Source organism: Brevundimonas sp. M20, from assembly GCF_006547065.1.
Lineage (GTDB): Bacteria > Pseudomonadota > Alphaproteobacteria > Caulobacterales > Caulobacteraceae > Brevundimonas.
Genome location: NZ_CP041243.1, coordinates 1,058,171 through 1,510,717 on the forward strand (window position 1 = coordinate 1,058,171; position 452,547 = coordinate 1,510,717).

At 67.2% G+C, this 452,547-nt stretch carries 417 protein-coding genes, 4 tRNA genes, 2 pseudogenes and 1 riboswitch (2 of these 424 only partly in view); of the genes and pseudogenes, 247 read left to right on the forward strand and 176 right to left on the reverse strand.

The genetic code is table 11. The features are described 5' to 3' along the window. The 4 genes from FKQ52_RS05055 to FKQ52_RS05070 all read right to left on the reverse strand — a co-directional run. Positions 1-125 carry the start of a hypothetical protein gene (locus FKQ52_RS05055; RefSeq protein WP_141626172.1) on the reverse strand. It extends 271 nt beyond the left edge of the window, so only the first 125 of its 396 coding nucleotides appear in the window; its start codon is at positions 123-125; the stop codon falls past the left edge of the window. Positions 126-301: 176 nt separating this feature from the next. Further along, complete coding sequence (locus FKQ52_RS05060; protein ID WP_141626173.1) at positions 302-1,990, reverse strand: alkaline phosphatase; 1,689 nt, start codon at positions 1,988-1,990, stop codon at positions 302-304. A 10-nt stretch (positions 1,991-2,000) separates the two neighbouring features. Further along, entirely contained in the window at positions 2,001-4,577 is a 2,577-nt protein-coding gene (locus tag FKQ52_RS05065) for a TonB-dependent receptor (protein ID WP_141626174.1), read from the reverse strand. Between the two features lie 177 nt (positions 4,578-4,754). Beyond that, the gene (locus FKQ52_RS05070) at positions 4,755-5,471 is read right to left on the reverse strand and encodes a hypothetical protein (protein ID WP_141626175.1); all 717 of its coding nucleotides are present in this window, start codon (positions 5,469-5,471) and stop codon (positions 4,755-4,757) included. Between the two features lie 280 nt (positions 5,472-5,751). On the opposite strand from FKQ52_RS05070, the gene FKQ52_RS05075 reads away from it, so the two are divergent. The 6 genes from FKQ52_RS05075 to FKQ52_RS05100 all read left to right on the forward strand — a co-directional run bounded on the left by FKQ52_RS05075 (position 5,752) and on the right by FKQ52_RS05100 (position 11,760). Then, positions 5,752-7,176: a circularly permuted type 2 ATP-grasp protein gene (locus FKQ52_RS05075; protein ID WP_141626176.1), complete on the forward strand. Its 1,425-nt coding sequence runs from the start codon at positions 5,752-5,754 to the stop codon at positions 7,174-7,176. Next, entirely contained in the window at positions 7,176-8,108 is a 933-nt protein-coding gene (locus tag FKQ52_RS05080) for an alpha-E domain-containing protein (RefSeq protein ID WP_141626177.1), read from the forward strand. Before FKQ52_RS05075 ends, FKQ52_RS05080 begins: the two co-directional genes overlap by 1 nt. A gap of 3 nt (positions 8,109-8,111) precedes the next feature. After that, positions 8,112-8,936 carry a transglutaminase family protein gene (locus FKQ52_RS05085; RefSeq protein ID WP_141626178.1) on the forward strand — a complete coding sequence of 275 codons (825 nt, stop codon included), beginning with the start codon at positions 8,112-8,114 and terminating at the stop codon, positions 8,934-8,936. A 73-nt stretch (positions 8,937-9,009) separates the two neighbouring features. Continuing rightward, entirely contained in the window at positions 9,010-9,774 is a 765-nt protein-coding gene (locus FKQ52_RS05090; protein ID WP_141626179.1) for a peptidase, read from the forward strand. A gap of 74 nt (positions 9,775-9,848) precedes the next feature. Beyond that, complete coding sequence (locus tag FKQ52_RS05095; protein ID WP_141626180.1) at positions 9,849-10,301, forward strand: thioesterase family protein; 453 nt, start codon at positions 9,849-9,851, stop codon at positions 10,299-10,301. A gap of 37 nt (positions 10,302-10,338) precedes the next feature. Then, positions 10,339-11,760: a glycoside hydrolase family 47 protein gene (locus FKQ52_RS05100; RefSeq protein ID WP_141626181.1), complete on the forward strand. Its 1,422-nt coding sequence runs from the start codon at positions 10,339-10,341 to the stop codon at positions 11,758-11,760. A 25-nt stretch (positions 11,761-11,785) separates the two neighbouring features. Here the strand turns inward: FKQ52_RS05100 and FKQ52_RS05105 are convergent, their stop codons facing one another. The 5 genes from FKQ52_RS05105 to FKQ52_RS05125 all read right to left on the reverse strand — a co-directional run bounded on the left by FKQ52_RS05105 (position 11,786) and on the right by FKQ52_RS05125 (position 16,125). Beyond that, a complete protein-coding gene (locus FKQ52_RS05105; protein WP_141626182.1) occupies positions 11,786-12,091 on the reverse strand; it encodes a DNA-binding transcriptional regulator in 306 nt (101 codons plus the stop codon). Beyond that, positions 12,088-12,417, reverse strand: coding sequence for a type II toxin-antitoxin system RelE/ParE family toxin (locus FKQ52_RS05110; RefSeq protein ID WP_141628240.1), 330 nt, complete (start codon positions 12,415-12,417; stop codon positions 12,088-12,090). The genes FKQ52_RS05105 and FKQ52_RS05110 overlap by 4 nt, the downstream gene beginning before the upstream one ends. A gap of 65 nt (positions 12,418-12,482) precedes the next feature. Continuing rightward, positions 12,483-14,819, reverse strand: coding sequence for a GH92 family glycosyl hydrolase (locus tag FKQ52_RS05115; RefSeq protein ID WP_141626183.1), 2,337 nt, complete (start codon positions 14,817-14,819; stop codon positions 12,483-12,485). Positions 14,820-14,888: 69 nt separating this feature from the next. Further along, a complete protein-coding gene (locus tag FKQ52_RS05120; protein WP_205750868.1) occupies positions 14,889-15,437 on the reverse strand; it encodes a DUF4334 domain-containing protein in 549 nt (182 codons plus the stop codon). Positions 15,438-15,513: 76 nt separating this feature from the next. Next, positions 15,514-16,125, reverse strand: a complete 612-nt coding sequence (locus FKQ52_RS05125) for a TetR/AcrR family transcriptional regulator (RefSeq protein WP_141626184.1) — start codon at positions 16,123-16,125, stop codon at positions 15,514-15,516. A 59-nt stretch (positions 16,126-16,184) separates the two neighbouring features. On the opposite strand from FKQ52_RS05125, the gene FKQ52_RS05130 reads away from it, so the two are divergent. Genes FKQ52_RS05130 through FKQ52_RS05140 form a run of 3 tightly spaced genes read left to right on the forward strand, consistent with a single transcriptional unit; the run spans position 16,185 to position 19,158 of the window. Then, positions 16,185-16,982, forward strand: coding sequence for a Coq4 family protein (locus FKQ52_RS05130; protein WP_240811746.1), 798 nt, complete (start codon positions 16,185-16,187; stop codon positions 16,980-16,982). Further along, positions 16,982-17,407: a DUF2147 domain-containing protein gene (locus tag FKQ52_RS05135; RefSeq protein ID WP_141626185.1), complete on the forward strand. Its 426-nt coding sequence runs from the start codon at positions 16,982-16,984 to the stop codon at positions 17,405-17,407. The genes FKQ52_RS05130 and FKQ52_RS05135 overlap by 1 nt, the downstream gene beginning before the upstream one ends. Positions 17,408-17,418: 11 nt before the next feature. Beyond that, on the forward strand, positions 17,419-19,158 hold the full coding sequence (locus tag FKQ52_RS05140; RefSeq protein WP_205750870.1) for an AMP-binding protein: 1,740 nt from the start codon (positions 17,419-17,421) through the stop codon (positions 19,156-19,158). Positions 19,159-19,172: 14 nt separating this feature from the next. On the opposite strand, the gene FKQ52_RS05145 is transcribed toward FKQ52_RS05140, so the two are convergent. Continuing rightward, positions 19,173-20,849, reverse strand: coding sequence for an FAD-binding dehydrogenase (locus tag FKQ52_RS05145; protein ID WP_141626187.1), 1,677 nt, complete (start codon positions 20,847-20,849; stop codon positions 19,173-19,175). A 215-nt stretch (positions 20,850-21,064) separates the two neighbouring features. Between FKQ52_RS05145 and FKQ52_RS05150 the strand changes: the two genes are divergently transcribed. From FKQ52_RS05150 to FKQ52_RS05160, 3 genes are all read left to right on the forward strand, one after another. Continuing rightward, positions 21,065-24,064: a TonB-dependent receptor gene (locus FKQ52_RS05150; protein ID WP_141626188.1), complete on the forward strand. Its 3,000-nt coding sequence runs from the start codon at positions 21,065-21,067 to the stop codon at positions 24,062-24,064. A 187-nt stretch (positions 24,065-24,251) separates the two neighbouring features. Then, entirely contained in the window at positions 24,252-24,731 is a 480-nt protein-coding gene (locus FKQ52_RS05155; protein ID WP_141626189.1) for a hypothetical protein, read from the forward strand. Positions 24,732-24,819: 88 nt separating this feature from the next. Next, positions 24,820-26,988, forward strand: coding sequence for a TonB-dependent receptor (locus tag FKQ52_RS05160; protein ID WP_141626190.1), 2,169 nt, complete (start codon positions 24,820-24,822; stop codon positions 26,986-26,988). A gap of 199 nt (positions 26,989-27,187) precedes the next feature. Here the strand turns inward: FKQ52_RS05160 and FKQ52_RS05165 are convergent. Next, positions 27,188-27,263 (reverse strand) — tRNA-Lys (locus FKQ52_RS05165). A 176-nt stretch (positions 27,264-27,439) separates the two neighbouring features. Here FKQ52_RS05165 and FKQ52_RS05170 point away from each other — a divergent pair. After that, complete coding sequence (locus tag FKQ52_RS05170) at positions 27,440-28,855, forward strand: amino acid permease (protein ID WP_141626191.1); 1,416 nt, start codon at positions 27,440-27,442, stop codon at positions 28,853-28,855. Next, on the forward strand, positions 28,855-29,208 hold the full coding sequence (locus FKQ52_RS05175; RefSeq protein WP_141626192.1) for an Hpt domain-containing protein: 354 nt from the start codon (positions 28,855-28,857) through the stop codon (positions 29,206-29,208). Before FKQ52_RS05170 ends, FKQ52_RS05175 begins: the two co-directional genes overlap by 1 nt. A gap of 62 nt (positions 29,209-29,270) precedes the next feature. On the opposite strand, the gene FKQ52_RS05180 is transcribed toward FKQ52_RS05175, so the two are convergent. Together FKQ52_RS05180 and FKQ52_RS05185 are read right to left on the reverse strand one after the other, a co-directional pair. Beyond that, positions 29,271-29,627 (reverse strand): chorismate mutase, encoded by a 357-nt coding sequence (locus FKQ52_RS05180; protein ID WP_141626193.1) that lies wholly within the window; start codon positions 29,625-29,627, stop codon positions 29,271-29,273. Next, positions 29,599-30,423: a ferredoxin--NADP reductase gene (locus FKQ52_RS05185; protein ID WP_141626194.1), complete on the reverse strand. Its 825-nt coding sequence runs from the start codon at positions 30,421-30,423 to the stop codon at positions 29,599-29,601. The genes FKQ52_RS05180 and FKQ52_RS05185 overlap by 29 nt, the downstream gene beginning before the upstream one ends. Positions 30,424-30,897: 474 nt before the next feature. Here FKQ52_RS05185 and FKQ52_RS05190 point away from each other — a divergent pair, with 474 nt between their 5' ends. The 4 genes from FKQ52_RS05190 (at position 30,898) to FKQ52_RS05205 (ending at position 41,228) form a co-directional block, all read left to right on the forward strand. Then, the gene (locus FKQ52_RS05190) at positions 30,898-33,168 is read left to right on the forward strand and encodes a S9 family peptidase (protein ID WP_141626195.1); all 2,271 of its coding nucleotides are present in this window, start codon (positions 30,898-30,900) and stop codon (positions 33,166-33,168) included. Between the two features lie 445 nt (positions 33,169-33,613). Further along, the gene (locus FKQ52_RS05195; RefSeq protein ID WP_370451053.1) at positions 33,614-34,948 is read left to right on the forward strand and encodes an amidase; all 1,335 of its coding nucleotides are present in this window, start codon (positions 33,614-33,616) and stop codon (positions 34,946-34,948) included. Positions 34,949-35,219: 271 nt separating this feature from the next. Next, on the forward strand, positions 35,220-35,408 hold the full coding sequence (locus FKQ52_RS05200) for a low affinity iron permease family protein (RefSeq protein WP_240811747.1): 189 nt from the start codon (positions 35,220-35,222) through the stop codon (positions 35,406-35,408). A 231-nt stretch (positions 35,409-35,639) separates the two neighbouring features. Next, on the forward strand, positions 35,640-41,228 hold the full coding sequence (locus FKQ52_RS05205; RefSeq protein WP_141626196.1) for a Calx-beta domain-containing protein: 5,589 nt from the start codon (positions 35,640-35,642) through the stop codon (positions 41,226-41,228). Between the two features lie 24 nt (positions 41,229-41,252). On the opposite strand, the gene cysC is transcribed toward FKQ52_RS05205, so the two are convergent. Both cysC and cysD read right to left on the reverse strand, forming a co-directional pair. After that, positions 41,253-43,025 carry an adenylyl-sulfate kinase gene (gene cysC, locus FKQ52_RS05210; RefSeq protein ID WP_141626197.1) on the reverse strand — a complete coding sequence of 591 codons (1,773 nt, stop codon included), beginning with the start codon at positions 43,023-43,025 and terminating at the stop codon, positions 41,253-41,255. Next, a complete protein-coding gene (gene cysD, locus FKQ52_RS05215) occupies positions 43,025-43,921 on the reverse strand; it encodes a sulfate adenylyltransferase subunit CysD (protein WP_141628244.1) in 897 nt (298 codons plus the stop codon). Before cysD ends, cysC begins: the two co-directional genes overlap by 1 nt. Positions 43,922-44,003: 82 nt before the next feature. On the opposite strand from cysD, the gene FKQ52_RS05220 reads away from it, so the two are divergent. Beyond that, the gene (locus FKQ52_RS05220; RefSeq protein ID WP_141626198.1) at positions 44,004-44,909 is read left to right on the forward strand and encodes an ROK family protein; all 906 of its coding nucleotides are present in this window, start codon (positions 44,004-44,006) and stop codon (positions 44,907-44,909) included. Here the strand turns inward: FKQ52_RS05220 and FKQ52_RS05225 are convergent. Together FKQ52_RS05225 and FKQ52_RS05230 are read right to left on the reverse strand one after the other, a co-directional pair. Next, positions 44,906-46,243, reverse strand: coding sequence for a sigma-54 dependent transcriptional regulator (locus FKQ52_RS05225; protein ID WP_141626199.1), 1,338 nt, complete (start codon positions 46,241-46,243; stop codon positions 44,906-44,908). The genes FKQ52_RS05220 and FKQ52_RS05225 overlap by 4 nt on opposite strands. After that, the gene (locus FKQ52_RS05230) at positions 46,240-48,054 is read right to left on the reverse strand and encodes an ATP-binding protein (protein ID WP_141626200.1); all 1,815 of its coding nucleotides are present in this window, start codon (positions 48,052-48,054) and stop codon (positions 46,240-46,242) included. The genes FKQ52_RS05225 and FKQ52_RS05230 overlap by 4 nt, the downstream gene beginning before the upstream one ends. Before the next feature lie 245 nt (positions 48,055-48,299). Here FKQ52_RS05230 and FKQ52_RS05235 point away from each other — a divergent pair, with 245 nt between their 5' ends. From FKQ52_RS05235 to thrC, 4 genes are all read left to right on the forward strand, one after another. Next, positions 48,300-49,649: a dicarboxylate/amino acid:cation symporter gene (locus FKQ52_RS05235; protein WP_141628245.1), complete on the forward strand. Its 1,350-nt coding sequence runs from the start codon at positions 48,300-48,302 to the stop codon at positions 49,647-49,649. Positions 49,650-49,682: 33 nt separating this feature from the next. Continuing rightward, a complete protein-coding gene (locus tag FKQ52_RS05240) occupies positions 49,683-52,775 on the forward strand; it encodes a TonB-dependent siderophore receptor (protein WP_141626201.1) in 3,093 nt (1,030 codons plus the stop codon). Positions 52,776-52,849: 74 nt separating this feature from the next. After that, the gene (locus FKQ52_RS05245) at positions 52,850-54,157 is read left to right on the forward strand and encodes a hypothetical protein (protein ID WP_141626202.1); all 1,308 of its coding nucleotides are present in this window, start codon (positions 52,850-52,852) and stop codon (positions 54,155-54,157) included. Between the two features lie 40 nt (positions 54,158-54,197). Next, complete coding sequence (thrC, locus tag FKQ52_RS05250) at positions 54,198-55,568, forward strand: threonine synthase (protein WP_141626203.1); 1,371 nt, start codon at positions 54,198-54,200, stop codon at positions 55,566-55,568. Here thrC and FKQ52_RS05255 read toward each other — a convergent pair. Then, a complete protein-coding gene (locus tag FKQ52_RS05255; RefSeq protein ID WP_141626204.1) occupies positions 55,565-56,515 on the reverse strand; it encodes a homoserine kinase in 951 nt (316 codons plus the stop codon). The two genes, thrC and FKQ52_RS05255, sit on opposite strands and share 4 nt — an antisense overlap. 2 nt (positions 56,516-56,517) lie before the next feature. Further along, positions 56,518-58,257, reverse strand: coding sequence for a homoserine dehydrogenase (locus tag FKQ52_RS05260; RefSeq protein ID WP_141626205.1), 1,740 nt, complete (start codon positions 58,255-58,257; stop codon positions 56,518-56,520). A gap of 445 nt (positions 58,258-58,702) precedes the next feature. Between FKQ52_RS05260 and FKQ52_RS05265 the strand changes: the two genes are divergently transcribed. Further along, positions 58,703-59,131, forward strand: a complete 429-nt coding sequence (locus FKQ52_RS05265; RefSeq protein ID WP_141626206.1) for a DUF2141 domain-containing protein — start codon at positions 58,703-58,705, stop codon at positions 59,129-59,131. A gap of 70 nt (positions 59,132-59,201) precedes the next feature. Here FKQ52_RS05265 and leuB read toward each other — a convergent pair whose 3' ends face one another. The 10 genes from leuB to FKQ52_RS16390 all read right to left on the reverse strand — a co-directional run bounded on the left by leuB (position 59,202) and on the right by FKQ52_RS16390 (position 69,496). Continuing rightward, positions 59,202-60,302, reverse strand: a complete 1,101-nt coding sequence (leuB, locus tag FKQ52_RS05270; protein WP_141626207.1) for a 3-isopropylmalate dehydrogenase — start codon at positions 60,300-60,302, stop codon at positions 59,202-59,204. Next, positions 60,302-60,886 carry a 3-isopropylmalate dehydratase small subunit gene (gene leuD / locus FKQ52_RS05275; RefSeq protein WP_141626208.1) on the reverse strand — a complete coding sequence of 195 codons (585 nt, stop codon included), beginning with the start codon at positions 60,884-60,886 and terminating at the stop codon, positions 60,302-60,304. Before leuD ends, leuB begins: the two co-directional genes overlap by 1 nt. Beyond that, on the reverse strand, positions 60,879-62,336 hold the full coding sequence (gene leuC / locus FKQ52_RS05280) for a 3-isopropylmalate dehydratase large subunit (protein WP_141626209.1): 1,458 nt from the start codon (positions 62,334-62,336) through the stop codon (positions 60,879-60,881). The genes leuD and leuC overlap by 8 nt, the downstream gene beginning before the upstream one ends. Beyond that, positions 62,329-63,294: a branched-chain amino acid transaminase gene (locus FKQ52_RS05285; protein WP_141626210.1), complete on the reverse strand. Its 966-nt coding sequence runs from the start codon at positions 63,292-63,294 to the stop codon at positions 62,329-62,331. Before FKQ52_RS05285 ends, leuC begins: the two co-directional genes overlap by 8 nt. Next, a complete protein-coding gene (locus tag FKQ52_RS05290) occupies positions 63,278-64,507 on the reverse strand; it encodes a 2-isopropylmalate synthase (RefSeq protein WP_141626211.1) in 1,230 nt (409 codons plus the stop codon). The genes FKQ52_RS05285 and FKQ52_RS05290 overlap by 17 nt, the downstream gene beginning before the upstream one ends. After that, positions 64,504-64,767, reverse strand: a complete 264-nt coding sequence (locus FKQ52_RS05295; protein ID WP_141626212.1) for an ACT domain-containing protein — start codon at positions 64,765-64,767, stop codon at positions 64,504-64,506. Before FKQ52_RS05295 ends, FKQ52_RS05290 begins: the two co-directional genes overlap by 4 nt. Positions 64,768-64,770: 3 nt before the next feature. Next, entirely contained in the window at positions 64,771-66,477 is a 1,707-nt protein-coding gene (ilvG, locus tag FKQ52_RS05300; RefSeq protein ID WP_141626213.1) for an acetolactate synthase 2 catalytic subunit, read from the reverse strand. 3 nt (positions 66,478-66,480) lie between these two features. Continuing rightward, positions 66,481-67,494 (reverse strand): ketol-acid reductoisomerase, encoded by a 1,014-nt coding sequence (ilvC, locus tag FKQ52_RS05305; RefSeq protein ID WP_141626214.1) that lies wholly within the window; start codon positions 67,492-67,494, stop codon positions 66,481-66,483. A 3-nt stretch (positions 67,495-67,497) separates the two neighbouring features. Beyond that, a complete protein-coding gene (locus FKQ52_RS05310; RefSeq protein ID WP_141626215.1) occupies positions 67,498-69,243 on the reverse strand; it encodes a dihydroxy-acid dehydratase in 1,746 nt (581 codons plus the stop codon). Between the two features lie 100 nt (positions 69,244-69,343). After that, on the reverse strand, positions 69,344-69,496 hold the full coding sequence (locus FKQ52_RS16390; RefSeq protein ID WP_168196797.1) for a hypothetical protein: 153 nt from the start codon (positions 69,494-69,496) through the stop codon (positions 69,344-69,346). A 241-nt stretch (positions 69,497-69,737) separates the two neighbouring features. Here FKQ52_RS16390 and FKQ52_RS05315 point away from each other — a divergent pair, with 241 nt between their 5' ends. Then, on the forward strand, positions 69,738-70,538 hold the full coding sequence (locus tag FKQ52_RS05315; RefSeq protein WP_141626216.1) for a TonB family protein: 801 nt from the start codon (positions 69,738-69,740) through the stop codon (positions 70,536-70,538). Positions 70,539-70,547: 9 nt separating this feature from the next. Here FKQ52_RS05315 and FKQ52_RS05320 read toward each other — a convergent pair whose 3' ends face one another. Beyond that, the gene (locus tag FKQ52_RS05320; RefSeq protein ID WP_141626217.1) at positions 70,548-71,714 is read right to left on the reverse strand and encodes a cytochrome-c peroxidase; all 1,167 of its coding nucleotides are present in this window, start codon (positions 71,712-71,714) and stop codon (positions 70,548-70,550) included. Next, complete coding sequence (locus tag FKQ52_RS05325; protein WP_141626218.1) at positions 71,687-74,218, reverse strand: TonB-dependent receptor plug domain-containing protein; 2,532 nt, start codon at positions 74,216-74,218, stop codon at positions 71,687-71,689. The genes FKQ52_RS05320 and FKQ52_RS05325 overlap by 28 nt, the downstream gene beginning before the upstream one ends. A gap of 451 nt (positions 74,219-74,669) precedes the next feature. On the opposite strand from FKQ52_RS05325, the gene FKQ52_RS05330 reads away from it, so the two are divergent. Together FKQ52_RS05330 and FKQ52_RS05335 are read left to right on the forward strand one after the other, a co-directional pair. Beyond that, positions 74,670-75,578, forward strand: coding sequence for a hypothetical protein (locus tag FKQ52_RS05330; protein WP_240811748.1), 909 nt, complete (start codon positions 74,670-74,672; stop codon positions 75,576-75,578). Positions 75,579-75,638: 60 nt separating this feature from the next. Continuing rightward, complete coding sequence (locus tag FKQ52_RS05335) at positions 75,639-76,733, forward strand: glycosyltransferase family 4 protein (protein WP_141626219.1); 1,095 nt, start codon at positions 75,639-75,641, stop codon at positions 76,731-76,733. A gap of 124 nt (positions 76,734-76,857) precedes the next feature. Here FKQ52_RS05335 and acs read toward each other — a convergent pair whose 3' ends face one another. Together acs and FKQ52_RS05345 are read right to left on the reverse strand one after the other, a co-directional pair. Beyond that, entirely contained in the window at positions 76,858-78,756 is a 1,899-nt protein-coding gene (acs, locus tag FKQ52_RS05340; protein ID WP_370451054.1) for an acetate--CoA ligase, read from the reverse strand. A gap of 73 nt (positions 78,757-78,829) precedes the next feature. Beyond that, entirely contained in the window at positions 78,830-80,215 is a 1,386-nt protein-coding gene (locus FKQ52_RS05345; protein WP_141626221.1) for a DcaP family trimeric outer membrane transporter, read from the reverse strand. Between the two features lie 168 nt (positions 80,216-80,383). Between FKQ52_RS05345 and FKQ52_RS05350 the strand changes: the two genes are divergently transcribed. Then, entirely contained in the window at positions 80,384-81,001 is a 618-nt protein-coding gene (locus FKQ52_RS05350) for a response regulator transcription factor (RefSeq protein WP_141626222.1), read from the forward strand. 3 nt (positions 81,002-81,004) lie between these two features. Here FKQ52_RS05350 and FKQ52_RS05355 read toward each other — a convergent pair whose 3' ends face one another. The 9 genes from FKQ52_RS05355 to FKQ52_RS05395 all read right to left on the reverse strand — a co-directional run bounded on the left by FKQ52_RS05355 (position 81,005) and on the right by FKQ52_RS05395 (position 92,859). Further along, positions 81,005-84,394: a PAS-domain containing protein gene (locus tag FKQ52_RS05355; RefSeq protein WP_141626223.1), complete on the reverse strand. Its 3,390-nt coding sequence runs from the start codon at positions 84,392-84,394 to the stop codon at positions 81,005-81,007. A gap of 95 nt (positions 84,395-84,489) precedes the next feature. Then, complete coding sequence (locus FKQ52_RS05360) at positions 84,490-86,163, reverse strand: MFS transporter (RefSeq protein WP_141626224.1); 1,674 nt, start codon at positions 86,161-86,163, stop codon at positions 84,490-84,492. A 307-nt stretch (positions 86,164-86,470) separates the two neighbouring features. Beyond that, a tRNA-Ser gene (locus FKQ52_RS05365) sits at positions 86,471-86,560 on the reverse strand. 87 nt (positions 86,561-86,647) lie between these two features. Further along, entirely contained in the window at positions 86,648-87,580 is a 933-nt protein-coding gene (locus FKQ52_RS05370; RefSeq protein ID WP_141626225.1) for an NAD regulator, read from the reverse strand. A 2-nt stretch (positions 87,581-87,582) separates the two neighbouring features. Beyond that, the gene (locus FKQ52_RS05375; protein WP_141628247.1) at positions 87,583-88,176 is read right to left on the reverse strand and encodes a YfbR-like 5'-deoxynucleotidase; all 594 of its coding nucleotides are present in this window, start codon (positions 88,174-88,176) and stop codon (positions 87,583-87,585) included. Positions 88,177-88,308: 132 nt separating this feature from the next. Beyond that, on the reverse strand, positions 88,309-89,148 hold the full coding sequence (locus FKQ52_RS05380; protein ID WP_205750872.1) for a methyltransferase type 11: 840 nt from the start codon (positions 89,146-89,148) through the stop codon (positions 88,309-88,311). A 192-nt stretch (positions 89,149-89,340) separates the two neighbouring features. After that, positions 89,341-90,201 (reverse strand): MoxR family ATPase, encoded by an 861-nt coding sequence (locus FKQ52_RS05385; protein ID WP_141626226.1) that lies wholly within the window; start codon positions 90,199-90,201, stop codon positions 89,341-89,343. A gap of 495 nt (positions 90,202-90,696) precedes the next feature. After that, positions 90,697-91,971: a lytic murein transglycosylase gene (locus FKQ52_RS05390; RefSeq protein WP_141626227.1), complete on the reverse strand. Its 1,275-nt coding sequence runs from the start codon at positions 91,969-91,971 to the stop codon at positions 90,697-90,699. Positions 91,972-92,442: 471 nt separating this feature from the next. Further along, on the reverse strand, positions 92,443-92,859 hold the full coding sequence (locus FKQ52_RS05395; RefSeq protein ID WP_141626228.1) for a hypothetical protein: 417 nt from the start codon (positions 92,857-92,859) through the stop codon (positions 92,443-92,445). A 166-nt stretch (positions 92,860-93,025) separates the two neighbouring features. On the opposite strand from FKQ52_RS05395, the gene ykgO reads away from it, so the two are divergent. From ykgO to FKQ52_RS05410, 3 genes are all read left to right on the forward strand, one after another. Then, positions 93,026-93,151 carry a type B 50S ribosomal protein L36 gene (ykgO, locus tag FKQ52_RS05400; RefSeq protein ID WP_045655953.1) on the forward strand — a complete coding sequence of 42 codons (126 nt, stop codon included), beginning with the start codon at positions 93,026-93,028 and terminating at the stop codon, positions 93,149-93,151. A 210-nt stretch (positions 93,152-93,361) separates the two neighbouring features. Further along, positions 93,362-93,637 (forward strand): DUF2312 domain-containing protein, encoded by a 276-nt coding sequence (locus tag FKQ52_RS05405; protein WP_141626229.1) that lies wholly within the window; start codon positions 93,362-93,364, stop codon positions 93,635-93,637. A gap of 107 nt (positions 93,638-93,744) precedes the next feature. Beyond that, positions 93,745-94,053, forward strand: coding sequence for a hypothetical protein (locus tag FKQ52_RS05410; protein ID WP_141626230.1), 309 nt, complete (start codon positions 93,745-93,747; stop codon positions 94,051-94,053). 93 nt (positions 94,054-94,146) lie between these two features. On the opposite strand, the gene FKQ52_RS05415 is transcribed toward FKQ52_RS05410, so the two are convergent. The 3 genes from FKQ52_RS05415 to FKQ52_RS05425 all read right to left on the reverse strand — a co-directional run bounded on the left by FKQ52_RS05415 (position 94,147) and on the right by FKQ52_RS05425 (position 100,560). Then, a complete protein-coding gene (locus FKQ52_RS05415) occupies positions 94,147-96,888 on the reverse strand; it encodes a TonB-dependent receptor (RefSeq protein ID WP_141626231.1) in 2,742 nt (913 codons plus the stop codon). Between the two features lie 205 nt (positions 96,889-97,093). Then, on the reverse strand, positions 97,094-98,572 hold the full coding sequence (locus FKQ52_RS05420) for a sigma-54 dependent transcriptional regulator (protein WP_141626232.1): 1,479 nt from the start codon (positions 98,570-98,572) through the stop codon (positions 97,094-97,096). Between the two features lie 119 nt (positions 98,573-98,691). Continuing rightward, complete coding sequence (locus FKQ52_RS05425; RefSeq protein WP_141626233.1) at positions 98,692-100,560, reverse strand: DUF4153 domain-containing protein; 1,869 nt, start codon at positions 100,558-100,560, stop codon at positions 98,692-98,694. A gap of 398 nt (positions 100,561-100,958) precedes the next feature. Here FKQ52_RS05425 and rplJ point away from each other — a divergent pair, with 398 nt between their 5' ends. Together rplJ and rplL are read left to right on the forward strand one after the other, a co-directional pair. Continuing rightward, positions 100,959-101,474 (forward strand): 50S ribosomal protein L10, encoded by a 516-nt coding sequence (gene rplJ / locus FKQ52_RS05430; RefSeq protein ID WP_141626234.1) that lies wholly within the window; start codon positions 100,959-100,961, stop codon positions 101,472-101,474. Between the two features lie 66 nt (positions 101,475-101,540). Continuing rightward, complete coding sequence (gene rplL, locus FKQ52_RS05435) at positions 101,541-101,924, forward strand: 50S ribosomal protein L7/L12 (RefSeq protein ID WP_141626235.1); 384 nt, start codon at positions 101,541-101,543, stop codon at positions 101,922-101,924. A 135-nt stretch (positions 101,925-102,059) separates the two neighbouring features. Here the strand turns inward: rplL and FKQ52_RS05440 are convergent, their stop codons facing one another. From FKQ52_RS05440 to FKQ52_RS05455, 4 genes are all read right to left on the reverse strand, one after another. Continuing rightward, positions 102,060-104,021 carry a M61 family metallopeptidase gene (locus tag FKQ52_RS05440; protein ID WP_141626236.1) on the reverse strand — a complete coding sequence of 654 codons (1,962 nt, stop codon included), beginning with the start codon at positions 104,019-104,021 and terminating at the stop codon, positions 102,060-102,062. Between the two features lie 17 nt (positions 104,022-104,038). Further along, entirely contained in the window at positions 104,039-105,991 is a 1,953-nt protein-coding gene (locus tag FKQ52_RS05445) for a M61 family metallopeptidase (RefSeq protein WP_370451056.1), read from the reverse strand. Positions 105,992-106,087: 96 nt separating this feature from the next. Continuing rightward, positions 106,088-106,252: a hypothetical protein gene (locus FKQ52_RS05450; protein WP_205750874.1), complete on the reverse strand. Its 165-nt coding sequence runs from the start codon at positions 106,250-106,252 to the stop codon at positions 106,088-106,090. A gap of 98 nt (positions 106,253-106,350) precedes the next feature. After that, complete coding sequence (locus FKQ52_RS05455; protein WP_141626238.1) at positions 106,351-106,860, reverse strand: FKBP-type peptidyl-prolyl cis-trans isomerase; 510 nt, start codon at positions 106,858-106,860, stop codon at positions 106,351-106,353. 382 nt (positions 106,861-107,242) lie between these two features. Here FKQ52_RS05455 and rpoB point away from each other — a divergent pair, with 382 nt between their 5' ends. Together rpoB and rpoC are read left to right on the forward strand one after the other, a co-directional pair. After that, positions 107,243-111,358, forward strand: coding sequence for a DNA-directed RNA polymerase subunit beta (rpoB, locus tag FKQ52_RS05460; RefSeq protein WP_141626239.1), 4,116 nt, complete (start codon positions 107,243-107,245; stop codon positions 111,356-111,358). A 151-nt stretch (positions 111,359-111,509) separates the two neighbouring features. Continuing rightward, positions 111,510-115,706: a DNA-directed RNA polymerase subunit beta' gene (rpoC, locus tag FKQ52_RS05465; protein WP_141626240.1), complete on the forward strand. Its 4,197-nt coding sequence runs from the start codon at positions 111,510-111,512 to the stop codon at positions 115,704-115,706. A 204-nt stretch (positions 115,707-115,910) separates the two neighbouring features. On the opposite strand, the gene FKQ52_RS05470 is transcribed toward rpoC, so the two are convergent. Together FKQ52_RS05470 and FKQ52_RS05475 are read right to left on the reverse strand one after the other, a co-directional pair. Then, the gene (locus FKQ52_RS05470) at positions 115,911-116,735 is read right to left on the reverse strand and encodes a hypothetical protein (RefSeq protein ID WP_141626241.1); all 825 of its coding nucleotides are present in this window, start codon (positions 116,733-116,735) and stop codon (positions 115,911-115,913) included. Positions 116,736-116,799: 64 nt separating this feature from the next. Then, complete coding sequence (locus tag FKQ52_RS05475) at positions 116,800-117,393, reverse strand: hypothetical protein (RefSeq protein WP_141626242.1); 594 nt, start codon at positions 117,391-117,393, stop codon at positions 116,800-116,802. A 453-nt stretch (positions 117,394-117,846) separates the two neighbouring features. On the opposite strand from FKQ52_RS05475, the gene rpsL reads away from it, so the two are divergent. The 4 genes from rpsL (at position 117,847) to tuf (ending at position 122,299) form a co-directional block, all read left to right on the forward strand. Then, positions 117,847-118,218: a 30S ribosomal protein S12 gene (gene rpsL / locus FKQ52_RS05480; protein ID WP_056453566.1), complete on the forward strand. Its 372-nt coding sequence runs from the start codon at positions 117,847-117,849 to the stop codon at positions 118,216-118,218. Between the two features lie 84 nt (positions 118,219-118,302). Continuing rightward, complete coding sequence (gene rpsG, locus FKQ52_RS05485) at positions 118,303-118,776, forward strand: 30S ribosomal protein S7 (protein ID WP_141626243.1); 474 nt, start codon at positions 118,303-118,305, stop codon at positions 118,774-118,776. Positions 118,777-118,933: 157 nt separating this feature from the next. After that, positions 118,934-121,015 carry an elongation factor G gene (gene fusA, locus FKQ52_RS05490; protein WP_141626244.1) on the forward strand — a complete coding sequence of 694 codons (2,082 nt, stop codon included), beginning with the start codon at positions 118,934-118,936 and terminating at the stop codon, positions 121,013-121,015. 93 nt (positions 121,016-121,108) lie between these two features. Next, positions 121,109-122,299 (forward strand): elongation factor Tu, encoded by a 1,191-nt coding sequence (gene tuf, locus FKQ52_RS05495; protein ID WP_141626245.1) that lies wholly within the window; start codon positions 121,109-121,111, stop codon positions 122,297-122,299. 105 nt (positions 122,300-122,404) lie between these two features. Here the strand turns inward: tuf and FKQ52_RS05500 are convergent, their stop codons facing one another. The 3 genes from FKQ52_RS05500 to FKQ52_RS16395 all read right to left on the reverse strand — a co-directional run bounded on the left by FKQ52_RS05500 (position 122,405) and on the right by FKQ52_RS16395 (position 124,516). Next, positions 122,405-123,454, reverse strand: coding sequence for a L,D-transpeptidase family protein (locus FKQ52_RS05500; protein WP_141626246.1), 1,050 nt, complete (start codon positions 123,452-123,454; stop codon positions 122,405-122,407). 109 nt (positions 123,455-123,563) lie between these two features. Continuing rightward, positions 123,564-124,352, reverse strand: coding sequence for an SGNH/GDSL hydrolase family protein (locus FKQ52_RS05505; protein ID WP_141626247.1), 789 nt, complete (start codon positions 124,350-124,352; stop codon positions 123,564-123,566). Further along, positions 124,349-124,516, reverse strand: a complete 168-nt coding sequence (locus tag FKQ52_RS16395; RefSeq protein WP_168196798.1) for a hypothetical protein — start codon at positions 124,514-124,516, stop codon at positions 124,349-124,351. The genes FKQ52_RS05505 and FKQ52_RS16395 overlap by 4 nt, the downstream gene beginning before the upstream one ends. A gap of 152 nt (positions 124,517-124,668) precedes the next feature. Between FKQ52_RS16395 and FKQ52_RS05510 the strand changes: the two genes are divergently transcribed. The 3 genes from FKQ52_RS05510 to FKQ52_RS05520 all read left to right on the forward strand — a co-directional run bounded on the left by FKQ52_RS05510 (position 124,669) and on the right by FKQ52_RS05520 (position 127,837). Then, positions 124,669-125,814 (forward strand): GNAT family N-acetyltransferase, encoded by a 1,146-nt coding sequence (locus FKQ52_RS05510; protein WP_141626248.1) that lies wholly within the window; start codon positions 124,669-124,671, stop codon positions 125,812-125,814. Positions 125,815-125,822: 8 nt separating this feature from the next. Then, positions 125,823-126,743, forward strand: a complete 921-nt coding sequence (locus FKQ52_RS05515) for a cupin-like domain-containing protein (protein ID WP_240811749.1) — start codon at positions 125,823-125,825, stop codon at positions 126,741-126,743. Positions 126,744-126,886: 143 nt separating this feature from the next. Further along, positions 126,887-127,837 carry a GIN domain-containing protein gene (locus FKQ52_RS05520; protein ID WP_141626249.1) on the forward strand — a complete coding sequence of 317 codons (951 nt, stop codon included), beginning with the start codon at positions 126,887-126,889 and terminating at the stop codon, positions 127,835-127,837. A 260-nt stretch (positions 127,838-128,097) separates the two neighbouring features. Here the strand turns inward: FKQ52_RS05520 and FKQ52_RS05525 are convergent, their stop codons facing one another. After that, on the reverse strand, positions 128,098-128,868 hold the full coding sequence (locus FKQ52_RS05525) for a porin (RefSeq protein WP_141626250.1): 771 nt from the start codon (positions 128,866-128,868) through the stop codon (positions 128,098-128,100). A 258-nt stretch (positions 128,869-129,126) separates the two neighbouring features. Here FKQ52_RS05525 and FKQ52_RS05530 point away from each other — a divergent pair, with 258 nt between their 5' ends. The 30 genes and pseudogenes from FKQ52_RS05530 (at position 129,127) to FKQ52_RS05675 (ending at position 146,177) form a co-directional block, all read left to right on the forward strand. After that, positions 129,127-130,095, forward strand: a complete 969-nt coding sequence (locus FKQ52_RS05530) for a hypothetical protein (protein WP_141626251.1) — start codon at positions 129,127-129,129, stop codon at positions 130,093-130,095. 297 nt (positions 130,096-130,392) lie between these two features. Then, positions 130,393-130,698 (forward strand): 30S ribosomal protein S10, encoded by a 306-nt coding sequence (gene rpsJ / locus FKQ52_RS05535; protein WP_003164367.1) that lies wholly within the window; start codon positions 130,393-130,395, stop codon positions 130,696-130,698. A 21-nt stretch (positions 130,699-130,719) separates the two neighbouring features. After that, the gene (gene rplC, locus FKQ52_RS05540) at positions 130,720-131,475 is read left to right on the forward strand and encodes a 50S ribosomal protein L3 (RefSeq protein WP_141626252.1); all 756 of its coding nucleotides are present in this window, start codon (positions 130,720-130,722) and stop codon (positions 131,473-131,475) included. Beyond that, entirely contained in the window at positions 131,475-132,113 is a 639-nt protein-coding gene (gene rplD / locus FKQ52_RS05545) for a 50S ribosomal protein L4 (RefSeq protein WP_141626253.1), read from the forward strand. Before rplC ends, rplD begins: the two co-directional genes overlap by 1 nt. After that, a complete protein-coding gene (locus FKQ52_RS05550; protein WP_141626254.1) occupies positions 132,113-132,418 on the forward strand; it encodes a 50S ribosomal protein L23 in 306 nt (101 codons plus the stop codon). Before rplD ends, FKQ52_RS05550 begins: the two co-directional genes overlap by 1 nt. A gap of 4 nt (positions 132,419-132,422) precedes the next feature. After that, complete coding sequence (gene rplB, locus FKQ52_RS05555) at positions 132,423-133,256, forward strand: 50S ribosomal protein L2 (protein WP_141626255.1); 834 nt, start codon at positions 132,423-132,425, stop codon at positions 133,254-133,256. A gap of 3 nt (positions 133,257-133,259) precedes the next feature. Then, positions 133,260-133,538: a 30S ribosomal protein S19 gene (gene rpsS, locus FKQ52_RS05560; RefSeq protein WP_141626256.1), complete on the forward strand. Its 279-nt coding sequence runs from the start codon at positions 133,260-133,262 to the stop codon at positions 133,536-133,538. A gap of 3 nt (positions 133,539-133,541) precedes the next feature. Next, on the forward strand, positions 133,542-133,922 hold the full coding sequence (rplV, locus tag FKQ52_RS05565) for a 50S ribosomal protein L22 (RefSeq protein WP_141626257.1): 381 nt from the start codon (positions 133,542-133,544) through the stop codon (positions 133,920-133,922). Beyond that, the gene (rpsC, locus tag FKQ52_RS05570) at positions 133,922-134,677 is read left to right on the forward strand and encodes a 30S ribosomal protein S3 (RefSeq protein ID WP_141626258.1); all 756 of its coding nucleotides are present in this window, start codon (positions 133,922-133,924) and stop codon (positions 134,675-134,677) included. The genes rplV and rpsC overlap by 1 nt, the downstream gene beginning before the upstream one ends. Before the next feature lie 3 nt (positions 134,678-134,680). Beyond that, the gene (gene rplP, locus FKQ52_RS05575) at positions 134,681-135,121 is read left to right on the forward strand and encodes a 50S ribosomal protein L16 (RefSeq protein WP_141626259.1); all 441 of its coding nucleotides are present in this window, start codon (positions 134,681-134,683) and stop codon (positions 135,119-135,121) included. Beyond that, a complete protein-coding gene (gene rpmC, locus FKQ52_RS05580; RefSeq protein WP_141626260.1) occupies positions 135,121-135,318 on the forward strand; it encodes a 50S ribosomal protein L29 in 198 nt (65 codons plus the stop codon). The genes rplP and rpmC overlap by 1 nt, the downstream gene beginning before the upstream one ends. A gap of 10 nt (positions 135,319-135,328) precedes the next feature. Continuing rightward, on the forward strand, positions 135,329-135,580 hold the full coding sequence (gene rpsQ, locus FKQ52_RS05585) for a 30S ribosomal protein S17 (RefSeq protein ID WP_141626261.1): 252 nt from the start codon (positions 135,329-135,331) through the stop codon (positions 135,578-135,580). 18 nt (positions 135,581-135,598) lie between these two features. Further along, positions 135,599-135,967, forward strand: coding sequence for a 50S ribosomal protein L14 (rplN, locus tag FKQ52_RS05590; RefSeq protein ID WP_055832151.1), 369 nt, complete (start codon positions 135,599-135,601; stop codon positions 135,965-135,967). A gap of 2 nt (positions 135,968-135,969) precedes the next feature. After that, complete coding sequence (gene rplX, locus FKQ52_RS05595) at positions 135,970-136,278, forward strand: 50S ribosomal protein L24 (RefSeq protein WP_141626262.1); 309 nt, start codon at positions 135,970-135,972, stop codon at positions 136,276-136,278. Next, entirely contained in the window at positions 136,278-136,835 is a 558-nt protein-coding gene (gene rplE, locus FKQ52_RS05600; protein ID WP_141626263.1) for a 50S ribosomal protein L5, read from the forward strand. Before rplX ends, rplE begins: the two co-directional genes overlap by 1 nt. Before the next feature lie 19 nt (positions 136,836-136,854). After that, positions 136,855-137,160 carry a 30S ribosomal protein S14 gene (rpsN, locus tag FKQ52_RS05605; RefSeq protein WP_141626264.1) on the forward strand — a complete coding sequence of 102 codons (306 nt, stop codon included), beginning with the start codon at positions 136,855-136,857 and terminating at the stop codon, positions 137,158-137,160. Between the two features lie 15 nt (positions 137,161-137,175). Then, complete coding sequence (gene rpsH, locus FKQ52_RS05610) at positions 137,176-137,574, forward strand: 30S ribosomal protein S8 (RefSeq protein WP_141626265.1); 399 nt, start codon at positions 137,176-137,178, stop codon at positions 137,572-137,574. Position 137,575: 1 nt separating this feature from the next. Continuing rightward, on the forward strand, positions 137,576-138,109 hold the full coding sequence (gene rplF, locus FKQ52_RS05615; RefSeq protein WP_141626266.1) for a 50S ribosomal protein L6: 534 nt from the start codon (positions 137,576-137,578) through the stop codon (positions 138,107-138,109). Positions 138,110-138,112: 3 nt separating this feature from the next. Next, positions 138,113-138,469: a 50S ribosomal protein L18 gene (gene rplR / locus FKQ52_RS05620; RefSeq protein ID WP_141626267.1), complete on the forward strand. Its 357-nt coding sequence runs from the start codon at positions 138,113-138,115 to the stop codon at positions 138,467-138,469. A 12-nt stretch (positions 138,470-138,481) separates the two neighbouring features. Next, positions 138,482-139,093: a 30S ribosomal protein S5 gene (gene rpsE, locus FKQ52_RS05625; RefSeq protein ID WP_141626268.1), complete on the forward strand. Its 612-nt coding sequence runs from the start codon at positions 138,482-138,484 to the stop codon at positions 139,091-139,093. Positions 139,094-139,096: 3 nt separating this feature from the next. Further along, the gene (rpmD, locus tag FKQ52_RS05630) at positions 139,097-139,294 is read left to right on the forward strand and encodes a 50S ribosomal protein L30 (protein WP_141626269.1); all 198 of its coding nucleotides are present in this window, start codon (positions 139,097-139,099) and stop codon (positions 139,292-139,294) included. 250 nt (positions 139,295-139,544) lie between these two features. Then, a pseudogene (rplO, locus tag FKQ52_RS05635) lies at positions 139,545-139,985 on the forward strand (50S ribosomal protein L15); the annotation flags it as partial. Positions 139,986-140,241: 256 nt separating this feature from the next. Further along, positions 140,242-141,642, forward strand: a complete 1,401-nt coding sequence (secY, locus tag FKQ52_RS05640) for a preprotein translocase subunit SecY (protein WP_141626271.1) — start codon at positions 140,242-140,244, stop codon at positions 141,640-141,642. Positions 141,643-141,662: 20 nt separating this feature from the next. Continuing rightward, positions 141,663-142,223 (forward strand): adenylate kinase, encoded by a 561-nt coding sequence (locus tag FKQ52_RS05645; RefSeq protein WP_141626272.1) that lies wholly within the window; start codon positions 141,663-141,665, stop codon positions 142,221-142,223. Between the two features lie 81 nt (positions 142,224-142,304). Next, positions 142,305-143,030, forward strand: coding sequence for an energy transducer TonB (locus FKQ52_RS16825; protein WP_141626273.1), 726 nt, complete (start codon positions 142,305-142,307; stop codon positions 143,028-143,030). 155 nt (positions 143,031-143,185) lie between these two features. After that, positions 143,186-143,554 carry a 30S ribosomal protein S13 gene (rpsM, locus tag FKQ52_RS05655; protein ID WP_141626274.1) on the forward strand — a complete coding sequence of 123 codons (369 nt, stop codon included), beginning with the start codon at positions 143,186-143,188 and terminating at the stop codon, positions 143,552-143,554. Positions 143,555-143,564: 10 nt separating this feature from the next. After that, positions 143,565-143,954 carry a 30S ribosomal protein S11 gene (gene rpsK / locus FKQ52_RS05660; RefSeq protein ID WP_141626275.1) on the forward strand — a complete coding sequence of 130 codons (390 nt, stop codon included), beginning with the start codon at positions 143,565-143,567 and terminating at the stop codon, positions 143,952-143,954. A gap of 85 nt (positions 143,955-144,039) precedes the next feature. Next, a complete protein-coding gene (locus FKQ52_RS05665; protein WP_141626276.1) occupies positions 144,040-145,059 on the forward strand; it encodes a DNA-directed RNA polymerase subunit alpha in 1,020 nt (339 codons plus the stop codon). 108 nt (positions 145,060-145,167) lie between these two features. Beyond that, positions 145,168-145,587 (forward strand): 50S ribosomal protein L17, encoded by a 420-nt coding sequence (rplQ, locus tag FKQ52_RS05670; protein ID WP_141626277.1) that lies wholly within the window; start codon positions 145,168-145,170, stop codon positions 145,585-145,587. A gap of 113 nt (positions 145,588-145,700) precedes the next feature. Beyond that, a complete protein-coding gene (locus tag FKQ52_RS05675; RefSeq protein WP_141626278.1) occupies positions 145,701-146,177 on the forward strand; it encodes a GNAT family N-acetyltransferase in 477 nt (158 codons plus the stop codon). Between the two features lie 3 nt (positions 146,178-146,180). Here FKQ52_RS05675 and FKQ52_RS05680 read toward each other — a convergent pair whose 3' ends face one another. Next, positions 146,181-147,041, reverse strand: coding sequence for a hypothetical protein (locus tag FKQ52_RS05680; RefSeq protein ID WP_141626279.1), 861 nt, complete (start codon positions 147,039-147,041; stop codon positions 146,181-146,183). Continuing rightward, a complete protein-coding gene (locus FKQ52_RS05685) occupies positions 147,031-147,939 on the reverse strand; it encodes an ABC transporter ATP-binding protein (protein ID WP_141626280.1) in 909 nt (302 codons plus the stop codon). Before FKQ52_RS05685 ends, FKQ52_RS05680 begins: the two co-directional genes overlap by 11 nt. A 133-nt stretch (positions 147,940-148,072) precedes the next feature. Here FKQ52_RS05685 and FKQ52_RS05690 point away from each other — a divergent pair, with 133 nt between their 5' ends. The 3 genes from FKQ52_RS05690 (at position 148,073) to FKQ52_RS05700 (ending at position 152,118) form a co-directional block, all read left to right on the forward strand. Then, positions 148,073-149,332: an ectonucleotide pyrophosphatase/phosphodiesterase gene (locus tag FKQ52_RS05690; protein ID WP_141626281.1), complete on the forward strand. Its 1,260-nt coding sequence runs from the start codon at positions 148,073-148,075 to the stop codon at positions 149,330-149,332. A gap of 26 nt (positions 149,333-149,358) precedes the next feature. Further along, complete coding sequence (locus FKQ52_RS05695; RefSeq protein ID WP_141626282.1) at positions 149,359-150,669, forward strand: TCR/Tet family MFS transporter; 1,311 nt, start codon at positions 149,359-149,361, stop codon at positions 150,667-150,669. A gap of 75 nt (positions 150,670-150,744) precedes the next feature. Continuing rightward, a complete protein-coding gene (locus tag FKQ52_RS05700; protein WP_141628250.1) occupies positions 150,745-152,118 on the forward strand; it encodes a trypsin-like peptidase domain-containing protein in 1,374 nt (457 codons plus the stop codon). Positions 152,119-152,122: 4 nt separating this feature from the next. On the opposite strand, the gene FKQ52_RS05705 is transcribed toward FKQ52_RS05700, so the two are convergent. After that, positions 152,123-152,542, reverse strand: a complete 420-nt coding sequence (locus FKQ52_RS05705) for a VOC family protein (RefSeq protein ID WP_141626283.1) — start codon at positions 152,540-152,542, stop codon at positions 152,123-152,125. Positions 152,543-152,613: 71 nt separating this feature from the next. Between FKQ52_RS05705 and FKQ52_RS05710 the strand changes: the two genes are divergently transcribed. From FKQ52_RS05710 to FKQ52_RS05730, 5 genes are all read left to right on the forward strand, one after another. Continuing rightward, positions 152,614-153,918 (forward strand): replication-associated recombination protein A, encoded by a 1,305-nt coding sequence (locus FKQ52_RS05710; RefSeq protein WP_141626284.1) that lies wholly within the window; start codon positions 152,614-152,616, stop codon positions 153,916-153,918. 241 nt (positions 153,919-154,159) lie between these two features. After that, a complete protein-coding gene (locus tag FKQ52_RS05715) occupies positions 154,160-154,615 on the forward strand; it encodes a hypothetical protein (RefSeq protein WP_141626285.1) in 456 nt (151 codons plus the stop codon). Positions 154,616-154,660: 45 nt separating this feature from the next. Continuing rightward, on the forward strand, positions 154,661-155,080 hold the full coding sequence (locus FKQ52_RS05720) for a hypothetical protein (protein WP_141626286.1): 420 nt from the start codon (positions 154,661-154,663) through the stop codon (positions 155,078-155,080). After that, positions 155,077-155,802, forward strand: coding sequence for an RluA family pseudouridine synthase (locus tag FKQ52_RS05725; protein WP_141626287.1), 726 nt, complete (start codon positions 155,077-155,079; stop codon positions 155,800-155,802). The genes FKQ52_RS05720 and FKQ52_RS05725 overlap by 4 nt, the downstream gene beginning before the upstream one ends. Before the next feature lie 199 nt (positions 155,803-156,001). Then, the gene (locus FKQ52_RS05730) at positions 156,002-156,505 is read left to right on the forward strand and encodes a hypothetical protein (protein ID WP_141626288.1); all 504 of its coding nucleotides are present in this window, start codon (positions 156,002-156,004) and stop codon (positions 156,503-156,505) included. Between the two features lie 141 nt (positions 156,506-156,646). Here the strand turns inward: FKQ52_RS05730 and FKQ52_RS05735 are convergent, their stop codons facing one another. Both FKQ52_RS05735 and FKQ52_RS05740 read right to left on the reverse strand, forming a co-directional pair. Further along, the gene (locus FKQ52_RS05735) at positions 156,647-157,885 is read right to left on the reverse strand and encodes a hypothetical protein (protein ID WP_141626289.1); all 1,239 of its coding nucleotides are present in this window, start codon (positions 157,883-157,885) and stop codon (positions 156,647-156,649) included. A 141-nt stretch (positions 157,886-158,026) separates the two neighbouring features. Continuing rightward, positions 158,027-158,428 carry a hypothetical protein gene (locus FKQ52_RS05740; RefSeq protein WP_141626290.1) on the reverse strand — a complete coding sequence of 134 codons (402 nt, stop codon included), beginning with the start codon at positions 158,426-158,428 and terminating at the stop codon, positions 158,027-158,029. A gap of 45 nt (positions 158,429-158,473) precedes the next feature. Between FKQ52_RS05740 and crcB the strand changes: the two genes are divergently transcribed. The 8 genes from crcB to FKQ52_RS05780 all read left to right on the forward strand — a co-directional run bounded on the left by crcB (position 158,474) and on the right by FKQ52_RS05780 (position 163,047). Further along, positions 158,474-158,860, forward strand: a complete 387-nt coding sequence (gene crcB, locus FKQ52_RS05745; protein ID WP_141626291.1) for a fluoride efflux transporter CrcB — start codon at positions 158,474-158,476, stop codon at positions 158,858-158,860. A 77-nt stretch (positions 158,861-158,937) separates the two neighbouring features. Then, positions 158,938-159,915, forward strand: a complete 978-nt coding sequence (locus FKQ52_RS05750; protein ID WP_141628251.1) for an RluA family pseudouridine synthase — start codon at positions 158,938-158,940, stop codon at positions 159,913-159,915. After that, positions 159,912-160,583 (forward strand): HAD-IA family hydrolase, encoded by a 672-nt coding sequence (locus tag FKQ52_RS05755; protein ID WP_141626292.1) that lies wholly within the window; start codon positions 159,912-159,914, stop codon positions 160,581-160,583. Before FKQ52_RS05750 ends, FKQ52_RS05755 begins: the two co-directional genes overlap by 4 nt. A gap of 14 nt (positions 160,584-160,597) precedes the next feature. After that, positions 160,598-161,359, forward strand: coding sequence for an ATP12 family chaperone protein (locus FKQ52_RS05760; RefSeq protein ID WP_141626293.1), 762 nt, complete (start codon positions 160,598-160,600; stop codon positions 161,357-161,359). A 247-nt stretch (positions 161,360-161,606) separates the two neighbouring features. Continuing rightward, positions 161,607-162,056 (forward strand): hypothetical protein, encoded by a 450-nt coding sequence (locus tag FKQ52_RS05765; RefSeq protein WP_141626294.1) that lies wholly within the window; start codon positions 161,607-161,609, stop codon positions 162,054-162,056. Next, positions 162,053-162,343, forward strand: coding sequence for a transcriptional regulator (locus tag FKQ52_RS05770; RefSeq protein WP_141626295.1), 291 nt, complete (start codon positions 162,053-162,055; stop codon positions 162,341-162,343). The genes FKQ52_RS05765 and FKQ52_RS05770 overlap by 4 nt, the downstream gene beginning before the upstream one ends. After that, positions 162,340-162,669, forward strand: coding sequence for a low molecular weight protein tyrosine phosphatase family protein (locus FKQ52_RS05775; protein ID WP_141626296.1), 330 nt, complete (start codon positions 162,340-162,342; stop codon positions 162,667-162,669). Before FKQ52_RS05770 ends, FKQ52_RS05775 begins: the two co-directional genes overlap by 4 nt. Positions 162,670-162,765: 96 nt before the next feature. Next, positions 162,766-163,047 (forward strand): hypothetical protein, encoded by a 282-nt coding sequence (locus FKQ52_RS05780; protein ID WP_141626297.1) that lies wholly within the window; start codon positions 162,766-162,768, stop codon positions 163,045-163,047. Positions 163,048-163,086: 39 nt separating this feature from the next. Here the strand turns inward: FKQ52_RS05780 and FKQ52_RS05785 are convergent, their stop codons facing one another. Next, entirely contained in the window at positions 163,087-163,749 is a 663-nt protein-coding gene (locus FKQ52_RS05785; protein WP_141626298.1) for a hypothetical protein, read from the reverse strand. Positions 163,750-163,905: 156 nt separating this feature from the next. Here FKQ52_RS05785 and FKQ52_RS05790 point away from each other — a divergent pair, with 156 nt between their 5' ends. Beyond that, positions 163,906-164,148: a hypothetical protein gene (locus FKQ52_RS05790; RefSeq protein ID WP_141626299.1), complete on the forward strand. Its 243-nt coding sequence runs from the start codon at positions 163,906-163,908 to the stop codon at positions 164,146-164,148. Here the strand turns inward: FKQ52_RS05790 and FKQ52_RS05795 are convergent, their stop codons facing one another. Next, positions 164,149-164,598: a MarR family winged helix-turn-helix transcriptional regulator gene (locus tag FKQ52_RS05795; RefSeq protein WP_141626300.1), complete on the reverse strand. Its 450-nt coding sequence runs from the start codon at positions 164,596-164,598 to the stop codon at positions 164,149-164,151. It lies immediately after the preceding gene. Between the two features lie 75 nt (positions 164,599-164,673). On the opposite strand from FKQ52_RS05795, the gene FKQ52_RS05800 reads away from it, so the two are divergent. Beyond that, entirely contained in the window at positions 164,674-165,351 is a 678-nt protein-coding gene (locus FKQ52_RS05800) for a glutathione S-transferase family protein (RefSeq protein ID WP_141626301.1), read from the forward strand. 1 nt (position 165,352) lies between these two features. Continuing rightward, the gene (locus tag FKQ52_RS05805) at positions 165,353-165,883 is read left to right on the forward strand and encodes a dihydrofolate reductase family protein (protein WP_141626302.1); all 531 of its coding nucleotides are present in this window, start codon (positions 165,353-165,355) and stop codon (positions 165,881-165,883) included. Here FKQ52_RS05805 and FKQ52_RS05810 read toward each other — a convergent pair. Together FKQ52_RS05810 and FKQ52_RS05815 are read right to left on the reverse strand one after the other, a co-directional pair. Further along, a complete protein-coding gene (locus FKQ52_RS05810) occupies positions 165,868-166,638 on the reverse strand; it encodes a pseudouridine synthase (protein WP_141626303.1) in 771 nt (256 codons plus the stop codon). The genes FKQ52_RS05805 and FKQ52_RS05810 overlap by 16 nt on opposite strands. A 1-nt stretch (position 166,639) precedes the next feature. Continuing rightward, complete coding sequence (locus FKQ52_RS05815) at positions 166,640-167,275, reverse strand: DUF938 domain-containing protein (protein ID WP_141626304.1); 636 nt, start codon at positions 167,273-167,275, stop codon at positions 166,640-166,642. A 210-nt stretch (positions 167,276-167,485) separates the two neighbouring features. Between FKQ52_RS05815 and FKQ52_RS05820 the strand changes: the two genes are divergently transcribed. Together FKQ52_RS05820 and FKQ52_RS05825 are read left to right on the forward strand one after the other, a co-directional pair. Continuing rightward, the gene (locus tag FKQ52_RS05820; protein WP_141626305.1) at positions 167,486-169,330 is read left to right on the forward strand and encodes a phosphoenolpyruvate carboxykinase (GTP); all 1,845 of its coding nucleotides are present in this window, start codon (positions 167,486-167,488) and stop codon (positions 169,328-169,330) included. Between the two features lie 142 nt (positions 169,331-169,472). Then, on the forward strand, positions 169,473-170,510 hold the full coding sequence (locus FKQ52_RS05825; RefSeq protein ID WP_240811750.1) for an FAD-binding oxidoreductase: 1,038 nt from the start codon (positions 169,473-169,475) through the stop codon (positions 170,508-170,510). Here the strand turns inward: FKQ52_RS05825 and FKQ52_RS05830 are convergent. Next, positions 170,479-171,225, reverse strand: a complete 747-nt coding sequence (locus tag FKQ52_RS05830; RefSeq protein WP_168196799.1) for a TonB family protein — start codon at positions 171,223-171,225, stop codon at positions 170,479-170,481. The genes FKQ52_RS05825 and FKQ52_RS05830 overlap by 32 nt on opposite strands. 168 nt (positions 171,226-171,393) lie before the next feature. On the opposite strand from FKQ52_RS05830, the gene FKQ52_RS05835 reads away from it, so the two are divergent. Continuing rightward, entirely contained in the window at positions 171,394-172,194 is an 801-nt protein-coding gene (locus FKQ52_RS05835) for a transglycosylase SLT domain-containing protein (RefSeq protein ID WP_141626307.1), read from the forward strand. 78 nt (positions 172,195-172,272) lie between these two features. After that, positions 172,273-173,415 (forward strand): DUF2336 domain-containing protein, encoded by a 1,143-nt coding sequence (locus FKQ52_RS05840; protein WP_141626308.1) that lies wholly within the window; start codon positions 172,273-172,275, stop codon positions 173,413-173,415. Positions 173,416-173,591: 176 nt separating this feature from the next. Here FKQ52_RS05840 and FKQ52_RS05845 read toward each other — a convergent pair whose 3' ends face one another. From FKQ52_RS05845 to FKQ52_RS05855, 3 genes are all read right to left on the reverse strand, one after another. Beyond that, positions 173,592-174,068, reverse strand: a complete 477-nt coding sequence (locus FKQ52_RS05845) for an Hpt domain-containing protein (protein ID WP_168196800.1) — start codon at positions 174,066-174,068, stop codon at positions 173,592-173,594. A gap of 79 nt (positions 174,069-174,147) precedes the next feature. After that, entirely contained in the window at positions 174,148-174,930 is a 783-nt protein-coding gene (locus tag FKQ52_RS05850; protein ID WP_141626310.1) for an NAD kinase, read from the reverse strand. 31 nt (positions 174,931-174,961) lie between these two features. Beyond that, positions 174,962-176,104 carry a DUF2336 domain-containing protein gene (locus tag FKQ52_RS05855; protein WP_240811751.1) on the reverse strand — a complete coding sequence of 381 codons (1,143 nt, stop codon included), beginning with the start codon at positions 176,102-176,104 and terminating at the stop codon, positions 174,962-174,964. A gap of 162 nt (positions 176,105-176,266) precedes the next feature. Here FKQ52_RS05855 and FKQ52_RS05860 point away from each other — a divergent pair, with 162 nt between their 5' ends. From FKQ52_RS05860 to FKQ52_RS05875, 4 genes are all read left to right on the forward strand, one after another. Next, entirely contained in the window at positions 176,267-177,031 is a 765-nt protein-coding gene (locus tag FKQ52_RS05860; RefSeq protein ID WP_141626311.1) for a class II aldolase/adducin family protein, read from the forward strand. Continuing rightward, positions 177,028-177,810, forward strand: coding sequence for an outer membrane beta-barrel protein (locus tag FKQ52_RS05865; RefSeq protein WP_240811752.1), 783 nt, complete (start codon positions 177,028-177,030; stop codon positions 177,808-177,810). The genes FKQ52_RS05860 and FKQ52_RS05865 overlap by 4 nt, the downstream gene beginning before the upstream one ends. Before the next feature lie 124 nt (positions 177,811-177,934). Then, positions 177,935-179,047, forward strand: a complete 1,113-nt coding sequence (locus tag FKQ52_RS05870) for an efflux RND transporter periplasmic adaptor subunit (RefSeq protein WP_141626312.1) — start codon at positions 177,935-177,937, stop codon at positions 179,045-179,047. Next, the gene (locus FKQ52_RS05875; RefSeq protein ID WP_240811795.1) at positions 179,047-182,271 is read left to right on the forward strand and encodes an efflux RND transporter permease subunit; all 3,225 of its coding nucleotides are present in this window, start codon (positions 179,047-179,049) and stop codon (positions 182,269-182,271) included. Before FKQ52_RS05870 ends, FKQ52_RS05875 begins: the two co-directional genes overlap by 1 nt. A 127-nt stretch (positions 182,272-182,398) precedes the next feature. On the opposite strand, the gene FKQ52_RS05880 is transcribed toward FKQ52_RS05875, so the two are convergent. Then, entirely contained in the window at positions 182,399-182,674 is a 276-nt protein-coding gene (locus FKQ52_RS05880; protein WP_240811753.1) for a DUF559 domain-containing protein, read from the reverse strand. A 392-nt stretch (positions 182,675-183,066) separates the two neighbouring features. Here FKQ52_RS05880 and FKQ52_RS05885 point away from each other — a divergent pair, with 392 nt between their 5' ends. Further along, the gene (locus tag FKQ52_RS05885) at positions 183,067-183,864 is read left to right on the forward strand and encodes a hypothetical protein (protein ID WP_141626315.1); all 798 of its coding nucleotides are present in this window, start codon (positions 183,067-183,069) and stop codon (positions 183,862-183,864) included. A gap of 129 nt (positions 183,865-183,993) precedes the next feature. Here FKQ52_RS05885 and FKQ52_RS05890 read toward each other — a convergent pair whose 3' ends face one another. Continuing rightward, positions 183,994-184,518 (reverse strand): cytochrome c family protein, encoded by a 525-nt coding sequence (locus FKQ52_RS05890; protein ID WP_141626316.1) that lies wholly within the window; start codon positions 184,516-184,518, stop codon positions 183,994-183,996. Positions 184,519-184,673: 155 nt separating this feature from the next. Here FKQ52_RS05890 and FKQ52_RS05895 point away from each other — a divergent pair, with 155 nt between their 5' ends. Genes FKQ52_RS05895 through FKQ52_RS05905 form a run of 3 tightly spaced genes read left to right on the forward strand, consistent with a single transcriptional unit; the run spans position 184,674 to position 187,373 of the window. Then, complete coding sequence (locus tag FKQ52_RS05895; RefSeq protein ID WP_141626317.1) at positions 184,674-184,940, forward strand: FeoA family protein; 267 nt, start codon at positions 184,674-184,676, stop codon at positions 184,938-184,940. Continuing rightward, positions 184,940-186,823 (forward strand): ferrous iron transporter B, encoded by a 1,884-nt coding sequence (locus FKQ52_RS05900; protein ID WP_141626318.1) that lies wholly within the window; start codon positions 184,940-184,942, stop codon positions 186,821-186,823. Before FKQ52_RS05895 ends, FKQ52_RS05900 begins: the two co-directional genes overlap by 1 nt. Before the next feature lie 58 nt (positions 186,824-186,881). After that, positions 186,882-187,373 carry a hypothetical protein gene (locus FKQ52_RS05905; protein WP_141626319.1) on the forward strand — a complete coding sequence of 164 codons (492 nt, stop codon included), beginning with the start codon at positions 186,882-186,884 and terminating at the stop codon, positions 187,371-187,373. 13 nt (positions 187,374-187,386) lie between these two features. On the opposite strand, the gene FKQ52_RS05910 is transcribed toward FKQ52_RS05905, so the two are convergent. Continuing rightward, positions 187,387-187,461, reverse strand: a tRNA-Thr gene (locus FKQ52_RS05910). Between the two features lie 61 nt (positions 187,462-187,522). On the opposite strand from FKQ52_RS05910, the gene FKQ52_RS05915 reads away from it, so the two are divergent. Then, positions 187,523-187,876 carry a DMT family protein gene (locus tag FKQ52_RS05915; protein WP_141626320.1) on the forward strand — a complete coding sequence of 118 codons (354 nt, stop codon included), beginning with the start codon at positions 187,523-187,525 and terminating at the stop codon, positions 187,874-187,876. A gap of 30 nt (positions 187,877-187,906) precedes the next feature. Here the strand turns inward: FKQ52_RS05915 and FKQ52_RS05920 are convergent, their stop codons facing one another. Next, positions 187,907-188,341 (reverse strand): HIT family protein, encoded by a 435-nt coding sequence (locus tag FKQ52_RS05920; protein WP_141626321.1) that lies wholly within the window; start codon positions 188,339-188,341, stop codon positions 187,907-187,909. 101 nt (positions 188,342-188,442) lie between these two features. Between FKQ52_RS05920 and FKQ52_RS05925 the strand changes: the two genes are divergently transcribed. Beyond that, complete coding sequence (locus FKQ52_RS05925) at positions 188,443-188,796, forward strand: phage holin family protein (protein ID WP_141626322.1); 354 nt, start codon at positions 188,443-188,445, stop codon at positions 188,794-188,796. Here FKQ52_RS05925 and FKQ52_RS05930 read toward each other — a convergent pair. The 3 genes from FKQ52_RS05930 to FKQ52_RS05940 form a co-directional block, all read right to left on the reverse strand. Then, positions 188,793-189,944, reverse strand: a complete 1,152-nt coding sequence (locus FKQ52_RS05930; RefSeq protein WP_141626323.1) for a GNAT family N-acetyltransferase — start codon at positions 189,942-189,944, stop codon at positions 188,793-188,795. The genes FKQ52_RS05925 and FKQ52_RS05930 overlap by 4 nt on opposite strands. Before the next feature lie 172 nt (positions 189,945-190,116). Next, complete coding sequence (locus tag FKQ52_RS05935; RefSeq protein WP_141626324.1) at positions 190,117-190,575, reverse strand: RidA family protein; 459 nt, start codon at positions 190,573-190,575, stop codon at positions 190,117-190,119. 146 nt (positions 190,576-190,721) lie between these two features. Beyond that, complete coding sequence (locus FKQ52_RS05940; protein ID WP_141626325.1) at positions 190,722-191,966, reverse strand: DNA polymerase IV; 1,245 nt, start codon at positions 191,964-191,966, stop codon at positions 190,722-190,724. Positions 191,967-192,071: 105 nt separating this feature from the next. Here FKQ52_RS05940 and FKQ52_RS05945 point away from each other — a divergent pair, with 105 nt between their 5' ends. The 5 genes from FKQ52_RS05945 to FKQ52_RS05965 all read left to right on the forward strand — a co-directional run bounded on the left by FKQ52_RS05945 (position 192,072) and on the right by FKQ52_RS05965 (position 195,350). Further along, a complete protein-coding gene (locus FKQ52_RS05945; protein WP_141626326.1) occupies positions 192,072-192,431 on the forward strand; it encodes a hypothetical protein in 360 nt (119 codons plus the stop codon). A 339-nt stretch (positions 192,432-192,770) separates the two neighbouring features. Further along, the gene (locus FKQ52_RS05950; protein WP_141626327.1) at positions 192,771-193,136 is read left to right on the forward strand and encodes a response regulator; all 366 of its coding nucleotides are present in this window, start codon (positions 192,771-192,773) and stop codon (positions 193,134-193,136) included. Between the two features lie 6 nt (positions 193,137-193,142). Next, positions 193,143-194,507: a PleD family two-component system response regulator gene (locus FKQ52_RS05955; RefSeq protein WP_141626328.1), complete on the forward strand. Its 1,365-nt coding sequence runs from the start codon at positions 193,143-193,145 to the stop codon at positions 194,505-194,507. A 1-nt stretch (position 194,508) separates the two neighbouring features. Beyond that, positions 194,509-194,997, forward strand: coding sequence for a hypothetical protein (locus FKQ52_RS05960; RefSeq protein WP_141626329.1), 489 nt, complete (start codon positions 194,509-194,511; stop codon positions 194,995-194,997). Further along, on the forward strand, positions 194,994-195,350 hold the full coding sequence (locus FKQ52_RS05965; RefSeq protein WP_141626330.1) for a hypothetical protein: 357 nt from the start codon (positions 194,994-194,996) through the stop codon (positions 195,348-195,350). Before FKQ52_RS05960 ends, FKQ52_RS05965 begins: the two co-directional genes overlap by 4 nt. Here FKQ52_RS05965 and FKQ52_RS05970 read toward each other — a convergent pair. Both FKQ52_RS05970 and rpmG read right to left on the reverse strand, forming a co-directional pair. Then, on the reverse strand, positions 195,347-195,532 hold the full coding sequence (locus FKQ52_RS05970) for a hypothetical protein (protein ID WP_141626331.1): 186 nt from the start codon (positions 195,530-195,532) through the stop codon (positions 195,347-195,349). The two genes, FKQ52_RS05965 and FKQ52_RS05970, sit on opposite strands and share 4 nt — an antisense overlap. Before the next feature lie 100 nt (positions 195,533-195,632). Then, on the reverse strand, positions 195,633-195,800 hold the full coding sequence (gene rpmG / locus FKQ52_RS05975) for a 50S ribosomal protein L33 (protein WP_029417689.1): 168 nt from the start codon (positions 195,798-195,800) through the stop codon (positions 195,633-195,635). Positions 195,801-195,930: 130 nt separating this feature from the next. On the opposite strand from rpmG, the gene FKQ52_RS05980 reads away from it, so the two are divergent. Next, on the forward strand, positions 195,931-196,497 hold the full coding sequence (locus FKQ52_RS05980) for a hypothetical protein (RefSeq protein ID WP_141626332.1): 567 nt from the start codon (positions 195,931-195,933) through the stop codon (positions 196,495-196,497). On the opposite strand, the gene FKQ52_RS05985 is transcribed toward FKQ52_RS05980, so the two are convergent. The 6 genes from FKQ52_RS05985 to FKQ52_RS06010 all read right to left on the reverse strand — a co-directional run bounded on the left by FKQ52_RS05985 (position 196,494) and on the right by FKQ52_RS06010 (position 201,144). Further along, entirely contained in the window at positions 196,494-196,904 is a 411-nt protein-coding gene (locus FKQ52_RS05985; RefSeq protein WP_141626333.1) for a DUF5990 family protein, read from the reverse strand. The two genes, FKQ52_RS05980 and FKQ52_RS05985, sit on opposite strands and share 4 nt — an antisense overlap. Beyond that, complete coding sequence (locus FKQ52_RS05990) at positions 196,904-197,335, reverse strand: hypothetical protein (protein WP_141626334.1); 432 nt, start codon at positions 197,333-197,335, stop codon at positions 196,904-196,906. The genes FKQ52_RS05985 and FKQ52_RS05990 overlap by 1 nt, the downstream gene beginning before the upstream one ends. A 76-nt stretch (positions 197,336-197,411) precedes the next feature. Continuing rightward, positions 197,412-198,116 carry an NUDIX domain-containing protein gene (locus FKQ52_RS05995; protein ID WP_141628255.1) on the reverse strand — a complete coding sequence of 235 codons (705 nt, stop codon included), beginning with the start codon at positions 198,114-198,116 and terminating at the stop codon, positions 197,412-197,414. Then, positions 198,116-200,428 (reverse strand): ribonuclease R, encoded by a 2,313-nt coding sequence (rnr, locus tag FKQ52_RS06000; protein ID WP_141626335.1) that lies wholly within the window; start codon positions 200,426-200,428, stop codon positions 198,116-198,118. Before rnr ends, FKQ52_RS05995 begins: the two co-directional genes overlap by 1 nt. Next, positions 200,429-200,884 carry a type II toxin-antitoxin system VapC family toxin gene (locus tag FKQ52_RS06005; RefSeq protein ID WP_141626336.1) on the reverse strand — a complete coding sequence of 152 codons (456 nt, stop codon included), beginning with the start codon at positions 200,882-200,884 and terminating at the stop codon, positions 200,429-200,431. Continuing rightward, complete coding sequence (locus FKQ52_RS06010) at positions 200,881-201,144, reverse strand: type II toxin-antitoxin system Phd/YefM family antitoxin (RefSeq protein WP_141626337.1); 264 nt, start codon at positions 201,142-201,144, stop codon at positions 200,881-200,883. Before FKQ52_RS06010 ends, FKQ52_RS06005 begins: the two co-directional genes overlap by 4 nt. 117 nt (positions 201,145-201,261) lie before the next feature. Here FKQ52_RS06010 and FKQ52_RS06015 point away from each other — a divergent pair, with 117 nt between their 5' ends. Genes FKQ52_RS06015 through FKQ52_RS06030 form a run of 4 tightly spaced genes read left to right on the forward strand, consistent with a single transcriptional unit; the run spans position 201,262 to position 205,356 of the window. After that, a complete protein-coding gene (locus FKQ52_RS06015) occupies positions 201,262-202,665 on the forward strand; it encodes a cystathionine beta-synthase (protein WP_141626338.1) in 1,404 nt (467 codons plus the stop codon). A gap of 3 nt (positions 202,666-202,668) precedes the next feature. Beyond that, complete coding sequence (locus FKQ52_RS06020) at positions 202,669-203,448, forward strand: dienelactone hydrolase family protein (protein WP_141626339.1); 780 nt, start codon at positions 202,669-202,671, stop codon at positions 203,446-203,448. Between the two features lies 1 nt (position 203,449). Next, positions 203,450-204,196 carry a dienelactone hydrolase family protein gene (locus tag FKQ52_RS06025; RefSeq protein ID WP_168196801.1) on the forward strand — a complete coding sequence of 249 codons (747 nt, stop codon included), beginning with the start codon at positions 203,450-203,452 and terminating at the stop codon, positions 204,194-204,196. After that, positions 204,193-205,356 (forward strand): cystathionine gamma-synthase, encoded by a 1,164-nt coding sequence (locus tag FKQ52_RS06030; RefSeq protein WP_141626341.1) that lies wholly within the window; start codon positions 204,193-204,195, stop codon positions 205,354-205,356. The genes FKQ52_RS06025 and FKQ52_RS06030 overlap by 4 nt, the downstream gene beginning before the upstream one ends. A gap of 4 nt (positions 205,357-205,360) precedes the next feature. On the opposite strand, the gene FKQ52_RS06035 is transcribed toward FKQ52_RS06030, so the two are convergent. From FKQ52_RS06035 to FKQ52_RS06065, 7 genes are all read right to left on the reverse strand, one after another. Then, positions 205,361-205,885: a hypothetical protein gene (locus tag FKQ52_RS06035; protein WP_141626342.1), complete on the reverse strand. Its 525-nt coding sequence runs from the start codon at positions 205,883-205,885 to the stop codon at positions 205,361-205,363. An 80-nt stretch (positions 205,886-205,965) separates the two neighbouring features. After that, positions 205,966-206,229 carry a hypothetical protein gene (locus FKQ52_RS06040; RefSeq protein ID WP_141626343.1) on the reverse strand — a complete coding sequence of 88 codons (264 nt, stop codon included), beginning with the start codon at positions 206,227-206,229 and terminating at the stop codon, positions 205,966-205,968. Between the two features lie 68 nt (positions 206,230-206,297). Continuing rightward, positions 206,298-206,510, reverse strand: coding sequence for a cold-shock protein (locus FKQ52_RS06045; RefSeq protein ID WP_141626344.1), 213 nt, complete (start codon positions 206,508-206,510; stop codon positions 206,298-206,300). 296 nt (positions 206,511-206,806) lie between these two features. Beyond that, the gene (locus tag FKQ52_RS06050; RefSeq protein WP_141626345.1) at positions 206,807-207,019 is read right to left on the reverse strand and encodes a cold-shock protein; all 213 of its coding nucleotides are present in this window, start codon (positions 207,017-207,019) and stop codon (positions 206,807-206,809) included. Positions 207,020-207,180: 161 nt separating this feature from the next. Next, on the reverse strand, positions 207,181-207,393 hold the full coding sequence (locus tag FKQ52_RS06055; RefSeq protein WP_141626346.1) for a hypothetical protein: 213 nt from the start codon (positions 207,391-207,393) through the stop codon (positions 207,181-207,183). 31 nt (positions 207,394-207,424) lie between these two features. Continuing rightward, on the reverse strand, positions 207,425-208,111 hold the full coding sequence (locus FKQ52_RS06060; protein ID WP_141626347.1) for a TorF family putative porin: 687 nt from the start codon (positions 208,109-208,111) through the stop codon (positions 207,425-207,427). A gap of 35 nt (positions 208,112-208,146) precedes the next feature. After that, positions 208,147-209,079 (reverse strand): nitronate monooxygenase family protein, encoded by a 933-nt coding sequence (locus FKQ52_RS06065; RefSeq protein WP_141626348.1) that lies wholly within the window; start codon positions 209,077-209,079, stop codon positions 208,147-208,149. Positions 209,080-209,385: 306 nt separating this feature from the next. Between FKQ52_RS06065 and queF the strand changes: the two genes are divergently transcribed. Beyond that, complete coding sequence (gene queF, locus FKQ52_RS06070; RefSeq protein WP_141626349.1) at positions 209,386-209,847, forward strand: preQ(1) synthase; 462 nt, start codon at positions 209,386-209,388, stop codon at positions 209,845-209,847. Between the two features lie 36 nt (positions 209,848-209,883). On the opposite strand, the gene FKQ52_RS06075 is transcribed toward queF, so the two are convergent. Beyond that, positions 209,884-210,540, reverse strand: coding sequence for a TetR/AcrR family transcriptional regulator C-terminal domain-containing protein (locus FKQ52_RS06075; RefSeq protein ID WP_141626350.1), 657 nt, complete (start codon positions 210,538-210,540; stop codon positions 209,884-209,886). 144 nt (positions 210,541-210,684) lie between these two features. Between FKQ52_RS06075 and FKQ52_RS06080 the strand changes: the two genes are divergently transcribed. Then, positions 210,685-211,569 carry a DUF817 domain-containing protein gene (locus tag FKQ52_RS06080; RefSeq protein WP_141626351.1) on the forward strand — a complete coding sequence of 295 codons (885 nt, stop codon included), beginning with the start codon at positions 210,685-210,687 and terminating at the stop codon, positions 211,567-211,569. Here the strand turns inward: FKQ52_RS06080 and FKQ52_RS06085 are convergent. Genes FKQ52_RS06085 through FKQ52_RS06095 form a run of 3 tightly spaced genes read right to left on the reverse strand, consistent with a single transcriptional unit; the run spans position 211,536 to position 213,183 of the window. Further along, entirely contained in the window at positions 211,536-212,312 is a 777-nt protein-coding gene (locus FKQ52_RS06085; protein ID WP_141626352.1) for a sulfite exporter TauE/SafE family protein, read from the reverse strand. The two genes, FKQ52_RS06080 and FKQ52_RS06085, sit on opposite strands and share 34 nt — an antisense overlap. Before the next feature lie 2 nt (positions 212,313-212,314). Next, complete coding sequence (locus FKQ52_RS06090) at positions 212,315-212,851, reverse strand: rhodanese family protein (protein WP_141626353.1); 537 nt, start codon at positions 212,849-212,851, stop codon at positions 212,315-212,317. 11 nt (positions 212,852-212,862) lie between these two features. After that, entirely contained in the window at positions 212,863-213,183 is a 321-nt protein-coding gene (locus FKQ52_RS06095; RefSeq protein WP_141626354.1) for a helix-turn-helix transcriptional regulator, read from the reverse strand. Between the two features lie 67 nt (positions 213,184-213,250). On the opposite strand from FKQ52_RS06095, the gene FKQ52_RS06100 reads away from it, so the two are divergent. Continuing rightward, positions 213,251-214,123 carry an MBL fold metallo-hydrolase gene (locus FKQ52_RS06100; RefSeq protein WP_370451046.1) on the forward strand — a complete coding sequence of 291 codons (873 nt, stop codon included), beginning with the start codon at positions 213,251-213,253 and terminating at the stop codon, positions 214,121-214,123. Positions 214,124-214,144: 21 nt separating this feature from the next. Here FKQ52_RS06100 and FKQ52_RS06105 read toward each other — a convergent pair whose 3' ends face one another. Continuing rightward, complete coding sequence (locus FKQ52_RS06105) at positions 214,145-215,029, reverse strand: oxidoreductase (protein WP_141626356.1); 885 nt, start codon at positions 215,027-215,029, stop codon at positions 214,145-214,147. 143 nt (positions 215,030-215,172) lie between these two features. On the opposite strand from FKQ52_RS06105, the gene FKQ52_RS06110 reads away from it, so the two are divergent. After that, positions 215,173-216,069, forward strand: a complete 897-nt coding sequence (locus FKQ52_RS06110) for an AraC family transcriptional regulator (RefSeq protein ID WP_141626357.1) — start codon at positions 215,173-215,175, stop codon at positions 216,067-216,069. On the opposite strand, the gene FKQ52_RS06115 is transcribed toward FKQ52_RS06110, so the two are convergent. After that, positions 216,066-217,721 carry an MHYT domain-containing protein gene (locus tag FKQ52_RS06115; RefSeq protein WP_141626358.1) on the reverse strand — a complete coding sequence of 552 codons (1,656 nt, stop codon included), beginning with the start codon at positions 217,719-217,721 and terminating at the stop codon, positions 216,066-216,068. The genes FKQ52_RS06110 and FKQ52_RS06115 overlap by 4 nt on opposite strands. Before the next feature lie 155 nt (positions 217,722-217,876). On the opposite strand from FKQ52_RS06115, the gene FKQ52_RS06120 reads away from it, so the two are divergent. After that, a complete protein-coding gene (locus FKQ52_RS06120; protein ID WP_141626359.1) occupies positions 217,877-218,710 on the forward strand; it encodes a tetratricopeptide repeat protein in 834 nt (277 codons plus the stop codon). Between the two features lie 14 nt (positions 218,711-218,724). Further along, complete coding sequence (locus tag FKQ52_RS06125; protein ID WP_141626360.1) at positions 218,725-220,305, forward strand: NAD(P)/FAD-dependent oxidoreductase; 1,581 nt, start codon at positions 218,725-218,727, stop codon at positions 220,303-220,305. Positions 220,306-220,395: 90 nt separating this feature from the next. Here FKQ52_RS06125 and FKQ52_RS06130 read toward each other — a convergent pair whose 3' ends face one another. Beyond that, positions 220,396-220,773, reverse strand: coding sequence for a response regulator (locus FKQ52_RS06130; protein WP_141626361.1), 378 nt, complete (start codon positions 220,771-220,773; stop codon positions 220,396-220,398). Continuing rightward, positions 220,766-222,286 (reverse strand): sensor histidine kinase, encoded by a 1,521-nt coding sequence (locus tag FKQ52_RS06135; protein WP_240811755.1) that lies wholly within the window; start codon positions 222,284-222,286, stop codon positions 220,766-220,768. The genes FKQ52_RS06130 and FKQ52_RS06135 overlap by 8 nt, the downstream gene beginning before the upstream one ends. A gap of 148 nt (positions 222,287-222,434) precedes the next feature. Between FKQ52_RS06135 and FKQ52_RS06140 the strand changes: the two genes are divergently transcribed. From FKQ52_RS06140 to FKQ52_RS06175, 8 genes are all read left to right on the forward strand, one after another. After that, positions 222,435-223,940: a carboxylesterase/lipase family protein gene (locus tag FKQ52_RS06140; protein WP_240811756.1), complete on the forward strand. Its 1,506-nt coding sequence runs from the start codon at positions 222,435-222,437 to the stop codon at positions 223,938-223,940. Positions 223,941-224,165: 225 nt separating this feature from the next. Further along, entirely contained in the window at positions 224,166-225,227 is a 1,062-nt protein-coding gene (locus FKQ52_RS06145; protein ID WP_141626364.1) for a LacI family DNA-binding transcriptional regulator, read from the forward strand. Further along, positions 225,227-228,304, forward strand: a complete 3,078-nt coding sequence (locus FKQ52_RS06150) for a carboxypeptidase regulatory-like domain-containing protein (RefSeq protein WP_141626365.1) — start codon at positions 225,227-225,229, stop codon at positions 228,302-228,304. Before FKQ52_RS06145 ends, FKQ52_RS06150 begins: the two co-directional genes overlap by 1 nt. Positions 228,305-228,439: 135 nt before the next feature. Further along, positions 228,440-229,882 (forward strand): glucoamylase family protein, encoded by a 1,443-nt coding sequence (locus FKQ52_RS06155; protein ID WP_141626366.1) that lies wholly within the window; start codon positions 228,440-228,442, stop codon positions 229,880-229,882. Beyond that, entirely contained in the window at positions 229,879-231,153 is a 1,275-nt protein-coding gene (locus tag FKQ52_RS06160) for an extracellular solute-binding protein (protein ID WP_205750876.1), read from the forward strand. Before FKQ52_RS06155 ends, FKQ52_RS06160 begins: the two co-directional genes overlap by 4 nt. Then, the gene (locus tag FKQ52_RS06165) at positions 231,150-232,049 is read left to right on the forward strand and encodes a carbohydrate ABC transporter permease (RefSeq protein ID WP_141626367.1); all 900 of its coding nucleotides are present in this window, start codon (positions 231,150-231,152) and stop codon (positions 232,047-232,049) included. The genes FKQ52_RS06160 and FKQ52_RS06165 overlap by 4 nt, the downstream gene beginning before the upstream one ends. Next, entirely contained in the window at positions 232,046-232,861 is an 816-nt protein-coding gene (locus FKQ52_RS06170) for a carbohydrate ABC transporter permease (RefSeq protein ID WP_141626368.1), read from the forward strand. The genes FKQ52_RS06165 and FKQ52_RS06170 overlap by 4 nt, the downstream gene beginning before the upstream one ends. Before the next feature lie 184 nt (positions 232,862-233,045). Beyond that, complete coding sequence (locus FKQ52_RS06175; RefSeq protein WP_141626369.1) at positions 233,046-236,270, forward strand: discoidin domain-containing protein; 3,225 nt, start codon at positions 233,046-233,048, stop codon at positions 236,268-236,270. A gap of 3 nt (positions 236,271-236,273) precedes the next feature. Here the strand turns inward: FKQ52_RS06175 and FKQ52_RS06180 are convergent, their stop codons facing one another. The 10 genes from FKQ52_RS06180 to FKQ52_RS06225 form a co-directional block, all read right to left on the reverse strand. Beyond that, positions 236,274-237,353: a hypothetical protein gene (locus FKQ52_RS06180; protein WP_141626370.1), complete on the reverse strand. Its 1,080-nt coding sequence runs from the start codon at positions 237,351-237,353 to the stop codon at positions 236,274-236,276. A 63-nt stretch (positions 237,354-237,416) separates the two neighbouring features. Further along, positions 237,417-238,901 carry a replicative DNA helicase gene (locus tag FKQ52_RS06185; protein ID WP_141628257.1) on the reverse strand — a complete coding sequence of 495 codons (1,485 nt, stop codon included), beginning with the start codon at positions 238,899-238,901 and terminating at the stop codon, positions 237,417-237,419. Positions 238,902-239,018: 117 nt separating this feature from the next. Continuing rightward, complete coding sequence (locus FKQ52_RS06190; RefSeq protein WP_141626371.1) at positions 239,019-239,396, reverse strand: hypothetical protein; 378 nt, start codon at positions 239,394-239,396, stop codon at positions 239,019-239,021. A gap of 154 nt (positions 239,397-239,550) precedes the next feature. Further along, a complete protein-coding gene (locus FKQ52_RS06195) occupies positions 239,551-239,922 on the reverse strand; it encodes a hypothetical protein (RefSeq protein WP_141626372.1) in 372 nt (123 codons plus the stop codon). Further along, positions 239,909-240,250 (reverse strand): hypothetical protein, encoded by a 342-nt coding sequence (locus FKQ52_RS06200; protein ID WP_141626373.1) that lies wholly within the window; start codon positions 240,248-240,250, stop codon positions 239,909-239,911. The genes FKQ52_RS06195 and FKQ52_RS06200 overlap by 14 nt, the downstream gene beginning before the upstream one ends. Positions 240,251-240,388: 138 nt before the next feature. Then, the gene (locus FKQ52_RS06205; protein ID WP_141626374.1) at positions 240,389-242,809 is read right to left on the reverse strand and encodes a TonB-dependent siderophore receptor; all 2,421 of its coding nucleotides are present in this window, start codon (positions 242,807-242,809) and stop codon (positions 240,389-240,391) included. Between the two features lie 293 nt (positions 242,810-243,102). Continuing rightward, positions 243,103-243,214: riboswitch (SAM riboswitch) on the reverse strand. Between the two features lie 109 nt (positions 243,215-243,323). After that, complete coding sequence (gene rplI, locus FKQ52_RS06210; RefSeq protein WP_141626375.1) at positions 243,324-243,908, reverse strand: 50S ribosomal protein L9; 585 nt, start codon at positions 243,906-243,908, stop codon at positions 243,324-243,326. A 1-nt stretch (position 243,909) separates the two neighbouring features. Next, positions 243,910-244,185 (reverse strand): 30S ribosomal protein S18, encoded by a 276-nt coding sequence (gene rpsR / locus FKQ52_RS06215; RefSeq protein ID WP_092311918.1) that lies wholly within the window; start codon positions 244,183-244,185, stop codon positions 243,910-243,912. Positions 244,186-244,197: 12 nt separating this feature from the next. Next, on the reverse strand, positions 244,198-244,581 hold the full coding sequence (rpsF, locus tag FKQ52_RS06220; RefSeq protein WP_141626376.1) for a 30S ribosomal protein S6: 384 nt from the start codon (positions 244,579-244,581) through the stop codon (positions 244,198-244,200). Positions 244,582-244,777: 196 nt separating this feature from the next. Beyond that, positions 244,778-246,112, reverse strand: coding sequence for a D-alanyl-D-alanine carboxypeptidase (locus tag FKQ52_RS06225; protein ID WP_240811757.1), 1,335 nt, complete (start codon positions 246,110-246,112; stop codon positions 244,778-244,780). A 276-nt stretch (positions 246,113-246,388) separates the two neighbouring features. On the opposite strand from FKQ52_RS06225, the gene FKQ52_RS06230 reads away from it, so the two are divergent. Further along, positions 246,389-246,868: a phasin family protein gene (locus FKQ52_RS06230; protein WP_141626377.1), complete on the forward strand. Its 480-nt coding sequence runs from the start codon at positions 246,389-246,391 to the stop codon at positions 246,866-246,868. 65 nt (positions 246,869-246,933) lie between these two features. Here FKQ52_RS06230 and FKQ52_RS06235 read toward each other — a convergent pair whose 3' ends face one another. Next, complete coding sequence (locus tag FKQ52_RS06235; protein WP_141626378.1) at positions 246,934-247,422, reverse strand: nuclear transport factor 2 family protein; 489 nt, start codon at positions 247,420-247,422, stop codon at positions 246,934-246,936. Positions 247,423-247,952: 530 nt separating this feature from the next. Here FKQ52_RS06235 and clpS point away from each other — a divergent pair. The 5 genes from clpS (at position 247,953) to FKQ52_RS06260 (ending at position 252,507) form a co-directional block, all read left to right on the forward strand. Further along, positions 247,953-248,285: an ATP-dependent Clp protease adapter ClpS gene (gene clpS / locus FKQ52_RS06240; protein ID WP_141626379.1), complete on the forward strand. Its 333-nt coding sequence runs from the start codon at positions 247,953-247,955 to the stop codon at positions 248,283-248,285. Positions 248,286-248,298: 13 nt separating this feature from the next. Next, on the forward strand, positions 248,299-250,611 hold the full coding sequence (clpA, locus tag FKQ52_RS06245) for an ATP-dependent Clp protease ATP-binding subunit ClpA (RefSeq protein ID WP_141626380.1): 2,313 nt from the start codon (positions 248,299-248,301) through the stop codon (positions 250,609-250,611). A gap of 85 nt (positions 250,612-250,696) precedes the next feature. Beyond that, positions 250,697-251,080 (forward strand): hypothetical protein, encoded by a 384-nt coding sequence (locus FKQ52_RS06250; protein ID WP_141626381.1) that lies wholly within the window; start codon positions 250,697-250,699, stop codon positions 251,078-251,080. A gap of 10 nt (positions 251,081-251,090) precedes the next feature. Then, positions 251,091-251,924, forward strand: a complete 834-nt coding sequence (locus FKQ52_RS06255) for a hypothetical protein (RefSeq protein WP_141626382.1) — start codon at positions 251,091-251,093, stop codon at positions 251,922-251,924. A gap of 1 nt (position 251,925) precedes the next feature. Further along, positions 251,926-252,507 carry a DUF4287 domain-containing protein gene (locus FKQ52_RS06260; RefSeq protein ID WP_141626383.1) on the forward strand — a complete coding sequence of 194 codons (582 nt, stop codon included), beginning with the start codon at positions 251,926-251,928 and terminating at the stop codon, positions 252,505-252,507. Between the two features lie 14 nt (positions 252,508-252,521). On the opposite strand, the gene FKQ52_RS06265 is transcribed toward FKQ52_RS06260, so the two are convergent. After that, positions 252,522-252,830, reverse strand: a complete 309-nt coding sequence (locus FKQ52_RS06265; RefSeq protein WP_141626384.1) for a CsbD family protein — start codon at positions 252,828-252,830, stop codon at positions 252,522-252,524. Between the two features lie 191 nt (positions 252,831-253,021). Here FKQ52_RS06265 and FKQ52_RS06270 point away from each other — a divergent pair, with 191 nt between their 5' ends. Beyond that, the gene (locus tag FKQ52_RS06270; protein WP_141626385.1) at positions 253,022-253,612 is read left to right on the forward strand and encodes a DUF2239 family protein; all 591 of its coding nucleotides are present in this window, start codon (positions 253,022-253,024) and stop codon (positions 253,610-253,612) included. On the opposite strand, the gene FKQ52_RS06275 is transcribed toward FKQ52_RS06270, so the two are convergent. The 4 genes from FKQ52_RS06275 to FKQ52_RS06290 form a co-directional block, all read right to left on the reverse strand. Beyond that, positions 253,609-255,360: an ATP-binding protein gene (locus FKQ52_RS06275; protein WP_205750878.1), complete on the reverse strand. Its 1,752-nt coding sequence runs from the start codon at positions 255,358-255,360 to the stop codon at positions 253,609-253,611. The genes FKQ52_RS06270 and FKQ52_RS06275 overlap by 4 nt on opposite strands. 83 nt (positions 255,361-255,443) lie before the next feature. Then, positions 255,444-255,929, reverse strand: coding sequence for a hypothetical protein (locus FKQ52_RS06280; RefSeq protein ID WP_141626386.1), 486 nt, complete (start codon positions 255,927-255,929; stop codon positions 255,444-255,446). After that, on the reverse strand, positions 255,929-256,933 hold the full coding sequence (gene cobS, locus FKQ52_RS06285; protein ID WP_141626387.1) for a cobaltochelatase subunit CobS: 1,005 nt from the start codon (positions 256,931-256,933) through the stop codon (positions 255,929-255,931). The genes FKQ52_RS06280 and cobS overlap by 1 nt, the downstream gene beginning before the upstream one ends. Positions 256,934-257,013: 80 nt before the next feature. Further along, positions 257,014-257,442, reverse strand: a complete 429-nt coding sequence (locus FKQ52_RS06290) for an organic hydroperoxide resistance protein (RefSeq protein ID WP_141626388.1) — start codon at positions 257,440-257,442, stop codon at positions 257,014-257,016. Between the two features lie 128 nt (positions 257,443-257,570). Here FKQ52_RS06290 and FKQ52_RS06295 point away from each other — a divergent pair, with 128 nt between their 5' ends. Beyond that, positions 257,571-258,020, forward strand: a complete 450-nt coding sequence (locus FKQ52_RS06295; protein ID WP_141626389.1) for a MarR family winged helix-turn-helix transcriptional regulator — start codon at positions 257,571-257,573, stop codon at positions 258,018-258,020. On the opposite strand, the gene FKQ52_RS06300 is transcribed toward FKQ52_RS06295, so the two are convergent. After that, positions 258,017-258,691, reverse strand: coding sequence for a J domain-containing protein (locus tag FKQ52_RS06300; RefSeq protein ID WP_141626390.1), 675 nt, complete (start codon positions 258,689-258,691; stop codon positions 258,017-258,019). The genes FKQ52_RS06295 and FKQ52_RS06300 overlap by 4 nt on opposite strands. Before the next feature lie 45 nt (positions 258,692-258,736). Between FKQ52_RS06300 and FKQ52_RS06305 the strand changes: the two genes are divergently transcribed. The 6 genes from FKQ52_RS06305 (at position 258,737) to egtB (ending at position 265,948) form a co-directional block, all read left to right on the forward strand. Continuing rightward, on the forward strand, positions 258,737-259,039 hold the full coding sequence (locus tag FKQ52_RS06305; protein WP_141626391.1) for a BolA family transcriptional regulator: 303 nt from the start codon (positions 258,737-258,739) through the stop codon (positions 259,037-259,039). A 105-nt stretch (positions 259,040-259,144) separates the two neighbouring features. Continuing rightward, positions 259,145-260,956 carry an ATP-binding protein gene (locus FKQ52_RS06310; RefSeq protein ID WP_141626392.1) on the forward strand — a complete coding sequence of 604 codons (1,812 nt, stop codon included), beginning with the start codon at positions 259,145-259,147 and terminating at the stop codon, positions 260,954-260,956. Positions 260,957-261,122: 166 nt separating this feature from the next. Beyond that, positions 261,123-261,566 (forward strand): RcnB family protein, encoded by a 444-nt coding sequence (locus tag FKQ52_RS06315; protein WP_141626393.1) that lies wholly within the window; start codon positions 261,123-261,125, stop codon positions 261,564-261,566. Between the two features lie 126 nt (positions 261,567-261,692). Continuing rightward, on the forward strand, positions 261,693-262,670 hold the full coding sequence (locus FKQ52_RS06320; protein WP_141626394.1) for a mechanosensitive ion channel family protein: 978 nt from the start codon (positions 261,693-261,695) through the stop codon (positions 262,668-262,670). Between the two features lie 3 nt (positions 262,671-262,673). Next, on the forward strand, positions 262,674-263,687 hold the full coding sequence (locus tag FKQ52_RS06325; protein WP_141626395.1) for a low specificity L-threonine aldolase: 1,014 nt from the start codon (positions 262,674-262,676) through the stop codon (positions 263,685-263,687). A gap of 101 nt (positions 263,688-263,788) precedes the next feature. Further along, entirely contained in the window at positions 263,789-265,948 is a 2,160-nt protein-coding gene (gene egtB, locus FKQ52_RS06330) for an ergothioneine biosynthesis protein EgtB (RefSeq protein ID WP_141626396.1), read from the forward strand. A 59-nt stretch (positions 265,949-266,007) separates the two neighbouring features. On the opposite strand, the gene FKQ52_RS06335 is transcribed toward egtB, so the two are convergent. After that, positions 266,008-266,229, reverse strand: coding sequence for a general stress protein (locus FKQ52_RS06335; protein WP_141626397.1), 222 nt, complete (start codon positions 266,227-266,229; stop codon positions 266,008-266,010). 95 nt (positions 266,230-266,324) lie between these two features. Next, entirely contained in the window at positions 266,325-266,504 is a 180-nt protein-coding gene (locus tag FKQ52_RS06340) for a hypothetical protein (protein ID WP_141626398.1), read from the reverse strand. Positions 266,505-266,628: 124 nt separating this feature from the next. On the opposite strand from FKQ52_RS06340, the gene FKQ52_RS06345 reads away from it, so the two are divergent. Then, on the forward strand, positions 266,629-266,919 hold the full coding sequence (locus FKQ52_RS06345; RefSeq protein WP_141626399.1) for a hypothetical protein: 291 nt from the start codon (positions 266,629-266,631) through the stop codon (positions 266,917-266,919). 4 nt (positions 266,920-266,923) lie between these two features. Here the strand turns inward: FKQ52_RS06345 and FKQ52_RS06350 are convergent, their stop codons facing one another. Further along, entirely contained in the window at positions 266,924-267,637 is a 714-nt protein-coding gene (locus tag FKQ52_RS06350) for an MBL fold metallo-hydrolase (protein WP_141626400.1), read from the reverse strand. 187 nt (positions 267,638-267,824) lie between these two features. On the opposite strand from FKQ52_RS06350, the gene tig reads away from it, so the two are divergent. From tig to FKQ52_RS06370, 4 genes are all read left to right on the forward strand, one after another. Beyond that, complete coding sequence (gene tig / locus FKQ52_RS06355) at positions 267,825-269,168, forward strand: trigger factor (protein ID WP_141626401.1); 1,344 nt, start codon at positions 267,825-267,827, stop codon at positions 269,166-269,168. A 227-nt stretch (positions 269,169-269,395) separates the two neighbouring features. Then, a complete protein-coding gene (locus FKQ52_RS06360) occupies positions 269,396-270,361 on the forward strand; it encodes a hypothetical protein (RefSeq protein WP_141626402.1) in 966 nt (321 codons plus the stop codon). A gap of 215 nt (positions 270,362-270,576) precedes the next feature. Beyond that, positions 270,577-271,224: an ATP-dependent Clp protease proteolytic subunit gene (locus FKQ52_RS06365; protein WP_141626403.1), complete on the forward strand. Its 648-nt coding sequence runs from the start codon at positions 270,577-270,579 to the stop codon at positions 271,222-271,224. An 80-nt stretch (positions 271,225-271,304) separates the two neighbouring features. Beyond that, positions 271,305-271,622: a hypothetical protein gene (locus FKQ52_RS06370; protein ID WP_141626404.1), complete on the forward strand. Its 318-nt coding sequence runs from the start codon at positions 271,305-271,307 to the stop codon at positions 271,620-271,622. 6 nt (positions 271,623-271,628) lie between these two features. Here FKQ52_RS06370 and FKQ52_RS06375 read toward each other — a convergent pair whose 3' ends face one another. Beyond that, positions 271,629-272,288 carry an HAD-IB family hydrolase gene (locus tag FKQ52_RS06375; RefSeq protein WP_141626405.1) on the reverse strand — a complete coding sequence of 220 codons (660 nt, stop codon included), beginning with the start codon at positions 272,286-272,288 and terminating at the stop codon, positions 271,629-271,631. A gap of 189 nt (positions 272,289-272,477) precedes the next feature. Between FKQ52_RS06375 and clpX the strand changes: the two genes are divergently transcribed. From clpX to lon, 3 genes are all read left to right on the forward strand, one after another. Further along, entirely contained in the window at positions 272,478-273,755 is a 1,278-nt protein-coding gene (gene clpX, locus FKQ52_RS06380; protein ID WP_141626406.1) for an ATP-dependent Clp protease ATP-binding subunit ClpX, read from the forward strand. A gap of 16 nt (positions 273,756-273,771) precedes the next feature. Further along, entirely contained in the window at positions 273,772-275,568 is a 1,797-nt protein-coding gene (locus FKQ52_RS06385) for an SGNH hydrolase domain-containing protein (RefSeq protein ID WP_141626407.1), read from the forward strand. 331 nt (positions 275,569-275,899) lie between these two features. Next, a complete protein-coding gene (gene lon, locus FKQ52_RS06390; protein WP_141626408.1) occupies positions 275,900-278,296 on the forward strand; it encodes an endopeptidase La in 2,397 nt (798 codons plus the stop codon). Between the two features lie 533 nt (positions 278,297-278,829). Here the strand turns inward: lon and aroC are convergent. Beyond that, on the reverse strand, positions 278,830-279,915 hold the full coding sequence (gene aroC, locus FKQ52_RS06395) for a chorismate synthase (RefSeq protein WP_141626409.1): 1,086 nt from the start codon (positions 279,913-279,915) through the stop codon (positions 278,830-278,832). 10 nt (positions 279,916-279,925) lie between these two features. Continuing rightward, a complete protein-coding gene (locus FKQ52_RS06400) occupies positions 279,926-280,651 on the reverse strand; it encodes a DnaJ C-terminal domain-containing protein (protein WP_141626410.1) in 726 nt (241 codons plus the stop codon). 86 nt (positions 280,652-280,737) lie between these two features. On the opposite strand from FKQ52_RS06400, the gene pdxH reads away from it, so the two are divergent. Beyond that, complete coding sequence (gene pdxH, locus FKQ52_RS06405; protein ID WP_141626411.1) at positions 280,738-281,412, forward strand: pyridoxamine 5'-phosphate oxidase; 675 nt, start codon at positions 280,738-280,740, stop codon at positions 281,410-281,412. Positions 281,413-281,418: 6 nt separating this feature from the next. Here the strand turns inward: pdxH and FKQ52_RS06410 are convergent, their stop codons facing one another. Both FKQ52_RS06410 and udk read right to left on the reverse strand, forming a co-directional pair. Beyond that, positions 281,419-282,042 carry a TetR/AcrR family transcriptional regulator gene (locus FKQ52_RS06410; RefSeq protein WP_141626412.1) on the reverse strand — a complete coding sequence of 208 codons (624 nt, stop codon included), beginning with the start codon at positions 282,040-282,042 and terminating at the stop codon, positions 281,419-281,421. Positions 282,043-282,116: 74 nt separating this feature from the next. Then, the gene (gene udk, locus FKQ52_RS06415; RefSeq protein WP_141626413.1) at positions 282,117-282,764 is read right to left on the reverse strand and encodes a uridine kinase; all 648 of its coding nucleotides are present in this window, start codon (positions 282,762-282,764) and stop codon (positions 282,117-282,119) included. 229 nt (positions 282,765-282,993) lie between these two features. Here udk and FKQ52_RS06420 point away from each other — a divergent pair, with 229 nt between their 5' ends. The 4 genes from FKQ52_RS06420 (at position 282,994) to FKQ52_RS06435 (ending at position 287,706) form a co-directional block, all read left to right on the forward strand. After that, positions 282,994-284,628 carry a long-chain-fatty-acid--CoA ligase gene (locus FKQ52_RS06420; protein ID WP_141626414.1) on the forward strand — a complete coding sequence of 545 codons (1,635 nt, stop codon included), beginning with the start codon at positions 282,994-282,996 and terminating at the stop codon, positions 284,626-284,628. A 3-nt stretch (positions 284,629-284,631) separates the two neighbouring features. After that, positions 284,632-285,321, forward strand: coding sequence for a DUF1499 domain-containing protein (locus FKQ52_RS06425; protein WP_141626415.1), 690 nt, complete (start codon positions 284,632-284,634; stop codon positions 285,319-285,321). Between the two features lie 112 nt (positions 285,322-285,433). Further along, on the forward strand, positions 285,434-286,552 hold the full coding sequence (locus FKQ52_RS06430; protein ID WP_141626416.1) for a YjgN family protein: 1,119 nt from the start codon (positions 285,434-285,436) through the stop codon (positions 286,550-286,552). Between the two features lie 2 nt (positions 286,553-286,554). Continuing rightward, a complete protein-coding gene (locus FKQ52_RS06435; protein WP_141626417.1) occupies positions 286,555-287,706 on the forward strand; it encodes a M48 family metallopeptidase in 1,152 nt (383 codons plus the stop codon). Here FKQ52_RS06435 and FKQ52_RS06440 read toward each other — a convergent pair. Beyond that, positions 287,608-288,513, reverse strand: coding sequence for an MBL fold metallo-hydrolase (locus FKQ52_RS06440; protein WP_141626418.1), 906 nt, complete (start codon positions 288,511-288,513; stop codon positions 287,608-287,610). The genes FKQ52_RS06435 and FKQ52_RS06440 overlap by 99 nt on opposite strands. A 66-nt stretch (positions 288,514-288,579) precedes the next feature. Here FKQ52_RS06440 and FKQ52_RS16400 point away from each other — a divergent pair, with 66 nt between their 5' ends. After that, a complete protein-coding gene (locus FKQ52_RS16400) occupies positions 288,580-288,726 on the forward strand; it encodes a hypothetical protein (RefSeq protein ID WP_168196802.1) in 147 nt (48 codons plus the stop codon). On the opposite strand, the gene FKQ52_RS06445 is transcribed toward FKQ52_RS16400, so the two are convergent. Continuing rightward, positions 288,723-289,124, reverse strand: a complete 402-nt coding sequence (locus FKQ52_RS06445) for a TIGR01244 family sulfur transferase (protein ID WP_141626419.1) — start codon at positions 289,122-289,124, stop codon at positions 288,723-288,725. The two genes, FKQ52_RS16400 and FKQ52_RS06445, sit on opposite strands and share 4 nt — an antisense overlap. A 274-nt stretch (positions 289,125-289,398) precedes the next feature. On the opposite strand from FKQ52_RS06445, the gene FKQ52_RS06450 reads away from it, so the two are divergent. Together FKQ52_RS06450 and FKQ52_RS06455 are read left to right on the forward strand one after the other, a co-directional pair. After that, positions 289,399-292,377, forward strand: a complete 2,979-nt coding sequence (locus tag FKQ52_RS06450; protein ID WP_240811758.1) for a TonB-dependent receptor — start codon at positions 289,399-289,401, stop codon at positions 292,375-292,377. A gap of 153 nt (positions 292,378-292,530) precedes the next feature. Next, entirely contained in the window at positions 292,531-293,097 is a 567-nt protein-coding gene (locus FKQ52_RS06455; RefSeq protein ID WP_141626421.1) for a hypothetical protein, read from the forward strand. 126 nt (positions 293,098-293,223) lie between these two features. Here the strand turns inward: FKQ52_RS06455 and metH are convergent, their stop codons facing one another. The 4 genes from metH to FKQ52_RS06475 are packed head-to-tail and all read right to left on the reverse strand — an operon-like array spanning position 293,224 to position 298,872. Then, positions 293,224-295,890 (reverse strand): methionine synthase, encoded by a 2,667-nt coding sequence (gene metH / locus FKQ52_RS06460; protein WP_141626422.1) that lies wholly within the window; start codon positions 295,888-295,890, stop codon positions 293,224-293,226. After that, entirely contained in the window at positions 295,890-296,969 is a 1,080-nt protein-coding gene (locus FKQ52_RS06465) for a homocysteine S-methyltransferase family protein (protein WP_141626423.1), read from the reverse strand. Before FKQ52_RS06465 ends, metH begins: the two co-directional genes overlap by 1 nt. After that, on the reverse strand, positions 296,966-297,913 hold the full coding sequence (metF, locus tag FKQ52_RS06470) for a methylenetetrahydrofolate reductase [NAD(P)H] (RefSeq protein WP_141626424.1): 948 nt from the start codon (positions 297,911-297,913) through the stop codon (positions 296,966-296,968). The genes FKQ52_RS06465 and metF overlap by 4 nt, the downstream gene beginning before the upstream one ends. Next, positions 297,910-298,872, reverse strand: coding sequence for a metalloregulator ArsR/SmtB family transcription factor (locus FKQ52_RS06475; protein ID WP_141626425.1), 963 nt, complete (start codon positions 298,870-298,872; stop codon positions 297,910-297,912). Before FKQ52_RS06475 ends, metF begins: the two co-directional genes overlap by 4 nt. Before the next feature lie 215 nt (positions 298,873-299,087). Here FKQ52_RS06475 and FKQ52_RS06480 point away from each other — a divergent pair, with 215 nt between their 5' ends. After that, entirely contained in the window at positions 299,088-299,651 is a 564-nt protein-coding gene (locus FKQ52_RS06480) for an EF-hand domain-containing protein (RefSeq protein WP_141626426.1), read from the forward strand. Here the strand turns inward: FKQ52_RS06480 and FKQ52_RS06485 are convergent, their stop codons facing one another. From FKQ52_RS06485 to ettA, 4 genes and pseudogenes are all read right to left on the reverse strand, one after another. Next, positions 299,652-300,413 (reverse strand): DUF6065 family protein, encoded by a 762-nt coding sequence (locus FKQ52_RS06485; RefSeq protein WP_141628260.1) that lies wholly within the window; start codon positions 300,411-300,413, stop codon positions 299,652-299,654. A 115-nt stretch (positions 300,414-300,528) separates the two neighbouring features. After that, positions 300,529-304,113, reverse strand: coding sequence for a VWA domain-containing protein (locus tag FKQ52_RS06490; RefSeq protein ID WP_240811759.1), 3,585 nt, complete (start codon positions 304,111-304,113; stop codon positions 300,529-300,531). Positions 304,114-304,389: 276 nt separating this feature from the next. Next, a pseudogene (locus FKQ52_RS16860) lies at positions 304,390-304,833 on the reverse strand (hypothetical protein); the annotation flags it as partial. A gap of 86 nt (positions 304,834-304,919) precedes the next feature. Continuing rightward, complete coding sequence (gene ettA, locus FKQ52_RS06495; RefSeq protein ID WP_141626428.1) at positions 304,920-306,587, reverse strand: energy-dependent translational throttle protein EttA; 1,668 nt, start codon at positions 306,585-306,587, stop codon at positions 304,920-304,922. 184 nt (positions 306,588-306,771) lie between these two features. Between ettA and FKQ52_RS06500 the strand changes: the two genes are divergently transcribed. Next, entirely contained in the window at positions 306,772-308,286 is a 1,515-nt protein-coding gene (locus tag FKQ52_RS06500) for a serine hydrolase (RefSeq protein WP_168196804.1), read from the forward strand. 295 nt (positions 308,287-308,581) lie between these two features. On the opposite strand, the gene FKQ52_RS06510 is transcribed toward FKQ52_RS06500, so the two are convergent. Further along, positions 308,582-309,331, reverse strand: a complete 750-nt coding sequence (locus FKQ52_RS06510; protein WP_141626430.1) for a 3-oxoacyl-ACP reductase family protein — start codon at positions 309,329-309,331, stop codon at positions 308,582-308,584. A gap of 112 nt (positions 309,332-309,443) precedes the next feature. Between FKQ52_RS06510 and FKQ52_RS06515 the strand changes: the two genes are divergently transcribed. Beyond that, positions 309,444-310,052: a TetR/AcrR family transcriptional regulator gene (locus FKQ52_RS06515; protein ID WP_141626431.1), complete on the forward strand. Its 609-nt coding sequence runs from the start codon at positions 309,444-309,446 to the stop codon at positions 310,050-310,052. Here FKQ52_RS06515 and FKQ52_RS06520 read toward each other — a convergent pair. Genes FKQ52_RS06520 through FKQ52_RS06530 form a run of 3 tightly spaced genes read right to left on the reverse strand, consistent with a single transcriptional unit; the run spans position 310,039 to position 311,946 of the window. Continuing rightward, positions 310,039-310,650, reverse strand: coding sequence for a TIGR02466 family protein (locus FKQ52_RS06520; RefSeq protein WP_141626432.1), 612 nt, complete (start codon positions 310,648-310,650; stop codon positions 310,039-310,041). The genes FKQ52_RS06515 and FKQ52_RS06520 overlap by 14 nt on opposite strands. 43 nt (positions 310,651-310,693) lie before the next feature. Beyond that, positions 310,694-311,188 (reverse strand): hypothetical protein, encoded by a 495-nt coding sequence (locus FKQ52_RS06525; RefSeq protein ID WP_141626433.1) that lies wholly within the window; start codon positions 311,186-311,188, stop codon positions 310,694-310,696. Next, on the reverse strand, positions 311,188-311,946 hold the full coding sequence (locus FKQ52_RS06530) for a tRNA1(Val) (adenine(37)-N6)-methyltransferase (RefSeq protein WP_240811760.1): 759 nt from the start codon (positions 311,944-311,946) through the stop codon (positions 311,188-311,190). Before FKQ52_RS06530 ends, FKQ52_RS06525 begins: the two co-directional genes overlap by 1 nt. A 105-nt stretch (positions 311,947-312,051) precedes the next feature. Between FKQ52_RS06530 and FKQ52_RS06535 the strand changes: the two genes are divergently transcribed. The 7 genes from FKQ52_RS06535 (at position 312,052) to FKQ52_RS06565 (ending at position 319,483) form a co-directional block, all read left to right on the forward strand. Continuing rightward, complete coding sequence (locus FKQ52_RS06535; RefSeq protein ID WP_141626434.1) at positions 312,052-313,080, forward strand: polyprenyl synthetase family protein; 1,029 nt, start codon at positions 312,052-312,054, stop codon at positions 313,078-313,080. A gap of 167 nt (positions 313,081-313,247) precedes the next feature. Beyond that, positions 313,248-313,487 (forward strand): acyl carrier protein, encoded by a 240-nt coding sequence (locus FKQ52_RS06540; RefSeq protein WP_092312098.1) that lies wholly within the window; start codon positions 313,248-313,250, stop codon positions 313,485-313,487. Positions 313,488-313,758: 271 nt separating this feature from the next. Then, positions 313,759-315,039: a beta-ketoacyl-ACP synthase II gene (fabF, locus tag FKQ52_RS06545; RefSeq protein ID WP_141626435.1), complete on the forward strand. Its 1,281-nt coding sequence runs from the start codon at positions 313,759-313,761 to the stop codon at positions 315,037-315,039. Then, a complete protein-coding gene (gene mltG, locus FKQ52_RS06550) occupies positions 315,040-316,179 on the forward strand; it encodes an endolytic transglycosylase MltG (RefSeq protein ID WP_141626436.1) in 1,140 nt (379 codons plus the stop codon). Next, a complete protein-coding gene (locus FKQ52_RS06555) occupies positions 316,176-317,063 on the forward strand; it encodes a YicC/YloC family endoribonuclease (protein WP_141626437.1) in 888 nt (295 codons plus the stop codon). Before mltG ends, FKQ52_RS06555 begins: the two co-directional genes overlap by 4 nt. After that, a complete protein-coding gene (gene gmk / locus FKQ52_RS06560; RefSeq protein WP_141626438.1) occupies positions 317,053-317,694 on the forward strand; it encodes a guanylate kinase in 642 nt (213 codons plus the stop codon). The genes FKQ52_RS06555 and gmk overlap by 11 nt, the downstream gene beginning before the upstream one ends. A gap of 190 nt (positions 317,695-317,884) precedes the next feature. Next, positions 317,885-319,483, forward strand: a complete 1,599-nt coding sequence (locus FKQ52_RS06565) for a hypothetical protein (RefSeq protein WP_141626439.1) — start codon at positions 317,885-317,887, stop codon at positions 319,481-319,483. An 18-nt stretch (positions 319,484-319,501) separates the two neighbouring features. Here the strand turns inward: FKQ52_RS06565 and FKQ52_RS06570 are convergent, their stop codons facing one another. The 5 genes from FKQ52_RS06570 to FKQ52_RS06590 all read right to left on the reverse strand — a co-directional run bounded on the left by FKQ52_RS06570 (position 319,502) and on the right by FKQ52_RS06590 (position 322,651). Continuing rightward, the gene (locus FKQ52_RS06570) at positions 319,502-320,287 is read right to left on the reverse strand and encodes a crotonase/enoyl-CoA hydratase family protein (protein ID WP_141626440.1); all 786 of its coding nucleotides are present in this window, start codon (positions 320,285-320,287) and stop codon (positions 319,502-319,504) included. A gap of 117 nt (positions 320,288-320,404) precedes the next feature. Further along, positions 320,405-320,818, reverse strand: coding sequence for an arsenate reductase (glutaredoxin) (gene arsC / locus FKQ52_RS06575; RefSeq protein ID WP_141626441.1), 414 nt, complete (start codon positions 320,816-320,818; stop codon positions 320,405-320,407). Beyond that, the gene (arsB, locus tag FKQ52_RS06580) at positions 320,815-321,870 is read right to left on the reverse strand and encodes an ACR3 family arsenite efflux transporter (protein WP_141626442.1); all 1,056 of its coding nucleotides are present in this window, start codon (positions 321,868-321,870) and stop codon (positions 320,815-320,817) included. Before arsB ends, arsC begins: the two co-directional genes overlap by 4 nt. Continuing rightward, complete coding sequence (locus tag FKQ52_RS06585; RefSeq protein WP_141626443.1) at positions 321,870-322,298, reverse strand: GNAT family N-acetyltransferase; 429 nt, start codon at positions 322,296-322,298, stop codon at positions 321,870-321,872. The genes arsB and FKQ52_RS06585 overlap by 1 nt, the downstream gene beginning before the upstream one ends. Then, positions 322,295-322,651, reverse strand: a complete 357-nt coding sequence (locus FKQ52_RS06590) for a helix-turn-helix transcriptional regulator (RefSeq protein WP_141626444.1) — start codon at positions 322,649-322,651, stop codon at positions 322,295-322,297. The genes FKQ52_RS06585 and FKQ52_RS06590 overlap by 4 nt, the downstream gene beginning before the upstream one ends. Positions 322,652-322,689: 38 nt before the next feature. On the opposite strand from FKQ52_RS06590, the gene arsH reads away from it, so the two are divergent. Then, positions 322,690-323,415, forward strand: a complete 726-nt coding sequence (gene arsH / locus FKQ52_RS06595) for an arsenical resistance protein ArsH (RefSeq protein WP_141626445.1) — start codon at positions 322,690-322,692, stop codon at positions 323,413-323,415. 338 nt (positions 323,416-323,753) lie between these two features. After that, on the forward strand, positions 323,754-324,719 hold the full coding sequence (locus tag FKQ52_RS06600; protein WP_141626446.1) for a TraB/GumN family protein: 966 nt from the start codon (positions 323,754-323,756) through the stop codon (positions 324,717-324,719). Between the two features lie 41 nt (positions 324,720-324,760). Here the strand turns inward: FKQ52_RS06600 and FKQ52_RS06605 are convergent, their stop codons facing one another. The 7 genes from FKQ52_RS06605 to FKQ52_RS06635 all read right to left on the reverse strand — a co-directional run bounded on the left by FKQ52_RS06605 (position 324,761) and on the right by FKQ52_RS06635 (position 333,914). Beyond that, the gene (locus tag FKQ52_RS06605) at positions 324,761-325,888 is read right to left on the reverse strand and encodes a pyridoxal phosphate-dependent aminotransferase (RefSeq protein ID WP_141626447.1); all 1,128 of its coding nucleotides are present in this window, start codon (positions 325,886-325,888) and stop codon (positions 324,761-324,763) included. A 1-nt stretch (position 325,889) separates the two neighbouring features. Further along, positions 325,890-326,762: a 16S rRNA (adenine(1518)-N(6)/adenine(1519)-N(6))-dimethyltransferase RsmA gene (gene rsmA, locus FKQ52_RS06610; protein WP_141626448.1), complete on the reverse strand. Its 873-nt coding sequence runs from the start codon at positions 326,760-326,762 to the stop codon at positions 325,890-325,892. 9 nt (positions 326,763-326,771) lie between these two features. Further along, a complete protein-coding gene (gene pdxA / locus FKQ52_RS06615; RefSeq protein WP_141626449.1) occupies positions 326,772-327,776 on the reverse strand; it encodes a 4-hydroxythreonine-4-phosphate dehydrogenase PdxA in 1,005 nt (334 codons plus the stop codon). Continuing rightward, a complete protein-coding gene (locus FKQ52_RS06620) occupies positions 327,776-329,119 on the reverse strand; it encodes a peptidylprolyl isomerase (protein ID WP_205750882.1) in 1,344 nt (447 codons plus the stop codon). Before FKQ52_RS06620 ends, pdxA begins: the two co-directional genes overlap by 1 nt. Before the next feature lie 101 nt (positions 329,120-329,220). Beyond that, complete coding sequence (locus FKQ52_RS06625) at positions 329,221-331,608, reverse strand: LPS-assembly protein LptD (protein ID WP_141626450.1); 2,388 nt, start codon at positions 331,606-331,608, stop codon at positions 329,221-329,223. Positions 331,609-331,653: 45 nt separating this feature from the next. Then, on the reverse strand, positions 331,654-332,697 hold the full coding sequence (locus FKQ52_RS06630) for an LptF/LptG family permease (protein WP_240811797.1): 1,044 nt from the start codon (positions 332,695-332,697) through the stop codon (positions 331,654-331,656). 83 nt (positions 332,698-332,780) lie between these two features. Beyond that, a complete protein-coding gene (locus FKQ52_RS06635) occupies positions 332,781-333,914 on the reverse strand; it encodes an LptF/LptG family permease (protein ID WP_141626452.1) in 1,134 nt (377 codons plus the stop codon). A 134-nt stretch (positions 333,915-334,048) separates the two neighbouring features. On the opposite strand from FKQ52_RS06635, the gene FKQ52_RS06640 reads away from it, so the two are divergent. The 6 genes from FKQ52_RS06640 (at position 334,049) to FKQ52_RS06665 (ending at position 338,724) form a co-directional block, all read left to right on the forward strand. Then, the gene (locus FKQ52_RS06640; protein ID WP_141626453.1) at positions 334,049-335,524 is read left to right on the forward strand and encodes a leucyl aminopeptidase; all 1,476 of its coding nucleotides are present in this window, start codon (positions 334,049-334,051) and stop codon (positions 335,522-335,524) included. Positions 335,525-335,608: 84 nt separating this feature from the next. Then, positions 335,609-336,067, forward strand: coding sequence for a DNA polymerase III subunit chi (locus FKQ52_RS06645; RefSeq protein ID WP_141626454.1), 459 nt, complete (start codon positions 335,609-335,611; stop codon positions 336,065-336,067). Between the two features lie 14 nt (positions 336,068-336,081). Then, positions 336,082-336,387 carry a hypothetical protein gene (locus tag FKQ52_RS16620; RefSeq protein WP_240811761.1) on the forward strand — a complete coding sequence of 102 codons (306 nt, stop codon included), beginning with the start codon at positions 336,082-336,084 and terminating at the stop codon, positions 336,385-336,387. Positions 336,388-336,412: 25 nt separating this feature from the next. Further along, entirely contained in the window at positions 336,413-336,703 is a 291-nt protein-coding gene (locus FKQ52_RS06655) for an I78 family peptidase inhibitor (RefSeq protein ID WP_141626455.1), read from the forward strand. Continuing rightward, complete coding sequence (locus FKQ52_RS06660) at positions 336,694-336,966, forward strand: hemolysin (protein ID WP_141626456.1); 273 nt, start codon at positions 336,694-336,696, stop codon at positions 336,964-336,966. Before FKQ52_RS06655 ends, FKQ52_RS06660 begins: the two co-directional genes overlap by 10 nt. 63 nt (positions 336,967-337,029) lie before the next feature. Next, a complete protein-coding gene (locus tag FKQ52_RS06665; protein WP_240811762.1) occupies positions 337,030-338,724 on the forward strand; it encodes a hypothetical protein in 1,695 nt (564 codons plus the stop codon). A gap of 14 nt (positions 338,725-338,738) precedes the next feature. Here the strand turns inward: FKQ52_RS06665 and FKQ52_RS06670 are convergent, their stop codons facing one another. The 3 genes from FKQ52_RS06670 to FKQ52_RS06680 all read right to left on the reverse strand — a co-directional run bounded on the left by FKQ52_RS06670 (position 338,739) and on the right by FKQ52_RS06680 (position 343,702). Then, complete coding sequence (locus tag FKQ52_RS06670) at positions 338,739-339,536, reverse strand: thioredoxin domain-containing protein (RefSeq protein WP_141626457.1); 798 nt, start codon at positions 339,534-339,536, stop codon at positions 338,739-338,741. A 16-nt stretch (positions 339,537-339,552) separates the two neighbouring features. After that, positions 339,553-340,962 (reverse strand): M48 family metalloprotease, encoded by a 1,410-nt coding sequence (locus tag FKQ52_RS06675; protein WP_141626458.1) that lies wholly within the window; start codon positions 340,960-340,962, stop codon positions 339,553-339,555. 64 nt (positions 340,963-341,026) lie between these two features. After that, a complete protein-coding gene (locus tag FKQ52_RS06680; RefSeq protein WP_141626459.1) occupies positions 341,027-343,702 on the reverse strand; it encodes a ribonuclease E/G in 2,676 nt (891 codons plus the stop codon). Positions 343,703-344,220: 518 nt separating this feature from the next. Between FKQ52_RS06680 and FKQ52_RS06685 the strand changes: the two genes are divergently transcribed. The 4 genes from FKQ52_RS06685 to prfB all read left to right on the forward strand — a co-directional run bounded on the left by FKQ52_RS06685 (position 344,221) and on the right by prfB (position 349,821). Further along, complete coding sequence (locus FKQ52_RS06685) at positions 344,221-345,387, forward strand: N-acetylmuramoyl-L-alanine amidase (RefSeq protein ID WP_141626460.1); 1,167 nt, start codon at positions 344,221-344,223, stop codon at positions 345,385-345,387. Positions 345,388-345,432: 45 nt separating this feature from the next. Next, positions 345,433-346,167, forward strand: coding sequence for an exonuclease domain-containing protein (locus FKQ52_RS06690; protein WP_141626461.1), 735 nt, complete (start codon positions 345,433-345,435; stop codon positions 346,165-346,167). 9 nt (positions 346,168-346,176) lie between these two features. Continuing rightward, a complete protein-coding gene (locus FKQ52_RS06695) occupies positions 346,177-348,621 on the forward strand; it encodes a penicillin-binding protein 1A (RefSeq protein ID WP_141626462.1) in 2,445 nt (814 codons plus the stop codon). 77 nt (positions 348,622-348,698) lie between these two features. Further along, a protein-coding gene (gene prfB, locus FKQ52_RS06700; RefSeq protein ID WP_141626463.1) for a peptide chain release factor 2 occupies positions 348,699-349,821 on the forward strand; the annotation gives its coding sequence in 2 pieces (ribosomal slippage) (positions 348,699-348,767 and positions 348,769-349,821; 1,122 coding nt in all). Between the two features lie 77 nt (positions 349,822-349,898). Here prfB and FKQ52_RS06705 read toward each other — a convergent pair. From FKQ52_RS06705 to tyrS, 4 genes are all read right to left on the reverse strand, one after another. Then, positions 349,899-350,450, reverse strand: coding sequence for a polymer-forming cytoskeletal protein (locus tag FKQ52_RS06705; protein ID WP_141626464.1), 552 nt, complete (start codon positions 350,448-350,450; stop codon positions 349,899-349,901). Then, a complete protein-coding gene (locus FKQ52_RS06710) occupies positions 350,434-351,585 on the reverse strand; it encodes a M23 family metallopeptidase (RefSeq protein ID WP_141626465.1) in 1,152 nt (383 codons plus the stop codon). Before FKQ52_RS06710 ends, FKQ52_RS06705 begins: the two co-directional genes overlap by 17 nt. A 196-nt stretch (positions 351,586-351,781) precedes the next feature. Next, positions 351,782-352,249, reverse strand: a complete 468-nt coding sequence (locus FKQ52_RS06715) for a peroxiredoxin (protein WP_141626466.1) — start codon at positions 352,247-352,249, stop codon at positions 351,782-351,784. Next, on the reverse strand, positions 352,249-353,505 hold the full coding sequence (gene tyrS / locus FKQ52_RS06720) for a tyrosine--tRNA ligase (RefSeq protein WP_141626467.1): 1,257 nt from the start codon (positions 353,503-353,505) through the stop codon (positions 352,249-352,251). The genes FKQ52_RS06715 and tyrS overlap by 1 nt, the downstream gene beginning before the upstream one ends. A gap of 194 nt (positions 353,506-353,699) precedes the next feature. Here tyrS and FKQ52_RS06725 point away from each other — a divergent pair, with 194 nt between their 5' ends. From FKQ52_RS06725 to FKQ52_RS06745, 5 genes are all read left to right on the forward strand, one after another. Beyond that, the gene (locus FKQ52_RS06725) at positions 353,700-354,209 is read left to right on the forward strand and encodes a DOMON-like domain-containing protein (RefSeq protein ID WP_141626468.1); all 510 of its coding nucleotides are present in this window, start codon (positions 353,700-353,702) and stop codon (positions 354,207-354,209) included. Next, positions 354,206-355,408 carry an exo-beta-N-acetylmuramidase NamZ domain-containing protein gene (locus FKQ52_RS06730; protein WP_141626469.1) on the forward strand — a complete coding sequence of 401 codons (1,203 nt, stop codon included), beginning with the start codon at positions 354,206-354,208 and terminating at the stop codon, positions 355,406-355,408. The genes FKQ52_RS06725 and FKQ52_RS06730 overlap by 4 nt, the downstream gene beginning before the upstream one ends. Positions 355,409-355,620: 212 nt before the next feature. Then, the gene (gene ahpC / locus FKQ52_RS06735) at positions 355,621-356,184 is read left to right on the forward strand and encodes an alkyl hydroperoxide reductase subunit C (RefSeq protein WP_141626470.1); all 564 of its coding nucleotides are present in this window, start codon (positions 355,621-355,623) and stop codon (positions 356,182-356,184) included. Positions 356,185-356,367: 183 nt separating this feature from the next. Further along, positions 356,368-357,954, forward strand: coding sequence for an alkyl hydroperoxide reductase subunit F (gene ahpF, locus FKQ52_RS06740; RefSeq protein ID WP_141626471.1), 1,587 nt, complete (start codon positions 356,368-356,370; stop codon positions 357,952-357,954). A 97-nt stretch (positions 357,955-358,051) separates the two neighbouring features. Continuing rightward, complete coding sequence (locus tag FKQ52_RS06745) at positions 358,052-359,011, forward strand: DMT family transporter (protein WP_141626472.1); 960 nt, start codon at positions 358,052-358,054, stop codon at positions 359,009-359,011. Positions 359,012-359,671: 660 nt separating this feature from the next. Here the strand turns inward: FKQ52_RS06745 and FKQ52_RS06750 are convergent. Continuing rightward, complete coding sequence (locus FKQ52_RS06750) at positions 359,672-360,322, reverse strand: alpha/beta hydrolase (protein ID WP_141626473.1); 651 nt, start codon at positions 360,320-360,322, stop codon at positions 359,672-359,674. Between the two features lie 161 nt (positions 360,323-360,483). Between FKQ52_RS06750 and FKQ52_RS06755 the strand changes: the two genes are divergently transcribed. From FKQ52_RS06755 to FKQ52_RS06810, 12 genes are all read left to right on the forward strand, one after another. Next, positions 360,484-360,960, forward strand: a complete 477-nt coding sequence (locus FKQ52_RS06755; RefSeq protein ID WP_141626474.1) for an Rrf2 family transcriptional regulator — start codon at positions 360,484-360,486, stop codon at positions 360,958-360,960. Next, positions 360,957-362,096, forward strand: a complete 1,140-nt coding sequence (locus tag FKQ52_RS06760; RefSeq protein ID WP_141626475.1) for a cysteine desulfurase family protein — start codon at positions 360,957-360,959, stop codon at positions 362,094-362,096. Before FKQ52_RS06755 ends, FKQ52_RS06760 begins: the two co-directional genes overlap by 4 nt. Before the next feature lie 3 nt (positions 362,097-362,099). Beyond that, positions 362,100-363,566, forward strand: coding sequence for a Fe-S cluster assembly protein SufB (sufB, locus tag FKQ52_RS06765; RefSeq protein WP_141626476.1), 1,467 nt, complete (start codon positions 362,100-362,102; stop codon positions 363,564-363,566). Further along, positions 363,563-363,943 (forward strand): hypothetical protein, encoded by a 381-nt coding sequence (locus tag FKQ52_RS06770; RefSeq protein ID WP_141626477.1) that lies wholly within the window; start codon positions 363,563-363,565, stop codon positions 363,941-363,943. Before sufB ends, FKQ52_RS06770 begins: the two co-directional genes overlap by 4 nt. 2 nt (positions 363,944-363,945) lie before the next feature. Further along, positions 363,946-364,695, forward strand: a complete 750-nt coding sequence (gene sufC / locus FKQ52_RS06775) for a Fe-S cluster assembly ATPase SufC (protein ID WP_141628265.1) — start codon at positions 363,946-363,948, stop codon at positions 364,693-364,695. After that, positions 364,692-365,720, forward strand: coding sequence for a Fe-S cluster assembly protein SufD (sufD, locus tag FKQ52_RS06780; protein ID WP_141626478.1), 1,029 nt, complete (start codon positions 364,692-364,694; stop codon positions 365,718-365,720). Before sufC ends, sufD begins: the two co-directional genes overlap by 4 nt. Then, positions 365,699-366,937 (forward strand): aminotransferase class V-fold PLP-dependent enzyme, encoded by a 1,239-nt coding sequence (locus FKQ52_RS06785; RefSeq protein WP_141626479.1) that lies wholly within the window; start codon positions 365,699-365,701, stop codon positions 366,935-366,937. Before sufD ends, FKQ52_RS06785 begins: the two co-directional genes overlap by 22 nt. After that, positions 366,934-367,341, forward strand: a complete 408-nt coding sequence (locus FKQ52_RS06790; RefSeq protein WP_141626480.1) for an SUF system Fe-S cluster assembly protein — start codon at positions 366,934-366,936, stop codon at positions 367,339-367,341. The genes FKQ52_RS06785 and FKQ52_RS06790 overlap by 4 nt, the downstream gene beginning before the upstream one ends. A gap of 319 nt (positions 367,342-367,660) precedes the next feature. Beyond that, a complete protein-coding gene (locus FKQ52_RS06795) occupies positions 367,661-368,074 on the forward strand; it encodes an iron-sulfur cluster assembly accessory protein (RefSeq protein ID WP_141626481.1) in 414 nt (137 codons plus the stop codon). 1 nt (position 368,075) lies between these two features. After that, positions 368,076-369,065 (forward strand): methionine ABC transporter ATP-binding protein, encoded by a 990-nt coding sequence (locus FKQ52_RS06800; protein ID WP_141626482.1) that lies wholly within the window; start codon positions 368,076-368,078, stop codon positions 369,063-369,065. After that, complete coding sequence (locus tag FKQ52_RS06805) at positions 369,065-369,721, forward strand: methionine ABC transporter permease (RefSeq protein WP_141626483.1); 657 nt, start codon at positions 369,065-369,067, stop codon at positions 369,719-369,721. The genes FKQ52_RS06800 and FKQ52_RS06805 overlap by 1 nt, the downstream gene beginning before the upstream one ends. 24 nt (positions 369,722-369,745) lie before the next feature. After that, positions 369,746-370,549: a MetQ/NlpA family ABC transporter substrate-binding protein gene (locus tag FKQ52_RS06810; protein ID WP_141626484.1), complete on the forward strand. Its 804-nt coding sequence runs from the start codon at positions 369,746-369,748 to the stop codon at positions 370,547-370,549. 96 nt (positions 370,550-370,645) lie between these two features. Here the strand turns inward: FKQ52_RS06810 and FKQ52_RS06815 are convergent, their stop codons facing one another. From FKQ52_RS06815 to FKQ52_RS06825, 3 genes are all read right to left on the reverse strand, one after another. Continuing rightward, positions 370,646-371,416 carry a 1-acyl-sn-glycerol-3-phosphate acyltransferase gene (locus tag FKQ52_RS06815; RefSeq protein ID WP_141626485.1) on the reverse strand — a complete coding sequence of 257 codons (771 nt, stop codon included), beginning with the start codon at positions 371,414-371,416 and terminating at the stop codon, positions 370,646-370,648. 38 nt (positions 371,417-371,454) lie between these two features. Beyond that, positions 371,455-372,510 (reverse strand): GGDEF domain-containing protein, encoded by a 1,056-nt coding sequence (locus tag FKQ52_RS06820; protein ID WP_141626486.1) that lies wholly within the window; start codon positions 372,508-372,510, stop codon positions 371,455-371,457. A gap of 109 nt (positions 372,511-372,619) precedes the next feature. Then, positions 372,620-374,236 (reverse strand): DEAD/DEAH box helicase, encoded by a 1,617-nt coding sequence (locus tag FKQ52_RS06825; RefSeq protein WP_141626487.1) that lies wholly within the window; start codon positions 374,234-374,236, stop codon positions 372,620-372,622. Positions 374,237-374,545: 309 nt separating this feature from the next. Between FKQ52_RS06825 and FKQ52_RS06830 the strand changes: the two genes are divergently transcribed. Both FKQ52_RS06830 and FKQ52_RS16525 read left to right on the forward strand, forming a co-directional pair. Next, positions 374,546-374,839, forward strand: a complete 294-nt coding sequence (locus tag FKQ52_RS06830) for a hypothetical protein (protein ID WP_240811764.1) — start codon at positions 374,546-374,548, stop codon at positions 374,837-374,839. Between the two features lie 834 nt (positions 374,840-375,673). After that, positions 375,674-379,405, forward strand: a complete 3,732-nt coding sequence (locus FKQ52_RS16525; protein ID WP_205750884.1) for a calcium-binding protein — start codon at positions 375,674-375,676, stop codon at positions 379,403-379,405. 308 nt (positions 379,406-379,713) lie between these two features. On the opposite strand, the gene FKQ52_RS06845 is transcribed toward FKQ52_RS16525, so the two are convergent. Beyond that, positions 379,714-379,790: transfer RNA gene (locus FKQ52_RS06845), tRNA-Asp, on the reverse strand. A gap of 95 nt (positions 379,791-379,885) precedes the next feature. After that, positions 379,886-381,517 carry an AbgT family transporter gene (locus FKQ52_RS06850; protein WP_141626491.1) on the reverse strand — a complete coding sequence of 544 codons (1,632 nt, stop codon included), beginning with the start codon at positions 381,515-381,517 and terminating at the stop codon, positions 379,886-379,888. Positions 381,518-381,729: 212 nt separating this feature from the next. On the opposite strand from FKQ52_RS06850, the gene FKQ52_RS06855 reads away from it, so the two are divergent. From FKQ52_RS06855 to FKQ52_RS07035, 37 genes are all read left to right on the forward strand, one after another. Then, positions 381,730-382,107, forward strand: coding sequence for an NADH-quinone oxidoreductase subunit A (locus FKQ52_RS06855; RefSeq protein WP_141626492.1), 378 nt, complete (start codon positions 381,730-381,732; stop codon positions 382,105-382,107). After that, a complete protein-coding gene (locus tag FKQ52_RS06860; RefSeq protein WP_370451048.1) occupies positions 382,077-382,730 on the forward strand; it encodes an NADH-quinone oxidoreductase subunit B family protein in 654 nt (217 codons plus the stop codon). The genes FKQ52_RS06855 and FKQ52_RS06860 overlap by 31 nt, the downstream gene beginning before the upstream one ends. Positions 382,731-382,753: 23 nt before the next feature. Then, the gene (locus tag FKQ52_RS06865) at positions 382,754-383,347 is read left to right on the forward strand and encodes an NADH-quinone oxidoreductase subunit C (RefSeq protein WP_240811798.1); all 594 of its coding nucleotides are present in this window, start codon (positions 382,754-382,756) and stop codon (positions 383,345-383,347) included. After that, the gene (locus tag FKQ52_RS06870) at positions 383,347-384,615 is read left to right on the forward strand and encodes an NADH-quinone oxidoreductase subunit D (protein WP_141626494.1); all 1,269 of its coding nucleotides are present in this window, start codon (positions 383,347-383,349) and stop codon (positions 384,613-384,615) included. The genes FKQ52_RS06865 and FKQ52_RS06870 overlap by 1 nt, the downstream gene beginning before the upstream one ends. After that, on the forward strand, positions 384,612-385,274 hold the full coding sequence (gene nuoE / locus FKQ52_RS06875; protein WP_141626495.1) for an NADH-quinone oxidoreductase subunit NuoE: 663 nt from the start codon (positions 384,612-384,614) through the stop codon (positions 385,272-385,274). Before FKQ52_RS06870 ends, nuoE begins: the two co-directional genes overlap by 4 nt. Next, complete coding sequence (locus tag FKQ52_RS06880) at positions 385,271-385,540, forward strand: hypothetical protein (RefSeq protein ID WP_141626496.1); 270 nt, start codon at positions 385,271-385,273, stop codon at positions 385,538-385,540. Before nuoE ends, FKQ52_RS06880 begins: the two co-directional genes overlap by 4 nt. Positions 385,541-385,545: 5 nt before the next feature. After that, complete coding sequence (gene nuoF / locus FKQ52_RS06885) at positions 385,546-386,859, forward strand: NADH-quinone oxidoreductase subunit NuoF (protein WP_141626497.1); 1,314 nt, start codon at positions 385,546-385,548, stop codon at positions 386,857-386,859. Positions 386,860-386,861: 2 nt separating this feature from the next. After that, positions 386,862-387,353 carry a hypothetical protein gene (locus FKQ52_RS06890; protein ID WP_141626498.1) on the forward strand — a complete coding sequence of 164 codons (492 nt, stop codon included), beginning with the start codon at positions 386,862-386,864 and terminating at the stop codon, positions 387,351-387,353. A gap of 76 nt (positions 387,354-387,429) precedes the next feature. Then, positions 387,430-387,882 carry a TM2 domain-containing protein gene (locus tag FKQ52_RS06895; protein ID WP_141626499.1) on the forward strand — a complete coding sequence of 151 codons (453 nt, stop codon included), beginning with the start codon at positions 387,430-387,432 and terminating at the stop codon, positions 387,880-387,882. A 41-nt stretch (positions 387,883-387,923) separates the two neighbouring features. After that, entirely contained in the window at positions 387,924-389,969 is a 2,046-nt protein-coding gene (nuoG, locus tag FKQ52_RS06900; RefSeq protein WP_141626500.1) for an NADH-quinone oxidoreductase subunit NuoG, read from the forward strand. A 6-nt stretch (positions 389,970-389,975) separates the two neighbouring features. After that, positions 389,976-391,052 carry an NADH-quinone oxidoreductase subunit NuoH gene (nuoH, locus tag FKQ52_RS06905; protein ID WP_141626501.1) on the forward strand — a complete coding sequence of 359 codons (1,077 nt, stop codon included), beginning with the start codon at positions 389,976-389,978 and terminating at the stop codon, positions 391,050-391,052. Next, positions 391,049-391,276 (forward strand): hypothetical protein, encoded by a 228-nt coding sequence (locus FKQ52_RS06910; protein WP_141626502.1) that lies wholly within the window; start codon positions 391,049-391,051, stop codon positions 391,274-391,276. Before nuoH ends, FKQ52_RS06910 begins: the two co-directional genes overlap by 4 nt. Continuing rightward, positions 391,273-391,488, forward strand: a complete 216-nt coding sequence (locus tag FKQ52_RS06915; protein WP_141626503.1) for a hypothetical protein — start codon at positions 391,273-391,275, stop codon at positions 391,486-391,488. Before FKQ52_RS06910 ends, FKQ52_RS06915 begins: the two co-directional genes overlap by 4 nt. After that, positions 391,488-391,979, forward strand: a complete 492-nt coding sequence (gene nuoI, locus FKQ52_RS06920) for an NADH-quinone oxidoreductase subunit NuoI (RefSeq protein ID WP_141626504.1) — start codon at positions 391,488-391,490, stop codon at positions 391,977-391,979. The genes FKQ52_RS06915 and nuoI overlap by 1 nt, the downstream gene beginning before the upstream one ends. 73 nt (positions 391,980-392,052) lie before the next feature. Further along, positions 392,053-392,679 carry an NADH-quinone oxidoreductase subunit J gene (locus FKQ52_RS06925; RefSeq protein ID WP_141626505.1) on the forward strand — a complete coding sequence of 209 codons (627 nt, stop codon included), beginning with the start codon at positions 392,053-392,055 and terminating at the stop codon, positions 392,677-392,679. Next, positions 392,679-392,987, forward strand: a complete 309-nt coding sequence (nuoK, locus tag FKQ52_RS06930; RefSeq protein WP_141626506.1) for an NADH-quinone oxidoreductase subunit NuoK — start codon at positions 392,679-392,681, stop codon at positions 392,985-392,987. Before FKQ52_RS06925 ends, nuoK begins: the two co-directional genes overlap by 1 nt. A 2-nt stretch (positions 392,988-392,989) precedes the next feature. Then, the gene (gene nuoL / locus FKQ52_RS06935; RefSeq protein WP_141626507.1) at positions 392,990-395,086 is read left to right on the forward strand and encodes an NADH-quinone oxidoreductase subunit L; all 2,097 of its coding nucleotides are present in this window, start codon (positions 392,990-392,992) and stop codon (positions 395,084-395,086) included. A gap of 11 nt (positions 395,087-395,097) precedes the next feature. After that, complete coding sequence (locus FKQ52_RS06940; protein WP_141628267.1) at positions 395,098-396,573, forward strand: NADH-quinone oxidoreductase subunit M; 1,476 nt, start codon at positions 395,098-395,100, stop codon at positions 396,571-396,573. A gap of 7 nt (positions 396,574-396,580) precedes the next feature. Next, positions 396,581-398,026 (forward strand): NADH-quinone oxidoreductase subunit NuoN, encoded by a 1,446-nt coding sequence (gene nuoN, locus FKQ52_RS06945; RefSeq protein ID WP_141626508.1) that lies wholly within the window; start codon positions 396,581-396,583, stop codon positions 398,024-398,026. A 2-nt stretch (positions 398,027-398,028) separates the two neighbouring features. Then, the gene (locus FKQ52_RS06950; RefSeq protein WP_141626509.1) at positions 398,029-398,778 is read left to right on the forward strand and encodes a biotin--[acetyl-CoA-carboxylase] ligase; all 750 of its coding nucleotides are present in this window, start codon (positions 398,029-398,031) and stop codon (positions 398,776-398,778) included. Further along, on the forward strand, positions 398,775-399,557 hold the full coding sequence (locus FKQ52_RS06955; RefSeq protein WP_141626510.1) for a type III pantothenate kinase: 783 nt from the start codon (positions 398,775-398,777) through the stop codon (positions 399,555-399,557). The genes FKQ52_RS06950 and FKQ52_RS06955 overlap by 4 nt, the downstream gene beginning before the upstream one ends. Further along, positions 399,554-401,227: a ribonuclease J gene (locus FKQ52_RS06960; RefSeq protein ID WP_141626511.1), complete on the forward strand. Its 1,674-nt coding sequence runs from the start codon at positions 399,554-399,556 to the stop codon at positions 401,225-401,227. The genes FKQ52_RS06955 and FKQ52_RS06960 overlap by 4 nt, the downstream gene beginning before the upstream one ends. Before the next feature lie 69 nt (positions 401,228-401,296). Beyond that, a complete protein-coding gene (pyrH, locus tag FKQ52_RS06965; protein WP_141626512.1) occupies positions 401,297-402,040 on the forward strand; it encodes a UMP kinase in 744 nt (247 codons plus the stop codon). A 30-nt stretch (positions 402,041-402,070) separates the two neighbouring features. Then, the gene (gene frr, locus FKQ52_RS06970; protein ID WP_141626513.1) at positions 402,071-402,628 is read left to right on the forward strand and encodes a ribosome recycling factor; all 558 of its coding nucleotides are present in this window, start codon (positions 402,071-402,073) and stop codon (positions 402,626-402,628) included. Between the two features lie 33 nt (positions 402,629-402,661). After that, positions 402,662-403,420: a polyprenyl diphosphate synthase gene (gene uppS / locus FKQ52_RS06975; protein WP_141626514.1), complete on the forward strand. Its 759-nt coding sequence runs from the start codon at positions 402,662-402,664 to the stop codon at positions 403,418-403,420. Then, complete coding sequence (locus FKQ52_RS06980) at positions 403,420-404,247, forward strand: phosphatidate cytidylyltransferase (RefSeq protein WP_141626515.1); 828 nt, start codon at positions 403,420-403,422, stop codon at positions 404,245-404,247. Before uppS ends, FKQ52_RS06980 begins: the two co-directional genes overlap by 1 nt. Next, on the forward strand, positions 404,244-405,440 hold the full coding sequence (gene dxr / locus FKQ52_RS06985) for a 1-deoxy-D-xylulose-5-phosphate reductoisomerase (protein ID WP_141626516.1): 1,197 nt from the start codon (positions 404,244-404,246) through the stop codon (positions 405,438-405,440). Before FKQ52_RS06980 ends, dxr begins: the two co-directional genes overlap by 4 nt. Positions 405,441-405,461: 21 nt before the next feature. Next, positions 405,462-406,679, forward strand: a complete 1,218-nt coding sequence (locus FKQ52_RS06990; RefSeq protein WP_141626517.1) for an RIP metalloprotease — start codon at positions 405,462-405,464, stop codon at positions 406,677-406,679. A 32-nt stretch (positions 406,680-406,711) separates the two neighbouring features. Then, on the forward strand, positions 406,712-409,144 hold the full coding sequence (gene bamA / locus FKQ52_RS06995; RefSeq protein ID WP_141626518.1) for an outer membrane protein assembly factor BamA: 2,433 nt from the start codon (positions 406,712-406,714) through the stop codon (positions 409,142-409,144). 34 nt (positions 409,145-409,178) lie between these two features. Then, positions 409,179-409,772, forward strand: coding sequence for an OmpH family outer membrane protein (locus tag FKQ52_RS07000; RefSeq protein WP_141626519.1), 594 nt, complete (start codon positions 409,179-409,181; stop codon positions 409,770-409,772). A gap of 13 nt (positions 409,773-409,785) precedes the next feature. Next, complete coding sequence (gene lpxD / locus FKQ52_RS07005) at positions 409,786-410,802, forward strand: UDP-3-O-(3-hydroxymyristoyl)glucosamine N-acyltransferase (protein WP_141626520.1); 1,017 nt, start codon at positions 409,786-409,788, stop codon at positions 410,800-410,802. Beyond that, positions 410,799-411,263: a 3-hydroxyacyl-ACP dehydratase FabZ gene (fabZ, locus tag FKQ52_RS07010; RefSeq protein ID WP_141626521.1), complete on the forward strand. Its 465-nt coding sequence runs from the start codon at positions 410,799-410,801 to the stop codon at positions 411,261-411,263. Before lpxD ends, fabZ begins: the two co-directional genes overlap by 4 nt. Beyond that, positions 411,263-412,048 (forward strand): acyl-ACP--UDP-N-acetylglucosamine O-acyltransferase, encoded by a 786-nt coding sequence (gene lpxA / locus FKQ52_RS07015; protein ID WP_141626522.1) that lies wholly within the window; start codon positions 411,263-411,265, stop codon positions 412,046-412,048. Before fabZ ends, lpxA begins: the two co-directional genes overlap by 1 nt. Continuing rightward, positions 412,045-412,878: an LpxI family protein gene (locus tag FKQ52_RS07020; RefSeq protein ID WP_141626523.1), complete on the forward strand. Its 834-nt coding sequence runs from the start codon at positions 412,045-412,047 to the stop codon at positions 412,876-412,878. The genes lpxA and FKQ52_RS07020 overlap by 4 nt, the downstream gene beginning before the upstream one ends. A 17-nt stretch (positions 412,879-412,895) precedes the next feature. Next, positions 412,896-414,044 carry a lipid-A-disaccharide synthase gene (lpxB, locus tag FKQ52_RS07025; protein ID WP_240811799.1) on the forward strand — a complete coding sequence of 383 codons (1,149 nt, stop codon included), beginning with the start codon at positions 412,896-412,898 and terminating at the stop codon, positions 414,042-414,044. A 107-nt stretch (positions 414,045-414,151) separates the two neighbouring features. Beyond that, entirely contained in the window at positions 414,152-415,144 is a 993-nt protein-coding gene (locus tag FKQ52_RS07030; RefSeq protein ID WP_141626525.1) for an FUSC family protein, read from the forward strand. Positions 415,145-415,214: 70 nt separating this feature from the next. Further along, positions 415,215-415,571, forward strand: coding sequence for an EF-hand domain-containing protein (locus FKQ52_RS07035; protein WP_141626526.1), 357 nt, complete (start codon positions 415,215-415,217; stop codon positions 415,569-415,571). On the opposite strand, the gene lepB is transcribed toward FKQ52_RS07035, so the two are convergent. The 3 genes from lepB to gltX all read right to left on the reverse strand — a co-directional run bounded on the left by lepB (position 415,568) and on the right by gltX (position 419,228). Beyond that, complete coding sequence (gene lepB, locus FKQ52_RS07040) at positions 415,568-416,323, reverse strand: signal peptidase I (RefSeq protein ID WP_141626527.1); 756 nt, start codon at positions 416,321-416,323, stop codon at positions 415,568-415,570. The two genes, FKQ52_RS07035 and lepB, sit on opposite strands and share 4 nt — an antisense overlap. Before the next feature lie 132 nt (positions 416,324-416,455). Beyond that, positions 416,456-417,757, reverse strand: a complete 1,302-nt coding sequence (gltA, locus tag FKQ52_RS07045) for a citrate synthase (protein ID WP_141626528.1) — start codon at positions 417,755-417,757, stop codon at positions 416,456-416,458. A 64-nt stretch (positions 417,758-417,821) separates the two neighbouring features. Beyond that, positions 417,822-419,228 carry a glutamate--tRNA ligase gene (gltX, locus tag FKQ52_RS07050; protein WP_141626529.1) on the reverse strand — a complete coding sequence of 469 codons (1,407 nt, stop codon included), beginning with the start codon at positions 419,226-419,228 and terminating at the stop codon, positions 417,822-417,824. Positions 419,229-419,382: 154 nt separating this feature from the next. On the opposite strand from gltX, the gene FKQ52_RS07055 reads away from it, so the two are divergent. Further along, positions 419,383-421,509 (forward strand): ComEC/Rec2 family competence protein, encoded by a 2,127-nt coding sequence (locus FKQ52_RS07055; RefSeq protein WP_240811765.1) that lies wholly within the window; start codon positions 419,383-419,385, stop codon positions 421,507-421,509. Here the strand turns inward: FKQ52_RS07055 and lexA are convergent. Continuing rightward, positions 421,503-422,195, reverse strand: coding sequence for a transcriptional repressor LexA (gene lexA, locus FKQ52_RS07060; protein ID WP_141626530.1), 693 nt, complete (start codon positions 422,193-422,195; stop codon positions 421,503-421,505). The genes FKQ52_RS07055 and lexA overlap by 7 nt on opposite strands. A gap of 193 nt (positions 422,196-422,388) precedes the next feature. Here lexA and FKQ52_RS07065 point away from each other — a divergent pair, with 193 nt between their 5' ends. Further along, entirely contained in the window at positions 422,389-422,820 is a 432-nt protein-coding gene (locus FKQ52_RS07065) for a hypothetical protein (protein WP_141626531.1), read from the forward strand. On the opposite strand, the gene trpC is transcribed toward FKQ52_RS07065, so the two are convergent. From trpC to FKQ52_RS07080, 3 genes are read right to left on the reverse strand one after another with little or no spacing between them, the layout of a single operon-like run. Then, positions 422,817-423,608 (reverse strand): indole-3-glycerol phosphate synthase TrpC, encoded by a 792-nt coding sequence (trpC, locus tag FKQ52_RS07070; RefSeq protein WP_141626532.1) that lies wholly within the window; start codon positions 423,606-423,608, stop codon positions 422,817-422,819. The two genes, FKQ52_RS07065 and trpC, sit on opposite strands and share 4 nt — an antisense overlap. Continuing rightward, on the reverse strand, positions 423,605-424,639 hold the full coding sequence (trpD, locus tag FKQ52_RS07075) for an anthranilate phosphoribosyltransferase (protein WP_141626533.1): 1,035 nt from the start codon (positions 424,637-424,639) through the stop codon (positions 423,605-423,607). Before trpD ends, trpC begins: the two co-directional genes overlap by 4 nt. A 1-nt stretch (position 424,640) precedes the next feature. Beyond that, positions 424,641-425,231 carry an aminodeoxychorismate/anthranilate synthase component II gene (locus FKQ52_RS07080; protein WP_141626534.1) on the reverse strand — a complete coding sequence of 197 codons (591 nt, stop codon included), beginning with the start codon at positions 425,229-425,231 and terminating at the stop codon, positions 424,641-424,643. Between the two features lie 108 nt (positions 425,232-425,339). Between FKQ52_RS07080 and FKQ52_RS07085 the strand changes: the two genes are divergently transcribed. After that, the gene (locus tag FKQ52_RS07085) at positions 425,340-425,534 is read left to right on the forward strand and encodes a peptidoglycan-binding protein (RefSeq protein WP_141626535.1); all 195 of its coding nucleotides are present in this window, start codon (positions 425,340-425,342) and stop codon (positions 425,532-425,534) included. Here FKQ52_RS07085 and trpE read toward each other — a convergent pair. Together trpE and FKQ52_RS07095 are read right to left on the reverse strand one after the other, a co-directional pair. Next, positions 425,510-427,030 carry an anthranilate synthase component I gene (gene trpE / locus FKQ52_RS07090; protein ID WP_141626536.1) on the reverse strand — a complete coding sequence of 507 codons (1,521 nt, stop codon included), beginning with the start codon at positions 427,028-427,030 and terminating at the stop codon, positions 425,510-425,512. The genes FKQ52_RS07085 and trpE overlap by 25 nt on opposite strands. Continuing rightward, on the reverse strand, positions 427,027-428,955 hold the full coding sequence (locus tag FKQ52_RS07095) for a peptidylprolyl isomerase (protein ID WP_141626537.1): 1,929 nt from the start codon (positions 428,953-428,955) through the stop codon (positions 427,027-427,029). Before FKQ52_RS07095 ends, trpE begins: the two co-directional genes overlap by 4 nt. A 138-nt stretch (positions 428,956-429,093) precedes the next feature. Between FKQ52_RS07095 and tpiA the strand changes: the two genes are divergently transcribed. The 4 genes from tpiA (at position 429,094) to FKQ52_RS07115 (ending at position 440,151) form a co-directional block, all read left to right on the forward strand. Beyond that, positions 429,094-429,843 (forward strand): triose-phosphate isomerase, encoded by a 750-nt coding sequence (gene tpiA / locus FKQ52_RS07100; RefSeq protein WP_141626538.1) that lies wholly within the window; start codon positions 429,094-429,096, stop codon positions 429,841-429,843. Positions 429,844-429,930: 87 nt separating this feature from the next. Continuing rightward, entirely contained in the window at positions 429,931-430,350 is a 420-nt protein-coding gene (gene secG, locus FKQ52_RS07105) for a preprotein translocase subunit SecG (protein WP_141626539.1), read from the forward strand. Between the two features lie 89 nt (positions 430,351-430,439). Continuing rightward, the gene (locus FKQ52_RS07110; RefSeq protein WP_141626540.1) at positions 430,440-432,092 is read left to right on the forward strand and encodes a CTP synthase; all 1,653 of its coding nucleotides are present in this window, start codon (positions 430,440-430,442) and stop codon (positions 432,090-432,092) included. A gap of 481 nt (positions 432,093-432,573) precedes the next feature. Beyond that, complete coding sequence (locus FKQ52_RS07115; protein ID WP_141626541.1) at positions 432,574-440,151, forward strand: tandem-95 repeat protein; 7,578 nt, start codon at positions 432,574-432,576, stop codon at positions 440,149-440,151. Here the strand turns inward: FKQ52_RS07115 and FKQ52_RS07120 are convergent. From FKQ52_RS07120 to FKQ52_RS07140, 5 genes are read right to left on the reverse strand one after another with little or no spacing between them, the layout of a single operon-like run. Then, positions 440,148-441,170 carry a DUF2891 domain-containing protein gene (locus FKQ52_RS07120; RefSeq protein WP_168196806.1) on the reverse strand — a complete coding sequence of 341 codons (1,023 nt, stop codon included), beginning with the start codon at positions 441,168-441,170 and terminating at the stop codon, positions 440,148-440,150. The two genes, FKQ52_RS07115 and FKQ52_RS07120, sit on opposite strands and share 4 nt — an antisense overlap. A 9-nt stretch (positions 441,171-441,179) precedes the next feature. Next, positions 441,180-442,145 carry a DUF979 domain-containing protein gene (locus tag FKQ52_RS07125; protein ID WP_141626542.1) on the reverse strand — a complete coding sequence of 322 codons (966 nt, stop codon included), beginning with the start codon at positions 442,143-442,145 and terminating at the stop codon, positions 441,180-441,182. Beyond that, positions 442,142-442,870, reverse strand: coding sequence for a DUF969 domain-containing protein (locus FKQ52_RS07130; RefSeq protein ID WP_141626543.1), 729 nt, complete (start codon positions 442,868-442,870; stop codon positions 442,142-442,144). Before FKQ52_RS07130 ends, FKQ52_RS07125 begins: the two co-directional genes overlap by 4 nt. 59 nt (positions 442,871-442,929) lie before the next feature. Then, a complete protein-coding gene (locus FKQ52_RS07135; RefSeq protein ID WP_240811766.1) occupies positions 442,930-446,562 on the reverse strand; it encodes a hydantoinase B/oxoprolinase family protein in 3,633 nt (1,210 codons plus the stop codon). Positions 446,563-446,579: 17 nt separating this feature from the next. Beyond that, entirely contained in the window at positions 446,580-447,230 is a 651-nt protein-coding gene (locus FKQ52_RS07140; protein ID WP_240811767.1) for an A24 family peptidase, read from the reverse strand. A 294-nt stretch (positions 447,231-447,524) separates the two neighbouring features. Here FKQ52_RS07140 and FKQ52_RS07145 point away from each other — a divergent pair, with 294 nt between their 5' ends. The 3 genes from FKQ52_RS07145 to FKQ52_RS07155 all read left to right on the forward strand — a co-directional run. Further along, positions 447,525-449,045, forward strand: coding sequence for a hypothetical protein (locus tag FKQ52_RS07145; RefSeq protein ID WP_141626544.1), 1,521 nt, complete (start codon positions 447,525-447,527; stop codon positions 449,043-449,045). Then, complete coding sequence (locus tag FKQ52_RS07150) at positions 449,045-451,759, forward strand: TonB-dependent receptor domain-containing protein (RefSeq protein WP_240811768.1); 2,715 nt, start codon at positions 449,045-449,047, stop codon at positions 451,757-451,759. The genes FKQ52_RS07145 and FKQ52_RS07150 overlap by 1 nt, the downstream gene beginning before the upstream one ends. A gap of 193 nt (positions 451,760-451,952) precedes the next feature. Beyond that, a protein-coding gene (locus FKQ52_RS07155) for a type II secretion system protein N (RefSeq protein ID WP_141626545.1) crosses the window boundary here: on the forward strand, positions 451,953-452,547 show its 5' portion. It continues 272 nt past the right edge of the window; the window shows 595 of its 867 coding nt (coding positions 1-595); the start codon lies at positions 451,953-451,955; its stop codon lies off the right edge, out of view.

Here is a 452,547-nt window from a genome sequence, read left to right on the forward strand (position 1 = left end):
GGACGCTCGATAGAAGCGGTGGGGCGGTATTCTTTTGGCTGCCGTTCCCCGCAGGCCGCAACCGCCAGCACGGCGAAGGCGATGACAGCCCCTTTTGGGTATCGGGGCAGGGAAGTGTCTAGCATAGCGATCTCTGATTGCATGGGTGCGAGCATTGCTCTCGCATCCGTGCCTGCCAAGTCCTCTATGAGCCGTGCCGCCTGTTGGTGAAACAGACTTCTGACGGTCGACTCTCACCCGACCGCGCGCAGAACAACGGCTGCGCCGTTGGGCGCGGTCTCCCTCTCCCAATGGGAGAGGGTCAGGACTCTACCAGCGGCCCGTTGCCGTCGGCGGTTTTGGCCACCGTGTAGGTCTTCAGCACCGAGGCGTCGTAGCGTTTGTCGAAGATGGTCGAGACGGTGTGGAGTTCGGCCTTCGCTTCGGTCGGGGTGAGGGTCAGCAGGACGAAGCCCTTGGCCGTCTGGTCGCAGAGCAGGACTTCTTCATTCGCCGCGTTCAGGGCCGCGCCGAGGGGGACGCCCTGGACGTGGTCGCCGGGCGAGGGGCTGGAGATGGCGCTGGTGGCGAACTCGACAGCAGCGCGGCGGCCTGAGGCGTCCTTCAGATCATTGACCCAGAAGGCATGGCTGTCGCCGGCCAGAACGATGGGCTGGACGCCCGCGTCAGCGAAGGCGCCGTACAGACGCTCGCGACCGGCGGGATAGCCGTCCCAGCTGTCGAGGTTGAACGGCACGCCCAGCTTGAACAGCTCGATCGACTGGCGAACCTCGGCGCGGACGGCGGCGGGCAGGCGGGCCAGCAGGACGGTGACCTCCAGCGGGGAGGCCATCCTGGTGATGTCCGGTCCCTGCACCCGGCCCATGACGACCTGATTGCCGATGACCTGCCACGGACGACCGGCCTCGCGCGAGGCGGTCAGGGTGGAGCGGATCCAGTCGCGCTGGGCGTCGCCCAGAAGGTCGCGGTCGGGAGCGTTGAGCTTGGCGCGGAAGGCGTCGACGTCCGGGCGGGCGTTGCGGCCCGTGCCGACGACCGGCATGTCGGTGGCGAAGCTGAGGGCTTCCTGACGGGCGACCAGCCGGGTCTCGACCATCAGCAGGCTGGCCAGATCGCCGAAGTCGAAGCTGCGATAGATGGCGTCCTCGGTTAGGCCGCCTTCCGGTTCGCGGATCGGCATCCACTCGAAATAGGCCTTCAGGGCGGCGGCCTTGCGGACGAGGAAGTCGCCTTCGGTTTCTGACTGGTGGTTCTCGGCGCCGCCGGACCAGGTGTCGTTGGCGACCTCGTGATCGTCCCAGACGCAGATGAAGGGCGCGCGGGCGTGGGCGGCCTGCAGGTCCGGGTCCGACTTGTACTGGGCGTGGCGCTGCCGGTAGTCGGCCAGGGTGACGATCTCGTGCGGCGGCTGGGGCGTGCGGTTCAGACGCGCGCCGGTGGTCATGCCGTAGGAGTCCGGCTCGGCGCCGTATTCATAGATGTAGTCGCCCAGGTGGATGACGGCGTCGAGGCGATCCAGCTTCGACACCACCTCCCAGGCGTTAAAGTAGCCGCCCGGATAGAGCTGGCAGGAGGCGACGGCCAGAACCGCGTCGGCGGTCGGGCCGACGGGCAGGGTGCGAGCGCGGCCCTGAGGCGAGCTAACCTCGCCCGCCGAGAAGGCGTAGCGGTAGTCGACGCCCGGCTGGAGGCCCGCGACCGGCACCTTGACCGTGAAGTCGCGCTCGGGGCCGGTCTCGACCGTGCCGGAGGCGACAGAGGCGGTCGCATCGCCGTCGCGCCAGACCGACCAGTCGACCCGCACGGCGCGGACGGACGGGTCGGACGGCGTGACGCGCGTCCAGATCAGGAGCCCGTCCTGACGGGGATCGCCGGAGGCGACCCCGTGCAGGAACTGGACGTCGACGGCCTGTCGGGCGGCGGCGGGCAGGCTTGCGCCCGCCGCACCGGCGCTGAGAAGACCGAGAAGACCGCGACGGTGCAGGCTCATGATCCGACCTCTAGTACTTCACGCCGAAGACGAGGCCGACGGTGCGGGGCTCGCCGGCGATGAAGGTCGGCAGACCCAGACCGTCGCCGGTGTTGCCCGCGTCCTTGATGTATTTCTCGTCGAGCAGGTTGTCGGCGAAGGCTTCCACCGACCAGTCGCCCTGCGCGCTGGTGAAGCGGATGCGCAGGTTCAGCAGGCCGTAGGCGTCCTGATACTCGTCCACGACGGTGTCGGGGACGAAGTTGCCGGTCTGCAGGTCGGTGCGGTCGTTGTTGTCGTCGAAGAACATCTCCGACTGCCAGGTGTACGTCGGCATGACGGCCAGTTCGCCACCCGGCAGCGGCACACGGACCGACATGCCGAAAGAGGCGCGGTTGTCCGGCGAAAGACGGAAGCGGTTGCCGTCGTAGATGCCCGCCTCGAACCGCGAGTGGTTGTAGGCGTAGGTGCCGAAGACATCGACGTACTCATTCAGGCTCAGGAAGGCCTGACCCTCGAAGCCGTAGGCGCGGGCTTCACCGGCGTTGGTGGTGATGAACTGGGTGCCGACCTGAATCGTCGTCTGGAAGTTCGAGTAGTCGTAGAGGTAGACCGACCCGTCCAGATGCAGGGCGCCGTTGAACAGACCCGTGGTCTTGGCGCCGATCTCGTAGCTGTCGACTTCCTCGGCGTCCACGAAGGTGAAGTCCGGGGCGCCGAACGGGGCCGAGGGGGCGCCGGCGGCCAGAACGGCCGGGCGACGGCCGCGGGCGTAGTTGGCGTACAGGCTGCTTTCATCGCCGATGGCGTAACGGCCGGTGACGCGCCAGGTGAAGCCGTCGTCTTCCAGATCCTGATAGATGAAGTCGCCGTTGTTGGCGGTCGGCTGGAAGGTCAGGCCGAAGGCCGGGAAGGTCGTCGAGAAGGGCGCGGTGGCCGCGCCCGGGACGGCCAGCTGGCCGACGATGCCGTTGGCCAGTGCGCCGAGCTGGGCGGCCTGTGCCAGGTCGGCCGGGGTTCCGGAAGCGATCAGTCGCGCGATCTGGCCCTGAATCTGCTGGACGCCCAGCAGGCTGCCGGCGACCGAACGACCGTTGAGCACGGCGGACGAGAAGCCGCTGGTCTTGTCGTCCTGCGTCCAGCGGACGCCCGCCGAGAACTCCAGACGATCCGTCGGACGCCAGGTGACGTCGGCGAACAGGTCGACCGACTGCAGCTCGCTGGTGTTGGTGGCGGTCTCGATATGCGAGGCCTTGAGGTTGTCGCGGATGCCCGGAATGGCCGGGGCGGGCAGGCCGAGGCCGCCGAGAATCGGGTCCAGCAGGGTCGGGCTGGAATAGAAGGCCAGCGGCAGGAAGTTCGGGCCGGTGACGCCGGGGGCGCCGTCCAGCAGACCGGCCAGCTGGGCAAGGGCGATGCGCTCGTTGAACTCGGTCGGGGTCCGTTGCGAACCCTCTTCCTTGAAGTAGCCGACGCCGAAGAAGCCCGAGACGGCGCCGCCGTTGTCCCAGTTCAGGCGAAGCTCCTGGCTCCATTGTTCGCCTTGGGCGTCTTCCACGGCCGAGAGCAGGGGCAGGGAGATGCCGTCCGCGTCGAAGACTTCGTAGGAGTCGAACTTGCGGTAGGCGCTGGTCGAGGTCAGGGTCAGGCTGTCCGACAGGTCGAGGCGGGCGATGCCGGTCAGGCCCCAGACTTCGCGGTCCAGACCCAGATCCTGACCGCCGTCGATGTTGGTTCCCGGGGTAAGAGCGGCGCCCTCCCACGGCTCAGCCGAACCGATGACGGCGCCGGTGTTCGGGTCTTGCGGCGCATAGGCCAGCGACTTGAACGCGGTGCCCGGCGCGCTGTCGGTCTGGTAGTTGGCGATCAGGTCGAAGCGGAAGCCTTCGGTCGGCTGGAAGGCGCCCGAGAGGCGGAAGGCCTGGGTGTCGAAGCCGTTGTAGTCGGCGCCGCCGAGCAGGTTGGTCACATAGCCTTCGCGGGCCTTCATGCGGGTGGCGAAGCGGATGGCGGCGTTCTCGCCCACCGGGGCGTTCACCATCAGCTCGCCCATGCGGTAGTCATAGTCGCCGAAGCCGGCGCGGCCTTCGGCCTCCCAGTGGCCGATCTCGGCCTTGTTCTGGATCACGTTGACCGCGCCGATCAGGGCGCCGCGACCGTAGAGGGTCGACTGCGGGCCGCGGGCGACCTCGATGCGCTCGATGTCGAACAGCTCGACATAGGAGCCGCGGGATTTGGAGATCGAGACGCCGTCCTGGAAGACCGATACGCGCGGCTCGGTGGAGGCCTCGCCCGAGTCAGAGGTGATGCCGCGCATCACGAAGCCGGCGTTGTTCGGCGACTGGTTCTGGACGAGGAAGCCGGGGGTGAACGCCGACAGCTCCTCGAAGTCCTGAACGCCCAGCTGCTCCAGACGCTCGCCGTTCCAGGCGGTCAGGGCGAAGGGCACCTCGACGGCGCTCTGTTCGCGCAGCTGGGCGGTGACGATGACCTCGTCCAGCTGGGCCGGTTCGGCCTGCTGGGCGTGGGCGGCTCCGGCCAGAGCCCAGACGATGCCCAGGGCGCTGGCGCCGAGCAGGGTGGACGAACGTTGAACGCGATGAATCATGACAGCCCCCGGGGAGTGAGACTCCCGACCTAGCGGGGCTGTATGCCGTGACAGCGACGGTGAGACGACCGGCAAATGAAGCTCGGACGTCGTTCAGGTGAATAACGTTCAGTTACCGGCGCAACGAAAAGGGCCCGGCGATCAGCCGGGCCCTTCGTCGAACGCTGGACGCGTCCCCTAGCGGTTTTTGATCTTGGATGCGTCGCCGGTTCCGCCCTCGGAAATGTCACCGACGATGGGATTTTCCGCCTGAACTTTCGGACGGCTGCTGCGCCAGTTGTCGAAATCGGCGGAGAATTTCTCGCGCCGTTCGGAGCGCCAGTCGTGATAGTCGCGGTCGAAGTTCGACATCTGCTGCTCGCGCCAATGCAGGTAGTCGGGCTCGAAATCATGGTTTGACCGGTCCGCGCGCGCCTCGCCCTTAAAGCCGGGGCCGGAGCCCTCCCAGATTTGCGCGCCGGGGGCGTAGCCGTGATCGGGCCGCGTCGAGCGAGCGTAGTCAGGGCGTCCATGGTCCGGGCGGTCATACTGCGATCGGGTGAAGGTCTCGCCGCGATAGTCCGGCGACGATGAGGCGCCGTGGTCGCGATCACCGCGACCGTAGCGCCCGTCGGAATAGCCGCCCTGATCGTAGCCGTAGTTCCGGATTGAGGCCCGCGACGGATTGGGGTCGCGGTCGTGGCGGCCGCGATCATGGTCGCCCTGACCGTAAGAACTCCGGTCGTACTCATCCCGATCATACTGGCCTTGGCCGCGCCAGGCCTCGGCCGTGCGCCCGCCATCGCCTTCGGACCAACTGCGGCCCTCGTCGTAACGCCGGTCACGCGGTTCCCGGCCACGCTCCTCGTCGCGGCGGCCAAGGTCGTTCTGCGGTCGATATCGGGTGGGGTTCATGGCTGAAGCTCCTCTCGTTGGGGAGCTTCAGAACCGGAGCGATTCCGGGCTGTTCCAGCCGTTCACGGGGAGCTGACAGCCTTGGCCGTGAGGGCTCATCGGGCCCGGTCCCTCCGCCTGTTTGGGTAACGATGGTCTTGTGGCTACCGGGCAGGAGGGCGGTTCGCCGTCATGCCGGCGGCTGTACGTTTCCGGTTGAACCTTTGCCGCACCGCAACATTCCTGTTGCGCGAGCGTCACTTGTCGGGTCACGCTGCATATTCATTGCGGTGGGAGCGGCATGGCCTTCGACGAAATGTCCGGTGGGGCGCCCGTTTACGGGGGGAAGGTCCGTGACAGCTATCGCGGACTGGCGAAGTGGCTGGCCGACGCGCCCGAAGGGCTGTTGCAGGCGCGGTCGCGTCAGGCGGAGCTGTTCTTCCGCCGGATGGGGGTCACCTTCGCCGTCTATGGCGACGCCGAGTCCAGCGAGCGGCTGATCCCATTCGACGTGGTGCCACGCATCATCGGCGCCGCTGAATGGGGCGGGCTGGAGAAGGGGCTGATCCAGCGCGTTTCGGCCATCAACGCCTTCCTCGCCGACGTCTACGGCAAGCAGGAATGTCTGAAGGCCGGCGTGGTCCCGGCGGAACTGATCCTGACCAATCCGCAGTATGCGCCCGAGATGCAGGGCCGCCGCCCGCCGCGCGACATCTGGGTGCAGATCGCGGGCGTCGATCTGGTGCGGACCGGCGAGGACGGCTTCTATGTGCTGGAGGACAATTGCCGCACGCCGTCGGGGGTCTCCTACATGCTGGAGAACCGCGAGATGATGATGCGGTTGTTCCCGGACCTGTTCGCCGACTATCCGGTGCGGCCGGTCGAGACCTATGCGGACATGCTGCTGGCCAGCCTGCGGGCCTGCGCGCCGGAAGCGGCGGGAAGCGATCCGACGATCGTGGTGCTGACGCCCGGGCCGTTCAACTCGGCCTACTATGAGCACAGCTTCCTGGCGGACAAGCTGGGGGTGGAACTGGTCGAGGGGCGGGACCTGTTCGTCGACGACGGCAAGGTCTTCATGCGCACGACCGAAGGTCGACAGCAGGTGGATGTGATCTACCGCCGTATCGACGACGCCTTCCTCGATCCGCTGACCTTCCGTCCGGACTCGGCGCTGGGCGTGCCGGGGCTGATGAACGCCTATGAGGAGGGCACGGTGACGCTGGCCAATGCGGTCGGCACCGGCGTGGCCGACGACAAGGCGGTCTATACCTACATGCCGGAGATCATCCGCTTCTTCACCGGCGAGGAGCCGATCCTGAACAATGTGCCGACCTGGCGCTGTCGGGAGCCGGACGCGCTGAAGCATGTGCTGGCCAACCTCGGCGATCTGGTGGTCAAGGAGGTCGGCGGCTCGGGCGGCTACGGCATGCTGGTGGGCCCGGCCTCGACCAAGGCCGAGATCGAAAGCTTCCGGAAGAAGCTGATCAATGACCCCGACGACTTCATCGCCCAGCCGACGCTGGCCCTGTCGACGGCGCCGACGCTGGACAAGGGCGAACTGCACGGACGGCACGTCGATCTGCGGCCCTTCGTGCTGTCGAGCCCCGACGGGGTGAAGGTGGCGCCCGGCGGCCTGACCCGCGTGGCGCTGAAGCCCGGCTCGCTGGTGGTGAACTCCAGCCAGGGCGGCGGAACCAAGGACACCTGGGTGCTGGACGTCTGATGCTTTCTCGTACCGCAGACAGCCTGTACTGGACGGGCCGCTATATTGAGCGGGCGGACTTCCTCGCCCGCATTCTGGAAGCCACGATCCGGTTGGCCGCCATCCCGACGCGGGGCGACGGGGACGCCGAGACGGTGTGGGCCAGCGCGCTGGCGTCGGCCGGGGCGCCCAAGGCGCTGGGCCGGGCGCCGACCGAGAAGTCGGTGCGGGAGTATCTGGCCTTCTCGCCGGACAACGCCTCATCCATCGCCGCCTGCATCACCCGGGCGCGGACCAACGCCCGCTCGGTGCGGACCGCGCTGACGGTGGAGCTGTGGGAGGCGATCAACGGCGCCTGGAACGGGCTGGCCGAACAGGGGCAACCGACCCGACGCGACGACTTCGGCCACTTCCTCGAGTGGGTGAAGACCGTGACCCTGTCAGTCGAGGGCGCGGCCTCGCGGACCATGCTGCGCAACGACGGCTATTATTTCCTGCGGCTGGGGGCGGCCATCGAGCGGGCCGACAACACCGCCCGGCTGCTGGACGTGAAGTATCACCTGCTGCTGCCCGAGGGCGAACGGGTGGGCGGTCAGCTGGATTACTTCCAGTGGACGACCCTGCTGCGCGAGGTGTCGGCCCTGACGGCCTATCGCTGGGTCTATCGGGACAGTGTGAAGCCTTGGCTGGTGGCGGACCTGCTGGTGCTGAACCGGCAGATGCCGCGATCACTGGCCAGCTGTCAGGCGTCCATCGTGCGCTATCTGGAGAAGCTGGCCAACGATTACGGCCGACGCGGCCCCGCGCAGCGACTTGCGGCGGAGCGGATGCGGGCGTTTGACTCCTCCCGCATCGAAACCATCTTCCAGTCCGGTCTGCACGAATACATCCAGTCGTTCCTGAATGAGAACGGGCGACTGGGGCAGGCCATCCACGAACAGTATCTGAGCTGATCCATGCGTATCGGGATCGATCACACCACAACCTACGCCTATGACCGGGCGGCGCGGTTCATCGTGCAGAACCTGCGTCTGACGCCGCGCTCCAGCGAGGCGCAGACCGTGCGTCACTGGCAGGTGGAGACCGACGTGGACGCGCGTCTGCGCAAGTCCGAGGACGCCTTCGGCAACATCGTCCACGCCCTCTACACCGAGCAGCCGACGAAGACCCTGACCATCCGGGTGACCGGGGAGGTGGTGACCAGTGACACGGCGGGGGTCATTCCGCCGGATCAGGAGCGTCTGTCGCCGCTGGTCTTTCTGCGGGACACCGACCTGACGAAGCGGGACAGGCTGATCTCGGTCTTCGCGTCGGAGTTTCAGGCCCATCCGCCGCTGGACCGGATGCATCGGCTGATGGCCGGGATACACGGGTCGGTGGCCTTCGAGGTGGGGGTGACGACGCCGACCCACACCGCCAGTGAGGTGCTGGCCCTCGGACGGGGGGTTTGTCAGGACCATGCCCACGTCTTCATCGCCTGCGCCCGGCACATGGGCGTGCCGGCCCGCTATGTCTCCGGCCATCTGGCGCGGCGGGACCGGGCTGATCAGGAGGCCGCCCACGCCTGGGCGGAGGCCTGGATCGAGGGCCTGGGCTGGGTCGGCTTCGATCCGGCCAACGGCATCTGTCCGACCGAGCGCTACGTCCGGATCGCGACGGGGCTCGATTACCTCGGCGCAGCGCCGGTGCGCGGGGCCACCTACGGCGGGGCCGGGGAGACGCTGGCGGTCAAGCTGATGGTGCGTGATGCGGACATGCAACAGGGTCAGCAACAGGCGTGAACGCAGGGTCGATGGTCGCGGGAATCTGTTACGGTTCGTCGAATTCTGACGTTCGCGGGATACGACACGTCCAATGACTTACTGCGTAGGCCTGCTGGTCGATGAAGGGTTGGCGATGATCGCCGACACGCGGACCAATGCGGGCGTCGACAACATCTCGTCGTATCGAAAGCTGCACGTCGTCGACAGGCCGGGCGAGCGGGTGCTGGCCGTGGCGACGGCGGGCAATCTGTCAGTCACCCAGACGGCGCTGGCCATGGTGCGCGAGGGCGTCCATCTGAATGTCGGGGAGGAGCCGGAGACGCTGGAGACCGCGCCGACCCTGTTCCGCTGCGCCCAGCTGCTGGGTCATGCGCTGCGCAACGTCCGCCAGTCGATCGCCCCGGCGCTGGAGGCGGACAGTCTGAACACCTCGGCGACCATGCTGCTGGGCGGCCAGATCGCCGGCGGACCGATGCAGCTGTATCTCATCTACAGCCAGGGCAATTTCATCGAGTGCGGGGCGGACACGCCGTTCCTGCAGATCGGCGAGGCCAAGTATGGCAAGCCCATTCTGGTCAGCGGGCTGCGCGGCAGCACGCCGTTGGCGGAGGCGGTGAAGCTGGGGCTGATCTCGTTCTCGACCACCATGCGCTGCAATGTCGGGGTGGGAGCGCCGTTCGACATGCTGACCCTGCGCCGCGACATGATCAGCGGCGACGTGCGGCGGATCGAGGCGGACGATCCCTATTTCACCGACCTGCACGACCGCTGGACCCGCGCGCAGGCGCAGGCCCGCGCCGCCATGCCGGAACCGCCGTGGATGCCGAACAGCCAGGGGATGGCGGCCTTCGGTTGAGATCCCTTTCGCTGACCTGGCGTTGACGTGGCGGCGCCTTGCGGGGCGTTGAAGCGTCGGCCTAGCGTGTCGGCATGCCTGCTTTCGACACCCCTTCGACGCCCGCCAATTTCGCCTTCTTCGAGCCCCTGCGCGTGCGCTGGGCCGAGGTGGACATGCAGGGCGTGGTCTTCAATCCGAACTATCTGGTCTACGCCGACGTGGCGATGAGCGAATACATGCGCGCCATCGGCTTCTCCGGGGTGGACGGGCTGGCGAAGCTGGGCATCGATATGTTCGCGGCGGGCGCGTCGGTGGATTTCCGGGCCTCGGCGCGGTTCGACGACGAGCTGCGGCTGGGCGCGCGGGTCGAGCGGTTCGGGCGGACATCATTCCAGCCGCGGGTCGCGGTGTTCCGGGGCGATGAACTGCTGGCGGATGTCGGCCTGACCTATGTGTGCGTGGCCCCGGACGAGCCGCGCCGGACCGTGCCGGTGCCGGACGCCTTCATCGCCGCGTGCAAGATGATGGATGATCAGGCAGCCTGAGCCGTTGCAGGCGCCGCAGGCCGCGATAGGGTGAGCCATGATCCAGAACCGACTGACTCGCCGCCACGCCCTCGCGCTTTCGGGCGGTCTCGCCGCTCTCGGCCTTTCGGGCCTGCCCGCGCAAGCCGCGCCGTCGTTGCGGAGCGAGGCCCTGTCCGGGGAAGACTGGGCGGCCCTCGGCGCCGATGTGAAGGCCGAGTTCAAATGGGCGTGGGACCACTATGTCGCCAAGGCCTGGGGCAAGGACGAGATCAATCCGGTCTCCGGCACCGCGCGCTCGTTCTTCATCGAGGGCCATGATCTGGGCCTGTCGCTGATCGAGGCGCTGGACACCCTGTGGATCATGGAGCTGGACGAGGAGTTCCAGGCGGGGCTGGACTGGGTGAAGTCCAGCCTGTCGTTCGACATCGACGCCTATTCTCAGGTGTTCGAGACCAATATCCGTCTGGTCGGCGGTCTGGTGTCGGCGCATCTGGCGTGCGGCGATCCGGTGCTGCTGGAGAAGGCGAAGGATCTGGCCGACCGGCTGATGAAGGCGTTCGACGCCTCGCCGCACGGCCTGCCGTACCGCTATGTGAACCTGAAGACGGGGGCTGTGCGCGATCCGGAGACCAATCTGGCCGAGATCGGCACCTATGCGACCGAGTTCGGGGTTCTGGGCCAGTTGACCGGCGACGACCGCTACTATGCGGCGGCCAAGCGGGCGATGAAGCACGCGCTGGACATGCGGTCGGACAAGGGGCTGATGGCCGCCAACATCCACGCGGAGACGGGGCTGTTCACCAGCCGCAACGCCTCGATCGACGTCTATGCGGACAGCTTCTACGAATATCTGTGGGACAGCTGGGAGCTGTTCGGCGACACGGACATGAAGCGCTGGGCCGAGGAGTGCATGGGCGCGATGGTGGCCCATCAGGGCAAGCGCTTCGACGGCCGCCTGTGGTTCCCCATGGTCGACTATGAGACCGCCGAGACGACCGCGTATTCGCAGACGGTGCTGGGCGCCTATCTGGCGGGGCTGCTGGGACAGGTGGGGCTGAAGACGGCGGGTGACGACTTCCTGGCGACCTATACGGAGATGCAGGAGCAGTACGTCATCATCCCGGAATCGACCGACGTGCGGACCCGCACCCCGCGCGGCAAGGGCACCGGCCTGCGCCCCGAGTTCGCCGACGCCTGCCTGAACCTGTGGCTGGGCGACCGGGACGAGCGCTATCGCGTCCTGACGGCGCTCCACTATCAGCACATGAAGGCGACCTCGAAGGCGGCCTTCGGCTACACCTCGCTGGCCGACATCACGACCCGGCCGATGGCGCAGGGCGACAACTGCCCCGGCTACTGGTGGTCGGAGCAGATGAAGTACTACTTCATCATGTTCGCCGAGCCGAAGCGGATCGACCTGGACCGGCTGCAGTTGAGCACGGAGGCGTGCGTGCTGAGGGGGTTTGTGCGGGGGTGAGGAGCCGCGCGTCTCGTCCGGCTCGTCAGGCGGGGTCCAGCGCCCTGTCAACTGCTCCCGGGTCATTTTCGATCACGGCCAGGAGGACGCGGGCTGCGGGGTCGGGTTTACGACGGTCCTGTTCCCAGCCCTCCACGGTTCGAGCCGGAATGCCGAACCGGGCCTCAAATTCCTTGGGGCTCTTCGCAACGGACTTGCGGATGGCTTTGATCCGTTCGGGTGACATGGGGTCGATATGACGTGACGCCAGCGTGACCTCGCCCTTGCGGTGGGCGATGGCTTCCCGGAGAGCAGCCTCGATCTCCAGACCTGTAGCGGTGCGCTTGGTCACTTGAGCAACTCCTTGATCAGAGCCTTGAACATCTTGAGCTCGTCGGCCGACAAGTCGTCCTTGTCGACTTTGGGGTAGGCGGTCAGCAGATAGGCCTGATCTTCGCCTATCAGCACATAGTAGATCGTTCTGCCGCCGCCGCTCTTTCCAGCCGCGCCGTAGGCAAAGCGCATTTTTCGAAGACCGCCTGAGCCCTTGATGAGGTCGCCAGTCTCCGGATTAGCGGCGATCATGGGCTCGATGGCATCCAGATCGGCCTGTGAAGCCCCGAGCTTCGCCAGCCGTTTCAGCCCCTTCTCGTAACTTTTGGTTCGAAAGAAATCCATGATCAATATACGCCCTTGACGTATTTGGGATCAATCATTTTGTGCGTCATTGACGCATTTTGTCCCTAGCCTCCATACTCCGTCATCGCATACGGCCGTTCCGCCGCCGTGGTCCCCCAGACGAGGTTCGGCTCCGTCCCCATCACGAAGTGCAGCGTGCCGCCGGCCTGAATCTCGTCGTGGCCGATCCAGGTGCGGTTCAGCGGACGACCGTTCAGGGTGACCGACTGGACGTAGAGGTTCTCGTCCGCCAGTCCCTCGGTGGAGATGATGAAGCGATTGCCATTGGGCAGGTTCAGCACCGCGCGATCCACGAACGGGCGGCCGATCACATACTGACCCGAGGCGGGGGTGACCGGATAGAAGCCCAGCGCCGTGAACATCAGCCAGGCCGACATCTGGCCGACGTCGTCATTGCCCGCCAGACCCGCCGGACCGGCGTGATACTGGGTGTCCATGATCTGCTTCAGCCGCGCCTGCGTGCGCCAGGGGGCGCCGGCGAAGACGTAGGCATAGGCCGAGTGATGGCTGGGCTCGTTGCCGTGGATGTACTGGCCGATCAGACCCGCGATGTCCTCGGCGTGGGAGTAGTCCAGCCCGGTGTTGTCGTAGTCGAACATGGCGTCGAGCTTGGCGACGGTCGCTTCGTCGCCCCCCATGGCGGTGACCAGCGCGGCCATGTCCTGCGGCACGAACCATGAGTACTGCCAGGCGTTGCCCTCGGTATAGTCCGAGCCGTAGTTGATGGCGGTCGGGTCGAAGGGCGTGCGGAAGGTCCCGTCGGCCAGACGGGCCCGGACGAAGCCGGTCTCCGGGTCGAAGGTGTTGCGCCAGAAGCCCGCGCGGCGGTCGAAGACGGCCTGCACGTCGGAGCGACCCAGCCGCTGGGCCATGCGGGCGATGGTCCAGTCGTCGTAGGCGTATTCGACAGTCTTGGACGCGGCCTCGGGCTCGCGGTCGATCGGCACCCAGCCGAGGTCCATATAGTCGCCCAGACCGCCGTAGGGACGGTAGGTGGCGCTGGCGGTCATGGCGTTCAGCGCGGCCTCGCCGTCGATGCCCTGCACGCCCTTCAGATACGCATCCGCGATGACCGGGACGGCGTGGTAGCCGATCATGGTCCAGGTCTCCTGACCCGCGAAGGACCAGACCGGCAGGATGCCGTAGGGGCTGACCTGCTGGGCCGCGATCAGGGAGTTGACCATGTCCGCGTTGCGGCTGTCGGGCTGTACGAGCGTCAGCAGCGGATGCTGGGCGCGGAAGGTGTCCCACAGGCTGAAGGTCGAGTGGACGGTGAAGTCCGACTGGTGGACGGCATTGTCCGGCCCGCGCCAGCGGCCGTCCACGTCGCCGTGCACCGAGGGCGCGATCAGCGAGTGATACAGGGCGGTGTAGAGACTGGTCCGCATCTCCTCGGGCGCCTCGATCTCGACCGCCTGCAGCGCGTCGGACCATGCGTTGCGACTGGCGGCGCGGACGGCGTCGAAATCAAAGGCGCCGCCTTCGGACTCCAGATTGCGGAGAGCGCCGGCCTCATCGACCGAGGAGACGGCGACCTTGACCATCAGGGGGCCGGTGATCTGGCCGAAGTCGAAGGCGGCCTCGAGCTGGCGGCCCTGCACCTGCGCGCGGTCCGTCATATCGCGGCCCGGCTGACGGAAGCCGCGATACGGAACCTCTGTGTCGCGATCCTGAAGCTGGTAGCCGACCAGCGGCTTGGAGAAGCGCATGGCGAAATAGAGCTGGCGGCCGGGCGCCCAGCCGCGCGTTTCGCGGAAGCCGGTGACGGCGCCGTCCGGATGCACCCGGATGCGCGACCACAGCACCTTGCCCGGGTAGTCATAGATGGACGGGCGGAAGTCCAGCAGGATCCGGGCGGGCTGGGACCGGGGGAAGCTGTAGCGATGCAGGCCGACGCGAACGCCGGCGGTGAGTTCGGCGCGCACGCCCGAGTCGGTCAGGCTGACGGCGTAATAGCCGGGCTCGGCCCGTTCGGAGGCCTTGTTGTAGCGGGAGCGATAGCCCGAACCCGGCTGGGCCGGGTCGCCCGCATCCCAGCGCACCTCACCCGAGATCGGGGTGATCAGGACGTCGCCCAGATCCGAATGGCCGGTGCCGGAGAAATGGGTGTGGGAGAAGCCGAGGATGGTCGGGTCGTCATAGCGATAGCCCGCGGCCCAGTCGTAGGACTGGCGGAAGGGGCGGAAGTCGGTGTCGGGGCTGAGCTGCACCATGCCGAAGGGGGCGACGGCGCCGGGGAAGGTGTGCCCCTTGCCCGCCGTGCCGATGAAGGGATCGACGGCTTCATAGGGCGTGGGCGGGGCAGGGGGCGCTTCCTGCGCCGTGGCGCAACCGCCCAGCGCGAGGGTCGCGAACACAGCCGTCAGTCCGAGATGCCGCATATGGGAAAGCCTCCACCCGTGAACGGCACGGAAACTAGGCAGGTTGGCCGCCGGAGGGAAGGCGGTGGGCTATCCGGCGTCGCGGATTTCGGGCGCGCGGGTCAGCAGGAAGAAGAAGGGGGCGGGCATGTCCCGATAGTCCATCAGTCCCATGACCCGGTTCTGGTCTACCCAACGGAAGTGATCGATGATCGGCAGGCCGTCGTAGATCATCGCCGCCGAGACTTTTGAGCCCCACTGGGCGAGGCGAAGGCGAGCGCCGGGGCGGTGCGTGGACAGCAGCGGCAAGAGGACGGCGACCGCCTGTCGGGCGGCGGCGGCGCGCGCGAGCCGCGGCGGCCGCAGGATGAGGCTGTAGGGGATGCGGGCCGCGGCCACGGACAGGGTTCCGAAGCCGTGACGGAACAGCAGGGGATCAACCGTGTCGGGATCGCGGAACCGTTTGCCCCGCCACCCATGGTATTCGAGCAAACCGTCGAGGGGATGGCCGCTGGGCAGTCCCGCGCCGTCCCACGTCCCCTGCAGCGCCTCCACCGGACTCGCGGGCAGGTGATCAAAGACCGCACCGGCGGTCTCTGGTCTTACGCCCTGTTTCAACCAGGCGTCCAACGCGTCCAAGCCGGTCTCCCTGTTTACGCCGGTATCCAACGCCAGCGGGAGGAAGACGATCCTGACCGTCCGGGCGGGCGAGCGGTCAGACGGCGTCGGGCTTCAAAAGGAAATGAGGCAGCAGGCCCGCTATGATCTGGCGGCCGGATTCGTCGTCCTGATCCAGCATTTTGCGCAGCGGGGGGCCGATCAGGGCTTCGCCGAACGCGCTGACGGCGATGAAAAGCACCGCCGCCGGAATGCGGGTATGGGCCTGACCGTCGGGATCGCCGAGCTTTTCCCGCACCGCGTCCACCAGATTGGTCACGGCGTCGCGCACCGGATCGAGGTGTGACAGGTCGCCCCGAAGAACGATCCAGGCGGCCAGCTTCGCGGCGCCGCCCCTGTCGAAGGCGTCGAAGACGGCGTTGATCAGCTCCAGCGGAGCGCCCTCGTCCGTCCGAAGCCGGGCGATCGCCGCATCGAGCGCCTGGGCCAGGTCGGACACCATCGACCCCATAAGGGCCGATTGCAGGCCGGCGGCGGAGCCGAAGTGATGGATGAGGTTGGCGTGGCTCATGCCGAGGTCGTCCGCGACGGCCTTGAGCGTCACTGCGTCAGGACCGCCGTCCAGCAGGCGTCGCCGCGCGAAGACCAGGGCTTCGGAGCGGGCTTCATCAGGCGTGCGCCGCCGACGTCCAGAGGCTACTATTGACATCTATGTAAGTTACATCCATGTAGATAGCGATGGTTAAGCTCAGCCCCCGGAGAGAGCAAGTGACAGCCGAATTGTTGGTCGATATGGCGGACCTTCGCCGCCCCGGTCATCCGGCGACGCGGGCGTCCACGCGGCTGAAGCCGCGTCGCGTCGAGCCGCTGCGCGCGCTCAAGGCCTTGAGACGTCTGATCGCCGACAAGGAGGACACCACCCAGGTGTTCGAGATCATGAACGCTCTGGCCGGCGGTTCGCTGCGCCGGGGCTACCAGAGGCTCCTGGAGGATTCCGAGGGCGCCCGGCAGGCCTTCCTGATGGGGGAGCTGGCGGACCGACTGCAGGACCGCGAGTGGCTGGAGACCTTGCCCGCGGACAGCGTCGGGGCGGCGTACCTGGCCTTCATCGACGAGCGTAACCTGTCCGCCTATGGTCTGGCCGACGAAAGCCGCAAGGTGGCCGATACCGAGATCGAGGCGGCGCATCCGCATGCCTGGTACGCGAGACGCCTGCGTGATGTGCACGACATCTGGCATGTCCTGACCGGTTACCGCACCGATGCCCTGGGCGAGGCCTGCGTGGTCGCCTTCTCCCTGCCGCAGACGCGCAGCCCGGGGTTCGGGTTGATCGCGGCGGGGGTGGCGATCCAGTTCGCCCGGGCGCGCACGGGGCATCCCTGCGCCCGGTCCGTGCTGGAGGCGTTCGGACGAGGACGACGCGCGGCCTGGTTGCCCGCGCTTGATTATGAGGCCCTGCTGGCCGAACCGCTGGTCGCCGCGCGGACGCGGCTGGGGCTGGCGGGGGCGACGCTCTATGATCGGGTGCCGCCCGAGTTCCGTAACGCCTACCACGGGGCCGCCTGATGCGAGCGGTTCTGCTGGCCGGCCTCGTTCTCTTCGCCGTTCCGTCCGCGGCCGCGGCGCAGGAGGCGTCAGTCCTCGGGCGTTGGCGCACGCCGGCCGAGGGCGGGGTGGTTGAAATTCACCGGTGCGGCGCCGCCCTGTGCGGACGGCTGGTGGACGCCGCCCCTCTGCGTCGGAATGCGGATCAGCGGGATGTCCGCAACCGGGACGCCGCCTTGCGGAACAGGCCTCTGCGCGGGGTGCTCGTGTTGAGAAATTTCACCGGCGGTCCGGACGAGTGGCGCGGCGGTCCCCTGTATGATCCCAACAGCGGCCAGACCGCCGAGCGCGGCACGCTGACCCTGACGGCGCCGGACAGGCTGGCCGTGCGGGGCTGCATCGCGCGGGTTCTGTGCCGGACGCAGACCTGGCGGCGGGCGGACTAGGGCCGGCGCGGGTGGACGGAGCGACCGAGGGCGACGATGCGCTGTGGGCGCGACGCTTCTGGACAGACCATTATCGGGCGGACGTGCCCGTCTGCATCCTGGAAGAGTTGTCACGACAGCCTCGCCTTGACGATCTCTTCGCGGCCGATGCGCAGCGGTTCAGCGAGCGGACCGGCTTCGTCAGCCTGGGCAGCGGCCTGACCTACGGCAGGGCCCTGGCCGAAGCGCGCGCCTTCGCCGGCTGGCTGCAGTCCATCGGGGTGGAACCCGGCGCCCGCGTGGCGCTGATGATGCCCAACTGCCTGCAGTATCCGGTCGCCCTGTTCGGGGTGCTGATGGCCGGCGCGGTCGTGGTCAACGTCAACCCGCTCTATACCGCCCGCGAACTGCGTCACCAGCTGGCGGACAGCGGCGCCTGCGTGGTCGTCGCGGCGCGCCTGTTCGCCGGGACGCTGGCGGAGGGGGTGGCGGGAACGGACGTGCGCCGGGTCGTGCTGACGGGTCTGGGCGATCTGATGCCGGCGCCCAGGCGATGGCTGGTGAACGCCCTCGGCGGTCGCGCCGCCTCCGCGCGATGGACCGGCCCGGTCGCGGCTGAACCGTGGCGGCGGGTGCTGGCCCGGGGTCGGGCCGCCGGCTATCGCCGGGCGCCGCGCGAGGCGGATGATCTGGCCTTCCTGCAATACACGGGCGGAACGTCGGGGACGGCCAAGGGCGCCATGCTGAGCCACCGCAACGTCGTGGCCAATGTGCTGCAGGGGCGCGCATGGGTGATGCGGCAAATCCCGCCGGAGACGGCGGTGAGCAATGTGACCCTGCTGCCGCTTTACCATATTTTCTCACTGACGGCGAACCTGCTGATGTTCACGGGCGTGGGCGGTCGCAATGTGCTCATCGCCAATCCGAGGGATGCGCGACTGGTCAACCTGATCCTGGCGCGCGAGCGCTTCGCTGGTCTGGCCGGGCTCAACACCCTGTTCGCGGGACTGCTGGCGACCCCGGCGTTTCGCCGACGGGATTTTTCGGATCTGAAGCTCACCATCGCCGGAGGCATGGCCACCCAAAGCGCTGTCGCCCGGGCGTGGGAGGCCGTCACCGGGGCACCACTGGTGGAGGGATACGGGCTGACGGAATGTTCGCCCATCGTCTGCATCGGCCACGTCGATCTGGACCGGCCGGACTCGATGGGGTTCGACGGAACGGTCGGACGGCCGGTTCCGTCCACCGAGGTCCGCATGCGTCGCGCCGACGGAAGCTGGTGCGGCGTGGAAGAGCCGGGCGAGCTTTGCGTGCGCGGTCCTCAGGTCATGACGGGATACTGGAACCGACCGCAGGATACGGCGGCGATCCTGTCCGGCGACGGCTGGCTCGGAACCGGGGACGTGGGGGTCATGCTGGCCGACGGGCGGGTCCGGCTGGTGGATCGGTTGAAGGACATGATCCTGGTGTCCGGGTTCAACGTCTATCCCAGTGAGATTGAGGACGTCGTCGCCGCCCATCCCCTGGTGGCGGAGGTGGCGGCGCTCGGCCTGCCGGATCCGGTGCAGGGGGAGCGTGTGAAGATCGTGGTCGTGCCGAGATGCGAGACCCTGAACGAGGCGGAGCTGCTGCGCCACTGCCGCGCCCATCTGACCGCCTACAAGACGCCGAGAGTGGTGGAGTTTCGATCAGAGCCCTTGCCGCGCAGCGCGGTGGGCAAGCTGTTGCGTCGCGATCTGGTCGTCAGTCCTGAGCGTTCGGACGGCGACTGATCGATGCCCGGCGCCTAGAGATCGACGCTCATGGCTCGGCCGGCGGCGCGCCCGGTGAAGATGCATCCGCCAAGGAAAGAGCCTTCCAGCGCATTGTAGCCATGGGCGCCGCCGCCGCCGAAGCCGGCCGCTTCACCGGCGGCGTAAAGACCCTCGAACACAGAGCCGTCGGGGCGCAGAACACGGCTGTCGAGGTCTGTTTGCAGACCACCGAGGCTCTTGCGCGTCAGAATGCGAAGACGGACGCCGATCAGGGGACCGGCGGCGGGATCCAGCAGGCGATGAGGGCGGGCGACCCGCGCGAGGCGGTCGCCAAGATAGCGCCGCGCATCATGGATGGCCCGCACCTGAACGTCCTTGGAGAAGGGGTTTGAGAATTGACTGTCGCGGGCCTCGACCTGACGACGCACCAGCGCCGGGTCCAGCAGGGGCTGGGCGGTCAGGGCGTTCATGCGTTCGACAAGGGTGTCCAGATCGTCGGCGACCACGAAGTCCTCGCCCTGGCGCTTGAAGGCCTCTACCTCCGGCGTCGCGCCCGGGGCCAGCCGGGTTCGCAGAACCTCCAGCCAGCGGCCTGACGTGAGGTCGGCGTTCTGCTCGGAGCCGGAAAGGGCGAATTCCTTTTCCAGAATGGCCTGGGTGAGGATGAACCAGGAATGGTCGTAGCCAGCCAGGTCCGGCGTGGTGCGCAGATGCCGAAGGGTCGACAGGGTGTCGAACCCGGGCAAGGCCGGGGCGGGGAGGCGGCGGCCAAGGGCGTCCAGCCAGAGCGCCGACGGGCCGGGCAGCACACGGATCGCGTGGCGCGGCCAGACCGGGTTCCAGTTCTTCAGGCCCTCGACGTAGCACCACAGGCGATCCTGGTTCACGACACGCGCCCCCGCGTCTGCGGCGATGTCCAGCATCCGGCCGTCAACATGGGCGGGCACACCGGTAAGCATGTCGCGAGGGGGACGCCCCAAACGATCTGGCCAGTGGCGACGAACCCGCGCGTGGTCGCCGCCGATACCGCCCGTCGCCAGCAGAACAACCGGAGCCGAGAGATTGAATGCGCCGGTGACGCGTCTGTTGGTGGGGGCGCCCCTCGGCGCGGCGTCCGGCGCGAGGCGAACGCCCTCTACACCCGTAACGCGCCCGGCCTCGATCGTCAGGGTGTCGACGCGGCAGCGATGGTGAAAGGTCAACAGACCGCGCGTCTCGGCCTCGCGCGCCCGCGCGACGAGCGGCGCGGTCACGCCGGTCCCTGTACCCCAGGCGACGTGGAAGCGAGGGACGGAGTTGCCGTGACCGTCGGCGCGGCCATCGCCTCGTTCAGCCCACCCCACCATAGGGGTCAGACGTATGCCGCGGCTCCGAAGCCAGCGGCGCTTCTCGCCGGCGGCGAACTCCACATAGGCGCGGCCCCAGCGAACAGCCCAGACGTCATCGGCCAGCGCCCCGCCGAGGCGGTCCCAGCCCGCGCTTCCCGACCAGTCGGACCAGGCCAGGTCGAACGAGTCACGGACGCCAAGTCGTCGCTGCTCCGGGCTGTCGACGAGGAACAGTCCGCCGAAGGACCACCAGGCCTGACCGCCGAGATTGGCCGGGGTCTCCTGGTCGACGAGGGCGACCCTGCGTCCCGCCGTGGTCAGCTCATCGGCCGCGACGAGGCCTGCCAGACCTCCGCCCACGATGATCGCATCCGGCTCCATGAGAACGCCCCGCTCGCTGGTCAAAATTAACACCAATGTCAGTAGCGAGGGTGTCGGTTTCGCCGACATTAATGTCAATAGATATTGACATGATCGTCAGTAGTGCGAAGCTGGTCGCAACTGCCGGTGGTCCCGTCCCGCCGAGCGGCGAAACATGAGGCGGGAGGAAACGACATCAGCGCCGTTGGGGAACGGCGCGCCTTGGGAGGGATCTGATGGCTTCACAGGCCTGTATTCGCGCGCGTCTGGCGCTGACCGTGTCCGCCGTCGCCCTGGTGTTCGGGGCAGGCCAGGCTCTGGCCCAGTCCGCCCCCCAGCCCGCAACGCCGCAGGATGATGCAACTGCAACGGTCATCGACGATGTGATCGTCACGGCCCAGAAGCGGGAGCAGTCCGTTCAGGATGTGCCGATCGCGGTGACGGCCCTGACGTCCGAGGTGCTGGATTCGCTACGCATCGAGGGCGGATCGGAGCTGTTGCGGGCGGTGCCGAACGTCAGCTTCTCGAAATCAAACTTCAGCATGTACAATTTCTCGATCCGGGGGATCGGGACCAAGGCCGTGTCAGCCTCCAGCGACCCGGCGGTCGCTGTCAGCTTCAACAACACGCCTCTGATCCGGAACCGGCTGTTTGAGCAGGAATACCTGGACGTTGATCGGGTCGAGGTGCTGCGGGGACCGCAGGGCACTCTCTATGGCCGCAACGCCACCGGCGGCGTGGTCAACATGTTCCCGAATCTGCCGGTCGGGCGCCATGAGGCCTTTGTGCTTGGGGAGGCCGGCAACTACGGCTCCCTGCGCGGACAGGCGATGCTCAATATTCCGCTGGGCGACACCTTCGCCATCCGCGCGGCCGGTTCGTTCACCCAGCGCGACGGCTTCGATTACAACAGTTTCAACGATACACACGTCAATGACCGGGATCTGTGGTCGACCCGGTTGTCCGCAGCCTGGACGCCGACGGACAATTTCCGCGCCAACCTGATCTGGGAGCATTTCGAGGAAGACGACAACCGGTCGCGCACGGGCAAGCAGCTTTGCACCCGCGATCCGGGGCCCGCGACGCTCGGGTCGGTGAACGTGCCCGCCGGTCTGATCCGTAACCAGCTCAGCCAGGGCTGTATGCCGGGCTCGCTCTATGACGACGCCGCGTTCGGCGCCCCCAACGGCGGGTCTCTGGCCTACATCCGCTTCGCCAGCTCCAATATCGGCCTGGGCTGGAACTCGGCGACCAATCCCCGGGTCCGGGTGTATCCGATACCGCTGGGCACGGACCCCTATGAGGGGGTCACCCAGTCGCGCGATCTGCGGGAGATCGCGACCAGCTACGATCCGGTCTTCCGGGCCGCCAATGACGTGGTTCAACTGAATATGTCGCTGGATCTGGGCGACACGCTGACCTTCCATTCGCAGACGGCGTGGTCAGCGGACGACTACTACGCCTCCCAGGACTATGCCCGGTACGTCTCGAACCCGATCTTCGTGGACTCCTCCAACCTGTTCAACACGGCGCGCCAGCCGATCACCTCGCCGATCTCGCCGGGCGGCGTGTTCACGGACCCGCAGCTGGGAGCGTCAAACCGCATGCTGTCCGTGGACATGAGCCGCTCGGACAACAGGCAGTGGTACCAGGAGTTTCGCCTCCAGTCGGACATGGACGGACTGTTCAACTTCAGCGTCGGCGCCAACTATCTCGATTTCAAATCGCAGGACGACTACTTCGTCTTCAACAACGTCTTCACCCTGATCGCGCAGTACTGGTACAATCAGGACCTCACGACAGCGAACACCGGGCTGCGGCCGTTGGTCTGCGACGCCAGCGTCGCTCGCGAATGCGTCTATGTGGACCCGAACCCGCTCGACGCGCTCGGCGAGGACGGCCACAACTATTTCCGCAGCAAGAACCAGGTGCACACCCGGTCATGGGCCGTCTTCGGGGAGGGCTACTGGCAACTGGCGCCCGAACTGCGTTTGACGGCCGGGCTACGCTACACCGTCGATCGCAAGGTCACCACCCCCTATCCCAGCCAGTTGCTGATGGGGGCGGAGCTGAACGGGACGCCTGGCTCGTCCTCCGGCGGGTACGTCCGCCAGGACTATCCGGCCCTGCCGGACGTTGAGCAGGAATGGGATGCCGTCACCGGTCGGCTCGTGGTCGACTGGTCGCCCGATCTCTCGTTCACCAATGACACCCTGATCTATGCGTCGTTGTCCCGCGGCTACAAGGGCGGAGGCACCAACCCGCCGCGGATGGAGATCAATCCCACGGTCGTTCAGTACCAGCCGTTGGCCGGCACCTTCGAGCCGGAATATGTCACGGCGATCGAGATCGGGGCCAAGAATACCCTCCTGGACGGCACGCTGCGGCTGAACACGACGGCCTTCTTCTACGACTACGAAGACTATCAGGTCTCCCAGATCGTGGACCGCATCTCCCTGAACGAGAATTTCGACGCCCGGATCTGGGGGGTGGAGATCGAAGCGCTGTGGCGGCCGGTCGAGCGTTTGCAACTGGACGCCAATTTCGGCTGGCTGAACACCCGGCTGGCCGACGGCTCGCAGTCCATCGATGTGATGGATCGGACCCAGGGCAATGCCGACTGGACGGTGCTGCGGCCCTGGATCCAGGTGCCGTCCAACTGCATCGCCCCGACGCGTTATGTGGAAGCGATCCTTAACCGGTATGTGTCGCCGACGGACCAGACCCAGCTGGCGCTGAGCGCCCTGTGCGCGGGATCCAGCCGGTTCGGCACCTTCGACCCGTCCTTCCCGTCCACCATCCCTTTCTACAGCCTGTACGGGTTCACCTATAATCCGCTGCTGGAGGCCCCCAACGGCGGGCGTGGATTCATGGCGGACGTGGGCGGCAACGAACTGCCCAACTCTCCGAACTGGACGCTGAACCTGGGCGTTCAGTACACCTTCGCCCTGCAGCAATGGGACCTGACCGTTCGCGGGGACTACTACCGCCAGGGTGAGAGCTGGGCGCGGATCTACAACACTGAATATGATCGGCTGAAGGGGTGGGACAACGCCAACCTCTCCGTGTCGCTGTCCCATCCGGACGGGTTCACGATCGAGGCCTACGTCAAGAACGTCTTCGACGAGACGCCGATCACAGACGCCTTCACCAACAGCGATGACACCGGACTGACGACCAATGTCTTCACCCTCGACCCGCGCCTGATCGCGGTGCGGTTCAGCCGGAGATTCTGAGGCCTGCCGATCCGTTCGCAGGTTTTTTGACACAGGGGTTTGAACGACCGGCGAGTCCGGCCTCAAGATCGGCTGCGCTCAAATCAAGTCACTGAAATTAAACAATTAATTGGGTTGACTCTTCGCGTTATTGGCAACTTTATGTAGGCGCTCCAACGAGGGGCTCACGTAAAACGGGAGGACTACCATGATCCGGAAACTCGCCTTCACCGCCGCCGCCCTCGCCAGCCTGACGATGGCGTCGCCGACCTTCGCCCAGACCTTCTCGCCCAGCTCGGGCGCGCTGTCGGGCTCCGGGAATGTCGATCTGCAGCAGACCGCGACCCTGAACTGCGACGTCGATGTCGATGTCGCTTCGATGGGGTCGACCAGCGCCACCATCACCACCCGCGATATCTACGCCGGCGACTTCCTGTGCTTCGTCGTCGCGCCCTACGGCACCTGGAATCTGGCCGTGGTGCCGGGCTACACGGACCGTATCGCCCTGACGATCGGCGCCAACACCATCGCCAACAAGCCGTGCTACGACACCATCATCGTGGCCTGGAGCAATGCCACCAAGGAGATCACGTTCAACAACGACGTGCTCGATCCGGTGACGCCCGGCGATCCGGTTTGCACCATCCTGAGCGGTGCGATCTCCATCCCGGGCCTGACTATCCTCTGAGCGAGTGAAGTTTCACTCCCCGATCCCGCAGACTTGCCGGGCGCCTCGTGCGCCCGGCATTTTCCTGCGTGCGGCGAGGGGCCGAGGATTGGCGGGGCTCCTGCTGGCAAGCGCAGGCGTCGGGTTGGCGAGCGGCGGCGCGGCGAAGGCGGAGCCGGAGGGCCGTGCCAGCCCGCCACAGGCGCACCCCCGGGCCGTCGCGGACCCGCATTCCCGCAACGTCACGGTGCTGGAGGAGGTGATCGTCGAAGGGCGGCGCGGTGCGACGGAGTTCACACCCGAGCGCGAGTTCGACGCCGAAGAGATCGATCGCCTGGGGGCGTGGAACATCGGCGAGGTCATCGCCCGGCTGGGGGAAACGCTGGGCCCGGACGAACCGCCGGTGGTCATCATCAACGGGCGGCGGATTCTTGATCCCCGGAACTTCACGGGATTCCCGGCGGAAGCCCTGTCCCGTATCGAACTTCTGCCGCCCGAGGCCGCCGCGCGCTATGGCGAGGATCCGGGCCGACGGGTGCTCAATGTGGTTCTCGTTCCCGAGTTTCACAGTCGGGACGGCATGGCGGCGGGCTGGCGGCCGACGGCCGGGGGCGCTTCCGGGGTGAACCTCGATCTGCGCCAGTCCTCGATCCAGGAGGACGACACGCGTCAGTATGGGCTGCAGGCCGGACGCGACACCGCCCTGCAGGCGGCGGAGCGCGCCGGCACAACGTCGGACGGGAACAGGACCCTGCGGCCTGAAACCCGCAACATGACCGTCAATCTTGCTGGGACCGGCACGGTCGAAGCTTGGGCCGTATCGCTCAACGGGACGCTTTCGGGCCGTCGGGAGCGCTTTGACGTGGCTTTGGACGGCGTCACGTCCCCGCTCGAGCAAAGCGCGGAGACCCTGGCCCTGAACGCCAGCGTAGGCGGGGAGGCGGGCGGCTGGACCGTGAGGGCAGGGCTGGACGGGCTGCTGGCGGAGACCCGGCAGTCCGGGGCTGCGCCTCTCGACGCGACGACCACGGGGCTGGCGGCTCACGTCACGGCCGATCGCCGGGTATTCGCCTTGCCGGCCGGGCCCGCGACCCTCACCCTTTCCGGGCGATGGAACCGGACCGAAACCCGGACCGAGACGCCGGAGGGAGCGCAGGAACGGTCCGCCGGGGGGCTCGACGTTCGCGCCGGACTGGGCCTGCCCCTGTCCCGCGCCGCCCGACGCGGGCGCGGAGGGACGACCGGGTCTCTCGGTGACGCCGCGCTGACCCTGGGCGGACGTCTGCGTGATGCGAACGCCTCGGATCTGGAGGGAGGGTTGAACGCCGCTCTCAGTTGGTCGCCCGTGAGAGGTGCTCGCTTCACCGCCCAGTGGGCGGGGTCCACGGACAGCCCTTCGGATGAGCAGCGGCTGGCGCCCGTTGTGTTCGGGGCGCCGCAGACCGTGTTCGATCTGCAGGCCGGGGAGGCCGTGGACATCGTCCCTGTGCTGGGCGGCAATCCGGACCTGCGCAATCAGAGGCAGGATCGTCTTGCCGCGTCGATGACGCTCGGCCCGTTCACGCCGTGGCGTCTGCAAGGCAATCTTTCGTGGGTCAGGCAGGACACGTATGACGCCATCGGCGCCGTGCCGGCGCTTTCGCCCGCGGCCGAGGCGGCCTTCCCGGACCGGTTCATCCGCGACGGCGCCGGGCGGCTCGTTCGCATCGATCAACGCCCGATCAATCTGGACCGGGTGCAGACCGAGACCCTGTCCTGGACGCTGAACATGACCGTGCCGCTGGGCGAGGGGAGAGGGGACGCCCTTCAACTGGGCGTCGGACAAAGCCGCCGACTGGTGGATCGCGTCGTTCTGCGGGCCGACTACCCGCTTCTGAATCGCCTTGACGGGGACGGTGGAAGCGGCGTCGCCGATCAGATGAACCTCCGGGCTGATGTTCGGCTCGGGCCGTGGACCACCAATCTGGAGGCGCGACGACGGGAGCCGACGCGCGTGCGACGGATGGTCGGGCAGGATGGGCCGGATGATCTCCGACTGGACGCCTTCAATACGGTCGATCTGAAGGTCGGCTACCGGCTGGAGCGGCTCAGCACGACAATGGACGAGGGGCCGGCGCGACGGGATCCGGGTCTGCGCCTCGAGCTCGAGGTCACCAACCTGTTCGACACCCGGCAGACGGCTCGGCTCGGTGACGGCCGTTCCGCTCCGGGGTACGGCCGGGATGTCACGGACCCGCTTGGACGCACGGTCCGGGTAACGCTTCGAAGTCGCTTCTAGGGGCAGGCCCCGCCATCGGTCCGACAGGGGCTGAAGCCGGCCGACCTGTAACAGCTCAGGGGGCGCGCTGGTGGAAAGCCTCCAGCGCCGCACAGGCGGCGTAGGGGCCGCTTCCGGTCTTTCAGGCCCCGGGGCTCATGACAAAGGGCCGTCGCCGGAGCGACAGAACCTTCAAGTCATCGGAAGTAAAGGGAAACGATGGTGGGTGATCACAGGTTCGAACTGTGGACCCGCTGATTAAGAGTCAGCTGCTCTACCAACTGAGCTAATCACCCGAACTCATCGTCTTCACGCTGACAATCGGTGGGGACCGCGTCGGCGAGGGGCGGGAGATAGAGGCTCGCTTCGCAGAACGCAAGCGGCTTTTGCGTGTCCGTATCGGTTTGTCGCAGGAGCGGTTAGGTTCGCTGCGGAATCAGCCGCCGGGGAGCGGCGCAGGGGAGACGCAGATATGGCCTTCTGGAACCGCCGCCGCTCGATTGACGCGATGCTGGCGCCGCATGACGGGCCCGCGCTGAAGAAGACGCTGGGCTGGCCGCACCTGATGGCGCTGGGCGTCGGGGCCATCGTCGGCACGGGCATCCTGACCCTGATCGGCGTGGGCGCCGGACTGGCGGGCCCGGCTGTCCTGATCAGCTTCGCGCTGGCGGGTCTGGTCTGCGCCTGCGCGGCCTTGGCCTATGCGGAACTGGCGACCATCATGCCCGCCTCGGGCAGCGCCTATACCTACTCCTATGCCGCGCTGGGCGAGATCTTCGCCTGGATCGTGGGGTGGAGCCTGATCCTCGAATACTCGCTGGTGGTCTCGGCCGTGGCCGTGGGCTGGTCGGGCTATGCTGTGCCCTTCCTCGCCGGATGGGGGATCGATCTGCCGACGGCCCTGACGGTCGGGCCGCACGTCGCGGGCGGACTGATCAACCTGCCGGCGGTCTTCATTATCGCTGTGGTGACCGGCCTGCTGTTGCTGGGCACCCGCGAGAGCGCGACGCTCAACGCCATTCTGGTGGTCATCAAGATCGCGGCGCTCGTGGCCTTCGTGGCCATCGCCTTGCCGAAGTTCGACACGGCCCACTTCAGCCCCTTCATGCCCAACGGGTTCGGCGCGCCCTTCGTGCAGACCGGGGTCATGGCGGCGGCGGCGATCATCTTCTTCGCCTTTTACGGCTTTGACGCCATCGCCACGGCGGCGGAGGAGACCAAGAAGCCGGAACGCGACCTCGCCATCGGCATCGTCGGTTCGATGGTGATCTGCACCGTGCTGTACATCGCCGTCGCGGCCGCCGCGATCGGCGCGGCCCCGGTGGCCTCGTTCGCCGACAGCCCTGAGCCGCTGGCTCACATCATGCGCGGGCTGGGGCAGGGCGTGGCGGCCCAATGGATCGCCGCCGCCGCCGTGGTGGCTCTCCCGACCGTGCTGCTGGCCTTCCTGTTCGGCCAGAGCCGCATCTTCCTGGGCATGTCGCGCGACGGCCTGCTGCCGAGCCGTCTGGCGAAGATCTCGAACCGGGGCGTGCCGGTGGTGGTGACGGTCTTCACCGCCATCGTCGTGGCCTTCCTGGCGGGGATCATGCGGCTGGACGAACTGGCCTCGCTGGCCAACGCCGGCACGCTGATGGCCTTCATGGCCGTGGGCGTCAGCCTGATCGTGCTGCGCATCCGGGAGCCGAACCGTGTGCGGAAGTTCAAGGCCCCGCTGTGGTGGCTGGTCGGCGGTATCGCCATCGTCGGCTGCATCACCTTCTTCCTGAGCCTGAAGGGTTCGACCCAGCTGTACTTCCTCGGCTGGAACGGGCTGGGCCTGGTGATCTATCTCGTCTGGTCGTCGCGGAACTCGCGGCTGGCCAAGGGCGAGGAGGCCGAGGGCTGATGGCGCGTCGGGACCTGTCGGGCGCGGTCGACTTCTCCGTTCTGGAGCGGATGACCGGCGGCGAGGACGCGATCACCGACGAGGTCCTGGGCCTGTTCGGCCAGCAGGCGGCCCTGTGGTCGCCGATGCTGGATATCCGTGAGGAAGGCTGGCGCGACGCCGTGCACACGATCCGGGGCGCGGCCTCGGGCATCGGGGCGGATGCGCTGGCGCAGGCCTGCCGGACGGCGGAGGCGGCGCAGAAGGCCGAAGCGCCGCCGTTGCTGGACCGGGTCAGGGATCAGCTGGAGATCGCCCTGAGCGACGTGGCGGCGTACCGGCACGAGATCATGCTGCGGAGTTTGAGGGGCTAACTGCCGCCGGCGCCCCTCCACCACGCTACGCGCGGTCCCCCTCCCCCAAGGGGGAGGAACGCTTACGTCCGTGTCTTGTCCCAGACGCTGAACTCGTGGGCGATGCAGCGGTCCACGAGGGTGCGCCAGACCGGCTCGGCGATGTCGGCCGAGAGGCCGGCGGGTCCGGCGGCGGCGAGCACCTTGGCGACCACATCCTCGATGCGGGCGTCGTCATGGACGACGTCGCGGCTGGGCTTGATACGCGCGGCGGCGTGCATGTAGCGCTGGCGCTCGGCCAGCAGGGTGACGAGCGCGCGGTCCAGAGCGTCGACGCCGTGGCGGACCTCGGCCATGGTCAGGCAGTCTTCCGGGGCGACGCGGGCGTCGATGGGGACGATCACGGGGGAATCAGCCGACAAAGGCGCGCTCCAGAACATAGTCGCCGGGCTCGGCGTTCGAGCCCTCTTTCAGGCCGTAGGTTTCGAGCAGTTCGCCCGTTTCCTTGATCATGGCCATCGAGCCGCACAGCATGACGCGGTCGGTGTTGGGCGAGAAGCCGATGGGCAGTTGCAGGTCGGCGAAGACGTCGCCGGACTTGATGCGGTCGGTGATCCGACCCGGCGTTTCGAACTTCTCGCGGGTGACGGTCGGGTAGTAGACCAGCTGGGCCTTCGCCTCATCGCCGACCAGCGGGTCCTCGTGGATGCCGTGGGTGAAGAAATCGCGGTAGGCCAGGTCGGCCACGTTGCGCACGGTGTGGCAGACGATGACCTGACCGAAGCGGCTGTAGGTGTCCGGGTCGCGGGCGACGCTGAGCCAGGGCGCGAGCCCCGTGCCGGTGCCGATCAGCCAGAGGCGCTCGCCGCCGGTCAGGGCGTCCAGCACCAGGGTTCCGGTCGGCTTCTTGCCCATCAGGACGGTGTCGCCCGGCTGGATCTTCTGCAGGCGCGAGGTCAGGGGACCGTCGGGCACCTTGATGGAGAAGAACTCCAGCTCCTCGTCCCAGTGCGGGGAAGCGATGGAGTAGGCCCGCAGGACGGGCTTTCCCGCCATTCCGTCTTTGGCCTCGCCGGGCAGGCCGATCATCACGAACTCGCCCGAACGGAAGCGGAAATCCTCCGGACGGCGGATGCGGAAGCTGAACAGCTGATCGGTCCAGTGGTGGACGGTCAGAACCTCAAGCTCATGGAAGGGCGAGGCCTTGGCGGGGGGAGGGGCGACGGCGTCGGTCATTGCCGCGCTTATTACGGCGCGCCGCGCCGGGGGGGAAGGGCGGCGGTGTCGCGCCGTCGGAGCGAAATGTGCACTCGGAAAAAAATGGAGTGCACATCGTGCACTTTTTCGCGTGAGGCGGGGCGTGCGGGGGTGGCTCAACCGGTGGAGAGCGTATTCGACGGCGATGTCAAAGACCGGAACGCAGTCTGACATACGGGTGCGTCAAATTTGGACGCAGGGCGTAATCTTCCCTCTCCCATGGGGAGAGGGTGGGGCCCGCCGACGAAGTCGGTGGGAGGGTGTGGGGGTCGAATGGCGAAAGGCCCGGCGCGGGCGGCTCTGGTGATGTTTGTGGCCGTCTGTGTAACCCCACACCCTCCCACGCCTGACGGCGCGGGCCCCTGCCCCTCCCGACGGGAGAGGGGCGCTGGACTGGAGGGAGTTCCGTCTCTAGCGTCCGGGTCCGGTTCAAAAATCCATCGTCGGGCGTTCATGCGTAATCTTCTGCTGGCCTCCACCCTGCTTGTGGCGACGCTGTCGCCGTTCACCGCCGCGATGGCCCAGCAGGCGTCCGCGCCCGCAGAGGCGCCGGCCCAGAGCGCGATCCTGACGCCGGAGCGGGTGTTCGCGAATCCGTCGCTGGCGGGGCCGGTGGCCAAGGGCGTCAGCCTGTCGCCGGACGGTGAACTGGTCGCCTTCCTGCGCTCGCGCGAGGACGACGTGGAGGTGCAGGACCTGTGGGCCGCGCCGACGGGCGAGGGCGAGCCGTTCAAGCTGATCGACGCGCGGGCGCTGGTCCCCGACGCGGGCGAACTGTCGGAGGCCGAGAAGGCCCGACGCGAGCGCATGCGCATCAGCGCGCGGGGCGTGGTGGAGTACTCGTGGGACGAGCAGGGCCGCTATATCCTGGCGCCGCTGGAAGGCGACATCTTCCTGGCGACCCGGGCTGACGGTTCTGTGCGCCGCCTGACCGAGACGGAAGCCGACGAGATCGACGCCAAGGTGTCGCCGCAGGGCAATTTCGTGTCGTGGGTCCGGGATCAGGATCTGGTCGTCTATGATCTGGCGACCAACACCGAGACAGCGATCACCGCCGACGGCGACGGGCTGAAGACCTGGGCGACGGCCGAGTTCATCGCGCAGGAAGAACTGGATCGCGACACCGGCTACTGGTGGAGCCCGACCGAGCGCTACATCGCCCTGCAACATACAGACGAGAGCACGGTCGACATCATTCCGCGTCTGGACATCACCGGCGGCGGGGCGACGACAGTGGAGCAGCGCTATCCGCGCGCGGGTCGTCCGAACGCGGTGGTCGAACTGTATGTGCACGACCGCCAGACCGGGAACCGGATCAAGGTCGATCTGGGCCCGAACACCGACATCTATCTGGCGCGGGTGAACTGGTCGTCGGACGGCAGCGTGCTGTACGTCCAGCGCCTGTCGCGGGACCAGAAGACGCTGGACCTGCTGAGCGTCGATCCGGCCACGGGCGCGTCGCGCGTGATCGTCAGCCAGACGTCAAACGCCTGGGTGCCGCTGAGCCACGACTTCCGCGCGCTGGAAAACGGCGACTTCATCTGGTCGACGGAAGAGACCGGCTGGAAGCATCTGTATCTGTACAACCGCGACGGCCGCCGCCTGCGGGCGATCACCCGGGGTGAGTATCCGGTCAAGGGTCTGGCGGGCGTGAACCAGCGCACGGGCGAGGTCTTCTTCACCGCCTCGATGCGGGACGGACGCGAACTGCCGATCGAGCAGCAGCTGTTCCGCGCGAGCCTGCGCCGGACGGTGACGCCGGTGGCGATCACCTCTGCCGGGGGCTGGTGGGGCGCGTCGATGAACCGGACGGGCACGGCCTTCGTCGGCACCTACACCGACCTTAACACGCCGTCGCAATCGGCCCTGTATCGCGCTGATGGAACGCGCATCCGCTGGATCGAGGAGAACCGTCTGGAGCCGGGGCATCCGGCCTATCCGTTCGCGTCGCGCCGGGGCGAGGTGACCTTCGGCACGCTGGAAAGCCATGGCGAGACCCTGGTCTGGCAGATGACGACGCCGCCCGGTTTCGACCCGACGAAAACCTATCCGGTGGTCATGCAGGTGTATGGCGGACCGTCGGGCGGCGGGGTGAAACGCGGCTGGCAGTCGTCAACCAATCAACTGTTGACCGAGGCCGGATACATCGTCTTCCGCCTCGACAACCGGGGAGAGGGCGACCGCTCGGCTGCGTTCAAGCAGGCCCTGTATCTGAAGATGGGACAGCCTGAGATCGAGGATCAGGTTCTGGCGGCTGACTATCTGAGATCATTGCCTTTTGTGGACGATGCCCGCATCGCCATGATGGGCTGGTCCTACGGCGGCTTCATGACCCTGATGGCGGCGACGGAGCCGCGGATGGGGCTGGCCGGGGCGCTGGCGGGCGCGCCGCCGACGGAATGGGGCCTGTACGATACGGCCTATACCGAGCGCTACATGTCGACGCCGGAGCTGAACGTCGAAGGCTATGCCGCCTCGGACGTCATTCCGCGCCTGCCGAACCTGACCGGGCGGCTGCTGCTGATGCACGGCATGGCCGATGACAATGTGATCCTCGAGAACTCGACGCGGGTGATCAACGCCCTGCAGCAGAACAGCCAGCCGTTCGAGCTGATGCTGTATCCGGGTCAGCGCCACGGAGTGCGCGGCAATGAGCGTCAGCTGCAGCAGTGGCGGACGTATCTGGACTTCCTGGACCGGACCATCGGGACGCGGTCGCATTGATGATCTCCCCTTCCCCTCGAGGGGGAAGGGGCGGGGGGATGGGGTGATGGCAGTGATGATCCAGATATTGCGCGCGTGGCTCGGCCTTCGGTTGGACGGAGCCTTTGGTGATCCATCCGGACGCAGACTGCCTCCACCCCTCCCAACCCTCCCCCTCGAGGGGAGGGCTTTGGCGGGGGCGGCCGCGGCGCTGGTGATGCTGGCGGCGGGGACGGCGCAGGCGCAAAGCCGCGAGCCGCCGCTTATCATAGTGACCGCTAAGGACTTCGATCCAGCTAACTTCCGGCCGTACCAACAGGGCGCCATCAACGAAGCAGACCCGCTACCACAATCGCTGAGTCTCCCGGAGGCTCGAGCCTACATCGACGCCAATAGTGGCACTGGCCTCGTATATCGTTTGACGGAACGGGTAGAACAGGCGGCGCAATACAACAGCGTTGTCGCGATGAACGGCGATGCGCTGGATATAGCTGCTGCCCAGGATCACACCGAGCATGTGTTCACGCCGCTACTCTGGCAGATCCCAGTCCTGTTGAAGGACAACATCGACGCGGTAGAATTCCATACGACGGCGGGGTCGCTGGCGCTGGCGGAGAATGCGCCGGGCCGGGACGCGCCGCTGGTGACACGTCTGCGCGACGCCGGGGCGATCATCCTCGGCAAGACCAATCTGTCCGAATGGGCCAACATCCGTTCGTCGAACTCGATCAGCGGGTGGAGCGCGGTCGGGGGGCAGACGCGCAATCCCTACGACCCGGAGCGGACCCCGTGCGGGTCGTCGTCGGGCAGCGCGGTGGCGGTGGCGATCGGGCTGGCGCCGGCGGCGATCGGAACGGAGACGGACGGGTCGATCACCTGTCCGGCCTCGGTGAACGGGATCGTCGGATTCAAGCCGACCGTCGGGCTGGTGTCGCGCACCCATATCGTGCCGATCAGCCATTCGCAGGACACCGCAGGCCCGATGACGACCACGGTCGAGGATGCGGCTCGCATTCTGACCGTGATCGCGGGGAGCGACCCGCTGGATGCGGCGACGGCCGAGGCGGATGCGCGCAAGGTGGACTATCGCGCGGCGCTGGACGCCGGGTCCCTGCGCGGGGCGCGGATCGGGGTGCTGCGCTATCTGCTGCCGTCCTATTCGGAGGAGACGCGCGAGGTGTTCGAGCGGTCGTTGCAGGTCATGCGCGACGGCGGGGCCGAGATCGTGGACGTGACCGAGCCGCCCGCCGACTGGCGCAATCTGGGGACCTGGGAGCTGCAGGTCCTGATGACCGAGCTGAAGGTCGATCTGAACGCCTATCTGGCCTCGACAGACCCGGAGCAGGTGAAGACCCGGACGCTGGCCGATGTGATCGCCTTCAACGCCGCCGAGCCGCGCGAGACGGTGCTGTTCGGACAGGAACTGTTCCTGCGCGCCGAGGCGACGACGGGACTGGAAGACCCGGTCTATGTACACGCCCGCGAAAGCTCGCTGCGGGCCGCGGGGTCCGACGGGATCGACCGGATGATGGCGGACCACAGTGTCGTGGCCCTGATCGCGCCGACCACCTCGCGCGCCTGGACCAACGACCGCGAGGACGATGACGACATGCAGGGTTCGGCCAGCCGTCTGGCGGCCATCGCCGGCTATCCGCACCTGACCGTGCCCATGGGCCTTGACCGGGGCATGCCGGTGGGGCTGAGCGTCATGGCCGGCAAGTGGGAGGACGCGAAGGTCCTGTCGCTGGGCTATGCGTTCGAGCAGCTGACGCAGGCGCGGCGGGCGCCGGAGGGGCGGTAGGCTCCACGGGCGGCGGGGGAATGCCGGTTGGCGGCGGTGCGGGGGAAGTGATTGGTGATTGGTGGGTGGCCGCTGAACCGCCCGTGGGCCATGGCCCGCTGGCCGCGATGCCGTGAACCACCAATCACCAGTCACCAATCACCTCTCCCGGCGCCTTCCCGGCCGCAGCGCGCCCGGTCGAAGCAACCTTCACCGTTCCACGAGGTTTCGCCGTCATGGAAAAGCTGTTCATCCGGTTGGGGACCTTGACGGCGAAGATCGCGGGCAAGCCGTGGACGTTTCTGGCCTCATCGGCATCGAACACCTGACCGACGAGGAGCTGGACGCCATCCTGAAGGACGTCGAGGCGCGCGGACGGGCGGTGCACGGGGGCAAGCCTGCGGGGCCGATCAGGGGGCGGCCCGGGAAGCGCGTCGAGGACCTCGAGGCCGCGAGCAGCAAGGTCGGCAAGCCCGCTTGATCCGGCGGCGCCGCCTTAATTCGCGTCTGAAACGAAACCTGAGGTCGTTCATGTAGTTGGCGGTTTCGTGACGGTTTTAAGTCTTAAGAAAGTCTTGAAATCCAATGGGTCGCCAGTAAAAACTCGGTCTCAAGGGGGATGGTCGCCACAATTGAAATGTGGTCCGGCCCCGGAGCATTTGCACCGGGCGGCCTTTCCGCGTCCGGCTTCTGAACAGACCGAGGACGCATCATGACCCTGGCCGCCGGCGATATCGCGATCATTTCGATGAACGCGGACACCACCAAGACGTTCGCATTCGTCGTTCTGGTCGACATCGCGCCGGGGGAGGTGATCAAGTTCACCGACAACGGCTGGCTGAGCACCGGAAGTTTCCGGACCGGCGAGGGCACGATCACCTGGACGGCCCCGGCGGGCGGCGTCGCGCGCGGCACGGTCATCACCATCGACACGACCTCGACCGTCTCGACGGTGAACGTCGGCACGGTCAGCGATAGCGGCGACGTCAACTTCGCCACCAGCGGCGACCAGATCCTGGCCTATCAGGGCGCGGATAACAGCCCGACCTTCCTGTACGCGGTGAACAACGAGGCGACCGGCTGGCAGACCACGGCGACCAATACCAACACCTCGGCCCTGCCGCCGGGGCTGGTGGAGGGCACGACCGCCATCGCCCTGAACGAGATCGACAACGCCGCCTATTCGGGCAGCGTGTCCGGCACGCGCGCCGAACTGCTGGCCCTGATCGGCAACCAGAGCAACTGGGCCGTGAGCGACACCGTCAACCAGACGCCTCCGGGCAGCTTCAGCGTCGGCGGCAGCATGGCCTTCTCGATCGGCGATGCGAGCGTGACCGAGGGCGACGCCGGAACGGTGACGATGACCTTCACCGTCACCCGCACCAACGGGACGGGCGCCGCGACGGTGGACTGGGCGACCTCGGATGGCACGGCGACGGCGGGGGCGGACTATGTGGCGGGCTCGGGCACGGTGAGCTTCGCCGACGGCCAGACCAGCGCGACCATCACCGTGACGGTGAACGGCGACACAGCGGTCGAGGGCGACGAGACCCTGAACATAACCCTGACCAACCCGTCGACCGGCACCATCGCCGACGGCGCGGGCGAGGGCACGATCAACAATGACGACGTCCCCGCCGGGTCGGTGACGCCCTTCATCAACGAATTCCACTACGACAACGCCGGCACTGACACCAACGAGTTCATCGAGATCGCGGGCAGCGCGGGCACCAACCTGAGCGGCTGGGCGCTGGTCCTGTACAACGGTGGCAACGGCCAGTCGTATTCGACGATCAACCTGTCGGGCACCTTCGCCGACATGCAGAACGGCATGGGCGTGCTGAGCTTCGCGGCCACGGGCATCCAGAACGGTTCGCCGGACGGCATCGCGCTGGTGAACGTCGCGACCGGACAGGTGGTCGAGTTCATCAGCTACGAAGGCGTGATGACCGCCACCAACGGCCCGGCCGCCGGCATGACCAGCGTCGATGTGGGCGCGGGCGTGGAAGAGCCCGGCGACGCCAACGGCACCTCGATCAGCCGCGTCGGCATCGGCGGACAGGACAACTTCACCTGGCAGGTGGTCACGGGCGGCGACACCGCCGGTGCGATCAACACCGGCCAGACCTTCACCCCGGTGGTGTCGGTGGGTGACGCCACCGTCGCCGAGGGCGACAACGGTACGAGCCTGATCACCTTCACCGTGACCCGCACGACCGCGGACGGCGCGGCGACCGTGGACTGGTCGACGCAGGACCCGATCCCCGGGAACGGCACGGACGCCAACGCCGGCGAGGACTATGGCCGCGCCAACGGCACGGTGACCTTCGCTGACGGCGAGTTGACTGCGACCTTCACCGTGACGGTCTTCGGCGATGTGACCCCTGAACTGACCGAGCATTTCGAAGTCCAGCTGTCGAACCCGACCGGCGGTCTGGTGATCGGCGACGGCGTCGGCATCGGCGCCATCAACAACGATGACGCGACCCCGCCGACGGTGTCGGTCGCCGATGTGTCGGTGGTCGAGGGCGACAGCGGAACGGTCACCCTGACCTTCACCATCACCCGCGCGGGCGGCACGAGCGCCTTCAGCGTCGACTACGCGACGCTCGACGGCACGGCGACGGCCGGTGAGGACTATGCCGCCGCCTCGGGCACGCTGAGCTTCGCGGACGGCCAGATGACCCAGACGGTGACGATCACCGTCAACGGCGACACCGCCTCGGAAGCCACCGAGCGGTTCACCCTGAACCTGTCGAACGCGACCAATGACGCGGTCATCACCGACGGCGCGGCGACGGGCGTGATCACCAACGACGACCTGACCGCCATCTATACGATCCAGGGCGCGGGCCACATCTCGACCTATGTCGGCGAGGAAGTGACCACGACCGGCATCGTGACCGCCATCGACAACAACGGCTTCTACATCCAGGACCCGAACGGCGACGGCGACCGTCGCACCTCGGACGCCATCTTCGTTTCGACCGGCACGGCGCCCACGGGCATCGTGATCGGCAGCGCCGTGACCGTGTCGGGCGTGGTGCAGGAGTCCATCGGCGCGGCGGGCAACCTGAGCACCACCCAGATCGCGGCGGGCGTGAACGGTCTGAACTACGCCGCCAACGGCACCGGCACGGTGCAGATGACCTACATCGGCAACGGCGTGGGCGAGTACCAGGCGCCGACGGCGCTGGTCGACGACGACAACTTCACCTCGTTCGACCCGGAGACGGACGCCATCGACTTCTACGAGTCGATGGAAGGCATGCTGGTCACCGTGCGCGACGCGCAGGCGGTGTCGGACACGGCCTCGGGCTCGACCTACGTCGTGGCCAACTCGGGGGCGAACGCCACCGGGATGAACGACCGGGGCGGCATCACCAACTCGGCCGGCGACTTCAACCCTGAAGCCCTGATCATCTACGACGACTCGACCATCTCGGGCGCCTATTCGCCGAACCACACGGTCGGCGACCGGCTGGGCGATGTGAGCGGAGTCATCAGCTACTTCGGCGGCGAATACGAGCTGATCGTGCGCGACCCGGTGACGGTCGTGCAGGACGTGACCGCCACGGCCGAGACCACCGATCTGGTGCAGGCCGACACGGGCGCCAACGAGCACCTGACCATCGCAAGCTACAACGTCGAGAACCTGGACCCGGGCGACGGCGCGCGGATCACCGAGCTGGCGCTGGACATCGTCAACAACATGGGCACGCCGGACATCATCGGCCTGATCGAGGTGCAGGACGGCAACGACGGCACCCTGTCGGGGCAGGCGTCGGCGCAGGCCCTGATCAACCAGATCGTCGCCAACGGCGGCCCTACCTACGTGTACGTCGAGGTTCCGCCCGCGTCGGAAGGCTCGTCCGGCGGTGAGGCCGGCGGCAACATCCGCAACGGCTTCCTCTACAACCCGGACCGCGTGGACTACGTCAACGGTTCGGCGGTGGCCCTGCTGGACCCGGCCTTCACCGGCAGCCGCAAGCCGCTGTCGGCCCAGTTCGAGTTCAACGGCGAGATCATCACCGCCCTGTCGATCCACTCGACCTCGCGCATCGGCTCGGACCCCTACATGGGTTCGACCCAGCCGCCCGCGAACGCCGGTGAAGGCGGTCGTCTGGCCCAGTCGCAGGCCATCGAGGCCTATCTGGACAATCTGCGTCTGGTCGATCCGAATGCGCACATCGTGGTGTCGGGCGACTTCAACGCCTTCTATTTCGAGCAGTCGGTCTCGTTGCTGGAAGACGGCGGCCTGAACAATCTGTGGAGCCTGCTGCCGGAAGAGGAGCGCTACTCCTACGTCTTCGGCGGCAACTCGCAGACGCTGGACCACATGCTGGTCTCGGGTTCGCTGATGAACGGCGCCCAGTTCGACGGGGTGCACATCAACACCTTCATGGCCGATCAGGCGAGCGACCACGACGCCCTGCTGGCGCAACTGGTCGTGGTCGGGGCGGGCAACAACCTCGTCACCGGCACGGCGGGCGCCGACACCATGGCCGCGCTGGCCGGTAACGACACCTATGTCGTCAACCATGTCGGCGACGTGGTGACCGAAGCCGGGAACGCCGGTACGGACACGGTCCGGGCCTCGATCTCCTACGCCCTGACCGCCAACGTCGAGAACCTGGTCCTGACCGGAACGGCGCTGAACGGCACGGGCAACGCCCTGAACAATATCATCACCGGCAACGTCGGGAACAACGTCCTTAACGGCGGCGACGGCGACGACCTGCTGGTCGGTCTGGACGGGGTGAACAGCCTGATCGGCGGCGCGGGCGTCGACACCATCAGCTATGCGCTGGCGACGGCCGGGGTCGATGTGCGCCTGAACGGCAACGTCACCCGCGACAACGGCATGGGCGGCACGGACACCCTGTCGGGCATCGAGAACGTGACCGGGTCGGACCACAACGACACCCTGATCGGTTCGAGCCTGAACAACGTCCTCGCCGGCGGTCTGGGGCGGGACGTCCTGCTGGGTCTGGCGGGCAATGACACCCTGATCGGCGGCGACGGCGTGGCCAACGAACTGTACGGCGGCGCGGGCGACGACCTGTATGTCGTCACCACCCAGGACTCGATCGTGGAACTGGCGGGCGAGGGCGTCGACACCGTCCAGACCAACCTGACCAACCTGACCCTGAGCGCCAACGTCGAGAACCTGACCTATACGGGCTCGGCGGCGTTCAACGGCGTAGGCAACGCGTCGGACAACACGATCCGCGGTGGCGTGGGCGCTGACATCCTGAACGGGGCGGACGGCAATGACGTGCTGGCCGGCGGCGCCGGGGCGGACATTCTGGTCGGCGGCGCCGGGTCGGACACGGCGGACTATTCGGGTTCGACCGGCGCTGTCAGCGTCCGTCTGGCCGGTCAGTTCGCCTTCGACGACGGCTTCGGCGCGCGTGATGTCTATTCGTCGGTCGAGAACGCCACGGGCTCGGCCTTCGACGACCTGCTGTTCGGCTCGTCGGGCGACAACGTCCTGAACGGCGGTCTGGGCGCGGATACCCTGCTGGGGCTGGACGGCAACGACACCCTGATCGGCGGTGATGGCGCGGCCAACACCCTGCAGGGCGGTCTGGGCGACGACATCTATGTCGTCACCGCCAACGACACCGTGACCGAGTTTGTCGGCGAGGGTATCGATACCGTCCGCACCAACCACGGCAGCTATGCCCTGGGCGCAAACCTTGAAAACCTCGAGTACATCGGGTCGGGCGCCTTCCAGGGTACGGGCAACGGCCTGAACAACGTCATCATCGGCGGCGCGGGCAACGACTTCCTGATCGGCGGCGGCGGCAATGACACCCTCAACGGCGGCCTCGGCTCCGACACGGTGGTGCTGCGCGGCGTCGCGGGCGAGTATCAGGTCACCCATCTGGGCGGCGACAGCTATCAGGTGGTGGACACGGTCAACGGCCGCGACGGCACGACCATCGTGACGGGGGTCGAGCAGCTCCAGTTCTCGAACATCACCGCCTTCCTGTCGCCCATCTCGTTCCCCGCCCTGTCGGACAAGGCGGGCGCAGGGCCGCAGGTGCAGCCGACGCCGGCGGACGACGACTTCCTGCCGGTGGGCGGCAAGGCCGCGGGCGAGCCGCTGGTCCTGCCGGGCTCGGACGACCTGTATGTCTTCGACAAGCACGCCGGAGACGCGCTGGTGCTGCCGGGCGTCGATGATGCGGGCGGACCGGACTTCAGGGTCGTGCCCGATCTGTCGACCTGGAACACCCACGGCGATCACAGCCTGCTGCTGCCGAACCCGGCGGACGAGCTGCTGGGCGCCTGAATCCGGATGTGAGGCGCAGGGGTGTCAGCGCCCCTGCCGGCTCCGGATCAGGTCCATGATGAGATCGGCCGCCTGTTCGCAGGAGCAGGCGGTCGTATCAATCCGGAGGTCCGGCGCTGTCGGCGGCTCATAGGGGCTGTCGATGCCGGTGAAGTTGGCCAGACGGCCCGCGCGGGCCCGGGCGTAGAGACCCTTCACGTCGCGCGACTCGACGACCGCCAGCGGTGCGTCGATGTGGATTTCCAGAAACTCTCCCGGCGCCATCAGGCCGCGCGCCATCTCCCGTTCGGCGCGGAAGGGGGAGATGAAAGCCACCAGAACGATCAGGCCCGCGTCGGTCATCAGCCGGGCGACCTCGGCCACGCGGCGGATGTTCTCGACGCGGTCGGCGTCGGTGAAGCCCAGATCGCGGTTCAGCCCGCCCCTGACGTTGTCGCCGTCCAGCAGGGTGGAGTGCAGGCCCGCCGCGAACAGGCGCTGTTCGACCCGGTCGGCGATGGTTGACTTGCCGACGCCGGACAGGCCTGTGAACCAGAGGACCAGCGGGTGCTGACCCTTGAGGACGGCGCGGTCCTGACGGCTGACGGAAAGGGGCTGAGGCCGGATGTTGGTCGCGCGGCGCAGGGCGAAGCGGATCATCCCCGCGCCCGCCGTGGCCGAGGTCATCCGGTCGATCAGGACGAAGCCGCCGAGGTCGCGATTGTCGTTGTAGGGCTCGAACGGAACCGGGACGTCGAGCGACAGGGTGACGACGCCGATGTCGTTCAGCGCGAGGGTGCGGGCGGCCAGAGCCTCTCCGGTGTCGGGATCGACGCGGTGTCTGATCTCCATGACGCGGGCCGGGACGGTGGCGGTCCCGATCTTCAGATCATGGGTCCGGCCGGGCAGAAGGGGCTGGTCCGACATCCAGACCAGATGGGCCTCGAACTGATCAGCGACGGCGGGCGGGGCGTCGGGCGAGACCAGCCAGTCGCCGCGCGAGACCTCGACGAGGCGGTCCAGCGTCAGGCTGACGGACGGGCCCGCGCCGGTGACGGTCGCGACGGCGGCCTCGGCGCCCGAGGGCAGGACGCGAACGGGATCGCCGGGGCGGACGGCGCCGGCGGCGATCCGGCCCGCGAAGCTGCGGTGCTCGCCGTGACGGATGACAGTCTGGACCGGAAGGCGAAAGGGGCTGTCAGTGACGGCGGGGAGGGGCGTGGCCGCCAGCCACTCCGACAGCAGAGGCCCGTCATGCCAGGACAAGACCGGGTCGCGACGGGTGACGCCCGCGCCGGTCAGGGCGCTGAGCGGAATGGCGGTGAGATCGATCATAGCGAGCGACGAGGCGAAGGCGCGGAACTCACTTTCGATCCGGTGGAAGGGGGACGAGGCGTGATCGACCAGATCCATCTTGTTGACCGCCAGCAGGACGCGGCGGACGCCCATGAGGGCCAGCAGGCGAAGATGGCGACGGGTCTGGGGCTGGAGGGTCTTGCGGGCATCAACCAGCACGACAGCGACATCGGCGGTGGAGGCGGCGGTGGCCATGTTGCGGGTGTACTGCTCATGACCCGGGGCGTCGGCGAGGATGAAGCGGCGACCGTCTAGGTCGAACGGGCGGTGGGCCACATCAATGGTGACACCCTGTTCCCGCTCGGCGGCGAGGCCGTCGAGCAGGCGGGACAGGTCCGGGGCGGGGCCGAGGGCGGCGAGTTGGTCCGCAGGGACGGCGCCCGTGTCGTGGAGCAGCCGACCGATCAGGGTCGACTTGCCGTCATCGACCGAGCCGCAGGCGATCAGGCGAACCGGCCGCATCAGAAATAGCCCTCGCGCTTCCGGCGCTCCATGGCGGCGGGAGCGTCATGGTCGATGGCGCGTCCCTGACGTTCGGAGTTCGGCGCGGCGGCGAGCTCGGCGATGACGGCGTCCGGATCAGCGGCCTCGCTCTCGACCGCGCCAGTCAGGGGCCAGCAGCCGAGGGTGCGGAAGCGGACCTGCCGGATCGTCGGGACTTCGCCCGGACGCGGCGGGAGGCGCGGATGGGCGAGGATCAGGACGCCGTTCCGTTCGACCACGGGACGGTCGGCGGCGAAGTAGAGGTCCGGGACGGCGATCCCCTCGCGCCGGACGTAGCGCCAGACATCCAGCTCGGTCCAGTTGGACAGCGGGAAGACGCGCAGGGACTGACCGTCGCTGAGGCGGGTGTTGTAGAGGCTCCAGAGCTCGGGCCGCTGGGCGCGCGGGTTCCAGCCGTGGGCGGCGCCGCGGACCGAGACGATACGCTCCTTGGCCCGGCTGGCTTCCTCGTCCCGACGGGCGCCGCCGAAGGCCGCGTCGAAGCGACCCGCATCCAGCGCCTGCTTCAGACCCTGGGTCTTCCACAGGTCGGTGTGAACCGCCGCGCCGTGATCGAAGGGATTGATCCCGGCGGCATGGGCTTCCGGGTTGCGATGGATGATCAGGTCCAACCCCGCCGTCGCGGCGTCACGGAAGGCGTACAGTTCGTCGAACTTCCAGGTTGTGTCGACGTGCAGGAGGGGAAAGGGCGGCGGTGCGGGATGGAAGGCCTTGCGCGCCAGATGCAGCAGGACGGCGGAGTCCTTGCCTGCCGAGAACAGCAGGACAGGGCGGGCGACGCCCGCGACCGTCTCGCGGATGATGTGGACGGCCTCGGCCTCCAGCCAGTCGAGAACGTCGTCCTGCAGTCTCATGGGATACCAGTGCAGGTAGAATCGCCCGGCGCCAAGAGCGCGGGGCATGGCGCCGCGTGATCTGACGCGGCAGGGTGCCGTCATGAATACGGGAATCGCTTCTCCGCTGATCGCGGGCGTCGAACTGGGCGGCACGAAATGTGTCTGCGTGCTTGCGTCCGGGCCGGACGACATCCGCGATGAGGTGCGCCTGCCGACGACAACGCCGGAGGAGACCCTGGGCGCGATCCGGGCGGTGCTGGAGCGCTGGGCCGCGGGGCCAGGCTTCGCCGCCATCGGTCTGGCCAGCTTCGGGCCGGTGGAGCTGGACCCGAAGTCGGACAAGTACGGGCACATCACCGAGACGACCAAGCTGGCCTGGCGCTGGGCCAGCCTGAATGTGCTGCATGAGGGCTTCGGCGTGCCGGTGGCGCTGGATACGGACGTGAACGGCGCGGCGCTGGCCGAGGGGCGCTGGGGCGCGGCGCGGGGGCTGGACAGCCATGCCTATGCAACCGTCGGCACCGGGATCGGTGTCGGCGTGGTGGTCAACGGCCGGACCGTGCGCGGGCTGGGCCATCCGGAACTGGGGCATCTGAAGGTCGGCCGCCTTCCGGGCGATCAGTGGCCGGGCGTCTGCGCCTATCACGGCGACTGCGTTGAGGGGCTGGCGTCGGGACCGGCGGTCGAGGCGCGGGCGGGCAAGCCCGGTGTCGAGGTGACGCCGGACGATCCGGCCTGGGACATGGTCGTGCATGCGCTGGCCGGGATGCTGCACAATCTGGTTCTGACCGCCTGTCCCCAGCGGGTGCTGATCGGCGGTGGCGTGGCGGACGGCCAGCCCTGGCTGTTCGAGCGTCTGCGCGCCGCGCTGGTGAAAAGCCTCGCGGGCTACGGCGTGGCGGGCGCCATCGCGGCGGACGTGGAGGCCTACCTTCAGCCGCCGGGGCTGGGGCCGAAGGCCGGTCCGATGGGCGCGATCGCGGTGGGTTTGACGGCGCTGGGTTAGCGCCGCCGATGCTCGGACGGCTGGATGCCGTGGCGGGCCATCTTGTCGTAGAGGGTCTTGCGCGGGATCTGCAGGGTCTCCGTGACCCGACGGATATCGCCGCCGTGGGCGGTCAGGGCCTCGCGGATCAGTTCAGCCTCATAGTCCTGAACCTGTTTTGACAGGCTGCGGTCCGTCTCCAGCCGTTCGGCCGGGGCGGCGATGCCGACGGCGACTTCGCTGGCGTAGTTGGACAGTTCCCGCAGGTTGCCCGGCCAGTCGTGTTCCAGCAGGCGGCGGCGGATGGCGTGGTCGATGGACGGAATGGGGCGTCCCAGACGACGGGCGGCGCGGTCGAGGAAGCGGGCGAACAGGACCGGCACGTCTTCGCGGCGCTCGCGCAGTGGCGGGATACGGACGCGCACCACGTTGAGGCGGTAGAACAGGTCTTCGCGCAGGTCGCTCCGCGCGACGGCCTCGGCCGGGTCGGACTTGGTGGCGGCGAGGATGCGCAGGTCCAGCGCGTGGGCTTCGGCCGCGCCCAGCGGCATGACCTCGCGCTCCTCCAGCACCCGCAGGAGGAGGAGCTGCGCCGCGCGGGGAGCCAGGTCGATCTCGTCGAGGAACAGGCTGCCCTGATGCGACTGCTCGATCTGGCCCTCGCGGCGACGCAGGGCGCCGGGAAAGGCGCCGGCGGCATGGCCGACCAGCTGGCTCTCAAGACCCTCGTCGCGAAGGGTGGCGCAGGAGACGGGCACGAAGGGTTTGAGCCGACGGCGTCCGGCGTTGTGGATGGCGCGCGCGACGGCCTCCTTGCCGGCTCCGGTCTCGCCCTCGATCAGGACATCGACCTCGGCGTCCGAGAGGCGCTGGATGGCGGCGCGGAGGGCGGTGACGGCGCGGCTTTCTCCGCTGAGCGGGATCGACCATTCGTCCTCGACGGCGAGAGCGGCGAGGCGGCGGTTGTCCAGCACCAGCGCCCGCTTCTCCAGAGCCCGGTGGAGGGTCTCCAGCAGGCGTTCCGGCGCGAAGGGCTTGGCCAGAAAATCATAGGCTCCGCGCTTCATCACATCGACGGCCTCGGCGATGTCGCCGTGACCGGTCATGACGACGACCGGCAGGTCCGGATCGACAATGGCGAGACGGTCGATCACCTGACGTCCGTCCAGACCGGGCATGCGGAGGTCGGTGACCACCACGCCGTCGAAGCGGCCGTCCAGCGCCTTCAGCGCGGCGTCGCCGGAGGCGAACTCCGATACGGACAAGCCTGCGAGAGACAGGCGCTCGGACAGGGCGGACCGGAAGGCGTCATCGTCCTCGATCAGGGCGATGCGGTTACAGGGCTGGAAACTCATTCGGCCTTCGCCAGTACGATCTTGAAGACGGCGCCTTCGGATTTGGGAGAGGGGGCGTGGAGCAGCTCGCCGCCGAAGCCGGCGACGATGTCCCGGCTGATGACGAGGCCGAGGCCCAGCCCGTCGCGCTTGTCGGTGGTGAAGGGGGTGAACAGGCGCTCGCGAACCTCCGCCGAGACGCCCCGGCCGTTGTCGGCCACCTTGATCGTAACCTTGCCGGAGCGGACGGAGACGGCGATCTCGATGACCGGGGCGGCGACGCCGTCGAGCGCCTGAATGGCGTTCTGGAGCAGATTCAGCACGACCTGTTCGAGACGGTTACGTTCGGCCAGCACTTCAAGACCCTCCGGCGCGCGGGTGCGCTTCAGGGTGATGCCCTGTTCGCGCAGACGGGGGCTGACCAGCAGCAGGGCGCCGTCGATGGCGGCGTCAACGCCGACAGCCACCGTTCCGGAGCGGGTCTTGCGGGAGAAGGCGCGCAGTTCGTCGGTGATGGCGCCGACCCGCTGGGTCAGGTCGTTGATCCGGGTCAGGGAGCGGCCCGCCGCCTCGGCGTCCTGGCGATCCAGATAGACGGCGGCGGTGTCGGCGTGGGTGCGGATGGCGGCGAGCGGCTGGTTGATCTCGTGCGCGACCCCGGCGGCGATCTGGCCCAGGGTGGCGAGCTTGTTGGCCTGAATGAGTTCATCCTGAAGGTCCTGACGGCCCTTTTCCAGACGCCGCCGCTCCTCGATCTCGCGGTTGAGCTGATCGTTGGCGGCGCGGAGTTCTGCAGTGCGGGCGTCGACGGTGCGCTCCAGCACGATCCGGGCGGCCTCGTCCTCCGCCGAACGGGCGCGGGCGCGCTGGCGGCGGCGCAGCAGAACGCCCGTCAGGCCCGCCAGCAGGGTGACGCTGAGAAGGGCCAGAACTCTTGCGCTGACCACGGCCCGGGTGACGCCGTTCCCGGCCGGGGAGAGAAGGTGGAGCCGCCAGCCCATCTCGGGGACCGGAACGGAGGTTCGGGCGTAGAGATCGGGAGGAGTGTCTTGCGACAGGCGGATCATGCCCGGCTGGAGCGCCTCGAAGGGCAGGGCGGACAGGTCCACGCGTCCGGCGGTCTGGTCCACTTCCAGCCGGTGACGGCGATCGGCGGGCAGGGCGCCGGTCGTATGGAAGCGCCACTCCGGTACGGTGGTGATCAGGACGACGCCGTCGCCGTCGGTGACATAGGTCGGTTCACCCGACCTGCGCCAGTCGGCCTCCAGCGTATCGAACTCCAGCTTGGCGACGACGACGCCCAGCGGACGACCGTCGGCGGCTTCGACCCGGCGGGCGAGATACAGGCCCGGGCGTCCGCTGACGGTGCCGAGGGCGAACAGGCTGGCCTGCCCGTCGCGCATGGCCTCGGAATAGTAGGGGCGGAAACGATAGTCCGAACCGACGAAACTGATCGGCTGGTTCCAGTTGCTGGCGGCGAGGGCCAGGCCGCGCGCATCCAGCGCATAGATGACCGCCGCGCGGGTCTCGCGGGCCAGCCCTTCGAGCTTGCGGTTCAGGCGATCCACCCCGGCGGGGGACGGGGTGGCGAGAACCGATTGCAGGTCCGGGTCCTGGGCCAGGACCATGGGCAGGGAGCGGTGCCGCTCAAGCTCACTGCGCAGGACGGCGGCGTGCAGGGCGGTGGCGGTTGAGGATTGGTCGAGCGCCTCAGCCCGCGCCTCGCGCCGGGCGAACTCTCCGGCGAGCAGCGTTACGACCCCGGCGACAATCAGCCAGAACAGCGCGAAAAGGCGCCACTGACCCTGTGCGGAATCGAGAAAACGGGGCATCGGGAGAGTAATGCGGGATTTCGCACACAAGTCCAGAAATGGTGTGCGGAAATCCGCCCAGTTTTGAGTTTTTGCACCCGCGAAATCGGGAATAAATCAAGCAATGTCAGTGCGGTGATGGATTTCGGCCTTCCGCTTGCGAGGTCGGACCGGGGCTTTCGATAATAGCTCCACGTCACCGCATCAGACGGTGAACCAATCCGGGACCGGCAAGCGGTCTCACTCGGGAGGGTCTTTTGATCCAGATTGCATCCACGCCGGAGGCGGGCGCCGTGCGCAAGCCTTGGTACCGTAGCCTGTATGTGCTCGTCCTCGGCGCCATCATCGCCGGCGGATTGATCGGCCATTTCTGGCCCGAGCTGGGCAAGGACCTGAAGCCGCTCGGCGACGCCTTCATCAAGCTGGTGAAGATGATCATCGCTCCGGTGATCTTCCTGACGATTTCAACCGGCATCGCCGGGATGAGCGACCTGAAACGCGTCGGCCGGGTGGCCGGCAAGGCCTTCGCCTACTTCTTCGTCTTCTCGACCCTGGCCCTGATCATCGGTCTGGTGATCGCCAATGTGGTGCGTCCCGGCCATGGGCTGAACATCGACCCGGCGACCCTCGATGCGGGTTCGGTCGCGCAATATGCGCAGGCCGCCCATGAATCGACCATCGTCGGCTTCCTGACCGGGATCATCCCGACGACGCTGGTGAGCGCCTTCGTCGAGGGCAACATCCTGCAGACCCTGTTCGTGTCGATCCTGTTCGGCCTGTCGCTGGCCATCGTCGGCGCGCCGGCCCAGCCGGTGGTGCGGGCGCTGGAGTCGCTGAGTCAGGTGATCTTCCGTCTGGTCGCCATCCTGATGAAGGCCGCGCCCATCGGCGCCTTCGGGGCCTTCGCCTTCACGATCGGGGCCTATGGCCTCGCGTCGATCGCAAACCTGATCGCGCTGATCGCCACCTTCTACCTGACGGCCCTCGTCTTCGTGCTGGGCGTGCTGGGGCTGGTGGCCCGCGCCAACGGCTTCTCGATCTTCAAGCTGATCGGCTACCTGAAGGAAGAGCTGCTGCTGGTGCTGGGCACCTCGTCTTCCGAGGCGGCCCTGCCCAGCCTGATGCAGAAGATGGAGAAGGCCGGGGCGCCGAAGTCCGTGGTCGGACTGGTCGTACCGACGGGCTATTCGTTCAATCTGGACGGCACCAACATCTACATGACGCTGGCGGCGCTGTTCATCGCCCAGGCCATGAACATCGAACTGAGCCTGCAACAACAGATCCTGCTGCTTCTGGTCGCCATGCTCAGCTCCAAGGGCGCGGCGGGGATCACCGGCGCCGGCTTCATCACCCTGGCGGCGACGCTGGCCGTGGTGCCCGCGGTGCCGGTTGCGGGCATGGCCCTGATCCTCGGCATCGACCGCTTCATGAGCGAGTGCCGGGCGCTGACCAACTTCATCGGAAACGCGGTGGCGACCCTGGTCGTCGCGCGCTGGGAGGGCGAACTGGATCGCGATGCGCTCCATGCCGCCCTTGGATCAAAGCCGGGGGCGCTCGCCGCGTCGCCTGATCCGGCCGCAGGGCCGGGAGACAAGGAAACCCTGACAGCCGACTGAAGAAACGGCGGGGGCTAAAAGGGAGGAACGGGAATGAAGTCGAGATACAGAAGCGCGCTGCTGGGCGGCGCGGCGGTGCTGACGCTGCTGGCCGCGGGCGCCGCGGCTGCGCAGGAGGCGCCGCCGGTCGAAACCGCGCCCGAACAGGACGCGTCCCAGGACGGGGCGGCCCAACTGGGCGACGTCGTGGTCGTGGGATCGCAAATCCGCGGCGCCTCGACCACCAACGCCCTGCCGGTCGTGGTGGTCGATCAGGAGCAGATCGACAGCGTCGGCGCGGTGTCGGGTGACGACCTGCTGCGGTCGATCCCGCAGATGGGCGACGTGCTGTTCGACAGCGCCAACAACCCGCAGACCTCCAACTCGGCGCGCGGCGACGTGAACTCGGTCAACCTTCGCTCGCTGGGGGTCGGCAACACCCTGGTGCTGGTGAACGGGCGTCGCGTGGTGCAGCACCCGACCAGCCAGGGCACGTCGGACACCGGCACGGTGCCGGTGCTGAGCTACAACTCCAACGCCATTCCGGTCGCCGGACTTGAGCGGGTCGAGGTGCTGCTGGACGGCGCGGCGGCCATCTACGGCGCCGACGCCGTGGCGGGCGTGGTCAACACCGTGCTGCAGGACGACTTCGACGGTTTCACCTTCGAGAGCCGCTACGGCGGCGCCGAGGGCACGAGCATGCGCGAGCTCGATCTCAACGTTTTCGCCGGCAAGAATTTCGACCGCGGAAATGTCTCGCTGTTCGCCAACTATTCCAGCCGCACCAAGCTGATGGCCGATGAGCAGGACTTCACCTTCAGCGACGACATGCGGCCCTTCTTCTCGGGCTTCCCGGGCTACGAGACCTCGACCGTGCCGGACGGTCGTTCGTCGCACACGACCTGGGCGGCGCTGACGATCGCGCCCGTGACGACGGCGACCCGCCCGCGCTCCAACGGCACGGTCGTGACGACCGCCGCCGGCGCCTTCCACTATCAACCGGAGAGCTTCGGCTGCGTCGGCGCCGATCTGGGCGACATCTGTCTGGTCAGCGGCGCGGCGGCCTACAACGGGGTGAACCGCGAGATGCGGTTTGATACCCGCAAGGGCACGACGGTGCGCCCGTCCGTCGAGCGGGCCAACATCTTCCTGACCGGCCACTACGATCTGACGGACAACCTGACCGCCTTCGGCGAGCTGTCCTTCTATGCGGCTGAAAGTAATGCGATCCAGCCGCCGGTGGTCAATCTGAACGGTCTGTGGATTCCGGCGACCAACTACTGGAACCCGTTCGGTCCGACTATGATGAACGGGGCGCCGAACCCGAACCGCCTGCCCAACCTGACCAATGTTCCGGCCTCGGGGCTGGCGGTGCGTCTGGGCAACTACCGGTTCGCGGACACGGGCTTCCAGGAGGTGAAGGTCAAGAACTATCAGTCGCGCTTCCTGGCTGGCCTGCGTGGTGAATGGCGCGGGTTCGACTGGGAGGGCGCGCTTCTTTACTCCGAGGCCGAGGCCGAGGACATTTCGCCCAACATCAACATGACGGCCTTGCAGGCCCAGCTGGCCCTGTCGACGCCCGACGCCTACAACCCGTTCAACGGCGGGTGTGTGGATACGCCGAGCTACAATGACTGCACGCCGTCGTCGCAGGCGGCCATCGACGCCATCGTGTTCGACATGCGTCGCGTCTCGCGCACCACGCTGGCGCTGGCCGACTTCAAGATGTCGCGGAGCGACCTGTTCGAACTGCCGGGCGGCCCGGTAGGCGTGGCGATGGGCGTCGAATTCCGTCGTGAAACCCAGAGCGACGACCGCGACGAGAACGTGGACGGCACCTTCACCTTCGTCGACATGGTGACGGGCGAGGTCAATCCGTCGAATGTTTCGGCGGTCAGTCCCAACCCGGACAGCAAGGGTGACCGCACTGTGGCGGGCGCCTTCGTCGAGTTCGCCATTCCGGTCATCTCGCCGGAGATGAACATCCCGCTGGTGCAGAGCATCGACGTTCAGCTGGCGGGTCGCTTCGAGGACTATTCGGACTTCGGCTCGGTCGGGAAGCCCAAGATCGCCCTCGCTTGGGATATCGTGGAGGGCCTGCGGTTCCGGGCCTCGTATTCGGAAGGCTTCCGCGCGCCGAACCTGGAGCAGGTGAACGCAACCCAGTACGCCCGTCTGGCCAGCGCCCCGGACTTCATCCGCTGTGAAGCGGACATCCGCAACGGCACCATCGCCAACATGACCCAGTGCACCCGCACGGCCAGCGTCTCGCTGCAGATCGCGGGCAACCCCGACCTGAAGCCCGAGGAGAGCACCAATCAGTCCTATGGTCTGGTCTTCCAGCCGACCTTCCTTCCGGAAGTGCTGGGCGACTTCACCTTCACGGTGGATCGCTGGAAGATCGAGCAGGAGCAGATCGTCGGACTGCTGGGCGCCCAGACCGCGCTGGCGTTGGAGTATCTGAACCGGGTGCAGGGCGGGACCAATCCGAATGTGGTCCGTGCGACCCCGACGCAGGACGACATCGATCTGTTCGACGGCACCGGCCTGACGGCGGTGGGGACGGCGCAAACTATCAGCGACCGGTTCATCAACCTGCTGCCGCAAACGGCGGAAGGGCTGGACCTCGGCTTCACCTGGGCCAAGCGTCGGACCGAGTGGGGGACCTTCATCTTCCGCGCCAACGCCCAGCAATTGCTGAAATTCTCGCGCGCGCCGGGGGATATCGTGGAGTCGCTGTACGCCGCTCGTGAGGCGGGGATCATCAACGCCCTGACCCCGCTGCCGGACTCCAGCCAGCTGATCGCGCAGAACGGCCGCCCCGAGTGGAAGGTCAACGCCAGCTTCACCTGGCGGCACGGCCCGTGGCGGGTGGGCGCCTCGACCCAGTACGTCAGCGAGGTGTTCCAGACGAGCCTGCTGAGCTCGACCGGTCAGGCGTGGAAGGTCACCGACCAGATGACGCTGAACCTGTACGGCCAGTACGCCTTCGACGAGCGTTTCGGCGCCGCCTCGGGGACGGATCTGCGTATCGGCGTCCGCGATCTGACGGATGAAGGTCCGTCGCTGGCGGACGGTGGTTATCTCGGTTCAGTGCAGCGCCCGTATGGCCGCTACTGGTACGTCGACATCTCGAAGACGTTCTGAGACTGAACCGGGCTGAACCGGCGCGGATCGTGCCTCCCCCGATCCGCGCCGGATTTCCTTTGATGAGGGTTCCGATGAAACGACTGGCCGCTCTGTTCGGGGGCCTGATGCTGGCGACGCCCGGCCTCGCTGTGGCGCAAGGTGCGGCATCGACCCCGTCGCCGCTCGAAGCGGTGGAACCGACGCCGATCAACTGTCCGGCCTCCGTGGGGCGGGAGGTGCGTTGCCTTTCAGGCCGGGACGTCAACGGCGCCTGGTACATCATCGCCATGCCGACGACGTGGAACCGCAAGTTGATCGTCCACGCCCACGGCGGTCCGCGCACCGGCGAGCCCGAAGCTCCGGACTCGCTGGAGGACCTGGACCGGTTCTCGGTGATGGTGAAGCAGGGTTACGCCTGGATCGGCTCGACCTATCGCCGGGGCGGGTACGGCGTGCGCATGGCCGCCGAGGACGCGGACAACAGCCGCAAGATCTTCTGGGCGCGCTTCGGCCGTCCGGCCCGGACCATCCTTCACGGCCAGTCGTGGGGCGGGAACGTCGCGGCGAAGGCGGCGGAGCTTTACGCCCTCGATATCGAGGGGCGACCCAACTACGATGGCGTCCTGCTGACCAACGGCGTGCTGATGGGCGGGACGAAGGCCTATCAGTTCCGGGCCGATTTGCGGGCGGTCTACCAGTTCTACTGCGGAAACCATCCCGCGCGGCAGGACGGCGCCTATCCGGTCTGGCAGGGGCTGCCCGCAAACGCGACGATGACGCGGGCGGAACTGCGGCGGCGGATCGTGGAGTGCACCGGCGTGGGCTTGTCGCAGCGGGACCGGCGCGCGGACCAGACCCGCAGGCTGCGCGACATCCTCGCCGTGACCGGAATCGAGGAGGACGAGCTGATCGCCCACATGACCTGGTCGACCTTCCTGTTCCAGGATCTGGTGCAGAGGCGGCTGGGCGGATTGAATCCTTTCGACAACAGCCGGACCGTGTACAGCGGCTCTTCCGACGACGCGGCGCTGAACGCGGGCGTGGAGCGGTTCACGGCGGACCCGACGGCTGTTGCAAGACTGGCCTATGACGCTGATCTGTCGGGGCTTATCGTGGCGCCGACGGTGACGATCCATGCGCGCTACGATCCGACGGTGACCTGGCTGGCGGATGCTGAGTACGCCCGAACGGTGGCGGCGGCGGGGCGCTCGCATCTGCTGGCGCAGGCGCTGACGGACGAGAACCAGCACAGCAGGCTTCAGGACGGCGGCTATCTGACCACGCTGGACGCGCTCGAGCGCTGGCTGGATACCGGACAGCGTCCTGATCCCGCGACCTTCCAGCAACGGTGTCTGACGCTCGCGTCCGCATCAGCCTGCCGCTTCCTTCCAGCGGGTTGACACTCATTGACGGCGGCGATCCGGTCGCCGACGAAAGGGGATGACCTCCCCGTCCTATGTCAGCACCCGTGGCCGTTCCCAGCTCGTCGATTTCGCCGGGACCGTGATCAACGGCATCGCGCCGGACGGCGGCCTGTTCGCGCCCGCGACCTGGCCGAAGCTGTCGCTGGACGATCTGATCGCGGGCGGCGCGGACTATGCGACGCTGGCCGAGCGGCTGCTGACGCCGTTCGTCGGCGAGGGGCTTCCGGCGGGGGCGCTGGCGGCGGCGACGCGGCGGGTGCAGGAGCGTTTCCTGCATCCCGACGTGGTCCCGCTGGTCGAGCTGGAGCCCGGCCTGCATGTGCTGGAGCTGTTCCACGGGCCGACGGCGGCGTTCAAGGACCTGGCCATGCAGCTGGTGGCCGGGATGGCCGAAAGCCTGCTGGCGAACACGGGCGAACGCCTGCTGCTGCTGACGGCCACCAGCGGCGACACCGGCGCGGCGGCGGTGAAGGCCTTCGCGGGCGCGGACCGGATTGATCTGGTGGTGCTGCACCCGCTGGGCCGGGTGTCGCCGATGCAGCGGCTGCAGATGACGACAACCGGTGCGCCGAACGTGCTGAACCTGGCGGTGCGCGGTGACTTTGACGACTGCCAACGGCTGGTGAAAGCCCTGTTGGGCACCCCGGCGTTGAAGGCGAACCGGCGGGTCAGCTCGGTCAACTCGATCAACTGGGCCCGGCTGTCAGGGCAGGCGCCCTATTACGCGGCGACGGCGGCGAAGCTGGCGGAGCCCGCGACCTATGTGGTGCCCACCGGAAACTTCGGCGACGCCTTCGCGGGCTGGGTGGCGCGCCAATGCGGCCTGCCGATCGGCGATCTGGTGGCGGCGACGAACCGGAATGACGCGCTGGTGCGGGCGCTACATACGGGAGTTTATGAGCGGACGCAGGCCGAGCCGACGGCCAGCGTCAGCATGGATGTTCAGGCGCCCTCGAACTTCGAGCGGCTGGTGTTCGAGGCGACGGGGCGGGATGCGGACCTGACGCGGGGGCTGTTCGAGGACTTCAACAGGGCAGGCCACGTGACCCTGCCGGGCGACGTGCTGGCGGCCCTGCGGCGCGAGGTGTCGGCGGTCTCGGTCAGCGAGGCGGAGACGGTGGCCGAGATGCAGCGGACCTGGTGCGAGAACGGGCGGGTGATCTGTCCGCACACGGCGGTGGCGCTGCATGCGGCGCGGCGGGTCGAACGGACAGGGCCTGTCGTCGCCCTGTCGACCGCGCACCCGGCGAAATTCCCCGACAGCGTTGAGGCGGCGCTGGGCTTCGCGCCTGAGCGTCCGCCGCAACTGCAAGGGCTGGAGGGTAAGACCGAGCAGTTCGAGACGGTGGACGCGACGCTTGAGGCGGTGCTGGCCGCGATCGGTTAAGCCGCCAGCGCGGCCTGTTCGGTCCACCAGTCCAGCCGTCTCAGGAAGGGGGGCGGGTCCTTGGGCGTCACCAGACGCGTGGGATCATGGAACAGCCGGTCGTGCAGCCGCGTCAGGGTGAAGCGGACTGCGGCGACGGCGCCCAGCGCGGGCAGGGCGGCGCGTTCGGCCACCGAGAGCGGGCGCACGGACTCATAGCCTGAGCGGAAGGCGGCCAGAGCGGCGGGCAGGGGCAGGCCGTCGGCGTCGAAGCCCCAGGCCGAAAGGGCGATGGCCAGATCGTAGGCGAGGGCGTCGGTGCAGCCGAAATAGAAGTCGATCAGCCCGCTGGGGGCGTCTTCGTCGAACAGCAGGTTGTCGGGGAAGTAGTCGGCGTGGATCGGACCACGCGGCAGCCCGGCGGCGGGATCGCCGCTCGCGCCGCTGACCCACGGCGCCATCCGGCCCAGCAGCAGGCGGTCGTCGGCGTCGGCGCGGGTCAGGCAGCGGTCGAACAGGGCTCGGCGGGCGGCGGGCCCGACCGGGTTGGCGCGCTCCAGCGGGAAGTCGACCGCCGCGAGGTGCAGGCGCGCCAGCAGGGCGCCGGCCGCGTGCTGATGCTCCAGCGAGGGCTCACGCTTCCAGGCCCCCGGCAGCCATTCGAGGATTGCGGCGGGGCGACCGTTGAGTTCGCCGACGGCCTGCCCCTGATCATCGAGCACGGCGCGGGCGCAGGGCAGGCCCTTGTCGGCGGCGTGGGCGGTCAGGCCGAGACAGAAGGGCAGGGAGGCGGCGTCCGTGCGACCCTCGAACAGGGTCAGGACATACCGACCCCGGTCGGTGTCGATGCGGTAGTTGGTGTTCTCCACCCCTTCGGCGATGGGCGTGAGCGACCGCAGGGCGCCCAGCCCATAGCGGCTAATGAAGGGCTCGGCGTCGGCCTCCTCGACGGGGGTGAAGACGGCCATGGTCAGACGGCCTTCGACAGGCGGGCGGCGGCGAGGTCGGACAGGTCGGCCAGCAGGCTTTCCGCCGTGGCCCAGCGACCGGCGCCGCGGCCGCGACGGCGCACGACCGATCCGTCCTGCGAGATGACCTTCAAGGCGTTGCCCTCTCCCTTCAGCTCCGCGAACAGCGGGTCCAGCGCGCCCGAGACCAGACGGACGGCGGCGACCAGCTTGCCGTCTTTCAGCTCGCAGCGACAGAGCTGACGCGAACCGGCGGGCGGCAGGGCGGCGGGGTCCAGAACATCGCGATGAATGGCGACGTCGTCCGGCATCACGCCGAAGGCTTCGAACGAGAGCAGGCGGACCTTGGCGAGGGCGTCGAGGCCTTGCAGATCGGAGGACGGGTCTTCCTCGGCGAAACCGGCGGCGCGGGCTTCGGACAGGGCCTGATCGAAGGCGGCGCCTTCGCCGAGACGGGCGAGCATGAAGTTGACGGTGCCGTTCAGCACGGCCTCGAAGGCGACGACCGGAGCCTCGTCCCGGGCAGCGCGCACGGCCTCGACCATGGGCACGCCGCCACCGACCGAGGCGGACCAGAGCAGTTTCGCGTCGTTGCGAGCCGCCAGTTCGAGCAGGCCGTCCGGATCGACGCTGACCGCCTGTTTGTTGGCCGTGGCGACATAGACACCGCGCGACAGGGCAGCGGCGATGACGTCGTAGCCGGCTTTCGCCTCCGAAAGGGCCTCGAGCACAAGATCGGGGTCCCGCTCCAGCAAGGCGACGGGGTTGGACACGAGCAGCGGGGCGAGCTGGGCATCAGATGCGCCGGGGACATCGCGGGGTTTGGACGGATCGCGGACGAGGACGCCGACGACCTCGACGCGGGGATCGACCAGCAGGCGGGCCAGTGCGCCGCCGCCGACCACGCCGCAGCCGGCGACGGCCACACGAAGACGACGGTGGGCGGGCGCGGGCTTCGGCGGGGCGCCGACCGGGCCGACGACCGTGCGGTGGCCGTCGAGGTAGTTGCGGACCTCGACCTTCAGCTTGCGGGCCTCGGCGAGATCGAGCGCGTCCGGCTGGACGAGGCCGCCGCCCAGCGCCTTGGCCTCGGCCCAGCTGGCCTGATCATAGCGGCGGGCGTCGGGATGGACGTTGGGGTCGCGGTCGTAGAGGCCGTCGACGTCCTTCACCAGCTGGACGCTGTCGAGCTCAAGTTCGGCGGCGAGGAAGAGGGCCGTCAGGTCCGATCCGCCACGGCCCAGCAGGACGACCTGCCCTTCGGGCGAGACAGCGCCGAAGCCGGGGACGACCACCACTTCATGCTTCAGCAGGGCGCGGTCGAGGGCGGCGCGGTCCAGCGACAGCGGGCGGGCGTGCTCGCAGGGGCCATCGGCGACGAGGCCCAGCTCCCGGACCGTCAGGGTCGCGGCGCTGAGACCGACGCGATCGCAGGCCAGGGCGACCAGGGCGGCGGAGCGTTCCTCACCCTGAACCACGTAGGCAGGCAGCAGGCTGTTGTCGTGGGCGAGGCCGAGGGCGCGGGCCTCGGCGAGCAGGCGGTCCGTTTCACCGGCGAGCGCCGAGACGACGGCGACCACGCGTCGGCCCCGTCGGACTTCGGCGTAGATGTCGGAGGCGACCTTGGGCGCGTCGGCGGGATCGACCAGCACGGAGCTGCCGAACTTCATCACGACCACCTCGGGCGAGGCGGCGGGGAGGGCGGGTACGGGGCGTTCGAGGACGGCGAGTTGGGCGTTCATCGGAGGGGCTTTCGAGGAGAGGGGAGGAAAAGAAAAACCCCGCCCGGAGCGATCCGGGCGGGGTTGGGTTTTTGCGTTCCTGAGCTTTGGTGCGCGCTAACCGTTCCCCGCCGGAGCGGTGATGGTGGTGGTGCCGGTCATACCAATGACGCGCGCGGTCGCGCCGCCGCACGAGGCGGTCGAGGCGATGGCGATGCGGGCGTCGAGGCGGTTCACGGCGGACCTGCTCAGTTCAAGTTCAGAACGGAGGCTGACGGACAATCCCCCTCGCCGTCAACCCGAAAGGTGAAAAATTGCGCGTGACCTGCACCGGTGCGGCCCGGTGAGCACGGCGCGACCCTGTGGCCCGACTGTGAGAAGCAGTGAGACTGAATTTGACACAGAGAACTTTAGAATACAAAGTACTCTTCATGAGGCGGGGCTGGCCCGCTTTTGGAGACCTGTCATGAATAAGATCATCCTTGCGGCCTTGGCCGCCGCATCCTGCCTCGCCGCCGCCCCCGCGCTTGCAGGAGACGTCACCGTGACCCTGACCGGCGTGCAGGCGCGCGGCGGCCAACTGCTGGCCGCCCTGCAAACGCGGGATCAGTTCCTGCAACCCGCCGGGACCTACGGCGATGTCGTGCGCAATCCGGAGGCCGGGACGGTCACCGTGACTTTCCGCGACGTGGCGCCCGGCGACTATTCGCTGTCGGTCCTGCACGACGTCGACAGCAACGGGCAAATGAAGATTGAGGGCGGCATGCCGGCGGAGGGCTGGGCCATGGTCAACGGCGCGGCCCTCCGCGCGGCGCCGACATGGGACCAGGTGAAGTTCACGGTCCCGGCCAGCGGCGACAGCCGCCTGACCGTGCCGATGCAATATCCTCGCTGACGCAGAACGCCCCGCCCCTCGAGAGAGAGGCGGGGCGCTTCAATTTCGGGCTATGCCGATCAGGCCCGGTTCAGGCCCAGTGCATCTGGACGCGATGAGCGGCGGCCCAGTGGATGGCGCGCAGCCCGTCGATCACGGCGTTGGCGGCGGCGCGGGTGCCCAGCTCCCCGCCCAGATCGGCGGTGACGGCTCCGGCTGACAGGACGGCGGCGCAGGCGGCTTCGATGGAGCCGGCTTCGTCCTCCAGTCCCAGGCTGTGACGCAACAGCAGGGCGGCGGACAGGATGGTGCCGACCGGGTTGGCCTTGTCCTGACCGGCGATGTCCGGCGCCGAGCCGTGGATCGGTTCGAACAGGCCCGGACCGCTGGAGCCCAGCGAGGCCGAGGGCAGCAGGCCGATGGAGCCGCCCAGCACCGAAATCTCGTCCGACAGGATGTCGCCGAACATGTTTTCGGTCAGGATGACGTCGTACTCGCGCGGCTTGCGGATCAGGTGCATGGCCATGGAGTCGACCAAGGCGTGCTCCAGTTCGATACGCGGGAACTCCTCGGCATGGACGCGGCTGACGACCTCGCGCCAGAGGCGGCTGGTTTCCATGACGTTGGCCTTGTCGACCGAAGTGACCTTGCCGCGACGCTGCTGGGCGGTCTGGAAGGCGGCGCGGGCGACGCGTTCGATCTCCGGCACGGTGTATTCGCAAAGGTCGGTGGCGCGGTCGGCGGTGCGGGTCTTTTCCCCGAAATAGATGCCGCCGGTCAGCTCGCGGAAGACGATCAGATCGACGCCCTCGACGATCTCCTTCTTCAGCGGCGAACGGTGGGCCAGCACCGGCGAGACCTGCAGGGGACGCAGGTTGGCGTACAGGCCCATGGCCTTGCGCAGGCCCAGCAGGCCTTCTTCCGGACGGCGTTTGCCGCCATCCCACTTCGGTCCGCCCACGGCGCCCAGCAGCACTGCGTCGGCGGCCAGACAGGCGGCGGCGGTTTCCGGCGGCAGGGGATCGCCCGTGGCGTCGATGGCCGCGCCGCCGATCAGGTGTTCGCTGAAGTTGAAGGTGTGACCGAAGAAGTCGCCGACGACCGTCAGCACGGCCTTGGCCGCGTGGGTTACTTCGGGGCCGACGCCGTCACCGGGCAGGACGACGATGTCATAGGTCTTGGAGGCGGGCATCAGACGGTCTCTTTCCGGCGTTCAAAGGCTTCGATGTCAGGCAGGCGGGCTTGCAGCCAACCGAGGGTGTCGACCCCGTCCAGCAGGCACTGGCGGGCGAAACTCTCCACCGTGAATGCGACAGGCGGTGCATTGCCGCGCTGGATGGTGGAGGTTTCCAGATCAACCGTGATCGGCTGGTCGGCGTGGGCGGCCAGATCGTCCCAGGTCGCCTGATCGACGACGATGGGCAGGAAGCCGTTCTTCAGGGCGTTGGAGGTGAAGATGTCGGCGATCTCGGTCGAGACGACGGCGCGGAAGCCGTAGTCCATCAGCGCCCAGGGAGCGTGTTCGCGCGAGGAACCGCAGGCGAAATTTCTGCCTGCCAGCAGGATGCGGCGCTCGGTCGGGTCGATCCGGTTGAGGATGGCTTCCGGCTTGTGGGAGCCGTCAGCCTCATAGCGCCAGTCGTAGAAAGCCCATGCGCCCAGACCCTCGCGGCTGGTCGTGCTCAGGAAGCGGCCGGGGATGATCTGGTCGGTGTCGATGTTCGACTGTGACAGGACCACGGCTTTTGAGGTCAGGGATTTGAAGGGCTCAGGCATTTTGGGCTCCTACCGCCTCGCGCGCGGCGCTCGGCTGCTTGAGGAGGGCGGCCTCCTGCAGAAACACGCGCGGGTCGGTCAGGACACCGGTGATGGCGGTCGCCGCCGCCGTGGCGGGGCTGGCCAGAATGGTGCGCGAACCGGGGCCCTGGCGGCCTTCGAAATTGCGGTTGGAGGTGGAGACCGCCAACTGGCCCGGAGCCACCATGTCGCCGTTCATGGCCAGACACATGGAGCAGCCCGGGATGCGCCACTCGGCCCCCGCGTCGGTGAAGACCGTGTGCAGCCCTTCGGCTTCGGCGTCGCGACGGACGGCCTCCGAGCCGGGAACGACCAGCATGCGCAGGCCCGGCTTCACCTTGCGGCCGCGCAAGACTTCCGCGGCGGCGCGCAGGTCGGGCAGGCGGCCGTTGGTGCAACTGCCGATGAAAACGACATCGACCGCATGGCCGGTGGTCGCCTCGCCGGGGGTGAAGCCCATATAGGCCAGCGCCTTTTCGCCGGAGGCGTCGTACGGAGCCGGGACGGGCTCGCCGATGGCCGAGCCCGCGTCCGGGGTGGTGCCCCAGGTCGCCATGGGGCGGATGGCGCCGCCGTCGATGTGGACTTCGGCATCGTAGATCGCGCCGGGGTCGGAGGCCAGCGACAGCCAGTCGGCGACGGTCTGGTCCCAGACGGCGGTGTCGGGCGCGTGCTTGCGGCCCTTCAGCCAGTTCACGGTGGTCTGATCCGGAGCGATCATGCCCGCGCGGGCGCCCGCCTCGATCGACATGTTGCAGACGGTCATCCGCCCTTCCATGTCCAGCGACCGGATGGCCTCGCCGGCGTATTCGACCACGAAGCCGGTGCCGCCGCCGAAGCCCAGACGGGCGATGATGGCCAGCGCCACGTCCTTGCCCGAGACGCCGGGCTGCAGTTGTCCGTCGACGGTGACGCGCATGGTCTTCGCCTTGCGCTGCAGCAGGCATTGGGTGGCCAGTACGTGGCCGACCTCGGAGGTGCCGATGCCGAAGGCCAGGGCTCCGAACGCGCCGTGGGTGGCGGTATGGCTGTCGCCGCAGACGACGGTCATGCCGGGCTGGGTCAGGCCCAGTTCCGGTCCCATGACGTGCACCACGCCGCGATCCGCCGAGTCCCAGCCCGCCAGCGAGACGCCGTGCCGGGCGCAGTTGGCTTCCAGCGTCTCGACCTGCGCCCTGGAGGCCGGCGTGTAGTAGGGGCGCTCGCCGCTCGCGTCCGCGGGCAGGGTGGGGGTGGAGTGATCCAGGGTGGCGAAGGTGCGGTCGGGACGACGCACCTTCAGGCCCCGGCTCTCGATCTCGGAGAAGGCCTGCGGACTGGTGACCTCGTGGACCAGATGCAGGTCGATGTAGAGCACCGCCGGGGCGTCAGGCGTTTCCGCCTGCACCACGTGCCGGTTCCACACCTTCTCGAACAGGGTCTCAGGCATATTCGGCCTCACGCTGCGGAGCCGGGGCGGGGGCGTTGATCGGCTCCAGCCAGTTGTGGCGATCCGGCGTGGCGCCGGTGAACAGGCCGCGGAAGGCGGCGTTGACCGCCTTGGTCACCGGCCCCGGCCCCGCGGCGCGGGTGGCGATGCCGTCCACGGAGCGGACCGGGGTGATCTCGGCGGCCGTGCCGGTCATGAAGATCTCGTCGGCGACATAAAGGGCCTCGCGCGGCAGGATCTGTTCGCGGGTCTCGTAACCCAGACCGCGCGCCAGCTTCAGCACGCTGTCGCGGGTGATGCCCATCAGGATGGAGGCGGCGGCGGGCGGGGTGATGATCTCGCCGTCCTTGACGATGAACAGGTTCTCGCCGGCCCCTTCCGACAGGCGGCCGTCGGTGCCCAGGGCGATGCCTTCACCGAAGCCGCCGACCCGGGCTTCGCGCCCGATCAGATAGGACGACAGATAGTTGCCGCCCGCCTTGGCGCCCGAGGGCACGGTGTTGGGGGCGATTCGCGACCAGCTGGCCACGCAGGCGTCGACGCCCTTTTCCAGCGCCTCCTCGCCCAGATAGGCGCCCCACGGGAAGGCGGCGATGGCGACATCGACGTTCATATTCTGGGGAGAGGGCGTCACCCCCATGCCGCAGGCGCCGAGGAAGGCGATGGGGCGGATGTAGGCGGACTTCAGCCCGGTTGATCGCACGGTGGCGCGGCAGGCCTCGACCAGCTCGTCGACTGTGTACGGCAGTTCGAAGTGATACATGCGGGCGCTGTCGAACAGTCGGCGCACATGGTCTGTCAGGCGGAAACCGCAGGGACCGTCCGGGGTGTCATAGACGCGAATGCCCTCGAACACCGAGGTGCCATAGTGCAGGGCGTGGCTCATCACGTGAACCTTGGCGTCGGCCCAGGGCGTCAGCTCGCCGTTGACCCAGATATGTTCAGCCAGCGGCTGCATACGCGTACTCCTGTCGGGGGGCGGCGTCCGGGCGCGAGGCCTCGATGATCGCCAGCAATTCGTGGTCGTTGATCTCGCCGATCTCGTCGGCGCGGCGTTTGAAGCCCGCGAAGGCGGCGGCCAGATGGGCGCCGGATACGGGTTGGCCCAGCGCCTCGGCGCGCTTGGCGACCGCATGGCGGCCCGAGTGCTTGCCCAGTACGAACCAGGTGCCTTCGAAGCCGACATCCTGAGGGCGCATGATTTCGTAGGTCGACGGGTCGGCCATCATGCCGTGCTGGTGGATGCCCGCCTCGTGGGCGAAGGCGTTCAAACCGACGATGGCCTTGTTGCGCACGACCGGGGTGTGGGTGATCTCGCTCAGCAGGCGGCTGGCGCGAACCAGATGGGTGGCGTCCACGCCGGTGTGCAGGCCGTAGCGGTCCGACCGGGTGCGGATGGCCATGACCATCTCCTCGATCGAGGCGTTACCTGCCCGTTCGCCGATGCCGTTGATGGCGCCCTCGACCTGACGCGCCCCGGCTTCGACCGCTGAGAGGGAGTTGGCGACGGCCATGCCCAGATCGTCATGACAGTGGGCCGAGAAGACCACGTGTGGATGACGCACGCGGACCGCGGCCATCAGGTTGCGGTAAATCTCGGCGATCTCGCCCGGCGTGGAGTAACCGACGGTGTCGGGAATGTTCAGGGTGGTGGCGCCCGCGGCGGCGGCGACTTCGCACACCTCGGCCAGGAATTCCGGCTCGGTGCGGATGGCGTCCTCGGGGCTGAACTCCACGTCCTCGAAGCGGGTGCGGGCATAGGCGACCGAACGCTCGGCGGCTGCCAGCACCTCGGCCTTCGACATCTTCAGCTTGGCCGACCTATGGATCGGGCTGGTGCCCAGGAATACGTGGATGCGGCGCTCCTGAGTGCCGCTCAGGGCGCGGTACGCAGCATCGATGTCGGACTCGTTGGAGCGGGCCAGCGAGCAGAAGACGGGGCCCTCCACCTCGCCGGCCACACGGCGCACGCATTCTTCGTCTCCGGGTGAGGCGGCGGCGAAACCGGCCTCGACCACATCGACCTTCAGGTCCGCCAGCACGCGGGCCATGCGGACCTTGTCCTCCGGCCCCATGGAGAAGCCGGGCGCCTGTTCGCCGTCGCGCAAGGTGGTGTCGAAGACGATGACCCGGTTCGGATCGGCGGCGACGGCCTTTTGAACCTTGGTCATGCCGCTACCTCAGGATGGAAGGACGAGGCGGAAGCGCTGACGCGGGTGACGCCGAACAGCTTGTCGATCTGTCGGCCCAGGGTCCGGGTGCAACGGGCGGCGTCGCGGCCGCGCACGGCCATTTCGATTCGGCGTGCCGGGCCCTCATCGCGCATGGTGATGCCATCGATGTGGAAGCCGCGACGCTCAACCAGACCGATCAGGCGCTGAAGCGAGCCGTCGGCGCGATCAATGTTCAGGTGCAGGGTTTCGGTGCTCATGGCTCAGGCGCCTTCCATCATTTCAGCGTTGCTCTTTCCGGGCGGGACCAGCGGCCACACGTTTTCCCGGGGGTCGATAATCACGTGCGCGAGGCAGGGGCCGTCGGCGGCCAGCAGGCGGGCGATCCCGGCCTGGACCTCCTCGCGTCGGCTAATTCGGAAGGCTTCGATCCCGAAGGCCTCGGCGACCTTCACGAAGTCCGGATTGTCGGACAGGTCGATCTCCGAGTAGTTGCCGTCGAAGAACAGCTCCTGCCACTGGCGGACCAGACCCAGGGAGCTGTTGTCCAGCAGCAGAACCTTCACCGGGATGCCGTAGCGGCGCAGGGTGGCCAGCTCCTGCACGTTCATCATGAAGCCGCCGTCGCCGGCGATGACGACGACCGTGGCGTCCGGATCGGACAGCTTGGCGCCTATACCGGCGGGCAGGCCGAAGCCCATGGCGCCCAGGCCGCCGGAGGTGATGTGGGCTTCCGGCTTTGCGAACCGACAGTGCTGGGCGGCCCACATCTGGTGCTGGCCGACGTCGCAGGCGGCGACGAAGTCATCACCGGCGGCTTCCGAGATCGCCTTCAGCAGGGCCGGGGCGTAGACGCCTTCGCCAGGTGCATCGGCATAGCGGAAGGCGGTGCGCTGAACCCGGCTGGCGCAGTGGATCATCCACGGATCAATGGCCGGACCCTTGCCCGCCAGATGGGCGGTCAGGGCCTCGACGCCCGGCGCCAGCTCACCCGCGACCGGAATCCAGGTCTCGCGCAGCTTGCCGATCTCGGACGCGTCGATGTCGAAATGGATGACGCGGGCGTGGGGGGCGAACTCAGCCAGCTTGCCGGTGGCGCGGTCGTCGAAGCGGGCGCCGAAGACGATCAGCAGATCGGCTTCCTGCACGGCCTCGTTGGCCGCGCGCGTGCCGTGCATGCCCAGCATGCCCTGGAAGCCGGGAGCGTCGGTCGGGATCGTGCCCAGCGCGTTCAGGGTCGCGACCGACGGGATGCCGGTGGCCTCCGCGAAGGCGCGGACCTGCTCTGTCGCGCCGCCGATCTTCACGCCGCCGCCGACATAGATCAGTGGCCGTTGCGCGGCGCGGATGGCGTCCGCGGCCGCGGCGATGGCGTCGTGGTCCACCGGAACGACGGTGTTCGGATAGCTGAAGCCGAAGTCCTCGGTGGTCTGACCGACCTGAACGTCCTTGGGCAGGTCGACCAGAACCGGACCGGGGCGGCCCGAGGCGGCGATATGGAAGGCTTCCTCGATGGCGGCCGGAACATCGGCCGGATCGCGGACCAGGATGGAGTGCTTCACGATCGGCAGGGTGACGCCCAGGATATCGATTTCCTGGAAGGCGTCGGTGCCCATGACGCCTTGCGCGACGTTACCGGTGATGCAGACGACCGGGATGGAATCCATCATCGCATTGGCGATGCCGGTGATCAGGTTGGTGGCGCCGGGGCCGGACGTGGCCATGCAGACCCCGACCTTGCCGCTGCGACGGGCCCAGGCGTCGGCGGCGAAGGCGGCGGCCTGTTCATGACGGACCAGGATGTGGCGCAGGTTCGATCCGGCCAGGGCGTCATAGACGGGCATGATCGCGCCGCCCGGATAGCCGAACACGACCTCAACCCCCAGCCGCTCCAGGGTGGAGACGAGCAGGCGGGCGCCGCTTTTCGGGGCGGCGGCGGGTTCAGACATACGGGCGGCGGAGGCGGTCATGGTTCAGGCGGCTTCCGATTTGGGGGCGTGCAGCCAGGCCATGCGCTCGCGCAGTTTCGCGCCGGTCCGTTCGATGGGCTGTTCGCCGTCTGCCTTGACCCAGGCGTCGTAGCGGGGCTTGCCCGCCTCGTTCTCGGCGATCCATTCGCTGGCGAACTGACCCGACTGAATTTCATCCAGAATGGTCTTCATGCGGGCGCGGGTTTCGTCGGTGATGACGCGCGGGCCTGACTTGACCGAGCCCCACTTGGCCGTTTCCGAGATGAACTCGTTCATCCTGGTGATGCCGCCTTCGTAGAACAGGTCCACGATCAGCTTCAGCTCGTGCATACACTCGAAGTAGGCGATCTCGGGCTGGTAGCCGGCCTCGACCAGGGTGTTGAACCCGGACATGACCAGCTCCTTGGCGCCGCCGCACAGGACGGCCTGTTCGCCGAACAGGTCGGTCTCGGTCTCCTCGCGGAAGGTGGTCTCCAGCAGGCCGCCGGTCGCGCCGCCGTTGCCTTTGGCGTAGCCCATGGCGCGGTCGCGGGCCTTGCCGGTCGCATCCTTCTCGATGGCGAACAGGGAGGGGACGCCCCGGCCGCGCTGGTATTCACGGCGGACCAGATCGCCCGGGCCCTTGGGGGCGACCAGGATGACGTCCATGTCCTCGCGCGGCGTGATGCGGCCGTAGATGATCGAGAAGCCGTGGGCGAACAGGATGGCGGCGCCCTGTTTGGCGTTCGGCTCGATGATGTCGCGATAGACCTCGGCCTGGATCATGTCCGGCGTCAGGATGGCGATGATGTCCGCGCCCTTGACCGCCTCGGCGGGTTCGGCGGTCGGGACGCCGTCGGCGGTGGCGTTGCGCCAGCCCTTGCCGCCTTCGCGGACGCCCGCGACCACATCATGGCCAGAGTCCTTCAGGTTCTGGGCGTGGGCCCGGCCCTGCGAGCCGTAGCCGATGATGGCGATGCGCTGACCGGCGATGGCGCCGGGGCGAATATCGTCGTTGGTGTAGATGGTGATGGCCATGGTTCAGGCGTCCTCTCGGGCGGCGCGGGTTTCGGTCTCGGCGGGACGCTGGACCGGGGGCGGGTTGGGAATGGTCACGGCGCCTTGGGCGGCGGAGGCCACCGAGGCGCGGTACTTGGCGAAGACACCGTGCGCCGGGCGGATGGTGTGTGGGGCGAAGTCCGCCCGGCGCGTCGCCAGATCGACGCCGATGACGTCGATGCGGCGATGGGTGACGTCGATGGCGATACGGTCGCCGTCGCGGATCAGGGCGATGGGGCCGCCGACAGCGGCTTCCGGCGAGACGTGTCCGGCGACGAAGCCGTAGCTGGCGCCCGAGAAACGGCCATCGGTGATCAGGGCGACGTTGTGCACGCCGCGCCCCTTCAGGGCGGCGGTGACCTGCAGCATCTCGCGCATGCCGGGGCCGCCCTTGGGGCCTTCGTAGCGGATGATGATGACATCGCCTTCGCCGACCGAACCGTCCTGAACGGCGTGGAAGGCGTCTTCCTCGCTGTCGAAGACACAGGCCGGGCCTTCGAAGCGGTCGACCCTGTGGCCGGTCAGTTTGATGACCGCGCCGTCCGGGGCGACGTCGCCGTAGATGACGGCGAAGCTGCCGCGATCCATGACGGGGGCGTCGAAGGTGGCGACCACCTGCTGGCCCGGGGTCTCCTCGGCTTCGGCGGCCTCGGCGAACAGGCTGCGGCCGGAGACCGTGGGCGCGTTCACGATCTTGCCCGCTTCGGCCATTCGCTGGGTGACCAGACGGGTGCCGCCCGCGGCGAACAGGTGGGAGGCCAGGAAGCGGCCGCCCGGCTTGAGGTCGCAGATGACGGGGGCGTCGACGCAAGCCTGATGGCAGTCCTCGACGCCGAACTCGACCCCGGCTTCGGCGGCGATGGCGGTGAGGTGCATGACGGCGTTGGTCGAGCCGCCCGAGGCCGAGACGGCGACGGCGGCGTTCCGCAGGCTGGCGCGGGTGATGTATTTGCGGGCGCTATCGCCGGCGAAGACGCGTTCGACGATCAGGCGACCGCAGCGCTCGCCCTCGGCGGCCTTGGCCGGATCAACGGCGGGGACGTCATTGGCGCCCATCGGCGACAGGCCCATGACCGACAGGGCCATGGCCATGGTGTTGGCGGTGAACTGGCCGCCGCAGGCGCCGGCGCCGGGGCAGACCGCCGTTTCGACGGCTTTCAGGCCTGCGTCGTCCAGGGCTCCGGCGGCGTGGGCGCCGATGGCCTCGAAGATCTCCTGAACCGAGACCTCCTTCTGGCCGATGGTCCCCGGCATGATGGTGCCGCCGTAGTAGACCAGCCCCGGGATATCCATGCGGGCCAGCGCCATGGCGGCGGCCGGTATGGTCTTGTCGCAGCCGACGATGCAGATGACGCCGTCCAGCTGATGGCCTTCGACGGCCAGCTCGATGCTGTCGGCGACGACCTCGCGGCTGATCAGCGAGGCCTTCATGCCGGGCGTGCCCATCGAGATGCCGTCGGTCACGACGATGGTGTTGAAGTCGACCGGATAGCCGCCCGCGGCGATGATCCCGGCGCGCACGTCGGCGGCCAGACGGTCCAGGTGCATGTTGCACGGCGTGACCGAGGACCAGGTGTTGACCACCGCGATCATCGGCTTGTCGAAATCGGCGTCCTGCATGCCGGCGGCGCGCAGGTAGCTGCGGGCCGCGGCGCGGTTCGGGCCGGCCGTAACCGCGCGACTTCTCGCGTTCGGGGGACGGTCGTTAGAGGTGAAATCTTGCGTCATTGCGAAGGGTCGTTCCGGAGGTGTCCGGATCGCGCACAACAAAAAACCCGCTTCCTGGTTGGAAGCGGGTGGCTGCGGGCGATCCTGATTTTGCGTTAGGTCAGGTCACGTGCGTCCACACCGCTCCAGTAAGGAGGGCGAGCGATACAGCGATAATAAGGGTGTTCAGGGCCAGTTGGACCGAGGGCGCACGCGTGGCCGCGATCGCCTTGGCGGCGCTCTTGCGGTCAACGATGTGGACGCGATTGGCCACGGGGGCTCCTGTTCAACGCCGTTAAGAAACCATGCCTCGCTGCGCCGCACAAGACCGTTAAGCAAAATTCTTGCTCAACCAAGTTGGTAGGGACCGGTTTGCGCAGAAAATCACCGATGTCCGCAGCGGGATTTTCACGTGCGGCAGGTGTGGAATTTGCGAGTGATTATCGCTATTCACTGCCCATGTTTTCGTTCCCCGCCCCGCGATCCGCACGCCTGACAAGTGACGACTGACGGACATGGCGGCGATCCCTCTCACAGGCAGGCCGGAGCCACAGTCGCAACAGGCGAAGGGCCACCGCGGTGGCCGGTTCGCGGCCTATGGCATCGCGGCGGCGGCCCATGCCGGTCTGGTGATGCTGATCGGCCTGCAGGCGGCGCCGTCGTCGGACGGAGGGGCGGCTCCGGTGATCAATCTGATGCTCGAGCCCTCGCCGCGCTTCGACTCCGAGACGCCGCCCGCCGTCGCTTCCATGGCTGAGCAGGAGGCGCCGGCTGCGGCGCGGCCCCAGCCGGTGGCCGCACCGCTACGTCTCCGTCAGACGATCTCCTCCATTCCGTCCGACCTGACCCTGCCGCCGCCGGTCAAACTCAACGAGCCGACCCCTCGCGTTCACAACGCCCGGGACACCGGGGATCGGCAGGGGACAGCGCGTAACGCCGAGGGAGCCGGTTCAGGGCCGATATCGGCGGACGCTTCCCTCAACGGGGCCACGCAGGGCGGCGGGGGGCAAGCGCTGGGCGCCGCCGCCGCCGCCGACACGGACGTCTACTTCGCCCGGGTGCTGGCCTGGATCGAGCAGCACAAGCGCCATCCCGGCGACGCACAGGGCTTGGTGACCGTCAGCTTCCGGCTGGATCGCCGCGGGCGGGTCAGCGGCCTGCGTCTGGTGCGGTCCAGCGGTGTTCGGGCGCTGGACCGGTCGGCCATGGATCAGATCGCGTCGACCCAGCCGTTCCCGCGCCCGGAGCCCGGAGCCCGGTGGGCGTCGCGGGAGTTCACGGTGAACATGGACTACCGGACCCGTCCGGGGCGCTGATCCACAACCTCAGAGCGTCTCCAGGAAGGCGACGAGGTCGTCGATCTCTTCCTCGGTCAGGTTCAGCGGCTGCAGCATAGGGTCGGTCCTGGGGAACAGGGGATCGTGCTCCTGCGCGGCCGTCGGACGCGGATGGGCGCCGCCGGCGTTGTAGAAGCGGACGATGCCCTCAAGGCTCGGGAACAGACCGTTGTGCATCCAAGGTCCTGTACGCGATGTGCTGAGCAGGCTTGGCGTGCGGAAGGCGCCCACATCCCGCGCCAGCCCCGTGACCTCGTATCGACCCAGATCCTCGCGCTCGCGGCCGTAAAAGGTCAGGCCGAGATTATGGAACTTGCCGTCGCTGAACACCGGGCCGCTATGGCAACTGGCGCAGGCGGCCTTGGTGCGGAACAGGTGCAGGCCGCGCAACTGCTGGTCATTGAGTGCGCTCCGCTGGCCATCGATGAAACGTCGCCACCGGACCTGACCGGGGCGCAGGTTTCGCTGGAAGGACGCCAACGCCTTGGCGATCCGGTCGATGGTGACGGTTTCGTCTCCGAAGGCCTTGCGGAAGTCTTCGGCGTAGGACGGTTCGGCCGCGATCCGGGCCTCGATCTCGGGCAGGGCGCCGGCCATCTCCAGCGGATCGACGATGGGGTGCAGGCTCTGGGCTTCGAGCGTGTCGGAGCGTCCGTCCCAGAACAGCACCGGCATGTGACCGGACGCCGCCACGGAGGGGGAGTTGCGCCGTCCGCGCCGGCGATCATGGCCAAAGGAGGTGCGCAGGCCGTCGGCGAAACCGAGCTCGCGCGCATGGCAGGATGCGCAGGCGATCTGACCGGAGGCTGAAAGGCGGGGGTCATCGAACAGGCGTTGGCCCAGCGCGACCTTTTCCGGCGTCGTGGGATTGTCGGCGGGAGCGGGCGCCGGGGGCAGGGGACCGAGTTCCGTGAAAGCCGCGCCGTCCCTCAGGACAGGCGCCGGCCAGGTCTCTGGCGCGCCCGAATAGGCCGCGCGCAAGTCTTCCGCCGTCGGGTGTTCGGGCAGTACGAGCCGGATCGGCGCCGCGCTTTCCTGAGCGCGCACGCCGTCGAACGCCCACGCCCCGGCGATCAGGCTGATCGCCAGGACGAGGGACGCCGGAACGGCGCTTCCAGGAATGGTCTTCAGTAGCGGAATTTGACCGAAACCCATGCGTTGCGACCCAGCTGATAGGGCTGGCTGGTCGACTCGTAGTCCTGATTGAGGACTGTGTTGAAGACGTTGTTGACCCGGGCGTCCACGCTGACCGTGCCCCAGGGCGTGCGGGCCACTTCGGCCTCCACGCTCAGGTTCACATCCACCGAGTCGGAGAAATCGACCTTGTCGTAGACGTCGTAGTTCGTGCCGCCGACGTTGATGTTCACGCCGGTGTCGGCGACCACCTCGATGCCCTGACGGTAGCGGGCGTTGACGTTGGTGCGGACGCGGCCGTCGAGCCAGCGCGCGCTCCAATCGCCGTTGAGGATGAAGGGCGAGGCGTAGTCCTCGAGCTGGTTGTCCGACAGGGCCTGGATCAGGTCGACCACCTGGCCCCGGTAATAGACCATCACGCCCGACAGCTCGACCTCGTCGGACATATCGAACAGGCTGAGGTTGGTCGCGTCGGTGTGCGAGAAATTGGTGCTGAAGGTCAGGGTGTGATCCGCGCCGATCGGGCGGGTGTATTCCAGTGACAGGCCCTTGTAGCTGCGCTCGCCGTCATTGGCGCCGTAGTAGACCGAGCGGGTCGCTGTGGTGCCGGTTTCCCTGTCGTATATCTCGGTGAAGCGGACCGAACGCGAGATCTGGTCGCGGCCTTCGCGGATGACGCCCTTGACGCGGTACTGACCGCCGATCCAGCCCAGCGGCCCGGTCAGGGCCAGGGTGGCTTCGTCAGAGTAGGGAGTGTCCAGACCAAGGCCCGAGTAGCGGTTGCTGTCGGTGTGGTTGGTCAGCACCCAGTTGTCGCTCCAGCGACGCTCGGTCCCGACGATGGTCGGGGTGCGAGTGTAGGTGCGGGTCACCCCCGCGCCCTCGCGCAGGGCGTAACCGACGAAGCTGCGGTTATAGTAGCGGTTCAGGCCCGCCGTGACGTTGATTCCGGCCCACGGCAGGTCACGCGACACCGACAGGCGCGGCGCGATGTTGTGGTTGTCCAGGAAGGTCTCGTGATCGTAGCGCAGGCCGGCGCGGATATCGAAGCCGGCGACATCAAACTGATACTCGGCCCACAGGCCGTAGGAGTTGATCTCCGCGTTGGCGTCGAAGGCGCCGTAGCGCAGCTGGGTCGTCAGGGCGTAGGCCCCGTTGCGGCAGGCTAGGCTCTCGCCGAGCGTGCAGACGGTGTTGACGTTGATGTTGGCGCTCAGGTGCGAGATGAGCTCCTGCGGCCGCTCGCGGTGCGCCTGAATGTTCGAGATTTCGAACCCGCCGGCGAGATTGCCGAAGCCCAGCGGCTGCTCCCACTCGCCCTTCAGCGTCGTGGCCTGCTGGTCCTGATAGAAGTCACCCGCGGCGCCGATCGTGCATGACGATCCGGTCGAACAGCCGGTCATGCCGGGCGCGGAGCTGGAGATGTTGAAGGTGCCCCAGGGGGCGTCGCGGTCGTTGTCGGTGTCCGCGTGGGTGAGGTCGAGGCTCCAGATCGCGTCGCCGCGCGTGCCGTCCAGACCGAGACGGGTCGTCAGGCCGCCGCCGTTCGAGATGATCTGGTTGTCGTAGGCGGTGTTGGTCTGGCGGGCCTCGCTCTCATAGGGGGCGTAGGTCACCTGACCCGTCAGCTGGATCGAGTCGGTGAGATCGTACTCGCCCTTGAGCAGATAGTTCTCGGCCTTGCTACGTTGGCCCCATTCCCCCCACGCGGTGTAGAGGGCGCCGGGGAAGTTGGTCACCGTGGCGTTGGTCTGGTTGTAGCCGGCCAGCAGTCGCAGGCGCTCATTGATCGGCAGATCGGCGTTGAAGCCGAAGCGCTCCTTCTCGAACTTCGGTTCAGCCGGGCGGGCGCCCGAGCCGTAGCTGTCGCGGGCCAGCTCGGACATCCGGTACTCGGCCATGCCGTCGCTGGTCATGCCGTAATAGGTCTGGAAGCCGAAGGAATGCGCGGGCGCGCGGGTGTTGATCTCGACGACGCCGCCCTGGAAGTCTCCGTAGCGGGCCGAGATGTTGGAGTCGCGAACCGTCAGGTCGCCGATCAGACTGGTGTCCACCCAGTGCGTCTGGGCCGAGGCCGCGGCGACACCCGTACCGGTGAAGTCGCCCGGAAGCGCGTCCTCGTCGTAGCTGTAGTTGTTCACCCCCACGCCATCGAGGATGAACAGGTTGTCGTTCACCGATCCTCCCGAGATGGAGAGGGTCTCGGGGCGCAGGTCCTGAAGCGCCTCCCGGGTCGCATTGCCCGCCGAGTTGCTGAACTGGGCCGTCGGCAGGATGCGCAGGATGCTGTTCACATCGCCGGACCCGGGCGCACGGCTCCGGATCGTTTCGAAATTCAGGGTGGTGGAGCCGGACTCGCCGCCCGAGCCATAAACCGGCGCGGCCGGCGGCGTGGTCGTGGTGTCATCCACGACCACCGTCGGAACAGCCTGGGTCGACGGCGCCGCGGTCTGCGCCGCGGCGATGCCTGCGTGAGTGAAAAGGGCCGCCGCCGCTGCGGAGGAAAGGAGATGACGCGTGATCATGGATGCACCCCGAACTTTGAGGCCGCCGGGTTATCCGTGCTTATGTGAATTTGCAAATCATTATCATAAAATCGACCCGGAGCGGCGCGGGCCGTGGTCCGGTATCAATCCCGGCGTGTGAGGGGGGCTGTTTCGCGCGTTGACGGCCCGAGCGGTCGGGCAAACCGGTGAGAACCGAAGACCGCTGCGATGTGTCGGCTGTGGAACTGACGGCGGGAGCGCCGGTGCGGGGGGGGGGCTGCTCCGAACCGGTCCTTCGGTCAGGGCCTGCAGATTCTTTTGAGGCAAGCGGCGGGCGGCGGCGTCTTACCCGGTGAGACCTTACAGGCCCTCTGTGCGTTACCTCGCGCCCAGCCCCGGCTACTTCTGCCCGGGGGCGGTCCAAAGAGATGTTGATGTGATGAAGACCTCGACGCCCAAATCGGCCTATCTCCGATGGCTCTCCGGAGCAATGAGCCGTCCCGCCGGCGCAGCCCGGGTGCTGGATGCGCCCGATGACCTCGTTCTGGGCTACGCCACCGGCTACGACGCGGCGATGATCGCGCCCTTCGTGCGGTCGCTGCGGGCGGTTTTCGACGGCGCCGTCGCCCTGGTGGTGGATCGCCGCGCCGATGTTCTTGAACTGCTGGCCGAGCATGGCGTGGACGCGGTTCATCCCGAGGCTGTTGAGGGTTGGGAGCCGCATCCGGTGATGTCGCGCTTCGCCGCCTATGCGGCCCTGATCGAACGCTATCCGAACGCCGTCGATGTGCTGCTGACCGATGTGCGCGACGTGGTCTTCCAGTCCGAGCCGTTCGGGCCGCCGCCGCGTCGGCTGGAGGTCTTCGTCGAGAACGAAGGCGGCGTTCTGCGCGATCACGCCTTCAACATGAAGCATATGACGGCCCTGGTCGGCGAGGAGATGACCGCCACCCTGGCCGACAAGCCCTGCATCTGCGTCGGGACGGTGATGGGCCCGCGCGATGACGTGGCCCGCTTCTGTCGGATGATCCTGATGCTGGCCGCCATACCAAGGTCGCAGATCGGCGGGGCCTTCGGCGCCGATCAGGCGGCCTGCAATCTGGCTGTGCATATGGATCTGGTGCGAGCCGAGGTGAAGCCCAATTTCGGCCGGGTCGCCACCCTTGGAATGACGCCCGGCGCCGGATTGAGCGTCGTGGACGGCAAGGTGTTCAACCCCGATGGAAGCATCAGCCCCATCGTCCACCAGCATGACCGTCACCCCCATCTGGCCGGGCCCCTGCACGCGTTGTGGGGTGGGGACATGCGTTACTGCGAGCGCAATCAGCCGAAGACGGCCGCCGACCGCGGGCGGAAGTGGAGGCAGTCGCTGATGCGTCGCCTGCCGGAACTGCGTTGATCCCCTGGAACCGCCGCCGTCCGTCCGGCGTGACCTGTCCGCTAAAGAGGGCGGTCTGATATGCGTGTCGCCGTGGTCATGCCGCGCGGGAGCCTGATGGAGCGGGGGCGCGCCAACTCCATGGAGACTGTCGCCGCCGTCCTGAACGCCCGTAGCCGCTATGGCGCCGATGTTCGGATTGTCTGCGATGCAGGTGCGGTCGATCCTGTCTTGCCGGATCTCATCACTGTTCCGGGCGGCCTGGGCAAGGCGGCGCGGACAAAGGCGGTCGCCGGCCTGCTGCGCGACCTCGCCCCCGATATCGTCGAGTACCATCAGCAACTGGGGCCCGCTGCGAAATTGGCGCGAGGGCTGCCGGGCCCCGTCCACGTTCTGTATCGCCACACCCGGATCAAACCGCCGGGTAATCTGTTCGAGCGTTTCCGCTATCGCCGTCGTCTTCGGGCCTTTGATCACCTGCTGTTCGTCAGTGACGCCGCCTGCGCCGAATTCCGGGCCGATTATCCGGGCTTCGGCGGTTCGCTTTCGGCGGTCTGCAACCCCATCGACGTTGGTGTCTGGGGCGGGAGCGCCGAGCAGAAGGAGCCCCTTATCCTGTTCGTGGGTCGCGCCATGCCGGAGAAGGGAATGGACGCCTTTTGCACGGCGTTGGCGGCGGTGCTTGACCGTCATCGGGACTGGCGCGGCGCACTGATGCTGGGCGACTGGGAAAAGCACTCTGGCTGGGCGGCGCCGCATGTCGAGGCGCTGGCCCGCTTCGGCGACCGGGTCGAGGTGCATCGTTCCGCGCCTGTGGCGGACGTGGTGGCGATGACCCGCCGCGCCGCCATCGCCGTGACGCCTTCCCGGGTAGCAGAGGCGCTGGGCCTGACCGCGCTTGAGGCCCATGCGGCTGGAGCGGCCCTGGTGTCATCGGGCCGGGGTGGCTTGCGCGAAGCCAGCGGTCCGCACGCCCTCTATGTCGATCCGCCGGAAGCGCCGGGCCTGACCGAGGCGATCCTGAGGCTGGTCGAGGATCCCCATCTGCGCCGCGTCATGGCCCGTGCCGGACAGGTCCGGGTGATGGCCTCTCACACGCCCGAGGCTCGGGTCGTGCAACTGGATGATCTTCGCCAAAAACTGGTCGATGCGCGGACGAGATCGCTGACCCGGTGACAGCCGGCGTCATGAGCTGGTTTGACCCGCTCCCGTCGCAGACCAACCGCCCGTGTCGGCTTTGACGCCGTCACCCGGGTGCAGGACAACTTCGCCCGGCGCTGACGCAGGCGCTGGGGGCGGTTTAAGCGGCCCCGGCCCTGTTCGTGACGAGGTCGTCGACGACGGAGGGGTCGGCGAGGGTTGAGGTGTCGCCCAGGGCGGTGATTTCGTTCTCGGCGATCTTGCGCAGGATGCGGCGCATGATCTTGCCGGATCGGGTCTTGGGCAGGCCGGGGGCCCACTGGATGACGTCGGGGGCGGCGATGGGGCCGATCTCGTGGCGGACCTGGGCGATCAGGGCGGCCTTCAGATCGTCGGTCGGCTCGACGCCCTTGTTCAGGGTCACATAGGCGTAGATGCCCTGACCCTTGATGTCGTGGGGGAAGCCGACGACGGCGGCCTCGGCCACGTCGTCGTGCAGGACCAGCGCGCTCTCGACCTCGGCGGTGCCCATCCGGTGGCCCGAGACATTGATCACGTCATCGACCCGGCCGGTGATCCAGTAATAGCCATCCGCGTCGCGGCGGCAGCCGTCGCCGGTGAAATACTTGCCCGGATAGGTGCTGAAATAGGTGTCGAAGAAGCGCTGGTGGTCGCCATGGACGGTGCGCATCTGGCCCGGCCAGCTGTCGGTGATGACCAGATTGCCCTCGGCCGCGCCCTCCAGCACCCGCCCTTCGGCGTCCACCAGTTGCAGCTCGACGCCGGGCAGGGGTCTGGTCGCCGAGCCGGGCTTCAGGTCGGTCGCGCCGGGCAGGGGAGAGACCAGTATCCCCCCGGTCTCGGTCTGCCACCAGGTGTCCACGATCGGGCAGCGGCCCTCGCCGACCACCTCATGATACCAGCGCCAGGCCTCGGGATTGATCGGCTCGCCGACCGAGCCCAGCAGGCGCAGGGAGCTTCGGCGGGTCGCCTTCACCGGCCCGTCGCCCTCGCGCATCAGGGCCCTGAGCGCGGTGGGGGCGGTGTAGAAGATCTCCACCCGGTGCTTGTCCACCACCTGCCAGAAGCGGCTGTGGTCCGGATAGTGGGGCACGCCCTCGAACATCAGGGTCGTCGCGCCGTTGGCCAGCGGGCCATAGACGCAATAGCTGTGGCCGGTCACCCAGCCGACGTCGGCGGTGCACCAGAAGACCTCGCCGGGGCGATAGTCGAACACCAGCTCGTGGGTCCATGACGCCCAGAACAGGTATCCGCCGGTGGTGTGCAGCACGCCCTTGGGCTTGCCGGTCGAGCCGGAGGTATAGAGGATGAACAGCGGGTCCTCGGCGTTCATCGGCTCGCAGGGGCAGTCGGCGCTGACCGTCGCCTTCGCCTCATCATAGAGAATGTCGCGGCCCTCGAGGATCGGCACGTCGGCGCCGGTGTGCCGGATCACCAGCACCTTCTCGACCTTGGCCTCGGGCGCCACCTTCTCCAGCGCCGCGTCGACATTGGCTTTCAGCGGGATGCGCTTGCCGCCGCGCACGCCCTCGTCGGTGGTGATGACGACCCTGGAGCCGCAGTCCTCGATCCGGCCCGCCAGACTGTCGGGCGAGAAGCCGCCGAACACCACCGAATGCACCGCCCCGATGCGGGCGCAGGCCAGCATCGCGACAGCCGCGGCGGGGATCATCGGCAGATACAGGGTCACCCGGTCGCCCTTCACCACGCCCATGTCCTTCAGGACATTGGCCATGCGGCAGACCTCGGCGTGCAGTTCGCGATAGGTCAGGCGCCCGTCGTCGGTGGGGTCATCGCCTTCCCGGATGATCGCCGTCTCATCGCCGCGCTCGGCCAGATGCCGGTCCAGGCAGTTCCAGGCGACGTTCAGCACCCCGTCGGCGAACCAGCGAATGCGGAAGTCCGCCTGGTCAAACGACACGTCCTTGATCTGCGTCGGCGCCCTCATCCAGTCCAACCGACGCGCCTGCTCCGCCCAGAAACCCTCCGGCGTCTCACGCGCCGAGATACGGGCGGTGGCGTGGGTGGCGCTGTTCATATGGGCGCGCGCGGCCCAGGCCGGGTCGACGGGGTAGGTTTCGGGATCACTCACGACGGACGCTTTCGGAAGACTAGAAGCCATATTTCGCAAACACCTGAAGACGGTTGAGTTCGCCCGAGGCGCCGGACTCCAGCTCGCGCTCGCCGTACATCAGCTCGGCGCCGACATCGAAGGCGGGCAGGGGCGTCCAGATCAGGTTGGCGCGGATGCTCTGGGCGGACCGGTTGACCAGGGCGCCGGTCAGCGAGGTGTCATTGTCCACGCTTTGGGCCGAATACGTCAGGTTCGACCGCCAGCGCGGCGACCAGACGTGGCGATAGCTGGCGAAGCCCGCGACCACGCCGATGGGTTCCAGATCGCCTGAGGCGGTCAGCACCGCGTCATTGGAGAAGTTCAGGCCGATATAGCGCCCGATGCCCTCACCGCCGGACATCATGAGGCGCAGGTCGTCAGTCCCGCCGACCTTGATCCGGGCCGCTGCTGAAAGGCCCCAGCCGGTCGCGTCGGCATCGATCGCGCCGAGCCCCGTCGTTTCATAGGTCAGCTGGCGGACAATGCCCGCGACCGACGCCTCGCCCCACGGGCGGGTCAGGGTGTAGCGGGCGGTGATGTCGGGCAGGCTGTTGTCATCGGCGACGATCCGCGCGCCGCCTCCGAACGGGGTCAGGGTCGTTTCGGGGTTTTCGATCGAGATCGAGAAGGGCCCCTTCGTGTACCGGACCTGAACCTGGCGGGCGAATACCGTGCCCTCGCTGGCCCCGATATAGTCGGCGGTGTCCGGCAGGACGCCGATGTTCTGGAAATTCGTCCATTCCTGACCGAACAACCAGTTGTCGACGGTCACGAAGGCGCGCCGCAGGGCGAGGTTCGACGGGCTGGTCGTGCGCTGGTCGCCCGCTCCTGGCAGAACCTGGAAGTCCATCTCAATGCGGCTGCCAATCCTGTGGCCGCCGATCAGGCCCTCGGTCGTCAGCCAGAAGCGGGTCTGGCGCGCATTGAAGTCAGACGCGGGCCCTTCATCGAGACCGCCCACCGGGATCGAGCCGGGCAGGTAGAAGTCCCGCAAGGCGTCGCCGTTGGCGGGATCGCCGCCGCTGTAGTCGGACATGATATAGTCGGCCTTCACAAAGCCGCCGAACCGGAGGGTGTTGTTGCCGATCCGGAAGCCGTCGGCAGGAGCCGCGGGCGCGGGCGCGGGCGCGGGCGCGGGCGCGGGCGGCGAGGCGGCGGCGCGTTGCTCGATCCGCTGGATGTCCTGCGCCACCGCCTGCTGCTGAACGGCCTGTTCCGCCCGGGAAGCCTGAACGGCTGTCTTCAGCTCATTAAGCTGGGCTTCCAGCTGGGCGATGCGGGCTTCGAGGCCGGCGACGTCCTGGCTCTGGGCCTGGGCGAGGCCCGGCGCGCAAAACAGGGCGAGAGCCGCGCAGCCGGCGAGCAGTGCGGGTTTCAATGTCATGGCGTCCTCCCGGGCTCATCTGCTGCGAGCCTCCTGAACGCCACCATCCGGCGGCCCCTTGTCGGGAACCATTAGCCATTGGTCTACTTTCGACCAAAGTCGAGGGGTGGCAGAGTAGCGCATGGACACGTGGCGTCAGACTGCGGCCGGGACCTGGGAGGATACGATTTGGACCGCATCGTAATCGCCGATGACCATCCTCTTTTCCGGGGCGCCCTGGGATCCGCGCTGGCGCGCGCGGCGCCCGATGCCGCGCTTCACGAGACGGCCAGTCTGGCCGGAGCGAGGGAGGCCCTGGGCGCAGGACCGGTCGACCTGTTGCTGCTGGATCTGAAGCTGTCCGACAGCGAAGGGTTCGCCGGGCTGGCGGAGCTCCGCAGAGACTTTCCCGCCGTGCCGGTGACGGTTGTTTCGGCCAGTGAGGATGGCGCGACCATTCGCCGGGCCCTTGCGTTCGGGGCGGCCGGCTTCATTCCCAAATCCGCGACCCTGCCCGAGATGGTCGAGGCGTTGACAGCCATACTCGCCGGCGACGGCTGGTGTCCTCCGCTTGATGACGAGGATGAAGGCGAGCCGATGGAGGCGCGTATCGCCACCCTGACGCCGTCGCAGCTGAAGATCCTCATCGGCCTGCAACAGGGGCGGCTGAACAAGCAGATCGCCTTCGATCTCGGCGTGACCGAAGCGACCATCAAGGCGCACCTGACCAGCGTGTTCCGCAAGCTTGGCGTCCACAACCGGACCCAGGCGGTGATCGCGGCCCAGGCCCTTTCTCTGGACGTCTGAACGCTAGCGCCGACGGCTGGACAGGAAGGCTTTCAGGGCGGCGGGCTTGACCGGCTTCGATAGAAGGACGGCCCCAGCCGCCGTAACACGGGCTGTAAGGCCCTCCTCGGCGTCGGCGGTGATCAGGGCGATCTGGGCGAGACCTAGCTCGCGCAACGCCTGAATGACCGACAGGCCGTCGGGACCTTGTCCGAGATGCAGATCGACGAGAGCGGCGTCGAAATCAGACGTTCGGGCCACATCAAGCGCAGCCGCGGCGTCGGAGACCGCGACCGGCGTGGCCCCCCATCGTCCCAGCAGGGCGACCAGGCCCTCCAGAATGGCGGGTTCGTTATCGACACAGAGGACCTTCAGGCCCGCCAGCGGGGCAGCGGTCAGGGTCGGTGCGCGCGCTGTGTCGGGCCGGCTGATGATCGGCGCCGCCACCGGCGCCGAGACCGTGAAGGTCGATCCGCGCCCCACTTCCGACCGTAGCGTCAGCGGATGATCCAGCAGGCTGGCGACCCGGCGGACGATGGCAAGGCCGAGGCCGACCCCGGCTTCATCCCCGCCTCGTCCCGGCAGTCGTGTGAACTCGGCGAAGACGGCTTCCTGCTGATCGGGCGCAATGCCGCGTCCGGTATCATGAACCTCCAGCTTCAGGTGGCTCGCGCCAACCCGGCGCGCGCCGATCAGGACGCCGCCGTTATCGGTGTAGCGGATCGCATTGCCGACCAGGTTCTGTAGCAACGACCGCAGCAGGTCGCGGTCGGACGCCACCCACAATCGGGACGGAACGATCCGGAGCTTGAGCCCCTTGGCGGCGGCCAGAGGCGTGAACTCCCGTCGCAGGTCCGCGAACAGCGCGTCAATCGACAGGGCGCCGACCGCCGGGCGGACGCCGCCCGTTTCCAGCCGCGAGAGATTCAGCAGGGCTTTGAGCAGTCCATGCGCGCTCTCGATGGAGCGGTCGGCGTTCTCGGCGAGGTCGCGCGCTGCGCCGTCGCCACCTTCGTCCTTCAGAGCCGCGATGAACAGCCGGGCGGCATGCAGGGGCTGAAGCAGGTCATGGCTCGCCGCCGCGAGGAACCGAGTTTTGGAGGCGACAGCGTCTTCCGCCGTTTGCCTCGCCTCATTCAGACGTTCGGTGCGGTCCGCGACCCGGGCCTCCAGCTGTTCGTTGGCTTCCTCCAGCGCCTGTGCCGCCCGGCGCAGTTCGGTGATGTCGGTGTAGGAGGTGACGTAGCCGCCGCCGGGCATGGCCGCGCCGGTTGACTTCAGGATCCGGCCGTTCGGCTGGACCCTTTCATGGTCATGAGGCGCGCGGCGGCGAAGGGCGTCCAGACGCCGTTCGATCCAGCTTTCCATATCCGCCACGCTGACCTCGCCACGCTCGGCGTTCAGGCGATAGACGGCGGCGACTGGCTGCCCGACGTGAACAAAGCCCGATGGCAGATCGAACAGCTCGATATAGCGGGCGTTCCAGGCGATCAGGCGCAGGTCCTCATCCACCACGCTGACGCCTTGGTCGATGTTGTCGAGGGTGGCTTGCAGGAGTTCGCGGTTGAACTGGACGGCCTGCGAGGCCTCGTCGAGCATCCGCACCACGTCTTCGGGCGCGCGGCCTCCTCCGGCGAGGGCCGCGGAGATGACCCGGCGGGCGGATGAGGCGCCGACCGCGCCGGCCAGCATCCGCTCGGCGGCGCGGGCGAGGCCGGCGTCGGCGGGATCGGCGTCCTTGAGAGACTGACCGGCCTCGCGGGCGAAGGCGGCGAACGATCGTTCGGCTCCGGCGTCGCCGACGAAGCGGGCGACGAGGGTTTTGAGATCGCCCACGGAGGCGCCCGACGGGACTGTGCTGCGCTCGTGCCAGTCTGGGCTGACCCGATCCACGAAGGCCCGGGCCTGAACCCGGTCGATCAGGCGGGGGCGGGCGGCCCGGGACACCAGAATGTAGCAGGCGAGGTTCGCCCCGAGGCTGAGGAAGACACCCAACGGCAAGGGATCGGCGAGCTGCAGCAGGTTCAGTTCCGCCGCGCCCAGCGCCGCCGCGATCTGGGGCATGGCCAGCAGGGCCAGCCAGATCGACGAGCCCACCGCTATCCCGGCGATGGCGCCTTTGGCGTGACCGCCTCGCCAGAGCACGGCCCCGAACAGGGCCGGGGCTAATTGTGCGAGGGCGGCGAAAGAGGTCAGGCCGATAGAGGCCAGGCCGCTGGATCGGTCGGTCGCCTGGAAATAGAGCCAGGCGAGGAACAGGATCACGCAGATAACGATGCGGCGAACCTGCAGGATGGCGCCGGCCATGTCCGAGGCGTCCTCGCGGGCGCGCCAGCGGTCGCGTGCCAGCAAGGGCAGGATCAGGCTGTTGGACGCCATGGCGGACAGGGCGACGCTCTCGACGATGACCATTGCGGTCGCCGCAGAGAAGCCTCCAACGAACACCACCGCCGTCAGGATCTGCGCGTCCTGCTGGAAGGGCAGGGCCAGCACGAACAGGTCCGGGTCGCCGATGTCGGCGAACAGGCCGCCGGCGGCGAGCAGGGGGACCACCGCGACCGAGGTGATGAGCAGATAGATCGGAAAGACCCACCGGGCACGCCGGATATGGCTGGCGTCCGCGGCCTCCACGAAGCCGACGTGGAACTGGCGCGGCAGGCAGAAGATGGCGAGGGTCGCCAGCAGGGTGATGGCGATGAAGCGGCTGTCGATCACCGGCGCGGAGGCCAGTTGGCCCATGGCGGAGAGCGCGGCCTTCGGCTCGGGCGAACCCAGGAGGAGCATGACGGCGAAGATCGCCACGGCGACGAGCGCGGCCAGTTTGACGATCGATTCCAGCGCGATGGCCTGGATCAGGCCGCGATTATGCTCTGTCAGGTCAGGACGTCTGGCCCCGAACAGGATGGTGAAGCCTGCCAGAACCACGGCGATCACGCTGACGGTCAGTTGTTCGGAGCCCGCCACGACTGTGCCCGCGGTGAGCAACTGCCAGGCCATCGAGAGCGATTTGAGCTGGAGCGCGATGTACGGCACGGACCCGACGATGGCGACGCAGGCGACCAGTGCGCCCAAGGTCTGGCTCTTGCCGTATCGGGAGGAGATGAAGTCGGCGATGGAGCCGATGTTCTCGCGCCGCGCGGCGGCGGTGATCCGCCTCCAGATGGGGAACAGGACGACGACCCCGACCATGGGGCCCAGATAGATCGGCAGATACTCCCAGCCGTTGCGTGCGGCGGTGCCGACCGCGCCGTAGTAGGTCCAGGACGTACAATAGATCGCCAGGCTGAGCGCATAGGCCCAGGGGCCGAACCGGCGTCCCGGAGTGGACGGACCACGCCGCTCGCTGCGCCAGGCGATGGCGAACAGCACCGCCATATAGGCCGCGACCAGCGTCAGGATGATGAGGGCGTACATCGCGGTTATCTAGACAGTCTCTCGGGGGCTCCGCCAAGAAAAAGGCGGGCCGATCCGGAGATCGACCCGCCCTTCGGCTCGGGGAGGAGCGTGGGTCAGGCGTTCAGGTCGACGTCCTTGCCTTCCTTGACCAGCAGGAAGCCCAGAACGACCGTCCCCAGTGCGACGATGATTGGATACCAGAGGCCGGAGTAGATGTTGCCCGTGGCCGCCACGATGGCGAAGGCCGTCGTGGGCAGGAAGCCGCCGAACCAGCCGTTGCCGATGTGATAAGGCAGTGACATCGAGGTGTAGCGGATGTTGGTCGGGAACATCTCAACCAGGGCGGCGGCGATCGGGCCGTAGACCATGGTCACGTAGAAGCCGAGGATGAACAGAATGGCCACGACCATCGGCTTGTTCACCAGGGCGCTGTCAGCCTTGGCGGGATAGCCTGCGGCGGTCAGGGCCTCGCCCAGGCCCTTGTCCCAGGCCTTCTTGGCGTCGGCGAACTCGGCGGCGGGCATTTGCTCGCCCCGGAAGCTCGGGATGACGGCCTGATCGCCGATACGAACCTCGGCCACCGTTCCGGCCGGAGCCTCGACATTGGTGTAGGTCACGCCGGCCTTGGCCAGATAGGACTTGGCCAGATCGCACGAGTGGTTGAACACCGTCTTGCCGACCGGATCGAACTGGACGTTACAGTCGGCCGGATCCGCATAAATGGTCACCGGCGCCTCGGCGGTCGCGGCGGCCAGACGGGGGTTGGCCGCCTCAGTCAGCGCGTTGAACAGCGGGAAATAGGTGATCGCAGCGATCAGGCAGCCCGCGAGGATGATCGGCTTGCGGCCCACCTTGTCCGACAGCCAGCCCCAGAAGATGAAGAAGGGCGAGGCGGCCAGCAGCGCGATGGTCAGCATGATGTAGACCAGGGTGGCGTCGACCTTCAGCACCCGCTCAAGGAAGAACAGGGCGTAGAACTGGCCCGTGTACCAGATCACGGCCTGACCGGCGGTGAGGCCCAGCAGGGCGATGAGCACCAGCTTCAGGTTCGGCCACTTGCCGAAGGAGTCCTTCAGCGGGGTCTTGGAGCCCTTGCCTTCAGCCTTCATGCGTTTGAACGACGGGCTCTCTGACAGCTTCAGGCGGATCCACAGGGACACGCCCAGCAACAGGATCGAGACCAGGAAGGGAATGCGCCAGCCCCAGGCGGTGAAGGCTTCCTCGCCCACGGCGAAGCGAACGCCGAGGATGACGACCAGGCTGAGCACCAGACCGGCCGTGGCCGTGATCTGGATGAAGGAGGTGTAGAAGCCGCGCTTGCCCTTGGGGGCGTGCTCGGCGACGTAGGTGGCCGCGCCGCCGTACTCGCCGCCCAGCGCGAGCCCCTGGATCAGGCGCATCAGCACCAGAACGATCGGAGCGGCGATGCCGATGGCGGCATAGGGGGGCAGCAGACCGACCACGAAGGTCGACAGTCCCATCAGCAGCATGGTGATCAGGAAGGTGTTCTTGCGACCCCAGAGATCGCCCAGACGTCCGAAGACAACCGCGCCGAACGGGCGGACGGCGAAGCCTGCCGCGAAAGCCATCAGGGCGAAGATGTAGCCGGTCGTCTCGTTCACGCCCGAGAAGAACTGGGCCGTGATGATCGCGGCCAGCGAGCCGTACAGGTAGAAATCGTACCACTCGATCACGGTGCCGACGGAGGAGGCCAGGATGACGAGCTTGTCGTTCTTGTCGACCTCGTGCTCCGTCTCCACCGGCGCGCCGATGGTGTTGTCAGTCATGCGTTTGCCTCCCAGCGGGGTCGTTATCGACCGTTGTGACGCCGTCAGACGACGCCCATTGCCGACAGGGTGACATCGGGGATCGCCCGGCGTGAGAGCGACTTTGGTCGAAAGGCGACAGGGTATCGCCACGCGCTTGGGGAAGACCAGCGCGGAGCGTGTCGTCGGGGCTTCGGCCCGCCATCTGCTTCAGCGACGCGTCGCCCTGACGGCGCGCTCCCGGGAAGCGCGCAGCGGAACGCGCGGAGCCGTCCGGACCCGCGGGACTTGTTGGGGGTTAGATGTTCGGTTTCAGGGACAGGGCCGGTGGCGGAGAGGGGGGGATTCGAACCCCCGGTACGCTTTCACGCACGCCGCATTTCGAGTGCGGTACATTCAACCACTCTGCCACCTCTCCGCGGGGCCGAACGTTCATTGGTCGAACGAGAGCGGCTTCTCTAATGGGGGAGGCCGTGCGCCGCAAGCGGGGATTTCAGGAAAATCGTCAGCGTAGGGCGGGAAGCGGCAGGCCGAGCGCCTCGCCGGTCGAAAGGTCGCCGGCGGAGACCCGGAAAAGCTCGGCCGGGCGGCCTCCGGTGGCGACGGACATCAGGCCCGTGGCCTCGACCAGGCCGGTGCGTTCGACGCCGCGACGGAAGTTCTGCTTGTGCACGGAGAGGCCCGCGACGGCCTCCGCGGCGGCCTGCAGGCCGGACAGGGTGAAGGTCTCCGGCATCAGGTCGAACAGGACCGGACGGTACTTCAGCTTGCTGCGCAGACGGCCCAGTCCGGTGGCGAGGATGCGTCGGTGGTCGGAGACCATGAGCTGGCCCGGTGCGCCGGCGGGCAGGGGCTTGTCCTGATCGCGAGCGGCCTCGGCGACCAGACCGGCCTCGTAGAGCAGCTCGTAGCGTTCAAGAACCTGACCCTCGTTCCAGCGCTGGCCGGGGGCGGCGGCGAACAGGGCATCGATCCGGCCCACCCGGCGCGGGTCATCGGCGGCCCAGTCGCGCAGGCCTTCGACAAGGCGGGACAGGCAGGCGGCGGCGCCGTCGCGGCGATCTTCCCAAGGGAAGATGTCGAGCACGGGCGTCCAGCGGGCGCCGGCGAGGGCGGGGTCGGCGGCGTCGGCGGTCAGGGCCAGATAGCCGACCGAGACCTCGCGATGATGCTCGGGCCCCTGCGTGGCGCGGGGGCTGGCCCGACCGAGATCGCCGAAGGTGTAGAGCTGTTCGACGAAGCCGAGGCGGAAGCCGGTCTGGGCGGTCACGAAGTCGCGCAGGGCGATCTCGAAGGTCCGGTCGCGGGCCGGGTCGAAGGGGCCGAAGGGCAGGGCGGCGGCGCCGTCATCGCCGGTCGTGGTCAGGACGCAGGCTTTGCCGTACCGAAGCGCGATGACCACGGCCGAAAGGCCGATGCGGACCCCCTGTTCGCCCATGGCTATTCGGTGTGCCAGGCGTCAGGGGCCGAGATAAGACCGACGGCCTCGGCCAGGACGCGGTAGCGCTCGAGATAGCGCTGCTGGGCGACCGGGGCGGGCAGGGGCTCGATGATCAGGTCATAGCCCGCCGGCGGGGCGCCGAAGATCTGCAGGCTCTCGGTCTTGTTGAAGCCGGCCAGCTGGGTGGCCTCGAAGAAGGCGCAGGCGCGGTCGGCCTTCTTGATCAGGGTCTTGATCGCGACCGGGTTCTTCGGCGGCAGGGCGAAGCGGACGTGGATGGCGCTCTCCAGCCGGGCCTCGAAGGCCTTGTAGTTGACGCCGAGCGCGGCCTTGAAGGGCGAGATCATGTCGCCGATCACATACTCCGAGGCGTCATGGAGCAGGGCGGCGAGGCGCCATTTGGGCTCCAGCCCCGGCTTGATGTAGGCGGCGATCTCCTCGACCACGCAGGAGTGCTGGGCGACGGAGAAGGCGTGCTCGCCGATCGTCTGGCCGTTCCAGCGGGCGACGCGGGCCAGGCCGTGGGCGATGTCCTCGATCTCGATGTCGAACGGCGACGGGTCGAGCAGGTCCAGTCGACGGCCGGACAGCATCCGCTGCCAGGCGCGGGGCGCTTTCGACGAGGAACGGGGTGCGGAAGCCAAGGCGTTATCCAGTTTCAATCGGCTGGATGTGGTGGAGCATCAGGCCGCTCTGATCAAGGGCGGCGGGGCGTCATCCCCGGCTTATTCGCCGACGTTCAGGGTCACGAGGTCCTTGGCGTCCTCAAAGACGCGGCCGCCGTTGCGGTCGCGCGAGCGGACGGTGGCGACGACCAGAGGACCGCCGACGGGGCCACGGGCCTCGTAGCCCACCCGGCGCCAGCCCTCGGCCGAGGCGCGGTTGTCGCTGAGCACCCAGCTGGCCCGGGTGGCGTCGCCGGACGCCACGGCGCGGACCTCGGCGGCGTTGTCGCGAGCGCGGACGCTGACATTGTCGCCGTCCTCGCCGCCCGAGCCCTCGATGTCGACGGTTTCGCCGTTGTCGCTGGCGTCGATGTGCAGGCCGCCGATGCGGACGCTGGCCTGATCGCCCTTGGTCTCGATCTGGACGCCCGGCAGGTTGACGCTGGCGTCCTCGCCCTCGGCGCGGATGTCCACGCCCGGCGCGCGGACCGTGGCCCGTTCGCCCGAGGCGTCGCGGCCGGCGTCGACCGTGGCGACGGCTTCGCCGGAGGCGCGGTTCAGGCCGGCGACCGCCAGCGGCAGGGAGGCGGACAGACGGTCCTCAAAGCCCTTGAGCACCTGCGGCGGGGTCTTGCCGTCCAGGGGGACGAGCTGGAGTGTCACCTCGGCGCCCTTGGGGCCGACATAGGTGCAGACCCGGCCCTCGTTCGTCGCCGAGCCCTTGCGGGTCAGCGAACCCAGGGTCTGCGGACATTGCAGGGCCTGGACGACATTCAGCACGCCCTTGGCGTCGTTGTCCTCGGTGCGGGTCGAGGTGATGTGCACGCCGCGTTCGTCGCAGGCCGCGGTGAGGGCGGCGACGGCGAAGACGGCGGGAATGATGACGGAACGCAGCGGCATGGTCCTGATCCTCAACTCACGGCCATCCTGCGCTCGGCAGGGGATGAATCCAGTGAAATCGCGGTAACCGGCGTGACCGAACCCGACCGGGCGTGTGGCGGCGTCATGAAGCGGAACTGTTTCGTCATCGATCCCCCCGGACCCTTGTCGACCAGACTGCACATGTTCGGCGGCGGCGTCACCCCGGAAGGGTCAGCTGCCCGGACGGCCGCCTTCGCGGCGGTTCAGGAAGGCGAGACGCTCGAACAGGTGCACGTCCTGCTCGTTCTTCAGCAGGGCGCCGTGGAGCGGCGGAATCAGCTTGTTGGGCGTCTTCTCGCGCAGGGTTTCGGCGTCGATGTCCTCGACCAGCAGCAGCTTGAGCCAGTCCAGAAGCTCCGAGGTCGAGGGTTTCTTCTTCAGGCCCGGCGTGTCGCGGATTTCGTAGAAGGTCTTGAGCGCCTCGGAGACGAGACGGCCCTTGATGCCGGGGAAGTGGACCTCGACGATGTCCTTCATCGTCTCGGCGTCCGGGAAGCGGATGTAGTGGAAGAAGCAGCGGCGCAGGAAGGCGTCGGGCAGCTCCTTCTCGTTGTTCGAGGTGATGACCACGACCGGGCGGATTTCGGCGCGGATCGTCTCGTCGATCTCCTGAACGTAGAACTCCATGCGGTCGAGTTCCTGCAGCAGGTCGTTGGGGAACTCGATGTCGGCCTTGTCGATCTCGTCGATCAGCAGGACGGGGCGGACGGGGGAGGTGAAGGCCTCCCACAGCTTGCCCTTCTTCAGATAGTTGCGGACGTCGTGGACCCGCTCGTCGCCCAGCTGGCTGTCGCGCAGGCGGCTGACGGCGTCGTATTCGTACAGGCCGTTGTGGGCCTTGGTGGTCGATTTGACGTGCCAAGTGATGAGCGGCGCGTTCAGGGCGCGGGCCATCTCGTAGGCCAGAACCGTCTTGCCGGTGCCGGGCTCACCCTTGATCAGCAGGGGACGCTCCAGCGCGACGGCGGCGTTGACCGCGATCTTGAGGTCGTCGGTGGCGATGTAGTTCGACGTGCCTTCAAAGCGGGACATGGCAGCTCCTGCGTAGTGTTTGAAAACGCCTAGCGAAGGCGGGAGCGGTTAACAACGATCATGTGGGGGAGGGAACACCGGAACCCTGTCCTCCCGAGGGATTCGGCGAAAAGTGCACTCAGAAAAAATGGAGTGCACATCGTGCACTTTTTCCCGTGAGGCGGGGGATGGGGTGCGGGGCTCAACGCCGGGGGAGGGCGTCGGGGCGCAAGGCCGGGATCGGGCGCGAGGCGCCGCGATGAGATTTCGTGTGTGGCGGAGTCAGCGTGCGCTCAACCCGGAAGGAGCATTGCGGACCGCGATGTCAAAGACCGGGGCGCAGTCTGACATGCCGATGCGTCAGATTTGGTCGTAGGGCTCTTGTCATCCCGGTCGAAGCGAAGCGGAGAGCCGGGACGGTGTGACAGTGTGGCCTGATCTCCCCTCCCCCTCGAGGGGAGGGCTTTGCAGAGAACAGATGCGCTCAAGCCCTCTCCCGTCGGAAGAGGTCCAGGCCTACCCGCCCCGGCGGATCAGTTCGTCGGCCAGATCGGCGGTCAGGTAGCCGTCCGCGAGCCGTCCGTTGGCGATCTGCCAGCGGCGCAGGGCGGCGCGGGTGTTGGCGCCGATGACGCCGTCGACGCCCCGGGTGTCGTAGCCGAGGTTGGTAAGGGCCTGCTGCGCGCCGATGCGCTGTTCCCGCGACAGCGGGGCGTCGTTCGGCCAGGCCTTGCTGAGCGCGGGCTTGCCCTGGATGCCGTCGGCGGTCAGGCCGATGGCGAGGGCGTAGCTGACCGAGTTGTTGTAGGCGCGGATCACATAGTGGTTCGGCAGGGCCAGGAAGGCCGGGCCGCGCGCGCCTTGCGGCAGCAGGATGGCGGCTTCCTCGGCCGCTTCGGCGGCGTTGGGCTGGCCGCCGCCCGGCAGGGTGACGCCCTTCGCGGCCCAGTAGCGCCAGTTGTGTTTCGGCCCCTCGGCCTCGGCGTAGTCGAAGCCGGCGGGCAGGGTGACTTCGTAACCCCAGGTCTGGCCGCGCTTCCAGCCGGCCTGTGCCAGCAGGTTGGCGGCGGAGGCGAGCGCGTCGGCGTCATCACCCCAGATATCGACGATGCCGTCGTTGTCCTGATCGACGCCCAGACGCAGATAGTTGTCCGGCATGAACTGGGTCTGGCCCATGGCGCCGGCCCAACTGCCCTTCAGACCCGCGCGGGCGCGACGGCCGTCGACCACGATGTCAAGCGCGTGCTTCAGCTGGCCCTCGGCCCAGTCGCGGCGGCGGCCGTCAAACGCCAAGGTCGCCAGCGAGCGGATGACGTCCTGATTGCCCTGCACCTGACCGAAGGAGGACTCCTGGGCCCAGATGCCGACGAGGATTTCCGAGGGGACCCCGTAACGCTGCACCACGTCCCACGGCACGCGGTCGATCCGCTGGCGCGCCTGGGCGATGCGGGTGGGGGTGACGGCGTTCTGGACATAGGCGCCGGCGGGGCGGCTGAACTCGGGCTGGTTGCGATCCAGCCGGATGACGGAGGCGTCCGGGGTCAGTCCGGCCAGTTCACGCTCGTACTGCGCACGGCGCACGCCGCCGTGACGGGCCAGGAAGCCCTGTTTCCAGCCCTCGAACCCGGCCTGATCCACGACAGGCGCGGCAGGCAGTTCCGGCGTCGGCGCGGGGGCGGGCGCGGGCTGTTCGGCGGGCGCGGGCGTCGGCGTGACCGGCGGCGCTTCGGGCAGCATGGGCGCGCAGGCGGCGACGGTTCCCAAAAGGAGGAGGCGGAGGCTGATACGCATGATCAAGAGTCTAGTGTCCCCACGAGCGACGCCCTCATAACAAGTGCGCGAGTCGCCGCTTTCGCCATAAAGCGCCCGGATGGAGAAAGCGTTGCCGTGTCCTTCCCCATTCAGCGTCATTAACCGTTTTTCTTTTTGGTATGGTGACCGTGGCGGGCTTAGGAAACGCTGTCCTCTGATACGGCCTGGTGGCGGAGGGGCTACGCGGCGGAGGTGCAACTCCGCAGACCCTCCGTTCAACTCGGAGGCCAGGCCTCCAGCGCAGAGCGATGGTCATTCTTTGGAAGGGCGCTATCGCTCGCCGCGCGGCGGCTCGCTGCTTGAGCGCGGATTGCGCATTTCAGTGTCAGTGCGTGGGGGCGAGATGTCCGGGCAACGACATCTTCGACGCCGGTGCAGCGGGGTCGGGAATGCAGACGTCGGCTCAGCCGAATTTTCGCTATCGTGCGTTTTCCGGTCGTCCCGTCTGTCTCAACGGGGCAGGCCGTCGAGTTTGGCGGCGCCGAAAGTCAAAAGGCCGCCGACGAGCAGGAGGACCACAGCGGCGGCCGAGGCCCAGATCGTGTCTGACCTTTCAGCCACCCACCGGAAGGCGAGTACGGTCAGGGCAAGGGTCAGGCCGCCGAAGTAGGCATACCGAATCCAGATCGAACGATAGAGACCGAACAGGCAGACGCCGACGATGAGCAGGCCGATCAGGATTGCGGGAAGGGGGTGCCAGTTCTGGCCGTCAATCAGGGCCGCCCCGGCCTTCCACGCCAGCCAAAGGATGGGGGTGAAAGGGGCGACGAGAAACAGCATGGCGCCGAGAGCTTCGCTGTCGGCTTCCTGCTGGGTTTTCACGGTTCCGAGGTGGTTGCCGTTCTTGTCGTAGAGATTGTTGGCCATGGGGGTCCTTCCGGGACGGAGGAGATGACGCAATCGGCGTTCCGTCAATCGGGCGAGCCGTTGCGAGAAGTCCGGTTGACCTCTCCACGACTCCTCTCTATACGCACCGCTCCGCCGCAGGTCCGCCCGCGGCTTTTCTGTTTTGATTTGCCCAGGACGTACGACCATGAAGGTCCGTAGCTCGCTCAAGTCGCTGAAGACCCGCCACCGCGACTGCAAGGTCGTGCGCCGCAAGGGCAAGGTGTACGTGATCAACAAGACCGACCCGCGCTTCAAAGCGAAGCAAGGCTAAGAACGCTTTTTGCGCTAACGCAGGCAACGCGGTCGCCTGTAGTTCCAGTGCGAAGACCGGGTTATCGAAAGGGCTGCGGATTTCGTCCGCAGCCTTTTTCGCGTCCGACGTTGAGTCGCGCGCGGGGACGTGGTTAGCACCCGGATCAAGTTCGCTCCCCGCCGCCTTCGGGCGAGGCGAGGGCCGGTTCCCCTTCTACGGAGTTCTCCCATGGCCGATGACGCCACCTTCGACTCGTCGCCCGACGTCCTGACCGCCACCGCCCAGGGCCGCCTGCGCTCGATCATCGAGCGTCTGGAGCGTCTGGAAGAAGACAAACAGGCCGTCATGACCGACATGAAGGAGGTCTTCGCCGAGGCCAAGGGCGAGGGCTACGACGTCAAGGTGCTGCGCAAGGTCATCCGCATCCGCAAGCAGGACAAGGCCAAGCGTCAGGAAGAGGAAGCAATCCTGGACCTGTATCTGTCGGCGCTCGGCGAGGTCTGACAGGGAGGTAGCAGGCAGGTAAGCAATAGGCAGTAGGGCGTTCGAGCCCTTGTCGGACTGCTGAGACTACTGCCTACTGCCTGTTCCCTATTGCCTCGAGCAAGGCGATGAAGCGCAAGCCGCCCGCATCTCCCTTTGAAGCCCAGCGGAAGGCCGCGCAGCGTGCGGCCCTGAACGCCCTGAAACGCGCCCGCCGCTCGGCAGAGCAGGCGGGCGTTTCGCTGTCTGAGTGGGAGGGCGAGTTTCTGGACTCGGTCTCGGAGCGGGTGAAGACCCACGGCCGCGCCTTCGGCGACCCCGAACTGGGCGCGCCCGGTCAGGCCCTGTCCGCCATGCAGGGCCGCAAGCTCAAGGAGATCACCGCCAAGGCGAAGGGCGAGGAGCCGAAGCGGCGGTGGGGGAAGAAGAGGGATTAGGGAGTAGGGATTAGGGATTAGCCAGATCAGTCCGGTGCTGACGCCGGAGCGACCCGCAGGCCACTTAATCCCTAATCCCCAATCCCTAGTCCCTCAGAAGATGATCTTGCGCAGCGTCAGGCTGATCACCCGGCCCTGCGGGTCGAGATAGTCCGACTGGTAGTTCAGCGGCAGGTCGCCGGTGGAGGTCGAGACCTCCGGGCGGCTGTCAAACAGGTTCTGGATGCCGAACTGGATGCGGGTGCCCTTCAGGATCGGGTATTTGGCGACCCATTCGGTGCGCTGGTTCAGGTCCATGAACAGGTTGAGGTTCACCGTCGTGCGGTCGGCGAAGGTGATGTCCGGACCCGTGCCGCCGTTGACGGTGGTGCCCTCGCGCCAGGTGGCGAACATGAAGCCGCCGAAGCCGTTGCGGAACACGCCCGACATCAGCTGGAACTCGTTACGTGGGCTGCCGCCGTTGGCCGAGGTCGCGCCGCCGTCCAGCATGTCAATGATCGGCAGGCCGTCGGCGATGGTGATCTCGTCCTGCAGACGGACGGTGTGGAACAGGGAGATGTTCCAGCGACCCTGACCGGGCTGCATGGCCGGACCGCGGCCACGACCGCCGCCGCCGCCCATGCGGACTTCCATGCGCGGACCGCCGCCGCCACCGCCGCCGCCGCCTTCAACGCGGAAGGTGCCGCCGCCGCCCGGCGGACGCGGGCCGCCGGGCATGCCGGGCAGGGGCGTCTGGCTGGCCGCCGCGTTCGGCGTTCCGAAGGCGCGCGAGTAGTTGATTCCGGTGCGGATGTCCTGACGCTCGTACTTGTCGAAGTTCAGCGGGCGGGCGTCGATGGACAGCAGGTTGCCGTCGCCGTCACGGACGAAGCGGCCCGGCAGGGCGGCCTCGAGATCCGGGGTGATGGTCGGGAAGGCGGCCAGATAGTCGTCGGTGCGGCTGTAGGTCCAGGTCGACTGGATCGACAGATCCTGACCGTCGATCGGACGCCAGGTGCCGCCCACGCGCCAGACGTGGCGGTTGTCGGACTCGAGGTTGGGGTTGCCGCCGGTGATCTGGGTGACCAGCACGGTCTGGCCGGTGGCGAAGTCGAACACCGGCACGTTCAGGTTCGAGATGACCGGGTCGTTCAGCTGGCTGATGCTGGGCGCGCCCTGTTCGTCGGCGTAGCTGACGAGGAAGGACAGGGGCTCGATCGGCGACCAGTTCACACCGAGGTTGAAGCTGGACAGGCCGCCGAAGTCGGACAGGTCCTCGTAGCCGACGGTGGCGTTGACCGACAGGTCGCCCAGCATCGGCAGGGTTCCGGTGCGGCGGCTGGCGATCGGGAAGTTGAAGGTGCCCTGACCGTTGAAACGGTCGCGTGACTGCGAACGGTCGGTCGTGACGCCCAGACGGGTGCTGGTCGAATCCAGCGAGCGGGTGTCGGCGCCGAATTTGAAGGTCGAGGAGATGCTGCCGGCGGGCAGGTCATAGAGGTCGCCGTTCAGCACGACTTCGGCGCTGAGCAGTTCCGAGACCGAGTTGGCGGTGTCGTTCGGCGTGCGGGTGAAGTCCGACGGGTTCAGCGCGGCGAACGGGTTGGCCGTGGGATCGTCGGCGTCCAGACGCGACTGGAACAGGGCGGAGGTGTAGCCACGGCCGGTGGTGGTGTCGGTCTCGGTGCGTTCGTAGCTGCCGGTGGCGGTCCAGCGCCAGTCGTCGCCGATGAAGCCGTCCGCCACGACGCCCAGCCTGCCGGCGAGGGAGTCGGTCTGACGGCGCAGGGAGGCGGCGTCGTCGATGTAGCGGTGCACCAGCACGTCGTCCGAGAAGGGCGAGAAGCTGTTGGTCTCCGGCAGGTTCAGGCTGACGCCTGGCAGGCCGTTGAAGCTGCGGCTGGAATTGTCGTCCAGGCTGCCGCTGATGGTCAGCTGGGTGGTGCTGTTAAGGTCGCGCTTGATGGTGCCGCGAACGGTCGAGCGCTCGCTTTCCGACAGAAGGGTGCGATAGGCGCCCAGGTCGTCGGTGCGGATGCCGTCGGCGGCCGCGGCGATGAAGTCGGCGAGGGTCGGGGTGGTGGTCCCGCCGGGAACGGGCGAGGTGGTGGACGTGCCCAGCGCCGGGTCGATCGGATCGCCGTACGGGCTGCTGGTGACGTTGCCGATCAGGTCATAGGGCGTCGAGCCCGGATCGCGGACGATGTCGCGCTCGGACTCGAACAGCGGGGTCGCGCGCTCGTATTCGGCGTCCATCGACCAGCGGTTCGAGCCGCTGATGCGCAGGACGTTGCCCTCGATCTCGGTGGTGGTGCGGCCGCCCTGGCTGGGCCCGCGGGCGGTCAGTTCGCCGGTGTACGAGTTGAAATTGGCCTTCAGGACGAAGTTCACGACGCGCTGCTCGGCGCGGTAGCCGAACTGCAGGGCGACCTGCTCGGGCAGGATTTCCGTGCGCTCAATGGCCTCGGTCGGGATGCCCTGGATTTCCTGGAAGCCCGAGATGCGGCGGCCGTTGACGAGGAAGACCGGCTGCAGGTCGGTGCGACCGCTGGAACTGCGGGTCAGCGGCTCCAGATAGGTCATCAGCTCAGCGATGTTCGACGCGCCGTAGGCCTGGATCTGGCTGGCGTCGAGGGTGACGTCGGCCGGGATGTCCGTATCAACGCTGCCGCGCGGACGGGAGCCGGACACCGACACCGTGCCGAGGTCGTAGGCGCTGTCGTCCGCATCGTCCGCGGTCGTGGTCGGGGTGGTCGCCGGAGCCGGTTGTTGCTGCGGGGGCGTCTGGGGCGGGGGCGGCGCGGTTTGAATCACGCCGGCCATCAGGCCGGACAACGCAGTGGTCACAAGCAGCATACGAAAAGCCTCGGGGGAGGTGATGAAGACAGAGCAGCAAACGTGCGACGCGCGTGTTTCCGTCGCATTTCAGCGATGAAACCAAAAGTTGCCGGTCGAGCCGCGTTCTCTGTCTTTTGCGGGCGTCGGGTGCGCAGGCCAATGAACTTTCGTTCAGACTTGGGACTTCCCGAAGGCGTTGCCGATATGCAGCACTGTCCGGCGGTCAGCCCGCGTCCTTCAGCGCCCCTTCCAGCCCCTGTTCACGCACCTTGCGGTAGAGGGTCGAGCGGCCGATGCCGAGGCGGCGGGCGATCTCTGACATATGGCCTGCATAGACCTCGATGGCGTGCTGGATCAGGTCCCGTTCGATCTCCTCCAGCGTCCGCAGGTGGCCCCGGTCATCGAGGATGCGGATCGGGGTGTCCGGCAGGGGCGGCAGGTCGATGTCGGAGAGATGGGATTGCGGGTTGTCCAGCAACCCCTCCGTCTCGTCGCTGTCGCGCCGATCCACCTCCCCCAAGGGGGAGGAAATGCCCGAGATGGCGGGGAAGTCGTGCGGCTGAAGGAAGGGGGCGTCGGCCAGGATGATGGCGCGATAGACCGCGTTCTCCAGCTGGCGGACATTGCCGGGCCAGTCAAAGGCGCTGAGCAGGGCGGCGGTGGCGGGAGAGACGCCCGCGACGCGCTTGCCTTCCTCGACATTGAAGCGGGCGATGAAGTGGTCGATCAGGGCCGGAATGTCCTCGCGACGCTCACGCAGGGCCGGGGCCTCGATGGGGAAGACGTTCAGGCGATAGAACAGGTCCTCGCGGAAACGACCGTCGCGCACCTGTTCGGCCAGATCGCGGTTGGTCGCCGAGACGATGCGGACATCGACCTTCACCGGGCGCTTGGAGCCGACCGGGTCGATCTCGCCCTCCTGAAGGGCGCGCAGCAACTTGACCTGCATGTCCAGCGGCAGTTCGCCGATCTCGTCCAGGAAAAGGGTGCCGCCCGACGCCTCGGCGAACTTGCCCAGATGCTTGTCGGTGGCGCCGGTGAAGCTGCCCTTCTCGTGGCCGAACAGGATCGACTCGACGAGGTTGGCGGGCAGGGCGCCGCAGTTCACGGCCACGAAGGGCTTGCCGCTGCGGTCGCTGGCGCCGTGCAGGGCGCGGGCGATGACTTCCTTGCCGACGCCGCTTTCGCCGGTGATCAGGACCGGAATGCCGGATCGGGCGGCGCGAGCCCCCAGCGACTTGACCATGCGCATCGGCGGGCTGTCGCCGACCAGATCATCGAAGGAAGTGCGGCCGCCGTGGTGCTTCTTCAGGCGGCCGACTTCTGCGGTCAACTGGGTCAGCTGCAGGGCGTTGCGGACACCGACCAGAAGGCGTTCGGCGGAAACGGGTTTGACGAAGAAGTCCTGCGCGCCGGCCTGCATGGCCTTCACGACGGCATCGACGCCGCCGTTGGCGGTCAGGACGATGACAGGGGTGGCGACGCCCGCGGTGCGGATTTCGGCCAGGGCCTCCATGCCGCTCATGCCGGGCATGACCATGTCCAGCAGGACGACGTCGGCGCCGCCGCCTCTGGTCAGGCGGTCGATGGCCTGACCGCCGCCCTCGGCATGGACGACCACATAACCCTCGCGCTCCAGCACGGCCTGAGCGAGGCGGCGCTGGGTCGGATCATCGTCCACGACAAGTACGGTCTTCGCCATGCGAACGGCCCCTGTTCCATCACGTCCCGGCCGGCTCTCAATGGTGGAGCTGGCTCATTCCGGGACGTTTTAGCCGCCACAAGGTGAAGATCAGGTGGTCGGGCAGGGTGAACGAGGTGTTAGGGCGCGGGCGTCGCGGTCACCGTAACCGGGACAGGAGCCGTCGCGCCGGCGGGGGACGGCGTGCAGCGGATGTCCTGCTCCAGTTGGGGCGCCACTGGCGGGCCGTCGCCGAAGGAGAGCGCGGGCCAGCGGGGCTCAGCGATCCGCACGCCTCCCTGCTTCAGCCGCTCCCGCGCATCCTCGCGACGGCCTCCGACGCAACGCAGGTGCGGATAGGCGCCCTGACGGATCCAGACGCCGTCACTGTTCCGGGCCCACAGATCGACGGAGAACGGTCTGGCGATGAGCACTTCCATGACGTTGTCACCGTTCAGGTCGATTGCGCGTGCGACGCAGATGCCCTGGCCCACGCAATCATACCGGTCGTCACCAGAACGGACCTCGGTGACGAAGTCCGCCGGCAGCGGCGACCCGACGACCTCAAACACCGGAATACGATCCGGTTCGCCTTCGTCCCGCAAGTCCCACCGGTTCTTGATGGCGATGACCTGTCTGGCGCGTTGGGCGATGTCGGGGGCGGCAGAGCGGGTCAGGCGTTCCAGCGCGGCCTCGCCGGCCTTGCCGCTTTCAAAGCGCAGGAAGCGGAAGTCGAACTGATCCGGCTTGACGGCGCCGCGCTCCAGCCGGGCGACCTGATCGGCGACGGACAGGCGGGCCGGGTCGGCGACGGGGCTGAACAGGGCGAGGATGACCGCGATGGCCAGAACGGCAGTCAGGACGTTGGTGCGCTCCAGCGGCTGCATCCAGTCGGCGCCCTTTCTCCAGAAGGGCCGGAGGGCGGCATAGCCGTAGCCTGCGGCATAGGCGGCGCCGATGATGGCGCAGGCGACGGCTATGATCCTGTCCGGCGTCAGGCCGTGCTGGCCGATGCGCAGGGCCAGACCCCAGAAGGCGAGAATGACGAGCGGCGTCAGCAGGACGGCGGCGACCCGCACGGCCCAGCGCAGGACCAGCGGCGGCAGGTTGTCTTCGCGTCCGTCCTGATAGGCGGTGTTGATGAGAATGATGAGGGCGGCGGCGGCCGAGAGCACGAGGGCGGTGGCGCTGCCGGTGTCCCAGAGGCCGTCCAGACCGGTGAAGGGCAGGGCGGCGAGGAAGCCGGCCGCCAGCACGGTCATGAGGAGCAGCAGCCACGACAGCAGCATCAGGGCGACGCTGCGCACGCCCCGGATCAGGCCGTCGCGCACATCGGTCAGATGGACGGCGACCGAGAACATCAGGGTGGTGACCGGGATGGAGAACCAAGGCTGGTCGATCAGGTCCTGCAGGAAGTCGAGCCCGATCACCTTGAACAGGGCCGAGCCGAGGAAAAGCAGGATCCAGAAAGCGCCGGTGAAGCCGACGGACAGCGCCAACTGAACTCCGGCTTTCCATGCCGTGTCGAAATAGGTGGGGAAGGCGGCGATCCATTTCCGCTCCAGATCCGCGGGCAGGATCAGATGATGGCCGATGAACAGGGCCGCCGCGGCGAACAGGGGCATGGGCCAGGGGAGGAAGGGCGGTCGGCTGCGCGGACCGTACTCGGTCATCGACTGCGCCGCGACGCCGTGCCAGCCGAGCAGGGCGAGGAAGGCAGTCGCACCGATAATCCAGAGCAGCAGGGTACGGACACGCATCCGCCCGGCGCCGGCCAGCAGCAGGACAGGAACCATGACCAGGATCATCGCCAGCGGCCCGAACAGCTCCGGCACGGTGGCGGGCCAATCCAGCCGGGGGTCACCGTAGTCACTGATCCGGGCGGAGCGGTACAGCAGCCATAGCGCCAGCCCCTGCGCCAGGCCGACCGCCAGCCGGAAACCGGCCAGCGCGGGCGTGCCGCCGCGGCCCAGACTGTCGCGGCCGGTGGCTTCGATGGTTTCGGTCATGCGGATCCCCTGCCGTCAGGCCGACGACACTGCCCCGGTTCGCGAGGGCTGTCGTGAGGATTTCCTGTGCAGATGGCCTGCATGCGCGTGGGCGCTTGAGTTTGCGGCGATTGCGTGTATAGAGCGCGCCTTCTCCGTCGCAGCCTTCGGGACGCGGCGGTCCTGTCCGAGAACTTCGGGGCGTGGGGGCCACCCACCGCCGTAACTGTCAGAGAGCCCTCTGACGCCGTGGGGAGATGGGGATGCAGACGATCGCCGTCACCCGGAAACGGGGGCACGGGGTTTGAGCTTCCTTCGGACAATACGACCGGCCTGAACGTCTCGCAGCGATGCGCGGCGCTTTGGCCATACGTTTCCGGGAATAAGCCCGGGGACGAATACCAAGACTGGAGACCGCAATGGACCGCGCACAAAAAGCCGAGTCGATCGAATCGCTGAAAAGCGTTTTCGCCGACGCGGGCGCCGTGGTCGTGACCCACAACCTGGGTCTGACCGTTGCGGAAATGGAAGATCTGCGTGGCCGTCTTCGTAAAGAAGGCGCCGCGTTCAAGGTGGTCAAGAACCGCCTGGCGCTGAAGGCGCTCGAAGCCGCTGAAGGCAGCGATTACCACGGCCTGTTCAAGGGTCCGGTGGGCATCGCCTATGCCGACGACGCGGTGACGGCCGCCAAGGTCACCGCCGAATTCGCCAAGGGCAACGACAAGTTCGTCGTTCTGGGCGGCTTCATGGGTGACAAGGTTCTGGACGCGAAGGGCGTGGAGGTTCTCTCCAAACTGCCGTCGCTGGATCAGATCCGCGCGTCGTTCCTCGGCCTGCTCAACACGCCCGCGACCCGTATCGCCGGCATCACGCAAGCCCCGGCTGCCCAACTGGCCCGCGTTTTCAACGCCTACGCCACGAAGGACGCCGCGTAAGCGGAACCGCCTCTTTCATCTCTGCAAACTCTCTACTGAACCTCATCCTACCGAAGGAACTACCCCATGGCTGATCTCGCCAAAATCGTTGAAGACCTGTCGGCTCTGACCGTCCTGGAAGCCGCTGAACTGTCGAAGCTGCTGGAAGAAAAGTGGGGCGTGAGCGCCGCTGCTCCGGTCGCCGTCGCCGCTGTGGCCGCCGGTGGTGGTGAAGCCGCTCCGGCCGGCGAAGAGCAAACCGAGTTCACCGTTGTCCTGATCGACGGCGGCGACAAGAAGATCAACGTGATCAAGGAAGTCCGCGGCGTCCGTTCGGACCTGGGTCTGAAGGAAGCCAAGGACCTGGTCGAAGGCGCTCCGCAGAACGTCGTCGAGAACGTCTCGAAGCAGACCGCCGAAGAAATCAAGAAGAAGCTGGAAGAAGCCGGCGCCAAGATCCAGATCAAGTAATCTGGCTTACGGCGTGTCGCCCCTCGGGGCGGCGGCTTGAACAGTTGAGCGGGCCGGAGGGAAACCTCCGGCCCGTTTTCTTTTGGGCGAGGTGATGGTCGGCAGCTGGATCCGCTGACGAGACCGGTTCTGTCTTCAGCGGGTGCGCGGCCTGAAGATGTCGGCCAGACGGTCGCGCGTGCCCTCGATGCGGACCAGACGCGGGTAGCGCAGGCCGCCGTGATAGTCGAAGTCGACCGTGCGGAACTCGTCGCCGCGTTTCAGGACAAGCCGGATCGGGTCCGGGCTGGTCTTCGCGGCGGTGACCGCGGCGCGCAGGGCGTCGGCGGAACCGACCCGGTCGCCGACGGCCATCAGTTCCCAGCCCGCGCCGAGGCCCTGATCAAAGGCCAGCGAACCCCAGCGGACCCCGGTGATGCGCGTGCCCGACAGGCTGAAGCCCAGCGAGTACTGGAAGTCCCCGGCCCAGCCGCCCAGCATGCGCTTTTCGACGGGCGTCAGGCTGTCGACCCAGGTCAGGCGCCAGCCCGCGCGTTCGATGCCGTCCAGCGGCGCCTTGGCGTCCGGGCCGACCGCGTCCAGGCGGGTGCGCAGGAAGGTGGCCCAGTCGTGCGGGTGCACGGCGTTCAGGGCCGTGACCACGTCGTCGAAGGTGTAGGGGCGGGCCTCCCAGACGCCGTCCTCGACGCCGAAGAAGGCCTTGGCGAAATCGTCCAGCGACTTGCGCTCGTTGGTTTCGGACCGGATCAGGGTGTCGGCGTCCAGCCAGATCAGCAGGGCCTCGCGGTAGTAGTCGCCTGTGCCGCGCATCCACGAGGACCACGGATTGGTCGTGCGGTAACCCAGAAGGTTGTGGTTGGTGGTGTCCTGAAGCGCGCGCCACTGACGGCCCGGCTGCTGGTCATAGAAACCGGCGACCTCGGCGAGGTTGATGACGGCCTCCTCGACGGTGCCGAGACCCGAGCGCGGGGTCAGGACATCGCCCCAGTACTCGGTCTGGCCTTCATAGACCCACATCAGGGTGTTCTGGGTGGGGAGGTTCAGGTTGGCGACGTATTCGTCGGACGGACGCCGGAACTTGCCGTTCCAGCTGTGGACGTACTCGTGCGGCAGCAGGCCGCGCGCGCCGTAGGCCGGGTTGGGGCTGGAGAAGTAGTTGGGGGCCGCCGTGTTCTCGGACGAGCGATGGTGCTCCAGCCCGATGCCGCCGAGCTGGCTGGTCATGGCGAACAGGAACTCATAGCGGTCGTAGTGGCGGGCGCCGAACAGACGGTCGGCCTGATCGACCAACGCCTCGTACTTCGCGATCCACTCGGGCGTGATGTTGATGGAGGCGGCGGTGTCGCCCACCAGATTCAGATGCACCGGCGACCGGCCGCCCGGGTCGATGTCCACGCGGCGATAGTGACGGCCCGCGAACATCGGGCTGTCGGCCAGATGCTCCAGATTGATCGGGGCGAAGGTGGCGACGTCACCCTCGCGGCCCGTCGTATCCAGCGCCACGCCGTAGCCCCAGCCCGCGGGCAGCACGACCGAGGGAGCGAAGGTGATGCGGCTGTGGTTGTAGCCCGCCGGGTAGAGCAGGGCCTTCTCCCACTGCAGGTTCACGATGTCCTGCGTCATGACCACACGCCAGGTGGCGTTGTCCGGCTGGGTCAGCCACTCGAACGAGACCTCGATGGACGCCACGCCCGCCGGGATGTCGAGGTGGAAGGCGTGGGGATCGACGGTGTCACGCACCCACTCGATCCGCCGGCCGTTCCCGGTGACGGTCAGGCCCGAGATCAGCTGGATCGGGCCGGTGTCGGCGTGGTTGCCCGGAATGAATTTCGGATATTGCAGCACCAGATGACCCGCCGAGACCGGGATGGTCTGGTGGGTGCGGATGACCTTGTGGTCCAGGTCCGTCAGATCGACACGGATGCCGATGACGCCGGGATAGTCGCGATCCTGCGGCGCGGGGATCGGGGGCAGGGCGTGCGGCAGGCTGGTCGGCGCGGGCAGGGGCGCATGGGCCTGCGAGGCCGGAACGGTCTGGGCCACGGCGGGCAGGGCCACGGAGGCGAGCAGCAGGGCGAGGGTGGCGGGCTTGATCATGTCGGGCTTGCTCGAAATCAGCGGCGGCGCGGGCTGAGGATGTCGCCCAGCCGGTCAGGGGTTCCCTCGATCCGCTCGAGGTGCGGGTAGCGAAGGCCGTCGTGGTAGTCGAATTCGATGGTGCGGAAGCGATCACCGCGCTTCAGCATCATCTGGATCGGCGTCGCATTGCCCTTGGAGGCGGTGATGGCCTCGGCGATGGCGGCGGCGTTGGCCGTGCGGCCGTTGACCGCGACGACTTCCCAGCCCGAGGTCAGGCCGGCCTGGAAGGCGGGCGAGCCCCAGCGGACGCCGGTGACGCGGTTCGAACTGTTTAGCGACAGGCCCAGCGAGTACTGGAAGTCCACCCGGCCCAGTTCCGTGTTCAGGGCGCGGGAATAGGCGTTGGGCGCCTCACGCCAGACAAGGCGGTAGCCGCCACGCTCGATCCCGGCCAGCGGCCCGTGGGCCTCGGGGCCGACAGCGTCCAGCCGCTCGCGCAGGAAGGCGCTCCAGTCGTTGCGCTCGACCCCGTTGAGGGTCGTGGTGACGTCGGTGAAAGTATAGGGCGCGGGATCCCAGTTGCCGTCCTGAACGCCGAAGAAGGCGCGGGCGAAGTCGTCCAGCGAGCGACGGCCGCCGGACTGCTCGCGGATCAGGGTGTCGGCGTCCAGCCAGATCATGGCGCCTTCACGATAGTAGTCCTCGCTACGCTGGCGGCTGGGCCAGGGCTGGGGACGTCGCTGGGCGATGATCGGATCGTTGGTGGTGTCCTGCATGGCCCGCCATTCGCGGCCCGGATTGCCGTCGGCGTAGGTGGCGGCGGTGTTGGCGAACACATCCAGCGCCTGCTGTTTGGTCATCAGGCCGGCGCGCGTGGTCAGGATCAGGCCCCAGTACTGGGTCTGGCCCTCATAGACCCAGAGCAGGGAGTTCTGCAGCGGCTCGTTCAGGGTCGGAGTCAACTGGTCCGCCGGACGGCGCCATTTGCCGTTCCAGCTGTGGGTGTACTCGTGACCCAGCAGGTCACGGTCCGCCAGGGTGCCGGTCGCATCGGTGAAATATTTGGTGTCGACGCTGTTCTCGGACGAGCGCTGGTGCTCCAGCCCGATGCCGCCCAGTCGGTCGGTGACCGCCAGCAGGAAGTCGTAGTGGTTGAAGTGGCGCGCGCCGAACAGGCGATCGGCCTGACGGACCAGTTCGCGGTGCTGGGCGATGTGGGCGTCGGTGGCGGCCAGCTGATCGGCGCTGTCGGCGACGACGTTCAGGCGCACCGGCGAGCGACCGCCCGGATCAAGGTCGATCTGACGGTAGTGCAGACCGGCGAACAGGGGGCTGTCGGCGAAATGCTCCAGCGTGATCGGGGCGAACACCGCCACGCCGTTCTGGAACGAGCGCGTGTCCAGAGCCGTGCCGTACTGCCAACCCGCGGGCAGGCGCAGGGTCGGCTCGAAGGTGATCCGGCGCGCGTAGTAGCCCGCCGGATAGAGCAGGGCCTTCTCCCACTGGATGTTCAGCATCTCGTCGGTGATGACGACGCGGCCCTGCGCGCCGTCGATGGGCGTCAGCCACTTGAAGGAAACCTCCACCGCCGGGACGCCCGCCGGAACATCAACCTGGAAGGCCGTGGTCTGGACCGTGTTGCGCACCCAGCGCAGGGGCTGGCCGTTGGCGGTGATCTGCAGGTCGGAGATGTCGTCTACCGGGCCGACCGGGCCATGGTTGCCCGGGATCCACTCGGGATACAGCAGGACCAGCGGACCCGGCGCCGCGACCGGGATGGTCTGTTTGATCGAGACGATGCGCCGGTCGATGTCGGTGGCGTCCACCTCGATGCCGATCACGCCGGGATAGGGGGCGTCGCGCGGCGTGGGTATCGGGGCCAGGGCGACCGGCAGGGCGGGCGTGCCGACCTGGGCCAGAGCGGGAGCGGACCCGAACAGCAGCGCCGCGGCGCAGGCGGAGACGAGCAGGCGGGCGGACGGACGCATCATGGGACTCGCAGGCAAGGCAAACCGGGGCGTGCAGATCACGCCGGGCCGGGGCGGCGGTCAACCCGGCGCGACTGATACAGTATTACAATCCTGTCATCTCGGGGTGGCGAGGGCGGCCAGAAGGGCGGCGTGGAAGACCTCAGGCGCCTGACCCTGCGGCGAATGGCCGAGATCAGGGAAGGCGATCAACCGGGCTTCCGGAATGGCGTCGACCACGCGGCGGCCGAGCAGGTCGTAGCGGCCCGGTCGGGCCCGCACCTCCGGCGCGGCGCGGGGAGCAGGCCGGCGATGAGGAGGGGGCGGAGCGTGTACGGCCTCTCGGGGAGATCGGGCGATGAACGCCCGGCCGCTCGAGCTCAGGACGCCGGTTTTACTTCGAGCAGTTCGACGGTGAACAACAGGGTCGAGTTCGGCGGCAATTCGCCGCCGCCGACCCAGCGCTCGCCGTAGCCGATTGAGGCGGGAATGACGAACTCGAACTTTTCGCCCTCGCGCATCAAGGCCACGCCCTCGGTCCAGCCCTTGATGACCCGGTTCAGGGGGAACTCGGCGGGTTCGTTGCGGTCATAGCTGCTGTCGAACTGGCGACCGTCAATGAAGGTCCCGCGATAGTGGACCCTGACCGTGTCGGTCGAGGTCGGCTGACGGCCGTTCGGTTTCGCGCGGCCGATGCGGCGGTATTGGAGGCCGCTTTCGGTGGTCGTCCAGCCGCGACGGGCGCCGTTCCACGCCAGATAGGCGGCGTTGCCCTGGGTCCAGCCCTCGAGAGTGCCCGTGCCGACCGCGACAGGCGCGGGCGTCGGCGGCGTCGAGGCGCAGGCGGCGAGGGTCAGGGCGGCGGCGGAGGCGATCAGGAAGCGCTTCATGACGGTGACGCTAGCCGGAGTTGGCGGGGACGGGAAGAGACCCCATATCTGCCCGTGACGACGAGCGATGCGGGAAGAGCAAGCCGAATTCCGGCTCTGCCCCAAGATTTTCCACAGCGACCTTTATTTCGCCGTCAAAGCGAGTATATCAGCCCGTTCCGCTAACTCCGTAATGAGTCCGCGCGAAAGCGCCGAGGCCCGGTTTGTCGCCCTCCGACCGGTGCGAAGGCGCGCTCCTCCCCAAGGGAGCCGTACAATTCAGGTGTCCTGGGACCGCAAGGCCCGAGGGTGGACGCCGAAACCGATCGTCACGGATCGCCAGCCGGCGGCCCGTGGCTGCTGCATTTGAAACGAGCTGCCCGGCTCGTATTGGGAAGACAGAATGGCCAAGTCCAAAGCGGAACTCACCGTCTCCGGTCAGTTCCTCACCGCCACCTCGTTCACCGGCAAGAAGCGCATCCGTCACTCGTTCGGTCGCATCCCGGAAGCGGTGCAGATGCCGAACCTGATCGAGGTTCAGCGCGCGTCCTACGAACAGTTCCTTCAGCGCGAGAGCCGTCCGGGCCTGCGCACCGATGAGGGGATCGAGGCGGTCTTCAAGTCGGTCTTCCCGATCAAGGACTTCAACGAACGCGCCATCCTTGAATACGTCTCGTATGAATTCGAAGACCCGAAGTACGACGTCGAGGAGTGCATCCAGCGCGACATGACCTACGCCGCGCCGCTGAAGGTGAAGCTGCGCCTGATCGTGTTCGAGATGGACGAAGAGACCGGCGCGCGCTCGGTCAAGGACATCAAGGAGCAGGACGTCTATATGGGCGATATCCCGCTCATGACGGACAAGGGCACCTTCATCGTCAACGGGACCGAGCGGGTGATCGTGTCCCAGATGCACCGTTCGCCGGGCGTCTTCTTCGACCACGACAAGGGCAAGACGCACAGCTCGGGCAAGCTGCTGTTCGCCGCTCGCGTGATCCCGTACCGCGGGTCGTGGCTCGACTTCGAGTTCGACGCCAAGGACATCGTCTACGTCCGCATCGACCGTCGCCGCAAACTGCCGGCCACCACCTTCCTGATGGCTCTGGGCATGGACGGCGAGGAAATCCTCAAGACGTTCTACGAGACCGTGCCTTACGAGAAGCGCGGCGAGGGATGGGTCACGCCTTACAAGGCCGAGCGCTGGCGCGGTGTGAAGCCGGAGTTCGATCTGGTCGACGCCGACACCGGTGAAGTGATCGCCGCCGCCGGGACGAAGATCAGCGCCCGTCAGGCCAAGAAGCTGGGTGACACCACCAAGTCGCTGTCCCTGGCCGCCGACGCCCTGGTGACCCGTTATCTGGCCGCCGACGCCGTCAACTACGAGACCGGTGAAATCTACGCCGAGGCCGGCGACGAGCTGGACCAGGCCACGATCGAGCTGCTGGAGTCGCACGGCTTCACCACCATCGACGTGCTGGACATCGACCACGTCACCGTCGGCGCCTACATGCGCAACACCCTGCGCATCGACAAGAGCACCGGCCGCGAGGACGCCCTGTTCGACGTCTACCGCGTGATGCGTCCGGGCGAGCCGCCGACCCCGGAAGCCGCCGAAGCCATGTTCCAGTCGCTGTTCTTCGACAGCGAGCGCTACGATCTGTCGGCCGTGGGCCGGGTCAAGATGAACATGCGTCTGGAAACCCCCGAGGTTTCGGACGAAATCCGCGTCCTGCAAAAGGACGACGTCCTGAAGGTGCTGCAGATCCTCGTCGGCCTGAAGGACGGCCGTGGCGAGATCGACGACATCGACAACCTGGGCAACCGTCGCGTTCGCTCGGTCGGCGAACTGCTGGAAAACCAGTACCGCGTTGGCCTGCTGCGCATGGAGCGCGCGATCAAGGAGCGCATGAGCTCGGTCGATATCGACACGGTCATGCCGCACGACCTGATCAACGCCAAGCCGGCCGCGGCCGCCGTGCGTGAGTTCTTCGGCAGCTCGCAGCTGTCGCAGTTCATGGACCAGACGAACCCGCTGTCGGAAATCACCCACAAGCGCCGCCTGTCGGCCCTTGGACCGGGCGGTCTGACCCGCGAGCGCGCCGGCTTCGAAGTCCGCGACGTGCACCCGACCCACTACGGCCGCATCTGCCCGATCGAAACGCCGGAAGGCCCGAACATCGGTCTGATCAACTCGCTGGCCACCCACGCCCGCGTGAACAAGTACGGCTTCATCGAGAGCCCGTACCGTCGCGTGAAGGACGGCCAGGCCCAGTCCGAGGTCGTCTACATCTCGGCCATGGAAGAGTCGAAGTACACGATCGCCCAGGCCAACATCGAACTGAAGGACGGCCAGATCGTCGACGATCTGGTCCCCGGCCGGATCAACGGTGAATCCCAGCTGCTGACCAAGGAAACGGTCGACATGATGGACGTGTCGCCGAAGCAGGTCGTTTCGGTCGCCGCCGCCCTGATTCCGTTCCTGGAAAACGACGACGCCAACCGCGCACTGATGGGCGCGAACATGCAACGTCAGGCCGTGCCGCTGGTGCAGTCGGACGCGCCGCTGGTCGGCACCGGCATGGAAGCGGTCGTGGCCGTGGACTCCGGCGCCGTCGTGGTCGCCCGTCGTGAAGGCGTCGTCGAGCAGATCGACGGCACCCGTATCGTCGTGCGGGCCACCGGTGAGCTGGAGCCGGGCCGCTCGGGCGTCGATATCTACCGCCTGTCAAAGTTCCAGCGTTCGAACCAGTCGACCTGCATCAACCAGCGCCCGATCGTGCGCGTGGGTGACGCGGTGAAGGCCGGCGACGTGATCGCCGACGGCCCGTCGACGGACCTGGGCGAACTGGCTCTGGGCCGCAACGCCCTCGTCGCCTTCATGCCCTGGAACGGCTACAACTTCGAAGACTCGATCCTGATCTCGGAGCGCATCGTGCGCGACGACATCTTCACGTCGATCCACATCGACGAGTTCGAGGTCATGGCCCGCGACACCAAGCTGGGTCCGGAAGAAATCACCCGCGACATCCCGAACGTCGGCGAGGAAGCCCTGCGCAACCTCGACGAGGCCGGCATCGTGGCCATCGGCGCCGAGGTCCAGCCCGGCGACATCCTGGTCGGCAAGGTGACGCCGAAGGGCGAAAGCCCGATGACCCCGGAAGAGAAGCTGCTGCGCGCCATCTTCGGCGAGAAGGCTTCGGACGTCCGCGACACCTCGCTGCGTCTGCCGCCCGGCGTCGCCGGCACCATCGTGGACGTGCGCGTCTTCAACCGTCACGGCGTCGACAAGGACGAGCGCGCCATGGCGATCGAACGCGCCGAGATCGAGCGTCTCGGCAAGGACCGCGACGACGAGCTGAAGATCCTCGAGCGCAACGTCTACGGCCGCCTGCAGCCCCTGCTGCTGGGCAAGACCGCCGTCTCGGGTCCGAAGGGCCTTGGCCGCGGCGAGGTCACCCTCGAGAAGCTGGGTGAACTGTCCAAGGGTCTGTGGTGGCAGATCGCCCTCGACGACGAGAAGGCGATGGGCGAGCTGGAGGCCATGAAGAAGCAGTTCGAGGACGCCCGGAAGGCCCTCGACCGCCGCTTCGAGGACAAGGTCGAGAAGCTGCAACGTGGCGACGAACTGCCCCCGGGCGTGATGAAGATGGTCAAGGTCTTCGTCGCCGTGAAGCGCAAGCTTCAGCCGGGCGACAAGATGGCCGGCCGTCACGGCAACAAGGGCGTCATCTCCAAGATTTTGCCGATCGAGGACATGCCGCACCTGGAAGACGGTACGTCGGTCGACGTCGTTCTGAACCCGCTGGGCGTGCCGTCGCGCATGAACATCGGCCAGATTTTCGAAACCCATCTGGGTTGGGCCGCCGCCGGTCTCGGCAAGCAGATCCAGGGCCTTCTGGAAGCCTGGCAACAGGGCGGCCAGAAGCAGGCGCTGATCGACCATCTGTCGGATGTCTACGGCAAGGACACCCCGCTGCCGCAGGACGAGGAAGAGCTGGTCGAGCTGGCCCGCAACCTGTCGAAGGGCGTTCCGTTCGCGACCCCGGTCTTCGACGGCGCGCACATCTCGGACATCGAGGACCTGCTGGAGAAGGCCGGTCTGGATCGTTCGGGCCAGTCGATCCTGTTCGACGGTCAGACCGGTGAGCAGTTCAAGCGTCCGGTCACGGTCGGCTACATCTACATGCTGAAGCTGCACCACCTGGTCGACGACAAGATCCACGCCCGCTCCATCGGGCCGTACTCGCTCGTCACCCAGCAACCGTTGGGCGGCAAGGCGCAGTTCGGCGGCCAACGCTTCGGTGAAATGGAAGTGTGGGCGCTGGAAGCCTACGGCGCGGCCTACACCCTGCAGGAAATGCTGACGGTGAAGTCCGACGACGTGGCCGGCCGGACCAAGGTCTACGAGGCGATCGTCCGCGGCGACGACAGCTTCGAGGCGGGCATCCCCGAGTCGTTCAACGTGCTCGTGAAGGAAATGCGCTCGCTGGGCCTGAACGTGGAGCTGGAGAACAGCTGAGGCGAGTGAGCGAGTAGTGAAAAGTGAGCGAAGGGGTGAGCGCAGTCTCAACCGCCATCGCTCACTTCTTGCTCACTCTTCACCTTCCGCCAGCCAAGTCTCTGCTCTTCAAGATTTATCGCGGCCCACTCGCCGCAGAAGGAACTGACAGATGAACCAGGAAGTCCTGAACATCTTCAACCCGGTCCCGGTCACCCCGACCTTCGACCAGATCCGGATCGCACTGGCCTCGCCGGAGAAGATCCGCTCGTGGTCGTTCGGCGAGATCAAGAAGCCGGAAACCATCAACTACCGCACGTTCAAGCCCGAGCGTGACGGCCTGTTCTGCGCCCGTATCTTTGGCCCGACCAAGGACTACGAATGCCTGTGCGGCAAGTACAAGCGCATGAAGTACAAGGGCATCATCTGCGAGAAGTGCGGCGTCGAAGTCACCCTGGCCCGCGTTCGTCGCGAGCGCATGGGCCACATCGAGCTGGCCTCGCCGGTCGCCCACATCTGGTTCCTGAAGTCGCTGCCGTCGCGCATCTCGCTGATGCTCGATATGGCGCTGAAGGACGTCGAGCGCGTCCTGTATTTCGAGAACTACATCGTCACCGAGCCGGGCCTGACCCCGCTGAAGCAGAACCAGCTGCTGACGGAAGACGAGTTCTACCGTTACCAGGACGAGTTCGGCGATGACGGCTTCACCGCCGAGATCGGCGCCGAGGCCGTTCGCAATCTGCTGATGGGCATCGACCTGAACGCCGAGGCTGAAAAGCACCGCGGCGAGCTGGCCGACAACCCGTCGGAAATGAAGGCGAAGAAGGCCTCCAAGCGTCTGAAGCTGATCGAGGCCTTCCTCGAAAGCGGCAACAAGCCCGAGTGGATGATCCTGAACGTCGTTCCGGTCATCCCGCCGGAACTGCGTCCGCTGGTGCCGCTGGACGGCGGCCGCTTCGCGACCTCGGACCTGAACGACCTGTATCGCCGGGTCATCAACCGGAACAACCGCCTGAAGCGCCTGATCGAGCTGCGCGCGCCGGACATCATCATCCGCAACGAAAAGCGGATGCTGCAGGAATCGGTCGACGCCCTGTTCGACAACGGCCGTCGCGGTCGCGTCATCACCGGCGCCAACAAGCGTCCGCTGAAGTCGCTCGCCGACATGCTGAAGGGCAAGCAGGGTCGCTTCCGTCAGAACCTGCTCGGCAAGCGCGTCGACTACTCGGGTCGTTCGGTCATCACCGTGGGTCCGGAACTGAAGCTGCACGAGTGCGGCCTGCCGAAAAAGATGGCGCTGGAGCTGTTCAAGCCGTTCATCTACGCGCGTCTGGACGCCAAGGGCCTGTCGGGCACCGTCAAGCAGTCCAAGCGCATGGTGGAGCGCGAGCAGCCGCAGGTGTGGGATATCCTCGATGAGGTCATCCGCGAACACCCGGTCCTGCTGAACCGCGCCCCGACCCTGCACCGTCTGGGCATCCAGGCGTTCGAGCCGAAGCTGATCGAGGGCAAGGCCATCCGCCTGCACCCGCTGGTCTGTACCGCGTTCAACGCCGACTTCGACGGCGACCAGATGGCCGTGCACGTCCCGCTGAGCCTCGAGGCTCAGCTGGAAGCGCGCGTCCTGATGATGTCGACGAACAACATCCTGTCGCCCGCCAACGGCAAGCCGATCATCGTGCCGTCGCAGGACATCGTCCTGGGTCTGTACTACCTGTCGCTGGTCAAGGACGGCGAAACCGGCGAAGGCAAGCTGTTCGCCAACATGGGTGAAATCGACGCCGCGCTCGACGCCAAGGCCGTGACCCTTCACACGAAGATCAAGGCCCGCTGGACCGAGATGAACGCCGCCGGCGAAGTGGTGACCAAGGTCATCGACACGACGCCGGGCCGCATGAAGCTCGGCGCGCTGCTGCCGCACAACCCGAACATCGGCTACCGCCTGCTCGAGAAGAACCTGACCAAGAAGGAGATCGGTAACCTGATCGATCAGGTCTATCGTCACTGCGGTCAGAAGGCGACGGTCATCTTCGCCGACCAGATGATGCAACTGGGCTTCCGTGAAGCCGCCAAGGCCGGCATCTCGTTCGGCAAGGACGACATCGTCATTCCGGAAGCCAAGGCCGGTCTGGTCGCGGAAACCCGCACCCAGGTGGAAGAGTACGAGCAGCAATACGCTGACGGCCTCATCACCAAGGGCGAGAAGTACAACAAGGTCGTCGACGCCTGGGCCAAGGTCACGGACAAGATCGCTGACGCGATGATGGGCGAGATCGCGCAGCCGCGCGTTCTGGCTCCCGGCCAGAAGCCGGACATCAACTCGGTGTTCATGATGGCCAACTCGGGCGCCCGTGGTTCGCAGGCGCAGATGAAGCAGCTGGGCGGCATGCGGGGCCTGATGGCCAAGCCGTCGGGCGAGATCATCGAGACCCCGATTATCTCGAACTTCAAGGAAGGCCTGACCGTGCTGGAGTACTTCAACTCCACCCACGGCGCCCGTAAGGGTCTGGCCGACACCGCGCTGAAGACCGCCAACTCGGGCTACCTGACCCGTCGTCTGGTGGACGTGGCGCAGGACTCGATCGTCACCGAGGACGATTGCGGCTCGACGCGGGGCATCACCCTGCGCGCCGTGGTCGAAGGCGGCGACGTGCTGGTTTCGCTGGGCCAACGTGTTCTGGGTCGCTACGCGGCCGAGGACATCAAGGAGCCGGGCGGCGACACCGTCCTGTTCCCGGCGGACACCTATCTCCAGGAAGAGGAGATCGAGGTCATCGACAAGGCCGGCGTCCAGTCGATCAAGGTCCGTTCGGCCCTGACCTGTGAAGCCGAAGCCGGTATCTGCGCCTACTGCTACGGGCGTGACCTGGCGCGCGGCACCAACGTCAACATCGGTGAAGCCGTGGGCGTCATCGCCGCCCAGTCGATCGGTGAGCCGGGCACCCAGCTGACCATGCGGACCTTCCACATCGGCGGCACCGCGCAGGTGGCGGAAACCTCGTTCTACGAGGCGACCAACGCCGGTGTGGCCAAGATCAACGGCCCGACCGTCAAGGCGGCGCACGGCGATCTGGTGGCCATGAGCCGCAACGTCACCGTCGTCGTCACCGTGGACGGCAAGGACCGCGAGACCCACAAGGTCCCCTACGGCGCCCGCATCCGCGTCAAGGAAGGCGGCGACATCGCCAAGGGCCAGCGTCTGGCGGAGTGGGACCCCTACACCACCCCGATCCTGACGGAAGTCGCCGGTACGGTGCGCTTCGAGGACCTGGTCGAAGGCCTGTCGGTCAAGGAAGAAACCGACGAAGCGACGGGTATCGCCCAACGCGTCGTCAGTGACTGGCGCGCGTCGCCCCGCGGTTCGGACCTGCGTCCGGCCATGGGCGTGACCAACGGCGACGCCTACGCCAAGCTGGCTTCGGGCTCCGATGCCCGTTACCTGCTGCCCGTGGGCGCGGTTCTGTCCGTGAACAACGGCGATGAGGTCAAGCCGGGCGAGATCATCGCCCGCGTTCCGACCGAAGGCGCCAAGACCCGCGACATCACCGGCGGTCTGCCGCGCGTCGCCGAACTGTTCGAAGCCCGTCGTCCGAAGGACTGCGCCGTCATCGCCGAAATGGATGGCCGCGTTGAGTTCGGTCGCGACTACAAGAACAAGCGCCGCATCAAGATCACCCCGGAGCCGGATGCCGACGGCAACCAGGGCGAAGCGGTCGAATTCCTGATCCCGAAGGGCAAGCATATCTCCGTCCACGACGGCGATCTGATCCAGAAGGGCGACTACATCATCGACGGCAACCCGGATCCGCACGATCTGCTGCGCATCCAGGGCGTCGAAGCGCTGGCCGAATACCTCGTGAACGAAGTGCAGGAAGTCTATCGCCTGCAAGGCGTGCCGATTAACGACAAGCACATCGAGGTCATCGTCCGTCAGATGCTGCAGAAGGTCGAGGTCCTGGATTCGGGTGAAACCACCCTGATCCGCGGCGACACCGTCGAAGTGGCTGAAGCCGTGCTGGAAAACGCCAAGGTCGAGAAGCGTGGCGGCCGTCTGGCCACCACCCAGCCGGTCCTGCTGGGCATCACCAAGGCGTCGCTGCAGACCCGCAGCTTCATCTCGGCGGCGTCGTTCCAGGAGACCACCCGCGTCCTCACCGACGCCTCGGTCAACGGCAAGCGCGACACGCTGGAAGGCCTGAAGGAAAACGTCATCGTCGGCCGTCTGATCCCGGCCGGTACGGGCGCCTACCTGCGCAGCCTGCAGAAGATCGCCAACGAGCGTGACGCCGAGCTGACGCAAGCCCGCGAAGACGCGGTCGAGCCGCTGCCGGCCGATCTGGCCCTGGAGCTGGAGAAGTCGGAAGGCTGATCCGGGTCACAGACCTGAACTGAAAGAGGGGCGGCGTCGAAAGGCGTCGCCCTTTCTTTTTGTCCGGAGGGGCGAAGCGCGCCGGAAAGCGCCCATCCGGAGTTGGTGGCGGCTCGCTGATCGGGCGCCAAATTCGACCTGAGATTTGGACGACGGATTTCGGGAGAATTCGACGACGGAAAAGTGCGACGGCGAGGACGCCGGCTACTCCCGGTCGAAGCCGCCGCCCGGCGTCATCGGCTGGCCGGAGTCGCGCGGGCCGTCGCGACGCGTGCGGATATTGCGCGTTGAATCCGGCTGGAGCGACTGATCCAGATGGGCGCCCGCGACGCCGATGCCGAAGTTCGAACCCGGCCCGTCCTGGACGCCGGTGACGCCGGTTCCGCCCGCAAGGGGGCGACGACGCGCCTCATACTGGGCCAGGGCGGCGGCGCCTTCGCGGGCGAAGCGGGCGTCGCGTTCCGGATCGCCGGAGCCGCTGATGGGCGCCGCGGCGGCGGCGCGTTCGCCGAAGCGATCCTCGCAGATGCGGCGTTCCTCCGGGCTCAGCATCTGCGGGCTGGCGCAGCCGGGCCCGCGCGTGCGCAGGCCGCGACCGACCCGGTCGCCCATCGTTTCGGGACGGACCTGCCACGGGTCCGCGCCGGCCGGCGGTGCGGGTGCGCCGGGCGCGGCGGCCCGGGGCGAAGGCGGGGAGGGCGTTTCGTCCTCGTCATCGCGGGGACGGGGCTGGGGCAGCCGAAGGCCGAAGAAGGAGGGGCGCGAGTCCGCCGTTGTCGGCGCGGTCTCGGCGGGCGCCTGAACGGGCTGGGGACGGGGACGGGGCCTTTCATCCTCCAGCAGGGGACGGGGCTCGATATCCAGTAAGATCGTTTGGGGTTCGGCGGGAAGATTGGGCGTCTCCACCGTCAGGACCCGCAGGCCGAGCCCGCCGAGGATGAGGATGTGGGCGGAGACGGAAAGGCCGATCAGCGCGGGCTTGCGCCAGCGCTTGCCGATCCGGGGCCATACCAACGCGCGCCCGTTCATCCGTCCTCCCTGTCCGGCAAGCAGGTGACCCGGCCAGCGTGGCCGTAATGGGGCCGGATCGGGGTCATCGCTCGGTGAACAACGACCGCAGGCCCGGATAGGCCCCTTCGCCCCGGGTGTAGTCGCGCCACGCCTCGTTGGCCTGCCGCTGGCGTTCGAACCCATCCTCCCGCGACTGTTCGGCGCGACTCCGCCGGGGCGTCCCCGCGTCCGCATAGGCTTCCGGCTCCCGGTCCCGGTCCGGCGTGGGGCCGACCAGACAGAGGCGGGCGCCGATACGATCACCGGGCGGCGCGGGGCAGGGGAGCCCCGCCGGGGCCGGTCGTCGCCCGCGCCACGGGTCGTCCATCGCCTGCCCCTGCGCGGGGTTCTGCTCGGCTGGAGGGGGCGCGAGCGGCTCGACGGAACCGGAGGGCGGCCGTGCGCCGGTCGTGGCCGGTGCGCGTGGGCGCGGCGCGGACGGCGGGGCGGTGGAGTGATCAGGAGCGGGACGGGCGGCGGGGAGGGGGCTTCGTCTGGTGGCGGTCCGTCGTGACAGGGTCTCCGTCAGATCAAGCGGTATGAGGTAGACGGGCTCACGGATGGGCGCGGTGGGCGTCGACGGCGTCGACAGGGCGATCGGCAGCAACACGATGACATGCAACGTCAGGGCGGCCACGACCACAAGGCCGCGCTGTCTCGCTGTACTGAGTATTCCCCGTTTCAACCGAACCCCCGCCACCGTCCTCAACCCACGGTGATGGGCGGGTGCGAGCGTGGCGGTATTGGGGCCTGATCGGGGCCGTTCGCCGACCTTCGATCCCTGATGGGCCCGGGCGGACGAGCGGCGCAGGCTATCGGCGCCAACCCTTGACCTGACGGCCCCGCGCGCGTAGAAGCCGCCCACTTTCGAGAAGGATGTCTTTGGACGTCCGGCGAGATCGAGACAATCTAGCGAACGGGCTGTCGCCCGCCGGAACGTCCAAAGCGCGCGTTCCGGCTTTTGCGTTTGTCGCGGTCAAGGCTCGGAACCTCACCCGAGGGCGGCTCCCGTCGTCCGAAAAGAAGGCTCACCGGGGCGCTCCGGCCGAAAGGCACACGCTCCCATCGACTAGAAGAGAACGAGTACTCGATGCCGACTATCAACCAGCTGATCCGCAAGCCGCGCGCCCCCAAGCCGGTCCGTAACAAGGTCCCGGCCCTGAAGGGTTGCCCGCAACGCCGCGGCGTCTGCACCCGCGTTTACACAACGACCCCGAAGAAGCCGAACTCGGCTCTGCGTAAGGTCGCCAAGGTCCGTCTGACCACCGGCATCGAAGCCGTGTGCTACATCCCGGGCGAAGGCCACAACCTGCAGGAGCACTCCGTTGTGTTGATCCGCGGCGGCCGCGTGAAGGACCTTCCGGGCGTTCGCTATCACATCCTGCGCGGCGTGCTCGATACGCAAGGCGTCAAGGACCGCAAGCAGCGCCGTTCGCACTACGGCGCCAAGCGTCCGAAGTAAGCGTTCGCCGCTTCATTCCATTCGCCGATCCGCGCCCCGGGGGTTCGGATCGGCCGTACGATACGTCTTTAGAAGGCCAAGCCCATGTCCCGTCGCCACCGCGCCCAGAAGCGTGAAGTCCTGCCGGATCCCAAGTTCAAGGATCTGACCGTCACCAAGTTCATGAACTACGTCATGTACGAAGGTAAGAAGGCCGTCGCCGAGAACATCGTGTACGGCGCGTTCGACATCCTGGCCGAGAAGAAGAAGGACCAGGAACCCGTCGCGACCTTCCACACCGCGCTGGAAAACGTCGCTCCGGCGGTCGAAGTCCGTTCGCGTCGCGTCGGCGGCGCCACCTATCAGGTGCCGGTCGAAGTTCGTCCGGACCGCCGCAAGGCCCTGGCCATCCGTTGGCTGGTGAACGCCGCCCGCAACCGCGGCGAAAACACCATGACCGAAAAGCTGGCCGCCGAGCTGCTGGACGCTTCGAACAACCGCGGCACCGCCGTGAAGAAGCGCGAAGACACCCACAAGATGGCCGAAGCCAACCGCGCCTTCAGCCACTACCGCTGGTAAGCCTTCAGGGAACCGCCCCTCTTCAAGTGAAGGATGGCGGTTCCTATTTACGTGACTATCCGGCGCGGGCGGTTTGAGCTAAATCGCCCGCGCTCGCTTATCCGAACATTCCCGAGGCGCCTGAAGCGGCGCCGCATTGACCGCAAGGCACGCTCTCATGCCCCGCACGCATAAAATCGAAGACTACCGCAACTTCGGCATCATGGCGCACATCGACGCCGGCAAGACGACGACGACCGAGCGGATCCTGTATTACACCGGCAAGAGCCACAAGATCGGTGAAGTCCACGACGGCGCCGCCACCATGGACTGGATGGACCAGGAACAGGAACGCGGCATCACCATCACGTCGGCCGCGACGACCGCGTTCTGGAATGACAAGCGCCTGAACATCATCGACACCCCCGGCCACGTGGACTTCACCATCGAAGTCGAACGTTCGCTGCGCGTCCTGGACGGCGCCGTGACCGTGCTGGACGGCAACGCCGGCGTTGAGCCGCAGACTGAAACCGTCTGGCGCCAGGCCGACAAATACAACGTTCCGCGCATCGTCTTCGTCAACAAGATGGACAAGATCGGCGCCGACTTCGACAAGTCGGTCGAGTCGATCCGCGACCGTCTGGGCGCCAAGGCTGTGCCGATCCAATTCCCGATCGGCGCCGAGAGCGAGCTGAAGGGTCTGGTCGACCTGGTCCGCATGAAGGCGGTTGTCTGGGACAACGACGGCCTGGGCGCGTCGTATCGCGATGAAGAGATCCCGGCTGATCTGGTCGACAAGGCCAACGAAGCCCGCCAGTACCTGATCGACAACGCCGTCGAACTCGACGACGAGGCGATGGAAGCTTACCTCGAAGGCAACGAGCCGGACGAAGCGACCATCAAGAAGTGCATCCGCAAGGCCGTGCTGACCGGCGCCTTCTACCCGATCCTCTGCGGCTCGGCGTTCAAGAACAAGGGCGTGCAGCCGCTGCTGGACGCCGTCGTCGACTACCTGCCGTCGCCGGTGGACATCCCGCCGACCCCGGGCATCGACTACAAGACCGAAGAGCCGATCACCCGCAAGGCGTCGGACGAAGAGCCCCTGTCGGTTCTGGCCTTCAAGATCATGGACGACCCCTTCGTCGGCTCGATCACCTTCTGCCGCATCTACTCGGGCAAGATGGAAACGGGCATGGGCCTGCTGAACTCGTCGCGCGACAAGAAGGAGCGCGTCGGCCGCATGCTGCTGATGCACTCGAACAACCGCGAGGACATCAAGGAAGCCTACGCCGGCGACATCGTCGCCCTGGCCGGCCTGAAGGAAACCCGCACGGGCGACACCCTGTGCGACCCGATCAAGAACCCGGTCATCCTGGAGCGCATGGAGTTCCCGGCGCCGGTTATCGAGATCGCAGTCGAGCCCAAGTCGAAGGCTGACCAGGAGAAGCTGGGCGTCGCCCTGGCCAAGCTGGCCTCGGAAGACCCGTCCTTCACCGTCTCGACCGACCACGAGTCGGGCCAGACGATCCTGAAGGGCATGGGCGAGCTGCACCTGGACATCAAGATCGACATCCTGAAGCGCACCTACAAGGTCGAAGCCAACATCGGCGCGCCGCAGGTGGCCTACCGTGAATCGATCAGCCGCAAGGCCGAGATCGACTACACCCACAAGAAGCAGACCGGTGGTACGGGTCAGTTCGCCCGCGTCATGATCACCTTCGAACCGGGCGAGCCGGGTTCGGGCTTCGTGTTCGAGTCGGCCATCGTCGGCGGCGCCGTGCCGAAGGAATACATCCCTGGCGTCGAGAAGGGCCTGGAATCGGCCAAGGATAACGGCCTGCTCGCCGGCTTCCCGCTGATCGACTTCAAGGCGACCCTGACGGACGGCAAGTTCCACGACGTCGACTCCAGCGTGCTGGCGTTCGAAATCGCGGCCCGCGCCGCCTTCAAGGAACTGCGCGAGAAGGGCGGACCCAAGCTGCTCGAGCCGATCATGGCCGTCGAGGTCGTGACCCCGGAAGAGTATCTGGGCTCGGTCATCGGCGACCTGAACGGCCGTCGCGGCATGATCCAGGGTCAGGACATGCGCGGTAACGCGACTGTCGTGAACGCCTTCGTGCCGCTGGCCAACATGTTCGGCTATGTGAACACCCTGCGCGGCATGTCGCAGGGCCGCGCGGCCTTCACCATGCAGTACGATCACTACGAAGCGGTGCCGCAACACGTCGCCGACGAAGTGATCAAGAAGTACAGCGCCTAAGCACCAACCAATCCCGGCAGGCCTTCGGGCCTGCCGGACCCCTGAAAACCCCAAGGACTGAAGCCCCCTTTTTCAGGGGACGGAGAGAAGAGAATGGCCAAGGAAAAGTTCGAACGCACGAAGCCGCACTGCAACATCGGCACGATCGGTCACGTTGACCACGGCAAGACGACGCTGACGGCGGCGATCACGATGACGCTGGCGAAGGCCGGCGGCGCCAAGGCGATGAACTACGCCGACATCGACGCCGCGCCGGAAGAAAAGGCCCGCGGCATCACGATCAACACGGCGCACGTCGAGTACGAGACGGCCAACCGTCACTACGCGCACGTCGACTGCCCGGGTCACGCCGACTATGTGAAGAACATGATCACCGGCGCCGCCCAGATGGACGGCGCGATCCTGGTGGTTTCGGCCGCCGACGGCCCGATGCCGCAGACGCGCGAGCACATCCTGCTGGCCCGTCAGGTCGGCGTTCCGGCTCTGGTCGTGTTCATGAACAAGGTCGACCTGGTCGACGACGAAGAGCTGCTCGAGCTGGTCGAGATGGAAGTGCGCGAGCTGCTGTCGTCGTACCAGTTCCCGGGTGACGAGATTCCGATCACCAAGGGCTCGGCCAAGGCCGCGACCGACGGCGTGAACCCGGAAATCGGCGAACAACGCGTTCTGGCGCTGATGGAAACCGTCGACGCCTACATCCCGCAGCCGGAACGTCCGGTGGACCTGCCGTTCCTGATGCCGGTGGAAGACGTCTTCTCGATCTCGGGCCGCGGCACCGTGGTGACCGGTCGCGTCGAGAAGGGCATCGTCAAGGTCGGTGAGGAAGTCGAGATCGTCGGCATCCGTCCGGTCCAGAAGACGACCTGCACGGGCGTGGAAATGTTCCGCAAGCTGCTGGATCAGGGTCAGGCCGGTGACAACGTCGGCGTTCTGCTGCGCGGCACCAAGCGTGAAGACGTCGAGCGCGGTCAGGTTCTGTGCAAGCCGGGTTCGATCACCCCGCACACCAAGTTCCAGGCCGAAGCCTACATCCTGACGAAGGAAGAGGGCGGCCGTCACACGCCGTTCTTCACCAACTACCGTCCGCAGTTCTACTTCCGCACGACGGACGTGACCGGCATCGTGCACCTGAAGGAAGGTGTCGAGATGATCATGCCCGGCGACAACGCCGAGCTGAGCGTCGAGCTGATCACCCCGATCGCCATGGATCAGGGCCTGCGCTTCGCCATCCGTGAAGGCGGCCGCACCGTCGGCGCCGGCGTCGTCGCAAAGATCATCGAGTAATCGACGGTCTGACGATCTGAGTTGAAGAGCCCCGCCGGAGCGATCCGGCGGGGTTTTTCTTTGTCCTTGCGGCGTCCCTCTCCCCCCAGGGGGAGAAGGCAGAGGCTAGATGAACCGCACCTCGACCCCGGGTTTAACCGCCGCGGCCAGTTGCCAGGCGTCCCAGTTGGTCAGGCGGACGCAGCCGTGGGAGGCGGTCTTGCCGATCTTGTCGGGCTCGGGCGTGCCGTGGATGCCGTAGCTGGGCTTGTCCAGGTCGATCCAGACGACGCCGACGGGGTTGTTGGCCCCCGCGGGCACGACGATCCGGCGACCGCCGGGGCCGTAGCTGAGCTTGGCGGGGTCATAGACATAGTCCGGATTGCGGGCGACGCCGTTGACCCTGACCGTCCCGCTCGGCGTCGGATTGTCGCCGCTGCCGATGGTGGCGGGATAGTAGGCCAGCAGGCGGCCATCCCCGGCGAAGGCGCGCACCGAGCCCTCGCCCTTGTCGACGATGATGTGGTCCACATCGGCCGGCAGGGGCGCCGCGCCGATGGCCGGGACGGTGATCTTCTGACCCGCGCGACGGAAGTCCACGCCGGGGTTCAGCGTCTGAAGCAGGTCTTCGGTGATGTGGAAATGCTCGGCGATACGCTCGCGCGGGCTGGTGTAGCGGACGCCGTTGGCGGCCTGTTCCGCCAGTTCCCCCGGCGGCGGGCTGAACGGGCCCGCGACGTCAGACGCGGACAGGGTGTAGGTGGTCATGGCCGGGCGGTCGTCCGCCGATGTCAGCCGATCCATGAGGTCTCCGTCGATGGCGTCGCCCGAAAGCCCGTTCGCCTTTCGATAGGCCGCAACCGCCTGCCGCAGGTTGGAGCCCGGCACGCCGTCGATGACGCCGGGCGAGAAGCTGGAACGATCAAGCAGAACCTGCAGGCGGATCAGGGCGGGATCCGGCTTGACCGGCCCGGTCGGCGCCGCGTTCGGCGCGGCGCCGACCGTGGGGGGGGCGACGGGCTCCGTGATCCGGGCTTCGTTGATCTGGTCAGCCGTGAGGGCGGCGGCCTGTGTCGCGTCCACGGGCGCGCGGGGCTGGTCGGACTGACCGCAGGCGGCGAGGGCCAGGACGGCGGTCGAGGCGACGACCAGACGAAGGGACAGGCGGGGGGACATGCGGGCTCCGGGCCGTTTCAGGTCGGAAACCAACCCGCTGCGGCAGAGCTTGTTCCGGATCGTCGTTCGACGGATCGCGGACGCACCGGAAGGTCCGCGCTTCTTCTGTCTAGCGAAGCCGGGGCGCCAATCCTTCCGCCGTGACCTCGGCCCAGCAGGCATAGCCCGCGTCGTTCAGGTGCAGGTCGTCCGGGCCGACGCCGCCACGCTCCAGACCGCTCCAGCCGGCCATGGCGTCGAAGCGGTGCAGCACGGCGTACTGACCCCGGCGGCCTTCCTCGGAGATGCGACGGGCCATGTCGCCCAGCGCCGGGTTGCGGCCCCGGAACGACGCGTTGGTGGTCGTTTCCGGCAGGCGTTGCGGGTCGATCAGCAGGACATCCACGTCGGCGGCCTGCAGCACCGCCTCGCCGCGATGGAAGTCGGCGAACACGTCATCGACCATCCGGTCGCGCAGCACGTCATTGGTGCCCAGTTGCCAGATGACCAGATCGACGCGCCCGGCGGCCAGTTCGCGCTCCAGCCGGTCAGCGGTCTCCTTCGCCGTTTCGCCGCCGATGCCGCGGTTGAAGACGGTGACGTCCACCCCGGGCAGACGGCGTTCAAGCCCCAGTTCCAGCAGGGGCGCGAAGCCGAGCTCGCGACGGCTGGCGCCGATCCCCTCGATGGACGATGAGCCGACGGCCAGAATACGCAGAGCCCCGGCGCGGACGGCGGCGCGACTGCGGGTCAGGCCCCCGTTGTCCGAAACGAAGCCGGTCTCCAGAGGGCAGACGGCGATCGGCTGGCCGGTCGTGACTGCGGGGCGCGGCGCAGGCGTCTGGGCCCGGGCCGAGACGGGCAGGGCGGAACCGGCGGTGAGGGCGACGGCGGCGAGCATATGGACGGTGAACTTCAAGGATTGGGTTTTCCGGTCGCGGGGTCTGTGGCCGTGTCGCCGGGATTTGAGGAGCCCTCCGAACCCTTGGGCTCGGTCGCCGGGCGGGGCGGCTGGCCGTCCCTGTCGGGGCGCAGGTTCTCGTTCTCGGTTTCGCGGCTATCGGGGCGGTTCGGATCAGTCATGACAGGTCTCCGGGGATTGGGACAAGCGCAACGTGCGACGTCAGGCCCGGCTCCCCGAACACAAATCATTAAGGATGAACGCTCACCGGGCCGAAACGGGCGGTGTGGCATGGAGGACGCTGAAACAGGCCTGTTGAGGCGAAGGGCGGCGGATGACCGGGTTCAAGGTCGACATCCTGAAGGCGGACCAACTGGGCGAGGCCGAGTGGGGCGCGTGGCGCGCCTTTCTGGCGGCGAACCCGGCGCTGAACAGCCCCTATTTCCGGCCCAGCTTCACGCGGGTGGCCGGGCGGATCAGCCCCGACGCGGCGGTGGCCGTGTTCAGCAAGGGCGGCGAGATCGTCGGCTTCTTCCCGCATCAACGGCGCGGGGCGGCGATCCAGCCGCTGGGGGCGCCGATGAACGACTATCACGGCGTCATCGCCCGTCCGGGCGAGGGGCCGACCCTGTCGGAGGTGGCGACTCTGCTGGGAGCGTCGCGCCTGAACGTCACCGCCTGGGTCGGGGATACGCCGCTGGGCGAGGACCGGCGCACGGTGCAGGTCGAGCTGGGCGAGGGCGGCTATGACGGCTGGTACGCCGAGCGGCGCCAGACGTTCGGCAAATTCTTCAAGGACAAGGAGCGCGCCCGGCGCAGCATGGAGGCCGAGTTGGGGCCGTTGCGGATCGAGCGTGGCCTGCATGATCCCAAGCTGCTGGACTGGCTGCTGAACCTGAAGCGGGATCAGTACCGGCGCACCAATCGCCATGACATCTTCGCCTGCGGCTGGACGGCCGAGCTGTTGCACGAACTGCTGCAGACTCAGGGCGAAAACGGCTTCGGCGCCTCGATGGCCGGGCTGTGGGCGGGCGACCGTCTGACCGCGATCGAATTCTCGCTGCACGCGGGCGACCAGTATCATTTCTGGTTCCCGGGCTATGAGCCGTCGCTGGCGCGCTGTTCGCCGGGAATCCTGCTGAGCATGGACACCATGCGGTTGGCCGCCAAGCTGGGCTATCGCACCTTCGACTTCGGGTTCGAGGGCGAGCACTACAAGAAATACTTCTGCAACGGCCACCACATCGTGCGCGAGGCCATGGTGCTGAAGCCCGGCCTCGGCGCGGCCATGAGCCAGGCGGCTGTGAAGGCGCTGGATCTGGCGGGCGAGGGGCGGGGCGAGAAGTTGCGCGCCAGCGTCCGCCGTCGCTGGGCCGCCATCGAGGCCTGTGAAGTCACCCCCGCCAACCGCTTCAGGGGCGCCGTGCAGGCCGCGGGCGCCGCGCTGAACAAGACGCGCTCGAGCAGTGCATCCGCCTGAGGACAGACATGACCAAAGAGATGCTTTCGGCCCGCACCCGCTATTCCGGCCCGATCCGTCAGGCCGAGGCCCATCCGCACAGTCTGGTGGAGCAGGGATTCGCCACGGACGAGTCGCTGGCGGCGATCCTGGACCGCTATCCGGCGGAGTTGTTCGATATCAACCTGTATGACTACGACGACGAGGGGCAGGTCTCCCTGCGCACCGGCGCGCGCGGTCGCCTGGACGGCGCCGAGCTGCTGGCCGCGATCCAGCAGGGGCGTCTGTGGGTCAATATGCGCGAGGTCGAGACCGGCTGGCCCGAACTTTGGGCCGCGGCCATGGTCGAGTTCGGCAAGGTGCAGGCGAAATATCCCGGCATGCGCGCCGTGCGGAACGCCGGCCAGTTGATCCTGTCCTCGCCCAAGGCGCGGGTGCCCTACCATTTCGACCCGGCGGGCGTGGTGCTGTTCCACATGCGCGGTCGCAAGCGGATCTATGTCTATCCGGGCGACGAGGGCCATCTGCCCGAGCGCAATATGGAGCAAGTGGTCGCGCGCCAGACGACCGAGGAACTGCCCTATACGCTCGCGTTCGAGCAGGACGCGCAGGTGATGGATCTGGAGCCGGGTCAGGCGCTGACATGGCCGATCTATGCGCCGCACCGGGTGGAGAATCTGGACCGGTTCTGCGTCAGCCTGTCGATGGACTTCCAGACCTGGCCGTCGCGGTTCCGCAACGGGGCGCTCTACACCAACGCTGTCTTGCGCAGCCGGGGACGGAGCCCGCGTATGACCGACCGGATGGCGACACCCGAACTGGCGGCCCGCTGGGCGGCATCGCTGGCGCTGAAGAAGGCGGGTGCGCTGAAGAGTCGGCTCGAGCATTTCGAACGCGATTTCGAGCCGGAAGTCGGCGTGGCCGACGGCGCGGGCTCGCTCAGAACCTGAACATCCTGAAAGGCCGGCCCTGCCGTTCAGGCGGCGCGGGGCTTTGGACGGGAATTCTTACAACGGGGTCATGACCTCCTATTAAAGTGACTTCGACGCCCGGCGGACGCACCCTTTCCTCACATCGGACAGGGAGGCCCGTCATGAAATCCGCCACCGCAATCGCCGTATCCGCCGCCGCGCTCGCCGCCATGGCCAGCCCCGCGTTCGCCGGAGAGCCGAACGTCGAAATCCGCAACGCCGTCGCCCGGGTGTCGGTCATCGTCGAGGACCGCGCGGACATTTCGGTCGAGGTTCAGCGCGGCCGGTCGCAGCTTCCGGCCATCCAGGTCTCGCGTCACGGCGACGAGGTCCGCATCGACGGCGGACTGGGCGGACGCCGTGGCGGCCTGTTCAACCGCGGAAACAGCCGCATCCGCGAGTGCCACTCGGGCCGCGTTGACGCTCGGCCGGGCGAGGGCGCCTGGGTTCAGGTGCGAGATCTGGGCCGGGTGAATCTGGAAGACGCCCCGCAAATCATCATCCGCACGCCCCGCCGGGTAGACATCGCCGCCAACGGCGCGGTCTTCGGCGCCGTCGGTCGCGGCGCGCGCTCGGTGGAGCTGGCCAACGGCGGCTGCGGTCGCTGGGATGTGGCCAACGTCGACGGCCCGGTCTCGCTGAGCCTGGGCGGTTCTGGCGACATCCGGGCGGGCAACGCCGGGTCTCTGGAGATCGCCATCGGCGGGTCCGGCTCGGTCGCGGCGGGAACGTCGAACGCGCTGGATATTTCGATCGGCGGGTCCGGTTCGGTCCGCGCCGGGGCGACGCGCCGGCTTGAGGTCGCCATCGGCGGCTCGGGCGATGTGGGCGTGGCCCGTCTGGACGGAGATATGGACGTCGCCATCGGCGGTTCGGGCGACGTGGACGTGCGCGGCGGAACGGCTCCGAACGTCGATGTGGCCGTCGCCGGATCAGGAGACGTCAGTTTCCGCGGCGTGGCCGGCAATGTGGATGTGACGGTCATGGGCAGCGGCGATGTGAACATCGCGCGGGCCACCGGCTCGGTCAGCCGCCAGGTGGCGGGGGGCGGAGACGTGCATATCGGACGCTGACGGTCAGACAGCGAACGGTGACGGGAAGAGCCCGGGGATGTGGAACCCCCCGGGCTCTTTTCATGTCCGGTCATGTCCGGCGCCGGGCCAGGTTTACGCCGGGCGGGGTGTAGTGCTGTCGGAGGGCGGCATCTGAAGCGCTTTGCTCCGGTCCGGACAAGGCGCGCGGTATCCGGGCGCTCGTGCAAACGGCATGAAGAAGCCCCGGCGGATCGCTCCACCGGGGCTTCAACAGCTCAGCCGAAAGGCTGTCGTTCGGCTTAGAAGGCGCCGGCGAGGGCGCCCACGCTGGCGGCGGTGCGGCCGAGATCGGCGCCCAAACGCGAGCGGGTCTGCAGGTCGCCACCGAAGGTGTAGCGCAGGCCGACGGTCAGGGTGTTGATCGACAGATCGACGTCTTCCAGCTCGGCGTAACCGTAGTTGGCGGTCAGGCTGAACGGGGTGTCGGCGATCTGGTATTCGCCGCCGGCGTTGATCGACCAGACGTCGATGTCCGAGCCGCCGCCGTCGACGGTGTGCCAGCCCAGGCCGCCGTTCACGCGCAGGGCCGGGGTGATGAAGTAGGCGACGTCGCCGCCGACGCTCCAGGCGTCGATGTCGGCGTCGTCGGCGGTTTCATAGGCCACCGAACCCGTCAGGGTCATGTTGTTGATGTAGGCTTGGGCTTCAGCGCCGAAGGCCCACAGGGTGTCGTCGCCGAACTCGGCGCCGCCGGTGAAGCCGCCGACGCGGAACGTGTCATTGATCATGACGGTGCCGTGGACGGCGCCGTCCACGCTGCTGTTGTCCTGACCGGCGACGGCGTTGTTGTTGTACGAGAAGCCGCCGTCCAGCGTGACGGTGAACGGGCCGGTGACCGGGATGGCGGCGGCGACGTCAACCTTGCCGTTCTCGGCCGTGAAGTCCGAACCGAAGGCGTCGTACTTGACGTTGTTGTAGCCGATGCCGACCGAACCGACGGCGTCCTGGGCGAAGGCCGGGGCGGCGGCGAAGGCGGCGACGGCGGCGGTGGCGAGGAAGAGCGTTTTCATTCTTGTTTTCCTTATTCCGCAGCAAGGGGGAAGGCGCGCTGCGATTTGAGGCGAGCTATCAGGCGGGCTCCCAGCGTCGCCATTACAAAAGCTTCACAAAACAGCGGCTTACCGACCTTGTGGCTTCTCCGTCACGCATTGTGGCGCCGTTGCGGCAGTGGTGCGGACAGATAGCGGCGGCGTCTGAAATCAAAGTCAGAAACCGATGGTTCTGTGGCTCGTCGGCCTGACGCAGGGTCGTGGAGGGAGGACGGTCACATGCGATGGAATCAGATCGGCTGGGCGTCGGTCGTGGCGGCGGCGGGACTTTTCATCAGTGTGGCGGATGCGCGAGCACAGACGCCGCCGGAGGGCTTCGTCTGGTACGTGCTGAACGCGCTGAACGGCTTTTATCTCGACGTCGATGATCCGACGAACCGGCCCCCTTTGGTCACCGAAATTCCGGACGGCGTGCTTGAGCCGGTGGAGGTGAGCGGCGACGACCGGACTGACTGGCTCATCCGTTGGCCCGACTCCACGCAGTTCTGCGGCACCGGCGGTTGTCGCGCCACTTTATATCTAAGCGGCGAAGACGGCTTCATTCGCGCCTTTGATCGACAGGCCCTTCGCTTCGAAGTGAAGACGGTCGATGGGGAGGTCCGGGTCGAAGCCGCGCTGCACCATCTATACTGCGATAGCGGCCGGAATGAATGCCTGCGCGCCTGGGCGTGGGAGCCTGCGGCCGGGCGGCTACAGGAGCGGCCCTCCAGTGACGGGATCAGCCGCCTGACCATCGTCGCGCCTGTCGACCTGGGCGAAGAGGCGGACGGGTCGCCGATTCTGCCGGACTGGACCCCATCGACGCTCGAGGAGATCCGCTTCCACAGCCGGGTCTGGCGTCCGGCGACGACGGAGGAGGGGCCCAGCCTCTGTCAGGCAGAACTGTTCGACACACCGGATGTGAATGGCGATGGGCTGCGCGACTGGGTGTTCACCCCCGCCGGCGAATGCGATGGCGAGCCGGAAAGCGGCTTTCAGGTCTGGGTGACCATGGGACCCGGTCCGGGGCCGCAGGGACGCGGAGGGCCGGTCGCGCTGGCCTATACCGCCCCGCCGGAGCGCTGGGCCGAGTATGAAGTGTCGGAGCGTCCGGCTATGCTTATGGTGGTCGCGCCCTGTGGAGAGGGAGCGGATTGCGGCGGTATTCCACTGCGCTGGAACGCTTCGACAGGCCGTCTGGTGGAGTAGGCGGAAAACCCCGCCCCGACACAGTTTCGCCGCTTGACGAACGGGGACTCAATCGGCATAAGCGCCCACTCTTGTTGGACCGGCTGTGCACCTCCGGGTGCAGACGCGGTTCGCAAGAACGACCTGAGTGCCTGTTCTTTGCAGTTTCTTGGGACTCCAACGGCCTTCGCGGGGTACTGCGTGGGCCGATCGTTTTTGCGGACGTGCGTACTCTGAAGGCTTTCTGGCCTGAAGACCTCCGGTCTTTGAAATGGTTCACAGGGACGCAGGTTCGCCTGCTTGGGAATAACAACCGATATGGATCAGAGCATCCGCATCAGGCTCAAGGCCTTCGATCACCGCGTCCTCGACTTTTCGACGCGCGAAATCGTCAATACGGCCAAGCGCACCGGCGCGACCGTCCGCGGTCCGATTCCGCTGCCGACCCTGATCGAAAAGTTCACCGTGAACCGCTCGCCGCACGTCGACAAGAAGTCGCGCGAGCAGTTTGAAATCCGCACGCACAAGCGTGTCCTCGACATCGTCGACCCCACTCCGCAGACCGTGGACGCGCTCATGAAGCTCGACCTCTCTGCCGGCGTGGACGTCGAGATCAAGATTTAAAGAAGAAAGAGGCGGGATCCGATGCGCACGGGCGTGATCGCCAAGAAGCTGGGCATGACCCGCGTGTTCGCCGATGACGGCGCGCACGTTCCGGTCACTGTGCTGCAGCTCGACGGCTGCCAAGTCGTCGGCCAACGTACCCAGGAGCGTGACGGCTACGTCGCTCTCCAGCTGGGCGCTGGCACCAAGAAGGCCAAGAACACCAACAAGGCTCAACGCGAAGCTTTCGCGAAGCTGGAAGTGGAGCCGAAGGCCTATGTGACCGAGTTCCGCGTTGACGCGGACGCCCTGGTCGAAGTCGGCGCCGAGTTCTCGGCTGACCACTTCGTCGCGGGCCAGAAGGTCGATGTCCAGGCCGAGACCATCGGCAAGGGCTTCGCCGGCGCCATGAAGCGCTGGAACTTCGGCGGCCTTCGCGCCACCCACGGTGTGTCGGTTTCGCACCGCTCGCACGGTTCGACGGGTAACCGTCAGGACCCGGGCCGGACGTTCCCCGGCAAGAAGATGGCCGGCCACCTCGGCCAGGAAGTCGTCACCACCCAGAACCTGACCGTCTTCCGCGTTGACGCGGAACGCGGCCTGATCCTGATCAAGGGCGCTGTCCCCGGTCACGAAGGCACGTGGGTCAAGATCCGCGACGCCGTGAAGAAGGCCCGCCCGGCTGAAGCCCCGTTCCCCGGTGGCGTGAAGTCGTCGGCCGCTCCGGCTGCTCAACCCGCTGAGACCCCGGCTGAAGAAGCTCCGGCCGTCGAAGCGACCGAAGGCGGTGAAGCGTAATGAAACTCTCGGTCATCAAACTCGACGGCAAGGCCTCGGGCGACGTTGAACTGTCGGACGCCGTCTTCGGCATCTCCGACATTCGCGGCGACCTGCTGGCCCGCTACGTCAACTGGCAGCTGGCCAAGCGCCGCGCCGGCACGCACAAGGTTCAAACCCGCAACGAGAACTCTCGTACGGGCAAGAAGATGTACAAGCAGAAGGGCACCGGCGGCGCCCGTCACGGTTCGCGCCGTGCGCCGCAGTTCGTCGGTGGTTCGCGCGCTTTCGGTCCGGTCGTTCGCTCGCACGCCTATGACCTGCCCAAGAAGGTCCGCGCCCTGGCCCTGCGTCACGCGCTGTCGTCGAAAGCCAAGGCCGGTTCGCTGGTCGTGGTCGACACCGTCGCCGTGAAGGAAGCCAAGACCGCCTCGCTGCGCGAAACCTTCGGCAAGCTGGGCTGGACCAAGGCTCTGATCATCGCTGGTCCGGAAGTCGACGTGAACTTCGGCCTGGCCGCTCGCAACATCCCGCACATCGACGTGCTGCCGAACGCCGGCCTGAACGTCTATGACATCCTGCGGGCCGACAAGCTGGTGCTGACGAAGGCTGCTGTTGAAGCCATCGAAGCCCGCTTCGCGAAGAAGGAGGCCGCGTAATGGCCGGCGCTCAACCGACCGCGCGTCACTACGACACCATCCTGGCTCCGGTGATCACCGAGAAGGCCACGATCCTGTCGGAACAGAACAAGGTCGTCTTCCGCGTCGCGGAAAACGCCTCGAAGGACGAGATCGCCGCTGCGGTCGAGGCCCTGTTCAAGGTCAACGTGCTGAAGGTCAACACCCTCGTTCAGAAGGGCAAGACCAAGCGTTTCCGCGGCATTCTTGGCCGTCGGGTCGACATCAAAAAAGCGATCGTGACGCTGGCTGAAGGCCAGTCGATCGACGTCACCACGGGGCTCTAAGCACATGGCTTTGAAGACCTACAATCCGACTTCGCCGGGCCGTCGCGCCCTGGTGCTGATCGACCGCTCGGAGCTCCACAAGGGCCGTCCCGAGAAGTCGCTGACCGAAGGCCTGACCAAGTCGGGCGGTCGTGGTCAGGGCGGTCGCATCGCTGTCCGCTTCCGCGGCGGCGGCGCCAAGACCCTGTACCGCAAGATCGACTTCAAGCGTCGCAAGTTCGCCTCGGCGACCGTCGAACGCCTGGAATACGATCCGAACCGCACCGCCTTCATCGCCCTCATCACCTATGAGGACGGCGAGAAAGCCTACATCATCGCGCCGCAACGCCTGAAGGCGGGCGACACGGTGGTCGCTGGTGAAAAGGTCGACGTGAAGCCGGGCAATGCGATGCCGCTGCGCTCGATCCCGGTCGGCACGATCATCCACAACGTCGAAATGAAGCCGGGCAAGGGCGCCCAGCTGGCCCGCTCGGCCGGCGCCTACGCCCAGCTGGTCGGCCGCGATCAGGGCTACGCCCAGATCCGTCTCGGCTCGGGTGAGCTTCGCATGGTCCTGGACGGCTGCATGGCCACGGTGGGCGCGGTTTCGAACCCCGACCACATGAACCAGAACCTCGGCAAGGCCGGTCGCAAGCGTCACATGGGCTTCCGCCCGCACGTCCGCGGCGTCGCCATGAACCCGATCGACCACCCGCACGGTGGTGGTGAAGGCCGGACCTCTGGTGGTCGCACCCCGGTTACGCCGTGGGGCAAGGACACCAAGGGCACCCGCACCCGCAAGAACAAGGCGACGGACAAGTACATCATCCGTACCCGTCACGTTAAGAAGGCTCGCTAACCGATGGCCCGCTCCTCCTGGAAAGGCCCGTTTGTCGACGGGTATCTGCTCAAGAAGGCCGACGCCGTTCAGACGTCGGGCCGCAAGGATGTGATCAAGACCTGGTCGCGCCGCTCCACCATCCTGCCGCAGTTCGTCGGTCTGACGTTCGGCGTCCACAACGGCCAGAAGCACGTGCCGGTGATCGTCTCGGAAGAGATGGTCGGCATGAAGTTCGGCGAGTTCGCCCCGACCCGGAACTTCCCGGGCCACGCGGCGGACAAGAAGGCCAAGAGGAAGTAATCCATGGCCCAGACCAAGAACCCCCGCCGGGTCGGCTCGACCGAAGCCCGCGCCAAGCTGGTGAACGTCCGGATCAGCCCGCAAAAGCTGAACCTGGTCGCCGCCTCGATCCGCGGTCTGCCGGTGCAGAAGGCGCTCAACGAGCTGGAATTCAGCCGTAAGCGCATCGCCACCGACGTCCGCAAGGTCCTGTATTCGGCGATCTCGAACGCCGAGAACAACCACAACCTCGACATCGACAACCTGGTCGTCGCCGAGGCCTTCGTGGGCAAGAACCTGGTGATGAAGCGTTTCGCGAGCCGCGCTCGTGGTCGCTCGTCGCGCATCCTGAAACCGTTCAGCGAGATCACCATCGTGGTCCGTGAAGCCGGCGAGGCCGCCTGATGGGTCAGAAAATCAATCCGATCGGTTTCCGCCTCGGCGTGAACCGCACGTGGGACAGCCGCTGGTTCGCCGACGGTGCCTCCTACGCCCGCCTGCTGCACCAGGACCTGAAGCTGCGCGAGTGGCTGAAGGAGCGTCTGCAAGCCGCCGGCGTGTCGCGCATCATCATCGAGCGCCCGCACAAGAAGTGCCGCGTGACGATCTACGCCGCCCGTCCGGGTGTCGTGATCGGCAAGAAGGGCGCCGACATCGAGAAGCTCCGCAAGGACATCTCGGCCCGCACTGAAGGCGAAGTTCACCTGAACATCGTCGAAGTCCGCAAGCCGGAAACCGACGCTCAGCTGATCGCCGAGAACATCGCGCAACAGCTGGAACGCCGCATCGCCTTCCGTCGCGCCATGAAGCGCGCGATGCAGTCGGCCATGCGTCTGGGCGCCAAGGGTGTCCGGATCAACGTTTCGGGTCGCCTCGGCGGCGCTGAAATCGCCCGTATGGAATGGTACCGCGAAGGTCGCGTGCCGCTTCACACCCTGCGCGCCGACATCGACTATGGCTTCATCGAAGCCAAGACGACCTACGGCATCATCGGCGTGAAGGTCTGGGTCTTCAAGGGTGAGGTGCTCGAGCACGACCCGATGGCCCAGGACAAGCGCTGGGCCCAGGAAGCCTCGGGTCCGTCGTCGAACGAAGGCCGTGAACGTGGCCCCCGCGGTGATCGCGGCCCGCGTCGCGACCGCGGACGTGGTGAGAACTAAGTCATGCTGCAACCGAAAAAGACCAAGTACCGCAAGGCCTTCAAGGGCCGGATTCACGGTTCGGCCAAGGGCGGCTTCTCGCTGAACTTCGGCTCTTACGGCCTGAAAACGGTCGAGCCGGAACGCATCACCGCGCGTCAGATCGAGGCGGCTCGCCGCGCGATCACCCGCCAGATGAAGCGTCAGGGCCGCGTCTGGATCCGGGTGTTCCCGGATCTGCCCGTCACGGGCAAGCCGGCTGAAGTCCGGATGGGTAAGGGCAAGGGCGCCGTGGACCACTGGGCCGCGCGTTGCCACCCGGGCCGCATCCTGTTCGAAATCGACGGCGTGCCGGACGATGTGGCGCGTGAAGCGCTGCGTCTCGGCGCCGCCAAGCTGCCGGTCCGCACCAAGGTGGTCACCCGCCTTGACGCCGGCATCGCTCATGTGGAGGCCGCTGCCTGATGACCAAGATCGCCGATCTCCGGTCGCAAACCGCTGACCAGCTGTCCGACGAGCTGCTGAAGCTCAAGAAGGAACAGTTCAACCTGCGCTTCCAGGCCGCCACCGGCCAGATGGAAAAGACCCACCGGGTCTCGGAAGTGCGCAAGGACATCGCCCGCATCTCCACGCTTCTGCGTGAGAAGCGCGCGGCTGTTTAAGGAAACGAAGATGCCGAAGCGAATTCTCGAAGGCGTGGTCGTCTCCGACAAGGGCGACAAGACTGTCATCGTCAAGGTCGAGCGCACCCTGCTGCACCCGGTCCTGAAGAAGACCGTCCGTCTGTCCAAGAAGTACCACGCTCACGACGAAGCGAATGCCCTCAAGGTCGGTGACCTGGCCCGCATCGTCGAGTGCGCCCCGAAGTCCAAGCTGAAGCGCTGGGAAGTCCTGTCGGACGCCTCGGCCGCCTCGGCCTCGTAAGAAGAAGGATCGGATCCCATGATCCAGATGCAAACTAACCTGGAGGTGGCCGACAATTCGGGCGCTCGCCGGGTCATGTGCATCAAGGTGCTTGGCGGCTCGAAGCGCCGCTACGCCTCGGTGGGCGACACCATTGTCGCCTCGGTGAAGGAAGCGATTCCGCGCGGCCGCGTGAAGAAGGGCGACGTCGTTCGCGCCATCGTCGTGCGCACCGCCAAGGACATCATGCGCAAGGACGGCTCTGTCATTCGTTTCGACAAGTCGGCCGCCGTCATCGTCAACAAGCAAAACGAGCCTGTCGGCACCCGTATCTTCGGGCCGGTTCCGCGCGAACTGCGCGCCAAGAACCACATGAAGATCATCTCGCTGGCTCCGGAGGTCCTGTAACCATGGCCGCCAAGATCAAGAAGGGCGACAACGTCGTCATCCTGACCGGCAAGGACAAGGGCCGTACCGGCCAGGTCCTGAAGGTCCTTCCGACCGAGAACCGCGTCGTCGTGCAAGGCATCAACATGGTGCAGCGTCACACGCGTCCGACCCAGGGCGACCCCCAGGGCGGTATCAAGAACAAGGAAGCCTCGCTTCACCTGTCGAACGTCGCGATCGCCGACGCCAACGGCAAGGCGACCCGCGTCGGCTTCAAGGTTGAAGAGGGCAAGAAGGTCCGCTTCGCCAAGACGACGGGAGACGTCATCTAATGGCCGACACCAAGTACACCCCGCGGCTGAAGACGGAATACAACTCGCGCATCCGCGGCGAGATGAAGACCAAGTTCGGCTACACGAACGAGATGCAGATCCCCAAGCTGGACAAGATCGTCCTGAACATGGGTATCGGTGAAGCTGTCGCTGACTCCAAGAAGGCCACCGCGGCCCTCAAGGATCTGACCGCCATCGCCGGTCAGAAGGCTGTGCCGACCAAGGCCCGCAACTCCATCGCCGGCTTCAAGCTGCGCGAAGGCATGGTTGTCGGCGGCAAGGTCACGCTGCGCGGCGACCAGATGTACGAGTTCCTGGACCGGTTCATCACGATCGCGCTGCCGCGCGTGAAGGATTTCCGCGGCCTCAAGGGCACTTCGTTTGACGGTCGCGGCAACTACGCCACCGGTCTGAAGGAGCACATCGTGTTCCCGGAGATCAACTACGACCAGATCGACCAGATGTGGGGCATGGACATCATCGTCTGCACCACGGCCAAGACCGACGAGGAAGCCAAGGCTCTCCTCGCCGAGTTCAAGTTCCCGTTCGTGAACTGAGCGGGAAGGGAAACAGACAATGGCAAAGAAGTCCGCTGTAAACCGTAACGAGAAGGTCAAGGCCCTCGTCGCGAAGTACGCCGACAAGCGCGCTGCCCTCAAGGCCACCGCGAATGACGAGTCCCTGCCGCTGGAGGAGCGCTTCGAGGCGCGCCTGAAGCTGGCGGAACTGCCGCGCAACTCGGCGCCGAACCGCATCCGCAACCGCTGCGAGGTGACGGGTCGTCCGCGCGCCTACTATCGCAAGCTGAAGATGAGCCGGATCGCCCTGCGTGAGCTGGGCAACCTGGGGCAAATCCCCGGCCTGACGAAGTCGAGCTGGTAAGGGGAGCATAAAGTCATGATGATCAACGATCCCCTGAGCGACATGATCGCCCGCATCAAGAACGCTGCGACCCGCAAGCGTTCGAAGGTGCTGACCCCGGCCTCGCGCCTGCGCCAACGCGTCCTCGACGTGCTGCAGGACGAAGGCTACATCCGCGGCTACAACCTGGTGCAAAACCCGGGTGAGTTCCCGCAGTTCGAGATCGAGCTGAAGTACTTCGACGGCCAGCCGGTGATCGCCGAGATCGCCCGCGTGTCGAAGCCCGGCCGCCGCGTCTATTCGGCTATCAGCGACCTGAAGCCGATCAAGAACGGCCTGGGCATCTCGATCCTTTCGACGTCCAAGGGCGTCATGTCGGACGCTGCCGCCCGCGACGCCAATGTCGGCGGCGAAGTCCTCTGCAGGGTCTACTAAGATGTCCCGTATCGGCAAGAAAACCATCGCTGTGCCGAAGGGCGTGACTGTCACGCTCGACGGCCAGAACATCACCGTGAAGGGTCCGAAGGGCGAACGCGCCTGGACCGTGGCGGAAGAGATCGAGGTCAAGCAGGAAGGCGACGAACTGTCGCTGACCCCGCGTTCGGACACCCAGCGCGCTCGCGCGATGTGGGGCCTGTCGCGCACCCTGGTCGACAATATGGTCACCGGCGTCACCACCGGTTTCGACAAGACGCTCGAACTGGTCGGCGTGGGTTACCGCGCCGCGATGAAGGGCAACCAGCTGTCGCTGCAGCTCGGCTTCTCGCACGACGTCGACATCGATCCGCCGGCCGGCGTTTCGTTCGCTGTTCCGAAGCAGACCGAGATCAAGATCTCGGGTTCGGACAAGCAGGCCGTCGGTCAGATCGCCGCCGTCATCCGCAAGCTGCGTCCGCCGGAGCCCTACAAGGGCAAGGGTGTCCGCTACGCCGGTGAGACCGTGCGTCGCAAGGAAGGCAAGAAGAAGTAAGTCATGGCTCTTTCTCTTCAACAGCAAGCCAAGCGCCGCGCCGAGCGCAATCGTCGCCGCCTGAAGGCTGTCGCCAACGGTCGCCTGCGCCTGTCGGTCAGCCGTTCGGACAAGAACATCTCGGCCCAGATCATCGACGACGCCCAAGGCGTCACCGTGGTCGCCGCCTCGTCGCTGGAAGGCGGCAAGGGTTCGAAGGGCTCGGACGTCGCCGCGGCTGCCGCCATCGGCAAGCTGATCGCCGAACGCGCCATCGAGAAGGGCGTCAAGGACGTCGTCTTCGACCGCGGCGCCTACATCTATCACGGACGGGTGAAGGCGCTGGCGGAAGCCGCGCGTGAAGCCGGCCTGAACTTCTAAGGGACGCGACAGATGGCGCAACAACCCCAGCGCGGCGGACAGGGCGGCAACGACCGCAACCGTCGTGACAACCGTAACGCTCCCGCTGTCGATGGTCCGGACTCGGACATCGTCGAGAAGCTGGTGCACATCAACCGCGTCGCCGCCACCGTGAAGGGCGGCCGTCGCTTCAGCTTCGCTGCCCTGATGGTCGTCGGTGACGGCAAGGGCCGCGTCGGCTTCGGTCATGGCAAGGCGCGTGAAGTGCCGGAAGCCATCCGCAAGGCGACCGAAGAAGCCAAGAAGACCATGATCAAGGTTCCGCTTCGCGAGAACCGCACCCTGCACCACGACGGCAACGGCCGTTGGGGCGCCGGCAAGATCATGATGCGCGCCGCCCCTCCCGGGACCGGCGTGATCGCGGGTGGTCCGATGCGCGCCGTGCTCGAAACCCTCGGCGTCCAGGACGTCGTCGGCAAGTCGACCGGTTCGTCGAACCCCTACAACATGATCCGTGCGACGTTCGAGGCCCTCAAGGTCCAGTCGTCGCCGCGTCAGGTTGCTTCGAAGCGTGGCAAGAAGGTCGCTGACCTGATGGGCCGCCGCAACGACGGCGCCTCGGCGCCTGAAGCCATCGAGGGCTAAGACATGGCCAAGACTGAATCGAAAGCCACCGTCACCATCCGCCAGACCGGTTCGCCGATCCGCCGCAAGTCGGACCAGCGCGCCACCCTGATCGGCCTGGGCCTGAACCGCGTGGGTCGTGAATCGACCCTCGAGGACACCGCCTCGGTCCGCGGCATGATCGCCAAGGTCCACCACATGGTGGAAGTGGTCGAGAAGTAAGACTGCAGGTCTCCCTCCCTTTCGGGGGAGGGCGGATCGCCGCAAGGCGGTCCAGCATGGGGCGGCTCCGCAAGAGCCGCCTTTACTGCTATCCGGGGAGCGGCTATAGCGCGCGACCTTGAGGTTTGGGGGAGGGCGGTTCGCCATCCCCTTCCGGCTGCGTCGCAGCCATCCTCCCTGAACGGGAGGGACATTGAAAACGCCGAGTCCGGAGTGTCTCCGGGCGCTAGAACCCGAAAGGATCAGGCATATGAAACTGAACGAAATCCGCGACAACGAAGGCGCACACAAGAAGCGCATGCGCGTCGGCCGTGGCCCGGGCTCGGGCAAGGGCAAGACCGCCGGTCGCGGCGTCAAGGGTCAGAAGTCGCGTTCGGGCGTCGCCATCGGCGGCTTCGAAGGCGGCCAGATGCCGCTGTACATGCGTATGCCGAAGCGCGGCTTCAACAACCCGAACGCGCTGAAGCTGGCTGAAGTGAACCTGTGGCGCCTGCAGGACGCCATCGACGCCGGCAAGCTGGACGCCAAGTCGGAAATCAACGGCGAGGCCCTGGTGGCCGCCGGCGTGATCCGCCGCGTCAAGGACGGTGTCCGCGTTCTGGGCACCGGTGAACTGAAGGCCAAGCTGAGCCTGGTCGTCTGGTCGGCCTCGGCCGGCGCCAAGTCGGCCATCGAAGCGGCCGGCGGTTCGGTCGTCGAACAACGCATCGAAGCCGAGGCCAAGGCCGCGGCTCGCGTCGAGAAGCGCAACGCCGCCAAGGGCAAGGTTCCGGCCCCCAAGGCGCCGAAGGGCGACGCCAACAAGGTCTCGGCCCGCGCCAAGCGCACGGCCGCGAAGTAAAAAGACTGTCGGGCGCCCTCGCCATGAGGGCGCCCTTCTCCTATCTGGACGCAGGCGCGGACTCGTCGTCCGATGCGCCGCGTTCTGATCAGTCGGGGTGACACTTATGGCTTCGGCCGCCGAACAACTCGCAGCAAACATGAACATGGGCTCGTTCGCCAAGGCGACCGAGCTGCACAAGCGCCTGCTTTTCACGGCAATGGCGCTGATCGTGTTCCGCCTGGGCTGCTATATTCCGATCCCCGGCATCAACAACGCCCAGTTCCTCGCGTTCTTCCAGGATCCGGACGGCCAGCGCGGCATTCTGGACATGCTCAACATGTTCTCCGGCGGCGCCGTGCAGAACATGGCCGTCTTCGCGCTGAACGTGATGCCGTACATCTCGGCCTCGATCATCGTGCAGCTGCTGGGCGCGGTGTACCCGCCCTGGGAGAAGCTGCGTAAGGAAGGCGGCGAGAGCGGCCGCAAGCAGCTGAACCAGTACACCCGTTACCTGACGGTCGTTCTGGCCGTCGCCCAGGCCTTCGGCATCGCCACCCAGCTGAACGGCCAGCCGGGTCTGATCGACGAACCGGGCCTGTTCTTCATCATCACCACCACGACCTGCCTGACCGCCGGGACCATGTTCCTGATGTGGCTGGGTGAGCAGGTGACGGCGCGCGGCGTCGGCAACGGCATCTCGCTGATCATCTTCGCCGGTATCGTCGCGGTTCTGCCGGGCACCATCGGCCGCATGTTCGGTCTGGCCCAGCAAGGCCAGATGTCGGCCTTCGCCCTGATCGCCATCGTCGCGATGGCCGTGGGCGTGGTCGTCTTCATCGTCTTCATGGAGCGCGCCCAGCGCCGCCTTCTGATCCAGTATCCGAAGCGTCAGGAAGGCAACCGCATGGCCGGGGGCGAGCGTTCGTTCCTGCCGCTGAAGGTCAACACCGCGGGCGTCATCCCGCCGATCTTCGCCTCGTCGCTGCTGATGCTGCCGTCGACGGTGGCCCAGTTCACCGATCCGTCGAAGCTCCCGGCGTGGATGTCGTGGCTGCCGGCCTTCACCGCCCAGATGCAGCACGGCCAGCCGGTGTTCACCGTGCTGTACGCCGTCCTGATCATCTTCTTCTGCTTCTTCTACACCTCGATCACCTTCAACCCCGAGGACACGGCCGAAAACCTGCGCAAGTACGGCGGCTTCCTGCCGGGCATCCGTCCGGGCAAGCGCACGGCCGAGTATCTGGACCACGTCCTGACCCGTCTGACGGTGATCGGCGCGGCCTACATCACCGCTGTCTGTATCCTGCCGGAGATCATGGTCGCCAATCTGGGCCAGAGCTTCTACTTCGGCGGCACCTCGGTGCTGATCGTGGTCTCGGTGACCATGGACACCGTGGCGCAGATCCAGTCGCACCTGCTGGCGCACCAGTACGAAGGCCTGATCAAGAAGGCCAAGCTGCGCGGCCGTGGACAGGCCAAGGGCCAGACCAAGGGCAAGGGCGTCACCGCGCCCGCCCGCCGCTAAGCCGACCAGAGGGGGAAGCGATGAACCTGATCCTGTTTGGGCCGCCCGCGGCCGGCAAGGGCACCCAGGCCAAGCGTCTGGTCGAGACCCGGGGCATGATCCAGCTCTCGACCGGCGACATGCTGCGCGAGGCGATCGCTTCGGGCTCTGAGTTGGGCAAGGAGTGTCAGGCCATCATGTCGCGCGGGGATCTGGTTCCCGACGCGGTCGTGATCGCCCTGATCGAAGCCCAGCTGAAGGCGGCGGAAGACGCTGGCGGCGCCATCTTCGACGGCTTCCCGCGCACCCTGGCCCAGGCCGAGGCGCTGGACGCCATGCTGGCCAAGCTGGGCAAGAAAATCGACCACGTCGTGCGCCTGAAGGTGGACGATGAGGCCCTGCTGGCCCGCGTGGCCAAGCGGTTCTCCGACCAGGGCCGTCCGGACGACAACCCCGACAGCTTCAAGGTCCGTCTGGACGCCTACAACCGCAACACGGCGCCTCTGCTGCCCTACTATGCGGACAAGGGCCTGCTGACCGAGGTCAACGGCATGGACTCCATCGAGGCCGTCTCGGCCGACATCGACGCCGCCCTGAACTGAACCGGTTTCCGCCCGCCGACCCGGCGGGCGGACCTTCCCCCCGACAGCCCGCGTTCATGTCCGGTGTGACATGGGAAGCGCGTGAGCACGGGACATTCCATCCTGAACCGTCGCCGGTGGCGCAGCGCCGGCTTCGCCGTCGGCATCGTGGCGGCGCATCTGGCTGTCTTCGCCGTGATCGGCGCAGGCGCGCCCGGCGGTGCGGTCGTCCCGCCGCCTCCGGCGTTGGAGGTGGTGCTGTTCCGGCCGCCCGTGCCGCCGCCACCTCCACCGCCGCCGCCGAACCCCTCGCCCGTGGCCGGGGGAGGGGCGCCCGCCGCTCCGTCGCGCATCCATACGCCGCCCCCGGCGCCCGCTCCTCCGCCGGACAGCCCGCCCGCGCCGGTCGTTCAGGCCCCGGAGCCCGCGATCACGGTCGGCGTGGCTCCCACCGCCTCTCCGGAGCCGGGATTCGGTCCGGGCGGGGAGGGGGAGGGACGGGGAACCGGCCTCGGGGACGGCGACGGTCCCGGCTCGGGCTCCGGCGCCCTGATCCTGCGCGGCGCCAACGGGCGAGAGATTTTTCAGGACACGCCGCGCGAGTTGCGCGGTCGCGCCCGCAACGTGGACATCACCGTCAGCTGCGAGATCACGCTGGAGGAGCGCCTGACCGGCTGCCGGGTCGTCAGGGAGCGGCCCGCCGGGCAGGGATTCGGTCCGGTCGCCGTGCGCGTCGCCGAAACCCGCTTCCGCGTCCGCCCGCCGATGACGGCCTCCGGTCGCCCGATCCCGGGCGGCCGTATCACCATCGGGGTGATCTGGCCCTGAGCGGTTGACGGACCGAAGTGCCGATACGGCGTTCGCGACCTGTTGACGGAAACTGAATCCCCTGTATAAGGCCCGCTTCCGCGAAGGGCGCGCACGCTCCTGGTCTGTTGACCGGAGCGTTTATTGCGTCCGCACACGCGTATCTGGAGAGCTTCGTGGCCCGTATTGCTGGCGTCAACATCCCGACCAACAAGCGCGTTGAAATCGCGCTTCAGTACATCCATGGCATCGGCCCCGCCGCCGCCAAGGATATCGCCGCCAAGGTGGGCATCGAGCCCGCCCGCCGCGTGAACCAGCTGACGGACGCTGAAGTCCTGTCGATCCGCGAAACGATCGACCGCGACCACACCGTCGAGGGCGACCTGCGTCGTGAGACGTCGATGAACATCAAGCGTCTGATGGATCTGGCCTGCTACCGCGGCCTGCGTCACCGCAAGGGCCTGCCGGTCCGCGGCCAGCGCACCCACACCAACGCCCGCACCCGCAAGGGTCCCGCCAAGCCGATCGCCGGCAAGAAGAAGTAAGAGCTGACACATGGCCAAGGAACCGGGTCGCGTTAAGAAGCGCGAGCGCAAGAACATCACCTCGGGCGTCGCTCACGTGAATGCGTCGTTCAACAACACGATGGTGACCATCACCGACGCGCAAGGGAACGCGATTTCCTGGTCGTCGGCCGGTCACATGGGCTTCAAGGGTTCGCGCAAGTCGACCCCCTACGCCGCCCAGATGGCTGCTGAAGACGCCGGCAAGAAGGCGGCAGAGCACGGCGTGAAGACGCTGGAAGTCAACGTCTCGGGTCCGGGTTCCGGCCGCGAGTCGGCCCTGCGCGCCCTGCAGGCCGTGGGCATGACCATCACGACCATCCGCGACGTCACCCCGATGCCGCACAACGGCTGCCGTCCGCCCAAGCGCCGCCGCGTCTAAGCGAACCGCCGCCGACTCTATTCTCCGTCGCTCCCCATACGCCTGACGAGGCGGGGAGCGGCGAACTCCGACTCGAGGGACATCCATGATCGAACGAAACTGGCAAGAGCTGATCCGTCCCGAGAAGCCGCAGATCGAGGCGAGCTCCGACCCCCAGCGCAAGGCGCGCCTGGTCGCTGAGCCCCTGGAACGCGGTTTCGGCGTGACGCTCGGCAATGCCCTGCGTCGCGTTCTCCTGTCGTCGCTGCAAGGCGCCGCGGTGACCGCGATTCAAATCGACGGCGTCGTCCACGAATTCTCGTCGCTGGAAGGCGTGCGGGAAGACGTCGTCGATATCGTGCTGAACATCAAGCAACTGGCGCTGCGCATGCACGCCGAAGGTCCGAAGCGCATGACCCTGCGCGCCACGGGCCCCGGTGTCGTCACGGCCGGCCAGATCGAAGTCCCTGCGGACATCGAGGTGCTGAACCCGGATCACGTCATCTGCACCCTGGATGACGGCGCTTCGATCCGCATGGAACTGACCGTCCAGAACGGCAAGGGCTATGTAGCTTCAGAGTTCAACCGTCCGGAAGACGCCCCGATCGGCCTGATCGCCGTCGACGCCCTGTACTCGCCGGTCAAGCGCGTCGCCTATCGCGTCGAGCCGACCCGTCAGGGCCAGTCGCTGGACTACGACAAGCTGGTGCTGGAAGTCGAAACCAACGGCGCCGTCTCGCCGGTTGACGCTGTGGCCTACGCCTCGCGCATCCTGCAAGACCAGCTGCAGATCTTCATCACCTTCGACGAGCCGAAGAAGGCTGTTGAGCAGTCGGACGGCAAGCCCGACCTGCCCTTCAACCCGGCTCTGCTGAAGAAGGTGGACGAGCTGGAGCTGTCGGTCCGTTCGGCCAACTGCCTGAAGAACGACAACATCGTCTACATCGGCGACCTGATTCAGAAGACCGAGGGCGAAATGCTTCGCACCCCGAACTTCGGCCGCAAGTCGCTGAACGAGATCAAGGAAGTTCTCGCGACGATGGGCCTCAGCCTCGGCATGGATGTGCCGAACTGGCCGCCCGAAAACATCGAAGACCTGGCCAAGAAGTTCGACGACCAGATCTAGTTTCAACCCTCCGCCCATGACCCTTTCGGGGATCGCGGAGCGGTTAGAATGATAGAGCCCCAGGTCCACACGTAGCGTGGATACCAGGGTTGAGTAGGAGAGACCCCGATGCGCCACGGCGCCGCCTATCGCAAGCTCGGCCGTACGGTCAGCCACCGCCAGGCCATGTTCGCCAACATGGCTGCTTCGCTGATCAAGCACGAGCAGATCACGACCACCCTGCCGAAGGCGAAGGAACTGCGTCCCTTCGTCGAGAAGCTGGTCACCCTCGCCAAGAAGGGCGACCTGCACGCTCGTCGTCAGGCCATCAGCCAGGTCCGTGACGTGCCGCAAGTCGGCAAGCTGTTTGAAACGATCGGCCCGCGTTACGCCGAACGTAACGGCGGCTACATCCGCATCATGAAGGCCGGCTTCCGCCACGGCGACAACGCCGCCATGGCCGTGATCGAGTTCGTCGACCGCGACGTCGACGCCAAGGGCCAGGACTCGGGTCCGGTCTATGAGATCGAGGGCGACGACGAAGCCTAAGCTTCGTTCGTTGGGGCAAAGAAGGGGCGGCGGGCGAAAGCCTGCCGCCCCTTTCTCGTTCGTGGTCTTCCGCTGTCGGGCTCGCCTCCCCAGATGGAGGCTCCGGAGGGCCCATGCCGACACCTGACCCTGTCATCATCATCGCGCCGTACCGGCCCGACCACGCTTCCGCTTGGCGGTCGCTGAACGAGGACTGGCTGGTGGCGGGCGGCTATGCGCTGGAAGCCAAGGACCAGCTGGTGCTGGGCGATCCGGAGGGCGCGATCCTGAGCAAGGGCGGCCACATCTTCATCGCCGAGCGGGACGGGGCGCCGGTCGGCTGCTGCTCGCTGATGGCGATGGATGACGGCGGCTATGAGGTCGGCAAGATGGCCGTGCTGGCGGCGGCGCGCGGGCTGAACCTCGGGTATCGACTGCTGGAGGCCTGCGAGGCCACCGCACGCGCCGCCGGAGCCCCGCGCCTGTATCTCGAGACCAACAGGGCCCAGACCCACGCCATCGCCCTGTACCGCCGCTTCGGCTTCACCGACCTGCCGCCACGCCCCAGCCCCTATGCGCGGGCGGATACGTGGATGGAGAAGCGGTTCTGACCGCTACTCCTTCGACAGGTCCTGCTTCCTGAACCACGCCAGGGCGCCGGCGAGGGGGAGGATGGTCCACAGGGTCAGACCGGTCAGGGCCTTCCACACCACCGCCCCGGTCAGGGGCGCGTCCAGAGGGCCTTCGACGGCGGCCTTCAGCGTGTCATAGGCCAGCCCCGGGAGCAGCAGTTGCAGCGTCCAGCCGCCGGGATCCATGCCGAACAGCGCCGGGCCGAGCTGACCGGCCAGGCTCTGGATGAAGCCCAGCGCCCACGGCACGATCAGGGCGGCCAGCAGGGAACGCGTCATCACCGCCGCCAGCAGGCCGATCAGGGTGAACTGGACGATGCGGACATAGGACAGCAGCCAGGTCAGGGCGATGCCGCCGATGTCGCCCGCCGGGACCGAGAAGCTCAGCCCGCGCTGATAGACCATGGCCTGGGCGAGGAAGAAGATCAGGCTGGCCGCGAGGAAGAACAGGCTGCTGATGATGGCGATCAGCTTGACCACCCCGACCTTGGCCAGGAGCAGGGATGTGCGGTCATTGCGGGCGCTGATCAGTCGCCAGGTCTCCCAGCGATAGTCCCCGGCGTAGAGGGTGGCGGCGGCGATCAGCACGCAGATCAGCACAAAGCCGTTGGCGCAGCCGGCGGCGGCGAAGCCGAAGACATCGCCCAGATTCACCGCCTCGCTCGGGGCGGCGACGTTCAGTTTGGCGGCCTGGGCGGCCTTGTCGCCGTTGATCTTGCTGACCCAGTGGAACAGCACGCCGCCGATCGCGAACAGCAGGGGCGTCAGCAGGACGGAGATGAAGACCAGCACCCGGTTCAGGGAGAAGCGGTAGCTCTCGGCTTTCAGCGCATCAACGAGCATCGTCGGCCTCCTGCACGGCGCCCGTCTCGGTGAAGAAGATGCTTTCAAGGTCGGCGCCGACCCATTTGGCTTCGTGAATGTCGACGCCCTGTTCGACCAGGGCCCGGATCAGGGCCGGGGCGTCCGGGCGCTTGATCTCGGCCAGCACGGCCTCGCCGTCGCGGGTGGCGCGGACGCTGAGGGCGCCCAGCACCTTCTCGACAGGCGTGCCGATAAGGCGCAGGCGTTCGCCGCCGGCCGCGGTCAGGTCGCTGACCGCGCCCTCCAGCACCAGCTTGCCCTTGTTCATGATCGCCACGCGGTCGCAGATACGCTGGACCTCGCTGAGCTGGTGGCTGGCCAGAATGACGGTCACGCCGTCGTCGGCGGCGAGCGAGCGGATCAGGCCGCGCATCTCCTGAATGCCGGGCGGGTCCATGCCGCTGGTCGGTTCATCCAGAATGACCAGATCGGGCCGGGTCATCAGCGAGGCGGCGATGCCGAGACGCTGCATCATGCCGACCGAGAAGCCGCGCACCTTACGGTCCGCCGCCCGGGTCAGGCCGACGCGCTCCAGCCAGTAGGGGATGTCGGCGTCCCTGGCCGTCCCATGCTCCAGAGCCAGCCAGCGCAGCACCATCCGGGCGGTCATGTAGGGCGGGAAGCGCGGGGTCTCGATCATCGAGCCCATGCGGCGCATGGCGGCCGGATCGCCGATGGCGCCGCCCATGACGGTCGCGGATCCGTCCGTCGGACGGATCAGGCCCAGCAGGATGCGGAACAGGGTGGACTTGCCCGCCCCGTTCGGCCCCAGCACGCCATAGACCCCGCCCTTGGGAATGGTCAGATCAAGCCCGTCCAGGGCGCGCACGTCGCCATAGATCTTGGTCAGGCCGCGAGTTTCGATAACAGCGCTCATAAAGCGCAGGTTGAACGTGTGTCGGGTCCGCTGGCAAGGCGCTTCGCATTAAGCTTTTGCAACCGCGACGTCCGGTCGTCGTGCGCCTGTCGCCGAGACCGACTAGGCAGCCGGCTTCTGTACGGAGTCCGCCATGTTCCTTCGCGCCCTGTTTCTGACCGTCGCCGCCGTATCGGCTCTGGCGATGGCCCCGACGACCGCGGAGGCGCAGGCCCCGGCTCCGGCCCCGGCTCCGGCGGTGCAGCGCGAACGGCCGGTGATCCTGATCGGCATCGACGGCTTCCGGGCCGATTATCTGGACCCGGCGCGGACCCCGACCCTGTCGCGACTGGCCGCCGAGGGCGTGCAGACCGTGGACGGCATGCGCCCGTCCTGGCCCAGCGTGACCTTCCCGAACTTCTATACGCTGGTGACCGGCCTGCATCCCGACCACCACGGTCTGGTCTACAACACCATGAACGATCCGGACCTGCCGGGACGCCGGTTCTCCCTGGGCAACCGGACCGAGGTGATGGACCGGGTCTGGTACGACGCCGGCGAGCCGATCTGGGTGACGGCTCACAAGGCGGGCCTGCGCAGCGCCGCCATGTTCTGGCCGGGCTCGGAAGCGCCGGTGCGCGGCGTGCGCCCGGACTACTGGGTCCCCTATGAGAAAGGCGTGCCGTCGCTGTCGCGGGTCAACATTCTGCTGGGCTGGATGAGCCTGCCTCCGGAGGAACGCCCGGCCATCTCGACCCTGTATTTCGACATCGTCGACACCCAGGGACACACGTTCGGCCCGGACGCGCCGGAAACCCTGCAAGCCGTCGCTGACGTCGACACCGCGATCAAGGCTCTGGTCGAGGGACTGGAGAAGCTGAACCTCGACGCCGATCTGGTCATCGTGGCCGATCACGGCATGGCGGCCCTGTCGGGCGAGCGAGTGGCCTTCCTCGATGACCTGATCGACCCGGCGGCGGTCAATGTGACGGCTTGGGGGGCGGTCGTGTCGCTGGATCCTGTCCCGGGCCGCGAGGCCGAGGTCGAGGCGGCCCTGCTGGGCGTGAAGCCGCACATGGAGTGCTGGCGCAAGGGCGACATCCCCGCGCGTCTGGCCTATGGAACCCACCCGCGCATCCCGGCCATCGTCTGTCTGGTGCAGACCGGTTGGACCGTTGGCCTGCGCGGGCGCGTCGATCCGGCGCGGATCCGGGGCGGGGGGCACGGCTTCGACAACCAGGCACCCGAGATGCGCGCCCTGTTCATCGCCCACGGCCCGGCTTTCGCATCGGGCGTGCGCCTGACCGAGATGGACAGCATCGACGTCGAGCCCCTGCTGGTCCGGCTGCTGGGCGTCACCGGCCCCGCCGTCGACGGACGGCCCGAGGACACCCTGCCGGCGATGGCGCGCTGACGCCCGGCGGGCTAGAACCGCCGTCGATGAACGCCCTGAATGATCTGAAAGTCCGCCGCGCGGCCATCGCCTTCATTCTGGTGACGGCGGTGCTCGACATCATCGCCATGGGGATCATCATCCCCGTGCTGCCACACCTGATCGAGGAGTTCGTCGGGTCAAACGCCCAGGCGGGCTGGATCAACGGTGTCTTCGTGGCCCTCTGGGCGGGGATGCAGTTCATCTGCTCGCCCATCATCGGCTCGCTGTCGGACAAGTACGGCCGCCGTCCGGTCATCCTGATCAGCTGCGCCGGTCTGGCGCTGGACTATGTGCTGATGGCGCTGGCGCCGAACCTGTGGTGGCTGGCGGTCGGGCGGATCATCGCCGGGATCACTTCGTCCAGCTTCACCACCGTCTTCGCCTACATGGCCGACATCACCGCGCCGGAGAAGCGGGCCAAGGCCTATGGGCTGATCGGCGCGGCCTTCTCGGGCGGCTTCGTACTGGGGCCGGTGCTGGGCGGCTTCCTGGGCGAGCTGGGGCCGCGCGCCCCCTTCTGGTTCGCCGCCGTCCTGTCGGGCGTGGCCTTCCTGTACGGCCTGTTCGTCCTGCCCGAGAGCCTGGCGCCGGAGAAGCGGATGCCGTTCAGCTGGAAGCGGGCGAACCCCGTCGGCGCCCTGATCCTGCTGAAACGCCATGCGGAGCTCAGCGGCCTCGCGGTCGTGAACTTCCTGCTCTACTTCGCCCACCACGTCTTCTCGGCGGTGTTCGTGCTGTACGCGGGCCTGCGCTACGGCTGGGGCCCGTTGCAGGTCGGGATGCTGCTGGCGCTCGTGGGCGTGCTGGACATGATCGTTCAGGGCCTGCTGGTGGGGCCGGTCTCCAAACGCTTCGGCGAGCGCAGGACGCTGGTGCTGGGCCTTATCGGCGGCACCGTCGGCATCGCCCTGATGGGCTGGGCGCCGACCGGCTGGGCCTTCATCGCCGCCATGCTGCCCAACGCCCTGTGGGGCTTGGCCATGCCGACGATTCAGGCCCTGATGACCCGCCGCGTCGGCGAGGATGAGCAGGGCCAGCTTCAGGGCGCGAACAACAGCGTCGGGGCCATCGCGGGCGTGCTTTCGCCCCTGTTCTTCGGCTGGCTCTACACCCATTCGACCGGCGGCCAGTTCCAGAGCGTGGCGCGCTGGATCGAGGGCTGGGCGGGGCAGGGGCCGGCCTCGCGCCTTCTGGTCGGCGGCCTTTATGATCCGGGACTGGCCTTCTACGTCGCGGCGGGCGTGCTGCTGCTGGCGGCGGTGATCGGCTGGGTCGTGGGACGGCAGGCGTCCCGGGCCGAGGCGTCGGGCGCCTGATCGCGTCGCCTTGATCCGGCCCGAAATCCGTAGCCGTATGGGAACGTCTCTCCCGCCTTTGCCTTACGGATGATGATGAAGACCGGCTCTCTCGCGATCGCACTCGCCCTCACGCTCGCCGCCTGCGGACAACCCTCGAACTCCAAGGCGCAGGACGGCGTCTTCTCCGACAACCGGGTCGTGCCCGGCCACGCCATGGCGATGAAGTCCAGCTTCGCGCCGGTTGTCCGCACCGCCGCCCCGGCCGTGGTCAACATCTCCGCCCGCGGCGTGCAGCAGGTCCGCGATCCCTTCTTCGGCATGCCGGGACAGCGGGAGACCGGCTCGGTCGGCTCGGGCGTCATCGTGCGTGAGAACGGGGTCGTGGTGACCAACTACCACGTCGTCAACGGCATGAGTTCGATCCGCGTCATCCTGAACGACCGGCGCGAGTTCGACGCCCGTGTGGTTCTGGGCGATGAGCGCTCCGATCTGGCGGTGCTTCAGCTGCAGGGCGTCAACGAGCGCCTGCCGACCCTCAACATCGACGACCGCGAGGAACAGCAGGTCGGCGATCTGGTGCTGGCCATCGGCAATCCGTTCGGCGTCGGCCAGACCGTGACCAACGGCATCATCTCGGCCCTCAACCGGACCGAGACGAACATTTCCGACAGCGGCTCCTTCATCCAGACCGATGCGGCCATCAATCCCGGCAACTCGGGCGGGGCGCTGGTCGACATGGACGGCGACCTGATCGGCATCAACTCGGCCATCTTCTCGCGCTCGGGCACCTCGTCCGGCGTCGGCTTCGCCATCCCGGCCTCGATGGTGAAAAGGGTGGTCGACAACGCCGTCGGCGGCGCCACCATCGTCGTGCGCCCCTGGTTGGGCGTGAAGGGCGAGACGGTCAGCGCCGACATCGCCCGCAGCCTCGGCCTCGAACGGCCGCAGGGCATCGTCATCACCCAGGTCTGGAACAACGGGCCGGGCGACCGTGCGGGCCTGCGCGAAGGCGACCTGATCACCGCCGTCGACGGCGCCGAGATCAACGATCAGGGCGGGCTCAATTTCCGCGTCGGCCTGCATGACCCCAACGAGACGGTGGAGGTCACCTATCTGCGTGACGGCCGCCGTCAGACGGTCAACGTCCGCATCAGCAGCCTTCCGGGCGATCCGGATGTCGACAAGGCCACCACCATCCAGACCGGCGCCCTGTCCGGCGCCCGGGTCCTGGCCCTGAACCCGGCGCTGGCGGATGCGCTGGGCGGCGATCCGTTCTCCAGCGGGGTCATCATCGGCGGGGTGCAGCGCGGCAGCTACGCCAACCGCGCCGGTTTCCAGGGCGGCGACGTGGTCGTGGCCGTCAACGGCCGTCCGGTGACCAGCGTGGGCCAACTGGCCAATGTCGGGCGCGGGGCCGAGGTCAGCATCAATCGCCGCGGCCGGACCATCACCGGCGTGATGCGCTGATCGCCTATTTCCGGATGGGGGATCCGATCGACCAGGTGTGGCCGAACGGATCCTTCAACTGGCCGTAGCGGTCGCCCCAGAACTGGTCTTCCAAGGGATACAGCGGCACGCCGCCGGCCAGAATGGCGCGGTTCCACCACTCGTCGGCGTCGTCGACCTGAAGATGCAGGACCACGCCGGTCGGCACGATATCCTGTTGGCCGTTGAACTCGGGAAACTCGTCGGCCAGCAGCACGCTGGCGCCGTTGATCAGCAGGTGGGCGTGCATCAGCCGCTCGCCGTCCTCGGCGGGCATGCGGCGCACCTCCTCGGCTCCGAAGGCGCGCTGATAGAATTCGATGGCCGCCTGTCCGCCGCGCGAGGGGATGGTCAGGTGAGGCGAGACGCCGGTGATCGGGCCCATGGGCTTGTTGTCGTCGGCCATCTCGTTCTCCTCGGACCCTGGGCACAGTAACGCGTGAAAACCCGCGCGGTTACGCCTATCTGTGACGGGCAATGACCGATCTGTTCGAAGCCTCCGGCATCCATCCCCCCGACGCTCCGCTGGCCGACCGCCTGCGGCCGCAGACGCTAGAGGAGGTGGTCGGGCAGGACCACCTGCTGGGGGAGGGCGGGCCGATCCGGCGGATGATCGAGGCGGGCCGTCTGGGCTCGATGATCCTGTGGGGACCGCCCGGCACGGGCAAGACCACCATCGCCCGCCTGCTGGCCAGGGCGGCGGGCTATCAGTACCAGCAGATCAGCGCCGTCTTCTCGGGCGTGGCCGATCTGAAGAAGGCGTTCGAGCAGGCGCGGATGCGCCGCGCCGCCGGTCAGTCGACCCTGCTCTTCGTCGACGAAATCCACCGCTTCAACCGCGCCCAGCAGGACGGCTTCCTGCCGTTCGTGGAGGAGGGGATCGTCACCCTCGTGGGGGCCACGACCGAGAACCCGTCGTTCGAGCTGAACGGGGCCCTGCTGTCGCGCTCGCAGGTCTATGTGCTGAAGCGGCTGGACGACGCGGCGCTGGATCAACTGTTGATCAGGGCCGAGGCGATGGAGGGCAAAAGCCTGCCCCTGACGCCGGAATCCCGCCACGCCCTGCTGGCTCTGGCCGACGGCGACGGGCGTTACCTGCTGACCATGTCGGAGGTGCTGTTCGATCTGACGGCGACCGAGCCTCTGGACGTGCAGGCGTTGGCGGGCATCCTCCAGAAGCGCGCGCCTGCTTACGACAAGAGTCGAGAAGAGCACTACAACCTCATATCCGCGCTGCATAAATCGGTTCGCGGGTCGGACCCGGATGCGGCCCTCTACTGGCTGGCGCGGATGCTGAACGGGGGCGAGGATCCGCTGTATCTGGCCCGCCGGATCGTGCGGATGGCGGTCGAGGACATCGGTCAGGCCGACCCCCTGTCCATCCTCGTCGCCAATGCGGCCAAGGACACCTACGACTTCCTCGGCAGCCCCGAGGGCGAGCTGGCGTTGGCGCAGGCGGTGGTCCACCTCGCCACCGCGCCCAAGTCGGTCGGGGTGTACGAGGCCTACAAGGCGGCCAGGCGCGCGGCGGCCGAAACCGGCTCCCTGATGCCGCCCGCCCACATTCGCAACGCGCCGACCAAGCTGATGAAGTCGCTCGGCTACGGCGAGGGTTATCAGTACGATCCCGACACCGAGGACGGCTTTTCGGGCGCTGACTTCTTCCCCGAGGGGATGGAGCGCCGCACCTTCTACAAGCCCAAGGGCGAGGGGCACGAAGCCAAGGTCAGGGAACGGCTGAAACGCTGGGCCGAGTTGCGGGCGCGGAAGTCGGGACAGTAGCACTTCTGCCGCTATCGTCGTCCCGGGGCGCGTAGCGAACCCCGGGACCCAGCGGCGCCGCGACGGCGGCGAAACACTGGCCTCGAACGTTAAAGCAGCTGTGCTCCCGACAGCTTCGCGCTCCCGCGCGCCGCTGGGTCCCGGCTATCGCCGGGATGACGATAGCAGGCGGGTGTGAGGCGTTGCCGTAACGTTGTTTCGGGCGCATCGTCCCTCCATCACATGACCTTGGGAGGGGACCATGACTGATACCAACACGATGACTGTCCGCACGCCCTGGCACCTTTGGGTGGTCGGGGTGCTGTCTCTGCTGTGGAACGGCTTCGGCGCCTTTGACTTCATCAGCACCACCACGCGGGGCGAGGCCTATTTCCGCGAGTCCGGCTTCGATCAGCCGATGATCGACTATTTCAACGCCATGCCGACCTGGATGTATGTCCCGTGGGTGCTTGGCGTCTGGGGCGCGGTGATCGGCACGATCCTGCTGCTGGTCCGGCGCAGATGGGCGGTGCACGCCTTCGCCCTGTCGTTCCTCGGCGCGCTGGTGAGCCTGATCTACGGCAAGTTCATCGATGCGCCGCCTCCGCCGCCGCCGGGCATGGAGATGATGCAGTGGATGCCGTTCGTCATCCTCGCCATCGCCGCCTTCCTGCTCTGGTACGCCTGGAGCATGGCGAAGAAGGGCGTTCTGCGCTGACAGGAACGGCTTGGGTCGGGTGCGGATCGTGCTAAGCGGTCGGGCATGCAGATCGTCGCTCCCCGCCGCACCCTGACCCTCGCCGCCGCCTGCCTGATCGGGGTGGGGGTGCTGATCCAGTGGCTGCTGGGCTATCGGCTCAATCCGGGCTCGGCGCCGCTGGTCGAGATCGTGGCGCTGGTCCTGTGCGGCGCGGCCATCATCCTGATGGTGGCTCCGCAGGCGCGGGGACGGCCGCTGATGGGCGCCGGTCTGGGCTTCATCCTGATGTGCTGGGCGGTTCATCTGAACGCCCGCCTGTCCGTCTTCCTCGAGACCGAGGCGGGCGGCGACGTCATCGGCGCCCACCGCATCCTTCTGGCCACCCTGTTCGCGGCGCCGTTCGCCGGCCTGATCGTCGGCGTCATCTGCGGGCTGCTGGTCCGCGCCGGCCGCATCCGCTTCGCGCCCAAGGCCGCGTCGTGAGCACCCGCGCGCCGGCCGAACTGACGCCTGAAGAGATCGCCGCCGTCCGCTCGTGGGTGATCCACGAGGACGAGCATGTGCTGGCCTTCAACAAGCCGTCGGGCCTGTCCAGTCAGGGCGGGCGGATTCAGGCGCATACGCTGGACGACCTGCTGTGGGCCTTCATGCGCTCGAACGGCAAGCGGCCCGAACTGGTGCACCGACTGGACCGCGACACTTCCGGGGTCATCATCGCAGCGCGGACCAAGCCCGCCGCCGGTTTCCTCGGCAAGGCGTTGCAGGCGCGGCGGTTCAGGAAGACCTATCAGGCCCTGCTGTCGGCGGCGCCCGAGCCGCGCGCCGGGACCATCGACACCCCCCTGATGCGGCAGGAGATCGGGCGTGAAAGCTACACCCGCGCCGTCACCGCCGACACGCCGGGCGCCCAGGCGGCGCTGAGCCGTTATCGCACCCTGTCGTCGTCGGAGGAGGGGGCTCTGGTCGAGCTGGACCCCGCCACCGGCAGGATGCACCAGCTGCGCGTCCATATGGCCTCCATCGGCCGTCCGATGGTGGGCGACGTCCGCTACGGCGGCGCGCTGACCTTCGCCGGCCGCGCGGCGCCGAGGCTGATGCTCCACGCGTCGAAGCTGGTCTTCCCGCACCCGTCCGGCGGCTACGTCACCGTCGAGGCGCCGTTGCCGGAGGACTTCTTGGCGCTGAAGGCGGCGGGGGGGCTTTAACCCTCCGTCACGGCGCGAAGCCGCGCCGCGCCACCTCCCCACTGGGTGGAGAGGCGAATTCCAGCCTCACCTCTCCAGCGAAGCTGGGGAGGGGGATCATGCGAGCCGGAGGCGAAGCATGGTGGAGGGGTGAAGCCGCCGCCGCTGGCCGGAACCACCGTCCGCCGCTACGGTTACCTCCCCAATACGGAGCACCGTCATGAAGCGCCTTGTCCTGCCTGTGATCCTCGCCGCCGGTCTCGGCCTGTCGGCCTGCGCCAGCCTGGCCCCCTACGGCGCCCAGCAGTCCGCGCGCGGGCAGGGCTATTCCGAGCAGCGGATCGAGAACAACCGCTACCGCGTCACCTACAACGGCGTCGGCGCGCCCGGGCCGGTGGCCGACTACGCCCTGCTGCGCGCCGCGGAACTGACCACCGCGCAGGGCTATGACTGGTTCGAGGTCACCCAGCGCTGGATCGACGGCAGCCCCGACAGCGCCGGCGGCGTGCGCCCCAGCGTGGGCGTCGGCTACGGCGGCGGCAGCTATCGCGGGCCCTATGGCAGCCGGTACTCCACCTCCGGCGTGGGCGTGGGCGTCGGCCTGAACTTCAGCGGCCCGTCCCCGACCTCGACCTCGCTGGAAGTCGTCATGGGCCGTGGCGCGAAACCGGATCGCCCGGAGGTGTATGACGCCCGGGGGGTGCAGGATGCGCTGCGGCGGTAAGTGAATAGTGGCTAGTGGTTAGTGGATCGCCGCCGCCGATATCCGGCGAAGCGGGCTCGGCTCGTGACGCCGCCACCCACTAATCACTGATCACCAATCACTTCCCGGCACGACGCCAGCCGGTCAGCGCCGGCGCCTGCGTCAGCGCCCCCGCGTCAGCGCCCGGTACTCCACCAGCCGTTCCTTGTCGCGGCGGACCTGATCGGCGACGGCGTTGTCGACGTCCAGCGAGGCGTAGCGGACCCAGCCGTCGACGCCGAGCTTCTCCTGAACCGCCGCCACCGGCGTGCGCCAGCGGAAGTAGGACAGCCAGCTGACCCCGAGGCCCAGCACCACCGCCAGCGCCTGCAGGGCGCGGAAGGCGACGGCGTCGCTCGGCGCGGGCTCCAGCAGGAAGATCGCCAGCCAGACGATAAACACCAGCGGCGTCATGATCCGCTGCGCCCAGCGCATCCAGTAGCGCTCGCGCCGGACACGCCACAGCTCCATCTGAACGTACTTTTCGAGGTACTCCATCCGCGCGCCGATCCACATGGTCAGGCGGGTCAGATAGAGGGCGCGACGGCCCCAGCCCTTGCCGTCCATCTGGTACTGGGTCTCGGCCTGATCGGCCATGGCGCGGGCGCTGGTGAACAGGTTCTGCAGCTCGCGCGTCCGGGTCACGATCTCGCGCGACAGCTCGTAGGAGTCGTTCTCCAGCTGGAACCGGTACTGGATGAACAGGATCGCCTGCGCGGCCCAGAAAATCCCGACCACGGCCAGCATGGCGGCGACGGCGAGGCCGAGTCCCATCGGCGGCGAACCGGTCCAGGCCGAGAACCAGGTCGGCCCCAGCGTGGCCAGCAGGGTGAAGCCGATCAGGGCGGCCAGCTGGCTGCCCCGCTTGACCGAGACGTGCACCATCAGCGCCCTGAACACCCGGCGGCCGTAGTCGTGGATCAGCTTGCGGATGTCGCTGTCGACCGGGAAACGTTCCTCGATCTGGCGGCTGAACAGGACGTGGAAGCGGTCCGGCTTGCCCTCGGTCTCCCAGAAGGGGAACAGGTCCAGCGGCTGGTTGAAATACTCGTCGATATGGCTCGACACCGCGGCCACCGAGGCCGGGTCGTAGGAGAAATACTCGCTGTCCTGAATGGGGCGCAGGATGCCGTCGGCGCTGCGCAGCGGCGGCGCCGAGGTGTGCGAGGTCGGCTGCGGCGCCTCGCGGTTCGGGGCCTCCTGCGCGCCCGGCGGCGGCGGGTTCGGCGCGGCCTGCAGGCGCTCGTCGGCGCCATGGCCGCCGTGGCCGCCGTCGTTCAGTGCGCCGAACGGCTCGGGCTCCGGCGCATTGTGCGGATGCGCGTTGGGGTTCGGGGCGTGGTTGTGATCGTCGTGCGACATGGCGCTTCGGCGGTCCCTTGAGTCTCGATGGACGCGACTATGGCAGATCACGCCGCCCGGCGGACGGTGTTCTCTCACGACGCGAAGCGCCGCTGTTCAGCTATCGCTGTTAACCTTGCCCGGGGGCAAGTGAAGTTTCGGTCAGGAGGGCCATGTGGGCTGCAGCGCCCAGATAAGGGCCGCCCCTCCGACGACCGAGAATGGCGCGATCAGCCGCACGGCAGTCACCGGGATGCGCGCCGCCCACCAGGTCGAATAGGTCGAGTGCCAACGCCGAGGCAGAACCGCCAGAACCAGCGCCGACACGATCAGGAAGCCGCCGAATACGGTCAGGATCAAAGGCGCGTGCGAGAGCTCGGCTGCGCCGATGATCGCCGCGCCGATCAGGGCCCGGACGGCCATCTCGCCGAAATGGATGGCGGGGCTGCTTCCCATGGCGGCGAGAACGCCCAGCGCCTGACGCGGCCTGAGCCCCATCCAGACGCCGAGGCCGATGAGCCAGAGGCCCGCGGTCAGGCCAATGATCTGTGCAACGCCCGCCACGCGCGATCCCTTCGCAATGCCGCAATCGGCGCTATAAGCCGCACCATGACACGTTTTCTCATCGTTGCAGCCGGGGGCGCGCTCGGCGCCATGGCCCGCTACGGGCTGGGGCGACTGCTGCCCGTGACGGCGGGCTGGCCTTGGCCGACGCTGACGGCCAATGTGGTCGGCGGGCTGCTGATGGGCGTGCTGACCGGCTGGTTGGCCTTCAGGGGCGGGACGCACGGCGAGAACATCCGCCTGTTCGCCGCCGTCGGCGTGCTGGGCGGCTTCACCACCTTCTCGGCCTTCTCGCTGGAGACGGCCCTGATGATCGAGCGCCGTCAGTTCGCCATGGCTTCGGGCTATGTCGCCGTTTCGGTGGTCGTTTCGATCACCACCCTGTTTATCGGCCTGATGCTGGCCCGCCGCGCTTTCGGAGCCGCACTTTGACCGACGAGACGTACAATCCCGCTGACGGCGAGCCCGCCGACGCGACCCCGGACGCCCCCAAACGCGAGGTCCAGACGATCTATGTGGCCGAGGCCGAGGACGGCATCCGGCTGGACCGCTGGTTCCGTCGCCGCTGGCCGCACCTGTCGAATATCCAGGTGCAGAAGATGGCCCGCAGCGGCCAGATCCGCGTCGACGGCGCCCGCATCAAGCCTGAGGGCCGCCTGACCGCAGGCGCCGCCGTGCGTGTGCCGCCGATCCCGGACGACACCTCGCGGCAGGCGGGCGACGCCCATACCCTGTCCGAGAAGGACATCGCCTTCGCCAAGTCGCTGGTCATCTACGAAGACGACATGGTCATCGCCCTGAACAAGCCGCACGGTCTGGCCGTGCAGGGTGGGACGAAGACCAGCCGTCACGTCGATCGCCTGCTGGGCGCCTGGGGCGAGGGGATGGACCGTCCGCGTCTGGTCCACCGCCTCGACCGCGACACCTCGGGCGTGCTGCTGCTCGGCAAGGGACCGGAGGCGGCCAAGCGCCTCGCCGGCGCCTTCGCCCGCCGTCAGGCCAAGAAGACCTACTGGGCCATCGTCATCGGCAACCCCAAGCCGTCGGCGGGCCAGATCGACATGCCGCTGAAGAAGACCGGCATCAACGACTTCGAGATGATGCGCCCGGCCGAGCGCAAGGATCCACGCGCCGAACCGGCCGAGACGGCCTTCACCACCATCAGCCGCGCCGCCCACCGCGCCGCGTGGATGGCGCTGCGCCCCTTCACCGGCCGCACCCACCAGCTGCGCGCCCACATGGCCGCCATCGGCCACCCGATCCTGGGCGATCCCAAATACGGTGACGACAAGTCGCGCGAACTGTCCGGTGGCCTGAAGCTGCAACTTCACGCCCGCCGCATCGAGCTGGACCATCCCGCGGGCGGCAAGCTGATCGTCGAGGCGCCGATGGGCCCCGAGATGAAGGCCGGCTTCGCCCACTTCGGTTTCGACCCGCACGAGGCGGATGGGGAAGACCCGTTCGAGGGAGTCCGCCGCCAGCGATGACCCGCCCTCTCGCAGTTTTCGACATCGACGGCACCCTGGTCGACAGCCGGGCCTCCATCCACCGCGCGGCGGTCGAGGCGGCGCGCGACATGGGCCTGCCGGAACCAGAGTACGACCGCGTCCGCATGATCGTGGGCCTGAGCCTGCACAAGGCCCTGCATACGCTGGAGCCCCAGCTGACCGACGCCGAACTGGCCGACTTCGTGGCCGGCTTCCAGCGCAGCTTCCGCCGGATGTACGAGGCCGGGCACGAGGAGCCGCTATACGACGGCGCCATGGACCATCTGCGCCGCCTGCACCGGGACGGCTGGCGTCTGGCGCTGGCCACCGGCCAGAACCGCCGCGGCGTGGCCCGCAATCTGGCGCGTCAGGGTTGGGGCGAAATCTTCCTGTCCTCGCACTGCGCCGAGGACGGCCCCGGCAAGCCGGACCCAGCCATGCTGCACGCCGCCATGGCCGCCTGCGGCGCGGATGCGGCCTCGACCGTGATGATCGGCGACACCGCGCATGACGCCGCCATGGCCGTCAACGCGGGCGTCCTGCCGCTGGGCGTCGGCTGGGGCTTCCATACGGCCGAGGAACAGATCGCTGGCGGCGCCCGCCATGTGGCGAAAAGCTTCGGCGAACTGAACGTGGTGCTGGACGGCTTCGCCCGCGCCGCCGCCTGATTTCGAGAGTTTCGATGTCGCACATCCCCCCGCTTGATCCCATGGTCGCCGCGAAGAAGGGCTTTCGCGAGTCCGAGGAGCGACTGAAGCGCTTCTGGAAGGTCGTGGACTTGTCGGAAGGCGAGGGCGGCTGGACCGTCCTGCTCGACGGTCGCGCGCCGAAGACGCCCGCCCATGCGAAGCTGACCCTGCCGACCGGGGCCTCCGCGCGTCTCGTCGCCGACGAATGGGCCGCGCAGGGCGAGTTCATCGACCCCGCCACCATGCCCGCCACCCGTCTGGCCTCGACCGCCATCGACCGGGTCAGTCAGGTGCGCGAGGCCGTGGCCGACGAGGTCGCCGCCTATGCCGGGTCTGACCTGCTCTGCTACCCCGCCGAGGCGCCCGGCTCGCTGGTCGAGCAGCAGGCGCGCGAGTGGGGGCCGTGGCGCGACTGGGCGCGGGAACTGGGCGTGCCGCTGGCGCTGGCCGAGGGCATCACCCACAAGCCGCAGGACCCCGCCGCCGTCGCCCGCGTGCGCGAACTGGCGCTGGAGCTGGACGACTTCGCCCTGACCGGTCTGGCCGCCGTCACGCCCCTGCTGGGCTCGGCCGTGCTGGGTCTGGCGGTCCAGCGCGGCGTTCTGGGCGGCGAATTGGCCTTCGACCTGTCCCGCATCGACGAGGCCTTCCAGGAATCCCGCTGGGGCGTGGACGAGGAGAACGCCCTGCGCACCGCCGCCCGCCGCGCCGAGGCCGTGCTGTTCGACCGGTGGTTCCGCAGTCTCGAAGCCTGACCCCTCCGTCTCTCCGGCTTCGCCGTCGAGCCACCTCCCCACTGCGTGGAGAGGTGAGAACCCCTCCGTCACGGCGCGAAGCCGCGCCGCGCCACCTCTCCACGCAGTGGGGAGGGGGATCATGCGAGCCGCATGGCGAAGTATGGTGGAGGGGTTGTCCGATCTCACTTTCCAATCCGGAAAATTATCACTTGCCAACATGGAAAGTGACGTCTAGCTTTCCAATATGGAAAGTGAGGAGGTCGCCATGACGGAGAACCAAACCCCCGAGGAAGCCCTCGCCGCCATCAGGGCCGCGCGGGGGGAGGTGGGACGGTCGCTGGACTATCACCCGATCTGGGATGTGGTCGGCGGCATCCCCGTGGCCGTTATGGTCGGCGGGCAGGGCCTGCCGCCGCCCTGGAGCACCCTGACGGTGGTGTTCGGCATCCTCGGCGTCGTCTGGATGATGAACGCGTGGAAGGCCCGCTACGGCTGGTGGGTGAACGGCTACAGCCCCAGGAAGGCCCGCTGGGTCTCCTACGCCCTGGTCGCCCTGATCCTCCCGCTGATGGTCTCGGGTCTGTGGACCAGCTTGTGGGACGGCCCCTGGTGGCTGCCGCTGGTCAACGCGGTCATCGCCTGGGTCATCATGTCCATCGGCAGCCGCGTCTGGATGAAGGTCTATCGCAAGGAACTGGCCGGGGCCGACGCATGAGCGACGTGCCTGTCTTCGACCCCCTCCTGCACGCCCCCGGCCGCCTGCAGATCGGCGCCATCCTGTCCCGCGTCGACGAGGCCGAGTTCGCCATGATCCGCGACGCGATCAAGGTCTCGGACTCGGTCCTGTCCAAACACCTGAAGCAGCTGGAAGAGGTGGGCTATATCAAGCTGACCAAGGCGGCGCAGGACGGGCGGCAGCGCACGTGGATCAACTTCACCATGACCGGCAAACTGGCCTTCAAGGCCCATGTGGCGGAGTTGCAGAGGTTGGCGGGGGCTTGAAAAACCTCCTCTTCCTCTGCTCCCGAAACCGTCTGCGCTCGCCCACCGCCGAGCAGGTGTTCGCGCGCCACCCCGGCGTCGAGACCGCCTCCGCCGGGCTGGCGCCGGATGCGGAGGAGGAGTGTTCGGTCGAACTTGTTGAACGGGCCGACATCATCTTCGTGATGGAGAAGGCGCACCGGTCGAAGTTGCAGCGCCGCTTCGGCAAACACCTGAAGCGCGCCCGGGTGATCCGCCTCGACATCCCCGACGACTACGCCTTCATGCAGCCCGAGTTGGTGGCCCTTCTGGAGAAGAAGGTGGAACCGCACCTTCGTCGCCTATAGATTGATGTGTGTTAACTTCACCAAACTTTGAGTTGTGATCCAGTGTCCCGGCGCGTCCCATCCATTTGCGCAAAAAGCGCAATCAGGGAGGATCGTATGTCTAACAGGATCAGAAGCCTCGCCGTCGTCTCCGCCGTGGCCTTCGCCGCCGTCGGCCTCACTGGAGCGACCGCGCTCGACTATCCGCCGGAGCACACCGGCTACATCTACGACTGGTACCATGACGCCGCGAAAACCCAGTACGGCGGCACCGTTTCCGATTCCGGTTGCGGCGGCTGGGGCGAGAACCGCTGGGTCCAGCGGGCGTATGTGCCGTCCGGCTACTATGACACCTATGTGGCCTTCTACTGCGGGCCTTACGGCATGGAGCCGATCTAGGAGCGTGTCCTTCTCTCCTTCGGGGGAGAAGGACTGTCCTCACTCCACCAGAGCATTCGCCGCGATCACCACGCCGGTCGTCGCCGCGAACAGTCCGAACGCCCACAGTCCCGCCCGCCGGCCGGTCATGCCCTCGACCGACATCAGCCAGCGGCGCTGGATGGCGATGTACCAGATGGTGGCGACGAGAATGACCAGGGCGCCCAGCAGCGTCGTCCACAGGGCGTCGTCCCGCACGCCCATCGAGCCGAGGCTGACCAGAATGGACGTCGCGCCGGACAGGTAGCACTGGGCGAAGAAGGGCGGGCGCAGGGTGTCGCGGTCGATCTTGCGGCCAGACAGGTGCAGCCACGCCCAGGCGAAGACCAGCGGGTGCAGGGCGAACATCAGGGCGCGGAAGATCAGCAGGTTCTGGTCGCTGGCGGTGATCATCGCACCCAGCCCGGTATGGCGCCCCTCGACCCCGAAGCCGGCGATCAGCTCGATCCCGTGCGCCAGCAGGATGCTGAGCACCAGGAACATCGGCGGGCTCAGGGTTTCCAGATACTGCTTTTCCGGCTTGTCGCGCTGCTCGGCATCCGAATAGCGCATCGTCTTCAGCGGGTGGCGCAGCGTCATCAGCAGGGTGCGCGGATAGAACAGCAGCCACGACATGACCTCGTAGAGCAGCTCTTCCACCGAGCGCAGGATGGTCAGGAACATGGGCGGTCTCCCCTTGTGGGCCGACCACCCTGGCACGAAACCCTGACGGTTTCTCGTGTTGACGTGACGACAGCCGCGAATCGGCCCAACCGTGATGCACGTATAGAGAGTAATCGCGATTTCTCCAGACCCCGAAAGGAGGTCAGGGCCATGTGGATGCGAGGATTGGAAGGCGCGGTCCGGGTGCGTTGTCCGGGGTGTTGCGAGGCCGACTGGCGCACCCGGATCGAGCTGGAGAGCGACCGCCCGTTCATCTGCTACATGTGTCTGTGTCGAAGCCCCAAACCCTTGCCCGCGCAGGGGCTCAAGGAGGGCTGCGCCGCCCGCCTGCGCTCCGTCGGCCGCCGCGTCGGTGGAATATTCCGTCGCCGGAATGGTGAAGACGGGGCGGTGGTCTGATCAGGGCTTGAGAAGACGGCGCAGATCGGCGCGGACGCGGTCGCCGCCGCCGTCCTCCAGTTCCGCTTCAACCTCCTTGTGGGTCTCGACCCAGATCGGCGTGGCCCGCGCCAGCAGGTCCTTCCCCGCCGCCGTCAGGCCGACCCGGCGTCCGCGCCGGTCGTCGGGATCCACCGTCGAGACCACCGCGCCGGCGCGCTCCAGCGGTTTCAGATTGGCCGTCACCGTGGAGCGATCCATGGCCAGGGTCTCCGCCACCTGACCGATGGTCGGCGGGGCAGGGCGGTTCAGGCTGTTCAACAACGAGAACTGTCCGCTGGTCAGGCCGAGCGGCCGGAACACCTCGTCGAACCGCCGCGACAGCGCCCGCGCCGCCTGCTGCGCATGCAGGCACAGGCAGTGATCGCGGATGTGCAGGGTGGTCGCGAAGGGCTCGGTCACGTTTGACATGCTCCGAGATAGGTTGATATCAACTCAAACGTCAAGAACTGACCGGCCGCAGGGCCCGACAAGAGGAAATGTCCCATGATCCAGGTCTCCGCCTTCAAATGGGTGCCGCCCTTCGCCCAGGGATCGGTGCGCGATCTGCGGGTGCGCTGGGCGCTGGAAGAGGCCGGGCTGGGTTATGATGACCACCTGATCGGGTTCGAGGATCAGGCGACGCCTGACTATCGCGCGCTGCAGCCCTTCGGTCAGGTTCCGGCCTATCGCGACGGCACGGTCGAGATGTTCGAGAGCGGGGCCATCGTTCTCTGGATCGCCCAGACCTCGGATCAGCTGATGCCCGCCGATCCCGCGGGCCGGGCCATGGTCATGACCTGGCTGTTCGCCGCCATGAACAGCGTCGAGCCCTTCGTGGCCGAGCTGGCGGGCATCGACCTGTTCAACGCCGACAAGGACTGGGCCAAGGCTCGCCGCCCGGAGGTCGAGGCCTTCCTGCGCAGGCGGTTGGGCGATCTGCAGACCGCGCTGGGGGACCGCCGCTGGTTCGCCGACGACCGGTTCAGCGCCGCCGACATCCTGATGACCCACGTCCTGCGCGACCTGCGCCACACCGACATCGTCGCCGACTTCCCGGCTCTGGCCGCCTATGTCGCCCGTTGCGAGGCTCGTCCCGCCTTCAGGCGCGCGCTTGAGGACCAGATGAAGCCCTTCCGCGCCGCCGAGGCGAAGAATCCGGCCCTGACCGGCGGGGCCGCCTGACGTGGCCCGTCTCGTCTTCGGCATGAACCAGTCGCTGGACGGCTACGTCGACCACGACGCCTTCGCCCCCGACGCCGTCCTGTTCCGTCACTTCATCGAGCAGGTGCGGGGGCAGGCGGGCAGTCTCTACGGCCGTCGCCTCTACGAGATCATGGCCTACTGGGACGAGGACCGCCCCGAATGGACGGCTGATGAGCGTGAGTTCGCGGAAGGCTGGCGCGCGCATCCGAAATGGGTGGTGTCGAACTCGCTGAAATCGGTCGGCCCCAACGCCACCCTGATCTCCGGCGACGTCGAGGCGGCGATCCGCGAACTGAAGACGGAAGTCGAGGGCGAGATCGAGGTCGGCGGCCCGAAACTGGCGCACAGTCTCGGCCAGATGGGCCTGATCGACGCGTACCGCATCTATCTGCACCCCTATGTCACCGGCGGCGGCGCGCCCTATTTCGCCGGGCCGCGCCCGCCGCTGCATCTGGTCAGCAGCGAGCGCATCGGCGCGGAAGCCATCCTGCTGACCTACGAGCCGGCCTGACCGCCCCGGATCAGTGCGTCCCGTTCTTCCGCCGTCAGCATCCGCCATTTGCCCTCGGGCAGGTTGTCCAGCTTCAGCGGGCCGATGCGGACGCGGAGCAGGTCGGTGACCTCCAGCCCGACCATCTCGCACATCCGGCGGATCTGACGATTCCGGCCCTCGCGCAGGATGAATTTCAGCCGGTGGGACTCCATCCGACTGACGTAGGCAGGGCGAAGCTGGCGGCCGTCCAGCATCAGGCCGTGACGCAGCATCTTCAGCTTCTTCTCGGTGATGTCGCCGGTGACGCGGACCAGATATTCCTTGTCCAGATCGGACTCCGGCCCGATCACCGCCTTGGCCACCACCCCGTCGGACGACAGCATCAGGAGGCCGCGAGAGTCCTCGTCCAGCCGCCCGATGGGGGGCAGGGAGACGTCGCCCGGAACCTCGCCGGGTCCGACCTGGGTGCCCGCGCTGATCAGGCGGATGGCCGGCAGCTTGTCAGGCTCAGGCTGACCCGAGACATAGCCGACCGGCTTGTGGATCACGACGGTGATGCCCTCGGCCAGCTGGGCCGTCGCCGCATCGTTCAGCGTCAGGGTCTGACCCGGCTCCAGCTTGCGGCCCGCGTCGCGCACCACCTCGCCGTCGATGGACACCAGCCCGTCCGCGATCAGGGCGTCGGCCTCGCGCCGGGAACAGACGCCCGACTGGCCCAGCCATTTGTTGATCCGGACGGGCTCGGCGCCGTCATAGGTTTTCGTCCACGCCATCTCAGACCGCCCGGAACAGAAGCATGATGTTGTTGGCCGGCATGGCGATCCTTCGGGTGAACGACAGCCCGGCCGTCTTCGCCTCGGCGATCACCGCATCCCGGTCGCGCAGGCCCCACTCGGCGTTACGGGTCTTCAGGCTGATGTCGAAGTCGGCGTTGGACGGGGCCAGGTCGACCTCCGTCTCGCGATAGGGGCCATAGACCGCCAGCAGGCCGCCCGGGCGCCGCAGGGTCCGCCCCGCCAGTCGCATCAGCCCTTCGGTCGCCGCCCAGGGGCTGATGTGGATCATGTTGATGCAGACCATCGCCTCGACACTGTCGGTGGGCCAGCCGGTCTCGTCCAGCATGTCCAGCGCGACGGGCGGGTTCAGGTTGGGCAGTTGCGCCTGCGCGGCCCAGGCGGCCATGCTGGCTCGGGCCTCCGCGGACGGATCGCTGGGCGTCCAGTCCAGTCCCGGCAGTCCGGCCGCGAAGGCGACGGAGTGCTGGCCGCTGCCGCCCGCGATCTCCAGCACCCGGCCGCGCGCGGGCATGTGCGCCTTCAGAACCTCCAGGATCGGCCCGGCGTTGCGGATCGAGGCGGGCGAGTTCAGTCCGCCTTCGGGCGTCGCGGTCAGGTCGTCCATCGTCTGCATGGCCGCCGGATACCCCGACCGCGCCCGGTTCGCGACCGGAAAGTGCGGGACGGGCTTCGGCGAACCGGTCCCACAGGCACAAAGTTGCACCGGTTGACGATGGTCCGGGTTCGGTGTCATTCCGGCTGAAACACTGCGTGAACACCGCGCACAAGGGAGCGGTCACGGGGGCGGCAAAGACCTCCGGGCCAGACGGTTCAGGAGACCACCATGCCCCACTCGATCCCCGGCCTTCTGCCGGCCCCGACCCGTCACGCCGGGCTCATCGCCTGGGTTCAGGAGATCGCGGCGCTGACCAGGCCCGCCCGCGTCCACTGGTGCGACGGTTCGCAGGCCGAGAAGGACGCCATCGTCGCCGACCTGATCGGCAAGGGCACGCTGAAGGCGCTGGACCCGGTCAAGCGTCCGGGCAGCTATTACGCCGCTTCGGACCCCCGGGACGTCGCCCGCGTCGAGAGCCGCACCTTCATCTGCTCGGCCAATGAGATCGACGCCGGTCCGACCAACAACTGGGCCGACCCGGTCGAGATGCGCGCCCGAATGGCGGGCCTGTTCGACGGCTGCATGGCCGGCCGGACCATGTATGTCGTGCCCTTCTCGATGGGCCCGCTGGGCTCGAAAATCAGCGCCTTGGGCGTCGAGATCACCGACAGCGGCTATGTCGCCGTCTCCATGGGCATCATGACCCGCATGGGCCAGCCGGCGCTGGATGTGCTGGGCGACGATGGCGTCTTCGTCCCCGCCGTCCACACCCTCGGCGCGCCGCTGGCGGAGGGTCAGGCCGACGTGCCGTGGCCCTGCAACGACGACAAGTGGATCGTCCACTATCCCGAGACCCGCGAGATCTGGTCCTACGGTTCGGGCTACGGCGGCAACGCACTGTTGGGCAAAAAATGCTACGCCCTGCGCATCGCCTCGGTCATGGCCCGCGATGAGGGCTGGCTGGCCGAGCACATGCTGATCCTCAAGCTGACCAATCCGGAAGGGCAGGCGAAATACATCGCCGCCGCCTTCCCGTCGGCCTGCGGCAAGACCAACCTCGCCATGCTCCAGCCCGCCATTCCCGGCTGGAAGGCCGAGACGGTGGGCGACGACATCGCCTGGATGCGCTTCGGCGATGACGGCCGCCTCTACGCTGTGAACCCGGAAGCGGGCTTCTTCGGTGTGGCGCCCGGCACCAGCCGCAACACCAACCAGAACGCGCTGGCGACGCTGGCCTCGAACACCGTCTTCACCAACACCGGCCTGACGGAGGACGGCGATGTCTGGTGGGAAGGTCTGACGAAGGAGGCCCCCGCCCGGCTGACCAACTGGAAGGGCGCGGCCCACGATCCGGCCTCGGGCCAGCCCGCCGCGCATCCCAACGCCCGCTTCGCCGCCCCTGCGCATCAGTGCCCGACCATCGCGCCCGAATGGGAAGACCCAAAGGGCGTGCCCATCGACGCCATCCTGTTCGGCGGCCGCCGCGCCAGCGCCGTGCCGCTGGTCACCGAGGCCTTCGACTGGGAGCACGGCGTCTTCATGGGCTCGACGGTCGCCTCGGAAGGCACCGCCGCCGCCGAGAACAAGGTCGGCGAGCTGCGCCGCGACCCGTTCGCGATGCTGCCCTTCTGTGGCTACAACATGGGCGACTACTTCGCCCACTGGCTGTCGATGGGCGGCCGGACGGACGCCTCCAAACTGCCGCGCCTCTACTTCGTCAACTGGTTCCGCAAGAACGAGGACGGCAAGTTCATCTGGCCGGGCTTCGGCGACAACGCCCGCGTGCTGAAGTGGATCGCCGAACGTCTGGACGGCAAGGCCGAGGCCGTGGACACCCCGGTCGGTCGCGTGCCGTCGGTCGAGGCGCTGGACCTGTCGGGCCTTGAGCTGTCGGACGCCGACCTGTCGACCCTGCTGGACGTGGACGCCGAGGTCTGGGCCGAGGAAGCCGCCCTGATCCCCGAGTTCTACGCCACCTTCGGCGACCGCCTGCCCAAGGCCCTGTGGGACCAGCACGCGGCCCTGACCGCCCGCATCGACGCCCGCCGCGCCGCCGCCATCGCGGCGGAGTAGCAAATCAGGCGCGGTCGCCGCTCAAGCAGCGAGCGACCGCGTCTCGAGCGTTAGCGCCAAACCTTCGCTCAAGCAGCGAGCGACCGCGTCGCGAGCGATAGCGCCCTTGCAAAACAAGCGCGGCGGGTCGATGTGACCCGCCGTGTCTTCTTCCCCGGATGTGATCGTCATCGGCGCGGGGGTGCTGGGTCTGTCCAGCGCCGCCGAATTGGCCGCGCGCGGTCATGCGGTGACCGTGCTGGATCCCGGCGGCTCCAACGCCTCTTCGGCGGCGGCGGGGATGATCGCTCCGGCCATGGAAAGCCTGATCGACGGCCTGTCGCCGGACCATGCCGCCCTGCTGAAGCGCGGGCGCGACCTGTGGCCCGCCTTCGCGAGCCGACACGGCCTGACCCTGCACCTGGACGGCGCGGAGTGGCGCGGGGCTGATCCGGACGCCGCCGTCGCCCGTCTGCACGCCCTCGGCTTCGCCGCCGGGCGGGCGGGGGAGGGGCTGTTCACCCCCGACGACTGGCGGATCGAGGCTCAAGCCGCGCTGGGTCAGCTGTCCGCCATCCCCGGCGTAACCCGGGTCGAGGCCACGGTCGCGCGACTGTCGCGGGCGGATGGCGTCTGGACGGCGACCGCCGACGACAGCCGCGAATGGTCAGCGCCCTCGCTGGTGCTGGCGACCGGCGCGGCGGCGGCTCTGGGCGGCTTGCCCGACGATGTGACGGCGGTGGTGAACGCCATCGAGCCGATCCGGGGCCAGTTGACGCCGATCCGCTGCGCGGTCCCGGCTCAGGTGATCCGCGGGCCGGGCGGCTATGCGACGCCGACCGCGGACGGGGCCCTGTGCGGCGCCACCATGCAGTCGGGCGACCGCAGTCTTGAGCCGGATACGGAGATCGCCGCAAAACAGGCCGCCAACGGGTTGTCGCTGATCGGCGGGGAGGGGCAGGCAGGCGAGCCGCGCGTCGGCGTGCGCGGCGCGTCGCCGGACGGTCTGCCCATCGCGGGCGTGACCGGAACGCCGGGCCTGTTCCTGGCCCTCGCCCCGCGCCGCAACGGCTGGCTGCTGGGGCCGATGGTCGGCGCGATCGTCGCCGACGGGATCGAGGACCGCGCGCCTCTTGCGGACGCGTCGGCCCTCTCGCCCCTGCGGTTCGTCAGTCAGCCGGCGGCACGAAGCGCAGGTTGATGGCGACCCGCGACCCTTCCGCGGCCCCGTCGACGGTGCGCGGATTGATCTGGAAGTAGCGCGCCAGCCGTTGGGCCGCTGTGCCGAAGCCGTTGCCGCCGGGCGTCTCGCTGCTGACCGCGCAGGCCGAGACCCGCCCGTTTGCCTCGACCATGCAGTTCAGCGTCACCGAACCGGCCAGCCCCCGTTGCAGGGCCCGGTCCGGATAGGCCCGCATCAACTGGTCGCCGGTCGGCTGGCTGATCCAGGTCGGATTGCGGATCACGCGAGTCGCGGGCGGCTGCGGCGGCTGGGGTTCGACCGCCGGTTTGGCGTCATCCACAGAATCAGAGACCGGCGTTGTGAAGGTCAGGGTGGTGCTGTCCGTGGCGGTGGCGTCCGGGCTGGTCTCGGCATGGATCACGTCCGTCGGCGTGGTCGGCGGGGCGGTCGGATTCAGCGGTGGGTTGGGCGCCACCGGCTTGCGTTCGACCTCGTCCGGCGGGATCACCGGCGGCCGCTGCAGTTCGAAGAAGAGGCCCGAGCTCGGGGGCTCCGACACGACCGGCTCCGGCATCTCAAAGCGCTGATAATACAGCGCAATCCCCACCCCGACGTGGGCTGCGGCCACCAGGCCGATCGCCGCCCAGGCCGAGCGTGACAGGCGCGGAGTCTTGCGCTCGTGGAAGTCGATGGGGCTCACCAGTCCGGGGCCGCCTGCGGTTCTGATCATCATGGCCTTCATCCCTGTTCTGCTGCCCCCGCAGCACTCCCGGATGAAAGTGGAGCGCTGCCGTTGGGGCGGGTTTGCGGCGAGGGTCAGGCGGAATTGGGCGGCTCGGAGAACGTGGCTTTTCCGTCACGTTAAGGGCTCGTTAACCAGAGTTCTCCAGCGTTAACGATTATGACCATCAGGGCGATTCCATCGTCAGGCGGGGTAGAGGCGGCCATCCGGCGTGCGTCGAGCGCGACGGGTGTGGACGCCGACTTCCTCGTGCGCACGGCGCGTCGCGAAAGCGCGATGAACCCGTCCGCGCGCGCCCCGACCTCGTCGGCGGCGGGGCTGTTCCAGTTCATTGAGCAGACCTGGCTGGCGACGGTGAAGCAGCACGGCGCCAAGCATGGGTACGGCCAGTACGCGGACCTGATCTATCGCGGCTCGGACGGGCGGTGGCGGGTCGAGGGTTCGGCGCGCAATGTGGTGCTCGACCTGCGCTTCGACCCGCAGGCGGCCTCGACCATGGCCGCCGAGCTGACGGCCCAGAACGCCGCCTATCTGCGCGGCCGCACAGGGCGCGAGCCGGGGGCGGGCGATCTTTACGCGGCCCACTTCCTCGGCCCGGCGGGCGCGGCCCAGCTGATGGAGGCCATGGACCGCAGGCCCGGCTCCAGCGCGGCGTCCATCTTCCCCGAGGCGGCGGCGGCGAACCGCTCGATCTTCTACCGCAACGGCCGTCCGGCGACCGTGGCCGAGGTTCACGCCAATCTGCAACGCTCGGCCGGCGACGGCGCGCCCGCCGCCGGTTCAGGCAATATCGAGCCAGCCGCGCCGCCGCTGTCCGAGCGGGACCAGATGCTGGCCGCGCGGCTGGATCGCCTGAAGCAGGATCAAAGCCTGCTGGCCCTGCTGCTGGGGCAGGACGGCGAGGGCAAGGGCGGCGGCTTCGGCGGCGCCTTCGGCCCGGGCGATAGTACGAACGCGTAGGGCCGAATCCGGCCATGGTGAACCGCCCGTTAACGATGACGGGCTGATGCTGTCGCAAAGTCAGACCCTGAGCGTTTCATGACCGCCTTTCGCGCCCGCCTCACCGAGATCGACATCCGCCGTCTGATCCATTCGGCCGACGAGGACGAACGCGCCGCCGCAGCCCACAAGCTGTGCCGCAACATGGACCGGGCCAGGCTGGACGATCAGGAGCGCGAGGCGGCCCGGAAAATCCTTCGCCTGCTGGCCAATGACGCCGCCGAGCTGGTGCGTCGGGCCATGGCGGTGACGCTGAAGGCCTCGGACCTGATCCCGCGTGACGTGGCCCGCCGTCTGGCGGCGGACGTGGACAGCGTGGCCCTGCCGTTGATCAACTTCTCTCCGGCCTTCACGGACGAGGACCTGATCGAGATCGTCCGCGCCGGTTCGCCTGTGCGTCAGGCCGCCGTGGCCGGTCGTCCCCGCGTCAGCCGCGACGTCGCCGACGCCGTGGCCGAGGTCGGGGGCGAGACCGCCGTGCGGACGCTGGCCGCCAACGACAACGCGGACATCTCCGAGACGGCGCTGGGCCGCTGCGTCGACCGCTTCGGCGATACGCCTGAAATTATCGCGGCTCTGGCCTATCGTCAGGTCCTGCCCCTGTCGGTCAGCGAACGTTTGATCGAGCTGGCGTCCGACGCCGTGCGCGAGCATCTGGTCACCCGCCACGCCGTGGCCCCCGAGACCGCCATCCGTCTGGCCTCCTTCGCGCGTGAGCGGGCGACGGTCGATCTGGTCGATCAGGCCTCGACACAGGCGGATCTGCCGCGCTTCGTCGCCACGCTGAACGGTCGTCGCGCCCTGACCGGCTCCCTGCTGCTGCGCGCGCTGGCGCGGGGACAGATGGCGCTGTTCGAGCATGGTCTGGCCGAGTTGGCCGGCGCGCCGCATTCGCGCGCATGGCTGATGATCCACGATGCCGGGCCGCTGGGTCTCAAGGCGATCTATGACCGCGCCGGCCTGCCGCCGCGCCTGTTCCAGGCCTTCCGCGCCGGGGTCGACACCTGGCGCGCGCTTCAGGCCGAGGGCGTGGACACCACCGACGACGCCTTCCGCCAGCAGATGCTGGAGCGCTTCCTGACCCAGCGCCCGAACGCCCCGCGCGAAGACCTCGCCTATCTGATGGAACGTCTGGATCAGGCCCCCACCCCAGCGCGCGGCGCTGTCGGCGCCGCCGCATAGGCTGTGAAGGAGCGCGGACCTCCGGTCCGCATCTTTAACAAAACGGATGCCGTCACTGATCGCCGACAGTCTTGCGGACCTAGAGGTCCGCGCTCCTCTCATGCGCTTCATCTCGTACACAGCAAAACGCCCGCCGGTGAGGGCGGGCGTTTCAATCTCTCAATCCTGAATCTGGCTCAGGCGTAGTGCTGGGCCACCTTGGCTTCCAGCGTCTCCGCCAGAACCTTGCCGGTCGGGTGGTCATCGGTCTGGATCTGGTCCCGGACCACGGCCTTGATGGCGTCGATGTGGGCGTCGATCAGCACCATCGGCGCGGCCATGCGCTTCGCCGGATCGTCCATCATCTTGCACAGCGAACCGGCCAGACGCGTCACCAGCGGGTATTGGTAGGTGGTCCCCAGACCCTTCAGGTCATGGGCGCGGAAATACAGGGCTTCGGCGGTCTGGGCGTTATAGCCCTGGGCGCGGATGTCCGACTGGGCCTTGTCCAGCTTGACGATCTCGTCCTGCAGCCACTGGCCGAACTGGGCCGACATGGCCTTGAGGGCTTCTTCCGCCTTGGCGATCGCATTGGCGTCGATGCCGCCGAAAGCTCCGCCGACCTTCATGCGAAGGGTGTTGGGCGGACGAATGACCTGGGCCGAGTTGCTCAAGGGCGCGCTCCCGAAAATACCTGACGACCATGGTCGCATGGACGGGCTTAAGAAGCCGTGCACGGCGGTTGGGAAAGGTTCAGGACGCGAATTGTTCGGCCAGAACACGTTCCTCGAACGACCGTCCGGCGTCGAACAGCATGGTCAGGGCGATGTCCCGGCGCTCGCGCACATCGACCCGCGTGACCCGCCGGACCTCGAAATTGTCGGCTGTGGCGCTGACCGGGCGTTTGTCGGCCTCGAGGATTTCGAAACAGACCTTCGCCTGATGCGGCAGCAAGGCGCCGCGCCAGCGCCGGGGCCGGAACGCGCTGATCGGGGTCAGGGCCAGCACCCGCGAGTCCAGCGGGATGATCGGTCCGTGGGCCGACAGGTTGTAGGCGGTCGAGCCCGCCGCCGTGGACACCAGACAGCCGTCGCAGGACAGCTCTTCCAGCCTCACCCGGTCATCGACGCTGATGCGGATCTTGGCGCTCTGGCGGGTCTGGCGCAGCAGGGAGACCTCATTGATCGCCAGACCGCTGTGGACCTGCCCGGTCTCGGTCCAGGCGTCCATCTGCAGCGGATGGATGACGGCCCGCCCGGCGTCCGACAGACGTTCCAGCAGGCCCTCTTCCTCATAGTCGTTCATCAGGAAGCCGACCGAGCCGCGGTTCATCCCGAACACCGGCGTCCGGCGCTCCATGACCGTATGCAGTGTCTCCAGCATGAAGCCGTCGCCGCCCAGGGCGATGATCACATCGGCCTCGTCCTCGCGCACCGCGCCGTACAGGGCGATCAGGCGTTCACGCGCCTCCTGCGCCTCGGGGCGATCCGAGGCGACGAAGGCGAGGCGAGGGGCGGGATCGGATGTCGAGGTCACCGGGACACGCAAGCCGAGCGTGAGGATGAAGTCAAACGGCGATGCGCTGTTCGGTCGGGTCCGGGGCCACCAGCGCGCGGAAGGCGCGGGCGGCCGAGGCGTGTGACAGGGCGCCGCGCTGCCAGATCGGATCGCCCTGATCGCCGGGCAGGCCACGATTCAGCTTGCGTAGTTCCGTCAGCAGGGTGGGGAAAACCGCCCGGTCGATGCCGATGGCGGCGCAGGCGTAGTACATCGGCTCGGGCGTGGGGGCGTTCAGCGCCTGCCGCACCTGATTGACCGTGAAGCCGCCCAGCGCCGACAGGCTGTGCACCACCAGCGACAGGCGACGCTCGCGCGCGGCGCGGATCAGGATGGCGGGCTTCAGCTGGCCGGCGGCCTGAAGCTTCATCACCAGCCGACGCTCCATCTCCTCGCGCTCGGGCGTATCGACGGGAACGGGCTCGTTCGGGTCCCTGCGGATCACGCCCTCGATGGCGTCATAGACCGCCGAACCGAACTTGCGCTCATCGACCTGGAAGCGGGTGGCGATGGACTCGCGCAGGGCGGCGCCGACCCAGTGATACATCTGCTCGGCCAGCGCCTGACTCAGGCCGGGGTGGCGTGACAGCGGGCCGCGCAGGGCGGCGACACGGCGCGAGTGCTCCACCAGACGGCGGAAGCCTTCGCCGCTGATCTGGGCGGTGCGATTGGTGGCCACCGCGGCCAGAACGGCGGGCACGGCCTGTTCAATGACGGCGTCGGCGACCCGGCCGCTCAGGCGCGGACGGCGAGCCACGGCGATCTGATGGTCCAGGGACGCCTCGATCAGGATTTGCAGCAGGTCTTCGTCCCGCAGCACGGGGCTGGAGGCCAGTAACGGGGCGGCGATTTCGATCTCGTCCAGCGCCAGTACATTCACCAGCGCGGGCGGGGCCCAGTCGGCGTGGGCCAGACGGGCGGCCAGCACCTTGCGGATGTCGCGCTCGGCCTGACGGGCCAGATAGAGGAAGATTTCGCCCAGGATCGGCGACAGCTGCCCGTCCGGCGGACTGGCGTCGCACAGGGCCATCACGCCGAGCAACAGCCGTTGGCGGGCGTCCGGGCTGTTGTTCCGGGCCAGCGACAGCAGGTCTTCGGCGCGCGGCGCGCGTTCCGGTTCCCGCGACGGGTTGAGCTGGACGAGGACGGTCACAAACCTCTCCGGAAAGCCGATATGGTTTCAGGCGGCTTTACCGTAACGCTCGCAAGTTAAAGACGCGGTTAACGGAACCTGAATCTTGACGCAGATCAACGTCCGCGCGAGCGTGCGAGGTATGTAAAGGCCGATAACAAAAATCAGGCGAGGGACACGGCTATGGCGGACGGCGCGATCACATCGATCCGGTCGAAGGTCTCGGAGGCGGAATGGAAGGTGCGCGTCGAACTGGCGGCGCTGTACCGGCTGGTCGCCCTGCACGGGTGGGACGACATGATCTTCACCCACATCTCGGCCCGTGTGCCGGGGCCCGAGCATCACTTCCTGATCAACCCCTACGGCTGGTATTTCGAGGAGATGACGGCCTCCTGCCTCGTCAAGGTCGATCTGGACGGCAACATCGTTCAGGAGACCGACAGCTTCATCAATCCGGCCGGTTTCACCATCCACTCGGCGATCCACGGCGCCCGCGAGGACGCGCATTTCGTCATCCATCTGCACACGGTCGCCGGCGTCGGAGTGGCCGCGCAGCAGGAGGGCCTTCTGCCCATCGGCCAGAACGCCTGCCTCCTCCAGCATCAGGTCGCCTACCATGGCTATGAAGGTCTGGCGCTGAACCACGACGAGCGCGAGCGTCTGGTGGCGGACCTCGGCGACAGGCCGCTGATGCTCCTGCGCAACCACGGCACTCTCGCCACCGGCCAGACGGCGGCTCAGGCCTGGATCGGCATCTTCTTCCTGGAGCGCGCCTGCGCGCAGCAGGTCGCCGCCCTGTCCGGCGGTCGTGAGCATGTCCTGTTCGCTCCCGATGCGGCCCAGGCCGAGACAAAGGAGCAGGGCAAGGGTCTCGGTTTCATTTCGGCCCTCGCCTGGCCGGGCGCGTTGCGTATGCTCGACAGGAAGTCGCCCGGCTACGACACTTGAAGCCGGCCGGGGGGCTGCTGCTGACGCTGGCGGCCCTCGCGGTCGCCGCTCCCGCCGCCGCGGGGCCCTGGGTCATGCCCAAGGGCGACGGTCAGGTCATCCTGAAGTACGAGGACATGCGCGCCACCGAGGGCTTCGACCCCAATGGCGTGTCCATGCCCATGCCCGCCGAACGGCGCGAGACCTTCATCTCCGTCTTCGCGGAATATGGCCTCACCGCCCGTCTCGGCGTTCAGTTCAAGGGCGACTGGCAGTCCGGGCGGGACGCCTTCGTCGACTATGAGGGGACCGGCCCGCTCGAGATCGGCGTCAACTGGCAGGTCTGGCGCAACACCAACACCGCCGTCGCCCTGTACGGCGGCGTGGCCCAGGCCGGGGCCGGGCGGAACGCCGGCTATGCGACGCCGGGCGCCGGCAACCAGGACTTCGAGGTTCGCGCCGCCTTCGGCCGCTCCTACGGCAAGCTGAAATGGCTGAACTACACCGCCGATTCCGGCTTCGTGACCCTGGAGGTCGCCCGCCGGATGCGCAGCGGCCTGCCGCATGAAACCCGCGTCGACGCCACCCTCGGCGCCCATTTCGGCCAGGACTGGATGACCCTGACGCAGGTCTACGCCGGTCAGGCGGACAATGACGGCCCGCGCTGGGTCCAGATGGAAAGCTCGGTCGTCCGCCGCATGGGAAACTGGAGCGCCCAGCTGGGCTGGCGGACCACGCTTTCCGGGCGCGAGGCTCCGGACGTGTCGGGTCTGGTCGTGGGCCTGTGGCGGCGCTTCTGAAACGCCGAATGGTCGCAGGTCTTCGGCGACGGAAAACGAAACCGATCCCGTTACATGAACTTTAGTTGCGTCGACGGCGGTAGCCGCTAAGTCGGCTCGTCCCTGGATTCGGAGCGCCAGCCGCGTGATCAAGCGTCACTTCTTCCTCATCGTCGCCGCGGCCGTTCTGGTCCTGATGGTCGTCGCCGTTGTCTTCCGCATGGCCTTCGCCGAGGAAGAAAAGGGCGGCGGGCGCGGTCCGGGCGGCGGCGGCCGGGGTCAGGCCGTGTCCGAAGCCGTCGTGGGACCCCGTGAGTTCAGCGACCAGATCCGCGTTCTGGGCGTCGCCCGCGGCCGTCGCTCGGTCAACATCACCTCATCGACCAGTGAACTGATCACCCGCGTGATGTTCGCCGACGGCCAGACCGTCGCCGCCGGGACGCCGCTGGTCCAGCTGCAGGCGCGCGAGGAAGACGCCGCCATCGCCGAGGCCCGCGCCCAGGTGGCCCGCGCTCGCACCATGTATGAGCGCTACAAGACCCTGAACGAGCGCGGCTTCGCCTCCGCCGCCATGCTGGAGCAGTACGAGACCGAGCTGGAATCGGCCCGCGCCTCGCTGGAGGCCTCGCAGGCCCGCGCCGGCGACCGCACCATCCGCGCGCCCTTCTCCGGCGTGCTGGGTCTCAGCACCGTCACGGCGGGCACCCTGGTCAACCCGGGCGCGGTGATCACCACCCTGGACGACATCTCGGTGGTCCGCGTCGATTTCCCGATCCCCGAGCGCTACCTGTCGGTCCTGCGCCCCGGCGTGCCGATCACCGCCACCATCGACGCCTATGGCGACGAGGCCTTCACCGGCCGGATCGCCCTGATCGACACCCGCGTCAACGAAAACACCCGCTCGATCACCGCCCGCGCCGAAATCCCCAACCCCGGCGCCCGCATCCGTCCCGGGATGGCCGTGCGTGTGGCCGTCCAGCAGGGCCGCCGCACCAGCGTCGCGGTGCCCGAGGCGGCGATCCAGTATGAGGGCGAGGGCGCCTTCGTCTATCGCATCGCCACCGGCGAACGCGGGACCATCGCCCAGCGCGTCGAGGTCGAGGCCGGGGCCGTCGAGAACGGCTACGTCGAAATCCTGAGCGGTCTGAACAACGGCGACCGCGTCGTCGGCTCGGGCCTGAACCGCATCCAGCCGAACGCCCCCGTCACGGTCGGCGGCGGGCAGCGCGCCGCCGGTCAGCGGGGCGCCGCCCAATGATGCTGTCCGACGTTTCCGTCCGCCGCCCCGTCATGGCGGCGGTGGCGGCGATCGTGCTCTGCGTGATCGGCGCCGCGGCCTTCTTCTTCCTGCCGGTGCGCGAGCTGCCGGACGTGGACCCGCCCATCGTGTCGGTGAACACCAGCTACGCCGGGGCCTCCGCAGAGGTCATCGAAAGCCGGATCACTGAACCCATCGAGCAGCAGATCGCGGGCATCCAGGGCGTCGAGCGCATCACCTCGACCAGCCGTGACGGTCGCTCCAGCGTCAGCATCGAGTTCTCGCTCGACCGCAACATCGACGACGCCGCCAACGACGTGCGCGACCGCGTCTCGCGCGTGGTCGGCCGCCTGCCGGATCAGGCCGATCCGCCCGAAGTGGCCAAGGCCGACAGCGACAGCCAGCCCATCATCATCCTGTTCCTGCGCTCCAGCAGCCTGAACCGGCTCGAGCTGACGGACTACGCCGACCGCTATCTGATCGACCGTCTGGCCACCGTGCCCGGCGCCGCCCAGGTGCAGATCTACGGCGAGCAGCGCTACTCCATGCGCGTCTGGCTGGACCCGGCGGCCATGGCCGCGCGCGGCCTGACCGTCACCGACGTCGAGACCGCCCTCACCAGCCAGAACATCGAGCTTCCGGCCGGTACGCTGGAGTCGGGCGAGAAGAACTACACCGTCCGCGTGGCCCGCACCTACGCCCGCGCCGACGACTTCCGCCAGCTGCCCATCGGCACGCGCGGCTCGGCCTCGAACGCCGCCGCCTCGAACAACACCAGCGGTCAGGCCTCGAACAACGCGGCCCTGCCCAGCGGCGCGTCCGGCGCCATTCAGGGGCAGGCCGGCTATGTGACCCGTCTGGGCGACATCGCCCGCGTCGAGGAAGCGCCCGAGGAAGACCGTCGCCTGTTCCGCGGCAACGGGCTGGACCAGATCGGTCTGGCCGTCACCCGTCAGGCCCAGTCCAACGACCTCGAAATCTCCGAGGGCGTGAACCGGATGATCGAGGACATCCGTCCCAGTCTGCCGCAAGGCACCGAACTGGTTGTCGGCTCGGACAACTCGGTCTTCACCAAACACGCCATCGACGAGGTGTGGATCACCATCGGCATCTCGATGGCGCTGGTGGCCCTGGTCAACTTCATCTTCCTGGGCTCGCTGCGGGCCGCCCTGATCCCGTCCATCGTGGCGCCGATCTGCCTGCTCGCGACCTTCATCGTGCTGGCCCCGCTGGGCTTCTCGCTGAACCTGCTGACCCTTCTGGCCCTGGTTCTGGCCATCGGTCTGGTGGTCGATGACGCCATCGTGGTGGTCGAGAACATCCAGCGTCGTCTGGATCACGGCGAGCCGCCGCTGGTCGCCGCCGAGCGCGGGGCGCGTCAGGTCTTCTTCGCCGTCGTCGCCACCACCGTCGTGCTTCTGTCGGTGTTCGCGCCGCTGCTCTTCCTGCCGGGATACGTCGGTCGGCTGTTCGTCGAGCTGGCGGCGGCCATCGCCGCGGCCGTGGCCTTCTCGGCCTTCCTGGCGCTCAGCCTGTCGCCGATGCTGGCGTCCAAGATCCTCAAGCCGGCCCAGACCGGCGGCTTTGTCGCCAAGCGGGTGGACTGGGCGATGGACCGGCTGAAAAACTCTTACGGCGCCTCCCTCGGCGCCCTGCTGGGCTCGAGGGTCGCGCTGGCGGGCGTGATCGGCGTCATCGTTCTGGTCGCGGCGGGGGCGACGGTCATGTTCATGACCCTGCCAGACGAGCTGGTCCCGCCCGAGGATCGCGGCCGCGTCACCGTGCGCGTTCAGGGCCCCGAAGGCGCGGGCTTCGACTACACCCGCCGCATCATGCTCGGCCTCGAGCCGATCCTGGCCGAGTACAAGGCGGGCGGCGAGGTGGAGAGTTATCTGATCTCCGCCCCCGGCTTCGGCGGCGGCAGCTACAACTCCGGCAACGCCACCCTGACCCTGAAGGACTGGTCCGAGCGCTCCCGTTCGGCCGACGAGATCGCGCAGGACCTGAACCGCAAGCTGCGCGGCCAGACCGACGCCCAGGTCAACGCCTCGACCCCCGGCGCCTTCCAGCGCGGCGGCGGCAACTCGAACTCCATCGAGATGGTCGTCACCGGGTCCGAGTACGAGGAAATCTACAACTGGCTTCAGCCCGTGCTGGCCGCGGCGCTGGAGAACCCCGGCTTCTCGCGTCCGCGCCTGAACTATGAGCCGAACTCTCCGCGCCTGCTGGTCGATGTCGATCCGGAGAAGGCGGCGGTTCTCGGCGTGTCCTCCCAGGCCATCGGCCGCACGCTTGAGACCATGTTCGGTTCACGCAGGGCGACCACCTATCTGCGCGGCGGTCAGGAGTATGACGTCATCCTGCAGACGGATCGCGAGAACCGTCGCAACGTCAGCGATCTGGAGGCCCTGTACGTCAACACCGGCGCCGGCGCGCTGGTGCCCCTGTCGGCGGTGGTCACCACCCAGACCTCGGGTGACACGCCGGATCGCCGTCGTCTGGACCGCCAGCGCTCCATCAGCCTCTCGGCGGACCTGAACCCCGGCTACACAATCGCCGATGCGATCCAGTTCCTGAACGGCGTCGCCGCCGAGCAGCCGCAAGGCGTGGCCACCACCCAGTGGGGCGGCGCGGCGCGGGACCAGCAGGAAGCGGGCGGCGCGGTGGTCTGGGCCTTCGCCCTGGCCCTGCTGCTGGTCTTCCTCGTGCTGGCGGCCCAGTTCGAAAGCTGGATCACCCCGGCGGTGATCATGCTGACCGTGCCCCTGGCGGCGGCGGGCGGTCTGTTCGGTCTGGTGATGGCGGGCTCCAGCCTGAACATCTACTCCCAGATCGGTCTGATCATCCTGATCGGCGTGGCGGCCAAGAACGGCATCCTGATCGTCGAGTTCGCCAACCAGCTGCGTGATCAGGGGCGCTCGATCCGGGACGCGATCATCGAGTCCTCGACCCTGCGTCTGCGCCCGATCATCATGACCTCCATCGCCACCGCCTTCGGCGCCCTGCCGCTGATGCTGTGGCAAGGCGCGGGCGCCGGCAGCCGTCAGACGATCGGCGTGGTGATCTTCTCGGGCGCGATGTTCGCGACGATCCTGACGCTGTTCGTGGTGCCGGTGATCTACGGCGTTCTGGCGCGCTTCACGAAATCGCCGGAGTGGACCGCCCGCAAGATCGAGGAATGGGAAGCCCAGGAAGCGAGCGCCGAAACGAAGCGGGTGGAGTAGGTTCTTCCCTCTCCCGATGGGAGAGGGCTTGAGCTGTCCCTCTGCGCCTGCACCTGACGCTGGCCCTGCGTCTCCTCCCCGTCGCGCCGCGATGGCGAGGGGGACCGCGAAGCGGTGGAGGGGGGCTTCACCCCAAGCGCCGCTCGGCGACCATCCGTAGCGACAACAGAACACCGTCAAGATTTGTCCGCACCTCTTCGGCGGCGATCCTCAAAACGGCCAGTCCCTGCCGTTCCAGCCAAGCGGTCCTGCGACGATCGTGGTTGATGCGGTCGGGGTGGGAATGGCTTTGGCCATCGACCTCACCCGCCAGCTTCGCTTCGGCGCAGTAGAAGTCGAGCAAATAGGGGCCAATGGGATGCTGGCGGCGGAACTTCAGGCCGGCCAGAGCGCGACGCCGCAAGCAAACCCATAGTCGGGCCTCCGGCGGCGTCAGAGCTCGACGGTGGATGCGCGCTCGCGAGACAGAACCTTCGGAACTCAAAAGCCCCTCCACCGCTTCGCGGTCCCCCTCCCCATTGCTCCGCAACGGGGAGGAGACGTCAAGACAGCGCCAACTCACGGTCGGAAGTCCGCAGTGGGTCGCGGGCAGTCACCCGCCTGTGAGCCGAACTGGCCCCCGCCCAAAGAGGCTGACCTTTGCTGTTATCGTCATTCCGGCCTTCGCCGGGATGACGACAGCTCGTGTGGGCTCCGGGCCAGTTGAACCCGGAAGTCAGCAACGTCCGCCGAGGGTGGAACGCTGACCTTCCGTCTGTATCCTCACCGGATTCTTCTTCGGCGGAGGGGGCAAGCATGAGGTGGCTGGATCGGGTGTTCGGCAGAACGCGATCAACTGTGGGCTCGCAGTCCCCCGCTACCGATGAGCATCTGACGATGGATCCGTACGCGATAAACAAAGCAGATGCGTCGGCCTGGATCGCAGGCTCCCACGACGCAATTCCTGACCTGGTCAAAGCTGGCGATTTCGCCTGGGTGGCGAACAATCATCGCATGATTGCGGAGAAACAAACCGAGCTTGGCCTGTTGAACTGGCGGCATGGCCTCGATCCCCGTCCGGATTTCGAGAGAGCGATCAAGGCCTATGACGACCTCCGCGAGATAGCGCAGACGCACAATCTGGCTCGGAGCGATTACGAGCCATCGCTGGTCTATGCGATGCTCTCACTCATGGGACGAAGGGTTCCCATCGCGTTCCATGATGCAAGAGCTCATGAGGCGTATCGCATCGGCTGCTATCAGTTCTGCATCGTCAGTGCGCTGCATGATCAGCCGCTGGACGGACGTCACGTCGGCTTGCTCGATAAACACTTCGGGCAGAACGACGGCCTGCCAGACAGGAGCTTCCTGACCTACTTCCAACTTCTGGGGATGCGTCCGACCGATAAATCTCCCGACGAGTTGGTGCGATTCGCGGAGGCCAACTGGGCAGAGCGCCGATACGACAGGTTCTTCGCCGAAGGTCCGGCTTGGAACGGCTATGGCGATGCCAATGAGCTGTACGTCGACATTTATCTCGCCGGTGTCCTGAGAAAGATCGGATGGAAGGGCGAGGGTCTTCATCGCTGGAGATGGGAAGCGCCGGTAAGTTGAGCCCCGGAAGTCTCAGCGTCGGTGCCCGGCGGCTTCGTCCGCAACGGGTCGTAATCAGTCATGCGCTGATGCGCCGAAAGCGGAAGTGTCTTGTCTGACCCTGGATCGAGCCGGAACGACGACGTCCGACTATTGAGCCGTCGCGGAAACAGGCGCCGCCGCTGGAGCGGCCTCCGCCACATACCCCGTCTCGACCTTCAACCAGGCGATGACATCCCGGCGGTCGGTCGGATTATCCAGACCCGCGAAGCTCATCTTCGTGCCCTTCAGGAAGGTGTGCGGGTTCTCCAGCCAGTGATCCAGATGCTCGGCGTCCCAGACGAAGCCGGCGTTCTTCACGGCGGTTGAGTAGGTGTAGCCCTCCAGGCCGCCCGCCTTGCGGCCGAAGACGCCGTACAGGTTCGGCCCGGTCATGTTGGCGCCGCCCTCCGCGACCGTGTGACACGAGCGGCAGCGCGAGAAGACCCGGCGGCCGTTCTCCAGATCACCCTGATTGTAGGGGGCGGGCAGGGCGGCCAACAGGACCGCCTTCTGCTCCGGCGTCATCGCCGGTCTGGGCGGGGTCGCGGGCGCCTTCGCGGCGCCGCCGTCGCCACAGGCGGACAGGCTCACCAGGGCGGCCACGAGGGGGAAGGCGAGGGCGTTGCGGCGCATGACGGGGCTCCGGATTTCCGCGCCAGTGATAGACCAATGACGTGTCGGGACAACTGCCTGCGACGCTTCGGCAGGGTGGACGCTGGGGCGCCGCACCTGATAATCACTGTCAGAAATGGCGCGCCCTTTCCGCGCCGGCGTCCTATACGAGTTTCATGTCCGACACCCTCAAACTGAGCGAGGCCCGCAAGGGCGCACGCGGCGTCATCGTCAAGGTCGGCGAGCACTGCCATCACCAGAACGATGCGGTCGAACTGGAACGCCGTCTGCTGGAGCTGGGCTTCGTCGAGGGCGCGCGCGTCGAGCTGCTGCACGAGGGCCTGTTCGGGCGCGACCCCATCGCCATCAAGGTCGATGACATGCGCGTCGCCCTGCGCCGCCACGAGGCCGCCAGCCTGATCGTCCAGCTGGACGCCGCCTGATGGACATCGCGCTCAAGACCGCCCGCATCGCCCTCGTCGGCAATCCGAACAGCGGCAAGACCGCCCTGTTCAACGCCCTGACCGGGTCGCACCAGAAGGTCGCCAACTACGCCGGCGTCACCGTCGAGCGGAAGGAGGGCTTCATCCGTTCGGCCTCCGGGCGTTCGATCTCGGTCCTCGACCTGCCGGGCACCTACTCCCTGCGCGCCCGCAGCCCGGATGAGGAAGTCACCCGCGACGCCGTGCTGGGCAGGCTGGCGGGCGAGACGCCGCCGGACGTCATCGTCGCCGTGGCCGACGCCACCAACCTGCGCCTCGTCCTGCGCCTGATCCTCGAGCTGAAGGCCATCGGACGTCCGATGGTGCTGGCGCTCAACATGTTCGACATCGCCCAGCGTCAGGGCCTGCGCATCGACCTCGAGGGGCTCCGCGCCGAACTGGGCGTGCCGATCATCACCACGGTCGCCACCCGCCGTCGCGGCATCGATGATCTGGTCGCCGAGGTCGAGAACACCCTGGCCGCAAACGCGTCCTTCGGCGACAGCGACTGGGTCGCCCCCGACGCCGAGGCCCTGCGCGGCAAGGCCCGCGAGGCCGAGCGCATCATGAAGGCCTACGTCCTGCCGCCCGAGCGGCCGGACACCCTGACCGGCAAGATCGACAGCGTCCTGCTGCACCCGGTCGCCGGTCTGGTGATCCTGCTGGGCATCCTGTTCGTGATGTTCCAGTCGGTCTTCGCCTGGGCCGCCCCGGCCATGGACGGCATCGAGGCGGGCATCGGCCTGTTGGGGCAGGGCGTCGCCGCCGTCATTCCGGACGAGGGCGTCTGGTCTCTGGTCCAGAGTCTGCTGGTCGACGGCCTGATCGGCGGCGTGGCCAGCGTGCTGGTCTTCCTGCCGCAGATCCTCATCATCTTCGCCTTCATCATCGCGCTGGAAGACTTCGGCTACATGTCCCGCGCGGCCTTCCTGATGGACAGGATCATGGGCGGGGCGGGCCTTCACGGCCGCGCCTTCATCCCGCTGCTCTCCAGCTTCGCCTGCGCCATCCCCGGCATCATGGCGACGCGGGTGATCGACAACCGCCGCGACCGCCTGACCACGATCCTCGTCGCGCCGCTGATGACCTGTTCGGCGCGCATCCCGGTCTATGTCCTGATCATCGCCGCGTTTATCCCGAACGAGACCGTCTGGGGCTTCGTGAACCTGCAGGGTCTGGTCATGTTCGGCCTGTACGCCGCGGGCATCGTCAGCGCCCTGACCGTCTCCTTCGTCATCCGCAAGATCTTCTGGAGAGGCTCGACCGAGCCCTTCATGATGGAGCTTCCGGCCTACAAGGTGCCGGACCTGAAGAACGTCCTGTTCAATCTGTGGCTCCGGGCGAAGATCTTCATCAACCGCGCCGCCCGCATCATCCTGCCGCTGATGATCGCCGTCTGGTTCCTGTCGACCTTCCCCTATCCGCCCGAGGGCGCGACCGGCCCGGCCATCGACTACTCCTTCGCGGGCATGATCGGCCATGCGCTGGAGCCGCTGTTCGCCCCCATCGGCTTCAACTGGCAGATGGTCGTGGCGCTGGTCCCCGGCATGGCCGCGCGCGAGGTGGCCGTGGCCGCCCTGGGCACCGTCTATTCGGTCGCCGACGCCGAGAACGCCACCAGCGCCATGGCCGGCGTTCTGGCCGCCAACTGGTCGCTGGCGACGGGTCTGGCCTTCCTGGCCTGGTATATCTTCGCGCCCCAGTGCCTGCCGACGCTGGGCGTGGTCCGTCGCGAGACCAACTCGCTGCGCTGGACCTGGATCATGATCGTCTACATGTTCGGTCTGGCCTATCTGGCGTCCTTTGTGACCTATCGGGTCGCGGTGGCCCTGGGCGGCGGCTGACGGGCCGATTGACAAGGCGGCGGCGCGGGTTGATCTCCGGTCATCCGGGGGTTGGATCATGCTGTCGCCGCTCAAGCCGCTGCTCTGCAGGCACGACTATGTCCGTTCGGACGCCGACGGCGCCGAGCGCTGCCGTCGCTGCGGCAGGCTGAACGAGGCGGTCGCCGCCGTCGTGCCCGAGGCCCCGGTCCAGACGCCCTTCGCGGATCCAAAAAAGGTCGTCCGCCCCCGTCCGCCCGCGCCCGAGATGGGGCCGCCGGTCGAGGACGGCTTCCTCGACATCCCGGTCTTCCACGAGCCCCTGCCGCCCCGCCGCGCCGCCGCCGGGGACAGGGTGCTGAAGGCGCAGGCGCTGGAACGGCGTCAGGCCCTGATGACCTTGCTAGACCGGCTGGCCTACAGCGCCGCCGCCCCGTCCCGTGAAGAGGCGCTGGACGCTGTTCTGGCGGTGATCGAGGACGCCCACTCGGCCGAGCCCGTGCTGTTCGGCCCGCACGCCGCCGCCCATTTCGCCCGCCTGCATGAGGCCCGGACGAAGCTGGTCTTCTGACGGGAGGGGAAGATGGTGCCGGATGAGGGGATCGAACCCCCGACCTTCGGTTTACAAAACCGCTGCACTACCGCTGTGCTAATCCGGCGTCCCGCTTGACGGGCGGTCCTTATGCTGGCGCAAGAGGCGTTACGCAAGCGGGAGCCGACGTGCCGATCTCCATTCCCCATATCGCGCCGGTGCTTCTGCTGGTCGCCTCCAACGTCTTCATGACGCTGGCCTGGTACGGGCACCTGAAATTCGGCTCCAAGCCGCTGTGGATCGTGGTGATCGTCAGCTGGGGCATCGCCTTCTTCGAATACTGCCTGGCCGTGCCCGCCAACCGCATCGGCCATCAGGTCTATTCGGCCGCCGAGCTGAAGACGATGCAGGAGGTCATCACCCTGATCGTGTTCGCCGTCTTCTCCGTCACCTTCCTCGGCGAGAAGCTGACGATGAACCACGCGGTCGGCTTCACCCTGATCATCGCCGGCGCGTGGTTCATTTTCAGAGGACCGCTGTAGGCCAGTTTCTCTTTGCGTTCGTTGGCCGCTCTAGAGCGCCGCCGCGATCCGGTCGGCCAGCCCGCGCAGCACCCCGGCATCCGCCATCGGCGCATGACCATGCCCCTTCATCGGCCGGTCGGCCCAGCGGGGGATGACGTGGAAATGCAGGTGGAAGACGGTCTGCCCGCCCGCCTCGCCGTTGTACTGGACGATCTGGAAGCCTTCGGGCTCCAGCGCCCTTTCAATGGCCTTCGCCGTCCGTTGCGTCGCCGCGATCACCTTGGCCAGCGCCTCCGGCTCGATCTCCAGCAGGTTCCGGGCCATCGAGGTCTTCGAGATGATCAGCGCATGGCCTTCCGACTGCGGGAAGACATCCATGAAGACCAGCACGTCCTCGTCCTCCCACACCTTCACCGACGGGATTTCGCCGCGCAGGATCTTCGCGAAGACATTGTCGGGGTCATAGGCGGCGTGAAGGGTCATATCGGGCTCCTTGAGACCCACACGCTAGCAATCCGCGCGCGGGGAGGGGAGCCCCATCGCGGTTCGCGTGTTATGGTCAAGGTTCCCCCACGGAGTTCGCCATGATCCGCCTGATCGTCCAGTTCCTCGTCACCTGTCTGGCCCTGTGGCTGGCCGCCCGGCTGGTGCCCGGCGTGTCATTCAGCGACAACGGCTCGCTGGCCCTGGCCGCCATCCTGCTGGGCCTCGCCAACGTCGTGGTGCGGCCGATCCTGACGGTGCTCACCTTCCCGCTGACGGTGGTGACCTTCGGCCTGTTCCTGCTGGTGGTGAACGCCGCGGTCATTGGTCTGGTCGCCTGGCTGCTGGGCGGCTTCACGGTCGCGGGCCTCGGCGCCGGCATCGGCGCGGCCATCGTCACCGGCATCGTCAGCTGGATCGCCGGCTGGTTCATCGGCGGCGAGACCGCGCGCTAATCCCCGGTCTTGCGGAACGGCGTCAGCTCCTCAGCCATCGCCCGCATCTCGGCCTCCACGGCCGGGCGCTCCCGCTCCAGATAGTCCGCCACCGGCCCGCGCAGGGCCGGGTCGGCGATGTAGTGCGCCGAATAGACGGGCGAGGGCAGGTAGCCGCGCGCGATCTTGTGGTCGCCCTGCGCCCCCGCCTCGACCCGCGACAGGCCGCGTTCGATGGCGAAGTCGATGGCCCGGTAGTAGCAAAGCTCGAAATGCAGGAAGGGGACCTCGTCCAGCGCCCCCCACTGTCGTCCGTACAGGGCGTCCCGCCCGATGAAGTTCAGCGCCCCCGCCAGCGGCGCCCCGTCGCGGAACGCCATCACCAGCGCGATCCGGTCGGCCATGGTCGCGCCGATGCGGCTGAAGAAGTCCCGCGTCAGATAGGGCCGCCCCCACTTCCGCGCGCCGGTGTCCTGATAGAAGGCGAAGAAGGCGTCCCAGTGCGCCTCCGTGATCCCCGCCCCGGTCAGGACGCGGATATCCAGTCCGGCGTTGGCCTCGCGCCGCTCGCGCCGCACCGTCTTGCGGCGGCTTGACGACAGGGCCGACACGAAGTCGTCGAAGGTCTGATAACCGCCGTTGCGCCAGATATACTGGATGTCCTGCCGCCTCAGCAGCCCGGCCTCGCCCATCGCCTCCCACTCCTCGCGGGTGGGGAAGTTCACATGCAGGGAGGACGCGCCCAGCCGCTCCGTCAGGGCCAACGCCCCCTGGATCAGGGTCTCGCGCACCGTCGCCGCGTCGGCGTCCGGATGGCTCAGGAAGCGTGGCCCGGTCGCGGGCGTGAACGGCACGGCGTCCAGCAGCTTGGGATAGTACCGTCCACCCGCCCGCTCATAGGCGTCGGCCCAGCTGTGGTCGAAGACGTATTCGCCCTGGCTGTGGGCCTTGAGCCAGAGGGGCATGACGCCGATCACCCGGCCGTCCTCGTCCTCCAGCGCCAGATGGCGTCCGGCCCAGCCCTGTTGCGGCACAGCGCTGCCCGACGCCTCGCAGGCGTCCAGAAAATCATAGCTGACGAACGGATCGCCGGTCGGCCCGGCGCAGGCGTCCCACGCGTCACGGCCGATGTCGGCGACGGTATTGTGGACGCGGATCTGGAAGCTCACCGGAACCCTTCTCCCCTTGGGGGAGAAGGTGGGCGGCGAAGCCGCTCGGATGAGGGGTATGCTTCAGCCCGCGGGATGCGAGACGATGAGCGCGAGGCCGGCAGCCCCCTCATCCGTCTCGCTCCGCGAGACACCTTCTCCCCCGAGGGGAGAAGGATGTTCAACGCTTGGCTCACTTCACCTCGACGATCGCATCGACCTCGACCGCGAACCCCAGCGGAAGCTTGTACACGCCGACGGCCGAGCGGGCGTGACGGCCCTTGTCGCCGAACACCTCGACCATGAGGTCCGAGCAGCCGTTGATGACGGCCGGGATGGCTTCGAAATCACCGGCGGCCTGCACGAAGCCGCCCAGCTTCACCACGCGCACCACGCGCTCCAGATCGCCGTCCAGCGCGGCCGAGATCTGGGCCAGCAGGTTCACGCCGCACATGCGGGCGCCCTTCACGGCGTCTTCCTGCGACACGTCCGCGCCGACCGTGCCCTTCAGCCCGCCCGAGGCGTCGTTCGACAGCTGGCCGGAGATGTGCAGCAGATTGCCGGTCTGGACGTAGGGCACATAGTTGGCCACGGCCTTGGCCGGTTCGGGCAGTTCGATGCCGAGTTCGGCGAGACGGGCGGCGACGGTCATGGGATTCTCCGAATGGGATTTGGGGCGGTTTAGCGCGGGGCCGGGGGTGGGGTGAAGAGTGCTAGTGAGCAGGAAGTGAGCGGATCGCGCTTTCCGCTCGCCACAGCAGCTCACTCCTTTGCTCACTAGCACTCTTCATTCCTCCCTCACTTCAACGCCCGCCCCGCCACCACGGCCGCCTTGCCGAACTTCTGCCTCAGCGCGTCAATCGCCTTCTCGGTCTTCAGCGTCCGCGCCTCGCTGCTCTCGAACAGCGCCGCCGGGGCCTCCACCGCATCCACCACCTCGCCCATGCCGATGCCGATCAGGCGGTAGGGCACGCCCAGTTCGGGCGCCAGCAGTTCGCGCCCGGCGGCGAACAGGGCGCGCGCCGTCTGGACCGGCTCGGGCAGGCTGATCCGGCGGGTGATGATCCTGAAGTCGGTCTTGCGCAGCTTCAACACCACGACCCGGCTGGCCACCCCGTCGGCCCGCGCCTTGGACGCCAGTTTCTCGCACAGGGGCCACAGCTCGTTTTCGAGGTCCGCCACCGAGATCAGGTCCTCGTTGAACGTCGTCTCGGCGCTCATCCCCTTGCGGTCATGCTCGGGCTTCACCGCCCGGGCGTCGCGGCCATGCGCCAGATCGTGCAGGCGCAGCCCTGTCTCGCCGTATCGCTTCACCAGATCGCGCAGGTCGGCCTTCGCCAGATCCCCCACGGTGGCGTAGCCGTCGCTTTGCAGCGTCTTGCCGAACACCGGCCCGACGCCGGGCAGGATGCGCACCGACTTCGGCGCCAGCAGAGCCGTGCTCTCCGCCCCGATCACCGAAAACCCGCGCGGCTTGTCCAGTTCCGACGCGATCTTGGCCAGGAAGCGGTTGGGGGCCAGGCCGATGGACACCGTCAGCCCGACCTCCTCCTCGATCCATTTCTGCAACCGGATCAGCTGGAAGGCCGCGGGACCGCCGTTCAGCCGCTCGGTCCCCGACAGATCGATCCACGCCTCGTCCAGCGACAGGGTCTGCACCAGCGGCGTCAGCGCCCGCACCGCGCCGAAGATGCGCTCGCTCTCGGTCGCATATTTGCGGAAGTCGGGCTTCAGCACGACCGCCTCGGGACAGGCCTTCAGCGCCTTGAACATCGGCATGGCCGAATGCACCCCGTACATCCGCGCGATGTAGCAGCAGGTCGACACCACGCCGCGCTTGCCCCCGCCGACAATCACCGGAACGTCGCGCAGCTCCGGTCGGTCGCGCTTCTCCACCGAGGCGTAGAAGGCGTCGCAGTCCAGATGGGCGAGGGTCAGGCTGGCCAGCTCGTCATGGCTGACCACCCGCCGCGACCCGCACGCGCCGCAGCGATCCAGCTTGCGCGCATTGGTCTCCAGGCAATCGCGGCAGATGGATTTCATGCAGGTCAGATTGTGCCTGACGGGCCGTCCGCACGCTATCGGGATCGGGCATGCTGCTGCCACGATACGTCCAATACTGACGCATCGGCATGCCATCCTGTCCGGATGACCTGCGATCTCGCCCTCGACGACACGCCGCTTCCGGATATGGAGGAGGTTTATCGCCTCGCCGCCGCCCGCGTGACCGACGCCGTCCAACGGGGAAAGGTCGAGCTCGCCCTGCGCTGGGGGCGCATCCTCAACCTCGCCCTGCGCGACCGCCAGATGCGCGCGCGGCTGCCGGTCACCGCCGATGAAGTCAACCAGCGCCTTGATCCGGCGCCGGAAACCCCGGCCGGGCGGGCGTCCCCGCCGTCACACCAATTACACTCTTCACACCCGGTTTTCGACGCGCCCCCGCCGGAGCCCGTGCCCGGCCCCAACCCACCCCGTCCGCGCCTCCGCAAGCGCAGGCGACGACGATGAATCGGGCTTCTGAACCCGAAAATCCCGCTTCTCCTCCCCGTTGGCGTCGCCAAGGGGGAGGTGGCGCGCCGCGAAGTCGCGGCGTGACGGAGGGGGTATGCCCGCGTCCGGTCCCGAGAGCCCCTTCGAGGCGATGCTCGTTCCCCCTTGCTTTCGTCACCCTCCGGCAAGCCGCGACCGGCGAAAGACAGGTCTTGGAGGTTTGGCTTCAGCGCTGTCGTTAACCGCTGGAAAACCCCCGCTTCACGTCAACTTAAGAGAACCGTGTTGAGACTGTCAGGGAAGAAGGCAAAGCCCCCGCGCAGTCGCGCTTGAGAGGGGCGAACAGGCCGGGTGGTGATGTCGAAGAAGGTCCTCATCGTCGAGGATAACGAGCTGAACATGAAGCTTTTTCATGATCTGCTCGATTCCCAGGGGTACGAGACCCTGCAGACCCGCGAGGGCTTGCAGGCGCTCGCCCTGGCGCGTCAGCATCGCCCCGACCTGATCCTGATGGATATCCAGCTGCCCGAGATCTCGGGGCTGGAGGTCACCAAATGGCTCAAGGACGATGAAGAGCTGAACCATATCCCGGTGGTGGCCGTGACGGCCTTCGCCATGAAGGGCGACGAGGAGCGGATCCGTCAGGGCGGCTGCGAGGCCTATATCTCCAAGCCGATCTCGGTGATGCATTTCCTTGAGGTCGTCCGGAAGCATCTGGGGTAGGGCGGGATGACGGCGCGCATCCTTGTCGTGGACGACGTTGAACCGAACGTCCGCCTGCTCGAAGCCAAGCTGACCCTCGAATACTATGAGGTGCTGACGGCCATGGACGGCCAGACGGCGCTGGACGTCGCCGCCGCCGAACGGCCCGACATCATCCTGCTGGACGTCATGATGCCCGGCATGGACGGGTTCGAGACCTGTCGCCGGCTGAAGGCCGACCCGGTCACGCGCCATATACCGGTCATTCTGGTCACCGCCCTGGACGGGCGCGAGGACAAGATCAGGGGCCTCGAAGCCGGCGCCGACGACTTCATCACCAAACCCATCGACGACGTCATCCTGTTCGCCCGCGTCAAGTCGCTGGTGCGTCTCAAGGCCGTCATGGACGAGCTGCGCGAGCGCGAGGAAAGCGGTCGTCGTTTCGGCGTCGACACCGACGGCGCGGGCCGCCTGCGCGGCTCCGGCGGCCGGGTTCTGGTCGTCGACGACAGCGCGCTTCAGGCGGGCAAGATCGTGGACCAGTTGTCGGACGATCACCGCCCGACGCATGAACCCGATCCCGCCGCCGCCCTGATCGCCGCGCGCGGTCCGGTGGACCTGATGATCGTCAATGTCTCGGCTTCGGCCTTCGACGGCCTGCGCTTCGTGGCGCAGGCGCGCTCGACCGAGGCCTCGCGCCGCGTGCCCATTCTGGCGGTGGTCGATCCGGCCGACCGCCCGCGCCTGATCAAGGCGCTGGAGCTGAGCGTCAACGACATCCTGCCCAGGCCGGTCGATCCCGAAGAACTGAACGCCCGCGCCCGCAGCCAGATCAAGCGCAAGCGCTACGCCGACTTCCTCAAGCAGAAGCTGGACTACAGCCTCGAAATGGCCGTCACCGACGCGCTGACGGGCCTGCACAACCGCCGCTACATGGCGGGCCAGCTTCAGGCCCTGATGGGCCGGGCCGGGCAGGGAGGCGACCCGGTCGCCGCCCTCGTGCTGGACATCGACCACTTCAAGGCGGTCAACGACGGCTTCGGCCACGACGCGGGCGACGAGGTCCTGCGCGAGTTCGCCGTCCGTCTGGCCACCAATGTCCGCGCCATCGACCTGCCGTGCCGTCTGGGCGGCGAGGAGTTCGTCGTGGTCATGCCCGGCGCCTCGCTGGAGGACGCCACCCGGGTGGCCGACCGCATCCGCCGCGACGTGGCCTCCCTGCCGTTCCCGATCATGGGCGGAACCGAAAGCCTGACCATCACCGTCTCGGTCGGCGTTGCCTGCTCGACCGGCCCCGATGACACCCCCGACGCCCTGCTCAAACGCGCCGACGAAGGCGTCTACGAAGCCAAGAGCCGCGGCCGCAATCAGGTCATCGCAAGGGCGGCGTGAGGTGAGGGCGGTCGGCATCGCGCTTCTGTTTGCACTGGCCCTTGCGGGGTGTCAGCCCGACCGGTCTGCTCGTCAGGACGTCGCGCCTTCCGTCCCCGAGGCCCCCGGCCCGGCGTCGGAGACTGACTTCCCGTTCTGTGGCGGCGTCCTCAAGCCCGGCGCGGCGCGGGCCTTCTTCCAGCGTCTCGAACGGGCTCTGGACAGCGGCGAGCCCGTCCCGATGCGCTTCTATGACAAGGCCGTGGGCATCCGGTCCGGGGGGCGCTATCTGACCTTCCATCGTGACGATTTCCGCCCCGGCGCCCGCGCCCTGCTCTCGAACGCCGAGTGGCGCGAGATCGCGGATCGGGGATTCGGGGACCTTCAGGACATCGGCTGGCGGGGCTGCATGCTCGGGGACGGCAAGGCCGGGTTCCAGTCGACCGCTGACGGCGAACTGGCCCTCCGCAGCTTTGACAAGGATCGGGCGTGGTCTAGCCTTCGCCCATGACCCGCAAGACGCCGAAATCCCCGCAGGAGAAGAAGGCGCTCAGCTACGCCAACGATTGCCGCAACACCTACGGTGAGAGCGACAAGGCGTCCCGCAAGGCGATCCCGGCCCGAAAGGCCGGGGAGAACCGGCAGAGCCGCCGCAAGGCCGCCCAGGCCCTCGGCGACCTCAAGGCGCTGGACGAGGCGGGCCTGGACCTGGCCGAAAGCTCGCTGAGGCACGACGTTGAACGCGTCGGCGGCTGGAGGAAGGCCCCGGATGAGCCGCTTTCCGCGTTCCTCAAGGTGCAGGCGAAGCGCCGCTCATGGCGCGATCTGCCGCCGTCACGGACCCGCGACCCCAGGGACGCCTAACGCGTCATCCACGGCTTGGACTTGCCCGCCGCGATGCGGGCCGCCTGCTCGCGCTGAAACTTGCCGCCACGCGGTGGTTGCGGCTTGGCGGCGATCCTGGCCTGCTTCAGGCGCAGCGCCCGCTGGACCGGCGTTTCGTTCTCGGGGGCGGGGGCGGGGGCGTCATCAGGCTGGTCGGTCATGGCTGCAGTCTCCCATGCCCGGCCCATGAGAGCGAGGGGCAACGAAAAACGCCCGGTCATCGCTGACCGGGCGTTTCGAAATCATCAGGCGATCAAGTGCTTACTTGATTTTGCCTTCCTTGAATTCGACGTGCTTCTTCACGACCGGGTCGTACTTCTTCACGACCATCTTCTCGGTCATGGTGCGGGCGTTCTTCTTGGTGACGTAGAAGAAGCCGGTGTCGGCGGTCGAGTTCAGGCGGATCTTGATGGAGGCGGGCTTGGCCATCGGAGTGAATACCTATGCGGACGGCGAAAGCCGCGGAAATGAGAGGCGCGGAACATACTCAGGCGCGGCCGGAAGTCAACGGGCGTGACGCCGCATTGAGCGGAACGCATCCAGAGGCCACCGTGTCAGCATGAAAACCCTGCTCTTCACGGCCTTCGCGGCCGCCGCCGCCCTCACCACGCCCGCTCTCGCCCAGGAGGCCGCGAATCCGCAGGACGCTTTTCTGAACCGCCTGAACGCCCTGTGCGGACAGAGATTCGAGGGGCGGGTGGTCTCGACCGACGCCGCCGACGCCGATTTCCGCAACAAGCGGCTGGTCATGCATGTGCGCGACTGCGCGGCGGACGAGGTCGGGATTCCCTTCGCCGTCGGTGAGGACCGCTCGCGCCGCTGGGTCATCACCCGCACCGCTGATGGCCTGCGCCTGAAGCATGACCATCGTGACCCGCAGGGCGAGATCCACGGCTACCACATGTACGGCGGCGACACGGCGGAGGCCGGTACAGCCTCGCGGCAGCAGTTCCCGGTCGATCAGGAGTCCATCGACCAGTTCATCGCCGGCGGCGCCCAGGTCTCGACCACCAATGTCTGGGCCGTCGAGGTGCACCCTGACCGGATGTTCGCCTATGAGCTCAGCCGCCCGGGCGGCCGCTTCTTCCGGGTGGAGTTCGACCTGACCCGGCCGGTGGCGGACTAGAGCGCGATCCAGCCCTTGATGGGCCGCACTGTCGCGCAGGCGGGCGTGCCGTCCTTGCCCCGGCCCGGCAGGACCACTTCCAGCACGGCGCCCGCGCGGGCCTTGTCCAGCAGGGCGGGCGGGATGTCGTGGATGTCGATCTTGGCCCGGCGGCTCCATTCAGAGGCGTGGTCGCCCGCCGGGGTCCCGATGCGGATGTAGATGAAGCGTCGCTCCTTGCCCTCCCGCCGGACGAAGGGACCGAGGAAGCGGCCGTCGTCCGACAGGCGCACGGGGACATCGAACGACAGGGCCTCGCCGGTCGCCGTCACCGGCTCGAACGGCATGTCGTCCTGCTGCAGGCTGTAGCGGACGCCGGAAACCGGGTCGGCGATGGTCAGGCGCAGGGTGATCGGGGTGTCGGCCACTAACGGGCGTCCTTGAAGCCGTTCAGCATGGCCTCGGCCTGCTCGAGCCGCTGGAAGACGTCGGTCGCATCGCCACTGGTGCAGCCGGCGTCGAAGTTCAGCGACTCGTCCGCCTGCCCCGGTCGGGACCAGATCACACTGCCGTAGGCCCCGTCGGTGATGACCCGCTCACAGCGGAAGGGAACGCCTTCGTAGGGTGCGAACAGGGCGCGGAAACGGTCGAACTGGTCGGTGGTGACCGGAAAGATGACAGTCTCGCCCTCGCGGTTGACGTAGCGGCCTTCGCCGCCGCGGGGGAGGGTCCACTCGACCAGACGATTGCCCCAGGACTTCCAGACCAGGGTCATGCCCGCGGGCGCGTCCTGCGCGGTCGCGGGCAGGGCGGTCAGGCAGGCCGTGACGGCGGCGGCGATCAGGGCGAAACGGCGCATGGACAGGTCCTCCGGCTGCAAGAGAACCCCCGTCCGCGGCGACTGGCAAGTCACGGCGCATCCCGCCCCGATCGCGTCAGTCCTGATGCTCGACCATATGCTTGCCGCGCACCATGCGCACGAAGGGCAGGGGGCGATCGGGGGCGTGGAGCCGCTCGGCGATCTCGCCCAGCACGAAGCGGGTGATGGCGGGCAGGTCCTGCGCGCGAGCCTGCTCCAGCGGTAGCCAGGCGATCTCGTCCAGTTCGCCGGACCCCGACGTCGGTTCGGGATGCAGCAGGGCCGAGGCGTCGGCCATGAAGAAGCGGGCGTCGAACCGGCGCGGGCGCCCCGGTGGTGTGATGGCGCGGGCGACGTAGGACAGGGCGGCGAGATCGGGCAGGGCCCCGACGGCCCGGAACTCGCGCCAGCCCCCGGCCACCGAGGCCGCACGCGCCGGCGCCGCCAGCAGCAGGCCGGTCTCCTCGAAGGTCTCCCGCACGGCGGCCAGAGCCATCGCGCGGCCCCGGCTTCGGGTCGCCTCACGCGCCAGCCGTCCGGCGTCGGCGGGCGACAGGTCGGTGGCGAAGGCCGCGAAGGCATCGGATCGCTCGACCTTGCCGCCCGGGAAGACCCATTTCGAGGCCATGAAAACATGCCCCGGCGCCCGACGACCCATCAGCACCTCCGGTCCCTTCGCGCCGTTGCGGGTCAGGATCAGGGTGGCGGCGTCCTTCGGGCGCTGGCGACCGCCGGTGCGCGGCGCGTCCTTCAGGTCCTGGGCGGCGTCGAAGGGCTGGATCAACGCCGCTTGCCCTTTCTCACGCCCTTCAGCCCGCCCGAGGGCTTCTTGCCGTTGCGGGGCTTGTTCCCCGGCCCCGAGCGCTTCGGATAGCCGCCGTCCTTGGCGCCGCGCGCCCGCATGCCCAGACGGGCCGAGGGCGCGTTGGGGTCGCGTGGGGCGGGTTCGCTGAGCATTTCGAACAGCAGGCCGCCGGTGACCGGAGTGGCCTCTTTCAGCTTCACCTCGACCGTCCGGCCCAGCGTCCAGCGCAAGCCCGAGCGTTCGCCGACCAGCGCATGGCTGCGGTCGTCGTGGGTGAAGTACTCACTGCCCAGCGTCGAGACGGGCACGAGGCCGTCCGCGCCCGTCTCATCCAGCCGGATGAACAGGCCGAAGCGGGTCACGCCGGTGATCCGGCCGGTGAAGGTCGCGCCGACACGGTCCTCGAGGAAGGCGGCGATGTAGCGGTCCATGGCGTCGCGCTCCGCGGCCATGGAGCGGCGCTCGGTCATGACGACGTGCTCGGCGATGGCCGGCAGTTCGGCGATCTCGCGGTCCGTCAGCCCGTCCTTGCCCAGCCCCAGCGCTCGGATCAGGCCGCGGTGGACGATCAGGTCGGAGTAGCGGCGGATCGGCGAGGTGAAGTGGGCGTAGCGGTCGAGGTTCAGGCCGAAGTGGCCGACGTTCTCGGGGCTGTAGATGGCCTGCATCTGGGTGCGCAGGACCACCTCATTGACGACCTCGGCGTGCTCGGTCTCGCGGGTCTCGTCCAGCAGCTTGTTGAACCGCCTTGTCGTGGCCGGTTCGCCCTTGGTCCACGGCTTGCCGATGGTCGACAGGAAGTCGCCGAGGTTGAACAGCTTTTCCTGACTGGGCGCGTCGTGGACGCGGTACAGAAGGGGCGTCTTGTGCTTCTCCAGCGTCTCGGCGGCGCAGACGTTGGCCTGAATCATCATCTCCTCGATCAGCCGGTGGGCTTCAAGGGAGACGCGGGGCTCGATCGAGGTGATCTGGCCCTCGGTCATGCGGATTCGGCGCTCGGCGCTTTCGATCTGCAGCGGGCTGCGCTTCAGGCGGCCCTTCAGCATGGTGCGGTAGGCGTTCCACAACGGATAGAGGATGGCCTCCATGATCGGGCCGGTCGTCTCGTCAGGGGCCCCGTCGATGGCCGCCTGCGCCTGCTCGTAGGAGAGCTTGGCGTGGCTGCGCATCAGGCCGCGCACGAACTTGTGGCCGATCTTCCGGCCGTCCTTGTCGAAGACCATGCGCACGGCCATCGTGGCGCGGTTCTCGCCTTCCTTCAGGCTGCACAGGCCGTTCGACAGCCGCTCGGGCAGCATCGGTTCGACGCGGTCGGGGAAGTAGGTCGAGTTGCCCTTGTCGCGCGCCTCGCGGTCCAGCGCCGTGCCGGGGCGCACGTAGGCGGCGACGTCGGCGATGGCGACCCAGACGATCCAGCCGCCCTCGTTCTTCGGGTCCTCGTCCCTCTGGGCGTAGACCGCGTCGTCGTGGTCGCGCGCGTCGGCCGGGTCGATGGTGATCAGGGGGATGTCACGCAGGTCCTCGCGGCCCTTCAGCGACGGCAGTTCCTGATCCTCGGCCTCCTGCTCCACGGCTTCCGAGAAGCCGGTGGGCACACCGTGCGAGTGGATGGCGATCAGGGAGGCGGCGCGGGCGTCGTCCTCGCGGCCGATGATCTCCAGGATCTTGCCGCGCTTGGGGCCATAACGCTGGGCGCCCTTCTCGATGGCGGCCAGCACCAGGTCGCCGTCCTTCAGCCCTTCGGCCTGGGCGTGGGGAACCAGAAGCACGTCTTTCGAGCGGCGGTCGACGGGCTCCACCCGGACCTCGCGGTTTGACTTGCGGATGACGCCGAGCACGCGGGCGCGCTCGCTGTCCAGCTTCTTGACGAGCCGGGCCTCCCAGCCGTCAGCGCCCTTGCTGAACTTGACCAGAAGGCGGTCGCCCATGCCGGGCGCGGGCCCGGTCCGGCCCGAGTTGTCGGGCATCAGCAGGGCGCGGGGCGCATCCTCGGAGGCCTCGACGAGACGGACATACATCTCGCCGTCCACGTCGCGCTCGACCACATCGGCGACGCCGACGGGGGGCAGGGCGCCGGAGGGGCTGAAGCCCTTCCTGCCGCGTTTTCCGAGCTCTCCATCCGCCTCCAGTTCGCGGATCATCTCGCGCAGGGCGCGGCGATCGCCGCCCTTCAGGCCGAAGTGGCGGGCTATGTCGGTCTTCTCGGCCGAGCCCGCGTCACGCAGGAAGGCCAGAAGGGTCTGTTTGTCGGGGAGGCCGGCGGGCGGCCTCTTGGGGGTGTTTTTCATCTAGTCTTTCAGGTCGCCGGGCGCGTCGGCCTCGGCGGGATTGATACAGGGTACGCCCAACAGGTCGGCGGCGCGCGCCATGCCCCTGTCGAGCGTGAGAATTGTTGCGCCGACGCGTTGGGCGGCGGCGATGTGGATGGCGTCAGGGGCGCGGAGTGAGATGCCCGGCCGCCGAATGAAAGTCGTAGCGTCGGTGATGTCGGCGGAGGCGATCTCGGTCATTTCCCCGAACACCAACGCCCATTCGTCGAGTTCACGATGGAAACGCTCGTTCTCTGCTTCGGTCCGTCGCCCGACCCGGCCATTTCTGGCCAGAGCTGAAGAGCATTCAGCGATGGTGAAGTCGCTGACCATAGTGGTGACGCCGGGCTGACGAACGACGCCGTCAACGGCGGGACTCCCCGCCTCCCTGCCGACAATGGCGACAATGGCGCTGGCGTCGATGTAGAAGATCACTCCGGATCGCCGTCACGCATGGCTCTGACAAGTTCCGCCGCCGGGGCAGAGAGCGGCGGGCGGGCGTTCCGTCTCTTCACGAACTCGTCGTACCAGGCTTGTCGCTCCGCTTCCGTCATCCGGGGCTTCGCGGCGGTTGCGGGCCGCAACTCAGCCACCGGCTTGCCGTGCTTGGTGATGATGACGGTTTCACCGTCCTCAACCCGCTCAAGCAGGTGGGTGAACTTGTTTCTGGCTTCCGCGACGCCGTAGTTAGCCATCGGCCCATCTCCAATTCTGGCCAGAAATATAGCCATAAATCCTTTCTCTCGCCAGTCGGGTTGTTCCGGCGGGGCGCCGCGCCTAGCTTCCGCACCCAAGCCCCTACGGAGTTCCTGATGTCTCTCGCCCCCAATCCGGTCCTGTCCGGTCCTGTCGGTTCGACTCTGGACCTGATCGGAAAGACGCCGATTGTGGAGGTGAAGAAGATTGATACCGGCCCCTGCCGCCTGTTCCTGAAGCTGGAAGCCCAGAACCCTGGCGGGTCGATCAAGGATCGCATCGCGCTGTCGATGATCGATGCGGCGGAGCGGGAAGGCTTCCTGAAGCCCGGCGGCACCATCGTCGAGGCGACGGCCGGCAACACCGGTCTGGCGCTGACGCTGGTCGGTCAGGCCAAGGGATATAAGGTGCTGCTGGTCATCCCGGACAAGATGTCCAGGGAAAAAATCCAGCATCTGCGGGCCATGGGCGCGGATGTGCGCCTGACCCGGTCGGACGTGCCGCACGGCCACCCGGAGTACTATACCGACATGGCCGAACGTCTGGCGCAGCAGATTCCGGGCGGCTTCTACGTCAACCAGTTCGCCAATGACGCCAACTCCGAGGCTCACTTCGTCACCACGGGGCCTGAGATCTGGGAGCAGCTGGGCGGCAAGGTTGACGCGCTGGTCGCGGGCATCGGCTCGGGCGGCACCATCACGGGCACGGCGCGCTATCTGAAGAGCGTCGGCTCGGACGCGCAGATCATTCTGGCGGACCCGGTCGGCTCGACGCTGGCGGGCATCGTCAACGAAGGCGTGCCGTCGCCGGAAGGCAGCTACACCGTCGAGGGGATCGGCCAGAATTTCGTGCCGGACACCGCCGACATCACCCTGATCGACAAGGCCTATTCGATCCCGGACGCCGAGGCGGTGGCGACCGTGCGGGAGCTGCTGCTGAAGGAAGGCATTCTGGCGGGCTCCTCGTCCGGCACCCTGATCGCCGCCGCCCTGCGCTGGTGCCGCGAGCAGACCGAGCCGAAGACCGCCGTGACCTTCGTCTGCGACACCGGCGCCAAATACCTGTCCAAGGTCTATAACGACGCCTGGCTGGCCGATCAGGGTCTGGGCGAGCGCGAGCTGCACGGCGACCTGTCGGACCTGATCACCCGCAAATACGAGAAGGGCGACGTGGTCGTGGCCGGTCCGGACGACACCCTGGACACCGCCTTCAAGCGGATGAAGGGCGCCGACGTCTCGCAACTGCCGATCATTCAGGACGGCCGTCTGGTCGGCATTCTGGACGAGAGCGATCTGGTCCATGTGATGAATACCGACGAGATCACCCGCAAGGAGCGCTTCGCCAAGCCGGTGTCCTCGGCCATGACCCGCGATCTGGACACAGTGCAGGTGTCCGAGCCGCTGGACGCCCTGATCCCGCTGTTCGACCGCGACCGGGTGGCCATCGTGCTGGACGGCGAAAAATTCGTCGGCCTGATCACCCGGACCGATCTGATCAACCACCTCAGCCTGAACCGCTAGGTCATGCGTGCCGCCATGATCGCGCTTCTGGTGTCGGTCGCGGGCTCCGCGAGCCCGACCTTCGCGGCCTCGCCGCAAGAGGGGGCGGTTCAGGTAGGACGGCCGGGCTGCGCGGATGATGTGGCCGTCAGGGCCACGCGCGAGCTCATCCATTTCGACAGCCGGGGGCGTCCGGTCCGGGGCTATCTGTACACGCCGCGCGGCGAGGCCAACGGCTTGGGCATCGTCATGCTGCATGGCGGCACGGGGTTCGAGATGAACTCCATTCTGTTCGACGCCCACGCGATCCAGCTGGCCTCGCGCGGCTACCGGGTCCTTCTGCCTGCCTACTTCGACGTCGCCCAGCCGGAACGGACCCGTCGGACGTTGACGGCCCGGGCGTGGCGTCAGGTCGCCCTGGATGCGGTGGAGGCGCTTCAGGCCGAACCGGGAATGGCGCGGGGCGGGGTCACGCTTTGGGGATACTCCCGCGGCGCCGCGGTGGCCTTGCTGGCGGCGACAGGAGAGGACAGCCCGGTGACCTCCGCCGTTCTCGTCGCCGGCGGCGGCGAACTGGAAGAGGACCTTGCAGGGCGGCAGGCGGCCTTCCTGCTTCTGCACGCCCGTCGCGATGAGGCTGTGCCGGTGCGGACGACGCGACGTCTCGCCGAGGACTTGCGCGGAGCCGGCGCGTGGGTCGAGATCGAGGAACTGGCCTTCGATGGCCACCAGTACGATCTGCCGACCTGGTGCTCGGTATTCGGGCGGACCCGGGCATTCGTCTCCGCGCGGTCCGGAAACTGACATGCGGCGAAGAGCGCTTCTGGCGGGTTTCGGGGCGAGCCTTGCGGTCCCCGCGCTGGCGCAGGAGGCGCTGGTCGCCGGGCCGACCTATGAGGGCCTGACCTTCCCGAGCCACGGCAAGTCGATCCGGGCGATCCACTACACTCCGGCGGGCGAGGGACGGCGCGCGGCGATCGTGATGATGCATGGCTCGGGCGCGCGGATCACCAACCGTGGTCCCTGGCACGAGCTGGCCATGCGGTTCGCGGGCGACGGCTATCAGGTGCTCACGCCCCTGTTCACCGACGCCTGGGCCGATGACGGGGTTCGCCCGGAGCGCATGATGGATGCCTGGCGTCATGTGGGGTCGGATGCGATCGACTGGCTCATCGCTCGCGGCGTCAACCGGCGTCGCACCGCCATGTTCGGCTATTCGCTGGGGTCCTACGTCGCGGTGGACGGGGCGCTGGGGAACAGCCGGGCGGCGGCGGCCATCGGTCTCGCCGGCGGGGTTGACGTCTATCAGCCCCGCAAGCCGCGTCGGCGGATTCCGGTGCTGATCCTGCGGGCGGAGAATGATACCCATGTCCTGCCCCGCAACACCGCGGCCTGGATTGACTTCCTGCGTGAGGGAAACGTCAGTGTCCGCGAAGAGGTGCTGGCGGGCGCCGGCCATTTGTTCACCCCGCCGCAGTGGCTCGAGATTTTCGAGCGCTCGGCGGCCTTCTACGGCGGCAACATCGGCCGCATTGACCAGGACGCTTCATGAGTTCGCTGAAGAACAGCCAGGGGTTCTCGACCCGCGCCATCCACGCCGGGCAGCGGCCCGACCCGACGACGGGCGCGGTGATGACCCCCATCTACGCGACCTCGACCTATGCCCAGGAGAGCCCGGGCGTGAACAAGGGCTATGAGTACGCCCGCGGCAAGAACCCGACGCGCGAGGCGTTCGAGGCCTGTCTGGCGGACCTCGAGGGCGGCACGCACGGCTTCGGCTTCGCCTCCGGAATGGCGGCGACGTCCACCGCGCTGGAGTTGCTGGACGCCGGGTCGCACATCGTCACCGGCGATGACCTGTACGGCGGTTCGTGGCGACTGTTCGAGCGGGTCCGCCGCCGGTCGATGGGGCTGGACTTCAGCTATGTCGATTTCAGCGACCTGAGCGCCGTCGAGGCGGCCATCACGCCCAAGACGAAGATGATCTGGGCCGAGACGCCCACCAATCCGCTGATGAAGCTGGCCGACATCGCCGGCCTGTCGAAGATCGCCCGGGCCCACGGCCTGCTGCTGGTGGTCGACAACACCTTCGCCACCCCATTCAGCCAGCAGCCGCTGCGGCTGGGCGCCGACGTGGTCATGCACTCGGCGACCAAATACCTGAACGGTCACTCCGACATCATCGGCGGGGCGCTGGTCACCGGGAACGCCGACCTCGCGAAGGAGATCAAATTCCTGCAGAACTCGATCGGAGGGGTGATGGGGCCGTTCGACGCCTTCCTCGCCAACCGGGGTCTGAAGACGCTCGGCCTGCGGATGAAGGCGCACAACGAGAACGCGCTGGCCGTCGCCCGCTGGCTGGAGACCCGCAAAGGAATCGCCAAGGTCATCTATCCGGGCCTGATCAGCCACCCGCAGCACAGTCTGGCGGCGACGCAGATGAACGGCCGCTATGGCGGCATGGTCACGGCGATCATCGATGGCGACCTGTCGCGGACGAAGCAGGTGCTGGAGCGGGTGCAGGTCTTCACGCTTGCGGAGTCGCTGGGTGGTGTCGAAAGCCTTGTGAACCACCCGGCCATCATGACCCACGCCAGCGTGCCCAAGGAGGTGCGCGAGGCGGGCGGTGTCACCGACAACCTGATCCGGCTGTCGGTCGGGGTCGAGGACCTGGACGATCTGATCGCCGATCTGGATCAGGCGCTGGGCTGATCCCTCAGCCCGATGGCGCGGCCAGTGTCCAGCTGGCGTCCGGCTCGATCCACAGGACGGTGCTCTGGAACTCGGCGCGGGCGACGCCGCCGATGGTGACGGCGGCTTTCAGCGTGCCGTCAGGGTTCGGCGTGTAGGTGCTGCAGAACTCGCCGTCGCCCAGCACCAGATTGATGTTGTCGGCGATCTGCTGACGGACGGTGGTGAACTGCGCGCCTTCCAGCGGCGTGCCGTTCAGGTCGATGCGGGTGATTTCCTCGGCCCGGTTCAGGGGATGGGCGCATTCCGCGCCGTCCTTCACATAGACCTTGCCCGTGGCGTACAGAATGATCTGCGGCGAGGCGCTGAGCATGTTGCGGGCGTCGTTCCAGATCGTCCCGTCCGCGTCGAAGCGATAGGCGCCGATGGCGGTGCAGGTCTTCGCCGCGACGTTCGGGCCATAGCATTGCAGCTTGCCGCTGCGGCCCGGTTCAAGCGGACCGGCGTCCTGCGGGGCCGCGACCAGGGCCAGAAGAGCCGTCAGCAGCATCATTGTGATCCTTGCAAGGTCGCCCGCCGGAGGCCTCCGGCGGGACGATCATCGCACAACGCCGGCGGCCGAAGAAAGACTCAGGCGGCTCTGGACGGCAGGGCGGTCTGGTGGCCGGAAGCGGCCACGACCTTTTTCCGTGCCGGAGCACGGGTCTTCTTGGGCGCGATGGCGGACGGCAGGGCGGCGCGGCGCGCCGTCTCCGCGTCGATCAGGGGCAGGATTTCGGTCGCCGCGTTGACCTGGTTGAGCGAGCCGGTGGCGCTGAGGCGTTCGGCGTTGACGCGAAGCGACTTGAGGTCGGCGTCATTCATAGCGGGGATCATGTCGGCGAGCGGGGTCATGGGACACTCCTTGCTGCTCTGAAAAGGCGAAGGGCCGGTCCGCATCGCGGCCGGCCCCCGTTCGAAACCTATTCGGCGGCTTTCAGCCGACCGGCGGATTCCTTGCCCGAGCGCGCGTCGCGCTCGATCTCGTAGGAAATCTTCTGGCTTTCGCTGAGGATGCCCAGATCCGAGACCTCGACGGCCGAGGCGTGGACGAAGACGTCCTTGCCGCCGTCATCGGGAGCGATGAAGCCGTAGCCCTTGGTGGGGTTGTACCATTTGACAGTGCCGGTAGCCATTTTCAGGACCTCCGCAAGCATTGGCCGCGGGAAGGATATCCCGGTCGGCCTGTCGGGTCTGAATGGGATTGGCTTTGGACCTCGGTGCGCGATGCAAAGGGCAGCAGCGTTTCGCAGAGAGATCGACCCGTCTTAAGTAGACGCTTTTGTATACATTGGCAAGGATTCATTATTGCCCGGAAATATCGCGCAAGTTTTCTTGCCCGTATTCCATATGCCGGACATGAAAACGGCGGCGCAGATCCGGGATCTGCGCCGCCGTTCGAAAGTCATGCGTCGGAGACCGACGCAGGAACTCAGCCTTCGGTCTTCAGTTGACCAGCCGATTCCTTGCCCGAGCGACGGTCGCGCTCGAGTTCGTAGGAAACCTTCTGGTTTTCATCCAGGCCGCGCAGGCCGGCCGCTTCCACGGCCGAGATGTGGACGAAGACGTCCTTGCCGCCGTCGTCCGGCTGGATGAAGCCGTAGCCCTTGGTCGAGTTGAACCACTTAACGGTGCCGGTAGCCATTTGAGACCTCCTTCTGGCATTGGCCACAGGCAAGAGCGCCTGGAGCCTGTCGGGTCTGAATGGGAGCGGCTAGACCTCGGGCGAAAGCAGAGGGGGGCGTTTCGCAGAGAGATCGACGGGAGCCATATTAGCTTTCGTCGCGGCGAAAGCAAGGCGTGGCGTCACTCCGCCGCCGGTTCGCCGCTGGCGGCGACATAGTGTTCGCGGCACAGCTTTCGCAGATCGGCGCTCAGCTTGGGCCCGTACAACGCGTCCTGAAGGCGGTCATAGCCTTCCGACGACAGCGCCTGCTTGATGTCGCTGACGGTCCGGCACCGGCCCTCGCGCGCCAGTTGGTAAGCGCGCTCGAGGGTGGTCGGTCTTTGGGAAGTCATCCCCTGATATAGGGGACGGAGGCGCGGATTCCTAGAAGGCGAAGCTGATCCCGGCCACGACGGCGTCCGCGTACTGCGGATTATTCGCGTCGGCGTCGGTGTCATAGTACCGGACTTCGGCTTCCATATTGCGGGTCAGGGCGTAGCTGAAACCCGCGTTCCAGCCGGTGTAATCGACGCTGTTGTCCTGCTCCCGGCGGCCGATCTCGGCGGTCGCGGTGAGCTTGTCGGTGAAATCCCAGCCGCCGCGCACCGACACCCAGGTCCAGGCCTCGGTCGAGCCTGTCCCGTCCGGCGAGTGTTGCAGACGCAGGCGGGCGCTGGCCGGACCGATGGAGCGTTTGACGTCGGCGGTGAATTCCCATGCGTCATTGTCCGCGCCCTGATCGGCGTCGACCTGGTATTTGTATGTGGCGTTCAGGTCGAGGTCGAAGCCCATGACCTCGGGCCGCCAGCCGCCGCCGAGCTCAAGCTCGAGATCCGATCCGGTCGAGCTTTTGATCGTCTCGAAGCCCGGCCCGACGTAGAAGGCGCCCGACGCGCTCTCCCACTCGACCGCGCCCCAGGCATAGGGATCACCCTGCGACTTGGAGGCGTCTTTGGAGCGGTTGTCGGTGGCCGCGCCGAACGACACGGTCCAGTCGCCCGCGTCCTGTGCGAGGGCGGGAGAGGCGAGGGCGGTGGCGGCCACGAAGGCCAGCGTCAGTGTACGGATCATGGAGCCTCCAGACGCGTAATCGCGCCGGAAGTTCCCTAGATGAAGGCGGTGCGCTTGGCGAACTGTTCCGTCGCCTGAGCGAATTCGTCGCGCAGGCGGCCGACCAGTTGACCGGCGGGCAGGATGTCGTGGATCGCGCCCGCGCCCTGACCGGCGGACCAGACCGTCTTCCAGGCCTTGGCCTCGTCGGCCATGTCCAGCTTGTGCTCGGGCAGGTGTTTGGGGTCGATGCCGTTCTCGATCAGGGACTTGGTCATGAAGTTGGCCGGAATGCCCGACACCGCCGGGGTGTGGACGATGTCGGCCGAGCCCGAATCGATGATCATGTCCTTGTAGGCGTCGGGGGCCATGGCTTCGGTCGTGTTGATGAAGCGCGTGCCCATGTAGGCGAAGTCGGCGCCCATCATCAGGGCGGCGGCGACGTCCGAGCCGGTCGACAGACAGCCCGACAGGATGATGGTCCCGTCGAAGAAGCCGCGGACCTCTTCCACCAGGGCGAACGGGTTGACGATGCCCGCGTGGCCGCCTGCGCCGTTGGCGACCAGGATCAGGCCGTCGACGCCCGCTTCCGCCGCCTTGCGGGCGTGGCGGACGTTGGCGATGTCGTGGAAGACCAGACCGCCGTAGCCGTGCACCGCATCGACCACGTCACGCACCGCGCCCAGCGAGGTGATGATCAGCGGCACCTTCTCCTCGACCGAAACCATCATGTCGGCCATCAGGCGCGGGTTGGTCGGGTGGACGATGTGGTTCACGCCGAAGGCGGCAGCGTCGGGGTTCAGGCGGTCCTTGATCTCATGCAGCCACTCCCGATAGCCCTCGGTGGTGCGCTGGTTCAGCGACGGGAAGGTGCCGATGGCCCCCGCGTTGCACGTCTCGACCACCAGATCCGGCCCGGAGACCAGGAACATGGGCGCCGCGATCACCGGCAGCTTGAGACCTTTTTGAAGCGAAGCCGGAATGGCCATGACGTTTCCCCGGGTTGTCTTTCGCTACGGATAGCGGGCTGTCCCCGGGTAAGGCAAACCCGAAAAACAGGGTGTGAAGAGTGTAATTCGTGTGAAACGACCTGACGGGCGCTTCTCCGCATATTAGCGAACCGATGCGTCAGAAATGGACGCACGGGCGGGCTTTGCGCGATGCGGTGATGAGGTGACCGCCGGCCTTTGCAAACCCTGGGGCCGTGTCTCCATGGCCCGACAGATCACCGCCGTTCCGGGGTGTCAGACCGCTGGTGGCGTGACGAAGCCGCCGGAAATCGCTAGAGCGACGCCATGACCACCGACACCTCGGGCCTGCACCAGCTGGGCCAAATGACCGCCGCACCGACCAGCCCGGAAACCGCCGTGCTGGAGCGGGTGCCCAATCCGCATGCGGACACCCTCTACCTCGCGCGCTTCACGGCGCCGGAGTTCACCAGCCTGTGCCCCGTCACCGGCCAGCCGGACTTCGCCCACATCGTCATCGACTATGCGCCGGGCGACTGGCTGGTCGAGAGCAAGAGCCTGAAGCTGTACCTGACCAGCTTCCGCAACCACGGCGCCTTCCACGAGGACTGCACCGTGGCCATCGGCAAGCGTCTGGCCGACCTGCTGCAGCCGAAATGGCTGCGCATTGGGGGCTACTGGTATCCGCGCGGCGGCATACCCATCGACGTCTTCTGGCAGACCGGCCCGGCCCCGGAAGGCCTCTGGCTGCCCGACCAGGGCGTGCCGACCTATCGCGGACGGGGGTGATCCACCTGCGAACGGCCGGCGCGGCGGGGCGAGTGCTCACCGACGCTCGCCTGCAACAGACCGGCTGTCATGCAGATCGGCCAGACCTCGGAGAATGAGATCGACCCCGAAGGCGAAGCGGGCGTCCTGATCGGTCTCGATGAGTTCCGGCAGGACCGCGCGGGTGTCCTCGTATCCACCCGCGGGCTGTTCCCACAGCTTTTCGAGAATGGGGTGCACGCCGCCGCTGGCGCGCATCTGTTCTTCGAGGGCCTGTTCCTCGATCACGAAGCCCATGATGAAATAGCCCAGAGAAAAGACCGCCCGTGTCGCGGTGCGCGCGTCGAAGCCGCCCCGGAGCATGGCGCTGATCAGGATCTCGCTGACCTCCAGCATATTCTCACGCGCTACAAAGGTGCCGGCGAACAGGCGCGCGCCGTCCCGGCGGCTCAGCAACACCTTGCGCAGCGCCACCGCCATCCGCCGCAACACCTCCGGATAGGCGGCTGAAACGTCGATGGATGCGGCTATCGCGGAGACCATCGCCTCGGCCATGTCATCCAGCAGGGCGGTCTTGTTGGGGAAGTGCCAGTAAAGCGCGGGGGCCTGTACGCCGAGGGCTTCCGCCAACCTGCGCATTGTCAGGCCTTCGAGCCCTGTCTGGTCCAGCAGAGTCAGGCTTGTTTCGATAATATGCTGACGATCAAGGCTCATGACGGCTCCCGCTTCCGGGCTCAATTTAACAATGTTAAGGAACTTAACAACGTTAAATGACGCCCTTTGAGTTTGACCGGCCGCTCGCCCCTCTGCACCAAATCTCCACGCGCCGGCGTCGTCGTCCGCGTCTAGCCTCCGCGCATGATCCCGACCCGTCGCCTCCCGCTCGAAGCTCTCGGTCGCCGCTGGCTCACGCACGCGCAGGCGTGGGCGGACCGGTCGCGGTGGCGGGCCGCGGTCTACGAGTTCCTGTGGTTCGGGCTGAAGCAGGCCTGGGCCTGCCTGTTCGGCGGTCTGCTGCTGGCGCTGATCGTCGGCACCTTCCTGTGGTGGCCCGAGGGAGCGCCGGTGTCGCGCTATGACTTTCTGGTCGTCGGCGCCGTCCTGATCCAGATCGGCATGCTGGCCCTGAAGCTGGAAAGCCGGGATGAGGCGGTGGTGATCCTGCTGTTCCACATCGCCGGGACGGCGATGGAGCTGTTCAAGACGGCGCAGGGTTCGTGGATCTATCCCGAGGAGTCGCTGCTGAGGATCGGCGGCGTGCCGTTGTTCTCGGGCTTCATGTATGCGGCGGTGGGCAGCTATATCGCGCGGGTGCAGCGGGTGTTTCACATCCGGGTGCGCGGCTATCCGCCGTTCTGGATGACGGCGGTGCTGGCGGCCGCGATCTACGTCAACTTCTTCGCCCATCACTGGCTGTGGGACGCGCGGATCGGGCTGTTCATCGCCACGGCGGTGGTGTTCGGGCGCGGCTGGTTCTGGTTCACGACCGACCGTCGGCGGCGCGGGATGCCGCTGCTGCTGGGCTATGTTCTGGTCGCCCTGTTCATCTGGTTCGCCGAAAACCTCGCCACCTTCGGTCGCGCCTGGACCTATCCGTCGCAGGAGGCGGGATGGACCATGGTGGGGCTGGAGAAGCTGGGCAGCTGGTTCCTGCTGATGATCCTGTCGATCGTTCTGGTCTCCATCGTCCACCGGCCGGAAGAGGAGGATCAGCCGCCCGCCAGCGCCCGGACCGCGACATAGACAGCGGTGAGCAGGATCAGGCCGGCGAACAGACGGCGGCCGAGCGCCGCGTTGGCGCCGAGGCGGTGCGAGATCGGCAGGCCGACGAGCGTTCCGGCCACGCCGCCGACGGTCATCGCCGCCACCAAAGGCCAGGAGACGAGGCCGGACAGGCTGTAATTCACCGCCGTCGAGGCGCCGAAGGCGGCGACGCTGACCAGCGACGACGCCTGCGCCATCGCCAGTGTCATGCCGGTGGCGCCCATCAGGCCCGGCACGATCAGGAAGCCGCCGCCGATGCCGAAAAAGCCCGCCGCCGCGCCCACGCCCGCGCCGGACACGGCCACGCGCGGGGCCATGGCGGGGTTCAGCCGCACCGTGACGTCCCCTTCGGACCTCGGGCGCCGGAACATGGCGAGGGCGACGCCGGCCATGGCGAGGGCGAAGAACAGCAGCAGCTGATGCCCGTCGATCTGCTTGGCGAGGCTCGAGCCCAGCCAGGCCCCGCCGGCCCCGAAGACCGCGAAGGTCAGGGCGCAGGGCCAGCGGACACGCCCCGCGCGGGCCTGTCCGACCAGGGCGGTCAGGGCGTTCAGCGACACCCCGGCCGCCGAGACGCCGATGGCCACGTGCGGGTCCGCCACGCCGACGACATACATCAGCAGGGGCACGGCCAGCACCGACCCGCCGCCACCGAACACCGTCAGCAGCAGGGCGACCAGTCCGCCGCTCATGGCGGCCAGCAGCAGGGTCGGCGTCTCCATGGTCAGGCCGCCTTCGCCGCGCGATTCCAGGGGGCGAGGGCGAGCAGTCGGGCCATGCCGCAGAAGCCGGTCAGGCCGGCGAAGAACAGGCCCGCGCCGACGAAGGCGCTGAGCCCCCAGAAGGCCGGATGGATCAGCAGGCCCAGCACGGCGCCCAGCAGGACCAGGCCGCCGGCCGTCATCTGGACCTGACGCATCAACTCGATGGGTTTGCGGGTATCGAGCCGGGTCGGCAGGCCGGCCTTCTTCCACGCCTCCAGCCCGCCCTCCAGCACATAGGCCGGGCCGTCCACGCGCGCGGCCAGGCGGTCGCAGTTCACGCCGGTCCGGTTGCCGGTCCGGCACATGAAGACGATGTCCTGTCGCGCGTGGATCGACAGGTCGGCGGCCTCGAAGGTCGAGAGCGGGGCGGGGGCGGCGCCCTGGATGTGCTCGCGGGCGAACTCGTCGGTCTCGCGAATGTCGACCAGCCGGATCGCGCCGGACTTCAGCCGGTCGGCGACCTCGCGCGGGGAGAGGGGATTGAGGGTGGCGGTCATGGACGGTCCTTTCAGGGCAGGGGCGGGCAGAAGATCTCGGCCAGAACGGCGATGACCTTCAGGGCCGCGGGGTCGGCGATGCGATAGAAGACCGCGACGCCCTCGCGGCGGGCGGACACCAGTCCGTCGTCGCGCAGACGCGCCAGGTGCTGGGACAGTGCGGACTGGGACAGCCCGACCCGATCCAGCAGTTCCGACACCTGAAGCTCCCGGTCGCCGAGCTGGCACAGGATCATCAGGCGATGCTCGTTGGACAGGGCCTTGAGCAGGGCCGACGCCTGTCCGGCGCTGGCCTGGAAGCGTTCAAGTCCGAGGGTCTGGATATCGATCATGTCGCCAATATATTCGATCTTGCTAATTTAGCAATACCTAATATATTGAGCGTCAAAGGAGACCGATATGAACCCGATGTCCCGTCCTGACGTGGTCGGCGTTTTCGACCCCGCCACCCACACTGTCAGCTACGTCGTTTCCGACCCGGCCACGGGCGCGGCGGCGATCATTGATCCGGTGCTGGACTTCGATCCCGCCGCCGCCCGGACGTCCACCGGCTCGGTGGATCGTCTGCTGGAGATCGTCGCGGCGCGGGGGCTGCGGCTGGAGCAGGTGCTGGAGACGCACGCCCACGCTGATCACCTGACCGGCGCCCACGAGATTCGCGAGCGCACCGGCGCGCCGGTCAGCATCGGCGCAGCGATAACGCGGGTGCAGAAAACCTTTGGCGACCTGTTCGAGGCTGCCGATGTGCGGCCGGACGCCTCGGCCTTCGACCGCACCTGGGCGGATGGCGACCGGTTCAGACTGGGTGAGATGGACGTCGAGGTGCTGCACACGCCCGGCCATACGCCGGCCTGCATCAGCTATCGCATCGGGGACGCGGTCTTCGTCGGCGACACCCTGTTCATGCCGGACTTCGGCACGGCGCGGTGCGACTTCCCCGGCGGCGACGCCCGCACCCTGTACCGGTCGATCCAGCGCCTGCTGGCGTTGCCGGACGAGACCCGCATGTTCGTCGGCCACGACTACCTGCCCGCCGGGCGTCGCGACTTCGCATGGCAAACCACCGTCGCGGCGCAGAAGGCGGACAATATCCATGTCGGCGGCGGGCGTTCGGAAGCGGACTTCGTGGCCCTGCGCGAGGCGCGGGACGCGACGCTCCCGGCGCCGCAGCTGATCCTGCCGTCGTTGCAGATCAACATCCGGGCCGGGGCCCTGCCGCCCGCGGAGGCCTCGGGCCGCCGCTTTCTGAAGACGCCTCTGAACGCCCTCTGAAACGACGGCCCGCCCGGGCCGTCAGCCCCAGGCGCTGGAGCCGGTCTCCTCGCGGAAGTCGAAGTCGCCGTCGGTGCTCGCCGACAGGTCGCGCCAGGCGTCCAGTTCGGTCTGCAGGCTGTCGATCTTGGCCTGCACCATGGCCAGCGCGTCCGTACCCGCGCACCAGCGGACCGGCGGCTGCTCGGCGTCGGCCAGGGTGATCAGGGCGCGCGCCAGCTTCACCGGGTCGCCCGCCTGATTGTGGCTGCGGCTGTCGTAGAAGGCTTTCAGCGCGGCCGAGGTTTCAGCGTAGTCGGCGATGGGATTGGAGCCATGCTTCACTGACGTCGGCTCAAGGAAGTCGGTGCGGAAGAAACCGGGCTCGACGATGGTGGCGTGAATGCCGAACGGGGCCACTTCCTGCGCCAGCGACTCGGTGAAGCCTTCCACCGCGAACTTGGAGGCGCAGTACAGGCTGCCGCTGGCCCCGCCGACGATGCCGCCGACCGAGGAGACGTTGAAGATGCGGCCAGAGCGTTGCGCCCGCATCGCCGGCAGGACCGCGCGGGTGACGTGCATCAGGCCGAAGACGTTGGTGTCGTACTGGGCGAAGACGTCCTCGGCGGTCGATTCCTCGAACAGGGACAGGTCGCCGTAGCCGGCGTTGTTCACCAGCACGTCGATCCGGCCGAAGCGGGTCAGGGCGGCGGCGACGGCCGTCCGCACGGCGCTCTGGTCGGTCACGTCCAGCGACAGGGAGAGCAGGGCGTCGCTGTCGGCGCCGAAGGCGGCGGTCAGGCCATCGCGCTTGCGGGCGGTGGCGACGACGCGTTCACCGGCGTCCAGCAGGGTGCGGACGATAGCCGCGCCGAGGCCGCGCGAGGCGCCGGTCACGAACCAGACGCGGGAAGATGTGGAGGTCATGGGAAGTCTCCTTGGTTGGGAGCCCCGATATGCCCCGCCATTCCGCCGAAGCTGTAGACGGATCGCGCCAGTCTCTTGCACAATCCTGCCATTTGGTGCCGGCGGCGGTTGCGCGCTGATCCTGCCGAGGCTTGAATGCTGTCATGAAACGCTTGCCTGAACTCGTCAGTCTGGTCCGCAGCCATCTGAAGGACATGTCGCCGGAGGGGATTGGTCCCTTGACCGGGCCGGGCCTTCACCTGATCGCCAGCACGGGCGTCACCGACGCCCAGCAGGTGGTCTATGAGCCCATGGTCTGCCTGATCCTCGACGGGGCCAAATCAACGACGCTGGGCAATGAGACCTATCCCTACCGGGCCGGTCAGTATCTGGTCGTGTCCGAGGACCTGCCGGTCAGCGGCAAGGTGATCGAGGCGCCCTATCTGGCGGTCGGCGTGCCGCTGGACCCGGTGATGATCGCCGAGCTGCTGATCGAGACCGAGGGCGCGGTTCCGGAGACGTCGCCGGTGCGCGGGCTGGCGGTCAGCGACATGGACGACGACCTGATCGACACGGTCATTCGTCTGGTCAGGCTGATGGATCGTCCCGAGCAGGCGGCGGTGCTGGGTCCGATGATCCGGCGCGAACTGGCCTGGCGGCTGCTGGTCGGGGAGCGGGCCGGAATGATGCGTCAACTGGCGGCTTCAGACGGACGCTCCGCGCAGGTCAAACGGGCTATCCGCTGGTTGCGCCAGAACTATGCCGAGCCGATGCGGATCGAGCGGCTGGCCGAGGTGGCGGGGATGAGCGAGACCTCCCTGCACCGCCACTTCAAGGCCGTTACGGGGATGAGCCCGCTGCAGTACCAGAAGCAGATACGGCTGCAGGAGGCGCGGCACCGGCTGCTTTCCGAAGGGCGGGACGTGGCCGGTGTCGGCTTCTCCGTCGGCTATGACAGCCCGTCCCAGTTCAGCCGGGAGTACGCCCGCCTGTTCGGCCGTCCGCCGGGCCGCGATCTGGAACGACTGCGGGCCGATCCTGCCCTGGCGTTGGCGGTTTAGTCCGCCTCGTCCAGCCCGTCCGCCCGGCGTTCGAACAGGCGCAGGGTCAGGTCGGCCTCGAACCCGGTCGCGGGATAGCGGAAGTCGCACGCGCTGGCGCTGGAGGTGATCAGGCGCGAGCCGAAACCCTTGCGTTCGGGCGTGACGACGGGCGGGCCGTCATGCTCGCGCCACTGAAGATGCAGGGCTTCGTCCCCGGCGCGCCAGCAGACCTCGACCCGGCCCTCGGGTACGCTCAGGGCGCCGTATTTGGCCGCGTTGGTCGCCAGCTCGTGTACGATCAGGCCCAGGGTCAGGACGTTCTCCGGACTCAGCCAGACGTCGGGTCCGCTCAGCACCACCTGATCGTCGTTGTAGTGACCGAACTCGGCCTTGAAGACATCGCGAAGGTCCGCCTGCTGCCAGCCCTGCGCGGTCAGAAGGTTGTGGGTGGCCGACAGGGACAGCAGCCGCGCCTGAAACGCCTTGGCGAAGCTCTGCACGTCGTCGGACCGGCGCGCCGTCAGGGTGGCGATCGACAGGACGGTCGCCAGCGTGTTCTTCACCCGGTGGTTCAGCTCGTTGATCAGCAGCCGCTGACGGGCCTCGCTGCGGGCCAGCGCCTGGAAGGCGATGCGGTGGGCCGTCACGTCCTGAATGGTGCCGACCAGCCGCAGCGGACGGCCGCCGCTGTCGAGGATCATCAGGCCCCGCACTTCCAGCCAGCGACCGTCCAGCATTTCGTAATCGACCTCATAGTCGACGCCTTCATTGATTGACCGGTCCAGCGCGGCCTGTCGCCGGGCGCTGCTTTCGGCGGTCATCAGGCCGGCGACCATCGACTGATCGAACGGATCGTCCGGCGCGAAGCCCAGCAGACCGCGGCCCTGTTCGCTCAGCACCAGACGTCGGCGGGGAATGTCCATCTCCCACGAGCCCATACGGCCCGCCCGCAGGGCCGTGGACAGCACCTGCTGCTGGTCCATAAGACCGGCGCCGAGGGCGAGGAACAGCAGAACCAGCGTCAGGCCCGCCACCGCGAACGCCAGCCAGAGCGGCGGCACGCCCGCGGCGCCGACCGCGTTCGCGCCCGGCGTCAGAATGACCGCGGCCATGGCGGTGTAGTGCATGGCGACGACGCCGATGCCGAGCAGAACCGCCGCCCCCGCCTGCCATCGCCGTCGCGCGTTGCGCCGCACTGCGGCCAGCGCCGCGAAGGAGGCGAGGAAGGCCACCACCACAGAGGCCAGAACCCACAACGGGTCATACGTCAGCTGCACGGAACTGCGGATCGCCGACATGCCCAGATAGTGCATCCCGCCGATGCTCAGCCCCATCAGGGCGCCGCCGCCCAGAACGCGGGGCAATCGGGCGCGCGATGAGCCGCTCAGCACAAAGGCCAGCGCCGTTCCGGCCACCGCCAACGCCAGCGAGGCGACGGTCCGGGCGGGATCATAGGAGACGGGCGCGCCCGGATCAAAGCCCAGCATGGCGACGAAATGCATCGACCAGATACTGACGCCCATGGCCAGCGCCGACAGGCCGATCCACTGGGCGCGCGACTGTCCGTCATGGCTGCGGGCGCGCCTGAACAGGCCCAGCGCGGTCCACGAACCGAAGACCGCGACGATGCCCGACAGCAGCGGATAGATCAGATGATGATCGTGATGCACCCAGCGCCCCGTTCAGCGACTCGTCACTGTTATCCGAACCCATCGAGTGTCGCTACAGCACACGTCCGACCGGAGAGGGGCCGGTGGATGGGCGCGGGGCGGTGCAACCCGAAACAACGGTATTGCCGCGACCGGCCAAGACGGTAGGAGGGATCATGACCCGATTTCGCGCTGCTGTTCTCGTCCCCGTCGCTCTGACGACGGCTCTGCTCTGTATGGGCGCCGCGCTGGCGCCGCCTGCTTCCGGAGTTATCGTCAGGCCGCAGTCCCTTGAGCTGAGGGCGGGGGATGTCATCACCCTGCGGCAAGCCGACGGTTGGCATGTCGTCAGGGTCATCGCGGTCGATTCATGGCCTGACGGGACATCGGTCGCCCACGTCCTGACCTATGACGTGACTGCCGAGCGCCCGTCACTCTCGGCCGCGGCCTCCCTTACTGTCCGGGTCATGCATGTGCCTGTGCGGGCGGAAAGCTACGGTGAAGAGGGCTGGGAGCGGCTGGGCAACGCGCCGGTCACGCCCGGGCAAAGGGCCGGGTTCGACGAATATCTGAAGCACACCGACTTCCCCCGCTACCTGACCGTCACCGGGCAGGACGCGGGCCAGATCGTTCGGGCCGCCAACGAACAGTACCAGCGCGGCAACAGCCTGTCCGAGGCCGGTGACCATCAGGGCGCCATCGCCGCCTACGACCGGGCGATCGATCTGTTCCCGCTGTTCTTCGAAGCCATCGACAACCGGGCATTCAGCTATATGGATCTCGGCCGCTACGATCTGGCGCTGGAAGGCTTTGAGGCGTCGTTGCGCGTCGAACCGGACGGCATCGCCGCCTTCTTCTCCCGGGGGGAGTGTCTGCTGCGGCTAGGCCGACTGGATGAGGCCGAGGTCGTCTTCCTTGAAGGGCAGCGGCGCTTCCCGGCGAAAAGCTCGATGTTCACCGAGTTTCTTCAGCTCACCCGACAGGCGCAAGCGCAGGCAAGGGCGCGCTGAGGACGGAACGCGGCATGAGCACCACCTCCACAGACGTCGTCATTCTGGGCGGAGGCCACAACGGCCTGGTCTGCGCCTTCTATCTGGCGAAGGCCGGGCTGAAGGTGACGGTGCTGGAGCGTCGGCCTGTCGTCGGCGGGGCGGCGGTGACGGAGGAGTTCCATCCCGGCTTCCGCAATTCGACCGCCAGCTACACCGTCAGCCTGCTGAACCCGAAGATCATCGCCGACATGGAGCTGGCGCGGCATGGGCTGCGGGTTGTGGAGCGCAAGGTCTCCAACTTCCTGCCCCTCGATGATCGCCGCTACCTGCTGGCCGGGGAGGGGCGGACGCAGGCGGAGGTGGCCAAATTCTCGCAGCGCGATGCGGAACGTCTGCCGGAGTACGAGCGACGGCTGGACGTCGTCGCGTCGATCCTGCGCGACTGGATCCTGAAGGCGCCGCCGAACCTGACCGAAGGCGGCTGGCTGGCCCAACTGCCCGAACTCGCCAACGCGGCAGGGCTGGGGCGGCAGGCGCTGGCGCTGGACGCCGAGGGCCGTCGCGACCTGCTGGACCTGTTCACCAAGTCGGCGGGCGACTGGCTGGACGGCTGGTTCGAGAGTGATCCGATCAAGGCCCTGTTCGGCTTCGACAGCATCGTCGGCGCCTATGGCAGCCCCTATACGCCCGGCTCGGCCTATGTGCTGCTGCACCACGTCTTCGGCGAGGTGAACGGAAAGAAGGGCGTCTGGGGCCACGCGGTCGGCGGCATGGGCGCGATCACCCAGGCCATGGCGAAAGCCTGCGCCGAACTTGGCGTCGAGGTGCGGCTGGAGACGCCGGTGGCCGAGGTGCTGACGGAAAAGGGCAGGGCGGTCGGCGCGGTGACCGAGGGCGGCGACGTGGTGCGCGCCCGCGCGGTGGTCTCCAATCTTCACCCCCGCCTGCTGTTCGAGCAGCTGGTTGACGACGCCGTGGTCCCGGCGGACTTCCGCGCGCGCATCGGCGCCTATCAGTCCGGCTCGGGCACCTTCCGCATGAACGTGGCCCTGTCGGAGCTGCCGGACTTCACCAGCCTGCCGGGGCAGGGAGACCACCTGACCGCCGGCATCATTATCGCGCCGAGCCTCGCCTACATGGACCGGGCCCACGCCAGTGCGCGGCTGGACGGCTGGTCGCGCGAGCCCATCGTGGAGATGCTGATACCCTCGACGCTCGACGACAGTCTGGCGCCGGCAGGGCAGCATGTCGCCAGCCTGTTCTGCCAGCATGTCTCGCCTGATCTCGCCGACGAACACCGCGACACGGTGGCGGATCTGATGATCGAGACGGTCGATAAATACGCGCCAGGCTTCAGGGCGTCGGTGGTCGGGCGGCTGGCGCTGGGGCCGCGTGATCTGGAACGACGTTTCGGCCTCGTCGGCGGCGACATCTTCCACGGCCGTCTGACGCTGGATCAGCTGTTCAGCGCCCGACCGGTGCTGGGCCATGCCGACTATCGGATGCCCGTGGCGGGGCTCTACCTCTGCGGCTCCGGCGCGCACCCCGGCGGCGGCGTCACCGGCGCGCCCGGCCACAATGCGGCGCGGGCGGTGGTGAAGGATCTGAAGTGAGGGATCAGGGATTGGGGCCTGGGGATTATCAATGCCGATCTCGCGGCCCTTGCCTCTAATCCCCAATCCCTGGTCCCTAATCCCCAGGCCTTATCCCCGCTCGATCCCCATCACCGCCATCAGCGCATCGCACACGGCGGCTTCGGTGAAGGGCTTCTGGATGGTCCGCTGGCCACGCCATTCGTCGGGCAGGCCGCCTTCGCCGTATCCGGTGGAGAAGACGAAGGGCACGCCCCGGTCCTTCAGCGCCTGCGCCACCGGGAAGACCTGACGACCCGCCACGTTGACGTCCAGCAGGGCGGCGTCGAGCGCCCCCTCCTCGCCGACCAGGGCCAGGCCCTCGTCGATGTTCGAGGCCGGCCCCACGGGCGTGCAGCCCATGTCTTCCAGAATGGTCTCCAGCAGCATGGCGACCAGCGACTCGTCCTCTACGATCAGCACCCGGCGACCCGAAAGCGCGTCAGTCATTCGTCATCTCCCGGTCCAGCGGAACCATAAACTCCGCCGAGAACCCGGCGGTTGCGTAGTCAAGTTTCACCTCGCCCCCCAGATCATGGCGGACGTTGCGTTCAATCAGTCGGCTGCCGAAGCCCCGTCGGGTCGGCTCGATCACCGGCGGGCCGTCCAGCTCGCGCCAGGTCAGATGCAATTTCGGGTGCAACTGGTCGGCGACCGACCAGTCGACCATGACCCGTCCCTCCGGCCCTGACAGGGCGCCGTATTTGGCGGCGTTGGTCGCCAGTTCGTGGAAGATCATGCCCAGCGACAGGGCCGCAGCGGGGCCCAGCGCCACCGGCGCGCCGTTCAGGCTGATGCGCTGCGGGCCGTGCGCCTCGGTCTCGTGCTCCAGAATGGCGCGCAGGTCGGCGCCTTCCCAATGGCTGCGGGTCAGCAGGTCGTGGGTGTGCGACAGGGCCATCAGCCGGGCCTGGAAGCTCTCGGCGAAGGTTCTGGGATCAGTGTGCGAGCGCGCGGTCTGCATGGCGATCGACTGGACCGTGGCCAGGGTGTTCTTCACCCGGTGGTTCAGCTCGTCGATCATCAGCTTCTGCCGCTCGGCGGCGATGACGGTATCGGTGACGTCGTGGCCCTGAACGAAGACGCCCGCGACCTTGCCATCCTGATCCCGGATGGGCTGGTAGATGAAGTCCAGATACAGGGTCTCCAGCGGGCCGTCCGGCGTCCGCTGAAGCTTCACCGGCGCGGCCCGACCCTCATAGGCCTCGCCCGTCGCGCGGACGGTGTCGAGGATGTCGACGAAGCCCTGGTCGGCTACCTCCGGAAGGGCGTCCCGCAGAGGCAGGCCGGTGATGTCACGCCGGCCGATCAGTTGGGCGTAGGCGGCGTTGTGGGTCTGGAAGACATGCTCGGGCCCCACCAGGACGGCGACGAACCCCGGCGCCTGCATGAACATCTCCAGCAGGCGGTTATGCTCGGACTGGAGGCGCCGGTTGTCCTCCTGGACATGCTCGGCGCGGGTCAGGATGTTGCCGCTCAGGATGTAGTCCAGCGCCTCGCGGTCGGCGTCCTCCGCGACGCGCCGGCGCAGACGTTCCAGCTCGGTGATGTCCGTGGTGTGCTGAAGGATATAGGCGATGCGGCCGGTGCGGTCGTGAATCGGCGTGTGGGTCGCCGACCAGAAGCGTTCTTCAAGCTCGCTTGTCCCGTCTTCCCGGATCGACGGGATGGCGTAGCGGATCAGGGCCAGATGGTCGCGGCGATCCTGTGACAGGACCCGTTCAAGCGAGGCGCGGAGCTGTCGGGCGTTTTCACGTCCATCCTCGGTTGGGCCGGCGCTGAAGACCTCGAAGAGATTGCGCCCCAGAAGCGCTTCGCGGGTCATGCCTGTGACGGCGAGGTAGGCCGCGTTCATGCCCGCGAAATTCAACTCGGGGGTCAGAAGCATATAGGGATTGGGCGAGGCGTCGAACGCGCTCGCCAGATCGACCGCAAGGTCGCCTGTATTGGCCAAATCCTTCAAACTACAACCCCGCACTCGTCGTATGGTAACGCTTTGACATGACGTCGGTTCCGGCGGAAGCAGCAGAAAACTCTTCGTCATTTGAGCCCGGCGGGGCAGGGGGGCTAGGCTGCCGGACATGATAGCTTCACTGTTCGCGGCGGCCCTCATGACTTCGCCTCTCCAGACCCCCGATCCCGGTGTCCAGCCGCGCGTGACCGTGGCGCAGGGCACGCTGGTCGGGCGGCAGGTCGACGGCGTCGACAGCTTCCAGGCCATTCCCTACGCCGCGCCGCCGACGGGCGAGGGACGGTGGCGTCCGCCGGCTCCGGCGGCGGCCTGGGAGGATGATCGCGATGCGGGCGCGCCGGGCGCCATCTGCATCCAGCCGCCCTCGAACGGCGATCCCGGCGTCGGCCCCCTGCCGATGAGCGAGGACTGCCTGAACCTGAATGTCTGGGTTCCGGCGCAGCATTCGGGGGCGCCCCTGCCGGTCATGGTGTGGATCCACGGCGGCGGTCTGAACAACGGTTCGGGCACGGCCCGGCTGTACGACGGCGCCAATCTGGCCCGGCGCGGCGTGATGCTGGTGACCATCAACTACCGGCTCGGACGGCTCGGCTTCTTCGACCACCCCGCCCTGGCCGCTGAGCGCGCGCCGGGCGAGGACGCCGCCAACTACGGCCTGATGGATGTCATCGCGGCCCTGCAATGGGTGCGGGACAACGCCTCGGCTTTCGGTGGAGATTCCACCAATGTCACCATTTTCGGCGAGTCCGCCGGCGGGGCTCTGGTCAACCGGCTGATGATCTCGCCCCGCGCGCGAGGCCTGTTCCATCGGGCGGTGGTCCAGTCCGGACTGGGCCGCGATCAGGGCACGCCCCTGACCGAATTGCGTCCCAACGGCGATCCGTCGATGCAGGACCGGGGCGTCGCCTTCGCCGCCGGGGAGGGGCTCGCCCAAGCGACCGCCGCCGATCTGCGCGCCATCCCGGCCGAACGGTTCCTGGCGCCCGCGCCGAGCTTCTACGGCGGCGATCTGCTGGTGAAGGACGGCGGCCTGATCGCCGAGGACGTCGAGGCCGCCTTCGCCGCCGGGCGCGAGGCGCCGGTTCCCTTCATCATCGGCTCGAACAGCGCCGAGTTCTGGTGGATGAAGCCGACCGACATATCGCCCTACGGGGCCATCGACGACGCCATGACGCCCGACGAGCGCACGGCCTTTATCGCGGCCTACGGCGGGGAAGATGGCTACAACGCCCACGTCCTCAGCGATCTGGTGTTCAGCGAGCCGGCGCGCCATCTGGCCCGTCTGCACGCGGCCAACGGGCACCCCTCGTGGGTCTATCGCTTTGATGTGGTGTCGGCCGCCATGCCGGAGCCGCACGCGGGCGCCACCCATGCGTCCGAGCGCCAGTATGTCTTCGACAATCTGTCGGCCTCGCCCTGGCCGACCGAGGAGATGGACCAGCGGCAGGCGACCGCGATGGCCGACTACTGGACCACCTTCGCCCGCACCGGAAATCCCGACGATGGACGCCATCCGGCCTGGCCGCGCATGGAACCGCAAGGCGACAGGCTGCTGGAGTTCACGAATGACGGACCGGTGGCCAGGGACATTCCGTTCAAGGATCGTCTCGACCTGAGCGAGGCCTATTACCGCCGCATTCGATAGCGTCATCCGGCGGCCTGCGTCCGGCGTCTATCCCTGCGACTTACCGCCCTGAAACGCTTGTGGCCAAAATCCGGCCCTTGCGGGGCACGCGACTCGTATGTCATGTAATCGGTTACACGGTGCTTCGAACGGACTCGCGGAAAGCGGGCCGGGGTCGGGCAGTCGTCAGGGAGACTCACTTTTGTTCCGTTCACACACGCAGCCTTCGGGCGCGGGCGGTCAGGCTTGAAGCCGGCGACCATCCGCGACGTCGCCCAACGCGCGGACGTGTCCGTCGCGTCGGTTTCGCGTGTCCTGAACGGAAACGGCCCGGTGACCGAGGCCACGCGCAAGCGGATCATGGAGGCGGTCGACGCCCTGCAGTACGTGCCGCATTCGGGCGCGCGCAGCCTGTCGACCAGCAAGACCAGCACCGTCGGCGTGATCCTGCCGGACCTGTACGGGGAGTTCTTCTCGGAACTGATCCGGGGCATGGACGTGGCTGCCCGCGCGCTGGGCTATCACCTCATTGTTTCGTCCTCGCACGACGATGCGGACGAGGCGTCGGCCGCCATCCGCTCGATGCGGGGGCGGGTGGACGGTCTGATCGTCCTGTCGCCGCATCTGGGCGCCGCCAATCTGGCCGCCGGTCTGGCCGGTCGCACGCCGGTGCTGCTGATGAACGGCGGCGCGGTGGACGCGAACCGTCCGTCCATCGTGGTCGATAACCACGGCGGCGCCGTCGCCGCGGTCGAGCATCTGATCGCCCTGGGCCGCACGCGCATCGCCCACATCGCCGGACCGACCGGCAACCTGGAGGCCGAGGCCCGTCTGGCCGGCTATCTGGAGGCCATGGCCGACGCCGGTCTGCCGACCATGGTGGTCGACGGCGCCTTCACCCGGGCCTCGGGCGAGGATGCGGGCGCCGCCCTGGCCGCCCGGTCGGATCGCCCCGACGCGGTCTTCGCCGCCAACGACAACATGGCCGTCGGCGCCCTGCTGGCCTTCCAGGACGCCGGTCTGCGCGTCCCTGAAGATGTTGCGATGGTCGGCTTCGACGACATCCCGCTGGCCGGGCTGGTTCGTCCCGCGCTGACGACCCTGAAGATCCACATCGCCGAAACCGGTCGCAAGGCGCTTGAACGCCTGGTCGGCCTGATCGGCTCGAACGCGGACACCGCGTGCGAGGTGGTGCGTCCCGAACTGGTGGTCAGGGCCTCCAGTCACCCATTCCCGACCGGCTCCGGCGTCGCCGGCTCGGGCCAGAAAACTGTCCAGACACCGTCTCTTGAAGGGGAGAAACTGTGATGAGCATCAAGAACAGGGCGTACCTTGGGGCGGCCTCCGCCCTCGCGGTGGCCATCGCGCTGGGAGCCGCCGGAGCGGCGAGCGCCCAGGTCACCACCTCGACCATCCGGGGCTCCGTCACCGACGGCGCCGCGGCTGAAGCCGGCGCCGTCGTGGTCGCCCGCGACGTGGCCAGCGGCTTCACCACGCGCACGACCGCCAACTCGGGCGGCGGCTATGTGCTGTCGGGCCTGCGTCCGGGCACCTATGAGGTGACGGTCACCACCAGCGACGGCCAAAGCGCCAGCGAGACCGTCTCGATCGGCGTCGGTCAGGTCGGCGATCTGGACCTCTCGGTCGGGGTCGAGACGGCTGACGCCGCGCCGGGCGCCACCGAACTGGGCGAAGTCGTCGTCACCGGACGCCGTCTGGCCGAAGTCCGGACGCCGGAAAACGCGACCAACGTCACGACCCAGCAGATCAACAACCTGCCGCAGATCAATCGCAACTTCCTGAACTTCGCGGCCCTCGCCCCCGGCGTCCGGCTGTCGCTGGACGAGAACGAGCAGACCATCACCGCGGGCGGCCAGCGCGCGGAATCGGTCAACGCCTTCATCGACGGCGCCAGCCTGAAGTCGAACGTCATCGCGGGCGGCATCATCGGCCAGGACGACAGCCGCGGTAACCCGTTCCCGCAGGCCGGCATCCAGGAGTTCCGGGTCGTCAGCCAGAACTTCAAGGCGGAGTACGAGCAGGCCTCGTCGGCGATCATCACCGCCGTCACGCGTTCGGGCACCAACGAGTTCCACGGCGAGGTCTTCGGGACCTATCGCGACCAGAGCTTCATCACCCAGGACTACTTCTCGGACCGCGCCGGCCGCGAGCAGCCCGATCTGGAAGTGCAACAGTACGGCTTCGCCATCGGCGGCCCGATCATCCGTGATCGCCTGCACTTCTTCGGCACCTACGAGCGCAAGAAAGAAGGCCGCGCCAACGTCGTCGACCTCGGTGATCGCGCGACGCTGGCCGACGAGACCCGCTTCGCCGACTACATCGGCACCTTCGCGGCTCCGTTTGAGGAAGACCTGTATTTCGGCAAGCTAAGCTGGCAGCCGTCCGAGGGGCACCTGGTCGACTGGAGCGTCACCTATCGCGACGAGTCGGACCTGCGCGACTTCGGCGGCGCGGATGCGTTCGAGCGCGCCAACAACCTGCAACAGACGACCCTGACCAGCAACCTGCGCTGGCAGTGGCAGACCGACTCGTTCCTCAACGAGCTCGCCATCGACTACCGCGACTACAACTACAACCCGGGCGCGGCCAACTTCTCGGACGTCGGTCAGAGCTACCGCCGGTTCGAGGACTCGAACACCAGCACCCCGGCCTTCGATCCGGACTACTTCGGCGGGTTCACCATCCTGAACCTCGGCGGACGCGACAGCACCCAGGACATCCACGACAACGCGATCACGGTCCGCAATGACCTGACGTTCAATGACCTGGAGATGAGCGGATTCCACACCATCAAGCTGGGCGCCAAGGTGTCGTTCCAGAACTATCAGGTGGAGAAGCAGTTCGGCCGTAACCCGTTCTACTACTTCGACCTGGACGGTCGTCCGGAGCTGAGCGGCAGCACCACGGTGCCCTACCGCGTCGAACTGGGCCGGTCGTTCCCCGAGGTCGATCTCGATAACACCGTCATCGGTCTGTACCTGCAGGACGACTGGCGCATCACCGACCAGCTCGAGATCAACATCGGCCTGCGCTGGGACTACGAGACCAACGCCAACAACAACGACTACGTCACCCCGGCCAGCGTCATCGCCGGTCTGGACCAGTGGATCGCCTCGACCGACGGCGGCAAGCCGGCCGGTTACGCCCCCAGCTGGTTCAACCGCGACGACTACATCTCGACGGGCAACAACCGCGACCCGTTCGCGGGCGCCATTCAGCCGCGGATCGGCTTCTCGTATGACATCTTCGGTGATCGCTCGACGGTGATCTTCGGCGGCGCCGGTCGGTACTACGACCGCGTGAACTTCAACTTCTCCTACGACGAAATCGTCAAGCCGTTCGACATCCGCCAGAACGCCTTCTTCAGCACGACGGGCCGTCCCGCCGGTGAAGATCGTGATCCGGGTCCGGGCGTCGATCTGCCGGGCGAAGCGGGCGACCCCATCCTGTGGGATCCGTCCTACGGCACCGCCGCCGGTCTGGACCCGGTCTTCGCGACCATCCCGGGCAAGGGCGAAGTCTTCCTGCTGTCGAACGACTTTGAGCCGCCGCGCACCGACCAGGTCAACTTCGGTGTTCGTCAGCGCCTCGGCGACTGGCAGACCGAAGTCACCCTGGCCTACGGCAAGACCAAGAACGAGTTCACCTGGCAGTATCTGACGCGCTGCCGCGAGCCCAACCGTCCGAACGACGGCGGCGGCTTCGGCGACAACGGCGGCTTCTGCGGACCGGGCGCGGCCAATCCATACCGCGGCTACTTCGTCTCGGATCACAACAAGGAACGCGAATTCCGCGCCCTGTATCTGAAGGCGGACAAGCCCTACACGCGGGACTCGGGCTGGGGCTTCAACCTGGCCTACACCTGGTCGGAAGCCGAACAGAACGGCGGCCGTGACGCCTTCTGCTTCGATTGCTTCAGCGTTGAAACCTCGCCGGTTCGTCCGACGGACAATGATGAACGTCACCGCATCGTGGCCAACGGCATCGTCGACCTGCCGTTCGACTTCCAGCTGTCGGGCATCCTGACGCTGGGTTCGGGCACGCCGTTCGACGTCTTCGACGGCACCGGGACGGACTTCTACTACCGGCCCAACGCCGGCCGGCCCGAGCAGTACAACTTCATCATCCCGAACGCCTTTGCGTATCGGAATCTGGACCTGCGCCTGACCAAGAACTTCGAGTTCGTTCCGGGTCAGCAGCTGTCGGTGTTCGTCGACGCGATCAACGTCTTCAACTTCGACAACTTCGCCGGCTTCGACGGCGGCACGGGTTCAGCGACCAGCCCGAACCCCAACTACGGCCAGCCGTCGCGCGTCCTGTTCCCGACCCGGACCTTCCAGATCGGCATGCGCTACTCCTGGTAACCCCGGGTGCGACCCTCGGGCGGCTTTCGGGCCGCCCGGCGGGCGCTACACTCTCCTGAGCCTGAACGGCCGCTCCCAGCCCAACCGGGGGCGGTCTTTTTTTGATCCCAGTATTCCGAGTTAAGAGGTGAACCCATGAACCGCAGACGTTTTCTGATGGGGTCCACCTTCGCCGGCGCGGCGCTGGCGGTGGCCGGTTGCGCCACCATGCCGTCCGCGACGCCCATGGTTCCCACCGGTCCCGCGCTCGACGGCGATGTCGAGGACCTGCAGCGCAGGACCTTCGACTGGTTCGTGCATGTGACCCAGCGTTCAAACGGCCTGACGCCGGATCGCTGGCCGACCAAATCCTTCTCGTCCGTCGCCGCCGTCGGCTTCGCCCTGACCGTCTGGCCCGTCGGGGTCGAGCGCGGCTGGATGAGCCGGGAGGAGGCGCGTGAGCGCACCCTGACCACCATCCGCTTCTTCCACGATCTGCCGCAGGGGCCCGAGGCCACCGGCAGGGGCGGCTACAAGGGCTTCTTCTACCACTTCCTCGACATGGACACCGGCCACCGCTTCGGCACGACCGAGCTGTCGACCGTGGACACCGCCTTCCTGGTGTCGGGCATGTTGTTCGCCGCCCGCTGGTTCAATGGCGACCATGCCGACGAGGCCGAAATCCGTCGCCTGTCGCAGGCGATCTATGAGCGGATCGAGTGGGACTGGGCCATGGTCCGCCCGAACCGCATCACCATGGGCTGGCACCCCGAGACCGGCTTCATCCCCTCGGACTGGAACGTCTACAACGAGGGCATGATGGTCCTGCTGCTGGCCATCGGCAGCCCGACCCACCCGGTCCCCGCCAGCGTCTGGGACGAGTGGTGCAGCGTCTACGACCAGAGCTGGACCGACCGCTGGGGACCCAAGCACCTGCATTTCGCGCCCCTGTTCGGGCACGAGTTCAGCCATATGTATATCGACTTCCGCGGCATCCACGACCGCTGGATGCGCGAGCAGCAGGCCGAAATCCCCGGCTTCGACTACTTCCAGAACAGCGTCCGCGCCGTGGACGCCCAGCGCAAATACGCCATCGACAACCCGATGGGCTGGGCCGGCTATTCGGCCGACGTCTGGGGCCTGACCGCCTGTGACGGCCCGGGTGATTTCCGTCAGCTGATCGACGGCCGCGAGCGTGAGTTCTTCAGCTATTCGGCGCGCGGCCCCGGCGACCGCGACGACGGCACCATCGCCCCGACGGCGGCCATGGCCTCGATCCCGTTCGCGCCGGATCACGTCACCGCATGCCTGAAGGCCATGAAGGCCCGCTACGGCGCCGCCCTCTACACCCGCTATGGCTTCCTGGATTCCTTCAACCCGACACTGACCCAACGCGACGGACCGCTGCAGCACGGCAAGATCTATCCGGGCATCGGCTGGGTCGCGGATGACTATCTGGGCATCGATCAGGGGCCCATCGTCATCCAGATCGAGAACCATCGCTCCGAGATCGTCTGGAAGGCCATGCACGGTGAGCCCAATCTGGTGCGCGGCCTGAAGCGCGCCGGCTTCACCGGCGGCTGGCTGGATAACGCATGAGCCTGTACCGGCCGGATCGACGCACGGCGCTCGGCCTCATGGCCGGGGCGGCCGCGACCGGCCTGTCGGCCTGTGCCGGCAGCGGCGACGGCCGCACCCGGCTTCGCTTCTGGGCCATGGGCTCGGAGGCCACCAATGTCGGCCAGATCCTGCCGGAGTTCGAGCGGCTGAACCCCGACATCAGGGTGGAGGTGCAGGCCCTGCCGTGGACCGCCGCCCACCAGAAGCTGCTGACCGCCTACGCCGGCGCCTCGCTGCCGGATGTCAGTCAGGTCGGCAACACCTGGGTGTCCGAGATGACAGCCATCGGCGCCATCAGCCCGATGCCGCCCGCCGCCGCGGACCTGCTGACCGACCAGTTTCCGGCGGTGCTCGACACCAACCGGATCAACGGCCGGGCCATGGCCACCCCGTGGTACGTCGACACTCGCCTGATCTTCTACCGCACCGACCTGCTGCGTCAGGCGGGGTATGAGGCCATGCCGGGCGACTGGGCGAGCTGGAAACAGGCCATGCACGCGGTCAAGCGCGTGGTCGGGCCCGACAAATACGCCGTCCTGCTGCCGCTCAACGAGTTCGAGCAACTGCTGACCTTCGGCCTGCAGGGCGACGCGCCCCTGCTGAAGGATCAGGACACGCGCGGCAACTTCTCCACCCCGTCCTTCATCGCCGCGCTGGAGTTCTACAAGAGCCTGTTCGACGAGGGGCTGGCCCCCGTCGCCTCGGCCGCCCAGATCTCCAACGTCTGGACCGAGTTCGAGCGCGGCTGGTTCAGCTTCTACTTCTCCGGTCCGTGGACCATCGGCGACTTCAAGGATCGCCTGTCGCCCGGCGTCCAGTGGATGACCGCGGGCGTGCCCGGCCCGACCGGCCCCGGCGCCTCGGCGCCCGGCGGGTCGTCGCTGGTCGTCTACAGCAGCTCGCGCCACCAGGAGGCGGCGTGGAAGCTGGTCCGCTACCTGTCCGAGCCGCGCGTGCAGGCGATCTTCAACGGCATCACCGGCAACCTGCCGGCGCGCGAAAGCGCATGGTCCGCCCCGACGGTGGCGAACAACCCCTACATCGCCGCGTTCAAGGGACAGCTTTCGCGCGCGAAGGCCGTACCCAAGGCGCCCGAGTGGGAGCGGATCGTGACCGAGATGCAGATCGTCGCCGAACGCATGGTGCGCGGTGAGTTCGCGCCCGCCGCCGCCGCCGCCGAGATCGACAAGCGTGTGGATCGCCTGCTGGAGAAGCGCCGCTGGATGATCGAACAGGGGAGGGCGGAATGACCCCTTCATCCCTTCGCAAGCGCGAGCGCGCCGCATGGGGCTTCGTCGCCCCGTCGCTGCTGGCCATCGGCGTCTTCTTCGCCATCCCGGTCTTCGCGGCCCTGCTGCTCAGCCTGACCGACTTCGACATCTATGCGCTGGCCGACATCGGCAACATGCGCTTCGTCGGCCTGCGGAACTACGAGCGGCTGTTCTCCAACCCCCTGTTCTGGGGCGCGATGAAGAACACCGGCCTGTTCGCCGTCATCGGCGTGCCCCTGTCCATCGCCACCTCGCTGGCCGCCGCCGTCATCCTGAACGCCCGCGTCATCAAGTGGCGGCCGCTGTGGCGGGTGATGTTCTTCGCCCCCTTCGTCACCACCCTCGTCGCGACGGCGGTGCTGTGGAACTACATGCTCCACACCCGCTATGGCGTGATCAACTGGGCGCTGGGCGCGTTCGGCATTCCGCCGGTGGACTGGCTGGGCGACCCCTCGAGCTCCATCCCGGCCATCCTGATGTTCGTCGTTTGGAAGACCTTCGGCTACAACATGCTGATCTTCCTGGCCGTCCTTCAGACCGTGCCGGATGACCTGTACGAGGCCGCCCGCATCGACGGCGCCGGTCCGCTCAAGCAGTTCCGCCATGTGACCCTTCCGGCTATCGCCCCGACCCTGCTGCTGGTCTCGATCATCGCCGTCGCCAGCTTCTTCCAGCTGTTCGCCGAGCCCTATGTGATGACGCAGGGCGGCCCGGCCCAGTCGACCGTGACGGTGCTCTACTTCATGTACGAAGAGGGCTTCAAATGGTGGAACCTCGGCTCCGCCAGCGCCGTCGCCTTCGTCCTGTTCGTCTGCATTCTGGCGGTCACGCTGGTGCAGCTGGCCGTGGCGAAGAAGGTGGGGGCCTACGAATGAAGCTACGCTCGATCCTGCTGAACCTCGCCGTCGCCCTGATCGCGCTGGCGGTGATGTTCCCGCTGGTCTGGATGGTGTCGGTCAGCTTCATGTCGACCGGCGAGGCCGCCGCCTTCCCGCCGCCGCTGTGGCCGAAAAACTGGACGCTGGAACACTACCGCGACCTGTTCGTGACCCAGGGCATGGGCCGCTATCTGTGGAACAGCTTCGCGCTCGCCACCATGGCGACCGTGCTGGCGCTGGGCTTCACCGTCCCCGCCGGCTACGCCTTCGCCAAGCTGAAGTTCCGTGGCCGTGAGCGCCTGTTCCAGCTGCTGGTCGCCGCGCTGGTGGTGCCCGCCCAGATCGGCACCCTGCCTCTGTTCCTGATGCTGAAGTCCATGGGGCTGGTGAACACCTGGGCCGGGGCCCTGGTGCCCTGGCTGGCCTCCATCTTCGGCCTGTTCCTCGTGCGCCAGTATGCGCTCAGCATCCCCGACGAAATGCTCGAGGCCGCGCGCGTGGACGGCGCCTCGGAGAGCCAGATCTTCCGCAAGGTGGTTCTGCCGACGATGCAGCCCATCGTCGTGACCCTGGCCCTGTTCGTCTTCCTGGGCAGCTGGAACGACTTCCTGTGGCCGCTGATCATCCTGACGGACCAGTCCAACTACACCCTGCCGGTGGCGCTGGCGGCCCTGTCGCGCGAGCATGTGCAGGACGCCGAGATGATGATGGCCGGCGCCGTCATCACCGTCGCCCCCGTGCTGGCCATCTTCCTTGCCCTGCAACGCTACTACATCCGCGGCATGCTCGCGGGCAGCGTGAAGGGCTAAGGCGAGCGCGGTCAGTTCCTCACCCTTGGGGGAGGGGGATCGCGAAGCGGTGGAGGGGTCTGTCCGCTTCGCCGGTATTGTGGGTGATGGGCGACCGCGCTTCACCGGAGTTCGGGGCCGGAGCCCCTCCACCATCCTTCGGATGGTCCCCCTCCCTGAAGGGGAGGAACGATGGAGTTGAGTTATGCGCACCTTCCTGCTGGCCACCACCGCCGCCCTCGCTCTGGCGACGGCCGCTCACGCCCAGATCCACAACGGGGCCGCACGTCCCCTCGATGCCTTCGAGACCTTGACCCCGTGGACCGCCGACGCCTCCACCGACGTCTCGTCCGCCGTGTCCGAAGTCCCCGGCCATGACGGCAAGGCGATGCGGCTGAGCTACGACTTCAACGGCCGTTCGGGCTACGCCTTCGCCGCTCGCGCCCTCGATCTGCGCGTGCCCGACAACTACGAGATCAGCTTCTGGGCGCGCGGCGAGATGCTGCCCAATACGCTGGAGATCAAGTTCACCGACGCCTCGGGCGAGAACGTCCACTGGCGCCAGATCCAGCGCTTCGAGGCGCAGGGTGAGTGGACCCGCTACGTCATCAAGAAGCGCCAGATCATCTGGGCGTGGGGGCCGGAGCCGGACCGCACCTTCCGCGGCGCCGCCCGCATCGAGTTCGTGGTCACGGCGGGGCAGGGCGGTCGCGGCTGGCTGGAGATCGACCAGCTGGAGCTGCGCGAACTGCCGCCGGAGCCGAGCGTGCCGCCGCGTCCGGTGGCGAGCGCCTCCAGCGAGGACGAGCTGAATGTCGCCGCCCGCGCGGTGGACGATGATCCTTTGACCTTCTGGAAGACCTCCGCGGGCGGTGAGCAGAGCCTGACGCTGGACCTCGGCTATGAGCGCGAGTTCGGCGGCCTGACCCTGCGCTGGGCGGACCGCATGGCGGCGTCCGCCTATCGCCTGATGGCCTCGTCCGACGGGCGCGACTGGCGCGAGCTGGCTTCGGTCACCGACGGCAACGGCGGGACCGACTGGCTGCGTACACCCGAGGCCTCGGCCCGCTGGCTGCGTCTCGATCTGCTGACGCCCCGCGATGAGAGCGGCGTCGTCGGTCAGGCGGGCGCGGGCCAGCGGCTGGGGCAGTCGGCGGCCAACGCCTACGCCCTGACCGGCCTCGAGATCGAGCCCCTGTCCTTCGGCGAGAGCCAGACCAGCTTCATGATGGCGGTGGCGAGCGAGAGCCGTCGCGGCCTCTATCCGCGCGGCTTCCATGGCGAGCAGCCCTACTGGACCCTCGTCGGCGTCGACGGCGGCGGCGAGAGCGGGCTGATCGGCGAGGACGGCGCCATCGAACTGCGACGCGGCGGCCAGACCGTCGAGCCGTTCATCCTTGAGAACGGGCGGCTGATCACCTGGGCCGACGTCAACATCAGCCAGTCCCAGGCGGACGGCGACCTGCCGATCCCCTCGGTGCTGTGGACCGGCGACGGCTGGACGTTGAAGACCACGGCCTTCACCGAGGGCGGGCGGCGTCCGCCTTCCCTCTATGGCCGCTATGACCTGAGCAACACTTCGGACCGTCCCCGGACGTTGACGCTGGCGCTCGCCGCGCGCCCGTTCCAGGTCAACGGCCCGCGCCAGTTCCTGACCACGCCCGGCGGCGTGGCTCCCATCGAGGGCATGACCTGGCAGGAGCACGGCGTCCTACCGCTCCAGGGCGGGGCGTCCGTCCGGCCCATTGTGACGCCCGACCGCTACGTCGCCTCCACCTTCGCCGCTGGATCTGACCCGCAAAGCCTGCTGGCGTCCGGCCGGACCAGTGGTCGCACGGTCGTCGATCCGACCGGTCTGGCCTCGAGCGCCTTCGTCTATGAGGTGACGCTCGCGCCCGGCGAAACGCGGACCTTCGGCTTCATGTCGCCGCTCACTCGGGACCATCTGTATTTCTATGACACCCGGGACGCGGACGATCCCGCCGCCTTCTTCACCGCGCGTCAGGCCGAAACCGCCGCGGGATGGCGCGAGAAGCTCGACCGCTTCGACGTCACCCTGCCGCCCGAGGCGGGCCCGGTCGAGGCGGTGATGAAGTCTTCGCTCGCCCATATGCTGATGTCGCGTCAGGGGCCGATCCTGCAGCCGGGCACGCGCAGCTATAACCGCAGCTGGATTCGCGACGGGGCCATGATGGCCGAGGGGCTGAACCGGCTGGGTCACGCCGACCTGTCCGCCGACTATCTGCGCTGGTTCGCTCCCTACGTCTTCGACAACGGCAAGGTGCCCTGCTGCGTCGACAGCCGCGGCGCCGATCCGGTGCCCGAGAACGACAGCCACGGCGAGTTCGTCTTCCTCGCCGCCGAGACCTATCGCTACACCGGCGATCTGGAGCTGCTGCGCGCGACCTGGCCGCAGGTGCAGGGCGCCATTCGATACATGGACGAGCTGCGCGCCTCGACCCGAACCGCCGAGTATCAGGCAGCGGACAAGCGCCACCTGTTCGGCCTGCTGCCCCCGACGATCAGCCACGAGGGCTACTCGGACCGTCCGGCCTACAGCTATTGGGACGACTTCTGGGGCCTGCGCGGCTATGCCGACGCCGTCTTCATCGCCGAGACGCTGGGCGACGCCGAGGCCGCCGCCCGCTTCCGCGCCGCCGAGGCCCAGTTCAAGGCCGACATCATCGCCTCGATCACCGCTACGGCTCGCGTCCACGGCATCGACTGGATCGCCGGCGCCGCCGACCGGGGCGATTTCGACGCCACCTCGACCACCATCGGCCTGTCGCCCGGCGGCCTGATCGACGACCTGCCGCCCGAGCTGCTGCAAGGCACGTTCGACAAGTGGTGGGACAACTTCACCGCCCGGCAGGAGAACCGTCAGGCGTGGAAGGACTACACCCCCTACGAACTGCGGAACGTCGGGGCCATGGTTCGACTGGGGCGGCGCGAGGAGGCGATCCGGGCGCTGGACTTCTACTTCGCCGACATCCGCCCCCGCGCCTGGAACGGCTGGGCCGAGGTCGTGGGCCGCGAGGAACGCGAGCCGCGCTTCATCGGCGACATGCCCCATGCGTGGATCAGCTCGGACTACATCCGCTCGGTCATGGACATGCTGGTCTATGAGCGGGACCGTGACCACGCGCTGGTGCTGGCGGCGGGCGTTCCGACCCGCTGGCTGGCCGGGGAGGGCGTCGGCATCCGCGCCGTCCGCACGGCTTACGGCCCGCTGACCTACAGCCTCCGCGCAGACCGCCGAGGCTATCTCCTGACGCTGGAGCCCGGCGCCACGCCCCCCGGCGGCTTCGTCCTCCAGTGGCCCGCCGGCGAAACCCCGCCCGCGACCGTCCGCATCGACGGCCGCGCGGCGAGCTTCACCGACGGCGAACTGGCGATCCCGGCGGGCGCGCGACGGGTGGAGATGCGGTGAGGCCTAGCGGCTTTTCAGGCTTTCCAGCAGCCAGTAGTTTCGGCTGGTCTGATTTCTCGACAGCGCGATCGGACCCGAGAACGACGCCTTTAATGTCGCGCCGGCGGGGCGGAACACATAGGTTCCGGCCATGAAGCCGTCCCCGACCTGCTCGACAATCCTGCCATCGGGCAGGGTTTCAATGCCGCCCAGGGGCGGCTGCGCCCCGGTGGGGTCAACAGCCCGGTTGATGTCCACCATCGCGTAGCGGGCGATCAGGCCGTGGGCGTTGGCGATTTCGGCGCGCAGCATCGCGCCATCGTTCTGAAGCCACTGTTCTGAAACAAGGATGCTCTTTTCAGCGCGGGTCAGGAAGTCGTCGCGGGCGTCGCGGATATCCCGGATGTAATCGACCCCGGCAGTGGTGCCGCTGGTCGGAATGGCCCCGGTCGCCCGGCTGGCGCGGCGGGTAATGGCGGCGACCAGAGAGGCTCGGACCTCCGGGGTCAATTCCGGCGCCTGAAGCTCGGCGGAGTAGTAGGTGAAGAGGTTCTTGTAGACCTGGACGCCCGCCGCGTCGCGGTAGGTGACTTCCGACATGATCCGGATACCGTTGGAGTAGTCCGACATATTGTAGATCGTGATGATCTCGATCGTGTCGTTCAGTCCTTCGGGGTGGGTGACCTTCTGAACCCTTGAGACGTCCGAGACCGTAATCGATCCATCCATCGGGCGGCCGGACAGATCACGGAAGGTCTGTTCCATCGCCCGGTTCAGCGTTTCGGCGGTGAAGATCGTCTCAAGCTCATCGGCGTTCTGAACAGCCCGTCGATGGGTGTCGGCTTCCATCATGGCGATTACGCCACCCACCAGAAGGCCGGCTCCAAGCCCGCTGAGCCCCTGAGACATCTGGCCTGCCGCGCCCGACATGCTGTTGTTTGACGAAGGCCACGTAGGGGACAGACCGAAGTTGTTGTCCGTGACCGCGACCGGCGTGGCGCCCATCTGCATGATCTGCTCCGCCGTCATATGGCGGGTGAAGGTGGCGTCGGACGCGCACGCGCCGAGGCTCAGCGCGGCGAGCACGCAAGCGATCTTCTTCATCAGGAATCCCCCGTTACAGAGGAAACCTATGGCTGAGCTTCGCCGCGCCTTCAATGGCGCCGATCAGTCCCCGTAGTCGCTGTTGTACCCGCCCTGCCCATGCGCGAGGTTGCCGAAGCGGGTGGTGTTGGCGTCGAACGCCAGTTTCACGATGCCGATGGGGCCGTGACGCTGCTTGCCGATGACGACTTCGGCCTGATGCTCCAGCCGGTCCATCTCCTGCTGCCAATTCAGGTGTTCCTCGGTGCCTTCCTTGGGCTCGGCGCGGCCCAGGTAGTAGCTCTCGCGGTACACGAACATCACGCAGTCGGCGTCCTGCTCGATCGAGCCCGATTCACGAAGGTCGGACAGCTGGGGCCGCTTGTCCTCGCGCTGCTCGACCTGACGCGACAGCTGCGACAGGGCGATGATCGGCACCGACAGTTCCTTGGCCAGCGCCTTCAGGCCGCCGGTGATCTCGGACACTTCCTGCACGCGGTTCTTCTGGCTGTTCTCGCCGGTGGTCACGAGCTGAAGGTAGTCGACGATGATCAGGTCGAGCCCGTGCTCCATCCGCTTCAGGCGGCGCGCGCGCGCGGCCAGCTTGGAGATCGACAGACCGCCGGTGGCGTCGATGTAGAGGGGGCTTTCGCCGATCTCGACCGCCGCGTCGCGGATCTTGCCGAAGTCCGAGGCGTCGATCTCGCCCTTGCGCAGCTTGTCCGACGACACGCCCGAGGCGTCGGCCAGCATACGCATGGCCAGTTGTTCGGCGCTCATTTCCAGCGAGTAGAAGGCGACCACCCCGCCCGAGACCGTCTTGCGGCCCTCCGGCGTCGGCTCCCAGCGATAGCTGCGCGCCACGTTGAACGCGATGTTGGTGGCCAGCGCCGTCTTGCCCATCGACGGACGGCCCGCGAGGATCAGAAGGTCGGAGGGGTGCAGGCCGCCCAGCTTCTGGTCCAGATCGTCCAGCTGGGTCGCCAGACCGGCCAGTTTGCCGTCGCGCTGATAGGCCTCCGCCGCCATCTGCACGGCGCCCGACAGGGCGTGGGAGAAGCTGACGAAGCCCGACGACGGCTTGCCCGTCTCGGCCAGCGAATACAGGGTCTGTTCGGCCTGTTCGATCTGGTCCTCGGCCGGACGCTCGGGGTCGGGGGCGTCCCTGATGATCTCGCCGCCGATGCGGATCAGGTCGCGGCGCAGGGCCAGATCATAGACCACGCGGGCATAGTCGGGCGCATTGGCGGCGGGCGGGGCGCGGTCGACCAGATCGGCCAGATAGCGCAGACCGCCGAATTCCTGGAACGCCGGGTCCTGCTTGAACCGCTCCATCAGGATGGTCGGCTCGGCCAGCAGGCCCTGCCGGATGTGATCCTCGATCGCGTCGTACAGGCGCTGGTGGAAGGGTTCGTAGAAATGGGCGCCGCGCAGGCGGTCGCTCAGCCGCTCAAACACCGCATTGTCGAACATCAGCGAGCCGAGCAGCGCCTGCTCGGCCTCGAGGTTGTGCGGCAGGGACGCGACCGAAGGCGTGTCGTTGAAGGCGGAGGGAGCGAAGGCGTTCATGGTCATGATGTCATGCCCTTACACGCGGCCTGCGTCATTGTTGGTCGTATCGGTTGCCGGGGACAATTCGCCGGGGCTGTGGGCAGTCCCGAATTCCGCAAACGGATCAGTTAACGATCACGCGCCGCAGGGCCAGCGCTCGATCATCCACTCACGGATCGCCTGCTGAACCGTCATGTCGCGGCGGGCCTGCGGCAGGGCGCGGAAGCGGGCCAGCAGGCCCTCCGGCGTGATGCCGGTGCCGCGCGACGGAATGCAGTAGGCTGGCCGACGCCCGGCCCTCTGGTCGGCGAACTGGGCGTTGCGAACCGCGTGCACCGAGGTCGAGACCTCGTTGATCAGGCGGCGGCCGTCCGGGCGCAGGGCCGCGGTGGCGTTCTGCGGCAGGCGGTCGGCGATGGACAGGAACTCGCGCACCGTCATGGCCTCGGCGGCGGTGAAGGCGGCAAGCGAAAGGAACAGGGCGAGCCCGAGGGCCGACGCGAAACGAAGCATAGGGGGAGGTCTCCGACCGTCCAGTTAGGGTCGGAGACCGCCGATGGCAACGCTCGCGCCGACCTTTTTCAACGACGGATGACTTCAGGTCTCCAGCGGAACCATCGGCAGGGTGTTCTCGCCGGGAGCGGGGCAGGGACGGGATCGTCCCCGATCAATCCCATCGAGTGCTTTCCGTCAGCGCCCGGTCGATAAGATCGGCGGGGATGACCGATGACTGACTGCGGCCTGCCTCCCGGATAATGGCTGCCAGCTCCGTTGTTTCCTGTGATCCGGGCTCGGGCAGTTCGAGGATCACGGGCGCGCCTGACCTCGGGCTTGCGTTCGACCCGACCGGACCCAGATCGAAGCTCACATTCGCGGTCCGGCGTCGTTCGCTTCCCAGCTTGAGGCCTGTAACGAAGGCGATGTTGACGTTTGCATCGCCCGCGCCCCGGCGGCTGAACAGCGGCTGGTCCAGTCGGGAATAGGCCGGGGCGATCTCCGCCCGAAAGCCGTCCAGGAACCGCGCGTCAAATCCGAACACAGCGTCCTTGTGACCCCAGGGTCGGGCCGCGCAGGACAGCGAGACAGAAGCGGTCCCCTGCTGTGGGCCGATACAAAATCTGGGCGTTCCGGACCATGTAGGTGGCGCTCGACGCCTCATCTGACCGAACACGAACGACAGCCGCCTCGGTCCTGTCGGTGGTGATCGCCAGTGCGCCTTCCCGAACCGGGTTCTCGAAATCACAACCGGCGTCAGGGCGCGACCAAGCGATCAGGGCGACCTCTGACGAGGTCGGGCGGGGCGCCGTCGTCGCGCAGCCCGTCACGCCCGCGCACAGCGCGCTGAGAGTCAGCATGATGAGCCGCATTGAAAACTCCCCCGAAGCCGAGGGGGCGAGCCCCTCCTTCCTGCACTCTAGGCGGGTGAGGCCGACACGACCATGCCTTGAAACTGAGTCGCCGTCCCCGAAAGCGCGGCGCGCTCCCGGGGACCGACGTTCATCCGATCACCAGTTCAGGCCGATGCGGGCATAGACGAAGCGCCCGTTGAAGCCGAACGGCGAGTAGAAGGGGAAGCCCAGCACGCCGTTGCTGTTCAGCGTCGCCGGCACCGCGTCCGGGTATTCGTCAAACGCGTTGTCGACACCCAGCGCCAGGGTGATCCGGTCGTTCGGCTTGAACCGGCCCTCGAAGTCCGCCGTGACCTTGTCGCCGGTCGAATAGTCCGAGGCCGCCGTCGTGCCCGGTTGCAGCACGCTGGCGTAGTAGGTCGCGCGGGCGGTGATGCCCCAGCGGCCATAGCTCCAGTCGGTCGTGCCCGACACCTTGGTGTCCGGCGTGCCTTCCTCGATGGTCAGGACGCGGCTGCGGGCGAACAGCGGCGGCACCGGGCTCAGCACCGACGACGAGGTCGGCAGGCGCGTGACCTCCACATCGTTGAAGTTGGCGGCCACGGTGAAGTCCCAGTCGCCATAGGTGTCGTCGCTCAGGCGGTAGCGGCCGACCACGTCCACGCCCTTGGTCGTGGTGTCCACGCCGTTCAGGAAGAAGCGCGCGGCTTGCACGCCCAGCGGGTCCAGCAGCGAGGCGACCTGCGGGCTGAAGCTGCGGTTGATCAGCTCCGACAGGACGATCTGGTCCTCGATGTCGATCTGGTAGGCGTCGATCGTCAGGTTGAAGTCGCCGAAGCGGAAGACCGCGCCGAGGGTGTAGTTGACCGAGGTTTCGGCATCCAGCGGCTGGGCGCCCAGCAGGGTCGCGACCGTGCTGGTGGCCGGGAAGGTGCCGGTCTCCACGACGGCGCCGCTCTGGATCACCGAGCTGGTCGAGGTGAAGTAGGACTGCTGCAGCGACGGCGCGCGGAAGCCCGTCGAGGCCGAACCGCGCAGGGCGAACCACGGGGTGAAGTCGTAACGAGCCGAGATCTTGCCCGTCGTGGAGTTGCCGAAGTCGGAATAGTCCTCGAACCGCACGGCGCCGGCGATGGTGAACTGTTCGGTGATCGGGGCCTCGACATCGACATAGACGCCGACGGCGGTGCGGTCCTCATCCACCTCGTTCGACGGCTGGAAGCCGACAAAGCCCTGGGCGCCGCCCGCCAGCGCGGTGTTCCCGCCCAACGGACCGCGATCCCAGGACTCCGCCTGACCGGCCTGGATCTCATAGGTCTCGCGACGGGCCTCCAGACCGGCGGCGACGTTCAGCGGGGCGTACAGGCCCACATCGAACTGGCGCGAGACATCCGCGCCCAGCACCAGCTGGTCATAGATCAGCGCGCCGGAATCGAAGCTGGTCGGCGAGGCCGCGCCATAGGTGGCGTTCAGCGAGTCCTCGGTGCGGAAGTCCAGGGCGTTGCGGCCGTAAACGAGGTTCACATCCGCGTCCCAGCCGCCGATCGAGCCGCGCAGGCCCCCGGCCAGCGACACGTCCTGCGAGTTGATGGCGATCTTGGGCAGGAAGCCGTTGGGATAGATGGCGGCGACATTGTTCACGTTCGAGGCGAGGCGCGGGAAGGCGGCGCTTTCGCTGTCGCGGTCCTGATAGCCGGCCCAGCCATAGGCCTCCCAGCCGTTGCCGAGCGGGGCGCCGGCGTTGGCGAAGACGGTCCACTGCTCGACCTCCGGATCACCGAAGCGGGCGGTGACAGCATTGGGCGTCACGCGCGGATCGAGGTCGGAACGGTTGGTCGGGTCGCGTTGCAGGTATTCGGCGCTCAGCGTCAGATAGCCGCCGTCGCCCAGACCAAAGCCCTGCCAGGCCGAGGCGGTGATGGTGCCGCCGTCCTGCTCGTCGCGCCCCGGAGCGCGGGCGGTATCGACGGTGGTGTAGTACTGACCCAGAGTGATCGTCGCGCCGCCGCCGTGGTCCGCCTGTCGCAGACGAAGGTTGATCACCCCGGCGATGGCGTCTGACCCGTACTGGGCCGAGGCGCCGTCACGCAGCACCTCGACACGGTCCAGCGCGCCGGACGGGATGGTGTTCAGGTCCACCGCCGCAGAGCCGCGGCCGACCGAGCCGTTGACGTTGACCAGCGCCGAGGCGTGACGGCGCGTGCCGTTCACCAGCACCAGCGTCTGGTCCGGCGACAGGCCGCGCAGGGTGGCCGGACGGATCGAGTCCGTGCCGTCCACCACGGCGGGCCGCTGGAAGGTCAGCGAGGGAACGGACTGGGCCAGGGCGGCGGCCAGTTCGGTGGTGCCCCGGTTCTGCAGGTCTTCCTGGGTGACCACGTCGACCGGGGCGAGGGTGTCCAGCCGCGAGCGGTTGGGGGCGCGGGTGCCGGTGACGACGACCTCGTCGATCTCGGTCGCATCGGGCTGGGTGGATTGCGGGGCGGTCTGCGCCTGCGCCTGCGCGGCGCCGGCCAGCAGGGCGGTGGCCGAGGCGGCGGCGAACAGGGTGGCGCGGACGCGGGTGGTGGTGGTCATGACAGTCTCTTCTCGATGAGGCGCAGGCGCCCGGTCGGTGTCGCGCGCGGCGATCACCGGGGGGCCGGGCTGGCGATTTCTGATGTTCTGTTCGGGCGGGAGGCCCGGCGGGTCAGCCGATTACAGCGAACGGCGACATCGCATGGACCCGGTGCGACACATAAGGTGGCGCGGCGCGCGGACATCGGCGGCGAGAGCGGTCAGGGCGTAGGTCTTGTCAGCACGCATTGTCGTCTCCTGCTCGATCAGGAACGCCTGCGGTGACAGATGGTGGGAGTCCGGCTGGGACCGGCCTCTCATCTGCCGCGACCCGGGGAGGGGTCCCGAAGGAGTTGGCACCTTACGGACGGTCCGCAGGTTGCCCCGACGTCAAAGGGCCTATCCCTCAGCCGGTCTCGATGAGCTGTTCCGATATTGCGGTGCGTCATAAATGCGTCAAGGACGGGCCTGAAAAAAGTTCGGCGGCGCGGGGCTTCCCCCACGCCGCCGTGTCTTTCAGGCATCAGTAACGGTGTTAGGCTTCGGAGCCCAGACCGTCCTGTTGGCCGGCGCCGCCGGCGACCATGTCCGCGGCCTGTTCGGCGGCGGCTTCACGGTCTTCTTCGTATGCCGACTTGATCACGTCCTCGCCCTTGGCTTGACGCTCGGCTTCTTCAGCCGAACGGGCGACGTTGATCTTGACGGTGGCCGAGACCTCGGCGTGCAGGCGAACCAGCACCTCGTGGACGCCCAGCGTCTTGATCGCCGTGTTGAGCACGACTTGCGAACGCTCGACCTTGCCGCCTTCAGCCTGAACGGCTTCAGCGACGTCGCGACCGGCGACCGAACCGTACAGCTGACCGGTTTCACCGGCCTGACGGATCATCACGTAGGTCTGGCCGTCGATCTTGTCGGCGACCTTCTGCGCGTCGGCCTTGTTCTTCTCGTTGCGCTGCTCGATGGCGGCGCGGTCGAGTTCGAAGGCCTTCAGGTTGGCGGCGGTGGCCCGGCGGGCCTTGTCGCGCGGCAGAAGGAAGTTGCGAGCGAAGCCGTCCTTGACAGTGACGACGTCGCCGATGGCGCCGAGGTTATCGACGCGTTCCAGCAGAACGACCTTCATCTTACTTCACCACGTAGGGCAGGAGGGCCAGGTAGCGCGCGCGCTTGATGGCCTTGGCCAGCTCGCGTTGCTTCTTCTGGGAGACAGCCGTGATGCGCGACGGAACGATCTTGCCGCGCTCGCTGATGTAGCGTTGCAGCAGCTTGACGTCCTTGTAGTCGATCTTCGGCGCGTTCGGGCCGGAGAACGGGCACACCTTGCGGCGACGGAAGAACGGGCGACGGGCGGGGCCGGAGCCGGCCGGCGCGCCCGGGGTCGGGGCGGTGGTATCGGTCATGTTCCGGGTTCCTTACGCTTCGACCGCGGCGTCTTCGCGGGGACCGCGCTCACGCTCACGTTCGCGTTCACGTTCACGACGGGCCAGCAGCGGCGACAGTTCCAGGTCGAGTTCCTCGACGCGGACGGTCAGCCAGCGCAGCACGTCTTCGTTAATCGACAGCTGACGCTCGACTTCGGCCATGGCGGCCGGAGGGGCGTCGACGGCCAGCAGCGAATAGTGAGCCTTGCGGTTCTTCTTCACGCGGTAGGTCAGGTTGCGCAGACCCCAGTACTCGATCTTGGCGACAACGCCGCCGGCTTGTTCGATCAGAGTCTTGATGGTGTCGTTCAGCGCTTCGGCCTGCTGCGCCGAGATATCCTGGCGCGTCATGACCGTGTGCTCGTAAAGAGCCATGCGGTATTCTCCCTTGTGGACGTCGGCGCGGGCGGACCGGGTTCAGTCCGTTCCACGATGGTTCCCGAGGCGGCGGCCGGGATGACTTCCCGAACCCTTTGGAGCTCCGCACCGGGACCGAGGCCCTGGAAAGCGGGCGCGTATAGGGGAAAAGCGGCCGGGGAGCAAGGCTTCGGGCGCTGCGTCGGCCCCGCGCCTACTCCGGCCGGATCACCGTGCAGTCCCAACGGCGCTCGGCCAGGGCTTCGCAGGCGGCGCGGGCGCCCGCTTCGGTCATGCCGGTGAAGCGCGAACGATACCAGCCCGAGGCGTTCTGCACCGTACGCTCGGCGTTGGCGAACTGTCGGCTGTAGCGGCGGCTGACCTCGGTCAGCCAGTTGCGGGCCACCGTCTCGTCGCGGAAGGCGCCGACCTGTACGGTCCAGCGACCGGCGGGCTCACGCGCGGGACGCGGCGGCGTGCGGGCCGGAGGCGCGGCGCGAGGCGCCACGGGACGGGGCGCGGTCGGAGCGACGCCGCCGTTGAGGATGGCCGTTATCCCCTCGTCGTCATTGTCGTCATTGACTGTCGCGTACTGGACCGGTGCGCCCGACGGGGAAGGCGAGGGCGCTCCGGGCGCGGCCGGGACGTTGCCGAAGCCCCGCTGCTCGAAGAACAGCTGCGCCACCTGGATCTGCTGGCCGGACCGGCGCAGGCGCATCACCTCAAAGCCGGTGTCGGTCAGGGCGGCGACGTGGGCGTTGCGGCTCGCGGAGGACTGGCCGCCCAGCACCACGGTGATCAGGCGTTTCCCGTCCCGCACCGCCGAGGCCATGATGTTCGAGCCCGAGGCGTTGGTCAGGCCGGTCTTCATCCCGTCATAGCCGCCGCCGGTGCGCAGCAGGCCGTTGGTGTTGGTGTAGGTCCGGCCGCCATAGACCCAGTCATGGATACCCAGGAAGCGATAGTATTGCGGATAATCCCGCATCACCGCCCGACCCAGGATGGCCAGATCGCGCGCCGTGGTCAGCTGGCGGGCGTCCGGCAGGCCGTTGGCGTTCACATAGCGCGTGTGGGTCATGCCCAACTCCTGCGCCTTCAGCGTCATCTGGGCGGTGAAGCGGGCTTCCGAACCGCTGATATGCTCGGCGATGGCCACCGCCATGTCGTTGGCGCTGCGCACGGCGGTCGCCTTGATCGCGTCTTCCAGCGTGATGGTCTGGCCGGCGCCCAGGCCCAGCTTGGACGGCGGCTGGCTGGCGGCGCGGGGCGAGACGGTGATCACATCGTCCAGCCGCGCGCGGCCCGCGGCCAGGGCCTCGAACGCCAGATACAGGGTCATCACCTTGGTCACCGACGCCGGGTAGCGGCGATTGTCGGCATAGCGGGCGAACAGCACCTCGCCGGTCTCGGCGTCCACGACGATGGAGGCGTAGGCCGGGTTCACCTGGGCCTCGGCCGTCGTGACCGGCGCGCTGACGGGCGTCGCCATCATGACGGCGATCATCACCAGCGACAGCCATCCCCGGCGGAGCAGTGTGGTCAGACGCAAGCGAGCCTCGATCCGATAGCGCGACGACGGCCCCCCGGCGTGACGCTGAAGATAAAGGCTACCATCGCGTGGACGGGGTTTCATGAGGGTAAACGACCCGTCAACGACTTTGTGAAGCGTGGCGGTAACGGTGTTTGATGAAGTTTTTGTGCAGTGCACAATGAACCCTTGACCGCTTTTCGCACTTGCACCATATGAGCGACGTCGCGATGGCTTCATCCGTCGCGGAAAAATTCACCAGCGGCCCCCGCCGCCCAAGGTTCAGGAGACACTCCCATGGCCGACAGCGCCGAAACCGTGAAGAAGACCGTCGAAACCGCCAAGGCGACCGTCGAGAAGACCACCGCCCAGGCTGAAAAGTTCCAGGCCGCCGGCGCCAAGGCGTTCCGTGAAGGCGTCGACAAGTCGGTCGCCGGCCTTGCCGAGCTGAACGCCGAGGGCAAGAAGAACGTCGAGGCGCTGGTCGCTTCGGCCACCGCCGCCCAGAAGGGCGCCGAGACCCTGTCGGCCGCCTCGCTGGCCTATGGCAAGAAGAGCTGGGAAGACGGCGTCGCCGCCGCCCAGTCGCTGGCCTCGGCCCGCTCGGTCCAGGAACTGATCGAGCTGCAGACCTCGTGGGCCAAGTCGGCCGCCGAGACCTATCTGTCGGAAGTCTCGAAGATGACCGACGTCTTCACCGCCTCGGTGAAGGACAGCTTCAAGCCGATCAACGAGCGCGTCACCGCCTCGGTCGAGAAGTTCCAGGCCGCTCGCTAAGGCGTTCTGACTTCAGAAGTTAAGCGTTGCGAAGGCCCCGGTGGAAACGCCGGGGCCTTTTGCGTTCACTCGCTCGCCGCCGCGTGGTCGAGGCTGAACGTCCGGGCCATGCGCCACTGGCCGTCCGCCTCCAGCTTCCACAGGACGACGAAACGGGCGCGGCCGACGAGGCTCTGCGGGCCTTCGCCCTGCCGTTCGTAGAACAGGTGCTGCCCTTCCGCGACCGCGCCGTATCCGGGTATGGCCTGCACCCGGAAGGTCTCCGGGACCAGCACCCGGCGTGAGCGGTACGCGTCGGGAGCCTTCTTCGTCTCGCAGCTTCGACGATAGTCCTCCACGAAGACCTCCCGCCCCAGCATGGCGCCGCCCTTGTCGTGATAGAATTCCAGATCGCCGGTCACGAGGTCCGACAGCGCCGCCGGATCGCACTCGTCGAACATCACCCGGAACAGGGTCGCGTCCCGCGCCCGCAGGGTATCGGTCAGGGCGGGCTGGTCCGGGATCGCAGGCGCGGCTTGCAGGGCGAGGGCGGCCAGCAGGGCGGGGAACAGCATCGGGTCACTCCGGATGAAGATGCCCGACGCTGACCCGCGCTGCGGCCGATGTCCCGTGAAACTTCGGTCATCCCACACACGCCCTCTCCTGAATGGGAGGGGGAACATCGCGGCTTGCGTCCAAATTTGACGCACCGGCATGCCAGACTGTCCTCCGGTCTTTGACATCGCCGCTGATCGCTCTCTCCACTGGTTGAGTTGGTCCCGGACACCCCGCCTCACGGGAAAAAGTGCACGATGTGCACTCCATTTTTCCGAGTGCACTTTTCCCGCCGGACGGGGTGGTGTTCGCTTTCCACCACCGGAACGGCGGATGACGGTGAGGGAGCCCGCGCGAAGCGCCAGCCCGCGTCGGGTCGGGAGGTGCCGAAGGGCCGACGGTCCGCGGACCACTCAAATGCCAGGCCGCGTCGGGTCGAGAAGGCGGAGCCTTCTGATCGCGGCCGAACAGAAAGCTGTGACTTGCCGCATCTGGAAAACCATCGGACAGTTCCCATCTGTCCATCCGACTCCCCCACATCGGACAACGAATGCCGCCGTCACGAAAGATCGGCGATCAGGGTCAGGGCTCCGGCTCCGCCACGATCACCGAAACAAAGCCGAAGCTTCAGAAGCCCTCGCTGTATCGGGTGCTGATCCTGAATGACGACTACACGCCGATGGAGTTCGTCATCTACGTGCTGGAGCGGTTCTTCCAGAAGAGCCGCGAGGACGCGACCCGCATCATGCTGCATGTGCATCAGCATGGCGTCGGGGTGTGCGGCGTCTTCACCTACGAAGTGGCCGAAACCAAGGTCGCCCAGGTGGTCGAGACGGCGCGCCGTCACCAGCATCCTCTGCAATGCACGATGGAAAAGGACTGAGAGGAACCTCCCTATGCCTTCATTTTCCCGTCCTCTCGAAGAAACCCTGCACCGCGCGGTGCACTATGCGAACGAGCGCCGTCACGAGTACGCGACGCTTGAGCACCTGCTGCTGGCGCTGATCGACGATCCGGACGCCGCCAATGTGATGACGGCGTGCAACGTCGAACTGACCGCGCTCAAGACCGCCCTGACCCTTTACGTCGACACCGATCTGGCCGCGCTGGCGACTTCGGACGGCGACGACGCCAAACCGACCGCCGGCTTCCAGCGCGTGATCCAGCGCGCGGTGATCCATGTGCAGTCGTCGGGCCGCGAGGAAGTCTCGGGCGCCAATGTGCTGGTCGCCATCTTCTCCGAGCGCGAAAGCCACGCCGCCTACTTCCTGCAGGAGCAGGACATGACGCGGTACGACGCGGTCAACTTCATCGCCCACGGCATCGCCAAGAAGGCCGGCGCGGGCGAAACCCGTCCGGCCAAGGCCGCCGGATCCGGTCCCGAGGACGCCGAGGACGCCGCCGCCGCCAAGACCGGCGGGGAGGCGCTCGAGGCCTACTGCGTCGATCTCAACGAGAAGGCCCGCAACGGCAAGATCGATCCCCTGATCGGTCGTCACGCCGAGGTCGAGCGCTCGATCCAGATCCTGTGCCGCCGGACCAAGAACAATCCGTTGCTGGTCGGTGATCCGGGCGTCGGCAAGACGGCCATCGCCGAAGGTCTGGCGCGCAAGATCGTCAATCACGAAGTGCCCGAGGTGCTGGAAGGCGCCACCATCTACAGCCTCGACATGGGCGCTCTGCTGGCGGGCACCCGCTATCGCGGCGACTTCGAGGAGCGCCTGAAGCAGGTGGTCAAGGAACTGGAGAACCACGAGAACGCGGTCCTCTTCATCGACGAGATCCACACCGTCATCGGCGCCGGCGCGACCAGCGGCGGGGCGATGGATGCGTCCAACCTGCTGAAGCCGGCGCTGGCGTCGGGCTCACTGCGCTGCATGGGCTCCACCACCTACAAGGAGTACCGCCAGCATTTCGAGAAGGACCGCGCCCTGGTGCGACGGTTCCAGAAGATCGACGTCAACGAGCCCACGGTCGAGGACACCATCAAGATCCTGAAGGGTCTGAAGACCAGCTACGAGACGCACCACAAGCTGCGCTACACCGACGCCGCCATCCGCACGGCGGTGGAGCTGTCGGCCCGCTACATGACCGACCGCAAGCTGCCGGACAAAGCCATCGATGTGATCGACGAGGCCGGGGCGTCGCAGATGCTCGTGCCGGAATCGAAGCGGAAGAAGGTCATCGGCCAGAAGGAGGTCGAGGCCGTCATCGCCAAGATGGCCCGCATCCCGACCAAGTCGGTCTCCAAGTCCGACACCGAGAGCCTGCGTGAGCTTCAGACCGATCTGAACCGCGTCGTCTTCGGTCAGGAGTCGGCGATCGATCAGGTCTCGGCGGCGATGAAGCTGGCCCGCGCCGGTCTGCGCGACCCCAACAAGCCCATCGGCGCCTTCCTGTTCTCCGGCCCCACCGGCGTCGGCAAGACCGAGGTGGCCAAGCAGCTGTCGTCCACCCTGGGCATCGAGATGCTGCGCTTCGACATGTCCGAGTACATGGAGCGGCACACCGTCTCGCGTCTGATCGGCGCCCCTCCGGGCTACGTCGGTCACGATCAGGGCGGCCTGCTGACCGACGCCGTCGACCAGCACCCGCACGCCGTCGTCCTGCTGGACGAGATCGAGAAGGCGCACCCGGACATCTACAACATCCTGCTCCAGGTGATGGACAACGGGGTGCTGACGGACGCGGTCGGCAAGAAGGTCGACTTCCGGAACGTCATCCTGATCATGACCACCAACGCCGGCGCCGCCGACAACGCCCGGGCCGCCATCGGCTTCGGTCGCGGCAAGGTCGAGGGCGAGGACGACAAGGCCATCCAGCGCCTGTTCGCGCCGGAGTTCCGCAACCGTCTGGACGCCATCGTCGCGTTCAAGGCGCTGGACTCCGAGACGATCAAGTCGGTGGTGTCCAAGTTCGTCATGCAGCTGGAAGCCCAGCTGGGCGACCGCAACATCACCATCGAACTGACGGACGAAGCCGCCGACTGGCTGGCCAAGAACGGCTTCGACGAGCTGTACGGCGCCCGCCCGCTGGCCCGGACCATCCAGGAGCACATCAAGAAGCCCCTGGCGGACGACATCCTGTTCGGTCGCCTGACCCGCGGCGGACACGTCAAGGTCCAGCTGAAGGACGGCAAGATCGACTTCGACATCGCCCCCGCGACCGGCCCGGCCGCCAAGGTGAAGGAAGACGAGGCGGCGGAGTAGGCTGCGCGCCACAAGAACTGATGGGGCCCTTGGCAGCGATGTCAGGGGCCTTCGTCTATCGAGGGGCCACTGTGGGGGAGATGCTTTGAGAGTTCTGGATCACGCGCCCGCGTCCTGGTTTCTGCTGGAAGAGGGGCAGCGCCTCTACCTGGATGTGAACTGCAACCATCACATCGTCGGCCACACCGTCCTGATCCCGCTTGATAGTGAAGAGCTTGGACGGTTCCGCAGCGAAGGTCGTCTCTTTCTTGATGAGCTGAGCGCCGACATTCAGCAAAGCGGGGCGGGCGTGCTGCCGACTTCGCCCTACACCGCGCGCGATCTTACCCGTACCTTGGGGGAGGACGTCATGCGCGCGGTCGAGGAATGGCGGACAAGCTTTGCCCACTTGCCTCCGGCTCCGTCGCCCAGACCAGTTGTTCCGCCTCAGTCTCGCTTGCGTAAGTTCTGGATCAGCCTTTTCGGATGAGGCCGCCGAGATGAAAATCCTGCTGCAGACCACCATCCCGTTCTTCGGGGACGACTGGCATATCGGCCGGTTCTCGCAACTGACCGCCCATCTGTCGGGGCTGGACGGGGTCGAGGTCACGGCCCGTGACCGCGCCACGCCCGCAGGCCAGACCGACCCGGTCATCGGGGCGCTGGCCGACAGCGACTACGATCAACTCTGGCTGTTCGCGGTCGACACCGGCGACGGGCTGAACGCCGAGGAGTGCGCGGCCATCCGCGCCTTCCGTGATCGGGGCGGCGGGCTGATGGTCACGCGGGACCACATGGATCTCGGCTCCTGCGTCTGCTCGCTCGGCGAAGTCGGCACCGCCCACTACTTCCATTCCAGCAGTCCGGACCCGGACCCCGCGCGGAACGCCCGCGACGATGTGGCGACCGGCTACATCGACTTCCCCAACTATCACTCCGGCGCCAACGGCGACTGGCAGGCGATCCGGGCGGTTGGGGAAGCGCACCCGCTGTTGCGCGACCGCGATGGGGTGCTGGACCGTCTTCCGGCCCACCCGCACGAGGGCGGGATCGGCGTGCCGGCCGGGGCGTCCGCGCGGGTGATCGCCACCGGCGTCAGCAAGGTCACCGAGCGGCCCTTCAACATCGCCGTCGCCTTCGAGGATGAAGGCAAGGGCAGGGGGCTGGCCCAGAGCACCTTCCACCACTTCGCCGACTACAATTGGGATCCCCGTCTAGGCTGCCCCAGCTTCGTCAGCGAGCCGCCGGGCGACGGCATGGTCCGTGACCCCGAGGGCTTGCGCCAGACCCGCCAGTACATGACCAACCTCGCCGCCTGGCTTTCGGGAGGTTGAGATGGGCGACAAGGGACTGACCGGGCGTCAGACGAAGTGGTTCGCGACGGTCGAGGCCAATTTCGAGGCCCGGACCGGCCGCCCGCTGGCGGTCTGGGTGGACATCCTGAAGAAGGGCTGCCCCGAGACCCGGCCCAAGGCCCAGGCCGCCTGGCTGAAGGCCTCCTACGGCATCGGCGCCAACCATGCGGCCCACATCCTCAACGCGGCCCGACCCGCCGATCAGCTGAGCTGGGATGACGCCGAGGCCCTGCGCGCCGCCCTCTGGGCCGAGCCCCGGTCGCTGGCCATCCTTGAGGCACTCGAGCGCAAGACGGCGGGGGTGGAGGGTGTCATCTCGGGTCAGCGCAAGGGCTACACAAGCTTCTCCCGCGCGGTGCAGTTCGCGGCCATCCGTCCGCTGAAGGGCGGCAAGGCCTTGCTCGGACTGAAGCTCGATCCGTCGGCGTCCGAGCGCCTGTCTTCACCGGCGCGGATGGAAAGCTGGTCCGAACGCCTCATCGCCGTGGTCGAACTGGACGGCCCCGGCGCGGTCACAGACGAAATCGGCCGCCTGTTCGCACAGGCGGCCGACAACGGTTAGGGGAGGGAGAACTCCTAGCGGCGACGGCCGCTCAGGCTGCCCAGCACCAGCAGGGCGCCGGCTACGATGCCGGTGGTCAGCAGGGGCTTGCGGCGGGCGAAGTCCAGACCCTGACGGGCCTTGTCCTGATACTGGGCCGGCGCCTTGGCGACCAGACCGTCCAGACCGTCGATGACGCGGCCATAGGCGTCCAGGGCCTTGCCCTTCACTTCGTTCAGCTTGCCGTCGAACTGGAGTTTGCTGTCGCCCGTCAGACGGCCGAGGCCGGACTGGGTCTTGCCCTCGATTTCAGTGGCGATGCCTTCGATGCGCTGGTCGGTCATTGGGTTCTCTTGGAATGATGCGGAGCCGGGGAGGCCATGCCGACACAGCGCGGAAGCGGGGCCGGAGTTCCGTGCCGATGGCGGGTTCTTCGTCGCGTGCCGGCCTGAATTATATCCGGGTAATATTGACGGGCCGGTTTTACCCGGATAAATCACATCGTGTCTGCCGCTCCCTGCCGCCCGAGGCCCCCATGTCCGCCACCCCGACCCAGCCCGTCTACGCCTTCGCCGGCGACCTGCTCTTGGCCCACGGCCCTCTGGGCGAGGGCCTGCCGGTGGTCCACGCCGCGGCGCAGGGCGGTCTGGGTGTGCTGGTCTTCGACGCGGCCACCGGCAAGGTCATTGATCTGGACCTGCGCGGGACAGCCGACGAGGCGCTGGCCCGGCTGGCGTCCACGCCGGAGGGGGAGCCAGGGAAGCGGGGGCCGGGGCGTCCCAAGCTGGGCGTCACCCCGCGCGAGGTGACCCTGCTGCCGCGTCACTGGGACTGGCTGTCGAGCCAGCCGGGCGGGGCCTCGGTGGCGCTGCGCAAGCTGGTCGAGACCGCGCTGAGGGAGACCGAAGGGCCGACGCTGGCGCGCCGCGCCCGGGATGCCACCTACGCCTTCATGACCGCCATCGCGGGCGACAGGCCCGGCTATGAGGAGGCGACGCGGGTGCTGTTCGCCGGCGACTGGACCGCCTTCGACATGGCGATCGAGGCCTGGCCCGCCGACGTCCGGCAGGCGGTGTCGGAGATGGCCGAGCCCGGCTGGCGCAACGGGCTGGGCCGCCCCCGCTAGGCGGCTTCGGCTTCCGCCACGCCCGCAAGGGCGCCGTGCAGGGCCTCGATCTCGATGGGCTTGCGCAGAACACCGTCCGCCCCCGCGGCCCGATAGCGGGCCACGTCCTCGTCGAAGACGTTGGCGGTCAGCATATGGATCGGCAGGCGGGGGCGGCCGGACGAGGCCTCCTCCGCCCGGATGGCGCTCAGGGCCTGAACCCCGTCCATGACCGGCATCATGACGTCCATCAGGACCAGATCGAAGCCGCCGCCCCGGGCCGCCGTGACGGCCTCCGCGCCGTTCTCGACCAGCGTCACCTTCGCCCCGAACTGCTCCAGCAGCAGGGTCAGCAGGCGGCGGTTGGCCTCGTGATCCTCGGCGGCCAACACCGACAGGGGGCGGACCTCCGCGGCGGGCGCCCTGGTCGCCTTCAGTGCCGCGCGGCGAGCCGGAAGCTCGACCCGGAACAGGGCGCCGCCGTCCGCGCCGTCGGTCACGGCGATGGAGCCGCCCAGCCCTTCCACATTGGCCCGGCAGATGGCGAGGCCCAGTCCGGCGCCGCCCGCGGCCCGCCCGGCCTCCAGTTGCTCGAACGGCTGGAAGATGCGGGCGCGCTGGTCCTCCGGCACGCCCGGCCCCTGATCCTCGACCTCGATCAAGAGCGCCACCTGATCGCCGTCCAGCGGTGCGGCGAAGGCGCGGATGCGGATGACGCCTGCGGGGGTCAGTTTCAGGGCGTTGGACAGCAGGTTGATCACCACCTGCTCGATCCGGCCGGCGTCGGTGGCGACGATGAAGTCTTCCGGCGCGCCATGGCACTCGACCTCCAGCGTCAGGCCCAGCTCCTCGCCGCGCAGGCGCCAGACCCGGGCGATGGAGGTCGCCACGGCGCGGATGTCCACCGGCTCCAGCTTCGGCTCGCTCTGGCCCGACTCGATCCGCGACAGGTCCAGCGCGCCGTTGAGCAGACGCAGCAGCATGCCTCCGGCGTCTCCCATGTCCTCGACCAGTCCGGCTTCCTCCTTGCCCCGTCGCTTGCGGCGCAGCACCTCGACGATGCCGAGAATGACATTCAGCGGGGTGCGGACTTCATGGCTGATCATGGCCAGGAAGCGGGACTTGGCGCGGTTGGCCTGCTCGGCCGCCTCGCGTCCGGCGCGGGTTTCGTCCAGGGCGGCGCGCAGCTCGTCCGAGCGCCGGGTCAGATCGACGTACAGCTCGACCGTCTCGCGGTCGCTGGTGGCCTGACGCCAGGCGGCGCCGGTGACGCCCAGGATAAACAGCAGCAGGCTGGTCAGCACCCCCGGATTGTCGCCGAACTCGCCCCAGCCGATGATGGCCATGGCGATGGAAGGCGGAACCACCGCGACGATGAAGCTCAACCCGCTGGCGTGCACCTGCAGCGCGCCGACCATCAGGTTCCCGGCGATCAGCATGGCGACCTGCGGCAGCAGTTGGGGCTCCAGCTTCCACATCGCCAGCACGAACAGGCTGGTGTGCATCGCCAGGCAGAAGGTGAGCAGTTCCGTCTGCGTCTTCAGCCGTCGCCAAGCGCCGTCAGCCCCGGGGTTCAGCCGCACGGCTTCCACCACGCGCCACAGCAGCACGTAGAGGATGATCTGGATGATGGCGAAGCTGACCGCCCACGGCCAGGGGGCCAGCCACAGGGCGATACCGAAGATGCCCGCCACGGACAGCAGCCGGATCAGGAACATATCCCGATAGCGGGTCGCATAGGCCCGCACATGCTCCACGCTCTTGATCACTGGTACGCCCGCCTGAACTTGCGGGGGTAGTCCTTAAACGGTGCAGCTTAAGGAGGGGTCAATCCCCGCCGGCTCTTCCGTCGCTAGTAGATGACGGGTGGTTCGGGCGGTATGGCCCAGACCACACCATCGGGCGCGCGAAGGGCGGGGCATATGCGTCGGACCAGCCCACGCGCGAAGGCGTTCATCTCTTCAACGTGAGGGTTGGATTGCGTGCCTTGAATGGCGTTCCAGTTACCGGGGCCGTACACATTGACCTTCCAGTGTCGGGGCAGGATCGGTGGCGGGGCCGTGGGCGGCGTCTCGCCGGCCATGGTGATGACCGGTCGACTGCGCGGGCCTTCTTCCGCGAGCAGGGCGAAAGGTTCGATCTGTCCCGCGATCTCGGCGGTTCCGCAGACCTTGGTGGAGCCGTTGGGCAGGCGGATGGCTTCGGTCGAGACAATGCGCGCGCCGTCACGCTCGGAGCGCAGGGTTTCCAGCATTTCCGTCTCGCTCGGCGGAGGGGGCAGGACCTCGGGGTCCGTCAGCGCCGCCGCCAGAGTTAGGGCCGAGAGCAGGATCAGCATCAACCCACCTTCACCCGAGTCGCCGCTTCCGGCAGGTCTTCCCCGAACGCCCGCTGGTAGAACTCGGCGATGGTCGGGCGTTCCAGTTCGTCGCACTTGTTCAGGAAGGTCAGGCGGAAGGCCAGGCCGATGTCGCCGCCGAAGATCTGGGCGTTCTGGGCCCAGGTGATGACGGTGCGGGGGCTCATGACGGTCGAGATGTCGCCGTTCATGAAGGCATTGCGGGTCATGTCGGCGACGCGGACCATGGCGGCCACGGTGCGGCGACCGTCGGCGGTGTCGTACTCCGGCGCCTTGGCGACTACGATGCCCGTCTCGACGTCATGGTCGAGATAGTTGAGCGTGGTCACGATGTTCCAGCGGTCCATCTGGCCCTGATTGATCTGCTGGGTGCCGTGGTACAGGCCCGAGGTGTCGCCCAGACCGATGGTGTTGGTGGTCGAGAACAGGCGGAACCACCTGTTCGGACGGATGACGCGGTTCTGGTCCAGCAAGGTCAGGCGGCCCTGCGCCTCCAGCACGCGCTGGATGACGAACATCACGTCGGGGCGGCCCGCGTCATACTCGTCGAAGACCAGCGCGATCGGGCGCTGCAGGGCCCAGGGCAGCATGCCCTCGCGGAACTCGGTGATCTGCTTGCCGTCCTTCAGGACGATGGCGTCCTTGCCGACAAGGTCGATCCGGCTGACGTGGCTGTCGAGGTTCAGGCGGACCAGCGGCCAGTTCAGCCGGGCGGCGACCTGCTCGATGTGGGTCGACTTGCCGGTGCCGTGATAGCCCTGAACCATGACCCGGCGGTCGAAGCTGAAGCCGGCGCAGATGGCCAGCGTCGTCTGCGGGTCGAAGCGGTAGGCGTCGTCGATCTCGGGCACATGGCTGTCGCGTTCTGCGAAGACCGGCACGGTCATGTCGCTGTCGATGCCGAACAACTCACGCACCGTGGCGTTGCGGTGCGGCTCCAGCGTCAGCAGGGGATCGGGCGTCGAGTCGAGGAGGGAGGTCATGCAGTGCGATTACCGCACCCTCACGGGGTGGTCGAGACCCCCGCCGCCGTTGTGACGGCGGGGCTTCGAAAAGGGGTTGATCAGACCGCCTTCAGGGCCACGTCGACATTCCCGCGGGTGGCGTTGGAGTAGGGGCAGACCTGATGGGCCTTCTGGATCAGATCGTCGATGACCGACTGCTCCAGACCGGTGTCCGAGACGGTGATGGCGATGTCCAGGTTGAAGCCTTCGCCGCGCGTGTTCGGGCCGATGCCGACGCTGGTGGCGATCCTGGTGTCGGGACCGACCGGGGTGCCCGCCTTGCCCGAGACCAGACGCAGGGCGCCCATGTAGCAAGCGGCATACCCGGCGGCGAACAACTGTTCCGGGTTGGTGCCCGCGCCGCCCTTGCCGCCCATTTCGGCGGGCAGGGACAGCAGGACGTCGATCTTGCCGTCATCGGTGGTCGAGCGGCCTTCGTCGCGGCCGCCGCCGGTGGAGGTAGCGTGGGCGGTGTAGAGGATTTGCATGGCGGGTCTCCTTGGCTGCCGTCGCGTCGGCGATTTGTTTATCGCGATAATGAACAGGTAGGCGGGGCCGGCCTGGCTGTCCAGCAGAAAGTTGGTGCGAGGGTAATTATTGTGATAAACAAATTCCCATGACCGCTTCCGCCATCCCGCCGCTGTCTCTCGACGACCAGCTCTGCTTCGCCCTGTACTCCGCCTCCATGGCGGTGGGGCGGCTGTACAAACCGCTGCTGGATGAAATGGGCATCACCTATCCGCAGTTCCTCGTCCTGACGGCGCTGAACGACGAGGGGACGCTGACGGTCGGCGGGCTGGCGGCGCGACTGGCGCTGGAGCCCAGCACGATCACCCCGCTGGTCAAGAGGCTGGAGGCGGCGGGCCTGGTCCGGCGCAAGCGGGGTTTGAAGGACGAGCGTCAGGTCGAGGTGTCGTTGACCGATGCGGGCGACGCGATCATCGCGCAGACCCCTTGTCTCGCCGAAGCCCTGCTGGCCAAGGCGGGCATGACGGTTGCGGACCTGAAGGACTTCAAGACGCAGGTGCAGGCCTTCGGCGCCCGGATCGCGGCGGCGGCGGTTTAGGCCGCCAGCCCGGCTTTCTTCAGCGTCTTGTAGGCCTTGATTACGCGCTGGAGCTTGGCTTCGGCGCCGCGGTCGCCGTGGTTCAGGTCCGGATGGAAGCGCTTGAGAAGCTCATGATAGCGCGCCTTGACCGCCGTCTTGTCCGTGCGAACGTCGAGATCGAGATCGGACAGGGCGGCGCGCTCCAGCTTGCCGATGCGCAGGTCTTCCTGTCCGGCGGGCGAGGCGTGTTCAGTGGTGCGGCGGCCGAACAGGCCGAAGCTGTCGCGCCATGAGCCGGCGCCGGAGTTGTTGGCCGTACCCATCTTGGCGGCGAAGGCGGCGGCCTCGCGGGTGAACTTGCCGGCCTGCATTTCCCAAGTCGGGCGACCGCCGGTCATGGCCTCGTTTTCCTGGGCGGCGCGGACCTGGCCCTCGCTCATCCCGGCGTAGAAATTCCAGCCCTTGTTGTACTCGCCCGCGTGGCGTTGGCAGAAGTCGTAGAAATCGTTCAGCCGCTCGCGCGATTTCGGCGCCCTGGCCGTTGCGGCCTGGCGGCAGTCGGGCCAGTTACAGGGCTTCTGACCGGGCTTCAGGTGCAGGACATCCGCCTCCGCAGCCTCTTCCTCGGGCTTGGGCGGCTTGATGCGCATATCCTTGAAGCGCGGCTTGTATTCGAACTCTGACGACATCGGCCCAAGTTTAGGGTCGAATTGGACGGCAACAAGGACTTGACGATGGTTGAAGGCCCTATCGCGACGATTATCCGCCGGAAATTGACGGCGGGGCTGGCGCCGGAGCGTCTGGAGCTCGAGGACGACAGCTGGCGGCATGCCGGGCACCATCACGAGGGCGGCATGGACGCCAGGCCGGGCGGCGAGTCGCACTTCAATCTTGTGATCGTCTCGTCCGCCTTCGAAGGACAGGGTCGCGTGCAGCGTCAGCGGGCCGTGAATGGACTGCTGCGTGAGGAACTGGCCGGACCTGTGCACGCCCTGTCGATCAAGGCGCTGACGCCGGCTGAGGCCGCCGCAGCCTGAGGTCAGCGAACAAAGGTTGTCATATAAGCGTCAGCGTTCACTTCGTCTTAGGGGGTTCCACGTAGCGTCCGCGCCGGGTTGTGCAATCGCGTGGCGGGGCAGGGCATGGTTGAATCAGACGGCATCGGCAAACCCGCGGGGGAACCCGACGCCGGCGAGGCCGCACAGGCCCTGCGCGCCATCCTGCAAACGCAGTATCTGCGCTATCTGATCATCGCCAGCTGGGCGGTCGGCCTGCTGGCCACCGTGGGCTGGACCGCCGCGACGCTGTGGTTCGTGGGCACCCTGGCAGCCGGCGCCATCCGTGGCGCCGTGGAGAAGCGCATCAGCCAGCGCGTGGGCGCGGGCTGGGGCATGGTCTTCCCCGCCGTCGCCACCGCCACCACCGCCGCCTGGGCCGTCGCGCCTCTGCTGGCCTGGTTCTCCGGCGCCACCTTTGGTCCGTCGCTGGGGATGACTCTTCTGGTCGCCGGCTATGTGCTGGTCTTCGCGCAGCTTCGCAGCTCGCCGCGTCAGGCCATTGTGATTTCGTCGCCCTATGGCGTGGCCGCGCTGATCATCGCCGCCAGCCTGTGGGGCAAGCCGGAGTTCTGGCAATTCCTGGCGGTGGTGCCGTTCACCGCCGCCGGTCTGTTCGTTCTGGTCACCATGACCATGCTGCGCGAGGAGCGTATCCGCGCCTTCCAGGAGCATCAGGCCCATCTGATCGAGGAACTGGAGTCGGCCCGCGACAAGGCGAACGCCGCCAACGACGCCAAGTCGAACTTCCTGGGTGTCATCTCGCACGAGCTGCGCACGCCGATGAACGGCGTGCTGGGCGCGGCCCAACTGCTGAGTGCGACCCGGTTGGAGCAGACCCAGCGGGAGTATCTGTCGATCATCCGCAACTCGGGCGACAACCTGCTGAGCCTTTTGAACGACATCCTCGACATGACCAAGATCGAGGCGGGCAAGATGACCTTCGAGGTCGTCGATGTGGACGTCGACGATCTGGACAAGCGCGTCATCGGCCCGTTCCAGGCCCAGGCCGAGGCCAAGGGACTGGACTTCGTCGCCGTGCGTGACGGCGAAATTCCGGCGACCGTGCGCGGCGATCCGCTGCGCGTCTGCCAGGTGATCCACAACCTGCTGTCCAACGCCGTCAAGTTCACCGATGGGGGCCAGATCACCTACACCGTCCGTGGCGAGCGTCTGGACGACAAGCGGGTGCGTTTCGACTTCATCGTGCGGGATTCGGGCGCCGGCATCGCGCCGGAGGATCTGGAGCGTCTGTTCCAGCCCTTCACCCAGGTGGACGCCTCCTCGACGCGCCGGTTCGGCGGCACGGGGCTGGGGCTGACCATTTCGCGCCGGATGGCCAACATCATGGGCGGCGACATCACCGTCGATTCGATGGTCGGTGAAGGCTCGGTCTTCACCTTCAGCGTCGAGGCCGAGGTGGTGCGCTGGGAGCATGAGCAGGCGGCCGAGGCCATCATCGCCGAGGTTGAGGGCGGCCAGCTGCTGAACGTGCTGGTGGTCGAGGACCACCCGGTGAACCGGATGATCCTGGAAGCCTGGATGTCGTCGGCGGGCCATACCTCGGCGACCGCCGAGAATGGCCAGGTCGCCATCGAGGCGGCGGGCGAGCAGCGCTTCGACCTGATCATCATGGATGTGAACATGCCGGTGATGGACGGCCTGACCGCCACCCGCGCCATCCGCGCCGGGGGCGGTCCGAACTGCGAGACGCCGGTGGTGGTGCTGTCGGCTTCGGCGCGCACGGAAGATCATCAGGCGGGGCTGGACGCGGGCGCGGACGCCTACCTGAACAAGCCTATCGACTTCGCGGCGTTGGCGATGGTCATGAACCGCGTCGGCGCCGGCCGGGCAGGGATTCAGGCCCTGTCGGCCATTCAGGAAGCGCAAGCGGCCTGAGCGGTTCACGTAACCGCCGCGTAACAGCCCTGAAACACTGAGGTCAGGAACCCGGCGCTGCGCTGAACGTCGGGTGATCCACCTCATTCAGGTCGGGCTCAAGGGGCGCGGTCCATTGTGTGGGCAAGTCGGGAGGTTCCCGGCTCTCAACACAGGAGACTGATCCATGAAGAAGATTCTGACCGCCGCGATCGCCGCGACCCTGGCTCTGGGTTCGGTCGGCATGGCGTCCGCCGCCGAGGCGCAGACGCGTGGCAATGACCGGTACGAGCAGCGTCAGGATCGCCGCGATGATCGTCGCGACGACCGGGCCGACCGCCGCGAACAGCGTCAGGACCAGCGCGCCTACGCCCGCTGGCAGCGTTCCGAGCACCGCTATAACGCGGGACGCTATACGCCGCCCCGCGGCTTCCAGACCCGCACCTGGGCCTATGGCCAGCGGATGCCCGCCAGCTACCGGTCCAGCAGCTACGTCGTGCGGAACTACAGCGCCTACGGCCTGCGCCGGCCGCCCTCGGGCTACCAGTATGTCCGTAGCGGCAATGATGTGGTCCTGACCGCCGTCGCGACCGGCCTGATCACCGCGGTGATCGCGGGTCTGTTCAACTAAGGTCCGGTATGAGAGTGGGACCGACGCCCCGGAGGGAACGCCCTCCGGGGCGTTTCCGTGTCCGAAAGCCCGACTGAATCCGGTCTTCGGGGTTCCAATCCGGGGCTCGTGCGTTAGACCCGCCCCATGTCCAATCTCGTTGCTCCCCTGAACGAGGCCGTCGCCGCGGGCCAGAAGGCCGCCGCCGTCGACGCCGCCATGATCGCCAAGCTGACCGATATGGCCGGCGACTTCGCGATCAACCTGTCCATCGCCGTGATCATCCTGATCGTCACGGTCTTCGTGTCGAAGTGGGCGGCCGGCGTGACGCGTCGAGCCCTGTCGCGGGTTCGGGGGTTCCGTCACGACCCGACGGTTCTGAGTTTCGCCGTGCAGGTCGTGCGGGTCGTGATCTTCATCGTCGGCTTCATCGCCGTTCTGCAGCGGCTGGGCGTGCAGACCACCTCGATCATCGCTGTGCTGGGCGCGGCCTCACTGGCGGTCGGTCTGGCGCTGCAGGGGACGCTGTCGAACGTGGCGGCGGGGGTGATGCTGCTGATCCTGCGGCCTTATCGGGTTGGCGATGTCGTGGACATCGGCGGCCGGGCCGGGACCGTGCAGCGGCTGGATCTGTTCCTGACCCAGATGGCGGACGCCAACAACGTCAAGATCGTGGTGCCGAACTCCAAGGTCTTTGGCGACACCATCCTGAACCTGTCCGGCCAGCGGACACGCCGCATGGAGCTGAAGATCGGCGTCGGCTACGGCGACAATCTGAACACCGCGCGCGAGGCACTCATCAGCGCCGCCGAGGCGCATGATCTGGTGCTTTCTGATCCGGCGCCCTGGTGTGGTGTGACGGCCCTGCTCGACAGTTCGGTCGAGATGACGCTGCAGGCGTGGACCAGATCCGAGGACTACTGGCAGACCAAGGCCGATGTGCTGCAGGCCGCCAAGGAGGCGCTGGACGCCGCCGATATCGAAATTCCGTTCCCGCATCAGGTCGCCGTGCCTTATGGCGAGGACGACCAGCCGGAAGCGCCCCGGGCTCCGAAGGCTCGCAAGGGACCGGGCGGCGAGGCGTCGCCGTCCACCGGCCCGACCGATACCGCCAGCGAGGGATAGGCCGTGCGTTACGATTTCGGGTCCGACAACACCGCCGGCATGGCGCCCTCGGCGCTGCAAGGGTTGATCGCGGCCAATGACGGCTATGCCCGCGCCTATGGTTCGGACGACGTCACCGCCCGGGCGGCCGACCAGATTCGCCAGCGGCTGGATGCCGATGCCGAGGTTCGCTTCGTCTTTTCCGGTACTGCGGCGAACTCCATCGCCCTGTCGATGCTGGCCTGGCCGCATGAGGCGGTGCTGGCCCACCATGCGGCGCACATCTGCACCGACGAGACCGGGGCGCCCGGGTTCTTCGGTCAGGGCGTCGGCCTGATCGGCCTGCCGGGCTTTTCGGGCAAGATCGACCTGCTCTCGCTGCAGGCCGCGCTGGAAGAGCCGGAAGTCGGCCACCGTCAGCCTCCGGCGGCGCTGAGCGTGACCCAGTCCACCGAGTACGGCACGGTCTATACCGAAGAAGAGCTGCGCCACCTGATCGAGCCGGTGAAAGCCAAGGGGTACGGCGTGCACATGGACGGCGCGCGTCTGGCCAACGCGGCGGCGGCGGGGTTCGATCTGACCCAGATCGCGCGGCTGGGCGTGGACATTCTGGTGTTCGGCGGCGCCAAGGCCGGTGCGAACTGCACCGAGGCCATCGTGATGTTCGACAAGTCGCTGGCGCGGCGTATCGACAATCGCCTGAAACAGGCGGGACAGGTGGCGTCCAAGGGTCGGTTCCTGGCCGCGCCGTTGCTGGGACTTCTGGAAAGCGGAGATTGGGAGAGCGGCGCGGCCCACGCCAATCTGATGGCGCAACGGCTGGCCGCCGGGATCGAGATGAGCACGCCGTTCGTGCTGGCTCACCCGGTCGAGGCCAACGCGGTCTTCGTGCGGATGCCGCCCGAGGCGCATGAGCGGCTGAATGCGCTGGGCTGGGCCTGCTACCGCTTCGATGACGGCTCGGTCCGCTTCGTCTGTTCATGGGCGACGAAGGAAGAGACCGTCGACGCAGTGCTGAAGGCCATGCGCGGCCTTTAAGTCCGCTCTGGCGCCAGACTGCTGACAGGAACAGGACAAGGGGGTGGCAGTTAGACCTTTGCCGTCCCATGTTCGGGTGCAACGGCGGGGAGCCTGTCCGCATGAATGTTCATTCGCCTGTCGGTTCGACCGTTGAGGACGATATCGCCCTGTTCCGCCGGGTGCGGGGGGCGATGCCGGAACTGGCGAAGGGCCTGTCGGCGGAGGACCTTTCGGCCCAGTCCATGCCGGACTGCAGCCCCGGTAAATGGCATCTGGCGCACACCAGTTGGTTCTTCGAGGCGCTGATCCTGTCGCGCGAGCCGGATTACCGATCTGTGGACCCGCGTTGGCAGGTTCTGTTCAACAGCTATTATGAGGCCTTGGGCGAACGGGTGGCGCGTCCGGAGCGGGGGATGATGACCCGGCCGTCGCTGGATGAGGTGCTGGCCTATCGTCGCGAGATCGACCGGCGAATGATCCGCTGGCTGGGGCAGGGCGAGATGGACGCCCACAGCGGGTATCTGTTCACCCTCGGTCTGAACCACGACCAGCAACATCAGGAGCTGTTCCTGATGGACATACTGAACCTGATGTCGCGCTCGCCTCTTGATCCGGCAGCCTATGAGACCGAGCCGCGTGCGACAGAGATTGAACCTGCGCGGGGCGGGGAGACGGCGTTCGCGGGTGGTCTGGTCGAGATCGGCCACGGCGGCGAGGGCTTCGCCTTCGACAACGAGGGTCCGCGTCACAAGGTGTGGCTGGAGCCGTTCGCCCTATCGAACGATCTGGTCAGCAACGGCGACTGGCTGCGGTTCATGGCCGACGACGGTTATGCGCGGCCCGAGCTATGGCTGGCCGACGGCTGGGCGACGGTGAAGGCCGAGGGCTGGGATGCGCCCCTGTATTGGCGCAGGGACGCTGAGGGCTGGAGCACCATGACGCTGACGGGGCGGGCGCCGGTCGATTCGGCGGCTCCGGTGCGGCATGTCAGCCTGTATGAAGCCGACGCCTATGCCCGCTGGGCCGGAAAGCGGCTGCCCACCGAGGCGGAATGGGAGCACGCGGCGCGGACGCGGCCGGAGGCCCTGACCAATGTCTTCGGGGAGGTCTGGCAATGGACCGCGTCGGCCTATGCGCCCTATCCGGGCTTCCGGCCCACCGAAGGGACGGCTTCGGAGTACAATGGAAAGTTCATGGTCAATCAGGCGGTGCTTCGGGGCGGATGTTTCGCAACGCCGCAGGGGCATGAGCGGGTCAGTTATCGCAATTTCTTCTACCCGCACCAGCGCTGGGCCTTCGCCGGACTCAGGCTGGCGTCGGATGCCAATGTTACGTTGGCCGGCGGCGACGATGAGCACGCGGCCTTCCGCGAGGAGTTGATCGCCGGCTTGTCCCAGTCGCCGAAGCGGACGTCGCCGAAGTGGTTCTACGACGCGGCGGGGTCGGACCTGTTCGAGGACATCACCCGCCTGCCGGAATACTACCCGACCCGGCAGGAGGCCGCGCTCTTGCGCGCCGTCGCCCCGGAATGGGCGCCGCTGTTCGGACCGGGCGCGACGATGGTCGAGTTCGGATCCGGCGCGAGCGAGAAGACCCGGATCGTGCTGGACGCCGCGCCGGACCTCGCGGCCTATGTGCCGGTTGATATCAGTCCCGATGCGCTGGAGGCTGCGGCGACGCGCATCCGCGACGCCTACCCCGGGCTGGAGGTGGTCCCCGTGGTCGGGGACTTCCTGTCGCTGGACCAACTGCCTGAAAGCGTGGGGCAGGGGATGGGACGCAAGGTCGGCTTCTTTCCCGGCTCAACCATCGGCAATCTGACGCCGGATGAGGCGGTGGCTTTCCTGAAGGGAGCGCGACGGCTTCTGGGCGAGGACGCCCTGTTCGTGCTGGGTGTCGATCTGGTGAAGGACCCTGCGGTGCTGATCGCCGCCTATGACGACGCACAGGGCGTGACCGCGGCGTTCAACCGCAACCTGCTGGTCCGCGCCAATCGCGAACTGGGCGCGGACTTCGATCCCGAGGCCTTCGCCCATCTGGCGGTTTGGGATGACGCGACTGCGCGAATGGAGATGCACCTGCAGGCGACCCGCCCGATGACGGTGACCATCGACGGGCGGCGGATCGCCTTTGCGCGCGGGGAGACCATCCACACCGAGAACTCACGCAAATTCACCGAGCAGTCGTTGCGCGATCTGGCGACGGCGTCCGGCTGGCGCGTCGCGGCGTTCCGCGAAGGCCCTGCGCCGTCGGTCGCCCTGGCCCTGCTGGAAGCCTGAAACGCAAAAGGCGACGCGGAAGCGTCGCCTTCTGCTCGAAGTCACTCCGGGGTGGGCGGTTACTCCGCCTCGGCGCCCTTCTGGTTACGCGACCCATGGGAGGCTTCGCCGCCCTTGCGCCCGGCCTGTGCGGCGAGGCTGCGGTCCTGCGAGAAGCTGCGCTTTTCACTGGGTACGCTGGCGCCGCCCTTGCGGGCGATCTCACGCTGGCGCTCCGGGTCCATCGAGGCAAAACCCCGTTTGGAGACGCCGGAGGCTCGGGTAGGCTGACCTTGAGCCATCGGTGGTTCCTTTCATGACGACGGTGGCGGTTGCAGAAATGAACCCCCCGAAGTGAGTCCGGTTCCGGCGCTTCGGTCACGGAAATGCGAACGAATCACAGGTCTTCCGGGCTCTCCGGGGCGCTGTAGGGGCGAGAGTCGCCGGGTTTTCCGCCGCCGGGCTCTTGCTGCGGCGCCTCTTCCGGCGTCGACCCGGGATTGATGTCCGGGCCCGGAGGATCGGGGGGAAGAATTTCAGGTTCGCCGGTCGGGCTGTCGGGTTCGATGTAGGTCATGGTCGTCTCCTGTTCTGATCAACGCGGGCGGGCAGCGGGCGTTTCATCTCGATCCGCGCGTGGAACCGGCCGGGAGAGGGCGGATTGAGGGGTTGAGTTTCCTCCCAAGCCACGGAGCCTTCCAATGACCGAGACCTACACGGGCCAAACCATCGCTGATGATATTGAGGACGCGGTCGATACCCCGGCCACGCGCCTTGACCGCGAGGCGGACGCGATCCTGCAACGTGACGAGATGCGATCTTTCGGCGTGCGCCCCATTCGCAAGGCCATCCGGGAAGATGCGCGGGCCGTCGGCGACTGGGGACGCAGCCGCGCGGGCAAGCTGCGTCACACTGTCGAAGAAGAACCGGTGCGCTACGCCCTCTATGCGCTGGGGATTGGCGTTCTGATCGGGCTGCTGGCGGCGCGGTAGGCGGTCAGGAAGGCCCGCTGGCCGGGCGGGCGACAGGCGCGCGGCGCATGGCCGCATCCGAGACGAACGGGTTCGTCTGACGCTCGGCCCCGAAGGTGGAGTGGGAGCCGTGTCCCGGAATGAAGGTGACATCGTCGCCCAGCGGCCAAAGCTTGGTGACGATGGCGTCGAGCAGGGCGGCGTGGTCGCTGCGGGGGAAATCGGTGCGGCCGATGGAGCCCTGGAACAGGACGTCGCCGACCTGGGCAAAGCGCGCCTCCCGATTGAAGAAGATCACATGCCCTGGGGTATGGCCGGGGCAGTGGAAAACTTCCCACGTGGTCTCGCCCAGCGTCAGGGTGTCACCGTCGTCCAGCCATCGGGTCGGCGTGAAGCTGCGGCAGCCGGGCATGCCGAAGCGCAGACCGTTCTCTGGAATCTGGTCGATCCAGAACTGGTCTTCGATATGCGGGCCGATGATGTCGAGCCCGGTCTTGTCCTGCATTTCGGCGGCGCCGCCTGCATGATCGAGGTGGCCGTGGGTGATCCAGATGGCCTCGAGAGTCAACCCGTTCTGCTCTACGGCGGCCAGAAGACCATCGACCGAGCCGCCGGGATCGATGATCGCGGCCTTCCGGGTCTTCTGGCACCAGACGATGGTGCAATTCTGCTGCAGCGGGGTGACGGGGACGACGCCGACGCCGATCGGGGAGGGGGCCGGGGAAGGGGACTGGCTCATGCGTCCACAGATAGCCGCGCCCACCCATTATCGAAACCACCCCGGCTCACGTTGACCTTTGGGGCGGTCATCGACATAAGGGCGGGCTTCAAAGGCGCCGCCTGGCAACAGGCGGCCCTTATTGCTTTTCCCACACCGCGCGCGCCGGCCTGATTGGCGCCGCCCCAGAGCGTCAGATATCCCGACCATGCAAGTCGTCGAAAAGTCCTCCGAAGGCCTGAGCCGCGTGATCGCGGTGACCATCCCTGTCGCCGAGCTGAACGAAAAGCTGGACGCGCGCCTGAAGGAAGTCGCGCCGCAGATGAAGCTGAAGGGCTTCCGTCCGGGCAAGGTCCCGGCCGCCCACGTCAAGAAGACCTTCGGCCGTGATTTCATGAGCGAGATCATCAACGACGCGCTGAACACCTCCAGCCAGGCCGCCCTTGACGAGACCAAGGTCCGTCCGGCCGCTCCGGCCGAGATGAAGCTGATCTCGGATATGGACAAGGTCATCGCCGGTCAGGAAGACCTGGCCTACGAAATGTCGCTGGAAGTCATGCCGGACTTCACCCCGGTCGACCCCAAGACCCTGAAGCTGGACCGTCCGACCTACACGGCGTCCGACGCCGATCTGGACGAGGCCCTGACGGAACTGGCCGGTCAGGCCAAGACCTATGAAGACAAGACCGGCAAGACCGTGAAGGCCGCTGACGGCGATCAGCTGATCATCGACTTCCTGGGCAAGCTGGACGGCGAGCCCTTCGAGGGCGGCGCCGCGACCGACGCCGAGCTGGTCATCGGTTCGGGCCGCTTCATCCCGGGCTTTGAAGAGCAGCTGAAGGGCGCCAAGGTCGGTGAAGAGAAGACCATCGAGGTCACCTTCCCCGAGGATTACCAGGCCAAGCACCTGGCCGGTAAGCTGGCCACCTTCGACATCACCGTGAAGGCCATCAAGGCCGAAGCCGAAGCCAAGGTGGACGACGAGTTCGCCAAGCGCATCGGTCTGGAGTCGCTGGACAAGCTGAAAGAGCTGCTGTCCGCCAACCTGAACCAGCAGTATGCCGGCGCCGCCCGCTTCAAGCTGAAGCGCGCCCTGCTGGACCAACTGGACAAGGCCCACGACTTCCCGCTGCCGCCGAAGATGGTGGAAGCCGAGTTCGACGGCATCTGGCAGCAGGTCGAGGCTGACAAGGCCGCCGGCCGTCTGCCGGAAGACGACGCCAAGAAGTCGGACGAAGATCTGAAGACCGAGTACCGGAAAATCGCCGAGCGCCGCGTGCGTCTGGGTCTGGTCCTCGCCGAGATCGGCCGCGCCAACAACGTGACCGTTTCGGATCAGGAGCTGAACAACGCCATCATGAACGAGGCCCGCAACTATCCGGGTCAGGAGCGTCAGGTGCTGGACTTCTACCGCCAGAACCCGAACGCCGCCGCCCAGATGCGCGCCCCGATCTATGAAGAGAAGGTCTGCGACCTGATCTTCTCGACCGCCGACGTGACCGACACCCCGATCACCAAGGAAGAACTGCTGAAGGAAGAAGACGAGATCTGATCCCGTCTGATTTCTGACGACGACATCAGGCCCGGCGGTTCTCCGCCGGGCCTTTTTCGTGGTCGCGTGCAACGGGATGAGACGGTGGGGTGTCCGCACCGGTCCGGAAAGCTGACGGCGGTCGAGCGCGGCGATCAGATGCATGTGATCGCGGACGCCATTCCGGGTTGTAGGCGATGTTGTTCTGGGACATTCTCGGCCCTGTAACGGTGTTTGGGGATTTCAGAATGTTCACCGCGCTTGCCTTCGGCGCCGTTCTCGCCGTGTCGCCGCCCCAGGACGCGGTCGCTCCGCCGTCCGCCCAGGTCCCGCAGGAAGCGCCGATCCGTCTGGAAGACGTGATCTCCAACCCCCGCCGTCTTGAAGACGCCACCGAACAGTTCGTAGGCGAGGTTGCGGCTCCTGTCCGGCGTCGCGGCTATGCCCGGTGGCACAACGGCGTCTGTGTCGGCGTCGCGAATCTGGCGCCCGAGGTCGGCCAGGCCATCGCTGACCGCGTCTCTGATCGGGCGCGAGAATTGGGCCTGGTTGCGGGTGAGCCGGGCTGCGAACCGAGCATCCTCGTTGTGGCGACACGGGACGCCACGCCGTTCACCGCCCAGTTTGTGGCCATGCGGCCGCGCCTGTTCCGGACCGGCGCGACGGGCATGGATCGCGGAGGGGCGGCGTTCAGGCGCTTCCTTGAGACGGATCGGCCCGTGCGCTGGTGGACCGTCAGCCAGCCGACGGACGCCGATACCGGCGCCCCGACGGTCCGGATGCCGGGCCTGATGTACGGTCTGGGCTATGCCAACGCATCGGGCTCCAGCGCGCAGGATTTCGCCCCCAAGACCCTGCTGCGCAACTCCGGGCGGCTGGTGTCCCAGTACCGGCAGGACATCAAGCGAACCTTTGTCATCGTCGACGTGGATCGCCTGAACGGCGCCTCGGTGGAGCAGCTGGGCGACTATATCTCGATGGTCTCGCTCGCCCAGATCGATCAGGACGCCGACACGTCGAGCTTCGACACTGTGCTGAATCTGTTCGATAATCCTGCGGCGGTTCCCGGAATGACCAGTTGGGACACAGCCTATCTGCAGGGGCTGTACGGCACGGCCTGGTATCGCATCAACCAGGGCAGTCAGGTTCAGGCCATCGCCCGCGAGGTCGAGGAACGCTACCGTGATCGGGACGCTGGCGAAGAGCCGCGGTAGCGAGCGGCTTCAGCGTTCTCACGGCTCCGACTTCGCTCGCTTGCGGGCCCGATATCGCCCGTCGCCTGCGTCAGGATGCCTCCGAGCAAGCGTCCCGCTCTCCCCGACGGCGCCTTGCGTCAACGCTTCCTCAAGACGATATCCTGTCCAACAGGGATAGCGACCTTTGAGTCGCGGCCCCCAAACTCCCTTGATGGGCATCCGAGAAGGCCTGAATGCGCGATCCGATCAAACTGATGAACATGAACCTCGTCCCGATGGTGGTCGAGCAATCCAGCCGGGGAGAGCGCTCATTTGACATTTTCTCGCGCCTGCTGCGCGAACGCATCATCTTCCTGACCGGCCCCTTCGAGGACGGTATGGCGTCGCTGATCTGCGCCCAGCTGCTGTTCCTTGAATCGGAGAACCCGAAGAAGGAAATCTCGATGTACATCAACAGCCCCGGCGGACAGGTTTCGTCGGCGCTCGCGATCTACGACACCATGCAATACATCCGCTCGCCGGTTTCGACGGTGTGCATGGGCATGGCCGCGTCGGCCGGATCGCTGATCCTGACGGCCGGCGCCGCAGGTCAGCGCGTCGCGCTGCCGAACGCCCGCGTCATGGTGCACCAGCCGTCGGGCGGCTTCCGCGGTCAGGCTTCGGACATCGAGCTGCACGCGGCCGACATCCGCTACACCAAGCGCCGCCTCAACGAGATTTACGTCGAGCACACCGGCCGTACCTATGAGGAAGTCGAAAAGACCCTTGATCGCGACCACTTCATGTCGGCGGAAGAAGCCAAGGCCTGGGGCATTGTGGATCATGTCTACGACCGCCGGGAACAGGCGGACGCCGACGGCGTGAAAACACCCGGCAGCTGATCGGCGCTTTACGACGCAGGTTGATGAAGGAGGCGCACCGGAGACGGTGCGCCTCTTTTCTTTTGTGCTATCAGGCCGCCATGCTTACGCGAGACACCAGCGGGACCGTCGAGGTCGACGGCGACACCTATCACTGGGAGCTGCGTCGCCAGCCCCGGCCGACCCACGGCGGCCAGTGGGAAGGCATCGCAGTGACCCTGCGCCTGGCCGACTTCAAGCGCGAGGCCATCGTACAGTTTCCGCCGCCGCTGCGTCCGAACGGCCGTCCGGACACCGAGAAGCAATTCGTTAACACCGACTATGTGCGTAACGCCGTGGCTGCGGTGATCGAGGCCGGCTGGGAGCCGACCTCGCGCGGGAAGGCCGTCAGTTTTGACGTGGACGAGCAGGGCCGGTAACGGCGCTCAGGGCCGCCCTGTGAAGACCCGGAAACCCTTTTCGTCCGCCGCCGCGATCATTTCGGTGTCCCCGGAAGTGTCGCCGTAGGCCGCCGTCAGGTGGACGTCGTCTCCGTAGACCGCGCGCAAACGTCGCATCTTCTCCTCGCCCCGGCAGTTGGGGGTGTCGAAGCCCCCGGTGATCCGGTCGTCGGCGTTAAAGCTCAGATGCGTGCCGATCAGGCCCTCGGCGCCGAGGCGTCGGGCGAAGGGGGCCACGGTGGTGTCCGGGCTGGCGGTCACGATTACGCGATGGGCGCCGCGTTTTCCCCAGTCCTTCCAGACCTCCAGAGCGTCCGGGCGCATGAATTTCGACCAGACCTCGTCCGCGAAGCGCTCGGCGTCGGCTTCCAGCTCCGCGCGGCTCACGCCCTTCAGGAATTCCTTCACCGAGGCGGCCTTGATGCGCCCTCTGTCGCGGTCCCGGGCATAGCTCGCCACGGCCGGAGCCAGTTTGACGAGGCCGAGAGCCCAGCCGCCCGGCCCGGCGCGCCAGCGCAGCAGGGCGGTGAAGCTGTCGCGGATCGTCAGCGTGCCGTCGAAATCGAACGCGACGACCGGCACGCCCCTTGCAGCGCCGGGTTCGGGGTTCTGGCGAAAGTCCTTAACGGTTCCCATGTCAGACATTCGCCGTGATCCCCATCAACAGTGAACGTCCCAAAACCGGCAATGGCCACGCTTTCGCGGGGTTGTGGCGGACGCGGGGATGGGTGATTGTCAATTTTTGAAGACCTTTGCGCCCAAGTTTGGGGAATCAACGCTGAGGAAGCGCGTATAGCCTCATATCGGGGCGAACCGCGGGAGTGAGAAGGGTCTATGACCAAGGCAGCCGGCACCGACGCCAAAAGTACGCTCTACTGCTCGTTCTGCGGCAAGAGCCAGCACGAGGTGCGCAAGCTCATCGCCGGCCCGACCGTGTTCATCTGTGATGAATGCGTCGAGCTGTGCATGGACATCATCCGTGAAGAGCACAAAATCTCCTTCTCGAAGGCCAAGGACGGCGTCCCGAGCCCGAAGGAAATCCGCGAAGTCCTGGATGACTATGTCATCGGTCAGGGCCACGCGAAGAAGGTGCTCTCCGTGGCGGTTCACAACCACTACAAGCGCCTGAACCACGCGACGAAGAACAACGACGTCGAGCTGGCCAAGTCGAACATCATGCTGATCGGGCCGACCGGCTCGGGCAAGACGCTGCTGGCCCAAACGCTGGCGCGCATCATCGACGTGCCCTTCACCATGGCCGACGCCACCACCCTGACCGAAGCCGGTTATGTGGGCGAGGACGTCGAGAACATCATCCTGAAGCTGCTCCAGGCCTCCGACTACAACGTCGAACGGGCCCAGCGCGGCATCGTGTACATCGACGAAATCGACAAGATTTCGCGCAAGTCGGACAATCCGTCGATCACCCGCGACGTGTCGGGCGAAGGCGTGCAGCAGGCCCTGCTGAAGATCATGGAAGGCACCGTCGCCTCCGTGCCTCCGCAGGGCGGCCGCAAGCATCCGCAGCAGGAGTTCCTGCAGGTCGACACCGCCAACATCCTGTTCATCGTGGGCGGCGCCTTCGCCGGCCTCGAAAAGGTGATTTCGGCCCGTGGCGAGGGAGCCTCGATCGGCTTCGGCGCCAAGGTCAAGGAAATCGACGAACGCCGCACGGGCGACATCCTGAAGGGTGTCGAACCTGACGACCTGATGCGCTTCGGCCTGATCCCCGAGTTCATCGGCCGTCTGCCGGTCCTGGCGACGCTGGAAGATCTGGACGAACCGGCGCTGGTCACCATCCTGACCGAGCCGAAGAACGCCCTGGTCAAGCAGTACAAGCGCCTGTTCGAGATGGAGAACGTCGATCTGACGTTCACCGACGACGCCCTGATGGCCGTCGCCAAGAAGGCCATCACCCGCAAGACCGGCGCGCGCGGCCTGCGCTCGATCCTGGAAGGCATCCTGCTCGAAACCATGTTTGAGCTGCCGACCTTCGAGGGCGTCGAGGAAGTCGTCGTCAACGCCGAGGTGATCGAAGGCAAGGCTCAGCCGCTGCTGATCTACGCCGAGACCAAGGGCAAGAAGAGCGCGCAACCCGACAGCGCCGCCTGATTGCTGAACGGCGCCGTTGAACGCGCCCGTCGGAACCTCTGAAGCCGCTCGCCGGACCTGGCGGGCGGCTTCTTTCATTTTCGCCCTGTCCGTCGCCTTCGCCTCGGCGGCGCTGGTCGCGCCAGTACACGCCGGCTGGGGTCTGTACGCGCTGGATGTGGCGCTGGCCGTGGCCGGGTTCGTGGTGACGCGGATGCTGCTGGCGGCGCGAGGCGGGATCGGGGGGCATACGGCGGTTCTGGCCCGTATCGTGCTGTGCAGCGTACCGCCGCTCGTGCTGGTTTGCGGAGTGGCGCTGCTCGCGGGGCTGTTTCTGCTGCCGCCCGCCGACCTGCGCAATCAGGCGTGGACGGGGCTGTGGAGCGCCTTCGGCCTCAGCGGCGGCGAACTCCTGAAGCAGGGCTGGCCGCAGGCGACCGGAAATGAGCTGCTGTGGCACGGCTTCATCCTGGGCGTGGCGGCGCAACTGACACTTGGCTGGGGCGCCGTCCTCCTGACCTTGAGAGCGTTGAAGGCAGAGCGCTGGATAGGGGCGGTCCTGATCCTGGGTATGGCGGGGGCGCTGGCGGCTCGGCTAGTGCTGGAGGGCAGGGGGGCGGACCCGCATCTGTTCTATCTGGCGGCGCCGCGCGCGGGTCTGTTCCTGATCGGAGCCTTTGTGGCCGTGGTCTCATGGCAGGTGAGGCCGCGCCAGCCGAATGAATCGCCTGATCCGCTGTTGTGGCCGGGACGTCTGGCGCTGCCGTTCTGGCTGTGGCTCTGGCCGCTTCTGCTCCTGCCCCGGATGGTTCTGGCGCGTCCTTTGGGGGGCTGGGAGGTGGCTTCGGTGCTGGTCGCGGCCGCGGCGGTCGCAGTCCTGACCGAGATCGCGGTGACCGGGCCGTTACGGCGACGGCTGGAGGGACGGCCCCTGCGCGCACTCGTCGTCTGTGGCCTGCTGCTGGCGGGACTGGCGGTCGCTTCTGCTGGGCTGTTCGCAGCCGATGGATTGCCCGGACGGGCTTCGGACGCCGTCCGGGTGGAGGAGACGTCGGCGCAGGTCCGTCCGCCCCTGCAGGCCGCTTGTCATACGGAGGGCGTCCAGATCCCATCCGCGGCGAACTGCACCGTGCCCACCGGTCAGACGGCGGATGTGGTCCTGTGGGGCAACTCTCACGGCTCGCACCTGAGTCCGGCTGTGCTGGAATGGGCCGCCGGTCGAGGACTTGCGGTGCGGCAGGCGACGAAGAGCGGCTGCCTGCCTCTGGTGGGAACGGGTTCGGGGCTGATCGATGACGGCTGCGCCCGGTTCAATCGGGCGGCGGTAGAGGCATGGGGCGGGGTTCGGCCTGATCTGATCCTGATCGGCGCAGGCTGGACGGTGGTCGTCGAGCGCACGCCGGGCGACGACAAGGCGCAACTGGCGGCGCTGGACCGGGAGCTTCGCGTCGCCCTGACCCTGCTGAGGGCGCGGGTCGGGCCGGAGACGCGGATCGTGCTGATCGGGACCACTCCGGACTATAGCTTTGCGCCTGCCGTCTGCCATGCCCGGCGCGCCTTCCTGCGGCTGGATACGGCGCGATGCGACGACGCTGTGCCGGCCAATGCGGCCCTGATGGCCGAGGCGGACGCCCGGCTGGCCCGGATCGCGACGGAGTCGCCCGGCGTCTTCCTGTTCAGGCCATCAACCGCCCTCTGTGATCGGGGGACCTGCCGGACACGCGGCGCCGGGGGCGTCTGGTACACTGACCAGAGCCACATGACCGAGGCCGGAGGAAGGGCGCAGACGGCCGCCCTGTCTGCTGTGCTGGACCAGATGGTGGCGTACCGCTGAGACTGTCACAGGTGACTTCGGGCCGGAAACGCCTCGTTTCGGGCGTGTGGTGGCGGCGCGGCCACAGGGCTGTGCGGTGAGTTTTGCCATATCGGGCGGTACAAACGCACGACGAAAGGCGAGGCGAAAACAGCCCGCGCACGAACCGTGCAGCTTCAGCCTTGAAGAATGGTCCCCAATCGCCTGCGCCCGTCACGCTTGAATGGCGCGACCGCAAAACCACATACTCGTATGAAGGCCGCTGAATGCGGGCCGAGTCGATACGGTCGGACATCGCGTTCGGACGCCGGCGCGGCGGGTCCAAGATCAACAAGGGCCCCGGAGTAGCATCATGACCGAGACCAAGACCCTTCCTGTCCTGCCTCTGAGAGACATCGTCGTCTTCCCGCACATGGTCGTGCCCCTCTTCGTGGGGCGCGAGAAATCGGTGCGTGCGCTGGACGAGATCATGAAGGGTGAGAAGCAAATCCTGCTGGCCACCCAGAAAAACAGCGTCGACGACGATCCCGCCGCCGACGCGATCTATCCCATCGGCGTGCTGGCCAATGTCCTGCAACTGCTGAAGCTGCCCGACGGCACCGTGAAGGTGCTGGTCGAGGGCAAGGGCCGCGCGCGCCTGACCCGCTTCACTGACCGAACCGAATATTTCGAGGCCGAAGCCGTCGAAATCGCCGATGAAGTCGGCGAGCCCTCGCAGTCCGAAGCCCTGCTGCGCGCGGTGATCGAGCAGTTCGAAAACTATGTGAAGCTCAACAAGAAGGTGCCACCCGAGGCCCTCAGCTCCATCCCGCAGATCACCGACCCGTCGAAGCTGGCGGACTCGGTCGCGGCCCATCTGTCGGTCAAGATCGGCGACAAGCAGTCGCTGCTGGAGACCGTCGCGGTGCCGTCGCGTCTGGAGAAGGTCTACGGCCTGATGGAGGGCGAAATCTCCGTCCTGCAGGTCGAGAAGAAGATCCGCTCGCGCGTGAAGCGCCAGATGGAGAAGACCCAGCGCGAGTACTATCTGAACGAGCAGATGAAGGCGATCCAGCGCGAGCTGGGCGAGACCGACGACCAGCGGGATGAAATCCTCGAGCTCGAGAAGCGGATCCGCAAGACGCGACTGTCCAAGGAGGCGCGGACCAAGGCCGAGGCCGAGGTCAAGAAGCTGCGCAACATGAGCCCGATGTCGGCCGAGTCCACGGTGGTGCGGAACTACCTCGACTGGTTGCTGTCGATCCCGTGGGGCAAGGCCAAGCAGAAGCCGATCGACCTCCAGAAGGCCGAGGACATCCTCGAGGAGGATCACTACGGCCTGGAGAAGGTCAAGGAACGGATCATCGAGTATCTGGCCGTCCAGGCGCGCACCGGCTCGCTGAAGGGCCCGATCCTCTGCCTCGTCGGTCCTCCCGGCGTCGGCAAGACTTCGCTGGCCAAGTCCATCGCCAAGGCGACCGGGCGTGAGTACGTCCGCATGTCGCTGGGCGGCGTGCGCGACGAGGCCGAGATCCGCGGTCACCGTCGGACCTACATCGGCTCCATGCCGGGCAAGATCATCCAGTCGATGAAGAAGGCGAAGACAACCAACGCCTTCATCCTGCTGGACGAGATCGACAAGCTGGGCGCCGACTGGCGCGGCGACCCCTCGTCGGCGCTGCTGGAGGTGCTGGACCCGGCCCAGAACTCGACCTTCGGAGATCACTACCTCGAGGTCGACTATGACCTGTCCAACATCATGTTCGTCACCACGGCGAACAGCCTGAACATGCCTCAGCCCCTGATGGACCGGATGGAGATCATCCGGGTCAGCGGCTACACCGAGGACGAGAAGGTCGAGATCGCCAAGCGTCACGTCCTGCCCAAGGTCACGACCGACAACGGTCTGAAGCCGGCGGAATTCGTGGTGCCGGACGACATCATCCGCGACCTGATCCGCTACTACACCCGGGAAGCCGGCGTGCGGTCGCTGGAGCGGGCGTTCGGTGGTCTGGCCCGCAAGGCGGTTCGCGAGATGGCCAAGACCGGCGCAACCTCGATCACCGTGGATCAGGCCAAGCTGGCCGAATACGCGGGCGTGAAGAAGTTCCGCTACGGCGAGACGGACGAGGAAGATCAGGTCGGCATCGTCACCGGTCTGGCCTGGACCGAGTTCGGCGGCGACATCCTGACCATCGAGGCGATCAAGATGCCGGGCCGCGGCCGCATGACCGTGACCGGCAACCTGAAGGACGTGATGAAGGAGTCGATCTCCGCCGCCGCGTCCTACGTCCGCTCGCGGGCGCTCAGCTTCGGCGTGAAGCCGCCGGTGTTCGAGAAGACCGATATCCACGTGCACGTGCCGGACGGCGCGACGCCCAAGGACGGTCCCTCGGCCGGTGTCGCCATGACCGTGGCCATGGTCTCGGTCCTGACCGGCATCCCGATCCGCAAGGATATCGCCATGACCGGCGAGATCACCCTGCGCGGCCGGGTCACCGCCATCGGCGGCCTGAAGGAGAAGCTGCTGGCGGCCCTCCGCTCGGGCATCAAGACGGTGCTCATCCCGGAAGAGAACGAGAAGGACCTCGCCGACGTGCCCGACAATGTGAAGGGTGCGCTGGAGATCGTTCCGATCAAGACCGCTGACGAGGCCCTGAAATGGGCCCTCACCGGGGCCCTGACCCCGGTGGAGTGGGACGAGGAAGCCGAACCGCTCCCCGCCGCCGCCCCGCCGGTGGACGGCGCCACGGTGAGCGCGGCTCACTAGGGGCGGTCAAAGCCTGAAACGAAGACTCCGCCCGGAGCGATCCGGGCGGGGTTTTTGCTGGGGCAGGCCGGGTTGCCGGGTGCTGGAGCCGGTGCGACGATCCGCTTTATGCGCACTACCTCATTCATCTTCGCCATGAGCCTCGCTGCTGCATCCGTCGCGATGGCGACAGCGGCACAGGCCTGCTCCGTCGTAGTGCTCCGGCAGCCCACGGTAGCCGAGCAACGCAGCGCGGCCGTTCTGATGATTGAGCAGGCCGTAGCCGTGGTTGATGGCGAGGTCGTCCGGCCATTCATCAGCGAGGATCGGCCTGCTCTGGTGCGCGTGAATCGCGTTCTGAGGGGAAAGGACCAGTTGCGATATCGCGCTAACCCGGGCGGGAACGCGGTTGAGGTTGATCCTGACCGGAGGTCCTGACGTCTTTTACCTGCCTGTCGACTACTCCAACGCGGTTGAGGAAGACCGGGTGCTGGGCTCCGACAGGACGCGTGACTGGCCCTATTACCCGGGGAACTGAGCGAGCTTCCCGCAGGTCACCCCACCTGCGCCCGGTGCCTCAGCATTGCATCGGCCAGCACGCAGGCCGCCATCGCTTCGACCACCGGCACGCCGCGCAGGGCGACGCAGGGGTCATGCCGCCCCTTGGTCCGCAGGTCGGCCTCGGCGCCGTCGCGGGTGACGGTCTGGCGCAGGGTCAGGATGGAGGAGGTGGGCTTGAAGGCGATGCGGGCGGTCACCGGCTGGCCGGTCGAGATACCGCCCAGAACCCCGCCCGCGTGGTTGGACAGGAAGATCGGCTGCCCGTCCTCGCCCAGACGCATCTGGTCTGCGTTGTCCTCGCCTGACAGGGCGGCGGCGTCGAAACCCGCGCCGATCTCGACGCCCTTCACGGCGTTGATCGACATCATGGCGGCGGTCAGTTCGGCGTCCAGCTTGCCATACAACGGCGCGCCCCAGCCCGCCGGAACGCCCGTGACCTCCAGCGCCACCACGGCGCCGATGGACGAGCCCGCCTTGCGGACACCGTCCAGATAGGCCTCCCACTCCGGCACGACCGCGGCCGACGCGGCGAACAGGGCGTTGTCATAGACGGCGTCGAAATCGACGGCGTCCGGCGCGATCCGGTGTGGACCGAGCTGGACTACGCCCGCGCGGATGCGGATGGTCTCACCCAGCACCTTGCGGGCCACGGCCCCGGCGGCGACGCGCATGGCGGTCTCGCGCGCCGATGAGCGCCCACCGCCCCGGTGGTCGCGCACGCCGTATTTGGTCTGATAGGTGAAGTCGGCATGGCCGGGGCGGTAGGCGCGGGCGATCTCGCCGTAGTCCCTGGACCGCTGGTCCTCGTTCTCGATCAGGATGGAGATGGGCGTGCCGGTGGTGACCGGACCGGCCCCGTCATCGAAGACGCCGGACAGGATGCGGGCGGTGTCGCTCTCCTGCCGCTGGGTGACGAAGCGGCTGCCGCCGGGCTTGCGCAGGTCCAGCCACGGCTGCAGGTCGGCTTCGGTCAGAGGGATATTGGGCGGGCAGCCGTCCACGACACAGCCGATCGCCGGCCCGTGGCTCTCGCCCCAGGTGGTCACGCGAAACAGATGGCCGAAGGTGTTGTGCGACATGCGACTAGGCTTAGGCCGCCAGACGGTCCGGCGTCCAGACGCGGGTGAAGCGAACCAGCAGGTCTTCCGCCGCCGACGGCGCATCCTCGCACGGCGTCAGGGTCACGAACAGATGGCCTTGCGGCCGCGAGCCGCGCGCCGGAAGACCCAGCCCGCGCAGACGCAGGCGAAGCGGCTCCTGACCCGCCACGATCCACGCGGAGCGCAAACCCGCGTGGGTTTCGATCTCGATCCGTCCGCCGTCTTCAATGACGCGGGGCGGCACGGCCCAGTCCATGTAGATGTCGTCACCGATGATACGCAGACCATCCGTGGCGCGGATCAGCAGCGGCAGATAAAGGTCCGCCCCATCCGCCGCGCCGCCCTTGAGACGCAGGCGTTCCCCGGAGCGCAGGCCTGCCGGCGCCTGAACCTTGAGCATCCGGCCGCCGACCTCGACCATCACCGATCCGCCCTCTATGGCGTCGCGCGGAGTGATGGTGACGACGGTTTGGGGGGCGGGAGAGGCCACAGGCGCCTCAAGCGCGGCGGTCACCGGGCTGGCCTGCACCAGCCGCCAGGCTGCGATCACCTTGCGGAAGCGGGTCTCGTCACCGCCGTTCTGATCCGGCCGCGCCGCCTTCACCGCCGCGCGGAAGGCCGCGGTCAACGCCTCGCCCTCGGCCGGGCCGCTCAGACCGAGCAGAGCCCAGGCTTCGTTCAGGGAGGCGACCTCGGAGGCAGGGCGTGCGCGCATCCCGACACTGAGCGCCCAACGTGGTGAAGACCGGCTTAACCGTGATGCCTCTCCCGTTTGGAACCGTGAAGGTCTATCTGGAGATCATGACCGCACCCGTGATCCCGCCCAGCCCCACCCGTGAAGAGTATGCGGAGCAGTATGCCGCCGCGCTGGCCGCCAATGGGGATGAGACCATCTTCGACCGGACCGAGCCCTTCGGCCTGTTCGTCGAGTGGCTGGAAGACGCCAAGCGATATGAGCCGAACGACGCCAACGCGATGTCGCTGGCGACCGTGACGGGCGAGGGGCGGCCTGACTGCCGGATCGTCCTGTTGAAGGACGTCGATGGTCGCGGCTTCACCTTCTACTCCAACCGCGAGAGCGCCAAGGGGCAGGCTCTGGGCGAGGCGCCGGTGGCGGCCCTGGCCTTCCACTGGAAGTCCTTGCGCCGTCAGGTGCGGGTGCGCGGCAAGGTCGAGCCGGTCGGTGTGGCCGAGGCCGACGCCTATTTCGCTAGCCGCGCGCGGGAGAGCCAGATCGGCGCCTGGGCCTCGAACCAGTCCCGCCCAATGGACGGTCGGGCTGTGCTGGAAGACGCCATTGCCCGGGAGACCGCGCGTTTCGACGGTCAGGATGTGCCCCGGCCCGAGCGCTGGACCGGCTGGCGCGTCGTTCCGGATCAGGTCGAATTCTGGCGCGACCGGCCGTTCAGGCTGCACGACCGACTGCTGTTCACGCGGGATGGGGATGGCTGGACGACGACCCGTCTGCAGCCGTGAGTCTCGTCAGGCGCCGTAGCGCGCCATGAAGGTTTCGATGGCATGGGCGACGACCTGCGCGTGGGTGCGCGTAGCCTTGACCTCGTCTCCGGTGACCAGCGGCACGAAGAAGACGGCATGTTCGATCATTCCCATCAGTTCGCCGGCGGCCCAGGACGGCTTGTCGATGTTCTTCAGTCCGCCGCGCTCGAGATGGTCCTTGAGCACGCCGATGAGAGTGAAGCCGAACTCGCTGCGACCCTTTTCAAAGAAGCGGCGCGCGGTTTCCTCGAAGCGGGGGCGTTCGGCCATCACCAGCCGGAAGACAGAGCGAACGAAGCCGTCGCCCATGAAGTCAGCATAGGCCTCGGCGAATCCGGTCAGTTGCTTTCGGGCGTCGCCGTCGCAGGCGCGGACACGCGCCATCTGGCGTGAGAACTGCTCGGCGGCGTCGTCGATCACGGCGCTGAACAACTCGGACTTGCCGGCGAACAGGGCGTAGAGGGTGGCCGTAGAGACGCCCGCCTCGCGAGCGATGGGCTCGATCCGGGCGCCCGCATATCCCTCGGACATGAAAGCATGGCGGGCGTAGCGGAGAATGATCTGCCGCTTTGGATCGAGGGAGCTGATCTCGCCGCCGGAGCCTGACATCGTGTTTTCGCCGATAACGGGAGCGTCAGGTTGGCGCAGCTTGGGCTGGACCGCAAGCGGCCTGTCAGGGATCGTCAGGCGTGGGCCAGCGGGGCCAGCAGGGGGTGCGCCAGCACCGGCGCGGCGAGGCGGACCACGGCCTGTCTGTCCTCGAGCCGGACCGCCGCGGTGGCGTCGGCGACGATGAAATCCGCATTCAGGCGCGACGGTTCGGTCCAGCGCTCATGGCCCGGTCGAACGGTGCCGAGATACTGGGCGATGACGGATTCCGCCGTGCGGCCGCGCTCGGTCTGGTCCCGCAGCAGACGGCGGATGAAGCGGATATCCGCTGGCGTATCCACAAAGACGCGGATGTCGAACAGGGCGACCAGCGCTGGAGTGCACAGCACGTGAGTGCCCTCGACGATCACCACCTCGGCAGCTTCGACCGCCTCGCCGCCGGGCTCGCGGCCGTGGTGGATGAAAGAGTAGATCGGCGCGGTGATCTCCCGCCCGGCCTTCAGTTCTGACAGGTCCCGGATCAGCAGGTCATGGTCCCGGGCGGCAACGTCGTCGAAGTCAAAGGTGGCGGCGTTGAAGTCCGGAAGGGCGGCTGCGTCCAGGTAATAGGAGTCCTCGCGCAGCAGCACCGCCTTCCCGGGCGGCAGGGCGGCGACGAGCGCTTCGGCCAGTGTGCTCTTGCCCGAGCCCGATCCGCCGGTGATCGCGATGAGAATGGTCATGGGGGTCACCACCGGAGAGGAAAGGGTGCGATGGGCGACGGAATAGGAAATCCGGGGGCTCGCGTCCACGCATGGCGGCAAGGCCGGAGACGGTACAGTCTCGCCCCGGGGCGCATCGTCTCGTTCCGGTCCGCAAATGTGACCTTGGGTCATGTTTGCTTATCGCTGATCACATGGATAGCGTGGCGGCAAGTGTCCCGTTCAGCGGATGCAAGTACGAGGGATCGCAATGCTTGGGTTGATGCAGGACTGGCCGCTGACGGTCGACAAGATCATTACGCATGCCAATAACTGGCATGGTCATCGCGAGGTCGTGACGCGCTCGGTCGAGGGGCCGATCGTCCGCGCGACCTATGCCGAGATCCACTCACGCGCCCGTCGCGTGACCAGCGTGCTCAAGGATTGGGGCATTGAGGTCGGCGACCGCGTCGCCACCCTGGCCTGGAACACCGGCCGCCATATGGAGGTCTGGTACGGCATCATGGGGATGGGGGCGGTCTGCCACACCCTGAATCCGCGGCTGTTCCCGGAACAGCTCGCCTACATCATCAACCACGCCGAAGATAAGATCATCTTCGTAGACCTGACCTTCATCCCGCTGCTGGAAGCCATCCTGCCGCACTGCCCCAGCGTCGAGCGGGTTGTGGTGCTGACGGACGAGATGACCATGCCGGCGACGAAGCTGCCGGGCGCGGAATGCTATGAGGCCCTGCTGGCCGGCGCGTCAGAAGACGTGGTCTGGGGCGACTTCCAGGAAAACACCGCGTGCGGCCTTTGCTACACCTCCGGCACGACCGGGAACCCCAAGGGCGTCCTGTATTCGCACCGGTCGAACTTCATCCATACGCTGCTGGGCATGCAGTCGACCGTACTGGGCGCATCGCCGAGCGAGGTGATCCTGCCGGTGGTGCCGATGTTCCACGCCAACGCCTGGGGCATCGCCTTCGCCGGGCCGGCGGGCGGCACCAAGCTGGTCATGCCGGGCGCGCGCATGGACGGCGCGGCGATCTATGAGTTGATCGAGAGCGAGGGCGTGACCTTCTCGGCGGCGGTGCCGACGGTCTGGCAGGGGCTGCTGACCCACCTGCGTGAGAACAATCTGAAGATCCCGACGGTCAAGAAGGTGCTCATCGGTGGCTCGGCCGTGCCGGAAAGCCTGATCCGGGCTTTCCATGACGAGTTCCAGATCGAGGTGCTGCAGGGCTGGGGCATGACCGAGACCTCGCCCATCGGCACCCTGTCGAACATGACGCCTGAACTGCTGAAGCTGCCCTACGACGAGCAGATGAAGTGGCGGATCAAGCAGGGGCAGCCGCCGCTGGGCGTCGAGCTGAAGCTGAAGAACTACGCCGGTCAGGACATGCCGCATGACGGGCACACCTATGGCCGCCTGATGATCAAGGGGCCGACCATCGCGGGGGGCTACTTCAAGAATGAGGGCGGCGACATCCTCGATCATGAGGGCTTCTTCGATACCGGCGACGTCTCGACCATCGACGAGCACGGCTTCATGCAGATCACTGACCGCGCCAAGGACGTCATCAAGTCGGGCGGCGAGTGGATCAGCTCCATTGAGATCGAGAACATCTCGGTCGGCCATCCCAAGGTTGAACTGGCCGCTGTCATCGGCGCGGCCCACCCGAAATGGGACGAACGCCCGGTTCTGGTGATCAAGCTGAAGCCCGGCGAGAGCGAGGACAAGCAGGAGCATCTCGACTTCCTGCAGGGCAAGATCGCCAAATGGTGGATGCCGGATGACGTTGTCTTCGTTGACGACATTCCGCTCGGCGCCACCGGGAAGATCGACAAGAAGCTCGTGCGCGAACGCCTCAAGGACTATCGTCTGCCCTCAACGGGAGGCTGAGTCATGGCGCGGACGGCGGTGAAGGGCAGGGGGGCGGTTCAGGTTCTGACGGCGTTGGCCGTGGCGTCGCCCGTGCTGGTCCTGCTGTCCGTCGTCGGGGTGCGCGGCGGGCTGCTGCCGATCGAAACCGGGTATGATCTGCTCACGCTGAAGATCGCCTGGTGGCTATCCTTCGCTGGCGCCGCCGCCGGTGTGCTGGCTGTCGTCGTGGCCCTCAGGAATTTTCGCGTTCTGGGGGTGGTGGCCGTCGTGGCTCTGGTGTTCGGCGTCGGCACGCTGGGTGTTTTCATCTGGCAGACACGGCAGCTCGCGGCCGGGCCGGTGGAGAATGTCAGCACCGATCTGACTGAAGTGCCCGGCTTTGGTCGGCTCAGGCCCGACCGGACAGGCGGCCTGCAGCCTGCGGTGGGTGTCGAGGCCTGTCCGGGCGCCTTGCCAGTCTTGACGCAGGTTTCGCCCGAAACCGCCGCATGGGCCTTGCAGGAAGCGGGGTTCAATCTCGGTCAGGCCGGTGTCGCCCGAGCCGACGGCAGCCGTCAGACGGTCTGGTTCGGCTTCCGCTATGACGCGGTGATCCGCATCCGTCCGGGGCGTACAGACATTCGCGTCGCCGCCCGGGACGGGCGCCCCCACGGCGGAGAGGCCTGCCGTCTGGCGACCCGCGTCAGCAGCCTGTTGAACGACACGCTCTGAGCCCGGTTTTCGTGGCGGGGGCGCCACGTTCATCATTCCGCTTGTTGAACCCGGTTGCCTGACGCGTCTCTGCTCGTTAGGCGAGATAAGGTATACGCTCCGGGGGGACAGGATGACCGACATCATCGCAGAAGGCGCGACCGAAGAGGTCGAGGGCGAGGCCCTGACCTTCACCACGACGCTGCGTCCATCCAGCTTCCTGGGGCTCAGCCTCAAGAACGGCCTTCTGAACCTGATCACCCTGACGCTGTACCGCTTCTGGGGGAAGACCGAGGTCCGTCAGCGGGTCTGGAAGGGCGTGCGCCTGAACAACGAGGCGTTTGAGTACACGGGGCGTGGGCTGGAGCTGTTCATCGGCTTCCTGCTGGCGCTGGTCGTTCTGGGCGTTCCCTTCCTGATCATCGTCTTCGCTGTTCAGTTCATCGGTCATTGGGTGATCTTCGTCGCCTATGTCCCGATGTATATCTTCCTGGGCTGGCTGTGGGGGTTCGGGACCTATACGGCGTTCCGCTACATGGCGAGCCGCACGACCTGGCGGGGCATCCGCTTCCAGTTGAAGGGGTCGGCCGCGAACTACGGTCTGTATTTCCTGTTCGCCATGTTCCTGAGCGGCATCACCTGGGGCTGGTTCTGGCCGACCGCCGAACGGCATCTGGCCGAGAAGATCTGGGATGAGGTCCGCTTCGGCGACCGTCGCCTGCGTTTCCGGATGGGACGCGCCCAACAGGAAGGCGTATACGGCGCATACGCCATCGGCTGGGTCGGCACGGGGATCGGCTACATCTTCCTCGCGCTGGGCTTCTTCGCCTTCGCGATGTCCACCGGCTTCGGCGAGGGACCGGCGACCGAGCCGTCCGCGACGCCGGACATCATGTACACCTTGGTCACCTATCTGGTGATCCTGCTGATCTCGCCGTTCGCCCTGCTGCTGTGGGCCCCCTATCAGGCCGCCATGCTGCGATCGGTCACCAAGGGCGTGTCAGTGGATGGCGCGACCTTCACCCTGAAGGTCAAGGCTCTGCCCCTGTGGTGGCTGACGGTCACCAACCTGTTCTTCCTGCTGATCACCCTGGGCTTCCTGATGCCGTGGGTCCAGGCGCGGACCGCGCGGTTCCTGTTCGAGCGACTGAGTTCGGAAGGCACGGCCCGGTTGCAGATGGCCCATCAGGCCGGTCGCGGTCCAGGCAGCGGTGAAGGGCTCGCCGACGCCTTCGGCTTCTCGGCCATCTGATCGTGGGGGCCCGGTTCTACGACGGACGGTCAGCGCGCGCCTATGACGCCGAGACGGCGATGGATGGAGACGTCCTGCGCATCCTCGCGGAAGGTCATGAACGGGTCTGGCCGCTGCGTGACCTGACCGTCGAGATCGAGGCGGATCAGGCCCGGGTCTCCAGCCGAAAGGATCGCGACGCCCGTCTGGTGCTGCCCGTCGGGGACTGGAACCCGATGATCGGCGACCGCCTGGCGGCGCTGACCAGAAAGCGGCGGCGGCGTGAATGGTGGCTGATCGGTGGTCTGACCGCGGCGGCCGCGGGGGTGGTCCTGTTCGTGACCGTGGGCGTTCCGGCCCTGTCCGGCCCCGTCGCCCGTGCGACGCCGGTGTCCATGGAACAGCGCATGGGCGACAACTTCAACGGCCAGATCTCCGCCTTCTTCCCGACCTGTGATGACCAGGCCGCTCAACAGACCATCGCGGCGTTGGGCGACCGGATCGCGGCGCGGGCCGATACGCCGTTCGACATCCGGGTCCGGGCGGTGGATGCGCCCATGGTCAACGCCTTCGCCCTGCCGGGTGGCTACATCCTGATCACCGACGACCTGATCCGTGAGGCGAAGACGCCGGACGAGCTGGCTGCGGTGATCGCCCACGAGGTCGCGCACGTCGAGAAGCGTCACGTGATGCAGTCGGTCTGGCGCAATTTCGGAGTCGGCATGCTGCTCGACCTCGTGGTCGGCGGCGGGACGGGCGCGGGCCAGCAGGCGGTGATTCTGGCCGGTCAGGCTTCGGAACTCAGCTACAGCCGCTCCGCCGAGCTGGAGGCCGACACGCGCGGTCAGGCGCTGTTGCATGCCGACGGCATGTCGTCTCTGGGCATGGCGCCCTTCTTCGAGCGCATGGCTGCCGGCGAAAAGCATAATTCGGTGACGGACGCCGCCGAGTTCATGAACACCCACCCGGATTCGCGCCGTCGCGCCGGCGCCGCTCGCGCCGCCCAGCGCCCGGGCCGTGCCGCCCTGAACGCCGAAGAATGGGCCGAGGTGAAGGGGCTGTGCGCCGTCGAGGAGTCAGAGAACCCGGTAGAGCGCCTGCGGCGTCGGTTCGGGATCGGCGACGACAAGACCGGCGCGGACCAGCGCCTTGAGGTGCGCCCACACGGACAGTGAGGCCGCCGGCCAGAGCCGCTTGTCCACAGCCGCATAGAGGACCGGCACCATCTCCGCGATGGTCCTGTCACCCGCCTTCAAACGCGCCAGCACCTGCGCCTCGCGGTCCAGTCTGTGTGCGCGATAGGCGGCCAGAAAGGGCGCGGGCTCCGTCACCGGCGCGCCGTGCGTCGGCCACAGGGTGCTGAAGCCACGCGCGATCACCGCATCCAGACTGACCATGTAGTCGGTCATGTCGCCGTCCGGCGGAGCCACCACGGTGGTGGACCAGCCCATGACGTGGTCTCCGCTGAACAGGGCGTTCTCGTCCGTCAGGACAAAGGCCATGTGGTTCGAGGCGTGTCCGGGGGTGGCCATGGCCTCGATCGTCCAGCCGTCGCCTTCGATACGCTCGCCGCCGCTCAGAACCAGGTCAGGCGAGAAGGTCTCGTCCTCATCCTCATCCAGTCCGCCCGAGGCGTGGATCGTCCGCCGCGGTGGGTGGGCCGCCAGGATCGGTGCGCCCCCCACCGCTGCCGCGAACGGGTGAGCGAGGGGGGCGTGGTCGCGGTGGGTGTGGGTGACCAGTACGTGGCTGACCGTCTGTGCCTGGACCGCTTTCAGCAGGGCCGCCAGATGGCCCTCGTCAAGCGGGCCCGGGTCAATCACCGCCACGCCCGCGCCAGGCTCCGGGCGACCGACGATGTAGGTTCCGGTTCCGGTGAAGGTGAAGGGGCCGGGGTTGTTCGCGACCACCCGGCGGATCAGGGGCGAGACCTGATCGACCCGGCCATACTCAAAATCAAACTCACGGACGAAGGGGATCAACGGTCTCTCCCGGGGCGGTCCGGTGCTTGCGTTAGGATTCTGTAAACCTTCCGCGGAGTGCCCGATATGGCCGTTTCCATCGCTCTGGCTGTTTCAAATCGGCTCCTGCCTGTCGCGGGAGCCTTCCTGTGTCTCATCGCGGCGCAGTTCCTCATGGCCTCCTGCACCCCCGAGCCGGCGCCCTATGCGGTCCGGGTGGCCGTCGTCCGCTAGAGCGGCAGACGGCTCAGATCATAGCCGGCGGCCGCGGCCGCCTCGCGTACCTCGTCCGGATCGGCGCCCCCGGCGCACACCGCCATGGCCCAGGCGGCGGTCGAACGCATGCCTGACCGACAGAACATCAGAACAGGCTTGTCGGCGGACCCGCGAGCGAGCGCTTCAGCGGTCGCTTCGACCGCCGCGCGGTCCGGCAGGCCGCTGACCGGAATCCAGATGTAATCCAGCCCCAGACGGCTCGCTTCGGCGGCCAGATCGACGCTGTTCGGCTGGCCGGGTTCCTCGCCGTCCGGACGGTGATTCACGATCACCGCGAAACCGGCGGATTTCGCAGTTGCGAAGTCCTCTAACGAAAGTTGTGGGGACGTGGTGACGGTTTCGGACAGATTTCCCATATTTTGCCTCAAAAATTATTATTAAAAACAATAATTTAAACTCAATGTGTCCTTGCTGCGACACATTTCTGTTTCAATGATTACGCCTGTGTAATTCTGTCGCACCTCAACAGTCCTGAGCATAAGGTCGAGGAATCCCGCATGCAAAGGGGCGTGCGGGCATTGGTTGTCGTACGGCTTTTAACGGCCTCGACCTCAGGAGGACCAAGTTTTGAAGACCCAAACCATCCGGCAGCGCTTGCTGCACTCAACTATGATCGGCGGCGCTGCCTTGATGGCGCTCACCGCGGTTCCCGCTGTGGCGCTTCTCGCGCCCACCGAGGCGGTGGCCCAGACGCAGACGGGGGGACTGCGTATCTCGGTGACGGGTGACGGCGGTGCGCCGATCTCCGGCGCCACGGTCACGGTCAGCTCGCCGAGCAGCCTGGTTTCGCGCTCTGGCGTAACCGACGCCGAGGGCTTTGTGCGTCTCGCCGGTCTGGATCCCGCGACCAACTACACCGTCGCGGTTTCGGCTGGCGGCTACAGCGACTTCAACGCTTCAAACGTGGCCGTGATCAGCGGTCGTGACCTCAGCCTGGGCTATATTCTCGCCAACGCGTCCGCCACGGACCTTGGCGATGTCGTAGTGACCGGTCGCGCGCTGGCCGCCGTGGACGTGACCTCGGCCACCGTGGGTACGACCCTGAACCTGCAGACTGTGGAATCGCTGCCCACGGGCCGCAGCTATCAGAGCTATCTGCAACTGGTTCCGGGCGTGAAGCCGTCGGCCGGTGGCAACCCGTCATCGCGTTCGGGCATCAACTATTCGGATATCGGCGGCGCGATCGGCACCTCGACCGACAACGTCTACTATCTGGACGGCGTGGATGTGACCGACCCGAGCTCGGGCACGTTCGGCTCCAACTTCAACTCGGAAATCATCCAGGAACAACAGGTGATCGTCGGCGGTGTGCCGGCCGAGTATGCCGGTGGTTCGGGCCTGATCTCCCGCGTCGTGACCAAGTCGGGCAGCAATGACTGGCATGGTTCGGTCAACTACTACTTCCAGAACGACGGCCTGGTTCAGTCGGACGAGCACAATACGTCGGGCGGCTTCTCAACCTACGATTCGGCTATCACTCTGGGCGGTCCGATCATCCGTGATCGGCTGTGGATCTTCGGTTCGTATCAGAAGAAGAACCGTGAAGAAGACATCCTCGACGGCGCCTCGGGCGACCCGCTGCGCACGGTGACCATCGACGAGGAGTATGAGTTCCTGAAGGCGACTTGGCAGATCACACCCGATGATCGTCTGTCGGCCACCTACTTCAGCGACCCGTATGAGCGCAGCGGCTCGACGGACTCGGCGACCCTGAACAACCGGTCTGTTGCCCGAGTTCAGGGCGGTGACAACTTCAAGGTCGAATACTCGCGCACCTGGGGCGATCTGCTGTTCAACGCCTACTGGTTCAAACACCAGGGTGAACTGTCCAACATCGCCGCCAGCAATGATATCCGCGATAACCTGACCTTCCGCAACTCGGCTGGCGCCACGGCCGCCCAGCGCCAGCTCGGCGGCTCCGGTTCGAATATCGAGACCAATCGCGATCGCGACGAGTTCGGTCTGAACTTCGAATACTACCTCGACACCAGCTGGGGCACCCACACCTTCAAGGCCGGCTATTCGAGCACCGAAAACGTCTACGGTGAAAACGGCTCCGTTCCGGGCGGCGCGACCTACGTCTCGCTGGCTTCCGCGTACGCCGGTACGACCTGGCTCGACTATTCGACCTCCAGCGGGCCGGTCAACGGTTGGACCAACCGTTCGGTGTCCTCGGTGGACAACACCCGGATCCTCACCGCGGTGAACGCCAACGCCACCGTTCGCACCGCGCTGGACAGCAACCTCGACGGCACCGTCAGCGTCAGCGAACTGAACGCCTACCAACTGACGAGCACGGCCGGAAACCCTTACGGCAACGTCAACGTCTATCGCGCACTGCGCACGGTCGACGGTCCGTATGAGGTGAAGAGCGAAGGCCAGACCCTGTATCTGCAGGACACCTGGACCATGGACCGACTGACCATCAACGCCGGTCTCCGCGCCGAGAAGTGGGAGCACTTCGCTTCGGACGGTTCGAAGGTCGCGACCTTCGACTGGGAGATCGCGCCGCGCTTCAGCATCGTCTACGATCTCTTCGGCGATGGTCGCAGCAAGATCTTCGGCTTCGCGGGGCGTTACTATGACCCGATCCGGAACAACATGTCGGACTTCGCCGGCGCCCTGACCGGCCCGGTGGACGAAGAGCAAATCTTCCTCGGCGGGGAGTGGGTGACCTTCCGGACCCGCGGCGGCGCCACGACGCCGGACGCCCTGTTCGCGCCCAGCACCAAGACGCCGTACACCGACGAGTTCATGATCGGCGCCTCGACGACCTTCGGGGACAGCATCGGCCTGTCGGTGTCGGTCACCAACCGTCGCACTCGGGACATTCTGGAAGACTTCGATCTGGCCCTGTACTCCGATCCGGACGCCGTTCCGGCGGACGGCGCCGGCGGCGTGGCCTATCCGGGCTCGTTCTTCTACCTGCCGCTGTCCTACTTCGGCTATTCGTCGACGCCGAACTCCAACTACGTGATCGGCACCCTGCCGGGCGGCAAGCGGAACTACACCGGCTTCGAAGTCTCGCTGACCAAGTTCAAGACCGACAACTGGTTCGGGCAGGTGTCCTACACCTACAACTCTGCTGAAGGTAACTCGAACTCCGACTCGAACGCCGACTACCAGGGCGACTGGATCGCGCTCGATCCCCGGGCTCCGAACGTCTATGGCGACCAACCGGGCAATATCGAACATCAGTTCAAGGCCTATGCCTCGTACGATTTCGACTTCGGCCTGCAGGTCAGCGGCGTGTTCAACTGGAACAGCGGTGCGCTCTACACCCCGTCCCAGCTGATCGGCGGTCGCTACTTCGCTCCGATGGACCCGGCGTATGAGTTCGGTGGCGTTACCGACACCTACCTGTCGGCCGGCTACATCGGTTCGGAAAAAACGCCGGACTACTACACGTTCGACATGCGCTTTAAGTACACGCGTGATCTGGCGTTCGGTCAGGCTGAGCTGTTCCTTGACGTGTTCAACGTCTTCAACAACCAGGCGGCGACCGACGTCATGAAACTGATCGGTGGTGACGGCACCTACGACTATCAGGAAGCGACCAACTGGGTGGCTCCGCGTCGTGCCTATATGGGTGTGCGCTTCTCGTTCTGATCGAGAGGCCCACTGCTGAACTGGAATGCCGGCGCGAAAGCGCCGGCATTCTTTTTTGCGCGCTCCCGGAAGGTTTGCGCCGCATAAAAACCATTCCCCGATTCAAGCGTTGCTGCATCCAGTCGGGCCACGCGCCCCTGTTCCGGAGCCTTCATGTTCGCCAGCCTCGCCGCCGCCCTTCTTCTGTCCACCGCGCCTGCTTCCCAGGACGGCCCGATCCGGACCGCCCCGCGTGAGGCCCAGGATGACGGCCCGGTCATGACCGCACCGCTTGTGGAGACCGGGGACTCGCTGCGGGTGCGTGAGGCGGTCGCCTACGCCAACCCGCTGCCGCGCGGCGCGCCGGAGGCTGACTATCCTCTGGTCGCCTGGTGCGAGGCGCTGGTGAACGGCCATGTGGCGCTGGGCGAGACGCTGGAAGCCCGGGACGATCTGGACAATGACATCATCCGTCTGGGCCGGCTGGAGGCCACGGATTTCCGGGCGGCCCTGACCGCCGCGCAGGCGCGCCAGTCCCCCGCCACCCTGACCGCCGCCCGCGCCGCCGCCGCCGAGGCGACCGCCAAATGGACCCCGCTGATGGCCCAGGATCAGGCCGCCCGCAGTCAGGCCTTCGGTCTGTTTTTCGGTCTTCCGGGCCGCTGTGAGCACGCCGCCCGGCGTATTCGCGAGAACATCACGACGCCGCCGGCGACGCCTGCTGAAGTCGGCCTCGAGTAAGAGAGCGATTTCGGCGACGAAATTCGCGCGATTTCGACGACGCGAAAGTGAGAAACGGACGACGAAGGAGACGGCTGTTCGGGCGCATCTGACCGCGCCCGAACCCGCAGCGGCGGCCGGCGCCGGTCAGGCCGCCTCGGTGCGTCCCGCGCTCGCCGGATCATAGTTGAGGATGGGCGCCAGCCAGCGCTCCGCCGTGGCCACGTCCCAGCCCTTGCGGGCCGCATAGTCCTCGATCTGGTCGCGGTCGATCTTGCCGACGCCGAAATAGTGGCTGTCCGCATGGCCGAAGTAGAGGCCGGACACCGAGGCCGGGGGCGTCATGGCGTAGCTTTCGGTCAGCTGCATTCCGGCATTAGCTTCCGCGTTCAACAGCTTGAACAACGTCGCCTTTTCCGTGTGGTCGGGCTGGGCCGGATAGCCGGGCGCGGGGCGGATGCCGAGGTATTTCTCCTCGATCAGTTCCTGCACCGAGGTCTGCTCGTCCGGAACATAGCCCCACAGCTGCGTCCGCACTTCCTTGTGCAGTCGCTCGGCGAAGGCCTCGGCCAGACGGTCGGCCAGCGCCGTCGCCATGATGGCCGAATAGTCGTCGCCCTGCGCCTTGAACCCGGCGGCCTTCTCCAGTTCGCCGTGCCCGGCGGTGACCGCGAAGGCGCCGAGGTAGTCCTCGCCGTCCTCGGCGACGAAGTCCGACAGGCACAGGTTGGGCTTGCCGTTCGACTTGGCGATCTGCTGGCGCAGGCCGTGGAAGCGGGCGGCCTCGACGGTACGGCTTTCGTCGGTCCAGACCACGATGTCGTCGCCGCGCGCATTGGCGGGCCAGAAGCCGACCACGCCCTTCGCGGTGAACCAGCGCTCGTCGATGATACGCTTCAGCATCGTCTGCGCGTCCCTGAACAGGTCCTGCGCGGCCTCGCCGACGATCTCGTCTTCCAGGATCAGCGGATAGCGGCCGATCAGCTCCCAACTGGCGAAGAAGGGCGTCCAGTCGATGTGGTCGGCCAGGTCCCGCAGGTCCCAGCTGTCAAAGGCGCGCACGCCCAGGAAGGACGGCTTCGCGGGCAGGGGCTTGTCGGGATCCGGCTTGAACCGGTTGGCGCGGGCGGCGGGCAGGGCGGCGCGCGCCTTGACCTCCTGACCGCGGGCGAACTGCTCCCGGATACGGATGTATTCGTCGCGCGTGGCGGCCTCGTTTTTCGCCTTCTCGGTCGGGGACAGCAGGCCCGCGACCACGCCGACGGCGCGGCTGGCGTCGATGACATAGGTGGTCGAGCCCCGGCGATAGGCCGGTTCGATCTTCACCGCCGTATGGGTCCGGCTGGTGGTCGCTCCGCCGATCAGCAGGGGCAGGTCGAGGCCACGCCGCTCCATCTCGGACGCCACGAAGACCATCTCGTCCAGCGACGGCGTGATCAGGCCGGACAGGCCGATGATGTCGCAGCCGTTGGCGATCGCCTCGTCGAGGATGCGGTCGGCCGGGACCATGACGCCCAGATCGATGACCTCGTAGTTGTTACACTGAAGCACGACGCCGACGATGTTCTTGCCGATGTCGTGGACGTCGCCCTTCACCGTCGCCATCAGGATGCGCCCGGCGGACGAGCGCGGCTGACCTTCCTTCTCGGCCTCCATGAAGGGCTCCAGCCAGGCCACGGCCTGCTTCATCACGCGGGCCGACTTCACCACCTGCGGCAGGAACATCTTGCCCGAGCCGAACAGGTCGCCGACGATATTCATCCCGTCCATCAGCGGGCCTTCGATGACGTGCAGGGGACGTTCGACGCCCAGCCGCGCCTCTTCGGTGTCGGCCTCGATGAACTCGGTAATGCCGTGGACCAAGGCGTGGGCGATGCGCCCGGCGACCGACTGCTCGCGCCACTTCAGGTCCACGACCCGCGCCGCGCCCTTCTCGCCCTTGTAGGACGGGGCCATGTCCACCAGCCGCTCGGTGTTCGACACATTGGTCCGCTGCGGCCGGTTCAGGATCACATCCTCGACCGCCTCGCGCAGGACCGGATCGATGTCGTCATAGACCGGCAGGTCGCCGGCGTTGACGATGCCCATGTCCATGCCGGCATTGATGGCGTGGTAGAGGAAGACGCTGTGGATGGCCCGGCGCACCGGCTCGTTGCCTCGGAAGCTGAACGAGACGTTCGACACCCCGCCCGACACCCGGGCGTAGGGCAGGGTGGCCTTGATGACCTTGGTCGCCTCGATGAAGTCGACGGCGTAGTTGTCGTGTTCCTCGATCCCCGTCGCCACGGCGAAGATGTTGGGATCGAAGATGATGTCCTCGGGCGGGAAGCCGACCTCGTTGACCAGGATGTTGTAGGCGCGGGTGCAGATCTCGATCTTGCGCGCGGCGGTGTCGGCCTGACCCACCTCGTCGAAGGCCATGACCACCACGGCGGCGCCGTAGCGCAGGCATTTGACCGCGTGCTCGCGGAAGATCGCCTCGCCTTCCTTCATCGAGATGGAGTTGACGATGGGCTTGCCCTGCACGCACTTCAGGCCCGCCTCGATCACCTCCCATTTGGAGCTGTCGATCATCACCGGCACGCGGGCGATGTCGGGTTCTGCCGCAATCAGGTTGAGGAAGGTCCGCATGGCGGCGGCGCCGTCCAGCAGCCCTTCGTCCATGTTGATGTCGATGATGGCGGCGCCCGCCTCGACCTGCTGGCGCGCGACGTCCAGCGCGGCGGAATAGTCGCCCTCGACCACCAGCTTGCGGAATTTGGCCGAGCCGGTGACGTTGGTCCGCTCGCCGACGTTGATGAAGGTGGGACGCACTACGCTACCAGTTCAAAGGGTTCGAGGCCGCTGAGCCGCATCGCCACCGGCCGCTCCGGAATGGCGCGCGGGGGCACGTCCGCGACTTCTTCGGCCACGTGCTTGATGTGGTCCGGCGTCGTGCCGCAGCAGCCGCCGACGATGTTGACCAGGCCGGAGCGCGCCCATTCCTCGATGAAGTGGGCCGTCTCGTGCGGCTGTTCGTCGTACTGGCCCATGGCGTTGGGCAGGCCGGCGTTGGGATAGGCGGCGACCAAGGTGTCGGCGACGCGGCTCAGTTCGGCGATGAACGGCCGCATCAGTTCGCCGCCCAAAGCGCAGTTGAAGCCGATGGCGAAGGGCTTGGCGTGGCGCACGCTGTTCCAGAACCCCTCGGCCGTCTGGCCCGACAGGGTGCGGCCCGAGCGGTCGGTGATGGTGCCCGAAATCCAGATCGGCAGGGGCGGCAGGCCCTCGTCCTCCAGATCCTTGATGGCCTTGATGCAGGCCTTGCAGTTCAGCGTGTCGGTGATGGTCTCGATCAGATACAGGTCGACCCCGCCCTCGTTCAGCGCCTTCACCTGATGGCGATAGGCCTCATAGACCTGGTCGAAGGTCACGCTGCGGGCGCCGGGGTCGTTCACGTCGGACGACATCGACAGCATCTTGTTCAGCGGGCCGATGGAGCCGGCGGCGAAGCGCGGCTTGTGCGGCTCCTTCTCGGTCCAGCGGTCGGCGGCGGCGCGCGCCAGTTTCGCGCCTTCCAGATTGATGTCCCACACCGCCTGGGCGTCGAGGTAATAGTCCTCCTGCGCGATGGTGGTGGCCGAGAAGGTGTTGGTCTCGGAGATGTCGGCGCCGGCGGCGTAATACTGGTCGTGCAGGTCGGCGATGACATCCGGGCGGGTGATGCAAAGGATGTCGTTGTTGCCCTTCATCTGGCCCGGATGGCCGATGAAGCGATCACCGAGGAAGTCGGCCTCGTCCAGCCCGCGGCGCTGGATCATCACGCCCCAGCTGCCGTCGAGCACGAGGATGCGGTCCTTCGCGGCGGCGTGCAGGGCGGCGATGCGGTCTTGTCGGGTCAGGGGGGAGGTCATCCGGTCGCCTGTTCGCGAACGCCCAGCACCCGGCAGATAGCGTAAACCAGATCGGCGCGGTTCAGGGTGTAGAAGTGGAAGTCGCGGAAGCCCTCTTCCTGCAGCCGGGCGCAGGTCTCGGCGGCGACGGAGGCCGCCAGCAGCTTGCGGGTCTCCGGATCGTCGTCCAGCCCGTCGAAATGGGCTTTCAGCCAGTCGGGAATGGCCGTGCCACAGGCCCCGCCCATCCGTTGCAGGCCCGCGAAATTGGACACCGGCATGATGCCGGGGATCAGGGGGATGGTCACGCCCGCCGCCCGCACGCGATCACGGAAGCGCAGGAAGGCGTCCATGTCGAAGAAGAACTGGCTGATGGCGCGGGTGGCTCCGGCGTCGACCTTGGCCTTCAGCACATCGATGTCGTGGTCGATGGAGGGGCTTTCCGGGTGCTTTTCCGGATAGGCGCCGACGGTGATGTCGAAGCCGCCGACACGGCTGATGGCGGCGGTCAGTTCGGTGGCGTTGGCATAGCCGTCGGCGCGCGGCTGATAGACGCCGCCGATCCCGTTCCCACCCGGGGGATCGCCGCGCAGGGCCACGATGTGCTTCACGCCCGACGCCTTGTAGGCCTCGATCACGGCGTCCACCTCCTCACGGCCGGCCTCGACGCAGGTCAGGTGGGCGGCGGGCTGCAGGGTGGTTTCAGACAGGATGCGCTCCACCGTGCGGTGGGTCCGCTCACGGGTCGAACCGCCGGCGCCGTAGGTGACAGAGACGAAAGCCGGGTTCAGCGGCGCGAGGCGCTGGATCGCCTTCCACAGGTTGGCTTCGGCCTCGTCCGACTTGGGCGGGAAGAACTCGAACGAGACGCGCGGGCGTGAGGCGTCCTGACCGGCGCGGGCGACCGGTCCCAGCGGCGACAGCAGCAGGGCGCGGGCTTCGGCGAGGCTGATGGGCGTGCTCATGCCGCTTTCGCTTTCGTCTGAACCGGTCGTTCGGCGGTCCAGATGGAGACGGTCAGGCCGTCGGTGTCGGGGGGCAGGGTGGTCGCGGCCTCGGCGGTCAAGCCGGCGTTCTTCAGCCAGCGGCGCATCTCGTCATCGGCGAAGCCGAGGCGGCGGTGCTGATGCTCCTCGCGCAGATGCTCCAGCTGGTGCGGGGCGAAGTCGACGATCAGCAGGCGACCGCCCGGGGCCACCAGGCGCGCGGCCTCGGCGACGGCGGCGGCGGGGTCGGCGAGGTAGTGCAGGACCTGATGCACCAGCACCAGATCGGCGCTGTGCTCCGGCAGGCGGGTGGCGAAGATGTCGCCGTGGCGCAGCTCGACCTTGTCCAGCCCGGCCTTCGCGACATTGGCCCGGGCGATGTTCAGCATGTTGTGGCTGAGATCGAGGCCGACGGACATCTTCGCCTGCTTGCCCAGCAGGGTCAGCATACGGCCCGAGCCGGTGCCCAGATCGACAACGCGCTCGAACGGGCCGTCGCCCGCGGCCTTTAGGATGGCCGCCTCGACGTCGCTCTCGCACACATAGAGGGAACGCATTCGGTCCCACTGGGGCGCGACGCGTTCGAAATAGGCGTTGGCGGCGGCCTCGCGGTCGCGGCGGACCTCTTCCAGCCGCCGGTCGTCGGCGGCGTTGGCGCTGTCGTCCAGCAGATCCAGCACTGTGTCGATCAGCCGACGCGCCAGCGGATCCGACGACAGGCGGTAGAAGACGCGCGCGCCGTCCGGGAAACGCTCGATCAGACCGGCGTCGGCCATCAGCTTCAGATGGCGGGACACGCGCGGCTGGCTCTGTTCCAGAATGCGCGACATCTCCATCACTGACAGCTCCTCGCCGGCCAGCAGGGAGAGGACCCGCAGCCGGGTCGGCTCGCCCGCGGCGCGCAGGGCCTCGACAGTTTGATCAGCGCTCAACGACATGGCTTTATATAAAGATATCCTTATATGATTTGGCAAGGAAAAAGCGCGGGGCGGCAGCGGCGGGCGAACCTGGAGCCCGTAGGGGATTCCGCTTTCGCCCGACCCTCCGGCGCGACCCGTTCTGTGTTTCAATCCGGAAACAAAAATGCGCTGGCCAGACGGGGCGGACGGGCACACTCTGGCGCTGTCGATCACCCGTATGCGGAAGTTCTTCGATGCGTCTTCGTCCGATCCTGCTCGCGGCCCCCGCCGTCCTTCTTCTGTCCGCCTCCGCGGCCTTCGCCCAGACCCCGCCGCCGCCCGCCGGGCCGCCGCAGGGACCGCCTTCCGGAACGCCCCAGGGCGCGCCTCCGATGGTCATGCGTCAGGGCGGCATGGGCGCTCCCGGCGGTGGCGGGATGGGGATGCTGCCGCGCTCGCTCGACGGCGTTCCGGCCTGGGCCGAGCGCATCTTCGGCCGTCTGGACGCCAACGCCGACGGCGCGATCACCGGCAATGAGCTGACGCCCCTGACCCAGGAGCCCATAGCCTCTCTGGGCGGCGGCCGTCTGCGCGCGATGATTTCCCAGTCCGACGCCAATCGCGACGCCCGAGTCAGCCGCGAGGAGTTCGAGGCGGGGGCAGTTCGCGCCTTCAATCGCATGGACACCAACGGCGACGGCCAGCTGTCTGACGACGAGATGCCTCGTCCGGCGATGCCCGCCGGTCCGGTCGCCATCCCCATGCCGACCGCGCCCAACCCCATGCCCATGCCGATGCCCGACGGTTCGGGCGGTTGATCAGTCCGCGTCCGAAGCGGGCGGGGGGGCGGGCAGGACCGACAAGCGGCGCTTGTTGACGTGCCCCTCGGGCCGGGGCTCGCTCTGGTCCGGGTACTCGCCCCGGAAGTAATAGCGCTGCCACGCCTGCTTCATCGCGGCGGGGTCGCCGTCGGCGAGGCGGGCGTTGAAGTCGCCGCGCACCTCTTTCCAGAGCGCATACTGGCGGGCCAGATCGCCGTCGACCGACAGGGGCGCGCCCACCGGTTCGAACGCCTCGACATGCCGATGCTGGACAGGCTGGATGAAGCAGAAGGGCTCGTCCTTCTCAAACCGCACCTTGCCGGGGGCGGTGAACAGCCAGTTCATGGTGAAGGGGTAGGGCAGCCAGTCGGTCTCGACCAGGCCCTCCAGCGGCGCGATGCCGTGCTTGAACCGGTTGGGACTGCCCGAGGCGCGCATGGCCCAGCCGGACGGGGTGCGGAACAGCCAGCCGACGTGGAAGGTGATCACCCCATGGGTGAAGTGCGACGTCACCAGCTCATCCAGGGGCGAGTCGTCGTCCAGCGCCCGGAACCGGATCGCATCGGCGTCCTTGCCGCCATCCCATTCCGCCTCGAACCCGAACGGGCACAGCAGGTCCCACCCCGTCGTGTTGGCCATGGTCAGCGGCAGGCAGCGATAGGGATGGCGCGCGGCGAAGGCGTCCATCCAGTCCCGCTCGGGCCGTCCGGGCACAAACTGCGGCGGATTGGGCTTGGTCGGGAAACACTCCAGACGCAGGCCGGGAATGTCGGTTTCGATCTGGCTCAAACCTGTCCTCGTCGCGGCGGGAATAGCCCCGCCATCTGACCGCAGATCGGCGTGTCCCGCCAGCCCGGAGGCTGGCGGACCGTGATCACTGGAACCAGGGGTCGTGCGGCGTCCCGGTGCTCATAGGGTCGCTGTAAGGACGATGCGGGCCATGGGGGGCGTCAACGATCAGCATGTCGTCGGTCGCGCCGAAGATGGAGCGGGGCAGGGGGGGCGTGTCGATGCCCGGCAGGACCAGCGGTTCGTTCACCATCTCGCCCTTGCCGGTCAGCGGTGGCAGAACCAGAGCGCCGTCATCCGCCTTGTCGTCTGACAGGGGAGGCAGCACGAAGGGATCTTCGATCAGTTCCTTGTCCGTGGGAGACAGGGGCATGACCTCGAAGGTCGGCTCGGCGGCCTGCTGGCCCAGAACCAGCACCGTCCCGTCCGCGAAGCGAACACTCTCGACCCCGTACAGAAGGTCTGTTCCATCCCGCCCGGCGACATTGTCGACCACGCGCCAGCCGCCGCTGATGCTGGAGATGGTGTAGTCGGCGCGCACGCCTTGCAGGAGGGCCATATCCGCGCCGGCCCCGCCGTTCAGGGTATCGTTGCCGCCGCGCCCGGCCAGGGTGTCGTTGCCGCCCGATCCGGTGATGACGTTGTTCTGGGCGTTGCCGGTGCCGGCGAAATCGCCCGGGCCGACATAGATCATGTTCTCGATGTTGGCCCGCAGGGTGAAGTTGCCCATGGTCGTTTGGACCGTGTCGACGCCTTCGCCCTCAAGCTCGATCAGGGTGTCCAGGGCATCGACGATGTAGAGGTCATTCCCTCGGCCGCCGTACATCTCGTTGTTGCCGCCGCCGGAGCCGCCGATCAGGGTGTCGTTGCCGTCGAAGCCAAGAAGGACATCATCGCCGATGGCGCCGTTGATGACGTTGTTCCCGGCATCGCCCATCAGGGTGTCGCGCAGGTTGGAACCGGTCAGGTTCTCGATCGAGGCGAAGGTGTCCTGTCCGCCAAGGCCGTCATTGGTGCTGCGGTTCGTATCCAGGCGCGCGGTGACCCCGGCGGTCGACAGGATGTAGGTGACGGTATCGACCCCCGCCCCGCCGTGCAGCGTGTCATTGCCCGCGCCGCCGGTCAGGACGTTGTCCAGCACATTGCCGTTGATGGCATAGTCGCCGGTCGCGACGGCCGTCGCGTTCTCGACATTGGGGCCCAGATTGTAGGCACGCAGCCCCCGCAGCTGGACCAGATCGGTTCCTTCGCCGGCGCCCTCGATGATGGAGTCGCTGACGTCCAGAACATAGGTGTCGTTGCCGGCGCCGCCGTACAACTCGTTCGCGGCTCCGGTTCCGCCCATCAGGGTGTCGTTTCCGGCAAGGCCCAACAGGACATCGCGTTGGGTCCCGCCCATGATCACATTGTCACTGGCGTTGCCGGTTCCGGTGAAGGCCGCTGTTCCGGTGTAGGTCAGGTTCTCGACGTTGGTGGCCAGCCGCATTGAGGCCAGGGCGGTCTCGATGCGATCGATCCCCTCGCCGGCGAGTTCGACGACGCTGTCGCCGACGGCCTCGATCACATAGAGATCATCACCACGACCGCCGTAGAGTTCGTTGGCCACCCCGCCGCCGCCGCGAAGAATGTCGGCTCCATCCAGCCCCATCAGAACGTCGCGCCCCAGCCCGCCGCTCAGCGTGTTGTTGGCCGCGCTGCCGATCAATGTGTCGTTGGCTGCGGTCCCGATCAGGTGTTCGACGCTGATCAGGGTGTCCGAGGCTCCGTCCCCGTCACTGGAGGCGCGACCTGTCCGCAGATCGACGGTAATGGCCGAGGCCGCGTTGCTGTAGTCGACGGTGTCGTCGCCGTCGCCGCCGTCGAGGATGTCGACGCCGCCGCGTCCTTGCAGACGGTCATCACCGGCGCCGCCCGTGAGATGGTTGGCCGCGTTGTCGCCCAGGATGGTGTCTGCGAATGCCGAGCCGCGGATGTTTTCGATCCCGGCCAGGGTGTCGGAGCCCCGATCACCGTCCGAGGAGGCGACGGCGTTGTAAAGCTGCACCGAGATACCGCCGGCGGCGTTTGAATAGTCCGCGGTGTCGATGCCCGCGCCGCCATTCAGCGTGTCATTGCCGGCGCCGCCATGAAGGATGTCGTCGCCATCGTGGCCGATGAGCTGTTCGCTTCGGGTTCCGCCGATGATGGTGTTGCTCAGTGCGTTGCCGATGCCGGAGGTCGCCGTTCCCGACAGTTCCAGTCGTTCAATATTGGCGCTCAGGGTGAAGCTGACCGTGCTGCGAACCGTGTCGTAGCCACCGCCGGTCTCGATCACCGTGTCGCCGGCATTGTCGACGAAATACAGATCATCGCCGTCGCCGCCGTCCATGGCGTCCGCGCCGGTCCCGCCCTCGAGCCGATCATTGCCGGCCCCACCCAACAGGGTGTCGGCGCCGTCGCCTCCGATCAGACTGTCGTGTCCGCCTCCGCCGGACAGAACGTCGGCGCCGGCAAGGCCCAGCATCCGGTCGTCAGCCAGGGTGCCCAGAAGGGAGTCGTTGCCGGTCGTGCCGTTGAAGCTGACCAGATAGGGGGTGGTGATCGCCTCGGAGAGGGTTTGCACGACCTGATTGGCCGTGTCCGCGCGCAGGTTAAGGCCGCCGTTGCTGTCGGCGATGGTCTGGAAGGCCGAGCCGGCATTCGTGTCCGAGCCCACCACCACGCTGTAGATTTCAACGCTGCGGTTCACCACCGTGCCGTCGGCCAGGGCGCCGAGCACGGTGACCGTGGTCAGGGCGCCGTCCGTGACCGCGCTGATGTCCGCGATCGCACCGCTGCCGCCCAGCACGTCGCGCGCCAGCGCTTCGACCTCGGCTCTCAGATAGGTGTCCTTGGGAGGGGCGTCCCCGAACAGAACGATGCGGCGGATATTGGCGTCCTCGCGCCAGGAACCGATAGCGCCGGCGAGGGCGTGCCGCAGCCCCGAGTACACGCCTTCTGGCGTGTCGCCGCCTCCGCTGACCGAGATGCTGTTGATCGCATTCAGGGCGGCTGCGCGCCGTGCTTCGAGCGTGGTGTGATTGGTGAAGGACAGGATCGTTTGTGTTTCGCCGGGGTCCTTGAAGCCGACGATGCCGATCCGTGATTTCGCACCGGCAACCGGATCGCTGAAGATGTCGGATATCAGCCGGTTCGCGGCGGCCTTCACCTGCGCGATGTCGTCATCCATGCTGCCGGTGGTGTCGATGACGAAGGCCAGGTCCTGACCGCCGCTGACGCAGACCGATCGTCCGACTTCCAGACGGCTAACCTTGTCGCCGAACTGGACGAACTCGATCCCGGTGAGTGTGTCGGTCCCGTCAGTTTGCGCGCCGCGCAGGTGAGCGACCGTCCATGCGCCGGTCGTGGCGTTGTAGCTGATGTCGTAGTCGATGCAGGGGCCGGAAAACGCGGCGATGTCGCCCGTGCCGGCGCCGCCGTAGATGATGTCGTTACCCCCTCCGCCGCGGAGGATATCGTCACCGCCAAAGCCTTCGAGACGGTCATTTCCGGAACCCGCGTTGACCTGGTCCGTAACGATGTCCCGACCTATGTAGAATGTGTCGGCGTTCCGGTGGTTATTCGACAGAACCGGGCGGTCTTGCACGATGTCATTCGTAGCCACGACCACGACGACGGAATCTCTCGTCATCTGATTGTAGAATGATGATGCTGTGATCCGCTGAACGGCTTCTACGTAGTTGGTGGCCGCGTGCGCGTCTGTTCCGACTCCAGATATTGAGCTCTGTGAATAGCTATTGTTATAGAATACGATATTGTCTGTGGTTGATGAGAAATCTCCCGGCGGAAATGCCTTGAATACAAGGTCATTTTCGAAGCCGACGTTCAACACATCGCCGGTCAGTGACGTTCTCGGCGTCGCAAATGTAATAAAGTCCGCAGTCGAGAACTGGGCGTAATTTCCGAAAGCGGAATCCCTGAGGAGATTGGCTGCAGCCGCGCCCAGGCTGTGTCCCGTGACCAGGATCGAGGATATCCCCGATGTGGCTGCGTAGTCGTTTATCGAGGTCAGTATGGAGCTGAATGAATTCAGGTACTCATACGTATAAATCGTATCATAATCTGTGGCGTCCAGCGGCGAGTCAGTGCCCCGGAATGAAATCGAGAGTTGATTTCCATTCCGGGAGACCTGGAGCGCCGCGGCGCCCCATGAGCTGGAAAAGACCCCGGCGGTGAAGCGACCGTCGTTGCTCAGGGAGCCCGCAAAGGGGCCTCCCGAGAAGCCGATTTGCGCCGCTGTCAGGGGGCTCCAGCCCGTAGGCAACACTCCCCCGACATAGGCTGCTGCAGCCAATTGCGCGGCATCCAGAACTCGCGCGGTAGAAACGCCTCGATAGTCGAAAAGCGGCATGGCATCCCCCGATGCTCACCGATCGTTGCTATCTAAGCGCGAGCGGTGGGGTTTGCCAAGCCGACCGTTAACGATCTTTCCTCGCCTTACCGCCCGAACTTCTGGAACTTGATCCGGCTGGGGATCAGGCTGTCGGCGCCCAGACGGCGCTTCTTGTCCTCTTCGTAGGCTTCGAAATTGCCTTCGAACCATTCGACGTGGCTGTCGCCCTCGAAGGCGAGGATGTGGGTGGCCAGACGGTCCAGGAACCAGCGGTCGTGGGAGATCACCACGGCGCAGCCGGCGAACTCTTCCAGAGCCTCTTCGAGGTTCTGCAGGGTCTCGATGTCCAGATCGTTGGTCGGTTCGTCGAGCAGGATCAGATTGCCGCCCGAGGCGAGCGTCTTGGCCAGGTGGACGCGGTTGCGTTCACCGCCCGACAGTTGCCCGACCTTCTTCTGCTGGTCGCCGCCCTTGAAGTTGAACGAACCGACATAGGCGCGGCTGTTAATCTCGCGCTTGCCGACCATCATGATGTCGGTGCCGCCCGAGATCGCCTGCCAGATGGTCTCGTCCGGCTTCAGGTCGTCGCGCGACTGGTCGACATAGGCCAGCTTGACGGTCTCGCCGACCTTGATCGTGCCGCCGTCGGGCTGTTCCTGCCCGGTGATCAGCTTGAACATGGTCGACTTGCCGGCGCCGTTCGGGCCGATGACGCCGACGATGCCGTTGGGCGGCAGCTTGAAGGTCAGGTTGTCGAACAGAACCTTGTCGCCATACGACTTCTGCAGGCCCTCGACCTCCAGAACGACGTTGCCGAGGCGCGGGCCGGGCGGGATCTGGATGACGGCGAACGACTGGGCGCCACGCTGGTTTTCCTGCTCGGCGACCATCTTCTCATAGGCGGCCAGACGGGCCTTGGACTTGGCCTGCCGGGCCTTGGCGCCCGAGCGGACCCATTCCAGTTCGCGGGTGAGGGCGCGCTGGCGGGCTTCGGATTCAGACTGCTCCTGCACGACGCGCTTCTGCTTGGCTTCCAGCCACGAAGAGTAGTTGCCCTCGTGCGGGTGGCCGCGACCGCGGTCCAGCTCCAGAGTCCATTTGGTGACCTGATCCAGGAAGTAGCGATCGTGGGTGACCAGGATCACGCAGCCCGGGAAGTTCTCGAGGTGGTGCTGCAGCCAGGCGACGGATTCGGCGTCCAGGTGGTTGGTCGGTTCGTCCATCAGCAGCATGTCGGGCTTCGACAGCAACAGGCGGGCCAGAGCCACGCGACGCTTTTCACCGCCCGACAGGTTTTCGACCGACCAGTCGTCCGGCGGGCAGCGCAGGGCGTCCATGGCCATTTCGATGCGGCTGTCGATGTCCCAGACATCGCCGGCGTCGATCTTCTCCTGGAGGGCCGTCATCTCCTCCATCAGCTCGTCGGTGTAGTTCTCGCCCAGTTCGGCGGCCACTTCATTGAAGCGGTTCACCCACTGCTTCTCCTCGCACCAGGCCTCGACGTTCTGGCGAACGTTCAGGGCGGGGTCGAGCTGGGGCTCCTGCTCCAGATAGCCGCGTTTAATGCCGTCGGCGGCCTTGGCCTCGCCGGAGAATTCCTTGTCGAGCCCGGCCATGATCTTGAGCAGGGTGGACTTGCCCGAGCCGTTGACGCCGACGACGCCGATCTTGGCGTCGTTATAGAAGCTCAGCCAGATGTTCTCGAAGATCTTCTTGCCGCCGGGAAAGGCCTTGGTGAGGCCTTGCATCTGGAAAATGTATTGCTGCGCCATGAGGTGCGGTGCGCCCTGTCGTTAAATCGAATGGGGAGGTTGGCGCGGGATGTAGCGACCGCGCGGCGTCAGGGCAAATCACTAGGGGACGCAGGCGGCGGTTTGATGGCGGCGCATGCATCCATTCGCCCGCCTCGCGGCCTCTGTCCGGTACGCTCCGCTTTCGGGGCAGGGAGAGCCTTTCATGCCTTCACGTCGCCTGTCCACGGCCCTTGCGGTCGCGATCCTGCTCGCTTCTCCGTCAGCGGGGATGGCGCAGGACCGGGCCGACTTCCCCGCCGCCATGGACGCCTTCGCCCGGCGCGCGCTCCAGCGCACAGAGGCCGTGCCGGGCATGGCGGTCGCGGTGGTGGATCGCGACGGCGCCGTCCTGAAAGCGGGGTATGGCGTCGCCGACGTTGAAACCGGCGCGCCCGTAACGACCGGGACGCGGTTCTACATCGCCTCGGCGACCAAGTCTTTCACCGCGCTGGCGATCACGGCGATGGCGGAAAGGGGCCAGGTCGATCCGGACGCCCCCCTGTCACGGTGGTCGCCGACCTCCGGCGTGTCGTCAGAGATCGCGAACCGCATCACCCTGACCGATCTGCTCAGCCACCGTTCCGGCGTGGACAACGGCGCCATCGCCTTTCGCGCGGCCTTTTCCGGCGACTGGACGCCGGAGACGATGTGGCGGCTGACTGACCAGACCCGTCCGCGCGAGGGCGGAGCCTACGGCGCCTTCGCCTATTCGAACGCGGGCTACAATCTGGCGACGGTCCTGCTCGAACATGAGCAGGGGCGGGACTGGCGGGCGCTGGTGCGGGACGAAGTGCTGGAGCCGCTGGGCATGGCCCGGACGACCGCCTTCATCAACGAAGCGCGGGCCGATGGCGGCGTCGTGGCCGCCGGCCATCTCGGGTTGATCGCCGGGCATCCCGAGCGCTCGCCCCTGCAGAAGGTGGACGCCACCATGCAGTCGGCGGGCGGGCTGATCTCGACCGCGGATGACATGGCGATCTGGCTGGAGGCCCAGATCAATGATGGACGGGTGGCCGGGCGGCAGGCCTTGCCCGCCGGCCTGATCGCTTCGACCCATGCGCCGCGCGTGGCGCAGGACACCACCTTCGGCGACTACGTCCGCACCGGCTACGGGCTGGGTTGGCAGGTGGGGCGCTATCGGGACGATGTCCTGATCCACCATTTCGGCAATTTCTCCGGCTCGCGCGCGCATGTCTCCTTCATGCCGGAGCGCGGGCTGGGCGTGGCCGTGATGGTCAATGAGGATGCCGTCGCGGGCGAACTGGCCGATCTGGTGGCCAACTACGCCTACGACTGGTTCGCCCGCCTGCCCGATATCGAGGCGGTCTATGATGCGAAACTGGAGGAACTGGCCGTCCGAGGTGACCGCCGCCGGGCCGGACTGGCGGCGGGCCGCGAGGCGCGGGCGCAGCGGCCCCGCACGCTCAGCCTGACCGACGCCGCCTATGTCGGCGACTACGTCAGCCCGGCCTACGGAACGATGACGGTGCGGGCGGCGGACGGGCGGCTGGTTCTGTCCATCGGCGTGCAGTCCGCCGTCGCCGAAAACTACACCGACCCCGAAAGCCTGCGGGTCGAGCTGACGCCGCTGGCGGGCGAGGTGGTGGTCTTCACGATCGGAGACGACGGTCGCCCGATTTCACTGACCTACGACGGCGAGTCTTTCGTCAGGCGTTGATCAGCGCGCGGCTGGAAGCACCGCCAGCAGCGCGCGCGTGAAACCGCTCGGGGCGACCGTCAGGTGATCCTCGTGGTTCAACACTTCGCTGGTCAAGGTCAGGCCCCGGTAGTTGCTGGGGCCCGCCTTCACGGGTGGCGGCGGCTTGCGCCGAGGTTTGGGCGTCGACCTGTCCGGTGCAGGACGAGCCCGACGCCGCATGCCCGATTCCCCCAAAAGCTTCAGCGTCGGGGAGCCTCGGGAAAAATGTGGCGACGAGGGGCGTGTAGCCGCCCCCTCGCGCCCGGCGTCCGGGTCAGGCCCCGATGCCGCCGTCGACCAGAATGCTGGCGCCGGTGATGTAGCTCGCGCCCGGTCCCGCCAGAAAGGCGACGGCCGAGGCGATGTCCTGCGGCTGGCCGTACCGACCCAGCGAGATGCCGTTCAGCATCATGGGGGCGTTCGGGCCGTCCGCCGGGTTCATGTCGGTGTCCGTTGCGCCGGGCTTGACCAGATTGACGGTGATCCCGCGCGGGCCGACCTCACGCGACAGGCCCAGGGTGAAGGCTTCCAGCGCCGACTTGGTCGCCGAATAGACGGTCACGCCCGGGAAGGGCACGCGGTCGGCCAGAACACTGCTGATCGAGATGATCCGTCCGCCGTCGCCGAGGTGGGGCAGGGCGGCCTTGGAGGTCAGCAGGACCCCGCGAACATTGACGTTCAGCAGGGCGTCGATCTGCTCCACAGTCTGGTCGGCGAACATCGCTTCACCCGCGATGCCCGCGTTGTTCACCAGGATGTCGAGGCCGCCCAGAACGGCGACGGCGCCGTCCACGGCCTTCTGCGGGCCTTCGGTCGAACCGGCGTCGGCCTGCACCACAACCGCCTTGCGGCCAAGCGCGCGGATTTCGGCGGCGACCGCCTCGGCTTTTTCGGCGGATTTTTCATAGGTGATGGCGACGTCGGCGCCGTCGGCGGCCAGTTGGCGGGCGATGGCGGCGCCGATGCCGCGGCTGCCGCCGGTGACGAGGGCGCGCTTGCCGGAAAGGGGGAGAGAAGCGGTCATGATCTGGTTTTCCATTCTGTAACGAGCGTTACGGAACGCCAGATGGAAAGCTTGCCTCCCGCCGTCAAGGGATTATGTATCGATCATTCAAAAATAAGGTCCGGAAGCCGCGATGGCGGGACGTCCCCGTAGTTTTGATCGTGACAATGCCCTGTCCAGCGCCCTCAAGGTGTTCTGGGCCAAGGGCTATGCCGACGCGTCCGTGACAGACCTGACCTCCGCCATGGGGATCAATGCGCCCAGCCTCTATGCGGCCTTCGGCAGCAAGGAGGACCTCTTCCGCGAGGCGGTCCGGCTCTACAGCGACACGGAGGGCGCGAGCCTGTGGGCCTCGATGCGTGACGCGCCCACGGCGCGCGAAGCCATTGAAGGGCTGCTACTGGCCACCGCGAACGCCGGCGGGCAGTGCGGACGGCCGCAGGGCTGTCTGGTGGCCCTGTCCGGCGTGAACCCTGACGCCCTGCCGGACAAGGCGTGTCGTGACGTCAGGCAGGTTCGCACGGATTCCATGGCGGCGATGCGCGAGCGGCTGGAAACGGCGAAGACAGCGGGCGAACTGTCCGCATCGGCCGACCCCGCCGCCATCGCAGCCTTCTATCTGACGGTCCAGCAGGGCATGACCTTCCGCGCCCGCGAGGGGGCGGGGTCGGACGAACTGACCGCAACCGCCCGGGCGGCCATGCTGGCCTGGGACGGGCTGGCGGGCCTCAGGCGTAGTTGAAGCTGATCGAGATGCGCTCGGTCTTGGCCGCGTTGACCGGCACCTCGTGGCGCAGCCAGCTTTCCCACATCAGGATCGTGCCCGCCTTCGGGGCCAGATAGACGAAGGGCTGTTCAGCCTCGGGCGCATCGGTGCTGACGCCGGGCCGGGCCATCATCATCGCCAGCCGGGGGTCTTCCAGCTTCAGCGCCGAGGCGCCGTCCGGCACTTCCACATAGATGGTCCCCGACAGGAAGGCGTGGGGGTGGATGTGGCCGGTGTGGCCGCCGCCGGGCTTCAGGATGTTGACCCAGATATTGTCCAGCCTCGGCTTGCGGGCCAGATCGAAATTCAGAGCCTTGGCATAGGCTTGTGCGTGCTTGTCGAGATGGCGCTTCAGCTCGGCGAACTCGGGCAGCCGGACAGGCAGGTCGGTCAGCGAGCCGTAGGAGGTGTAGCCGCGATAGCCGTGCGCCTTGCACCACTGACGCCCCGCCATGTCCTCCGCCGCCAGCATCCGGCAGGCGTCGACCAGCTCCGCATTGAACGCCTCGAACCCCGCCGAACCGGCGAGGGAGGCTTCATAAACCTGGGTGACGAAGAGCGGGCGCAGGGACATGGGCGGTGGCATAGCTTGTCGGGAGCGGTGGGTGAAGGGCGCCTCAGGCGACGACGCCGAGCGCCTCGCGGGCCGAGCCGAGCGCGCCGAGGGCGTCCAGCAGCAAGGCGTCATCCCCTGCCTCAGCGCGTTCGCCCTCAAGCACGCTGAAGTCAGCGGCGATCATCAGCCTGGTCTCCTCGAACGCGTGGATCATCAGGTCGTCCAGCGCGCGCAGGGCGTTGACGGTCAGATCACCGGGGCAGAGGTCGCATTCCGCCATCGGATGAGCCGCGACAAACAGGGCGACGGGACGCGCCAGCCACTTCAGGCCGATCTTCTGACCGACGAGCATGCGGACCTGCCCGCAGGCCAGCGCGTTGAGCGGCGTCCTCGACGCGACATCAAGCCTTTGCTCAAGGCCGGACGCCGACGGGCCCGAGCGGCCCAGCGGGCGATCCGTGATGAGGTCGATCAGTCTTTCCGACGGCAGCGCGGCGTCGGGGACGAAGGACGAGAACAGCGCTTCGCCGTTACGGGTGTCGATCCGGGCTTTCATCACCACTCCAGCACCGACTCGCCGCGCAGGATCGCCTCCGCCTCCGCCGTATGCTTCGCCCCGCCGCGCTCATGCAGCGCCAGCGGCGGCAGCAGCCTCAGCGGCGCCTTGCCGGTTTTGATCGCCTGAACCAGCACCCGCTTGGCCGGTTCGTCGGCGAAGGCATGGATCGGGCGAATCGAGAATGACCCCGCCGTCTCGCCCAGCCCCGCCAGCAGGTCGGCCAGCCGGTCGGCGCGGTGGATGACCACGATCTTCCCGCCCTCACGGACCGACTTCAGCAGGAACCTGGTCCAGGCCCCCAACCCGTCATCGGCCATCCAGGCGCCGGTCTTGCCCGGGGCGGGGGCGCGCAGGGCGCCCGGGTCGTCGAAAAACGGCGGGTTGGACAATGCCCGGTCGAACACCGGCAGGTCCAGTGCGCGAAAGCCCTTCGCCACATCACCTTCAACAATGGTGACAGGCGCGCCGTTCAGTTCGGCGTTTCGCCGGGCCAGCGCCGCCATGGCCGGATCACGCTCCAGCCCTGTCAGGGCGATCCCGGGCCGTCTCGCGGCGATCTGCATCAGCACCGCGCCCGCGCCGCAGCCCGCCTCGATCACCCGTTCGCCGGGCGCGGCGTCGCAGGCGGCGGCCAGCAGGGCGGCGTCCATTCCGGCGCGATAGCCCTTGGCCGGCTGCAGGAAGCGGACCCGCCCCCCGAGAAGCCCGTTCTCGACGATTTCTGATGCAGATTCAGTTGCGGATGCGACGGTCACGCGGCTTGACCCCTGTTGGCCCGATCACCATTGTGCGCCGCATCGTCGCCGGGCAAGGCGGCGACCGGATTTTCCGGCGCGATCCTCCTGCCGCGCCGTCGCCTGATGAGTATTCCGTTGGACGCTGTCACCGTCGCCGAAACCCGCCGCAAGGGGGATGTGGAGCCGTTGATCCGGCTGTCGCGCGATGACATGGCCGTGGTGGACGCCCTGATCGTCGAGCGGATGCAGTCCGACGTTCCGGTGATTCCGCTGCTGGCCGATCACATCGTCGCGGCGGGCGGCAAGCGCCTGCGTCCGCTGCTGACCGTGGCCGCGGCCCGTGCCGCCGGCGCGCCCAATGGCATGGACGCCGCTGTGCGTCTGGCCGCCTCGGTCGAGTTCATTCACACCGCCACCCTGCTGCACGATGACATCGTCGACGCCTCGGACCTGCGCCGGGGCAAGGTGGCGGCCCACTTGATCTGGGGCGCCCCGTCCAGCGTTCTGGTCGGCGACTTCCTCTTCGCCCGCGCCTTCGAGCTGATGGTCGAGACCGGCGCCATGCGCGCGCTGGGCATTCTCGCCACCGCCTCGGCGGTGATCTCGGAGGGCGAGGTCCTGCAACTGACCCGCGCCCACGATCTGGGGCTGGACCAGGAGACCTATCTGAAGATTATCTCGGCCAAGACAGCCGAACTGTTCGCCGCCGCCGCCGAATCCGGCGCGGTCGGGGCAGGCGCGTCAGAGGAACATGTGCAGGCCCTGCGCGCCTACGGCCTGAATCTCGGTCTCGCGTTCCAACTGGCCGACGATGCGCTGGACTACGGCGGTCAGGCCGAGGCGCTGGGCAAGAACACCGGCGACGACTTCCGCGAAGGCAAGGTGACCCTGCCGCTGCTGCTGGCCGCCGCCCGCACCAGGGGCCACGACGACGGCTTCTGGGAACGCACGATCAACAAGGGCGACCGCCGCGAGGACGACTTCGCCCGCGCCCGCGAACTGGTGCTGGGCGCCGGCGCGGTCGGCGCGACGATCGACGTGGCTTGGGACTACGCCGATCTGGCCAAGGCCTCGCTTTCGGTCCTGCCGGACAGCGATTGGAAGACCGCGCTGGAGCTTCTGGCCGATTTCGCGGTCAGTCGGGCGGCCTGAAACCCTACGGATGACGGGGTTTTGGCTATTTCCCCCCGTGAGGCTGTGCTAGAGGCCTGCAACCGGTGGCGCTGAGTCTCGTTCAAGACTTGCGCAGCCGTCGCCGTCGTCATACGGCAAGGATTGAGACAACAGCCGCATCGGCGGCATCAGAAGGCAGAGACATCATGTCCGATACCCTGGAACGCGTCCGCAAGATCGTTATCGACCACCTGGACGCCGATCCGGACAAGGTCACCGAAAAGGCCAGCTTCATCGACGACCTGGGCGCTGACTCGCTCGACAACGTCGAACTGGTCATGGCCTTCGAGGAAGAGTTCGACATCGAGATCCCGGATGACGCCGCCGAGCACATCCAGACCGTTGGCGACGCCGTGAAGTTCATCGACGAGAAGCTGGCGGGCTAAGCCCCAACGGTTCTTTCGAACGGTTCAGAAGCCGCCGCGCAGCCGAAAGGCGGCGCGGCGGTTTTCGTATGTCCGGCGTGCGCCTGCGTCGGCTGTGAAAGCAAGCGCGAGGTCGCCGAACGAGGCCGGCGCCTGACACCATTTCAGGCGAAAGCGTCGCGGTTTGCGCGCCCTTTTGCGCCGCTGCGGGATTGCGACGTTCGCCCCGCCTAGCCCCGCGTCGCTTCACTCACTATTCTCTCGCGCGAGATTCACTGTGAAGGATGCAGGAATGCGTCGCGTCGTTGTTACCGGCCTTGGCCTTCTGACCCCGCTCGGCTGGGGTGTTGAGCATAGCTGGAAGGGTATCGTGGAAGGCCGGTCCGGCATCGGGCCGATCACCGCCTTCGATACCGAGGGCTATGGCTGCACCATCGCGGGCGAGATTCCGTCGGTGGACGGCCGGGGCGGTGGCGTGGCGGGTCAGCCCGGCGTCTTCGACCACGAAAAGATCATGTCGCCCAAGGAGCGCAAGCGGGTCGACGACTTCATCGTTTACGCCATCGCCGCCGCCGACGAGGCTCTGGCGGACGCCGGCTGGAAGCCCGAGAGCGAGGAAGACAAGGAACGCACCGGCGTCATGGTCGGCGCAGGCATCGGAGGCCTGGGCCCCATCGCCGACACGGCCATCATCCTGAAGGAGCAGGGACCGCGTCGTGTCAGCCCCTTCTTCATCCCCTCGGCCCTGATCAACCTGGCGTCGGGCCAGATTTCCATTCGTCACGGTCTGAAGGGGCCGAACCACGCGGTCGTCACCGCCTGCGCCACCGGCGCCCACGCCATCGGCGATGCGGCCCGGATGATTGCGCTGGACGACGCTGACGTCATGGTCTGCGGCGGCGCGGAAAGCTCGGTCGTGCCCATCGGCATCGCCGGCTTCCTGGCCTGCAAGGCCCTGTGCACCGCCTTCAACGACACACCCGAAAAGGCCAGCCGTCCCTACGACAAGGACCACGCGGGCTTCATCATGGGCGAGGGCGCCGGCATCATGGTGCTGGAGGAGTATGAGCACGCCAAGGCGCGCGGTGCGAAGATCTACGCCGAGGTCGTGGGCTACGGCATGAGCGGCGACGCCTATCACATCACCGCCCCGTCGGAGGACGGCGACGGCGGCCTGCGGGCCATGAAGGCGGCGCTGAAGCGTGCGAACCTGCAACCTTCGGACCTCGACTACATCAACGCCCACGGCACCTCGACCATGGCGGACTGGATCGAGCTTCACGCCATCGAGAAGCTGGTCGGCGATCACGCCAGGGATCTGGCGGTGTCCTCGACCAAGTCGATGACGGGCCACCTGCTGGGCGCCGCCGGCGCGATCGAGTCGGTGTTCTCGGTGCTGGCCATCCGCGACCAGATCGCCCCGCCGACCATCAACCTCGACAATCCCGAGGAAGAGACCGCCATCGATCTGGTCCCGCACAAGGGGAAGCCGCGCAAGATTGACGTTGCGATGTCCAACAGCTTCGGCTTCGGCGGCACCAACGCGTCGGTCATCTTCAGGAAGGTCGACTGAGTGTTCCGTCGGTCGGTGGAGAAGGGTGCATCGGGACGCAAGACGGCCTTTCTGGCCGCGACGGCGACCTTCAGCCTGTTCCTGATCGCGGCCCTGGTGGCGGCGTGGAGCGTCTTCTACGCCCCGGGGCCGTCGGCGCGGCAGGGGGAGACGACCATCGTCTCCCTGCCCAGCGGGGCCGGGGTCAGCGCCATAGCCGCCAATCTGAAGGCGGCCGGGGTCATCCGCTCGACCGACATGTTCAAGGCCGCGGCCAGCATCACCGGCGCGGACCGCAAGCTGCGCGCGGGGGAATATGAGGTGCCGTCCGGCGCCTCCCTGCGTCAGGTTCTGGTGCTGCTGGTTTCGGGCAAGGTGGTGCGCCACTACGTCACCCTGCCCGAGGGCTGGAGTTCGGCCCAGGCCGTCGACATCCTGATGCGCCAGCCGATCCTGACCGGCGCCGTCAATGAGGTCCCCGAGGAAGGGACCCTGTGGCCCGATACCTATGAGGTTTCGCGCGGCGAGACCCGCGCATCCGTGATCGCCCGGATGCAGCGCGCCCGCGACGAGAACCTGACCCGCCTGTGGGCCACGCGCGGTCCCAACAGCGTCGTCCGTTCGCTGGACGAGGCGGTGATCCTCGCCTCCATCGTCGAAAAGGAAACCGGCGTCGCCGCCGAGCGTCCGCGCGTGGCGGCGGTCTTCTCCAATCGCCTGCGCATGGGGATGCGGCTCGAAAGCGATCCGACCATCGTCTACGGCATCACCAAGGGCCGTCCGCTGGGGCGCGGCCTGCGCCGGTCCGAGATCGACCGCCACACCGACTGGAACACCTACCAGATTGACGGCCTGCCCCCGACGCCCATCGCCAATCCGGGCCGGGACGCCATCGCCGCTGTCCTGAACCCACCCGTCAGCGAGGACGTCTTCTTCGTCGCCGACGGCACGGGCGGCCACGCCTTCGCCCGGACCTACGACGAGCATCTGGCCAACGTCGCGCGCTGGCGCGCCATCGAGCGTCGCCGTCAGGGCCTGCCGCCCGAGCCCGCCGCGCCGGTCGTGCCGCAAGCCGTACCGGAAGGCGTGCCGCCCGGCGTCGAGGTCCCGCCCGGCGCACAGGTCATCCGCGTGCCGCAACAACCGGCCGCAGCCCGATGAGCAAGCGCATCTCCGGCATGACCGGCTTCGGCCGCTCGGACGGGTCGGAAGGCGACTGGAGCTGGTCGGTCGAAGCCCGTTCGGTCAACGGCCGCAATCTGGAGGTCCGCTTCCGCGGCCCGCCCGGCTTTGACAACCTCGAACGTCTGGCCAAGGCCTCCGGCCAGTCGAAGCTGAACCGCGGTCAGGTCGCCCTGGGCGTTCAGGCCAAGCGCGCCGACCCCGGCGCCGCCGCGCTGAAGGTGAATGAAGCTGTGCTGGCCCGCTATCTCCAGCTGGCCAACCGACTCGCCGAAGACGGCGCGGTCCCGCCTTCCGCCGACGGTCTGCTGGCCCTGCGCGGCGTTCTGGAAGCCCCCGAGGATGAGGACGACGCCGAGGCTCGCACCGCCGTAGAGGCGAAGATCGCCGCCTCCATCGACGCCGCCCTCGACACCCTCAAAGCTTCGCGCGAGCGGGAAGGCGAGCAACTCCTGCCCGTCATCACCGGCTTCATCGACCGCATCGAACAGCTGGTCGCCGACGCCGAACAGGAAGCTGTCGCCCAGGTCGAGGCCATTCGCGACCGTTTCACCCGCCGCATCACCGAGCTGGCGCCCGATGCGCCCGGCCTTGAGGATCGCATCTTCCTCGAAGCCGCCGCGCTGGCGACCAAGGCGGACGTGCGCGAGGAGCTTGATCGCCTGACCGCCCACGTCGCCTCGGCCCGCGCCCTGTTGCAGCAACCCCCCGCCGGGCGAAAACTCGACTTCCTGATGCAGGAATTTATGCGCGAGGCGAACACCCTCTGCTCGAAATCGGCTACGACGGCGCTCACCGGAATCGGCCTTGAGCTCAAGGCCGTCATCGAACAGCTCCGCGAACAGGTCCAGAATGTCGAATGAACGCACGCCCCGTCGGGGCGTCCTCCTGATCGTCGCCAGCCCCTCGGGCGCCGGCAAGACGTCGCTCTGCCGCCGCCTGATGGCGGACCACGGCAGGCTGGAGCTGTCGGTGTCCATGACTACCCGCGACATCCGTCCGGGCGAGGTCGCGGGTCGTGACTACCACTTCGTCAGCCACGAGGAATTCCAGCGTCTGATCGACGAGGACGCCTTCCTGGAATGGGCCGACGTGCACGGCAACCGTTACGGCAGCCCGCGCGCCCCCATCGACCGCGCCCTGGCCGAGGGCCGCGACGTGCTGTTCGACATCGACTGGCAGGGCGCCCGCGACATCGCCGAGAAATGCCCGGAAGACGCGGTTCGCGTCTTCATCCTGCCGCCCAGCCTTGAGGAACTGCGCCGCCGTCTGGTGACCCGCTCGCAGGACGCCGAGGAGGTGATCGAGCGCCGCATCAAGAACGCCAAGGGCGAGATCGAGCACTGCGACGTGTTTGACTACGTCTTCGTCAACGACGACTTCGACCGCAGCTACGCCGAACTGGCCCACATCTACCATGCCGAACGCAGCCGCCGTCGCCGGAACCTCTGGGTCGACGGCTACCGCAACGCCCTGCTGAACGAAGCGGTTTAAGCGCCGAACATCGTTGCGCCCTCAGCCCGCCGCTCGCTCCGGCAGGACCGAGCCGCGCGAACGTATCCACAACCTGAAAGAGCCATCAGGTTGACGATTCCTCCTAAAAGAGATCATCCATAACGAAGGTATCGCAACTTTCGGCTGAATTCCGAATGCGTGCGAGGGGCGCTTTGTTCGGAGATCCATCATGTTCACCCGCTCGCGCATCACGCGCATCACGCGCTTCACCGCCGCCGCGCTGGGGATCGTGGCGGTTATGCTCCCGACCGCCGCGGCGGCGTGGAAGCCCACGTCGCACGTCTACTTCGCGGAAATCGCCGCCAGGGACGCGCTCGACGACGGCTATGTCGACATCACCATTCTCGCGACCGGAGAGGTTCGCCGCTACAGGGTCGAGGACCGGACGCGAAACGCGCTGCTGTACGGGCGACAGCAGTACCGGGCGGGCGTTCTGGGGCCCGACGCCTATCCGGACATCCTGACGGGGCAGCAGGTCATTCACCCCGACCCGGCCGACAGCGGCATCGCCGATGGCTCGAATGCCTGGCTGGAGCATGTGTGGGGCGGCTTTGAAGGAGATAACTGGCATCATGCCTTCCGGCTCGGCTTCCTGACCCATGCCGCCGGCGACATGTACGGCCATACCTTCATCAACCATTTCTCCGGCGCGCCCTTTACGCTCAATCCGCCCGACAATGCGGTCCGTCACATTGTGCTGGAGGGCTATATCGACAAGCGGCTGCCTGCCGGCGAACTGACGGGCGACTTTTTCAGCGCCAACATCCTGCCCGTGCATGAGCGCATCTATTCGACCATGATTGATGCGCGTCCCGGGACCGCGCTGGACGGCCTGTTGCCCCGGGCCAGTTCCAGCACCAACATGTCCGTCCCCCGTCTGTTCTCGACCCTGCGGGCCAATCTCGACGCGGACATCCGGGCCTATTACGACCACAAGGCGGACCTCCAGCGGCGGATCGCCAACTGCGCCTGGACGGACTGGAGCTGTTCCAACGTGGCGCTCGCCGCCGAGCTGGCCGCCTATGTGGCCGCGAACGGCCTGCAGACCACCTACAAGGAACGCTGGCGCGACGACATCGACGACGGACTGCGCCTGTGGCCGCAGGTGAGCCACGAAGTGGCCGTTGCGCTGTTCTTCAACCCTGAGCGCAAGGCGGACACCGAGAAGGCGGATCAGATCCTGACCGACTATTCGACCCGGCACATTCTCTCGATGGCGGGACTTCCGACCTTTGTCGGGCTGACCATCGCGGTTGTCGGCGACATCATCGACGCGATCACGCCTGACTGGCTGCTGGAGCCGATCCGGCAGATGAAGGCTGAACTGCTGGACATGCTGCTCAAAGGCGCGACCGGCATGACCAAGGCTGAACTGAAAGACTATCTGACCCGGCCGGACCGCTATTTCGATCAGGTCATGCAGACTGGCAATGGTGAGCACATCACCTTGCAGAGGTTCAATCGGGAGTATCTGCGCATTTCGGATCCCGGTTTCGAAAACCCGTCGGAGTCGTTCGACTACCGGGTTCTGCCGGCGACCTACAACACCGTGCTCGCCAGCAAGCTGGTGCTGCTGCCGCCCGAAGAAATCAACCGGCTGATCCGCGATCTCGGCGGCTCGCGCCGTCTGGAGCGACCGAATGTGATGTTGGGTTTCGCGCACACGCTGGACGGGTCGGCACAGTGGCGTAGCGGAATGGTTCTGGCGGCGGACTGCAACGTCTATCGCAAGGTGTTCAAGCCGATGCCGGGCGACGACTGCGCCTGAGCCGCGCCGGCGTCGGGGTCAGTCCGCGAAGTTCGGCGGGCGCTTCTGCAGATTCGCCATCACCGCCTCCACCTGATTGGGGGTGGCGATCAGGGCGGCCTGTTCGCGAGCCTCGGCCTGCAGGATCGCGTCCGCGTCAGCATCACGCGCCAGATTGGCCAGACGCTTGGCGCCGCGAACGGCGTCCGGATTGCGAGCCGCGATCTCCCGCGCCAGCGTCAGGGCTTCGGCATGGGGATCGTCGGCCAGCCGGGTGACGAAGCCAAGATCCACGGCCTTTTCCCCGCTGAATTCGCGCGCGGTGTAGATCAGCTCACGGAGCACGTCGTCCCTCACCAGACCGCGCCACAGGGCATAGCCGGCCATATCGGGCACCAGACCCCATTTCATCTCCATGACCGACAACCGCGTGTCGGGCCGGGCGATGCGGATGTCTGCGCCGGAGAAAATCTGCAGCCCGCCGCCGAAGACGATCCCGTGGCCCGCCGCGATCACCGGCGCGGGCAGGGTGCGCCAGCCCCAGCCGGTCTGCTGGAACAGATTCGCCAGACCATGAGTGCGGGTGATGATGTCCAGACCCGCCCCGGCCAGCCCGGTCATCGTCTCCATGTCCAGCCCGGCGCAGAACCCGCGCCCTTCGCCCGACAGCACCACGGCCCGCAGCCCAGCCAGCGCCGCCAGCCGCGCGGGCGCCCCGGCCAGCGCCTCCAGCATCGGCATGTCCAGCGCGTTCAGCTTGTCGGGCCGGTTCAGACGAACGTCGGCGACGCCGTCCTTGAAATCGATGCTCAGGCGCTCGGTCATGGCTTTCTCCCTCGACTTTGGGAGCAGTGTTAGCGGGCTGACCGAACGGAAGGGAAGGGAAGGGAAGGGAAGGGAAGGGAAGGGAAGGGAAGGGAAGGCGCGAGGGGCAGGGGCCCTTCAGTCACGCCTCCGGATCGGGGCGATGACCTCGCCGTCTTCCTTGGTGAATGTCGTCACGGGGCGTTCCAGCAGATCAAGCACCGCTTCCGACGGGCGACAGAGCCTTGCGCCCCTCGGCGTCACCACGATGGGGCGGTTCACGATGATCGGATGCTCGATCATGGCGGCGAGGATTCGGTCCTCGGTGACGTCCGCGTCGAGCAGGCCCACTTCACCGGCCGGAGTGCCTTTTTCCCGAACAAGAGCCCGCAGCGGCTGGCCGATCTGTGCGGCCAGCGACCGCAGCAGATCGGGCGACCAGCCGGTCTCCAGATACTCGACGACGACCGGTTCCTCGCCGGAGGCCCGGATCATGGCCAGCGTGTTGCGGGACGTGCCGCAACTCGGGTTGTGGTAGATGGTGACGGTCATCGAACGTTTTTCTGCTGGACGCGCCGCACAGCCGCGCCGGTTTCATACCAGGGCCTTGTCCGGTTCACGATGGCCACGACAGAGAGCATCACCGGCACCTCGATCAACACCCCCACGACCGTCGCCAGCGCGGCCCCGGACTGGATGCCGAACAGGCTGATCGCCGCCGCCACCGCCAGTTCAAAAAAGTTGCTGGCGCCGATCAGGGCGGACGGCCCGGCCACGCTGTGCTGCTCGCCCGACAACCGGTTCAGCAGATAGGCCAGCCCGGAGTTGAAATAGACCTGGATCAGGATCGGTATGGCCAAAAGACAGATGACCAACGGCTGGGCCAGCAGCTTCTCCCCCTGGAAGCCGAAGAGCAGCACCAGGGTCGCCAGAAGGGCCACGATGGAGGCGGGTTGAAGAACCGCCAGAACACGCTCGAGCGCATCTCCCCCCCGCGTCAGGGTCAGGCTCCGCATCATCTGGGCGATCATGACCGGCGCCACGATGTAGAGCAGCACCGACAGGGCCAGCGTGACCCAGGGCACGGTGATGGCCGACAGCCCGAGCAGCAGGCCGACGACCGGCGCGAACGCCACGATCATGATCGCGTCGTTCAGGGCCACCTGTGACAGGGTGAAGTTCGCGTCGCCCCGGGTCAGGTGGCTCCACACGAACACCATGGCCGTGCAGGGCGCCGCCGCCAGCAGGATCAGCCCGGCGATGTAGCTGTCGATCTCGGCCGCCGGCAGCCAGGGCCGGAACCAGACCGACAGGAACAGCCAGGCCAGCAAGGCCATCGAAAACGGCTTCACCGCCCAGTTCACGAGAAGGGTGACGCCGATCCCGCGCCAGTGCCGCCCGACTTGCGCCAGGGCGGAGAAGTCGACCTTCAGCAGCATCGGAATGATCATCAGCCAGACCAGCCCGGCGACCGGCAGGTTGATCGACGCCACTTCCATTGCGCCGAGCGCGGCGAAGGCGTCAGGCGCCAGCGCGCCGAGCGCGACGCCGACGATGATGCACAACAGCACCCACAGCGACAGGTAGCGTTCAAACACCGACATCAGGCGACCACTGTGAGATGCATGAGCGTCGCGCTTGCGGGGCAGAGGTTCGCGAATTGGCGCGTCGTCCGCAGGATTTGCGGAGCGTCATCGCGCGAGGCGCGCTCGAAGCCGCAGGAGGCGAAGAAATCGGCGGCGTCGGTCGTCAGCAGCCAGACCTGCGAGGCGTCGTTTTCGGCGGCTTGGTTGCACAGGACCTCAACCATGCGGCGGCCTTCGCCTCGGCCCCGCACGGACGTTGGCGCCACGAGGGAGCGCAGCATGGCGTGGGGTCCGCGAAGGGTGAAACCGCCGAAGACGCCCGCATCGCTGACAAAGAAGAACTGACCCTCATCGCTCAGATCATCGACCGGCAGACCCGCGTCTGTCAGGGCAGATAGAAACTCCGACCATGTCGGCTCGGTGGGGTTCAGGCGATTGAGCGTCACACGCGCACCTGTGGCGGACAGCACATGGCCCTGGCGATCACGTCGCCCAGCGGGGTGCAGATATTCGGCGACCCTTCGCAGCAATCCTCCAGCAGGAAGGCGAGCAGATCGGTCATCCGGCCATAGTCGGCGGTGTAGATGATCGAGCGACCGTCGCGGGTGGAGGTCGCCAGCCCGGCCCGCGTCAGGACGGTCAGATTGTTGGACAGCGTGCTGCCCGCCATGCTGACAGCCTGACCCAGCCTGCCTGCCGCCAGGCCGTCAGGCCCGGCGCGAACAAGGGTGCGGAAGATCGCCAGTCGCCCCTCGTGGGCAAGGGCGGCCAAGGCATCAATGGCTGACTTCGATTCCATACTTCACGAATAGACGAAATATGTGGCATGGGAAAGCCATGACCGATTTCCCCGCCCTTGCGCCCGAGTTTCTGGACCATCCGACGCTGGACCGGTCGGAGCCCATCGCCTTCGACCATCCGCCACGCTTCCTGCTGCTCTACGGGTCGCTGCGCGAACGCTCCTACAGCCGGTTGCTGGTCGAGGAGGCGGACCGCCTTTTGCGGCGCTTCGGAGCCGAGACCCGCATCTTCGATCCGCGCGGCCTGCCGCAACCCGACGACGCCGAGCCTGACCACCCCAAGGTTCAGGAACTGCGCGAGGCGTCGATCTGGTCAGAGGGCCACGTCTGGTGCAGCCCCGAACGCCACGGCGCCATGACGGGCATCTTCAAGTCGCAGATCGACTGGCTCCCCCTCGAAAGCGGAGGCGTCCGGCCGACGCAGGGCCGCACGCTCGCCGTTATGCAGGTGAACGCGGGGTCGCAGTCGTTCAACACCGTCAACCAGCTTCGCGTGCTGGGCCGGTGGATGCGGATGATCACGATCCCCAACCAGTCGTCGGTCGCCAAGGCCTATAACGAGTTCGACGACAACGGTCGGATGCTGCCCTCGTCCTACTACGACCGGCTCGTCGATGTGATGGAAGAGCTCTACAAATTCACCCTGCTGACCCGAGGCCGTGCCGATCACCTCGTTGACCGCTACAGCGAGAGGAAGGCGCGCGACGTTCCTGCGGCGGGGGCTGAGCCTCTGGCCTCCATTGCCGGGACACCGTCGCTCTGACCGTCCGCCCGGAGGCGTGAATGGGAAGCCACCTCAAGGCCATCAGCCCATACGACCTTTTCTGACGCATCGGCCCCTTTTGCTTGCGGCCCATGGGCCGCGGCCGCCCAAGACCTGATCAAGCTGTTCCCTCGCAGGCCCGCTCCGGCGGTGCGCGAGCCGAGATGCTGGTGTTGGAAAGTTTCTTTGTCTCGATGTAAAAGATGCTTGACGTTCTTCTGGCCGTTTTGGTAAAGCTTGCTTGTCAAAACGACGCGGGAGCTTGTCATGACTGATCACGGAACCGGCTGACAGGGCCCTCGCGACCTCACCCCAACATCTTGAAAAGGAAGACGATAATGAACCTCCAGATCGCTCTGGGGCGCGCCGCCTCACGCCTTGAATCCGCCGCCGCCGGTCTTCTGATCGGGCTCGCCGCCGGGACCGTCCTGCTCGCCGTCCCGGCCCATGCCGCCGAGGCTCCTAGTCAGGCTGCCCCGGCCCCCGTCGCCCGCGCCGCCGGCGACGGCCCCGCCCTTTGGGCGGTCCGCGACGCCGACTCCACCGTCTATCTGTTCGGAACCGTCCATATGCTGAAGCCCGGCACGGCCTGGGGCTCGGACAAGGTCGACGCCGCCTTCGACAGCGCCTCGGAGCTATGGCTCGAAGTCACCAACCCGGAGGACCAAAGCGAGATCGGTCCGCTGGTCCAGCAGTGCGGCCTGTCGCCGGATCGCCCCCTGTCCAGCTGGCTGACCCCGGAGGAGAAGGCCCGGCTTGATTCGGCGGCGACCGCAGCGGGCGTGTCTCCGGCCCAGATCGACCCGATGCGTCCGTGGCTCGCCGCTGTGATGATCTCCAGCGCCCCGCTGAGGGCGGCGGGTTTCGACCCGGGTCTGGCGGTCGAGCTGAACCTGCGCGGTCGCGCCGAGGCCGCGGGAAAGCCGGTGCGCGGGCTGGAAACCATAGGTCAGCAGATCGGCGGGTTGGCCCGGATGAGCGATGAGGGCCAGCGGGTCTATCTGCGCCACTATCTGGCGACACGGGACCGGTCCCCCGCCGATCTGGACCGCGCCGTCGCCGGCTGGGCGTCCGGGGATGTGTCCGTGATGGCCGACTTCGCCCGCGAGAATGGCCGGGCCATCTCCGAGGAGGCCCACCAGATCTTCCTCGTCCGCCGCAACGCCGACTGGGCGAGCCAGATCCAGACCCTGATGCAGGGTTCGGGCGTCAGCTTCATGGCCGTGGGCGCCGCACACCTGGCGGGCGACGACAGCCTGCAGCAGATGCTGACGGCCCGAGGGCTGACGGTGACGCGGGAATAGGTCGCCGGGAAGGGGAGGGGGCGAACGCCGCCTCCCATCGGCTATCGTGAGACGAACCACGCCTCCATCCGCCTCAGCGCCTCCTCGACCTCCGCGGTCGATACGGCGAAGCTGAAGCGCATGAAGCGCTTTCCTTGGACCGGGTCGAAGTCCACCCCCGGGGCCGTCGCCACCCCGGTGTCGCGCAGCAACTGCTCGCAGAAGGACAGGCTGTCGTCGGTCAGGTGGCCGATGTCAGCCCAGATGTAGAAGGCGCCGTCCGGCGGCGCGATGGAGCGCAGGCCCAGGGCGGGCAGGGCCGCCAACATCCGCTCGCGATTGCGGGCATAGGTGGCGACGTAGCCTTCCAGCACTTCGGTCTCATCCATCGCCGCCAGCCCCGCGTGCTGGGCCAGCGAGGGCGCGGTCAGGAACAGATTGCCGATGCGGGCGCGACAGGCGGCGACACTGTCGTCCGGCGCCACCAGCCACCCCAGCCGCCACCCCGCCATGCTCCAGTATTTGGAGAAGCTGTTGATCACAAAGGCGTTCGGGGCGAACGACAGCATCGACGACGTTGGCCCGACGTAGCTGAGCCCGTGATAGATCTCGTCCGAGATGATCCGGATGCCCCGCTCCGCGCAGACCGCGGCGATGGCGGCCTGCTCGTGTTCGGCGATGATGGTGCCGGTCGGATTGGCCGGGCTGGCCACGATCAGGCCCGCGGGCGCCGGATCGAGCGCCGCCACGGCCCCGGCGGTCAGCTGGAACCGCACCTCGGGGCCGCAGTCGATCTCGACCGGGACCATGTGCAGGGCCTTCAGGGTGTTCCGGTAGGCGACATAGCCGGGCCGGGCCAGGGCGATCCGGTCGCCGGGCGCGAACGCCGCGTTGAGGGCCAGCACGAGGGCGGGCGAGGCCCCGTTGGTGATCAGGACGTTATCCGGCTTGACCGTCGCCCCGTAACGCTCGTCGTACAGCCGGGCGATCCGCTCGCGCAGGGGCGTGCTCTCCCAGTACCCCATGGCGTCCGTGTCCAGCACCCGATGCGCCTCGGCGATGGCGGCGGGCGGGGCGCCGGTGGACGGCTGGCCGAACTCCATATGGATGATCGACCGTCCCTCGGCCTTCAGGGTGTGGGCCAGACGGCTGATGCCGATGGCGCGGAACGGGTCAATGTCGGCGGTCACGTCAGGTCCGCTTGCGTCGCATCAGGGGCGCGCCGCCGTCCGTCGGGGCTGTCGGCTGCGCCTGTCCGGCGAAGGCGCGGGCCAGTCGCAGGAAGCCTTCAAGGCTGATCACCTCGGCCCGGTCTTCCGGCGAAATCCCGGCGGCCTCGCACAGCTCCGCGCCGCCCAGCTGCTTCAGGCTGGAGCGCAGCATCTTGCGGCGCTGGCCGAAGGCGGCGGCGGTGACCCGCTCCAGCGCCTTCAGCAGGGCTTTGCCCGGCCGATCCTCGCGCGGGACCAGATGCACCACGGCGCTGGCCACCTTCGGCGGCGGGGTGAAGGCAGCGGCGGGCAGATGCATCACCAGCCTAGCCTCGGCCACCGCCTGCGAGATCACGGCCAGACGGCCATAGGCGTCCTCGCCCGGCTTGGCCACGACCCGCTCGGCCACCTCCTTCTGGAACATCAGCGTCAGGGAGGCGGGCGTCCACGGTCCGGTCAGCCACTTGATCAGCAGCGGCGTGCCGACGTTGTAGGGCAGGTTGGACACCAGATGCGCCGGTCCCTCGACCAACTGGTCCTCACGCACGTTCAGCGCATCGGCCTCAACCACGGTCAGCCGTCCGGCGCCGTCGTCGAGTTCATTGAGCAGGGGAATGAAACGCGGGTCCTTCTCGACCAGCACCACCTTGCCCGCGTCGCTCTCCAGCAGCGCCCGCGTCAGGCCGCCGGGACCGGGACCGACCTCGACCACCGGACGTCCCTCGAACGGTCCGGCGAAGCGCACGATCTTCCGGGTGACGTTCAGGTCCAGCAGGAAGTGCTGGCCGAAGCTCTTCTTGGCGGAGAGCCCGTGGGCGTCGAGATGTTCGCGGAGGGTGAGGTCAGTGGTCACGAACGCTGACTAGCGCACCGCGCGCGCCGCCGCCATCACCCCGGCCAGCCGGATCGCCGCGATCAGGCTGTCCGGGCGGGCGAGGTTCTTGCCGGCGATCTCGAAACCCGTGCCGTGGTCCGGCGATGTGCGCACCACCGGTAGGCCCAGCGTCGCATTGACCCCGCCCCAGAAGTCCAGCGTCTTCACCGGGATCAGGGCTTGGTCGTGATACAGGCAGATGGCGGCGTCATAGGTGGCGCGCGCCTCTTCGTGGAACATGGTGTCGGCGGGCAGGGGGCCGGCGATGATCAGGCCTTCCTCGCGCAGGGCCTCCAGCGCGGGGGCGATGATCTCGATCTCCTCCAGCCCCAAGGCCCCGCCTTCGCCCGCGTGTGGGTTCAGGCCCGCGACGGCCAACCGGGGGCGGGCGATGCCGAAGTCGCGTTTCATCGACTCGTGGACCACGCGGGCGGCGCGCTGGATGCGCTCGGCGGTGACCAGTTCGGGAACCTCGGCCAGCGGCGAATGGATGGTTACCAGACAGGCGCGCAGGTCGCGCGCCGTCAGCATCATGACCGGCCCCCGTGTGCCGCCGAACGGGATGTCTGCGGTCAGCTCGGCGATGAACTCGGTATGGCCCGGAAAGCGGAAGCCGGCGGCATAGAGCGGCGCCTTGGCGATCGGGGCGGTGACGACGCCCGAGGCTCCGCCGGACAGGACCAGATTGACAGCCTGTTCGATCCAGTCGGCGACCGGCCCGGCGTTGATCGGGCTCGGAGCGCCGGGCGTCACCGGACCGGGCAGAGGCTGGTCCAGCACCGGAATGGCGCGGGCGAACACGCCGGGCGCTTCGCTGATGTCGGGAATGGACTGGACCGGTTGGCCTTGCGCACGCAGCAGGGCGGCGTCGCCGATCGCGGCGAAGACCGGGCCGTCGGCTTTCAGGGCGGCCCACGCCTTGGCGATGATCTCCGGCCCGACGCCCGCCGGCTCCCCCATCGAGAGCGCCAGCGGGGCGGACGGAGGCGTCATCAGTTCTTGTACTCGATCAGGGCGTCGTCACGCAGGTCGCGCATATAACGGCGGCCCAGGGTGGCGATGTTCTGACGGAACAGCTGGTTTTCGACGGTGCGGGCGTCCGGAACTTCGGTTCCGCCGACCCGACGACCGCACACGGCCAGCAGGTGAATGCCCAGCGGCGTGCGAACCGGCGAACTGATCGAGCCGATCTCGGCCGAGCGGGCGACTTGCTGGAACTGCGGGGCCAGGTTCTGGACGTCGGTTTCGCCCAGATCAGCGCCAAGCAGGCCCTGCTCGGAGCGGGCGCGGGTCAGGATGTTGTCGCAGGTCAGCTGGCCACGAATGGCCTCCAGACGTTGCGTGGCGGCCGTCACCTCGGCTTCGGTGGCGGTCTCCGGCAGTTCGACCATCACCTGTTTCATCGACACCAGGCTGGCCGAAGCGCCGTCACGCTTGTCGCGCATGTAAACGATATAGACACCGCCTTCGACCGGGATCGGACGCGACAGCTGTCCGGGCGCCAGTTGATCCAGCGCGGTCTGGAGGTTGGGCTGGACGGTGCCTTCGACGACCCAGCCGGCGTCACCCCCGCGGGTAGCCGACGGCGCGGCGGAGAACTGCTGGGCGACCGCCTGGAAGGGCGCGCCCTGCACCATCTGGGACACCAGCTGGTTGGCGCCGTTGAGCGCCGCCTGCTGCCCGCCGACGCGGCTGGCTTCGATGTAGATCTCGCCGATCAGATACTGCTTCTTGGTCGCGGCTTCGTTGATCTGGCGAAGAGCGGCGTCGACCGCCGCCCGGCTGACGCGGGCGCGGCTCTGGAAGCGCCCGCCGACCAGTTGCGACCAGCCGATCTGGGTGCGCAGTTGTTCGCGGAAGGTCTGGGGACGGATGCCGCCCTGCGCGAGGTACTGGAGGTAGTTCTCGCCGCTGGTGCCGACCTCCTGCGCCATGGACGCGATTTCGCGATCAACTTCTTCATCGCTGACGACGAGTTCTTCGTACTTGGCGAGCTCCTGACTCTGCAGGCGTTCGTCAATCAACGCGTTCATCGCCTGCTGCTGGATCGCCGGGATGTTTTCGGGCGTCGGCTGGACCTGCGTCATGGCGATGAGCAGCAGCATGCGCTGGCGCAGGTCATAGCCCGTGATGACGCTGTCATTGACAGTGGCCAGAATGCCATCGGCCATCTGGAACTGCGGCGCTGCCGCCGGAGCGGCCGGCGGGGCTTGTCCGGCGGCGGGGTTCAGCGTGCCCGCGGCGGCGGGAGCTTGTCCCGGAGCGGTCTGGGCTACGGCCGACCCGGCCAGCAGGGCGGCCATGGCCACGCCCGTCAAATAACGCTGCAAACGCATTTCAGTCCTGGTTCCTCATGCGGCGCCGCCGGTTCGACCGCGGGGATTGCACGCATCGCGCAGCCCGAGTCGCGCGTCGGTCAGCGCCCGTCGCCCTGTCCTTACCCTGTACCGCCGAAAGTGGCGAGGTTTAGGCGGATATAGATACCCTCCGAAGGACCACTGGGGCGGACCTGTGTGTTGTCTCTGCGCCACCCCAGCTCGAAGCGGAAGCAATCGTCGTCGAACAGGAGGCCGACTTCCGAGCGGGTGATCAGGTTCCGTTCCATGTCGGCGATGCCTGAAGCGGCGATGCCCCAGTTGCCGTAGATGAACTGCTGACCGGCGAGCTGAACGAATTCGTAGTTACGGCTGTCGGCGCTCGCGAGCGGATTGGAGCGGTCCACCACATAGCTGAGGGTCGCCAGATTGCGACGGCCCCAGCGGCCATCGACGGCGACTTCAGCACGGCGGACGTCGCCGGATGAGTCGATCGTCGCGTGCGCCCAGCCGCGGATACGGTCTGACGGGGAGAAGCTGCCCTGAACCACCCAGTCGGAGGTATCGGCTGACAGGCCGCTGGGATCATACAGCTGTCCGGGCGCTCCGCCGGGAACGGGGGTGAGGAAGGCGGTGTCGGCTTCTTCACGGAAGCTGCGGCCCACGAACAGGCTGGCCTGACGACCGTCGCCCCAGCGGAGGGTCGCCCGACCGCCGGTGGTGAAGCGCATTCCGCCTTCCAGCTGGTCATAGCCGGGGAAGCGATCGACGCGGAACAGCGAGCTCTCGTCGAGCTCCAGCGCGGGGCTGTCCTCGTTCGGGATGCGGGAGTCATAGTCCGGATCGGTCGAGATCGACAGCTGGGCCATCGGTTCGAGAATCAGGTCGGCCCCGGCGCCGATGCGGCGGATCAGAGGGAAGGAGACGTCCACGCCCGCGGTTGCCCGGCTGCGGGTGATCGTGCCGCCTTCAACCCCCATCATCGGCGGCAGGTCGCTGATCGAATAGAGGTCGGCGCGCACGTCGATAAACGGCTCGAACCGGAGTCCCGCCGAGGTGATCATGGTCCGACGCCATTCGGCCTGACCGGTCACGCGGCGTGTATCCACGCCGGGATAGCCGATCGTCGGGACAGCGGGGATGATCTCGGGCCGCAAAACGGGGCTGCCGATATAGTCGTCACGCGACAATGCCACGGCCGAACCCCGCAAACGCAGACGACCGCCGAAGACCGGGCCATCCGGCTCCCAGCGCGCCTCGATCAGCGGGGCGACAAGCGGAAGCTCTCCGTCGCTCTCAAAGATGTTCAGGGCCGGATTGGCGAAGTCGAATTCCTTCACCCGAAGGCTCTGGATGCTGAACGCCGCGACCGACAGGTAGGATCGTTCGGTCTGGCGCTCGGCGTAAAGCTGCGAGATCAGCCGGCGCTGGTCGCCGTAATACAGACCATTGTCCTGATACGGATCGCGCACGTCGTAGCGGTCGAACAGCGTCTTGTCGGAGGTGCGCTCGGCGGTGAAGCCCCAGCGCCAGGGACCCTCGGGATCGAAATCACCGTGGCCGAGGAAGTAGCTGCGGTTCGTCCGGTCGCCGAAGGGCTCATCGCCGAAGTTGCGCTCATAGGTGTAGCCGCCGCGCAGGACGATGGTCCCGTCACTGAACCGGCGACGCCATTGCAGATTCAGGAAGGGGGCTACGTCAGTGTTGAACTGCGGGCTGATCAGCCAGTCCTCGGACGGCGAGATCACCTGAAGATAGGGCACCTCGAGGCTGTAGCCGCGACCTTCATCGTAGCTGGGCACGGGAACCAGGAAGCCTGAGGCGCGGTCGACGGTCGGGTCCGGGTGCGAGAAGACCGGCATATAGAAGACCGGCACGCCGCCGATGCGGAACACCGCGTTCCGGTACAGGATGGCGCGCAGGCTCTCGTCCTGTACGACTTTTTCCGCCTGGATGGAGATGCTGGGCTGCTTCGGCGACCCGTCCGTGTCGCAGATCGGGCACGGCGTGAAGATCGCGTAGTTGAGCTCGTTCAGGTTCTCGCCGCGACGCACCGCCGTGGCGGCCATCAGGCTGGCGCCGTTCCGGAATCGGGTCGCGAAATCGACCGCGACACCCGCCCGCAGCTCGGAATCCAGCTGGAGTTGGCTGGCGAAGACCTGATTGCCCGCATCGTCGGTGAACTCGACCCGGTCACGCGCGCTGGCCACGCCGAGGTTCAGGTCGTACCTGAATTCACCGGCCCGCAGGGTCGTGTTGCGGAAACGGGCCAGCACGCGTTCCTCGCCGTTGCTGGTCGCGGTCAGGGTGTCGCCTGTCCGGATGGTCGAATCGGCCTCCAGATAGACCGCGTCGGGAGCCAGTCCGTCAGGACCGGGCTGGGCGGGCGCGGAAGACGCTTGCTGGGCGTAGGCCGCGCCGCCCGAGGCGACCAGCGCCACTGCTCCGACACCGGCGAGAAGCCGGCGGCGCAGGGCTGCGGTACGAAGCCGGCGGCGGTCAGGCAGCATGCAAGCTCACTCAGAAGGGTTGGTGAAGGCGAGGCGACGGATCGCTTAGCCGTCCTCGGTATAGAACAGCAAGGTGAAGGCGGCGAGCGCCGTGAGCAAAGGCGGCAGCCATGCCGCCAGCCAGGCCGGAATCACTTCCGCGGACCCGAAGGCCGAAGCCGCCTGATTCACGAAGAAGAACGCGAAGCCCAGCACAACGGCCGCCGCGCTCATCCGTGCCAGGTCTCCCAGACGCATCAGACGCAGGGAGAATGCTGCCGCGAGGATCGACATCGCCGCGAACATCAGTGGAGTCGCCAGCAGTTGCTGCAGACGCAGGGCATAGGCGGTGGAGGAGAAGCCGGCGTTCTCGATTCGGGCGATCTGGGCAGGCAGGGACCAGAAAGACGTCGCCTGCGGTCGGGCGAACCGCTCGAAAGCCTCTTCGTCCGCAAGGCTGGAGGGCAGGTCGAGGGTGGCGTAGCGCACGGCCCGTTGCCCGATCTGGGCGCCGACCGCGTCCACCAGACGCCAGCGGCCGGCGCTGAGCGAGGCCGAGGCGGCGTCGATCCGTTCGGAGAAGGTGCGCAGTCCTTCGCCGTCGTTGACATAGATGAAGAAGGTCACGCCCAGCAGGCGGCCGCCGGACCGATCCTGACGGTCGGCGCGGATGACCATCTGACGGGTGTCATCACCCTCACGGACCCAGACCGCCTGAGTGCTGTCGCTTCCGGCGACGGATCCGGACAGTCGCGATCGCTCGCGCTGGAACAGGCCGTCGGCGGCTGAGGCGGCGGGGCCGAGCGCTGTGACGGTGAGAATGCCGAACAGGAAGGCGAAGCCCGCGGCGGGCAGAACGAATCTCCAGGCCGAGACACCCGCGGCCCGCATGGCGATCAGTTCGCTGCGCCGGTTCAGGCCGACGAAGGCCGCAAGAGTGCCGAACAGGAAGACGAATGGCAGCAGCTGGATAATCACCTGCGGTGATTTCAGCAGCATCAGGCCGAGGATGCGCAGGGCCGAAAGGTCCACATCCGAGCCCACGCCACGCGAAATCTCGACAAAGTCGATCAGCATGATCAGCGCCGAGATGACGCCCAGTGCGATCATCAGAGAGCGGGCCTGCTGCACCAGAATGTAGCGTTCGATCCGGCCCAGACGTAGCCAGGGCGCCTTCAGGGAGGTGCGGCTGCTCACGCGAACCTCGCTTTCAGACGCGCAACCATCGGCGCGAGCCGGCTCCGGCGCGGCTTGAGCGAGCGGAACAGCACACGCAGGGCGATGGCTGTCGCGACGAGGGGCAGGACGTACTGGAGGAGGTTCAGCCAGCCATTCCAGGCGCTGGCGGCCACAACGCCGTAGCCGAGGATACGGACGACGAGGAAGGCCCCGGCGGCCTTGGCGATACGCAGGCCATAGCCCGTCCGACTGAACGATCCGCCCATCAGCGCCGCCAGCGCCATCGACATCGCCACCAGGGCATACAGCGGAGCGGACAGGCGCGAATGGCCCTCCGCCATCAGTTCACCGGCCGAGCCGACCTTCTCCAGATCGCGTGGCGAAGGATTGAACAACTGCGGAAGGTAAAGATCCGACGGCTTGTAGCGGACGGTGTCATTCACATCGACGTACTGCGAAAGCGGCAGATCCTGACGGCCGAAAGACAGATACTCCAGCACCCCGCGCGAGGAGTAGCGCTGCCATGAGCCGTTCAGAAGGGTCAGATATGGCTGCCCGTCGATCCGGCTGAAACGGGCCTCGGCCGCGTCCCAGGTCGTGGTCTTGTCGCCTTCCTGCACATAGACGAACAGGTTCTTGAGCAGGCCGTTCTGCTCGATCTGCTGGACGTAGACGGTCAGACCCTTCGGCCCCTGAACGAAATTGCCTTCCTCGACCAGCAGGGCCGCGAGGTCGGTGCGGACGGCGAAGGTCTCGTCGCGGGCCGCCCGCTGGGCCCAGGGCTGCGCGACCGTGGTGATGAACAGGGTCAGCAGTGTCGCGATAAGCGCCAGTTTCACCGCCGGACGTATAGCCTGCCAGCGGGTCACGCCGGACGCGAAGACCGCAGTCAGTTCCTGCTCCCGTTGCAGACGGGTCAGCGCGGTCAGCGCGCCGACGAACAGGCCGATGGGAATGATCACCGCCAGCAGCTGGGGCAGGGCCAGCAGGGTCAGCTTGACCATCACCCAGACGCTTTGGCCGCGTTCAACGATGAACTCCAGCTGGTCCAGGCTCTGGCTCAGAATCCCGATTCCGGCCAGCGCGGCGCACGCTGCCAGCACAGGGCGGCCGATCTGCCGGAAAAGGTAGCCTTGAATCAAAGTCATGAAGGAACGGAAATCGCCCGTTGCAGCCAGCGGCGAGGGAGAGCATCTAATACACACCCGTTTGCGCCGGTGAAACCGCGCGAACAATCCCACTCGCACAAGACCGGGGCGTTACATCCCGGCGGGAGCAGTAAATGAAGATCGAATTCGTCGCCTCGGCCGCCGCTGCCGAGGTTCTGGCCGTTCTCGTACACGACGGCCGCGCCTTCGCCGGTGCGGGCTCGGCTGTGGACAACGCCGCCTCGGGCGCCCTGACCAAGGCCATGACGAACAGTCGCTTCACCGGCGGCTCGAACAGCACCCTGATCGTCGCCGCACCGGCGGGTGTGGACGCCGGAACCGTCGTGCTGACCGGCGCGGGCGCTCCCGACAAGTTTGACGACCTCGCGCTGGAGACCGCCGCCGGCGCCGCCTACCACGCTGTCAAGCTTTCGGGCGCGACGTCGATCACCATCGATGTCAGCCACCTGTCGGCCGATCAGGCCGCGCGGGCGGCCTTCGCGGCCCGTCTGGCCAGCTATCGCTTCCTGAAATACCGCACCACGCTGAAGCCCGAGAAGACGCCGTCCATCGAGACGATCAAGGTCGTCGCCGCCGACGTGCAGGCCGCCGAGGCCGCATACGTCAACTATTCGGCCGTCGCCGAGGCCGTCGAGTTCTCGCGCGATCTGGTCGCCGAGCCCGCCAACATCCTTTACCCGGAAGAGTACGCCAAGCGCGTCAAGGCTCTGGAAAGGCTGGGCCTTGAGGTCGAAATTCTGGGCGAGAAGGAACTCGAAAAGCTGGGCTTCCGCACCCTTCTGGCCGTGGGTCAGGGCAGCGTGCGCGACAGCCAGGTCGTCATCATGAAGTGGAACGGCGGCGCCAAGGGTGAGCAGCCGATCGCCTTCGTCGGCAAGGGCGTGTGCTTCGACACCGGCGGCATCTCACTGAAGCCGGCTGACGGCATGGAAGAGATGAAGTGGGACATGGGCGGTTCGGCCGCGGTGGTCGGCCTGATGCACGCGCTGGCGGGCCGCAAGGCCAAGGTCAACGCCGTCGGGGTCATCGGTCTGGTCGAGAACATGCCGGACGGCAACGCCCAACGTCCGGGCGATGTCGTCGTCTCTCTGTCGGGCCAGACCGTCGAGGTGCTGAACACCGACGCGGAAGGCCGCCTCGTTCTGGCGGACTGCCTCTGGTACACCCAGGACCGCTTCAAGCCGAAATTCATGCTCGATCTCGCCACCCTGACCGGCGCCATGATCGTGGCGCTGGGTCTCGAGTACGCGGGTGTCTTCTCGAACTCGGACGAACTGGCGAACAACTTCCTGTCCGCCGGTCCGAAGGTCGGCGAGAACGCCTGGCGCATGCCGATCCCGGCCTTCTACGAGCGTCACATCGACACCCCGATCGCCGATGTGAAGAACACCGGCAACGGTCGCGCCGGTGGTTCGATCACCGCCGCCCTGTTCCTGCAGCGTTTCACCAACGGCACGCCGTGGGCGCACATCGACATCGCCCCGACCGCATGGGTCAAGGACAGCCGCAACCCGACTGTGCCCGACGGCGCCGTGGGCTGGGGCGTCCGCACGCTGGACCGGATGGTGAAGGACTCCTACGAGTCCTGATCCCGGCGCACTTATTCTCCGTAAACTTTACGACCCCGTCCGCTGTCTCTGGATAAGCGGGCGGGGTTTCGTCATTCTGGGGTCATGGCGAACGGCCCCGAAATCTGGTTTTACCACCTTGAGCGCTCCACTCTCGGCCAGGTCCTGCCCGGGCTGCTTGAGAAGACCCGCGAGCGGGGGTGGAAGGCGATCATCCGGGCGACCGAAAGCCGAGCCCTCGACGACATCGACGATCATCTCTGGACTTACCGGGACGACAGCTTCCTGGCGCATGGCCGGGTGTCGGAGCCCAATGCCGGACGCCAGCCGGTGCTTTTGACCGAAGGTCCTGAGAACCCGAACGCCGCTCAGGCGCTGTTCATCGTGGACGGGGCGGAGCTGGGCGATACGGAGAGACTGGAACGATGCTTCATCATCTTCGACGGACGCGACGAGGCGTCACTGCAAGGCGCGCGGGCCCGCTGGAAGACGCTGAAGGAGGCCGGGGCGAATCTGGCGTACTGGAAGCAATCGCCCGAGGGGCGCTGGGAAAAGGCGGCCTGATCGGTCTTATCGTTTTGGGCGCCTGTTCCTCGGCGGCGTCGGTCGCCGAAGCGCCGGCTCCACGTGCGATAGAGGAAGCCCGCCAGAACCAGCCGATCGGCACGCGCACGCCGCGCAACCCGGACGCCGACCTGTGTCGCGCCGGTGATCTGCAGTATCTTGTCGGTCGTCCGAAGACTGAAATCCCCGTGCCGGTGGATGTCGTTAACCGGCGCGTGACCTGCACCAGCTGCGCCGTCACCGAAGATTTTTCGCCGTACCGACTGAATATTTTCTTCAATTCGCAGACGAACCTTGTCGAACGGGTGCGCTGTGGCTGAGACAAACCAACAAGGGAGAGCACCGATGAGAACTCTGATCCTGAGCCTGGCCGCCGCCGGATTGGTGGCGGGCTGCGCGCCGATGGCGTCTGACCCGGTCGCTGAACTGCCGTCCGATGGTCCTGCGGCCTGCAAGGCGGACCAGTATCAGCGCTACGTCGGTCGCAATCGTTCGGAACTGCCCGCGGCCCCGGCGGGGGAGACCTGGCGGGTGACCTGCACCACTTGTCCTGTGACGATGGATTACAACCCGCGGCGTCTGAACATTGTCTATGATCAGGCGACGAGCGTGATCCGCGAGGTCAAATGCGGCTGATCGTCGGGACCGCGGTCGCACTGCTGGCCGGGGCCTGCGCTCCGGTCCAGCCCCCGGTTGAGCCGACCGCGCCCATGGCTTGCGACGCCTCGGGCGCGCAACGACTGGTGGGCAGCCACGTCGGGGCCGTGGATTTCGCCGCAGGCGCCAACGTCCGCATCGTCTGCACCACCTGCCCGACTACGCGCGACTATCGTCCGGACCGTCTGAATATCCGCTTCAACCAGTCGACGGGCATCATTGAGAGGGTGGACTGCGGCTGAGGCTTCAGGCTTGGCGAAGCCGGTCCGACCCGCCACAGTGGCTCCGGGTGAGGGGAGGCGACAGTGAAGCGCATTTTGATGGCCGGGGTCACGCTGGGCGCGATCCTGATCGGGCCGATGGCCGTTGCGGACGCGACGACGGACAGGGCGGCGCGTGATCTGATCGAACGACCACAGGTCTGTGGCCGGGTAGAGTCGGCGATGTCCGACACCTCGGTGGCCGACATGGTCATGGTGGACGGCTTCGGGACCGGCGGGTTCCAGATCGACACCGCCAACCCTGAGGCGCAGGCGTGGTTCGATCACGGCGTCCGTCTGCGCTGGGCGTTCGAGCACAAGGAATCGGTGAGGGCCTTCCGCAAGGCGCGCTTGCTGGATCCGGCCTGCGCCATGTGCGCCTGGGGCGAGGCATGGGCGCTGGGCCCGAACCTGAATGGGGGCGGCAACGACGAGGAGAGCCGTGTCACGGCGCTGAAGGCGGCCCGGGATGCTCGCCGGATAGCGCGCCGAGCGACCCCGATGCAGCGCCAGATGATCGACGCCCTCATCCAGCGCTATTCCGGTCGGGAAGACAGCCGCGCCCGTCGCTTCGCCGAAACCATGGATCGCATCGCCAGGCGCAACCCGCAGGACGTGACCGCGGCCGCCGTCGCCGCCGACGCATGGATGCTGAAGGCGGACAAGTGGTGGGATGACGACGGCAAGGCCGCTGATCCGGGCATCACGCGGGCCATGGAGATTCTGGAACAGACGCTGGCGCATGCCCCGAATGATCCGGGCGCCATCCATCTCTATATCCACCTGACCGAATGGTCGGACGATCCGCACAAGGCGATCCCCTACGGCGAGCGACTGGCCCTGCTGGCGCCGGGCGCCAGCCATCTGGTGCACATGCCGTCCCACACCTTCTTCCGTGTGGGTCGCTACCGCGATGCGATGATATCGAACGTCAACGCCGTGGCTCTGGACCAGCGTTACGATGAGCTGGCGCGGCCGCCCGGCGGGGTGAAGGGCATGCCGCTGCATGGCCACAACATCCATTTCGGCATGGGCGGCGCCCTGATGTCCGGCGGAGCGGAGCAGGGGCTGATGCTGGCCGACCGCTTCCTGACGGTGCTGGGCGACGATCCGCGGATGAATTCACCTTGGCCGCAAGCGATGGCGAATAACGCCTATGCCATGTTCGGTCGTTATGGAACGCCGGATCAACTCGCGACGCTGACGGAACCGCCCGAGGGGCGCCCGGTCCAGCGGGCGGGGTGGCGATACGCGCGCGGAGAGGCCGCCGCCCGGGCCGGCGACGCCGCCGCCGTTCGAGCCGAAGCCGCCGCCATCGCGGCCCTGCGGGAAGGCATGCCAACCGAGGGGCCGGCGGCGATGGGAAGCCGGTTCACCGAGGTCTTCCAGCGCGTTCTTGAAGGTCGCGCGGCCATGATCGAGGGCGACTGGAACGCGGCCGCCGAGGCCTACGGCGCCGCCGCCGCCATTCAGGGCCAGGGCGAGGAGGGTGGCGATCCGCCGATCATCTGGTTCCCGACGCGCCGCAGTCTGGCCGCCGCCCTGCTGTTGAAGGGCGATGCGGCGGGGGCGAAGGCCAAGGTGCTGGAACTGCTCGAGGACTGGCCCAATGACCCCTACAGCTACTTCGTGCTGGCCGAGGCCGAAGCCGCGCTGGGCGATCCAGCCGCCGCGGCGGAAGCGCGCCGTAGGTCGCGGATCGAATGGATCGGCGGAGCGATGGACCTGAAGCTGGCCTGATCGGGCTGGCCGTCCTAGCGGGCGCGGGCTCTGGCCTCCCGTATCGCCGCCTCGAGCGCGTCCGGCTGGATGCTGGCGATGGCGCGGCCGTTGATGATGAAGGTCGGGGTCGCCTGCAGGCCCAGGGCCATCGCCGCCGTGTCCGTATCGACCAGATGACGGGTCATTTCCGGGCTGGCGATCGCCGCGCGAGCCGCGTCCAGCGTCACGCCATTCGCGGCCAGAATGGCGTTGATCGACTCCTCGTTAAGATCACCCTCGGCCATCAGGGCCCGGAAAACCGGCAGGTATTTGCCTTGATCATGGGCCGCCTGCGCCGCGCGGGCGGCGTAGTGCGACGGGCCGGACGGGTCGCCGCGGTCGAGGATCGGCCAGTCCTTGAAGACGAAACGCACATCCGGATTGGCCTGCATGATGCGCAGGATTTCCGGCGCGGTCGCCTTGCAGCCGGGGCATCGGAAATCGAAGAACTCCACAACCGTGACCTTGGCGTCTACCGGCCCGAAGGCGGCGTCGCGGGCGTCGGCGGCCAGAAGCGCGGGACTCAGCGCAGCGCGACGGGTAATGGAATCCGACAGTTCGGTGTTCTGCTTGATCTGCAGGGCCTGGCTCATCTCCTGCAGCATTTCGGGATGGTTCAGCAGGTAGTTGCGGATTTGGGCATCCGATCCGCCGGCGCCGAAATAGGGCGCGACCGCCAGAGCCAGCGCCGCCACGGACACCGCCAACGCCGCCAGACCGATGCCCGGCCCCTTGGTCAGGCGAGACAGGGCGGAGGTGGCGGGGGGCGGGGCGGGCGTCTCGTCGGTCATGCGGTTTTCCGGAAGGTCAGCTGGAGGCGGGCACAACAACCGGGCGATTGCGGCTGTTGCGGCGGTCGACGGCGTCCACGTCATCCTGGGTGGCGCCTGAAGCGAACACGATGTCCATCGCGCGGGTCCAGTCGGCCGATCCCGGCGTCAGCATGTCGCGGGCGCGCAGGGCGAACTGGGTGGCCTGGGTCTCGGCGCCCATGGCGAAATACATTTCAGCCGAAGCCAGACGGGCTTCGCCTTCCTTGCCCTGGGTCGCATAGGCCTGCGACAGCAGACGCCAGCCCATGGTGTTGTCCGGCTCCAGCGCGGTCGCGCGCTTGAGTTGGTCCACCGCGAGGGTGATTTGTTCGGCCTCGTGGGTTTCGATCATGGCGTGCGCCAGATTGATACGGAGCAGGGGGGCGTCGGGCTTCAGATCGACCGAGCGCTGATGGGCGCCGATGGCCTCGGCCGGGCGACCTTCCTCGAACAGGATCTGACCTTTCAGCTCCCAGAAATAGGGGTTCTCCGGCTGCTCGGCCAGCAGCACATCGACAGCGGTGAGGGCCCGCTCCGTCTGGCCATCCCGATACCAGGCGATGGCGCGAGCGTAGCGGGCCGGAAGCGAGACGTCTGTTTCCGGATAGTCGCGCAGGGTGGCGTTCGGCGCGTCCATGAAGGCGTGGATCTTGGCCAGGATCAGCGCGTGCTGGGCCAGTCGCTCTGGGCTGTCCTGATGGCTGTAGTTCGACTGTTCCGCCACCAGACGGCGCAGGTTCTCGATCCGGTCCGAGGACAGCGGGTGGCTACGGAAATAGGGGTAGCGGCGGGCGTCCGAGAAGACTTCCTGCGAACGGAAGTTTTCAAAGAAGGTCAGCAGGCCGCGCCCGGACTCGCCGGCTCGCTCCAGCGCGCGGGCGCCGGTGTTGTCGGCCTCGCCTTCCTGGTGGGTCATATAGCGCAACGCGCTGAGCGTGCCGAAATACTGGCTGTTGCCGATCAGGATGGCGCCGGCGTCCGGCGCTCCGGCGGCGATGGCCAGCGCGCCCAGCGCCATGGTCATCAGCAGGGGCTGCATGCCTGCTTGCTGCGCCCCGTCACGCAGGGTGTGGCGATTCTTTATGTGTCCCGCCTCGTGCGCGATGACGCCGAGCAGTTCGTTGGGATTTCGGGTCCGCAGGATCAGGCCGGTGTTCAGCCCCATGATCCGCCCCCGCGTGGCGAAGGCGTTCAGATCGTTCTCGTTGATCAGCAGGATTTCGATCTCGGACGGTTCCAGCCCCATGGCCGTGAACACCGGATCGGACCATTCGTGGATGATCGCTTCGATCTCGGTGTCGCGAATGGCGCTCTGGGCCGAGGCGGGCGACGCCGTCGCCAGAATCACACTGGCGACGGCGGTTGCACCGATCAGACGGGCGGCGTTTCGAGACAGCCAGCTCATGTTGAACTCCTGTGGACCCGGACGCCCCCGTCCGTTGTGATGGTCACAACCTAATCGCGGCCTTTCAGCGGCGCCACCACCCACGTTTCGGCTTTTCGGGCGGAGCGGCGATCTGGTTCGGGTCTTCCGCGATCAGGGCGGCGACGTCGACCTCGGGCTTCGGCGGTTCGACGGCCTCCACGACCGCGGCCGGGATCGGCTCGGCGACGGTTTCCGCCACGGCTTCAGGCTCCGGCGTCACGACCTCGTTCAGGGCGACGTCCAGCAGGACGGGCTCGCCGACGGGCTCGATTTCGTTCGGCTCGACCGTCGAAAGCGGGGCTTCGTCAGAGGCCGGAGTCGCCGAGGCGGACACCTTGCGGCGCACCCGACGACGTTTGGGCTCTTCCGCGACGACCGGAGCGGTCTCGGCTTCGACAGCCTGAACCTCGGCGTCCGGGATGATCACGGCCGACGGGGTGTCGGGCGAACCGTCGGCGGGCATGCCTTCGCTGGTGGCGCGGGTCTCGACCTTGACCTCGTGGGTCAGGCCGCCCTCGGCGCCGCGATCCCGGCCGCGACCACGACCGCGCCGGCGACGGGACCGTCCGCTACGTTCGCCGCCGACTTCCCCCTCGGGGCGTTCGCCGACGACTTCTTCGACATCAGATGCGGTGGTTTCAGAAGCCTTCTCGGCGCGAGGGGCGCGTTCCGGATTGATCGGGTCGAACCAGACATAGGGATCGTCCAGCGACGGAGTACGGCCACGGACCCAGAAGAAGGAGTCGCGCTCGGTCGATGCGCCTTCCTCGCGCATCCGGCGACCTCCACGGCGGCCACGGCGACGGCGGCGACCACCTTCGCCGTCGTCCTCATCGTCAGCCGACAGGGCCGGAGCGGACTCTTCCGTGCCTTCGGTCTCCTCACGACGTCCGCCGCGGCGGCGCCGGCCGCGACCGCGACCACGTTCACCGTCGTGACGCTCGGCGCGTTCGCGCGGCTGGTCGTCGTCCTCGTCCTCACGCTCAAGGTCGGTTTCGTCCTCATCGTCCTCGATGACTTCGTCTTCGTCCTCGTCTTCGTCCTCGGCCCAGGCGCTGTCGTCGAAGTCATCATCCAGATCGACGAATGGCTCGGCGCTTTCCGGAGGGGTGAAGTCCTCGTTCGTCTCCGTCCGCTCGATCGTGCTTTCGCCCTGACCGAGGTTGTCATCGATAAGAATGACCACGTTCAGGCCGCGCTGGACCAGCAGGCTCTGCAGATAGTCGCGCTTGTGGTTCAGAATGTAGAGGGCCACAGCCGTGCAGACGCGCAGGTTCACCGAACCCGCACCGTTCTTGCCGGCCTCGATATCGACCGCGCGCAGGGTGACGAGGGCGGCGCTTTCCGCGGAGCGGATACGACCGGCGCCCTGACAGTGAGGACAGATCTCGGTGGCGCCCTCGATCACACCCAGACGACGGCGCTGGCGGCTGATTTCCATCAGGCCGAAGCCCGAGATGCGGCCCATCTGGATGCGGGCGCGGTCCTTGGCCAGCGCGTCCTTCAGCACCTTCTCGACGGCGCGGTTGTTCTTGCCTTCATCCATGTCGATGAAGTCGATGACGATCAGGCCGGCGAGGTCGCGCAGACGCAACTGGCGGGCGGCCTCGGCGGCCGCCTCCATATTGGTCTTGAAGGCCGTGGCCTCGACGTTGCGTTCCTTGGTGGCGCGGCCCGAGTTGACGTCGATGGCGACCAGCGCCTCGGTCTGGTTGATCACCAGATAGCCGCCGGACTTCAGGTTGACGATCGGCTGGTGGATCTGGGTCAGGGTCTCTTCAATGCCGTTCGAGGCGAACAGCGGGCGCGAACCCTGATAGAGGTGCACCTTCTTCGCCTGCGAGGGCATCAGCACCCGCATGAAATCGCGCGCTTCCTTGAAGCCCTGCACGCCCTCGACCTGGATGCCGTCGAAATCCTTGTCGAACATATCGCGCACGGCGCGGCGGACCAGGTTTTCTTCCTCGTAGATCAACGCCGGCGCGTTGGACGACAGGGTCGTGTCGCGGATCGTCTCCCACAGGCGCAGCAGGTATTCGTAGTCGCGCTTGATCTCGGCCTTGGTGCGCTTGGCCCCGGCGGTGCGAATGATCAGGCCCATGCCCTGCGGCACATGCAGGGCGGCCGCGGCGGCCTTCAGGCGCTTGCGGTCCGAAGTGTTGGTGATCTTGCGTGAGATGCCGCCGCCCTTGCCGGTGTTCGGCATCAGGACGCAGTAGCGACCGGCGAGCGAAAGCCAGGTGGTCAGGGCCGCGCCCTTGCCGCCGCGCTCATCCTTGACGACCTGCACCAGCAGAATCTGACGGCGCTTGATGACGTCCTGGATCTTGTAGCGACGCATAAGGCGGCGCTTCAGGCGCTCCTCATCGGCCAGACCGCCTTCGTGATCGCCGTCATCGCTGTCGCGGCCCAGGTCGTCGTGGTCGTCGTCGTCCGAGTGGGCCTCGGCCATGATCGCTTCACGGTCGGCGACCGGGATTTGATAATAGTCCGGATGGATTTCGTTGAAGGCCAGGAAGCCGTGGCGATTGCCGCCGTATTCGACGAACGCAGCCTGCAGGCTGGGCTCTACGCGCGTGACCTTGGCGAGATAGATGTTGCCGCGAAGCTGACGCTTCGCGCGGGATTCAAAGTCGAATTCCTCGACCTGACGGCCCTCGACGATCGCGACGCGGGTTTCTTCCGCGTGCGCCGCATCGATCAACATGGTCTTTGACATCGGTAGTCTCTCTCTGGCGCGCTCTGGCCGGTCCTGTCAGCGCGTGGCTGAGGGACGCGGCGGCTCGCCGAATGGGTGTGGGGTTGGCGCGGGCCGTCGATGCCTCGTCGCCACGGCGAGCGCCGCGGGCGAAGTCGGTCACATCTGACCGGAGGTTGAGGCTGGCGTATGCGCCCATGGGTCGGTTCGGTCCTGAACCCTTCCGCGCCTCGGTAAGGCGGCGTTGCGGGCCCGGTTCGTCGGATCGTCGGCGTCTTTGACGGCCGGTCGATCCTCGGATCAGTGAAAGTAGCGCCGAGAGGAGGGCGCGTCCCGGACCCGGCAGAGCGGGTGGACGCGATCATTCGCGAGCGGACAAAGCATAGTCACTGGAAACGTGAATTAAAAGTCGCATCGGCCTTAACCCGTTGGCGACGACGTTCGTGCAGGATGGGAACGATCAGAATGGTGGGTTGTCCGCGTCCATGAGCGCCTCGTTGCGTGTCAGGCTTTCGCATTGGGGCGTCCGTGAGTGGACGATGACGGCGCTCGCCTTCATCGTTTTCTGCGTCACCGTGCTGATCGCCGGCCGTGGACTGGCGTCCGGCGCCATGGGCGAAGTCATTCGCGTGCGTTTCGGCGGCGATGCCGAGCGAACCCGTGTCGTGGTTGATCTGGATCGTAATTCTCGCGGGCAGGTGATCCAGCCGGGCGCCGACGGGCGTGTGGTCGTCGCCCTGTCCGGCGTCGCCGCGCCGCGCGGCATGTCCGGCAACGGTCTGGGACTGGTGCGCGGCTATCGGGTGGCGGGCTCCGGCGGCGCGTCGCGTGTCGAGCTGGATCTGGCCGTCAGCGCCGAGATCGAGCGCCGCTTCCTGCTGCCGCCGGGCGATGGCGTGAACCACTACCGCTATGTCATCGACCTGAAGGCGACCGGTCGGGCGCCGACCGCCTCGCGGAACGCCCCCCGCGCCGCGCCGCGTCCGGCCCAACGGCCTCTGATCTATATCGACGCCGGACACGGCGGCCGTGACCCGGGCGCCCAGGGCGCGCATGCGAGGGAAAGCGAAGTCACTCTGGCGGCCGCGCTCGTCCTGAAGCAGGAACTGGAGCGTTCGGGGCGTTATCGGGTCCGTCTGACGCGGGATAGCGACGTCTATGTCGGTCTGAATCGCCGTCCGGCCATCGCCCGTCAGGCAGGGGCGGACCTGTTTATCTCGCTGCACGCCGACGCCATCGCCGATCCGGCCACGCGCGGCGCCAGTGTCTACACCTTGTCGGAACAGGGCGCCGGCCGCGCTGTGCGTGAGATCACACGTGATGAAAACTGGCACCGAAGCCTCAATCTGCCGGGCCGGGACGCCTCGGTGGACCGTATTCTTCTGGATATGACCCAGCGTGCGACCCAGAACCGTTCGGCGGTGCTGGCGCGCAGCCTGTTGGGCGAGATCGAGCAGGCGGACCATCCGCTGCTGCGCCGCAGTCATCGGGATGCCGGTCTGGCGGTGCTGCTGTCGCCGGATGTGCCCGCCGTGCTGCTGGAGATGGGCTACATCACCAACCCCGAGGATGAGCGTCTGCTCACCGATCCACGCGCGCGCCGTCGGCTCATGCGGGCCGTGGCTGCGGGCATCGACGGCTATTTCGCCGCCCCGACCGGCGCGCTTCAGATGGCCTCGACCGGAGACGGCGCCGGCCGCCCCTGAAGGATGCTGTCGCGTCCTGGACGTTGAGCGCCTATCTTTCCGCCCATGCGCCTGCGTGTCGTGGACCTGGAAACCACCGGTGGAGACCGGACCGCCGAGATTATCGAGGTCGGCATCGTGGATGTCGTGCCGGAAGGAGAGGGCTGGCGCGCCCTGCCGCCCGTGACGAAGCTGTTCCGGCCTCGGGGTGAGATTTCGGTGCATGCTATGGCGGTGCACCACATCACGCCCGATGATTTCGGCCCTGACGACGCGCACTGTGATGAATATGCGCTGCGCGAGATGTTCGCCGAGCCAGCGGATGTCATGGTGGCGCATGCCGCCAACTTTGAACGCGGCTTCATCGCGGACACCGCCCACGGCGGTTTGCCGTGGATTTGTACGGTTCGCTCGGCCAAGGCGGTCTGGCCGCAAGCGCCGGGGCATTCCAATCAGGTGCTGCGCTACTGGCGACAGCTGAGGCTGGACCCCGCGCTGGCCAATCCGGCTCATCGGGCGGGGCCGGACGCCTGGGTGACGGCTCACCTGCTGATGGATCTGCTGAAGGAAGCCACCGTCGAGCAGATGATCCAGTGGACCCGGGAGCCCCGTCGACTGAACACAATTCCGTTCGGCAAACACCGGGGAAGCCGCTGGGCGGACGCGCCGGTGGACTATCTGCGATGGATGGCCGGGCAGTCGGACATGGACGCCGATGTCGTGGCTGCGGCGCGACAGGAGATCGAACGTCGCACCGCCCCGGCAACGGCGCCTCTGGCGGGCGTGACCGACGCGGGCTAAACCGGCGTCATGCCGCTACCGCGCCTTCCGAACATCAAGGGTCTCAAGATCGCCGAGCGTTGGTTCGTGCTCGCGGGCCTCGGCCTGCTGGGCGCGATCACCCTGGCGGGCCTGGTCGTCACAGTTTACGCCGCCTGGCTGTTCCACGATTTGCCGGATGCGTCCGAGTTGGCGGACTACCGCCCGGCCACGGCGACGCGGGTTTACGCGGGTGACGGCACCCTGATCGGCGAGTTCTCGGATGAGCGCCGAATCTATGTGCCCTATGAGCAAATTCCCCTGCCTGTGATTCAGGCCTTCCTGTCCGCCGAGGACAGTCGCTTCTTCGAGCACGGCGGCATCGACGTGTCCGGTCTGGGCCGTGCCATGTTCAAGAACGTCTTCAATGCGGCCACCGGTCGGCGTCTGGAAGGCGGCTCGACCATCACCCAGCAGGTCGCCAAGAACGTCCTGCTGACCAACGAATCCAGCCTGAACCGCAAGGTGAAGGAGGCGATCCTCGCCAACCGGCTTGAGGCGACGCTGTCCAAGCAGCAGATTCTAGAACTCTATCTGAACGAGATTTTCCTCGGCTATCGCTCCTACGGGGTGGCCGCGGCGGCGTTCAACTATTTCGGCAAGTCGCTGGATCAGCTGACGCCGGACGAGGCGGCCTTCCTCGCCTCCTTGCCCAAGGGACCGAACAATTATCATCCCAAGCGCCACCCGGGCGCGGCCAAGGGGCGTCGGGATTGGGTGCTGGGCGAGATGGGCGAGAACGGCTTCCTGACGCCGGAACAGGTCGCGACCGCACGCGCGCGCCCTCTCGTCGCGCAGGATGCGCCCCGTCGGGCCGAGTACGCGGATGCAGACTTCTTCGTCGAGGAGGCGCGCCGTCAGGCCATCCGCCAGTTCGGCGCCGAAGAGGTGAACCGCGGCGGTTATTACATGCGCACGACGCTGGATCCGAAGCTGCAGTCCGCCGCGCGCGACGCCCTGATGAAAGGGCTGGAGAACTACGACCGCCGCCACGGTTGGCGCGGGGCATGGGGCACGACCGAGTTCGCTGAAGGCTGGCAGGAGGAAGCCCTGCGCGGCACCCGTCCGCCAGAGCGCCGGAGCTGGGAAGCCGCGGGTGTGGAGAACGTCGCGGGCAACAGCGTCCGTGTCCGAAGCGCCAAGGATGACCGCGTCGGCTATCTGATCACCGGGGACGCCGCATGGGCCAACGCCAACCGTCCGCTGAAGCGCGGCGATCTGATCTTTGTTGAACGCACCGGCGGTCAATACGCCTTGAAGCAGGTGCCGCGCGTGAACGGCGCGCTGGTGGCCATCGAGCCCCAATCGGGGCGGGTGCTCGCTATGGTCGGCGGCTATTCCTATGCGCTCAGCAGCTTCAACCGTGCGACGCAGGCTCGTCGCCAGCCGGGTTCGGCGTTCAAACCGTTCGTGTATGCGGCCGCGCTGGAGGGGGATTACACCCCGGCGTCGATCGTTCTGGACGCGCCGATCAGCTTCGCGGGCGGAGCTAACGGCACGCGCTGGAGCCCTGAGAACTACAGCCGCGAATACTACGGTCCGCAGACCCTGCGTCGCGGCCTGGAGCTATCGCGCAACGTCATGACCGTTCGTCTGGCGCAGGATGTCGGCATGAAGAATGTCGTCTCGCTGGCGGACAAGATGGGCGTCGGCAAGATGGAGCCGAACCTGTCGGTGTCGCTGGGGGCCGGTGAAACCACGCCCTATCAGCTGACCGCGGCCTATGCCGCCTTCGTCAACGGCGGCCGCCGGGTGAATCCCTATCTGATCGAAATGGTGCAGGACCGGGATGGGGAGACCATCTTCCGCGCTGACCAGCGCCGTTGCCGCGATTGCGGCAGGGCGTTCAGCGGTCAGGAATCGCCCCGTCTCGATGCGCGCGGCGAGCAGGTGATCGACCCGATCACCGCCTATCAGGTCGCGTCGATGCTGGAAGGCGTGGTCCAGCGCGGCACCGCCGCCAGCGCTCGTGGCCTCGGCCGCTGGGTCGGCGGCAAGACCGGCACGACCAACGAGTATCGCTCGGCATGGTTCGTCGGCTTCTCGTCGGACATTGTCGTGGGAGTCTTTATCGGCTTTGACGACAACCGGCCGCTGGGCTCGGGCGAGACCGGCGCCACCGGCCCGGTGCCGGTGTTCAACGAGTTCATGCAGGTCGCCCTGCGTGAGCGTCCTGCGCGTCCCTTTGTCCGACCGAAAAACGCGGTCTTCCGCACCGTGAACGGCATCGAGGAAGCTTTCCGTCCCGGCACCGAGCGTCGCCAGCAGGAAGAGGCCCCGCGGCCGGAAGTCCCGACCGGACCGCAGAACTATACGGACATCATCCGTCGCGAGGAGGAGGAGGCCAGCGGCCAACCGACTCCGAACACCCCGCCGCCCACGACCCCACCGCCCCCCCGCAAGGAACCGGCAGCCGATCTGGACGGTCTGTACTAGGGCAGGGCGACCGGCCCTTCCCCTTTGCCGCGGCGCGCTTTATGTCCGCCGCTCACTTTGGATCGCAGGAGTTCGCGATGAGACCGGATGTCGAGGCCATGAAGGCCGACATCGAGCAGAGCATCGCTCTGCTCAGGAGGCGTCTTTGACTGGGATGTCGCACTTCGAAAGCTCGATGAGCTGAACGCGCGGGTCGAGGACCCGACGCTTTGGGACAATCCCGAACAGGCCCAGGCCGTCAGCCGTGATCGCTCGCGGCTCGAGGCCCAGGTCAACGCCGTCAAGGAAATGGAGCAGGGCCTCGAGGACGGGGTCATGCTGGCCGACATGGCCGATGAGGAAGGTGACGAGGCCGCTCTGGACGGTGCGCGCGCCGACCTGAAGGCTATCAAGGACCGCGCGGCCCGCGCCGAACTGGAGGCCCTGCTGTCTGGCGAGGCCGACGGCAATGACGCTTATCTGGAAGTGAATTCCGGCGCCGGCGGCACGGAGTCCAACGACTGGGCCGGCATGCTGCTGCGCATGTACAGCCGCTGGGCCCGCGCTCACGGCTATGAGGTCGAGATCGAGGCCGAGGAAGCGGGCGAACAGGCGGGCATCAAGTCCGCCACCATCCTGATCACCGGCCCCAACGCCTATGGCTGGCTGAAGTCGGAATCGGGTGTGCACCGTCTGGTCCGCATCAGTCCCTATGATGCCGCCGCCAAGCGTCACACCAGCTTCGCCTCCATCGGGGTGTCGCCGGTGGTCGATGACGCCATCGAGATCGATATCAACCCGTCCGACGTGCGCACCGACACCTACCGGGCATCGGGCGCGGGCGGTCAGCACATCAACAAGACAGACTCCGCCGTGCGTCTTACCCACGTGCCGACCAATACGGTCGTCGCCTGTCAGGCGGGTCGTTCGCAGCACCAGAACCGCGAACAGGCGTGGAAGATGCTGCGCGCCCGTCTGTACGAGCTGGAGCTGCAGAAGCGTGAGGCCGCCGCGCAGGCGCTGGCTGACGCCAAGACCGACATCGGCTGGGGCCACCAGATCCGTTCCTACGTCCTGCAGCCGTACCAGATGGTCAAAGACCTGCGGACCAACGTGGAAACCTCGGACACCCAGGGCGTCCTCGACGGCGATCTGGACGCCTTCATGGGCGCCGCGCTGGCCGCCCGGGTCGGCGAGACGCGCGGCTCGACGGTCGACTAGGTCCGTTCAGCCGCCAACATACAAAGCAAAAGGCCCCGGAGTGATCCGGGGCCTTTTCATTTGAGCCTTCAGTCGCCTCAGGCGGCGGGGGGCTTCATGTCGATGACCTGCGGAGCCGGTTCGACAGGGCGCGGCGCCGGAGCCGGGGTGGTCGGCGCCGGAGCTTCGCGGCGACCTTGCAGGACGCGGCCCTGGAAGTAGGCGCCGATGTCGATCGACAGCTGTTCGGCGGTGATGTCGCCGTCGACATAGGCGGTGGCGATCAGCTTGACCTGTTTGCCGGACACGCCGCCGACGACGCGGCCGCGGATTTCGACGTAATCCGCCGAGACATTGCCCTCAACCGCGCCGGTCTCGCCGACGATCAGACGGCCGACGCGGACGTCACCCTTCACCTGACCGTCGATCTGCAGATCGCCGGCGCCGGAGACGTTGCCTTCGAACTGTAGGTCCGACGACAGGGTCGAAAGACCGCGCGGGGCGACGGCAGGCGCAGCGGCGGCGCGCGGCGCGGCGGCCGGTGCGGGGACGCCGCCCGGGGCGGGCAGATCCGGCAGCGGCGGGATCGAGGAGCCGGAGTCAGAACGCGACTGGGGCTGCGGGGCGGGGGATTTAGTCTTGTTGAACAAGTTGGTCTCCGGCTCTGATAAAGCGGGCGGGGTTTTGCGGGCGGCCGTTCATCCACACCTCATAGTGCAGGTGAACGCCGGTGGAGCGTCCGGTCGTACCCATGGCGCCGACGCGTTGGCCAAGCGTGACACGCTGGCCCGCTCGCACGGCCATGGAGTTCAGATGGGCGAAACGGGTCTTGAAACCGCGTCCGTGGTCTATCTCAACGACGTTGCCATACCCTGAACGGACGCCGACAAAAGACACGATTCCGGGAGCCGTGGCGTAAATGGGCGTGTTCAGGGGCGCGGCGAAATCCTGTCCCTGATGTACGGCGGGGCGGCCGTTGAAGGGATCGAAGCGCACGCCGTAGCCGGAGGTGGTGCGCGCCGACGTCGGCCGCCGGAACGGCAAGCCCTCGGCGGCGTCGGCCAGCAGACGCATGTCGGTCAGATTGTCCGCCGCATGCTGGATGCGAACAGCGAAGGCCTCGTCCACGTCCAGAACGGCCCCGAGTGCGCGCGGATCGCGGGCTTCGATCAGCGGTCCGCCCAACGCGGCGTCGCGAGGCGCGTAGGCGGCGGGGTTCAATCCAGCCAGACGGAAGGCCAGACGCAGGCGTTCGGCCCGGCTGCTGGCTACGGTCTCGGCACGGGCGATCAGACGCTCCTGATCCATCCGCACGGCCACGACCCGTTGCAGCGGCGTGCTGCGGTCGGGATTCAGCGCCGGGGCCGGGGTCAGGGCCGCCTGAGCACCGTCGACGCCGTGGAACAGGGTCATGACCCGGGTCAGGGCGGCGTGGCGGCGCTCGACCATATGAGCCATTTCGTCGATGGAGCCCGAGCTGGTGCTCATCCGGATCACGGCGCTGTCCAGACGGGCCTGCAGGTCAGCGTTCAGGCGTTCTGCGGAGGCCCGGCTGCGCGCGACGTTCCGGTCGGCTTCGCTCTGGCGGACCATATCGAGGGCGAAGCCGCCCGACGCGATCAGAAACCAGCCGCTGAAAACGATCGCGCCGACAGCGCCCAGCATCTGCCGGCCGGGTGTCAGCGCCCAAGCCTTCACGTCATCACCGTTGCGAAGGTAGAGATAGCGCGTCGGGAACCAGCGCCCGATCAGCGACCGTCTGCCCTCGGTTTCGTGCTCAATCATACACAAACGCCCCCACGCCCGGCCCGTTATGAGCCACGACTGCGGGAAGACGACAAGTCTCTTCACGACTTGTTAACCACGCTGGATGGTCTTCACGCGAAGAACGTCGGTATTCGTTCCGGTTTTTCGCTTTTCAGGCGAGTGTCGTGGTCCTGTAACGCCAGTTACATCTGTCGGCGCGGCAGCTGATCCGGGCTCATAGGGATCGTGCGGCGTCGAGCACTTCGGCGGCGTGCCCCTTGACCGAGACCTTGCGCCAGATACCGCGGACCACGCCGTCGCCGTCGATCAGGAAGGTGGCCCGCTCCACGCCCATATACTCGCGGCCGTACAGCTTTTTCATCACCCAGACGCCCCAGGCTTCGGTGACGTCGCCGGGCTCGTCCGAGGCCAGAACGACCTTGAGATCATACTTGGCGCCGAAGCGGTCCAGCTTCTTCACGGGATCGCGCGAGACGCCGATGACCACGGCGTTCGCCGCGTCGAACTCAGCCGACAGGGCCGAGAAGTCCTGCCCCTCGCTGGTGCAGCCGGGCGTATCGGCCTTCGGATAGAAGTACAGCACCGCCGTCTTGCCCTTCAGGGCGTCCAGAGAAACCCGCCCGCCACCGGCGGTGGCCATGTCGAAGGCCGGGGCCTTCATGCCTTCCACGATCTCGGTCATCAGACGGGCCTCACCAGAACGATCTTCTTCTTGCCGGCTGCCAGCTTGAACACGCCGTCGGCGTTGACGTCGGCGTCCTCGATCAGACGGGCGCCGTCGGCGATGGCCTCATCGTTCAGACGCAGGCCCCCGCCTTGGGCCAGGCGACGGGCCTCGCCGTTGGAGGCGGTCAGGCCGGCCTTGGTCGCGACGGCGGCCAGCATGGCGCCGATGACTTCGTCACGAGCGATCTCGACCGTCGGCAGGTCGGCGGACAGCTGGCCCTTCTCGAAGGCGCTCTCGGACGCGGCTCGAGCGGTCGCGGCGGCTTCGGCGCCGTGCAGCATCGTTGTGGCGGCGTCTGCCAGCGCCTTCTTGGCATCATTGATCTGCGCGCCTTCGAGGGCTTCCAGCGCGGCGATCTCGTCCAGCGACAGGTCAGTGAACAGGCGCAGGAACTTGCCCACGTCGGCGTCATCGACGTTCCGCCAGAACTGCCAGTAGTCGTAGGGGCTCAGTTGCTCGGCGTTCAGCCAGATGGCGCCCTGCGCCGTCTTGCCCATCTTGCCGCCCGAAGCCGTAGTCAGCAGCGGGGTGGTCAGGCCGAAGGCGGCCTTCTGATCTACGCGGCGGACCAGATCGACGCCCGACGTGATGTTCCCCCACTGGTCCGAGCCGCCCATCTGCAGCGTCACGTTGCGGGCGCGGTTCAGCTCCAGGAAGTCCACCGACTGCATCAGCATGTAGTTGAATTCGAGGAAGGTCATCGGCTGCTCGCGCTCAAGGCGCAGCTTGACCGAGTCGAACGCCAGCATCCGGTTGATGGTGAAGTGGGCGCCGAAGTCGCGCAGGAACTGGATGTAGCCGAACTGCGAGAGCCATTCGTCATTGTCGACCATGACCGCGTCGGTCGGGCCGTCACCGAAGGTCAGGAATTTGGCGAAGACCTGTTTGATGCCGTCGATGTTGGCCTGAATGGTCTCGTCGGTGAGCTGCGGGCGCGAGGCGTCCTTGCCGGTGGGGTCGCCCACGCGGGTGGTGCCGCCGCCCATCAGGACCACAGGCTTGTGCCCAGCCTGCTGGAGGCGGCGCAGCATCATGATCTGGATCAGGCTGCCGACGTGCAGGCTCGGCGCGGTGGCGTCGAAGCCGATGTAGGCCGACACCACGCCGTTCGAGGCCGCCTCGTCCAGTTCGACGGGGTGGGTGATCTGATGGATGTAGCCGCGCGCCTGAAGGGTGCGCAGGAAGTCGGACTTGAAGGTCGGTTCACTCATGAGGGCTCCGTTAGCAGGGAAGCCGGCGAGCGTCTTGTGGGGATTGCGCCGGCTGTATGCGGCACAGGGGTTCGCGGGCCGCTCGATCAGATCGAGGGGCGGTAATACAGGCCGACATTGGTGGCGCGGGCGAACATGGGGGTCTGGGTAGCCGTAGCGGTTGACCGACGTCAAGGGCGGGGTATCGGTGAAGGATGCGCGCGACCCTTTTGCCTCATCCTTCCACGGCGGACGGACCGATCAACGCGGTCGAGGTCCAGCTTGAGCGAGACGGTACTGTGCTGTGGCTGCGTTACGTAGTCGAGGGCGAGGTGGACGAGGTCGCTTGGCCCGCGCCGGAACCGCAGGCGCGGGCTGACGAACTCTGGCGGCACACCTGCATGGAGGTCTTCGTCCGGACCGACGATGGCTATCGGGAGTACAACCTGTCGCCTTCGGGGCGGTGGGCTTCCTATGCGTTCAGTGCGCCGCGAAGCGGGATGCGTGATGCGGACGAGGTCGCGACCGTCCTGGGGCTGGATGGCGCGAAGGACCTCGTTGGCCTGGAGGCCCGGGTGGAATTGCCGGTCGGCTTTACCGGCCAGGTAGGCTTGTCAGCCGTAATCAAGGACCGGCGAGGGCACATCTCCTATTGGGCGCTGGCCCATCCTTCGGATAAGCCGGACTTCCATCACCCCGCCTCCTTCGTTCTGGAACTCCCATGAAGTTCGGTCTCGACCGCCTGCTGTCCGATCCCGCCCTGAGCGCGCCGTTGAAGGGGCGCAGGGTCGCGCTGGTGGCGCATCCGGCGTCGACGACGCAGGACCTGACCCACGCCGTGGACGCCTTGGCGGCGCATCCGGACATCGAGCTGACCGCCGCCTTCGGCCCTCAGCACGGGATGAAGGGGGACCTGCAGGACAATATGATGGAGAGCCCGGACTATACTGATCCGGTGCACGGCATCCCCGTCTTCAGCCTGTACGGCGAGGTCCGGCGGCCGCAGGCGGACTGGATGGACACGTTCGACGTGGTCCTGATCGACCTGCAGGACGTTGGGTGTCGCATCTACACCTTCGTGACGACGCTGCTCTACATGCTGGAAGCCGCTGCGGAGCACGGCAAGGAGGTCTGGGTGCTGGATCGCCCGAACCCCGCCGGGCGGCCGGTCGAGGGAACTACGCTGGTCGAGGGCTGGGAAAGCTTCGTCGGCGCCGGGCCGATGCCGATGCGGCACGGCATGACGCTGGGCGAGATGGGCCTGTGGTTCATCGACCACTTCAGGCTGGATGTGGCCTATCGCGTCATCGAGATGGAGGGCTGGCAGCCCGAGGCGGCGCCCGGCTACGGCTGGCCGCTGAATGAGCGCAGCTGGATCAACCCCAGCCCCAATGCGCCGAACGTCTCCATGACCCGCGCCTATGCGGGCACCGTCATGCTGGAGGGGGCGACCCTGTCGGAAGGGCGGGGCACGACCCGGCCGCTGGAGCTGTTCGGGGCTCCGGACATCGACGCCCGGGCCGTGATCGCCGAGATGAAGGCCTTCGCGCCCCAGTGGCTGAAGGGCTGTGGGCTGCGCGACATGTGGTTCGAGCCGACGTTCCACAAGCACGTCGGCAAGCTGTGCTCGGGCGTCCAGATCCACGTCGACGACCCGGCCTATGACCACGAGGCCTTCCAGCCGTGGCGGGTGCAGGCGCTGGGCTTCAAGGCTATCCGGCGGCTGTATCCCGACTACGACCTGTGGCGCGACTTCCCGTACGAATACGCCTTCGGCAAGCTGCCGATCGACGTGATCAACGGAGGCCCGTCGCTGCGGGAGTGGGTCGATAACCCGGCCTCGACGCCGGACGATCTGGACGCCGTCGCCACGCCGGATGAGGAGGCCTGGCTGACCAGCCGCGCACCCTTCCTTCTGTACTGACACGTTGTGCTGCAGCGCCGAAGGCGAGGTTCCCCGCAGGCATGCGCGCGGGCGCCAGATGTGCTATGTTCCGGCGTCTTGGCGATTGGTGTTATTGCGGATTTTTGTATAAACGCAGTTTATTGTGCACCTGCAAATAAACGATTGGGCTGATGTGTTCGATTCGGATAGGAGAGTGGCCTCCAACCACTCCTGCCTCATGGATGCACCGCATGGCCCTCATCAACACCGCCCTCAAGCCGTTCACGGCCACCGCCTACAAGGAAGGCAAGTTCGTCGAGATCTCGGACGCCGATGTGAAGGGCAAGTGGGGCATCTTCTTCTTCTACCCGGCTGACTTCACCTTCGTCTGCCCGACCGAGCTGGAAGACCTGGCCGGCATCTATCCGACCCTGCAGAAGCTGAACGTCGAGGTGTACTCGGTCTCGACCGACACCCACTTCAGCCACAAGGCCTGGCATGACTCGTCGCCGGCCATCGGCAAGATCAACTACTTCATGGTCGGCGATCAGTCGGGCACCATCACCAACAACTTCGACGTCATGCGTCCGGGCGTCGGCCTGGCGGACCGCGCGACCTTCCTGGTCGATCCGGAAGGGGTGATCCAGTTCATGGAAATCACTTCCGAAGGCGTCGGCCGCAACGCGACCGAGCTGCTGCGCAAGGTCAAGGCCGCCCAGTACGTCGCCGCTCACCCGGGCGAAGTCTGCCCTGCCAAGTGGGAAGAAGGCGAAGCCACCCTGGCGCCGTCGCTCGACCTCGTCGGCAAGATCTGAAGACCGCACCCATCGACCGGCGGCGGCGTGAGTAGCGTCGCCGGTCACAGGCGCCCGATCCGTCGGGCGTCCGCAGAGGCCGCGGGGTGAGTAGCGTTTCCGTCCCCGCGGCCTTTTTGCGTCCGGCTCTCGCCCGTAGCGGCTTGAGGGCGGCGCCCAACCCGTAGCCTTGTGAGGACCCCGATGCTCGACGCCAATCTGAAAACCCAGCTCGAGGGCTACCTCAAGAACATCGTCCACACCGTGGAGCTGGTCGCGTCGCTGGGCGCCGGACCCAAGTCGCAGGAGCTGAAGGCGCTGCTGGAAGAGATCGTCTCGGTCTCGCACGGTAAGGTCGAGATGGGCCGGGACTATGACGATGAGCGTCAGCCCAGCTTCCTGATCCGCCGCAAGGGCACCGACATCGGCGTGCGCTTCGCCGGTATCCCGCTGGGGCATGAGTTCACCTCGCTGGTGCTGGCCCTGCTGCACGTCGGCGGCCACCCGTCGAAGGCGGCGCAGGATGTGATCCAGCAGGTCAAGGACCTGGAGGGCGACTACCTCTTCGAGACCTACTTCTCCCTGTCCTGCCAGAATTGCCCGGACGTGGTGCAGGCGCTGAACCTGATGAGCGTGCTGAACCCGCGCATCAAGCACGTCGCCATCGAGGGCGGCCTGTTCAAGGACGAGGTCGATGAGCGCAAGGTCATGGCCGTGCCGACCGTCTTCCTGAACGGCGAGCTGTTCGGTCAGGGCCGGATGGAGCTGGAGCAGATCGTCGCCAGGATCGACAAGGGCGCCGAGAGCAAGGCGGCCGAGAAGATCAAGGCCAAGGACCCGTTCGACGTTCTGGTCATCGGCGGCGGTCCGGCCGGCGCGGCGGCCGCCATCTATGCGGCCCGCAAGGGCATCCGAACCGGCATCGCCGCAGAGCGGTTCGGCGGTCAGGTGCTGGACACCATGGCCATCGAGAACTTCATCTCGGTGCCGCACACCGAAGGGCCGAAGCTGGCCGCCCATCTGGAGCAGCATGTCCGCGAGTATGAGGTGGACATCATGAACCTGCAGAAGGCGACCAAACTGATCCCGGCCAAGGTCGCGGGCGGGCTGCATGAGGTGGTGCTGGAGAACGGCGCCAGCCTGAAGTCGCGAACTGTGGTCCTGTCGACCGGCGCACGCTGGCGCCAGATGAACGTGCCGGGCGAGGAGCAGTACAGGAACAAGGGCGTGGCCTATTGCCCGCATTGTGACGGACCGCTGTTCAAGGGCAAGCGCGTGGCGGTGATCGGCGGCGGCAACTCGGGCGTCGAGGCGGCGATCGATCTGGCGGGCATCGTGGCCCATGTGACCCTGATCGAATACGACAGCGAGCTGCGGGCCGATGCGGTGCTGCAGCGCAAGCTGGCCAGCCTGCCGAACGTGAAGATCATCACCTCGGCCCTGACCACCGAGGTCCATGGGGATGGCGAGAAGGTGACGGGTCTGTCGTACGAGGACCGCAACTCGGACGGCCACCACGACGTCGAGCTGGAAGGCATCTTCGTCCAGATCGGTCTGGTGCCGAACACCGAGTGGCTGCACGGGGCGGTGGCCCTGACGCCGCGCGGCGAGATCGAGATCGACCACCGGGCCGAGACGAGCCAGCCGGGCATCTTCGCGGCCGGTGATGCGACGACGGTGCCGTACAAGCAGATCGTCATCGCCATGGGCGAGGGCTCCAAGGCGGCGCTGTCTGCCTTTGACTACATGATCCGGACCGAACCTGCGGAGGCGGCGGTCGAGGTCGCCTGACCCCGTCCGGATCGAGCCGCTGAAGCCCCGGCGTTCGCGCGCCGGGGCTTTGTTCTGTCCGGTTGGCCGCGAGGCCGGAGCGGGGTAGGGCAGGGTCATGCAGGGCTTGAACACACGTCTGGTCGGGGTCGGGGTCGGCTGCGGCCTGGGGGCCGGGGCCATGTGGGGGCTGGTCTTCCTGGCGCCCAAGTTCGCGCCGGACGCCTCGCCCATGCTGATGAGCGCCGGGCGCTATCTGGCCTATGGCCTGTTGGCCGCCGCCTTGCTGGCGCCGCGCTGGATCAAGGTGGCGCCGCTGCTGGATGCGAAGGCTTGGCGCGCGCTGGCCTGGCTGAGTCTGGCGGGGAACATCGTCTACTACCTCTTCCTGGTGGTCGGGGTGCATTTCGCGGGCGTGGCCGCCTCGGCCCTGATCGTCGGCATGGTGCCGGTGTTGGTGGCGGTCTGGGGCCTGAAGGACAGGGATGCGCCGCCGCTGCGCAAGGTCGGGCCGCCGATCCTGCTGGCCGCGCTGGCGGTCGGGCTGATCGGCTGGGAGAGCCTGTCACGCGAAGCCTTGAACCGCGATGTCGGGCAGGTGCTGATCGGTCTGGGCTGCGCGCTGGCGGCGTTGGTCAGCTGGTCCGCCTACGCGATCGGGAACAGCCGCTGGATGGCGCGCCTGCCGCAGGTCAGCGCCCATGACTGGTCACTGCTTACAGGCGTGGTGACGGGCGGTTTCGCCGTGTTGCTGGCCGTCCCGGCGGTGGTCGAGGCCAGCGGCCAGAGCGGTGACCAGTGGGCCCGGCTGGCGGCGGCCAGCATGGGGGTGGCGATCCTGGCCTCCATCGTCGGCAACGCCTTCTGGAATCAGGCCAGCCGCCTGCTGCCGCTGTCTATGCTGGGGCAGATGATCGTGTTCGAGACCCTGTTCGCCTTCGCCTACGGCTATCTGTGGGAGGGGCGGGGGCCGACCGTGATCGAGATCGTCGCCATGGTGATGATGGTGGTCAGCGTCCTTTGGTGCGTGCGGGCGCACCGGACCTCCGCCGTTGCGGTAGTGGACGGCGACCACTGACCCGGCACACGGGAAAAAGTGCACTCAAGAAAAAATGGAGTGCACATCGTGCACTTTTTCGCGTGAAGCGGATGCGAGAGGTCATATTCAACCCTAAGGGGGCTTGGGCACGACGCCGGGGGGCGGCGAGTTCCGGTGCGGCGGGGCATAGGCCTGTGCTCACCCCCGGGGGGGGGGCGTCACGCACCGCAATGTCAAAGACCGGATCACAGTCTGCCATGCGGATGCGTCAAATTTGGACGTAGGGTCGGGCCGGTCGCGGGACGAACGCAAATCCACCTGGCGCTTTGCGCCGCTGCCTTCCCCTCGATCGGGGAAGGGCCGGGGATCGGGGTGAGGGCTGGCTGTCGACGTGAAGAGCATCTTGCGGGAGATCGACTGCGCCTCGCGAGGTCAGTCTTCAAGCGCCTGCATCCACCCCCACCCCAACCCTCCCCCATCGAGGGGGAGGGCTTCTGAGCGGAGCGGCGGATAGCCCTAGGCTACGTCACGGCTGCAATACCTGCACACACGGGCTGCAGCCTTGATGCTGGATTGGCAATGGACGCAGTTCTTGCGTGCGTAGGGTGCGAGGAGATTGCGTATCAGGCGGCCCACAATGAACCCCAGGTCCGCGACCAGCGGTTCGCCTTCATTCTTGCTCATCCAGCCAGAAGCCCCTTACGCCGGGTTTTCTTCCAGACGCTTGTCCAGATACGCGCCGACGCGGGTTTCGACGGCGGCCATGTGGTCCTGCCAGAAGTGGCTGGCGCCCTCTTCCAGTTCGTAGTCGATGACGATGCCCTTCTGGGTGCGCAGCTTGTTGACGACGCGCTCGACCTCGACAGGCGGGACGATGGTGTCAGCCGTGCCGTGCAGGAACAGGCCCGAGGCCGGGCAGGGCGCCAGGAAGGAGAAGTCGTACATGTTCGACGGCGGCGAGACCGAGATGAAGCCGTCCGTCTCGGGGCGGCGCATCAGAAGCTGCATGCCGATGTAGGCGCCGAACTGGTAGCCGGCGACCCAGGTCTGGGTGGCGGCGGGGTTGTTGGCCTGCAGCCAGTCGAGGGCGGTGGCGGCGTCGGCCAGTTCACCGATACCGGAGTCAAACTCGCCCTGCGACTTGCCCACGCCGCGGCTGTTGTAGCGCAGGGTGGCGAAGCCGCGCTTCACGAACAGCTGGTACAGGGTGACCGCGACCGGGTTGTTCATATGCCCGCCCGCCTTGGGGTGCGGGTGCAGGATCAGCGCGATCGGCGCGTTCGGACGCTTGCCCGGGGAATAGCGGCCTTCGATACGACCAGAGGCGCCGGGCAGGATGACTTCAGGCATGGGCGGAGCAAATTCCCGTGTTCAAACATCATTTCGCAGTCGCGTAATACTTGACCGCGCCAGTAGGACTTTCTAAGTCCACAGCGCGTGCAGACGCCTTTGCGAAGGCGCGGGTTCTAGCACAGGAGCCCCGAAAAGCGCGCGAATTTTGAAGGTGTGCGATGCGTCTGTCGACCAAGGGACGATACGCCGTGATGGCGATGGCCGATCTGGCCCGAAACGGACGCGACGCCGACGGGCAGGCGCGGGCTGTTTCGCTGGCTGAAATCGCCACCCGGCAAGAGATTTCACTGAGCTATCTGGAGCAGTTGTTCGCCCGTCTGCGCAAAAGCGGACTGGTGTCGAGCGTGCGTGGTCCGGGCGGCGGCTATCGCCTGTCGCAGGGCGCGGACGTGACCATGGTGGCGGATATCGTACTGGCCGTGGACGAGCCGATACGCGCCACCCGCTGCGCCGCGCACGGGACGCCGCGCGGCTGCATGATGGGCGGCGAGCGCTGCATCACCCACGATCTGTGGGAAGACCTGGGCGCGGAAATCCACGCCTATCTGGCGGCGGTGTCGCTGGAGGACGTGGTGCTGCGCCGGACGGGGGCGAGGCGCCGGACGCTGGCTCCAGGCATGGAGGCGGCGGCATGAGCGGCGTCTATCTGGATTACAACGCCTCGGGTCTGGTGCGTCCGGAAGTGCAGGAGGCCATGGCGAAGGCCTTGGCCGACAACGGCAATCCGTCGGCGGTGCACGCCGCCGGTCGTCGGGCGCGGGCGCGTATAGAGACGGCGCGGGCGCAGGTGGCCGAGCTGATCGGCGCCGATCCGACCGCCATCACATTCTCTTCGGGCGGGACCGAGTCCAATGCGCAGGCCATCGTCAGCGCGCTGAAGGGCGGCTGCGAGCGGCTGATCGTCAGCGCGACGGAGCATCCGTGCGTGGCCGAGGCCGCGCTGGCGTCGGGCGCGCCGGTCGAGGTGCTGCCGGTCGATGCGAACGGCGTGGTCGATCTGGACTGGCTGGCCGAGGCGTTGGCGCGTCCGGGTGTGGCCGTGGTCGCCATCCATCATGCGAACAATGAAAGCGGCGTGATCCAGCCGATCGTCGAGGCGGCGAAGCTGGTGCGGGCCGCGGGCGGCTGGCTGCACGTCGATGCGATCCAGTCGGCGGGCAAGATCCCGGTCGACATGCGCACGCTGGACGCGGACAGCCTGACCCTGTCGGCGCACAAGCTGGGCGGACCACAGGGCGTCGGCGCGCTGGTGCTGAAGCCGGGCCGCGAGGCGGTGCGCATCCTGCACGGCGCCGGACAGGAGCGCGGCCTGCGCGCGGGCACCGAGAATGTGCCGGGTCTGACCGGCTTCGGCGTGTCGGCGGTGTGCGCGGCGCGCGACCTTGAGGACGCGATGGCCCATGTCGTCTGGCGCGACGCCGCCGAGGCGCGGGCGAAGGCGGCGGGCGCGACGATCATCGGCGGGGCGGTCGAGCGCCTGCCCAACACCCTGTTTATGGCGGTCGAGAGCTGGGACAGCCCGCAGCAGTTGATCACGCTGGATCTGGCCGGGGTCATGATCTCGGCGGGCAGCGCCTGTTCGTCGGGCAAGACCAAGCCGTCGAAGACCATCAGCGCCATGGGCCTGCACGATCTCGCCACGGGCGGGGTGCGGGTTTCGGGCGGCTGGGGCACCACCGAACAGGACTGGACCCGTTTCGCCGACGCCTGGGTGTCGGCCTACGAAAAGCATGTCGCGCGCGCAAATCAGCGCGTGAAGGAAGTCGCGTAAGTCATGGCCGCCGTTCAGGAAACAATCGACGCCGTCGCCGCTCTCGAGAAATACGAGCACGGCTTCACCTCGGACATCGAACAGGAGTTCGCGCCCAAGGGGCTGAACGCCGACATCGTGCGCTTCATCTCCGGGAAGAAGGGCGAGCCGGAGTGGATGCTGGAATGGCGGCTGGCCGCCTTCGAGCGCTGGCAGGCCATGGAGGAGCCGACCTGGGCCGCTGTGAAGTATGAGCCGGTCGACTATCAGGACCTGTATTATTACGCGGCGCCGGTGAAGAAGGAGGGGCCGAAGTCCCTCGACGAGGTCGATCCGGAACTGCTGGAAGTCTACGCCAAGCTGGGCATCCCGCTGAAGGAGCAGGAAGTGCTGGCAGGCGTGCAGGGCGCGCCCAGGGTGGCGGTGGACGCCGTGTTCGACAGCGTCTCGGTGGTCACGACCTTCAAGGCCGAGCTGGCCAAGGTCGGCGTCATCTTCATGCCGATTTCCGAGGCCTTGCGCGAACATCCTGAGCTGGTGCGTCAGTACCTGGGCTCGGTCGTGCCGGTGTCGGACAACTATTTCGCCGCGCTGAACAGCGCGGTCTTCAGCGACGGGTCGTTCGTTTACATCCCGCCGGGCGTGAAATGCCCGATGGAGCTGTCGACCTATTTCCGCATCAACGCCAGCCAGACCGGCCAGTTCGAGCGGACCCTGATCATCGCCGACAAGGGCAGCTACGTTTCCTATCTGGAAGGCTGCACGGCGCCGATGCGCGACGAGAACCAGCTGCACGCGGCGGTGGTCGAGATCGTGGCGCTGGACGACGCCGAGGTGAAATACTCGACAGTCCAGAACTGGTACCCGGGCGACGCCGAGGGCAAGGGCGGCATCTATAACTTCGTGACCAAGCGCGCGGACTGCCGCGGCGACCGGTCGAAGGTGTCGTGGACGCAGGTGGAGACCGGCAGCGCCGTCACCTGGAAATACCCGTCCTGCATCCTGAAGGGCGAGGAAAGCTCGGGCGAGTTCTACTCGATCGCCATCACCAACGGACATCAGCAGGCCGACACCGGCACCAAGATGATCCATCTGGGCAAGAACTCGAGGTCGCGGATCATCGCCAAGGCGGTGTCGGCCGGGAAGTCGGACTCGACCTATCGCGGACAGGTGTCGGTGCACGCCAAGGCGACGGGCGTGCGCAACTTCACCCAGTGCGACAGCCTGCTGATCGGCAAGGAGTGCGGCTCGCACACCATCCCCTACATCGAGGCCCGCAACGGCTCGGCCCAACTGGAGCATGAGGCGACGACGACGCGTCTGTCGGACGACCAGATGTTCTACGCCCAGCAGCGCGGGCTGTCGCAGGAAGAGGCGGTGGCCCTGCTGGTCAACGGCTTCGTCCGCGACGTGCTGCAGCAACTGCCGATGGAGTTCGCGGTCGAGGCGCAGAAGCTGGTGGCGATCTCGCTGGAAGGGAGCGTGGGGTGACCGACCGACGGAATGGCTTCGCCAACAAGGTCGCGGAGGAAGCGCCGTCAGTCGGGCTGGTGAACGACAGGCGCGCCAACGAACGTCTTGCGCGGACGGTGGAATGGCGGGGGCCGACCGCAATCGAGCAGAAGGCGTTCGAGGATCACAAGACCCTCAAGACCTATGCGGAGTTTCTCGTGGCGGCCGCCGAGGTCGATGACGAGAGCTGGATCCTGATGGAACGCGTCTGGCACGGTTTCCCTGATCCGCCCCGCTGGATCTTCATCGCGTTCGGGCCGGACGGCCAGATGATCTGCGGTGGCGATTTCGACCATATCCCCACGAATTGGACCATGCCCGAAGGCGCGATCCTGCCTTTGGAAGAGACTGTTTGACCATGCTTTCCATCTCCAACCTCCACGTCACCGTCGGCGAGAAGCCGATCCTCAAGGGGCTGACGCTCGACGTGCCGGCGGGCGAGGTGCACGCCGTCATGGGGCCGAACGGGGCGGGCAAGTCGACGCTGGGCTACGCCCTGTCCGGACGTCCGGGCTATGAGGCGACCGAAGGCTCGGTCGACTGGAACGGGCAGGACCTGCTGGAACTCGATCCGGCGGAGCGCGCCGCGAAGGGCGTCTTCCTGTCGTTCCAGTATCCGCTGGAGATCCCCGGCGTGCCGGCGATGACCTTCATCCGCACCGCCCTGAACGCCCAGAAGCGGGCGCGCGGCGAGGAGGAGGTCTCGGCCCCCGCCTTCCTGAAGCTGGTCAAGGCGGCGTCGCAGGCGCTGAAGATGGACTTCGACATGCTGAAGCGGCCGCTGAACGTCGGCTTCTCCGGCGGCGAGAAGAAGCGGATGGAAATTCTGCAGATGGCCCTGCTGGAGCCGTCGCTGCTGATCCTGGACGAGACGGATTCGGGGCTGGATATCGACGCCCTGCGCATCGTGTCGGAAGGCGTGAACGCCCTGCGCAGCCCTGAGCGGTCGATGCTGGTGATCACCCACTACCAGCGCCTGCTGGACTACATCAAACCCGACCGGGTGCACGTGCTGGCCGCCGGCCGCATCGTCGCCTCGGGCGGCCCGGAGTTGGCGCTTCAGCTCGAGGCCGAAGGCTATGACAAATACGTGGCGGAAGCGGCGTGAACGCGCTTCCGCTCATTGATCTGAAGGACGCGTCCAGCTTCCCGTCGCGGCGGGTGGAGGCGTGGAAATATTCGGACCTTCGGAAATACCTGCGCGAGGCGCCCGCGCCGTCGCCGTCGGCCCCTCTGCCGGTCGCGGGCGGCGGGCCGTTCGAGGCGTTGGGCGGCGAGGCCATGGTGTTCGTCAACGGCCGGGCCGTGGGCGTGGACACCCTGATGGCTGCCGGCCAGCAAACCCTGCGTCTGCGTTTCGTCTCCAAGGCCGAGGGTACGGGTCATGCGGCCACGGCGCGCATCTCGGCGCGGGCCGGGGCCAAGCTGCTGCTGCTGGAGACCCATGAGGGCTCGGGCTCGGCCTATGTGGCGCACAACCGGCTGGAGCTGGACGTGGCGCGCGGGGCCGAGGTGATCCGCGTGGTGCTGATCGAGGAGCCGGCGGACGCCATTTCGGTGACCCAGGCCGAGGTGCGGGTCGAGGCGGGCGGCGTCTATCGCCAGACCGTGCTGACGACCGGATCGAAGCTGCAACGGATCGAGACCCAGCTGCTGCATTTCGCCCAGGGCGCCGATGTGCGTCTGGACGGCGCCTATGCCCTGTCGGGCGAGCGGCATGCGGACCTGACCACGGTGGTGGATCACGTGGCCGCCGACGGCCTGACCAGCCAGATAACCAAGGGCGTGGTGCGTGACACGGCGCGCGGCGTCTTCCAGGGCAAGATCATCGTCGAGCGCGGGGCCGACGGCACCGACGCCCGCATGCAGCACCATGCGCTGATCCTCGGCGAGCGCGGCGAGATCGACGCCAAGCCGGAGCTGATCATCTATGCCGACGACGTGCAGTGCGCGCACGGGAACACCGTCGGCAATCTGGACGAGGCGGCCCTGTTCTACATGCAGCAGCGCGGCATCCCGGCCGACGAGGCCCGCGCCCTGCTGGTCGAGGCCTTCCTGATCGAGGTCGTGGACCGCATCGCGCACGAGGGCGCGAGAGAGGTGGCGAAGGCATGGCTGACGGATCGACTGTGAGAACCTTTGATCCCTACGCCGCGCGCGCGCAGTTCCCGATCCTGTCGCGGACGGTGAACGGCAAGCCGCTGGTCTATCTGGACTCGGCCGCGTCGGCGCAGAAGCCGCGGGCGGTGATCCACGCCCTGACGGCGGCGATGGAGGGCAGCTACGCCAACGTCCATCGCGGCCTGCACACGCTGGCGAATGAGACGACCGAAGCCTTTGAGGCCGCGCGCGAAAGCGTGGCGCGGTTCCTGAACGCCGAGAGCCCGGACAACATCGTCTGGACCAAGGGCGGGACCGAGGCGATCAATCTGGTCGCTAACGGCCTCGGCCTGTCCATCCAGCCGGGCGACGAGATCATCGTCACCCAGATGGAGCACCACTCCAACATCGTCCCCTGGCACCTGCTGCGCGAGCGGCGCGGGGCGGTGCTGAAGTGGATCCCGCTGCTGGACGACGGGTCGCTGGACATGGCGGCCTATGCAGACCTGCTGGGGCCGAAGACGAAGATCGTCGCGGTGACCCACATGTCGAACGTGCTGGGCACCATCAACCCGGTGGTCGAGATCACCCGCATGGCCCACGCGGTCGGCGCCAAGGTGCTGATCGACGGCTGTCAGGGCGCGGTGCACGGCCTGCCGGACGTGCAGGCCATCGGCTGCGACTTCTACGCCTTCACCGGCCACAAGCTGTACGGCCCCACGGGCATCGGCGCCCTGTACGGCACGACGGCCGCACTGGAGGGCCTGCCGCCCTATCAGGGCGGGGGCGAGATGATCGAGACGGTGGAGATGGAGCGCGTGACTTACGCGAAGCCGCCGCACCGGTTCGAGGCGGGCACGCCGCCGATCCTGGAGGCCATCGGTCTTGGCGCGGCCATCGAGTGGCTGAACCAGTACGACAAGGCCGCCATCGACGCCCATGAGCGCGCCCTGTACGAGCACGCCCGCGCGCGGCTGGACGGGGTGAATTGGCTGAAGGTGATCGGCGAGGCGGAAGGGAAGGGCGCGATCCTGACCTTCACCGTCGAGGGCGCCCACGCCCATGACATCGCCCAGGTGATGGATCGTTACGGCGTCGCGGTGCGGGCCGGACTGCACTGCGCGGAGCCGCTGGCCAAACGATTTGGCCTGACGTCGAGCGCCCGGGCCAGCTTCGCCCTATATAATACGACCGAGGACGCCGACGCCTTCGCCGACGCCCTCATCAAGGCCCGTGAGTTCTTCGCATGACCGACCAGACGACCCCTGCTGAAGCCCCTGCCGTCGAACAGGACGATGACGGCGGCCGCGCGGCTGCTGTCGAGTCCGGCAAGATCAGCCAGCAGGAACTCGACCATCTGACCGACGGCATCATCGAGGCCCTGAAGTCGGTGTACGACCCGGAAATCCCGGTCGACATCTATGAGCTGGGCCTGATCTACAAGGTCGACCTGTCGGACGAGCGCGATGTGGCGGTCGAGATGACCCTGACCGCACCGGGCTGTCCGGTGGCCGGTGAAATGCCGATCTGGGTCGAACAGGCGGTGATGAAGGTCGAGGGCATCCGTTCGGCCCGCGCCGAGATCGTGTTCGACCCGCCGTGGGATCCCTCCAAGATGAGCGACGAAGCCAAGCTCGCGCTCAATATGTTCTGAGGACCGGGATGAGTGCGTCGCCCTCGCACGGTCGCAGGATCAATGGATCGGCCTTCGGGATCGGTTTGGCGGCGTCCTATGCGCTGGCGGTCTCCTGTCTGGCCAGTTGGGCTGCGCTCCTCGGCTTTACGGATTTGCCGTTTCCCGCTGGGTTCTTGTCGTTCTGGCTGTTTCACCTGGTTTGGCTAGCCAGCATCGTTCTCATGTTCCGTCGGTTCGGGAAACGTGGCGCGCTTTCGTTAGTCCCTGTGCCTTTGTTTTTGGTACCCATCGCGTTCGTTGGGATGCTCTTTGCAGCGTGCAACGCAGGTTCCTGCGTATGACGTTTGCTCCGTCTGGAAACCGCCAAGTGACCGATCTCACGACCACAGCCCGTCCGCGCCGCCCGCGCCCCGCGATCGTCACCCTGACGGACGCCGCCGCCGCGCGCGTGATCGAACTGACCGCCGACAAGCCGGTGAAGGGCCTGCGGGTCGGGATCAAGAACGGCGGCTGCGCCGGGCAGGAATACACCTTCGGCTTCGCCGAGGAGGTCGGCCCGCTGGATGAGGTGGTGACCGACAAGGGCGCGACCGTCGTGATCGAAGGCAAGGCGGTGCTGTACCTGATCGGGTCGGAGATCGATTTCGAGACGACCAAGCTGGCGTCGAAATTCGTGTTCCGGAATCCGAACCAGACGGACGCCTGTGGTTGTGGCGAGAGCGTCACCATCACCCCGCTGAAGGCCGACTGACATGATCCGCCTTGAAGGGGTGATCCGTCGCTATCGCAGCGCGGCGGGCGAGCGCGTGGCGCTGGACAGCGCGGATCTGGAGATCGCCAAGGGCGAGGTCTTCGGCGTGGTCGGCCGCTCGGGCGCCGGCAAGTCGACCCTGATCCGCACCATCAACCGTCTGGAGACGCCGGACGCCGGCAAGGTGTTCGTGGACGGGCAGGAGATCACCGCCCTGAACCCGGGCGAGCTGCGCGCCGCGCGCCGCCGGATCGGCATGATCTTCCAGCATTTCAACCTGCTGAACGCCAAGACCATCTTCGACAACGTGGCCTTCCCGCTGCGTCTGGAAGGACGACCCGAGGCCGAGGTGAAGGCCCGCGTGGTCGAGCTGCTGGAGCGGTTGGGCCTTTCGGAACACGCCAGCAAGCATCCGGCCCAACTGTCGGGCGGGCAGAAGCAGCGGGTGGGCATCGCCCGGGCGCTGGCCTGTGGGCCTTCGGTCCTGCTGTGCGACGAGGCGACCAGCGCGCTGGACCCGGAGACGACCGAGGACATTCTGACCCTGCTGGATCAGCTGAACCGGGAACTGGGGCTGACCATCGTTCTGATCACCCACCAGATGGAGGTGGTGCGTCGGGTCTGTGACCGCGTGGCCGTGCTGAAGGACGGCCGTATCGTGGAGCAGGGCGCGACGGCGGATGTCTTCCTGCACCCGCAGCATCCGGTGACGAAGGCCATGCTGGCCGAGGGCGAGGAGGCGTTTGACGCCTCCGTCGTGCCGGCGGGCGCGAAGCTGGCCAGGCTGACCTTCCGCGGCGCCTCGACCTATGAGCCCGAGCTGAGCCGCGTCGCGCGCTCGGTGGGCGTGGACTATTCGATCCTGTCGGGCCGGATCAGCCGTATCCGGGGCGAGCCCTACGGCCAGCTGGTCGTGGCCTTCACCGGCGGCGACGCCGGTGCCGCGATGGCGCAACTGACCGACCGTGGCGTCAGGGTGGAGGCCGCCTGATGTTCGACAATGTCGATTGGGGCGAGATCGCCCGCGCCGGTCTGGACACCCTGCTGATGCTGGGCGGATCGCTTGTGCTGACGGTGGTGCTGGGCGTGCCGTTGGGCGTGCTGCTGTATCTGTCGGGCAAGGGGCGGCTGGCGGCCAATCCGGTGCTGAACGCCGTGCTGTCGTTCGTCGTGAACGTGCTGCGCTCGGTGCCCTTCATCATCCTGCTGATCGTAATGCTGCCGGTGACGGTACTGCTGGTCGGGACGTCGCTGGGCGTGGCCGGGGCCATCCCGCCGCTGGTCGTCGGCGCGGCGCCCTTCTATGCGCGACTGGTCGAGACGGCCCTGCGCGAGGTGGACAAGGGCGTTGTCGAGGCCACGCAGGCCATGGGCGGCTCCACCTTCCAGATCGTGACGCGCGCCCTGCTGCCCGAGGCGCTGCCGGGCGTCATCGCCGGTGCTACCGTCACCGCCATCGCCCTGGTCAGCTACACCGCCATGGCGGGGGTCGTCGGGGCCGGTGGTCTGGGCGACCTGGCCGTGCGTTTCGGCTATCAGCGCTTCCAGACGGACGTCATGGTCGTGACCGTCGTCCTGCTGCTGGTGCTGGTTCAAATCCTTCAGATGATCGGCGACCGTCTGGTCACCGCCGTCTCCCACCGCTGATCGCTCCCCCGGAAGGCTCAAGCCATGATCCGTCGTTCGCTCCTGCTCTCCGCCGCCGCCCTGCTGACGCTCGCTGCCTGTGGCGCGGGGGGTGAGAAACGCGGGGAGGGCGGCGCCCTGATCGTCGGCGCGACCGCCGTGCCGCACGCCGAAATCCTGGAGGTCGTGAAGCCGATCCTCGCCGCCGAGGGCGTGCCGATCGAGATCAAGGTGTTCAACGACTACGTTCAGCCGAACGTGCAGCTGGCCGAAAGCCGGCTGGACGTGAACTACTTCCAGACCAAGCCGTATCTGGACGAATTCAACGCCGCGCGCGGGACCAATCTGATCACGGTGGCGGGCGTGCACGTCGAGCCGCTGGGGCTGTATTCGAAGAAGCATAACGCGCTGGCGGCCCTGCCCAACGGCGCGCAGATCGTGCTGCCGAACGATGCGTCGAACACGGGGCGTTCGCTGCTGCTGCTTCAGGCGGCGGGGCTGATCACCCTGCGGGACGGCCAGAACCCGTTGCAGACGGTGCGCGACATCACCGGCAACCCCAAGGGCTTCGTGTTCCGCGAGGTTGAGGCGGCGACCATCCCGCGCATCCTGCCGCAGGTTGATGCGGCGGTGATCAACACCAACTACGCCCTCGACGCGGGCCTGAAGCCGCGCACCGACGCCCTGTCGCTGGAAGGCGCGGACAGTCCCTACATCAACTATCTGGTGGCCCGCCCTGACAACCAGAACGACCCGCGCGTGCAGGCGCTGGCCCGCGCCCTGCGCAGTCAGGCGGTGAAGGACTTCATCGCGCGGAAGTATGATGGGGCGGTGATTCCGGCGGCTTAGGAGGGATTAGGGACTGGGGATTAGGGATTAGGGATTAGGCGGTTCGACGGTCGCACCGACGGCTGACGTGCGCCCAGACAACCTAATCCCCAGTCCCTAATTCCTGACTTTCCGGGTTTTGTCCGGCGCTTCAACCTGCACCGCCGCTGTGACCGGTGCGCCCGTCGCCTCCGCGATCAGTTCTGCGGTGCGGCCTTCGACGGCGGCCTCCAGCCGGGCGAGGAACTCGTCCTTGGGCAGGCCGACGGGGATGGGGTCGAGGAACTCCAGCGTGGCTGTGCCCGCCGTCTTTTTGAACGCCTCCTGTGACCAGAACAGACCCAGGTTGGTGGCCAGCGGCACGACCGGCATGTTGAAGTCGCGGTACATGTGCCAGACGCCCGAGCGATAGCGGTATTTCTCGCCGATCCTTGCCAGATGGCCCTCCGGGTAGATGAGGATCTTGCGGCCCTCGGCATGGGCGTCGGCGGCGCGGTGTTTCAGGGCGTCGCGGGCTTCACGGCCGCCGCAGCTGTTGACCACGATGGCGCCCAGCTTGCGCAGGACCGTGCCCAGCAGCGGAAACTTCTCCAGATGGTCGCCGGTGACGAAGGCGAGGTCGTGGAAGCGGTCGTAGGTGGCGAAGCCGTCGCCCCAGCTCTGGTGCTTGGAGGCGATGATGAAGGCGCCCTGCGGCAGGCGGTCCTCGCCCCGGTAACGGATACGGATGCCGGCAAGCACACGCATGGCCCAGACCATGCGCCGGACGTAGCGGCGGATGATCCAGCCGGTCGCCTTGCGCCCCGGAGCCAGCGCCGCGACGCTGGCGGCGAGGGTGTAGAGGATGGACAGCGACCAGTAGGCGATCGCGAAGGCGAAGCTGCGCATGGATTTACTATGCCGCGATCTGGCGACGGGCCAAGAGATCAGGCTGCCTGCTCAAGAGCTTCGGCCGAGGTGACGCGGTTCCGGCCCGCCCGCTTGGAGGCGTACAGGGCGCTGTCGGCGCGTTCCAGCAGGCTGGTGTGAGTGTCGCCCGGCTGGCGCACGGCGAAGCCGGCGGAGATGGTCACGGCGCCCAGTTCGTCATTGGTCGAGCGACGACGCAGCGAGCGCGAGGCGATCTCCTTGCGGATAGCCTCCAGCGCGATGGCGACCTGGCGGGCATCCTCGCGCGGGAAGATCAGGGCGAACTCCTCGCCGCCGTAGCGGGCGGCGACGCGGGGCGCCTGACCGAAACGACCGATGACGCTGGCGACATAACGCAGGACCTGATCGCCGGTCTGGTGGCCCCAGGTGTCGTTGAAGCGCTTGAAGTGATCGACATCGAGCACGGCCAGCACCAGCGGTTCGCCGGTGGTCTCGGCCTGTTCGCAGGCGGCGATCAGATGCTCGTCAAAGGCCTTGCGGTTGGCCAGATTGGTCAGGGCGTCGGTCATCGCATCGCGACGGACCTGTTCCAGATGCTCGCGCAGACGCGCGACCTCGCGGGTGGAGGCGTCCAGCTTCTTCTCCAGCGTCTCGTTCTCGCGCTGGATGCGGCGGGTGGCGGTGGTCAGGCCGCCGACGATGGTCTTCAGGGCCGCGCCGTCACCGGCGGTCTCGATGCTGGTGGCGGCCTTGTCCAGCGTCTGGCCGTAGGCGGACTGGGACTTGTGGGCGCGCGAAATGGCGTCGGCGACGCTGGACAGCTCGCGGTCGAGCACGCGACCGGCGTCACGGATTTCCTCGGTCAGGCGGCCGCGCGGCAGGTACTCGGCGGCCAACATGTCGGCCACGGCCTCGGTGAAGGGCTCCCGGGCGCCCAGCATGCGCTGCATCTCGCGACCCAGAGCGCTTTCGGGGTCGCCGAGATAGTGAAGCCAGAGCTCGAAATTGAGCGGGGTCGGCCAGACGCCCGCGGTCTCCATCTCGTCGATCACACGACGCGACAGCCCGTAGGCTTCGGGACTCCGAAGCGTGGTTTCGACCGGCAAGGTCATGCGGAATTCTTCCCCGATGCGTATCGCTCCTGACGAGCGACGCGGGCGAAACGCTAGACCGAAGACAGGTAACGAGGGGTTAAGCGTAACCGCCGTTCGGCGGAAAAGCTCAGCCCCTGATCGTCACCGGACGGCGCAGGAAGGCGGGGATTTCGGCATCACCGAACGGTCGGCCATTGCCTGAGCGGGGCGCCTCCGGAGCGGCGGCTTCGCGCGATTCGGCGTTACGCTCCCGGTCACGACCCCGGCCACGCTCACGGCGCGGCTCGCGCGGGGCGGGCGGCTCAACGGAGGCCTCGGCCTCGACCAGATCGGCGACGGCGGTTTGGGCCACCGGAGCGGCTTCGACCGGAGTGTCCACGGCGGGCTTGGCGCCGCGACGGCTGCGCGTGCGGCGGGCGGGCGCGGCGTCCTCGGCGGCGAGGGGCGCCGGAGCGACTTCGGTCGCGGGCTGTTCGCCGAGGGCCTCGGGCGCGGCATCCTCGTGACGGGGCGCGCGGGCCGGGCGGTCGCCACGGCCGCGGGCGCGCTTTTCGCCGCGACCGCCGTCGCGTCCGCCGTCACGGCGGGGCGCATCCTTGATGGCGGCGAAGTCGATGCCGTCCAGGACCAGTTCTTCCGGGTCCTTCTTGATCAGCTTCAGCACCTTGTCCAACGCCTTGTCGTCGGCCGGGGTGACGATCATGAAAGCCTGCCCCAGCTTGCCGGCCCGACCAGTGCGGCCGATGCGGTGCACATAGTCGTCGGCGTGGTGCGAGACGTCGTAGTTGAAAACGTGGCTGACATCCGGGATGTCGAGGCCGCGCGCGGCGACGTCGGAGGCGACCAGAATCTTCAGTGCGCCCGAACGGAAGTCCGCCAAGGTCTTCATGCGCAGCGACTGGTCCAGATCGCCGTGGATCGGGGCGGCGTCGAAGCCGTGGGTCTTCAGAGACTTGGCGACGATGTCGACTTCCGACTTGCGGTTACAGAAGACGATGCCGTTCTTCACGTCCTCGCGGCCCACCAGGGCGCGCAGGGCGGTGCGTTTGGCCTTGGGGTCCGAGGTCGGGATGCGGACGATATACTGGGTGATGGTGTCGGCGGTCATGGCCGGACGCGAGGCCTCGATCCGGGTCGGATCCTTGAGGAACTGCGTGGTCAGGCGGGTGATTTCCGGCGGCATGGTGGCCGAGAAGAACAGGGTCTGGCGCTTGGGCGGCGTCAGTTTGAAGATTTTCTCGATGTCCGGGATGAAGCCCATGTCCAGCATGCGGTCGGCTTCGTCGATGACCATCAGCTCCACGCCGGTCAGCAGCATCTTGCCGCGCTCGAACAGGTCGATCAGGCGGCCCGGGGTGGCGATCAGCACGTCCACGCCCTTGTTCAGGGCGGCGACCTGGTCGCCCATGGAGACGCCGCCGATCAGCAGCACCCAGTTCAGCTTGGTGCCCTTGGCGTATTTGGCGAAGCTTTCGGCGACCTGGTCCGCCAGTTCGCGGGTCGGGGCCAGCACCAGGGCGCGGGGCATGCGGGCGCGGGCGCGGCCCGACTGCAGCCGGTCGATCAGGGGCAGGGTGAAGGCGGCGGTCTTGCCGGTGCCGGTCTGGGCGATGCCGAGCACGTCGCGCCCGGCGAGGGCCACCGGAATGGCGGCGGCCTGAATGGGGGTGGCGGTCGTATAGCCGGTATCGGCGACCGCTTGCAGGGTCGTGGGCGAGAGGCCCAGTTGCGAAAATTCAGTCATGGGTCCTTGGGACTATGGAAGGACGTCCCGCGCATCGGGTCGTCGTGCGATGTCTCGGAACCGCCCTGTGCCGTGGGCGAGCGGGCGGCGCGAATTCGCCAGTCCTGTCCCGTAACGTTGGCCGCATATAGAAGCCCCTGCGCCATAGTCAACTATTCGTGTCGCGCGGATCGGGGGTTGGCATTGCGTTACAGGCTGTTAATAGTCCGCCCGGGAAGGGTCTTTGAGAGGGTATCCAGCATGCTTCGCACGCTTGCTGCAGCGACGATTGCTGTCGTGTGTCTGGCGGCTACGCCGGGCCAGGCCGACATGAACGCCGCATTCGGCAACACTGTGCTGTCCCGCTATGCGGACGGTGGTTGGGTTAAACATTACTTCGACGCCGACGGGTCCTACCGCTCGCGCTGGTCGGACGGCACGAACCTGACGGGCCGCTGGCGCGTGCAGGGCAGCCGCGTCTGCCTGAACAACATCCGTCCGCGTTTCCTCTGGATCGACAGCTTCTGCCAGGAGATGATCGACGCGGACGTGGGCGACACCTGGCACTCGCGCGACCCGCTGGGCCGCCGTGTCCAGAACGTGCTGGTCGCGGGCCGCCAGTAGGTTCGGCCGACAGTCAGGGCTGAAACATCGAAACGCGGACGCTGAAGGGCGGCCGCGTTTTTTGTTGTTCGCGGTCTCAGTACGGATCGATCGAAATGACGCGCCCGTCAGAGGTGACGCGACAGATGGAGCGGTAGCTGCCGGTCGCCATGGTCATCTCCCACTGGTCCCGTCTCAGGTCCCTGACGCTGATCGGCACGCTGGAGCCTTGCGGACGGCTCTGGAAGTCGTCGGCGCGGCGCGAGCAGGCGTTCTGCGCCTGCCAGGGCGCCTGACGGACCCAGCGGGATTTGGAGTTGCGGCGATTGCCCGCCTCGCCCTCCCCGGCGAGGTAGCCCTCGTGATAGCCCTCGGTCTCGTGCCGGTCGTCGTAGGGAGAGCCATAGAGCCCGGCCTGATAGCCGCAGCGGCCCGGTTCGCCCTCCGCGCGTGACCGGCGCGCGGGCGCCGACCAGATCGGACAGGCGGCCCGGCGTCTTGGCCATGGCCGGGGCTACGGCCGTGAGCGCAAGGGCGGCCGAAAGGCTGATAGCAGCGAAGGATCGTGCGAAGGTCATGACGCTTTCCCTAGATAAGGCCTCCGGGCGCGGCCCGTGGGTCATTGGGGCTACGAACTCGCGCAGTGGGCGAGTCGCGTTCGTTGAACAGCTTTGACGGTTAAGCATCGTTCGGATGGAGGATGGCGCGCGGCTGCTGTCGGGGGATTGATTTCGCTTCTGATCTCAGTCCGCCGCCGCATCTCTCAGGGTGGTGTTTTGGTTAATGACGCAATCTTGAGTGGACGCCCCATCTGTCTCCCGGTCCCATCGGAGGGTACAGCTTGAGGGGGGTAAGATGGCGTGTAACCTGGACGTTTCCGGACAGGCTCCGAACATGGAGACCGGCGTCACAACGGCTCTTACCTCGGCCGGTGAGATCAGGGCCGGCCAACCGGGCGCCGCAGCCGTGCGCGGCGCGGCGACCCTCTATCAGGGTGCGCGGTGGGGGACCGGACTGATCGATACTGTAATGACGCTGCGGAGTTGGTCATCTGAAACCGAGATTACCCAGGCGGTGATCAACGCCTCCAACATGCCGGGCATGGCCGGGCGGTTGATGAATAATATCCCGGTGACCAGCGGGCTGGGTTCGACGTCCAGCGCGCTCGGCGCAGTGAACGATGCCATCAACTGCAATCGCGGCCCTGCGCCGCTTCCTCCGGGAGATGATCCTAACAATCCGAATGGCCCCGGCCCAAATGATCCGAACAATCCTAACGGCCCCGGCCCGGGTGGGCCGGGCGGCGCGTTCGGAACCCCGCCCACCGGTCCGGGCGGCCCCGGCGGCGGGAACGGCGGCGCAGGCGGATCGAACTTCGGCAACGGCGGTCCGGGCATGCCTTGGCGACCGCAGGCGCCGGAGGATCAACCGCCGAAGGATCCGCTGGTTCTTGACCTCGACGGTGACGGTATCGAGCTGGTCGGTCTCGATGCGTCGAACGCATTCTTTGACATCGACAACGACGGGTTCGCCGAACATACCGCTTGGGTCACCGGCGGTGACGGGTTCCTGGTGCGGGACCTCAACGGCAACGGCGCCATCGACTCACTGGCGGAAATGTTCGGCACTGAGGACACCAACGGGTTCGATGTCCTCGCAACATTCGACAGCAACAATGACGGCGTGATCGACGCCAGCGATCCCATCTATGCGACGTTGGGAGTCTGGATTGACGCCAATGGCGACGGCGTCACGGACGCCGGTGAACTCGTCAGTCTGGCCAGCGCCGGCGTCACGGCGATCAATCTCGGCCACACGGCCAGTGGAACGGTCGTCAACGGTTCGATCATCGCCTCCACCGGGAGTTATGCCGGCGCCAATGGTTCGGGTGGCGCCGCTGCGGTGTTTTTCGAGGTGAACCAGACCCTCTCCCGCTACACCCTGCCTACAGGCTTCACCTATCATGCGGATGCCGAAAAGCTGCCGGAGCTGATGGGCTACGGGGACGTGCCTGACCTGCGGGTGTCCATGTCCCTGAACGCCGATCTTCGGGAGGCGGTGATCGATCTCGTCACCAGTTCATCCAGCCTGAGCTACGCTGACCTGAGGGCCGGACTGGTTGATATCCTGCTGGCCTGGACGGGTGCGGATTCGGTTACGCCCGGGTCGAGGGGCGCCAATATTGATGCGGGACATCTGGCCTTGATCGAGGCCTTCTATGGCTTCGACTATCAACTTGCTTTGCCGACCGGGGGCACCACGCCCGACCCGACGCCGGCGGAAGCCATTAGGCTCGAGGCGATCTTCGATGCGATCGTCGGGTTCTACGGCTCGCAGTTCGTAAGTCAGGCTGCGTACGCGGACTTCTTCTTCAATCCTGACCTGGAAACGGCTCTGGCGAACCCGCTCTGGGTTTTCATAGGCGAGAATTTCGATGGAAGTCTGGCCAGCGCCGCGCAACCGCTTCAGGAGCTGGTGGAGTCGATCTACTACATGTCCCTCGGCATCGGTGGGCCGGAGGGAATGGTCGGCGTTCTGGAACAGGTTCTGCCGTGGCTGACTTATAGCCGCGACATCCGGTTCGGGGGGGATCAGCAGGCCTTCGAAGGCGCCCTGAGAGAGGTGATGTCGAGGTATTTCGACAACGAGGCCGTTGAGGAAGTCTGGATCCAGATCATTCGCGGCGCCAACGTTGTGAATCTGGATGCAGGGGATAGTCTGCTTGATGTAACCGGCGGCGCGGATTTCATTAATCTGACCGCAGGCGCCGGAATCGCTTCGGGCGGTCAGGGCGACGACACCTATTATTATTTCGCCTTCGAGGGAGACCTCGCGATCTATGACGGCGGCACCTACTCCCTGAATGATCAGGTGGTCATGGACTGGCTGTTCTCGTGGGATGCGACTCTCAGCCGGTCCGGCGCGAATTTCGAGGATTTGGTCATTACGTTCAGTAGTGGCGAAAGCCTGACGATCATCGATCAGTTTGACCCCGAGGGCTGGGGACGAATCGAGCGCTTTGTCTTCACAGATCTCGTCCTTACGGATTCCCAGATTCGCGCCACCCTGATCGCATCAAGCCAGACCGCCGGTGATGATGTGGTGCGCGGCTTCCACACCAACGACGTCCTTCAGGGCGGTCTGGGCGCCGACCTTCTCATCGGGGGCGCGGGAGACGACACTTACATCTATGAACTCGGCGACGGCCACGATGTGATCGAGGACGGCGGCGTGATCTCCGTAGACACGCTGCAGATGTCGGGCGTGGCTGTGTCTGACGTCGTGTTCGCCCGTGATCCGGGCAACATCAACGACCTCATCCTGTCCTTCTCCGACGGCGGGACTGTTCGGGTTGTCGGTCAATTCGAGAGCAACACCTGGGATCGGATCGAGAACTTTGTGTTCTCGGATGTGACCATGAACGCGGCGCAGCTGAACGTTTATCTGCTGCAGCACGCGGGCACGGCAGGCGATGATTTCATTCAGGGCTTCGCAACCGATGACATCATGCAGGGCGGGCTCGGGGATGATTTCCTGATCGGCGGAGCGGGCAACGACACCTACATCTACGCCCTGGGCGACGGCCACGATGTGATCGATGACGGCGGCGTCATCTCGGTCGATACCCTGCAAATGTCGGGAATCGCGCTGGCCGATGTGTTGTTCACGCGTGATCCGTCGAATGCCGACGACCTCATCCTGACCTTCGCGGACGGAGGGACCGTTCGGATCGACGATCAGTTCCACTCGAATGGCTGGGACCGTATCGAAAACTTCGTTTTCTCGGATGCGACCCTGACCGCGGCCCAGGTCAATGTCCGCCTGCTTCAGCAGGCCGGTACGTCCGGCAATGACGTGATCCGTGGCTTCTCGACTGACGATATCATGGAAGGCGGGGAGGGCGACGATCTTCTGATCGGGGGCGCGGGCAACGATACCTACCTCTATGCCTTGGGCGACGGCCACGATGTGATCGATGACGGCGGCATCATCTCGGTCGACACCCTGCAAATGTCAGGAATCGCACTGGCTGATGTGTTGTTCACGCGTGATCCGGCCAACGCCAATGATCTGATCCTGACCTTCGCGGACGGAGGGACTGTTCGCATCGACGACCAGTTCCACTCGAATGGCTGGGACCGTATCGAGAGCTTCGTGTTTTCGGATGCGACCTTGACCGCAGCCCAGGTCAATGTCCGCCTGCTCCAGCAGGCCGGTACGTCTGGCAATGACGTCATCCATGGCTTCTCGACCGACGACATCCTCCAGGGCGGGCTCGGCAACGACCAGCTGTTCGGCGGTGCCGGAAACGATACCTACATCTACGCGCTCGGAGACGGGCAGGATGTGATCTTCGATAGCGGGATCGGCGGGTTCGATACCCTGACCTTCCTCAATATCGATCTGGCGACCACCACCTTCTCTCGCGCGGCCGATGACGCTGACGACCTGATCATCACCTTCGCCGATGGCGGCAGCGTTCGCGTTGACGAGCAGTTCGACAGCCTCGCCTGGTATCGCATTGAGGCGTTCGACTTCGGCGCGGCCGGCACCTTCAACCACGCGGACATTCTCGGGATGTTGTGACCCCGTCGGGAGCCCTGCCCTTGACGAGGGCGCGGCTCCCGGTCCGCTGCCGCTTAGGGACGGGCATGGGCGCTGTGTGGGCCCGTTACGTCGGTATTGCGTTGCGGGCGCCGAAGGAGCGCCGAGCGCCTGGACCTGACCGGCCGGCTGAACGTCCTGACGGGTGTGTGGCGACGGCGCGACCGAACGATTCCGAACCGGAGCGCCGGTGCGGGAAAAGTTAGCAGGGCGATGTTTTGAAAGTTGGAATGGCTACTCGCCTGGGTGGGCGGGCGCGCCACTTCTTCCTGATCTATATGAGGAAAAAGTGGCGCGAGTGACGGGGCTCGAACCCGCGACCTCCGGCGTGACAGGCCGGCACTCTAACCAACTGAGCTACACCCGCGTTTCCCGGCCGAAGCGCTGGTGCGCCGCGGCGAGGGGCGTCGTTTAGGCGGGCTCGCCGGACACGTCAACAGGTCGTTCGCGGAAAAATTCGGATCAGCGTTTTTCCACTCCCGGACCGGCGACGGCGGCGGCCTCCGGCGGGGCCGACGGACCCGTCAGACCGCCCTCCGCCGGGGTCTGGATCGCCACGGCGGGCGGGGGCGGCTCGTAATGCACGCCGACGCCCGGCCCCAGCGGCAGGTCCAGCGCCACCCAGGCGGCCACCATCAGCAGGCCCGCGACGAGGAAGGCCCCCGCGTAGGGCAGCATGGTCGACATCAGGGAGCCGAGGCCGAATCTGGGATCCCAGCGCTGGGCGAAGGTCAGGATGAGCGGGAAGTAGCTCATCAGGGGCGTGGCGATGTTGGTGACGGAATCGCCCATCCGGTAGGCGGCGGTCGTCATCTCCGGGCTGATTCCCAGCAGCATGAACATCGGCACCACGATGGGGGCCAGCGCCGACCACTTGGCCGAGGCCGAGCCGATGAACAGGTCGAAGAAGCAGGAGACCAGAACGACGGTGATCAGCAGCAGAGGGGTGGGCAGGGCGATGTCCTGCAGGCCCGCCGCCGCGTTGACCGCCAGGATCGGTCCCAGACCCGACCAGTTGAACATCGCGACGAAGTGGGCGGCGAAGAAGGCCAGCACGATATAGGGCGCCAGCTGAGACAGGCCCTCGACCATCATGCGCACCATGTCGCGGTGCGACTTCACCGAGCCCGCGCCCGCGCCGAAGGCGCCGCCCGCGACGAAGAAGGTGATGGCGAAGAAGGCGACCAGCGAGCGATAGAGGGGATTGTACTCCTGCCCCGGCTCGGCCTCGAGATCGACGAAGGGGGAGCCCGGAAGGAAGGTGACGAGGGTCCACAGGGCGATCATGCCCAGGACGGCGAGACCGGCCCAGGCCAGTCCGCGCTTCTCGGGGGCGGTGAGGGGCGTCTTCTCGTCAGCGGCCGGGGCGTCCCTGGCCGAGGCGGGTGTCCACTGGCCGAGACGCGGCTCGATGATCCGGTCTGTCAGGAACCAGACGATGGGGGTGAAGACGACCACGACGCCGACGATGAAGAACCAGTTGCCGGCGATGTTCACCGAATAGGACGGGTCGATCAGGCGCGCGGCGGGCTCGGTGATGCCCAGAATCAGGGCGTCCGAGGCGCCGGGGAAGAGATTGCCCGCATAACCACCCGAGACGGCGGCGAAGCCTGCGGCCAGACCGGCGAGGGGGTGGCGGCCCGCGGCGGCGAAGATGACGGCGGCGAGGGGAATGACGACCACATAGGAGGCGTCCGAGGCGTGGTGGGACATCATGCCCACGATCACGACCACGGGGGTCAGGATCATCTTCGGCGCATTCAGCAGGGCGCCGCGAATGGCGGTGGCGAACAGTCCGGACCGCTCGGCGACCGAGGCGCCGTAGATGATGGTGATCACGATCCCCAGCGGCGGAAACTCCGCCAGGGTCTTGGGCATGCCTATGATCAACCGTTCGAGATTCTCGGCGGAGAGCAGGCTCTGGGCCGCGAGGGTGTCGCCGGTGACCGGATTGACCGCCGACCAGCCGAGGCCGGAGCCGATCAGGCTGAGAACGATCAGGCCGAGGATCAGCCAGAGGAACAGGAAGACGGGGTCGGGAAGGCGATTCCCGATCTTCTCCACGGTGTTCAGAACCCGCGCGCCAATGGCCATTCGCCTCTCCCCTCGACGTTGAAGTTTACGTGGCGCGAGGGGACGCGACGGGGGCTGTCGGCGCAAGGGGAACGACGTGCGACCAACTGTCCGCGAAGCTGCGAACCATTCTCAAGAAAATCCTTTCACAGCATGGGTTTGAACCTCGGGCGATCCGGGTCTAGAAAGCGCCGAATCCGCCCCTCCCTCTGTGGCGGACGAGGTCCCTACGGATGAATGCATTCCTTCTCGAATATCTGCCGATCGTGATCTTTCTCGGGATCGCGGCGGTGATCGGTCTCGTCTTCATGCTGGCCGCCTGGATCATGGCGCCCACGAACCCCGACTCGGAGAAGCTTTCAGCTTACGAGTGCGGGTTCAACGCGTTCGACGACGCGCGCATGAAGTTCGACGTGCGGTTCTATCTGGTGTCGATCCTCTTCATCATCTTCGATCTTGAAGTGGCCTTCCTGTTCCCGTGGGCGGTGTCGATGTTCGACCTTTCGCAAGCGGGCATGGTGTTCGCCTTCTGGTCGATGATGGTCTTCCTCGGCGTTCTGACCGTCGGCTTCATCTACGAATGGAAGAAGGGCGCGCTCGAATGGGAGTGACCACCAACAACGTGCCGCTGATCGGCATGGGCAACTCCGGCGCGTCGCCGGTGGGCCCGGGCGCGTCGTCGCCCGTCGCCTATGGTCTGGGCGCCCGTTCGATGGTCGAGGGCTATGATCCCGCGATCCACGACAAATTCTTCGAGGCGGTGAACACCGAACTGGGTGAGCGCGGCTTCCTGACGACCTCGCTGGACGACGTGATCCAGTGGGCCCGTACCGGCTCGCTGATGTGGATGACGTTCGGTCTGGCCTGCTGCGCCGTCGAGATGATCCAGATGTCGATGCCGCGCTTCGACGTCGAGCGCTTCGGCATGGCCCCGCGCGCCAGCCCGCGTCAGTCGGATCTGATGATCGTCGCCGGCACCCTGACCAACAAGATGGCTCCGGCCCTGCGCAAGGTTTACGACCAGATGCCCGACCCGCGGTACGTGGTGTCGATGGGCAGCTGCGCGAACGGCGGCGGCTATTATCACTACAGCTACAGCGTGGTTCGCGGATGTGACCGGGTGGTTCCGGTGGACGTCTATGTGCCCGGGTGCCCGCCGACGGCGGAGGCGCTGCTGTACGGTCTGCTGCAACTGCAGAAGAAGATCCGTCGCACGGGGACCATCGAACGATGACCTCTCTGGTGAAGCAACAGGCGCTGGAAGCCGCCCTGACGCCGCTGGGCGCGGAGATGGTGGCCGAGCTTGGCGTGCAGGCGCAGCTGGCGTTCGGCGAACTGACGCTGGTGGCCGAGCGCGAGAAGATCGCCGAGGTGCTGTCGGTGCTGAAGGAGCGTTTCGGCTTCCAGCAGCTGATCGACCTGTGCGGCGTGGACTTCCCGGATCGCGTGGAGCGGTTCGAGGTGGTCTATCACCTGCTGTCGCTGACGCGGAACGCGCGCGTGCGGGTCAAGGTGACCACGGACGAGGTCCAGCCGGTGCCGAGCGCCGTGTCGGTCTATCCGAACGCCGACTGGTTCGAGCGCGAGGCGTTCGACATGTACGGCATGCTGTTCTCGGGCCACCCGGACCTGCGTCGCATCCTGACCGACTACGGTTTCCAGGGGCATCCGCTGCGCAAGGACTTCCCGATGACGGGTTATGTCGAGGTGCGGTACGACGAGGAGCAGAAGCGGGTCATCTACGAACCCGTCAAGCTGACCCAGGAGTTCCGCCAGTTCGACTTCCTGTCGCCCTGGGAAGGCGCTGAGTATCCCGCCCCGGTCCTGCCGGGCGACGAGAAGGTGAAGTGATGGCCGAAGGTTCGAGCATTCCGGCTCCGATCGGCGCCACCGACGTCTTCGACGACATGGAAGACGGCCGGACCGCGCACGCCCGCGAGATGGACGACCGCAAGTTCACGATCAATTTCGGCCCGCAACACCCGGCCGCGCACGGCGTGCTGCGTCTGGTGCTGGAGCTGGACGGCGAAATCGTCACCCGTGTCGATCCGCACATCGGTCTGCTGCACCGCGGCACCGAAAAGCTGATGGAGGCGCGGACCTATCTTCAGAACGTGCCGTATCTGGATCGCCTCGACTACGTCGCGCCGATGAACCAGGAACATGCATTCTGCATGGCCATCGAGAAGCTGCTGGGCATCGAGGTGCCTTACCGGGCACAGCTGATCCGCGTGCTGTATTCGGAGATCGGCCGGATCGGGAACCACCTGCTGAACGCGACCATGCAGGCCATGGACGTCGGCGCCCTGACGCCTCCGCTGTGGGGCCATGAAGAGCGCGAGAAGCTGATGGTGTTCTACGAGCGCGCCTGCGGCGCCCGTCTGCACGCCAACTACTTCCGTCCGGGCGGGGTCCATCAGGACCTGCCCAACGCCCTGATCGACGACATCGGGCGCTGGTGCGCCGAGTTCCCGGCGGCCCTGAAGGACATCGAGAGCCTCGTCACCGAGAACCGCATCTTCAAACAGCGCAACGTCGACATCGGCGTGGTGTCCAAGCAGCAGGCCCTGGACTGGGGCTTCACCGGCGTGATGCTGCGCGGCTCGGACATTCCGTGGGACCTGCGCAAGGCCCAGCCGTATGAGTGCTATGCGGAACTCGAGTTCGACATCGCCGTCGGCAAGAACGGCGACTGCTGGGACCGCTACCTCTGCCGCGTCGAGGAGATGAAGCAGTCGGTGCGGATCATGGAGCAGTGCATCCACAAGCTGCGCAACTGCCCCGGCGAGCCGGTCATGCTGGAGGACAACAAGATTGTCCCGCCGCGCCGCGGTGAGATGAAGCGCTCGATGGAAGCGCTGATCCACCACTTCAAGCTCTACACCGAGGGCTTCCGGACGCCGGAAGGCGAAGCCTACGCCGCCGTCGAGGCGCCGAAGGGCGAGTTCGGCATCTATCTGGTGTCGGACGGTACGAACAAACCGTACCGGGTGAAGATCTCGGCGCCCGGCTTCCGTCACCTGCAGGCGATGGACTGGATGAACCGCAACCACCAGCTGGCTGACGTCTCGGCCATCCTGGGCTCGCTCGACATCGTTTTCGGAGAAGTGGACCGATGAGCGTTCGTCGTCTCGCCAAGGAACAGCCTGACTCTTTCGCCTTCTCGAAGGCGACGAAGGCCAAGGCTGAATGGTGGATCAAGAAGTATCCCGAGAACCGTCGCCAGTCGGCGGTGATCCCGGTGCTCTGGCTGGTCCAGAAGCAGGAAGGCTGGGTCTCGGAACCCGCCATCCGCGCCGTAGCCGAACTGCTGGGCATGCCCTTCATCCGGGTGCTGGAGGTCGCGACCTTCTACACCATGTTCATGCTGCAGCCGGTCGGCTCGGCGGCCCTGATCCAGGTGTGCGGCACGACGCCGTGCATGCTGCGCGGCGCCAATGATCTGATGGACGTCTGCAAGAAGAAGATCGGGCCGAAGCAGACGCTGAGCGCCGATGGTCGCTTCACCTGGGAAGAGGTCGAGTGCATGGGCGCCTGCGCCAATGCCCCGATGGCCGCGATCAACGACTACTACTTCGAAGACCTGACGCCGGAAAACATGGCCCAGATCATCGACGACTTCGCCGCCGGCAAGACGCCGAAGCCGGGCTCGCGCGTCGGCCGTCACACCTCGGAGCCCGAGGGCGGCGCGCGCACGCTGACCGATCCGAAGCTGTATGACGGTTCGGCCGCCAAGCCGATCAAGTCGCTGCCGAACAGCAAGCCGGTGACGGCATGAGCCTGCCTGACCTCGACACCGAAGAGGGCCGCGCGGCCTATCGCGCCGAGGTCAAGGCCGTGGGTCGTCCGCTGCGTCTGGGCGGTCTGGTGCTGATCCTGCTCGGCGCCGGCTATGTCATCGCCACGCGCTATGAGGCCCTGCCGGCGATCCAGCCGCTGATGCTGGTCGCCTACGGCTTCGTCGCCGCGGGCTGGGTGCTGTTCCTGGCCGCGACCTACCTGCGTACCCGCTACCACAAGCGCCGTCTGGCGGAAGGACTCTAGGAACCATGGTCGGTATCCTCGAAGACAAGGATCGCATCTTCACCAACCTCTATGGTCTCCAGGACTGGGGCCTTGAGGGCGCGAAGAAGCGCGGCGCGTGGAACGCGACGAAGGACATGCTCGACCTCGGTCGGGACTGGATCATCACCAACGTCAAGAACTCGGGCCTGCGTGGACGCGGCGGCGCCGGCTTCTCGACCGGCCTGAAGTGGTCGTTCATGCCCAAGGAAGTGAAGGATCGTCCTCACTACCTGGTCGTCAACGCCGACGAGTCCGAACCCGCGACCTGCAAGGATCGCGAGATCATGCGCCACGATCCGCAGCTGCTGATCGAAGGCTGTCTGATCGCCAGCTTCGCGATGCAGGCCCACGCCTGCTACATCTACCTGCGCGGCGAGTACGTGCTGGAGCGCGAGCGCATGGAAGCCGCGGTCAAGCAGGCCTATGAGGCCAAGCTGATCGGCAAGGACAACGTCCATGGCTGGGACTTCGACGTCTACATCCACCACGGCGCCGGCGCGTACATCTGCGGCGAAGAGACCGCCCTGCTGGAGTCGCTGGAAGGCAAGAAGGGCCAGCCGCGCCTGAAGCCGCCGTTCCCGGCGGGCGCCGGTCTGTATGGCTGCCCGACGACCGTGAACAACGTCGAGTCCATCGCCGTGGTCGGCACCATCCTGCGCCGGGGCGCGGACTGGTTCGCCAGCTTCGGTCGCCCGAACAACACCGGCACCAAGCTGATGTCGCTGGCCGGACACATCAACACGCCCTGCGTGGTCGAAGAGGCCATGTCGATCCCGCTGCGTCAGCTGATCGAGGATCACGGTGGCGGCGTTCGCGGCGGCTGGGGTAATCTGAAAGCCATCATCCCCGGCGGCGCGTCCTGCCCGGTGATCACCCGTGAGCAGGCCGAAGTCGCCCTGATGGACTTCGACTCGATGCGCGAGCTGCGCTCGTCGCTGGGCACCGCGGGCGTCACGGTGATGGACGAGTCCACGGACATCGTGAAGGCGATCGCCCGCATCAGTTACTTCTTCAAGCACGAGAGCTGCGGCCAGTGCACGCCGTGCCGCGAAGGCACCGGCTGGATGTGGCGCGTGCTGGAGCGGATGGCGGTCGGCGAGGCTGATCCGTCCGAAATCGACATGCTGCTGGAAGTCTCGACCCAGATCGAAGGTCATACGATCTGCGCCCTGGGCGACGCGGCGGCCTGGCCGGTTCAGGGCCTGATCCGTCACTTCCGCCATGAGATCGAGGACCGCATCTCCACCTACCGCAGCCGCCGCGCGAACTTCGCCGGCCATGCGATCGCCGCGGAGTAACGATGCGCCTGACCGCCGTTTCGATGCTGGCCCTTCTGACCCTCGCCGCCTGCGGCGAGCGGACGGACGCGCCTGCCTCGACCCCGGCGGACAAGGTCTCGGCCGAGGCTCCGGTCTCTGACGCGCAGGTCAGCGCGCCTGTCGCCCTGAACGCCGCCGATCTGCGCCGCGTCTGCCGCGCCGGTCTGGCGGCGATCCACGGTCAGGACGTTTCGGCCATGGAGGTCGACGGGCTTGAGGGCGAGGTGGTGAACCTGTCCTGGCGCGCTCCGGTCGACGGTGGACGCCGTCGGGGCCAGTGCCGCGTGGACGGGGACATCGTCGTGTGGAAGCCGGTCGATGCGCCGACGGTGGAGTCCAATCGCTGGATGAACCAGTCCGGCGACCCGGTGTCCCGCTTCGTGCTGGACGGCGACGCCATCACCATCAATACGACCCTGCCGGACGGAACCTCCGCCTCGCAGACGGTCGAACTGGCCGCGGGGCGTTCTTAATGACCGTGGCGAAAGCGTTTTCGGGGGGACTGGCGACATCGCCGGTCCGTAGCTTGTTCAACTGGGGAGTTTGACTATGCGCGGCAAGATTCTGAACTTTGACGAATACACCGGCTCGGGCCTGATCAGCGGCGACGACGGCGGTCGTTACACCTTCACGCGCGGCGGCCTGATGGGCGAGCCGGGCGCGTCGCTGGCCGGTTCGGACGTGGACTTCGAGGTCGCTGACGGCGTGGCCACCAACATCTATGTGACCTCGACCCAACGCGTCGCGTCGAGCAGCGACAAAAACAAGATCGTCGCCGCCCTGCTGGCCTTCTTCCTGGGCACGCTGGGTGTTCACAAATTCTATCTCGGCAAGACCACCGCCGGCATCATCATGCTGGTGTGCGGCACGGTCGGCTGGCTGCTTATCCTGCCGGGCCTGATCAATGCCGTCATCGCCTTCGTCGAATTCATCATCTACCTGATCAAGTCGGACGAGGACTTCCACCGCGACTACGTCGTCGGCAACAAGTCCTGGTTCTGATCCGGTCCGCTCAAGTACAAGAAACGCAGAGGTCGCGGGTAATGCCCATCGCGAAAGTCAACGGCGTAGAGACCGAGTTCGAGCCCGGTATGACCGTGCTCCAGGTCGCCGAGCGCGCCGGGCATGAGATCCCGCGCTTCTGCTATCACGAGCGCCTGTCCATCGCCGGCAACTGCCGGATGTGCCTTGTCGAGGTGAAGCCGGGACCGCCGAAGCCGCAAGCTTCGTGCGCGCTCCCGGCCGCCGAGGGCCAGGAAATCTTCACCGACACGCCGATGGTGAGGAAGGCCCGCGAAGGGGTGATGGAGTTCCTGCTCATCAACCACCCGCTGGACTGCCCGATCTGCGATCAGGGCGGCGAGTGCGACCTGCAGGACCAGGCTGTCGGCTATGGCCGTGACGGCTCGCGCTATGCCGAGAACAAGCGCGCGGTCGAAGAAAAGAACATGGGGCCGACGGTGAAGACCTTCATGACGCGGTGCATCCAGTGCACCCGTTGTGTCCGCTTCATCACCGAGGTGGCGGGTGTTCCCGACATCGGCATGATCTCGCGCGGCGAGGACGCCGAGATCACCACCTATCTGGAAAAGAACATCGACAGCGAGCTGTCGGGCAACGTCAACGACCTGTGCCCGGTGGGCGCCCTGACGCACCGCCCGTGGCAGTACCACTACCGTCCGTGGGAGCTGAAGAAGACCGAGACCATCGACGTCATGGACGCGCTGGGTTCGAACATCCGCGCCGACTTCAAGGGCTCGGAAGTGATGCGCGTGCTGCCGCGCGTGAACGAAGGCATCAATGAGGAGTGGCTGTCGGACGTCAGCCGCTATGCCGTCGACGGTCTGCAACGCCAGCGTCTGGACCGCCCGTATGTCCGTGAGAACGGCCGTCTGCGCGCCGCCTCGTGGGACGAGGCCCTGGGCGTCGTGGCCGCCAAGCTGAACGCGGCGTCGGCGGACCGCATCGGCGTGGTCGCCGGCGACCTGCAGGATGCGGAATCGATGAAGGCGGCGCTGGACCTGTTCCGCGCGCTGGGTTCGGCCAACACCGACTGCCGTCAGGACGGCGCCGCGCTGGGCTACGGTCCGCGTGAAGGCTGGCTGTTCAACAGCGGCCTGCAAGGTATTGAAAACGCTGACGCGATCCTGATCGTCGGCGCCAATCCGCGCACCGAGGCTCCGCTGCTGAACGCCCGCCTGCGCAAGGCTTGGCTGGCCGGCAAGACCGAGATCGGTCTGATCGGCGAACAGGCGGCCCTGACGTTCGACTACAACTGGCTGGGCGCCGGATCGAAGACGCTGGCCAAGCTGCCGAAGGCGGCCGTCGACTTCCTGACCAAGGCCGAGCGTCCGGCGATCATCGTCGGTTCGGGCGCCCTGACCGGCGAGACCGGCCCGGCCGTGCTGAACGCCCTGGGCGCGCTGGCCAGGAAGGTCGGCGTGGTCACCGAAGGCTGGAACGGCTTCAACGTCCTGCACACGGCCGCGTCGCGCGTGGCCGGTCTGGACATGGGCTTCGTCCCGGGCGAGGGCGGCAAGTCCGTCTTCGACATGATCAAGCCGGGCGCGCTGGACGTGCTGTTCCTGCTGGGCGCCGATGAGATCGAACTGGGCGGCTCTGACGCCTTCCGCGTCTATCTGGGTTCGCACGGCGACCGCGGCGCGCACGGCGCGGACGTGATCCTGCCGGGCTCGGCCTATACCGAGAAGTCGGGCCTGTATGTGAACACCGAGGGCCGGGTGCAGATGGCGGAACGCGTCGTCTTCCCGAAGCGACAGGCCAAGGAGGACTGGGCCATCCTGCGCGCCCTGTCGGCCCTGGTCGGGCAGACGCTGCCTTACGATACCCTGGACGCCCTGCGTTCGAAGCTGATGGCGGATCACCCGACCTTCGGCCGCATCGACTACCTGCCGACCCCCGCGTCGTTCGACGTGGCGTCGCTGGGCAGGAAGGGCGATCTGGGCGACGTCGCCTTCGCCTCGCTGGTGCGCGACCCCTATCTGAACAATCCGATCACGCGCGCCAGCGTGACCATGGCCGAGCTGTCCGCCCAGCGGATCGCCCCGGTCGCGATGGCGGCGGAGTAAGGCTCTATGGACTTCTGGACCACTCCTCTCGGCTGGACGCTCGCCACCATCGGCGCGATCCTGCTCGTCACGGTCGGCGTGCTGGTGGCCGTCGCCTTCCTGCTGCTGGCCGACCGCAAGGTCTGGGCCGCCATCCAGATGCGCAAGGGCCCGAACGTCGTCGGTCCCTTCGGCCTGCTTCAGTCCTTCGCGGACATGATCAAATTCGTGCTGAAGGAGATCGTCGTCCCGGCGGGCGCCGACAAGTCGATCTTCCTGCTGGCGCCGATCATCACGGTGATCACGGCCTTCATGGTCTGGGCGGTCATTCCGTTCGCGCCGGGCTGGGTCATTTCGGACCTGAACATCGGCATCCTGTACGTGCTCGCGATCAGCTCACTGGGCGTCTACGGCATCATCATGGGCGGCTGGGCTTCGAACTCGAAGTACCCGTTCCTGGGCGCGCTGCGTTCGGCGGCGCAGATGGTGTCGTATGAAGTGTCCATCGGTCTGGTGATCATCAATGTGATCCTGCTGGCCGGGACGATGAACCTGTCGGGGATCGTCGACGCCCAGCAGGGCGCCATCTGGAACTGGTTCGTGTTCGGCGGCGGCGCCGGGACCTGGCCTACCGTCATCGTGCTGTTCCCGATGATGATCGTCTTCTTCATCTCGGCGCTGGCCGAGACCAACCGCCCGCCGTTCGACTTGCCGGAAGCCGAGTCGGAACTCGTGGCCGGTTATCAGGTGGAGTACAGCTCGACCCCGTACCTGCTCTTCATGATGGGCGAGTACGTGAACATCGTCTTCATGTGCGCGATGATCTCGATCCTGTTCTTCGGCGGCTGGAACCCCGGCCTGCCGCAGGCGTGGCTCGACAGCCTGCCGGCGTGGATCGAGTACTCGATCTACCTGCTGACCTTCTTCGTGAAGATCGTCTTCTGGTTCATCATGTTCGCGCTCGTGAAGGGCTTCGTGCCCCGCTACCGCTATGACCAGCTGATGCGTCTGGGTTGGAAGATCTTCCTGCCGACCTCGCTGCTGGCGGTCATCGTCACCTCGGGCTGGCTGGTGGCCTCGCGTGTTTACGGGTGGGGCGGATGATCCGCGCGCTCGCCCTTTCCGGCCTGATGCTGACGGCTTCGGTCGTCGGCGGCTGCACCTTCCGGCCGATCACGCCGGAAGTCGGCTCGCCCATGGGCGACATGGACCGGGCCGAGCGCGCGCGCGACCGCAATGACCGCAACCACCCGGCCTGTCGGGATGACCGCAGCGAACGCGATGATCAGCCGGACGGCTGTGATCGCGTGGTGAGGAGGGACCGATGATCCGCGTGACCCTGATCGCCCTCGCGGCTGTCACCCTCGGCGCCTGCGCCGGGGAACCCTACGAACCCATGCCGGTGTCGCCCTATCAGTGGCAGCAGCGGCAGGAACGCATCGAGCGTCAGGAGGCCGAGCGCCTTCAGCGTTGCGAGGCGATGGATAAACAGAGCGAGCGTTACGCCCGCGAGTGCCCGCGTACCGGAGGCGCGCAATAATGCTGAACCGTCTCGTCCAGGCTGCGAAGGGGGCGTTGCTGATCGACGTCGTCGGCGCGCTCGGCCTGTCGCTGAAATACATGGCCCGTCCGAAGATGACGGTGAACTATCCGTTCGAGCGGAACCCGCAGTCGCCGCGCTTCCGCGGTGAGCACGCGCTGCGCCGCTATGCGAACGGCGAGGAACGCTGCATCGCCTGCAAGCTGTGCGAGGCCATCTGTCCGGCGCAAGCCATCACCATCGAGGCCGAACCGCGCGCCGACGGCAGCCGCCGCACGACCCGCTACGACATCGACATGGTCAAATGCATCTACTGCGGCCTGTGCCAGGAGGCCTGCCCGGTAGACGCGATCGTCGAAGGTCCGAACTCGGAGTTCACGACCGAGACGCGCGAGGAACTGCTGTACGACAAGGACCGGCTGCTCTCGAACGGGGATCGTTGGGAACGGCTGATCGCCAAGAATCTGGAACTCGACGCGCCTTACCGTTAAGGCGCAGACGCGAAACGGGGAGGCGATTCCGAACGGGGTCGCCGCCCATAACCGAAAGGGGCCGAGGCCTCCGATGTTGCAAGGCATAGCCTTCTATGTGCTGGCGGCGGTTGCCGTGGTGAGCGCCCTTCTGGTCGTCACCGCGAAGAACCCGGTGCACAGCGTTCTTTTCCTGATCCTGACGTTCTTCACGGCGGCGGGTCTGTTCGTCCTGCTCGGCGCGGAGTTCCTCGCCATGCTGCTGATCGTCGTCTACGTCGGCGCGGTCGCGGTGCTGTTCCTGTTCGTGGTGATGATGCTGGACGTCGACTTCCTGCGGCTGCGCGAAGGGTTCGCGCGGTATATGCCGCTGGCGGTGATCGTGGCGGGCATCCTGCTGGCCGAGATGGTCATGATCGCCCTGGCCACCGTCGTCGGCGGCGCGGCCGCCGACAAGACGGTCCCGGTGGCCTCGACCGCAGACGCCTCGAACGTCGAGACCATTGGTCGGGTGCTCTACACGGACTACGTCTACTTCTTCCAGGCGGCGGGCATCGTGCTGCTGATCGCGATGATCGGCGCCATCGTCCTGACCCTGCGTCACAAGCCCCACGTCAAACGCCAGAACGTCGCCGATCAGGTCGCGCGCGACGCCAAGAAGGCGCTGGAAGTGAAGTCGGTCGCCACCGGCGCGGGCGTCAACCCGGAGGACCTGGTCTGATGGTCGTCACCCTGCAGCACTATCTGGCGGTCGCCGCCATCCTGTTCACCATCGGGGTGTTCGGCATCTTCGTGAACCGCAAGAACGTCATCATCATCCTGATGTCGGTCGAGCTGATCCTGCTGGCCGTGAACATCAATTTCGTCGCCTTCTCGACCTACCTCAACGACGTGTCGGGGCAGATCATGGCCATGTTCGTGCTCACCGTCGCGGCCGCCGAGGCCGCCGTGGGTCTGGCTATTCTGGTGACCTTCTTCCGTAACCGCGGCGACATCGCCGTGGACGACGCCTCGGTCATGAAGGGCTGATCGTGAACCTCCAGCTCCTCGTCACTCTCGGGATCTTCGCGCCGCTGCTGGGCGCGACCATCGTCGGCCTGTCAGGCCGTCGACTGGGCAATGTCCTGTCGCAGTCCATCACCACGGGCCTGCTGTTCTTCGCCTGCGCCGTCTCCTGGACGGTCTTCGGTCAGTGGACGTGGGGGCATCTCGAGCCCTTCACCATCACGCTGGCGCCGTTCATCCACGTCGGCGACTTCGTGTCGAACTGGTCGATCCGGATCGACGCCCTGTCGGCCACCATGCTGGTGGTCGTGACCAGCGTCTCGTCGCTGGTTCACCTTTATTCCTGGGGCTATATGGCCGAGGATCCGGACAAGCCGCGGTTCTTCGCCTACCTGTCGCTTTTCACCTTCGCCATGCTGGCGCTGGTGACCGCCGCCGACTTCATGCAGCTGTTCTTCGGCTGGGAAGGCGTGGGTCTGGCCTCCTATCTGCTGATCGGCTTCTGGTACAAGAAGCCCTCGGCCAGCGCCGCCGCCATCAAGGCCTTCGTGGTCAACCGCGTCGGCGACTTCGGCTTCGCCCTGGGCATCTTCACCGTCTTCTGGATGTTCGGCACGATCCAGTTCGCCGAGCTGTTCCCGATGATCGCCGCCAGGGCGAACACGGGCTGGGAGTTCTTGGGCCACACCTGGTCGGCGCTCGATCTGGCCGCCTTCCTCCTGTTCATCGGCGCGATGGGCAAGTCGGCGCAGTTCTTCCTGCACACCTGGCTGCCGGACGCGATGGAAGGCCCGACCCCGGTGTCGGCCCTGATCCACGCGGCCACCATGGTGACCGCCGGCGTCTATATGGTCTGCCTGCTGTCGCCGCTGTTCGAGTACGCGCCGGGCGCCGCCTCAATCGTCGCCACCATCGGCGCGGTCACGGCCCTGTTCGCCGCGACGGTCGGGCTGGCCCAGAACGACATCAAGCGGGTCATCGCCTATTCGACCTGTTCGCAGCTCGGCTACATGTTCTTCGCCGCCGGCGTGGGCGCCTATGAGGCGGCCATGTTCCACCTGTTCACGCACGCCTTCTTCAAGGCCCTGCTGTTCCTGGGCGCCGGTTCGGTGATCCACGGCATGCACCACGAGCAGGACATGCGGAAGATGGGGGGGCTGTGGAAGCTGTTGCCCGTGACCTATGCGGTCATGACCATCGGCACCATCGCCATCACCGGTCTGGGCATCCCCGGCATCGGCGGTCTGGCGGGCTTCTATTCGAAAGACGCGATCATCGAGAGCGCCTTCGCCGCCGCGGCCTCGGGCCACTCGCCGATCGGCCTGTTCGCCTTCTTCATCGGCATCATCGCCGCCGGTCTGACCGCCTACTACTCGTGGCGTCTGGTGTTCATGACCTTCCACAACAAGCCTGTGTGGAAGGACGAGCATCACGATGATCATGCGCATGCGCACGACGATCATGCGTCGCACGCCCAGATCGAGACCCATGACGAGCCGCTGGCGGACGCGCATGACGATCACGCGCACGACGATCATGGCCACCATGGTCCGCTGAAGCCGCACGAGAGCCCGCCGGTGATGCTGGTCCCGCTGCTGGTCCTGTCGGTCGGCGCCATCTTCGCCGGTCTGGTCTTCGCGCCCTTCTTCATCGGGCACCACGAAGGCGAGTTCTGGAAGGCCGCCATCTTCTCGGGCCCGCACAACCACGTCCTTCATGAGGCGCACAACGTCCCGACCTGGGTGAAGTGGTCGCCGCTGGTGATGACCCTGATCGGCACCTTCGCCGCCTTCTGGCTCTACGTCCTGAAGGAGGGCATGGCCCGCCGGATGGCCGATCGCGGCAGCCCGGTGCACGCCTTCCTGGTCAACAAGTGGTACTTCGACGAGCTGTACCAGTTCGTGTTCGTCAAGGGCGCCAAGGCGCTGGGCGACCTGTTCTGGAAGGTCGGCGACGTGAAGATCATCGACGGGGGAGGGCCGAACGGCTTCGCCTGGTTGTCCCGTAAATTCGCCGGCGGACTGGCCCGCTTCCAGTCCGGTTATGTCTACTTCTATGCGTTCGTGATGCTGCTCGGCCTGGCCGGCTTCCTCGCCTTCGCCATCTATTGGTGGGGAGCCTGATCTTGCCCCAGATCCCCTTCATCCTGAGCGTCGTCACCTTCCTTCCTCTGGTGGGCGCGGCCCTGCTGCTGCTGACCCGTCTGGGCGGCAAGGGCTCGGACAGCGCCGCGCGCTGGATCGCCCTGGGCACGACCCTGGCGACCCTGGCCGTGTCGGTCGTGCTGGTGGCCAATTTCGACGCGTCGAGCGCGGCCTATCAGTTCGTCGAGAAGATCAGCTGGTTCAGCGGCGCGAGCTATCATCTGGGCGTGGACGGGATTTCGATCCTGTTCGTCCTGCTGACCGCCTTCCTGCTGCCGATCTGTATTCTGGCCAGCTGGAACTCGATCAAGGACCGCGTCGGCGACTACATGATCGCCTTCCTGGTGCTGGAGACGCTGGTCATCGGCGTCTTCACCTCGCTCGACATCTTCCTGTTCTACATCTTCTTCGAAGGCACCCTGGTCCCGATGTTCATCATCATCGGGGTGTGGGGCGGCCAGAACCGCATCTACGCGGCGTACAAATTCTTCCTGTACACCTTGCTGGGATCGGTCCTGATGCTGCTGGCCATGCTGTGGATGGCGCATACCGCCGGCACCACCAGCATCCCGGAGCTGAAGGAGTTCGCCTTCTCGCCCGCCGCCCAGCCCTTGCTGTGGTTCGCCTTCTTCGCCTCGTTCGCGGTGAAGATGCCGATGTGGCCGGTGCATACCTGGCTTCCGGACGCCCACGTTCAGGCGCCGACGGCGGGGTCGGTCATTCTGGCCGGCATCCTGCTGAAGCTCGGCGGCTACGGCTTCATCCTGTTCAACCTTCCGATGTTCCCGCTGGCGTCGCAGATGTTCGCGCCGCTGGTGTGGACCCTGTCGGCCATCGCCATCGTCTACACCTCGCTGGTCGCCTTCCGTCAGACCGACATCAAGAAGCTGATCGCCTATTCGTCTGTCGCGCACATGGGCTTCGTGACCATGGGCATCTTCGCCGGCAACGATCAGGGCGTGCAGGGCGCGATCTTCCAGATGCTGAGCCACGGCCTGATCTCGGGCGCGCTCTTCCTCTGCGTCGGCGTGGTCTATGACCGGATGCACACCCGCGAGATCGCCTTCTACGGCGGTCTGACGAGCCGCATGCCGTGGTTCGCCGCCATCTTCCTGATGTTCACCATGGCCAACGTCGGCCTGCCGGGCACCTCGGGCTTCATCGGCGAAATCCTGACCATGACCGGCGTCTATCAGGTGTCGACCTGGACGGCGTTCGTCGCGGCCTCGGGCGTGATCTTCTCGGCGGTCTATGCCCTGACGCTGTACCGCAACGTCATGTTCGGCGAGATCACCAACCCGGCGCTGAAGACCATCTCGGACATCGACAAGCGCGAGCTGCTGATCTTCGTCCCGCTGATCCTCGGCACCCTGTGGTTGGGCGTGCAGCCCGGTCTGGTGCTGGACTACACCAACGCCGCCGTCGCCGGCCTGACGTCCGCCTATCAACTCGCGATCGGTGGCTGAGACCATGATGCCTGATCTGATTTCCGCCCTTCACCTTTCGGCTCCCGAGATCACGCTCGCGGTCGGCGGCCTTGTGCTGCTGATGGTCGGCGCCTTCTCGGGCGAGCGCAGCGCAGGGCTGGTGTCCTGGCTGTCGGTCCTGCTGCTGATCGCCGCCACGGTCGTGACGGTGACCGGCCCGCTCGGCCAGGCCTTCAACGGCGCCTATGTGGCCGATCCGCTGGCCGTCTACGGCAAGGCCGTGATCTTCCTGTCCAGCGCCGCGGCCATCGTGCTGGGCAACGGCTGGATGCACCGCAAGAAGATCGCCAAGTTCGAGTTCCCGATCCTGATCGTGCTGGCCTCGGCCGGCATGGGCATGATGGCCTCGTCGGGCGACCTGATCTCGCTCTACGTCGGCATCGAGCTGCATTCGCTGGCGCTCTATGTGCTGGCTGCCTTCCACCGCGACGACCTGAAGGCGTCGGAAGCGGGTCTGAAGTATTTCGTGCTGGGCGCGCTGTCGTCGGGCCTGCTGCTGTACGGCGCCAGCCTGATCTACGGCTTCACCGGCTCGATGCGCTTTGAGGACATCGCCGCCTACGCCGCCGCCAACCAGTCGACCGGCCTGATCTTCGGTCTGGTGTTCCTGATCTCGGGTCTGGCGTTCAAGGTCTCGGCCGCGCCGTTCCACATGTGGACCCCGGACGTGTACGAGGGCGCCCCGACGCCGGTCGTGGCCCTGTTCGCCACCGCCCCCAAGGTCGCGGCCATGGTGCTGATCGCTCGCACGCTGGAAGGCGCCTTCGCCAACTCCTACGCCCAGTGGGCGCAGGTGCTGATCCTGATCTCGCTGATCAGCTTCGCCGTCGGCGCGTTCGGCGGTCTGGTTCAGAAGGACCTGCAACGCCTGCTGGCCTATTCGTCGATCGCCAACATCGGTTACGCCCTGCTGGGCATCGCCGCGGGGACGACCTTCGGCGTTCAGGCCATGCTGTTGTTCATGACCCTGTACGTGATCGACCAGTTCGGCTTCTTCGGCATTCTGCTGTCGCTGAGCCGCAATGGACGTCCGATCCGCAAGATCAGCGATCTCGCGGGACTGCGTAAGGAGCGCCCCCTGATGACGATCGCGCTGACGATCCTGTCGCTGTCGGTGCTGGGGATGCCGCCGCTGTCGGGCTTCTGGGCCAAGTACTATGTGTTCGGGGCCGCCGCCGAGGCAGGCTACTGGCTGGTCGGCGCCGCCGGTCTGGTCGCGTCGGTCGTGGCCGGCTTCTACTACCTGCGCATCCTGAAGGTGATGTGGTTCGACCCGGCTCCGGAAGGGACCGTGGCGACCGACGCCACGCCGGTCGAGGCCAGGACCATCGCCCTGACCGCCGCCGCTTTCAGCTTCCCGGTCGTGCTCGTCGCCCTGCCGTGGCTGGTGCCGCTGGCCGCGCGCGCCGCGTCGGGCTTCGGAGGCGGCTAGGCTTGGCGACCGCTCCGGTCCTGCTGCTCGATCAGATCGATTCCACCAACGCCGAGGCCCGTCGCCGGGCCGAGGCGGGAGAGACGGGACCACTGTGGATCGCCGCCCGCCGCCAGACCGCCGGGCGTGGTCGGCGGGGCAGGGTGTGGGAAGCCAGTACGGGCAACCTGTTCAGCACCCTGTTGGCCACCACCCGCAAGTCGCCCGCCGAGGCGGCGCAGGTGACCTTCATCGCGGCTCTGGCCGTGACGGACCTGCTGGACCGCTATGCGCCGCCGTCGCTGGTGACGATCAAATGGCCCAATGACGTGATGCTGGCGGGCGTGAAGGCTTGCGGCATCCTGGTCGAGTCCGGCGCCCATGCGGACGGCGGGCTGTGGTTGGCGGTCGGGATCGGGGTTAATCTGGCCGAGGCGCCGCAGGGGACGGAGCGTCCCGCCACCGCCCTGTCGCACCATCTGTCCGCCGCCCACATCGCCCCCCCGAAGGTGGAGCGCGCGGTCGAGGAACTGGCCGGGACGTTCGGCGTCTGGCTGGAGCGTTGGGAGACGCTGGGCTTTTCGCCCATCCTCGACGCCTGGGCGGCGCGGACGCGGGGGCTGGACGGCCCTGCCGTGGCCCGGCTGGGGCATGAGACCGTCGAGGGCCGCGCCGAGGGCGTCGCGCCGGACGGGGCGTTGAAACTGAGACTGGCGGATGGTTCGCTGCGGCTGATTTCCGCGGGCGATGTGTTCTTCGGGGAGGCCCACTGATGCTGCTGGCGATCGAGCAGGGCAACACCAACACGCTGTTCGCCGTCCACGACGGGCGCGAATGGATTGCCCAGTGGCGCGCGTCCACGGACTCGCAGCGCACGGCGGATGAGTATGCGGTCTGGCTGGCCCAGCTGCTGACCACGCGCGGGCTGACGCTGGCGGACCTGACGGGGTGCATCATCTCGTCCGTCGTGCCGCAGTCGATCTTCAACCTGCGCAACCTGTCGCGCCGCTATCTGTCGAGCGAGCCGCTGGTGATCGGCGACAATGTCGATCTGGGCATTCCGGTGCGCATCCTGAAGCCGAGCGAGGCGGGGGCCGACCGGCTGGTCAACGCCATCGGGGCGCACCTGCTGTATCCGGGCGATCTGATCGTCATCGACAGCGGCACGGCCACGACCTTCGACGTCATCGCCGCCGACGGCGCCTTCGAGGGCGGGATTATCGCCCCGGGCGTGAACCTCAGCCTGCAGGCCCTGCACGAGGCCGCCGCAATGTTGCCCCGCATCGCCATCCAGAAGCCGGACAAGGTGATCGGCAAGGACACCGTCTCGAACATGCAATCCGGCGTGTTCTGGGGATACATCGCCCTGATCGAGGGGCTGGTCGCCCGCATCAAGGCCGAGTGGGGCAAGCCCATGACCGTCATCGGCACGGGGGGCGTGGTCTCCCTGTTCGAAGGCGCGACCAACAGCATTGACCGGTTTGATCCGGACCTGACCATCCGCGGCCTGCTGGAAATCTGGCGGCGGAACACCCACCTCAAGGACATATGAAAAAACGAACTGACGACGAACTCGTCTTCCTGCCGCTGGGCGGATCGGGCGAGATCGGGATGAACCTGAACCTCTACGGCTACGGCCCTGAGCGTGATCGCCAATGGCTGATCGTGGACGTGGGCGTGACCTTCGGCGATCTGTCGACGCCCGGCGTTGACGTGATCGTGCCGGACCCCGCCTTCCTCGAGGGCGAGAAAATCCGCGGCATCGTGCTGACCCACGCGCACGAGGACCATATCGGCGCTCTCGGCTGGCTGTGGACGCGCATGAAGGCGCCGCTCTACGCCACGCCGTTCACCGCCTATCTTATCCGCGAGAAACTGCGCGAGGCCGGCATTCTGGATCAGGTGGAGCTGATCGAGGTGCCGCTGGGCGGGACGATCGATCTGGGGCCGTTCCAGGTGACCATGGTCACCATGACCCACTCCATCGCCGAGCCGAACGGTCTGGCGATCAAGACGCCGCTGGGCACGATCCTGCACACCGGCGACTGGAAAATCGATGATGATCCGGTCATCGGCGGCGTCACCGACGCCGACGCCATCACCCGTCTGGGCGACGAGGGCGTGCTGGCGATGGTGTGCGATTCCACCAACGTCTTCGTCGAAGGCTCGGCGGGGTCCGAGGGCGGCGTGCGGGAGGCCCTGTCGGAACTGATCAGCGGCCTGAAGGGGCGGATCGCGGTCGGCTGCTTCGCCTCCAACGTCGCGCGCATGGACAGCGTGATCCGCGCCGCCGAGGCCGCGGGCCGTCGCGTGTCGCTGGCGGGTCGGTCGATGCACCGCATCACAGCCGCCGCCAAGCACGTCGGCATGCTGCATGACATCAAGCCGTTCCTGAGCGAGCAGGAAGCCCGCGTCTGGCCGGCTGACGAAATCCTGTACCTCTGCACCGGCAGCCAAGGCGAGGTGCGCGCGGCGCTGTCACGCGTGGCCGAAGGCACCCACCCCTATGTGAAGCTGTCGAACGGCGATCACTGCATCTTCTCGTCGCGGGTCATTCCGGGCAACGAGCTGTCGGTTGGGCGGCTGCAGGACAAGCTCGCCGACCGGGGCGTGCGCCTCTACACCGAGAAGGATCACCGCGGCATCCACGTCTCGGGCCACCCGTGCCGGGACGAACTGCGCCAGATGTACGAATGGGCGCGGCCGAAGATCGCCGTGCCGACCCACGGCATGCGCCGCCATCTGGTCGAGCACGCCAACCTGGCCCGGGACGTCGGCGTTCCGGAATCGATCACGCCGCGCAACGGCGACATGGTCCGTCTGGCCCCCGGCCCGGCGGCGATCATCGACGAGGTTCCGAGCGGTCGTCTGTACGTGGACGGCGGACGTCTGGTCACCGAACAGGGCGAGGCGCTGCACGAGCGTCGTCACGCCTCGACCAACGGCGTGCTGATCGTCAGCTTCGCGATGGACAAGCGCGGCAAGATCGTCAGCGACATCGACGTGCGCGGCATCGGCCTGCCCGGCGACGAGGAGATGCCCTTGGGCGACTCGCTCGATGATCTGGCGGAACGGGTCGAGCAGGTGGTCGGCAAGCTGAAAGGCGAGGCGCTGGAAGACGAAATGGTCATCGAACAGGCCATCTCACGAGCGCTGAAGAAGGCCAGTCAACAAATCTGGGACCGCAGGCCGATCGTCGAGACGATCATCCTGCGTCTTTAGGATCAGGGCTTTGAAGCGGGCGATGAGGTTCCTATAAGGAGCCGATTCCCCCGCCCAAGGTCTGCCCCCATGCCCGACGTCCCGTCCGAGTTCCGCTACAAACGCGTCCTGCTGAAGGTCTCGGGCGAGGTTCTGATGGGCGACCAGGGCTACGGCATCGACATGAAGACCGTGGCCGACGTGGCGGCGGCCATCGCCGAAGTCTCCCGCGAGGGCGTTGAGATCTGTCTGGTGATCGGCGGCGGGAACATCTTCCGCGGCCTGTCGAAGGCGGCTGGCGACATGGATCGCGCCTCGGCCGATTACATGGGCATGCTGGCGACGGTGATGAACGCCCTGGCCATGCAGGCCGCGCTTGAGAAGCACGGCGTCCAGACCCGTGTGCAGAGCGCCCTGACCATGAACGCCGTGGCCGAGCCCTATGTGCGCCGTCGCGCCCTGCGTCACCTCGAGAAGGGCCGCGTGGTTATCTTCGCCGCCGGCGTCGGCGCGCCCTTCTTCACGACCGACTCGGGCGCCGCCCTGCGCGCCGCTGAAATGGGCTGCGACGCCCTGCTGAAGGGCACCAGCGTGGACGGCGTCTATACCGCCGATCCCAAGAAGGACGCCACCGCGACCCGCTACGACACCCTGACCTATCACGACGTGCTGGCGCGCGACCTGAAGGTGATGGACGCCTCGGCCGTGGCCCTGATGCGTGACTCGGGCATCCCTATCGTGGTCTTCTCGATCCGTGAGGACGGTTCGTTCCGCAACGCCCTGACGGGCAAGGGTCCCTTCACCGTCATCAGCGCGGACGGCAAGGCCGCCTGACAAACCTATAAGAAGCCGAGAGAAACGATCATGGCCAAGCCCGATCTCAAGACCTACCGCGACCGCATGGACAAGGCGGTCACCGCCCTGAAGGAAGAATTCTCCGGCCTGCGCACCGGCCGGGCCAACGCGGGCCTGCTGGACCCCGTGCAGGTCGAGGCCTACGGCTCGACCTCGCCGCTGAACGCCGTGGCCGCGATCAGCGTGCCGGAGCCGCGCCTGATCTCGGTCAGCGTCTGGGACAAGGGCATGGTGGTTTCGGTCGAGAAGGCCATCCGCGCCGCCGGTCTGGGCCTGAACCCGATCGTCGACGGCCAGACCCTGCGTATTCCGATCCCGCCGCTGACCGAAGAACGCCGCAAGGAATATGTGAAGCTGGCCGGCAAATACGCCGAGCAGCAGAAGATCGCCGTCCGCAACGTTCGTCGCGACGCCAACGATGATCTGAAGAAGGCCGAAAAGGCTTCGGACATCAGCCAGGACGAGCAGAAGAAGATGGAGGCCGAGGTCCAGAAGGACACGGACGCGGCCATCAAGCGCATCGACGAGACCTTGAAGGCCAAGGAAGTTGAGATCATGCAGGTCTGAGGTCTCAGACCTGTTCCAGGAACCCGCCGACGCATGAGCGCCGAACCCGCCAGTCAGACGCCCGAAGGTCCCACCTCTCCCGGGCCGCGCCATGTCGCGTTGATCATGGACGGCAACGGCCGCTGGGCCGAGGCGCGTGGTCTGCCGCGCGCCGTCGGGCACCGGGAGGGCGTTCAGGCGCTCAAACGGACGATCCAGGTCGCGCCCAAGCTGGGCATCCAGTGCCTGACCGTGTTCGGCTTTTCGACCGAGAACTGGCAGCGTCCGGCGGACGAGGTGTCCGACCTGATGGGGCTTGTGCGCACCTATGTCGGCAGCGATCTGAAGCGGCTGGAGAAGGCGGGGGTCCGTCTGCGCGTTCTCGGCCGCCGCGAGGGGCTGCCGGCCGACATCGCCAAGATCGTGGACAAGGCCGAGGCCGAGACCGCGCACAATGACAAATTCATCCTGCAGGTCGCCTTCAACTACGGCGGTCGGGCGGACATCGTCGACGCCGCCCGCCGCTATGTCGAACGGGTGAAGGCGGGCGAGACGGTCGAGCCGCTGGATGAGGCCTCGCTGGGCGCCGGACTGTCCACCGCGGGCGGGCCGCCGGTGGATGTGATCGTGCGCACATCGGGAGAATATCGCCTTTCGAACTTCCTGCTGTGGGAAGCCGCCTACGCCGAGCTGGTCTATCAGGACATTCTCTGGCCCGACTACGGCGAGGCCGCCCTGGCCGACGTGGTCGAACAGTTCCGGAGCCGTGACCGCCGCTACGGCGGGCGCCCCGCCGCCAGGGCGGCCGTCTGATGGCGATGAAGCCGCGGGAAGTCGGGCTGAGGTTCGCATCAGGCATCGTGCTGTCCGCCGGGGCGGGGCTGGTCATCTGGGCCGGCGGTGTCTGGTTCCTGGGGCTGATGCTGATCGCCTGCGCCCTGCTGGCCGTCGAATGGGCCCGGATGAGCGCGGCCAGGGCCTGGCCTCTGGTGGCCGGCGCGGTCGGACTGGGGCTGTTCGCCGCCGTAATTTCCGCCCACGTGGGCCAGCTTTCACTGGCGCTGGTCATGCTGGTGTTCTGCGCCGCGGCCGCGGCCCTGTTCGCCCGGAGCCGGGGGCAGGAGGCGCTGGATGCGGCCTATGGCGTGCTCTACCTCGGCTGGCCCGCGATCCTGCTGGTCTGGCTGCGCGCCGGCGACACCGAGACGGCTCCCTATATGGGCGTGTACTGGACAGTCTTCGCCTTCATGGTCACCTGGAGCGCCGACAGCATCGCCTATCTGGCCGGATCCTCGATCGGCGGGCCCAAGCTGTGGCCGCGCTACTCGCCCAACAAGACCTGGTCCGGGTTCATCGGCGGCCTGATCGGCGGCGCGGTGTGCGGCGCCTTGCTGGGCGCATATCTGGATATGGGGATCGGACTGTGGGGCGGGCTTCTGGGTCTGCTCGCCGCGACCGCCACCATGGCGGGCGACCTGTGGGAATCCGCGTTGAAGCGCCGGTACGGGGTCAAGGATGCGGGCAAGCTGATCCCCGGTCATGGCGGGCTGCTGGATCGGGTGGACGGTCTGATGTTCGCCGTCGTGATCGTCGCCTGCGGGAAGTTGATCATGCTCGGTCTGCACGGAGGCGGCGCGTGATCCGCCGTCGCGTGACCGTGCTGGGCTCGACCGGGTCGGTCGGCTGTTCGACGCTGGACCTTATGGCGCAGGCCGAGGCGAGCGGGGCAGGGGCGTTCGAGGTCGAGGTTCTGACCGGGGGCGCCAACATCGCCCGACTGGCCGAGCAGGCCCGACGCTGGAAGCCGAAGCTGGCCATCACCGCCGATCCGGCCCGATTGACCGACCTGCGCGAGGCCCTTTCGGGAACCGGCGTCGAGGCGGCGGCGGGCGAGGCGGCGATCACCGAGGCGGCGACGCGGCCTGTGGACTGGGTGATGGCCTCCATCGTCGGCGCGGCGGGCCTGCGGTCCGCCTGGGCGGCGGCGGGGACGGGGGCGACGCTGGCGCTGGCCAATAAGGAAAGCCTGGTCTGCTGTGGTCCGGCCCTGATCGAACGGGTCAAGGCGTCGAGCGGGCGGCTGATCCCGGTGGACTCGGAGCATTCGGCGATCTTCCAGGTCTTCCCGCATGAGGCGCCGGAGCAGGTGTCGAAGCTGGTCCTGACCGCGTCCGGCGGCCCGTTCCGGACCACGCCGGTCGGCGATATGGCGGGAATCACTCCCGAGCAGGCCGTGGCCCATCCCAATTGGAGCATGGGGGCCAAGATTTCGGTCGACAGCGCCAGCATGGCCAACAAGGGGCTGGAGATGATCGAGGCGGCCTATCTGTTCGATACGCCGGCCGGGCGGATCGATGTGGTGGTGCACCCTGAATCGATCATTCACAGTCTGGTGGAGTACGTCGACGGCTCGACGCTGGCCCAGATGGGGCCGCCGGACATGAAGACGCCGATCGCCTGCGCCCTGGCCTGGCCTGACCGGATCGGCTGGGCCGCGCCCCGGCTGGACCTCGCCGCGCTGGGCCGCCTGACCTTCGAGGCCCCGGATGAGACCCGGTTTCCGATGCTGAAACTGGCCCGTCAGGCGCTGCAGGCGGGGGGCGTGGCCCCGATCGTCTTCAACGCCGCGAACGAGGTGGCGGCCCTGGCTTTCCTTGACCGCCGACTGGGCTTTCTAAATATTGCCGCAGTCGTCGCCGACACCTTGTCGCGCGTGACGGCTTCGGGGGTGGATTCCGGTTCCCAAAACGCCTGCGACGCGGCTCTGGCCGTGGACGCGCAGGCGCGGCGGGTGGCGGAGTTGACCGTTCGGGGTCTCGCAGCAGCGGCCTGACGGCGGAGGATTCTTTTCGGCATGACAGGCTTTATCGGCCAGGCGCTGATCTACATCGTGCCGTTCCTGCTGTTGCTGACGTTCATCGTCACCATCCACGAACTGGGCCACTTCCTTGTCGCGCGCGCCTTCGGCGTGAAGGTCGACCGGTTTTCCATCGGCTTCGGGCGCGCCCTGCTGAGCCGGACCGACAGGAAGGGCATCGAATGGCGGCTCGGGTGGATTCCGCTGGGCGGCTATGTGAAATTCTCGGGCGATCTGGACGCCTCCAGCGTGCCGGACCAGGCGGGACTGGATGAGCTGAAGTCCCGCGTGGTCGCCGAGCACGGCCCGGCGGCGGTGAAAGAGTATTTCCATTTCAAGCCGGTGTGGCAGCGCGCGCTGATCGTGGCGGCCGGGCCGCTGTCGAACTTCGCGCTCGCTCTGGTGCTGCTGACCCTGCTGTTCAGCGTGATCGGCGAGCGGATCGAGGCCCCACGCGTGGCCCGGGTCGCCGAGGGCAGCCCCGCGGCCGCCGCGGGCTTCCAGCCGCGCGATCTGATCACCGCCATCAACGGTCGTCCGGTCACCGAGGGCGTCGAGGTCACCCGGACCATCCTCCTGTCGGCCAATGATCCCCTGACCTTCACCGTTCAACGCGGAGGACAGGTGGTGTCGCTGGTGGCCACCCCGGTCCGTCAACTTGAGGAAGACGAGGTCGCCGGACGCACCAAGGTTGCGCGGGTGGGCCTGTATCTGGGCGCGATGCAGCAATCGGACTTCAGCTATCGCCGCCTGAATCCCTTCGAGGCCGTGGGCAAGGGCGCGGACGCCATGGTGTCGGTCGTCACCACCACCTTCACCTACCTTGGCCGCATTTTCGTCGGCAAGGAGTCCGGGGATTTGCTGAACGGTCCGCTGGGCATCGCCAAGGCCGCGGGCGGCGTGACCAAGCAGGCCGTGGCCTATGAAGCGCCGCCCTCGGTCCTGATCCTGAACCTTGTTCTGACCTATCTGCAGTTCGCCGCCATAGTTTCGATCGGAATGGGTATTGTAAATCTGCTGCCGATTCCCGTGCTGGATGGGGGCCACCTGATGTTCTACGGCTATGAGGCTGTGGCGCGCAGGCCAGTTCCCGCCCGTGTTCAGGAGGTCGGTTACAGGGTCGGTCTTGCTTTGCTGGCGGGATTGATGTTGTTCGCAACCTGGAACGATCTCCAGAAACTGAGTTTGTTCAAATTCCTCGGCGGGCTCGCATGATGAGCCGACGCCAGCCCCCGATGGTTTCCCGTATGATCCGAAAAGACGCGTCCGCCCTTCGTTTCGCCCGCGCCGCGAGCCCAAGCCTTCTGGCTCTGGTCGTGGCCGCCGGCCTCGCCGGACCGGCGTTGGCGCAAAGCGCGCCCGCGCCCGCCGTACAGACCGGCGAGCCGATCACGACCGCTCCGCAGGAGCAGGCCGCGCCGCCGGAGCGTCCGGAGCGCGTGCAGATCGCCCGCATTCTGGTGCGCGGCAACCAGCGCATCGACCAGACCACGGTCCTGTCCTATCTGCCGATCCAGCCGGGCGACGTCGTCGACGCCGCGGTGCTGGACGTCGCGGTCCGCACCCTGACCCGCACCCAGCTGTTCGCCGACGTCCAGCTGGGCGTGCAGCCGAACGGCGATCTGGTCGTCGAAATCGTTGAAAACCCGATCATCAACCAGGTGGTCTTCGAGGGTAACAGCGCGATCGGCGAGGAAAAGCTGACCGAGGAAGTCACCCTGAAGCCGCGCGGCATCTACACCCGCGCCCGTATTCAGGAAGACGTGGGCAAGATCGTCGAGCTGTATCGCCTGTCGGGCCGTATCGGCGCGACGGTGACGCCGAAGATCGTCCAGCTTGAACAGAACCGCGTCGACGTGGTGTTCGAGATCAACGAAGGCGCCGAGACGGGCGTTCGCGCCATCACCTTCCTGGGCAACCAGGCGTTTTCGGACTCTGATCTGCGCGATGTGATGGTCACCAAGCAGTCGCAGTGGTGGCGGCTGTTCACGACCAACGACAACTACGACCCGAACCGTCTGGATTACGACCGCGAGCAGCTGCGGAAATTCTATACGAACCGCGGCTACTACGACTTCCGCGTCCTGTCGGCGGTCAGCGAGCTGGCGCCGGACGACTCGAGCTTCGGCATCACCCTGACGGTGGATGAGGGCGATCGGTACAATTTCGGCACGGTCAATATCGTCACCGAAAGCGAGCGGCTGAACCCGGACTTCCTGAAGCGCCTGCTTCCGATCCGTGAGGGCGACCTCTACGAGAGCGACAAGATCGAAACCGCCGTGGACGCCCTGACGTTCGCCGCCGGTTCGGCCGGTTACGCCTTCGTCGAGATCGAGCCCGAGTACCGCGCGAACCCGGAGACGAATGTCGTCGACGTGACGTTCAATGTTCGCGAAGGCCAGCGCGTCTACGTCGACCGGATCAACGTGGTCGGCAACACCCGCACGCTGGACAACGTCATCCGCCGCGAAATGATGCTGAGCGAAGGCGACGCGTTCAACCGCACCCTGCTGGAGCGGTCGCGTAACAATCTGCGCGCCCTGGGCTTCTTCAAGGACGTCACCGTCGAGGAATCGCGCGGCTCCGCCCCCGACCGGTCGGTGGTCAATGTGACGGTCACCGAACAGCCCACCGGCGAACTGTCGGTCGGTGCGGGCTTCAGCTCGGTCGACTCCTTCGTGCTGAACCTGGGCATCACCGAGCGGAACTTCCGCGGTCGTGGCCAGAACGTCGTGGCCCGACTGGAGTGGGGCTCGCTGCGTCAGCAGATCGACTTCCGCTTCACCGAGCCGAAATTCCTCGGTCGTGACCTGCGCGCGGGCTTCGACGCCTTCCACTCGCGCTACGACCTCAGCGAATATTCGTCCTACGACTACCGGTCGACCGGCGGCGGCTTGCGTCTGTCCTATCCGCTGAACGGCTATACCCTGCTCAGCACCCGATACTTCCTGAAAAGCGATGAGATCATCGTGCCTTCGGGCTATTGCTCGGCGAGCGGCGCCGGCTCGAACGCCCTGTGCGATCAGGTCGGTTCGTTCCTCAACTCGTCGGCGGGCTACACCCTGCTGGTCGACCGCCGGAACGATCCGGTTCGCCCGACCCGCGGCTGGACCGGCACCCTGCGTCAGGACTTCGCCGGCATCGGTGGCGACGTGAACTACATCAAGACCGAAGCCGAGGTGGAAGCCTATTGGGGCATCACCCCCCAGTGGGTCGTCACGGCCAAGGCCCAGACCGGCTATGTCGCAGGCTGGGGCGGGGACCCGGTGCGGATCAACGACCGTTTCTTCAAGGGCGGCAACAGCTTCCGCGGTTTCGAAACCGCGGGTATCGGTCCGCGGGACCTGACCACGACCGACGCCCTCGGCGGCAACTTCTATGCCGTCGGAACGCTGGAACTGACGGTCCCGAACTATCTGCCGGAAGAGTACGGCATCCGCACATCGCTGTTCACTGACGTCGGCACCCTGGGCGTTCTGGACGACCGCTATACGGTCAACTCCTCGGGCCTGCCGGACAGCAACATCGTTGATGATCTGGAGCTGCGGGCCTCCGCGGGCGTCAGCATTCACTGGCGTTCGCCCATGGGTCCGATCCGCTTCGACATCAGTAAGGTTCTCGGCAAGGAAGAGTACGACAAGACCGAGTCCTTCCGCTTCTCGACGTCTACCCAATTCTAACCGTGGGACGCAGTCCCGCTCCAAAGGCCTGACCATGAAACTGATCGCTATCGGCGCCTTCGCCCTCGCTACCCTGACCGCCGGCGCCGCCGCGGCCCAGACCCCGGCCCAGACCCCGGCCCCGCTGACGCATGGCCCGGCCATCACGGGCGTCTGCATCTACAGCCCGCAAGCCCTGCTGCAGAACAGCACCGCCGGCCAGTCGCTGGCCGCCGGCCTGCAACGTTTGGGCGAGGAAGTTCGCGGCGAGCTGGCTCCTTACGGCGCCTCGCTGGAAAGCGAAGCCACCGCCCTGCAACAAGGTGGCCAGGCCGCGGATCCGGACGGTTCGCGCGCCCGCGCCTGGCAGACCCGTCTGCAGGAAGCCCAACAACTGGAGCAGACCCGCGCCAACGAGCTGCGCTACACCGAGCGTCTGCAGACCCAGACCATCGTGAGCGCCGCCCGTCCGGTCGTCGCCGCCCTGTATCAGGAGCGCGGCTGCAGCCTGTTGCTGGACGGCAGCTCGATCCTCGCCGGCAACCCGGCCATGGACATCACCCCGGCCGCCATCCAGCGCCTGAATCAGGCGCTGCCGGCTCTGCCGACGTTCCAGCGCAGCGCGGTTCCGGCCGAGCTGCAGCAGTAAGCCAAGGCCCGGAATGCCTGACCCGCGATTTTTCGAAAGCCTGACGACGCTCGACGTCGCCGGGCTGGCCGAAAGGATCGGGGCCGAAGTGTCGCGCGGCGGAGACCGAAAGGTCTCCGCCGTTGCGCCTTTGGGGACCGCCTCATCGACCGACGTCGCCTTCATGGGCGTAAGCAAGTTCGCTGAACAGCTCAGGGCCACCGGGGCCGGTTGCGTGATCGTGCCCGCCGCGGCGGTGGAGCTGGCGCCGGAAGGCGCGGCGGTTCTGGTATCCGGAACGCCCCAGGCCGCCTGGGCGGCGGCGTCCCTGCTGTTCCATGCGCCCCGCAGCCTCACCGTGGCGGCGGAGCGGGCCTCGGTCGTCGAGGACGACAGCGTGGTGCTGGAGCCCGGAGTGGTGCTGGGCGAGGGCACCCGTATCGGCCGCGGCACGCGGATCGGCGCCAACACCGTCATCGGGCCCGGGGTCCAGATCGGCCGGGACTGCCACATCGGCCCGAACGTCAGTGTCGGCTTCGCCCTGATCGGCGACAGGGTGAAGCTGTACGCGGGCGTGCGGATCGGCGAGCCGGGGTTCGGCGCCGCCGGATCGGCGACGGGCGCGGTGGACGTGCCGCAGCTCGGCCGCGTCATCCTGCAGGACAATGTCACGGTCGGCGCCAACACCTGCATCGACCGCGGCGCCTATGACGACACGGTCATCGGCGAGAACACCAAGATCGATAATCTGGTCATGATCGCCCACAACTGCGTCATCGGTCGCAACTGCCTGATCGCGGCGCACACCGGGATTTCCGGCTCGGTCGTGGTCGGCGACGGCGTGATCTTCGGCGGACAGGCCGGCGTCGGCGATCACCTGAAAATCCACGACGGCGCGCGTATCGCCGGCGGCGCCGGTATTCTGGCCGACGTGCCGGCGGGTGAAACCTGGTCGGGTTATCCCGCGAAACCCATTCGGCAATTCTTGCGCGAGACCGTCTGGGTGTCCAAACAGGCGCGGGGCAAGGCCCGCGGGAAGACAGAGCAATGAGCGAAGACGTCAATATTGATTACGCCGAGGTGATGCGGCGACTGCCGCACCGCTACCCCTTCCTGCTGGTCGACAAGGCCGAAGCCTTCGTGCCCGCGACCTCGATCACCGGCATCAAGAACGTCACCCACAACGAGCCGTTCTTCCCGGGCCACTTCCCGATCGATCCGGTCATGCCGGGCGTGCTGATCGTCGAGGCCATGGCCCAGACGGGCGCCCTGTTGATGTCCAAGACGCTGGACGTCGCGGTGGCCGACAAGGTCATCATGTTCATGTCCATCGACGGCGTGCGCTTCCGCAAGCCGGCGCGGCCGGGCGACCAGCTGCGCATGGAGGTCAAGGTGATCAAGGCCCGGGGCGACGCCTACAAGTTCCGCGGCGAGACCTTCATCGACGGAAAACTGGCGGCCGAGGCCGAGTTCATGGCCATGGTCGTCAAGGTGGACCAGCCGGCGACCTGATGGCGATCCATCCCACAGCCGTCATCGACGCGAAGGCCGAGATCGCCGCCGGGGCCGAGATCGGACCGTGGTGCACGGTCGGGCCGGGCGTGGTCCTGTCCGAGGGCGTGCGTCTGGTCAGCCATGTAGTCGTCCAGCAGGACACGACGGTCGGCGAGCGGACGATCATTCATCCCTTCGCCGTCATCGGCGGTGATCCGCAGCACACCGGCTACAAGGGCGAGACCGTCCGGCTGGAGGTCGGCGCGGACAACGTCATCCGTGAACACTGCACCTTCAATCGCGGCACGCCGCAGGGCAGCGGCGTCACGGTGATCGGTTCGAACAGCCTGTTCATGACCGGCGCCCACGTCGGGCATGACTGTGTGGTTGGAAGCAACGTCACCTTCGCCAACAACGCGACCCTGGGCGGCCACGCCCGGATCGGCGACCGGGTCTTCCTGGGCGGTCTGGCGGCGGTGCACCAGTTCGGCCGGATCGGTCAGGGCGCCATCGTCGGCGGCCTGTCGGCGGTGACGCGCGATGTGATCCCCTACGGCTCGGCCTGGGGCAACCATGTGAAGCTGCATGGGCTGAACCTGATCGGGCTGAAGCGGAAGGGGTACGGCAAGGACGCGGTGCGTCGCCTGCTGGCCGCCTATCGCGACATCTTCGAGGGCGATGGCCTGTTCGCGGACCGCCTGACCGCCGCAGCTGAAACCTATGCGGACCTGCCGGAAATCCAGGAGATCATCGCCTTCATCCGCGAGGATACCCGGCGTCCGGTGGCGCTGCCGGAACGATGAGCGGCAAGCTGGCCCTGATCGCCGGAGGCGGGGCCCTGCCCGTGTCCGTCGCCGCGCGCTGCGAGGCCGAGGGGCGTCCGGTGTTCGTCATCCGTCTGGCCGGGTTCGCCGATCCGCACCTGGCCCACTACCCGGGCATCGACGCGGGCATGGCCGAGATCGGCAAGATCATGTCGGCGATGAAGAAGGCGGACTGCAAGGCGGTTTGTCTGGCCGGGACGGTCAACCGCCCGGATTTCAAGACTCTGAAGCCCGATCTGAAGGGCGCTATGGTCCTGCCGGGCATTATCGCCGCGGCGACCAAGGGCGACGACGCCCTGCTGCGCAAAATCCTGTCGCTGTTCGAGGCCGAGGGGTACGCGGTCGAGGGCGCCGACGACATTCTGGGCGGCGAGACCCTGCCGTCCGGGGCGCTGGGCAAGGTTCAGCCGACCGACGAACAACTGGCCGACCTTCGCAAGGCGCTGTTCGTGGCGGGCAAGACCGGCGAACTCGACATCGGGCAGGGCGCGGTCGTCTGTGACGGGCTGGTGCTGGCCGTGGAGGCCCAAGAGGGCACCGACGCCATGCTGATGCGGGTCGCGGGTCTGCCCGGCGACCTGCGCGGCTCGGCGTCGGCCCGCAAGGGCGCGCTGGGCAAGGCGCCCAAGCCGATCCAGGACCTGCGGGTCGACATGCCGGTCATGGGCGCGCGCACCATTGAAATGGCCGCCGCCGCCGGTCTGGCGGGCGTGGGCGGGGTGACGGGCAGGCTGATCGTCATGGACCGCCCGTCGCTGATCGAAGCCGCCGACCGGTTGGGCCTGTATGTCTGGGGCGAGGACCAGTGAGCCGTCCGTTGAAAATCATGCTGGTCGCGGCCGAAGCCTCCGGCGATGCGCTTGGCGCCGGTCTGGCGCAGGCCCTGCGACAGCGGCTGGGGGCGGATGTGATCTTCGTCGGCGTCGGTGGACCGAAGATGGCGGCTGAAGGCGTCGTCAGTCCGTTCGACATCGCCGAGCTTTCGATCCTCGGGTGGATCGAGGGGCTGAAGGCCTATGGGCTGGTCAAGCAGCGGGTGGCCGACACGGTCGCCCACGCGGTGGCGGAAAAGCCGGACGCGGTCGTGCTGATCGACAGCTGGGGCTTCACCATCCGGGTCGCCAAGGCGCTTAAAGAGGCGCTGCCGGGCGTGCCGCTGATCAAATATGTCGGGCCGCAGGTCTGGGCCTCGCGTCCCGGCCGCGCGAAGACGTTGGCGCAGTCGGTGGACCATCTGCTGGCCCTCTACGCCTTCGACGCGCCGTGGTTCGAGCGGGAGGGACTGGAGACCACGGTTGTCGGCTCGCAGGCCCTGCACGTGGACATGGGCGCGGCCGACCCCGCCGCCTTCCGCGCCCGCCGGGGCATCGCGCCGGACGCTGATCTGTTGCTGGTTCTGCCGGGTAGTCGCCCGTCTGAAATCCGCCTGATGACCCCCGTCTATGAGGGCGCGGTGGCGAAGCTGAAGCGGGACAATCCGGCGCTGGAAGTGGCTGTGGTCGCCGCAGGCACGGTTGCGGAAGATGTCGCCGGTCGCATCGCGGCCTGGCCGTTCCGCGTGCATCTGGTCTCTGAATCCGAGAAGTATGATGCGATGAAGGCCGCGACGGTGGCGCTGGCGACCAGCGGTACGGTCTCGACCGAACTGGCGCTGGCCGGGGCGCCGATCGTGATCGGCTACCGCTTCCAGCCGCTCAGCTATGCGATCATGAAGCCCTTCTTCACGGGCAAGTACGCGACCCTGTTCAACCACGCCGCCGATGAAGAGATCGCGCGTGAGCTGATCCAGAAGGACGCCACGCCCGAGAGCGTCGCCGCCGAGGTTGGCCGTCTTCTGGCCGATCCGGAGGCCCGACGCGCGCAGGCCGAACGCCAGACGGCGGCGCTGGACCTGATGGGCCGCAATGCCCCCGATCCATCCAGTCTGGCGGCGGATGCGGTGCTGCGGGTCATCGCGGCGAAGGCGGGCGTCTGACATCGTGACCACGCCGGTGTTGATCCTGATCCCCGGCCTTCTGAACGACGCGGGCCTGTGGCGGGACCGGGACGGGGCGGCGGCCTGCCGGACGGGGCGGTTCTGAAATGGCGCGCGCCCTGAGCTCGCGCCGCGCGGCCGAGGTGCGGGCGGCCCTGCAGATCGCGGTGGGCGCGGTCGTGGCCTTCTATCTGGCGACCGCCCTGCGGCTCCCGCATCCCTACTGGAGCGTGATCTCCGCCATCGTCGTGATCCAGACCAGCGTGGGCGGCGGTGTGCTGACGGTGGCGCGGGATCGCAGCATCGGAACCCTGGTCGGGGCGGTCGTGGGGGGCGTGGTCGCCTTCGCACGACCCGAGGGCGTGAACTGGATGATGGCGGGGCTCGCCGCGTCCGTGGCCGGTCTGGCCTTCTTCGGAACCGGCCGGCCCTGGCTTAAGGTGGCGCCGGTCACGGCGGCCATCGTCATCGCCGGCGCCGCGGGGCCGGAAGGGCCGGCGCAACTGGCGCTGGACCGGGTGATGGAGATCCTCGTCGGCAGTGGCGTGGGCGTCGTCGCCATCCTGCTGCTGTTCCCGCATCACGCTCGCCAGACCTTCAAGCTGCAGGCGCGAGAGGCGGCCGGAAAGGCGGCGGCCCTGCTGGAACTGGTGATGAGGGGGGAAGAAGCGGATCAGGGGGAATTGGCGCGCAGGCATGCCGATCTGAAGAAGCGTCTGGACGGGCTGGGGCAGGCGGCGACCAGTGTGATCGACCTGCCCGGCGCGCAGAAGGAGACGGCGGACCGGGCGGCGCTGGTGCGGACCTTCTGGCGGGTGCGCAGCGACATCGTCATTCTGGGACGAGGATTCCAGGTCAGCGGCGCGCTGGAGCGGCTGGAGCCCTGGGCGCTGGCGGTTTCAACCGCCGTGGACCGCATGGAGGCGCTGTCGCGCGGCGTGCCGGTCGAACCGCTGGATGACCCCGACGCCACATTGAAGTTGGGCGGCGCGGAACCGGACGGCGATCTGGCGCGGGGGGCGGCGGCTATCGGCCTGACGCACATGCACCGGGACCTGAACGACCTGATTGGTCGCTTCCGCGATCTGCACCTGATCTAGACGCCGCGACGTCTCGGCTTCATCTTCGTACGCGGGTCGGGCTGTGCCGTGATCCGTCGGAGATCAGACCATGACCAGCCCCAAGGCCCCCAAAAAGAGCGAAACCATCGAGGTCCGCGTGCCCTACGGCGCCAAGACCGCCTTCGCCACGCGCTGCCGTGAGAACGGCGTGACCGTCAGCGAGGCGGTGCGGGCCTTCATGGAGCGCGAGATCGGAGGGGCGCCGCGTGCGCGCCCCCGGCTGTGGTATGCGGCGGCGGCGCTGGCCGCGGGACTGGCCCTCGGCGCGGTGGCCGCGCCCTCACTGGCCCAGACGCAGGGCCACAGGCAGGAGCCGCACAGTTCACGCGCCGCCTTTGATCGGCTGGACGCCAACCGCGACGGCGTCCTGAGCTATGACGAGTTCCGGCCCTGGAGGGCGATCTAGTCGATCGGTTTGAAGAACCGGCCCGACTGGAGATTGAACCAGGTCCAGGGCTTGAACAGGCCCGCGCCGGGCTTCCACGAGGCGACGATGATCTCGGCCTTGCCGACGATGTTTTCGGCCGGCAGCAGGCCCACGCCGACGTCGGCGGGCCAACGACTATCCAGCGAGTTGTCGCGGTTGTCGCCCATCATGAAATACTGGCCCTCGGGCACGACATAGACGCCCGTGTCATCGCCCTGCTGACCCGAACCGCCGTCGTAGGTCAGGTAGGGCGTGCCGTCGGGTCTGGTCTCGCGCACCTGCAGCACCTGACGCTCGGGGGCGTCATGGTCCTGAACGATATCGAGCGGGGTCCGTCGGATCGCACGACCGTTGATGAAGACCGTGCCGCCCATGACCTGAACCCGGTCGCCCGGCAGGCCGATGACCCGCTTCACCCAGGTCTGGTCCGGCGCGCTGGGGCGGCGGAACACCACGACGTCGCCGCGTTCGGCCTGTTTTCCGAACAGCCGGCCCGAGGGCAGGGGCGGGTTGAAGGGCAGGGACGCCCGGCTCCAGCCGTAGGCGAATTTGGACACCACCACATAGTCGCCGGTCACCAGTCCGGGCTCCATTGAGGACGACGGGATGGTGAAGGGCTGGAACAGGCTGGTCTGGATGGCGGTGGCCGCCAGCAGGCCGATCCCGATGACCTTGGCGGTCTCGAGCATTTCGTGGACGGGGCCGGGAGAAGGTTTGGCGTCTTCGGTCATGGGGTCAGCAAAGAGGGTCTGGCGGGCGGCTTCAACCGCCGGGGTGTCCGGACGCCCGAAAAACGTGTCCGGACATGAAAAACGCCGGAGCTTTCGCCCCGGCGTTCTTGTGGTCCTGCCTCGAAACGAGGCCTAGCCGCGCTTCTCGATCGGCACGTAGTCGCGCTCGGTCGGGCCGGTGTACAGCTGACGCGGGCGGCCGATTTTCTGGCCCGGGTCGGCCATCATTTCCTGCCACTGGGCGATCCAGCCCACGGTGCGGGCCAGGGCGAACAGCACGGTGAACATGCTGGTCGGGAAGCCCATCGCCGACAGGGTGATGCCCGAGTAGAAGTCGACGTTCGGGAACAGCTTGCGCGAGGTGAAGTACTCGTCCTGCAGGGCGACCTTCTCCAGCTCCTTGGCGACCAGGAACAGCGGGTCGTTCTGGCGGCCGGTCGCTTCGAGCACTTCGTAGGCCGACTGCTGCATGACCTTCGCGCGCGGATCGTAGTTCTTGTACACGCGGTGGCCGAAGCCCATCAGCTTGTACTTGCGGTCCTTCACGCCCTGGATGAACTCCGGGATCTTGTCCGGGGTGCCGATCTCCTTGAGCATGTTCAGCGCCTCTTCGTTGGCGCCGCCGTGCGACGGGCCCCACAGGCAGGCGATGCCGGCGGCGATACAGGCGAACGGATTGGCGCCCGACGAACCGGCCAGACGGACGGTCGAGGTCGAGGCGTTCTGCTCGTGATCGGCGTGCAGGGTGAAGATGCGGTCCATGGCGCGGACCAGACGCGGATCAACCTGATAGTCCTCGGCCGGAACGGCGAAGCACATGCGCAGGAAGTTCTCGGCGTAGGACAGGTCGTTGCGCGGCGAAACGAAGGGCTGGCCGATATGGTATTTGTAGGCGCGGGCCGCGATGGTCGGCATCTTCGCGATCAGGCGGATGGCCGAGATGTTGCGCTGGACCGGATCATGGATGTCCAGGCTGTCGTGATAGAAGGCCGACAGGGCGCCGACGGTGCCGACCATGATCGACATCGGGTGAGCGTCGCGCCGGAAGCCCTCGAAGAAGCGGTCGAACTGGCTGTGCAGCATCGTATGCATGGTGATGCTGTTCTTGAACTCTTCGTACTGCGCCGCGGTCGGCAGTTCGCCGTGCAGCAGCAGGTGGCAGACCTCGATGAAGTTCGACTGCGAGGCCAGCTGGTCAATCGGGTAGCCGCGGTGCAGCAGAACACCGGCGTCGCCGTCGATGAAGGTCAGGCCGGACTCGCACGAGGCGGTCGAGGTGAATCCCGGGTCGAAAGTGAAGGCGTCGGTGCCCGCGTACAGCTTGCGGATGTCGATGACGTCCGGGCCGGTGGAACCCGACAGCACCGGAAGGTCAATCGACTTTCCGGCGTAGTTGAGGGTCGCCGTACCGGCGGGTTTGGCTTGGTCGGTCATTTCAGCCCCTTTGTCAGAACGGTCTCGCGCGGGGAGGCGACGGACCGCGTTTCATTTGTGAACGTCACTTAGTCTGTTGCAGCGCATCATCCAAGCGCCCGAGGCTTTCTTCTCGCCCCAGAGCCGCCAAAGTTTTCGCGATGTCGGGCGAAGCGGCCCCTCCGGTCAGGGCCGCGCGGGTCGCCGGGCCGATTTTCCCGAAGCCCACGCCTTCCTCTTCGGCGAAGGCCTTGAGCTCGGCTTCAAGGGCGAAAACATCCCAGCTGCCGAACAATTTCAGCCGATCCCGCAGGCGGCCGATGCGCTCGCCGGACTCGCCGGACAGCAGGCCAAGTCCCTTTTCATCGATGGAAAGCGGACGGGGCTTCAGGACGAAGGCGGTCTGGTCTGCCAGTTCCAGCGTGGTTTTGGCGCGGTCCTTCACGAACGGCATGGCGCGCAGCAAGCGGGTCTCGTCGTCAGGGGCCAGCGCATGGCCGCGCGACAGGTGCACGTCGAGGGTCAGCTTGGCCAGCCGGTCGTCCTGCGCGAGCCGGATCCAGTGGCTGTTGACGTGGGCCAACTTGTCGAAGTCCAGTCGCGACGGCGCCTTGCCGATGCCGCCCAGATCGAACCACTCCTGCGCCTGCGCGTCGGAGAACAGCTCGTCGTCGCCGTGGGCCCAGCCGAGTCGGGCCAGATAGTTGCGCATCGCCTCGGGCAGGTAGCCCATCTCGGCGTACTCATGCACCGCCTGCGCTCCATGCCGCTTGGACAGCTTGGCGCCGTCCGGACCGTGGATCAGGGGGATGTGGGCGAAGGTCGGGCGGGGCCAGCCCAGGGCGTCATAGATCAGGCTCTGGCGGGCGGCGTTGTTCAGGTGATCGTCGCCACGGATGACGTGGGTGACCCCCATGTCGTGGTCATCGACCACCACGGCGAGGTTGTAGGTCGGGGCGCCGTCCGAGCGCACGATGACCAGATCGTCCAACGCCGACGACTCCCAGCGCACCGTGCCCTGCACGGCGTCGTCCACGACCACGGGCGCGTCGGCCGGGCGGCGGAAGCGGATGGTGTGCGGCTTCAGCAGGTCATCCACGCTCGGCTCACGGTCGCGCCAGGGCGACTCGAAAGTTTTGCCGTCCGCCTTGGCCTGATCCCGCAGGGCGCCGGTCTCTTCGGCGGTCAGGAAGTCGCGATAGGCGTGGCCGCTCTCGAGCAACTGGTTCGCCACCTCGCGGTGGCGGTCGGCGCGCGAGAACTGGAACACCGGCTCCTCGTCGGCGAACAGCTCCAGCCAGGCCATGCCGTCGAAAATGGCCTTCACGGCCTCTTCGGTCGACCGCTCGCGGTCGGTGTCCTCCACCCGGACAAGGAATTTGCCGCCGTGGCGACGGGCGAACAGGTAGTTGAACAGGGCGGTGCGGGCGCCGCCGATGTGCAGGAAACCGGTCGGCGAGGGGGCGAAGCGGGTGACGACGGGGAGGCTCATGCCGGGGTTATAGCGCCGCCCGAGCCTGAGCCTAGCCCTGTCGGCGCGGGAGCGTTTACCGACGCGTCCGGGAAGGTCTTTATCCATAGGTTGTGAAGGTGGAGATTTTGTCGTCATGGTTCTTTCGGGCCATGCGCGGCGGGGGATTTGACGGGTGGCGGCGATCACGCGGGAGACGGTGACGGAGTGGCTGGGTGCGCAGGTCGCGGCCCAGAGCCTGCGCTGGCGTCTGTGGGCGCCGGTGGCGTTCGGCGGGGGCTGCGCGACCTATTTCGCCTTCAGGGCTGAGCCGCCATCATGGCCGCTGCTGCTGTTCGCGGTGGCGGCGTCAGGCGGGTGGCTGGCAGGGCGGCGGCTGCATCTGGCGCGGGCGTGGAGCCTGTGCCTGCTGATGCTGGCCTTTTTCGCGCTGGGACTGGCGGTCGCCAAGCTGAGGACCGATGCGGTGGCGGCGCCCATCGCGCCCGCGCTGGAAGGCCCGACGGTGATCGAGGGCTGGGTGGTCGATGTCGACAGCCCCGGCTCGGCGGGCGCGCGGGCGATCATCGCCCCGGTCCGCATCCGGGGGCTGGCGCCGGAGCAGACGCCGGTGCGCATCCGGGCCACGATCAAGGAGGCGCTGCCGCCCGCGCCCGGGGAGCCGATCCGCCTGTTCGCCATCCTGAACCCGCCGCCCGCGCCGGCCAGCCCCGGCGCCTATGATTTCGGCCGCACGGCCTTCTTCCAGCGGATCGGCGGGGTGGCCTTCAGCCTGGGCGAGACCCGCTCCACGGTCTTGCCCGAGGTCCCATGGCGATTGCGGCTGGTGATGAAGATCAACGCCTTCCGCTTCGATCTGGCGAAGCGGATCGTCGCGCGGCAGGGCGAGCGGGCGGGCGGCGTGGCGGCGGCCATGACCACGGGGCAGGAGGCCTGGCTGGACCCGGCGGAGGTCGATGTGATGCGGGACTCGGGGCTGGCGCACATCCTGTCGATCTCGGGCCTGCACATGGCGGTGGTCGGCGGGTTCGCCTTCTTTCTGGTGCGGCTGCTGGTCGCCCTGTGGCCGTGGCTGGCGCTGCGGGTGTCGGGCAAGAAGGTGGCGGCCTGGGCGGGATTGCTGGCGGTGGGCACCTATCTGGTGGTGTCGGGCGCGCCGCCCCCGGCCGAGCGGGCGGCCATCACCGCCGCCATCGCCTTCCTCGCCGTTCTGCTGGACCGGCAGGCGATCACCATGCACGCGCTGGCGGTGGCGGCCTTTGTGGTGCTGCTGCTTCAGCCCGAGGCGATTGTGACGCCGGGGTTCCAGATGTCGTTCGCGGCTACGGCGGCGCTGGTGGCGCTCGTTGAGGCCTGGCCCCGGCGACCGAAGGAGATTTCGGCCCCGCTGCCCATTCTCGCGGTGCAGAGGACGGGGGCGTGGATCGGGGCGGCGGTGCTGGCCAGTCTGGTGGCGGGCGCGGCGACCGGACCGTTCGCCATGCAGCATTTCAACCGCTCGGCCATGTACGGGCTGGCGGCGAACCTCGCGACAGCGCCGCTGTCAGACTTTCTGATCATGCCCGCGCTGGCGCTGGGTGCCTTGCTGGAGCCTATCGGTCTCGGCGCGCCCTTCCTGTGGCTCGCGGCGAAGGGGATCGAGGTGATGCTGGCCATCGGCGGGTGGACGGCGGGCCTGCCGGGCGCGGTCCGGACCATCGCCAGCGCGCCGGAGATCGTCCTGCCGCTGGCTTTCCTCGGCATCCTGTTCTGCTGCCTGTGGCGCGGGCCGCTGCGGTGGCTGGGCCTGCCGCTGGCCTGTGCGGTGCTGATCTGGCCCAGAACGCCGACGCCGGACCTCTGGATCGGCGACGGCGGCTTGCAGGCGGCGTGGATGCAGGATCGGCAGGCCGTGGTGGCGCGACCCGGCGTGCGGCAGTTCGCAGTCGATGTCTGGACCCGCAGGCGGGGGCTGGAGGCGGTGGAGCGTCCGACTGAGGGCTGGACCTGCGGCCGCTTCTCCTGCGCGCCGGAGACATCAGGACCGGTGGCGCTGTGGTGGGGCAGGCGCGCGCCGACGGCGGAACAGATGGACGGACTATGCCGATCCGCGCCGGTCGTCAGTATACGGACGGTCGTGCGCGAACTGCCGCCGTCCTGCGGCAGAAGGCTGGTTCTCGACGGTCTCGACTACGCCCGGGGCGGCGCGGTGGAGCTGAAACGCGAAGGGCCCGCCGCGGCGAACCGCTGGCGAGCCCGGTGGGTGTCCGACGTGCGCGGGGAGCGGCCGTGGAGCCGCTACGGCGCCGCCGAGGGTCAGTGATAGCGGCGGATCAGGCCGACCAGCTTGCCCTGCACGGCCACCTGATCGGCGCCGTAAATCTTGGTCTCATAGTTGCGGTTGGCGGGCTCCAGGGCGATGGAGGCGCCCTTCTTGCGCAGGCGCTTCAGCGTCGCCTGTTCACCCTCGACCAGAGCGACGACGATCTCGCCCGAGGAGCAGTTCTCGGTCGATTTGATGATGACCATGTCGCCGTTGAGGATGCCGGCCTCGATCATCGAGTCGCCCTCGATCTCGAGCAGATAGTGCTCGCCAGAGCCGAGCATGGCCTCCGGCACCGGATAGCGGGCGGTCTCGTGCTCGATGGCGTCGATGGGGGTGCCCGCGGCGATCTTGCCCATCAGGGACAGTTCACGGGTGTCGTTGGCGGGCTCGGCGGCCTTGGGACGACCACCGCCCTCGATCACGCCGGGCTTGAAGCCGGCATGGCCGCGCGGCGCGCCCGCCGTGGCCTGTTCCGGCAGTTTGGTGACTTCCAGCGCGCGGGCGCGGTGGGCGAGGCGGCGGATGAAGCCGCGCTCCTCCAGCGCCGTGATCAGCCGGTGGATGCCCGACTTGGACGCCAGATCCAGCGCCTCCTTCATCTCGTCGAACGACGGAGACACACCAGTCTCCTGAATCCGTTCGTGGATGAACATGAGCAGTTCGTGCTGTTTGCGCGTGAGCATGCGGCCCTCGAGGCGAATCCGGTTTCCGGAACGCTAGCGGAACAAACCGCAAACGTCCACCAACTGTTCCTGTGGTGTTCCGGTTAAGGTCCGGTTACCACTCATCAGAGGCGTCTGGCGGGGGGGGGGCGACCTGTTGGGCCTTTCGCGCTGAAAAGCTCCGCATTAGGGGAAACGTGGGAGGCGGGAAAACATGGACAGTCATCACATCGCGAAGCTTCAGCGCGTCGTCTTCGAGCGGCTGACCATAGGCGAATCCCGCAAGACTTTGTTCGCCGAGCTGAGCCGCAGGCTGGATGAAACGGCCGCCAACGGCGTGATTCGAGACGCGATCAGGGAAATCGCCGAGCAGACGGCCCAGGGAACCTATGCCGCAGAGGCGAAACGCATCCGCGAGCGCAAGCTGGTCTCGACCGAGATCACCTGGCGAAACATCGGCTTCGTCCTGATGGGCGGCGGGATCGTCTTCACCGCTATCAGCATGTTGGCTGGGCAGCCCGCGCTTGCTCTGGTTCCGGTCGTCGGCGGCTTCCTGATTGTCGTCGTCAACGAGCCGAAGATCAAAACCCGCATTGCGCAGGCGGGTGCGGCGGTGGATCGGCTGCTCGAGGAGAACGAAGCCTAGCCCAGCAACGCCCGCGTCGCCGCTTCCACGTCGTCCTGACGCATCAGGCTTTCGCCGACGAGGATGGCCTGGGCGTGCGCGTCGGAGACTTGCTGGACGTCGTCCGGGGTGAAGATGCCGCTTTCGGCCACCAGCAGCGCCCTCACCGGGCTCAGCATCGCGAGGCGTTCTGTGGTCTCCAGATCGACCTCGAAGGTCCGCAGGGAGCGGTTGTTGATGCCGACCAGATCGCCGCCGAGCTTGCAGGCGCGGGCCATCTCGGCCTCGTCGTGGGTCTCGATCAGGGCGTCCATACCGAAGCGCTCGGCCTCGGCCAGCAGTTCGGCGGCCAGCGTGTCGTCGATCATGGCCAGGATGATCAGGATGCAGTCGGCGCCCAGCGCCCGGCTCTCGGCCACCTGCCACGGGTCCACCAGGAAGTCCTTGCGCAGGCAGGGCAGCGAGACCGCGTCACGGGCGGCGGACAGATAGCTGTCGTCGCCCTGGAAGCTGGGCCCGTCGGTCAGGACGGACAGGCAGGAGGCGCCGCCGCGCCCGTAGGCCTGCGCCAGCGCGGGCGGATTGAAGTCGGCGCGGATCAGGCCCTTGGACGGGCTGGCTTTCTTGATCTCGGCGATCAGGGCCGGGCGGCCGGTGGCTTCGACGCGGGATTCCAGAGCGGCGCGGAAGCCGCGTGGGGCCGAGGCGAGGGCGGCGCGGGCCTCGACGGCGTCCTGCGACAGGGCGGCTTTCCGACCGGTGACGTCCTCGCGCTTGTAGGCGGCGATCCGTTCCAGCACGTCGGTCATGCCGTCTCCTCTTCCTCAATGGGCGTATTGGTGGCCTCGACCAGTTCGGCCAGGGCCTTGGCCGCGCGGCCGTCGTCGATGACGGCGGCGGCCTGAACCGCGCCCTCGGCCAGATCGGCGGCCTTGTCCGCCACCACCAGGGCGGCGGCGGCGTTCAGCAGGACGACGTCGCGATAGGCGCCAGTCGCCCCGTCCAGCAGGGCGCGCAGGGCCGTGGCGTTCTCCTCGGCGTCACCGCCACGGATGGCGCTGATGTCGTGGCGGGCCAGACCGGCGTCCTCGGGGGTGACGGTGAAACGACGCACGGCGCCGTCCTTCCACTCCGCCACCTCGGTCTCGCCGGTGACGGTCAGCTCGTCGAGGCCCTGACCGTGGACGGTCCAGGCCCGGATCGCGCCCAGACGGCCCAGCACCTCGGCCAGCGGCTCCAGCAGGCGGGGATCATAGACGCCCATGACCTGCCGCTTCGCCCGCGCCGGATTGGACAGCGGACCCAGCAGGTTGAACACGGTGCGGAAGCCGATCTCGGTCCGCACCGGGCCGACGTGGCGCATGGCCCCGTGGTAGGTGGGAGCGAACAGGAAGGCGATGCCGGCCTTGTCTAACGCGCGGAGCTGTTGGGCCTCGGTGGCCTGAAGGTTCACGCCCAGCACCGACAGGACGTCGGACGAGCCGGATTTGGAGCTGAGCGCCCGGTTGCCGTGCTTAGCGACCTTCAGTCCGGCGCCCGCAAGCACGAGGGCCGCGGCGGTGGAGATGTTGTAGGTGTGCTGGCCGTCACCGCCGGTGCCGCAGGTGTCGATCACCTCATACGGATGGTCGAGCGTCAGGGCCGCCTCGCGCATGGCGGTGGCGAAGGCCGCGATCTCGCCCACAGTCTCGCCCCGGATACGCAGGGCGGTGACGGCGGCGGCGACCTGGGCCGGGGTCGGCTCGCCGCGCAGGCAGGCGGCGAAGAAGGCGTGCGCCTCCGCGTCCGACAGCACCTGACCGTCGACCAGCCTGGCCAGCAGTGACTTGACGTCAGCCACGTCAGACCATCGCCCGACGCTTGACGCCCGCGAGATCGAGGAAGTTGGCCAGCAGGTCGTGGCCGTGCTCGGTGGCGATCGATTCCGGGTGGAATTGGACGCCGTGGATCGGGCGGGTCTTGTGGGCCAGCCCCATGATCTCGCCGTCGGCGGTCCAGGCGGTGACCTCCAGCACGTCCGGCAGGGTTTCCCGCTTCACGGCCAGCGAATGGTAGCGGGTCGCGGTGAACGGCGAGGGCAGGCCGCGGAAGACGCTCTTGCCTTCGTGCAGGATGGGCGAGGTCTTGCCGTGCATCAGGGCCTTGGCGCGGATCACGTCACCGCCGAAGGCCTGTCCCATCGCCTGATGGCCCAGACAGACGCCGAAGATCGGCATGTCCAGGGGCGCGGTGTCCAGCAGGGCGAGGCAGACGCCCGCCTCGTTGGGGGTGCACGGACCCGGCGACAGCAGCACGGCCTCGGGCTTCAGCGCCCAGGCCTCGGCGGCGGTCAGGTCGTCATTGCGCACGACCTTGGTCTCCGCGCCCAGCTCCGCGAGGTAGTGGACGAGGTTGTAGGTAAAACTGTCGTAGTTATCGACGACGAGGATCATGGCTCTGGTTCTAGGGACTGGAGGCCGTAAGGCCAAGCACCGAGGGTGCGGTAAGATGGCGTTAACCTTGTTGGATCGAATTGGGACTCTTCGACGGGGGAGGCTCGAATGGCCGATGACATCCAGAAGGCGCGGGCTCTGCTGATCGCTCCGATCACGGTTCACAGCCCTTGGGCGGCGCTCGGCGCGGCGGCTCTGGCGGCGACGGCGGCGGTCCTGATGGCCGGGGTGATGATCCTCGGGCCGGGCATCCGCTTCCAGGACGCCCCGCCGGTGTCTCAGGACCTGTTGCCGAACGGATAGCGCCACGCCTCGTCCGCGGCCCGCATGGGCGCGCGGGCCTTGGCCCGGGTCTCCGCATATTCCGCCGCCGGATCGCTGTCCGAGACGACGCCGGCGCCGGCCTGAACGTGGATCTGGCCGTCGGCGAACAGGGCGGTGCGCAGGACGATGCAGATGTCCGCCTCGCCGCCCGCCGAGATGTAGCCGACGCCGCCGCCGTAGCCGACGCCGCGCTTCACCTGTTCCAGTTCGTCGATGATCTCCATGGCCCGCACCTTGGGCGCGCCCGACAGGGTGCCCGCCGGAAGCGCGGCCAGCAGGGTGTCGACCGCGTCCAGCTTCGGATCGGCCACGCCCTGCACGTCGGAGACGATGTGCATGACCGAACTGTAGCGCTCGACCACGAAGCTCTCCGTCACCTCGACGGTGCCCGGCGCGGCGACGCGGCCCACGTCATTGCGGCCCAGATCGAGCAGCATCAGATGTTCCGCGCGTTCCTTGGGATCGGCCAGCAGTTCGGCCTCCAGCGCCTTGTCGGCTTCCCGCGTCTCGCCGCGGGGGCGGGTCCCGGCGAGCGGCCGGATCGTCACCCGACCGTCCTTGAGGCGGACGAGGATTTCCGGGCTCGAACCCGCCAGCTGGAAGTCGCCGAAGTCCAGGAAGAACAGGTAGGGCGACGGGTTCTGACGGCGCAGGGCGCGGTAGAAGGCCAGCGGGTCCGCATCCCAGGCCGCCGAGAAGCGGTGGCTGAGCACGACCTGGAAGATGTCACCGGCCCCGATGTAGTCCTTGGCGCGGGCCACCATCTCGCCGAAGGCGGCTTCATCGACCGGCGAGACGAACTCGGGGCCGGGCGCCTCCACCGGGACGGGCAGGGCGGGCAGGGGCGTGCGCAGGTCGGCCTCGAAGCGGTCCAGCCGGGCGACGGCGGCGTCGAAGGCCACGCGGGCGTCCAGTCCGCTGTCCGGATAGGCGGCCGAGACCAGAACGATCTCGTGCTTCACGGAATCGAAGATGCCGACGATGGCGGGGCGGGTCAGGACCGCGTCGGGCAGGTTCAGCGGATCGGGGTTGGGCTTGCCCAGCGGCTCGAGCAGCCGGACCATGTCATAGCCGAACACCCCGAACAGACCCGCGGCCATGGGCGGCAGGTCTTCGGGCAGGTCGAACCGCGAAGCGGCCATCAGCGCCCTCAGAGACGCCAGCGGATCGTCCCCGTCCGGGCTGTAGGTGTCGGCCGCGATGGCCGATTCCCCGCGCGCCAGCTCCGGCTTGCGATCCCGGCAACGCCAGACGACGTCCGGCTCGCGCGTGATGATCGAGTAGCGGCCGTTGACGGCGCCGCCCTCCACGGACTCCAGAAGGAAGGCGTGGGCCCGGCCGCGACCGACCTTCAGGAAGGCCGAAACCGGGGTCTCCAGATCATCCACCAGACGGCGGACGACCACCTGCGGCCGGTCCGAGGACCAGCCGTCCTGGAAGGCGGAGAAGACGGCGGAAGGTTCCGCCGCCGTCATTGCGCCGGAGCGGGCGTCGGAGCCCCCGGAGCAGTCGGAGCGACCGGCGGAAGGTCCAGGGCCTGACGGGCCAGCGCTTCGTCGAACGTGGCCTTCTCGCGAGCTGCGGCGGCCTTGATCGCTGTTTCGCCGAAGGCGTTCAGCAGATCGCCCGACAGACGGTCGCGGAACTGGACGGCGGCGCCGGCGGCGAGGGTCGCGTTCGGCGTGTTGATGCGGTCCGTGCGGCCGATGACATAGCTCTCCGCGTCCTGCTGTTGCGAGAAGATCTGACCGGCGGGTGTGCTGAACAGGCCGCCGACGAGACCGCGACCGCGGCTCTGGTCCTGCGCGCTGATGCCTGCGCCGGTTTCGAGGGTCGCGCCGGCCGAGCGAGCGACGGCGGCGATGTCCTCGCCGCCGCGAACGCGGGCGGCCAGGGCGTTGGCCCGGGTGGTCAGCAGGCGGGCGTTCTCACGCGCGATCCAGTTGGCGGTCAGGCCGCTGCGGAACTGTGCGTTGTCCAGCGACGGCAGGGCAGGCGGGATGATCGCATCGACGCGGACAACGACGTATTCGCCTTCACCGATCGGCAGGGTCTCGCTTTCACCACGGACGCCGAGTTTCCACATGGCTTCGAGCAGTTGCGGCGGCGCGCGGAAGTTCGGTTGCTCGAGGCTGCGGCCGTCCTGGGTGACGGCCGGGATGGCCAAGGTACGGGCGCCGACTTCAGCCACGGCGGCGTCCAGGGTTTTGCCGTTCTGACGGGCCTTGTCGTAGGCCTCGACGCGGGCATAGACGGCCGCGCGCACGTCTTCGGCACGCAGTTCGTCGATGATCTGGGCGCGCACGTCGTTCAGGGTCGCCGGACGGCCGGGTTTGATGCCGGTCAGCTTGGCGACGACGAAGCCGACGCGGGCCTGCACCGGGTCCGAAATCTGGTTCTCGGTCATGCCGAAGACGGCTGTGGCGACCGCCGGATCGGTGACGGCGCTGCGCGGACGGTCGGTGAAGACGGTCGGCTGCAGGTTATTGGCCTGGGCGACGGCTTCCGGAGTCTGGCCCGAACGCAGGGCGGCGGCGATGCGGTCGGCCGTCGCCTTGTTCGGGGCGGTCAGGGACACGAACGAGCGGGTCTCCGGTTGCGACAGGGCGTCACGACGGAAGTTGAAGCGCTCCTCGATGCGGGCTTCGCTGACTTCGCCCTGACCATCGTTCGGCGCGTTGAACAGCACGACGGTCGCGCGGCGGAATTCCGGCAGGCGCAGTTCGGCTGCGTTCTGGTTGATGAAGGCGGTCAGTTGGGCGTCGGTCGGAGCCGACGCCGTTCCGGCCATCGCCTGGGTGACCGTGAACCAGCGGGCGTCCCGGGTCTGGGTGGCCTGATTGGCCATGACGGCCCCGTAGATGCGCGGCAGGCGCAGACCGGCGCCGACGGCCGAACCGTAGTGGCTGGTCACGATGTTGTCGCGCATCTCCTGCTCGACCTGCTGCGGGGTGGTGTTGTTCTGCTGGAGGACTTGGACGTACTGCGTCTCGTCAAAGCGGCCGGTGACCGAATCGAAGAAGGCGGGGATCTGGCGAATCTGACGCAACACCAGCTCATTGCCGGGACGGATGCCGGCCTTCCACGCCCATGACATGAAGCCGAGCTTCTGGGCTTCCTGGCCCAGGTGGGCGGTCAGGGCGCCGTTGGCGACCAGTTCCTCGTAGCTCAGCTCCCGTCCGGCCTGCTGCTGGGCCTGATCGCGGCGGCGATCCAGATCAGCCCGGAAGGCGGGGGCGTCGATGCTGCGTTCGCCGGCCGACACCACATGCTTGCCGCCGAAGCCGCCGAAGACGTCGCCCATCTGCGAACCGCCGGTGATCAGCAGGCCGAGAGCCAGCACCACGAACAGACCGATGGCCCATTTGGATTTGGCGAAGTTGCGGAACGCGGTGAGCATGATCAGTCCTGACGGATGAGCGGCGAGAATGGCCGCATCGGCCTATAGGGCGTGAGGGGCCAGCACGGCAAGACGATGACGCCGCTTCGCGTGTGGGGCATCTTGGCTTGTGCGTCAGGTCCGCCTAGACAGGCCCGCATGAAACAATCCGTGAAGTTGGTTGCCGGCAACTGGAAAATGAACGGTCTGGGCGCGAGCCTGGACGAGGTGGAGACCCTGAAGGCCGCGCTGGCCGAGGAGGCTTCGGCCTGTCGTGTGGCCCTGTGTCCGCCCGCGACGTTGGTTGAGCGCATGGCGGCGATCTGCGCCGGCGGCCCGGTTGAGGTCGGCGGGCAGGATTGCCGCGCGGAAGCTTCGGGGGCCTTCACCGGCGATATCGCGGCGTCGATGCTGAAGGACGCGGGCGCGACGCTGGTGATTCTCGGCCATTCCGAACGCCGTCAGGGCTACGGCGAGACCAATGCGCTTGTGCTTGCCAAGGCCGAGGCCGCGGTAGCCGCGGGTCTGTCGCCGATCATCTGCGTGGGGGAAACGCTTGCGCAGCGCGAGGCCGGACAGGCCGTCGAGGTGGTGCGTGAGCAGGTCATCCACTCCCTGCCGCTGGCGCTCGCCGGTCAGGCCTTCGCGGTCGCCTATGAACCGGTCTGGGCCATCGGCACGGGCCTTACGCCGACGCTGGAACAGATCGAGGAGGTCCACCGGGCCGTCCGCGCGGCGATGATAGAACGTCTGGGTCTGGGCGGTGCGGAGCAGCCGATCCTGTATGGCGGTTCGGTCAAGCCGGATAACGCCCGTGACATCCTGTCCACCCCGGAGGTCGGCGGCGCTCTCGTGGGCGGCGCCTCGCTGAAGGCGGCGGACTTCCTGCAGATCATCCGGGCGGCGTAATCCCCGACGCCTATTCCCTAGTTCACTGCTTGATGTTAGACGCCGCCGCTTGATCGGCGCGGGTCCGCGCCACACATATCGGCTGCCATGCTCCAGATCATTCTTCTCGTCGTCATGATCCTCGTCTCGATCGCGCTCGCCGCGGTGGTGCTGCTTCAGCGCTCAGAAGGCGGCGCGCTGGGCATGGGCGGCGGCCCTTCGGGCTTCATGACCGCGCGCGGCGCGGGCAACCTGCTGACCAAGACCACCTGGGTCCTGGCCGCTATGTTCTTCATCTGCGCCCTGTCGCTGACGATCCTGGGCAATGTCGAGCGGTCGAACCAGTCGATCGTGGATGCTGACGCCATCGGCGATCTGGCGACCCCGCCGCCGTCGGGCCAGCAGCAGGCTCCGGCCGATCAGCCCGCGGCCCCGGCGCAGCCGGCCGCCCCGTCGTTGCAGGACCTGGAATCCAGCCTGACGTCGGCCCCCGCGCCGGCTCCGGCCCAGCCCGCTCCGGCTCAATAAGGATGGGCGGGGACTTTATCCCCGCCTTCCTCTCCCGCCCTCAAAGTCTTCGCAGTTCACCGCTCGAATCAGCGGTAAGGTGACCCCCCATGGCCCGTTACGTGTTCATCACTGGCGGCGTGGTTTCCTCATTGGGAAAAGGCCTCGCTTCCGCCGCTCTCGGCGCGCTTCTGCAAGCGCGCGGCTACAAGGTTCGCCTTCGTAAGCTCGACCCCTATCTGAACGTCGATCCGGGCACGATGAGCCCGTATCAGCACGGAGAGGTCTTCGTGACCGACGACGGGGCCGAGACCGACCTCGATCTGGGCCACTACGAGCGCTTCACCGGCGTCTCGGCGGCGAAGTCGGACAACATCACGACCGGGCGCATCTATTCGACGATCCTCGAGAAGGAGCGTCGTGGCGACTATCTGGGTGCGACTGTGCAGGTGATCCCTCACGTCACCGACCAGATCAAATCCTTTTGCCTGAGCCAGGCCCTGACCGATGACGGCGAGGACGTGGACTTCGTGCTGGTCGAGATCGGCGGCACCGTCGGGGATATCGAGGGCCTGCCGTTCTTCGAAGCCATCCGTCAGCTGGGTCAGGACCTGCCACGCGGCCAGAGCTGCTTCGTCCATCTGACGCTGCTGCCGTTCATCAAGACGGCGGGGGAGATGAAGACCAAGCCGACCCAGCACTCGGTCAAGGAACTGCGCTCCATCGGGATCCAGCCGGACATCCTGCTGTGCCGTTGTGAGCAACCCATTCCGGCGGACGAGAAGCGCAAGATCGGCCTGTTCTGCAACGTGCGCGAAAGCGGCGTGATCCAGGCGATGGACTCGGCCGACATCTACGCCGTGCCGCTGGACTATCACCGCGAGGGGCTGGATACGGAGGTGCTGGCCCATTTCGGCATAACCGACGCGCCGGAACCGGATCTCTCACGCTGGACCGATATCGTTGACCGCCGTCTGAACCCGGACGGCGAGGTCACCGTGGCCGTGGTCGGCAAGTACACGGTCCTGAAGGATGCCTATAAATCCCTGATTGAGGCCCTGCACCACGGCGGCGTCGCCAATCGGGTGAAGGTCAATATCGACTGGGTCGAGGCCGGCACCTTCGAGGGCGACCGCGAGGCCTGCAACGCGCGCCTTCAGGACGCCCATGCCATTCTGGTGCCCGGCGGCTTCGGCGAGCGGGGTTCGGAAGGCAAGATCGAAGCAGCCCGCTTTGCTCGTGAGAACCGCATCCCGTACTTCGGCATCTGCTTCGGCATGCAGATGGCGGTGATCGAGGCGGCGCGGAACCTGGCGGGTTATCCCAAGGCCTCCTCGACCGAGTTCGGCCCGACCGATGAGCCGGTCGTGGGTCTGATGACCGAATGGACCCAGGGCAACCAGCGTGTCCTGCGTCAGCAGGGGGGCGATCTGGGCGGCACCATGCGTCTGGGCGCCTATGAATCGACGCTGAAGGCAGGATCGAAGATCGCGGAGATGTATGGCTCGACCACCATCAGCGAACGTCACCGCCACCGCTATGAGGTGAACATCAACTACCGTGAGGCGGTCGAGGAGAAAGGCGGGCTGATTTTCGCCGGTCTGTCACCGGACGGCGTCCTGCCGGAAACAGTCGAACGCGCGGACCATCCGTGGTTCATCGGCGTCCAGTACCACCCGGAACTGAAGAGCCGGCCCTTCGCGCCGCACCCGCTGTTCGCGGGCTTCATCGCCGCGGCGCTGGTTCAAAGCCGACTGGTCTGACGCGTCCCGAACGGCATTCACCGCGGGTGGCCGTTCAACTCTGGATTTGATGGTGTCGCACGGTCTCAGGCCGAGCGATGATCCGTGGATTCCCGCATGCCCTGTCCCCAGCGGGACACGGACTCACAGCTCATGATTGTACGGCTGACGAAAGGTACGGTGAGTCCCTCGAAGAGTTCTCGCTGTTTGCACCGGACGCAGACCTGTGTGCCCGGCGTACTGCGACTGTCGACGAAAAGGTGTCCCTTCCGGTAGCAGCGAAGCGACTTGAACATTAACGGCCCCCAATAGTGGGGAAACAATGTTCTTTTCGACTTGATTGCGCAAGAAAAACAAGAATTTCTAGGGTTTGTTCTCTTCCCCTGTTGCGAAAACTCAGATCGCCAAAGCCTCTGAACGGTGCATAATCGTTAACAGCGGGGGTGGCGCGCGGCGTTCGCCCAAGGGGAGCGGTCCGGACTGAAGTCGACCGAAGAGCATCATGCCAGCGCCGACATATGAGTATTCCTGGGACTTCTCGACCGGCCCCGGCGCCTGGACGTCCTGGTTCGCCCCGTCCGTGGTTCAGGACCCCGGCGGGGCTGTCGCCGCCTTCACCCGGTTTCACGCACCGGGCAATGTGGACCCCAACCATATCGACGGGATCGGCTCGCTGTTCCTTCTGGCGCATCTGTCGATCCCGACGGCCGGATCGGCGGGTGTGCTGAACCTGGCCGACGCCGAGTTCGAGATCACCATCAAGGGCACGGACTTCGAGGCCAACGGCGGCAAGCTGATGGTCTGGGTCTGCCGCTACATCCCCGAGGAAGGCATCTTCCGGAACTACTATGTCGGCCTCCAGGTCACCAACTGGGCCAACACCGGCAACGACCTGGCGCCCCGGCTGACGGACGAGTGGCAGACGCTGACGGTCCAGCTCAGTGATGACCCCGCCGACTGGACCTATGCCGGAAATGCGGTGTCGACACAGGGCGACTGGGCGGATCGCTACCAGCCTTTCGATCTGGCCGGGACGCTGGGGACTGTGAACGCCACCCTGCATCTGGTCATGGTGGCGGACGAGGCGGATGAGGGGCCGAGCGGTTTTCTTGATATCGCCAACATCACCGTGCGGACCCAGACCCCGGCCGTGCCGATCGACGGCGCGTCGGCGGGCCACCAGATCTTCCATGGGCTGGAGGATCAGGACGCGACCGGCATGCTTGCGGGGGACGTCGGCGTTGATCCGGCGCTGGCCAGCTTCAGCCTGGTGGCGGGGTCCGCCCGGAACGGAACGGTGGTCATTGACCCGGCGACCGGGGCCTTCGCCTTCACTCCGAACGCGGACTTCTATGGTCCGACCGACTTCGTCGGCGCGGCGACCTTCCGCTACACCGTGACGGACGGGACCAACACCTCGGTCGAGAAGACGGTCATCGTCTTTGTGGGGCCGATCAACGACGCGCCGGTCGCCTCCATTGTCGATGTGACAATGGATGTCACCTTCAATCAGCCCTTCAGCTACACCGTTTTCGGCGGAAACGATGTTGACGAGGAGCATCTGACCTACCGGATCGTGGACGGCTCCGCGCAGAACGGCACGGTGACGATTGATCCGGACAGCGGTCGCTACGTCTTCACGCCGACTGCCGGCTATACGGGGGCGGCCAGCTTCCAGTACGTTGTCAGCGACGGCCAATTGGACAGCGCGCCGGCGACGATCACCCTGAATGTGCGCGCGGAGAGTGATGATCCGGTCCTGCCGACCTTCCAGCAGGTGATCGACGACTATCTGCTGGCGGGCGATCCGCAGGGCTTCTACCGCTATGTCATCCTGCTGGCGGATGCCGGTGATCCCAATGCGGCCTATCACTACGGCTCATGGCTCCACACCGGTCTGCATGTGGCGCAGGATACAGCGCTGGCCGCCCAGTACCTGACCCTCGCCGCCGCGACGGTGGCGGATGCGGCCCTGCAGCTGGCGGATATGTATCTGTCGGGAGACGGCGTGCCGCGCGATCCGGCGATGGCGCGGATGATGCTGGACCTGCATCCGTCCAGTGCGAAAGCCGTCTACCGTCTCGCGATCCTGGACGACCTCGGCTACGGCGCGCCGCAGGACCACGCCCGCGCTGTTGAGGGGTATCTCGAGGCGTCGAAGATGGGCGACGCGGACGCCATGTACACGCTGGGCCGTCGCTATCTGATGGGCGAGGGCGTCGCCTTCTCGGCGCAGGACGCCTACTTCTGGCTGGGCGTGGCGCTGAAGTACGACGGTGGGCCTACCTTCCCGGCGGGGGTCGACCAGTTCGACAATCTGCTGATCTTCAACCAGCAGCAGGCTGTGACCATGGCCGGGCTGACGCCGGCGCAGGTCGCCGCTCTGGACGCCCTGATCGCGGACTGGACCATCGGTCAGCCGTCCCCCGTCAACGATGCGCCCATGGCGGGGAGCGAGGGCGCCGCCGCCGGCGATGCGGGCGCGCCGCTGTCCGGAACCCTGGCGCAGGCCACGGACGCGGACGGCGATGCGCTGACCTATCTGCTGGTTCCGAACTCGGTCGAGCATGGCATGGTGGTCATCGACCCGGCGACCGGCGAATGGACCTTCACGCCTGAGGCCGACTACGACGGCCCCGCCTCGTTCCGTTATGTCGTGTCCGACGGTCAGGCGAACGGCGCTGAACGGACCGTCGAGATCGTCTTCGCGCCCGTCACCAATGCGGTGGATGACGCCGCTGCTCTGGACGAAACCGCGACCCTGACGGTCGAAGCCGCCGAGGGGCTTCTGGCCAATGATGCCGTCTCCGCCGCGGGAAACGCGATCTCCGTCACCGCCGTGGGCGGGCAGGGCGGCGCCGTCGGGCAGGCGGTCGCGGGAACCTACGGCGCCATCACCATCCATGCGGACGGCAGCTACACCTATGTCGCCGATCCCTCCACGGCGGCGCTGATCCAGGGGCAGACCCGGACTGAGTCCTTCACCTATACGATCACCGACCAGAACGGGGTTTCGGACACCGCGACCCTGCTTCTGACACTCAACGGCGTGTCGGGCACGGTGATCCAGGGGGATGGAACCCTTCAGGGCACGGCCTTTGACGACGTGATCACCGGCGGCCCCGGGCATGACATCCTGCTGGGATTGGGCGGCGATGACCGGCTGATCGGCGGCGCGGGTGATCCGGACGAGCTGTTCGGCGGCGCGGGCGATGACATCTACGTCGTTTCTGGCGGCGGCGACACGATCGTGGAAAACCCGGACGATGGCGTCGATACGGTCGAGACGGACCTGTCGGCTTTCAGCCAGCGCAACAATGTCGAGAACCTGACCTATACCGGCTCGAGCGCCTTCATCGGCAGCGGCAACGGGCTGGATAACGTCATCCGGGGCGGTGTCGGGGCGGACACGCTGATCGGCAACGGGGGCAATGACACCCTGATCGGCGGAGCGGGGGCGGCGAACACCCTGATCGGCGGCGCGGGCGATGACACCTATGTCGTCTCCAATGCGGGCGACAGCTACATCGAGAACGCAGACGAGGGGACCGATGGGGTCCTGACGGATGTCGCAGCCCTGACCCTGCGGGCGCATGTCGAGAACCTGACCTACACCGGGACGGGCGATTTCGCCGGCACGGGCAACGGGCTGGACAACGTCATCACCGGGGGCGACGGGAACGACACCTTGCGTGGCCATGCGGGCGCCGACGTCCTGCAGGGCGGCGCGGGCGCCAACCTCCTGATCGGCGGGGAGGGCGACGACACCTATGTGGTCACCAGCGCCGATGACATCCTCCATGAGGAAGAGGGCGAGGGATACGACACCGTCCGGACCGAGCTGTCCTTCCTCTCGTTGTTCCCGAACATCGAGGCCCTGATCTTCACCGGGACCGGGAATGTCGAGGGGGTCGGCAATGCGTTGGACAACCTGATCGTCGGCGGAGACGGCGACGATGTTCTGGACGGCGGCTATGGGGCGGACATGCTGGTCGGTGGTCTGGGCGACGACGTCTATGTGATCGATGACCTGCTCGATGTGATCCAGGAGGCGGCTGACGAGGGCTTCGACACCGTTCGGACGACGCTGGACAGCCATACCCTCGCCGACGATCTGGAGGGGCTGGTCTTCATCGGCCACGGCGACTTCTCCGGGGTCGGCAATGCGGCGGATAACGTCCTTGTCGGAGGCGACGGCGATGACTGGCTGGACGGCGGGGCGGGCGCGGACGTGCTGGACGGCGGGTGGGGCGACGATCTCTATTTCATCGACGATTTCGGCGACCAGATCATCGACGCGGGCGGAAGGGACGCGGTGGACACCGCCCTTTCCGCCTACACGCTGCGCGCCGATCTTGAGGACCTGTACTACTCGGGCACGGGCGACTTCACCGGCACGGGCAACGCCGCGGCCAACGAGATCTTCGGTCTGGACGGCGACGACACGCTGGAGGGTCTGGACGGCGACGACCTGCTGGTCGGCGGGGCGGGGGACGACAGCCTGAACGGGGGCGCGGGCGATGACCTGATCAGCGGCGACGCCGGCGCGGACAGGATGACCGGCGGCGACGGCGACGACCTCTACATGGTCGATGACGCCGGGGATGAGGTGATCGAGGATGAGGACGGCGGGTTCGACGGCATCCAGACCCTGCTGAGCAGCTACACCATGGCCGCCCATGTCGAGGCCCTGTTCTACATGGGGTCGGCGAACTTCACCGCCGTCGGCAATGCGCAGGACAACATCATCGTCGGCGGCGACGGGGACGATGATCTGACCGGCGGCGCGGGCAATGACGCCCTGTACGGCGGCTGGGGCCCCGACATTCTGCGCGGCGGGGCGGGCGAGGACGCCTACTTCATCGAGGACGAGACTGACCAGATCGTCGAGCTGGAGGGTGAGGGGGTTGATCAGGTCGTCACGGTCCTGAGCAGCTTCACCCTCGGCGACCATCTGGAGCAGCTGGCCTTCCTCGGCGCCGGAGACTTCGTCGGGATCGGCAACGATCTGGACAATCTGATCGTCGGCGGGGACGGCAATGACTGGCTCTACGGCGGTCTGGGGCTCGACACGCTGGAGGGCGGGTTGGGCGACGACACCTATGTGGTCGACGGTCTGGATGACGTCGTGACGGAGGCGCTGGGGGAAGGGTTCGACGTCATCGAGGTCACGGGTGGGCTGAACGCCTGGACGCTGGGCGCCAATCTGGAGGAGTTGCGGGTCAATACGACCCTGGCCTTCGCCCTGACCGGGAATGCGCTGAACAACGTCCTGACCAGTTCCGGTACGGGCAACGACATTCTGGACGGCGGTGCGGGCGCGGATACCCTGTCCGGCGGACGCGGCGATGATCTCTATCTGGTCGATGACGCCGGGGACGTGATCATCGAGGCTGCGGGGCAGGGGTATGACACCGTCCGAGCAACCGCCGCGACCTATGTGCTGTGTGCCAATGTCGAGGCGCTGATCTTCGTCGGGACCGGCGCCTTCACCGGAACCGGCAACGCTTCGGACAACGCCCTGACCGGCGGCTCCGGCGCGGACACCCTGAATGGAGACGCGGGCGACGATGTGCTGATCGGCGGCGCGGGGCTGGACGCCCTGACCGGCGGCGACGGCGTGGATCGGGTCGACTATTCGGGCGCGAGCGCGGCCGTCACGGTGCGTCTGGACTTCAACCGCACCACCAATGACGGCGAGGGCGGCAGCGACACACTGTCCTCCATCGAGAATGTCGACGGTTCCGCTTTCGATGACCTGCTTATCGGTTCCTCGGGCGCGAATGTGCTGCGCGGTGGATCGGGGCGGGACACCCTGCTGGGCATGGCCGGGAACGACATCCTCATCGGCGGTTCAGGCGCGGCCAACATACTTCAGGGCGGAACCGGTGATGACCGCTACATCGTCACCGCCAGCGACACGATCGTGGAACTGGCGGGCGAAGGGATCGACACGGTCGAAACGACGCTGAATCTGATGACCCTGGCCGCCAATGTGGAGACCCTGATCTTCACCGGGACGGGCGCCTTCACCGGCACGGGCAACGCCTCGGACAACGTCATCATCGGCGGCACGTCCAACGATGTGCTGAGCGGCGGGGCGGGCGCAGACACCCTGAACGGTGGTGACGGCGATGACATCCTGCGGGGCGGCGCCGGAGTGGACATTCTGAACGGCGGGGCGGGCCTGGATACGCTGGACTACGGCCAGGCCGGGGCGGGCGCCGTGATCCGCATGGATCTGAACCGGACGACGCGGGACGGCGACGGCGCCACGGATATCTTCTCCGGGTTCGAGACTGTCATCGGCTCGGCCTTCGATGATGTGATTTTCGGCGACAACGCGGCCAATCTCATCAGCGGCGGGGCAGGGGCTGATGTGCTGCTCGGGCTGGGTGGGAACGATATCCTGATCGGCGGTCCGGGCGCGGCCAACACCCTGCAGGGCGGCACGGGCGACGACCGCTATCTCCTGACAGCCTATGACACCGTGGTCGAACTGGCGGGCGAGGGGAACGACACGGTCGAAAGCGCCCTGAACAGCCTCGTTCTGGCGGCCAATGTGGAGACCCTGATCTTCACCGGCACAGGCGACTTCTACGCGACAGGGAACGTCACGGCCAATGTCATCAGCGGCGGGGCTTCAGGCGACCGACTGGACGGCGGCGATGGGGACGACACCCTGCGCGGCGGTGGTGGCAATGACCTCCTGATCGGCGGATCAGGCGCCGATACCCTGTACGGTGAAGCGGGCAATGACATCCTGAACGGCGGCGCCGGGAATGATGTGCTGATCGGGGGCGCGGGCGATGACCGCTATGTGGTCGACAGCGGCGGTGATCAGATCATCGAACTGGCGGGACAGGGGATCGACACGGTCGAGACGACCTTGAACAGCTGGACGCTGGCGGATGGGCTGGAGATCCTGATCTACACCGGGACCGCGGCCTTCACCGGCGTCGGCAATGGGGCCGACAACGTCATCACCGGCGGGATCGGGGCCGACACCTTCATCGCCGGATCGGGCGATGACACCTTCAACGGCGGTGCGGGATTCGACACCGTGGACTACAGCGCCGTCGGGGCCGCGGTGACGGTCAAGCTGAACGGCTCGATCACCCAGAACGACGGGCAGGGCGGCGTCGATGTCCTGACCGGCATCGAGCGGATCATAGGCACGGCCTTCGACGATCTTCTGGTCGGTGACGGGCAGGGCAACACCCTGATCGGCGGCGCGGGGCGCGACATCCTGCTGGGCATGGCCGGGAATGACGTCCTGATTGGCGGGGAGGGCGCGGCCAATACGCTGCAGGGCGGAACCGGCGATGATCGCTACGTCGTCTCCGTCGCCGGGGACTCGGTGGTCGAACTGGTCAATGAGGGCGTCGATACGGTCGAGACCGCACTGTCGGCCTGGACCCTCGGCGCCAATCTCGAGAACCTGATCCACACCGGCTCGACGGCCTTTACCGGGACTGGCAATGCGCTGGCCAACGTCATCACCGGCGGCGGTGGCGATGATCTGCTGCGAGGCGGCGGGGGCAATGATACGCTCAATGGCGATCTGGGCGACGACATCGCCGTCTTCTCCGGCCTGCGCTCGGCCTACACCATCGTCGCTACGGCAGAGGGATACCGGATCACAGACAATGATGTGGCGGTCGATGGCGATGACGGCATCGATCTGCTGATCGGGGTCGAGAAGGTGCGGTTCCGCGACGGCGCGACCCTGATCCTGTCAGAGCTTGGGCTGGGGGCGGCGACGATGGCGGGCGAGAAGGGGGCGTCGATGCTTGAGACCTCGCCGCTGTCGCCGCCGGTGGTTGCGATCATTGAGCCGCTGGTGCAGCCGGGCCTGGCGGACGATTTCGTACCTCTGCTGAAGGAGGGGGCCGGGCCGCTGGTCCTGCCCGGCCTGCCGGACGAGATCATCAGCGGCCCTGACGGCTCCCCTGTCGCCGCCGGAGGACATGGCCTGTTTGACCAGACGGATCCGCTGGTGATCCACGGTCCGCATGGCCCGCATCTCTTGCAGGTGGATGACGTCGCTGACGTCGGTCCGACGCCGGACTGGTTCTAGTCGGCCAGCAAAGCGAGAAGGGCGAAGCTGGCCAGCCAGTGCTCGCCCATATAGTCGCCGGTGACATGGGGCAGGGCCGCGTCCAGATGGGTGGCAGCGGCCTTGCGGGCGATGACGGCGCGGATGTCGCCCTCCGGCAGAGCGGAGGCGATCTCGCGCCAACACCACGCCCGGCTGAGGTTCAGGCCGTCCAGATGGGCGATCTTGCCGTCCGACCGGTCGCTGACGCTGGCGGGGGTGAACAGGGTGGCGGGTCGCTGTGACCCGACCTTGGGCAGGAAGGCGTTGAACCAGTCCTGGAAGTCGTGCGGGTGCAGGACGCGCCGCATCAGGGCGGCCTCCATCAGGGCGGGCGACAGGAACTCGTCCTGCGACGGCTCCCATGCCTGACAGTCGCGGTCGTGGGCGTACCAGGCCATGGCCCTCTCGCGGCACAGGGTGGCCAGCACAGGGTCGTTGACCTCGGCCCAGTCCAACGTCAGCCGCAGGGCGAAGGCGGTGTTGTAGTGGGTCCCGACCCGCACCGGATAAGCCGCGAGGGGCAGGAAGGCGTGGAAGCGGTCGGCGAAGGCGCGGGCCAGCGGGCGCAGGATGGCGGCGCGACGGCGGCCGTCCTCGCTGTCGTGGCGGTCCATCTCGGCCGCCAGCATCAGCAGCCAGCCCCAGCCATACGGGCGTTCGAAGCCGCGGCTGGACGGCTGTTCCAGATAGGCGACCTCGGCGGCGACGTTCTCCGCCGTGAACAGCTCGTTGGCCAGCGCCCAGATGCGCGGCGCCTCGGGGTTGTCCGGATACAGCCGCAGCAGGGTGAACAGGGTCCACCAGCCGTGGACGCAGGAGTGCCAGTCGAAGCTGCCGAAGAAGATCGGATGCAGGTCGCGCGGACCCTTCACGTCGCGCTTGCCGGTCATCACGTGATCCAGCTTGTTCGGATACTCGCGCGTGACGTGGCCCAGGGCGGCGCTGGCGAAGCGGGAGGCCGTGGCGGCGTCGAGGGCCAAAGTCCGGGCGTGCGTCATCAGGCGAACTCAGAAGCGGAAAGCGAGGGCGTACATCAGGCCGATATTGACCACCAGCATGATCAGGGCGGTCGGGATCTGGGCCCGGATCACGCCGTTCAGGGCGGCGTTGCGGTCCGGCAGTTCCAGCAGGTTGGCCGGCACCACATTGAAGTTTGCCGCCATGGGCGTCATCAGCGTTCCGCAGAAACCGGCCAGCATGCCGATGGCGCAGACGATGGCCGGGTTGCCGTCGAACTGATGCACCACGATGGGCAGGCCGATGGCGGCGGTCATCACCGGAAAGGCGGCGAAGGCGTTGCCCATGATGACGGTGAACAGCGCCATGCCGACGCAGTAGGCGGCCACCGCCAGCAGGGGCGTGGTCAGGGGCACGGTCTGGCTGACCAGTTGGCCGACCACGCCGCCGACATCAGCCGCCAGAAACACCGCGCCCAGCGACGCCAGCATCTGGGGCAGCAGGCTGGCCCAACCGATGGAATCCATCAGTCGACGACCTTCCTGCAACGGCGCCAATGCGGGCGGGCGGAACCAGGTCATGGCCGCGAACAGGGCGATGACGCAGCCGAGACCCAGCGCGATCAGGGTGGTCTGCTTGTCTGAAATCAGCCAGGCGCCCGCCGCCGTGTGTTTGGCCAGCAGGGTGCCGCCGACGGCGACCAGCGGGATGATCAGGGCGGGAACGAACAGGGCGTTGCCCCGGCGCGCGGCGCTGTCGCGGCGTTCGTCGGTGGAGGTGGTGGCGGGTTGTCCAACGCCCATCTTGCCGATGGCCCCGATGACGACCAGCGCCACAACCAGCAGGCCGTTGCCCAGCCCGCCCAGCAGATCCCCGAACAGCAGGGATGTCGCGATCAGGCCCCAGAACAGGGTGCTTCGGATGCGGGTCGCGTGCGCCCGGTCCATAGCCGTGAAGACGGCGAAGGCCAGGAACATCAGGCCGGTGACGATGTAGGCGTGCTGCAAGGTGATCATCGGGCCGCCTCCTGTTCGGAGACGGGCGCGCCGAGATCGCGCCTTATGGTCCGGTCAAACAACCACAGACGAACGCCGTGCACGATGAAGGCGGCGATGGCGGTCGGGATGGCCCACAGGGAGATGTGCAGGGCCTCGACCTTGATCCCTGCCTGTTCGAGGAAGCCCACCATCAGGACGATGGAGCCGATGGCGATGAAGATGTCCTCGCCGAAGAACAGGCCGATGTTGTCGGTGGCGGCGCTCATGCCGCGAATGCGGAAACGGGCCTTGTCGGGCAAGGGACCATGCTCGGTCTCCGCCGCGCCCTCGGCCATGGGGGCCACCAGCGGCCGCACCATCTGCGGATGCCCGCCCAACGAGGTCAGGCCGAGCGCCGAGGTGGCCTGCCGCACGAACAGATAGACCAGCAGCAGCCGCCCTGCGGTGGCGGCGCGGACGCTGGCGATCATCTGGCGCGCTCGTTCCTGAAGGCCTGCTCGCTCCAGCACCCCGATGACCGGCAGGATCAACCAGGTGATGTGGAAATAGCGGTTGTCATTGAAGGCGTCGCCGAACCGGGTCAGCGTCGCCACGCCGGCGCCGAACAGGCTGGCGACGTCCACGCCCGGCCCGACCACCGTCAGCACGCCGGTGACGACGGCGGCGACCAATATGACCAGCAGCGGATTGATCCGGGCCACAAAACCCGCGACCACGACCGCGATCCCCAGAAGCACCAGCATGGAATCCTGCCCTCCGTCCCGGTGCGGACAGTTGCGCGGTTCGGGCGGCAGCGGAAGCCCTACAGCGCCCCGAACCCGCCGCCACCCGGTGTCTCGATGACGAACACATCGCCGGGTGCCATCTGCACTTCCGCCGTGGAGCCCAGCGGCTCGACCGTCCCGTCCGCCCGTTCGATCCGGTTCACGCCGACGGCGCCCGGCTCCCCGCCTGCTGCGCCGAAGGGCGGAGTGCGGCGGTGGTTGGACAGGATGGCGGCGGTCAGGGGCTCCAGGAAACGCACCCGTCGCACGGCGCCGTCGCCGCCCCGATGCGCGCCCGCGCCGCCCGAGCCATGGCGGATCGAGAACTCTTCCAACAACACCGGGAAGCGGGTCTCCAGCACCTCGGGGTCGGTCAGACGGCTGTTGGTCATGTGGGTCTGCACCGCCGCCGTGCCGTCGAAGTCCGGCCCGGCGCCCGAGCCGCCGGCGATGGTCTCGTAGTACTGCCGCGTCGCATCGCCGAAGGTGAAGTTGTTCATCGTGCCCTGACTGGCCGCCAGCACGCCGAGCGCTCCGTAGAGCGTGTCGACCACGGCCTGACTGGTCTCGACATTCCCGGCCACCACGGCCGCGGGATAGCGGGGATTCAGCATCGAGCCCTCGGGCACGATCAGGGTAATGGGCTTCAGGCAGCCTTCGTTCAGCGGGATGGCGTCGTCCACGAGCGTGCGGAAGACGTAGAGGGTCGCCGCGCGGGTGATCGACAGCGGGGCGTTGAAGTTGTTGGTCCGCTGCTCGCTGGTCCCGGTGAAGTCCACCACTGCGGTGCGCGCATCCGTGTCCACGTCGATGCGCACACGGATGACCGCGCCGTCGTCCATTTCCAGCGCGAACGAGCCGGGTTTCAGGGCGGCGATGGCGCGGCGGACGGCTTCTTCGGCATTGTCCTGGATATGGCCCATGTAGGCGGCGACCACGTCACGGCCGAACTCGCCAACCATGCGCACCAGTTCGTCGGCGCCGCGCGCACAGGAGGCGATCTGGGCCTTCAGGTCGGCCATGTTCTGATCGACGTTACGGGACGGGTGGCGACCCGAGGAGAACAGGGCGCGGGTCTCGGCGTCCCGCAGTGTCCCTGCGTCGACCAGCAGGAAGTCGTCGATCAGCACGCCCTCGTCCTCAACCGTCTTGGAGGTCGGCGGCATGGAGCCGGGGGTGATCCCGCCCACGTCCGCATGGTGACCACGCGCGGCGACGAAGAAGGCGGGGCTGTCGTCGGCCTCGAGGAAGACCGGGGTGATGACGGTGATGTCCGGCAGGTGCGTCCCGCCATTGTAGGGGGCGTTCAGCATATAGACGTCGTCGCGCCTCATGCCGCGCCCATCGCGGGCGTCGCCACGCGAGGTGATCACCGTCCGGATGCTTTCACCCATCGAGCCCAGATGCACCGGAATGTGGGGGGCGTTGGCGATCAGGGCGCCGGTGGCGTCGAAAACGGCGCAGGAGAAGTCGAGCCGCTCCTTGATATTCACCGAATAGGCGGTCGCCCGCAGGGCCTCGCCCATCTGTTCGGCGGCGGCCATGAAGCGGCTGTTGAACACCTCGAGCAGGATCGGATCGACATGGGTGCCCATGGCCGTGCGGGCGGGCCGGGGGACGACCCGCGTGAGGATCAGGTTCAGCCCCGCATCCGCTTCAGCGCGCCAGCCGGGCTCGACCACGGTGGTGCCGGTGTCTTCGAGGATGACCGCCGGACCCTCCACCGTTGCGCCCGGCCCGAAGGCCTCGCGTCGGTACACCGGCGCGTCATGGCTCGCACCGGCCATCCAGACGGCGGCGCGGGTGACGACGTCCGGCTTACGAGCCGACAGGTCGCCGCCGACTTCCGCCGTCTGGCCCGACAGCCCCACGGCCTCGGCCTCCAGCATCTCGACCACCAGCGCCTTGCCCTCGACGAAGAAGCCGAACCGGCGGCGATGTAGCGCCTCGAAGGCGGCGGTCATTGCATCGGCCGGGCCGAAGGGCACGGTCAGGGGGGTATCTGATCCGGCGAACTTGATCTCGGCTCGAGCCGTCACAGCGATCCGGCTGTCAGCGAAGCCCTGCGCGATCAGTTCAGCGCGCGCCTGTTCCGACAGGCGTTCGATCCGGGCGGTCATCCGCGCATCGGCCGTGCCTTCCAGCGGTATCGCCGCCGTCGCCTGTCGAATGGCCCGCACTTCGGCCAGTCCCATGCCGTAAGCTGACAGGACGCCCGCGAACGGGTGCAGCATCACCGTGGTCATGCCGAGCGCGTCGGCCACCAGACATGCATGCTGTCCGCCCGCGCCGCCAAAGCAGTTCAGGACGTATCGGGTGACGTCGTAGCCGCGCTGGATCGAGATCGACTTGATCGCCTCGGCCATATTCTGCACGGCGATGGTGACGAAGCCCTCGGCCAGAGCTTCGGGCGTGGTGCTGCGACCGGTCGTGGCTTCGACTTCCGAGGCCAGTTCGGTGAAGCCGGTCCGGACGGCATCGGCGTCCAGCGGCTGGTCGGCGTTCGGCCCGAAGACGGCCGGAAAGAACTCCGGCTTCAACTTGCCCAGCAGGACGTTACAGTCGGTCACCGTCAGCGGGCCGCCCCGGCGATAGGCGCGAGGGCCGGGCACAGCGCCCGCCGACTCCGGCCCGACCCTCAGCCGCGCGCCGTCGAAGCGGCAGATCGAGCCGCCGCCCGCGGCCACCGTGTGGATCGACAGCATGGGCGCGCGCAGACGCACGCCGGCGACCACGGCGTCGGACGTCCGCTCATACTCGCCCGCGAAGTGGGAGACGTCGGTCGAGGTTCCGCCCATGTCGAAGCCGATGACGCGGTCGAAGCCCGCCGCCACCGCTGTCTCGGCCATGCCGACCACGCCGCCCGCAGGACCGGACAGGATGGCGTCCTTGCCCCGGAAGGCGCCCGCCGCGGTCAGGCCGCCGTTCGACTGCATGAACAGAAGCGGAGTGGCCCCGCCCAGTTCGTCCCCAACCTTGTCCACATAGGCCCGCAGCACGGGCGACAGGTAGGCGTCCGCCACCGTCGTATCGCCGCGTCCGACCAGCTTGATCAGCGCGCCGACCTCGTGGCTGACCGATATCTGTTCGAACCCCAGATCTCGGGCGATCCGTGCCACCTGCCGCTCATGGTCGGTGAAGCGCCAGCCGTGCAAGAAGGCGATCGCGACAGCGCGGAAACCGGCGTCGCGCGCGGCCTGTAGTGCCCGTCTTGTCCCCTCGATGTCCACAGGCTTGTCCACAGAGCCGTCGGCCCGGACCCGTTCGTCGATCTCGACGACATGATCGTAAAGCTGGTCGTTCAGCCGGATGTGGCGGGCGAACAGATCGGGGCGGCTCTGCCATCCGATGCGCAGGGCGTCTCCGAACCCGCGCGTGATCGCCAGCACGGTCGGCTCGCCCTTGCGCTCCAGCAGGGCGTTGGTCGCAACGGTGGTGCCCATGCGCACGGCCTCCACCATACCGGTGGGCAGAGGCCCCGGCGCGGCCTCCAGCACCCGGCGCACGCCCTCGACGGCGGCGTCGGCGTACTGTTCCGGGTTGACCGACAGGAGCTTGCGGGTGGTCAGGACGCCGTCAGGCGCGCGGGCGACCACGTCAGTGAAGGTGCCGCCCCGGTCGATCCAGAAACGCCAGCCGTCCACCTGATGCATCGCTTCGCTCCGACTCATTCAGCCAGCCTACCGCGTCACAGCCCTACTGGGCCCAAGATCCAGGTCATCCAGATACCGACGGCGAGAAAGACGCCGAACGCCAGCCGGTCATCGCCCGCGAGGGGCTTTTTCATGACGGCGCGCGCGAGGACCAGACTCAGGCCCGCGACCGCGGCCCAGAGCAGGACCGACGGCAGGCCCATCCAGCCGACCCAGGCGCCGCCCGCGCCGAGCAGGAAGGGGTCGCCGCCGCCCAGCCCGTCGCGCCCCCGCACCTTGCGATAGGCGAAGGCAAGCAGCCACAGGGCCGCGAAGCCCGCGCCCGCGCCGATGGCGGCGTTCAGCAGACCTGTCCCGTTCGGAAGGATGGCCGCGCCCAGTCCGGCCGCGCCGAGCGGCAGGGTCAGTTGGTCGGGCAGCCAGAAATGCTCGGCGTCCACGGTCGCGATCAACAGCAGCAACCAGCCCAGCACGGCTGTCAGCAGGGCGGCGGACAGCAGGTCCTGCGACAGCGCGGCCCATGCGCCCAGACCGGCGCCGGCGAGGGCGAAGCCGACGTATCTGATCCATGCGCGGGCGGCGGGTTCGGGCTCCGCGGCCGGGAGCCGGGTGCTGATGCGGGCCAGCGCGGGGCCGACCGCCAGACCGGCCATTCCGAAAAAGACTGTGACAGTGACGCCGATCACGATCCCTCCCGGGCGTTGCCCCAGCGTTGCGATAGGCGGCTCGTTCCGTCCCGGCAAGGGCTGGCCGACCGCGTTCATTGTGACGGTTACGCCGTGTGATGACGGTGTTTCATGAACTCGCGACGACAACTTCACGGAAGCGCGCGGGAACCGTCACGGTTCGGCGGCCTCGCTGTCATATCCGGCTCCTAACCACGGACAGGGCAGGGCGGGGGCGATGCTTCGTCGGATCGGACGCATGGGCGTGCGGTCTCACCTGCCGTGAGTTCCTTCGGACCAGACACGGTGAAAACGATGAACGGCTTCAAACTGACCACGCTGCTGGCCCTGTCGGCCAGCGCCCTGACCCTGGCGGCCTGCGGCTCCGCTGAAGTCGCTTCGCCGGGCGAAGGCGATTTCGGCGGCGGCACCGGCGGTGGCGGCACTGGCCCGACCACCCCGCCCCCCGGCACGCCGGCGGCGGACTGCCCGACCGGCTTCGCCAACGTCGGCGTGGTCGCCGGCGGCACTCTGCGCGCCTGCCAGCTGCCGACCACGATCACCGGCAATCTGACCGTTCCGCTGCGCGCCGGCACTGTCTATTCGATCTCGGGCCGTACTGAAGTCGGCACCGACCGCGGCGCCGATCCGGCCGCTCCGGTCGCCGGTTCGCAGCAGGGCATCCTGACCATCGAGCCGGGCGTGCGTCTGTACGGTTCGGGCGGGTCGGACTACCTGCTGGTCAACCGCGGCTCGCAAATCTTCGCCGAAGGCACCGCGACCAACCCGATCATCTTCACCAGCCGCGCCAACATCGACGGCACCACCACCGAGAACTCGCAAGGCCAGTGGGGTGGCATCGTGATCGCCGGCCGCGCGCCGACGGCGGTTTGCCCGGTCGGCGTGACCGCGCCGAACATCGCCTGCGTGGGCCAGATCGAAGGCACCAGCGCCAACTACGGCGGCAACACCGTCTCGGATAACTCTGGCCGTCTCCGCTATGTGCAGATCCGTTACTCGGGCTTCGAAATCTCGCCGAACAACGAACTGCAGGCCCTGACCCTGGCCGGCGTCGGCAACGGCACCGTGGTTGAGTATGTCCAGGCCTACAACAGCTCGGACGACGGCATCGAAATCTTTGGCGGAACGGTCAACCTGAGCCGCATCGTGATCAACGGCGCCGACGACGACGGTCTGGACACCGACACCGGCTGGCGCGGTGGCGCCCAGTTCGGCATCGTGACCCAGCGTCCGACCGCCGTCACCAACGGCAGCCGCGGCTTCGAGTGGTCGGCGGCGCCTTCGGGCACCGCCTTCTACGCCCAGCCGAAGGTCTCCAACTTCACCATCGTCGGCCGCAACGCCGCCGTGGCCGCTGACGCGCTGCTGACGCTGAACACCGGCACGCAGCCGACCATCATCAACTCGGTCGTCACCAACCCGTCGACCTCGGCCGCGGCCTGCCTCGACATCGACGACGCGCAGACGGTTGCGAACAACCCGGTCTTCCGCTCGGTCTACTTCGCCTGCTCGCGTCCCTACGAGAACGACTCGAACATCAATGCCGCGGCGACGGAGGCGGTGTTCATCAGCGCCACCAACATCGGCAACACCGCTGCGGGAACCTCGACCATGACGGCTCCGGCCGGCGCCACCCTGACGGCCCAGAGCCTGGCCTTCATCAACGGCGCCAACGAAACCGCCGTGACCCCGGCCAACGCGCCGGCGATCTACAGCTGGTTCACCACCGTGACCTACATCGGCGCCGTGCGTAACGCCTCCGACACCTGGTACCTGGGCTGGACCTGCGGCCTTCAGGCCGGCTCGACCTGCTGATGACGGATGGGACGGGCGGCGGCTTCTGCGCCGCCGCCCGGCTCGCCGAACCCTTCCGTTACTCCTTCGAGGCGCAGACCATGAAGACCGTGAAAATGACCCTCGGCGGGCTGCTGCTCGCCACCACCGCCCTGGTCGCGCCGGGCGTCGCCCTGGCCCAGACCGCTCCCACTGCCCAATCCGCCGCCCAACAGGCCGAACCGCAAGTCGAACAGGACGTCGACCTGGGCGAAGTCGTTGTTCTGGGTCGCTATATTCCCCAGCCGAACCGCGAAAGCCCCGAGGTCGCGGCCTTCCTGACCGCCGAGGATCTGGAGCGCACCGGCGACGCCGACGCCGCCCAGGCCCTGTCGCGCGTCACCGGCCTGTCGATCGTCGAAGGCCGCTTCATCTATGTGCGGGGTCTGGGTGAGCGTTACTCCTCGGCCCTGCTGAACGGCTCGCCGCTGCCCAGCCCGGAGCCCCTGCAACGCGTCGTGCCGCTGGATCTGTTCCCGTCGGAAGTGCTTTCGGGTCTGACCGTCCAGAAGACCTATTCGGCGGCCTTCCCCGGTGAGTTCGGCGGCGGCGTCGTCGATCTGCAGACCATCGACACGCCGGTCGATCCCTTCTTCAGCATGTCGGCCTCGCTGAGCGGCAACACCGAGACCTCGAACAAGGACGGGCTGATCTACTACGGATCGCGCACTGATTTCACGAGCTTCGACGACGGCACCCGCGACGTTCCGGGCCAACTGCAACTCGGCTTCAACAGCGGTCAGCGTATCTCGGCGGGCAACTTCACCGCCGACGAACTGCGGCTGATGGGTCAGTCGCTGGTCAACGCGCCCCTTCGCCTGCTGCAGCGCGAGACCACACCGGCCAACTTCGGCGTTCGCTTCATGGGCGGCGCCTCGAGCGAAACCGGCATGGGCACCCTGGGCGGCATTTTCGTCGCCTCATACGACAACAAGTGGACGGGCCGTCGCGGTGATCGTCAGTCGGGCCGGATCGACGCCGGCGAACTGGTGACGGCCAACGACTTCGACTTCGAGTCGAATCAGAATGACCTGACCCTGAACTTCCTGGGCGCGGTCAGCCTGACCAGCGACACCAACACCCTCAAATGGACGAACCTGTTCGTTCGCAATGTCTCGAAGGAGGCCCGTTCGGAGGCCGGCTTCGACGACGCTTCGGGTGGTCAGCGCCGGACGGATCACACCGAATGGTTTGTGCGTCAGCTTTTCTCGACCCAACTGGCCGGTGAGCACACCTTCGGTTCGGCGGGAGAATGGGAGTTCGACTGGCGGGCGGCCTACGCCCTGACGTCGCGCGACGCGCCCTACGAGAGCCGCTTCGGCTACGGCCAGAACGTGGCGGGTGACTGGATCCACGACATCGAAACGAACGCCATTTCCTTCAGCGAGCTGGAAGACGACATCATCTCGGGCGGCGCGGATGTGCACTACACCCTGCCGCTATCGGACGCCCGTGAAGCCGTGTTCTCCTTCGGTGTCGCCTATTCGGACAACAATCGTGAGTCCGAGCAGCGGACCCTGCGCTTCATCGCCCCGAACGGTCTGACGCAGGACCAGCTGGAATCGCGCGTCGACTACCTGTTCTCGGACGCCAACATCGGGCCATACCTCCAGATCGAGGAAATCACCGGCACAAACGGCGCCGCGGCGTTCGATGGTCAGATGACGGTAAAGGCGGCCTATGCCCAGGTGGCGGCGGAGTTCCTGCCGCTGCTGAACCTGAACCTCGGCGTGCGCTTCGAGCAGGGCGAACAGACCGTCACTCCGCGTGACCTCTTCGGGGGTTCGACCGGCTTCCTGCCGACCGAGATCAAGGAAGAGTACGTTCTGCCGGCGGGCACCATCACCTGGAACTTCGCCGAGGACATGCAGCTGCGTCTCGGCGCGTCGAAAACGATCGGTCGTCCCCAGTTCCGCGAACTGGCGCCGCAGCAGTACACGGATGTCGAAAGCGACCGGACCTTCATCGGCAACCCGTATCTGGTCGATACGGAGATCCTCAACGTCGATGCGCGCTGGGAGTGGTACTTCGCCCGTCAGCAGTATGTGACCGCCGGTCTGTTCTACAAGGACCTGGACAAGCCCATCGAGTCCAGCGTCATCGACCAGGGCTCGTCGATCTCGCAGACCTTCCTCAACGCGCCGAACGCCACGATCATGGGCGCCGAGCTGGAAGTGAAGAAGTATTTCGAGTTCGGTTCGGGCATGGACTTCATCGCCAACAAGCGGTGGCTGGCCCAGGCGAACTACACCTGGTCCGACTCCGAGGTGAACGTCGACGCCGGTGACACCGTCATCACCCAGAACAGCCTGGGCGTCGCCCAACCGGCCTCGTTCTACGTGGTCGACGGCAGCCGCCTGCAAGGCCAGTCGGAACACGTCGTCAACGTCCAGCTGGGCTGGGAGGACGACACGGCCCGGTCGCAGGCGACCCTGATCGCCAACTATGTGTCGGAGCGCACCTCGGCGCGCGGCCGTCCGGGCGAGCCGGACCTGATCCAGGAGCCGGGCGTCCAGCTCGACTTCGTCTTCCGCAAGGATTTCGACTACGCCGGTCGCGAGTATGGCGTGTCGTTCGAACTGCGGAACCTGCTGGGTGAGGAGTTCCTCGAATATCAGGAGCTCGGCAACCGGGTGATCATCAACGGGTACGAACTGGGCACAAGCGGCTCGATCAGCCTGACCGCCCGCTTCTAAGTCTTTGAGAAAGGCCGGTTTCGAAAGGAGCCGGCCCTTTTTCTTTGTGTGAAATCCATGACGATTGATCCGCGATCCGCGCAGTTGTCATGCTTGGTTCGCCGGGTCTTCATCTGGCGGTGAAGCCCGAACCCGGACGATTGGTCTAGGACCGCTTCGGGCCGTCGGGGCCCGTGTCGGGCGTCCCCTCGTGATGGCTGTTCTTCGCAACTGGAGTTCGTCCGCCCGCGCGTTCGCGCAGGATGTCGCGGCGCGCCCGGTCCGGCTGCGTCCCTTTGTTGAGGGGGTGCTGGTCGCGGTTCTGCTGGTTCAGGCCGGCCGCATGGTATGGCTGTTCGTGGAGCCTTCCGCTCCGGCCTCGGCGGATGCGCCCGCCGCTGCACGTCTCGCGGATACCTCCATCTTCCAGCGCTTCGACGCCTTCTTCCGCACCGGCGGCCAGTCGAGCATGGCTGAAGACACCGCCACGGGCAGCAGCCAGATGCGGCTGTTCGGCGTTCGCGCCGACGGCGTGGGCGGCGGCTCGGCCATCATCGGACTGGCGGACGGCCGCCAGATTTCGGTCGGCGTGGGCGAGGAGGTCGAACCGGGCCTCGTTCTGCAATCGGTGGCCGCCGACCATGTGGTCCTGTCGCGCAATGGCGCGCTCAGCCGTCTGATCTTCGCTGAAACGCCCGTCGGCGCCGCCGCTCCGCCTGCGCCCCCTGCCGGGGATCAGGTCGTCGCGCCGCCTAGCCCGCAGCCGACGCCCCAGACGACCTCGGCGCCGGGAGCCGCCGTGGTGGACC

What these genes read in the sequence shown, in the direction of transcription:
- FKQ52_RS05060 (WP_141626173.1), bottom strand. Translation starts at nt 1,990, where the DNA reads ATGAGCCTGCACCGTCGCGGTCTTCTCGGTCTTCTCAGCGCCGGTGCG.
- FKQ52_RS05065 (WP_141626174.1), bottom strand. Translation starts at nt 4,577, where the DNA reads ATGATTCATCGCGTTCAACGTTCGTCCACCCTGCTCGGCGCCAGCGCC.
- FKQ52_RS05070 (WP_141626175.1), bottom strand. Translation starts at nt 5,471, where the DNA reads ATGAACCCCACCCGATATCGACCGCAGAACGACCTTGGCCGCCGCGAC.
- FKQ52_RS05075 (WP_141626176.1), top strand. Translation starts at nt 5,752, where the DNA reads ATGGCCTTCGACGAAATGTCCGGTGGGGCGCCCGTTTACGGGGGGAAG.
- FKQ52_RS05080 (WP_141626177.1), top strand. Translation starts at nt 7,176, where the DNA reads ATGCTTTCTCGTACCGCAGACAGCCTGTACTGGACGGGCCGCTATATT.
- FKQ52_RS05085 (WP_141626178.1), top strand. Translation starts at nt 8,112, where the DNA reads ATGCGTATCGGGATCGATCACACCACAACCTACGCCTATGACCGGGCG.
- FKQ52_RS05090 (WP_141626179.1), top strand. Translation starts at nt 9,010, where the DNA reads ATGACTTACTGCGTAGGCCTGCTGGTCGATGAAGGGTTGGCGATGATC.
- FKQ52_RS05095 (WP_141626180.1), top strand. Translation starts at nt 9,849, where the DNA reads ATGCCTGCTTTCGACACCCCTTCGACGCCCGCCAATTTCGCCTTCTTC.
- FKQ52_RS05100 (WP_141626181.1), top strand. Translation starts at nt 10,339, where the DNA reads ATGATCCAGAACCGACTGACTCGCCGCCACGCCCTCGCGCTTTCGGGC.
- FKQ52_RS05110 (WP_141628240.1), bottom strand. Translation starts at nt 12,417, where the DNA reads ATGGATTTCTTTCGAACCAAAAGTTACGAGAAGGGGCTGAAACGGCTG.
- FKQ52_RS05115 (WP_141626183.1), bottom strand. Translation starts at nt 14,819, where the DNA reads ATGCGGCATCTCGGACTGACGGCTGTGTTCGCGACCCTCGCGCTGGGC.
- FKQ52_RS05125 (WP_141626184.1), bottom strand. Translation starts at nt 16,125, where the DNA reads ATGTCAATAGTAGCCTCTGGACGTCGGCGGCGCACGCCTGATGAAGCC.
- FKQ52_RS05135 (WP_141626185.1), top strand. Translation starts at nt 16,982, where the DNA reads ATGCGAGCGGTTCTGCTGGCCGGCCTCGTTCTCTTCGCCGTTCCGTCC.
- FKQ52_RS05145 (WP_141626187.1), bottom strand. Translation starts at nt 20,849, where the DNA reads ATGGAGCCGGATGCGATCATCGTGGGCGGAGGTCTGGCAGGCCTCGTC.
- FKQ52_RS05150 (WP_141626188.1), top strand. Translation starts at nt 21,065, where the DNA reads ATGGCTTCACAGGCCTGTATTCGCGCGCGTCTGGCGCTGACCGTGTCC.
- FKQ52_RS05155 (WP_141626189.1), top strand. Translation starts at nt 24,252, where the DNA reads ATGATCCGGAAACTCGCCTTCACCGCCGCCGCCCTCGCCAGCCTGACG.
- FKQ52_RS05170 (WP_141626191.1), top strand. Translation starts at nt 27,440, where the DNA reads ATGGCCTTCTGGAACCGCCGCCGCTCGATTGACGCGATGCTGGCGCCG.
- FKQ52_RS05175 (WP_141626192.1), top strand. Translation starts at nt 28,855, where the DNA reads ATGGCGCGTCGGGACCTGTCGGGCGCGGTCGACTTCTCCGTTCTGGAG.
- FKQ52_RS05180 (WP_141626193.1), bottom strand. Translation starts at nt 29,627, where the DNA reads ATGTTCTGGAGCGCGCCTTTGTCGGCTGATTCCCCCGTGATCGTCCCC.
- FKQ52_RS05185 (WP_141626194.1), bottom strand. Translation starts at nt 30,423, where the DNA reads ATGACCGACGCCGTCGCCCCTCCCCCCGCCAAGGCCTCGCCCTTCCAT.
- FKQ52_RS05190 (WP_141626195.1), top strand. Translation starts at nt 30,898, where the DNA reads ATGCGTAATCTTCTGCTGGCCTCCACCCTGCTTGTGGCGACGCTGTCG.
- FKQ52_RS05195 (WP_370451053.1), top strand. Translation starts at nt 33,614, where the DNA reads ATGAACGGCGATGCGCTGGATATAGCTGCTGCCCAGGATCACACCGAG.
- FKQ52_RS05205 (WP_141626196.1), top strand. Translation starts at nt 35,640, where the DNA reads ATGACCCTGGCCGCCGGCGATATCGCGATCATTTCGATGAACGCGGAC.
- cysC (WP_141626197.1), bottom strand. Translation starts at nt 43,025, where the DNA reads ATGCGGCCGGTTCGCCTGATCGCCTGCGGCTCGGTCGATGACGGCAAG.
- cysD (WP_141628244.1), bottom strand. Translation starts at nt 43,921, where the DNA reads ATGAGACTGCAGGACGACGTTCTCGACTGGCTGGAGGCCGAGGCCGTC.
- FKQ52_RS05220 (WP_141626198.1), top strand. Translation starts at nt 44,004, where the DNA reads ATGAATACGGGAATCGCTTCTCCGCTGATCGCGGGCGTCGAACTGGGC.
- FKQ52_RS05225 (WP_141626199.1), bottom strand. Translation starts at nt 46,243, where the DNA reads ATGAGTTTCCAGCCCTGTAACCGCATCGCCCTGATCGAGGACGATGAC.
- FKQ52_RS05230 (WP_141626200.1), bottom strand. Translation starts at nt 48,054, where the DNA reads ATGCCCCGTTTTCTCGATTCCGCACAGGGTCAGTGGCGCCTTTTCGCG.
- FKQ52_RS05240 (WP_141626201.1), top strand. Translation starts at nt 49,683, where the DNA reads ATGAAGTCGAGATACAGAAGCGCGCTGCTGGGCGGCGCGGCGGTGCTG.
- FKQ52_RS05245 (WP_141626202.1), top strand. Translation starts at nt 52,850, where the DNA reads ATGAAACGACTGGCCGCTCTGTTCGGGGGCCTGATGCTGGCGACGCCC.
- thrC (WP_141626203.1), top strand. Translation starts at nt 54,198, where the DNA reads ATGACCTCCCCGTCCTATGTCAGCACCCGTGGCCGTTCCCAGCTCGTC.
- FKQ52_RS05255 (WP_141626204.1), bottom strand. Translation starts at nt 56,515, where the DNA reads ATGGCCGTCTTCACCCCCGTCGAGGAGGCCGACGCCGAGCCCTTCATT.
- FKQ52_RS05260 (WP_141626205.1), bottom strand. Translation starts at nt 58,257, where the DNA reads ATGAACGCCCAACTCGCCGTCCTCGAACGCCCCGTACCCGCCCTCCCC.
- FKQ52_RS05265 (WP_141626206.1), top strand. Translation starts at nt 58,703, where the DNA reads ATGAATAAGATCATCCTTGCGGCCTTGGCCGCCGCATCCTGCCTCGCC.
- leuB (WP_141626207.1), bottom strand. Translation starts at nt 60,302, where the DNA reads ATGCCCGCCTCCAAGACCTATGACATCGTCGTCCTGCCCGGTGACGGC.
- leuD (WP_141626208.1), bottom strand. Translation starts at nt 60,886, where the DNA reads ATGCCTGAGCCCTTCAAATCCCTGACCTCAAAAGCCGTGGTCCTGTCA.
- leuC (WP_141626209.1), bottom strand. Translation starts at nt 62,336, where the DNA reads ATGCCTGAGACCCTGTTCGAGAAGGTGTGGAACCGGCACGTGGTGCAG.
- FKQ52_RS05285 (WP_141626210.1), bottom strand. Translation starts at nt 63,294, where the DNA reads ATGCAGCCGCTGGCTGAACATATCTGGGTCAACGGCGAGCTGACGCCC.
- FKQ52_RS05290 (WP_141626211.1), bottom strand. Translation starts at nt 64,507, where the DNA reads ATGACCAAGGTTCAAAAGGCCGTCGCCGCCGATCCGAACCGGGTCATC.
- FKQ52_RS05295 (WP_141626212.1), bottom strand. Translation starts at nt 64,767, where the DNA reads ATGAGCACCGAAACCCTGCACCTGAACATTGATCGCGCCGACGGCTCG.
- ilvG (WP_141626213.1), bottom strand. Translation starts at nt 66,477, where the DNA reads ATGACCGCCTCCGCCGCCCGTATGTCTGAACCCGCCGCCGCCCCGAAA.
- ilvC (WP_141626214.1), bottom strand. Translation starts at nt 67,494, where the DNA reads ATGGCCATCACCATCTACACCAACGACGATATTCGCCCCGGCGCCATC.
- FKQ52_RS05310 (WP_141626215.1), bottom strand. Translation starts at nt 69,243, where the DNA reads ATGACGCAAGATTTCACCTCTAACGACCGTCCCCCGAACGCGAGAAGT.
- FKQ52_RS05315 (WP_141626216.1), top strand. Translation starts at nt 69,738, where the DNA reads ATGGCGGCGATCCCTCTCACAGGCAGGCCGGAGCCACAGTCGCAACAG.
- FKQ52_RS05320 (WP_141626217.1), bottom strand. Translation starts at nt 71,714, where the DNA reads ATGGGTTTCGGTCAAATTCCGCTACTGAAGACCATTCCTGGAAGCGCC.
- FKQ52_RS05325 (WP_141626218.1), bottom strand. Translation starts at nt 74,218, where the DNA reads ATGATCACGCGTCATCTCCTTTCCTCCGCAGCGGCGGCGGCCCTTTTC.
- FKQ52_RS05330 (WP_240811748.1), top strand. Translation starts at nt 74,670, where the DNA reads ATGAGCCGTCCCGCCGGCGCAGCCCGGGTGCTGGATGCGCCCGATGAC.
- FKQ52_RS05335 (WP_141626219.1), top strand. Translation starts at nt 75,639, where the DNA reads ATGCGTGTCGCCGTGGTCATGCCGCGCGGGAGCCTGATGGAGCGGGGG.
- acs (WP_370451054.1), bottom strand. Translation starts at nt 78,756, where the DNA reads ATGAACAGCGCCACCCACGCCACCGCCCGTATCTCGGCGCGTGAGACG.
- FKQ52_RS05345 (WP_141626221.1), bottom strand. Translation starts at nt 80,215, where the DNA reads ATGACATTGAAACCCGCACTGCTCGCCGGCTGCGCGGCTCTCGCCCTG.
- FKQ52_RS05355 (WP_141626223.1), bottom strand. Translation starts at nt 84,394, where the DNA reads ATGTACGCCCTCATCATCCTGACGCTGGTCGCGGCCTATATGGCGGTG.
- FKQ52_RS05360 (WP_141626224.1), bottom strand. Translation starts at nt 86,163, where the DNA reads ATGACTGACAACACCATCGGCGCGCCGGTGGAGACGGAGCACGAGGTC.
- FKQ52_RS05370 (WP_141626225.1), bottom strand. Translation starts at nt 87,580, where the DNA reads ATGGGCGAACAGGGGGTCCGCATCGGCCTTTCGGCCGTGGTCATCGCG.
- FKQ52_RS05375 (WP_141628247.1), bottom strand. Translation starts at nt 88,176, where the DNA reads ATGCTGTCCGGCCGTCGACTGGACCTGCTCGACCCGTCGCCGTTCGAC.
- FKQ52_RS05380 (WP_205750872.1), bottom strand. Translation starts at nt 89,148, where the DNA reads ATGCCGCTGCGTTCCGTCATCATTCCCGCCGTCTTCGCCGTCGCCGCC.
- FKQ52_RS05385 (WP_141626226.1), bottom strand. Translation starts at nt 90,201, where the DNA reads ATGTCCCGCTTTGAAGGCACGTCGAACTACATCGCCACCGACGACCTC.
- FKQ52_RS05390 (WP_141626227.1), bottom strand. Translation starts at nt 91,971, where the DNA reads ATGCGTATCAGCCTCCGCCTCCTCCTTTTGGGAACCGTCGCCGCCTGC.
- FKQ52_RS05395 (WP_141626228.1), bottom strand. Translation starts at nt 92,859, where the DNA reads ATGGCCAACAATCTCTACGACAAGAACGGCAACCACCTCGGAACCGTG.
- ykgO (WP_045655953.1), top strand. Translation starts at nt 93,026, where the DNA reads ATGAAGGTCCGTAGCTCGCTCAAGTCGCTGAAGACCCGCCACCGCGAC.
- FKQ52_RS05405 (WP_141626229.1), top strand. Translation starts at nt 93,362, where the DNA reads ATGGCCGATGACGCCACCTTCGACTCGTCGCCCGACGTCCTGACCGCC.
- FKQ52_RS05410 (WP_141626230.1), top strand. Translation starts at nt 93,745, where the DNA reads ATGAAGCGCAAGCCGCCCGCATCTCCCTTTGAAGCCCAGCGGAAGGCC.
- FKQ52_RS05415 (WP_141626231.1), bottom strand. Translation starts at nt 96,888, where the DNA reads ATGCTGCTTGTGACCACTGCGTTGTCCGGCCTGATGGCCGGCGTGATT.
- FKQ52_RS05420 (WP_141626232.1), bottom strand. Translation starts at nt 98,572, where the DNA reads ATGGCGAAGACCGTACTTGTCGTGGACGATGATCCGACCCAGCGCCGC.
- FKQ52_RS05425 (WP_141626233.1), bottom strand. Translation starts at nt 100,560, where the DNA reads ATGACCGAAACCATCGAAGCCACCGGCCGCGACAGTCTGGGCCGCGGC.
- rplJ (WP_141626234.1), top strand. Translation starts at nt 100,959, where the DNA reads ATGGACCGCGCACAAAAAGCCGAGTCGATCGAATCGCTGAAAAGCGTT.
- rplL (WP_141626235.1), top strand. Translation starts at nt 101,541, where the DNA reads ATGGCTGATCTCGCCAAAATCGTTGAAGACCTGTCGGCTCTGACCGTC.
- FKQ52_RS05440 (WP_141626236.1), bottom strand. Translation starts at nt 104,021, where the DNA reads ATGATCAAGCCCGCCACCCTCGCCCTGCTGCTCGCCTCCGTGGCCCTG.
- FKQ52_RS05445 (WP_370451056.1), bottom strand. Translation starts at nt 105,991, where the DNA reads ATGCGTCCGTCCGCCCGCCTGCTCGTCTCCGCCTGCGCCGCGGCGCTG.
- FKQ52_RS05455 (WP_141626238.1), bottom strand. Translation starts at nt 106,860, where the DNA reads ATGAAGCGCTTCCTGATCGCCTCCGCCGCCGCCCTGACCCTCGCCGCC.
- rpoB (WP_141626239.1), top strand. Translation starts at nt 107,243, where the DNA reads ATGGCCAAGTCCAAAGCGGAACTCACCGTCTCCGGTCAGTTCCTCACC.
- rpoC (WP_141626240.1), top strand. Translation starts at nt 111,510, where the DNA reads ATGAACCAGGAAGTCCTGAACATCTTCAACCCGGTCCCGGTCACCCCG.
- FKQ52_RS05470 (WP_141626241.1), bottom strand. Translation starts at nt 116,735, where the DNA reads ATGAACGGGCGCGCGTTGGTATGGCCCCGGATCGGCAAGCGCTGGCGC.
- rpsL (WP_056453566.1), top strand. Translation starts at nt 117,847, where the DNA reads ATGCCGACTATCAACCAGCTGATCCGCAAGCCGCGCGCCCCCAAGCCG.
- rpsG (WP_141626243.1), top strand. Translation starts at nt 118,303, where the DNA reads ATGTCCCGTCGCCACCGCGCCCAGAAGCGTGAAGTCCTGCCGGATCCC.
- fusA (WP_141626244.1), top strand. Translation starts at nt 118,934, where the DNA reads ATGCCCCGCACGCATAAAATCGAAGACTACCGCAACTTCGGCATCATG.
- tuf (WP_141626245.1), top strand. Translation starts at nt 121,109, where the DNA reads ATGGCCAAGGAAAAGTTCGAACGCACGAAGCCGCACTGCAACATCGGC.
- FKQ52_RS05500 (WP_141626246.1), bottom strand. Translation starts at nt 123,454, where the DNA reads ATGTCCCCCCGCCTGTCCCTTCGTCTGGTCGTCGCCTCGACCGCCGTC.
- FKQ52_RS16395 (WP_168196798.1), bottom strand. Translation starts at nt 124,516, where the DNA reads ATGACTGATCCGAACCGCCCCGATAGCCGCGAAACCGAGAACGAGAAC.
- FKQ52_RS05510 (WP_141626248.1), top strand. Translation starts at nt 124,669, where the DNA reads ATGACCGGGTTCAAGGTCGACATCCTGAAGGCGGACCAACTGGGCGAG.
- FKQ52_RS05515 (WP_240811749.1), top strand. Translation starts at nt 125,823, where the DNA reads ATGACCAAAGAGATGCTTTCGGCCCGCACCCGCTATTCCGGCCCGATC.
- FKQ52_RS05520 (WP_141626249.1), top strand. Translation starts at nt 126,887, where the DNA reads ATGAAATCCGCCACCGCAATCGCCGTATCCGCCGCCGCGCTCGCCGCC.
- FKQ52_RS05525 (WP_141626250.1), bottom strand. Translation starts at nt 128,868, where the DNA reads ATGAAAACGCTCTTCCTCGCCACCGCCGCCGTCGCCGCCTTCGCCGCC.
- FKQ52_RS05530 (WP_141626251.1), top strand. Translation starts at nt 129,127, where the DNA reads ATGCGATGGAATCAGATCGGCTGGGCGTCGGTCGTGGCGGCGGCGGGA.
- rpsJ (WP_003164367.1), top strand. Translation starts at nt 130,393, where the DNA reads ATGGATCAGAGCATCCGCATCAGGCTCAAGGCCTTCGATCACCGCGTC.
- rplC (WP_141626252.1), top strand. Translation starts at nt 130,720, where the DNA reads ATGCGCACGGGCGTGATCGCCAAGAAGCTGGGCATGACCCGCGTGTTC.
- rplD (WP_141626253.1), top strand. Translation starts at nt 131,475, where the DNA reads ATGAAACTCTCGGTCATCAAACTCGACGGCAAGGCCTCGGGCGACGTT.
- FKQ52_RS05550 (WP_141626254.1), top strand. Translation starts at nt 132,113, where the DNA reads ATGGCCGGCGCTCAACCGACCGCGCGTCACTACGACACCATCCTGGCT.
- rplB (WP_141626255.1), top strand. Translation starts at nt 132,423, where the DNA reads ATGGCTTTGAAGACCTACAATCCGACTTCGCCGGGCCGTCGCGCCCTG.
- rpsS (WP_141626256.1), top strand. Translation starts at nt 133,260, where the DNA reads ATGGCCCGCTCCTCCTGGAAAGGCCCGTTTGTCGACGGGTATCTGCTC.
- rplV (WP_141626257.1), top strand. Translation starts at nt 133,542, where the DNA reads ATGGCCCAGACCAAGAACCCCCGCCGGGTCGGCTCGACCGAAGCCCGC.
- rpsC (WP_141626258.1), top strand. Translation starts at nt 133,922, where the DNA reads ATGGGTCAGAAAATCAATCCGATCGGTTTCCGCCTCGGCGTGAACCGC.
- rplP (WP_141626259.1), top strand. Translation starts at nt 134,681, where the DNA reads ATGCTGCAACCGAAAAAGACCAAGTACCGCAAGGCCTTCAAGGGCCGG.
- rpmC (WP_141626260.1), top strand. Translation starts at nt 135,121, where the DNA reads ATGACCAAGATCGCCGATCTCCGGTCGCAAACCGCTGACCAGCTGTCC.
- rpsQ (WP_141626261.1), top strand. Translation starts at nt 135,329, where the DNA reads ATGCCGAAGCGAATTCTCGAAGGCGTGGTCGTCTCCGACAAGGGCGAC.
- rplN (WP_055832151.1), top strand. Translation starts at nt 135,599, where the DNA reads ATGATCCAGATGCAAACTAACCTGGAGGTGGCCGACAATTCGGGCGCT.
- rplX (WP_141626262.1), top strand. Translation starts at nt 135,970, where the DNA reads ATGGCCGCCAAGATCAAGAAGGGCGACAACGTCGTCATCCTGACCGGC.
- rplE (WP_141626263.1), top strand. Translation starts at nt 136,278, where the DNA reads ATGGCCGACACCAAGTACACCCCGCGGCTGAAGACGGAATACAACTCG.
- rpsN (WP_141626264.1), top strand. Translation starts at nt 136,855, where the DNA reads ATGGCAAAGAAGTCCGCTGTAAACCGTAACGAGAAGGTCAAGGCCCTC.
- rpsH (WP_141626265.1), top strand. Translation starts at nt 137,176, where the DNA reads ATGATGATCAACGATCCCCTGAGCGACATGATCGCCCGCATCAAGAAC.
- rplF (WP_141626266.1), top strand. Translation starts at nt 137,576, where the DNA reads ATGTCCCGTATCGGCAAGAAAACCATCGCTGTGCCGAAGGGCGTGACT.
- rplR (WP_141626267.1), top strand. Translation starts at nt 138,113, where the DNA reads ATGGCTCTTTCTCTTCAACAGCAAGCCAAGCGCCGCGCCGAGCGCAAT.
- rpsE (WP_141626268.1), top strand. Translation starts at nt 138,482, where the DNA reads ATGGCGCAACAACCCCAGCGCGGCGGACAGGGCGGCAACGACCGCAAC.
- rpmD (WP_141626269.1), top strand. Translation starts at nt 139,097, where the DNA reads ATGGCCAAGACTGAATCGAAAGCCACCGTCACCATCCGCCAGACCGGT.
- secY (WP_141626271.1), top strand. Translation starts at nt 140,242, where the DNA reads ATGGCTTCGGCCGCCGAACAACTCGCAGCAAACATGAACATGGGCTCG.
- FKQ52_RS05645 (WP_141626272.1), top strand. Translation starts at nt 141,663, where the DNA reads ATGAACCTGATCCTGTTTGGGCCGCCCGCGGCCGGCAAGGGCACCCAG.
- rpsK (WP_141626275.1), top strand. Translation starts at nt 143,565, where the DNA reads ATGGCCAAGGAACCGGGTCGCGTTAAGAAGCGCGAGCGCAAGAACATC.
- FKQ52_RS05665 (WP_141626276.1), top strand. Translation starts at nt 144,040, where the DNA reads ATGATCGAACGAAACTGGCAAGAGCTGATCCGTCCCGAGAAGCCGCAG.
- rplQ (WP_141626277.1), top strand. Translation starts at nt 145,168, where the DNA reads ATGCGCCACGGCGCCGCCTATCGCAAGCTCGGCCGTACGGTCAGCCAC.
- FKQ52_RS05675 (WP_141626278.1), top strand. Translation starts at nt 145,701, where the DNA reads ATGCCGACACCTGACCCTGTCATCATCATCGCGCCGTACCGGCCCGAC.
- FKQ52_RS05680 (WP_141626279.1), bottom strand. Translation starts at nt 147,041, where the DNA reads ATGCTCGTTGATGCGCTGAAAGCCGAGAGCTACCGCTTCTCCCTGAAC.
- FKQ52_RS05685 (WP_141626280.1), bottom strand. Translation starts at nt 147,939, where the DNA reads ATGAGCGCTGTTATCGAAACTCGCGGCCTGACCAAGATCTATGGCGAC.
- FKQ52_RS05690 (WP_141626281.1), top strand. Translation starts at nt 148,073, where the DNA reads ATGTTCCTTCGCGCCCTGTTTCTGACCGTCGCCGCCGTATCGGCTCTG.
- FKQ52_RS05695 (WP_141626282.1), top strand. Translation starts at nt 149,359, where the DNA reads ATGAACGCCCTGAATGATCTGAAAGTCCGCCGCGCGGCCATCGCCTTC.
- FKQ52_RS05700 (WP_141628250.1), top strand. Translation starts at nt 150,745, where the DNA reads ATGAAGACCGGCTCTCTCGCGATCGCACTCGCCCTCACGCTCGCCGCC.
- FKQ52_RS05705 (WP_141626283.1), bottom strand. Translation starts at nt 152,542, where the DNA reads ATGGCCGACGACAACAAGCCCATGGGCCCGATCACCGGCGTCTCGCCT.
- FKQ52_RS05710 (WP_141626284.1), top strand. Translation starts at nt 152,614, where the DNA reads ATGACCGATCTGTTCGAAGCCTCCGGCATCCATCCCCCCGACGCTCCG.
- FKQ52_RS05715 (WP_141626285.1), top strand. Translation starts at nt 154,160, where the DNA reads ATGACTGATACCAACACGATGACTGTCCGCACGCCCTGGCACCTTTGG.
- FKQ52_RS05720 (WP_141626286.1), top strand. Translation starts at nt 154,661, where the DNA reads ATGCAGATCGTCGCTCCCCGCCGCACCCTGACCCTCGCCGCCGCCTGC.
- FKQ52_RS05730 (WP_141626288.1), top strand. Translation starts at nt 156,002, where the DNA reads ATGAAGCGCCTTGTCCTGCCTGTGATCCTCGCCGCCGGTCTCGGCCTG.
- FKQ52_RS05735 (WP_141626289.1), bottom strand. Translation starts at nt 157,885, where the DNA reads ATGTCGCACGACGATCACAACCACGCCCCGAACCCCAACGCGCATCCG.
- crcB (WP_141626291.1), top strand. Translation starts at nt 158,474, where the DNA reads ATGACACGTTTTCTCATCGTTGCAGCCGGGGGCGCGCTCGGCGCCATG.
- FKQ52_RS05755 (WP_141626292.1), top strand. Translation starts at nt 159,912, where the DNA reads ATGACCCGCCCTCTCGCAGTTTTCGACATCGACGGCACCCTGGTCGAC.
- FKQ52_RS05760 (WP_141626293.1), top strand. Translation starts at nt 160,598, where the DNA reads ATGTCGCACATCCCCCCGCTTGATCCCATGGTCGCCGCGAAGAAGGGC.
- FKQ52_RS05765 (WP_141626294.1), top strand. Translation starts at nt 161,607, where the DNA reads ATGACGGAGAACCAAACCCCCGAGGAAGCCCTCGCCGCCATCAGGGCC.
- FKQ52_RS05770 (WP_141626295.1), top strand. Translation starts at nt 162,053, where the DNA reads ATGAGCGACGTGCCTGTCTTCGACCCCCTCCTGCACGCCCCCGGCCGC.
- FKQ52_RS05780 (WP_141626297.1), top strand. Translation starts at nt 162,766, where the DNA reads ATGTCTAACAGGATCAGAAGCCTCGCCGTCGTCTCCGCCGTGGCCTTC.
- FKQ52_RS05785 (WP_141626298.1), bottom strand. Translation starts at nt 163,749, where the DNA reads ATGTTCCTGACCATCCTGCGCTCGGTGGAAGAGCTGCTCTACGAGGTC.
- FKQ52_RS05790 (WP_141626299.1), top strand. Translation starts at nt 163,906, where the DNA reads ATGCGAGGATTGGAAGGCGCGGTCCGGGTGCGTTGTCCGGGGTGTTGC.
- FKQ52_RS05795 (WP_141626300.1), bottom strand. Translation starts at nt 164,598, where the DNA reads ATGTCAAACGTGACCGAGCCCTTCGCGACCACCCTGCACATCCGCGAT.
- FKQ52_RS05800 (WP_141626301.1), top strand. Translation starts at nt 164,674, where the DNA reads ATGATCCAGGTCTCCGCCTTCAAATGGGTGCCGCCCTTCGCCCAGGGA.
- FKQ52_RS05810 (WP_141626303.1), bottom strand. Translation starts at nt 166,638, where the DNA reads ATGGCGTGGACGAAAACCTATGACGGCGCCGAGCCCGTCCGGATCAAC.
- FKQ52_RS05815 (WP_141626304.1), bottom strand. Translation starts at nt 167,275, where the DNA reads ATGCAGACGATGGACGACCTGACCGCGACGCCCGAAGGCGGACTGAAC.
- FKQ52_RS05820 (WP_141626305.1), top strand. Translation starts at nt 167,486, where the DNA reads ATGCCCCACTCGATCCCCGGCCTTCTGCCGGCCCCGACCCGTCACGCC.
- FKQ52_RS05830 (WP_168196799.1), bottom strand. Translation starts at nt 171,225, where the DNA reads ATGATGATCAGAACCGCAGGCGGCCCCGGACTGGTGAGCCCCATCGAC.
- FKQ52_RS05835 (WP_141626307.1), top strand. Translation starts at nt 171,394, where the DNA reads ATGACCATCAGGGCGATTCCATCGTCAGGCGGGGTAGAGGCGGCCATC.
- FKQ52_RS05840 (WP_141626308.1), top strand. Translation starts at nt 172,273, where the DNA reads ATGACCGCCTTTCGCGCCCGCCTCACCGAGATCGACATCCGCCGTCTG.
- FKQ52_RS05860 (WP_141626311.1), top strand. Translation starts at nt 176,267, where the DNA reads ATGGCGGACGGCGCGATCACATCGATCCGGTCGAAGGTCTCGGAGGCG.
- FKQ52_RS05875 (WP_240811795.1), top strand. Translation starts at nt 179,047, where the DNA reads ATGCTGTCCGACGTTTCCGTCCGCCGCCCCGTCATGGCGGCGGTGGCG.
- FKQ52_RS05885 (WP_141626315.1), top strand. Translation starts at nt 183,067, where the DNA reads ATGAGGTGGCTGGATCGGGTGTTCGGCAGAACGCGATCAACTGTGGGC.
- FKQ52_RS05890 (WP_141626316.1), bottom strand. Translation starts at nt 184,518, where the DNA reads ATGCGCCGCAACGCCCTCGCCTTCCCCCTCGTGGCCGCCCTGGTGAGC.
- FKQ52_RS05895 (WP_141626317.1), top strand. Translation starts at nt 184,674, where the DNA reads ATGTCCGACACCCTCAAACTGAGCGAGGCCCGCAAGGGCGCACGCGGC.
- FKQ52_RS05900 (WP_141626318.1), top strand. Translation starts at nt 184,940, where the DNA reads ATGGACATCGCGCTCAAGACCGCCCGCATCGCCCTCGTCGGCAATCCG.
- FKQ52_RS05905 (WP_141626319.1), top strand. Translation starts at nt 186,882, where the DNA reads ATGCTGTCGCCGCTCAAGCCGCTGCTCTGCAGGCACGACTATGTCCGT.
- FKQ52_RS05920 (WP_141626321.1), bottom strand. Translation starts at nt 188,341, where the DNA reads ATGACCCTTCACGCCGCCTATGACCCCGACAATGTCTTCGCGAAGATC.
- FKQ52_RS05925 (WP_141626322.1), top strand. Translation starts at nt 188,443, where the DNA reads ATGATCCGCCTGATCGTCCAGTTCCTCGTCACCTGTCTGGCCCTGTGG.
- FKQ52_RS05935 (WP_141626324.1), bottom strand. Translation starts at nt 190,575, where the DNA reads ATGACCGTCGCCGCCCGTCTCGCCGAACTCGGCATCGAACTGCCCGAA.
- FKQ52_RS05940 (WP_141626325.1), bottom strand. Translation starts at nt 191,966, where the DNA reads ATGAAATCCATCTGCCGCGATTGCCTGGAGACCAATGCGCGCAAGCTG.
- FKQ52_RS05945 (WP_141626326.1), top strand. Translation starts at nt 192,072, where the DNA reads ATGACCTGCGATCTCGCCCTCGACGACACGCCGCTTCCGGATATGGAG.
- FKQ52_RS05950 (WP_141626327.1), top strand. Translation starts at nt 192,771, where the DNA reads ATGTCGAAGAAGGTCCTCATCGTCGAGGATAACGAGCTGAACATGAAG.
- FKQ52_RS05955 (WP_141626328.1), top strand. Translation starts at nt 193,143, where the DNA reads ATGACGGCGCGCATCCTTGTCGTGGACGACGTTGAACCGAACGTCCGC.
- FKQ52_RS05965 (WP_141626330.1), top strand. Translation starts at nt 194,994, where the DNA reads ATGACCCGCAAGACGCCGAAATCCCCGCAGGAGAAGAAGGCGCTCAGC.
- FKQ52_RS05970 (WP_141626331.1), bottom strand. Translation starts at nt 195,532, where the DNA reads ATGACCGACCAGCCTGATGACGCCCCCGCCCCCGCCCCCGAGAACGAA.
- rpmG (WP_029417689.1), bottom strand. Translation starts at nt 195,800, where the DNA reads ATGGCCAAGCCCGCCTCCATCAAGATCCGCCTGAACTCGACCGCCGAC.
- FKQ52_RS05980 (WP_141626332.1), top strand. Translation starts at nt 195,931, where the DNA reads ATGAAAACCCTGCTCTTCACGGCCTTCGCGGCCGCCGCCGCCCTCACC.
- FKQ52_RS05990 (WP_141626334.1), bottom strand. Translation starts at nt 197,335, where the DNA reads ATGCGCCGTTTCGCCCTGATCGCCGCCGCCGTCACGGCCTGCCTGACC.
- rnr (WP_141626335.1), bottom strand. Translation starts at nt 200,428, where the DNA reads ATGAAAAACACCCCCAAGAGGCCGCCCGCCGGCCTCCCCGACAAACAG.
- FKQ52_RS06010 (WP_141626337.1), bottom strand. Translation starts at nt 201,144, where the DNA reads ATGGCTAACTACGGCGTCGCGGAAGCCAGAAACAAGTTCACCCACCTG.
- FKQ52_RS06015 (WP_141626338.1), top strand. Translation starts at nt 201,262, where the DNA reads ATGTCTCTCGCCCCCAATCCGGTCCTGTCCGGTCCTGTCGGTTCGACT.
- FKQ52_RS06020 (WP_141626339.1), top strand. Translation starts at nt 202,669, where the DNA reads ATGCGTGCCGCCATGATCGCGCTTCTGGTGTCGGTCGCGGGCTCCGCG.
- FKQ52_RS06025 (WP_168196801.1), top strand. Translation starts at nt 203,450, where the DNA reads ATGCGGCGAAGAGCGCTTCTGGCGGGTTTCGGGGCGAGCCTTGCGGTC.
- FKQ52_RS06030 (WP_141626341.1), top strand. Translation starts at nt 204,193, where the DNA reads ATGAGTTCGCTGAAGAACAGCCAGGGGTTCTCGACCCGCGCCATCCAC.
- FKQ52_RS06035 (WP_141626342.1), bottom strand. Translation starts at nt 205,885, where the DNA reads ATGCTGCTGACGGCTCTTCTGGCCCTGGTCGCGGCCCCGCAGGACGCC.
- FKQ52_RS06040 (WP_141626343.1), bottom strand. Translation starts at nt 206,229, where the DNA reads ATGACCCCGCTCGCCGACATGATCCCCGCTATGAATGACGCCGACCTC.
- FKQ52_RS06045 (WP_141626344.1), bottom strand. Translation starts at nt 206,510, where the DNA reads ATGGCTACCGGCACTGTCAAATGGTACAACCCCACCAAGGGCTACGGC.
- FKQ52_RS06050 (WP_141626345.1), bottom strand. Translation starts at nt 207,019, where the DNA reads ATGGCTACCGGCACCGTTAAGTGGTTCAACTCGACCAAGGGCTACGGC.
- FKQ52_RS06055 (WP_141626346.1), bottom strand. Translation starts at nt 207,393, where the DNA reads ATGACTTCCCAAAGACCGACCACCCTCGAGCGCGCTTACCAACTGGCG.
- FKQ52_RS06060 (WP_141626347.1), bottom strand. Translation starts at nt 208,111, where the DNA reads ATGATCCGTACACTGACGCTGGCCTTCGTGGCCGCCACCGCCCTCGCC.
- FKQ52_RS06065 (WP_141626348.1), bottom strand. Translation starts at nt 209,079, where the DNA reads ATGGCCATTCCGGCTTCGCTTCAAAAAGGTCTCAAGCTGCCGGTGATC.
- queF (WP_141626349.1), top strand. Translation starts at nt 209,386, where the DNA reads ATGACCACCGACACCTCGGGCCTGCACCAGCTGGGCCAAATGACCGCC.
- FKQ52_RS06075 (WP_141626350.1), bottom strand. Translation starts at nt 210,540, where the DNA reads ATGAGCCTTGATCGTCAGCATATTATCGAAACAAGCCTGACTCTGCTG.
- FKQ52_RS06080 (WP_141626351.1), top strand. Translation starts at nt 210,685, where the DNA reads ATGATCCCGACCCGTCGCCTCCCGCTCGAAGCTCTCGGTCGCCGCTGG.
- FKQ52_RS06085 (WP_141626352.1), bottom strand. Translation starts at nt 212,312, where the DNA reads ATGGAGACGCCGACCCTGCTGCTGGCCGCCATGAGCGGCGGACTGGTC.
- FKQ52_RS06090 (WP_141626353.1), bottom strand. Translation starts at nt 212,851, where the DNA reads ATGACCGCCACCCTCAATCCCCTCTCCCCGCGCGAGGTCGCCGACCGG.
- FKQ52_RS06095 (WP_141626354.1), bottom strand. Translation starts at nt 213,183, where the DNA reads ATGATCGATATCCAGACCCTCGGACTTGAACGCTTCCAGGCCAGCGCC.
- FKQ52_RS06100 (WP_370451046.1), top strand. Translation starts at nt 213,251, where the DNA reads ATGAACCCGATGTCCCGTCCTGACGTGGTCGGCGTTTTCGACCCCGCC.
- FKQ52_RS06105 (WP_141626356.1), bottom strand. Translation starts at nt 215,029, where the DNA reads ATGACCTCCACATCTTCCCGCGTCTGGTTCGTGACCGGCGCCTCGCGC.
- FKQ52_RS06110 (WP_141626357.1), top strand. Translation starts at nt 215,173, where the DNA reads ATGAAACGCTTGCCTGAACTCGTCAGTCTGGTCCGCAGCCATCTGAAG.
- FKQ52_RS06120 (WP_141626359.1), top strand. Translation starts at nt 217,877, where the DNA reads ATGACCCGATTTCGCGCTGCTGTTCTCGTCCCCGTCGCTCTGACGACG.
- FKQ52_RS06125 (WP_141626360.1), top strand. Translation starts at nt 218,725, where the DNA reads ATGAGCACCACCTCCACAGACGTCGTCATTCTGGGCGGAGGCCACAAC.
- FKQ52_RS06130 (WP_141626361.1), bottom strand. Translation starts at nt 220,773, where the DNA reads ATGACTGACGCGCTTTCGGGTCGCCGGGTGCTGATCGTAGAGGACGAG.
- FKQ52_RS06140 (WP_240811756.1), top strand. Translation starts at nt 222,435, where the DNA reads ATGACTTCGCCTCTCCAGACCCCCGATCCCGGTGTCCAGCCGCGCGTG.
- FKQ52_RS06150 (WP_141626365.1), top strand. Translation starts at nt 225,227, where the DNA reads ATGAGCATCAAGAACAGGGCGTACCTTGGGGCGGCCTCCGCCCTCGCG.
- FKQ52_RS06155 (WP_141626366.1), top strand. Translation starts at nt 228,440, where the DNA reads ATGAACCGCAGACGTTTTCTGATGGGGTCCACCTTCGCCGGCGCGGCG.
- FKQ52_RS06160 (WP_205750876.1), top strand. Translation starts at nt 229,879, where the DNA reads ATGAGCCTGTACCGGCCGGATCGACGCACGGCGCTCGGCCTCATGGCC.
- FKQ52_RS06165 (WP_141626367.1), top strand. Translation starts at nt 231,150, where the DNA reads ATGACCCCTTCATCCCTTCGCAAGCGCGAGCGCGCCGCATGGGGCTTC.
- FKQ52_RS06170 (WP_141626368.1), top strand. Translation starts at nt 232,046, where the DNA reads ATGAAGCTACGCTCGATCCTGCTGAACCTCGCCGTCGCCCTGATCGCG.
- FKQ52_RS06175 (WP_141626369.1), top strand. Translation starts at nt 233,046, where the DNA reads ATGCGCACCTTCCTGCTGGCCACCACCGCCGCCCTCGCTCTGGCGACG.
- FKQ52_RS06180 (WP_141626370.1), bottom strand. Translation starts at nt 237,353, where the DNA reads ATGAAGAAGATCGCTTGCGTGCTCGCCGCGCTGAGCCTCGGCGCGTGC.
- FKQ52_RS06185 (WP_141628257.1), bottom strand. Translation starts at nt 238,901, where the DNA reads ATGAACGCCTTCGCTCCCTCCGCCTTCAACGACACGCCTTCGGTCGCG.
- FKQ52_RS06190 (WP_141626371.1), bottom strand. Translation starts at nt 239,396, where the DNA reads ATGCTTCGTTTCGCGTCGGCCCTCGGGCTCGCCCTGTTCCTTTCGCTT.
- FKQ52_RS06200 (WP_141626373.1), bottom strand. Translation starts at nt 240,250, where the DNA reads ATGCGGCTCATCATGCTGACTCTCAGCGCGCTGTGCGCGGGCGTGACG.
- FKQ52_RS06205 (WP_141626374.1), bottom strand. Translation starts at nt 242,809, where the DNA reads ATGACCACCACCACCCGCGTCCGCGCCACCCTGTTCGCCGCCGCCTCG.
- rplI (WP_141626375.1), bottom strand. Translation starts at nt 243,908, where the DNA reads ATGAAGGTCGTTCTGCTGGAACGCGTCGATAACCTCGGCGCCATCGGC.
- rpsR (WP_092311918.1), bottom strand. Translation starts at nt 244,185, where the DNA reads ATGACCGATACCACCGCCCCGACCCCGGGCGCGCCGGCCGGCTCCGGC.
- rpsF (WP_141626376.1), bottom strand. Translation starts at nt 244,581, where the DNA reads ATGGCTCTTTACGAGCACACGGTCATGACGCGCCAGGATATCTCGGCG.
- FKQ52_RS06230 (WP_141626377.1), top strand. Translation starts at nt 246,389, where the DNA reads ATGGCCGACAGCGCCGAAACCGTGAAGAAGACCGTCGAAACCGCCAAG.
- FKQ52_RS06235 (WP_141626378.1), bottom strand. Translation starts at nt 247,422, where the DNA reads ATGCTGTTCCCCGCCCTGCTGGCCGCCCTCGCCCTGCAAGCCGCGCCT.
- clpS (WP_141626379.1), top strand. Translation starts at nt 247,953, where the DNA reads ATGCCGCCGTCACGAAAGATCGGCGATCAGGGTCAGGGCTCCGGCTCC.
- clpA (WP_141626380.1), top strand. Translation starts at nt 248,299, where the DNA reads ATGCCTTCATTTTCCCGTCCTCTCGAAGAAACCCTGCACCGCGCGGTG.
- FKQ52_RS06255 (WP_141626382.1), top strand. Translation starts at nt 251,091, where the DNA reads ATGAAAATCCTGCTGCAGACCACCATCCCGTTCTTCGGGGACGACTGG.
- FKQ52_RS06260 (WP_141626383.1), top strand. Translation starts at nt 251,926, where the DNA reads ATGGGCGACAAGGGACTGACCGGGCGTCAGACGAAGTGGTTCGCGACG.
- FKQ52_RS06265 (WP_141626384.1), bottom strand. Translation starts at nt 252,830, where the DNA reads ATGACCGACCAGCGCATCGAAGGCATCGCCACTGAAATCGAGGGCAAG.
- FKQ52_RS06270 (WP_141626385.1), top strand. Translation starts at nt 253,022, where the DNA reads ATGTCCGCCACCCCGACCCAGCCCGTCTACGCCTTCGCCGGCGACCTG.
- FKQ52_RS06280 (WP_141626386.1), bottom strand. Translation starts at nt 255,929, where the DNA reads ATGCTGATCCTGCTCTCGGCCCTAACTCTGGCGGCGGCGCTGACGGAC.
- cobS (WP_141626387.1), bottom strand. Translation starts at nt 256,933, where the DNA reads ATGACCTCCCTCCTCGACTCGACGCCCGATCCCCTGCTGACGCTGGAG.
- FKQ52_RS06290 (WP_141626388.1), bottom strand. Translation starts at nt 257,442, where the DNA reads ATGCAAATCCTCTACACCGCCCACGCTACCTCCACCGGCGGCGGCCGC.
- FKQ52_RS06295 (WP_141626389.1), top strand. Translation starts at nt 257,571, where the DNA reads ATGACCGCTTCCGCCATCCCGCCGCTGTCTCTCGACGACCAGCTCTGC.
- FKQ52_RS06300 (WP_141626390.1), bottom strand. Translation starts at nt 258,691, where the DNA reads ATGTCGTCAGAGTTCGAATACAAGCCGCGCTTCAAGGATATGCGCATC.
- FKQ52_RS06305 (WP_141626391.1), top strand. Translation starts at nt 258,737, where the DNA reads ATGGTTGAAGGCCCTATCGCGACGATTATCCGCCGGAAATTGACGGCG.
- FKQ52_RS06310 (WP_141626392.1), top strand. Translation starts at nt 259,145, where the DNA reads ATGGTTGAATCAGACGGCATCGGCAAACCCGCGGGGGAACCCGACGCC.
- FKQ52_RS06315 (WP_141626393.1), top strand. Translation starts at nt 261,123, where the DNA reads ATGAAGAAGATTCTGACCGCCGCGATCGCCGCGACCCTGGCTCTGGGT.
- FKQ52_RS06320 (WP_141626394.1), top strand. Translation starts at nt 261,693, where the DNA reads ATGTCCAATCTCGTTGCTCCCCTGAACGAGGCCGTCGCCGCGGGCCAG.
- egtB (WP_141626396.1), top strand. Translation starts at nt 263,789, where the DNA reads ATGAATGTTCATTCGCCTGTCGGTTCGACCGTTGAGGACGATATCGCC.
- FKQ52_RS06335 (WP_141626397.1), bottom strand. Translation starts at nt 266,229, where the DNA reads ATGGCTCAAGGTCAGCCTACCCGAGCCTCCGGCGTCTCCAAACGGGGT.
- FKQ52_RS06340 (WP_141626398.1), bottom strand. Translation starts at nt 266,504, where the DNA reads ATGACCTACATCGAACCCGACAGCCCGACCGGCGAACCTGAAATTCTT.
- FKQ52_RS06345 (WP_141626399.1), top strand. Translation starts at nt 266,629, where the DNA reads ATGACCGAGACCTACACGGGCCAAACCATCGCTGATGATATTGAGGAC.
- FKQ52_RS06350 (WP_141626400.1), bottom strand. Translation starts at nt 267,637, where the DNA reads ATGAGCCAGTCCCCTTCCCCGGCCCCCTCCCCGATCGGCGTCGGCGTC.
- tig (WP_141626401.1), top strand. Translation starts at nt 267,825, where the DNA reads ATGCAAGTCGTCGAAAAGTCCTCCGAAGGCCTGAGCCGCGTGATCGCG.
- FKQ52_RS06360 (WP_141626402.1), top strand. Translation starts at nt 269,396, where the DNA reads ATGTTCACCGCGCTTGCCTTCGGCGCCGTTCTCGCCGTGTCGCCGCCC.
- FKQ52_RS06365 (WP_141626403.1), top strand. Translation starts at nt 270,577, where the DNA reads ATGCGCGATCCGATCAAACTGATGAACATGAACCTCGTCCCGATGGTG.
- FKQ52_RS06370 (WP_141626404.1), top strand. Translation starts at nt 271,305, where the DNA reads ATGCTTACGCGAGACACCAGCGGGACCGTCGAGGTCGACGGCGACACC.
- FKQ52_RS06375 (WP_141626405.1), bottom strand. Translation starts at nt 272,288, where the DNA reads ATGTCTGACATGGGAACCGTTAAGGACTTTCGCCAGAACCCCGAACCC.
- clpX (WP_141626406.1), top strand. Translation starts at nt 272,478, where the DNA reads ATGACCAAGGCAGCCGGCACCGACGCCAAAAGTACGCTCTACTGCTCG.
- lon (WP_141626408.1), top strand. Translation starts at nt 275,900, where the DNA reads ATGACCGAGACCAAGACCCTTCCTGTCCTGCCTCTGAGAGACATCGTC.
- aroC (WP_141626409.1), bottom strand. Translation starts at nt 279,915, where the DNA reads ATGTCGCACAACACCTTCGGCCATCTGTTTCGCGTGACCACCTGGGGC.
- FKQ52_RS06400 (WP_141626410.1), bottom strand. Translation starts at nt 280,651, where the DNA reads ATGCGCGCACGCCCTGCCTCCGAGGTCGCCTCCCTGAACGAAGCCTGG.
- pdxH (WP_141626411.1), top strand. Translation starts at nt 280,738, where the DNA reads ATGACCGCACCCGTGATCCCGCCCAGCCCCACCCGTGAAGAGTATGCG.
- FKQ52_RS06410 (WP_141626412.1), bottom strand. Translation starts at nt 282,042, where the DNA reads ATGTCAGGCTCCGGCGGCGAGATCAGCTCCCTCGATCCAAAGCGGCAG.
- udk (WP_141626413.1), bottom strand. Translation starts at nt 282,764, where the DNA reads ATGACCATTCTCATCGCGATCACCGGCGGATCGGGCTCGGGCAAGAGC.
- FKQ52_RS06420 (WP_141626414.1), top strand. Translation starts at nt 282,994, where the DNA reads ATGCTTGGGTTGATGCAGGACTGGCCGCTGACGGTCGACAAGATCATT.
- FKQ52_RS06425 (WP_141626415.1), top strand. Translation starts at nt 284,632, where the DNA reads ATGGCGCGGACGGCGGTGAAGGGCAGGGGGGCGGTTCAGGTTCTGACG.
- FKQ52_RS06430 (WP_141626416.1), top strand. Translation starts at nt 285,434, where the DNA reads ATGACCGACATCATCGCAGAAGGCGCGACCGAAGAGGTCGAGGGCGAG.
- FKQ52_RS16400 (WP_168196802.1), top strand. Translation starts at nt 288,580, where the DNA reads ATGGCCGTTTCCATCGCTCTGGCTGTTTCAAATCGGCTCCTGCCTGTC.
- FKQ52_RS06445 (WP_141626419.1), bottom strand. Translation starts at nt 289,124, where the DNA reads ATGGGAAATCTGTCCGAAACCGTCACCACGTCCCCACAACTTTCGTTA.
- FKQ52_RS06450 (WP_240811758.1), top strand. Translation starts at nt 289,399, where the DNA reads ATGGCGCTCACCGCGGTTCCCGCTGTGGCGCTTCTCGCGCCCACCGAG.
- FKQ52_RS06455 (WP_141626421.1), top strand. Translation starts at nt 292,531, where the DNA reads ATGTTCGCCAGCCTCGCCGCCGCCCTTCTTCTGTCCACCGCGCCTGCT.
- FKQ52_RS06465 (WP_141626423.1), bottom strand. Translation starts at nt 296,969, where the DNA reads ATGACCTCCCCCCTGACCCGACAAGACCGCATCGCCGCCCTGCACGCC.
- metF (WP_141626424.1), bottom strand. Translation starts at nt 297,913, where the DNA reads ATGAGCACGCCCATCAGCCTCGCCGAAGCCCGCGCCCTGCTGCTGTCG.
- FKQ52_RS06475 (WP_141626425.1), bottom strand. Translation starts at nt 298,872, where the DNA reads ATGTCGTTGAGCGCTGATCAAACTGTCGAGGCCCTGCGCGCCGCGGGC.
- FKQ52_RS06480 (WP_141626426.1), top strand. Translation starts at nt 299,088, where the DNA reads ATGCGTCTTCGTCCGATCCTGCTCGCGGCCCCCGCCGTCCTTCTTCTG.
- FKQ52_RS06490 (WP_240811759.1), bottom strand. Translation starts at nt 304,113, where the DNA reads ATGACGAGAGATTCCGTCGTCGTGGTCGTGGCTACGAATGACATCGTG.
- ettA (WP_141626428.1), bottom strand. Translation starts at nt 306,587, where the DNA reads ATGGCGCAGCAATACATTTTCCAGATGCAAGGCCTCACCAAGGCCTTT.
- FKQ52_RS06500 (WP_168196804.1), top strand. Translation starts at nt 306,772, where the DNA reads ATGCCTTCACGTCGCCTGTCCACGGCCCTTGCGGTCGCGATCCTGCTC.
- FKQ52_RS06510 (WP_141626430.1), bottom strand. Translation starts at nt 309,331, where the DNA reads ATGACCGCTTCTCTCCCCCTTTCCGGCAAGCGCGCCCTCGTCACCGGC.
- FKQ52_RS06515 (WP_141626431.1), top strand. Translation starts at nt 309,444, where the DNA reads ATGGCGGGACGTCCCCGTAGTTTTGATCGTGACAATGCCCTGTCCAGC.
- FKQ52_RS06520 (WP_141626432.1), bottom strand. Translation starts at nt 310,650, where the DNA reads ATGTCCCTGCGCCCGCTCTTCGTCACCCAGGTTTATGAAGCCTCCCTC.
- FKQ52_RS06525 (WP_141626433.1), bottom strand. Translation starts at nt 311,188, where the DNA reads ATGAAAGCCCGGATCGACACCCGTAACGGCGAAGCGCTGTTCTCGTCC.
- FKQ52_RS06535 (WP_141626434.1), top strand. Translation starts at nt 312,052, where the DNA reads ATGAGTATTCCGTTGGACGCTGTCACCGTCGCCGAAACCCGCCGCAAG.
- FKQ52_RS06540 (WP_092312098.1), top strand. Translation starts at nt 313,248, where the DNA reads ATGTCCGATACCCTGGAACGCGTCCGCAAGATCGTTATCGACCACCTG.
- fabF (WP_141626435.1), top strand. Translation starts at nt 313,759, where the DNA reads ATGCGTCGCGTCGTTGTTACCGGCCTTGGCCTTCTGACCCCGCTCGGC.
- FKQ52_RS06555 (WP_141626437.1), top strand. Translation starts at nt 316,176, where the DNA reads ATGAGCAAGCGCATCTCCGGCATGACCGGCTTCGGCCGCTCGGACGGG.
- gmk (WP_141626438.1), top strand. Translation starts at nt 317,053, where the DNA reads ATGTCGAATGAACGCACGCCCCGTCGGGGCGTCCTCCTGATCGTCGCC.
- FKQ52_RS06565 (WP_141626439.1), top strand. Translation starts at nt 317,885, where the DNA reads ATGTTCACCCGCTCGCGCATCACGCGCATCACGCGCTTCACCGCCGCC.
- FKQ52_RS06570 (WP_141626440.1), bottom strand. Translation starts at nt 320,287, where the DNA reads ATGACCGAGCGCCTGAGCATCGATTTCAAGGACGGCGTCGCCGACGTT.
- arsC (WP_141626441.1), bottom strand. Translation starts at nt 320,818, where the DNA reads ATGACCGTCACCATCTACCACAACCCGAGTTGCGGCACGTCCCGCAAC.
- arsB (WP_141626442.1), bottom strand. Translation starts at nt 321,870, where the DNA reads ATGTCGGTGTTTGAACGCTACCTGTCGCTGTGGGTGCTGTTGTGCATC.
- FKQ52_RS06590 (WP_141626444.1), bottom strand. Translation starts at nt 322,651, where the DNA reads ATGGAATCGAAGTCAGCCATTGATGCCTTGGCCGCCCTTGCCCACGAG.
- arsH (WP_141626445.1), top strand. Translation starts at nt 322,690, where the DNA reads ATGACCGATTTCCCCGCCCTTGCGCCCGAGTTTCTGGACCATCCGACG.
- FKQ52_RS06600 (WP_141626446.1), top strand. Translation starts at nt 323,754, where the DNA reads ATGAACCTCCAGATCGCTCTGGGGCGCGCCGCCTCACGCCTTGAATCC.
- pdxA (WP_141626449.1), bottom strand. Translation starts at nt 327,776, where the DNA reads ATGACGCCTCCGTCCGCCCCGCTGGCGCTCTCGATGGGGGAGCCGGCG.
- FKQ52_RS06620 (WP_205750882.1), bottom strand. Translation starts at nt 329,119, where the DNA reads ATGCGTTTGCAGCGTTATTTGACGGGCGTGGCCATGGCCGCCCTGCTG.
- FKQ52_RS06625 (WP_141626450.1), bottom strand. Translation starts at nt 331,608, where the DNA reads ATGCTGCCTGACCGCCGCCGGCTTCGTACCGCAGCCCTGCGCCGCCGG.
- FKQ52_RS06630 (WP_240811797.1), bottom strand. Translation starts at nt 332,697, where the DNA reads ATGATCGCACTGGGCGTCATCTCGGCGCTGATCATGCTGATCGACTTT.
- FKQ52_RS06635 (WP_141626452.1), bottom strand. Translation starts at nt 333,914, where the DNA reads ATGACTTTGATTCAAGGCTACCTTTTCCGGCAGATCGGCCGCCCTGTG.
- FKQ52_RS06640 (WP_141626453.1), top strand. Translation starts at nt 334,049, where the DNA reads ATGAAGATCGAATTCGTCGCCTCGGCCGCCGCTGCCGAGGTTCTGGCC.
- FKQ52_RS06645 (WP_141626454.1), top strand. Translation starts at nt 335,609, where the DNA reads ATGGCGAACGGCCCCGAAATCTGGTTTTACCACCTTGAGCGCTCCACT.
- FKQ52_RS06655 (WP_141626455.1), top strand. Translation starts at nt 336,413, where the DNA reads ATGAGAACTCTGATCCTGAGCCTGGCCGCCGCCGGATTGGTGGCGGGC.
- FKQ52_RS06660 (WP_141626456.1), top strand. Translation starts at nt 336,694, where the DNA reads ATGCGGCTGATCGTCGGGACCGCGGTCGCACTGCTGGCCGGGGCCTGC.
- FKQ52_RS06670 (WP_141626457.1), bottom strand. Translation starts at nt 339,536, where the DNA reads ATGACCGACGAGACGCCCGCCCCGCCCCCCGCCACCTCCGCCCTGTCT.
- FKQ52_RS06675 (WP_141626458.1), bottom strand. Translation starts at nt 340,962, where the DNA reads ATGAGCTGGCTGTCTCGAAACGCCGCCCGTCTGATCGGTGCAACCGCC.
- FKQ52_RS06680 (WP_141626459.1), bottom strand. Translation starts at nt 343,702, where the DNA reads ATGTCAAAGACCATGTTGATCGATGCGGCGCACGCGGAAGAAACCCGC.
- FKQ52_RS06685 (WP_141626460.1), top strand. Translation starts at nt 344,221, where the DNA reads ATGACGGCGCTCGCCTTCATCGTTTTCTGCGTCACCGTGCTGATCGCC.
- FKQ52_RS06690 (WP_141626461.1), top strand. Translation starts at nt 345,433, where the DNA reads ATGCGCCTGCGTGTCGTGGACCTGGAAACCACCGGTGGAGACCGGACC.
- FKQ52_RS06695 (WP_141626462.1), top strand. Translation starts at nt 346,177, where the DNA reads ATGCCGCTACCGCGCCTTCCGAACATCAAGGGTCTCAAGATCGCCGAG.
- FKQ52_RS06710 (WP_141626465.1), bottom strand. Translation starts at nt 351,585, where the DNA reads ATGATTGAGCACGAAACCGAGGGCAGACGGTCGCTGATCGGGCGCTGG.
- FKQ52_RS06715 (WP_141626466.1), bottom strand. Translation starts at nt 352,249, where the DNA reads ATGACCGAGATCGTGGAAGGCATGAAGGCCCCGGCCTTCGACATGGCC.
- tyrS (WP_141626467.1), bottom strand. Translation starts at nt 353,505, where the DNA reads ATGAGTGAACCGACCTTCAAGTCCGACTTCCTGCGCACCCTTCAGGCG.
- FKQ52_RS06725 (WP_141626468.1), top strand. Translation starts at nt 353,700, where the DNA reads ATGCGCGCGACCCTTTTGCCTCATCCTTCCACGGCGGACGGACCGATC.
- FKQ52_RS06730 (WP_141626469.1), top strand. Translation starts at nt 354,206, where the DNA reads ATGAAGTTCGGTCTCGACCGCCTGCTGTCCGATCCCGCCCTGAGCGCG.
- ahpC (WP_141626470.1), top strand. Translation starts at nt 355,621, where the DNA reads ATGGCCCTCATCAACACCGCCCTCAAGCCGTTCACGGCCACCGCCTAC.
- ahpF (WP_141626471.1), top strand. Translation starts at nt 356,368, where the DNA reads ATGCTCGACGCCAATCTGAAAACCCAGCTCGAGGGCTACCTCAAGAAC.
- FKQ52_RS06745 (WP_141626472.1), top strand. Translation starts at nt 358,052, where the DNA reads ATGCAGGGCTTGAACACACGTCTGGTCGGGGTCGGGGTCGGCTGCGGC.
- FKQ52_RS06750 (WP_141626473.1), bottom strand. Translation starts at nt 360,322, where the DNA reads ATGCCTGAAGTCATCCTGCCCGGCGCCTCTGGTCGTATCGAAGGCCGC.
- FKQ52_RS06755 (WP_141626474.1), top strand. Translation starts at nt 360,484, where the DNA reads ATGCGTCTGTCGACCAAGGGACGATACGCCGTGATGGCGATGGCCGAT.
- FKQ52_RS06760 (WP_141626475.1), top strand. Translation starts at nt 360,957, where the DNA reads ATGAGCGGCGTCTATCTGGATTACAACGCCTCGGGTCTGGTGCGTCCG.
- sufB (WP_141626476.1), top strand. Translation starts at nt 362,100, where the DNA reads ATGGCCGCCGTTCAGGAAACAATCGACGCCGTCGCCGCTCTCGAGAAA.
- sufC (WP_141628265.1), top strand. Translation starts at nt 363,946, where the DNA reads ATGCTTTCCATCTCCAACCTCCACGTCACCGTCGGCGAGAAGCCGATC.
- FKQ52_RS06785 (WP_141626479.1), top strand. Translation starts at nt 365,699, where the DNA reads ATGGCTGACGGATCGACTGTGAGAACCTTTGATCCCTACGCCGCGCGC.
- FKQ52_RS06790 (WP_141626480.1), top strand. Translation starts at nt 366,934, where the DNA reads ATGACCGACCAGACGACCCCTGCTGAAGCCCCTGCCGTCGAACAGGAC.
- FKQ52_RS06795 (WP_141626481.1), top strand. Translation starts at nt 367,661, where the DNA reads ATGACGTTTGCTCCGTCTGGAAACCGCCAAGTGACCGATCTCACGACC.
- FKQ52_RS06800 (WP_141626482.1), top strand. Translation starts at nt 368,076, where the DNA reads ATGATCCGCCTTGAAGGGGTGATCCGTCGCTATCGCAGCGCGGCGGGC.
- FKQ52_RS06805 (WP_141626483.1), top strand. Translation starts at nt 369,065, where the DNA reads ATGTTCGACAATGTCGATTGGGGCGAGATCGCCCGCGCCGGTCTGGAC.
- FKQ52_RS06810 (WP_141626484.1), top strand. Translation starts at nt 369,746, where the DNA reads ATGATCCGTCGTTCGCTCCTGCTCTCCGCCGCCGCCCTGCTGACGCTC.
- FKQ52_RS06815 (WP_141626485.1), bottom strand. Translation starts at nt 371,416, where the DNA reads ATGCGCAGCTTCGCCTTCGCGATCGCCTACTGGTCGCTGTCCATCCTC.
- FKQ52_RS06820 (WP_141626486.1), bottom strand. Translation starts at nt 372,510, where the DNA reads ATGACCTTGCCGGTCGAAACCACGCTTCGGAGTCCCGAAGCCTACGGG.
- FKQ52_RS06825 (WP_141626487.1), bottom strand. Translation starts at nt 374,236, where the DNA reads ATGACTGAATTTTCGCAACTGGGCCTCTCGCCCACGACCCTGCAAGCG.
- FKQ52_RS06830 (WP_240811764.1), top strand. Translation starts at nt 374,546, where the DNA reads ATGAACGCCGCATTCGGCAACACTGTGCTGTCCCGCTATGCGGACGGT.
- FKQ52_RS16525 (WP_205750884.1), top strand. Translation starts at nt 375,674, where the DNA reads ATGGCGTGTAACCTGGACGTTTCCGGACAGGCTCCGAACATGGAGACC.
- FKQ52_RS06850 (WP_141626491.1), bottom strand. Translation starts at nt 381,517, where the DNA reads ATGGCCATTGGCGCGCGGGTTCTGAACACCGTGGAGAAGATCGGGAAT.
- FKQ52_RS06855 (WP_141626492.1), top strand. Translation starts at nt 381,730, where the DNA reads ATGAATGCATTCCTTCTCGAATATCTGCCGATCGTGATCTTTCTCGGG.
- FKQ52_RS06860 (WP_370451048.1), top strand. Translation starts at nt 382,077, where the DNA reads ATGGAAGAAGGGCGCGCTCGAATGGGAGTGACCACCAACAACGTGCCG.
- FKQ52_RS06870 (WP_141626494.1), top strand. Translation starts at nt 383,347, where the DNA reads ATGGCCGAAGGTTCGAGCATTCCGGCTCCGATCGGCGCCACCGACGTC.
- nuoE (WP_141626495.1), top strand. Translation starts at nt 384,612, where the DNA reads ATGAGCGTTCGTCGTCTCGCCAAGGAACAGCCTGACTCTTTCGCCTTC.
- FKQ52_RS06880 (WP_141626496.1), top strand. Translation starts at nt 385,271, where the DNA reads ATGAGCCTGCCTGACCTCGACACCGAAGAGGGCCGCGCGGCCTATCGC.
- nuoF (WP_141626497.1), top strand. Translation starts at nt 385,546, where the DNA reads ATGGTCGGTATCCTCGAAGACAAGGATCGCATCTTCACCAACCTCTAT.
- FKQ52_RS06890 (WP_141626498.1), top strand. Translation starts at nt 386,862, where the DNA reads ATGCGCCTGACCGCCGTTTCGATGCTGGCCCTTCTGACCCTCGCCGCC.
- FKQ52_RS06895 (WP_141626499.1), top strand. Translation starts at nt 387,430, where the DNA reads ATGCGCGGCAAGATTCTGAACTTTGACGAATACACCGGCTCGGGCCTG.
- nuoG (WP_141626500.1), top strand. Translation starts at nt 387,924, where the DNA reads ATGCCCATCGCGAAAGTCAACGGCGTAGAGACCGAGTTCGAGCCCGGT.
- nuoH (WP_141626501.1), top strand. Translation starts at nt 389,976, where the DNA reads ATGGACTTCTGGACCACTCCTCTCGGCTGGACGCTCGCCACCATCGGC.
- FKQ52_RS06910 (WP_141626502.1), top strand. Translation starts at nt 391,049, where the DNA reads ATGATCCGCGCGCTCGCCCTTTCCGGCCTGATGCTGACGGCTTCGGTC.
- FKQ52_RS06915 (WP_141626503.1), top strand. Translation starts at nt 391,273, where the DNA reads ATGATCCGCGTGACCCTGATCGCCCTCGCGGCTGTCACCCTCGGCGCC.
- nuoI (WP_141626504.1), top strand. Translation starts at nt 391,488, where the DNA reads ATGCTGAACCGTCTCGTCCAGGCTGCGAAGGGGGCGTTGCTGATCGAC.
- FKQ52_RS06925 (WP_141626505.1), top strand. Translation starts at nt 392,053, where the DNA reads ATGTTGCAAGGCATAGCCTTCTATGTGCTGGCGGCGGTTGCCGTGGTG.
- nuoK (WP_141626506.1), top strand. Translation starts at nt 392,679, where the DNA reads ATGGTCGTCACCCTGCAGCACTATCTGGCGGTCGCCGCCATCCTGTTC.
- nuoN (WP_141626508.1), top strand. Translation starts at nt 396,581, where the DNA reads ATGCCTGATCTGATTTCCGCCCTTCACCTTTCGGCTCCCGAGATCACG.
- FKQ52_RS06960 (WP_141626511.1), top strand. Translation starts at nt 399,554, where the DNA reads ATGAAAAAACGAACTGACGACGAACTCGTCTTCCTGCCGCTGGGCGGA.
- pyrH (WP_141626512.1), top strand. Translation starts at nt 401,297, where the DNA reads ATGCCCGACGTCCCGTCCGAGTTCCGCTACAAACGCGTCCTGCTGAAG.
- frr (WP_141626513.1), top strand. Translation starts at nt 402,071, where the DNA reads ATGGCCAAGCCCGATCTCAAGACCTACCGCGACCGCATGGACAAGGCG.
- uppS (WP_141626514.1), top strand. Translation starts at nt 402,662, where the DNA reads ATGAGCGCCGAACCCGCCAGTCAGACGCCCGAAGGTCCCACCTCTCCC.
- FKQ52_RS06980 (WP_141626515.1), top strand. Translation starts at nt 403,420, where the DNA reads ATGGCGATGAAGCCGCGGGAAGTCGGGCTGAGGTTCGCATCAGGCATC.
- FKQ52_RS06990 (WP_141626517.1), top strand. Translation starts at nt 405,462, where the DNA reads ATGACAGGCTTTATCGGCCAGGCGCTGATCTACATCGTGCCGTTCCTG.
- bamA (WP_141626518.1), top strand. Translation starts at nt 406,712, where the DNA reads ATGATCCGAAAAGACGCGTCCGCCCTTCGTTTCGCCCGCGCCGCGAGC.
- FKQ52_RS07000 (WP_141626519.1), top strand. Translation starts at nt 409,179, where the DNA reads ATGAAACTGATCGCTATCGGCGCCTTCGCCCTCGCTACCCTGACCGCC.
- lpxD (WP_141626520.1), top strand. Translation starts at nt 409,786, where the DNA reads ATGCCTGACCCGCGATTTTTCGAAAGCCTGACGACGCTCGACGTCGCC.
- fabZ (WP_141626521.1), top strand. Translation starts at nt 410,799, where the DNA reads ATGAGCGAAGACGTCAATATTGATTACGCCGAGGTGATGCGGCGACTG.
- lpxA (WP_141626522.1), top strand. Translation starts at nt 411,263, where the DNA reads ATGGCGATCCATCCCACAGCCGTCATCGACGCGAAGGCCGAGATCGCC.
- FKQ52_RS07020 (WP_141626523.1), top strand. Translation starts at nt 412,045, where the DNA reads ATGAGCGGCAAGCTGGCCCTGATCGCCGGAGGCGGGGCCCTGCCCGTG.
- lpxB (WP_240811799.1), top strand. Translation starts at nt 412,896, where the DNA reads ATGCTGGTCGCGGCCGAAGCCTCCGGCGATGCGCTTGGCGCCGGTCTG.
- FKQ52_RS07030 (WP_141626525.1), top strand. Translation starts at nt 414,152, where the DNA reads ATGGCGCGCGCCCTGAGCTCGCGCCGCGCGGCCGAGGTGCGGGCGGCC.
- FKQ52_RS07035 (WP_141626526.1), top strand. Translation starts at nt 415,215, where the DNA reads ATGACCAGCCCCAAGGCCCCCAAAAAGAGCGAAACCATCGAGGTCCGC.
- lepB (WP_141626527.1), bottom strand. Translation starts at nt 416,323, where the DNA reads ATGACCGAAGACGCCAAACCTTCTCCCGGCCCCGTCCACGAAATGCTC.
- gltA (WP_141626528.1), bottom strand. Translation starts at nt 417,757, where the DNA reads ATGACCGACCAAGCCAAACCCGCCGGTACGGCGACCCTCAACTACGCC.
- gltX (WP_141626529.1), bottom strand. Translation starts at nt 419,228, where the DNA reads ATGAGCCTCCCCGTCGTCACCCGCTTCGCCCCCTCGCCGACCGGTTTC.
- lexA (WP_141626530.1), bottom strand. Translation starts at nt 422,195, where the DNA reads ATGCTCACGCGCAAACAGCACGAACTGCTCATGTTCATCCACGAACGG.
- FKQ52_RS07065 (WP_141626531.1), top strand. Translation starts at nt 422,389, where the DNA reads ATGGACAGTCATCACATCGCGAAGCTTCAGCGCGTCGTCTTCGAGCGG.
- trpC (WP_141626532.1), bottom strand. Translation starts at nt 423,608, where the DNA reads ATGACCGACGTGCTGGAACGGATCGCCGCCTACAAGCGCGAGGACGTC.
- FKQ52_RS07080 (WP_141626534.1), bottom strand. Translation starts at nt 425,231, where the DNA reads ATGATCCTCGTCGTCGATAACTACGACAGTTTTACCTACAACCTCGTC.
- FKQ52_RS07085 (WP_141626535.1), top strand. Translation starts at nt 425,340, where the DNA reads ATGGCCGATGACATCCAGAAGGCGCGGGCTCTGCTGATCGCTCCGATC.
- trpE (WP_141626536.1), bottom strand. Translation starts at nt 427,030, where the DNA reads ATGACGGCGGCGGAACCTTCCGCCGTCTTCTCCGCCTTCCAGGACGGC.
- FKQ52_RS07095 (WP_141626537.1), bottom strand. Translation starts at nt 428,955, where the DNA reads ATGCTCACCGCGTTCCGCAACTTCGCCAAATCCAAATGGGCCATCGGT.
- tpiA (WP_141626538.1), top strand. Translation starts at nt 429,094, where the DNA reads ATGAAACAATCCGTGAAGTTGGTTGCCGGCAACTGGAAAATGAACGGT.
- secG (WP_141626539.1), top strand. Translation starts at nt 429,931, where the DNA reads ATGCTCCAGATCATTCTTCTCGTCGTCATGATCCTCGTCTCGATCGCG.
- FKQ52_RS07110 (WP_141626540.1), top strand. Translation starts at nt 430,440, where the DNA reads ATGGCCCGTTACGTGTTCATCACTGGCGGCGTGGTTTCCTCATTGGGA.
- FKQ52_RS07115 (WP_141626541.1), top strand. Translation starts at nt 432,574, where the DNA reads ATGCCAGCGCCGACATATGAGTATTCCTGGGACTTCTCGACCGGCCCC.
- FKQ52_RS07120 (WP_168196806.1), bottom strand. Translation starts at nt 441,170, where the DNA reads ATGACGCACGCCCGGACTTTGGCCCTCGACGCCGCCACGGCCTCCCGC.
- FKQ52_RS07125 (WP_141626542.1), bottom strand. Translation starts at nt 442,145, where the DNA reads ATGATCACCTTGCAGCACGCCTACATCGTCACCGGCCTGATGTTCCTG.
- FKQ52_RS07130 (WP_141626543.1), bottom strand. Translation starts at nt 442,870, where the DNA reads ATGCTGGTGCTTCTGGGGATCGCGGTCGTGGTCGCGGGTTTTGTGGCC.
- FKQ52_RS07135 (WP_240811766.1), bottom strand. Translation starts at nt 446,562, where the DNA reads ATGAGTCGGAGCGAAGCGATGCATCAGGTGGACGGCTGGCGTTTCTGG.
- FKQ52_RS07145 (WP_141626544.1), top strand. Translation starts at nt 447,525, where the DNA reads ATGAACGGCTTCAAACTGACCACGCTGCTGGCCCTGTCGGCCAGCGCC.
- FKQ52_RS07150 (WP_240811768.1), top strand. Translation starts at nt 449,045, where the DNA reads ATGACGGATGGGACGGGCGGCGGCTTCTGCGCCGCCGCCCGGCTCGCC.